The 360,614-nt window shown below is 39.5% G+C and carries 273 protein-coding genes, 1 rRNA gene, 1 pseudogene and 1 riboswitch (1 of these 276 cut by a window edge); of the genes and pseudogenes, 85 read left to right on the top strand and 190 right to left on the bottom strand.

The genetic code is table 11. From position 1 onward, the window contains the following. The 6 genes from H7U17_RS07920 to rpmH form a co-directional block, all read right to left on the bottom strand. Positions 1 to 100, bottom strand: a 16S ribosomal RNA gene (locus H7U17_RS07920); the annotation flags it as partial. Positions 101 to 637: 537 nt separating this feature from the next. Beyond that, complete coding sequence (locus tag H7U17_RS07915; RefSeq protein WP_186756153.1) at positions 638 to 1,147, bottom strand: DUF2480 family protein; 510 nt, start codon at positions 1,145 to 1,147, stop codon at positions 638 to 640. Then, positions 1,144 to 1,833 carry a tRNA (adenosine(37)-N6)-threonylcarbamoyltransferase complex dimerization subunit type 1 TsaB gene (gene tsaB / locus H7U17_RS07910; RefSeq protein WP_186756152.1) on the bottom strand — a complete coding sequence of 230 codons (690 nt, stop codon included), beginning with the start codon at positions 1,831 to 1,833 and terminating at the stop codon, positions 1,144 to 1,146. The genes H7U17_RS07915 and tsaB overlap by 4 nt, the downstream gene beginning before the upstream one ends. 178 nt (positions 1,834 to 2,011) lie before the next feature. Further along, a complete protein-coding gene (locus H7U17_RS07905; protein ID WP_186756151.1) occupies positions 2,012 to 3,676 on the bottom strand; it encodes a S41 family peptidase in 1,665 nt (554 codons plus the stop codon). Then, positions 3,660 to 4,058, bottom strand: coding sequence for a ribonuclease P protein component (rnpA, locus tag H7U17_RS07900; protein WP_186756149.1), 399 nt, complete (start codon positions 4,056 to 4,058; stop codon positions 3,660 to 3,662). The genes H7U17_RS07905 and rnpA overlap by 17 nt, the downstream gene beginning before the upstream one ends. Before the next feature lie 41 nt (positions 4,059 to 4,099). Then, on the bottom strand, positions 4,100 to 4,258 hold the full coding sequence (rpmH, locus tag H7U17_RS07895) for a 50S ribosomal protein L34 (RefSeq protein WP_186756147.1): 159 nt from the start codon (positions 4,256 to 4,258) through the stop codon (positions 4,100 to 4,102). Between the two features lie 209 nt (positions 4,259 to 4,467). On the opposite strand from rpmH, the gene H7U17_RS07890 reads away from it, so the two are divergent. Further along, entirely contained in the window at positions 4,468 to 6,138 is a 1,671-nt protein-coding gene (locus H7U17_RS07890; protein WP_186756145.1) for a M61 family metallopeptidase, read from the top strand. Positions 6,139 to 6,237: 99 nt separating this feature from the next. Continuing rightward, complete coding sequence (locus H7U17_RS07885) at positions 6,238 to 6,681, top strand: DoxX family protein (RefSeq protein ID WP_186756143.1); 444 nt, start codon at positions 6,238 to 6,240, stop codon at positions 6,679 to 6,681. A gap of 44 nt (positions 6,682 to 6,725) precedes the next feature. Here H7U17_RS07885 and H7U17_RS07880 read toward each other — a convergent pair whose 3' ends face one another. The 8 genes from H7U17_RS07880 to rplU form a co-directional block, all read right to left on the bottom strand. Next, positions 6,726 to 7,451, bottom strand: a complete 726-nt coding sequence (locus tag H7U17_RS07880) for a peptidase, M16 family protein (RefSeq protein WP_186756141.1) — start codon at positions 7,449 to 7,451, stop codon at positions 6,726 to 6,728. A gap of 6 nt (positions 7,452 to 7,457) precedes the next feature. Further along, the gene (locus H7U17_RS07875; RefSeq protein ID WP_394353717.1) at positions 7,458 to 9,473 is read right to left on the bottom strand and encodes a M16 family metallopeptidase; all 2,016 of its coding nucleotides are present in this window, start codon (positions 9,471 to 9,473) and stop codon (positions 7,458 to 7,460) included. Between the two features lie 56 nt (positions 9,474 to 9,529). Continuing rightward, positions 9,530 to 10,858 (bottom strand): M16 family metallopeptidase, encoded by a 1,329-nt coding sequence (locus H7U17_RS07870; protein WP_186756137.1) that lies wholly within the window; start codon positions 10,856 to 10,858, stop codon positions 9,530 to 9,532. Between the two features lie 774 nt (positions 10,859 to 11,632). After that, positions 11,633 to 11,962 carry a helix-turn-helix domain-containing protein gene (locus tag H7U17_RS07865; RefSeq protein ID WP_186756135.1) on the bottom strand — a complete coding sequence of 110 codons (330 nt, stop codon included), beginning with the start codon at positions 11,960 to 11,962 and terminating at the stop codon, positions 11,633 to 11,635. A 33-nt stretch (positions 11,963 to 11,995) separates the two neighbouring features. After that, positions 11,996 to 14,134, bottom strand: coding sequence for a peptidase domain-containing ABC transporter (locus tag H7U17_RS07860; RefSeq protein WP_186756133.1), 2,139 nt, complete (start codon positions 14,132 to 14,134; stop codon positions 11,996 to 11,998). Between the two features lie 19 nt (positions 14,135 to 14,153). Beyond that, a complete protein-coding gene (locus H7U17_RS07855; protein WP_186756131.1) occupies positions 14,154 to 15,320 on the bottom strand; it encodes an HlyD family secretion protein in 1,167 nt (388 codons plus the stop codon). Positions 15,321 to 15,586: 266 nt separating this feature from the next. Next, positions 15,587 to 15,847 (bottom strand): 50S ribosomal protein L27, encoded by a 261-nt coding sequence (gene rpmA / locus H7U17_RS07850; protein WP_186756129.1) that lies wholly within the window; start codon positions 15,845 to 15,847, stop codon positions 15,587 to 15,589. 34 nt (positions 15,848 to 15,881) lie between these two features. Beyond that, on the bottom strand, positions 15,882 to 16,193 hold the full coding sequence (gene rplU, locus H7U17_RS07845; protein ID WP_186756127.1) for a 50S ribosomal protein L21: 312 nt from the start codon (positions 16,191 to 16,193) through the stop codon (positions 15,882 to 15,884). Between the two features lie 742 nt (positions 16,194 to 16,935). Between rplU and H7U17_RS07840 the strand changes: the two genes are divergently transcribed. The 3 genes from H7U17_RS07840 (at position 16,936) to H7U17_RS07830 (ending at position 21,175) form a co-directional block, all read left to right on the top strand. Further along, positions 16,936 to 17,919 (top strand): ribonucleotide-diphosphate reductase subunit beta, encoded by a 984-nt coding sequence (locus H7U17_RS07840; protein ID WP_186756125.1) that lies wholly within the window; start codon positions 16,936 to 16,938, stop codon positions 17,917 to 17,919. A 35-nt stretch (positions 17,920 to 17,954) separates the two neighbouring features. Further along, complete coding sequence (locus H7U17_RS07835; RefSeq protein WP_186756123.1) at positions 17,955 to 20,354, top strand: ribonucleoside-diphosphate reductase subunit alpha; 2,400 nt, start codon at positions 17,955 to 17,957, stop codon at positions 20,352 to 20,354. Between the two features lie 206 nt (positions 20,355 to 20,560). Continuing rightward, complete coding sequence (locus H7U17_RS07830; protein WP_186756121.1) at positions 20,561 to 21,175, top strand: hypothetical protein; 615 nt, start codon at positions 20,561 to 20,563, stop codon at positions 21,173 to 21,175. Between the two features lie 6 nt (positions 21,176 to 21,181). Here the strand turns inward: H7U17_RS07830 and H7U17_RS07825 are convergent, their stop codons facing one another. Further along, positions 21,182 to 22,975 (bottom strand): ABC transporter ATP-binding protein, encoded by a 1,794-nt coding sequence (locus tag H7U17_RS07825; protein WP_186756119.1) that lies wholly within the window; start codon positions 22,973 to 22,975, stop codon positions 21,182 to 21,184. Between the two features lie 148 nt (positions 22,976 to 23,123). Between H7U17_RS07825 and H7U17_RS07820 the strand changes: the two genes are divergently transcribed. From H7U17_RS07820 to coaE, 7 genes are all read left to right on the top strand, one after another. Continuing rightward, complete coding sequence (locus H7U17_RS07820; RefSeq protein ID WP_186756117.1) at positions 23,124 to 24,224, top strand: Glu/Leu/Phe/Val family dehydrogenase; 1,101 nt, start codon at positions 23,124 to 23,126, stop codon at positions 24,222 to 24,224. A gap of 154 nt (positions 24,225 to 24,378) precedes the next feature. Then, on the top strand, positions 24,379 to 25,563 hold the full coding sequence (gene nusB, locus H7U17_RS07815; RefSeq protein WP_186756115.1) for a transcription antitermination factor NusB: 1,185 nt from the start codon (positions 24,379 to 24,381) through the stop codon (positions 25,561 to 25,563). 13 nt (positions 25,564 to 25,576) lie between these two features. Then, positions 25,577 to 25,879, top strand: coding sequence for a YtxH domain-containing protein (locus H7U17_RS07810; protein ID WP_186756114.1), 303 nt, complete (start codon positions 25,577 to 25,579; stop codon positions 25,877 to 25,879). Positions 25,880 to 25,893: 14 nt separating this feature from the next. After that, positions 25,894 to 26,430 carry a DUF1573 domain-containing protein gene (locus H7U17_RS07805; RefSeq protein ID WP_186756112.1) on the top strand — a complete coding sequence of 179 codons (537 nt, stop codon included), beginning with the start codon at positions 25,894 to 25,896 and terminating at the stop codon, positions 26,428 to 26,430. A 2-nt stretch (positions 26,431 to 26,432) separates the two neighbouring features. Continuing rightward, on the top strand, positions 26,433 to 26,753 hold the full coding sequence (gene yajC, locus H7U17_RS07800; RefSeq protein WP_186756110.1) for a preprotein translocase subunit YajC: 321 nt from the start codon (positions 26,433 to 26,435) through the stop codon (positions 26,751 to 26,753). Between the two features lie 9 nt (positions 26,754 to 26,762). Further along, positions 26,763 to 27,728, top strand: a complete 966-nt coding sequence (locus tag H7U17_RS07795; protein WP_186756109.1) for a YbbR-like domain-containing protein — start codon at positions 26,763 to 26,765, stop codon at positions 27,726 to 27,728. Further along, positions 27,721 to 28,323 carry a dephospho-CoA kinase gene (coaE, locus tag H7U17_RS07790; protein ID WP_186756107.1) on the top strand — a complete coding sequence of 201 codons (603 nt, stop codon included), beginning with the start codon at positions 27,721 to 27,723 and terminating at the stop codon, positions 28,321 to 28,323. Before H7U17_RS07795 ends, coaE begins: the two co-directional genes overlap by 8 nt. A 1-nt stretch (position 28,324) precedes the next feature. Here coaE and H7U17_RS07785 read toward each other — a convergent pair whose 3' ends face one another. Continuing rightward, on the bottom strand, positions 28,325 to 28,570 hold the full coding sequence (locus tag H7U17_RS07785; RefSeq protein WP_186756106.1) for a hypothetical protein: 246 nt from the start codon (positions 28,568 to 28,570) through the stop codon (positions 28,325 to 28,327). 207 nt (positions 28,571 to 28,777) lie between these two features. Here H7U17_RS07785 and H7U17_RS07780 point away from each other — a divergent pair, with 207 nt between their 5' ends. The 3 genes from H7U17_RS07780 (at position 28,778) to atpC (ending at position 31,328) form a co-directional block, all read left to right on the top strand. Beyond that, on the top strand, positions 28,778 to 29,257 hold the full coding sequence (locus H7U17_RS07780; RefSeq protein ID WP_186756104.1) for a C40 family peptidase: 480 nt from the start codon (positions 28,778 to 28,780) through the stop codon (positions 29,255 to 29,257). Between the two features lie 225 nt (positions 29,258 to 29,482). After that, positions 29,483 to 30,985 (top strand): F0F1 ATP synthase subunit beta, encoded by a 1,503-nt coding sequence (gene atpD, locus H7U17_RS07775; RefSeq protein ID WP_186756103.1) that lies wholly within the window; start codon positions 29,483 to 29,485, stop codon positions 30,983 to 30,985. Between the two features lie 97 nt (positions 30,986 to 31,082). Further along, a complete protein-coding gene (gene atpC, locus H7U17_RS07770; protein WP_186756101.1) occupies positions 31,083 to 31,328 on the top strand; it encodes an ATP synthase F1 subunit epsilon in 246 nt (81 codons plus the stop codon). 55 nt (positions 31,329 to 31,383) lie between these two features. Here atpC and H7U17_RS07765 read toward each other — a convergent pair whose 3' ends face one another. From H7U17_RS07765 to H7U17_RS07750, 4 genes are all read right to left on the bottom strand, one after another. Then, positions 31,384 to 32,535 (bottom strand): 6-bladed beta-propeller, encoded by a 1,152-nt coding sequence (locus H7U17_RS07765; RefSeq protein WP_186756099.1) that lies wholly within the window; start codon positions 32,533 to 32,535, stop codon positions 31,384 to 31,386. A 68-nt stretch (positions 32,536 to 32,603) separates the two neighbouring features. Next, a complete protein-coding gene (locus H7U17_RS07760; RefSeq protein WP_186756098.1) occupies positions 32,604 to 33,341 on the bottom strand; it encodes an MIP/aquaporin family protein in 738 nt (245 codons plus the stop codon). 39 nt (positions 33,342 to 33,380) lie between these two features. Then, positions 33,381 to 34,883 carry a glycerol kinase GlpK gene (gene glpK, locus H7U17_RS07755; protein ID WP_186756097.1) on the bottom strand — a complete coding sequence of 501 codons (1,503 nt, stop codon included), beginning with the start codon at positions 34,881 to 34,883 and terminating at the stop codon, positions 33,381 to 33,383. Positions 34,884 to 34,893: 10 nt separating this feature from the next. Next, positions 34,894 to 36,453 carry a glycerol-3-phosphate dehydrogenase/oxidase gene (locus H7U17_RS07750; protein WP_186756095.1) on the bottom strand — a complete coding sequence of 520 codons (1,560 nt, stop codon included), beginning with the start codon at positions 36,451 to 36,453 and terminating at the stop codon, positions 34,894 to 34,896. Between the two features lie 121 nt (positions 36,454 to 36,574). On the opposite strand from H7U17_RS07750, the gene H7U17_RS07745 reads away from it, so the two are divergent. Then, positions 36,575 to 37,336 (top strand): DeoR/GlpR family DNA-binding transcription regulator, encoded by a 762-nt coding sequence (locus H7U17_RS07745; RefSeq protein ID WP_186756094.1) that lies wholly within the window; start codon positions 36,575 to 36,577, stop codon positions 37,334 to 37,336. An 11-nt stretch (positions 37,337 to 37,347) separates the two neighbouring features. Here H7U17_RS07745 and H7U17_RS07740 read toward each other — a convergent pair whose 3' ends face one another. Together H7U17_RS07740 and dnaK are read right to left on the bottom strand one after the other, a co-directional pair. Beyond that, complete coding sequence (locus H7U17_RS07740; protein ID WP_186756092.1) at positions 37,348 to 37,722, bottom strand: co-chaperone GroES; 375 nt, start codon at positions 37,720 to 37,722, stop codon at positions 37,348 to 37,350. A gap of 92 nt (positions 37,723 to 37,814) precedes the next feature. Beyond that, the gene (gene dnaK / locus H7U17_RS07735) at positions 37,815 to 39,746 is read right to left on the bottom strand and encodes a molecular chaperone DnaK (RefSeq protein ID WP_186756091.1); all 1,932 of its coding nucleotides are present in this window, start codon (positions 39,744 to 39,746) and stop codon (positions 37,815 to 37,817) included. Between the two features lie 689 nt (positions 39,747 to 40,435). Between dnaK and H7U17_RS07730 the strand changes: the two genes are divergently transcribed. After that, complete coding sequence (locus tag H7U17_RS07730; RefSeq protein WP_186756090.1) at positions 40,436 to 41,230, top strand: MOSC domain-containing protein; 795 nt, start codon at positions 40,436 to 40,438, stop codon at positions 41,228 to 41,230. 54 nt (positions 41,231 to 41,284) lie between these two features. Here the strand turns inward: H7U17_RS07730 and hemE are convergent, their stop codons facing one another. The 6 genes from hemE to truA all read right to left on the bottom strand — a co-directional run bounded on the left by hemE (position 41,285) and on the right by truA (position 46,893). Further along, positions 41,285 to 42,334, bottom strand: coding sequence for a uroporphyrinogen decarboxylase (gene hemE / locus H7U17_RS07725; protein WP_186756088.1), 1,050 nt, complete (start codon positions 42,332 to 42,334; stop codon positions 41,285 to 41,287). A 120-nt stretch (positions 42,335 to 42,454) separates the two neighbouring features. After that, positions 42,455 to 42,967, bottom strand: coding sequence for a hypothetical protein (locus tag H7U17_RS07720; protein WP_186756086.1), 513 nt, complete (start codon positions 42,965 to 42,967; stop codon positions 42,455 to 42,457). Positions 42,968 to 43,092: 125 nt separating this feature from the next. Beyond that, positions 43,093 to 43,611, bottom strand: coding sequence for a GyrI-like domain-containing protein (locus tag H7U17_RS07715; RefSeq protein ID WP_186756085.1), 519 nt, complete (start codon positions 43,609 to 43,611; stop codon positions 43,093 to 43,095). Between the two features lie 75 nt (positions 43,612 to 43,686). After that, positions 43,687 to 44,268, bottom strand: a complete 582-nt coding sequence (locus H7U17_RS07710) for a hypothetical protein (RefSeq protein ID WP_186756083.1) — start codon at positions 44,266 to 44,268, stop codon at positions 43,687 to 43,689. Positions 44,269 to 44,348: 80 nt separating this feature from the next. Next, on the bottom strand, positions 44,349 to 46,121 hold the full coding sequence (locus H7U17_RS07705; RefSeq protein WP_186756082.1) for an ABC transporter ATP-binding protein: 1,773 nt from the start codon (positions 46,119 to 46,121) through the stop codon (positions 44,349 to 44,351). 16 nt (positions 46,122 to 46,137) lie between these two features. Beyond that, positions 46,138 to 46,893, bottom strand: coding sequence for a tRNA pseudouridine(38-40) synthase TruA (truA, locus tag H7U17_RS07700; protein ID WP_186756081.1), 756 nt, complete (start codon positions 46,891 to 46,893; stop codon positions 46,138 to 46,140). A 107-nt stretch (positions 46,894 to 47,000) separates the two neighbouring features. Here truA and H7U17_RS07695 point away from each other — a divergent pair, with 107 nt between their 5' ends. Then, positions 47,001 to 47,480, top strand: coding sequence for a DUF4293 domain-containing protein (locus H7U17_RS07695; protein ID WP_186756079.1), 480 nt, complete (start codon positions 47,001 to 47,003; stop codon positions 47,478 to 47,480). Between the two features lie 72 nt (positions 47,481 to 47,552). On the opposite strand, the gene H7U17_RS07690 is transcribed toward H7U17_RS07695, so the two are convergent. Genes H7U17_RS07690 through H7U17_RS07680 form a run of 3 tightly spaced genes read right to left on the bottom strand, consistent with a single transcriptional unit; the run spans position 47,553 to position 49,599 of the window. After that, positions 47,553 to 48,311, bottom strand: coding sequence for a hypothetical protein (locus H7U17_RS07690; protein ID WP_186756078.1), 759 nt, complete (start codon positions 48,309 to 48,311; stop codon positions 47,553 to 47,555). A 59-nt stretch (positions 48,312 to 48,370) separates the two neighbouring features. After that, positions 48,371 to 49,072 carry a hypothetical protein gene (locus H7U17_RS07685; protein ID WP_186756076.1) on the bottom strand — a complete coding sequence of 234 codons (702 nt, stop codon included), beginning with the start codon at positions 49,070 to 49,072 and terminating at the stop codon, positions 48,371 to 48,373. After that, a complete protein-coding gene (locus H7U17_RS07680) occupies positions 49,069 to 49,599 on the bottom strand; it encodes an RNA polymerase sigma factor (protein ID WP_186756074.1) in 531 nt (176 codons plus the stop codon). Before H7U17_RS07680 ends, H7U17_RS07685 begins: the two co-directional genes overlap by 4 nt. A gap of 295 nt (positions 49,600 to 49,894) precedes the next feature. Between H7U17_RS07680 and H7U17_RS07675 the strand changes: the two genes are divergently transcribed. Then, positions 49,895 to 51,004 carry a trans-sulfuration enzyme family protein gene (locus H7U17_RS07675; protein ID WP_186756073.1) on the top strand — a complete coding sequence of 370 codons (1,110 nt, stop codon included), beginning with the start codon at positions 49,895 to 49,897 and terminating at the stop codon, positions 51,002 to 51,004. A 299-nt stretch (positions 51,005 to 51,303) separates the two neighbouring features. Here the strand turns inward: H7U17_RS07675 and H7U17_RS07670 are convergent, their stop codons facing one another. From H7U17_RS07670 to H7U17_RS07655, 4 genes are all read right to left on the bottom strand, one after another. Then, on the bottom strand, positions 51,304 to 52,842 hold the full coding sequence (locus H7U17_RS07670) for a YifB family Mg chelatase-like AAA ATPase (protein WP_186756072.1): 1,539 nt from the start codon (positions 52,840 to 52,842) through the stop codon (positions 51,304 to 51,306). 88 nt (positions 52,843 to 52,930) lie between these two features. After that, positions 52,931 to 53,296 carry a hypothetical protein gene (locus H7U17_RS07665; protein ID WP_186756071.1) on the bottom strand — a complete coding sequence of 122 codons (366 nt, stop codon included), beginning with the start codon at positions 53,294 to 53,296 and terminating at the stop codon, positions 52,931 to 52,933. A 32-nt stretch (positions 53,297 to 53,328) separates the two neighbouring features. Continuing rightward, positions 53,329 to 55,161 carry an ABC transporter ATP-binding protein gene (locus H7U17_RS07660; protein ID WP_186756070.1) on the bottom strand — a complete coding sequence of 611 codons (1,833 nt, stop codon included), beginning with the start codon at positions 55,159 to 55,161 and terminating at the stop codon, positions 53,329 to 53,331. A 28-nt stretch (positions 55,162 to 55,189) separates the two neighbouring features. After that, entirely contained in the window at positions 55,190 to 56,866 is a 1,677-nt protein-coding gene (locus H7U17_RS07655; protein WP_186756069.1) for a hypothetical protein, read from the bottom strand. A 309-nt stretch (positions 56,867 to 57,175) separates the two neighbouring features. Here H7U17_RS07655 and H7U17_RS07650 point away from each other — a divergent pair, with 309 nt between their 5' ends. From H7U17_RS07650 to H7U17_RS07605, 10 genes are all read left to right on the top strand, one after another. Beyond that, positions 57,176 to 57,421, top strand: coding sequence for a type B 50S ribosomal protein L31 (locus tag H7U17_RS07650; RefSeq protein WP_186756068.1), 246 nt, complete (start codon positions 57,176 to 57,178; stop codon positions 57,419 to 57,421). Positions 57,422 to 57,499: 78 nt separating this feature from the next. Beyond that, on the top strand, positions 57,500 to 58,702 hold the full coding sequence (locus H7U17_RS07645) for a GlmU family protein (RefSeq protein WP_186756067.1): 1,203 nt from the start codon (positions 57,500 to 57,502) through the stop codon (positions 58,700 to 58,702). 15 nt (positions 58,703 to 58,717) lie between these two features. After that, positions 58,718 to 59,863 carry a DNA polymerase III subunit gene (locus H7U17_RS07640; RefSeq protein ID WP_186756066.1) on the top strand — a complete coding sequence of 382 codons (1,146 nt, stop codon included), beginning with the start codon at positions 58,718 to 58,720 and terminating at the stop codon, positions 59,861 to 59,863. Beyond that, the gene (locus H7U17_RS07635; protein WP_186756065.1) at positions 59,860 to 60,303 is read left to right on the top strand and encodes an ATP-dependent zinc protease family protein; all 444 of its coding nucleotides are present in this window, start codon (positions 59,860 to 59,862) and stop codon (positions 60,301 to 60,303) included. The genes H7U17_RS07640 and H7U17_RS07635 overlap by 4 nt, the downstream gene beginning before the upstream one ends. Beyond that, positions 60,300 to 61,208: a 30S ribosomal protein S6--L-glutamate ligase gene (gene rimK, locus H7U17_RS07630; protein ID WP_186756064.1), complete on the top strand. Its 909-nt coding sequence runs from the start codon at positions 60,300 to 60,302 to the stop codon at positions 61,206 to 61,208. Before H7U17_RS07635 ends, rimK begins: the two co-directional genes overlap by 4 nt. Continuing rightward, complete coding sequence (gene hemC / locus H7U17_RS07625) at positions 61,208 to 62,143, top strand: hydroxymethylbilane synthase (RefSeq protein ID WP_186756063.1); 936 nt, start codon at positions 61,208 to 61,210, stop codon at positions 62,141 to 62,143. The genes rimK and hemC overlap by 1 nt, the downstream gene beginning before the upstream one ends. A gap of 3 nt (positions 62,144 to 62,146) precedes the next feature. Further along, positions 62,147 to 62,980 (top strand): peptidylprolyl isomerase, encoded by an 834-nt coding sequence (locus tag H7U17_RS07620; protein ID WP_186756062.1) that lies wholly within the window; start codon positions 62,147 to 62,149, stop codon positions 62,978 to 62,980. Continuing rightward, on the top strand, positions 62,970 to 63,902 hold the full coding sequence (locus H7U17_RS07615) for an SDR family oxidoreductase (RefSeq protein WP_186756061.1): 933 nt from the start codon (positions 62,970 to 62,972) through the stop codon (positions 63,900 to 63,902). Before H7U17_RS07620 ends, H7U17_RS07615 begins: the two co-directional genes overlap by 11 nt. A 255-nt stretch (positions 63,903 to 64,157) precedes the next feature. Then, positions 64,158 to 65,777 (top strand): alanine/glycine:cation symporter family protein, encoded by a 1,620-nt coding sequence (locus H7U17_RS07610; protein ID WP_186756060.1) that lies wholly within the window; start codon positions 64,158 to 64,160, stop codon positions 65,775 to 65,777. A gap of 96 nt (positions 65,778 to 65,873) precedes the next feature. After that, positions 65,874 to 66,467 carry a porin family protein gene (locus H7U17_RS07605; protein WP_186756059.1) on the top strand — a complete coding sequence of 198 codons (594 nt, stop codon included), beginning with the start codon at positions 65,874 to 65,876 and terminating at the stop codon, positions 66,465 to 66,467. Positions 66,468 to 66,504: 37 nt separating this feature from the next. Here H7U17_RS07605 and H7U17_RS07600 read toward each other — a convergent pair whose 3' ends face one another. After that, positions 66,505 to 67,071: a helix-turn-helix domain-containing protein gene (locus tag H7U17_RS07600; RefSeq protein ID WP_186756058.1), complete on the bottom strand. Its 567-nt coding sequence runs from the start codon at positions 67,069 to 67,071 to the stop codon at positions 66,505 to 66,507. A gap of 139 nt (positions 67,072 to 67,210) precedes the next feature. On the opposite strand from H7U17_RS07600, the gene H7U17_RS07595 reads away from it, so the two are divergent. Beyond that, a complete protein-coding gene (locus H7U17_RS07595) occupies positions 67,211 to 69,208 on the top strand; it encodes an alpha-ketoacid dehydrogenase subunit alpha/beta (protein WP_230981312.1) in 1,998 nt (665 codons plus the stop codon). A gap of 55 nt (positions 69,209 to 69,263) precedes the next feature. Here H7U17_RS07595 and H7U17_RS07590 read toward each other — a convergent pair whose 3' ends face one another. Beyond that, entirely contained in the window at positions 69,264 to 69,857 is a 594-nt protein-coding gene (locus H7U17_RS07590; protein ID WP_186756057.1) for a DUF3244 domain-containing protein, read from the bottom strand. 591 nt (positions 69,858 to 70,448) lie between these two features. Here H7U17_RS07590 and H7U17_RS07585 point away from each other — a divergent pair. Continuing rightward, positions 70,449 to 71,156 carry a hypothetical protein gene (locus tag H7U17_RS07585; protein ID WP_186756056.1) on the top strand — a complete coding sequence of 236 codons (708 nt, stop codon included), beginning with the start codon at positions 70,449 to 70,451 and terminating at the stop codon, positions 71,154 to 71,156. Between the two features lie 87 nt (positions 71,157 to 71,243). On the opposite strand, the gene H7U17_RS07580 is transcribed toward H7U17_RS07585, so the two are convergent. The 3 genes from H7U17_RS07580 to H7U17_RS07570 form a co-directional block, all read right to left on the bottom strand. After that, positions 71,244 to 71,822, bottom strand: coding sequence for a hypothetical protein (locus H7U17_RS07580; protein ID WP_186756055.1), 579 nt, complete (start codon positions 71,820 to 71,822; stop codon positions 71,244 to 71,246). 1,542 nt (positions 71,823 to 73,364) lie between these two features. After that, positions 73,365 to 73,973 carry a hypothetical protein gene (locus tag H7U17_RS07575; protein WP_186756054.1) on the bottom strand — a complete coding sequence of 203 codons (609 nt, stop codon included), beginning with the start codon at positions 73,971 to 73,973 and terminating at the stop codon, positions 73,365 to 73,367. Between the two features lie 659 nt (positions 73,974 to 74,632). Next, positions 74,633 to 75,817 carry a hypothetical protein gene (locus H7U17_RS07570; protein ID WP_186756053.1) on the bottom strand — a complete coding sequence of 395 codons (1,185 nt, stop codon included), beginning with the start codon at positions 75,815 to 75,817 and terminating at the stop codon, positions 74,633 to 74,635. 152 nt (positions 75,818 to 75,969) lie between these two features. On the opposite strand from H7U17_RS07570, the gene H7U17_RS07565 reads away from it, so the two are divergent. The 6 genes from H7U17_RS07565 to H7U17_RS07540 all read left to right on the top strand — a co-directional run bounded on the left by H7U17_RS07565 (position 75,970) and on the right by H7U17_RS07540 (position 82,362). Next, complete coding sequence (locus H7U17_RS07565) at positions 75,970 to 77,043, top strand: BF3164 family lipoprotein (protein ID WP_186756052.1); 1,074 nt, start codon at positions 75,970 to 75,972, stop codon at positions 77,041 to 77,043. Positions 77,044 to 77,177: 134 nt separating this feature from the next. After that, the gene (locus H7U17_RS07560) at positions 77,178 to 78,356 is read left to right on the top strand and encodes a hypothetical protein (protein ID WP_222439159.1); all 1,179 of its coding nucleotides are present in this window, start codon (positions 77,178 to 77,180) and stop codon (positions 78,354 to 78,356) included. A gap of 161 nt (positions 78,357 to 78,517) precedes the next feature. Beyond that, positions 78,518 to 79,579: a hypothetical protein gene (locus H7U17_RS07555; RefSeq protein WP_186756051.1), complete on the top strand. Its 1,062-nt coding sequence runs from the start codon at positions 78,518 to 78,520 to the stop codon at positions 79,577 to 79,579. Position 79,580: 1 nt separating this feature from the next. After that, complete coding sequence (locus H7U17_RS07550) at positions 79,581 to 80,699, top strand: 6-bladed beta-propeller (RefSeq protein WP_186756050.1); 1,119 nt, start codon at positions 79,581 to 79,583, stop codon at positions 80,697 to 80,699. Positions 80,700 to 80,702: 3 nt separating this feature from the next. Next, entirely contained in the window at positions 80,703 to 81,206 is a 504-nt protein-coding gene (locus tag H7U17_RS07545; RefSeq protein ID WP_186756049.1) for a hypothetical protein, read from the top strand. A 4-nt stretch (positions 81,207 to 81,210) separates the two neighbouring features. Next, positions 81,211 to 82,362: a 6-bladed beta-propeller gene (locus H7U17_RS07540; RefSeq protein WP_186756048.1), complete on the top strand. Its 1,152-nt coding sequence runs from the start codon at positions 81,211 to 81,213 to the stop codon at positions 82,360 to 82,362. Positions 82,363 to 82,521: 159 nt separating this feature from the next. Here H7U17_RS07540 and H7U17_RS07535 read toward each other — a convergent pair whose 3' ends face one another. From H7U17_RS07535 to H7U17_RS07405, 27 genes are all read right to left on the bottom strand, one after another. Then, on the bottom strand, positions 82,522 to 83,874 hold the full coding sequence (locus H7U17_RS07535; protein ID WP_186756047.1) for a sulfatase family protein: 1,353 nt from the start codon (positions 83,872 to 83,874) through the stop codon (positions 82,522 to 82,524). Positions 83,875 to 84,250: 376 nt separating this feature from the next. Then, positions 84,251 to 87,352, bottom strand: a complete 3,102-nt coding sequence (locus tag H7U17_RS07530) for an efflux RND transporter permease subunit (protein ID WP_186756046.1) — start codon at positions 87,350 to 87,352, stop codon at positions 84,251 to 84,253. A gap of 155 nt (positions 87,353 to 87,507) precedes the next feature. Then, entirely contained in the window at positions 87,508 to 88,572 is a 1,065-nt protein-coding gene (locus H7U17_RS07525; protein WP_186756045.1) for a 6-bladed beta-propeller, read from the bottom strand. A 308-nt stretch (positions 88,573 to 88,880) separates the two neighbouring features. Further along, positions 88,881 to 91,937: an efflux RND transporter permease subunit gene (locus H7U17_RS07520; RefSeq protein ID WP_186756044.1), complete on the bottom strand. Its 3,057-nt coding sequence runs from the start codon at positions 91,935 to 91,937 to the stop codon at positions 88,881 to 88,883. A gap of 3 nt (positions 91,938 to 91,940) precedes the next feature. Continuing rightward, positions 91,941 to 93,020 (bottom strand): efflux RND transporter periplasmic adaptor subunit, encoded by a 1,080-nt coding sequence (locus H7U17_RS07515; protein WP_394353716.1) that lies wholly within the window; start codon positions 93,018 to 93,020, stop codon positions 91,941 to 91,943. A 361-nt stretch (positions 93,021 to 93,381) separates the two neighbouring features. After that, positions 93,382 to 94,458 carry a 6-bladed beta-propeller gene (locus H7U17_RS07510; RefSeq protein ID WP_222439158.1) on the bottom strand — a complete coding sequence of 359 codons (1,077 nt, stop codon included), beginning with the start codon at positions 94,456 to 94,458 and terminating at the stop codon, positions 93,382 to 93,384. A 384-nt stretch (positions 94,459 to 94,842) separates the two neighbouring features. Continuing rightward, positions 94,843 to 95,169: a hypothetical protein gene (locus tag H7U17_RS07505; protein WP_186756041.1), complete on the bottom strand. Its 327-nt coding sequence runs from the start codon at positions 95,167 to 95,169 to the stop codon at positions 94,843 to 94,845. Between the two features lie 277 nt (positions 95,170 to 95,446). Beyond that, the gene (locus H7U17_RS07500; protein ID WP_186756040.1) at positions 95,447 to 97,546 is read right to left on the bottom strand and encodes a hypothetical protein; all 2,100 of its coding nucleotides are present in this window, start codon (positions 97,544 to 97,546) and stop codon (positions 95,447 to 95,449) included. A 40-nt stretch (positions 97,547 to 97,586) separates the two neighbouring features. Further along, on the bottom strand, positions 97,587 to 99,485 hold the full coding sequence (locus H7U17_RS07495; RefSeq protein WP_186756039.1) for an O-antigen ligase family protein: 1,899 nt from the start codon (positions 99,483 to 99,485) through the stop codon (positions 97,587 to 97,589). Positions 99,486 to 100,015: 530 nt separating this feature from the next. Further along, positions 100,016 to 100,945, bottom strand: coding sequence for a BF3164 family lipoprotein (locus H7U17_RS07490; RefSeq protein WP_186756038.1), 930 nt, complete (start codon positions 100,943 to 100,945; stop codon positions 100,016 to 100,018). A 177-nt stretch (positions 100,946 to 101,122) separates the two neighbouring features. After that, positions 101,123 to 101,395 (bottom strand): hypothetical protein, encoded by a 273-nt coding sequence (locus H7U17_RS07485; protein ID WP_186756037.1) that lies wholly within the window; start codon positions 101,393 to 101,395, stop codon positions 101,123 to 101,125. A gap of 145 nt (positions 101,396 to 101,540) precedes the next feature. Then, a complete protein-coding gene (locus H7U17_RS07480) occupies positions 101,541 to 101,714 on the bottom strand; it encodes a hypothetical protein (protein WP_186756036.1) in 174 nt (57 codons plus the stop codon). A gap of 808 nt (positions 101,715 to 102,522) precedes the next feature. Then, positions 102,523 to 103,074, bottom strand: a complete 552-nt coding sequence (locus tag H7U17_RS07475; protein ID WP_186756035.1) for a hypothetical protein — start codon at positions 103,072 to 103,074, stop codon at positions 102,523 to 102,525. 179 nt (positions 103,075 to 103,253) lie between these two features. Continuing rightward, on the bottom strand, positions 103,254 to 104,327 hold the full coding sequence (locus H7U17_RS07470) for an aryl-sulfate sulfotransferase (protein ID WP_186756034.1): 1,074 nt from the start codon (positions 104,325 to 104,327) through the stop codon (positions 103,254 to 103,256). Continuing rightward, positions 104,320 to 104,736, bottom strand: coding sequence for a hypothetical protein (locus H7U17_RS07465; RefSeq protein ID WP_186756033.1), 417 nt, complete (start codon positions 104,734 to 104,736; stop codon positions 104,320 to 104,322). Before H7U17_RS07465 ends, H7U17_RS07470 begins: the two co-directional genes overlap by 8 nt. Positions 104,737 to 104,743: 7 nt before the next feature. Next, positions 104,744 to 105,859: a DUF4221 family protein gene (locus H7U17_RS07460; protein WP_186756032.1), complete on the bottom strand. Its 1,116-nt coding sequence runs from the start codon at positions 105,857 to 105,859 to the stop codon at positions 104,744 to 104,746. Positions 105,860 to 105,960: 101 nt separating this feature from the next. Next, a complete protein-coding gene (locus H7U17_RS07455) occupies positions 105,961 to 106,209 on the bottom strand; it encodes a hypothetical protein (protein ID WP_186756031.1) in 249 nt (82 codons plus the stop codon). Between the two features lie 127 nt (positions 106,210 to 106,336). Further along, on the bottom strand, positions 106,337 to 107,257 hold the full coding sequence (locus H7U17_RS07450; protein WP_186756030.1) for a sulfotransferase family protein: 921 nt from the start codon (positions 107,255 to 107,257) through the stop codon (positions 106,337 to 106,339). Beyond that, positions 107,226 to 107,573 (bottom strand): LytTR family DNA-binding domain-containing protein, encoded by a 348-nt coding sequence (locus tag H7U17_RS07445; RefSeq protein ID WP_186756029.1) that lies wholly within the window; start codon positions 107,571 to 107,573, stop codon positions 107,226 to 107,228. Before H7U17_RS07445 ends, H7U17_RS07450 begins: the two co-directional genes overlap by 32 nt. 954 nt (positions 107,574 to 108,527) lie before the next feature. After that, on the bottom strand, positions 108,528 to 109,709 hold the full coding sequence (locus H7U17_RS07440) for a 6-bladed beta-propeller (protein ID WP_186756028.1): 1,182 nt from the start codon (positions 109,707 to 109,709) through the stop codon (positions 108,528 to 108,530). A gap of 347 nt (positions 109,710 to 110,056) precedes the next feature. Further along, the gene (locus H7U17_RS07435; RefSeq protein WP_186756027.1) at positions 110,057 to 110,602 is read right to left on the bottom strand and encodes an REP-associated tyrosine transposase; all 546 of its coding nucleotides are present in this window, start codon (positions 110,600 to 110,602) and stop codon (positions 110,057 to 110,059) included. Between the two features lie 172 nt (positions 110,603 to 110,774). After that, the gene (locus H7U17_RS07430) at positions 110,775 to 111,869 is read right to left on the bottom strand and encodes a BF3164 family lipoprotein (RefSeq protein ID WP_186756026.1); all 1,095 of its coding nucleotides are present in this window, start codon (positions 111,867 to 111,869) and stop codon (positions 110,775 to 110,777) included. 14 nt (positions 111,870 to 111,883) lie between these two features. Beyond that, positions 111,884 to 112,966, bottom strand: coding sequence for a BF3164 family lipoprotein (locus H7U17_RS07425; RefSeq protein ID WP_186756025.1), 1,083 nt, complete (start codon positions 112,964 to 112,966; stop codon positions 111,884 to 111,886). A gap of 492 nt (positions 112,967 to 113,458) precedes the next feature. Further along, the gene (locus H7U17_RS07420) at positions 113,459 to 114,625 is read right to left on the bottom strand and encodes a 6-bladed beta-propeller (protein WP_186756024.1); all 1,167 of its coding nucleotides are present in this window, start codon (positions 114,623 to 114,625) and stop codon (positions 113,459 to 113,461) included. Positions 114,626 to 114,838: 213 nt separating this feature from the next. Further along, positions 114,839 to 115,177 carry a hypothetical protein gene (locus H7U17_RS07415; protein ID WP_186756023.1) on the bottom strand — a complete coding sequence of 113 codons (339 nt, stop codon included), beginning with the start codon at positions 115,175 to 115,177 and terminating at the stop codon, positions 114,839 to 114,841. Positions 115,178 to 115,337: 160 nt separating this feature from the next. Then, on the bottom strand, positions 115,338 to 116,516 hold the full coding sequence (locus H7U17_RS07410; protein WP_186756022.1) for a DUF4221 family protein: 1,179 nt from the start codon (positions 116,514 to 116,516) through the stop codon (positions 115,338 to 115,340). A gap of 685 nt (positions 116,517 to 117,201) precedes the next feature. Further along, positions 117,202 to 118,776: an arylsulfatase gene (locus tag H7U17_RS07405; RefSeq protein ID WP_186756021.1), complete on the bottom strand. Its 1,575-nt coding sequence runs from the start codon at positions 118,774 to 118,776 to the stop codon at positions 117,202 to 117,204. A gap of 430 nt (positions 118,777 to 119,206) precedes the next feature. Here H7U17_RS07405 and H7U17_RS07400 point away from each other — a divergent pair, with 430 nt between their 5' ends. Next, entirely contained in the window at positions 119,207 to 120,121 is a 915-nt protein-coding gene (locus H7U17_RS07400; protein ID WP_186756020.1) for a bestrophin family protein, read from the top strand. A 770-nt stretch (positions 120,122 to 120,891) separates the two neighbouring features. Here the strand turns inward: H7U17_RS07400 and H7U17_RS07395 are convergent. After that, on the bottom strand, positions 120,892 to 121,419 hold the full coding sequence (locus H7U17_RS07395) for a septal ring lytic transglycosylase RlpA family protein (protein ID WP_186756019.1): 528 nt from the start codon (positions 121,417 to 121,419) through the stop codon (positions 120,892 to 120,894). Positions 121,420 to 121,547: 128 nt separating this feature from the next. On the opposite strand from H7U17_RS07395, the gene H7U17_RS07390 reads away from it, so the two are divergent. Both H7U17_RS07390 and H7U17_RS07385 read left to right on the top strand, forming a co-directional pair. Further along, the gene (locus H7U17_RS07390; RefSeq protein ID WP_186756018.1) at positions 121,548 to 122,777 is read left to right on the top strand and encodes a metallophosphoesterase family protein; all 1,230 of its coding nucleotides are present in this window, start codon (positions 121,548 to 121,550) and stop codon (positions 122,775 to 122,777) included. Further along, positions 122,774 to 125,806, top strand: coding sequence for an AAA family ATPase (locus H7U17_RS07385; RefSeq protein WP_186756017.1), 3,033 nt, complete (start codon positions 122,774 to 122,776; stop codon positions 125,804 to 125,806). The genes H7U17_RS07390 and H7U17_RS07385 overlap by 4 nt, the downstream gene beginning before the upstream one ends. A 140-nt stretch (positions 125,807 to 125,946) precedes the next feature. Here H7U17_RS07385 and galB read toward each other — a convergent pair whose 3' ends face one another. The 6 genes from galB to H7U17_RS07355 form a co-directional block, all read right to left on the bottom strand. After that, positions 125,947 to 128,373: a beta-galactosidase GalB gene (galB, locus tag H7U17_RS07380; RefSeq protein ID WP_186756016.1), complete on the bottom strand. Its 2,427-nt coding sequence runs from the start codon at positions 128,371 to 128,373 to the stop codon at positions 125,947 to 125,949. Positions 128,374 to 128,530: 157 nt separating this feature from the next. Then, complete coding sequence (locus tag H7U17_RS07375) at positions 128,531 to 130,507, bottom strand: alpha-L-arabinofuranosidase C-terminal domain-containing protein (protein ID WP_186756015.1); 1,977 nt, start codon at positions 130,505 to 130,507, stop codon at positions 128,531 to 128,533. A 370-nt stretch (positions 130,508 to 130,877) separates the two neighbouring features. Then, positions 130,878 to 132,218, bottom strand: a complete 1,341-nt coding sequence (locus tag H7U17_RS07370) for a rhamnogalacturonan acetylesterase (protein ID WP_186756014.1) — start codon at positions 132,216 to 132,218, stop codon at positions 130,878 to 130,880. Between the two features lie 65 nt (positions 132,219 to 132,283). Further along, entirely contained in the window at positions 132,284 to 135,010 is a 2,727-nt protein-coding gene (locus H7U17_RS07365; RefSeq protein WP_186756013.1) for an exo-rhamnogalacturonan lyase family protein, read from the bottom strand. A gap of 37 nt (positions 135,011 to 135,047) precedes the next feature. Further along, positions 135,048 to 135,788 (bottom strand): DUF6250 domain-containing protein, encoded by a 741-nt coding sequence (locus H7U17_RS07360; protein WP_186756012.1) that lies wholly within the window; start codon positions 135,786 to 135,788, stop codon positions 135,048 to 135,050. A 323-nt stretch (positions 135,789 to 136,111) separates the two neighbouring features. Further along, positions 136,112 to 136,282, bottom strand: coding sequence for a hypothetical protein (locus tag H7U17_RS07355; RefSeq protein WP_186756011.1), 171 nt, complete (start codon positions 136,280 to 136,282; stop codon positions 136,112 to 136,114). Positions 136,283 to 136,624: 342 nt separating this feature from the next. On the opposite strand from H7U17_RS07355, the gene H7U17_RS07350 reads away from it, so the two are divergent. Beyond that, a complete protein-coding gene (locus H7U17_RS07350) occupies positions 136,625 to 137,749 on the top strand; it encodes a glycoside hydrolase family 88/105 protein (protein ID WP_186756010.1) in 1,125 nt (374 codons plus the stop codon). A gap of 162 nt (positions 137,750 to 137,911) precedes the next feature. Here H7U17_RS07350 and H7U17_RS07345 read toward each other — a convergent pair whose 3' ends face one another. The 15 genes from H7U17_RS07345 to H7U17_RS07275 form a co-directional block, all read right to left on the bottom strand. Continuing rightward, a complete protein-coding gene (locus tag H7U17_RS07345) occupies positions 137,912 to 140,206 on the bottom strand; it encodes a glycosyl hydrolase family 95 catalytic domain-containing protein (protein WP_186756009.1) in 2,295 nt (764 codons plus the stop codon). 31 nt (positions 140,207 to 140,237) lie between these two features. After that, positions 140,238 to 141,692: a sulfatase gene (locus tag H7U17_RS07340; RefSeq protein ID WP_186756008.1), complete on the bottom strand. Its 1,455-nt coding sequence runs from the start codon at positions 141,690 to 141,692 to the stop codon at positions 140,238 to 140,240. 20 nt (positions 141,693 to 141,712) lie between these two features. Continuing rightward, entirely contained in the window at positions 141,713 to 142,426 is a 714-nt protein-coding gene (locus H7U17_RS07335) for a DUF459 domain-containing protein (RefSeq protein WP_186756007.1), read from the bottom strand. Positions 142,427 to 142,442: 16 nt separating this feature from the next. Further along, positions 142,443 to 143,837: an alpha-L-fucosidase gene (locus H7U17_RS07330; RefSeq protein ID WP_186756006.1), complete on the bottom strand. Its 1,395-nt coding sequence runs from the start codon at positions 143,835 to 143,837 to the stop codon at positions 142,443 to 142,445. 154 nt (positions 143,838 to 143,991) lie between these two features. After that, on the bottom strand, positions 143,992 to 145,062 hold the full coding sequence (locus H7U17_RS07325; protein ID WP_186756005.1) for a family 43 glycosylhydrolase: 1,071 nt from the start codon (positions 145,060 to 145,062) through the stop codon (positions 143,992 to 143,994). 9 nt (positions 145,063 to 145,071) lie between these two features. Beyond that, a complete protein-coding gene (locus H7U17_RS07320; RefSeq protein ID WP_186756004.1) occupies positions 145,072 to 146,469 on the bottom strand; it encodes an alpha-L-fucosidase in 1,398 nt (465 codons plus the stop codon). Positions 146,470 to 146,536: 67 nt separating this feature from the next. Then, the gene (locus tag H7U17_RS07315) at positions 146,537 to 147,358 is read right to left on the bottom strand and encodes a sialate O-acetylesterase (protein WP_186756003.1); all 822 of its coding nucleotides are present in this window, start codon (positions 147,356 to 147,358) and stop codon (positions 146,537 to 146,539) included. A 150-nt stretch (positions 147,359 to 147,508) separates the two neighbouring features. Continuing rightward, the gene (locus H7U17_RS07310) at positions 147,509 to 147,958 is read right to left on the bottom strand and encodes a DUF5018-related domain-containing protein (RefSeq protein WP_186756002.1); all 450 of its coding nucleotides are present in this window, start codon (positions 147,956 to 147,958) and stop codon (positions 147,509 to 147,511) included. A gap of 31 nt (positions 147,959 to 147,989) precedes the next feature. Then, positions 147,990 to 149,867 carry a RagB/SusD family nutrient uptake outer membrane protein gene (locus H7U17_RS07305; RefSeq protein WP_186756001.1) on the bottom strand — a complete coding sequence of 626 codons (1,878 nt, stop codon included), beginning with the start codon at positions 149,865 to 149,867 and terminating at the stop codon, positions 147,990 to 147,992. An 18-nt stretch (positions 149,868 to 149,885) separates the two neighbouring features. Further along, entirely contained in the window at positions 149,886 to 153,281 is a 3,396-nt protein-coding gene (locus H7U17_RS07300; protein ID WP_186756000.1) for a TonB-dependent receptor, read from the bottom strand. A gap of 134 nt (positions 153,282 to 153,415) precedes the next feature. Further along, positions 153,416 to 154,588, bottom strand: coding sequence for a FecR family protein (locus H7U17_RS07295; protein ID WP_186755999.1), 1,173 nt, complete (start codon positions 154,586 to 154,588; stop codon positions 153,416 to 153,418). 294 nt (positions 154,589 to 154,882) lie between these two features. Beyond that, positions 154,883 to 155,434, bottom strand: coding sequence for an RNA polymerase sigma-70 factor (locus H7U17_RS07290; RefSeq protein WP_186755998.1), 552 nt, complete (start codon positions 155,432 to 155,434; stop codon positions 154,883 to 154,885). A 454-nt stretch (positions 155,435 to 155,888) separates the two neighbouring features. Further along, positions 155,889 to 156,029, bottom strand: coding sequence for a hypothetical protein (locus H7U17_RS07285; protein ID WP_186755997.1), 141 nt, complete (start codon positions 156,027 to 156,029; stop codon positions 155,889 to 155,891). Between the two features lie 372 nt (positions 156,030 to 156,401). After that, the gene (locus H7U17_RS07280; protein ID WP_186755996.1) at positions 156,402 to 157,772 is read right to left on the bottom strand and encodes a glycoside hydrolase family 28 protein; all 1,371 of its coding nucleotides are present in this window, start codon (positions 157,770 to 157,772) and stop codon (positions 156,402 to 156,404) included. Positions 157,773 to 157,921: 149 nt separating this feature from the next. Next, a complete protein-coding gene (locus H7U17_RS07275; RefSeq protein ID WP_186755995.1) occupies positions 157,922 to 158,803 on the bottom strand; it encodes a DUF6528 family protein in 882 nt (293 codons plus the stop codon). Between the two features lie 378 nt (positions 158,804 to 159,181). On the opposite strand from H7U17_RS07275, the gene H7U17_RS07270 reads away from it, so the two are divergent. Beyond that, positions 159,182 to 159,952 (top strand): GDSL-type esterase/lipase family protein, encoded by a 771-nt coding sequence (locus tag H7U17_RS07270; RefSeq protein ID WP_222439157.1) that lies wholly within the window; start codon positions 159,182 to 159,184, stop codon positions 159,950 to 159,952. Positions 159,953 to 160,172: 220 nt separating this feature from the next. Next, positions 160,173 to 161,060: a dienelactone hydrolase family protein gene (locus H7U17_RS07265; RefSeq protein WP_186755994.1), complete on the top strand. Its 888-nt coding sequence runs from the start codon at positions 160,173 to 160,175 to the stop codon at positions 161,058 to 161,060. Between the two features lie 188 nt (positions 161,061 to 161,248). On the opposite strand, the gene H7U17_RS07260 is transcribed toward H7U17_RS07265, so the two are convergent. The 8 genes from H7U17_RS07260 to H7U17_RS07225 all read right to left on the bottom strand — a co-directional run bounded on the left by H7U17_RS07260 (position 161,249) and on the right by H7U17_RS07225 (position 176,570). Beyond that, complete coding sequence (locus H7U17_RS07260; RefSeq protein ID WP_186755993.1) at positions 161,249 to 163,366, bottom strand: beta-L-arabinofuranosidase domain-containing protein; 2,118 nt, start codon at positions 163,364 to 163,366, stop codon at positions 161,249 to 161,251. A gap of 380 nt (positions 163,367 to 163,746) precedes the next feature. Next, positions 163,747 to 165,237, bottom strand: coding sequence for an alpha-L-fucosidase (locus H7U17_RS07255; protein WP_186755992.1), 1,491 nt, complete (start codon positions 165,235 to 165,237; stop codon positions 163,747 to 163,749). 127 nt (positions 165,238 to 165,364) lie between these two features. Then, positions 165,365 to 167,752 carry a right-handed parallel beta-helix repeat-containing protein gene (locus tag H7U17_RS07250; protein WP_186755991.1) on the bottom strand — a complete coding sequence of 796 codons (2,388 nt, stop codon included), beginning with the start codon at positions 167,750 to 167,752 and terminating at the stop codon, positions 165,365 to 165,367. A gap of 122 nt (positions 167,753 to 167,874) precedes the next feature. Continuing rightward, complete coding sequence (locus tag H7U17_RS07245; protein ID WP_186755990.1) at positions 167,875 to 169,314, bottom strand: RagB/SusD family nutrient uptake outer membrane protein; 1,440 nt, start codon at positions 169,312 to 169,314, stop codon at positions 167,875 to 167,877. Between the two features lie 41 nt (positions 169,315 to 169,355). Further along, entirely contained in the window at positions 169,356 to 172,724 is a 3,369-nt protein-coding gene (locus H7U17_RS07240; protein ID WP_222439156.1) for a TonB-dependent receptor, read from the bottom strand. A gap of 118 nt (positions 172,725 to 172,842) precedes the next feature. Next, positions 172,843 to 173,847 carry a FecR family protein gene (locus H7U17_RS07235; protein WP_186755989.1) on the bottom strand — a complete coding sequence of 335 codons (1,005 nt, stop codon included), beginning with the start codon at positions 173,845 to 173,847 and terminating at the stop codon, positions 172,843 to 172,845. A gap of 241 nt (positions 173,848 to 174,088) precedes the next feature. Further along, positions 174,089 to 174,748 (bottom strand): RNA polymerase sigma-70 factor, encoded by a 660-nt coding sequence (locus tag H7U17_RS07230; RefSeq protein ID WP_186755988.1) that lies wholly within the window; start codon positions 174,746 to 174,748, stop codon positions 174,089 to 174,091. 481 nt (positions 174,749 to 175,229) lie between these two features. Beyond that, a complete protein-coding gene (locus H7U17_RS07225) occupies positions 175,230 to 176,570 on the bottom strand; it encodes a glycoside hydrolase family 88/105 protein (RefSeq protein ID WP_394353718.1) in 1,341 nt (446 codons plus the stop codon). A gap of 249 nt (positions 176,571 to 176,819) precedes the next feature. On the opposite strand from H7U17_RS07225, the gene H7U17_RS07220 reads away from it, so the two are divergent. Beyond that, positions 176,820 to 178,328 carry a rhamnogalacturonan acetylesterase gene (locus tag H7U17_RS07220; RefSeq protein WP_186755986.1) on the top strand — a complete coding sequence of 503 codons (1,509 nt, stop codon included), beginning with the start codon at positions 176,820 to 176,822 and terminating at the stop codon, positions 178,326 to 178,328. A 391-nt stretch (positions 178,329 to 178,719) separates the two neighbouring features. On the opposite strand, the gene H7U17_RS07215 is transcribed toward H7U17_RS07220, so the two are convergent. After that, positions 178,720 to 179,496: an SGNH/GDSL hydrolase family protein gene (locus tag H7U17_RS07215; RefSeq protein WP_186755985.1), complete on the bottom strand. Its 777-nt coding sequence runs from the start codon at positions 179,494 to 179,496 to the stop codon at positions 178,720 to 178,722. Between the two features lie 161 nt (positions 179,497 to 179,657). Between H7U17_RS07215 and H7U17_RS07210 the strand changes: the two genes are divergently transcribed. Next, positions 179,658 to 180,131 carry a DinB family protein gene (locus H7U17_RS07210; protein ID WP_186755984.1) on the top strand — a complete coding sequence of 158 codons (474 nt, stop codon included), beginning with the start codon at positions 179,658 to 179,660 and terminating at the stop codon, positions 180,129 to 180,131. A 66-nt stretch (positions 180,132 to 180,197) separates the two neighbouring features. Here H7U17_RS07210 and H7U17_RS07205 read toward each other — a convergent pair whose 3' ends face one another. Beyond that, positions 180,198 to 181,493 (bottom strand): MgtC/SapB family protein, encoded by a 1,296-nt coding sequence (locus H7U17_RS07205; RefSeq protein ID WP_186755983.1) that lies wholly within the window; start codon positions 181,491 to 181,493, stop codon positions 180,198 to 180,200. A gap of 204 nt (positions 181,494 to 181,697) precedes the next feature. Continuing rightward, positions 181,698 to 182,450: a hypothetical protein gene (locus tag H7U17_RS07200; protein WP_186755982.1), complete on the bottom strand. Its 753-nt coding sequence runs from the start codon at positions 182,448 to 182,450 to the stop codon at positions 181,698 to 181,700. Positions 182,451 to 182,841: 391 nt separating this feature from the next. Between H7U17_RS07200 and H7U17_RS07195 the strand changes: the two genes are divergently transcribed. Continuing rightward, positions 182,842 to 183,837: an aldo/keto reductase gene (locus tag H7U17_RS07195; protein ID WP_186755981.1), complete on the top strand. Its 996-nt coding sequence runs from the start codon at positions 182,842 to 182,844 to the stop codon at positions 183,835 to 183,837. A gap of 142 nt (positions 183,838 to 183,979) precedes the next feature. Here H7U17_RS07195 and H7U17_RS20805 read toward each other — a convergent pair whose 3' ends face one another. The 16 genes from H7U17_RS20805 to H7U17_RS07120 form a co-directional block, all read right to left on the bottom strand. Then, positions 183,980 to 184,177, bottom strand: coding sequence for a DUF6970 domain-containing protein (locus H7U17_RS20805; protein ID WP_394353715.1), 198 nt, complete (start codon positions 184,175 to 184,177; stop codon positions 183,980 to 183,982). 51 nt (positions 184,178 to 184,228) lie between these two features. Next, the gene (locus H7U17_RS07190) at positions 184,229 to 188,950 is read right to left on the bottom strand and encodes a LamG-like jellyroll fold domain-containing protein (protein ID WP_186755980.1); all 4,722 of its coding nucleotides are present in this window, start codon (positions 188,948 to 188,950) and stop codon (positions 184,229 to 184,231) included. Positions 188,951 to 189,543: 593 nt separating this feature from the next. Beyond that, positions 189,544 to 190,962, bottom strand: a complete 1,419-nt coding sequence (locus tag H7U17_RS07185) for a glycoside hydrolase family 28 protein (RefSeq protein WP_230981309.1) — start codon at positions 190,960 to 190,962, stop codon at positions 189,544 to 189,546. Between the two features lie 57 nt (positions 190,963 to 191,019). Next, on the bottom strand, positions 191,020 to 192,204 hold the full coding sequence (locus H7U17_RS07180; RefSeq protein ID WP_186755979.1) for a glycoside hydrolase family 88/105 protein: 1,185 nt from the start codon (positions 192,202 to 192,204) through the stop codon (positions 191,020 to 191,022). A 316-nt stretch (positions 192,205 to 192,520) separates the two neighbouring features. Next, complete coding sequence (locus tag H7U17_RS07175; protein WP_230981307.1) at positions 192,521 to 194,827, bottom strand: glycoside hydrolase family 65 protein; 2,307 nt, start codon at positions 194,825 to 194,827, stop codon at positions 192,521 to 192,523. Continuing rightward, positions 194,827 to 196,116 carry a pectate lyase gene (locus H7U17_RS07170; protein WP_186755978.1) on the bottom strand — a complete coding sequence of 430 codons (1,290 nt, stop codon included), beginning with the start codon at positions 196,114 to 196,116 and terminating at the stop codon, positions 194,827 to 194,829. The genes H7U17_RS07175 and H7U17_RS07170 overlap by 1 nt, the downstream gene beginning before the upstream one ends. A 195-nt stretch (positions 196,117 to 196,311) precedes the next feature. Further along, the gene (locus H7U17_RS07165; protein WP_230981305.1) at positions 196,312 to 197,958 is read right to left on the bottom strand and encodes a RagB/SusD family nutrient uptake outer membrane protein; all 1,647 of its coding nucleotides are present in this window, start codon (positions 197,956 to 197,958) and stop codon (positions 196,312 to 196,314) included. Then, a complete protein-coding gene (locus H7U17_RS07160) occupies positions 197,958 to 201,047 on the bottom strand; it encodes a SusC/RagA family TonB-linked outer membrane protein (protein ID WP_230981303.1) in 3,090 nt (1,029 codons plus the stop codon). Before H7U17_RS07160 ends, H7U17_RS07165 begins: the two co-directional genes overlap by 1 nt. 17 nt (positions 201,048 to 201,064) lie before the next feature. After that, positions 201,065 to 202,654: a fasciclin domain-containing protein gene (locus H7U17_RS07155; protein ID WP_186755977.1), complete on the bottom strand. Its 1,590-nt coding sequence runs from the start codon at positions 202,652 to 202,654 to the stop codon at positions 201,065 to 201,067. A gap of 11 nt (positions 202,655 to 202,665) precedes the next feature. After that, entirely contained in the window at positions 202,666 to 204,267 is a 1,602-nt protein-coding gene (locus tag H7U17_RS07150; protein WP_186755976.1) for a fasciclin domain-containing protein, read from the bottom strand. A gap of 7 nt (positions 204,268 to 204,274) precedes the next feature. Beyond that, positions 204,275 to 205,744, bottom strand: a complete 1,470-nt coding sequence (locus H7U17_RS07145) for a RagB/SusD family nutrient uptake outer membrane protein (protein WP_186755975.1) — start codon at positions 205,742 to 205,744, stop codon at positions 204,275 to 204,277. 12 nt (positions 205,745 to 205,756) lie between these two features. Then, positions 205,757 to 209,002: a SusC/RagA family TonB-linked outer membrane protein gene (locus H7U17_RS07140; protein WP_186755974.1), complete on the bottom strand. Its 3,246-nt coding sequence runs from the start codon at positions 209,000 to 209,002 to the stop codon at positions 205,757 to 205,759. 18 nt (positions 209,003 to 209,020) lie between these two features. Then, a complete protein-coding gene (locus H7U17_RS07135) occupies positions 209,021 to 211,216 on the bottom strand; it encodes a fasciclin domain-containing protein (RefSeq protein ID WP_186755973.1) in 2,196 nt (731 codons plus the stop codon). A gap of 519 nt (positions 211,217 to 211,735) precedes the next feature. Further along, the gene (locus H7U17_RS07130) at positions 211,736 to 215,386 is read right to left on the bottom strand and encodes a DUF4450 domain-containing protein (RefSeq protein ID WP_186755972.1); all 3,651 of its coding nucleotides are present in this window, start codon (positions 215,384 to 215,386) and stop codon (positions 211,736 to 211,738) included. A 175-nt stretch (positions 215,387 to 215,561) separates the two neighbouring features. Beyond that, positions 215,562 to 217,076, bottom strand: coding sequence for a RagB/SusD family nutrient uptake outer membrane protein (locus H7U17_RS07125; RefSeq protein ID WP_186755971.1), 1,515 nt, complete (start codon positions 217,074 to 217,076; stop codon positions 215,562 to 215,564). Positions 217,077 to 217,094: 18 nt separating this feature from the next. Then, positions 217,095 to 220,268: a SusC/RagA family TonB-linked outer membrane protein gene (locus H7U17_RS07120; protein ID WP_186755970.1), complete on the bottom strand. Its 3,174-nt coding sequence runs from the start codon at positions 220,266 to 220,268 to the stop codon at positions 217,095 to 217,097. Between the two features lie 806 nt (positions 220,269 to 221,074). Between H7U17_RS07120 and H7U17_RS07115 the strand changes: the two genes are divergently transcribed. The 3 genes from H7U17_RS07115 (at position 221,075) to H7U17_RS07105 (ending at position 227,491) form a co-directional block, all read left to right on the top strand. Next, positions 221,075 to 223,918: a glycoside hydrolase family 2 TIM barrel-domain containing protein gene (locus H7U17_RS07115; RefSeq protein WP_186755969.1), complete on the top strand. Its 2,844-nt coding sequence runs from the start codon at positions 221,075 to 221,077 to the stop codon at positions 223,916 to 223,918. 260 nt (positions 223,919 to 224,178) lie between these two features. Next, the gene (rhaM, locus tag H7U17_RS07110; protein ID WP_186755968.1) at positions 224,179 to 224,493 is read left to right on the top strand and encodes an L-rhamnose mutarotase; all 315 of its coding nucleotides are present in this window, start codon (positions 224,179 to 224,181) and stop codon (positions 224,491 to 224,493) included. A gap of 199 nt (positions 224,494 to 224,692) precedes the next feature. Then, positions 224,693 to 227,491: a glycosyl hydrolase gene (locus tag H7U17_RS07105; RefSeq protein ID WP_186755967.1), complete on the top strand. Its 2,799-nt coding sequence runs from the start codon at positions 224,693 to 224,695 to the stop codon at positions 227,489 to 227,491. Positions 227,492 to 227,717: 226 nt separating this feature from the next. Here the strand turns inward: H7U17_RS07105 and H7U17_RS07100 are convergent, their stop codons facing one another. From H7U17_RS07100 to H7U17_RS07080, 5 genes are all read right to left on the bottom strand, one after another. After that, positions 227,718 to 229,520 (bottom strand): NACHT domain-containing protein, encoded by a 1,803-nt coding sequence (locus tag H7U17_RS07100; protein WP_186755966.1) that lies wholly within the window; start codon positions 229,518 to 229,520, stop codon positions 227,718 to 227,720. Positions 229,521 to 229,623: 103 nt separating this feature from the next. Beyond that, entirely contained in the window at positions 229,624 to 232,860 is a 3,237-nt protein-coding gene (locus tag H7U17_RS07095; protein WP_186755965.1) for a DEAD/DEAH box helicase, read from the bottom strand. A 116-nt stretch (positions 232,861 to 232,976) separates the two neighbouring features. Further along, the gene (locus H7U17_RS07090; protein WP_186755964.1) at positions 232,977 to 233,570 is read right to left on the bottom strand and encodes a DUF2441 domain-containing protein; all 594 of its coding nucleotides are present in this window, start codon (positions 233,568 to 233,570) and stop codon (positions 232,977 to 232,979) included. A 798-nt stretch (positions 233,571 to 234,368) separates the two neighbouring features. After that, entirely contained in the window at positions 234,369 to 235,466 is a 1,098-nt protein-coding gene (locus H7U17_RS07085; protein WP_186755963.1) for a hypothetical protein, read from the bottom strand. A gap of 1 nt (position 235,467) precedes the next feature. Continuing rightward, positions 235,468 to 236,265, bottom strand: coding sequence for an RNA polymerase sigma factor (locus H7U17_RS07080; protein ID WP_222439155.1), 798 nt, complete (start codon positions 236,263 to 236,265; stop codon positions 235,468 to 235,470). 416 nt (positions 236,266 to 236,681) lie between these two features. Here H7U17_RS07080 and H7U17_RS07075 point away from each other — a divergent pair, with 416 nt between their 5' ends. Next, a complete protein-coding gene (locus H7U17_RS07075; protein WP_186755962.1) occupies positions 236,682 to 236,990 on the top strand; it encodes a helix-turn-helix domain-containing protein in 309 nt (102 codons plus the stop codon). A 165-nt stretch (positions 236,991 to 237,155) separates the two neighbouring features. After that, positions 237,156 to 237,431 carry a helix-turn-helix domain-containing protein gene (locus tag H7U17_RS07070; RefSeq protein WP_186755961.1) on the top strand — a complete coding sequence of 92 codons (276 nt, stop codon included), beginning with the start codon at positions 237,156 to 237,158 and terminating at the stop codon, positions 237,429 to 237,431. 171 nt (positions 237,432 to 237,602) lie between these two features. Here the strand turns inward: H7U17_RS07070 and H7U17_RS07065 are convergent, their stop codons facing one another. The 6 genes from H7U17_RS07065 to H7U17_RS07040 all read right to left on the bottom strand — a co-directional run bounded on the left by H7U17_RS07065 (position 237,603) and on the right by H7U17_RS07040 (position 242,744). Continuing rightward, a complete protein-coding gene (locus tag H7U17_RS07065) occupies positions 237,603 to 238,280 on the bottom strand; it encodes a hypothetical protein (protein ID WP_186755960.1) in 678 nt (225 codons plus the stop codon). 460 nt (positions 238,281 to 238,740) lie between these two features. Beyond that, positions 238,741 to 239,376 (bottom strand): hypothetical protein, encoded by a 636-nt coding sequence (locus H7U17_RS07060; protein ID WP_186755959.1) that lies wholly within the window; start codon positions 239,374 to 239,376, stop codon positions 238,741 to 238,743. 418 nt (positions 239,377 to 239,794) lie between these two features. After that, positions 239,795 to 240,490 (bottom strand): hypothetical protein, encoded by a 696-nt coding sequence (locus tag H7U17_RS07055; RefSeq protein ID WP_186755958.1) that lies wholly within the window; start codon positions 240,488 to 240,490, stop codon positions 239,795 to 239,797. A gap of 159 nt (positions 240,491 to 240,649) precedes the next feature. Continuing rightward, complete coding sequence (locus tag H7U17_RS07050; RefSeq protein ID WP_186755957.1) at positions 240,650 to 241,162, bottom strand: hypothetical protein; 513 nt, start codon at positions 241,160 to 241,162, stop codon at positions 240,650 to 240,652. A 264-nt stretch (positions 241,163 to 241,426) separates the two neighbouring features. Then, complete coding sequence (locus tag H7U17_RS07045; protein ID WP_186755956.1) at positions 241,427 to 242,182, bottom strand: nuclease-related domain-containing protein; 756 nt, start codon at positions 242,180 to 242,182, stop codon at positions 241,427 to 241,429. A 115-nt stretch (positions 242,183 to 242,297) separates the two neighbouring features. After that, entirely contained in the window at positions 242,298 to 242,744 is a 447-nt protein-coding gene (locus tag H7U17_RS07040) for a hypothetical protein (RefSeq protein ID WP_186755955.1), read from the bottom strand. A 224-nt stretch (positions 242,745 to 242,968) separates the two neighbouring features. Between H7U17_RS07040 and H7U17_RS07035 the strand changes: the two genes are divergently transcribed. The 3 genes from H7U17_RS07035 (at position 242,969) to H7U17_RS07025 (ending at position 245,916) form a co-directional block, all read left to right on the top strand. Next, complete coding sequence (locus H7U17_RS07035) at positions 242,969 to 243,568, top strand: hypothetical protein (RefSeq protein ID WP_186755954.1); 600 nt, start codon at positions 242,969 to 242,971, stop codon at positions 243,566 to 243,568. 34 nt (positions 243,569 to 243,602) lie between these two features. Next, positions 243,603 to 244,223 carry a hypothetical protein gene (locus H7U17_RS07030; RefSeq protein ID WP_186755953.1) on the top strand — a complete coding sequence of 207 codons (621 nt, stop codon included), beginning with the start codon at positions 243,603 to 243,605 and terminating at the stop codon, positions 244,221 to 244,223. Positions 244,224 to 244,893: 670 nt separating this feature from the next. Beyond that, positions 244,894 to 245,916: a HEPN domain-containing protein gene (locus tag H7U17_RS07025; protein ID WP_186755952.1), complete on the top strand. Its 1,023-nt coding sequence runs from the start codon at positions 244,894 to 244,896 to the stop codon at positions 245,914 to 245,916. Positions 245,917 to 246,539: 623 nt separating this feature from the next. On the opposite strand, the gene H7U17_RS07020 is transcribed toward H7U17_RS07025, so the two are convergent. The 9 genes from H7U17_RS07020 to H7U17_RS06980 all read right to left on the bottom strand — a co-directional run bounded on the left by H7U17_RS07020 (position 246,540) and on the right by H7U17_RS06980 (position 257,884). Then, positions 246,540 to 247,271 carry an SH3 domain-containing protein gene (locus H7U17_RS07020; RefSeq protein ID WP_186755951.1) on the bottom strand — a complete coding sequence of 244 codons (732 nt, stop codon included), beginning with the start codon at positions 247,269 to 247,271 and terminating at the stop codon, positions 246,540 to 246,542. A 332-nt stretch (positions 247,272 to 247,603) separates the two neighbouring features. Then, positions 247,604 to 248,311, bottom strand: a complete 708-nt coding sequence (locus tag H7U17_RS07015) for a DUF4386 domain-containing protein (RefSeq protein ID WP_186755950.1) — start codon at positions 248,309 to 248,311, stop codon at positions 247,604 to 247,606. A gap of 701 nt (positions 248,312 to 249,012) precedes the next feature. Then, positions 249,013 to 249,942, bottom strand: coding sequence for a hypothetical protein (locus tag H7U17_RS07010; RefSeq protein ID WP_186755949.1), 930 nt, complete (start codon positions 249,940 to 249,942; stop codon positions 249,013 to 249,015). Between the two features lie 369 nt (positions 249,943 to 250,311). Beyond that, entirely contained in the window at positions 250,312 to 252,678 is a 2,367-nt protein-coding gene (locus tag H7U17_RS07005; RefSeq protein ID WP_186755948.1) for an arylsulfatase, read from the bottom strand. 309 nt (positions 252,679 to 252,987) lie between these two features. Beyond that, positions 252,988 to 253,557, bottom strand: a complete 570-nt coding sequence (locus H7U17_RS07000; RefSeq protein ID WP_186755947.1) for a hypothetical protein — start codon at positions 253,555 to 253,557, stop codon at positions 252,988 to 252,990. A gap of 59 nt (positions 253,558 to 253,616) precedes the next feature. Next, positions 253,617 to 253,751: a hypothetical protein gene (locus H7U17_RS20625; protein WP_230981301.1), complete on the bottom strand. Its 135-nt coding sequence runs from the start codon at positions 253,749 to 253,751 to the stop codon at positions 253,617 to 253,619. Between the two features lie 520 nt (positions 253,752 to 254,271). Beyond that, the gene (locus tag H7U17_RS06990; protein WP_222439154.1) at positions 254,272 to 255,507 is read right to left on the bottom strand and encodes a linear amide C-N hydrolase; all 1,236 of its coding nucleotides are present in this window, start codon (positions 255,505 to 255,507) and stop codon (positions 254,272 to 254,274) included. 751 nt (positions 255,508 to 256,258) lie between these two features. Beyond that, positions 256,259 to 257,206 carry a WD40/YVTN/BNR-like repeat-containing protein gene (locus tag H7U17_RS06985; protein ID WP_186755946.1) on the bottom strand — a complete coding sequence of 316 codons (948 nt, stop codon included), beginning with the start codon at positions 257,204 to 257,206 and terminating at the stop codon, positions 256,259 to 256,261. A gap of 150 nt (positions 257,207 to 257,356) precedes the next feature. Further along, complete coding sequence (locus H7U17_RS06980) at positions 257,357 to 257,884, bottom strand: hypothetical protein (protein ID WP_186755945.1); 528 nt, start codon at positions 257,882 to 257,884, stop codon at positions 257,357 to 257,359. A gap of 248 nt (positions 257,885 to 258,132) precedes the next feature. On the opposite strand from H7U17_RS06980, the pseudogene H7U17_RS20830 reads away from it, so the two are divergent. After that, positions 258,133 to 258,405 (top strand): annotated as a pseudogene (locus H7U17_RS20830) (transposase); the annotation flags it as partial. Between the two features lie 267 nt (positions 258,406 to 258,672). Here H7U17_RS20830 and H7U17_RS06970 read toward each other — a convergent pair. From H7U17_RS06970 to H7U17_RS06930, 9 genes are all read right to left on the bottom strand, one after another. Further along, the gene (locus H7U17_RS06970) at positions 258,673 to 259,707 is read right to left on the bottom strand and encodes a hypothetical protein (RefSeq protein WP_186755943.1); all 1,035 of its coding nucleotides are present in this window, start codon (positions 259,705 to 259,707) and stop codon (positions 258,673 to 258,675) included. A gap of 115 nt (positions 259,708 to 259,822) precedes the next feature. After that, complete coding sequence (locus H7U17_RS06965; RefSeq protein WP_186755942.1) at positions 259,823 to 260,332, bottom strand: hypothetical protein; 510 nt, start codon at positions 260,330 to 260,332, stop codon at positions 259,823 to 259,825. Positions 260,333 to 260,884: 552 nt separating this feature from the next. Then, positions 260,885 to 261,463 (bottom strand): NAD(P)H-dependent oxidoreductase, encoded by a 579-nt coding sequence (locus tag H7U17_RS06960; RefSeq protein ID WP_186755941.1) that lies wholly within the window; start codon positions 261,461 to 261,463, stop codon positions 260,885 to 260,887. 16 nt (positions 261,464 to 261,479) lie between these two features. After that, positions 261,480 to 261,818, bottom strand: coding sequence for a hypothetical protein (locus H7U17_RS06955; protein WP_186755940.1), 339 nt, complete (start codon positions 261,816 to 261,818; stop codon positions 261,480 to 261,482). 55 nt (positions 261,819 to 261,873) lie between these two features. Continuing rightward, positions 261,874 to 262,455 carry a Crp/Fnr family transcriptional regulator gene (locus H7U17_RS06950; RefSeq protein ID WP_186755939.1) on the bottom strand — a complete coding sequence of 194 codons (582 nt, stop codon included), beginning with the start codon at positions 262,453 to 262,455 and terminating at the stop codon, positions 261,874 to 261,876. Continuing rightward, positions 262,445 to 262,663, bottom strand: a complete 219-nt coding sequence (locus tag H7U17_RS20620; protein ID WP_230981299.1) for a GxxExxY protein — start codon at positions 262,661 to 262,663, stop codon at positions 262,445 to 262,447. The genes H7U17_RS06950 and H7U17_RS20620 overlap by 11 nt, the downstream gene beginning before the upstream one ends. Positions 262,664 to 263,914: 1,251 nt before the next feature. Continuing rightward, complete coding sequence (locus H7U17_RS06940) at positions 263,915 to 264,409, bottom strand: GxxExxY protein (RefSeq protein WP_230981298.1); 495 nt, start codon at positions 264,407 to 264,409, stop codon at positions 263,915 to 263,917. A 36-nt stretch (positions 264,410 to 264,445) separates the two neighbouring features. After that, positions 264,446 to 265,102, bottom strand: a complete 657-nt coding sequence (locus H7U17_RS06935; RefSeq protein WP_186755938.1) for a DUF6266 family protein — start codon at positions 265,100 to 265,102, stop codon at positions 264,446 to 264,448. A gap of 974 nt (positions 265,103 to 266,076) precedes the next feature. Continuing rightward, the gene (locus H7U17_RS06930; protein ID WP_186755937.1) at positions 266,077 to 266,478 is read right to left on the bottom strand and encodes an acyl-CoA thioesterase; all 402 of its coding nucleotides are present in this window, start codon (positions 266,476 to 266,478) and stop codon (positions 266,077 to 266,079) included. 280 nt (positions 266,479 to 266,758) lie between these two features. Here H7U17_RS06930 and H7U17_RS06925 point away from each other — a divergent pair, with 280 nt between their 5' ends. After that, positions 266,759 to 266,998 carry a hypothetical protein gene (locus tag H7U17_RS06925; RefSeq protein ID WP_186755936.1) on the top strand — a complete coding sequence of 80 codons (240 nt, stop codon included), beginning with the start codon at positions 266,759 to 266,761 and terminating at the stop codon, positions 266,996 to 266,998. A gap of 158 nt (positions 266,999 to 267,156) precedes the next feature. On the opposite strand, the gene H7U17_RS06920 is transcribed toward H7U17_RS06925, so the two are convergent. Then, complete coding sequence (locus H7U17_RS06920; RefSeq protein WP_186755935.1) at positions 267,157 to 267,807, bottom strand: outer membrane beta-barrel protein; 651 nt, start codon at positions 267,805 to 267,807, stop codon at positions 267,157 to 267,159. Positions 267,808 to 268,223: 416 nt separating this feature from the next. Beyond that, positions 268,224 to 269,597 (bottom strand): Gfo/Idh/MocA family protein, encoded by a 1,374-nt coding sequence (locus tag H7U17_RS06915; protein ID WP_186755934.1) that lies wholly within the window; start codon positions 269,595 to 269,597, stop codon positions 268,224 to 268,226. Positions 269,598 to 269,775: 178 nt separating this feature from the next. Here H7U17_RS06915 and H7U17_RS06910 point away from each other — a divergent pair, with 178 nt between their 5' ends. Beyond that, a complete protein-coding gene (locus H7U17_RS06910; protein WP_186755933.1) occupies positions 269,776 to 270,225 on the top strand; it encodes a lipocalin-like domain-containing protein in 450 nt (149 codons plus the stop codon). 461 nt (positions 270,226 to 270,686) lie between these two features. On the opposite strand, the gene H7U17_RS06905 is transcribed toward H7U17_RS06910, so the two are convergent. The 3 genes from H7U17_RS06905 to H7U17_RS06895 all read right to left on the bottom strand — a co-directional run bounded on the left by H7U17_RS06905 (position 270,687) and on the right by H7U17_RS06895 (position 274,233). Beyond that, positions 270,687 to 271,397, bottom strand: a complete 711-nt coding sequence (locus H7U17_RS06905) for a gluconate 2-dehydrogenase subunit 3 family protein (protein WP_186755932.1) — start codon at positions 271,395 to 271,397, stop codon at positions 270,687 to 270,689. Positions 271,398 to 271,408: 11 nt separating this feature from the next. Then, positions 271,409 to 273,151, bottom strand: coding sequence for a GMC oxidoreductase (locus H7U17_RS06900; protein ID WP_186755931.1), 1,743 nt, complete (start codon positions 273,149 to 273,151; stop codon positions 271,409 to 271,411). Between the two features lie 389 nt (positions 273,152 to 273,540). Next, the gene (locus tag H7U17_RS06895; protein ID WP_186755930.1) at positions 273,541 to 274,233 is read right to left on the bottom strand and encodes an arylesterase; all 693 of its coding nucleotides are present in this window, start codon (positions 274,231 to 274,233) and stop codon (positions 273,541 to 273,543) included. Positions 274,234 to 274,555: 322 nt separating this feature from the next. On the opposite strand from H7U17_RS06895, the gene H7U17_RS06890 reads away from it, so the two are divergent. The 5 genes from H7U17_RS06890 to H7U17_RS06870 all read left to right on the top strand — a co-directional run bounded on the left by H7U17_RS06890 (position 274,556) and on the right by H7U17_RS06870 (position 279,828). Further along, positions 274,556 to 275,233: an ABC transporter ATP-binding protein gene (locus tag H7U17_RS06890; RefSeq protein ID WP_186755929.1), complete on the top strand. Its 678-nt coding sequence runs from the start codon at positions 274,556 to 274,558 to the stop codon at positions 275,231 to 275,233. Then, positions 275,226 to 277,745 carry an ABC transporter permease gene (locus H7U17_RS06885; protein ID WP_186755928.1) on the top strand — a complete coding sequence of 840 codons (2,520 nt, stop codon included), beginning with the start codon at positions 275,226 to 275,228 and terminating at the stop codon, positions 277,743 to 277,745. Before H7U17_RS06890 ends, H7U17_RS06885 begins: the two co-directional genes overlap by 8 nt. Before the next feature lie 4 nt (positions 277,746 to 277,749). Then, positions 277,750 to 278,514, top strand: coding sequence for a 3'(2'),5'-bisphosphate nucleotidase CysQ (gene cysQ / locus H7U17_RS06880; RefSeq protein WP_186755927.1), 765 nt, complete (start codon positions 277,750 to 277,752; stop codon positions 278,512 to 278,514). 251 nt (positions 278,515 to 278,765) lie between these two features. Further along, positions 278,766 to 279,215 (top strand): MarR family winged helix-turn-helix transcriptional regulator, encoded by a 450-nt coding sequence (locus H7U17_RS06875; RefSeq protein WP_186755926.1) that lies wholly within the window; start codon positions 278,766 to 278,768, stop codon positions 279,213 to 279,215. An 85-nt stretch (positions 279,216 to 279,300) separates the two neighbouring features. Beyond that, the gene (locus tag H7U17_RS06870) at positions 279,301 to 279,828 is read left to right on the top strand and encodes a YceI family protein (RefSeq protein ID WP_186755925.1); all 528 of its coding nucleotides are present in this window, start codon (positions 279,301 to 279,303) and stop codon (positions 279,826 to 279,828) included. A 59-nt stretch (positions 279,829 to 279,887) separates the two neighbouring features. On the opposite strand, the gene H7U17_RS06865 is transcribed toward H7U17_RS06870, so the two are convergent. After that, entirely contained in the window at positions 279,888 to 280,082 is a 195-nt protein-coding gene (locus H7U17_RS06865; RefSeq protein ID WP_186755924.1) for a hypothetical protein, read from the bottom strand. A 140-nt stretch (positions 280,083 to 280,222) separates the two neighbouring features. Between H7U17_RS06865 and H7U17_RS06860 the strand changes: the two genes are divergently transcribed. Both H7U17_RS06860 and deoC read left to right on the top strand, forming a co-directional pair. Next, complete coding sequence (locus tag H7U17_RS06860; RefSeq protein WP_186755923.1) at positions 280,223 to 281,443, top strand: NAD(P)-dependent oxidoreductase; 1,221 nt, start codon at positions 280,223 to 280,225, stop codon at positions 281,441 to 281,443. Beyond that, entirely contained in the window at positions 281,436 to 282,107 is a 672-nt protein-coding gene (gene deoC / locus H7U17_RS06855; RefSeq protein ID WP_186755922.1) for a deoxyribose-phosphate aldolase, read from the top strand. Before H7U17_RS06860 ends, deoC begins: the two co-directional genes overlap by 8 nt. Here the strand turns inward: deoC and H7U17_RS06850 are convergent. Continuing rightward, the gene (locus H7U17_RS06850; protein ID WP_186755921.1) at positions 282,096 to 283,286 is read right to left on the bottom strand and encodes a Na/Pi symporter; all 1,191 of its coding nucleotides are present in this window, start codon (positions 283,284 to 283,286) and stop codon (positions 282,096 to 282,098) included. The genes deoC and H7U17_RS06850 overlap by 12 nt on opposite strands. A gap of 327 nt (positions 283,287 to 283,613) precedes the next feature. Between H7U17_RS06850 and H7U17_RS06845 the strand changes: the two genes are divergently transcribed. The 4 genes from H7U17_RS06845 to H7U17_RS06830 all read left to right on the top strand — a co-directional run bounded on the left by H7U17_RS06845 (position 283,614) and on the right by H7U17_RS06830 (position 288,863). Then, on the top strand, positions 283,614 to 284,744 hold the full coding sequence (locus H7U17_RS06845; RefSeq protein ID WP_186755920.1) for a hypothetical protein: 1,131 nt from the start codon (positions 283,614 to 283,616) through the stop codon (positions 284,742 to 284,744). A gap of 124 nt (positions 284,745 to 284,868) precedes the next feature. Further along, positions 284,869 to 285,312 carry a nucleoside deaminase gene (locus tag H7U17_RS06840; RefSeq protein WP_186756165.1) on the top strand — a complete coding sequence of 148 codons (444 nt, stop codon included), beginning with the start codon at positions 284,869 to 284,871 and terminating at the stop codon, positions 285,310 to 285,312. 108 nt (positions 285,313 to 285,420) lie between these two features. After that, positions 285,421 to 286,026, top strand: a complete 606-nt coding sequence (locus H7U17_RS06835; RefSeq protein WP_186755919.1) for a superoxide dismutase — start codon at positions 285,421 to 285,423, stop codon at positions 286,024 to 286,026. A gap of 401 nt (positions 286,027 to 286,427) precedes the next feature. Beyond that, positions 286,428 to 288,863, top strand: coding sequence for an outer membrane beta-barrel family protein (locus H7U17_RS06830; RefSeq protein WP_186755918.1), 2,436 nt, complete (start codon positions 286,428 to 286,430; stop codon positions 288,861 to 288,863). 303 nt (positions 288,864 to 289,166) lie between these two features. Here H7U17_RS06830 and H7U17_RS06825 read toward each other — a convergent pair whose 3' ends face one another. Continuing rightward, positions 289,167 to 289,631 carry a MaoC family dehydratase gene (locus tag H7U17_RS06825; protein WP_186755917.1) on the bottom strand — a complete coding sequence of 155 codons (465 nt, stop codon included), beginning with the start codon at positions 289,629 to 289,631 and terminating at the stop codon, positions 289,167 to 289,169. A 201-nt stretch (positions 289,632 to 289,832) separates the two neighbouring features. Here H7U17_RS06825 and H7U17_RS06820 point away from each other — a divergent pair, with 201 nt between their 5' ends. Together H7U17_RS06820 and H7U17_RS06815 are read left to right on the top strand one after the other, a co-directional pair. Continuing rightward, on the top strand, positions 289,833 to 291,683 hold the full coding sequence (locus H7U17_RS06820) for a DUF3857 domain-containing transglutaminase family protein (RefSeq protein ID WP_186755916.1): 1,851 nt from the start codon (positions 289,833 to 289,835) through the stop codon (positions 291,681 to 291,683). After that, entirely contained in the window at positions 291,680 to 293,629 is a 1,950-nt protein-coding gene (locus H7U17_RS06815; protein WP_186755915.1) for a DUF3857 and transglutaminase domain-containing protein, read from the top strand. Before H7U17_RS06820 ends, H7U17_RS06815 begins: the two co-directional genes overlap by 4 nt. A 129-nt stretch (positions 293,630 to 293,758) precedes the next feature. Here the strand turns inward: H7U17_RS06815 and H7U17_RS06810 are convergent, their stop codons facing one another. Continuing rightward, the gene (locus tag H7U17_RS06810; RefSeq protein WP_186755914.1) at positions 293,759 to 295,075 is read right to left on the bottom strand and encodes a DEAD/DEAH box helicase; all 1,317 of its coding nucleotides are present in this window, start codon (positions 295,073 to 295,075) and stop codon (positions 293,759 to 293,761) included. A 52-nt stretch (positions 295,076 to 295,127) separates the two neighbouring features. Between H7U17_RS06810 and H7U17_RS06805 the strand changes: the two genes are divergently transcribed. Together H7U17_RS06805 and H7U17_RS06800 are read left to right on the top strand one after the other, a co-directional pair. Continuing rightward, complete coding sequence (locus tag H7U17_RS06805) at positions 295,128 to 295,349, top strand: VF530 family protein (protein ID WP_186755913.1); 222 nt, start codon at positions 295,128 to 295,130, stop codon at positions 295,347 to 295,349. A gap of 356 nt (positions 295,350 to 295,705) precedes the next feature. After that, positions 295,706 to 297,019: an adenylate/guanylate cyclase domain-containing protein gene (locus H7U17_RS06800; protein ID WP_186755912.1), complete on the top strand. Its 1,314-nt coding sequence runs from the start codon at positions 295,706 to 295,708 to the stop codon at positions 297,017 to 297,019. Between the two features lie 34 nt (positions 297,020 to 297,053). On the opposite strand, the gene H7U17_RS06795 is transcribed toward H7U17_RS06800, so the two are convergent. From H7U17_RS06795 to H7U17_RS06765, 7 genes are all read right to left on the bottom strand, one after another. Continuing rightward, entirely contained in the window at positions 297,054 to 300,614 is a 3,561-nt protein-coding gene (locus H7U17_RS06795) for a cell envelope integrity protein TolA (RefSeq protein ID WP_186755911.1), read from the bottom strand. 266 nt (positions 300,615 to 300,880) lie between these two features. After that, positions 300,881 to 301,396, bottom strand: coding sequence for a heme-binding domain-containing protein (locus tag H7U17_RS06790; RefSeq protein WP_186755910.1), 516 nt, complete (start codon positions 301,394 to 301,396; stop codon positions 300,881 to 300,883). A gap of 136 nt (positions 301,397 to 301,532) precedes the next feature. Beyond that, entirely contained in the window at positions 301,533 to 302,636 is a 1,104-nt protein-coding gene (locus tag H7U17_RS06785; RefSeq protein WP_186755909.1) for an acyltransferase family protein, read from the bottom strand. Positions 302,637 to 302,851: 215 nt separating this feature from the next. Next, positions 302,852 to 304,570: a tetratricopeptide repeat protein gene (locus tag H7U17_RS06780; protein WP_186755908.1), complete on the bottom strand. Its 1,719-nt coding sequence runs from the start codon at positions 304,568 to 304,570 to the stop codon at positions 302,852 to 302,854. A 278-nt stretch (positions 304,571 to 304,848) separates the two neighbouring features. Then, on the bottom strand, positions 304,849 to 305,301 hold the full coding sequence (locus H7U17_RS06775; RefSeq protein ID WP_186755907.1) for a PH domain-containing protein: 453 nt from the start codon (positions 305,299 to 305,301) through the stop codon (positions 304,849 to 304,851). A 457-nt stretch (positions 305,302 to 305,758) separates the two neighbouring features. Beyond that, complete coding sequence (locus H7U17_RS06770; protein WP_186755906.1) at positions 305,759 to 307,285, bottom strand: P-loop NTPase family protein; 1,527 nt, start codon at positions 307,283 to 307,285, stop codon at positions 305,759 to 305,761. Between the two features lie 2 nt (positions 307,286 to 307,287). Next, complete coding sequence (locus tag H7U17_RS06765) at positions 307,288 to 308,388, bottom strand: vWA domain-containing protein (protein WP_186755905.1); 1,101 nt, start codon at positions 308,386 to 308,388, stop codon at positions 307,288 to 307,290. A gap of 181 nt (positions 308,389 to 308,569) precedes the next feature. Here H7U17_RS06765 and H7U17_RS06760 point away from each other — a divergent pair, with 181 nt between their 5' ends. Then, positions 308,570 to 308,848, top strand: coding sequence for an acylphosphatase (locus H7U17_RS06760; protein ID WP_186755904.1), 279 nt, complete (start codon positions 308,570 to 308,572; stop codon positions 308,846 to 308,848). A 73-nt stretch (positions 308,849 to 308,921) separates the two neighbouring features. On the opposite strand, the gene H7U17_RS06755 is transcribed toward H7U17_RS06760, so the two are convergent. Continuing rightward, on the bottom strand, positions 308,922 to 309,425 hold the full coding sequence (locus tag H7U17_RS06755; protein WP_186755903.1) for a hypothetical protein: 504 nt from the start codon (positions 309,423 to 309,425) through the stop codon (positions 308,922 to 308,924). A 274-nt stretch (positions 309,426 to 309,699) separates the two neighbouring features. Next, positions 309,700 to 312,264, bottom strand: coding sequence for a M14 family metallopeptidase (locus H7U17_RS06750; RefSeq protein ID WP_186755902.1), 2,565 nt, complete (start codon positions 312,262 to 312,264; stop codon positions 309,700 to 309,702). Between the two features lie 134 nt (positions 312,265 to 312,398). Between H7U17_RS06750 and H7U17_RS06745 the strand changes: the two genes are divergently transcribed. After that, entirely contained in the window at positions 312,399 to 312,575 is a 177-nt protein-coding gene (locus H7U17_RS06745; RefSeq protein ID WP_186755901.1) for a PLDc N-terminal domain-containing protein, read from the top strand. Between the two features lie 181 nt (positions 312,576 to 312,756). Here the strand turns inward: H7U17_RS06745 and H7U17_RS06740 are convergent, their stop codons facing one another. After that, positions 312,757 to 313,650 (bottom strand): TIGR01777 family oxidoreductase, encoded by an 894-nt coding sequence (locus tag H7U17_RS06740; RefSeq protein ID WP_186755900.1) that lies wholly within the window; start codon positions 313,648 to 313,650, stop codon positions 312,757 to 312,759. A 57-nt stretch (positions 313,651 to 313,707) separates the two neighbouring features. Further along, positions 313,708 to 313,777, top strand: a riboswitch (Fluoride riboswitch). A 33-nt stretch (positions 313,778 to 313,810) separates the two neighbouring features. Between H7U17_RS06740 and H7U17_RS06735 the strand changes: the two genes are divergently transcribed. Next, positions 313,811 to 315,112, top strand: a complete 1,302-nt coding sequence (locus H7U17_RS06735) for a voltage-gated chloride channel family protein (protein ID WP_186755899.1) — start codon at positions 313,811 to 313,813, stop codon at positions 315,110 to 315,112. A 31-nt stretch (positions 315,113 to 315,143) separates the two neighbouring features. On the opposite strand, the gene H7U17_RS06730 is transcribed toward H7U17_RS06735, so the two are convergent. The 5 genes from H7U17_RS06730 to H7U17_RS06710 all read right to left on the bottom strand — a co-directional run bounded on the left by H7U17_RS06730 (position 315,144) and on the right by H7U17_RS06710 (position 320,143). Beyond that, positions 315,144 to 316,205, bottom strand: coding sequence for a GntR family transcriptional regulator (locus H7U17_RS06730; RefSeq protein WP_186755898.1), 1,062 nt, complete (start codon positions 316,203 to 316,205; stop codon positions 315,144 to 315,146). Between the two features lie 144 nt (positions 316,206 to 316,349). Next, positions 316,350 to 317,258 (bottom strand): alpha/beta hydrolase, encoded by a 909-nt coding sequence (locus tag H7U17_RS06725; RefSeq protein ID WP_186755897.1) that lies wholly within the window; start codon positions 317,256 to 317,258, stop codon positions 316,350 to 316,352. A 95-nt stretch (positions 317,259 to 317,353) separates the two neighbouring features. Further along, positions 317,354 to 317,536 carry a hypothetical protein gene (locus tag H7U17_RS06720; protein ID WP_186755896.1) on the bottom strand — a complete coding sequence of 61 codons (183 nt, stop codon included), beginning with the start codon at positions 317,534 to 317,536 and terminating at the stop codon, positions 317,354 to 317,356. Positions 317,537 to 317,548: 12 nt separating this feature from the next. Then, positions 317,549 to 318,997, bottom strand: coding sequence for a purine-cytosine permease family protein (locus H7U17_RS06715; RefSeq protein WP_230981296.1), 1,449 nt, complete (start codon positions 318,995 to 318,997; stop codon positions 317,549 to 317,551). Between the two features lie 96 nt (positions 318,998 to 319,093). Continuing rightward, positions 319,094 to 320,143, bottom strand: coding sequence for a GntR family transcriptional regulator (locus tag H7U17_RS06710; protein ID WP_186755895.1), 1,050 nt, complete (start codon positions 320,141 to 320,143; stop codon positions 319,094 to 319,096). Positions 320,144 to 320,695: 552 nt separating this feature from the next. On the opposite strand from H7U17_RS06710, the gene H7U17_RS06705 reads away from it, so the two are divergent. Then, positions 320,696 to 321,457 carry a hypothetical protein gene (locus tag H7U17_RS06705; RefSeq protein WP_186755894.1) on the top strand — a complete coding sequence of 254 codons (762 nt, stop codon included), beginning with the start codon at positions 320,696 to 320,698 and terminating at the stop codon, positions 321,455 to 321,457. Between the two features lie 243 nt (positions 321,458 to 321,700). Then, positions 321,701 to 322,609, top strand: coding sequence for an NAD(P)/FAD-dependent oxidoreductase (locus H7U17_RS06700; RefSeq protein WP_186755893.1), 909 nt, complete (start codon positions 321,701 to 321,703; stop codon positions 322,607 to 322,609). 80 nt (positions 322,610 to 322,689) lie between these two features. On the opposite strand, the gene H7U17_RS06695 is transcribed toward H7U17_RS06700, so the two are convergent. The 3 genes from H7U17_RS06695 to H7U17_RS06685 all read right to left on the bottom strand — a co-directional run bounded on the left by H7U17_RS06695 (position 322,690) and on the right by H7U17_RS06685 (position 325,823). Beyond that, the gene (locus H7U17_RS06695; protein WP_186755892.1) at positions 322,690 to 323,076 is read right to left on the bottom strand and encodes a heme-binding domain-containing protein; all 387 of its coding nucleotides are present in this window, start codon (positions 323,074 to 323,076) and stop codon (positions 322,690 to 322,692) included. Between the two features lie 389 nt (positions 323,077 to 323,465). Further along, positions 323,466 to 325,070 carry a discoidin domain-containing protein gene (locus H7U17_RS06690; RefSeq protein ID WP_186755891.1) on the bottom strand — a complete coding sequence of 535 codons (1,605 nt, stop codon included), beginning with the start codon at positions 325,068 to 325,070 and terminating at the stop codon, positions 323,466 to 323,468. Positions 325,071 to 325,415: 345 nt separating this feature from the next. Further along, positions 325,416 to 325,823 (bottom strand): hypothetical protein, encoded by a 408-nt coding sequence (locus H7U17_RS06685; RefSeq protein WP_186755890.1) that lies wholly within the window; start codon positions 325,821 to 325,823, stop codon positions 325,416 to 325,418. Between the two features lie 45 nt (positions 325,824 to 325,868). On the opposite strand from H7U17_RS06685, the gene H7U17_RS06680 reads away from it, so the two are divergent. Further along, the gene (locus H7U17_RS06680; protein ID WP_186755889.1) at positions 325,869 to 326,096 is read left to right on the top strand and encodes a hypothetical protein; all 228 of its coding nucleotides are present in this window, start codon (positions 325,869 to 325,871) and stop codon (positions 326,094 to 326,096) included. A gap of 115 nt (positions 326,097 to 326,211) precedes the next feature. Here the strand turns inward: H7U17_RS06680 and H7U17_RS06675 are convergent, their stop codons facing one another. The 3 genes from H7U17_RS06675 to H7U17_RS06665 all read right to left on the bottom strand — a co-directional run bounded on the left by H7U17_RS06675 (position 326,212) and on the right by H7U17_RS06665 (position 331,161). Continuing rightward, complete coding sequence (locus H7U17_RS06675) at positions 326,212 to 327,561, bottom strand: FGGY-family carbohydrate kinase (protein ID WP_186755888.1); 1,350 nt, start codon at positions 327,559 to 327,561, stop codon at positions 326,212 to 326,214. Positions 327,562 to 327,766: 205 nt separating this feature from the next. Then, the gene (locus H7U17_RS06670) at positions 327,767 to 329,050 is read right to left on the bottom strand and encodes a TIM barrel protein (protein ID WP_186755887.1); all 1,284 of its coding nucleotides are present in this window, start codon (positions 329,048 to 329,050) and stop codon (positions 327,767 to 327,769) included. Between the two features lie 2 nt (positions 329,051 to 329,052). Further along, a complete protein-coding gene (locus H7U17_RS06665; RefSeq protein ID WP_186755886.1) occupies positions 329,053 to 331,161 on the bottom strand; it encodes a bifunctional aldolase/short-chain dehydrogenase in 2,109 nt (702 codons plus the stop codon). Between the two features lie 581 nt (positions 331,162 to 331,742). On the opposite strand from H7U17_RS06665, the gene H7U17_RS06660 reads away from it, so the two are divergent. From H7U17_RS06660 to H7U17_RS06650, 3 genes are read left to right on the top strand one after another with little or no spacing between them, the layout of a single operon-like run. Further along, the gene (locus H7U17_RS06660) at positions 331,743 to 332,468 is read left to right on the top strand and encodes a (Fe-S)-binding protein (RefSeq protein WP_186755885.1); all 726 of its coding nucleotides are present in this window, start codon (positions 331,743 to 331,745) and stop codon (positions 332,466 to 332,468) included. A 6-nt stretch (positions 332,469 to 332,474) separates the two neighbouring features. After that, on the top strand, positions 332,475 to 333,848 hold the full coding sequence (locus tag H7U17_RS06655) for a lactate utilization protein B (protein WP_186755884.1): 1,374 nt from the start codon (positions 332,475 to 332,477) through the stop codon (positions 333,846 to 333,848). After that, positions 333,845 to 334,423 (top strand): LutC/YkgG family protein, encoded by a 579-nt coding sequence (locus H7U17_RS06650; protein ID WP_186755883.1) that lies wholly within the window; start codon positions 333,845 to 333,847, stop codon positions 334,421 to 334,423. The genes H7U17_RS06655 and H7U17_RS06650 overlap by 4 nt, the downstream gene beginning before the upstream one ends. A gap of 143 nt (positions 334,424 to 334,566) precedes the next feature. Here H7U17_RS06650 and H7U17_RS06645 read toward each other — a convergent pair whose 3' ends face one another. The 11 genes from H7U17_RS06645 to H7U17_RS06595 form a co-directional block, all read right to left on the bottom strand. Beyond that, positions 334,567 to 335,259, bottom strand: coding sequence for a potassium channel family protein (locus H7U17_RS06645; RefSeq protein WP_186755882.1), 693 nt, complete (start codon positions 335,257 to 335,259; stop codon positions 334,567 to 334,569). Between the two features lie 27 nt (positions 335,260 to 335,286). Then, positions 335,287 to 337,065, bottom strand: a complete 1,779-nt coding sequence (locus tag H7U17_RS06640; RefSeq protein ID WP_186755881.1) for a TrkH family potassium uptake protein — start codon at positions 337,063 to 337,065, stop codon at positions 335,287 to 335,289. 55 nt (positions 337,066 to 337,120) lie between these two features. After that, complete coding sequence (locus tag H7U17_RS06635; protein WP_186755880.1) at positions 337,121 to 337,930, bottom strand: ion transporter; 810 nt, start codon at positions 337,928 to 337,930, stop codon at positions 337,121 to 337,123. 31 nt (positions 337,931 to 337,961) lie between these two features. Next, a complete protein-coding gene (locus tag H7U17_RS06630; RefSeq protein WP_186755879.1) occupies positions 337,962 to 338,132 on the bottom strand; it encodes a YqaE/Pmp3 family membrane protein in 171 nt (56 codons plus the stop codon). Positions 338,133 to 338,162: 30 nt separating this feature from the next. Beyond that, positions 338,163 to 339,278: an AI-2E family transporter gene (locus H7U17_RS06625; protein ID WP_186755878.1), complete on the bottom strand. Its 1,116-nt coding sequence runs from the start codon at positions 339,276 to 339,278 to the stop codon at positions 338,163 to 338,165. 115 nt (positions 339,279 to 339,393) lie between these two features. Then, positions 339,394 to 340,458 carry a hemolysin family protein gene (locus H7U17_RS06620; RefSeq protein ID WP_186755877.1) on the bottom strand — a complete coding sequence of 355 codons (1,065 nt, stop codon included), beginning with the start codon at positions 340,456 to 340,458 and terminating at the stop codon, positions 339,394 to 339,396. A 133-nt stretch (positions 340,459 to 340,591) separates the two neighbouring features. Further along, on the bottom strand, positions 340,592 to 343,846 hold the full coding sequence (locus H7U17_RS06615) for a S41 family peptidase (RefSeq protein WP_186755876.1): 3,255 nt from the start codon (positions 343,844 to 343,846) through the stop codon (positions 340,592 to 340,594). Positions 343,847 to 344,032: 186 nt separating this feature from the next. After that, complete coding sequence (locus tag H7U17_RS06610; RefSeq protein ID WP_186755875.1) at positions 344,033 to 346,912, bottom strand: TonB-dependent receptor; 2,880 nt, start codon at positions 346,910 to 346,912, stop codon at positions 344,033 to 344,035. A 98-nt stretch (positions 346,913 to 347,010) separates the two neighbouring features. After that, positions 347,011 to 348,198, bottom strand: a complete 1,188-nt coding sequence (locus H7U17_RS06605; RefSeq protein ID WP_186755874.1) for a hypothetical protein — start codon at positions 348,196 to 348,198, stop codon at positions 347,011 to 347,013. A 187-nt stretch (positions 348,199 to 348,385) separates the two neighbouring features. Further along, positions 348,386 to 349,357, bottom strand: coding sequence for an AAA family ATPase (locus tag H7U17_RS06600; RefSeq protein ID WP_186755873.1), 972 nt, complete (start codon positions 349,355 to 349,357; stop codon positions 348,386 to 348,388). Between the two features lie 137 nt (positions 349,358 to 349,494). After that, positions 349,495 to 350,148 carry a pseudouridine synthase gene (locus H7U17_RS06595; protein ID WP_186755872.1) on the bottom strand — a complete coding sequence of 218 codons (654 nt, stop codon included), beginning with the start codon at positions 350,146 to 350,148 and terminating at the stop codon, positions 349,495 to 349,497. A gap of 443 nt (positions 350,149 to 350,591) precedes the next feature. Here H7U17_RS06595 and bla point away from each other — a divergent pair, with 443 nt between their 5' ends. The 3 genes from bla to H7U17_RS06580 all read left to right on the top strand — a co-directional run bounded on the left by bla (position 350,592) and on the right by H7U17_RS06580 (position 354,108). Beyond that, positions 350,592 to 351,326: a subclass B1 metallo-beta-lactamase gene (gene bla / locus H7U17_RS06590; RefSeq protein WP_186755871.1), complete on the top strand. Its 735-nt coding sequence runs from the start codon at positions 350,592 to 350,594 to the stop codon at positions 351,324 to 351,326. Positions 351,327 to 351,575: 249 nt separating this feature from the next. Then, positions 351,576 to 352,307, top strand: coding sequence for a leucine-rich repeat domain-containing protein (locus H7U17_RS06585; protein WP_186755870.1), 732 nt, complete (start codon positions 351,576 to 351,578; stop codon positions 352,305 to 352,307). Between the two features lie 331 nt (positions 352,308 to 352,638). Further along, positions 352,639 to 354,108 carry a M20 family peptidase gene (locus H7U17_RS06580; RefSeq protein WP_186755869.1) on the top strand — a complete coding sequence of 490 codons (1,470 nt, stop codon included), beginning with the start codon at positions 352,639 to 352,641 and terminating at the stop codon, positions 354,106 to 354,108. Positions 354,109 to 354,143: 35 nt separating this feature from the next. Here the strand turns inward: H7U17_RS06580 and H7U17_RS06575 are convergent, their stop codons facing one another. Next, positions 354,144 to 355,196, bottom strand: coding sequence for a hypothetical protein (locus H7U17_RS06575; RefSeq protein ID WP_186755868.1), 1,053 nt, complete (start codon positions 355,194 to 355,196; stop codon positions 354,144 to 354,146). A gap of 340 nt (positions 355,197 to 355,536) precedes the next feature. On the opposite strand from H7U17_RS06575, the gene H7U17_RS06570 reads away from it, so the two are divergent. Next, the gene (locus H7U17_RS06570; RefSeq protein ID WP_186755867.1) at positions 355,537 to 356,631 is read left to right on the top strand and encodes a DUF6920 family protein; all 1,095 of its coding nucleotides are present in this window, start codon (positions 355,537 to 355,539) and stop codon (positions 356,629 to 356,631) included. Positions 356,632 to 356,680: 49 nt separating this feature from the next. Here H7U17_RS06570 and H7U17_RS06565 read toward each other — a convergent pair whose 3' ends face one another. From H7U17_RS06565 to betA, 3 genes are all read right to left on the bottom strand, one after another. Then, on the bottom strand, positions 356,681 to 358,291 hold the full coding sequence (locus H7U17_RS06565) for an alpha-L-fucosidase (protein WP_186755866.1): 1,611 nt from the start codon (positions 358,289 to 358,291) through the stop codon (positions 356,681 to 356,683). A gap of 290 nt (positions 358,292 to 358,581) precedes the next feature. After that, on the bottom strand, positions 358,582 to 360,210 hold the full coding sequence (locus H7U17_RS06560) for a sodium:solute symporter family protein (protein ID WP_230981295.1): 1,629 nt from the start codon (positions 360,208 to 360,210) through the stop codon (positions 358,582 to 358,584). A 188-nt stretch (positions 360,211 to 360,398) separates the two neighbouring features. Further along, positions 360,399 to 360,614, bottom strand: the 3' end of a protein-coding gene (gene betA, locus H7U17_RS06555) for a choline dehydrogenase (RefSeq protein ID WP_186755865.1). Its footprint extends 1,398 nt past the window's final position; 216 of the gene's 1,614 nt are visible here — the last part of the coding sequence; its start codon lies off the right edge, out of view — the gene reads right to left on this strand; its stop codon occupies positions 360,399 to 360,401.

Genomic DNA, 360,614 nt, shown 5'->3' with positions numbered 1-360,614 from the left:
GCCACTCTCAGTTTCACCGAAGTAAAACCTACCGTTCGACTTGCATGTATTAGGCCTGCCGCTAGCGTTCATCCTGAGCCAGGATCAAACTCTCCATTGTAAAGTTTCTATTGACGTGCCTACCATAAGTAGGCAACTCTTCTTTTCCTTACCGACTTGTCGTATATTATTATCGTCTTACAGTACTTCAATGAACTTGTCCGACGGCTCTTTAGCCGTCTTTGTGAAATCCCCCGTCCTACCGGGAACATCCCTTTCTTTTTTCTCGCCGTTTACTTCCTAAACAGTCCTCTTGTTTTTCGCTTGGCAAAGGTCCGAAAAAGAACTTTATTTTGCAAAACAATTTTCAAATTATTTTCTCTCAAAAGCTTCCTAAAAACTTTTGAAATGCAACTCCCCTCGTTTGGGTGTGCAAAGTTAAACGGTTTTTATTTCTTAAAAAACAATTTTGAAAATTTATTTTTTAAAGGTTTTTCTAACCGTTCTTTCAAGATTAAAATCACTTCCTTTTGTAGTGATTTCCCCGATTGGGAATGCAAACATAGAACTCTTTTTTAAAATTACCAAACCATAATTTTAAAAATCAACCATTTTTATCTCAACGATCTCAATAGCAATATTTTATATTTTCATCACCTTATTTCTTTGGCTGCTTGTACAACGGAACAGTACTACATGGCTCTCCATACATGATAGACTTTGCTTTACCTTTTAATAATTTCACCACCTCCCCATAAGCAAATAATGGAACAGGGAACTTACTACATCCCTTTACAACAACTGGCCTTCCCTCAAAATCATCAAGAGAAAGTTCAGACAATGCCTTTTGAAATAGATATTGTTCTAAATCATTCAAATTCCCAACACTCGATTCTTTCGCCACACCGACCAGGTAAGTCATCACCAACATGTATGCCCATGTCGGAACAATAGCATCTACAGTACACCCCACAGCAACATACTTATCCCGATATTGCTCCCAGTCCAATTCCTTCAGCGCCTTTCTAAAATCCGCTTCCTTTAAAACTAGCTCCTGAAAGAGGTATTCCTTTAGATCAAAAAACACCCTTTCTTCCTTTTTATAAAAAGTTTCCAGATCGATGGTTATTATCGGACTATTGGCTACCCTATTAACTATTTCACTCATGACAATAATGGATTTTTCTTCGATTTTACAACCCTAAATTCCTTCAAGTAGTTCGGCTCAAAATACGCAACATCCACAAATTCCTCTTTTTCGAACTTTAACAAAGCTAATTCACCAACAGAGGATGCTGAATTGGTCAAAGAGAAATACCGTGCATTGGGATGCTGAATAACCCGGGAAACTTTATTGGCCCCATCACCCAAAAAATAAACCAGGCCTTTTTCCAAATACTCCTCATACGATGTTTCTTCAATAATAACCGGTTTCAATTCTTCCAATACAGCAATGGAAGAATCAAAGACCTTGCTATAAACCTCCATTCTCCTAGCATCAATCATGGGTATAATCACCGCTCCAGCTTCAGCGAAATCTTTAACCTGCACAGCCAAAGCATCCAAAGTACCCACTCCTATAAGTGGAATATTATGCGCAAACGCTATTCCTTTAGCTGTGGATACTCCAATCCGTAACCCTGTATAGGACCCTGGCCCCTCCGAAACCGCCACAGAATCCAAATCAGACGACTGCACTCCTACTTGCTCCATCAAGCCTTTAATGGCGGGCATTAATTTTTGCGCATGGACATTTTCTTGATGCATCTCCAATAGCCCCAACAATTTCCCCTTTTGATGCAAAGCAACTGAACAAACCGAAACAGCCGTATCTATAGACAATATTAACCCCATGAACTTATCATTTTCCCTTTACTCAAGTTTAAACCAACAAAGATAACAAAATACTTCTTCTTGAACTCCCCAAGACAATAACCCCTTAAGTGCCCAAGCAAATTAGTCAACAAAAAAACTCCTTCCCTTTTCGAATTAAATCGAAACAGAGAAGGAGCTTAAATCTTCTTTCAAGATATTACTTTTCAGCCATAACGGGTTGCAATATCCGCTCGTATTTATCCATATCAGCTAAAATTTCAAGAGCTTTCTCAATCACTTGATCTTTATCAATAGAAGCCTCTACTACCCCTCCCTGATAATAATACCTAGAGACTATCTCATCTTTCAGGGCCTCCTTTATTTCATCCTTATATGTTATCAAGTCCTGCTCTTTGTTATGGCTCAAGCTTTTTTTCAATGAATCGATTTCACTTTTGATATCATCAAAGTACTTCTCCTCTTTCGCATAAGTTTCCAAATCCTCAATAGATTTTTCCACCCTAGTTATATAATCATAATCCTTTCCCTGTAGCCAAGACACGAATTCATCATATACCTCATCACTCACCTCAAACTCCCTAGGCGCCTCAATACCATCATGCTCATAGTAATATTGATTGACAAATTCAAAAACCAAACTTCTCGCCACCAAGCTATAGGTTATAGGCGCATATTTTTTTGGTTCCACATTTTCGTCAGGTTCAATTCCAGCACCATCCCAAACTGTCCTACCATTTTTGGTTTTAAATTCCTTTCTCAAGGAATCGGCCACAATCCCTACATTGCCATTCTCATCCCTGTGACTATAATCCAATTCCTGAATACACCTTCCACTAGGTATATAATATTTTGCCGTTGTTACTTTTACTTGGGCATTATACGATAATGGAATAGTACTCTGAACAAGCCCTTTTCCAAAGGTCTTTCTTCCTACCAGTACAGCACGATCATAATCCTGCAAAGCCCCAGCCACAATTTCAGAAGCTGAAGCAGACCTTTCATTTACCAAAATTGCCAAGGGCATTTTCTTATCTACAGGAGATCTAGATGTTTTATATTCTGCGTTCACATTTTCCAACTTCCCTATGGTACTCACCACTTCCTTCCCCTTAGGAACAAACAAACTCACGATATCCACAGCTTCTTTTAAAATCCCACCTGGGTTGTCCCTTAGATCCAATATTAGCTCTTCAGCACCCTGCCCCTTCAAGTCAACAAGAGCTCTTCTAACATCATCTCCAGCATTGGTCGTGAAATCAGTCAATTTAATATACCCTACACGATCATTGACCATTCCATAATATGGCACATTATTGATAACAATTTTCTTCCTTGTCAAATCAAAAGCAAGGGTATCCGTATTTCTTTTGACCACCACTTTTACAGGTGTGTTGGCCGGCCCTTTAAGCATCTTCGAAATATCACTTGTAGGTAATTCAACTACATTTGCTGAATCAACTTTTAGCAACTCATCGCCAATCCTTAAGCCTCCACTCTGGGCAGGAAAACCTTTATAAGGCATTAATATCATATTAACACCAATCCTATTGCCAATTAAGGCACCAATCCCCCCATACTCTCCAGTGGTCATGGTCCTAAAATCATCCGATTCTTCTTCAGGAATATACGTTGTATACGGATCAAGCTCTTCTAACATGGCATTAATCCCCACAGTCACTAATTCTTCAGGATTGATCTCATCCACATAATAGGAATCTAACTCCCTTATCAGAGAGGCAAAAATATCCAAATTCTTTGCTATCAAAAAAAGCTTATCATTCTTGCCTTTAAATGAAAACAAAAGTCCTCCCCCAACGATGAGGACCATAGCGAAGGCAATAATTCTATTTCTTTTCTTCATCTTGAATAGGTTTGTTCCCTTGCTGGGCTGCAAGGCGGTTTAATATTTTAATCACCTTAGGTTGGATGGCCTGAAAGGTTTCCAATTTTGATGAAACATACACGAAAGCTATTAATTTTTTCTCGGTTTCACCATCCAAAAGTATGGATTTATTCAGTCGGTAAGCTTCTTTCACTCGCCTTTTGATATAATTCCGATCAACAGCTTTCTTAACTTTTCTTTTGGAAACAGAAAAAAGTACCTGATTGGTTTCCTCAGCTTGATCTAAGGGCAAATAAATAACCTTGAAGGGATATAAAAAAAAAGAGGAACCTTTATCAAAAAGTTCCTTTATTAACTTTTTAGAATGTAATCGTTCATTCTTGGGAAGCCTATAATTCATAGCAATAAGGCATCAAAACAAAGAAATGAATCTTTCAATAATTACTTCTTAAGCGTTTTTTCTGAAGACACTGTTAATTTATGTCTACCTTTTGCTCTTCTTGACTTAACAACCCTTCTTCCGTTAGGTGTCGCCATTCTTTCCCTAAAACCGTGCTTATTTCTTCTTTTTCTGCGAGAAGGTTGAAATGTTCTTTTCATGATCGTTTAATTTTCTATCGATAAAGCGGAAGTTCAAAGTGATAGTCTTACCAGCTCATTACTTCATCATCGATTTATGTTTTAATTTTTATTGCTTTTCTTTGACTTCCCTTTCCAGTTGACCCCGAAAAGGATTGCAAAGATAGATAGTATTTTTTTATTTACAAACCAGTGGATTACTTTTGTTTATTGTCAAAGCACAAATGTAAATGGAATACCTGATAAAACGAAATAATCCACTTAGTCAATTTATTGAAGTTCAACTAAACCTTCATTGTAAGGAAGGAGAAGAGGTAAAGTTACAGCTTCCCTCTTGGAGACCCGGAAGGTATGAAATCACCAATTATGCACAGAAAGTCCGGGGATTTTCCGTACAGGTGGATCAAACAGCAATTGAATGGAAAAAGCAGAATAAAGACTTATGGTCCTTTATAACACCAACCGAAGGGTTTTACGCTGTTTCATATGAATTTCATGCCAACCAAATGGATGCTGGAGGTAGTTGGTCCGATGATGAACAACTTTACCTCAATTTTATCAATTTTATTTTCGATATAGAAGGAAGGAAAAATGAAGCTATCCAAGTAGCTATCTCCATTCCTGAAAACTTCACAGCTGCAACTGCCCTACCTAAAATAGGCAAAAACCAATTTCAAGCAGACAACTTCCAACACTTAGTGGACAGTCCATTTCTTAGCAGTGCCTCTTTAAATAATTATACATATCAAGTAGGGCAGTCAAATTTCCATCTTTGGTTCCATGGTGAAATCCATTTTGATATTGACCAATTATTGGAAAAATTTAAAGTTTTCACCAAAAAGCAAATCGCTGCATTTGGTGAATTTCCTGCAACAGATTATCATTTCCTATACCAACTCTTACCTTATAAACATTATCATGGTGTAGAACATCAATTCTCCACGGTCATCACATTTGGACCTGCTGAAAGTCTTTCGGAAAAGAAAAATCTGGATGAGCTTTTTGGCGTAAGTGCTCATGAGCTCTACCACTTTTGGAATGTATGTCGGATCAGACCCAAGGAATTATTGCCTTATGATTTTTCTAAAGAAGCCTATATCAAAACGGGGGTAGTTGCTGAAGGAGTAACCACCTATATGGGAGATATCTTTTTGCTAAAATCAGGCTATTTTAATCTAGAAGAATATATCAGCGAAATTTTAGAAAAGTTATTCCAAAGAGAATTTGAATCATTCGGCTGGAAAAACCAATCCATTGTTGAATCCAGTTTCGATCTTTGGCTGGATGGGTACAAACAGGGACTCCCTGATAAAAAAGTCAGTATTTATAACAGAGGAGCCTTGATCTCCCTTTGCCTTGACCTGATGTTATTAGATGAAGACAGTTCTCTTCATGAAGTAATGAAAGACATGTGGATGAATTTTGGTAAAAAGAACAAGGGCTATGACCTAAATGATTATAAAAACACCATTGTCCAAAAACATTCCAAGCCTCAAATAATAGAAAAATTCTTTAATGACTTAATAATAGGCAAAAAAGACCTCTTCCCTATTCTAGAAGAACAACTGAAAAGTATTAATATAAAAATCACCACTAAAGCCAATATTGATACTTATATGTCACAATTTGGCATCAAAATTCAAGGTGATGGAACCATCATCAAGATTCATCCCAAATCAAATGCATATAACCTCCTGATGCTCGGTGATAAGGTTGAACTGGTTAACGGACAAATATTTGACCTCAAAAAGCCATGTAAAGGCAAAAAAATCACATTCTCAATAAATAGGTTTGGAAGAGCGATGAGTATTGAACTTGAAGACAACAAAGGTTCTTATTACCCTGCTTTTCAATTCCAAGTAATGACAGAAAACGAAAAAAGAATTAATTGGATGAAATAATTCTAAAACCCCAAGAGGCAACCCACATTTAAACCTATGATTTTCACCATTATAGCATGATATTTCGTATATTATACTGCAACAAAACCCAAAAATATCATGACAACTATTTCAGAAATCGAATCTTGGGCAGACACCCACCATCCTAAATGGATAGATTTTATCCGAGTAGTCCTTGGGCTATTCATATTTTATAAAGGCGTCATGTTTATTGCAAATACCAATGCCTTAATGGAAATGATGAGCAATAGTGATCTCAGGTTTTTCAATTTGGCTTTGGCGCATTATGTGGCCTTTGCGCATTTGGTAGGGGGAGGATTGATTGCCTTCGGTCTCTTGACCCGATTCGCAATTATTTTCCAAATCCCGATATTGATCGGCGCGGTATTCTTCGTGAATATCAACCAAGGATTCTTATCTGTATCCAATAATCTGGAATTTGAAATTTCTTTAGCAGTACTTATATTACTGATTGTCTTTTTAATATACGGCTCGGGAAAATTCTCTCTTGATTATTGGATGAAAAATCATCCTAACTGGTAAAAAGAAGGGATCCAATCGGATCCCTTTTCGCTTATAAATTTTCATCAATCAAATAATTGATCATCCAGTTCTTGATTCATCCTCAGTGAAACCACATTTACCTCCATGGGCATGGGCATCATACTATTGGACATGGTTATCTTGGATGGTAAAATTATTCCTTCCCAATCTTTATAATCCTCATAAACAACTTTTCCTGCAAGTTCCGATTCAGTCATCAGTTTTAGCCCTGATTCAACACTATAAAACTCACGGGTCTCCACATCATTGGCATCCTTCAGCAATAAAATATGAGCCTTTTCTCCTTCTACTTCGCCCGTACCATCATAACTCATTTCATATCCCAGATCTTCATAATGCATTTCGGGAATTATATAGGTTTGGCTTTTCATCGAATTTAATCTTTCTCCACTGATTTCTTGCTCCTGTCCCATACTGACCACTACTCCCTTACCGTCCTTAATCAGGGTTTTGGCAACTTGATTTCCATTCATTTCCGTAAGGTTCAAAGCCCTATGGTTTTCTTGATCTGTCACTACTCTAATACTCAAGGTCATGCCTTGAATCTCAGCCTTCATGACCATTTCCAAATTGCGAAGATTATTTACTACATTTTGTCCGCCTACCGCAGCAATATATTTTTGCACTACTTCTTCAGCGGTCACTTCCTGTTTTGCCAGCTGAATTTTGGAATCTCCTTCCACTACAGCCCTACTTTCAAAATTTGCCCCGGAAAACATTATAGCCAAGGCTAAAACCGTCCTTTTCATCTATTTTTATTTAAAGTCCTCGTCTGTTAACGAAGGGTTAAACTCCAAACTCTCTACGGTTGTATTTAGAGGCACCGGAATCATGGGAGATTTGACTATGTTTTTCATAGGATACAACACCCCATTCTTCTCTTCGTAATCCAAAAACATCATCTCTCCTGACTTTTCGTTCTCACTCTTTATTTTCAAACCTGAATCTACACTGTAATAATTGACAGTTTTTGCTCCTGTAGGATTGGACACCACTACCTTATAGGCATTCTCACCTTCTACATCTTTAATTCCATCCAAACTTAGACTATACATCAATTCTCCATAATGCAATTCTGGCACCAAAAACATATTCATCTTGGCTTCTTCATATTGCTCGTCATTCAACTCCTGCGTATTGCCCATTGCTACCACTGAGCCCTTTCCGTCTGCCAAAGTGGTACTGGAAACTGTATTACCCATCATGGCCACTTTTTGATTAAAACGCATACCAGGATCATCATAAAGAACCGTCATTTCAATAACCTGACCTTGTACTTCAGCCTTCATCACTATTTTGGCGGTTTCCAAAGAACTCACTGCATCCTCACCTCCAATAGCATCTATATACTTGCCAATCACCTTTTCAGCGGTAATATTAGCATCCGTCATCTCGATTTCCTTAGCAGGGTTTCCTTGATTATCAAACAAGCTCACTTCCCCAAATTGTTCCAGCTTTCCCTTAAGGTCAGAACCATTGCCCACAATAGTGATGTACATATTTTCAGGTTTGATATACTTCTTTGCTGCTCTATTGATATCATCAACGGTTAGCGCACTTAATCTTTGTAAATAAGTGGTATAAAAATCCTTTGGAAGATCATAACGGTCAATATTTATGGCAAAATTGGCCAAAGTGGACGGACTTTCTAAAGCCCTACCAAAACTCCCGCTCAAACTTGCCTTAGCAGCATCCAGTTCTTCCTCATTTACTCCTTCTTCCACTATTCTGTGAATTTCATAAATAAATTCATGAATAGCAGAATCAGTTACTGCAGTTCTTACAGAAGCTCCTGCTGAAAAGCTAGTCACCAATTTATCAGAACCAATAGACGAATATGCCCCATAGGTATATCCCTTATCTTCCCTTAAATTCATAAACAAACGTGAAGTAGAACCTCCACCCAAAATATAATTCAAGACCCTGGTATCGAGATATTCATCATTGTTCAAACTCATTTCCAATGGATAGGTAATATCAATAACAGATTGCACTGAAGCCGACCTATCCACAAGTGCTACTCTATTATTTTCGGGCAATGATGGCATTTCATAATTCAACTCTGGTACTTCTCCTCTTTCCCATTTTGAAAAGTGGTCTTTTACTACTTTTTCAGCTTCTTTCTTATCTATATCCCCCACAATTGCCAAATAGGCTATATTCGGCTTAAAGTAAGTTTGATAATAAGTTTCAATATCCTCAACAGTGATATTTTCTAAGGTTTCCTCTGTTTGAATTTCCCCATAAGGATGATCCTTGCCAAACACCAAAGCAGCTGTTAGCTTTCCACTAATCGAATTAGGATCATCCTTTGATGTAGCTAAAGCAGTAATTGCTTGCTTTTTCAGCTTATCCAACTCCTCCTGAGGAAATATAGGATTATACAGCACATCAGCCATCAAGTCCAATATCTTACCTTGATGTTTTTTCAAAGAAGATGCGTAAATCGATGTGGAACCGGCACTCAAGGAAGCACCGATAAAATCAACCTCTTCATCCAGTTCATCTTTGCTTCTATTACTTGTACCAGCGGTTAGCATGTCACCAACAAATCCAGTCATACCAGCCTTCTCTTTCTCTAAAATCGGGTCTCTATTGATCACCAAGGAAAAAGCTACTCTTGGCAATTTGTGGTTTTCAACCACAAAAACCTTCAATCCATTGTCCAAGGTAAATGTCGCTGGATCTTCCAGCTCAATCTTAGGAGCCGGACCTGGTTCGGGATATTTACTTCTATCTACTTGTGCATATCCCACTGTTGATAGGACCATGCAGATTAGGATATATATATATGTCTTTTTCATAACTGTCACAAAGTTGTCATTCACTATTGTTGATTTTGTTCAGACTTGGGGAGGTAATAAAGTACAACCCTACCATCCAAGGTCAAGTATTTCTTAGCCACTCTCTGCAAATCTTCCCTACTAACATCTCTATACAATTCCAGCTCATTGTTAATATGATCGGTGTCCCCATAAAAAACATGAGACTGCGAAAGGTTTTGGGCTATCCCAGACATGGTAGCATTCTTGCTGACCAAATCATTCTCGATGATATTTTGTAGCTTTTTAAAATCTTGTTCCGAAACACCTTCATCCTGAACTTGCTTTACCAAAAGATCGATTTCAGATTCCAAATCCTCTGCCTTAATACCCATATTGGTAATTCCATACATAATAAAGATACCTCCATCCTCCAAATCAAGGGGAATAGCGGCTACTGCCAAGGCTTTTTGCTGTTTGTCCACCAATTCCTTGGTCATTAAAGAAGAATTACCACCTGTTAAATAGGTCGATAACATATCCATAGCGTAAGAGTCAGGATCATTTTTAGGAGGCAAATTGTATGCTTGGATCACCGCAGGTATTTGGATATTATCATAAACGACATCCCTGATCTCTGTTACTTTTTTGGGCTCCTCTATAGATGGCCGATAGATCTCTTTGGCACCTGCTGGAATTTCAGAAAAATACATCTTTACCCATTCCTCTGTTTGAGCATAATCTATATCACCAGCAATGGTTAATGTAGCATTATTCGGAACATAAAATGATTTATAAAAATCCATAAACTCATCCAAAGAAGCTTCATTCAAGTGCTCCAACGAGCCAATAGGTGCCCATTGGTAAGGATGTTCAGCATAAGCCCTTTTTAGTGTTTCCGGCAAAATAGTCCCATAGGGCTGATTATCATAACGTTGTCTTTTTTCCTCCTTTACTACCTCTCTTTGGGTTTCAACACCCTCTTCGTCAATTTTAGCATGAAGCATTCGCTCACTCTCCATATACAAAGCCATTTCCAACTTATTGGATGGTAAGGACTCGTAATAATAAGTAATATCATTACTGGTATATGCGTTTAGTGTTCCTCCCTCAGATTGAATTTTTTTCGAATATTCACCTCGGCCTATATGCTCACTACCTTCAAATAACAAATGCTCAAAAAAATGGGCAAAGCCAGTTCTTTCTGGATTCTCATTTTTGGACCCAACATGATATAGAACAGAGGTCACCACAATCGGGGTACTGTTATCTTTGTGCATGATCACATGAAGACCATTATCAAGCGTAAACTCTCTGAATTCAATATCATTCTGTGCGATGATTGGTGAGCATACAGAACAGGCCCACAACATCAAAAGTGCAAACTTTTTCATACTGAATGTTTAAATTAAAATTATATAGAAGCCCAAGAAATTGAACTTTTTAAACAAATGCAATAATTACTTTAATCCCTAATGAATAAAAATATTACTAATAGCATTCCCAAACAAATTTCTCTAAGGTAATACGGTTGGGTTATATCAAATGCGATTCGGGTTTAATTACCAATGAAACAAAATTTTTATTCTAAAAAGCCCCATTCTGTAATTAACAAAACGAACAATAAACAGGAAAAAGTATAAACAATAATCATACAAAGGACTTCACCCATTCTTATTTTTAAAACAAACACCTATATCTTAGCATATTACCCAATAACACACTATATTGATAAGATATTTTTAACCTAAAAAAAGGGATACACCACACATGTATCCCTCTGACGTTAATCAACACGAGCACTAAATAAGTCACCAACATCATTAGTGCTAAAAAATTATCTTTAAAATTTTATTAATTATGCTTACTGTGCTTGGTTAAATTGTAGGACAATCATTTTTCTTATTTTTGATCATCCTTAAATCTTAATACTAAGATAAAGGGGCTCCGTGCACTTAACTTGCACGGATAAAATTTCTTCCAAAAATCAAGCGTTTTTTTTCGAAAGGCATCCAAAAAGGATCATGCTAAGACAAAAAAGCCTCGGTTTTTGTCTCAAAAAATAAAGCCTACTAATAAATAGGAAAAATTAAAACACTCTTTCAATTAGTGGACTCTCCCTTTGTTTTCTAATATTCTCTTTGGGTTACGAGCCTTATCAATCAAACTCACCAACTCCCGAGCCAGTCCAACTCAAATTCTCCTTCTTCAACAAACGGCAAATAAACTCCTCCATAGATACTTTCAACTTCTTCAGGACCTATTACCTTCAGACTAAAATTCATCTCCAAATGCTTCTCGTCCACATAATAAAAACTATTGAGCTTTCTTGAATAGGAAACTTCCAAGCCCATATCCTTGAGACTTTCCAAATGATTATAAAGCTGCCTTCTACTAATTCCCAACCTTGAGGAAAGTTCCTCAGGACTACCTGTTTTCCCTTCCTTGATCAATTTATTTATTAATTGAATTCGCTCAATATGCTTTATGAAATTCATAATAAATCAATTTAAAATTCTACAAAGCTTATGTTAACTAAAAATCATCTCATGGTACCGGCCTTCTAAACCAACAAGAGAATCATGTGAACCTTGCTCCACCACTCTTCCATTATCCATAACAATAATTTGGTCAAAGTTCTTTACAGAAGTAAGATGATGGGTAATGAAAATAATGGTTTTTCCTCGATTTGACAACAACTTTATTACTGACTGCAAGTTTTTCTCGGCTTTTGGATCTAATGATGCACTGGCCTCATCCAGAATCAAAATCTCTGGATCCCGGTAAAGCGCTCTCGCTATTGAGACCAATTGCCTTTGCCCCCCAGATAAACTAACACCATATTCTCCCAAATGGCTAGAAATCCCATCAGGAAGGGCTTCAATAAAACTTGACATACCAAGCAAATGACAAATTTCAATGATTTTCTTTACATCTGGCCGAAGATCACCAAAAGCAATATTCTCTATTAAACTCCCCGAAACTAACTCAACTTGCTGAGGAACTACAGCGATTTGCCTCCTTAAACTATGGTGACTCACATAAGCGATATCGTATTGCCCTATTTTTATTTGACCAGAAGTTACGGGATAGATATGTTGCATAAGAGCCAGTAATGTGGACTTCCCAGAACCACTCTCTCCTATTATTCCGGTAACTTTTCCTTTGGGGATACGCAAATCCAGACCATCAAAAACTTTAGCGTGACTTCCATATCTAAAAGAAACATTCTGGAAAACAATATCCCCCATTGATGACGGCTCAAGATCAAATTTCTCGGCAGCATCCTCTTCCATTTCCAAATCCAGAATCTCAAATAAACGATCCGCCGCGATCATCGCATTATTAACAGATTTATTCATCCCTACCAAACTCGCAATCGGAGTAGTCAAGTACCCCATTATAGCATAAAAAGCCACTAACTCTCCAGGGCTGATTTCATTTCCAATTACATATCTTGCACCAACCCAAAGCAACACTATAGTGAACAGTCTTAATATTAAATCAGTGGCATTTGTCGAAAACACATTATTACGCCCCGATTTATACACCCCTTCCAAGACAGACACAAACTTTGCCTCTGTCCTCAACTTGGCATAGTCTTCAACCCCAAACTTTTTTATCAAACCTACAGACCGAACCGATTCAACCATCTGAGATTCCAAATTGGCAGATCTTTCCATCAAAGTACGCTCCACCTTTCTATTAACCTTATTGGTCAGGAAATAAATCAAAATATAAAAAGGTATCAAAAAAGTCATAACCAATGCCAGCTTCCAGTACAAAGCAAACATCAAAGCAAAGGAAAACAGTACGATAAAAGTATTCACCATTAGATTTACAGAAACCTCATTGATAAATGAGCGAATCTTAACGGCATCATTAATCCTTGAAATCACCTCCACCACCCTCATGGTATCAAAAAACCGTTGGGGCAAAGTCATTAAATGTTTATAATAGCCCAAAATCAAACGGGCATCAATTTTTTGCCCAACTTTAAGGGCAAAAATCTTATTATAACCTCCTATGAAAACTTGAAACAATAGCAAGACCACCATGGCCACACTCATCAAATTAAGCAAATTAGCATTTCTGTCTATAAATACATTATCAACAATTTTCTGCAAATAAACAGATATGGATAAGCCCAAAATTGAGTAAATCAAAGCTCCAACCAGGGTTTGCAAAAGCACACTTTTATGTGGGCTGATCAAAAACCAAAATCTCCTGCTTACCGAAACAGTATGGTCTGCAGCTTTAAAGGTCTCATTCGGCATTAATATCACCATCACCCCTGTCCAAACCTTTTTAAACTCCTCATGGCTTATTTTTTTTATACTCCCATCCAAGGGATCCATGAGTTTGACCGATTTCCTCCCTATCTTATACACCACCATATAATGGTGCAAGGCCTTATTGATCTTCAAGTGAACAATAGTAGGCTTCGGCGATAAGCCCAGACTTTCAAAATTACCCTTCAGTGCTTTCGCAGAAAAACCCAACTTTTCTGAAGCTTCTACCAAGCCTAAAACATTGGTGCCTTTTTGCCCAGTAGAGGCCAATAATCTGATCTTTGAAAGAGGTATCCTTAACTTATAGTAGCCGGCAACGGAAGCCAGACAAGCTGCCCCACAATCTGTTATATCCCTTTGTTTTATTCTAATCCCCATTAATTATGCTTTTCAGATTTTATTCCACAGCAGGATTTAACCAATTATCCACCTGATCATACAATAATTGATATAAACTCCTACGAGTCACCAAAAAACGGCTCTTAAAAGTCATTCCACGCCTCACTTCTCCCTCAATTCCATTTTGAAGACTTAAAGCATTTTGCTTTAAATTACAGACAACCCTAAATGCCACTTCATTTTCCGAAATCATCTGCAAATCTTTGCTGATCTCACTTACCACCCCTTCTAGTAAACCCCATTGATTATAATCATAGGCATCCACTTGAAAAAGGACTTTTTGTCCAGCCCTTACAAAAGCAATGTCCGCAGGAGAAAGAAAGGTCACTGCTTTTAAGGTACTATCAGGAGAAATTTCTGCTATTTTTTGATTGGCAAAGACAAAATCACCAGGTCTAATATTTTCAAAATTCACTATAGTTCCTGAAACACCGGCGATAATCTTAAATTGATGAAGCCTGTCCCTAAGTAATTTTTTACTATTACCCAGTTTTGCCAATTCTCGTTGGTAGCTGGCCAACTCTTGTTCCCAAATAGAAAGCTTTTTACTCTGAAAAAGATCTAAATTTGTCAATGCACGCTCAAACTTAGCCCTGATTTCATCATATTCGGCTAACGACAATGCCCTACTATCAAATAACAACTTTGCCCTTTTTACATCCCGCTTCTCCTTTTCAAGAACATTCCGAAGCTGCTGCACTTCTGAATTATACTCATAATAGGCAGCCTTATAATATTTGGACTTCAAATCCCGTGGAGAAAAATCACTGGTATTATTAGGACTTACCTCCATCAACTTTTTAAGATCAGCGATAAATTCCTGCACTTGCCCTCCCCGGCTTTCAAGTCCATCTATTTCTAAATCCACTTGATCAGATTTGATTTCGGCCAAAATACTGCCTTTTTGGACAGAACCGTTTTCGACAATATTGATAGATGAAACCCTTCCAGAAATAGGCGCATAAATCTCATTTCTACTCAAAGAGGTTTGAAACTTCCCTTCTCCCTTCACTGACACATCTACCTCTATAAACGGCAAACAACAAAAGCCTCCTATTATAAGAATTAATATACTGATATAGATAATCCTGGACCTAACAGTGATTTTATTCTGATAATATTCAGATGTCTGTTCGACAATTGACGAAGGAAAAACAGTCTTCATGAAAATTAATTTATTGATGAAATATACTCTATTTATTCCATCAAATAAAAAAATACGATAAACAAGTTATTTACACTAATACTACGTTTATTTATAAATTAACAATATACGCAGCAAAATCCCCCTATAAAAACAGCATAATTCCAAGCTTCTTAGGCCATCCCAACAAAAACTATCTCTGACTTGCTGTGAGGATAAATCATTCCAAAAAAAAAGCTGCTCTTAAAAACAAGAGCAGCTTCTTAAATATTTCTGTTATCTAAACCTTATGCTTCAGCTGGAATTACGCTTACATAAGATTTACCATCGTGCTTCTTCTTAAATTCAACCTTGCCATCAGCAACAGCGAACAAAGTGTGATCTTTACCCACTTTTACGTTCAACCCAGCGTGATGTTTGGTTCCCCTTTGTCTAACGATGATGTTTCCAGAAATAACAGCTTCTCCGCCAAATTTCTTCACACCAAGACGTTTACTATGGGATTCTCTACCGTTTTTGGAACTACCGACACCTTTCTTGTGAGCCATAATTTTAAATGTTTTGGATTACCCTAAGATAATCTTAAAGAGTAATGTTTTCAATAAGTATTTTAGTGAATTCTTGTCTGTGACCATTTTTCTTTTTGTAACCTTTTCTTCTTTTCTTTTTGAAGACGATTACTTTGTCACCTTTTACATGATCAAGAATTTTTCCTGTCACTTTGGCGCCAGCCAATGTAGGGGCACCTACCGATACTGTACCGTTGTCATCTGCCAACAATACCTCATCGAATTCAACGGAAGCGTCAACATCGCCTTGCAACTTCGGTGCATAGACAAATTGATCTTTAGTTACTTTGAACTGCTTTCCTGCTATGTTAACTATTGCGTACATACTAAGAACTTTTTATCAAAATTGAGGTGCAAATATACAGAGTATTTTCATAAGTAAAAAACTAACTCATAAGATTTCATCAAATTCCTTGATAAACTTCATAATAGACACCAAAATCCAGCTATATACCAGGCAACCAATAAGATTCAAAAATAGAAAAATAATTTTTTCCTTCAATATATCTTATCCAAAATCGCCCCGCTATATTTGCGCCCCAATTCGGGGACTATAGAAAATACCAAGATATCCCCATTTGGAAAGAAAATTAAAAATTCTTCTAAAAATCCTTGATTTTCTTTAGGATTTGAGAATCAACAAGTTCAATAATTAAAAATCATATAACAACATAAATTACTGCTTTACAGAAACTTACATCACAATACAAAACTTGACCAAAAGTCAAATTAGGCTTGAATTTTGGTTCGAAAATTTTTTTTAAATTTTTTTCGAGCCTAGTCGAATCGCCCTTAAAGACCGTTTTAGTAGAATTAACACTTGAAACAAAGACACACTATTTATTGAATTACAAATATTTATACCTATTTTGACCAAGAGTCAAAAACTAAAGTTACCCACTAATGCACGGGTTTTATTTTTGGAATTTGTTGAGCATATTTGTTCAACGACTCAAAAATAAAACTGCTACAAACTCACTATTTTACGAAGTGAAAAGCATTAAATAGTAGCTGATTTACTTTATTTCAGAACATTTACATCTTATAATTAATAGAACTAATAAGTAATGCAAAAACCGGAACCCCTATTAGCGCAAGGAGATAACAGCAGGTTCGTATTATTCCCAATACAACATGATGATATTTGGGAATATTATAAAAAAGCTGAAGCCAGCTTTTGGACTGCAGAAGAAATAGACCTTAGCCAAGATATTAAGGACTGGAAAAACATGACTGATGATGAAAGACATTTCATCTCCCATGTTTTAGCATTTTTTGCGGCCAGTGACGGTATTGTAAACGAAAATTTAGCTGAGCACTTTGTGGCAGAGGTACAATATACAGAAGCTAAATTTTTCTACGGGTTTCAAATTGCCATGGAAAACATCCATTCAGAAACCTATAGTTTATTGATCGACACCTATATCAAAGACGCTGCTGAAAGAGACAAATTGTTCAATGCGATTGAACATTTGGATTGCGTCAAGAAAAAGGCTGACTGGGCACTAAGATGGATTGACGAAGGTAGTTTCCACGAAAGATTGATTGCCTTTGCTGCTGTTGAGGGTATTTTCTTCTCAGGATCATTCTGCTCTATCTTCTGGTTGAAGAAAAGAGGTTTGATGCCAGGACTAACCTTCTCCAATGAATTAATCTCTAGAGATGAGGGATTACACTGTGACTTCGCCTGTCACTTGTACACCCAACATATCACTAATCACTTACCAAAAGAAACTGTATCTGAAATTATTCAGGACGCTGTGGCCATTGAAAAAGAATTTGTAACCGACGCACTTCCGGTAAGGTTGATCGGTATGAATGCTGAGTTAATGTGTCAATATATTGAGTTTGTAGCCGATAGGCTGTTGGTAGAATTGGGCTGTGAAAAAGTCTGGAACAGCACCAATCCTTTTGACTTTATGGACATGATCTCATTACAAGGTAAGACCAATTTCTTTGAGAAAAGAGTTGGGGACTACCAAAAGGCTGGGGTTATGAAAGGTAAAGACGCATCTGATTCCTCTAAATTTTCCATTGAAGAGGACTTTTAATTAACTTTTCTTCCCACCCTTAACTCCCTTATAGCATGTTAGTAATAAAAAGAGACGGTAGAAGAGAATCAGTAAGATTCGACAAAATCACCACAAGAATTGAAAACTTGTGTTATGGCCTGGATTCACGTTATATCCACCCCATCGAAGTAGCAAAAAAAGTGATCGATGGTTTATATGACGGTGTTACTACTTCAGCCTTGGACAACCTCGCTGCTGAGGTTTGTGCATCCATGACGGTTAAACACCCCGAATACGCCATATTAGCAGCCAGAATTGCTATTTCAAATCTTCACAAAACTACTAGCCAGTCCTTTTCAAACACCATGAAAAGGCTATACACCTATGTAGACCCAAAAACAGGTGATAACGCTGCCCTGATTGCTCCAGATGTATATGGAATAATCAAAAAACATGCTGCCAAACTGGATGAAGTCATCGATTACAGCAGGGATTTCAATTATGATTTCTTTGGCTTCAAAACTTTGGAAAAAAGTTACCTGATCAAACTGGATGATAAAGTAGTCGAAAGACCACAACATATGCTAATGAGAGTGGCCATCGGAATCCATAAAGAGGATATCGATGCTGCAATCGAAACTTATACTTTACTTTCAGAGAAATGGTTTACCCATGCCACGCCTACGCTTTTCAATGCGGGCACACCGAAGCCTCAGCTTTCTTCTTGCTTCTTATTGAGTATGAAGGAGGACAGCATTGACGGTATCTATGATACTTTGAAGCAATGTGCCAAAATCTCCCAATCTGCTGGTGGTATCGGGCTTTCAATTCATAATGTGAGAGCAAAAGGTTCATATATCAAAGGAACCAATGGAGTTTCCAACGGTATAGTCCCCATGCTGAGAAACTTTGACATGACCGCTAGGTATGTCGACCAAGGTGGCGGAAAAAGAAAAGGAAGTTTTGCTATTTACTTAGAGCCATGGCATGCAGACATCAAGGATTTCCTTGAACTGAAAAAGAATCACGGTAAAGAGGAAATGAGAGCCAGAGACTTGTTCTATGCACTTTGGATTTCAGATTTATTTATGAAGAGAGTAGAAGCCAATGAAGAATGGTCGCTATTCTGTCCGAATGAAGCTCCTGGACTTTCCGAATGTCACGGAGAAGAATTTGAAAAACTTTATGAAAAATACGAAAAAGAAGGTAGAGCAAGAGAAACTGTAAAAGCACAGGAACTTTGGTTTGAAGTATTGGAGTCTCAAATTGAGACCGGTACACCTTATATGCTCTATAAGGATGCAGCAAATGGCAAATCAAACCAGAAAAACTTGGGTACCATCAAGTCTTCCAACTTATGTACCGAAATCATGGAGTACACTTCTCCTGATGAGGTGGCTGTTTGTAACCTTGCTTCAATTGCCTTACCTAAATTCGTCACTACTGATGCTAAAGGCAACAAAACCTTTGATCATCAAAAGCTATATGAAATTACTAAGGTCGCCACGCGTAACCTTAACAAAGTAATTGACATCAATTATTACCCTGTGGAAGAGGCTAGAAAGTCCAACTTCAGACATAGACCTATCGGAATCGGAGTACAGGGCCTTGCTGATGCCTTTATCCTTTTGAGAATGCCTTTTGATTCTGAAGAGGCAGCTGGACTTAACGAAGATATCTTCGAGACCATCTACTATGCCGCTATGGAGACTTCCATGGAACTAGCAAAAGACCATGGCACCTATGAAACCTATGAGGGATCTCCTGTTTCAAAAGGCCAATTCCAATTTGACCTATGGGGTGTAACACCAAAATCGGGAAGATGGAACTGGGCTGAGCTTAAAGAAAGAGTAAGCAAATATGGCGTAAGAAACTCTTTATTAGTTGCTCCAATGCCTACGGCTTCTACTTCACAAATCTTGGGCAATAACGAATGCTTTGAGCCATACACCTCAAATATCTATACCAGAAGAACCCTTTCTGGAGAATTTGTGGTGGTGAACAAACATTTGATGAGAGACCTGATTCGTTTGGGACTTTGGAATGATAATATGAAAAACAGACTGATTGCAGCTAATGGATCAGTTCAAGATATGCCTGAAGTCCCACAAAACATCAAGGATCTTTATAAGACCGTTTGGGAGATTTCACAAAAGGTAGTTATCAATATGGCAGCAGACAGAGGAGCATATATCTGTCAGTCCCAAAGTATGAATGTTTTCATGCAAGAGCCAAACTTTGGAAAATTGACCTCCATGCATTTCTATGCTTGGAAAAAAGGCCTCAAGACAGGTATGTATTATTTGAGATCTAAAGCGGCTACAAGTGCGATTCAGTTTACAGTGGACAAATCCAATCTGCAAAATGCTGACCAAAAACCGGCAGAAGTAGATCCAAACACTGGCCAACAAAACAAAGATGCCATAGCTTGTTCACTGGACAACCCAGATGATTGCGAGATGTGTGGAAGTTAATTGCTTCCCCACAAAATTAATATTTCAAAGTGCCCGATTTTTTTTCGGGCACTTTTTTTGTGCTCAAAACTAAACAAGCCCAGTCCTCTATGAGTTTTAAATAAAAGTTTACATACCTTAAGGTGAGATAAAAAAATGATTATATTTCGGTCTTGATGAGGACTAAAATCTGATTTACCATGATCATTTAATTATCCGGAAGTAAAATGAAAAGGTCATTACTATTTATTATATGCTTTGTCACTACTGTCCTCATAACACAAGGACAAGATCAAATAAGCGTCCGAAAATACAAACCATTCAAGGTTGACCTTGGAATAAACTTAACATTCCCCACTGAATCCGTCTTAACTACTGGAGGAGGTTTATTCATAGAGCCTAGATATGGCATCAATGACCATCTACAAGTCGGCCTACAGCTAGCCAGCAATATCCTGGGCGAAGGAGAATCCCTTTTCAATCATAAAGAAGCCATTTTTAGGGCCCAAGCCATAAGCAATCTATCCGCAAGCTCTGAATACCAATTTGGACTCAATGAAACCAGGCCATTTGTAGGCATATTGGCGGGTATGTACAGAAGAAGCAATTACGAAATTGTTGACAGTGCTGATGGAACTATTATTACGCGTTATAATGATAGGGTGAATTTCGGCTTGGCACCAAGGGTCGGAGTAATTTCAGGAAAATTTAGGCTCAATGCCACCTACCATTTTACAGGAAAAACAATAAGTGACTTTGTAAGCATAGGTGTAGGCATGCAGTTTGGAGGAGGAAAAATCAAAGCCAAACCAAAGACCTACAATTATAACGAAGATTGGTAAATCATTTTATTCATTTTCCATCGTTTCACTTGAATTGGTCTGTTTTTCGTAAAGCGCCGCATAAACTCCCTTTCTCGCCATCAAGAGATCATGCGAGCCCTCTTCTACTACCCTACCATCATCCAAAACAATTATCTTATCAGCCAGCTTAGCTGAAGAAACCCTATGGGAAATGACTATGGATGTCCTGTTTTCCATAATTCCCTTTAAGGCATTGAGGATAACATTTTCTGTTTTGGTATCTACAGCTGACAAACAATCATCCAATAGCAAGATAGAAGGATCCTTAGCGATAGCCCGGGCAATGGAAACCCGCTGTTTTTGCCCTCCACTCAAGGTAATTCCTCTTTCACCTAACCTAGTTTCAAAACCGGCAGGAAAGTCAACTATATTTTGATAAACATCGGCGTCTTTTGCCGCCTGCTCCACTACTCCTTCAGGAATATTATCAAGACCAAAACCAATATTATTATATATAGAATCGCTGAAAAGGAAAACATCCTGAGGAACATAACCAATTTGCTTCCTTAAATAGGAAATATCAAAAGCCCTAATATCCTCTCCATCCAATTGAATATTACCTTCAGAAGCATCAAACATCCTCATCAATAGATTGGCAATAGTCGATTTCCCTGACCCTGTGGTACCAATAATGGCTAAAGATTGCCCTGGCTGAATATCAAAACTGACCTTATCCAATGCCTTAATACCAGAGTCTGGATACACAAAAGAAAGCCCATTGAATACAATCTGTCCTTTCACAGGTGTAGTCAGATGCGCTTTACTGATAATGTCATTCTTTTCATCCAAAAACTCATTGATTCTAGTTTGAGAGGCAGCTGCCCTTTGTACTATACTGGTCACCCAGCCTAAAGAAGTCACTGGCCAAGTCAGCATATTAACATATAGGATAAATTCCGCAATCACACCATAACCTATTGCACCTTCTATGACCTGGTTCCCTCCCACATATACGGTAATAATAGTACTTACTCCTACAAGGCCCATAATCAATGGGTAGAACAAAGCCTGTACTTTGGTAAGGCTTATGGATTTTTCTTTATAGTCTTCACTGGCTTGGGTAAAGTCCTTGCTGCTATCATCTTCTCTAACAAAAGCTTTAATTACCCTAATCCCTGAAAATGACTCTTGAACAAATGTGCTCAATCCTGATAAACTACGTTGGATCTTTTCAGACCTTACATTGATCATATTATTGACCAAATAAATACTGATGGAAAGTACCGGCAGAGGCAGTAATGAATAAATTGTCAAGGGCACATTGACACTGAGCATATATCCGATCACCAAAGGAAATAATACCAAGAGGTTAATACCATACATCAACGCTGGTCCAAAATACATTCGCACCCTACTAACATCCTCTGTAACCCTGGCCATTAAATCCCCAGTACTATTTTTCCGATAAAAACTCAGTGGCAGTTTCTGGTAATGATCAAAAATTTCGTTTTTAAGATCATACTCAATAAGCCTGGACATAACAATAATGGTTTGCCTGATCAAAAAGAGAAAAAAGCCCCTTAAAAAAGCCATTACCAATATCAATACACCAAAAACAAAAATATAATTTAGAAAAGCCCCCCTGATCGCTGAAGTCCCTTCCCCTTCAGGGAACATCTGATAAAAACTAAAGCTTTCCACTACATAATCTATGGCTACCCGCACCAATTGAGCAGGTATCATCACAAACACATTGGAAATAATAGTAAAGAGTATACCCAACAAGAGGTAACCTTTGTACTTGAATAAATATTTGTTAAGACGCCAGAGGGAGTTCACGAAATAAAAACTTTAAAATATCTTATTTTGTTTTATAATAATCTTTTATGTAGCTTTACCTAGCCTCTATTTAGTATTTAATTCTTTATAGCAAGGCAAAGCAAAAGACTTACCCAAATATAACATAATCTAAACTTCTAAGTTCATTATGATAGAGATTAAAACCGAGGAAATGGTCAAAGGAGACTCAATTTATGGACAAATCACATCTTTAGGACATGAGCAATTGGTCATGTGTTACGATGAGCCTACTGGACTAAAAGCTATCATAGGTATTCATAATACCGTTTTAGGACCAGCATTAGGTGGTACAAGAATGTGGAATTACGCTTCTGAGGAAGAAGCCATTACAGATGTATTACGACTTTCTAGGGGCATGACCTTCAAAGCTGCCATTTCGGGGCTCAATATTGGAGGAGGGAAAGCCGTCATTATAGGAGACCCTAAACTTAAAAATGAAGCTTTTCTAAGAAGGTTTGGAAAATTTGTCCAAAGCTTAGGAGGTAAATACATCACTGCTGAAGATGTGAACATGAAGACATCAGACATGGAGTATATCGCCATGGAGACTTCCCATGTCACAGGGCTTCCCGAAGTAAAAGGCGGAGGAGGAGATCCATCCCCTGTAACTGCTTATGGTGCTTACTTAGGGATGAAAGCCGCAGCCAAGAAAGCTTATGGACAAGACAGTCTAACAGGCAAGAAAATTGCCGTACAAGGTATCGGGCAAGTAGGTCGACATTTGATTGACCATTTGGTCAAAGAAGGAGCAGAAATTTTCATCACAGATATCTTTGAGGACAGACTGAAGGAAGTAGCGAAAAACACTGGAGCTACTGTCATAGCTCCAGAGGACATCTACGATGTGAAAATGGATATTTATGCCCCTTGTGCCTTAGGGGCCACGGTAAACGATGAGACCCTAAATAGACTGAACTGCCAGGTTATCGCTGGTGCAGCCAATAACCAATTGAAAGATGAGGAAATTCACGGCCAGGCATTAATAGAAAGAGACATCATTTATGCTCCTGATTTCTTGATCAACGCTGGAGGTTTGATCAATGTATATGCCGAATACTTAGGTAACTATAATAGAGAACTAGCTTATCAGCAGGCAGAAAAAATCTATGACACCTGCTTAGCTATTCTAAACAAATCTGAAAAAGAGGGGATTCCTGCCCAGCAGGCAGCTATAGAAATGGCCTGGAACAGAATCAACAGCATCAGTAAGCTAAAATCCACTTACTGATAAACTTAGCGTTTTTTATCTAACCAAATGCAATGGACAATAAAATCCGTGCATTTGGTTTTTTTATTTTTTAACTTTGCAGCAACAATAAGTGAAAGGAGCTAATTCATTTCGCTATTAATCATTCAAATTTTACGTTCTTTATATTCAGGTAATGTTAAACAGAAGAATACTTAGAGTTAAGGCTTTTCAGAACCTTTACGCCTATGAGCAGTGTAAAGCTTCCAATCTAAATTTAGCCAAAGACTATATTAGGGATGCTTTCCTTCCAGATCTAAACAGCATGGAAGTGCAAGACAAAGCCCAACTAAAAAAAGATGCGGAAACAACCGTTGAGCTTTTTTCTAAAAACCTGAACAACAAAGCCCTTATAGCATCCGGAGACTACGACACCAAAATCAAATCCATTGCTATTAAAGCGGTAAATCTTTACCATCAATACAATCAAAAAGACCTGGGATTTCTTGCAAAGAACATGGTCAATGCTGCCGAAAGCATTCCTCAGCTATACCTAAAGGTCATCCATATCCTAATCGGATTCAGCAATCACGTCCAAGGAGAATACGACAGAAAGCGCAAACTGAACCAAGAAGCCTTAGTATCTCTTTCAGGTGACCTGAACTTAGCCAACAACAAAACTATTAAATACCTCAAAGAAGCACCTGCTTTTAATTCTGAATCAATCCGCCAACAGGCCGATTTAGAAGAGCTTGAATTGGAAATCCAAGAGTGGTTCCGTGAATACATCAAGCCATGGGAAAAATACTCAGCATATATCAAATTAAACGAGCCAAGTGAAGAGGAAGATTTGGACATCTTATTGGAGATGATCAAAAAAATCATTTTCAAAAACGAGGCCATCATGAGCTACTTTGCTGAGCAGGACCTAAACTGGACAGAAAATAAAGCCGTAGTAAGAAGCTTAGCAGTAAAAGTCCTCAAAAACATCAGCGAATCACCCGATAGCCAAGATTACGAACTTCCAGAAATCGCTATAAACTGGGAAGAGGACAAGGAATTTTTCCAAAATATCTTTAACTTGACTATCGAAAATGACTATAAAAACAGGGTCTTGATAGCAGAAAAAACAAAAAACTGGGACATAGAGCGTGTCGCCTCTACGGACAAAATCATCCTCTCTATGGCTATCACGGAAATGTCATTTTTTCCTAGTATCCCTGTAAAAGTTAGCATCAATGAGTATATTGACATTTCCAAAACATACAGTACGCCTAAAAGCAAGCAATTTGTAAATGGTTTATTGGATGTTTTGGCAAAAGAGCTAACCGATCAAGGAATAATCCGTAAGAGTGGAAGAGGCCTTTTAGATAACAAGTAAACATTATTTAATTATGAGCAAACAAAGTAATTCTATTTTAGCTTTTGTACTAGGTGCTGGAGTAGGTGCCGCACTAGGGGTACTATTCGCACCTGATTCTGGTAATAATACTAGAGACAAACTTTCTTACAAGCTTTCTAAATACAAGGCTGAACTTGAGGACTTGATCAATGACCTTATCGAAGGCAAGGATCTCCCCATGAACGAGGCCAAAACAGAAGGTAAAAAGGTAATTTCTGAAGCCAAAAGCAAGGCAGAAAACTTGTTAGACGATGTAAACAAGCTCATTGACCAAATCAATAAGGATAAAAATTAATAATCATAATTATTATGAAATATTTAGGACTACCTGCAATGCTTCTTGCAGGTTCTCTTTTTGTATCAAGCTGTGATACCAATAATAAGGAGAAAATAGAAGAACTAGAACAAAAGATAGCCAAGTTAGAAGCTGACCAAAGCACTAAGACTCCACCGGCCAATGTACAAAATGTAGCCGAGATCGATCCTGCTAGCTTGGGCAAGTTCAAATTCCCTGAAATGGAATATGATTTTGGGACCATCAAACAGGGAGAAAAAATAGAACACGTATTCAAATTCACCAATGATGGAAAATCTCCTTTAGTGATTTCCAATATTCAGGCATCATGTGGCTGCACTACTCCCGATTGGTCCAAGACACCTATAAAGCCAGGAGAAGATGGCTATGTCAAAGTAAGCTTCAACTCAGCTGGTAAGTCAGGCGCGCAAAACCCTACAGTAACCATCACTGCTAACACGTCTCCTAGTGTAACCAGACTAAAATTAAAAGGAACAGTAAATACAAGTAATACCTCGACCACCAAAACTGTTGGTCCAGTTAAAAAGTAAAGATGATTAGTACTATATTATTACAAGCACCAGCTGCCGGTGGTAGCGGCATCATGGGACAGGTTTTTCTATTCGGAGCGATCATTTTGATCATGTATTTCTTCATGATCAGGCCGCAGCAGAAAAAACAAAAAGAAGCCAAAAATTTTGTAGACTCCATTAAAAAGGGAGATTTGGTGGTGACCATCGGCGGAATTCACGGAAAAGTGCACAGCATTGAAGGAGACACTGTCATTATTGACCTTGACAAAGGATTAAAAATCAAAGTAGAAAAATCAGCCGTTTCAGCAGAATTCTCAAAGAAAGCTAATGGCACTAAATAACAAGAGGTATTGAACAAATTTGAAAAATACTTCGGGAAGCTTAAAAAAAAGAAAGCCTCTGACATCAAAGTGGTGGTCCTATGTGTAATAGCGGCCACCACTTTTTGGGTTTTGAATGCCCTCAACAAAGATAATTACCTCACTGTAGTCAATTACCCCATCTCCTTTGAGTACAATAAGGAGGAGTATATGGCAGTGGAAAAACTCCCCAGTAATATTAAGATTGAAATCACAGGAAATGGTTGGGATCTTTTCAGGAAATATTTTAATGTAAACGTTCCTCCTTTTTCTATTGAGCTTCCCAATCCTGACAAGCAGAAATACTTGCTTTCATCAGCTTACAGGAGAAGCCTGAGTGAAATACTGGAGCCTACCAATCTTTCAGCGATTCTTACGGACACATTGAAATTCAATATTGATAAAATCGTCACTGAAGAATTTAAAATAAGACTGGACACTAGCCAACTTACCCTTGCTCCGCACTTCCAATTTGCTGATTCCATTTATATTGAACCTATTCTGGTCCAAGTCAAAGGACCTGAATCAAAAATAAATGTATTAAAAGACAGCCTATATATCAGTATTGAAGAAGATGGCCTAAAACAGAGTTACGACCAGCTCATGCCCTTGGAATTGTCAGAAGAATTGACCCCTTTTATAAGTCTAGACCCAAAAAGTGTTCACGTTAAATTTGACTTAGTAGAATTTATAGAGGGCAACAAAAGAATTCCTGTTGAACAGAAAAACTTCCCCAATAATGTGAGCATTGATGGAGAAATCAAATCAATACTATTGAACTATAGAGTAGACGAAAGAAGAGTAAGTGATCTGCAAGAAATTGAACTGGTAGGAATCATCGACTATTACCAAAGAAATAAGGATGACAGCACTGTCCAAATAGAGATACCTGACCTACCAGATTATATAGAATCCATAGCGTTCGAACCAAACACATTTAAGCTAAACTATGAATAAGCCCAAACCACTTTTAGTGGGCATTACCGGAGGAATTGGAGCAGGAAAATCCACAGCAGCCAAAATATTCAATATCCTTGGCATTCCAGTTTATTCAGCAGACGATAGAGCAAAATGGCTAATGGCAAACGACCAAAACTTAATTGTTGCTATCACCAAAGCTTTTGGGACAGGCGCATATAATACCGACAGGAGCCTAAACAAAACTTTTTTAGCTAAAGAAGTTTTTTCCGACCAAGAAAAAACCAAAACCATCAATAAATTGGTACATCCTGCCGTAAAAATTGATTTTGAAGACTGGGCAAGCAAGCAGTCCTCTCCTTATGTTTTAAAGGAAGCTGCATTACTTTTCGAAACAGGGTCTTACAAAGATTTAGACAAAGTCATCAATGTCAGCTCCCCGATCAAGGTCAGAATCTTAAGGGTCTTAACAAGAGATCCTCAGCGTTCGGAAGAACAAATCAACGCAATCATTGACCGCCAAATGCCAGACGAGCAAAAAAATAAGCTTGCTGATTTCACCATAAAAAACACGGACAGTAAAATGTTAATTCCCCAAGTTCTAAAAATCCATCAAAGTCTTATCGAAAAATAGCTCAATCCATTTTGATATTGATCTGATCCAGATAAAACTTCATTCTGCTGTGCTGATGGTTTAAAAAATCAATTTTATCAATCTTATCTAATTTGTGATTATAAAAGACTTCCACATATTCATTGTCCAAAAGATAAAGGTTTACCTTATGCCCATAATATCTAATCCCCACTACAAAAGTACCCTCTGTATAGAGCTTTTGTATTTTCTTTTGCATAGGCAATTTTTTGAAATCTCCCTTTATCATCTTAAGCACAATAAATAATCAACACTGTCTTCTCGCCACTAAACTATAAAACTATTAACCTTCTACTTTAACATCAAGTTTCAACCCATTAATATTTTTTTATCATTCATTTTATTTAAATAGGGCTATATACCAGATTTAGCATATTGTTTAGCTGACAATACTTGCGTATAATTGAGTAACGTTTAAATATCAACAAATCATTCAATGCGTATCAAATCAGTTTCACCACTCCTTTTAGTCGCACTTTTTTCTTCCCTGATATTCTTCAGCTCTTGCTCAGCCTCAAAAAAAGCATATAAAAGAAAAGTCAATGCCGTAGTACAGACAGCAAAGACCTACAGAGGCACTCCCTATCGATACGGAGGCACCACCCGTGCGGGCATGGATTGCTCCGCGCTATTATACCTCTCATTTAAGAGCATTGGCATTAGCCTTCCGAGAACTTCCGAAGCCCAAAGTAAAACAGGGAAAAAAGTTTCTGTAAACAAACTGGAAAAAGGGGATGTACTGTTTTTCGCTACAGGCAAGAAGAAAAGGAAGGTCACCCATGCGGGAATTGTCACAGATACCGATAGAAAAAGCATTCAATTCATTCATTCATCATCATCTCTTGGGGTAACCGAAGACAATCTATATTCCAAATATTGGCAGCCAAGGTTTATTAGGGCTAGGCGTTATTTCTGATTTTTATAAGGTCTAAAATTCCTTAAAACAATTTTTTAATTGGAAACATCACTTACTACAATCAGGTTTTTAAGCTATTAAAGTCTGTTTCAAGACCTTAAGAATATAAAAAATTGACATAAAGCAGATTAATTTTGAAAACATCCTTTGGTATTAATCATTATTAGTTAATTTTGCAGTCGAATAACAGAAATGCATTAATTCCTTTTACATTAATACACAAAAATGGCGAATACTGGTAAGATAACTCAGGTGATTGGCCCCGTAGTAGATATTTCATTCGAAGGGGGAAAATTGCCGAATATCCTGGACGCACTCGAAATCACCAAAGAGAATGGTCAAAAAGTAGTATTGGAAGTTCAACAACACCTCGGTGAAGACCGCGTAAGAACCATTGCGATGGACTCTTCAGAAGGTTTGACCAGAGGAATGGAAGCTGTAGACTTGGGCACTCCTATCTCTGTTCCAACTGGAGAGGGAATCAAAGGACGTCTATTCAATGTAGTAGGTGAGCCAATCGATGGCCTTCCGCAAGTGGATTCTCCCAAAAGACTTCCTATCCACAGACAAGCTCCTAAATTTGAGGACCTGTCTACTTCAACTGAAGTGCTTTACACAGGTATCAAAGTTATCGACTTGATCGAGCCATATGCCAAAGGTGGTAAAATTGGTCTTTTCGGTGGTGCCGGTGTAGGTAAAACCGTATTGATCCAGGAATTGATCAACAACATTGCAAAAGCTTATTCAGGTCTTTCTGTATTTGCTGGTGTTGGTGAGAGAACCCGTGAAGGGAATGACCTTTTGAGAGAAATGATCGAGTCTGGTATCGTAACTTACGGTGATGACTTCGTAGAATCTCTTGAGAATGAAGGTGGATGGGATCTTTCTAAAGTAGATCTTGAAAAACTTAAAGACTCTAAGGCAACATTTGTGTTCGGTCAGATGAACGAACCTCCTGGTGCCCGTGCTCGTGTGGCCTTGACAGGTCTTACACTTGCAGAATATTACCGTGATGGTGAAGGCGATGGCGCTGGTAAAGATATCCTATTCTTTATTGACAATATCTTCCGATTCACACAAGCAGGTTCTGAAGTATCCGCCCTTTTGGGTCGTATGCCTTCAGCGGTAGGTTACCAGCCAACCCTAGCAACTGAGATGGGTGCCATGCAGGAGAGAATTACCTCTACCAAAAATGGTTCAATTACTTCCGTACAGGCCGTTTACGTACCTGCGGATGACTTGACTGACCCTGCTCCAGCGACTACTTTCGCTCACTTGGATGCTACTACTGTACTTTCTCGTAAAATTGCCGAGTTGGGTATCTACCCTGCCGTGGATCCATTGGATTCTACTTCTAGAATTCTCGAGCCCGGCATCTTGGGCGATGAGCACTATGACTGTGCTACTCGAGTTAAAGAATTACTACAACGTTACAAAGAACTTCAGGATATCATTGCCATCCTTGGTATGGAAGAACTTTCTGAAGAAGATAAATTGGTTGTTCACAGAGCTAGAAGGGTTCAGAGATTCTTGTCTCAGCCTTTCCACGTAGCCGAGCAGTTTACAGGACTTAAAGGTGTGCTAGTAGACATTAAGGACACCATCAAAGGTTTCACCATGATCATGGACGGTGAATTGGATCACCTTCCTGAGGCAGCATTCAACTTGGTAGGTAACATCGATGATGCTATCGCCAAAGGCGAGAAAATGCTTGCTGAGGTTAAATAATCAAAGCCCTCCAGTCACTATGGAGGACTGAATCACAGGGTAAAAGCTTATTCGTCTGCTTTTCCCTGTGATTTTTTAAAACAAAACTAACGGCATCATGCATTTAGAAATCATAACACCGGACAAAAAGGTATATCATGGAGAAATCTCAGAAGCTACTTTCCCAGGTGCTTCAGGAACTTTCCAAGTATTGAAAAACCACGCTGCTATTGTATCTGCACTGGCAAAAGGAACCGTTTCTTACACTACCAATGACGGCAAGCAGTCTTTAGAAGTGGACGGCGGTGTAGTGGAAGTAAGAGAAAATGAAATTATTCTTTTGGCTGAAAAAATCCTTGATTGATCAGCTAAACAGCAAGATAAAAAAAAGCGAACCAAAATTGGTTCGCTTTTTTTTATCATTTAAAACTGACCTCTACTAGATAATAACCTTCCAAATCTTTTATTTTCTCCTGAAATGGACTGTTTTCCATAAGGATATATTCCTTCAATAAAGCTCCTTGCCAAACACCGACAAACATTTCACTTTCCTCATCCACCACCTGAATAGGAGGCAGTGCCATATGATAACGATCCTTTTCAACGAGTGCCCTTCCATTAGAAATCACTTTATTTCCTGATTTTGAATAGAGAGAATAGAAACCCTTATAATTTTCATCAATTGAATTGATAACAACATATTTACTTGACTCTTTCCAACTCCCCGCAAATCCTGCCTTTCCCTGAAAAACAGCCCTTGTTTTCTTAAAGTCTATGCCTTTTGATTTAAAAACTGATTCATTAGGTAAAATGATTTCTTCTTCCCAATTATCCGGAATAGGGTTAGGCTGGTATTGAATAACAAAACGTTTTTCCAAAACACCTGGTGATTGCACATGATAAATAGTTGGATCAAAATTTTGATAAAATCTTATTGAATCCCTATATCTCTCAAATGGACTTATTGGAGTAGTCACTAAAGCTCCGTCTAATTCAGGAGAATAATCCAATGCCGTATTTTTTAGCCCGAAATCCTTATCTAAAAACCCCAATTTATAATGTACTTTATTAAATGGGCCATTGTGATGGCTAAATGATTTAAATCCAACATAACCTTGCCCTCCAACCATAGGAATTACATTATTAAAAATGAGCAGATCTTTGGTCCTAAATGAACTGTCAGCAATAAATTCCTTATCAAAAACCACAATTTTTTTCAGGTTGAAATCATAGATTTCCAAACAGCCTTCTTCATTTAACCAATAATCATTTATTTGCCGTACTTCTAATGGCCCCGGCCCTTTCTCACCCACTTGCTTGACCAACTTCCCCAGCCTATCATAGACTTTGACTTCACCTGAATTAAATCGATCAAATAAGATATAATGATCCTTTGTAATCAAAACCCTATCCGCTCCCTTTAAATAATTACCATCTTTGTCTTCAAGTGGCACAAAACGGATTTCTTTAATTATAGAAGAGATGTCCACACTATCCTCAATTTCCTCAGTATTGATAACTATGGTCTCTACATCATTTTTGATTGTTTCTTTAGCCTGAGTGCAGGCCACTAATTAAGCCAGCGCTAAAAAATAAAATCTTCTCATTGGATAAAAATTCCATTTTAGTTTGACAAAAATTAACTCGTGCCCAAAAATAAATACAAAATAGCCGCCAAACAGGCCCCTGTCAATGGCCCCAAAATAGGCACCCAGCTATAGGTCCAATCACTACTCCCTTTCCCCTTGATAGGCAGAAACTGGTGGGCAATCCTCGGTCCTAAATCCCTGGCGGGATTAATAGCATAACCAGTAGTTCCGCCCATAGCCAAACCAATCACCCACACCAAAAATGCCACTGGCAAGGCACCTAATGCCCCAAGGCCAATCGGCGTATTATTCCCATCCTCCAATTGCGCACCTGTAGAATACAGTATCACAAAAATCAATATAAAGGTCCCTACTACCTCAGAAATAAAATTGGAGGTATAATTCCTAATCGCTGGAGCTGTCGCAAATGGAGCAAATTTAAGCCCTTTATCCTCCGTAATATCAAAATGATCCTTGTATACCAACCAAGCTATAAAAGCGCCAAAACAAGCCCCCAAAACTTGTGACAGCACATACCCCGGAACAAGCCCCCAATCAAATAAACCCGCTACAGCTAAACCTACGCTAACTGCAGGATTGATATGGGCACCACTGTATGGACCAGCCACCACCACAGCCACAAACACCGCCAATGCCCAAGCAGTGGTTATCACGATCCAACCACTTTGGTACCCTTTGGTTTCTTTTAAAACCACATTGGCGACCACCCCGGAACCTAGCGAGATCAAAAGGGCAGTACCAATAAATTCAGCTACGTATATATTCATCGTTTATCTTATTATTGAGATGTGTTGAAAAATATAAAATCAGGATTCCTCCCAATTCTTAGACCTGTCTACTGCCTTATGCCAGAAATGTAACTTTTCAGCCACGGCCTCATTGGTTTTCTGTGCACTAAAACATGCATCTTCTTCCCATAATTGCTGCAAAGTAGCTTCACTATCCCAATAACCAACAGCCAAACCTGCCAAAAACGCAGCTCCCAAAGCGGTAGTTTCAGTAACCTTGGGTCGCCTAATATCACTCCTTACCAAATCTGCTTGAAATTGCATCAAAAAGTTATTGGCAGACGCTCCCCCATCAACACGCATTTCAATAGTTTTCCCTCCTGCATCCTTTTCCATAGCATTCAGTACATCATATACTTGAAAAGCCACCGCTTCTAATGCTGCCCTTGTAAAATGCGCCCGATTAGTCCCTCTTGTAATCCCAAAAAACGCCCCTCTGGCATCTTGATCCCAATATGGCGCACCCAGGCCTGTCAAAGCAGGAACAAAATAAACTCCCCCACTATCCTCGACTTCCTGGGCAAGAGATTCGCTTTCCTTTGCATCATGGATGATTTTTATCCCATCCCTTAACCATTGAATGGCCGCACCGCCAACAAACACACTACCCTCTAAAGCATATTTAACTTTGCCCTTGATTTCCCAAGCTATTGTTGTCAACAATCGATTATTGGAATCCACTGGCTTCTCCCCAGTATTCATCACTAAAAAGCAACCTGTACCATAAGTGGTCTTGGCCATTCCTGATTCAGTACATAGCTGCCCAAAGAGCGCTGCCTGCTGATCTCCCGCGATCCCAGCGATAGGGATTTTCGTAGACAAAACATCCCCTGCAGTCTCACAATAAACCTCACTACAGGATTTCACCTCTGGTAAAATGGACTCAGGAATATCAAACAAGGCCAATAATTCTTTATCCCATTGTCTCTCATGGATATTGAACAACATGGTCCTACTAGCATTAGTAATATCAGTTATATGAGTTTTTCCCTTGGTCAACTTCCATACCAGCCAACTATCCACTGTACCAAAACAAACCCTTCCCTGCTCCGCTTTTTCTCTTAGTCCTTCTACATGATCTAAAATCCACTTGATCTTGGTTGCTGAAAAATAAGCGTCAATGACCAAGCCAGTTTTAGACCTTATCATATCAGCAAGTCCTTTGTTATTTAATTCATTACAATATGCAGACGTTCTACGATCTTGCCATACGATAGCATTATAGAGGGGCTTACCAGTTTCTCTATCCCATAAAATTGTCGTTTCACGCTGATTGGTAATCCCCATTCCTGCAATCTGTTTTGGAGAAATTTCGGTCTCTGCTATCAGCTCCAAAATTACGGAAGACTGAGAAGTCCAAATTTCTGTCGGGTCATGCTCTACCCAACCTGACTGGGGAAAATACTGTTTAAAATCCTTTTGAGTCATCCCTACTGGCTGACCAGATTGATCAAAAAGTATTGCCCTGGAACTGGTAGTCCCCTGATCCAAGGCTAAAATGTACTGCTTACTTTGGGTCATGGTTATATTGTTAAATCATATATTTATTTGCTGTTTTCTTAAATGCTTCCAACTCACTCATTATCCACTCCTCACCTTGCTTCAACTCTCCTGCCATCACTTCCGCTACTAAAGGAGCCATATCACATGCCGCTTTGGCATCCAAAAACAATATCCTCATCCTTCGGGCCAGCATATCCTCCAACTTCATAGCCATCTCCTTCCTTACGGCCCAAACCACTTCTCCGACAGTATATGGATAGTCCTTGTGAAGAACCTTAGCATACCCAGGTTCATCTTTGATCATTTGCAGGAGTTCCGTCGCATCTGCACCATATTGCTTCCAATGCCCTTCCAAAAGAACAGGCCCAAAACCATGTATCCGTTCTTTCCAAGACGCACTTTTCCTTACACTTTTACCGGTTAAACCTGAAAAACAGTCCACCGTATCCTCTCCCATTTTCCTGAAGGTAGTCCATTTGCCACCCGTCAAAGTCACCAAGCCAGATGAAGAAACAATCACCTTATGATTTCTCGAAATCTCCTTGGTCTTTGCATTTCCTTCCTTCGGAGCTGCTAAAGGTCTCAAACCTGCAAAAACGGCAAGTACATCCTTTCTAGTAGGCTTCTTAAGCAAATATAAACCTGCAGTCTGAAGTATAAAATCAATTTCTCTGGACAAAGCCTCCGGTTCAAGCTTGGCCTTTTTTCGCAAGGTATCTGTTGTACCCACTACCAACTTCCCTAACCAAGGCACCGCAAACAAAACCCTACCATCACTAGTTTGAGGAATCATTAATGCATCTTCACTCCCCAAAAACTCCAAAGGCAAAACTAAATGAACACCTTGACTTGGCCGGATCATTTTTGGAGCATCCGGCTCATCCAACTTCAATATTTTATCTGCAAAAACCCCAGTAGCATTGACCACCATTCGCGCATGCACCTCATAACTCTCCTTTCCCAAAACATCTTTCACCCTTACACCATTTATCCTCCCATCACCTGATTTTAACAAAGAGGTCACTTTGGCATAATTAAGCACATTTCCTCCCAAATCATCACAAGTCTGAGCCACACTCAAGGCTAACCTTGCATCATCAAATGCACCGTCGTGATAAACCACACCACCCAACAAGCCTTCTTGCATTACCGTCGGCAAGCGTCTTTTCACCTCCTGCTTTGAAATATAATAGGAATCCCCCAAACTTAACCTACCACTCATCCAATCATAAACCTTTAAGCCTATGGTATATTTCAATTTATCCCAATACGAATATATAGGTATAAGAAAAGGCTGTACACTTGCCAAGTGTGGTGCATTTCGGAGAATTCTCCCCCTTTCACGTAAGGCTTCCCATACCAAGAATACATCACCCTGCGCCAAGTACCTCACGCCTCCATGAACTAACTTAGTACTTCTGCTAGAGGTCCCTTTGGCAAAATCACTCCCTTCAAGCAGCAATACGCTAAGCCCTCTGGACAAGGCATCCAAAGCCACTCCTAAACCTGAGGCTCCACCTCCAATCACCACAATATCCCAAGCCTCGTTCGCTTCCTTTAATTTCCTTATATTTCCTAATCTATCCATAAAAACTGATTAACACCTGAAAAGTAATACAAAAAGAAATAAATAGAAACAAAAAGATACAAAACAATTAAATTTAGGTTAAAACAAATCTTTAGGAATAATTGATTATTTTCGTTTCATCATGACGATAGCAGAAAGACATAAGTTAATATTGGAAAAATTGGACCAAGAAGGGTATGTAAGTGTATCCGAGCTGAGTAAAAGCATGAAGGTCACCATGGTAACTGTACGAAAAGACCTCAAAATCCTTGAAGACAAAGGACTGCTCTATCGGACCCATGGAAGCGCTACTCCGGTACCTCCATATGTAAACGATCGGTCTGTAAATGAAAAACAGCTTGAAAAAGTTGACGAAAAGAAACGAATAGCCCAAAAAGCAGCAGAAATGATACTTCAAGATGATGCCATCATCATCGGGTCTGGAACCACTGTTGTTGCCTTTGCCCAGGTCATCCCTAAAAACCTACGCTTGACCGTGCTTACAGCTGCCATGAACGTCACCATGTCATTAATTGACCTTCCAGAAGTAGAAGTGGTCCAATTGGGTGGAGTTGTAAGAAAAAGTAGTTCCTCTGTCGTTGGATATTATGCGGAGAACATGATGAAACAGTTTTCCTGCAGCAAGCTTTTCCTAGGAGCAGACGGCATCAGCATGGACCATGGGCTCAGCACTTCCAATATGATGGAAGCCCATCTAAACGCACAAATGATCAAGTCCGTCCAAAAAACCATCGTATTGGCAGATTCCAGTAAATTTGAAAGAAAGGGGTTTGGGAAAATATGTGATATAGAAGACATCGATGAAGTGATTACCGATAAAGGCACGCCAAGTCACTTCATTAAAAAGTTAGAAGAAAAAGGCATCACTGTCACCATAGTATAAAAAAGGAGCTTTTAAAGCTCCTCTTCTCTTTCCAACATCAGTATAGCATTTTGGGATACGATATAAAACTTCTCTTCCTCATAAATCACCTCATGCGCGCCATTCAATAAAAAAATAGCCAAATCACCTTCTTTCGCCTGCAAAGGAATATATCGAATATTCTCCTCTTTTTCCTTCCAAGGCTCATCCTCCTCTACATGCATTGGAATAGGATAACCAGGACCGGTCTTGATAATATAACCTTGCTGTACCTGTTCCTTTTCTTTTACACCTGGTGGCAAATAAAGCCCACTAGAAGTTTTTTCCCCGGCCTTTTTGAGCTTGATCAGCACTCGATCTCCCACAACTACCAGTTTTTTCAACTTATTATCTTCAGTTATGCGCATAACTCCTAAGCTTTTGTCAATTACTTTTAAAAACAAAAAGCACCTCGAAAAAAAATCGAGATGCTTTTCTTTATACTTGATCCCGAAGAAAATTATTTCTTGTCTTCTTCGTTTACTTCTTCATAATCTACATCAGAAACACTGTCTCCTGCTTCCGCACCACCGTCTGCACTAGCTCCGGCACCTGCTCCAGCAGCACCTTCAGCACCTGCTCCTTGAGTAGCATTGTACATTTCTGTAGAAGCTGCTTCCCAAGCTTTATTTAACTCTTCAATAGCTGGAGTGATCGCTTCCAAATCCTGAGCTTGGTGAGCTGTTTTCAATTTCTCCAAAGCACCATTAATATTGGTTTTGTTTCCATCGGAAAGCTTATCTCCAAACTCCTTCAATTGCTTTTCAGTCTGGAAGATCAAACTGTCAGCTTGGTTAAGCTTTTCAATTTTTTCTTTTTCCTCTTTATCAGAAGCTGCATTGGCCTCAGCTTCTTTTTTCATTCTTTCGATTTCCTCATCAGAAAGACCGGAAGAAGCTTCAATCTTAATTTTCTGCTCTTTACCAGTTCCTTTGTCTTTGGCAGACACATGAAGGATACCATTCGCATCAATATCGAAAGTTACTTCGATTTGAGGCACTCCTCTTGGCGCTGGCGGAATATCGCTCAACTGGAACCTACCGATACTTCTGTTATCCTTTGCCAAAGGTCTTTCACCTTGAAGCACATGGATATCTACTGCAGGTTGATTGTCAGCAGCAGTTGAGAAGGTCTCAGACTTCTTAGATGGAATGGTAGTGTTGGCTTCGATCAATTTGGTGAATACACCACCCATTGTCTCGATACCCAAAGAAAGCGGAGTCACATCAAGTAACAATACATCTTTCACTTCACCGGTCAATACACCACCTTGGATGGCAGCACCAATCGCCACTACCTCATCAGGGTTAACGCCTTTAGATGGCTTTTTACCGAAGAACTTCTCTACTTCTTCCTGAATTTTAGGGATTCTTGTAGAACCACCTACCAAGATCACTTCGTCAATTTCAGAAGCAGACATTCCTGCATCTGACAAGGCCTTCTTACAAGGCTCCATAGATCTTTTCACCAAGTCTTCAGATAATTGCTCAAACTTAGATCTAGAAAGATTCCTTACCAAGTGCTTAGGACCAGTTTGCGTAGCTGTGATATATGGCAGGTTGATTTCTGTAGATGAAGAACTTGAAAGTTCAATCTTAGCTTTCTCAGCAGCTTCCTTCAATCTTTGAAGGGCCATTGGGTCTTGCTTCAAGTCAATGTCTTCCTCAGCTTTGAATTCATCCGCTAACCAGTTGATGATTACTTGGTCAAAGTCATCCCCACCCAAGTGAACATCACCGTTGGTAGATTTTACTTCAAACACACCATCTCCAAGCTCAAGAATAGAGATATCAAAGGTACCACCACCAAGGTCATACACAGCGATTTTCATATCTCTGTCTTTCTTGTCCATACCATAGGCTAGGGCAGCTGCAGTAGGCTCATTGATGATTCTTTTCACATCCAAACCTGCAATCTGGCCAGCTTCTTTTGTGGCATGACGCTCAGCATCGTTAAAGTAAGCCGGAACAGTAATTACTGCTTCAGTTACTTCCTGTCCCAAGAAATCCTCAGCGGTAGACTTCATTTTTTGAAGAATCATAGCTGAAAGCTCTTGAGGAGTATAAGATCTGTCTCCAATTTTTATAGCTACAGTATCATTAGAACCTTTTTCTACTTTATATGAAGCATGCTTTTTCTCATCAGAAACCTCAGAGAATTTTTTACCCATAAACCTTTTCACTGAAGAAATGGTGTTTGCTGGGTTGGTGATAGCCTGCCTCTTGGCGGGATCTCCCACTTTTCTTTCTCCGTTTCCATTGTCCAAAAATGCAACAATAGAAGGGGTTGTTCTTCTTCCCTCACTGTTCTGGATTACCACTGGTTCGTTACCTTCCATTACGGCAACGCAAGAGTTAGTGGTTCCCAAGTCTATACCGATAATTTTTCCCATAACTTTTTATATTTCTTTATTGCTGTTTTCTATATGATTACTCGAAAACATATTTAACAAGTCATGTGCCAAGCGCTAATTCTTAATTTTCTGTGTCAGATTGTCAGCAAACATGACAAACAACTTAGATTTCGGTATAAAAATCTGTCAAGCCACCCATGAACAGGAGACATTGGAATGTTATTTTGTCAACCCTACTTTTTCTAGACAGAATTATAAACCAATATCCATCACTTAAATTCCCCTGTTAGTCACATTTATTATTATTTTTCTGTTTTATTAAGGTACTTGGTGCAACCATTTGATACTTATTGGCATCTATAAAGTGAAAGCTTTAGAAAAGAGCACGAATCAATATCATTGACACTTTTAAAACTTGACAAATGATATACTATCTCCTTAATAAAAACTTGACCGATGGAAACTTCGAAAAATAGAGAACGGATAAGATGGGCAATTGTCTTTTTAATAGGCTTGATAGTATCCTTGATCCTATCTGATAGTGAAAAGGAATCCGAAACACCCAGCAATTTGAGCCAAACCGACTCTATTCCTTCAATAGATAAATTAAAACAACCCTTGGAACAAATATTTCACCCTTCCATTTCCCCAAGAAAGGAAAAACAAATAGGACATTTATTTTACTGTTTTTTCTGATTATCATCTAACTTAGTTGGCAAAAGCCACTTATGAAGATCCAAGACATTTATATTTACCCCATTAAGTCATTGGGAGGAATTAGATTACAGGAATCCGAAGTCCTAACCAAAGGCTTTAAATGGGATCGTAGATGGATGTTGGTAGATGAACAGGGCACTTTTCTCAGCCAACGTAGCCTGCACCACATGGCTTTATTACAAGTCGATTTACAAGAAAATGGATTAAAGGTTTTTCATAAGACCAAACAAGACCAATACATTAACATCCCTTTTACTCCAGAAACAGACGATTTTATCCAAGTTCAGGTCTGGGGCGATAGCCTTTTGGGCCAAATTGTCAGCACAAAGGCCAACCAATGGTTTTCTGAGGTCTTAAATATTAACTGCCAACTTATCTTTATGCCTGAGGACAGCTTTCGGCCAATAGAAGAAAAATATTCGGTCGACAATGAAACTGTCAGCTTTGCAGATGCAATGCCTTATCTTTTAATCGGACAAGGTTCCTTAGATGACCTAAACTCAAGATTGGAAAATCCTGTTCCTATGGAACGGTTCAGGCCTAACCTGGTATTCAGCGGCGGTAAAGCTTTCCAAGAAGATGATTGGTCGAATATTCAAATTGGAGATTGTAGTTTTAAGATCACGAAACCATGCGCCAGATGCGTATTGACCACTGTAGATCAAAACACTGGCCTTAAAGGGAAAGAACCGCTAAAGACCTTATCTGCCTATAGGCGCAAAAACAATAAGGTACTGTTTGGACAAAACCTTATTTCCTTAAAAAACGGAACAGTCAAGGTGGGCGATGAGCTAATTGTCAAATAAAAAAGCCTCCACCAAACAGGCGAAGGCTTTAAATATTATGTTTTTCTAAATTTCTTAGACCTTTTCTGCTCTCATTTGGGTACTGTATTCCTTCACGGTGTTGATGAACACCTTAACTTTCTCAGGGTCTATATCTGGATAAACACCATGGCCCAAATTGGCAATATGCCTTCCTGTCCCAAACTGGTCCAACATCCTCTTGGTGGCCGCCTCTACTTCATCAGCCGAACCATATAGTGCAGCAGGATCTAAATTACCCTGTAGTGTTTTACCTGGACCAATTAATCTCCTTGACTCTTCAATCCCCATATTCCAATCGAGTCCGATAGTCTCACAGTTCAACTTGGCCATTTCTTCACGAGCAAAGAAAGCACCCTTTGCAAATACTGTCACAGGAACCTCGGTAATGGCATCACATATGGCCGAAATATATTTCAAGGAATATTTCTGATAATGATCTGGAGGAAGGATCCCTGCCCAGCTATCAAATACTTGAACTATATCAGCACCGGCAGCAATCTGCGCCTTAAGATAATTGATGGTCGACTTGGTGATCATATCCAAAAGCGTTTCAGCCAAATCTGGATCTTGATAGAGCATGGCCCTAGACTTAGAAAAAGTCTTACTGCCCGAACCTTCTACCATATAAGCGAAAATCGTCCACGGCGCACCTGCAAATCCAATCAATGGCACTCGACCATTCAAGGCCTTCTTGGTGATCTTAATCGCTTCTATAACATAACTAAGGTCATCCACACCATCTGCAATCCGAAGCTTTTTCAAATCAGCAGCAGAAGAAACCGTATCAGGGAATTTAGGACCGCGTTTTTCAATCATCTCATAAGGCAAGCCCATTGCTTCTGGGATCACCAAAATGTCCGAAAAAATAATGGCCGCATCCACCCCTAGCAAATCCACAGGCTGAATGGTCACTTCAGCAGCCAAATCTGGTGTCTGAGCTAATTCAATAAAGCCACTTACACTACTTCTCACTTCACGGTATTCCGGCAAAATCCTCCCAGCCTGCCTCATCAACCAAACTGGCGTTCTTTCTACTTGCTCCCCGCGGGCAGCCCTTAATAACAAGTCATTTTTAAATTGCATGGCACAAAGATAGTTGATGAAAAGAAATAATACGAACCCTTTTTGGCAATTGGATGGACAGAAATAAAAAAAGCCGTTAAGATCTTTATCTCAACGGCTTTAAGGTTCCTTTATTTGATATTATTTCTTTTGAAAGTCTTCTTCGGTAATCCCAAAGTGCTTCATTGTCGCCTCAAAATCCGAGAAATCCATTCTAGCATCTACCAAATCAGCAGGAATGATCACTCCTCTAAAGGTCAAACCATCTGTCCAGTAAGGATCCAACTGTGTGAAATCAATTGCTCCATCCATAAAGACGCTGAAATCAACCGGGGTATAATCAAAGTTATACACTAAAATCCCCTCATTGAAATAGAAAGTCTGAGGAAGCAATCTCCAGGCAAAACTATCTTCATAAACTGGAGAAGCCTCTTCCATATAAATCAGCAATGCATCACCATCCACTAAAGGCTCTGTAAATTCAAATAATTCAGCAAAAGCATTCTCGTCATTGAAATCAATCGTCATCTCAAATGCCTCTCCAACAATCAATCCTCCATCCACACCCGGAGGTCCTTGAGGTCCTTCTGGCCCTTCACAGCCTTGAAAAATCATGGCTGAAGCTACAAACAATACTAACAATAATCTTTTCATAGTTGAGATAGTTTACACTTCTAATCAATTCCTATCAGGACCCAAAGGAAGGATAATTTTCCAAATATCCAAAATGCCCCAACATTTTAACAATAACTAAAACCGTACCAGTTTTATTGTATTCTTTAGTCAGCTTTTCTTAATGGGGCTATTACCTGGACATGATCTTCTGTTAATAGCCTATCAATAAACAGGCCTTGAAGCTCCCATCCATTATCAGCGGCAAATCCCCTCAACTCATCCTTGACCGTCTCGGGTCTTGGCATCACCAGTTTATTCACCTTAAGGTCTGCAACTAATGCTTGTGCTGCTTGAATAGTTTTTTCCTCCCAATCCTTTCCAAGCTGATCATCCAAGCGATCTAAGCCCACAAACACTTTCATGGTATCCAATTTCCCTGCTGGCTCTACATAATAAATGGTATGCATTACCGCCTCGGGATTAGCTTCCTTGAGGCTTTCTACTTGCTCAAAAGTTTTCTTGAGGCCTTCATCTTGCGGGGTTCCCCTATAGGTCAAACCATATAATTTGAATTCACCCAATGATTTGCTCTCTATCGGTATTGCCTCAAAACCACCCAGATAGGCAAAGGCTCCAAGCCCAAGCAAACCTACTATCGCCACGATAATCGCCGCCTTTTTCATAATTGAATCATTAATTTATAAGGTCACCAATCGCAGGGACTTAAACTTTATTCTTTTCTCTTCTAATCTTTACTCCTAAAAAAGGTACCTGACACCCAAACCGCCCTGCAACTTGATATGACCAGGCCTGTCTACAATTTCCATCATCAAACCTATTTCAGCAAATACGGTAATCGGCAATTCTTCTAAATAATATTCTCCTCCACCAAACACTTCAGGACCAAAATCCACATTATTTCTATTTTCATACCTAAGGATACTGGCGTCTGGTGTTTCATAATAAGCATATTCAACAGACATGCTTCTCAGTTGGAGTCCAGCACCACCATAAGCCAATAGTTTGCCTTCAGTTATATCAAACTCTGAAGTAACATCCTCATGATAGGCCACACGGCCATTTAAGGAAAGGCCTCCTCCTGAGCTGTGGTTAACATAAAATGATCCTGGAGCAGGCTTGTTATTATCAAATACCCTTCTGTAATAGGATGAACTATTGGAACTTCCCCTACCAATCATCGCTTCCAGGGAAATTTTTTCTTCAATAAAAGTTTTGTAAGTAATACTTAAAGGCTCTCCCAACCTCAAACCGATAGATTGTTCTTGAGCAAAGGCCATGACAGGCAAGCTAAAGATGAACAATAGCAATAATCTTTTCATAATAGTGTAAGTGTATTTTAATTCAAACGGTGCAAAATTAATCCCTATTAAGCAATAACTGATCAATAGGCCTCCATATTTTAGCTCACCATGGATTTTAATTGCATCTGATGTAACTGGGCATAGTACCCCTCTTTTTCAAGCAGTGACTCGTGGGTACCCATTTCTTTGATTTCCCCCTTATGCAACACAATGATATTATTTGCCTTTTGGATGGTCGAAAGTCTATGGGCTATAACGATGGAGGTCCTACCTTTCATCATCTTATCTATCGCATTTTGGATTAGTTCTTCGGTTTCTGTATCCACAGATGAGGTGGCTTCATCCAAAATAATGATCTCAGGATTGTATACCATGGCACGAACAAATGAGATCAATTGCCTTTGCCCTACAGAAAGGGTAGCACCACGTTCCATGACATTATAATCCAAGCCCCCAGGTAAACGCTCAATAAATTTTCGGGCCCCAACCAACTCAGCAGCCTCCATGACTTGTTCCCGGGTAATATCCTCATTGCCCAAAGTGATATTATAGTAAATGGTATCAGAAAACAGGAATACATCCTGCAATACCACGCCTATATGCTTTCTTAGCACTCCCAATTCAAATGCTTTAATATCTGTCCCGTCGACTTTAATATTTCCTTTATTGATATCATAAAAACGACTGATCAGATTAATTATGGAGGATTTACCCGCACCCGTGGCTCCAACAAGGGCAACGGTCTCACCATGTTTTACCTTAAAGTTGATATCCTTAAGCACCCACTCCTCATCATTATAGGCAAACCAGACCTTGTCCAATTCAATATTGCCCTTGATCTTTTCTGGAACCAACTTCCCTTCATTTGGAATATGCTCATCACTTTCCAATAACTTAAAGATCCTCGAGGCGCTCACTACCCCCATCTGTAAGGTATTAAATCGATCGGCCAGCATTCTAATAGGTCTAAAAAACAATTGCAGGAACATGATAAATGAAATCAACACCCCCACCTTAAGATCCAAGCCGAAAACACCGGTAGCCCCATACCAAACGACCAAACCTATTCCCACTGCCTGGATAATCTCAGCTACTGGATAATAAATGGCATAATACAATACCGATTTAACATGGGCCTTTTTGTGCTCTGTATTGATTTCCTTAAACTTCCTGTATTCTTCATTCTCACGGTTGAAAATCTGCACTATATTCATTCCCGTAATATGTTCCTGAAGAAATGAATTCAGATTGGAAACAGCATTTCTCACTTCATTAAAAGCCACCTTCACCTTTTCCTTAAACACATAGGTAGATATGATCAGCAAGGGCAAAGTACTTAAACTTACCAGGGTCAACTTCCAGTCTAACCAGAACATTACACCAAGAATAGTAAATAACTGCAAGAGGTCACCGATTATGGCCGCAAGGCCTTCACTAAACACATTGGAAAGTGTTTCTATATCAGAAATATTTCTGGTCACCAGTCGACCAATAGGAGTATTGTCAAAAAACTTCAAACGCATTTTTAACAAATGCTTATAAAGCCCAATCCTAATATCCTTGATAATCACCTGGCCCAGCCATCCTGAAAGATAGGTATGGGCAAATTGCACCACCGCCTGCAAGACCAACAAGCCTACCAAAATCACAATGATAAATATTAAGCCTTCTTTATCACCATATGCCACATAGTCATCTATGGCTTTTTGAATAAAAAGAGGCCTGGTCGGTGCCAAAGCAGCCAATGCAACGGTCAAGAAGATCAAAAAGAAAAATCTCCCCCTATATGGCGATACAAACGTATATAACTTACGGAGCACCTGGGTATCAATGATATCTCCGCTTCTTACATTTTCCTTGTCTAGACTCAAAATCTATTACTATTTTTTATATAAATATTTCTTCGGAATAAGTCACACGACTCAGAAACAAACCTCTGGCAGGAGCAGCTGCACCGGCCTTTGCCCGACTTTTACTTTCTAAAATCGCCCTAAACCCTTCTTTGTCCATCTTTCCGGTACCTACTTCCACTAAAGTACCTACTATTGCCCGTACCATCCCCCTCAAAAAACGATTTGCCGTTATATGGAAAATCAAATGCTGATCTTTTTGTTCCCAATAAGCCGTTTTTATTTCACATTCAAAATGATTGACCTCTGTTTTGACCTTGCTAAAGCACTCAAAGTCCCTATACTTGAGTAATAATTTAGCGGCCTCATTCATGGCCTCCACGTCCAGTGAATAATAACATTGCCAGGACAACTCTTCTTCAAACGGATTTTTTCGCAAAGAGATATAGTATTCATAACTTCTCCAGACAGCATCAAACCGCGCATGGGCTTCAGGCTTCACTTCCAATAAGTCATAAATGCTGATATCCTTGGGCAAAACAGCATTGACTTTTTTCAGGAATGTCCGCTTATCCAAAATCTCTTCACTATCAAAATGTAAATATTGCTGCTTACCGTGCACCCCTGTATCTGTCCTACCACTGCCCATGGTATCAATCTTTCTTCGCAAAATGGTAGCAAGCGCCCTATCTATTTCCTCTTGAACGGTAACAGCATTGGGCTGCACCTGCCATCCGTGATAACGGGTTCCCTTATAGGCCACCTCCAGAAAATACCTTTTTTGTGCTTTCATGAATCCACAAAGATACTATTCCCAATGAATATAATTTGGGAAATGCGTGATTCCTTGCTAATATTCAAATTACCACCTTTCTTTGTCAAAAGTTTTAAAATTTAATAATGATACAGCGAGTTCAAACTATCTTCTTATTCCTTGTGGCCATTGCCATGCTTTTGGTTACTTATTTCCCTATTTGGACACAAGTAAATGTAGATCAAACTGAAAGCCTAAAATTGACGGCTTGGTCAATGACCCATATGGATGTGACCAACGATTCGGTAATTGAAGAAACTGGCACTTATTATATCGGCGCATTGGCTATTCTTGCAGCCTTAATTGCCCTTTATAGCCTTAGCCAGTTCAAAACAAGGACCAAACAGATGTTCCTTAATATGATCAACTCTTTGGTCATGGTCGTTAACCTGGGTATTATTGTCTATATTACCTATAGCTATAATCTAGACTTCAACCCTATGGCCAGTGGCGCCTTTATGTTTGGTTTCTATACCATCATAGTTGCGATGATCTTCAATATTGTTGCCAATAGGTTTATCCGAAAAGATGAATTACTAGTAAAATCTGTAGACAGGATTCGTTAAACTACAGGAATATAAAAAAACACAAAAGGCTAACCGATCGGTTAGCCTTTTGTGTTAGCTGAACTCCCTAATTCACCAAAACCGCACACCTATAGTTGGATAAACCGTTTTCAAATTATCTGTAGCTACCAGCCCAGCCTGAATAAAAAGATGTTTGCTCAACCTATGTCTATAAACTGCCCGCAAACTTGTTCCTTGAAACAATTTATAACTGCCCTGATTCAATAATACCCCCAATTGAATCGTCTGTTCATTATTGACAACCGCCTGCCCTTTATTCCAAGAAAACTCCGCATTCAAAAACCAGTTACTGTTCACTTCCAATTCCCCTGCCTCTCTGTCAGGAAAATAAACAGTATTGGTGATAGAAGCCCCCAAACTATACCCCGGCATACTCAAAAGCGCCCTAAAACCAACTTCAGGTGTAAAATATCCAGCTGTATAATCAATACCTACTGGAATCCCCAATTCAATACTTTCAATATGCCTAACATAATTTCGGTCTATTTTATTTTTAACATTACCCAAACTCGTTGGCCCAAAATTATTGGCTAGCCTGAAGGCCTTTGTTTCGAACTCGGGAAACCTAGTGGCCCTTTTCATCAAGGGTTCCAGTTCTGCTCTCAACTCATCTGTGGAGAATTCAGTATCATTATAGTAAAACAAGACCTTACCTTCGTTGGGCAGACTGAACTGCAATGTATCAGTAACTGGCCAGTCTTTATCAAGCCATTTCTGATGGCTATTGGAAAGCATATTCTCTACTTCTTGAGCCAAAACTGTAGACATAAATATCCCCATAAGCATGACTATTAAACCTGCCTTTTTCATTTTTTCTTATCTTTTTTTATGATTAATTCATTTAGTTGGAAACCAAAAAAATGTCAATTTCATTGCCCTTTGGAAAACCTCAAAACAAGCTTCCCTGGATTGCTTCTAACCTTACTCAGCTCCCTTTCTGTATCGGTGAGCTTATTTTTTGCTGAATAAGCTGTATTGATGTTGATCTTCTCATTAATCCCCCATGAAACCCTTACCTCATGAAAGCTTTCCTCCGCGATTTCATCCTCTTGAACAGGCCTTGGGCGCTCATTCACAGCCAATGGCGCTTCCGTAATAAACACAGGCATGGACAATTCGGGAACTTCTATTTCACCTAATGCTATTTCCTCTTTGATCATGAAATTTTCCTTTGAGGCTTTTTGTACTGCCTTTTCTTTTACTGCCGGAACCGAAGTAACTTTCTGCTTATTCATCTTTGGCACCTCAAATGGTATTTCCATCTCGGAATAAGTATTGGTCAGAAGATATTCCTGCTCATTGGAAAAAGGGTCCACTTTAACCATCATGAAGAGTATATAAGCCGCCACCATAGCAAGGAAAACCGCCGCTACCCCTATCCAAAAAGGACGTATTGAATGCTGATTATTCAATTCCTCCTCGATTCCTTGCCAAGCCTCCTCCTTGGGAGCTGCTAAAGGCAAATGCGACAACTCTCTGGATAATTGCTTTTCCAAGCTCTTTTCTCCCTGGAGCTTATCCCAAAAGTGTTCATTGGGCTGAAATTCCGGTAAATCAAAATTCTCTTTCATGCCTTCAGTACTTGATTCAAACTTTCTCGTAGTAACTTTTTAGCATAAAACAGCTGGGACTTGGAGGTACTTTCTGAAATAGACAACATTTGGGCACATTCCGCATGCTTAAACCCCTCCACTTCTATCATCAAAAAGACACTTCTACACCCCACCGGCAATTTCCTTATGGCCTGATCCAGCATTTGCCCATCTATCCAACCATCAAGAACACCCGCTTCAGAAAAGGCATCCACCTGATCCAATGATGAAAAATATATCCGCTTTTTCGTCATATGAATCGCTTTTCTCACTGCTATTTTTTTCATCCATGCACCCAAAGTACTCTCCCCCCTAAATTTTTTTATCCCCTTGAATATCTCAATAAAAGATTCTTGTAGGGCATCATGTGCCTCAGCCTCATCATCCAAAATTCTATACACTGTGGAATACAAGGCCACCTTATATCGCTCGAAGAGCTCAAACTGGGCTTTTCGATCCTGCCTTATACATGCAGCAATAAGATCTTTTTCAAAAATTGACTTCATTCTAATCGGTTTCCACTATAAAGAGGCTGTTTTATTGGAAATGGTTGGAAAGCCTTGCTATTTTTCTTATGACAATTTAAAAATTCTCATGGATGGGACACTTATTCTGACATTCAATAAGACAACTTTTAAACAAATGTCTCCCTAACTCTAAAATACAAATCAGCAGCCCATGGCCCTCAAATCTACTTATTAAAGCTGATCACCTACAATTTTCTTAATTAGCCAGATGCAGACAACTAAATCTTAACCCAGTTTGGTCCAAATTCATTAATTTTAAATAAAATTGACAATTATGAAATTCGAGACCATAGCTATTCATGGAGGGAATTTGGTGACAGACAGCCAAAAACCAGTAGTCCAGCCCATCACGCTATCCACTACTTTTGAACACCAAAAAGATTCCCTGATTTACTCCAGAGCCAATAATCCCAATAGAATGGCCCTGGAAAATCTATTGGCAAAACTTGAAATGGGAAAATCTGCTGCAGCCTTCTCTTCAGGAAACGCCGCAGGAATGGCTGTTTTTCAAGCGCTTCCGCACGGAAGCCATGTAATCGCTCCATCAGACATGTACCATGGTCTCAAAAAACAGCTGGTTGAAATATTCCATGATAAGCTGGAAGTTACATTCATTGACCTCAGTAATAGCCAAAAACTCAAAAAATGCCTTCAACCCAACACTAAACTCATTTGGATAGAAAGTCCTTCCAATCCACTACTTAAAATTAGCGATATCAAAGCCCTATGTAAATTGGCCAGGGAAAATGACATCCTCTCAATTTGCGACAACACCTTCGCCACACCTGTATTCCAAAACCCTTTGAAACTAGGGGCCGATATGGTGATGCATAGTACGACCAAATACCTCGGGGGGCACAGTGATATTCTTGGAGGGGCATTGATTACAAAAGAAGAAAGTAAGTTTTGGAATCAAATACTAAATGTCCAAAAAACTGGAGGAGCCGTACCTTCTCCTTTTGACTGCTACTACCTAACCAGAAGTATAAAAACCTTGGCCTATAGAATGAAAGGTCATGCTGAGCATGCTGGGATTATCGCTACCTTCTTGAATCAGCATCCAATGGTCGAAAATGTCTTTTATCCAGGTTTAACACAGCATCCCGGTCATCAGATAGCTGCAAATCAAATGACTGGTTTTGGAGGAATCCTTTCCTTTCTAATAAAAGGAGGACCGGAAAATGCGGACAAATTCATCTCCAACCTCAAGTTCTTCAGTAATGCTACTAGTTTGGGCGGTGTGGAAAGTCTTATTGAAAGAAGAGCTGCTGTAGAAGGCCCTGACACAAAAACCCCACAAAACCTGATCCGCGTTTCTGTTGGCTTGGAACATTTGGAAGACCTTCTGGAAGATATGACACAAGCCTTTGACAAAATCAGTTAATCGGCTAAAAACAGCAAAAGCCATCCGCCTGGGCAGATGGCTTTTTTCTTTAACTGACTTTTTAAAGTAAAAAAGTGTGTTGAATTAGTTGGATTGTATATATAAGGGTGACAACAACTTTGTCTGCAAATAAAAGCATTTCATATATATATCCAAAACTTGGCAATAATTAAAGTGCAAGTATTTTACAAGAATATTTCAATTTGACTCTCTCAAAATACAAAGACAAAAAAAATCGCCTCATTGTTTCAATCACATAATTATTATAATTTAACACTAAACTTATTCAAAAATTTAATCTAACCTGCCCACCCTTCACGATCCAAGCTCCTATATTGAATGGCCTCTGCCAAATGCTCTACATTTATCTGATCACTTCCAGATAAATCCGCTATCGTTCTGGCAACTTTTAAAATTCTATCATAGGCACGCGCTGACAACCCCAATCTTTCCATCGCCGTTTTCAGCAACTTTTTTCCTCCTTCATTGATCTGACATACTTCTTTTACCAGATGTGATGGCATCATGGCATTACAGTAAATATCCTTATGCTCCTCAAAACGTCTCACTTGCATTTCCCTTCCAGCAATCACCCTTTCTCGGATAGATGAACTATTTTCTGCCTTTCGCATAGAAGTCATCTCCTCAAACTTAACCGGAGTCACCTCCACATGCAGATCGATCCTATCTAATAATGGGCCACTGACTTTGTTCAGATATCGTTGCACTACTCCTGGCGCACATACACACTCTTTATCGGGATGATTATAATATCCACAGGGACATGGATTCATGCTGGCAATCAACATAAAATTTGCTGGATAGTCTACGGATATTTTTGCCCTGCTGATGGTTACCCTACGTTCTTCTAGCGGCTGTCGCATGACCTCAAGCACAGTCCTTTTAAACTCCGGCAATTCATCTAAAAAAAGGACCCCATTATGCGAAAGGGAGATTTCTCCCGGCTGGGGATTCCCCCCTCCCCCTACCAATGCCACATCACTGATGGTATGATGAGGAGCGCGAAAAGGCCTTTGTGCTATTAGAGTAGCCTCATTCCCCAGTTTTCCAGCAACGGAATGAATCTTGGTAGTCTCCAAAGCTTCCTGTAGGGTCAAAGGAGGCAAAATGGAAGGCAGTCTTTTTGCCAACATGGTTTTACCTGCACCCGGAGGCCCTATCATTACCACATTATGACCTCCAGCAGCAGCAATTTCCATGGCTCTTTTAATATTCTCCTGCCCCTGAACATCAGCAAAATCAAATTCATAGTCTTCCAAGCTATGGTAAAAGATATCCCTTGTATCCGTAACCAGTGGCTCAATCTCCAATTCCCCATCCAAAAATCCTATCGCCTCTTCTAAAGTCTCTACTCCGATCACGTCCAGGTTATTGACTATAGAGGCTTCCGAAGCATTCATTTTGGGCAAAATCACTCCCTTGAAACCTGACCTTCTTGCTTCTATAGCTATAGGCAATACGCCCTTGATAGGCCTTAGCTGACCATCTAGGGACAATTCCCCCATGATCACATATTGATCCAATTCAGGAAAGCTGACCTGCTCAGATGCTTTTAATATCCCCATGGCTATGGGAAGGTCATAAGCTGAGCCCTCTTTGCGGATATCTGCCGGGGCCAAATTGACAACTACCTTTTGCCGCGGCATCCTATAACCAAAATATTTCAGGGCTGATTCCACCCTTTGCTGGCTTTCCTTTACCGCACTGTCCGGTAGGCCTACCATATAAAAACTTGTTCCCTGACCTACATTTACTTCTATTGTAATCAGCTTGGCATCGACTCCGGACACCGTGCTTCCAAAAGTTTTAGCTACCATTTGATAATCTATTCTTGATAATAAAAAAGGAAATCTCGATAAGAGATTTCCTAATATACTAATTATTATACTAGTCTTTTACTTTCTACTATTTGATGTTTTGCCGTGGTTTGATCACCGAGGAATCCTTTTCATCCTCTGAAACATTCGTTCTCTCCTCACTCACCTTTGACTTTCTTCCCTGTTCAATATCATAAAGCTTGGCTTTCAAACTATTATTCTCACTCTCCATCTTCATGATCTTCTTATTGAGCCCCTTGGCATACATGCTCTGAAATAACCAAGCTAATAAATATATCACAAATCCGACCAGCATCCAGACTACCACCTTCCCAGCAGTAAGTTCCTCGATATTGAAACCATTCTTCACACTATCAAACGCCAAAAAGAAGACCAATGCAACTCCAAAAAATAGCGCAACTAAAAGCTGAAATATGCTTGTTATTTTTTTCATATGTTTAAAATTGGGTTTTGCTAACTAATATACTAAACTGACTGCATTGAGGAAAGCTTCTTGTATAATCCTTCCTTTTTCAACAAACCTTCATGCGTTCCCCGTTCCACTATCTCACCTTCCTGTATCACCAAAATCTCATCGGCATGCTGAATGGTACTCAACCTATGTGCAATCACCAAAGTGGTCCTGTGGCTCATCAGCTTGGTCAAGGCTTCCTGCACCAAGCGCTCTGACTCAGAATCCAAAGCTGAAGTAGCTTCATCCAATATCAGTATAGGCGGATTTTTCAAAACTGCCCTCGCGATACTCAAACGCTGCCTTTGCCCTCCTGACAATTTACTGCCGCGTTCTCCAATATTAGCATGATATCCACCTTCCAGTTTTTCTATAAATTCATGGGCATTGGCAATTTTGGCGGCTGCTATCACAGCCTCCTGTGAAACTTCCTCCATACCAAAGGCTATATTATTAAATATCGTATCATTAAACAATATGGATTCTTGGGTTACAATCCCTATTAAGCTTCTCAAGTCAGCAATTTTGTAATCCTTGACATCCACACCATCTAATTTCACGCTACCATTAAGAGGATCATAAAACCTAGGCAATAAATCGGCAATAGTAGATTTACCTCCTCCTGATGGCCCTACCAAGGCAATGGTTTTTCCCTTCTCCAAAGTAAAATGAACATCCTTTAACACCAACTCCTGCTCATACCCAAAACTGACATGCTCAAATTTCACCGCCTGCTTAAATTCGCTAAGAGGCTTGGGAGATCCTGGATCTTGAATTTCTGAAGGAGTGTCTATCACCTTGAAAATTCTTTCTGCTGATGCTAAACCTCTTTGAATGGTACTCATGGCTCTGGAAATTTCCTTTGCAGGATTAAGTACCTGAGTAAATAAAATAATATAAGCCAAAAATTCGCTCGCACTTAAATCAGAACTGTTATTTAAAACCAAACTCCCCCCGTACAATAGAATACCAGCCACAACAAAAACGCCCAAAAACTGGGACATGGGGGATGCCATCTCATTTCTACGGGCCATGGAAACATTGATAGCAGAATACCTACCGGTTTCTTCATCAAACTTATCATAGACATAGGCCCTAGCGCCAAAAGCCTTCACTACACGCATACCGCCAATTGTCTCATCCAAAATATTTACAATCCTCCCCAATGACTCTTGACTTTCAATTGCCTTCTTTTTAAGTCGCTTGGTGATACCTCCAATCAATGCCCCTGAGATTGGAATAATCAAAATCGTAAAAACTGTCAGCTTTACCGACATAAAAAACAAGGCCCCAAAGTATAATATAATGGTAACAGGTTCCCTAAAAACAACCCTCAGAGATTGAACCACACTATTTTCGACCTCTTGAATATCATTGGTCATTTTGGACATCAGATCTCCTTTCCGCTCATTGGAAAAATAACCGATATGCATGCCGCTGACTTGATCAAAGACATTCATCCGCATCTTTTTGATCACATCAGCACGTACTTTGGCCAGAACCACTCCTGACAAATAAGTAAATAGATTGGAGAGAAATACTGAAACCACAATAATGATACAGACATAAACCAAGGTCCCAAATTTTCCATGCATCTCTGCTACTTGAATAAAATAGTGGTTAAACAAGTGCATAAAATATTCTATGGTAAAGGAAAAATTGGGCAGTTTCGCATATTTTTCTAACTCCTCCGGGTTCACCTGCTCAAAAATCACGTCAAATAAAGGCTTCAACAATGTAAAGTTTAGCAAACCAAAAATGATTGCTAGGAATGCATATACTATATAAAAAGGAAAATATTGTCTGTATGGCTTGGCATAAGCCAGAATTCTTAAATAGGTCTTCATGTACTTCGGAAAAAACCTCCTCTGTTATTTAATAATTAAAATCTTCTCTGGCAATATTCAGTCTTAATGATAGCTGCGAATACTGACTTACTTCAGGACTATCCAAATTTTGGGCAGTACGCTTGCGATAGCTATGCCCAGCATCCAAAAACAAATTATGACGCAGCATATATGAGGCGCGTAGATTGCCAATGATCATCCTGTTTTCTACCCCCTGCCCAATGGTGTGCCCATATAACCCCAAACCATCAGTTCCTTCCAACCTGTTCTTCAACAAATCACCACCCATATTGGTTTCTTCATCTGGATCCCCACCATAATAATGATAAACTCCTGTAAAATTAAAGGATAATTTTGGAAGCGGCTGGTACCTAATAATACCAATCATCTCCCTAAAATTGGCTCCCCGGGGATGGGTAAGAGGTGTACGGTAATTAGTATAGGCCTGGTATTCTTCCTTTTCCTGATAGGTATATGGCCTTGCCTGATTATACTCCAACTGCAGATCCAAATTCGAGACATTGAACACATTGATATACTTATATCCTACCTGTAGACCATGTTTATTTCTACTCGAGTTTTTTCCATCCTGTCCAAAAAATTCTCCAAAGACAAATTCATCCAAAGCAAATTGTCCATAAAACTGCATGGAATTGGCCACATTCCATTTAAAATCCGTCCCTAGCATCACCTTATCAGGCGTTCCCAACTGATGCTCTACCCATCTGTAAAAGATAATTGGGTTAAAATAAGTCCAATCAGCTTTATTGGCCATTACAGATTCAAAAACGCCGATATTGAATTTTTTGCCCAAGTTCAAGCCCAATCGATGCAGACTAAAAAACTTCTTAGGATATCGGCCGTCTGTTGGCCTTCCTATTCCATCTAAAAAAACATCTGCATTTAACTGGGCCCAAGTATTGGTAAACTGCAGTTTCCAAACCCTTGTGTTTAGCTTAAAAAACATATAAGGATTGGAAAAATCTGAAAGCACCATTGACCGGTATCCCTCTCCGATAAAATTCCTATCGTGCCCCATCTGGGCAGAAATATGCTTGCTTACCTGAACAGTCACATAGCCTCTTGCCGAAAAGTAACTGTACCCATTATCCCCATAGGTTTTCCAAAACCCTTCACCCGGCACTGCTCCATTATGCTTGGCATAGGCATCTATCCAAGAAGGAAAAATTACTTCATTGGTACTTAGATAAGTATAAAAACCTACCTTCCTGTCCACACTTCCCCTAATCGCAATGCCTCTAGAGTTCTTGAAATTCATGAAATCCTGTTCTGCATCCATGCCACCCCGGAAATACAAAACTGGATTGACATGCACATCTACCACCTTATCTCTGTGGAAATAGAAATCCGAGGGCTTTTTATATATGGTTTTCCATAATGGCTTCTTAGAAAAATCCGTTTCCTCTTCCACAAATTCCCAATTATCGTTTTTTAGGAAATTGATATTAAATGCATCCACCTTAGACATATACTGCTCATCGATGGTTTCCAAAAAGTCTGCCACATCATCCCTTCTATAAGGCTTATACCCCGTATGGAAGGATGAATTAAAATTTCCGCCCAAAATTTCGTAACGATCTATTAAATGATAATAATCCCTATCGAAATCAATATATGCACTTTGGGCAAAACAAAAGGTAGACAGGAAAAGGCTTGCTGTCAGGGAAAGTAAAAATCTTTTCATGGGCAACTATTTACGCAATTCGTCAATTCAACTACAAAAATTAAAACATTATTAGATGAAAACGAGGTTTTTCTAATAAAAAAGCCTTTCACACGGCCCAATTAAAATCACCATCAATCCTAAAACTTTCAAATTATATTCGTCCAATAGGGCTAATCCGGTATTTTTTTCACAATTTTGCACTGGATTAGATGGCTGAACCCCTTCTAGTTAAATAATTCATTGATAAACATTTGGAGGCTTTTACAAAAAAGGATAACTTTGTGCCTCCATTTGAAAAAGCGACATTTAATATAAATAGGGATTACCATGAAAAAAGACATTCATCCAAACTACAGAGAGGTTGTTTTTTATGACACTTCCAGTGAATATAAATTCATTACCAAGTCTACTATCGAAACTAACGAGACGATCACTTGGGAAGATGGAAATGAGTATCCAGTTTACAAAATAGAAGTAAGCTCAAACTCTCACCCATTCTACACTGGTAAGAAGATGCTATTGGACACTGCGGGTCGAGTAGAGAAATTCAACAGAAGATACAAGAAGAAGTAATTCATTACTTTTCTGTAAAAAAGCGTTTTAAAAGTCTCTTGGAAATTGTATTCCAAGAGACTTTTCTATTTTTGTACCATGGAGGCAATCACATTATTTGATGACCCTACTTATAGGGGTTCACTATTACCTTTTACTTTTACGCGCCCTGTCGCTGAGATCAGAGTGGGCATATTAAAAATCAGTGAAAAGTGGGAGAAACACTTTAATACCAAAGCTGGTTTTTTCACGCAGGATTATTTAAAAAGCAAATTCCCCCAGTTGGAAGATGCCAAACTATTTATCAATGGCGGGCTTTGTCCAGACCATGATTTGACTAGTACCATCAAATCCCTAAAGGAAGGCCAAGCCTTATATAAGGACAATATCCTTTTGGCAGCCATAGTCGAAAAACCTGCTGATTTCTCAATAGATGAAATAAAGGAGAATCATGAAGCAGTAGAACATCTGGGCGAGATCACCCTTATTCATCGGACTTGGCATATCTTTCAGCACAATGGTCAGGAACTTCGAAAAGACTATGCGATGATCACCGCCAACCGTAATTCTATCGGCATACAAGATCCCCATACACGTGTTTACAATCCGGAAATGATCTTTGTAGAAGAAGGAGCCCAAATCCGTGCAGCCATCCTTAATGCCGAAGATGGACCAATATATATTGGCAAAAATACCCAGGTACAGGAAGGCGCCATGATCAGAGGCCCCTTTGCGCTTTGTGAAGGTGCAGTGGTCAATATGGGAGGCAAAATGAGGGGAGACAATACCATCGGACCATATTCCAAAGTAGGCGGAGAAGTTTCCAATACGGTCATCTTTGGCTACAGTAATAAAGGTCATGATGGGTTTATTGGTAATTCCGTCATAGGAGAGTGGTGTAATTTTGGTGCCGACACCAATATTTCTAACCTTAAAAACAATTATGCTCCAGTCAAAATTTGGGATTATACCAAAGGTGGATTTGCCAATTCAGGCCTTCAGTTTTGTGGATTAATGATGGGGGATCATTCCAAATGTGGCATCAACACCATGTTCAATACCGGAACTGTAGTAGGCGTAGGAGCAAATGTTTTCGGTTCAGGATTCCCTAGAAATTTCGTCCCCTCATTTGCTTGGGGCGGCGCAGCAGGGTTTTCCACTTTCCAATTCAGAAAGTTTGAGGAAACTGCGAGTAAAGTAATCGAAAGGAGAGGTTTCAGCTTTGATGACACCGAAAAATCTTTGCTTCAGAATATATTTGACATGACCAAGGCTTATCGAATTTGGGATAAGAAGGTATAAGCGAAAAGAATAAACATGCTATTTTCATCCATTCCAGGCTTACAGGAAACCAAAGACAAGCTCATCAAGGCCATCAAAAATAACCATTTGGCCCATGCGCTATTATTTCATGGTCCTGAAGGTTCCGCCAACCTAAAAATGGCTTTGGCTTTGGCTACTTATGTCAACTGTGAAAATCCCGGTGAACAAGATGCCTGCGGAGAATGCAGCGCTTGCCAAAAAATGGCAAAACTAGTGCATCCAGACCTGAGTTTCACTTTCCCAGTCCCTGGAAGCCTTATCAAGGAAGACGATGATGGAAACGGCAAAAAAGTAGATATTTTAGCTCCTTGGAGGGAATTTGTAATTCAAAGACCCTATGGCAATCTTCAGGACTGGATATACCATAATGGATTTGAGAAAAAGCAGCTGAACATTTCAAAGGCTGCAGCAAAGCAAATCATCAAAACTATCTCCCTCAAATCATTTGAGGGAGGATATAAGGTCATTTTGGTTTGGATTCCAGAATTGATGCACACAGCATCTGCCAATGCACTCTTGAAGGTCTTAGAAGAGCCGCCAGAAAAGACCCTGTTCTTAATGGTGGCCCACCAACCAGAGCAATTGCTTACTACAATTCTTTCCAGAACCCAAAAAGTATTAGTAAGAGCATTTACAGATGAAGAGATCAAAGAACACTTGATCACTGAAGGTTTATGTTCTAAGGAAGCGGGCATGCAGATCGCACCTTTGGCAAATGGCAATATGCGGGAAGCCTATAGATTGGCAGATCAGGTAGTCGATGAAAACACGGCCAAATTCCGAGATTGGATGCGGCTTTGCTTTACCCTTGACATCAACAATATCCTTTCATGGTCTGATAATTTCCAGACCTTGGACAAAGAGGGACAAAAAGCCCTTTTCCTTACGGGGCTAAACATATTAAGAGAAAGCTTGTTGAAGAGAAGCCAGCTAGAGGATCTCATGAGAACAGCTCCAAACGACAGGGAATTTATTGAAAATTTCAGCCTTAAAGCTCTTACGGAAAACAAAATTCTTAGCATATATCAATTGCTGAATACCGCACATTACCACTTGGAAAGAAACGCAAATGCTAAAATCCTTTTTGCTGATCTCTCCTTTAGCATGGCCAAAGTCCTAAGAAAAAAGGAAACAGAATGAAAAAGTTCATCATCGGCAGAAGAGAAAAAATCAGTCTCCCGGAATGGGGGCTTGACATGATTTCCTCCAAAGTGGACACTGGAGCATATACCAATGCCATCCATTGTGAATGGATGGAAGAAAAGGAAATCAATGGAAAAATGGTACTGGAGTTCAAACTCCTGTCACCAAATCACCGCCTCTATAATGATAAGCTTATACGAACAGAAAAATACAGTCAGAAAAAAGTAAAAAACTCCTTTGGCGGTGCAGAGTTAAGATACAAGGTCGCCACCAAAGTGGTCATGTTCAATCAGGAATTTGAAACAGAATTCACCTTATCAGACCGGTCTAAAATGCGTAACGCCATTCTGTTGGGCCGAAAAATGCTAAAAGGAAGGTTCATTGTAGACGTAGATGAAACCAACCTATCCAAGAAACACAAAGCTTCACAGTCATGAGAATAGCCGTACTTTCACGTAACCCAAACCTTTATTCAACAAGAAGGCTAAAAGAAGCCATAGAAGATGCCGGACATGAGGCATTGATCATAGATCACTCACTCTGCGATCTGGTCATCGAACAGGAAGGTCCTTCTATTTTTTATAAAGGAGAAAAACTAAAAGACATTCAGGCCATCATCCCAAGGATAGGTGCATCTGTAACCTTTTATGGCACAGCAGTAGTCCGACAGTTTGAACTGATGGGAGCCTTCTCAGCAGTAGAGTCCCAGGCAATTGTACGAAGCCGGGACAAGTTGAGAAGCTTACAGATACTCTCCAGAGAAGGTTTGGGCATGCCCAAAACGGCCTTTACCAATTTTTCCAAAGGGGGTGAAAAGCAATTGATCGATCAAGTGGGCGGAGCGCCATTGATTATCAAGCTTTTAGAAGGCACCCAGGGACTAGGTGTCGTGTTAGCAGAAACCAAAAAGGCCGGTCAATCCGTAATTGAAGCATTCCATGGTCTTAAGGCCCGAATCATCGTCCAAGAGTTTATCAAAGAAGCTAAAGGTGCAGACATCAGGGCTTTTGTGGTCAATGGCAAAGTAGTAGGTGCCATGAAAAGACAGGGGGAAGAAGGTGAATTCCGATCCAATCTTCACCGAGGTGGGCAAGCGACCGTGATCAAGCTTTCTTCAGCAGAAAGAAAGGCGGCCCTAGCAGCTGCCAAAGCTTTGGGATTAGCTGTTGCCGGAGTAGACATGCTTCAGTCTACCAGAGGACCACTGATCCTAGAAGTAAACAGTTCCCCTGGACTGGAAGGCATAGAAAAAGCCACCGGAATAAACATTGCAGGAAAAATCGTGGAATATATCGAAGCTTCCGCAAATAAAAAAACTAGTAAACGCCAAATCAAACAATAATGCAGCCTATCAAAATAGGAACCAGAGGCAGTAAACTCGCACTGTTTCAAGCTTATCATATTGCAGACCTTCTGAAAGCCCAAGGCCTTCAAGCAGAGATCGTCACTATCGAAACCAAGGGGGACAAAATATTGGATGTCTCTATTTCAAAAATTGGTAGCAAAGGAGTCTTTACAGAAGAACTGGAAGACCAATTGGCTTCCGGAGAGGTGGACATTGCTGTTCACAGTGCCAAGGACATGCCCTCTAGCTTACCAGAAGGATTTGAGCTTATTTCCTTTACTGAACGGGAAAAGGTCAATGATATCATATTGAGCCATAAAGGAGATATTGATTATACCAATCCCAACAAGCCTTTACTTTTAGGCACCTCTTCTACCCGAAGAGTCGCCACCTTAAAACACTTCTACCCCCATATCAAGACAGTAGAGGTCAGAGGAAACCTGCAGACCAGAATCAAAAAAATGGAATCGGGGGTTTGTGACGCACTGCTCTTGGCTTATGCTGGAGCCCATAGAATGGGCTACGATGAATTGATCAGGCATGAACTTTCCTTAGAAGAATTTACTCCGGCCGTTGGGCAGGGAAGTATCGCCGTGGAAGCCTATGAAAAACTGGACAGTGAACTTAAGCAATTAATAATCAAAGCTACCCACGATGAAGAAACAGGCTACCGCCTAAGGGCCGAGCGCAGTTACCTTAAGATACTTGAAGGAGGATGCAGTATTCCTGTATTCTGCTTAGCCGAATTTGAGAATGGAGTATTGAAGCTCAATGGAGGCATCATAAGCCTAGATGGACAGGAAAGAATCCAGCATGATATCACCGGCCCTGCAGAACAAGCAGAGGACCTGGGCAAGGAACTAGCCGAAAAAGTCCTCCAATCCGGAGGCGATAGAATATTGGCTGAAATAAAAAATACGCTTAATAAATAAATCATGAAATTAAGATGGCTTTGGATAGCTTGTTGGCTACCCCTATTAATCTCTTGTTCATCCAATAAGGATTCATTGATCAAGATACACACCAAACATGGTGATATCTTCGCGATTCTATACGACCAAACACCTGAGCACAAAGAGAACTTCATCAAATTGGCAGAAGCCGGCAGATTTGACTCTACCCAATTCCACCGCATCATAGACAATTTCATGATTCAAGCTGGAGACGTATTCTCTAAAGAAGGACTACCTGAAGAGGAGTGGTACACCATCCCTGCTGAATTCAATGAAGCCCTTATTCACGAAAAAGGAGCCATTGCAGCCGCCAGGCAGGGAGACAATATCAACCCTGAAAAAAGGTCCAGTGGCTGCCAATTTTATATAGTGGAAGGCAAAGTCTATACGGAAAAGGAATTGACCACTGATATGAGACGTTTGCAAAAACAATTCATGAAGTATATCAGCCTTGAAAGCAATAAAGAGCTGGCCAAACACTATGCTGAGCTATATTCTTTTGGTGATTTTTCTGCCATGAATGACCTAATGCTTGCCAAAAAAGAAATCATGGAAGACTTCTATGATATTAATTTGGATAAAAAGTTAAGCCCAAAACAAATTGAGACCTATACGAGTATCGGCGGAACCCCACACTTGGATGAAGGTGGGTATACCGTATTTGGAAAGGTCATCAAGGGCTTGGATGTCGTGGATAAAATTTCTGCAGAAAAAACCAATCAGATGGACCAAGCAGTGAATCCTGTTTACATCACCGTAGAGGTGGAAGAAATGAGCAAAAAGAAAATCACGAAAGAATACGGTTTTGAATACTAAACATAATCATCAAGAGACCATTTTAGTCACTGGTGCTAATGGTCTTTTAGGCCAAAAACTGATCCAAAGACTCCTCGAAAAAGGCACTTTCAAAATAGTAGCCACAGGAAGAGGGGCTTGTCGACTACCCAAGGATTGGCAGGGCTTTGATTATGAGCCCATGGACATTACAGATCCGGCAGCTATAGAAAAAGTCTTTGCTGCCCATAAGCCGGAAATTATTATCCACGGTGCAGCCATGACCAATGTAGACCAGTGTGAAACAGAAAAAGATGCCTGCTATGCGCAAAATGTTAGTGCGGTAAAAAACATCATCGCAGCATCTGAGAAAATCGGAGCTTATCTGCTCCATGTTTCGACTGACTTTATTTTTGATGGAGAAGCAGGCCCATACACAGAAGAGGCCAAGGCCAATCCTATCAATTATTATGGCGAAACTAAATTAGAAGCAGAAAAACTCATCCTTGCCTCCAAATTGAAATGGGGAATTGCACGCACAGTCTTGGTTTACGGCATTTCCCATGATATGAGCAGGTCCAATATTGTGCTTTGGGTAAAAAACTCCATTGAACAAGGAAAAGATCTACAAATTGTTGACGACCAACTTCGCACACCTACTTTGGCCGAAGACCTCGCTGAAGGCTGTCTACTCATGGCAGAACAAAAAGCCACTGGCATTTTCAATATTTCAGGAGAGGAGTTACTGACTCCTTATGAAATGGCCATGCAGACTGCCGACTTCTTTAAACTGGACAAATCCAAGATCAACAAAGCAGACTCAAATACATTCCAGCAGAAGGCAAAAAGACCCCTTAAAACTGGATTTATTATCAAAAAAGCAAAAGAACAGCTTAATTATGAACCAAAAAGTTTTATGAATGGAATTGCTATTCTAGCAAAACAACTTAATTTAGCCGATTGATAAATTCAATTAATATTAAAAACAATCCAATTTTATCCCAAATAATCATGAATTGCATCCTTTTTATATACAGCACACATGGCTATAGGGATGGTATTCTTAAAACGAGTACCTCCTATTCATAATCCGGACCTCAAATTCCGGTGAGGGGGAAAATCAGTATTTAAGGGAGATTGGATTGGGAAGTGTAAACTAAAATAGAATTTATTCAAATGTTTATAAGACTCAAATATACAAATCAAACTTAAACACATTATGTATAGAAAACTTCTATCCTTCTTAATTTTTCTACTACCTATTACCCTATACGCACAGGAAACCTCACCTACGGAAGACTTAAGTTTTGGACAAAAAATAGACCGATCTTTCCAACCAATAGCTGATGCTTGGGAAAGCCTCGTCCTTTACCCTATCGCAATAGGAGACTATAATATTCCAATTGTTTTGATTTTATTGGTATGCGGCGCCACATTTTTCACCATTTATTTTGCCGTTCCTGGAATAACCAAAATGCCTTTGGCTATCAATACCGTGAAAGGTAAATATGATGATATGGAGAAAAACTATAAGGACCCTGAAACCGGGGAAATTATGGTGGATGATTCCCAAGGAGGAGAAGTAAGTCACTTCCAAGCGCTCGCCACAGCAGTATCAGGAACGGTTGGACTTGGTAATATTGCTGGGGTTGCTGTCGCCATTGCCATTGGTGGCCCAGGCGCCACTTTCTGGATGATCGTCTGTGGTATCCTAGGAATGAGTACCAAATTCGTTGAATGTACCCTTGGTGTAAAATACAGGGATGTAGACAAGGATGGAGTTGTTTATGGAGGACCAATGTACTATTTGTCCCGTGGATTGGGCCATGACCTTAAAAAAGGACGCTTAGGACAATTTCTGGGAGGACTATTTGCAGTGCTTTGTGTGGGAGCTTCTTTTGGGGGAGGAAACGCATTCCAGTCCAATCAGGCCGCCTCTCAACTTTCCAACCTCCTAGGCATCAACTTCCAAACCAACGGTTTTTGGATTGGTATTGTCCTTGCCATATTGGTAGCAGTAGTCATCATTGGCGGAATCAAAAGAATCGCTACAATTACTGAGAAAATCGTTCCTTTCATGGCCGGTGTTTATGTATTGGCATCGCTAATCATTTTAGGAGCACACTACGACTATATTGACGACGCTTTTGGATTGATCATCGAAGGAGCTTTCAGCCCAATGGCCGGTCTAGGTGGTATGGTAGGTGTACTTATAGTAGGTTTCCAAAGAGCCGCCTTCTCCAATGAAGCTGGTGCTGGGTCTGCGGCCATTGCCCACTCTGCAGTAAAAACCAAATTCCCTGCCAGTGAGGGTGTGGTAGCCCTTTTGGAACCATTGATCGACACCGTGATTGTTTGTACCATGACTGCTCTGGTAATCATCTTTTTCAATATCGACGGTGGTCTGGGCAATGTAGAAAGCATCTTTAATTATGGTGGTGACGGAAGCGGAAACGTAATTCTTAAAGACGGAGGTGCATCTGTCGGTGGTGTTGAATTGACTACCATGGCTTATGACACGGTGATTCCTCACTTCTCCTATGTGTTGACCGTAGCCATCATTATGTTTGCTTTCTCCACGATGATCTCTTGGTCTTATTACGGACTTCAATCCTGGAAATTCCTTTTTGGAAGAAGCAAAGCTGCTGACCTTAGCTATAAAATCATATTCTTGGCCTTTATCGTAATCGGAGCATCTACCACCTTGAACGCTGTGGTAAAATTCTCTGATGCCATGATCCTAGCCCTTGTATTTCCAAATATGATCGGCTTATTCTTCTTATTCCCTAAAGTAAAAGTGGAACTAAAAAAATATACCGACGCAATCAAAAAAATGTAACAATATCTTCGCTAAACTTCCAGTACCTAGCTCTGGCAAGATATTTGAAGTTTAGCAGATCACACATTTTAGATTTCAACGGATAAAGATTAAGTGATGAAAAAATTATTGGCTCTTTTTGCATTTTCTTTCTTTGGATTATGTACCCAGCTCACAGCCCAGGACTTTTCCATAGGACCGAAACTCGGGGTATCCCAAGGGAATATTAGCGTTAGTAATGGCGAGTACGAAAGCGGTAGCAGCAAGTTGGGTTACCATATTGGTGCCTTTGTAAGAATGGGAGGCAATGCCCTTTACCTACAACCTGAAGTGTTATATGTAAACACTGGCGGTGAAATCACCAAGACGAACGGAGCAGACGAACAAAAGTTTGAAGCTAGTTTCAACAGGTTGGATATTCCAGTCATGCTAGGTTTTAAACTAGGGAATATATTTAGGATACAAGGTGGACCAGTTGGCAGCTTTTTGCTTAACTCTAAGTTTTCTGAAGAACTCCAATCTGACCCTATGCCAGACTATAAAAAATCCACATTAGGCTATCAAGCCGGCATCGGATTGGATATAGCCAATATGATCATCGATTTGAAGTATGAAGGCTCCCTCAGCAAGCAGGCGGAAAGCATTGCAGGTTTGGAAACAGACCAAAGGCAAAACCAGCTAATCTTATCACTTGGTCTAAGATTATTCTAATAAAAAAAGAGCGATGAGTAAATTTCATCGCTCTTTTTTATTTCAATTGATCCCAGCTTTCCCGGGGTTTGTCTTTTAACTTTTTATAAGCAGAGGGAGTCATTCCCACCACTTTTTTAAACTGGCTAGACAAGTGCTGCACACTACTATAGCCAAGTCGCCATGCTATTTCGCTCAATTGCAACTCCTGATAACATAATAGCTCCTTGGTCTTTTCTATCTTCAAATGAATAAAATACTTTTCAATGGTTATACCCATTGTGGTACTGAACAAGTGACTCAAACCACTGTAATCTTCTGGTATAATGGTATGGATATAATCTGAAAGATTCAAATCCGTACTCAGTTCTTCTTGCTGCATTATGGCATGCAAAGCGTTCTTAATGCGCTCAACAGTCTGTATTTGCTTTTCCCGCAATAACTCAAAACCCATTTCCTGTAATGCTTTTTCAAGATTTTTTTCAGTTTCTTTAGCTAAGGAAACGGGGACACTTACCTTACCCAGCTCGACCTTATCCACTGCTATACCCTGGTCTTCAAAAATCTTTTCCACTGCCATGATACAGCGGGGACAAACCATATTTTTTATTAAAATTTCCGACATACTCTTTAAACTGATTTGCTCAATTAGAAGTTCTGAAAATTTGTTTTCACTGCACAAAACTCTTTTTCTTTAGCTTAATCTAATGCTTTGTTTTCAGTATAACTTACTGTAATTTGCTTTGAATTAGTTGCAAAACACCATGAATAATCCCGATTCCCTGATGTTTTTTGATCGTAAACACCTGAGTGAGGAAGCTTTAATAACTTTTTATCAGGCCCTATTAGTACCAAGAAAGATCGAGGAAAAAATGTTGGTACTTTTACGTCAGGGAAAGATCAGCAAATGGTTTAGCGGCTGGGGGCAAGAGGCTATTTCAACTGCCGCTGTAATGGCCATGGAATCAGATGAATTCCTGCTTCCTATGCACAGAAATTTGGGGGTTTTCACAGGCAGGGGTATTCCATTAGATCGACTCTTTGCCCAGTTCCAAGGAAAATCCAATGGCTACACCAAAGGCAGAGACCGCTCTTTCCACTTTGGCTCATTAGAGCATCATATTGTAGGGATGATCTCACATTTGGGGCCCCAAATGGCTTTGGCCGATGGCATAGCACTGTCCCATAAACTTAAAAAAGAAAATAAAGCCACCTTAGTGTTCACCGGTGATGGCGCCAGCTCTGAAGGAGACTTCCACGAAGCCCTGAATATTGCTGCGGTATGGCAATTACCAGTAATTTTTTTGATCGAAAATAACGGATACGGCCTTTCTACTCCAAGCCATGAACAGTTCCGGTGCGAACAATTTATCGATAAAGGCCCCGGTTACGGTATGGAGGCAGTTAAAGTGGATGGAAACAATATCCTAGCACTTTACCATTGCCTTAATGAAATCGCAAATGACATAAGAGAAAACCCGAGGCCCTTTATAGTTGAAGCCTGTACTTACAGAATGCGTGGACATGAAGAAGCTTCCGGAACAAAATATGTCCCAAAGGATTATTTCGAAGAAGGTGCTAAAAAAGATCCAATCAAGAACTTTGAGAAATTTCTAATTACTGAAGGTATTCTGGACGAAAAATTAAAAAAATCCATCAACCAAGAAATCCAGGATAAGATCGATAAAGGACTTGACAAAGCTTTTTCCAGCTCAGCTCCAAAGGCAAATTCTATCGATGAATTGGCCGATGTATATGCTCCTCACGCAGCTCAAGTGGCGCAGGCTACATCTAGTAAAAAGAGTGAAAAAAGGCTGGTTGATGCCATACATGACAGCTTGGAATTAAGTATGCAACGCCAACCTGAATTAATCTTAATGGGACAGGACATTGCTACTTATGGAGGCGTCTTCAAGGTAACAGATGGTTTTTTAGAAAAATTTGGTCCAGAAAGGGTGCGTAACACGCCTCTCTGTGAAAGCGCCATCATCGGGACTGCCCTAGGATTATCCATAGCAGGCTATAAATCAGTAGTAGAAATGCAATTTGCGGACTTTGTCAGCTGTGGCTTTAACCAAATCGTCAATAACCTGGCAAAACTTCACTACCGCTGGGGACAACATGCTGATGTAGTCATTCGCCTACCAACAGGCGCTGGAGTGGGGGCAGGACCTTTTCACTCCCAATCCAATGAAGCCTGGTTTTTCCATACCCCTGGACTCAAAATCATTTATCCTTCCTCTCCTTATCAAGCAAAAGGCTTACTGGCCGCAGCTATTGAAGACCCTAACCCCTGCTTATTCTTTGAGCACAAAGGGCTTTACAGATCTATAAGTGAAGAAATTCCTGATGATTACTATCATCTAGCAATAGGCAAGGCCCATTTGGTCAGGGAAGGAGAACAACTTAGCATCATCACCTATGGAGCGGGGGTTCACTGGGCCAAAGAAGCCCTTCAAGAAACCGGGATAGATGCAGATATCCTAGATCTATGCACCCTGCTGCCATGGGACAAAAAAGCGGTTGCAGAAACGGTCAGAAAAACCAATAAGGTCATCATTCTTCATGAGGATTGTTTAACAGGAGGAATAGGTGCTGAAATCGCTGCTTGGATAAGCGAACATTGCTTTGAACTCTTAGATGCGCCGGTAATGCGTGAAGCCAGCCTGGATACTCCCGTTCCCTTTGCTGCTAGCTTAGAAGAGAACTTTCTACCTCAGGACAGATTTAGAAAAAAACTGAAACAACTACTTGAATACTAAAAAAGGCTGTCCTTAACAGACAGCCTCAAGCCCAAACCTATGCTAATTGGTGGGATTAGAAATAAATATATTTCTTTCTCCCTTGGGCATCCTTGATTCTCATATATAAGCCTTCAACTTCTCTATTGGTAACCCTGTAATCCCTCTCAAATCCATCTTTCACCTTCACTTTATCGCTGGCTATTACATGGTCACTTTCATCAAGAATATCTACCTGGGTTCCCGCCTTTTCAATCCCCAATACCGTTAAGTTAATGGTATGATTATCCACTACTTTTCCAAATGCTACTATGGGCATTTCAAAAACCTTTTTCTTTTCTTCTGTTTCTACATTATAGATGGCAACTTCATCTTTGGTTTTGATTTTCACTGAATAATTTCCTTCAGGCAAATCAGTCAAATCATAGGGAATGTTCATTGCAGTCTTGGCATTGTACTTATTATGCGCTAAGATCTTATTCTGATCATCCAAAATGGAAATGGTTACTTTACCGACTGGTTCCTTAAAACTAATTTTGACTTTTTCGTCATTCGCTTCAACACTTGTCACTGCCATTAGGCCTTCTTTAGCTACAGGATCTGGATCAACAGAAGCTTGTGCGATAAAAATCAATCCTAATACAAATACGGAGGTTAATAATGCTTTCATGATGGTGTATATTAATTAATTGAATGTTTTTATTGTGTTTGTACCTCCACTATTGCCAATTATGTACCATACCAAAATCACCATCTATTATTTGGTTGTTTTTAGTTTTTCAAAATGAAACAATCATTAAAAAACACCAATATTTACTCCTTTGGCATAGCTCCCTTCTGGAAAAAACTGTATCAGACCGATATAGCTGTCCGCTAATATGATCGTTTACGATACAGTTTTTGACTTTTTTATGCGAATGATCTGCCTTTGAAATATTGCTTTACCATGACAGAAAAAAATTATTTTTTTATTTCTCGTTGGTAAAAAAATAAAGACATAAAAATTTAAATACTCAAAATTGTTCTATTTCGGACAATTAACTGTACTATTCCGTCACAATTTCCAAAAACATTTACCGCATTTACTCTCCAAAACACTGGCCATTGAGACCTAACAATCTGCTCCACCAAGCAAGATTTTTCCAAAAGTATTTTCAACTATCGCTAGTCATTAAAACCTAAATCCCCGAACCAATAACTAAAACAGTATTTATGGCATAGACATTGGCTAAACCGAATAGAACTAAACCAACTATATATTATGAAAAAGAATACTTTAATCATGAGCCTTTTAGCTCTGGGATGCTTGGGATTTCTAACCTCTTGTAATAATGAAGATGCCGAAGAACCCCCCAAAGCCAATATCACAGTAAAAGCAAGGGCAGTGACAGAAAGCGACACAGAAGAAAATAATGGGCTTATCTCTGGGGCAAGCATTACCAGTGCAGATTTTGTCTTTGGCAATATTTCTATTACCGGCAACTCTAGCAGTTCAGGCAATATGCAGTTACCTCTAGAACAAGGAATGAATTTCAGTCTCAATCTCATACAAAGCGCACTGCCACAAAGCGAAACACTTGGCAGTATAACTTTAGATGCGGGGAGCTATACTGGCATCTCTTTCCAATTCCAGCAAGACGACACATTGATTGAGAGTGATGCCATGTTTGAAAAAAGCTTGAATATCCAGGGAAATGTAAATGGCCAGCTATTGAACATCTACACGGACACAGAAGAAATACTTATGGCTGCCGCAGATGGTGGAAGCTTGGAACTGGAGGGCAATCAAGACATTTACCTTAACTTCGACCTCAATAGATTATTTGACAATATAGATCTCAGCCTAGCCACAGACGGAAACAGCAATGGCACGATAGAAATTGAGCCTAATAACCTAGACGGAAACAGGAATATTTACCTAACCATGATGGGCAACCTAGAAAAAGCCCTTTATATCTCTAAAAATTAAACCAAGGTGATAAAAACTTGGCAACAAAATGCATAAAAAAAGGCGCTTTGAGTTTTCAAAGCGCCTTTCTTAATTGAATCTTCTTGTTTATAGGGCAGAGAAATATTTCCCCTGTCCATTTTCATTGCTTACTTCAAATACCAAGTTGTCAACAGAAGTTACTTTTTCAAACTTAAAGACCTTTCCGAATTTGTTACCATCATAGGTAGATTCAAAGATCATGTTTCCGTTATCAAAAATCCTTACAGTCTTTTTTGCTTCATCATTTGATTTCACCAAAACAGCAACATTATCGTCTCCCAATACTTTTACTTTGGTAAAATAATCAACTTTTGCCTCTTCAACGCCCACAAACACATCCTTGTTTTGTAGCGTTCCTTGCTCAGGAGTAAATACTTCAATTTTATAATCACCATCAGCCAGAGCAGTCAAATCATACTTTTTAGCAAAGAATTTGTTGCTTGAGATGATGTCCTTATAAACTATGGAACTGTTTTCATCTTTGATTCTAACCAAAACTTTACTGTTTGGTACAGCAAGGAATTTTACCTCTACTTTTTTGTCAGCAATTTTTTCGATTTTGACAACTTTGTCGTCTAAGTCGGATTTAGCAAATGTACTTACTGAAACACATAACGCTAAAAGGGATGCAATAATTAATCTCATGATTTTAGAAATTTTATTTGATGCTTTATTTTTTCTTAAATTTTCTAACTCAGCCACCTTGGGACTGAGCTAATACTAGAGGCTAACTATTCTGGGTAGGATTGTTATGATCGCTGATCACATTACAAAGGTACAAATCAATAATATTATTGCAAAATATTCAATCAAAACAATACAGTTTTAACGATTTAATAATAATTAAGCCGAAAAATTAATTATACAACATTCATTAAAAAAACAAGATGGAGAATAGAAAAATCGAATCAATCAAAATTTTCATCTATTTTTAACAAAAAATACAGAATTATATTTATTTATAAAATATCATAATTAATATTATCACAATATTAATTGGATAAACACCGAAAACGGTTGCGGTAATTTCCTCTTACTACAAAACCAATTGGCCTACTATAAATCCAAGTCTAATCTCAATTCCCCTAAACGCCTTAACACCTGTCCAGATCACTATCAATGGGACATGAACTAAACCATGAAGACATAAAGAAATAATAGCATGCGACTTTCTTCACACCCCAAATCCAAACCCAACTCTTAATCCCTTAATGATTAAAAACAAAAAACATAAAGACATGATGTAATGAAGAAAATGAAGTACTCTTCTTCCCAAAACAACCAACGCAAACCCTTAATGAACCTTAACTCCTTAATGGTTATAAAAATCATGAAGACATGATGTAATGAAGAAAATGAAGTACTCTCCTACCCAAAACAACCAACGCAAACCCTTAATGAACCTTAACTCCTTAATGGTTATAAAAAATCATGAAGACATGAAGGAATGAAGAATGTGAAGTACTCTTCTTCCCAAAACAACCAACGCAAACCCTTAATGAACCCTAACTCCTTAATGGTTATAAAAAATCATGAAGACATGAAGGAATGAAGAAAATGAAGTACTCTCCTACCCAAAACAACCAACGCAAACCCTTAATGAACCTTAACTCCTTAATGGTTATAAAAATCATGAAGACATGATGTAATGAAGAAAGTGAAGTACTCTCCTACCCAAAACAACCAACTAAAACCCTTAATGAACCTTAACTCCTTAATGGTTATAAAAATCATGAAGACATGAAGGAATGAAGAAAATGAAGTACTCTCCTACCCAAAACAACCAACGCAAACCCTTAATGAACCCTAACTCCTTAATGGTTATAAAAATCATGAAGACATGAAGGAATGAAGAAAATGAAGTACTCTCCTACCCAAAACAACCAAAGCAAACCCTTAATGAACCCTAACTCCTTAATGGTTTAAAAAAATCATGAAGACATGAAGGAATGAAGAAAATGAAGTACTCTTCTACCCAAAACAACCAACTAAAACCCTTAATGAACCTTAACTCCTTAATGGTTATAAAAATCATGAAGACATGATGTAATGAAGAAAATGAAGTACTCTTCTACCCAAAACAACCAACGCAAACCCTTATTGAACCTTAACTCCTTAATGGTTATAAAAGCAAACCACAAAAAAAGGCCACCCAATGGGCAGCCTTATTTTATTGGTTTAATTCTACTAAAGAGCAGAAAGGTATTTACCATTACCATCGTCACCTCTCACTTCAAATACAAGGTCATTCAACGATTCCACTTTCTTAAGCTTAAATAATTTCCCATAGTTTTCGCCTTCAAAAGAATCTTCGAATACCACATGCCCTTTATCAAGGATGCGTATGGTCTTTTTATTTTCTCCCTTTGTCTTCACCAATAAAGCCACATTTTCATCGTCTATGACTTTAACTTTGGTGAAGTAGTTAGAACCAGCTACTTTTTCTTTACCTAGTGACACTTCGAAGTTATCTATGGTACCATCTTCTCTGGTAAACACTTCAAACTCATAATCTCCCTCCGCTAAAGCCGAAAGATCATAACTCTTTTTAAATTCTTTATCGGTTTTAATGATTTCTTTATAAACCAAAGCATTTCTCTCATCTTTGATTCTCACCATTATTTTCCCATTCGGTTCCGACAAAAACTTTAACTGAACCTTTTTGTCCCCGGTTTTTTCAAGGACCACCGTTGATTTTTTGTCTTTTTCTTTCTCTAGGTCTTTTTGACCTGCTGAATAAGCAAATGCACTTCCTGAAATGCACAATGCTACTAATGATGCAATAATTAATCTCATGGTTTCAAAATTTTAAGGGTTATAACTAACACTTGTCAAACCTCCCGACAATCATTTTGGTGTCGGATTTTTCTGAGGCTAATTATTTTGGGCAGGTACTATTAATTACTTAATCACGTGATTGTAATTCAAACGTAAAAAACAGGATTCAAAATTGCAAATACAGCAACAAAAAATAATTTCTATTAACAATTTGGCAATATTCGTGATTTCTGGATAATTATTCAATATTGACAAGTCGAAACCGTTTGCAGACAATTCAAACAGTAGCCTAGTTCAAAAATCACCAAATAAATTACATTTTTTATAAATATCAGAAAATGAAAAAACTTTCAAAAACAATTAATTTTTTAACCTAAGAATCACAAAAACACATAAATAATAAAAAAACATGACTTGAAACAAACCAATAAAACAACATAAAACACAACATACAAAACAAATAGCCTTAACACTAACCTAGCCACATCACACAAGTATAGAGTCTACTCATCTCTATCTCAATACATCCAAACCTCAATAATAACCCTATCAGCTATCCCCTTTTGAATACCCTGGTTATTAGAAAAATCTTCTGATAATATAAAGATCTGATTCAGTGAAAGCCATATTTTTTTGTAAGTCTAATGTCTTAGGTCTTGACATCAAATACAAGCTACTTATTTTACCTTTAGTCTATAGAAAACATTATAATCCCGCTCCACTTCCGGATCAAGATTGTCATTAACATAGATAAATCCTTCTTCGTCCGAAAAGTTGATGCCACCATGAACTGGCAGCTCATTGATTACCCCTACTTGTTTCCCATCTTTAACCACTATATAATATGGCTTGGCATATTGTTTGGAAGCCTCCTGAAATTCAGGCAGCTGATAATATTGCTCGCTTTTGGCACGTAATTCCTTCAAAATCTCCTTTGGAACCCTGGTATAAAATCCTACCAAATAACCATCTCCCAACACCCTCAGATCTGTAAACATAGGATAATCATCCAACCACCGCTCCGCATCCAAATCAGCATCAGGTGCCATTTCAGGTCTAAATCGATGGCTCAACTTAACACTATCCTTTAAAACCGGCTCTTCCCCAGTAAAATCATAGACAAAAAGCTGATTTCCCACCGAAGGCAAGATGGCCATTTCCTTGTTTTTCCTGTTGATAGTCACTAACGGAAATGCCTCGCCCACATAACGATTTGATTTCCTTGGCTCCCAACCTTCAGGATAGGTCGTCAAAAGTTTGTTTTCTCCCGTTGTTATATTACGATGAAAAATAATCTTTGCTTGGCTATAGAATTCTGCCCCCAATTTTTCGGCATTGATCTCCTTATGGTTATAGGCATTTCTTTCCTCCCCAAGAACATAGAGTTCACCGTTATTAATATAAGGATGGAATGTGGTCCTTATTGAATTAATCGTAATGGTATACATTCCTTCCGTCACAGCGGGCAAGTCCTTCATCTTGTTTCCCTGATAGTCAAATAGAAAATATCCAGTCATCAGATTTTGGGCTAGCCAAGAAGTATCGTTTAAAAGCCTATATCCCACTCCATGGCTACCAATACCATTTGGACTATCATTAAGAATATCATATTCTTGAATCACGGTACCATTTTCATCTACTAAAAGAGGCTGGCGGCTTTTATAGTTTCTCAGCATATAATACCCCAGATCAGCCATATGGTCATCCATAAGCAAAGGCTCCAGCTCATCCACCACCAAAGAATCCACTACTTCCAGTTCTAGCTCCGCTGTCGGCCCTTGCTGTATTTGCCTTTCCTTTTTCCCACAGCCAACTAATAATACAGCCGCACCAATAGCTATTAGTAATGAATTCTTTACCATGATTTGATTTCCTTTTTAATGTCCTTTTATCCTCAATGACTATCCAGTCCACATCCCCAACATAAGTAGTACCAAAAATACATTAAATAAATTTTAGTTTTAAAACTATTTTTGTAGTTTTTACTATTATTATATCAACATCACTTTTAAATATGCGATACTTTATAATCATTTCCTTTTTCCTATTAACAATAAACTGTAGCCAAAAACAGGAAACCTCCACTTACAACCAAAGAAAAAAAATAAATTTTACAGCAAAAGATATCCCTGCACCGAAAAAACTAACAGGCTTAAAGCTATCCTTCCAAGAATTCTTAAATCCAAGACATATCTTATACTTGGACAATCATCTTATTATCGCTGAAAATAGCCAACAAGAATCTGACGTTTTCTATTTGTATGACCTTGAAAAAAGGACCTTTCTTAAAACAATGGGAAAAAAGGGACTTGGTCCAGGAGAAACAATGACATCATCTAGCTTGGAAGCTGGTTTCAAAACTGGAGAATTCTGGAACTATGATTCCAACCGCAGAACAATCAATAAATTCAAAATAAATGATGATGATAGCAGCAAACTGGCTACCACTCAAATAAAAACCCCTACCAACCTAAATTTAGTCACTGAAGTCACTCTTACTTCACCAAGCTCATTTATCGTTAAAACAGCAAACATTTGGGATAAACTGGCAGAAATAAATTTTGAAGGAGACACCTTAAGTAAACTGGGCTCTTGGAAAAACATGGTCGATAAAAAGGGACTCAATCCCTTCACCGTTTCCCATATCTGTCAAGGAAAACTCAGCAGCTCTTTGGACAAGAAATATGTGGGGATTTCTGGTATACTCAAAGACTTTGTGGAAATCTTTGACCTCGAAACAGGAAAGAGTATATATATAGAAGGGCCTGTAGGCGAAGACCCCTCATTTGAACTTCGAAAATGGACAGCAGAAACCTATCCAGTCTTCCATCAACCTTCCACCATGCATTATAGTCAGTTATACTTAGCCGAAGACAGTTTTTTCGTCTTGTATAAAGGTGAAACAAATTCCAAAGAATCTGCTCCCGAACCTCATTCAAAAATATTTCAATTTGATTATGAGGGAAATTTCCTAAATAATTATCTCTTAGATTATCCCATACTAAGCTTTTCAATGGATGAAAAAGAGATGAAAATTTATGCTATCACTAAAGATGAAGATCCCAATGTGGCTGTTTTTGAACTTTAATAAATTTGGCATAAAACTTCTAATTCCCCAATACTGAGGTTTTCAGAACATAAAAACAATTCAGGCACTCCTTTTAATGATAGCCTCCTTTATGAAAATTTAAAACTAATTTTTAACCAATAAACCCAAGGACCATGCAAAAGCATTTTTACATCTTTCTTTTAGTCTTTCCTGCTTTCATCTCCTGCGAAACCCAAGAGAAAGAATCTAGCCAACTTGGCGGGACAAAAAAAGCGAGCACCATAAAGCTCGAAAAACTCGACAGTGTCCAAATTGACCTTCTTGGTGTTCCTGTCATCCACGATATTGACCCCAAGACTGAAACTATCTTATTCACAAATGACAGCCCCAATTCGGAAGATATTCAGGTAGCTGATTTTGTAGGACACATCCATGCATCCTTTTCAAAACTGGGAGATATTCCTGACGGCTATGGAGGATTAATGTCTCCCTTGAGGATTGACTCCGACAGTTCTTTTATAGCTTATGGATATAATGGATTTTTGAGATATGATTTTGATGAAAATTTGCTATCCAAGGTAAAGCATAAAGATTTTGAGTATTATAGTTTCTCCAATAAAACCATGGGCTTTGGAATGGAACAATTGGGAAACCGATATATCTATTACAATCAAGGTTCCAGAAAAGTGGACTATTCTAGTTTGGAAAGCTACCAAGAAATGACCCTGATGAATTGGCTGAACCCAGAGACGGGGGAAAAAGAGCCCTTTATCACATTTCCAGAGGAAAGCCTCTTTAAAAACGGAGAGCACTTTTTCAGGTATTCCTGGGCTCCTGCCTATACTTCCACAGACGATAGAATTTATATCGTTTTTGGTATAGAACCTGTGATTTATGAATACGCCTCCCAGCCTCCTTATGCCTTGATTTCCTCCATTCCAATTGAATTGCCCAATTACCGTTACTTCAAAGGAGGAGACCTAAAATCCGCCTCGAATTTTATGGGACTTTTTTTAACAACAGGAAAAATCTCCAACATAAAAAAAATTAATGATCTATTTTTAGTGGCCTATTTTCCCGGTTATGATGCCCAGGACCGGGAAATAAGTGAAAGCAATAAAACTCCGGAAGAAGCAAAACTATTCAGGGAAAGGATGGCTAAAAAATATTCCCAGCATATTGCCATCTTTGATTCATTAGGCAATAGGCTAAATGATTTTATTCCAAATGGCCTGAGGGCAAACAGCATGCTTATGCGAGATGGTCAAATTTGGATGCAAGAAAAACCTGATCCAGATGTGGAAAAAGATTATTTCACGATTTATAAAGTGGGGTTGAAGTATGGCGATTGACCATTATTCTTTTAACGCATTTCCTAATCAAAGCTATTTACTAAAACACCAATTCTATGTATAATCTCAAGTTTTTATCGAAATCTCAGCTTATTTCTTTTCTTATATTATTAGGTATATTTTTCACAAAGAATACTCTCGCGCAATATTCTCTAGAAAAAGTGGATGAGTTCCAAATCAATTCACTTTGGCCGGTGGAGGTCATAGACCACTCCCCAAAAGAAGGCCTTTATCTTGGTTATATCTATAAACGCAGCGAAGGAACTGAAATCGCTATCCTGAATGATAAAGGAGAAATTCTCATTAGCAAAAACATGCAAGGCGATGCCCCTGACAAATACACCACGTCCTTAAATTGCCTTGGTTTTTCAGAAAACGGGGATATATGGGCATTAACGGCTACAGAGCTATTGCTTTATGATCAAAAGTTAGTTTTGCAAAAACGACAACCCTATAAATCCAGTGTAAAAATACACCTCTATGGCAGCTTGAGACCTTTTGCCCATTTCTACAAAAACAATGACCCTTCCTCCCTTTATTTTATTTCCAATCCTTCAGGAGTAAGCAAAAATATGGGGAAAAGAGATTTTAGAAGCACCAACCTTATCGAGATCTCCAATGAACAGGAAAGTAACTCCTATGAAATTGCACCTGTAGCAGAAAGGGCTCTATATAAGTCCCTTGACCCATCCATTAATGATGTTTACTCTCCCATATACACTTTGCAAGGAAAAAACAATCCTAAGCTGTATTTGACCACTTCTTTGGACAATGAAATCACTGTTTTAGATATCAATACGGGCGAAGTAATATCAAGGGTAAAAATCAACCACGATGAGTTTAAAGTCCTAGAGAGCCAATCTATCTCCCTTGACAATATGCCCTCCAAGGGAAGAATCACCCTGTCAGCCTTCAATCGTAATCTGTTCAAATTAGATGGTGAATTGATGGCACTGGAATATGTAAAGGATATTTCCCTTGGGGTTTACGAAAAAAACAAAGCGGAGGATCCGAACTACCACCACTTCAAGGATCCGAACTATCACAAAATCATCCTACTGGACGAACATAAGCAGCTGAGCAAAGACCTATCCATTCCTTATGGAAAAATAGCCATGGCCTTACCGGGAAACCGTCTCTTGATCCGATTGATCAACCTAGATGAGGAAGAGGATTTTATCCAATATGGCATTTACAAAATTACCGAATCAGATAACAACTAATATGAAAAGCGTCTACTTATTTTTAACAGTTATTTGTCTTTCTCTTTCCTGCAGTTCGCCATCCTCTGAGCAGAACGCTGGAAACATAATCTCACTGGAAAACACCAAAAAACTTCAGACGACTAGTCTTGAAATCATCAATGCCATTCCTTTGGAAACCAATTCGGAGAACTTGATGGGAAATAGATTAAGAATCAGAAAATCCGAATCCCATTTATATATCATGGATGAGGAAAGTAAGCGTAAAAGCCTCCATGTTTTCGACCAGGCTGGCAATTATATCAAAATGGACATTGAAGAAGGCGGAGGTCCTGAAAATATTCCGTCCTTAGATGATTTCCTCATAGGCACTGATGGAAAATTGGAGCTACTATCAACAGTGGGAGACATGGCCACCATTTATCAAATCAGCAAATCAGGAAGCCCTGAAATCAAATTCAAATCAGAATATGTTGCTACATCTTTCACCAAACTTCCAAATGATGAGTACTTACTCTGTGGCGGATATAATCTACCTATAATTAAAAATAGGGTGGTCAAAGTATCAGCAACGGGTGAAATAGTAGATACTTATCTTCCAAATGAATATTCAGGACAACTACTTCCCATGACAGAGCGGAACTTCTTTCTCTCTGGTAATAAAGTCAATTTTATTGAATCATTTGACCATCAAGCCTATCAATACGCAGGGGATTCCCTAAAGCCGATATATACAATAGACTTCGGCCCTTATGCTATTCCATCATCCTATTGGGATATGGATTTTATGGAAGGCTTTTCCATGCTGAATGAAAAGGGTTTTGGCAACATCACAGCCATTTTCCAAGGCGACCAAAACACCTTGATCGAATGCATGCTCCAGGGGCCTTTTGGAGTCTATAAGCAACTTTTATTCTTGGATGATGATAAAAACACCAAATACAGTATTAAAATAAATGAAGAGGAATCACCTGTTTTCTATTACCCAATAGGAATAGATCAGGAGGGGCACTTTCTCTTTCTCACTTATCATGATTCGCTAAAAGACTATTTAGCCCAAATAGGACAGCCTATTAACTTTTCTCTGCCTGAGAGTGACTTCAACTTTCCTGTTATCATCTCTACCACTTTAACTCCTTGATGCATGAAACAGTATCTTATATTTTCACTTTGTATAATAATCCTTACCATAAGCTCTTGTAATCATAAACAAAATCCCCTTGACCTACCTCAGAATCTTGAAATCATTCCTTCAATAGATAATTCAACAGACATTTACTTTGATTATGAAAATCAGGTCGTGGTTTATTTAAACACAGACAAGCTAAACTTACATGCACTTTCAGAAGTTTTTGAATGGGCTGAAACAAAGGAAAAATACTCAGAAATAGCCTTTATTTTCTATCTAAGCGGTCAAGACAAAGAAAAAATCGAGAGAGAGCTCAATAATTACCACTTTCCTTTTCCGGTCCTTTATGATCCTTCCGGTTCCTTTTTCCAGCAAAATAAGCTGGACACGGTATCGCTCGACAACAAAAACCTTTTACCTTTTTTGGTTAAAAAACATCAAGTACAAGGACTTGCTCAAATAGGTGTCACCAAGCACTTCCAACAACAACTGGAGTATTTATTAAACGAAAACAAATAAAACCATGAAATCAACTTTTTTCATTTCGTCCCTATTTATTTGCCTCTCCTGTGAAAAGCCTACTGCTTCTAAGAAAAACATAGCCACCATCTCCTTATCTGATTCCAGGGAAATTCAAATGAGCAAAATCATTAGTGAGATTGAATACATTCCACTGCCTGACAATTTCAATTTCCACTTTGTAGACAAAGTCCTTTTTAATGGGGAAAGTTATTTCTTTGGGGATTTTGGGCATACCTATAAAATCGCCATCCTGGACAAGGATTTCAGATTATCCGGAACCATAGAAAATTATGGAGGAGGGCCAGGAGAATACCAATACATCAGGGATGCCTGCATCAACCATTCGACAAAGACCTTGGATCTTCTCTCAGGAACAAAGCTAATCCGCTATGATTTTGAGGGGGATTTCATAGAAGAATTCAAAATCCCTTTTCTCATTTCCAAACTGGAACACCTTCAAAACGATGATTATATCATTCATATCCGCCCAGGGATCAAAAGTAGCCTTGCAAATAACGAAAAGGCATTGGACAATCATTTGCTCTACCAATGGAACTGCAAAACAAACGACCTTACCCCCATTTTACCCAATCCCTATGAGGGGCAAATACCTTTTATAAGCGAGCCTAATGTCTTAAAAAGAGTAAACAATGATTACTTCTTCACTAAATCATTTACCGATTCTATCTATTGGATCAAGGACAATCAAGTAATTCAAAAATATCATTTGGAATTCAGGAACAAATTGATCCCTATGAAACTTTTGCAAGAAAATGACATGGTTGAGCTGTTGAATAATCCCAATACCAGGGAAAGATATATTTATCATTATGCCAGGCTATATGCCAGTGAGGATTATCTAATGACCACTTATGTGGAAAATGCGAATGGCACCTTGATTTTTAACAGAAAAACAGGTAAATCCATCTCTGCAAGCAGATTCATCAATGATATTGATAATGGGCTACCTTACCTCAACCCTAGGTTCCTTCAAGATAATATTATCTTCAATATCTTTTCCCCTGAATCGTTGATGGAACATTATGAAAAGCATCAGGACAACCTATCTCAGGTGGACAATGCCTTTACCAAAATAGCCAAACAAGTCAATAGGGACTCTGGAAGTGTTTTGGTAAGATATCATTTGAAATAAGTAAAAGCAAAAATAATTTAATCTGGTAATTTGCTATGATACCTGTAAGCATTAATCCTTTGCTCAAGAGCTCGGAAGACTAAAGCAGTTGCTACTTTAATCAAAGGGATCCTTTTGATTCGCTTTTAATCTTTACTGGTAGAATTAAGGATATATATATCATCTAATTCGTTTTCCTGTCCAGCGGTTAAATCCATCAGGCGTATAATCCTTAGGGAGTTCATCTTCAAATTCCTTTTTCCATGTATTCAACTTGGAACGCATCTCAGCTAGCACCTTAGCATAAGTATCATCCATGGCCAAGTTATTAAGCTGAAAGGGATCGGAAAGCACATCGTATAATTCCTCTTCTGGTCGGGGAAGAACAAAGCAATCCATCTGGACTTCCTCCAATTTTGCCTCATTATGCAAGCGAATCATTTCCTGATAACTTATGCTAGACACCGCATCTGCAGGAGGGGAAGCATTCAGAAAAGGAAATTCATTTCTGATATATAAGAACTTATCCGTCCTCAATGCACGCTCATAAGCTTGGTAATCATGCCAATTATGTTCGCCAACGATATAATCGCGCCCTTTAAGATCAGCTTCTTCCAAAACTGAAGCGAAGGAAATCCCCTGAAAAGCTTTAGGCAAAGCAGCTCCTGCCAATTCACATAAGGTAGGAGCTATATCTATCGAACTAATCATCGCTGCTGTTCTTCCTGACTTAACTTGATTGGGCCACCTAACTATAAAGGGGGTCTTGATGCCACTATCATAAAGTCTGGTTTTGTCCCTTGGAAATGGCCTGCCATTATCCGTCATATAGATCACCATGGTATTTTCATCTACACCCTGTTCCTTCAATGCTTCCATCACCTTTCCCAAATAACTGTCCAAACGGGCAATCTCATCATAGTATAAGGCCAGGTCCTTCCTAACAGAATCATTATCGGGTAGATAGGGTGGTACTTTCACCTCCTTTGGATCATGTGGATTGGGGATGATATTTTCCTCATAGGATCTATGTGGATCTTTAGAGGCCAACCACATAAAAAAAGGCTGGTCTTTTGGTCTCTCTTCCAATGCCTGTACCCAGTATTCACAACCACTGACTTGATGGCCGTAAATCTTATCAAAATCCTTTCGTGGCGGGCCAATATGATACTTTCCGGCTGCAACCGTATAATAACCTACTTTTTGAAGCTCTCCAGCAAACAAGAGTTGATCCTCGGGCAAAGGCACATGTAACTCGGGCGCACCTGTACTATGCGGATACCTGCCAGTCAAAATACTGCATCTACTGGGACTGCAAGAACTGGTAGTCAAAAAAGCATTATCAAAAACCAGTCCCTCTTCGCCCAATTTATTGATATTAGGCGTTTGGATCATATCATTGCCATATACCCCGCTATCATCCCAAGCGGCATCATCTGCGATAATAATGATAAAATTGGGCTGATCCATTCTTTGGCCCAGCACCTCAAAAGTTATTAAACTCAGAAAGATAAAAACATTGATTACTCTCATGAATCAAAATGGTTAAGAAAATTAAAAAGAATATTGGCCTGAAAATAACCCAACTATCTACTGGATACAAGTTTAAGGTTCAATTAAATATTATCTTGTATACGCTAAGTTATATTATAAGTCTTTATTCTTTGCTCTTTAATCTTGACATAAAAAACCACAGAGTAACACTAAGTCTTCACAGAGGCCCCTGAGTTTCTCGTAAACCCAACCTTCGCGACCTTTGAGCTTCCTTAGCGACCTTTGTTGTAAAATCTTTACTTAATACCTCGTACTACCTACTTCGTACATCGTACTTGATACTTTGTACTTCAGTCTTTGTTCTTTTGTCTGGTGTCTAGCGTATTTTATCTAGATACTTGATACTTTGTACTTGCTACTTCCCACTCCCTTTTCTCCATAAAAACACGGGCAAAGCCAAAAACACCCCGACCATGCTGAAAACCAAGCCACCGATGGTGCCGATGGCCAGTGAAAACCAGAATATCTCATTTTGCCCTTCCATAATAAATGGAATCAATCCAAAACAGGTGGAGAGAACTGTCAATAATATTGGTATAGATTTGCCTGCCACTGACTTCAATACATTTCGGTTATACTTTCCATTTTCTCTATTATTCAGGTCATTGACGATGAAAATGGCCGCATTCACTGCCAAGCCCCCCAGCATTACAAAGGCGGCATAGCCCCCTTGGTCGAAATAAAAATCAAATAGCGAAAAGATCAAGAACAAGCCAATAAAGGCTATTGGAATCACCGCAATGATATAAAAAGGCTGCTTGAGATTTTCAAATAAAACCCCACAGATAAAGAAAATGGCCACAATCAAGACCAATAACAGCGTATACTGTCGCTTATTTTTCCCATAACCCCAGCCATAAGCAGAAGTCTCAGCAGAATAACCAATGGGCATACTTGCCTTCATCTCTTCCAGCACTTCATCCAGGTATTCACTGCCAAACTTTCTTGAGCCCATATACTCAAAGGCTACCCTCCGGATATATTGTCGGTCTTCCTTGTGCAGGGAGTTGGTCGTAGTTTCCTTGACCAGTGTTCCTAAACTGGACACTTTAAGCATTTTGTCTTCTGAGCTGATCAGGGAGGTCTCTTCCAGGTCAAAACGGGAGAAATCTTCTGCATGCTTTTCCCTGACGACCACACCATAATTCTTATCCTCTAGGTTCAAATAAAGACTTGTCCCAGTGGGTTTGGACCTATCACTCAGGGCCGTCATCACCTCATATTGATTGGTACCCTGCAGGGCGAGCTTCTTCTGATCAAATCGAAGTACAAACTCCTCAGAACTCCTTTCCCCGTAAGACAGGCGCTCATTGGTATTGACTTCTTGGATCCTTTTGTGCTGCATGAGCTTTTCGGCCAGTACTTCCGACTGCCTTGCCAGTTCATCATAGTTATAGCCCTTCATCATCACGGTGAATGATGGAATCCCTTCTCCCCCCGGGCCGGCACTGAAACCTTGCCCCACCCCATAGATACTCCATCTTGCACCGCTCCAGTCTGTAGCCTTTACTGACAGTCTTCCCTTTAGCTGATAAGGCAAGGCTGAATTTTCATAGGCTTCCTTAAAGGTGATGGTAATGGAAGCATTTTGTCCCGAGGACACATTGCTCACAAACTTGTCCACTCCTTCCACGCCTTGTAGGAACTCCTCAAACTCCCGAATGATAAAATCCATTTGATCGAGGGTATTCCCAAAGGGCAGGCGCACATTGACATATAGCCTTGTCTGGGCAGCTTCCCTGTAGCCAGACTTCTCAAATACCCCGCGGACAAACATCCTCAAGGAACCACCCAAGGCCTTGTCCACATAGGGCCTGATATCCTCTTGATATACCGTGCTGCCAATGACCTTATTGTACCAATCCTGCCCTTCCCATTTGGCCGGCAGGTAAAATATGGGCAAGCCAAAAAGCAAGACCAAGAATATGACAAAGGTCTTTCTGTAGTGAGCGGCAAATCCAATGAGCTTACTGTACCTTCCAAACCACCTTACCCGTCTCCTCAACTTGGGGACAGTGATGCTTCTTTTCTGGCCTACTTTTTCCCCAAACAGCAGTTGGTACATGGCTGGGGTAAACAAGAGTGCCACCAGTAGCGACACTGCCAACATCACGGCTACCACCACCGCAAAGTCCGTCAGGTTTTTCTGGTCTTCTTCCGGCAATAAAAACACCATAAGCAGGGCGGCAATGGTGGTCAGGGAAGCCGCCAAAAGGGCCAAAAAGACCTTTCTGTTTTTGTGTTTGTGCAGGTGGTCAATCATGATGATGGCATTGTCCACAATCAAACCAAAGGAAATGGTCAATCCTGCAATGGAATAAAGGTGCAGATGGGTCCCTAAAGTATATAGGATAATACCCGTAGCACTCAGGTTGACCAGGATGCCCAAAAATAATACGGTCAGATAACGCCAGTTCCGGTTGATCAAAAAGATAAAGACCACCAAAATCAGGATGGACAGCCCTGATCTTTTATAGATTTTGTTCAGTTCCTTGGACAGGTATTCGGTATCATCCTGCTCCAAGCGCACATCATATCCTGAAGGCAACAGCTCAGAAGCTTCCTCGATGGCCTCCTTTAGCCTTTGTGCCAAAACCACCTTGTTCACCCCTTCCCTACTGGTAATACTCATGGTCACGGAGTTATTGCCATTGATCCTATAATAGCGGTTGGGTTCCGCTTCCTCCAAGGTCAGTTGGGCAATATCCCTGAGGTAAATATCCTTTCCATCCCGATTGGTAATCCTAAGCATTTCCAACTGCTCCATTTCGACCAAGGAGCGGTCCACCTGAATAAAAAGGGCTTCCCCTTGATGGTTCAGGGCCATTCCGGGAAAGCTAGTTCCAAAAGCACTGCGCAGCACTGAATTGAGCATTCCCCTGCTTATACCAAAAGCCTGCAGTTTTTGTATATCATAGGTCACAAAAAGCTGCAGATCCCTGGCCCCATAAACCTGGATTTCCTCCACCTCATCAAAGCGGTTAAGGACGGACTTCAAGATATCCTCAGTGACCTTTTTGATTTCAAAGGCCGCAAAGGGTGCATTGATGCTGTATTGCAGAATAGGTGGTTCATTATTACGCTGGGCAGACTGAAAAACCAGCGGAAAGCTGACTTTCTTATCCAGAGATGGATATATCTGCCTGATCAGGGAGGTCACCTCAAACTTCTTGAATTCCATGTCCGTATGCTTATCGAAGCGCAAGGTCACCGAACCGCCATTATAGCGAGAAACCGATTCGATTTTCTTAAGGTCGGACAGCTGGCTAAAAAGCCCCTCCAAAGGCGCTGTCCCCAACTTTTCCACCAGATCTGGTGAAGCATCCCTTACACCATAGGAAATACTGAGCACTGGCTCCTTTTCCCGCGGATTTAGCTCAACGGTAAGTTTGGGCACCAAGGCAAAGCCTATGATGGCCAGCACAAAAAACGATATGACAATTCTAAATGGACTCAAATTTTGTTTTAGACACTAGATGTTAGACATAAGATTTTAGACTTTAGATTAGTCTTTAGACATGAGTATTGAGTCTTGAGCCTCAAGTCATGTTGTCCATTCTGCTGTGCTGATGGACCAAGCAAACTTGAGCCTTTGGCTCCTTTCAACAATTATTATTTCATTTCGACAATACCAACTATCGGGTTGGATTCTTCGGTTTCTTTATCCATGAATTCTGAAGTTTTCACATAGTAAAATATGTCCTTTTCTAAGTCCAGAGGCCTAAGCACGACAGGCTCTCCTTGACCATCCAGAGGCCCTACTTTAAGGTTATAACTGGTAGAATCCCTCTTATTAAAAACAAAAAACCTCCTTTTCCAATGCTGACTATATTCGCAGAAAAGATAAGAAGAGGAATCAATGATATTTAATATCTGGGTAACTTTAAATCCCTCTTCATCCAATGACTGTGGCCTTTCAAAATCCAATTTCAGATATGGAGCCAGCTTATTATCTTTGTACTGATATAGGGTATCTCTATAAATTTCTTCCGGAGAAAGTACCGGATAATAAAGGTAAGTGCCCAATCCATTATTATACAAATAATGCATATATGGGCTTCTGGACACCATAAGTTTCTTTAAAAAAACAGATTTTACAGGTATGCTATCCAAAAGCTCCAACTCAGGAGTGAATTCAAGTAGTGAGGTATAATTGCCAAAACCATTATTGACCTTATTCCCCAGTGACCTTATGAACTTGTATAATTTTCCATTTACAAAACCTAGATTAAAAACTCCGTTGGTGAACTTCTTTTCCATTAATAGCTCACCCTCTGAGGTATAAACCAAAATTCGGATATCAGAGGCGATATAAACATTACCGGTATTCGGGTCTAGGGCAAATGATGAAACCCCTCGATACTCTCCGGGTCCCTCTCCCTGTATTCCTATCTGGTACAAGAATTTTCCTTCCAGATCAAAAACCAAGACCTTGTTTCTATCTGGAATAAAAAGTTTATCATCATATTGTTTTACACGAAATATATGACCTAACAATGCCTCCTTTTTGGTCTCCAATTGAATGGTCTTGACCGATTTGGCAATCTTATTCAATACAAGGTCTGAATCAGTCTTTTCAGGCACTTGAATAGTAGGCAAGGTACTTTTAGGTTCCTCCGAACAACCCATTGCCATTAAAACAGCTAAAACAAAACTAACTCTACATAAAAAAAACATAGGCTTATCGATTATTTAATACCATCTTCGACATAACGAAAACAGTATTTTTAGTCAGAGACTCAATTTATCAAGTACCAAGGCAGAGATTTGGTACAACACTTCTAAGCTTCGTTCTTCATACTCCATATTTCCACCTCGTACTTCTCTACCCGAATTTAATTCGACCCCTTCAGGGTCGCGAGGTTTGATGATGCTTCACCATTATGTATGTTTAACCCCTTTGGGGTTTGAGTCAAGATAATTACTGCAATACAGTCAACAGGATTCCTACTTTATACTCCATACTTCGTACTTGATACCCGATACTAGCTACTCAATACTTCATACTTACTTCTTTTTCTACTCAATGCCCAATACATCAAAGGCACAAAATACAATGCGGTTAGCGTCCCAATCGTCAAGCCACCCATCACACTGAAGACCAAGGGTCTCTGCAGGTCCGCTCCCAAGCCTGAACTGAACACCACGGGCAGCAAGGCCAAAATCGTAGTGATCGAAGTCATCAAAATCGGTTTCAGCCTGATTTCCCCAGCCTTAAAAAGGGCCTTTTCCAAAATCTCCCTGCTAGTCAAATCCTCTTCCTGCTCCGCATAACTCACCCTCAACCTGTTAATGGTATCGATTTTTAGAATGGCATCGTTGACCATAATCCCCAGCATCACCACCAGTCCAATAGCCGACATAATATTGAGTGAGGTGCCACTCAGCCAAAGTACCAGCAGTGCCCCTCCAATTCCCAGAGGCAGGGTAAAGATCACAATCAGCGGCTGTACAAAACTCTCAAACTGGGCAGCAAGGATAAAATAAAGCAGCAATACCGCCACGCCCAAAATCCCTATCAATTGCTGAATGTTTTCCTGATCTTTGAAATATTGCCCGGAAAAAGACACACTGAGGTTTCTATCCAATCCCCAGTTTTTAAGCTCCCTCTCCCTGTTTTGTGGATTGGGGGCAGTAATTTCCACGGATTGGTAAATCCCGGTCTTATCCGCTGTCACATACTTATAATGGTCCTCATATCCCACTTGGATAAAATTGGCCAAGGCATAGCGCTGACCATCTCTGGACCCTAAATAATTACTCTCTAAAATTCCCCTATAATCGGCATCACTTTCCTTCAACCTGATTGGCGTCACCTCACTGAACTGTTTGATTTCATCAATGGTGAAGCGCCCAAAGAGCTGTTCAATTTGCCTGACCATTTCGTTGGTTTCGATTTTGTAGAGGGACAATTTCTCAAGGTCCAGTCTGAACACCACTGCCGACTCTTCCTGCAGCCCTGGCCCTTTCTTCCATTGTGCAGTTGGCAAATCCTCCAACCAAGGTTCCATGGTCGCTGCATCAACTGGCTTTTTGTCCTTCAGCTCTTTCCAGCGCATTTCATAGTAGGGAACATTGGAGGAAAACAGCTGATCAAAGGCATTGGGGGCATCCATGAGATGGATACTGGCCCTCGGATATTTTTCCCTAAGCCCCTTTTCCAGTTGCTCCGTATAATCATCCTTGCTAGCTTGATCACGGAAATCAATATAGATACTGGCCTCTTGTACGGAGTTCTCCCCATCAAAGAGCAAAAACTGCCTGATGCCCACATCTGCCTCAGCCTGTTCAATGCCTTCCCCTAGTCCAGCAATAATATTTTTTACCCGCTCACGGTTTTGCTCCACACCTATCGCTTCATTCCAATTCACTTCCAGGAGCACATCCTTTTTCCCGATCGGGGGCAAACCCTCTTTGGGCAGTACCAGGCCGATCATCAAAAACAGCGGAATAAGTGCCACCAATAAAATCAAACTCAAGCGCCTTTGGGCCATCACCTTTTGGTAGCCAATTTTATATAAAGCCAACACTCCTTTAAAAAAGCGGCTATCCTCTTGATTGCTGTCCCATTGCTTATTGGCAAAGAAAAGACGGTAAAGTAAAGGCAAGAGCACAAAAGCCACCAATAGGGACACAAAAAGGATGGCTGCTACCGACACTGCCTGATCAAAGAATAAGGCCCCGGAAATACCACTCAGAAAAACCAAGGGCACAAAGACCGCCAAAGTGGTCAGCACAGAAGAGATCAAAGCCGACATGACTTCATTTACCCCCTTGACGCAGGCATCAAAAAGTGGCAAGCCCTCCTGTCTTTTGCGGGTGATATTGTCCAAAACAATAATGGCATTATCGATCAACATGCCCAAGCCCAAGGCCAGGCCACTTAGGGAAATCACATTGATGGAAATCCCGAATGCATAAAAGACCAGAAAACTGATCAGTAGGGACGTGGGCAAGCTGACACCAATAATCAAGGGCATCTTATAATTGCCCATAAAGATAAATAATACCCCAAAGGCGAAAATCCCTCCAAAGAGTAAACTGGTCTGAAGGTTATTGATACCAGCATTGAGCAGGGCGGATTGATCCTGGCTCAGGGCAAAGTCCACCTGCGGATAATCCTTTTTGAACAGTTCTACCGACTCACTGACCTTCTCCATCAGCTCATTCATCTTGGCTGCCGCCTGCTTATGTACTGTGATGACCAAGCCTTCACGCTCTCCATATAAATGGTATCCCATGGGCTCTCCCATTTGGTACTGAATATTCGCCAGCTTCGCCAGCTCTACCACATTTCCATCTGGCCCCAAGACCGGCAACTGTGCAATATCCTCCGGTGTATCCACCCTAGTGGCCAGCCTCAAAAAGTAACGGTACTGCCCATCCTTAACGCTTATTCCCGAAGGTTCGCTGTTTCCCGAACGGATCGCATTGATGACATTTTGCTCGCTCATACCCAAGCCGGCCAAGACCGCCTTATTGGGCTCTACGGTAATCACCCTTTCCTGCTTGCCATTGATATCTACCAGTGATATTCCCTGTAGCTGCTCTATCCGCTTCTTTATAACATTTTCGGCTAACTTGGTTACTTCAGCATAATCCGTACCTTCCTTTGGAATCACCTGTAAGCGTACCATGGGAATGTCATTGGTATTGATGCGGATGACCTGGGGACGGGCAAGTTCTTGGGGAAGGCTATTGGTGAGGCGGTCTATTTTTTCATTGACTTCAATATAGGCCAGCTCCATGGAAGTGCCATAGGCAAATTGGAGCCTCAGCGTACCAGTTTCACTTCCTGCCTTACTGTCCATATCTTCAAGCCCGTTGAGGGTGATCAGTCCTTCCCGCACCCTGCTCAGCACATTCTGCTCAATGGCCTCAGGAGAAGCATTGGGATAATTCACCTTTACCACAATCTGCGGCACATCAATAGGTGGCAATAAGGATATGGGAAGCTTGGTGAAGCCTATCAGGCTAAAGACCATCAGGGCCAGAAAAACCATGGTGACCGCTATGGGCCTCGATAATAAAAACCTGACCATGGGCTATTCTTTTTCTTTGACGATCTGTACTGGTGCTTGGTGAGCCAACTGCAGGTTATTGCTGGTGATGACCGTTTCCCCATCCTTAATCCCATCGAGGACCTCTATCTCCCGGCCATTGTCCTTGCCCACCTCCACATAGTTCCACTTGGATTCCTCGCCATTGAGGGTAAAGACCACCGGACGACCTGAGCGGTAGACCAGGGCCTGCTTGGGTACGACCACATTATCATTTTGCGGGGCACGGATCACTGCCCGGGCATTCATCCCGGGAAGTAATTTTTCTCCTTTTTTAAGTTTGATATTGACTTCCACCAGGCCATTTTCATCCACCTTTGGATTGATGCTGCTCACCCTGCCTGATAGGCTGCCCGTTCCTGCAGCAACAGGATATACCTCGGCCTCTTGGTCTAGGGAAATAAAGGGGATGTCCGATTCCAGCACCTTGACCCTCAGGTTCAGTTCCTCTGTACTAAGGATCTCACAAAGCTCATCTCCCGCATTGACCAAGCTACCGGGCTTAAGCTTCAGGTCAGCCACCTTACCCGATATGGGTGCTTTGATGGTGGACTTTTCCAATTCCAGTTCTGCTTCCTTCAGTTCGATTTCAGCCGATAGCAAGCCACTGCTGGCCTTTAGCTGCTCTTGCAGTTCCGCAATCTTTTCTTGGTCATCTCCTTGCATGATGGTGGAAAAACCCAGCATTTCACTATTATAGTTGGCCTGGGCATTTTTCAGTTGCACCAAGGCTTTTTCCTTGCGGAAGAGGTTATCCGCATTATCCAATTGGGCCATCAGGGTCCCTGCTTTTATCGTCTGTCCTTCTTTGAGATCAAGTGCTTTGAGATAGCCTCTCCTTTCGATAAAGACTTTGACCTGCTGGGCGGCCTCCACCTTGCCCGAGGCATTGATCAGGTAATCAAAGGAACGCTTTTCTGCCTTGGCCACGGTGACCTTGGTGGCAGTCACTTCATTCCTCATGGATTCCAGGGGAATCTCTTCCTGTTTTTCACCCTTGCTGTCACAGGAAAAGCAGAGCGGAAGGGCTAAAAATGGCAGTAAAAAATATGGTTTTAACTTCATAGATTTCATATAAAACTTTCGAAACCTTAATTAACTAAATCATTAAGTAAAAGAAAAGAAATTTGGGGGAGATATAACCTTATAAGTCAACATCTCTAGTCCAAATATACAATGCTAATCTCATGACAACTGGAATTTCAAAACACCTAAAAAGCTGGGATATGCGACGCACTTTTTCATGAAAGCAGCCCCCATCGATAGATTTCAGTTTATGACAGGGCAAAATCCGTGGAACATGCTCATAGTAATAGTTGCCTCAATTATTTTATACATTTTCAATTTCAAATAATCAGATTTGGTTTTAATAAACAGAAAGTTATGGATTCAACCTTAAACTTAAGAAATCACCCTTTCCCTGATTCTATTTCAAATTATAGACTCCCATCACTATAGCTGTTTGCTCGCTGATATCATCAACTATCCTTAAAAAATTATCATCTACTTTTTGATTCCTGTCTGACAACCCATTAAAATGATTTAAGAATTCCTCAGGTTGATGAAGAGTAAAAATTTTATTATTATACAAGCCTTTTATGGCCAAATAAGGCAAGCCAAGGTCAATATCATTTTCAAAAAACACACCAGCATAAATAGTATCTTTTAATTGATCATAAATCATTGTTTTTTTTACTCCTTCATACCTATAACTTGTAACCAATCGTCTTCCATCATAATGGATATTCGGACGATGATAAGCATAATTCTCGCGATAGGCGGGATCATTCAAAATATTATCTACGCCGTATTTTTCAAAATCTTCCAAAGGATACTTTTTATTACCAAAATCGAGTGCAAAAGCCTTTTTATATTCCAAATCCTTCAGCGAATAAATGGTATCGCAGAACGTCATTGAAAACAATATTTCCCCATCCACTACCTTAAGAACATCTCTTTCCGCAAAAAAAGGAATATTATCATTATTGACCCTATCTTCAAAAATAGGGGTGATTTCCTCCAAATTCCATTTCAAAAGAGAATAGTCAGAAAACTGATCATCTACCAATTCCTTAGCCATATTACTTGGCACGTAAAAAAGAAACTCATTTTCCCCCAAAGACAGAAATTTATAAACTCTTAAAGGAAGGAAAAATTCTTCTATAAATCTTCCTTCCATATCAAATCGTATAATCTTGTTAGGAGATAGAATATCAATGGTATTGTTTTCAGGATTAAGTGAGACATCGTTAATCTCAATATACTCACCTGGCCCTCCCCCCAAATGTTTAATAGATACCTTATAATTTCCCTCAGCATCAAGCACCATAACTTGAGCACTTTGATAGAAATCTCCTAAAATCATATTCTGGTCATTTACCAAAAACTTATCAACTTTTCCAATATAGACCGAATCAGGGAGATCAATTAATTTATATTGGATTCCTTCAAACATCTCACTGAGTTTAGCTCTTGGGTTTTCTTCGGGCTTAAGAACCTTCATTTCTATTTCTTGTTCTGAAAAACTTGAAGGCGACTTAGAACAGCCAAACAAACATATTGCAATAAGACAAAAATAAATCGGTCGCATTATTAGATATTAAAGTGGTTTTATGCTTTTTCTGTAGGTGCTTAATTTTGCAGATGCAGAAATAATTTGTTTACAATATTCTTTATTTATCTTTCTTTACTTTAATCGTAAATACTAGATAAGGATGCTATCCCATGAGAAAACTATCGGATATGTACAACTCATGAGTTAATTCAATTGGACTAAAATCAATAAAATTCTTTGATTTTAGTCCAATTGATTAAGGAAAAGCCCTACACATATCATTTCAATGAAACAAAAAAATAAACTTCATTAATCAAATATGGTAAAAGAATTTTATGGACGTGGAACATCACACAATTCCTCACAAGGGACTTGTTGCCAAACATAGCATGGAAAACTCCCTGTATATCTACACTTTTTAACAGTTTCAAAACAAAGCACATAATATTGGTCACAATCATCCCATTCCAGGAATAATTCTCCCCCACCCCCTTCGCTTTGCGCATAGGCTTGGTTCCCCAATTCCACCAAAGTCAGTGAAGGCAATAACTCATCCTTGTCGAAATCCAAACTGACCATTACATTAAAGGCCAACATTAGACCAAAAACTCCAGCAACTGTCCATTTTAGCCAATTGCTTCTTTTAAAAGATTTTTTCATGATAATTGTTTTATAAATGAAACAATAAATTAACTACTATAAACCTAAGACCTATTCCAGTCTGTTTTCGGGGAATCTTGGGGAACTTTGAGGAATATTGGGGAGATATTAGATTTGAGACGTTAGATTTCAGACTGAAGACTATAGACAAAAACTTAACCACAGAGGGCACTGAGGTGAGGCAGAGATTCTCTGGTTTTTTATAATTATCTTTACCCCCTTAAAATTGTCTTTGTTTGTTTTGCTCTTTCCTATTAAGTGGAGAAAAGAGTATAACTTACCACCAAATCTGCTCCCCATCCTCAATGGTAAATATCCTTTCTTCCTTTCCTTCTGTATGGTTTCTCAACCAGAGCAATGCTCCTTCAGGTATATTATCGTATATCAACTTTCCATCTTCTACCTGTTTCATACCCAAGGATTCCCATCTATCATTCCAGAATAATAATTCATAATCCATATTTGGATATACTCCATTCATATCAGTTCTTGGCACATAATGAATTTTTGAAATTGCCTTAGGTTTTCTAAAATCCAAACCATACCATACTTGATCCTCATCACTAATGAATTTTTTATAATCCGAATAGTAGGTATAATATTTTGTCGTATCGCTTTTCCTTCTCACCAATGTAAAGCTCAAAAAATCCTCATCAAAAAGGGCATCCATAAACTCATCATTGACTCCTGCTGAATAAATATATTCACCCTTCACCTTCTTTTCCCCCTCACCTGTACTTTCATAAAATGCCAGTTCAGCCAAATCATATTTAATGTCTTCCTGAAGCTTAGGATACTTCAAACGGTAATATCTATATTGGTCCTTATCTAGTTCAATTACTTCCCCGTCCAAATTCTCTAGATTTGAAATGGTGTATAAAGTCTGTGGATTTCTAAAATCAGGGGTATTTGATGCTTGAAACTGGCTTCCTTTTAAAAATTCTGCAGCTTCTATTAAATGTTGCTTAGGTGGGAATTTCCTTTTCAGGGATACCGACACCCGTTTATCCTTGGCTTTTATAAACTGAAGGCTTCCGTCTTTTTCCAATACAAAAGGCTGTGAAACAGCTGTCATAATGCCATTTCCTTTATCTTCCATTGCCAAGTAAACGACCTCTTTACCATTGATATTTTCAAAAACTACCTTACCGTCTTTAATCCTACTCCAGTCCACCGGCAACCAATTATTCCTGCCGGTGGCACGAAAAACGCATAGAAATACGATATTATCCGCATTATCCATTTCATCTTTGATATCCAAGGAAATATCAAAAGTTGATTTGGTTACTTCTTCAGTAATATCCTGCCAGCCCAATACATTCATTTGGCTTTTTGCTATGAAAACCTTTTCGTTTAAATCTTCGGGCTTTACATGGCTTGTCCGATAAAGTTTCGTGACTTTGTCCCCAATATCAATTTCTTTTTTGGGAGCATACTCAGACACCCCATTGAAGTATTTCCATGTCCCATCTGGACAAAGGATCGTATTACTTATATGATCAAGTCCCGTATTTCCATATTTATTCCAATACACTTCCGCAACAGGAAGCCCTATGGACCGCATGGCATCCAAGACCAAATTAGAAACACTGACACAATTACTGGTAATCTTACATTCATACATAAATTTTCCCGTCAAGAAATGAGGGTAATAATAGAATGCCTTGTTCCCTATAAAACCTTGTTTTCGCAGATAAAGATTAAGAGACCTGCAAACTTCAACAGGATCTTCATTATTACTTAGGGTATCTGCAAAATGCTTAAACTTATCGTAAAAAAATTTACGGGAACCTTTTGACTCAAATCTACCGGCAATGTTAGGTAAAATATAATGACAAAAATCCTCAAAGCTATATTTTCTGGCCCATGGAAATTCCCAAGCCTTAAAAGCATAATCAATATTTTCTATAATAATGGATGAATTCACAGATTCAAGTTCCCGTTTTGGAATGGATCGAAAAGATGACAACACCCCATACTTCCTCTGGAGCCCTTCCATGGCACTATCAAGGAGCTGCTTCCTCTCTTCCTTGTTCCCATCCGATTCCTTTCCTCGGTAGTTACTCAGCATCACCTCTATTTCATTTTCTAGCTCTTTTAACTCGGTAGTATGAGGAACCTCATATATAAACTGGAAAGGCAGCACACTGGATATCATAAATTCCGCCGCTTTATACTTCAAGCTATCTTTTTCATTTTCAGAATAGTGGTTTAGCACTTTTTCTAATTCAGCTCTATTTTCCCCAGCGACATTCAAGGCCCATTCCAATTCTGGCTTGTCCTGATGGCTACAGGAAAATGCCAATGTCAGCATACAGAAAAGAAAAATCCCTTTACCTGCAAATACAGACCAGACCGTGGTTTCGCGTCTTTTCATATATGTACGTTTTCACTCTATATTCATCATTCTAAATTCATTACTCCCCTAATAATCTCCTCATCTCCTCTTTTATTTCCCTTACCGCCTGAGATGGCACCTTAGGATCCTTTTCCACTAGATAATGCGCCAGGGATTTCATTTTCTTCTCTTCTCCCATGGTATGATAAAGGTTTGCCAATAAGTACTTGGGATAAAAGCGATCGGGCAGCATATCTGCACCCAATTGATAAGCTTGTTCGGCCTTATCAAAGTCTTCCAAGGCCTTATAACTATCGCCCAAAGCCGTTTGGATAATGGTATTACTTAAATAATTCGAGGCTTCCTCTAGTATCACCACTGCTTTGACATGCTTTCCAGACACCGAAAGGGCTTTGCCATAATTACATAAAAACTCTCCTTCCCGTGCAAAAATGGGGAATGCCTTTTCATAGTGTTCCAGGGAAATGCTATAAGCCCCTCTCTCATAAAAATTCAAAGCATCCTTCCAATTTTGTGTTGCTTGATATACACGGCTTGCATGCCATATAATGGCAACAGCTAAAATCATACTCGCTCCAGAAACTGTCCACCAGCGCAACCGTTGTCCCGCTGAACACCTTGCGGGACGTTTTAAACAGGAAGCTCCTGACTCCTCAATTACTTGAGTTGAAGATCGCATTTCCTGAGGTCCCGGGGCAGAGACCCGGGACAACGAAAAAGGTATTTTGAATACTTTTTTACTATTCCCTGCCAGAATGGCTAGATAAATCACTCCACAGATCTTAATCGGTAAAATATGAGAAGGATAAGAAAACATGCCAAAAACCAATAAGGAAACCAGACCAGCTTGGGCTATTCGTGCTTCTAAAGAAGTAAAAAGGTTAAAAGATCCATTCCCCTTTTCTTCAGCTTTACAACGAATCAAACCCGAGGGCTGCATCTCCCCCTTAAGGGGGATGGGGGGTGAGCGAAAGGCTACAACCAACAACCCCACCACCAATACAAATCCCACCAATCCCTGCTCTACTAGAAGTTGTACGCCCTCATTAAAAGCATAGACCACATCATCTGCCAGGGGAATAGCTAAATCATCAGGATGTTCTCTAAAATAATCTGCCTGGGCTTCCATATAGCCTGCCTTAAAGCGGTCAAAGCCAATCCCCAACCAAGGGTTCTCCATTATCATTTTCCAAGAAGCCTTCCAAATCAATAGGCGACCATCTGCCGAGTCTTTTTTGACTAAATAAACTCCAAAAAGGACCAACCCCATCACCACCAATAGTAATACAGCTGCCAATCCCCTTTTAATTTTGCCGTCCACAATTCGGAATAAACTGTTGTCCCGCCGTCTCTGACGCGGGACTCCAATTCCCAAGAAGGTACTAGAATTTCTTTTCCAACTATATCTGTGGTAAGCCAAAAAACCACCAGAAAGCATCACCGCCAACCAAGCAGCCCTAGAATTTGCAACAGGCAATACCAATAAAATGCCCAAAACAGTGGCCAAGGAAAGATACTTGACCACCCCCTTTACCCATGACCTGACCTTCGTATTATACGTCATGGCGAGTCCGACGGAGGAGAGCGAAGCCATCCCGTCATCCAAAGGAATTCCTTCCTTCTTCAAGCCAACGGCACCATGCCCTTCCTTATCCGTATAGAAATACAGTCCTAAAGCCACAGGAAATATCACCGCCAAATACCCTGCATAAGGACCTGGGTTAAAAAAACTTCCCGTAACTGAAAAACCTGAATGTAAAGAGTGATAAACACCGTATAACTGTAGCTCTCCGTAAATTACCTGCGCCAGTCCACTTAAAACAACTGCTATTAGAAGGCTTATTTTATTTTTCGAATAAATCCATCTAACTAACAGATAAAACAGCCCTAATCCAACCAGATCGCTTCCTTGAAAAGTGATGCTATAGGTTTCTTGAATTAAAGTACTGTTAATCAAAAAGTAAACCCCTAATAAAAATAAAACAACATCTAAAAGGCTTAACCTTAATTCATTTGGAATCTCAATTTTTCTAAAGGCAATTATTACACATAACCATACTAAAAAAATTAGAAGAAATAAAGTTTGTCCTGATTGATTAAAAACCGCAGAATTACCTATTTTACTAAATGGTATTAGAAATACAAAAAGCATAGCAGGCAAAACAAAAAAGTAATTCAAAATATTATATCCCATTCTCTCTATCAAACCGCAAAAATAAATTAACCCCTAAAAATGATTTTTAGTTTATGTATCATTAAATAATGACACATAAACTTTATCCCAACAAAAACGACCCCATAGTAACCTAACAAACTCCTACAGTTTTCTAAGTAAATTTTCATCGTTAGTTTCACCAACTGTTTTTAAACTTTCCCAAGTTCAAAAAATAATTAACCAATTCTATTTTGGTACTAATACCCTTTTTAGCTGATACTTTTGACCTCAATTAATATTGTTTTAGAGTTTCCATTAAAAACATAAAAGACCTATAAATCAAACCGATATAAATTGGCTTTACCATCATCAACTGTTCCAATCAAATAACTATCATTCTCAGAAACTGTAATGGATGATACCTCTCTATCCAATTCTATTCTCTTTATAAAGTTTCCGTTCCAATCATAAACATATACCCATTTACACAAGCGGTATTCCTCATTCTTGTTTTTTCCAGAATACAAAGCATAAATAAATTGATCACTTGCAACCGATTTTTGATAACCATACATATTATCCGAAGAAAAGTCAACAGAAAGAATATTCCCTTCTCCTCTTTTTTTAAACTTAGGAGTTGTCAACTCAGCTCTCTTTTCTAAAATTAGACTATCTTCTTTCAATTTAAAAATGTCAAATCCCATGAAATTATGTGCTCCAAAAAAGACTTTTGATCCATCAGGTTTTAACACCAAATCGCCCTGAGAAGCCATTGCTAGACTTTCATTTGCATACTCACTTTGAAATTCATTCTGAAAATGATAATCCATATAATAAAATTTCGGCATAGTAGTACCAGGAGATGTTAACGCATACTTCTTATCAAAAAAACCTACACCTAAAAATCTATTGTTTCCTATATTGATCACTCTCATAAAATTTGGATCAAAGTTCTTCAATTGAAGTTCACATTCAGCTTCCTTATCATTGGATTTCTTTAAAACCTGATCCAAACCAAATTCAAAATAGGAAAACTTTTGCATACAATAAACCCCTATTTTATTTGGAGCCCCTGGCACCCTTAAAACTGAAGAGATCCTATTCAGTTCACAGGGTCCCTCCCCTATTTTTCCAAACCGTGAGACCATCTTATCCTTTGCAATGTCTATGATTGAAAAAACATAATTCTTGTCAGGATCAACAACATACAATAGCCCTCCATATTGATACATAATATTAACTCTCAAAATTTCATCGCTCACACTTAACCTCTTGCCAAAAACTTTAGTTTGGAGATTAGAATTAGATATGCGCTTGTTCTCTTTATTTGAACAAGAAAATAAAACTAGAATAAATAATAGGTGAAAATACTTCTTCATAACTCTCGTCTCAATTCAAATGATATGCATCTACGGAAAATATCCGTAGATGCATAAAAATTAATCACATGATTCCTTAGGCCCCGTGTAATAATGGGTTTCATTCCCTACAATTACTCTTTGGCAAGTAGTTTCATCAGTATTGTCACAACTTACACAATCTTCATCTTCCCCCACTGCATAAGCCTGATTACCCAACTCCATCAATGTCAAGGAAGGCAAAAACTTACCCTTTTCAAAATCTAAACTGATCATTACATTAAAAACCAACATAGCACCAAAAACTCCTGCCACAGTCCAATGCAGCCAATTACTTTTAAAAGATTTTTTCATGATAATTATTTTTGTGAATTAAACAATAATTTAACTTTTACAAACCTAACCAATAGCCAAACTAATTTTCGGGTAAACTCGAGGAATATTGGGGAATATTGGGGAACTATTAAATTTATCAAAATCAAAAAACTGATTCTCCCCCTTATCCCTTTATTATAGGAGCACCTAGCTTTTCATTTATTTTCTGCTGGTCTGCCGGAGAAACCAATCCCTTGGGCAAATGAATATCTGCTTTAAGCAACATAGATCTGAATGTTTTCCTATCCACACCATACTCCGAAGCCATCTCACTCCTTGTCTTAAATTTTAAATGCATTGGCGACCGATTTTATAAAATTGAAATATTTAATTTTCTATTATTAATCTGAAACTAGTTTTAATGAACTTGACCTTCAGGAAAAATATATTCGAAACAAAAGAAAAGCTCCCAGAAAAAAAATACCCCATCTGGGGTATTTTTTTTCTTAACGAAATGAAATACAATATCTAGAACTTAAAAAGCAATAATTAATAAATTTAAATCATATTAAATGGAATTATTTTCTTTCTATTCGAAAGAAAACGTCATATTTCAAAGGTTTATTCAAAAAAGGATTTGATTCCAAGAGTTATTATAGGTTTCACTTCTGCTTTAAGACCATTTCACAAAATTCATTCAAGCTGTGAAAACACTTGTTCAACCCACCAAAAGCTTTGTTTAAAGAAAAGCGTACTTATGGGGTTTTATGGACTGTTTTTAATCAATAGACTTAGGAAGCCTCTGAGCTAGCTTTATTTCTATTTTGTCCTTGCTCCTTGTTCTTCAATCTTGATAAATCCGCATAAGGTTATTCGTGTAAAACGGAAAACCATATTATAATGTAACATTTTTAACGGTCCTATTTAACCCGTATTTAACCCCTGCTTAAGCCGTGTTTATCCCGTGTTTCTCTTATCAGAGACTTAAGGTTGTCTCCTTCTTGAGTCTCAACTGGGTGTAATTTGCAATTACACCCTCCTATCTGATACCAATCTTAATTGAATTGTTAAACGTACCTCACCAATAATCGACCTCTATAAGACCTGCTAACCAAGCTCCATAAAGTCAGTCAAGCCTATATTATTATTACCGCCTTATTTGATCCTTACTTGATTACAAATCCCCACCAGGCTTCCAGCTGTAACCAGCTCACCTTTTCTTCGGCCAATTTATCTGTAATGATCTTTCTTACTTTATGCGTCAATTCAGCTATTTTCTCTTTTATATATCCCAACTGTTCCACTTGCAACAGATACAGATAGACACCACTCCATCCATTCCAAATGCTGAGGTCATACTGATTTAATTCCCGGATTTGCATCCCCTTGATGAGGTGATCCAGCTGGTCGATAGAAGCAATAATCGCTTCTTTATACCGCATTACTTGAAAGGAATCTTCTGAAAAACTTTTATCCTTAAGGCGAAACAGAAAGTACATCTCTATTCCAGGCAATCCTTTGGAAAGAGTAATTTCATGGCATCTGGCACCAAAAAGTACCTTTATCAGGGTGTCTTCTGGCTCTGAGAACAACTCAAAAGGGTTTTCCTCAATTTTTCCTTTTTGACTAAGGTAATTAATCAGGGATCCAATACCTGCCAATCCATTTCCATACATTAGGCTTGTTGAATTAGTAACCTGTCCCAGCAATTCTTCCAAAAAAGAATAAGAAACTTCCTCGCTATAAAATGGATCACTTAATTGTGAAACAAATAGAATTACTGAAGATTTACCTTCAATTAATCCAAGCTGATCTGAAAGGAAAAGTTTAAGTGAACATTATTAATCAAATTATTCATTAATACTTTATCAAATTTTAAAGAGGAATGCATTTGTTTTTAAAGAATAGGAGCGATTTTGATATATTTTCTACCATTATGACTAACAATAGAAAAATAATTACCGTGGGAATCCAAATTCATTACATATTTGTCGAGTAGAACTTCCTTGGTTCCTTCTCCAATCTTCTTTGTGGAAATCAGTCCTTTAAAGGGAAGAGAAGCAGTGTCTCTTTGATATATGTGATGATGCATAAATATCGTGTTATTACATGTCATCGAAACATTTTTCACATAATCATTAAAAAATGAGTTTTTCTCAATTTTAGACAAAGCTCTATAATTTGATATTTCGCCATCATATCCTTTGTGAATTTCATAATTTTTATAATCTGAAGGAACTAATTTTACTCTTCTTATTTCCTCTCCTTTAGGATTGAAAACCCTAACTGAATTATTTATGTCCTCAAAGACATAGATTTTGTTATCCATAGAAGCAATTTTCACCTTCGAAGCTGAGTAAGCTAGTTTCATCTGAGAAATTAATTTTATTAATCCATCATTTATATTCAATAGGCTTAAACCATATTGTTGTTTATTTCTGCGATTAACCCATAATAAAACAAATTCCGAATCATTCAACCTAACTATAGACTTAACCATTCTTTCCTTTTCAATATTAAAGGTATGACTAGAAACAACCCTACCTTTATAATCAACAATTTTTAAACTATTATTATTTTGTAAAAAGTAAATTCCATCATCATATAAATGAAACTCTTCAGTACTTGTTGTGAGAATCGCTGGTCCTGACTGCTTATTTCCACGAAACTTATTTAATGAACTTTCCCAAATTATATTTCCATTGTTTTCAATTGCATAAAAGTCTCCAAGCATATCCACAAAGACATAAAAAACACCATCTTTATACCCCCCTTTGAAATTAAACCGAAAGTATTCTGGCTTTTTTATAATCTCAGTTATATCAACAGAATCGACAATTGGCAATAACTCATTATTAATGCATTCTATATCCTGTTTACAGGAGATCAATGATAAACCAAATAATGTTAAAAAGAATAATATCCTTAATCTAATAATACCTTTAATTAAAAACCCGAATTTATTACTCATTATTATTATCTGTTATTTGACTTGAATGGTTGACATTTCTACTCTTTAGTTCTCCTTCATTAAAATAATAAATAATTGGTGTTCCTTTAAACAAGCCTAATTCAAAAGCTCTTCTGCCTGAATCGATAACTACTCGTGAAAAGAGACGATCCCCCACCTCATTTCTAAATAGCTTCGTTTTTTTGGTTATCACCACAACTTTTACATTACCAGTCCTTGAAAACTTATCTATCATCCTTATAAGATCATCATGACATGAGTCGCATTGATCCCAAGAAATAATAAATAGACTTTCAGATTCAATTTTATAGTGTTCTTTTAATGAATCAAGACTTTTACTTAACGTTTTCTCCTCAAAACTACACTGAGAAAAAATCAATGTTAAAAATATACCTAAAAAGATTTTCATGGAAAAATCAGTTAAAAACATCTATAGTTACCATATCTTCCGCAAGGTCCTCATTCCAATAATTTGTCCTTGGAATATTTAATCCTTTTTTGGTAATAAAAACACAATTCAAATCATAAATTTCTTTTTCAAAAACTGTTTCTGAAAGTCTATTAAATTCTCCATCAAACTTAATTATACTAAAAGCACTCTTAGCTAAAGCATTGATATCGTAATCCCCCTTGGGATCATACCCCCTAGGCAACCTAACAATTCGGTAGTATAAGTTTTTGAACTTATCGTAAAGGACCCTTCCATAAGAACCATATTCTATGCACATTTGCATAGAATTGAGTTTTCCAGGATATACTTCAAAGCTAGGTATTTCTTCTATCTCTTTACTTTTAGCTAGAACTTTGCTATTTAATTTATAATTATTATCATAAATAAATAAGCTATCAGAACCTGCAAAAGAATAAATCCAATTGCCTTTTTCATCAATTATCCTTGAGTAATTTGTATGATATGTAACCCACCCCTTTTTTAAATAGCTTGAAGGATAATGCATTTTATCAGGAAAATCAAGCTGATTATCCTCCAAAATAAATTCTGATGCAAGCAAAACACTTTCATTTATATTTTCTGGAACCTTAGTATCAAGCAAAGGCAAAACTGAAAAATACAATTTTTTATCTTTAAAATAACTGGGAGCCGATGGCACAGATTTATGGTTGACAATACCATGAATATCATTCTTTGGGACGGGCGGAGAAAAATGGGAAAGTACCTCCCCTTTACTGCTCACTAAAATAGTGTTTTTTACATGACCTTGAGGGAACACAAAAATTGAATCGCTTGAATGGACAAAAAATCCCTGCAAGTTTGTAATAGCATGTGGGCCTTCATCAGGAATCCCTATACGTTTAACAAACTTTGCGGATGTCAAATTATAAATTTCTAATGCACTGATCGATTTGTTAAGTACATAAATAAAAGTGGAATCTTCAATTTCAAAAACTTGATGTCTTAAAAAGTCAATGGTACCTAAATCATCCGTTTTAAGTTGGATTTCATCTGTTTTTTCTAAATTTTGTCCATTTCTAAATATATTTTCACTTTTCTTCCTAGAATTATTACAAGCCAAGAGCGTAACGATTAAAGCAATTATAACGGTGCAATTCCTCATATATAATATTTATTTAAAAGAGGGTATATTGGATAACTATACCCTCTATTTGATTTCTGTTAAAACAAGATTCTACATGAATCAGGGTCACCACCGCATGATCCATCTCCAAAATCTGTAGATTCGTGATACCCGAAGGATGATCCGTCTTCATTTTCACATATCCAAGTACCTGGGCTAATTTCCTCACATGTCCACCCACCTCCTGTGGTCTGTGCCTCAGCATCAAATACATGAAATACACCTACTCCCATAGCTGCAACACTAGCAGCCATTACTACTTTTGATAAATTTCTTTTCTTTTTCATTTTAAAAATGGTTTTGATTAAATAATTTATTTATCGGTTCTAACCTATTAAATAATACTATGGAAATGAGAAAGTGTAACTAAATAGCCCGTGAACGTCATACCTAAACTTGTGAGTGTAAGTATTATTATAATTTAATTTTACTAGAGACTCTATATGGACTAAAGGCATTATACATCTCTAGTTCAAAGTGATCAAAAATAATTTGGATCCGCTCTTTTTGCCTATAATCAATGGCATCTATATTTTTGTAAAGCTGCATTAAAGGACTGCTGTCTAGTCCATTCAAACTGGTTTCGCTTGCAGCCCTAAAGGGAATGAATGACATTACTTCTGCAATATTTTCGTAATGAATAACTCTCTCTAAAATGAAACGGATTTGCTTCCGGGGATCTAGGAGCAAATCTTCATAATAGATAACTTCTACTAAATCCTGTAAACCAAAATTATCCAATAGTGGCATATTGTTGATACACCAAAGAATGATTTTGTACTCCAAATCATTATTGGCATTTTTCAGTATATCTCTATGCTGCAAAAAACGGGTATTATTGATACCTGAGGGGATGTTTCCATAGTCTTTGTAGCCATTTCCAAATGCCTTTAGCTGTGAGAGGCAGGTGTCAATGGGATGACGCAGTAGCAATATGGGCTTATGTCTGAATTTAATATTATGACAGATCCAAGGAATCAATAAATTGGCTCTAACAAACTTCGTCAAGACGATCTTTCCATTTACTATACCTTCCAATGAGTTCTTGCCAATGGTCCATTCGGAATATTTTCGAAGGGACAAAATATCTTTAATTAAATCTCCATGTGCCTCATGCTTATCATCTAAAGGAATATAAGGACGATCTCCCCAATTAAATTCTCTTGGCACCACTCCTTTTTCCATATGTAATGGTTCCCAATTGATAATCGCATTGGGTATATGACTTAACAATTCCATCAGCCAAGTGGTACCACTACGTGCTTCCCCAAAAATTACCAGACCATCCTCTGGAAGCAAATTCTTATTCGCTAAAATTGAGCCTATTCGATTCATATTCATTGATTGCTTTTCTTATTATTTTCACTTTTCTGTGGGATATTTGATAGATCAATTGATCATCCATACGGATAGTCCTTTCTTTGAAATTGACCACTTGAACTTTATTGAGGTTAACTATGGTATTTCTATTGATCCTCAAAAAGTAACTTGGAAGCTGCTTCTCTATTTCACTCAATGCTTTACTATAGGAAAAGTCCCTTTTCCAAACCGTACGGCAAGTCAATAAATAATCATTTACTTCCAATGAAAGAATAGCATCTATGGGGATTTTGGCTATTTCTAGTTCATTTTTTAAAATAAGGCATTCCATGTTTTTATGTTTCATTAAAAACCTGACTACAGCACAAGAAAAAAAAAATAAGCATGCTATAAAATACCCCATCTGGGGTATTTTTTTTTCTGAATGAAGGGAAGTACAATATAGAAGACTTAAAAAGCAATAATTAATAAATTTAAATCATATTAAATGAAATTATTTTCTTTCTTCTCGAAAGAAAACGTCATATTTCAAAGGTTTATTCAAAAAAGGATTTGATTCCAAGAGTTATAATAGGTTTCACTTCTGCTTTAGGACCATTTAACAAAATTCATTCAAGCTGTAAAAACACTTGTTCAACCCTCCAAAAGCTTTGTTTAAAGAAATGCGTACTTATGGGCTTTTATGGACTGTTTTTTATCAATAGACTTAGGAAGCCTCTGAGCTAGCTTTATTTCTTTTTTGTCTTTACTTCTCGCTCCTTGTTCTTCAACCTTGATAAATCCGCATAAGGTTATTCGTGTAAAACGGAAAACCATATTAAAATGTAACATTTTTAACGGTCCTATTTAACCCGTATTTAACCCCTGCTTAAGCCGTGTTTATCCCGTGTTTATCCCGTGTTTCTCTTATCAGAGACTTAAGGTCCTCTGCTTCATAAGTCCTAGAAAATTAAAGGGAGATCCTTTCCATATTTTTGTAATAAGCAGCTTAAGAATCCTTCTTTCCGTCATAGCTATAAGTCAACATTTCCCCAACTATAAAGTAGCTGAGAATGGATTTTAGATATAAAACGCTAGACTCTAGTAAGCCGACACATCATAACTCCAATGTCCTACCTAATACTTAATAACTAATAAACTTGAGTCAGGAACTCAAATTTGACTATTGCTGAACCCCGACTGGGTGTAATTTGCAATTACACCCCATCTATCCTTACCATTTTATAATAAACCTAAGTCACCAATAACCATCATTCCCGCATTTCAAAAACAGCAATTCCCTCTATTAAGATTTCAGCCTAAGCTTTACTAAAATCCAGCCTTCATCTTTTAACCCCTCTTTATTTTTGGAAAAGAAATCATGCACATTTCCTTCTCTAATTTGCACTTCTTTGCCTGAGTAAGCTTCAAGGTATTCATTATAGAAACTGATGGAATTTTTAAGGTAAAAAATGGCATTCTCACTCAATGTCCATGGAAACTTCAATTTGATTTCATTAAAGTCATTGGTTGGATTGACCGTTTGATCTGTAAGCTCCAGTTGTTCGTTGAGAAAGATAAGATGGTGATCCTTTCCTCCCTGCTTTATATAAAGCAAATTTGTATTCCCGAAAACCCCAAACAAATCAATCCGCTCAACATAATCCCTTTCATATATTACCTCATTTTTCTGCCTCCTGTCTAGTTTTCTAAATTCATCATCCATATTATGCTTTCCAAAATCAAAATAAACCAGAGAATCCAGACGACCAGTTTCTTTATCAAACACGGCTATATTGGTGGAATGGGGGATAGTGTATAAAAGCTTTTGGTTCATTTCATCGATTACAAAATCATTTCTTTTGCTGTATTTCGTCAAATTCTCCAAATTACCGGGGATGTCCACAAAGGTTTCTTCTTCACCAGAGCTTAAATCTTTCCTTAGAAAATTATGGTTTCCAAATTCAGGATTATAGTCCAAAAAATATAGCATATAATCCTCCCCATAATAAAAGGAAGTATTATTGAAGTTGTTATTCCTTTCCAGAATAACCTTTCCGCTATTGTCAAGTGTCAAATCCTTGGAGAGATAAGTATCTTGGACAATCATATTTTCACCTACAAGCTGAAAACCATCTGGCTGAAAAAATTCATTGGGACCTTTTCCTTGTGGAAGGAGTGCATCCAGAAAACTTCCCTCCTTATCAAAAATAAAAATACTATTTAGGGTGTAATCAAGAACGTATATTTTTTCATTTTTAAACTCAAAATTATAAGGTGATACTAAGGGCAAGGTATCTTGGGATTGTAAAAAAATAAATTCAGGTGGTTCAAAATAGTCTGATAAATTCCCCTTTCTGGAATCATCCAAATCTATTTTCACCTGAAAATAATCTTCATTATGGTCCTTGTAGTTACATGATAAGGTAAAAAAGGATAGTAAAACACAAGTAATTTTGAATAGGGCTTTCTGTAATCTAGTCATCATTTTTCTTTTAAAAAGTTTCTTTACCTAGGTGTAATTTGCAATTACTCCCTTCTATCTTCTACCATTCTTAATTGAATAGTTAATCCTAATTCACCAATAATCGACCTCTATAAGACCTGCTAACCAAGCTCCATAAAGTCAGTCAAGCCTATATTATTATTACCGCCTTATTTGATCAATACTTGAATTACAAATTCCATGGATAGAAAGGTGTAGATACAATCTACACCTAGTCATTATATCTTAAAAACTCAGCTGGTTGTTATTTAGGTCTGACCATGCTGGGTGTAATTTGCAATTACACCCTCCTATCCGATACCAATCTTAATTGAATAGTTAAACCTAACTTACCAATAATCAACCTCTATAAGACCTGCTAAGCCTGCATAACTTCTTGCACTGGAATACAAATAATCCTCAGGCTTTTCTACGATGCCCGCACTAACCGGATTATTATGGATGTAATTCATTCTACTTTCAATCATTTTCGGGTTATAAAGTTCTATAGCATGATTTTCATGAGTCCAAAATTGAAGCTTATCTGACCTTTTGTTGGAGTTTGCATGATAATTAAAAATCATTTTTAACCATTCTCTTCTACTTCCTTGATGATTATTCAAAATCATCTTGAGTAGTTTTTTGCTGGTAAACTTTTTAAAATCACGAACCCAGTCCGATAAGCTTCCATCTTTTTGTTGGACCACTAAATGAAGATGATTGGTCATAATCACATAACCATATAAATACAGCCCCTTTTCTTCCCTGCAATAAGTCAAGTTTTCCAAGATAAGATCCCGATATATTTTTCTTGAAAAAACAGCTGCCCAGCCTACCACTTGAAAAGTTAAAAAGTAAGACATTTTTTGGTCACTGATTTGATAAGCTTCACCCATTATTACAAAAATTTTGATCAACACTAGAATTACAAATTCAACACATAAATAAAAGTGTAGATGCAATCTACACCTAGAGATTGAATCTCAAAACTCAACTGGGTGTAATTTGCAATTACACCCCATCTATCCTTACCATTTTATAATAAAGCAAAGCCACCAATAACCATCATCATTCCGGCAGTTCAAAAACAGCAATCCCAGGGTCTTCATCCACCGTTATACCATATATTTTACCACCTCTTTCATCAACTACAAAGGCACTTAAAGACCTATCGATCTTATAATGATCCTTTATATCGCCTTCAAAACTGAAAACAAAAATGTCTTCAGCAATTTTTCCTTCTTTTAAAATCTCTTTTCTAGTATGTCCAGAATATAAGCCATAAATAAATTGATCTCCAATATAGACATCTCGGTAAGCTTTGGGATTGTCTGCTTCAAATATCAAAACATTTGAGTTTCCCTTTCCTCCTGATACAAAATGGTATTTAGGAATCTCATTCCTAGGCCCATCGATGGTATAAATTTTACCATTTCTTTTATGAAGAATCTCTACATGGTCCCGATTGTATCCAACATTTACAAAGATGTCCTTTTCTCTATTTCCCTTGAACCAACCATGATTCAATTGTCCCATATTAAAGTCATTTAGTTCCTCGCCCACATCTAAATCCTGCCACAGGCCATAGCCGGATAATCGTGTTCCATCTATTTTAAATTCCACAAATTTGTTTGGATCATTGGCCATCCGACATACTACTGAACTATCCGAACTCCAAGCCATTGCTGTGGCCATAAAAAAACTCTCATCTTGCTTTATCTGATATTCAGAAAGATTTTTCTGATCATAAATATTAAATCTAGAAAACCGTTTTTCGAGTGCTGAGTATATCCATAATACACTGTCTTCTCCACTTGTATCGATTCCATAAGCATCAGAGATTTCCCCTGGCCCAAAGCCTATTTTTCCCTTTCCAGAGAAATACTTCATCTTTTCCCTATTGATAATATGAACTGGAAAATCATCATCATCTATCCTTCTACTTTCCCCAATAATTAGAAATTCATTTTTCAATGCTATTTTCTTGGGATTTTTCAATTCCCCAAATTCATATTTTTCTCCTTTCAAGGATTTAATATTGGATACAGATTCAAAGGAAAATGTCTTATTAAACTTAGATGAGCCCCTATTCTCTGAGCAGGAAAATGCTGTCAGAAAAAGTAAAACAATGGCTAAAACAGATCTGAAATTATTGACAATCATATAGCGTATATTTCTTAAGGCATTTCAAAAACAGCAATCCCGGGATCTTCGTCGGTAGTAATGCCATAAAGCTTGTGTTTTTTCTCATCCACCACTAGGTTCTGGAGAGACCGATCTAAACTCAACGAACGCAGGATATTACCTTCAAGATCAAAAACAAAGACCTCAGTAGCATTTAAACCTGTCGAATTGATCTCTTTATTTGTCCTTCCGCAGTACAACCCATAAATGTATTTATCTCCTACAAAAACGTCCCTGTATTTATATGGCTCATCCCTATCCATAATCACAGAGGTCGAAGCTCCATTTGTACCTTTGGTGAGGTGGAATTTCGGGACTTGATTGACTGGCCCATTTATCACGATGATCTCTTTGTTTTTTCTATTCAATATCTCAACTCTATCACGTTTGACTCCCGCTGCTACAAAGATGTCTTTCTCTAGGTTTCCACTCAGTCGACTAAGATGAAGATCACACATCATATAATTATTCAAATTTTTAGATAGTGGAAAACTTTTCCAGTCCCCAAATCCATTCAATCTATTTCCATCCATATCAAATTCCACAAATCGGTTGGGATCATTTGCCATTCTACATATCAAAGTATTATCAGAAGACAAAACCATAGATATGGCCATATAAAACTTTCCGTTTTGCTTAATTTGATTTTTAGAAAGTCGCAGCGTATCGTCAATATTAAATTCAGAGAACTTCTTTTCTGAAGCACTATACACCCAAAACACATCTTTTTCATCTCCAGCATCCAACATATAAGCATCTGAAATTTCCCCAGGACCAAAGCCTATTACTCCTTTACTTCCAACATATTTCCAATTGTTTCTATCAATTATATGTACTGGGGGAAGTTTCGAATCAATGCGATTGTGCTCACCAATGATCAAAAATTCACCCTTAACCATTATCCGCATTGGGCGCTTTAACTCCTCAAAATAATACTTCTCGCTTTTCAAGGTAACCTTTTCCGTAATATCCTCCTCGGTGAAGTACTTATGGTTTTTATCTTCGCTCTTTTCACTATCACAAGCCCCCATCATGATGATTACCACACTAAAAAATATCCTCAACTGTTTTATCATAAAGTAATTTTATTGGGTCAATTATTTATTCAAGTTCATTTCTTTCCTACTTTTCTCTTGACACAAAGAGTTAGAGTAAATTGTAACCACAGAGGGCACTGAGTTTCCACAGTAGTCGCTGAGTTTTTGGTAAAAATTCAACCTTGGTGGACTTTGAGCTTCCCTAGGGAACTTCGTGATAAAAATCCTCCTATTTGACACTTCGTACATCGTACTTGATACTTTCATCTTGCTACTAGATACTAAATCCCCCCTTACATACTGAAAAAAAGCCAAGCAAAACAATCAATGCCAAAAGTCGGTTACAAAAAGCAATCATAAGTTTCTAAAAGTTAAACAACAATAACGTAACACTAAGTTATAAAACTAATTGTTTAATCAAAAAAATCAAATCCATCGAATATATAAGAAACTGGAATTATTTAGCCGGCTTAGGCATTCCTAGCTTAAGTGAAGCACATTGTCTTTCAAGCCTCTTACCCCTACCATAAATCACTCTTTTTTAAACGAATAGGAGACCATATAAAGGTCCTCATCAGTGATATCAAATCCTTCAAGGGCTTTACTACCGGATTCGAAAAAAGTTTTCAAGCTATGTCCTATTAAAATTGCAATAAACTTCTGGCCTTTATCATGATAATGAAAGGCTGGTGGCAAAATGCATTTGTAAGCTATTGATACCGCTCTGCTGGTACAGTGCAAAACTTTATATCCATCCAATTTATCAACTATAATAAAATATATTTTCTTATTCTGTTCAATGTTAAATGCGATATACCTTTCCGTTTCATAAAAACCTGAATAGAGCTGAAAGAATTTATCCATTTCTGAAGTGCTGTACGGATTATAGTCTCTTTCCATCACCTCTTTTGCCTCTCTTAATACCTTTTCATAGGTTTGATTATTAGGAAACTGAACACGGTATTTCGGCACAAAGTCTTTTTTGCTGCTAAGTTGATAAATAGTATCCGAGTAAGCTTCATAGAAAAGAACATCTCCCTTTGGAGTCACTGAAAAATTATTCATTAAGACTTTTAAACAAGGTAACTTTTTATATTTAGGCCCATCCTTAAAAAATTTATTGACCTCTTTTAAGTCCTGATCGAATAAACTCACCCTAAAATTATCCGGATAGTTTAATCCAAAATTTGAGTAAAAACAATATACCCCAAACTTTGATGAATATACGCCATTAGAAATACTATAATCCATTTTTACTCGATCCATAACCTGGCTAGAGCTATCAACCAATACAAATCTTCCTGCCCCCCCTTCGTACAACATCAGATAATTATCTTTCCCAATTAACACTGTATGGACATTATTATATTTATCCGGTCCATCTCCCACATCAAGTACTTGGTTTTTGAAACTGCCATTTTCTCCAAGCTTTATAATCCTATTGCTTCCATACAGATCAGCAGCAATAAAATCTTCATTATTAGAAAGAAAAAAATGAGGATTACCTATATAATGGGATAAAGGTATATCCAGCTTTTTGACCTCAACAAATTCCAATATACTATCCAGATTGGCGGCACTTTTAACCTGATCAGGAATTCGAATCTCAATTAAATTTGACTTTCCGTTGTAGGCTTCCTTTTCCTTGCATGAATAAATACAGCCCAGTACAAAAAAAGAAATGATTATATTCTTCAAGACATACATCACTTTATATTAAAAATCCAAAGCTATCTTTTGTTAGAATAGCTTTGTTCGTCCTCTGTTGTGCCCAGAGCTCAACTAGTGAATAAGACTTCCTAATTAACAAATACTGAAAAAGGAGATATTACTCCTTGAATTCAGAAAAAATTATGAAATCATTTTTCTGAACAGTCGATTTTATTGATAAGTGTTGAGCAGATACTAATCTTAATTTTCTTTGACCATATTCATTCTACCCGCTTTCCTTAGATTTCCAAAATCCCCACTCAGCTCACAAGGTCCCTCTCCAACCCTTCCAAATCGAGAGATAACCCTGTCTTTAGCAATGTCTATTATGGAAAAAACATGTTTTTTGTCAGGATCAACAATGTATAATAACTCCCCATATTGATACATAATATTTACCCTTAATATTTCATCACTCGATTTTAATCTCTTCCCAAAAACTTTTGTTTCAAGGGTGGAATTATAGACACTCTTACCCTCATCTTCTTTACAAGAAAATAACACCAGAACAAACAATAATAGATAGAAATAATTAGTCATAACTTTCACTTCAAATGATCAGTATTACTTAGCTAGGGCAAAAGCTCAAAATTAAAATTACCATCTGCCTCCATGGATCATCACAACAGGTATCTTATTAAACTTAGATGATTCCTTTAACTGGGAGTAATTTGCAATTACACCCCTTCTATTCTTGCTGCTAATTTCCAGCCTCCACAGACTCAAACAAATCAAAGCTTAAATAATCCTCTTTGTTCCTTGGGTTGTCCGCATGGTTAATGGATAAATAAAGTCCTTCTTTGCTGATAAAGGCATTGTTTGGATAGTATTGCTCATCCTCCAACAAGGTCTCTCCCAATACATTCAAATCCTCATCCAATACCATTATCGAAAATCGCTCCGGATATTGCCTTAACTTAAGAACTTGTTCATCGTTTTCGACCTCCACCTTTGGATAACAAAAGCGATAAAAAACCTTTCTGTATGGATCATATAAAAGACTCCCATAGTGTGGAGAAGCAGAAAAATATTGATAGCTTTCAAACCTATTGCCTCCTAAGGGATAATTTTCAAAATCGGACTTGATATACTTGCTGGGGGCCTCTTTTGCTTTCAGCTCTTGGCCTTCCGCATCAGCATAATACAGCTTATGATCGGCAAATAAGGAATAAACCATTTTTGTAGGGGAAGCCGAAAAACTCGCTTCAAAATGCCTTTTTCCCTCCTCTAGATAATTCTCTGGATACCGATGTGGTAATAACTCCACCTCTCCGTCTTCTAAATCAATAAGGTAAACAAGATGCCTTTTGCTAAGTTCCTCACCGGTTATAACTTTATGGTTTCCATCTACGTGCGTCTTCACAATCATCTTCCCATCCCTGATCACTGGAGGGGAAGCAAAATGAGAGGTAAGCACAAATGCTGCTGTATGATAAAGGGGCACTTCATAACTGATTTCCTTTTTGATCACCCCCGAAGTATCTGTCAAATAGATTTCTCCCTTGTTTTGGGGAAACAGAAAAATGCTATCCAGGTTATGCACATGGAAGCCAAATACCCGACCAACGCCCTTTGGCCCTTCTTTTTCAAAAGTCAGTGTTTTGTACAGCACTTCCTCCTCTAAGTCAAATATTTGCAAGCTATTCGTCTTGGGATTGATATTAAAAAGCACAGGTGGATCAGATGGATAATAAGCCAGTCCCATACTCAGGTTTGGGGTTTCAGCATCCAAAGGCAAGCTTATGGTACTTTCTTGCTTAATCAGGGATATTTCCCTTTGTTCAGGATTACCATTTCCTTTTTGGGCATCACCCTTACATCCTGAAAAAAAGCCAAGCAAAACAATCAATGCCAAAAGTCGGTTACAAAAAACAATCATATAACTTCAAAAATTAAACTAAAATAACGTAACACTAAGTTATAAAACTAATTATTTAATTTAAAAAATATAGGATGTTTTCTGATTTCCTCCCTAAACTAAACTAAAACGAAAAAGGTGTAGTTGTAACTTTGCACATATCCTCTCATAAACGAAATATTCACCGAAATCTATTATTTGGCCTTTGGAACATTCGGTTTTGGAACGATTGAGGAGGGCGTTAAGAAAATGAGCTAGCTCGCGTTGTGGAGGGACAAGCGTAAAAAAACAGTCAGTGACTGATTTTAGCGAGTAGCCAGCTTGCAGGGCAGGTCCTCTCGTTTACGAGGTTATTTCCGCACGCTAAAGAGCCGGTCCCGATCAGTACATTAGGCCTAGATCCGCTCATATTTAGCCCGTAGCAAGTCTTCCAAAATCAAATTGAGATAATAGTACCTAATCGAAACCGTATTCGACTCAATTTGAAGAATGCTCCACGGTCTAGATTTTTTGCACCCTTTTTCATCAAGGGAAAAAGTGGAAAAGCTTAATAATAAGTTAAACTTTTGTTTTTTCAGCTATGTGCAGCATAGTGGACACATATAAAATTATAATATGCTTTTCTGATTTCAAGCCAAAGATTAATAAAAACGAAAAAAGGTGTAGCTATTTAAACTACACCTTTCTTTATCAAGCCCACTTCAATTTATTGGTGGCCTTTCTTTATGAAATCATCTACCACATTGGACATATCAAATGACTTTCCTCCCTGCACAGGTGGATATTCTGCCAGGGACTGTAGATGTTCCCCCATAAGGGTTCCCATGGGCTGTATCAACCAGGACACCTTTTGCATCAAGTGCCCATAGGAATCCTTATTATCGAAACTTTCAAATGGGTCCATCCGGATATTAAAGACCAACGGCACTGTCCGTGGAATTACATTGGCATAATAATCCTCCTTAGTAGAGAAATGAAATTTCCATGGCCCCATCCTTACTGCTGTCAACTTGCTTTCATAATAATAAAAAATATGATTCCTAGCCGATTTATCCATTTCTCCTTTCCAATAGGGTAGATTATTGACCCCATCTATATATTGTTGTTTCTCTTCCATCACCAGCTCAGCAGCATCATCTACTCCCGCTGCCGCAGCCAAGCTGGTAAACATGTCCTGATGGGATTGGATACCATTAAGCACCTTTCCTCCTTCGATTACCTCCGGCCATCTCAGCATGGATATCACCCGGACACCGCCTTCATAAGTGGTCATCTTCTCTCCCCTGAAAGGTGTGGTGGCTCCATGTGGCCAAGAAGAGTGCTCAGGGCCATTATCTGTAGAATACCAAATAATTGTATTCTCTGCCAAGCCTTGTTCTTCCAACCATTTTAAGACCAATCCAATATCATGATCGTGCTGTAACATACCCGATCCATGATAATCAGCTTCGCTGGTATATTCCTCTGCAGCATATCTCCATTCCTCATTTAACCGAGTATACAGGTGCATCCTACTGGTGTTCAACCATACAAAAAATGGCTTATCATCATCAACAGCCCTTTCCATAAAATCCTGGGCCATTGGGATCACCTCACCAGCATCAAAATTTTTCATTCTTTCCTGTGTAAGCGCTCCCGTATCTTCAATTTTTTGTTTACCCACTAAACCGAACCTAGGGTCTTCGGTATTATCCATTTCATCTGTTGCCCATGAATGAATCACCCCTCTGGTGCCATATTTACTTTCATATTCTTCCAAGCTACCTGAAAACGCCTCGCCAAACCGCTGGTAATCCCTTTGTTCTGCTTCTTCCTGGGTATTAAGGTGGTAGAGGTTGCCATAAAACTCATCAAAACCATGTGCAGTTGGCAAATGCTCATTCCTATCTCCAAGGTGGTTTTTACCAAAGTGCCCCGTGGCATAACCTTGTGATTTGAGTACTTCCGCAAGACATGGTGATGCAGCTTGCAGTCCCAATACATCTCCCGGCTGCCCTACTGTCGTCATGCCTGACCTAATGGGGTATTGCCCGGTGATAAATGCCGCTCTTCCTGCTGTACAACTGGGCTGGGCATAATGATCCGTAAAACGAATACCTTCCTTACCTATTCTATCAATATTGGGTGTGGTATAGCCCATGGTTCCCATACCGTAGGCACTCACATTTTGCCAACCAATATCATCTCCCCAAATCACAAGGATATTGGGTTTTTTCGAATCTTGTGCCATCACCATATGACTTAGAAATAGGAAGGCAATGATAAAATTTAGTTGTTTCATAGCTTTAGCGTTAAAGTTGTGACTTGATATTGTATATGAATTTTTAAATTCTTGAAAAAATGAATCTTCTGTAAAGGTCTACCTACTATTACATTAATAATTGTAAGCTTATAAATTAAGAATAAGTGGGCCTTTTTCTAATTTTATAATATTTTTTCTGTAATTACTACCATTTAACCAGTTTGTTCACTTATTTGTTTTTGACTAAGCTTAAAAAGTGTCAGCAAGGATTAATTAATTGGACTTCAAAGCTATAACCACTTTTAGCATTGTGTGTTTTTATGCTTCCAGAAGATTGCTAAATATTCAGTTTCCTATATCTGATAGCCATTTAGCCACATAAAATCTTCAAAAAGTCACACCCATCACGCCTAAAATCCCATACATTATTGTTAAATTGATAGGCTACCCTAAACAAAATAACCATTAGATGATCATCACTCAAAATATAAGATTGGGCAGGATAGTCCGAGGGACATGGAAAAACACCATTATGATCGCCTTTACCTGCTCCATGACTTACTTTCTTTATTGGTATTTTATCCAGTACCATTTTGAGATGCCTGCCATCGTCCCCACCATCTTGGGTACTGCCCTGGCATTTTTTATAGGTTTCAATAATAACCAAGCTTATGATCGCTGGTGGGAGGCCCGAAAAGTCTGGGGTGTATTGGTCAATAGCTCCAGAACCTGGGCCAGAAATATCATCTTGCTTCCTACAGCTACTGAGCAAATCAAAGGACAGCATTTACAGTTGATGAAGGAATACACGGTCAAAAGACATATTGCCTTCCTCTATGCGTTAAAGGAGAAACTGCGTGGCTCATCAACAGGGGAATATAAAAAATACCTTATCCAGAGCGATTTGGATATTATTAAGGGAGAAAGCAATAAACATAATGCTATCCTGAGCCTACAGACCATGGAGCTAAAAAGCTGGAGAAGGGATGGTCTTATTGACGGCTTTGAGTTTTTGGAGTTAAATGCAGAAATTACCCGGTTCTGTGATGAGATGGGCAAATCCGAAAGAATAAAAAACACCGTCTTCCCCACTACCTATAATTATTATACCAAAATGTTTATCTGGCTTTTTAATATCGCCTTCACCCTGGCAGTGGCCCCTACAGTGGGCTGGAGAGCCATCATTTTTGGCACCATTGTAGGTTATGTCTTCCATACCATCCACTTTATTGGACAGGCCATTATCAATCCCTTTGAACCTATCCCTACCGGCATTCCTTTAGATCAAATCACCCGAACCATTGAAATCAACCTCTTGGAAATGATCCGTGAAGAACATATTCCAGCTCCGGTAAGTCCTATCAATGATGAGTATGTGATGTAAAAGTAGTATTGAGTAGGGATGTCTTGAGTCTTGAGTCTTGAGATATTAGAAATGAGATTGGGGATATTAGACTTGAAATTGGAAACACAGAGAACACGGAGCCTTCACAGAGGTCCCTGAGTTTTTAATTAATAGTCAGGATTAGGAGACTTAGTATTAAAATTCTTTCCTCTTTGTTCTTTATTCTTTCCTCTCAATACATGATACTAGTGTCTTGCTACTAGATACTAATTTGATACCTGAGATTTGAAGTCTTTATTCTTTGCTCTTTCCTCTTTATTCTTGACATGAAAAATTAGACTAAAAATAGAACCACAGAGAACACAGAGACTTCACAGAGGTCGCTGAGTTTTTTGTAAAAAATTCAACCTTTGCGACCTTTGAGCTTCCTCCGAGAACTTTGTGGTAAAAAAATCTTCCTACTTATTACTTCGTACCTCGTACTTGATACTATATTGAGACTTGAGACTTGAGATTGGAGATATTAGACTTGAAATTGGAAACACAGAGGACACTAAGTCTCTACAGAATTCTCTGAGTTTTTGGTAAAAAATCTCCCTACTTATTACTTCGTACCTCGTACTTGATACTATATTGAGACATGAGACTTGAGACATGAGACTTGAGACTTGAAATTGGAAACACAGAGGACACTAAGTCTCTACAGAATTCTCTGAGTTTTTGGTAAAAAATCTCCCTACTTATTACTTCGTACCTCGTACTTCCTACTTTGTACTTGATACATGATACTTTGTACTTGACACTTAGTACTAAATACTTGGTTCCAAAGCTGTCCAGCTAAAAAGTGATTCAAGATCTTTTTCTATTTCAATGGGCTGAGAATACACCCTTAATCTCAATGTTTCAGGGGCTTCACCGGAATAATAATCGATCAAATCTGTCACTACCTCTGGCTTGAGCACACTGATATTTACCGGTGCCAGGCCCATTTGGATCATGCCCAGTTTTCTGGCAGCCCCCTTGGCCAAGTCTATGGTCCTTTTGGAATTTTGGGGCAACCTGTCATTGATCTTTACAATGACCTCCTTTTCATTTTTCAGGTTGGTTACCCTCACCATAGTACCGAATGGGAGGTTTTTATGGGCAGCGGTCATCCCTTCCATATCAAAAATCTCCCCATTTGAGGTACGGCGATTATGGAAAAACCTACCATAATAACTGGCAATTCCCTTCTCTATCAATAAGGTGGAATCCACTGGTACCTCTTTGGTCTGGGCAGACAGCTTGAAAGAGGCAAAAACCACCCAAAATAGAATTAAACAAATTGCTTTTTTCATAAGAATTGGCCTACTCAATTTAAATGCCAAATACTGTCATTGGCTTCAAATAGGTTTGCTTCGCAAATTTTAAGCGCATAAATTTAATCTGAATTTTATTCAAAACATAAAATACGCATTTTTATCATATGCTAAAAATCTTACATTCAGCTGATTGGCACCTAGGAAAACGCCTTCAGGAATATTCCAGGTTACCTGAACAAGAGCTGGTTTTAGAGGAGATCATACAAATCGCAGATCGTGAAGATATAGACTTGGTACTCCTTGCTGGGGATATTTTTGACACTTTTAACCCCAGTCATGAAGCAGTTGAATTACTTTACAAAAGCCTAAAAAGACTCTCCAAGGATGGCCAAAGGCCCATTATTGCCATTTCTGGCAACCATGACAGCACCCAATTTATCAGTGCCCCCAACCCATTGGCCAAAGAACTGGGCATACTTTTCTACAGCCAATACGACCAAGTGCTCAGCACTGGTCCATTGGACAGCGGAATCGAAATCACCCAATCCGCCCCGGGATTTGTAGAGCTAAAACTTCCAACATATAATTTTCCCATCAGGCTCATCCTTGCTCCCTACGCCAATGAAGTTTTGCTAAAAACCTATCTCGGAGAGGAGGACAAAGAAGCTGAGTTACGAAATGTACTGGGAGAAAAATGGCAGAAGATTGCTGACAAATACTGCGATGAAAAAGGTGTAAACCTATTTATGGGCCATTTCTTCTTTATCAAGGAAGGCGAAAAGCCAGAAGCCGAACCGGAAAGCGAGCGACCTATCCTTCATGTGGGGGGAGCCCAGGCCATCTATACCCATCTTATTCCAAAAAACATCCAATATGCAGCTTTAGGGCACCTACATCGCTACCATGCTGCGGACAAATCTCCCTGCCCCATCGTATACAGCAGTTCCCCTTTGGCCTATAGTTTCAGCGAGGCCAATCAAGAGAAAAAAGTCGTACTGGTAGAGGCAGAACCAGGAAAGCCAGTCAGCTATGAAGCCCAGACATTGGAACAAGGACGCCCCCTATACCAACAATCCTTTAGCAGTTTGGCGGACACCCTCGAATGGCTGGAAGCCAATCCTTATTGTTTTGTGGAAATCACCTTTGAAACGGACACTTCCATAGACGCGGCCACCAGAAAGGCCATCATGAAAGCCCACGATGGCATCGTCAGCCTGATCCCTAAACTCTCGGACCTGGGACAAAGCCAGGACAATAGCCTGCAGGCCGAGGACCTTGGTCAGGATATGGGCACGCTTTTCTCCCGTTTTTACCAAAGTGCCAAGGGCATCGCCCCCAATGAGGAAATCCAATCACTTTTTAACGAAATCATCAGCCAAAAAGAAGATCAATGATCCCTATCAAACTGGAAATCGAAGGATTATATTCCTATAAAGAAAAGCAAAGCATCGACTTCACCCAGCTTACTGGAGCAGGCCTATTTGGCATTTTTGGGGCAGTTGGCAGCGGTAAATCCTCTGTTTTGGAAGCCATCCTACTGGCACTTTATGGCAATACCGAAAGATTGGCCAGCAAAGGAGAGAAAAACAGCATGGTTAACCTCCAGAGCCAAGCCATCTCCATCAACCTGGAATTCAAAGCGGGAAAAAACAACCAGCAATTATACAAGGCCAGCTACCTGGCCAAAAGGAACCCCAAAAAGTTTGAGGATATCAAACCGGCCACCCATACTTTTTATGAACAACAAGCCGGTTCATGGATGCCTTTGGAAATGGGTGCCGAGCAAATCTTGGGCATGAAAATGTCCCACTTCCGCCAGACGGTCATTATTCCCCAAGGGAAATTCAGGGAGTTCATAGAGCAAAAACCTAAGGACCGGGCGGATATGATGAAGGAGCTTTTCGGTCTGGAACGCTTCGACTTGGCCGACAGAACCAGAAGATTACTCAGTGCCGAAAGGGAAAAGAAAACGATTCTTAACACCAAGTTGGAAGGCTTGGAGACTTATACCAAGGAGGCTTTAAAGCAATCCCTTGAACACCAGCAATCCCTTTCTGAACAAAAGGAAAACCAATCAAAGCTCGTGGACCAGAAGGAGCAAGAGCTAAGAAAAGCCCAATCCATCAAAGAAAAAGCGGAACAGCTCAAACTACTTCTTGTCCAATGGCAAAGCCTGGAAGAGAAAATACCGGTATTCCAGCAAAAGCGCGAACACCTGGAACAATATCAAAAAGCATTAACCTACCTAAAACCTATTCTCGAGCAAATCAAAGAGCAAGAAACCGAAGAGGAAAAGTATAAGGTAAGCGTCGTGGACTGCGAACGTTTCCAATCGACATTTGAAAAGGAAATTGAGCAGAAAGAAGCAAGGTACAATAAATTGTACCATGAGTATAGAAAAAAAGGAGAGCGAGAAGCCCGTATCAGGGATTTATTACAGATCAAAGACCTTAACCAACTTGACCTTGAAAAGCAATCCCTTCAGGAAGAATTGCATCGATTAACCAAAAACAGTCAGGAATTTCAATCCAAGAAAACCGAGATGGAAAAGGCGATCCAGGAGCAAGAGCAAAAGCTGGAGAAACTGAAGGTACCTTCCATGGAAGAAATCAGCAAAATGGAGGCTGCCTTGGTAGAAATGAGACAAAATGCCAGCCACCTCCAAAGTCTTGAGAGGCAGGTCAACAGCCTGGAAGAAAATTTAGCCTTATCAGAAAAAGAGGTACAATCCCTACTAACCGAACTCCAAATCAACCATACTGATTTTGGTATATTGCTTCAAGAAAGCAGCTCTCAGCTTTCCTTATTGGAAAAAGAAAGGGAAAAGCTTTTACAGCAGCAAGGACTGTTTACCTATGCCAATCAACTTCAAGAAGGTGAGGCATGTCCACTTTGCGGTGCCCTGGACCACCCTACCCCACTTTCCCATAACTTTGACCAAGAAAAGCTCACTGAAAACGAGCTTCAAATCCAGGAAAACAAAACCAAACTTGAGCAGTATAGACAGGCCCAATCCAAACATGAAAAGCTCCTGATCGGACAACAAAACGCCCAGGCCAATAAAACAGAGAAGCTCACTGAAATCCAAAAACTAAAGGAAAGAAACCAAACATTAATCCAACAGTTTGGAGCGCTGGGCTTAAAGGATCAGGAAGCCATAGAAAACAGGCTTGTATCGGCCAAACATGAAATCCAAACAGAAAAAGGGCTAAGCTTGAGCCTTAAAAAGCTACAAACGAACCATAGACAATTCTTAACAGATGCCGAAAAAGACCTTGAAAAGCTACAGGCCGTAGATCATAAAGCAAAGACCCTAGACACAAAGATCGAGACCAAATTGGCCGAAATCAATTATCAGGATTTGCTGGAAAAATACCAAGGTGCCTCAGCCCAAAAAATCGACGAGGATATTTCCAAGGTTAAAACATTTCTGGAGGAGTTGGAAGTAAACCTCCCACGGGCGCAGGATGCCCTTAATGAAGCCAAACAAAAACAGACCACCAACCTCACCAACCTAAAGAATTACCAAAATCGACTGGAAGAGGTAAAAGGAAAGTTGATAAAGCTAAAGGATGAACTGGCCTTGAGTTTGGAAAGCCATGCATTCAAAGATGCCACAACAGTAAAACAGCTGTTGGCCAGTCAGATTGACCCGAAGCAATTGGAGGAGGAAATTAAAGAATTTGACAGGCAAAGGGATCTCTGCCATGGAAAAATCCAAGAGCTAAAGGCAGACAAAGCTGTGGCTGAATTTTCCCTTGAATATTATGAAAAAGTCCAATCAGCTTACCAGACAGCCAAATCCAAGCTGCTTGAAGTTCAAGAATCCCTTTCACTTCTGGCCAATAAAATCGCTGAAATCAAGGTTAAACTGGAAGAGAAAGACCTATTAAGCAAAAACTTACATGAGGTAGAAAAAAGGGAAAGCAACCTGAATGAGCTTAACAGAATGTTCCAGGGGAGCGGCTTTGTAAAATATGTCAGCAATATCTATCTCAAGGAACTGGTACATACGGCCAACCTTCGTTTTATGAAATTGTCCAAAAACAGCTTAAGCCTTGATGTGGATGAATCCAATACTTTCTGGATCATCGATCACCTAAATGGAGGAAACAGGAGATTGTTAAAATCCCTTTCGGGAGGACAAACTTTTCAAGCATCCCTTTGCCTGGCTTTGGCATTGGCGGAAAAGGTAAAATCACTGAACAGGGCAGAGCAAAGCTTTTTCTTTTTGGACGAAGGCTTTGGAGCATTGGACAAAAATGCCCTAAGGACCGTATTTGAAACCCTCAAATCCCTAAGACATGAAAATAGGATCGTCGGTATCATTTCCCATGTAGAAGAGCTCCAGCAAGAAATCGGTGTATTTGCGAAGGTAACCTTGGATGCAGAAAAAGGCAGTCAGGTAAGCTATTCTTATTAGTTGCTTAATATTTCACGCAAAGCGCACTGAGGCTAGGCTAAGAATGCTAAGACTTGGCTTATAAGTCATTCAAAATCAATCTTTTAGTAATTTACGCCTTCTTTGCAGCCTTAGCGTGAAACAAAAATTATTAGTGTTAGTTACTCTGACGTTAAAGAAGTCTGAGCAGCCCTTAGACCGTCAGAGCTCGCCCTTATAACAATTTCTCCCTTGGTTTCATTATTTTGAACGATCAAGAGACATTTACCATTAAAGGCTTTTCGATAATCTGCCTTAAAAGATTCCAAAGAAGCCTGATAACCATTATCAACCCCGGCAATCTTAGCAGCTCCCTTCACTTCAAAATTGATCAGGTTTTCCGCATGGGGTACCAAGACCCCTTTACTATCCACTACACTTACCGTAACAAAAGACAAATCCTTTCCGTCAGCCGACAACTCCCTCTTGTCTGGAGTTAAAAGTATCTTATCAGGGTCCCCAGCAGTATGCACCTGTCTTTCCAAAATCTGCTCACCATTTTTCCTAGAAACCAACCTCAATGATCCTGGCTCAAAATCCACACGCCACATGACATGCATGGCATCTCCTTCCTTCTTCTTTACTCCAAGGGATTTTCCATTCAAAAACAATTCTACCTCATCCGCTTGACTATAATATGCCCAAACATCCACGGCCATACCTTCTTTCCAATTCCAATGTGGGAACAAATGCAAAACCGGCTTATCCGTCCACTCACTTTGGTAGAGATAATAAGCATCTTTAGGAAAACCAGCTAGGTCCACAATACCAAAATAGGAACTCCTTGCGGGAAAAGGATAAGGAGTAGGTTCTCCCAAATAATCAAATCCAGCCCAAACAAAAATACCTGAAATATAGTCTTTGCCCTTCAGCGCTTTTAAAGTTTCTTCATGGGTACTGCCCCAATCAGCTGACACATGATCGTAAGATGAAATGGAATAATCTTCATCTTCCATACTTTCTTTCTCAAGGCTATTCATGCGAATAATCTTATCAGATGGCATTTCATAATGTCCCCTGGTAGCCAATGCAGACATTCCTTCAGCAGCAATCAAATTCATCATTGGATACCAATTATCCAGCATCGAATAGTCCTTATGTCTATAGTTAAATCCTAAAACATCCAAACTAGCCGACTGAACCACAAAGTTTTTTCCTGGTCTGTTTTCATTCAAGCCCGCTGTTATAGGCCGAGTCATGTCCAGCTCTTTGATGATCCCTGCCAATTCACTGGCTATACTGATTCCTGCACTGTCATATTGCTCTGGGATTTCATTTCCTATACTCCACATGATCACTGATGGATGATTTCTGTCTCTTAGGACCATATCTTCTAAATCCTTTCTGTGCCATTGTTCCCAATATATGTGTCCATCAGATTCCTGTTTTCCCTCCTTCCAAACATCAAAAGCTTCATCTTGCACAAGAAAGCCCATTTGATCACATAAATCCAATAATTCAGGAGCTGGAGGATTATGGGCTGTCCTGATAGCATTGACGCCCATTTCCTTCAATATCTTCAATTGCCTCTCAATGGCCCTTTTGTTTACTGCCGCTCCTAGGGCTCCTAGATCATGATGCATGGCAACCCCCTTAATTTTCATGGCTTGGCCATTCAGAGAAAATCCATTTTCAGGGTCAAACTTAAAATAACGTATCCCCAAAGGTGTTGTCAAATCATCCATTAGCTGTATACCAGCATATACTTTCGTCTCCACTTGGTATAAATAAGGATGTTCAATCGACCATAATTGCGGATTATCCACCTTGATTTCCTGAATAATCTCAGCATGCTGATTTCCTAAAACCGTCTCTTTTGTAGTTTGGCGTGCCACTTCAAGCCCCTCACTATTCAATATCCTGGTTTCTAAAGTCAAATGCCTTTGAACGAGACCTTCATTCTTAATGACTACCTCCAAATCCACCTGTGCCTGTTCCTGGCTCACTTGGGAAGTACTCACAAAAAGCCCCCAATGATCAATATGGATTTTCTCTGTCCTTACCAATCGAACATTCCTGTATATACCAGATCCAGTATACCACCTAGAATTGGGCTGGTCAGCATTGTCCACCTTTACGGCAAGGATATTGGCCTCATCGCCATAATTTAAGTAAGGGGACAAATCATATTTAAAGGAGCTATAACCATTTGGTCTTTCCCCCAATCTATGCCCATTGATCCAAACTTCACTATTACGGTATACCCCATCAAATTCTATCCAAATAATTTGTTCCACGGCTTCTTTTGGAAGTAAAAAAGTCTTTCTATACCAAGCTTTTCCTGCTGGCAAAGCACCTCCAGCCACAGTAGTGGGGTGATTTTCACTGAAATCCCCCGCTATGCTCCAGTCATGGGGTAAAGTAACTTCCTGCCAGCTAGAAACATTAAAATCTGCATTGAGGGCATTGGGATGGTCCCCCAATTTAAAATACCAGCCTTTATTGAAGTCAAGGATCATCCTTTGCTTTTTTGTTGAGCTGGAGCATGCCAGCATTAACATCACCAAAAAAACACCTAAAAAGAGCCTATATACCGTTCTTATCCTCATATTTCGTTCAAAACCTCAGACTTTATCCTGATTATTCTTTAGTAAAATAGCACAGATTCCCTAATAATTAAAACTTCCTTCAATACTTCGTCAATTCTTAGGCATGAAAAAAGGCCAACCTCTCGGCTGGCCCTCTCCCAATCAAACAATATTATTTCTATTTACTCAATTTAACTTTCCCGACATTTACAGACTGTCCTTTGAGCTCCAACTCAATTGTCTTTTTACTGATTATAAAGCTTTTTTCTTGCGGTTCTACTGCGACAGGATTCTCCAATGAGTTAAATGCTTCCAGGTCCTCATGGGCCATTTCAATTAAAACACCTTCTCCATTGCCCCTATATTTTCCATCCAATTTGATGCTGACTTTTTTAGCCGCTGTAGATGTGTTCACAATCTTGAAGATCATTTCACCACTATCTTCATCTAATACGGCAGAAGCATACAAATTATCCTCTCCTGCCAAGCTTTTTCCATCTGCAGTAATTGGCAATACATCTGTGCCTCTATTGGTCGAAAATAATTTCTGCACATGATAATTAGTCGTGCCATAAGACCTGAGATTATCAAACCAGATCAAATCAGGATTCCACTGCCAGCCATTTACATGCGCAAAAAGCGGAGCATAAGAAGCCAACCTCACTACATCGGCATTTCTTTCCAAACCAGTCATAAATGCAGCCTCTGACAAGGCTGCTTCCCAGTTATTACGTTTCCAAGATTCGCTGACCGTAGTACTATGGGCAGCATACTCTCCGGCAAAAACTTTGGGACCATTTCGGTCATAATCATCGTACCTTCTGGCATTCTCCCTAAACCAGGATGGTGGCCTGTAATAATGCTCATCCACCAATTCTGCATCCATTTCCCTCAACTCTCCCCATAGGTAATCAAACTCATGGCCATCAGGAAAAGGACCAGAAGTGGATACAATGGTGATCTCAGGATAGGCCGCCTTGATCGCTTTTTCAAAAATTTTGGCCCGCTCAATATACTGTGGTCCCCAGTTTTCATTGCCTACACCAATAAACTTCAGGTCAAAAGGTTCTGGATGCCCCATTTCTGCCCGCTTGGCTCCCCATTTACTGTCCACAGGTCCATTGGCGAATTCAATCAGGTCCAAGGCATCATTGACATATTCATCCAAGGCTCCTATGGCCACCTGCTCTCCTGTGTTGAACTGACAGGCCAAACCACAGCTCAAGATAGGCAGGGGTTCGGCTCCTAAATCTTCTGAAAGCTGGAAATACTCAAAGAAACCTATGCCAAATGACTGATAATAATCTGGAGTGGTACGGTGGGCAAACTCAATATTCCACCTGTTCTTGATGACCTCACGGTCTTCCATTTCTCCAATGGTCTTTTTCCATTCGTAACGGTTTTCCAAGTCAAAACCTTCGACGATACAACCACCTGGAAAACGCAAAAACCCCGGCTCCATATCTGCGAGTAATTGCACCAAATCTTTCCTCAATCCTCTTTTTCTTCCCATCCAAGTATCCTCCGGGAACATAGAGATCATATCAATATCAAGTTCTCCTTCTCCTTCCAGCAAAACATGAAATCCTACTCCGTCCAAGGTCTTATCAGCCGTCATCACTATCTCATATTCTGCCCATTCACTGGTAAAGCCACTTACTGATCCTTCTCCAATTTCCTCTCCACCATCCAGTAATTTTGTATTTAAGGCTAAATTATCCCCTTTGGCCAGTTTAGCAATAAAGGTCACCGTATATTTCAAGCCCTCTTTGACGGCCATTCCGCGGAAACCTTCATTACTTACCCCAAAATTCCCTGTATTATTTAAGCGCTGTAAGCGCAGGTATTTATGGTTGACACCGCTCGGATGATTCCTATTAAAAACATATCCTTTTGCGCCATTGTCCTCCACTCTTCTCCAGCCCATCATGGGATTTTCAAATTCAAAAGAATAGTTTTTGATCATTTCTGCATAGAGGCCGCCATCGGCTGCGAAATTGATATCTTCAAAAAAAAGTCCCCACATATTGGGCGAGACATCACTGACCTTGTCGTCAAGGTCAACTTCCAGAAGAAGTGGTTCATTCTGAGCTTGGATGAGCAAAGGCAGCAAAAGTGCCATCATTCCAAGCATTAGGGGTTTCAGCTTGTTCATCGTTGAGGTTATTATTAGATTTTATTGTTAATGGATCCAATAAGGAATCAGTATTTACTCCCTATCCTAGCATCCATTTTTATAAATGATAAGGTAAATATAGAAAAAATATTTAAATGTTATTTATACACTTAAAAAATATTGATTGATCAAAACGAAAAGTTGAATTTGATTGGTTCGCTTCCTTTTTTGAGCCAAAGGCTCAAATTTAATACGTACCAAGTCGGAGACTTAGTACTACTTAGTCCCTACATAACACAAGGTTAGAATACTGTTCGGGATTTGAAATCCCGAACAGCATTCTCTAGTTTCTTTATTTCTCCCTACCCAATACTTGATACCTGATACTAAATACTTGATCCCCATATTTTCAATCTCCATCTGGCTTAATAATGGAAGTTCTGGTACTCAATGGCCAATAAAAATCCTCAAAAGCAGGTGGGGTTTCTGGATCATAGCTCGGCAATCCTTTTTTAAGGTGTTTTTTGAGTTTTAAGTTGGTGGCTTTTAACCCTTCTACTACGCAGCTGGCCAATTGATAAGCGCCATAAGTGCTGAAGTGCGTGTTATCAGCAAAATCATCTGCCTGTCTCTCGAAAGTACCTGCAGGGAAATGGACAAATGCCTTTTTTGAATAATCTACCCCCCAAGCTTCATATAGTACCTTGCTCATAGCATTGAGATCAATAAGGGCTATTCCATCCTCCTCAGCAAGTTCCCGCATAGCATCTGGATATTCCTCAAGTGTATTGATGATTTTTCCTTCACCATCAAATCGCCTACGGTGCATGGAAGTCACCAAAACAGGAATCCCTCCCTTTTCCCTTACAGCGTTAATATATTCCCTTATGATCTCTTGATAAGTGGTGAAAGGCTCCACATGGTTCCCCCCTGGTTTCTGATCATTATGGGCAAATTCCATAAAGAGGTAATCCCCTGGTTTCATCAAACTAAGTATATTGTCCAATCTTCCTGCCCTACGAAAAGATTTAAAAGTCTCTCCTGATTCAGCATGGTTGGCTATAACAACTTTTCCTGGCTTGAAAAAAGCAGGAAACATCTGCCCCCAAGCAGCCCAAGGCTCATAGGCCTGATCTACCACTGTACTATTACCCGCCAAAAATACTGTAGGAGACTCGGTATTGGGACTTATTTCTATGGACACCACCTTGGGTGCATCTCCATTAAACTCCAAGGTCAACTGATGATCCCAATGCAGATAATCCAATTCTCTGCTCTTTAGCTTTACTTTCTTTTCGGTCCCTGAAATCTCAGGATAGCGAACATGCACCGAAAACTTCTTCTCTACCAGTTTACCGTACTTGGTATCGGTTTTATCAAGCATCAGTCGTCTATTTTCAGCTCTTATGGTTGTGGACGATGTGCCTTTTTGATCTCCTAAAATTACCTTTACATCATAATTTCCCTCTGGAATATCCACGGTAAAATAAAATGGCATATCGCTGCTTATAAAATCACCCTTCAGGGCATTTTCTCCATTATTCACAGCTTGGATTTGCTTTGCTCCTAAAAAACCAAAGCCCCTGGACTTGCTGTACTCATGCGCTGGTAAAACCTGTTGATAGTTTTTCGCAATAGCTCCATCTCCAAAATCAAACTTCCAAGTTCTCTTTTCCGATTGCTGCGCCTGACAGAAAAAACCCTTCATTCCCAAAGCCAGTATGGAAAACAATATGTATTTGCTTTTCATGATTCCTTTTTTTGAATTTTGCGTATTGGCCCCATGTATCCGGGCCCAATACCCATGACTCAGTACTATTTTTTCAATCTATCTCCTACCAAACCCAAACATTCTATCGCAGCCAGTCCCCACTGGGCAGTGGCATTGGTAGAGATATGTCCTTCTTCTACTGGTCTTAAGACTTCGTCACCTTCTACCATGTATATTTCTGGTTTTTCAAAATCATAGCCAGCAGCTCCACCAAAAAACTCTTTCCAAGCACGCGCTGCTAAAACTGGATCATCATTAAGTTTCGCTGCATAAGCCGTTAATCGGCTATGTCCCTGCCCCAAGTTCAACCTCCCCAAGGCATTTCCCAAAACCTCTTCTTGTTCTTCTGCACTGGCATTGTACAAGGTACAATACTGCAGCCAGGCGGCTTTGAATTCTGGTAGATCAAAGTTCTCGATTAGCTCTGCACAAATTTCCATAAGACCAAAAACCGCACTCAAATGAGAAGCCCCGGCCCGCTGGCGCTTTTGTATTTCAAACTCACCAGTCCTTAAATCCATCCGGCTACCACCAGTGAAAAAACCCTTAGGTTGCGCGGCAATGGTCTTCATACTATTTACTAGCTTTTCTTTGATCTTTGGATCTCCTGTTCTCTCCCACTCAGTCAGCCAAGCCGCTGAAATAGCACCGTAATCTGTACCAAAGCCCAAATAAACATGATGCGGATCATCTTCTGTCTCCCATACCGATTTATTGCTCACCTTTCTGGTTGGTGGGATAGCCTTCAGGGTAGCTGCTGCATTGACTTGCTCTTCCATCAAATCCCCCACTCTTTCATCAGCTGTCAAATAGTAATAAAAACGCCTGTTAGCTGCCGTAGAAATCCGCAACTGCTTGGCACTGCAGCCCCAATGCTGCACATTATGCCTGCTTCCTAAGGGGGCAAAGCGGCCAAGATGATGCACATCCACTTCTCCGGTATGCCTGGTCATAGCCTCAGCCATTCTAAAGACTTCAGACCTTCCCGTCCTTAAAAAATAATACCATAGCCATAGATCTGTGGACAATTCAGAATTGTCCCAGGCAAAGCCTCCTACATCATAGCGCCACGTATGCCGGTCAAAATCATAGCTATGCATGACATCCCCATAATCCCAAAAGCCATACCAGCGACGATCCTCCACCTGTTGATGATAAAACTCAAAATAGTCTTCCAGATAATCTTCTATCTTGGCCTTGGTATCGGTACTCCTATCCGGTAAATCCCAAATCTTTCCAAACACACCTACTTGGTGCATATAGGCTGGTGATGCAGTCAGTTGAGGCGGCTGGTTCATCCCATTGGCAAGCTTATTAAACTGCTGATGATCTGGGGTCTCAGCCAAAATGGCAATATTCATCTCACTGGTCCTGGCAACACCTTTTGCAGTACCAAAACCTGGCTCATAATCCTCATAGGTAATATTTAAGGCATCCAATTGCTTTTCATAGGTATCCTGCCCCATACCATCATGGTAAAATCGCAAATCCATTGCTGGGGCATCGGGAGCCCAAAGCCACATGGTCACTTCTGCTGCTTCTTTATGGGCATTCCTAATGTCCAACTGAGCAGGGTAACTCTGCCAAAAATTACGTATACCAAAAGCAACTCCGCCTGATGGGCCTCCCACATAAGCCGTTCCTCGAGAACGTTCCCCAAAACCGGATTTCAACCAGGCATGTCCTGATGCTGTTCTTTTGCGAATAGCAAAGGCATCGGAACTGGTTTGGGATAAGGTATAGTCACCAAAAGCAGGAATATAGTGCAATCGGGAAGAAACATTTTCGGGAAAGTCACTGACAGGAGGGGTTTGCTCGCCTTTCATCTGGGCCTCTTTGACTTCCTTTCCAGGATCTCTACGTAAGCCTGTCAAACCCCTCACTGCCTCAGCAAAAATCCCTTCATCCTTACCCGCAAATCTAATATGCCTATCATGTAATTGATCCTCCATGGGCACCTCAAAGCGAAGGCCCAATCCTTTTATAAAATCCTTCTCTTCATCACCATCAAAAATTATGGTATGCATGGTTCTGATGGATTCGCCTCCTGCATAAAAATAAAGCCTGATGGTAAAAGGCAACCAATTCTGCTGACCGGAAGCAGCATGCTTTCCCTCCACTTTTACAACAGTCCTCAGAGGTCCTTCCTGCTCCAGTAAGACCTTATCAATGGCGCCTTCAAAAACAGTCGTTTTTATACTTTCCTGCTCACCTAACACACCATCTTGGTGCAATAAAACCAAACGGCCATTTTTTAAACTTTTGCGGTAATTCCTTGAAACCTCGCTTAACAGGTAAGGTCCCTTTTTATTGATTTGACATTGGATAAGTCCAGTATCAACAATTATTTTTTCATCATCTTCCTCCGTCTGAATAGCTTCTGTGGGCTGAACATGCTTTCCAGGAGCTATTTTCAGCCCTTTGCCCAGAGCCTTAGGATCAGCGATCGCATGTCCTGTCCACTTCAAACTCCCATCAGGCCAATATGCCAATGGCCAAGTTTGAACAGGAAATTGTCTTCCTCCTTCATCCTCCAAAAAAAAAGCTTCGTTTTTTACTTGCCCCTTTGGCCAAGGAAGCCCTAAAGTGCTACCACTTACCTGAATATTTTCGACATTTTCTAACCAATCGATTTCTACCGCTTGGGCTTTATTCATGCTGTTACGATTTTGGGCCATAGCATTTGATAAACCAGGAGCCAAATAAATAGAGGAGGAAAGCAAAGCTGAGTGTTTTACAAAATTTCTACGAGAAGAAGAATGCTTGTTCATAAATCAAATAGGTATTTTCGGTTTATTATTTTCACAATCAGTTTTCCTGAATGCTTTCTGAAATTTCTACAATTTTAAAATCATCAATTTCTTGGTGGGACCACACTTGTCTAAAGCCAAAATACCCCTCTTGTAATGGCGTCTTATCTTTGTATTCAAAGAACAGCTCTCCATCTACCCAAAATCCAACCCATCCATCTTCTACTTTTATCTTGATATCATACCAGTGATTAGGCGTCAAAAGATGTTCACCATCATTCAGTTCAAAAATCAACTCCCTCTCACCATCACCTTGATATTCCCTGAATCGGGTAGTGGAATTTTCGTTCCCTCCAAAACCGACATAGTACATACTCAAAGCGTCATATTCTTTGAACTTTCCATTACGGGTAAAAAGGTTTTCATTTTCGGGATCTGTGGCCATCCAAAATTGATTAAGATCCGACAGTCTATCATTTTCCCCATCAGCCATCACCACCTTCCTTTTATAGGTAATTTCAACATTTCCATTCAGCTTCTTATTCAGCCAAACCGTGACGCCACCCTTGGTATCCATCACCATTTTTCCTCCTTCTATATCCACGGATGAATTCCCCTGCTTATCCATTTCCACTTTCCAGATAGCCTCATCCAAAGGCTTAGAAAAATCGTCCTCGAATAATACGGTCTCTGTTCTCACTTTAGTTGTAATGGAACTTTTAGAGTTCACAGAACAGGTACAGGAAGCCAGAAAAATACCTATAATGAAGAATGAAAGGTTTACACGGATTCTTTTCATATTTAAAATAAAATTTTGGTCGCTTTGCAATATTGCCCTACCAAATTACCAATGGATTTATATATACCCTTCGAAATCAGTAACTATATGAAATAAAGTGCTTCAATATAAGGTATTAGCCAAGGCCATCCCTCTCAATACGGCAAAGCAGCACCACCACTGCTGTACAATTACTTTGTGTGTCAAAGTAGAAATAAAAATCCGCTAAACTCTACTGAGGTGTTATGCTTGAAAAATAATCAACTCCCTTGGAAATACTAAAAAAAGAAAACGGCAAGACCTGAGATCTCGCCGTTTTTATAAATACAGTTAATTTTTATGTGTTATTCAATAGCTGAAATCTCTACATTTTCACTGTAGGAGCTTCCAGTGATCTGCTGAATCTCTGTTCTGAAATTAGCAGCAAGTACACAAATTAAAAGAGTAGCCAAATAGACTAACAGCTTTGTTTTCCAGCTTAAACTGGTCCCTTGTTTCATTTTCAAATACTTCATGGCTCTGGGTGATTGTTAATATTTCCTTAATATATGTGATTCTTTATTTTTTGACAAACACATTGACGAATTATTTAAAATGCTTATTTAACAACACAAAACGCATTATTATGTTTTTATAATATTTTATTGGAATAATTATTTTTTGTACTTCATTATATACCACCTCATAAAAAAACACAAAATCAATTCATTATCAATATTTTAACAAACAACAGTTCTGAACAGGATATTACAGTACAAACAATTTATCTTAAGAGATTAATTTTATGTGAAAAGTCGATTTAGAAAAATGTACCGACTTAATACAGATTAAAATCAAACATGATAAATTAAAAAATAATGCACATTAAAAAATCCATTGCATTTAGCCTATTACTGATCTCTTTGATCGGAATTTCAAAAGCCCAAGAACTACCTAGCCAAAAAGAGATCATGGACCAAATGGTCTTGACCAATCAATATTTGATGAATAAATGGCCCGACCCAGGGGTCAATGTCATCACCAATAAAGAAAGATCCAGTAACCTATGGACCCGAGCAGTATACTATGAAGGACTGATGGCACTTTATGCGCTGAAAGATGACAAGGCCTACTATGACTATGCCGTAAAATGGGGAGAAGCGCATAATTGGGGATTAAGAAACGGCACCCAAACCCGTCATGCTGACAACCACTGCGCAGGCCAAACCTATATCATGTTGTATGAAATAGACCCACAACCAGAAAGAATACAGAAGATACAATCTTCAGTTGATGATATGATAGCAACATATAAAATCAATGACTGGGATTGGATCGACGCCTTACAGATGGCCATGCCGGTTTTTGCACAATTGACCAGCTTAACTGGCGACAGGAAATATGCTGAGCGAATGTATGAAATGTACATGGACACCAAGGTAACTCAAGGGCTTTTTAATCCCCAGGATAATTTGTGGTGGAGGGACAAAGACTTTCTTCCTCCTTATCAAGAACCTAATGGAAATGATTGCTATTGGTCAAGGGGCAACGGTTGGGTAGTCGCTGCCATGGTCCGTACCCTTGAATTCTTGCCTCAGGATGATCCTCATCGCTTTGAATATGTACAAATGCTTCAACGCATGCTTAAAGCCGTTTTGACCGTTCAAAGGACTGATGGTTTCTGGAATGTGAGTTTACATGACCCTACCCACTTTGAAGGCAAGGAGACTTCCGGAACCGCCCTTTTCCTTTATGGTATGGCCTGGGGTGTCAATAATGGACTTTTGGAAAAAGAGGTCTATATGCCGGCCATCACCAAAGCCTGGAATGCCATTTCAAAAGAAGCCATCCATGACAATGGCTACTTAGGCTACCTGCAGGGCACCGGAAAAGAACCCAAAGATGGCCAACCGGTAACTTACACCAGCAAACCTGATTTTGAAGATTATGGCCTGGGATGCTTTCTCTTGGCTGCATCTGAGATGTATAAATTGGTGGAGTAAGAAATCATCTTGTGTCCCATTTGTGAGCAAAATATAAATCGGGCACAAATAAAGAAAGAGATGGGATAACTCCCATCTCTTTCAATTTTATGTGATTTCTAAAACGAATAAAACACTAATAAATCAACATTTTCTGTTAGCGTTACTTTTTTGAAAACTCCTTCAAGAATTACTGCTTAGTTCAATGACTATCATTTCCTCAGGCTGCGTTTCTATTACCAAAACATTGCCCTCCCACTTATAGGACTTCGAATCTTTTATCAAGATATCTTTAGTCTTAAAAGGGTTATCAAGTTTTAACAATCCTCCTTTTTCTGATTTGACCTTTACAGAATTTAGCTGACCGTTTTCTTTTTCTGCAGATACAAGAAAAGCACCATAAGTTCTTAAATCAGTAAAACTTATATTATCCCAATTTTTCGGAATAGCTGGAAATATTTTAATAATTCCTGTATGGCTCTGGATTAACATCTCCTGAATTCCTGAAGCAAAGGCAAAATTGCCTTCCAAGGTGAAAGGACGGTATAAAAATTTAGACTTTCCGGATTTCGACTGATCCCCATTTACATGAAAGGTGTTTTTCAGACAAAATGAATTTGCAAAATCACGTAAGTAACGGGCCGCCCCTTCTCCATCAAAGGCCCGTGCCCTAATATTGCCAAACCAACTATAAGAATATCCAGTCCAATAATCTGGCCCCACTTTTTCCAGTTTTTCTATGGTCGCCTTAATAATCTTTTGAGCATCTTCACCATCGCTCCAATCGATATTTGCGAAAGGGTGGATAGCCATGACATTAGAAAAATGACGATGAGACACATTATATGGATGCCCCTTAGCAAAGGTAAGTGCTCCTGTATCGTCCAGATCGTAAGCAGGGAGTTCTTCCCTTAACTCTTGCCAATGTTCTGCCTCTTCCTCCAAACCTAATTCTGATGCCATTTCCGCTGCAGCCCTGAATGCAAAAGACATACAAGCCAAGTCATAATTGGTGATATCCTTAAACCAAGCATTTACACTATTATCATAAATTTCAGGGCTTGAGCTTAGAGGTAGTGTTCTAACTCCTTTTTTAACAATAGAAATTTCCTCTAAATGGGTGGCTACATCCTTTAAATAAGGATAGGCCCTTTCCCTAAGGAAGTTTTCGTCCATGGAATATTTCCAATGCAAATAAAAATGATGGCCCAACCAAGCTGAAACGGTAGGTGAAAACGCATACTGTATCCACCCTCCCATTGGCTCTCCCGTGAGCGTGGTTACTCCAGGTACATTTAATCCGGATGTTCCGTAAAAGTCTTGGGTATATTGTTTATGAACACTGCGCTGATCCCATAATGTATTTAAATAACCCATTCCGGCGCTTAATTGATTTCCCGTATAAGTAAGCCAATAACTTAACTGGGTGTTAAGGTCATGATGGTAATCACCTTTCCAAGGTGGTAGTTTTCCATTGTCCGCCGTCCATACTGCCTGCAATGAAATGGGATAAGAATTATATCTTGTAGCAGACCCAAACTTATACATTTCATTATAATACTGCTTTTCCAATAAAGGGTCTGGGATATTGATGCTGGAACGAGACCAATAGTCTTTCCACCAACGCACATGTGTCGCTTTAGATTTGTCCAATTGAGATGCCAATGCTTCATCCACTATGTCCGATGCATTTCCTTCATCCATTGATGAAGTTAAGGCCCAAACCCCAATCATTCTATTCCCTTCCTGTTTCCATTTAACCGCTGCTTGGTAATAAAAATCGCCCCAACCTTTTTGGTTATATACCAATTTATTCCCTGTTTTGGTTACAGCACCTTGTTGATAACCTAATCTGGACAGAGAAAGCCCGGTAACCGGACCATCATCTTTATCCGCAGGTTTTTCATAAACTGGAGGTACCAATTCCGGGACAAAAGAAGCATCAGCCCCACTTACCACAAACCATCCAACATTCTTATTGGCATGGACAAATGTTTGCATGTTTGCCCCATTTTCCCACTGTACCTGACAAACTGCATTGTCTAAATGCAGGCCAATGTCTTTTACTTTCCCCATTTTGGCCAAATCAAACTCTAGAGCTGCACCGGGAATTTTAGATGGAGCTGGATTATTATCATAAGGAACGTCAAAAGCATCCTGAACAGCTTTATAATCATCCTCCAGGACCTTATCATAAACCCATTTAAAACTAAATTTTTCACTTTGGATATTTTCCATGGGACGCATATCCCATAAATCCACCTGATCCAGTGACATCCTCAACTTATCTTCTTTCTGCCATATCAGCGCCCCAATAAAAGCATTCCCCAAGGGAATACCTTCGTCCCAAACTTTTGGAATACTATCAAATACCAAGTCATGATCAGAAAATTTTATCATCTCTGCTTTCTCCTGGCATGACATGATACCTATCACGCTCATAAAAAAAACCATTGCTTTCACTTTCAAGCTATTCATTGGGCGATTTTTAACAATTTTATTACTTCTACTAGTCATTCTTATAGTTGGGATTGGGATAAGGCATTTGGGCATTTACATTTTCTCGCCATTGATGTAACATTTCTCTTAACTCTTTCACCTTTTCAGGATAGGTATTGACCAAATCTTGGTTTTCGCCTATATCATTTTTGACATCGTACAATTCACAATGCATATCCTCATAAAACTCAATCAACTTATAATCTCCCATTCTAACGGCTCCAGAAGGCCTTCCTCCCAATCCTCCGCTATAATGTGGGTAATGCCAGAAAATAGGCCGTTCTTCCAGTTCTTTCTTCTCCAGCAAGGGTCTGATACTTACTCCTTCTAACCCCATTCCTCGAGAAGGTTTTACATGAGCGAAATCCAATAAGGTTGGATAAAAATCCATCCCAGAAACCGGAAAATCATAGGTTTTGCCTTTGTATTTATCTGCATATTTAATCACCATAGGCACGCGGATTCCTCCCTCATACAGATACCCTTTTCCAGCTCTAAGCGGTAGATTACTCGTCGGAATATTATCGGTACGATTACTTGTCGCCATTCCCCCGTTATCAGATGTAAAAACAATTATTGTATTCTCTTCTAACTGAAGCCTTTTCAATGTTTCCAGAATTCGCCCCACATTTTCATCCATGCTTTCCACCATGGCCGCATAATGAGGCATATTCTGCTGTTTTTTCACCCAAGTCTTTCCAGTTCTATCAAACTCCTCATTGAAGAAATCTGTTTTCTTAAGCTTTTCCTGGTATTTTGCCACCTTATCCGGTTTCCCTTGCATGGGCAAATGAACCGTATAAAATGAGAGGTAGGCAAAAAAGGGCTGTTCCTTATTTTGTTCTATAAAACTGATTACCTCATCCGTTAAACGGTCAGTCAAATACTCCCCTTCATAACCATCTGTCAGTTCTGGATTCTTATAGGGTGAAAAATAACCTCCAGCTGGATGCCCTGTTCTATTTGCCCCTATGTTTAAGTCAAAGCCCTGGAATTGTGGATAATATTTTTCCTCCTCTGCAAGATGCCACTTCCCTGCTATCATGGTTTTATAACCTGCATCCTTTAACTGTTCAGCAATAGTATACTCTCCCAAATCTAATTGGAGCTTAAAGGGATGGGAAGTTAATTTTTGGTCTTTATGTGGCCCATAACTCCGGTTTCCTGGAATATAATCTGTAAGGTTTAATTGAGCAGGTGTTTTCCCACTCATGATCGCTGCACGCGAAGGAGAACATACTGGGCAGGCGGCATAAGCATTGGTAAAAACAGCCCCTTCTGCAGCCAGTTGATCAATATTGGGGGTTTCATAAAAGGTACTACCTGTATATCCCAAATCCTTCCAGCCTAAATCATCAACTAAAACAAATAAAATATTGGGCTTTTTTTCCTCCACCTTGCTATCGCATCCCACAAGTAAAATTAAATTTATAATAAAGATGCTCTTGATAAGTTTTATACTCATTATTTATGCTTTCTACCTGTTTACTGTTTAATACCCTTGTACACCAATTCAGCAATAGCCCGATACCCAGCTTTATTGGGATGAACCCCATCCTTCTCCGTAAATAGCCCAGGTTTGTGGTCCAGAGGGGTATTCAAATCAATAAACCCTAAATTTTCATCATCAGCTACCTCTTTGATATATCCAATCAATTGCTGTAGCCTTGGCTTACGTATGGTCAGTCCCTTCACACGATCATCATCCAGACCAGGGGTTTCCAAAACCATAGGAGAAGGCGCACAAATCCAAATTTTGGGCTTGGACCTTAATGTTTTTAGCTCAGCAACCAAGGCTCGGTAATCGGCCTCAAATTCATCTTGATATTCCCAACACTTCCTGTTACCACAGGTCCCCATACCACAAGTATCATTTGTCCCCAGACTAATGATAATCATATCGGGCTCTAACGCTTTAATTTTAGAGAGTTGGTCCCAAACGGTTGGTATGCCTTTTCTAATCAGTGTACAGCTACCTACACCAAAATTCGATACGGCATACTGATTACCAAGCAATTCTTGTAATTGAGCGGGATAAGAATCTGCATCCCTATCTTCAAGTCGAGCACCATAGGTTATACTGTCCCCAATACAAGCCACTTTCTTTATTTTATGATCCGAGCTATTTGCTTCAAAACCGCAAAGGACAAACAATCCTCCTAAAAGCACTATTACTAAAAACAAACTTTTTTTCATCATGATAATACTGTTTTTGTTATTCTACATGAAAGGCTTCCATGGATTGGATCTGGGCTTCTCCTTTGGATTCTAAAACCTTAAGTCTCAATTTAGAATAAACTTGGGAATCAAAACTATGGATAAACTTATGCCCGATACAGGAGCCTTCAAAAATCGTTTGCCATCCCTCTTTTGTTTTCCCCTCTAAACCAAACTTCCTGACACGCTCTCCTTTAGCGATGTCCTCCATCAACACAATTTGATTGACTTTTTGCCCTTTGGCTAATTTTATATTAAAGACTTTACCTGCTCCAGAAGTTGAGGCCAAAGGAGTGGAGAACCTCCTATTTATTTCATCGCCCCACTCTTTTAATCGTTTCACGTCGGGCTCGGGAAGTAAACCATCAGCATTTGGGGTCAGCCCCATAATCAAAGAGGTATTATGGCCTACACTATTACAATACATTTTCATTAAATTTTCCAAGGGGTAAATGCCTGCTTCATCATCAGGCTCCCAAAACCATTCATGCCTCCCATTATATCCTCGTAATGGTGCATCACTCATGGCAGGCATATAATATTCCCCATCGGGGTCGCCTTCTTTTAATAGCTGAAAATTATTTTTAAAAATCACTTCTTGGTTGGTGGAGTGGGAATAGGGAAACGGAAAGGTTCCCCAACTTGGGTAAGGCACAGTACCAGATTCACTGCCCCCCCAACGAATATCTGCACGCTGGGTATTATGATAAAAGATGATATTTTTTTGGTATTTGTTTACAATGGGCAATATATCGGCCCCTCCTTTTTCCGGTCCGTGGGCACCGCCATCAAACCATACCATTGCCAAATCTCCATATCGAGACATCAGCTCCTCAACCATACCCTCACAAACACGATTGTAATGCTTTTGGCGATTCTCCGCAAAAGCATCATCACCATTTACCTTAAAGTCATATACCCCATAAAATGAATTCCAACGAATCCCGATATAAATCCCTGGCTTTATACCGTACTTTCGGCAAGAGTTTACAAAATCACGAACAATATCCCCTTTCCCATCACGCCATTTAACCGCCTTTAAACTGTAAGGATTCACGTCACTTTGATAAAGGGCAAAACCCGTTTCGTGAGTAGCTGTTAGAATTGCCATCTTAAAACCTGCATCCTTAATGGATTTTATCCATTGATCGGTATCCAGCTTTTCGGGATTAAAAATATTGTAATCAGGAACTGGAGTAATTCTGTTTTGTGCCTGGTTGTATTTAAGCCCATCAAAAACGTGAAGGTCATAATGAAAAACGGCAACCATTTCCGCATTTTGCCAATCTAGCTGAGCCTGTGTGGGTATAGGTACTACCGCATTGCTTTGCGCATTTAAAATGGTGGATACTGATAAAAGCAAACTCAGTGTTCCAATTAATAGTTTTATCATAATAGTTATTTTTTAAATCAATCCATAAGGTATTCAGCCATCACTTCCATAAGTTCTATATAACTGGAGGAAATACATAATACTTTCAGCTTTCCATATTCAACATTATTTGAGTAATTGAACTAGGGAAAGCATTGTTTTAACACACAGTAACTTATTTACCTAATCGAGTGTATTGATGAATAGATGAGTCTTTTTGTTTAGATATTAATTCGTACCGTATCAAGTAACATTCATGTTTGTTTGGAACCATTGATATCCCCCATTTTAATCCTTCTCCTACAACAACCGGGGCCGTCAAATCTGGACGAAAAGCTCCCGGGGCAACGGCTCGTTCTTCCACTTCTGCGTTAAATTTATCTGACATAAAATCCACTCCATCCGGTGCATACTCAAAGGTTTTTGATAGCGAAGCGAAGGCTCCAACTCCTGTACCTTGTGGCCATATCAGGACTTCATGACTTCTTTCAAGAATTGCCTTTTCGAGCTTGGTATAAGGCCCCTCAGGATTTTTTGAAAAGGCCACGCCCATACTTGTGTGCGCAGGCCCCCCATGTCCACTTGTCAATGAACGACCTTTATAATACATCCAATACAAGCCATTACGATACAGTAATGCAGCATCATCTACTCTATAACTATCAAACTTTTCAGGCTCTACGCTTACTTTCAGGATTGGCACTTCACTAACTCTTTTAAAAGGCCCTGTTGGAGATTCAGCTACAGCCACACCAATTGCTGTAATATCCGTTAAATTATTGTTCTCAAACTCACCTTCAGCATTTCCTGGTGTCGGTTTTACTCCAGTGTAGTACAAATAGTATTTACCATTGGCGTAAATGATGTTTGGGGTAAAAACAGCTTGGGAATCCCATTGGCCTGTCTCTCCTACCTCCAGCATTTCTCCTACTTCCGTCCATGAATGGCCCTCATCTTCCGATTTGGCGCACCATACACTTGAACCCCAATATCCCGCACCCCAATACTTCGGCTGGGCATCAGGTATTTTGGTATAATACACATAATAAGTCTTTCCCACTTTTATGACATCACTAGGATCACGACGTGTACAGCCTGCTTCATAACCGATCCCGCTTACTTTCTCGAAAGCAAATTCCATATTGGAAAACTTTTCCTTTAAAGAATCATTTCCTTGACCATTAACCTTAAATGAGGACAAAAAGCCAATCCCAATAATTAATATCCCCAGTACTTTTTTCATCATATCTAATAATTAATCTTCAACATTATACACCGCTAGTTTTTTAATCTGAGGTGCACCTTTTGATTCCGAGATTTTAAGTCGTATTTCCGATACATCCAGCCCATCAAACCTATGAATAAATTTATGGCCAATGCTAGATCCCTCAGTAATGGTCTGCCAACCATTCTTGGTCTTTCCCTCCAATACAAATCGACGTACACGTTCTCCTTTAGCTATGTCCTCCATTAAAACCACCTGATTCACCATTTGACGGTCGGTAAGTTTTAGCCTTAACTTTTCACCAGTTCCAGAAGTAATCCCTACTGGATTAGAAAACCTTCTTTTAATTTCATCTCCGAATTCTTTGAGACGTTTCACATCAGGCTCAGGCATTAAACCATCTGGATTGGGAGTAACCCCTAAAATCAAACTGGTATTGTGGCCAACTGATTTATAATATTTATCCACCAATTTGTCTAGCGAAAAAATGGTATGTTCACGATTTGGCTCCCAAAACCAATCATGGCCACCCTCTCCTCTTAAAGGAGCATCGCTCATGGCTGGCATATAATATTGGCCATTAGGATTTCCTGTTTTTAATAGTTGGAAATTATTGGCATGTATCTCTTTTTTTGCCGACTCTCCAGCACCAGTAGAAGGATAAGGGAAAGTTCCCCAACTAGGATAGGGTACCGTTCCAGATTCACTTCCTCCCCAACGCATATCGGCTCGTTGCAGGTTGTGGTAAAACAAACTGTTGGGTTGATATTTTTCAAAAATTGACAACACATCCGGACCACCTTGCTCAGGACCATGTGCACCACCATCAAACCAAACCATCGCCCATTCACCATAATTGGAGAAAATCTCGGTCACAATATTTTCAACCATGGTATTATAATACTTTTGCCTGTTTTGCGCGAACTGATTATCGCCACTTACTTTAAAGTCATGGATGCCATAATAGGCATTCCATCGTGTACCAATATAGACACCTGGAAGTATCCCATACTTTTCACAAGAGGCTTTAAAATCTCTCAAAATATCGCCCTTACCATCTTGCCACTTTAATGCCTTCATACTATATGGAGTAGCGTCGCTTTGATGAAAAAAGAAGCCTGTTTCATGGCTCACCGTAAAAATGGCTATTTTGAAACCTGCATCCTTTAGGGATTTAATCCACTGATCCATATCGTATTTTTGTGGATTAAAGGTATTATAATCCTCTACGGGTGTAATACGCACCTCTTTCTGCACATAAAATTCCCCATCAAAAACATGCATATCCCAGCATACCAAAGCGGCTAATTCAGCATTTTGCCATTGAAGCTGCGCTGGAGTAGGAATGGGTACTTTGCTTTGGTTTTGGGCCAAGCAGGTAATCGCCCATAAGGAAATTATGAGGGTATTAATTATATATTTTTTCATTACTTTTTATTTCGAATATAAGAGTTGCTATTAATTAGCCACAAAGGACAATTCGAGGTATCCAAGCCTAATTTATATTCCCATGAACTATACTTCTTTCGCTTTCCATTACCTTAAAGGCCTTATAAATACGGTTGCCATGTTCCACTAGGCCAGTGGGGGTTAGGTGCGTTTTGTCTGCCTTGGGCAGACCGTACATCGTGGTGTAGATGATATTGATATCATCTTGAGCAATTTTCTGCTGTGCTTCCACTATCACTGGGCGTTCTTCAACTAGGTAATGCTGTTCATCTACTCCCAAAATTATTTTAAGATCATTATCCTTGAGTACTTCATTTCTCAAATGATATATCATTCGATTTAAGTTGGATTGATACATTTCAGCTTCTTGTTGATTACCAGCATCTGTTTCGCCCTGAATCCAAATAAACCCATGGATCTTCACCAAATAGCCTTCTTTCTCTAGTTCCTCGACCGCCTTTTTCAAATCCTTTACCATATGGTCATATATACCTTGCTCTCCAGGGCCTTTCCAATCCCTTGCTAAACCTGTACCTCCTCTAGTATATTTAAATATTGCTGGATGATAACCTGCCTTTTTCAATTGACGGGAAAAACTTACTTCAGGACCAAAGTGACCAGCAGGATACCTTCCTTTTTGGGCCTGCATCATCACCCATTCACCATTTGAACTATCATGTCCTGCAACAGTCCAATTCAATAATATGGATTGATCAAGTTCTTGTCCATCCTCCGGATATTCCTTCGCATCTCCTGTATAACCTTGAGCGTTTGATTGCCCAGCCCAAATAAAAAGATCGATATTTTTCTGGGCATGAACTTGTAATGGAATAATTAAAAAAATTAGTGCTCGTATAAAGTTTCTCATGGGTAATTAAATTATCATTTTGTTCTTATAAGCCTCCTAAAAGCTTATCAATACTGCTTTTACTCAAATACATTAAGTCAATAAAAAAACCAAACAGCCAAACTATACTGTTGACTGCTTGATTTACATCCAACTATTATGCTCTTTTGATTATTCTACAATAATCTTAATAGTCCAATTATGCGTGGTTCCATCTGCCGAAACCAACATATACTCAAATTCCTGAGCAGAAAGGTCGGTTAGAATACCGGCCGTTGGCGTATCTCCAACAGGTTCTACCCGAACACTTTGATGGTATATCACAATCCCTGCCTGTCTAATATTTGCCGATTCAGGGACTCTTACTGTAGCCGTGAAATTTTCATTGTCGATCTCAGCATTTCCAATAGAGATAAAAAGCCTTTTACGTGCAGGTGTCAATTCTCCATTCTCATAATACTCCTGAAGTTCGTGTTCATCAGTTTGAAGGGTAAATATGTTCACATTCGTAATAAAGGCAGTGTCTCCCCATTGTCCTTCATCAAAGTCAATTCTTGGTTCACAGGAAAATAAGATCCCCACTAACGCTAAAACAAATAGGGTTAAAATATTATTTTTCATGGGTGTATGCTTTTTAATGATAAATTAAAATTTAAAACCAACCGGGATTTTGAGTTAACTCAACGCCTGCTTCCATATATAAATCAATTTCATTTCTAGGAATGGCAGATAAATAAGCACGTCCAGGCTCTACAAAGTACCCTTCACCTGATTCTTTAAAATCTGGATTCACAAAAAATGGATTTAAAAACCCGTCTTCATGAACATCATAATTTACACCCAAGGTCAAACCGTATTTTTGGGCATCTACTGAACCTAGGCCATCCGCAGTCAATTTTGATGGATCATTAAAATAATCAACAAACTCCTGACTATACGCTCCTTTTGGCTTCCATCCATTGATTACATCATGGAAAACCGCCCACCTTTTTAAGTCTCTTTCTCGATGTCCCTCAAAAACAAGCTCAACTTCTCTTTCTCTTCGGATTTCGTTTACAATATTCGACGCAGAAGGATCAAAACCCTTTTTAGTTGAATAGGATATAGGCCAAGAGTTTACTTCACTTAGCACCATTGCAGGCATTCCAACCCTATTCCGGAGTACATTTACTGTTTTATCCAAATCAGACTGGGTAATTGTTCCCAATATTGCTTTTGCTTCCGCCAAGGCCAAAAGTCCTTCAGCATAGCGAATCAAAACATCATCCACGGAACCGTTTCTCCATTCATTCGCATCAAAAATTGCCCCTTTCCACACACGAAACCCGGTAGATGAATAATTGGCTGTGAAAATATTATTGATGGTAGGGTACCTTAAAGGCAATGCTTGTGTCTCAAAACCTACTATTTGATTATGAGGACCTCTATCTGGAGTCCAAATGGACTGCCTAAACCTCGGATCCAAATTTTCTCCCAAACTGTTTAAGTGCTTAGGATCCACAGGTAAGGAAGATAGCTCCTGCGGAACACCATTCTTATCCAGGTAATTGTCTACCAACTTCTTTGTTGGTGACTGAGGGTTATCCACTACTTTATCGTAGAAATTATGTCCTACAATTTCATTTACATCATAAATACGGTATAAAAACACTCCTTCTGAAGAAGAGGCATCTTTTTGGGAAAGTATCTGATTATAGGCCTCATTAAGCGGGCCTCCCTTACTAAACAAGGCATCCCCTTGATGGTCAATCAATTCCTGAATGGCAGGTTCTACCATTTCTAAAAATTCATTGCCATCTTTTCCACTTACGGCAAAAGGGGTGCTTTTAGCACCGTGATAATGCTCCCAGCTACCTTCATACAAAGCAACCCTGGCTTTCATCACAAGAGCAGATTCTCTATTTACCCTTCCTTGTTTTGAGAAAACCGAATTTTTCCAATCCATCTTTTCAATGGCTATGTCCAAATCTTGAAGGATAAACTTGGCCACATCATACCTAGAATCCCTGGTTCTATATAAGGCTTCACTATCAGTCTCTAGCACCTCGGTATAAATAGGTACATCTCCATAGCGCTGTAACATATTAAAATACACCCATGCACGAAAAAAATGCGCTTCACCAATATATTGATCAGCTTCAACGTCACTTGGTACTCGTTCCGAATTGGTTATTAAATAATTTATCTGCCTTATCCAGCTAAAACTACTGTTCCAAAAACCATCCGTAGCGGGAGCTTGCCCACTACTTCCTCTTTGCAATAATGCACCTGAAGGCCCCGTGCCTACTTGGATATCTGTATTGGCATCCAAATAACCATTATGGGCATTTCCGCCTTGCTGAAAATGATATCTTGGAAAAAGTCTGTAAAAACCATTTACCATAACTTTTAAATCATTCGCAGAGGTGAAAAATGTGGCATCAGTCATTTGATCCAAAGGATATCTTTCAAGAAAATCCTCTCTACAGCTACCCAATGAGATAACAAATGCTACCAGCAATATCCATATATATATTAGTCTTGATTTCATGTTTAGTTATTTTTTAAATTAAATACCTATGTTCACACCTAAGGAGATTTGACGTTGAGGAGGATAACCTCTTCCTCCGTATCGCGCAATGATCTCAGGGGCGTATTTAATATCTGACTTATAATAGATGAAGCCCAAATTTTCAACACTGGTATAGAAATGCACTCGGTCAAGCTTGACCTTACTTATTAAGCTTTTAGGCAAATTATATCCCAAACGTAAATTTTGAATTTTAAGGTGGGCCAGGTTTAATTGATACTGGTCGTTTGCAGCATACGTTTTAAATGAATGTCTTGGATAATAATTATCAGGTGTTTCAGGTGTCCATGTTCCTAATTCTTTATGTATTTCGAACCATTTGGAGTTCCAGATATTACCTCCAGCAGGTCTCACGTAAAAATTATTTGAAAAGACTTTCCATTCCGGCACCCCTATCAATTGTGCCGATAAATCGAAGCCATTCCAACTGGCTGAAAGGTTAAAACCATACTGGTAACGAGGATAATTAAAGCCAGCAAATACTTGGTCACCTCTAGCGTACCATTTTCCACCTTCCCCTGCATTGATCTGCCCATCACCATTCAAATCTTTCATCATCAAATCTCCTGGATAATACCATCCCCCTCCTTGAGGTACATTTGCCTCAACATCTTCTATGTTCTGGGCAATGCCATTGGACTCATACAGGTAAATCTCGCCGAATCTTTGACCCGGTGTCCAGGAGTTCCTAAAGCCATTGATATTATCTTCATATTCAACCACATACCCTATATAATCGGAAATATTAAACTTTAAAGCGTAATTCACGGGCTTATCCTTCATGGTAAATCCGATGTCTCTCCACTTCACTGAAAATTCCCAACCTCGTGTCTCACTGACAGCATTATTCACATTAGGAAGACCTGTACCAATGGTTTGTGGTAAAAATTTAGGAGGACCTGCTTGGTCATAAATCGTACGCTGATACCAATCATAGGTAAATTCAAGTCTGTTATTCAGGGCTGTTGCATCCATCCCAAAACCTAATGTTTTTGGTTTCGACCATGTTAAATCAGAGCTTACAAGCCCAGGCATAAACACCATGTTTGGTTTTGCACCTCCAAGCAATACATCTCCATTTCCAATACCTGTTCCCATGGTAGGAAGGTAAAGGTAATTACCGCTACCTGGGTTTCCAGAGGAGGTGTAAGCTGCCCTAAACTTTAAGTCATGGTCTTGTTTAATAGGCCAGAAATTTTCTCTTGCTATATTCCAAGCGGCAGAAACCGATGGGAAAAATGACCACCTAATATCTGCGGGGAATTTTGAGTGAGCATCATAACGTCCATTAAATTCGACAAAATATTTTTCATCATAATTATATGCTAACCTTCCAAAAACACCTTGTGTAGCCCAATGACTTAATGCATCAGACACAGATGGATTTTCATTATAGCTTGTACTTATGGTTGGAACTGAATTTGTATATAAATCCCTCCCGGTTCCACTTAACCGGGTATACTTATTATACTCTTCTTGGTAACCGACTAAAGCCGTTATAGAGTGCTTATTAATTATTTTTGAATAATCCGCTGCTAAATCAAGCGTGTGGTAATTCGTTAAATCCATTCTCCTAATCACACTACTTTGGGTAGCAGACCTCGCTGAGTTACGCGTACTTCCATCTGCGTTTATAACGGTAATTACAAAGGTGTTACGATTAAAATGACTGGTGAAATTCCTCCAGGTATAATTTCCCTTTATATTAAAATCTTTAAAGGGCTTTATGGTAAACCCTCCTGTCATCGTGATCTCGTTTCTATCGTTAGTCTGATCACCTCCTTCGCCTCTCATGGATGGGCCACTACTCAAAAATGAAGGGCTTCCGTTTGGATTTATATCCACCCAAGAAGGAAGCGTTGCGGCGGCATTGGCCCACATATCGGCATAATCCGCTCCGCGCCCTCGGTAATTAGGGGCCACTTCATCTGTCTTTACATAATTCATGCTCATCCTTAGCTCAAGCCAATCCGTAGCATCTGTTTTCACTTTCAGCAAGGTGGTGTATCGGTCCTTTTTATCGTTGGCGCCTTTAATAATTCCATTGGCTTCATTATAGCCTAAACCCATATAATAACTGGTCTTATTTCCTCCTCCTGAAAAACTAATATTATGCTGTTGACTAGGAACTGCCTTTTTAAACATGATATCAAACCAATCACTGTTTCCAAACATATCCCAGTGTGCTCCCCATTGACCATTAGGAAGTGCTACATTACTGTAATCAATTTCCCCAGAAGCATAATCCCTCATTAACTGAATCGTCTCTTCTTTAAAGATTGGAGTACTTAATGAATTTCTATATTGCTCATTGACCTTTTCCGCAAATTCATAGGAATTGGCCCAATGTGGCATGCCAATTGGCGTTCCTACACTATAATTATTACTGTAGTTAACTTTTATCTTATCACCTTTTTTCCCCATTTTGGTGGTGATAAGAATAACACCTGAAGGAGCTCTTGAACCATAAATTGCAGATGCCGCAGCATCCTTCAAAACAGTCACCGACTCCACATCATTCGGATTGACATCACTCATGGTTCGCTCGATTCCATCTACTAAAACAAGTGGCCCTCCTCGCTGGTTGATTCCTGTAAACCCACGAATATTAAAATTGGCCTCGCTTGCAGGACCTCCATTTGTAGGGCTGATATAAAGTCCGGCCATAGCTCCTTGAAGTGCTTCTGACAATTTATTAATTGGCCTATTGACCAACATTTCACTGCCGATTTGTTCCACTGCAGCTGTAAGGTGTGATTTCTTTTGAGTACCAAATCCCACCACTACGACTTCTTCCAAAGATTGGGTATCGGGCACCATGCTGACATTTAGTACAGACTGATTTCCTACTGACAATTCTTGACGCTCATAACCCAAAAAACTATATACCAATACGGTTCCTTCCTCTGCTTGAATGGTATAATTTCCGTCGATATCGGTTACGGTACCTTTCGTGGTTCCTTTAACCTGAATGGTAACCCCGGGAATGGGCTGACCATTCTCATCGGTAACTTTCCCCTTTAATTCAATGGTGTTTATTTTTTTGTGTAAACTTGTTTCATCCGTTTTTATGATTTGTTTTTGACTGATAATGATAGTTTTATCATGTATTTCATAAGAAAATTGGTAAGGAACCAAAATCTGATCAAGGACTTCCTCAATCCCTACCTTTTTCAAACTGACATTGACTTTTGGGATCTGCTTGATAAGATCAGATCGATAAAGAAAATTAAATTCGCTTTGACTTTTAATTTCCTCAAAAACTTGCTCAATGGTAGCTTGATGTAAATCCAGCGCCAATTTTACATTTTGGGAATAAGCACTTGCTGAAACTTTCATCACGCCCACCAACATAAGTATCAGGGTGAGTTTCATGGTTAATAACATTTTACCCCTTAAACCAAAGGGTAGGTTACTGGGCATTTTTTTCATAATTTTAAATTGCTTAAGTAAAACATTGAGATTTATTCGATTTGTTTTTAGGAGGATGTTGGTAGCATCCTCCTTTTTTATTGTACAGTGACTATCCTCCTTTCTATTTTAAAGTTTACATCTCCGGTTTTTTCTATTAATTTCAGAACATCTTCTAAATTCTCATATCTGCGAACTTTCCCTGTAAAGGGTATTTTTTTTGCTTTTTGATTTTCAAATTGAAAAGAAACATCATACCATCTTTCAAGATCTAACACTATAGTCTCCAAGGATTTATCCTTGAAATAAAACCAGCCTTCTTTCCAAGAAATGTACTCGTTCACATCTACAACTCTCCGCGCTATGGCATTTTGACCTTTTCTGAGGACACTCTGATGGTTCGGGACCAAGACCTGTTTTTGCTGAGGTTCATCTTCCAGGTAAACATTTACCTTTCCTTCAACCAAGGTTGTGTAAATATTAGCATCCTCCTCATAGGATGAAATATTAAATGAAGTCCCTAATACTTGGACTATTTGTCCTCCACTAATGACTTTAAATGGCTTTTTTCTATTTTTTGTAACTTCAAAAAAGGCCTCCCCTGTAAGTTCTACAGTTCTATCATTTCCCATAAATGCAGTGGGGTATTTCAATGAAGAGCCTGCATTAAGCCATACTTGGGTCCCATCCGCCAAAGTCAAATTGAACTGACCTCCTCTGGGAATTACCAGGGTATTGAATTTCACCTCCTTCTCAGTTACTTTTTCACTATTATATTTCAGGGAATTACCCTTACTTGAGATTTCAGCTCCACCCTCCTCCAAGCTCAGGTTTTTACCTGAGGAAAGATCATATGAACTGCCATTATCCATCAAAAGGATAGCTTTTTCTGTCCCTGGAACAATAGAAGATTCAGCTTGTAATAGGACTTCTTTTCGGAATAACTCGGGTTTCAAAATCGCTAAAAAACCTATCATTAAAACAATTGATGCAGCCAATGATGCAGCATATAAAAAATACCTATTGTTTCTTTTTGTCTGGGAAAGGTTTACTTTATTAAAAACATGAGGCCAAGCTTCTTTGCTTATAACATTTGTGTTCTCAAACTGGGATCCATTTTTATAAAATGCCCTTACTTTATCAAAGTAATCCTGATGTTCCTCACTGGCCGCCAACCAATCTTTTAGCTGCCTTTCTTCCTCTACTGTCAGAGAAGTATGGACCTTTTTCCATATAATTGAAAAATCTATATTTCCAGAATTTTTATTCACCTATTAATAGTTTTTACCATATGACACATGGAATCAATCAATAGGTGACAAAATTTATTCTTTTTTAATTATTTTTTTTTTTTTTTAAGCGAGGATCTCTATACTTTCTAGATAATGGAAAAGGACGTAAAACTATTCAAATCCAAATACCTATGAAGATTTCGCTATGTGCAAAGGAATACGTACCCAGAAATAAAAATTGATAAAGTCCAGCGATTAAACTTGTAAAAGCATTCCGCTTATTAACTGAACCAAGTATTATGAATATTATACAAGCAATAAATAGCTTTATAATTATAGTAAAAAATTAATATCAAGGGATTCCCGTAGTCCTACCCTTAACTTATCTTTTGCCCTGAGCAACTGGGTTTTAATGGTGTTTTCGGTAATCTCAAGTTGAGATGAAATTTCCCTAATCGTCTTTTCTTCCAAATATTTCAGCCTAAAAATTTCTGACATTTTCGGAGGAAGGGACTCAATAGCCATTTCAATTTTTTGAATTAGCTCGGGATTCTCCAAATTTACATTCGAATCATTTATACTGGCTTCAATATATAATAAGTGGTGCTTATCTACAATTTTCAGATTTCTCAAATAGTTTAAACACCTATTTTTTACCGCCTGATACAAATACGATTTGAATGAACTAGTAATATTCAAATACTCAGCCTGTTCCCAAATATAGACAAATATGTTCTGTACTATATCCTCACATACTTCTGAATCAAAAACAAAACCTTCTGCAAATTTCACCAATCCAGAATAATAATCATGAAAAAGCGCTTCAAAAACAGCTTCATTGCGTTTTTGAATTTCTCTTAATAATAATTTATCCTCAATTTTCACTTTCAGCCAGGTTAGCGATTAATCAATTAGAAACTTCTCTAGAAAATCATCATTATCAACTTATTTACACATGTTTTATTTTGAAATCCCATTCATTGAATGACTTTCTCAAAATAAAACATGCAACCATTCTATTCCTTCCCCTTTTTAGGAAATTCATAAATCCTTACAATCATTAAATTCTCAACCACCATCTTCCACAACAACCTTAATTGATTCAATCAAACCACTTCACCATTATACTCTTGGAATTTACCGCTTCGCTTACACATCAAAATATAATGGCTCTTTGATCTGATTATCATTCGCTATTTTCCCGTAAAATGAAGAGAAAATTATATATCATAGTATTATGACTTAGGTGATTTCAACTTATAAACGCTAACATATAAATATTAAAACTGCTCAAATTCAGCACACAACCGATCATACAATACAGTCCTACGGTCCTTAATTATTCCCTAATTGTAATTGCTTTGACACTTTGGTTTCTCCAAACCTCCAGTTCCACACGACCTTTCCAAGCATTCCCTTTTTCAGCTTTTTGCAGGGCTACTACATCATTGACCTTATCACCCCAACTACCCAATATCACATCACCTTTCTGTAGCTTTGCTCATCAACTAAATATAGAAAACACTCAGGGACGCAACAGTAACTTTCTTAAAACTCATATACTGTAACATCTAAATCAACTAGGAATCAACACCTTGTTAAAGGACAGTTTTTTATTTTAGGGCAAAAGATCTAAAGCAAATATAATATAAAAAGTATTATTTAAAAGAAATTAAAAACAAACGAAAATAACATTATTAAAAATTTTTCCTATGAACAAGACTACAAACAATAAAAGAAGTGACATATTTAAGCCCTTAAAATAGAAATACCACCCGATACGTGCCATTGATCAAAAAAATTTAGGCTTATTAAGGTAATAAGCAATCTAATCCAAGACCTATTAAAAACCTCAATCGTCCAACTCAAATCCCAAGACATTTTTATGAATCAGGTCTTTTTCCCGTACTGAATCCACTTGGATATTTTTGAGCATAATATTTTTTACAGGCTTCTCTTCATTAGCCAATATTCGGGAAACAAACTGCACGTCGTTAGCTTTTATATTGGTCATTTGAATATCACTAATGGAGGTCAATCTGCGCTCATAAGTAGGAACCAAGTCGCGCCATTGGTATAGCACATCAGTTTCTATCCCCAAAACACCCTGGTCGATTTTTCCAGATTTAATATCTTTCATGATGATATTGGAAACATAACCACCCCTTCTTTCATTCGTTTTTATAAATAGCAGGTGGTTCAATTTTGCCCCTTCTTCCACTTCACAATTTTCCATATATATATTTTCTATCCCTCCGGAAAGTTCACTTCCTATGGCCAACAGTTGATGGCCATTCTTAATTAGGCAATTTCTGATGACCACATTTTTGGTGGGCATATTCAGCCTCCAGGCATCTTGATTTCTTCCAGCCTTCACAGCTATGGCATCATCTCCTTGGTCAAACACACAGTCTTCAATCAGTATATTCTGGCTCATTTCAGGATCCACACCATCATTATTATGACCATGGGCATAGACATCCACTTTTCGGATCACCACATTCTTGCTCATAAAAGGATGGATCACCCAAAAAGGGCTGTTTCGGATTTTTACTCCTTCCAACAAGACATTTTTGCACCTATTGAACTGAATAAACTGGGGTCGGAAATTAGCGGTATCATTTACAAACTGCCTATCTTTTACAGCAACATCCTTAGCCGCTTGTTCATAAAGTAGTTTAAGACTTTCCATATGAGGCTTTGGCCGGGCAAACCACTTCTCCCATGTTTCCATTTCAGCTTTGAGTGTCCCTTCACCTGTAATGGCTATATTTTCACAGCCAAAAGCATAAATCAATGGGGAATAGTTAAAACATTCCATCCCCTCCCATGTCGTCTGCACTGCAGGTAAATAATCTTTGGGATCACCAGAAAAAAGTAGTATCGCCCCTTTTTCCAGATGTAAATTAACATTGTTTTTTAAATGCACCTTTCCGGTCAACCATTCTCCCTTTGGTATCACCACTGTTCCTCCACCATTATTATTTGCCTCTGATATAGCTGAGGCAATCGCTTGGCTGATTGCCATTTTATCTCCTTTTTCAGCACCAAAATCAGTAATCACATACCGATTTGTCAGACTAAAGTCAGGCACCTTAATGGAAGCCATTTCAAAAGGCACCTCCAAGTCCAACTCTTCAAACAACACTTCTGAATTTGGGCTTGAGCATCCAAGCAAAAAAATGAAACAGATCCCCCTTAAAAACCAACTTAGCCTATTCATTATCCTTGTTTTAAACTTTTTATACTGGACGCATCCGGTCCTCCATTATCAAATATAATCTACGGTACCTTCAAAAGTATACTGATCAATGCTGTCCATTACAAAAAAACCAGCCCTAAAATTTAGAACTGGTTATACGATGAGATAAATTATTCAAACCATCTGGCTTTGTAGACTTTCATATCCGGAAAAGGCACTTTTTTCTCCGGTTGATGGAAAAACACATGGTGGGTCCACCAGCTCTTTTCGGGCACAGTATAAATCAGCTGCCCAGAATGATGCTCTCCCAAACTTTTGATATTTTCTGCTTCTGGGAATCCTTCTATTTTCCCAAACTCCTGGCTGGCCAAATCAAAAAACCATGCTCCGGTATGCTCCGTCATATAAAATCCTTTTCTATCCTCAGAAAGCTGAAGATCATGTCCTCCTTCTCCCGGTATCTTCCACTCCCTCTCCAATTCCAACTGATTTGGAGAGGGCATGCTATATTCCCTCAGCACATCATAACCTAAGGCAAATAAGGTTTTCCTTTCAGGATGCCAAACTACACCGTGAGCAGAATACAGGCTATCTTCAAATATGACTTTTTCATTTTCATTTATATCAAAAAGCATAATCTTATTACCTGTTTTACTGGTAGAAGCCGCCGCTACTAGTCGATCACCCGGTAATAACTCCACAGAGTGGGCGTTGGGAACGGTCGCGTAAAATAATACATTTCGTTCCTTGACATCCAATAAGGCCACCCCTCCTGAAGAAGCTGAAACGACTAACTGTTTCCCTTCCGAAATGATCTTGCAGTCATCCATTGTATTGAATCGCTTTTCTCGGTATACCTCAGGAAGATCCACAGCTTGATGGGCATCCCAAGTCCAAATGATTTCTGCATGGTCATTAGTGGATTGCTCATAATCCACATATAAGACCTTGCTATCTCCACAAACCAAAAAACTGGCGTTGTCTTTGGTACTGGTACAGGCCATGGCCAAACTGCAGCAGGCTCCTAAAAAACCTGCAAAAACCCTTTTCATCTTCTTATTTATATTATATAACCGATCCAAAACAAAAACCCTGGATCAATGAGTCTTTTATTACAAACTAAATATCAGCAATAAAAATACACATTTAGACCAAAAGCCCCATTCCCAACTTTTTAAGCTATCCTTATTTTTTGATGAACGGCCGATAATCTAGCCTTGCCCCCTTAAAGGGTAATCAAAAACAGGTGTTTTTTTGAATTCCCCCTTTTATATAACTGCTTAAACCAAAAATCTCAATCAATCTTTTTTGTATTGCAAAAGCCACAAAACACTTTTTCTAATAACTTGCAATTTGTATGCTCGGGTAAGCCGTCTAAAATTAAATCCCTAGCCTTTTTATTTTAATAATAGTCATTAACAATATATGGCATGAAAAACAGTATTATCCTTTTTATAAAATCAAAACTGCTCATTTGCCTAATTTGTCTGTTGGGAAGTTGTGGCACTTCCAAGAAGACCGTAGATATTCAAAAGCTATACCCCACAGAAGAAATAGTCACCCCGTATCATAATGAATGGACCGTAGGTCATTACCAAGCTCGAATCCGAAATTTCAAAGAAAACCCCCTTGATTTTGGGGACATTGTCTTTATCGGCAATAGTATTACCGAACAAGGAAAAAACTGGAGCGAAAAGTTTGGTCTGAAGCATATCAAAAACCGTGGAATTTCTGGAGATGTGACAGATGGTGTGCTGGCAAGGCTGAAGGAAATCATCCATTATAGGCCCAAAGCAGTATTTTTGCTGATTGGCATCAATGATTTGTCCAATTATCACCAAAAAGATGAATCCAGGTCCAATATCGTCTACCATACCAAAATCCCTTCTCCTGAATATATTGGCAATAATATTATCAAAATTGCCCAGCAAATTCACAAAGGCTCACCAAAAACCAAGATCTATATCCAAACCGTGCTGCCCAATGCCAGACCCGATTTAAAAGCCAGCATCAATTTGGTAAACAGCATTATAAAAGAAAATGAGGCCAAAGAATATTATCGGGTGATTGATCTTCATTCCTTTTTCGTCGATCAGAATGGATTGATGAAAAGTGAACTTACAAATGACGGCACCCACCTCAATGAAATGGGCTATAAAGTATGGGTAGCAGCTGAAAAGGACATACTTAATACACTATAAAACGATATTTCTCTGTGGAATATTGATCATACAGAATAAGATCCCAATCTGAATAGCATTGTACACTAGACATGCATTAAAACAAGATTTGTACTTGAAAACCACACCGCTCAAACCAGCGCATTAACCTCTGGCTGTCAACAAATAAAACAATTGGACAAGGACATTTTCCGCTACATATTTTTTAACTTATGCTTACCAACCATAAAAGCAATAAACCATGAAAAAATTGAGCAGGAAAGATATCAAACAGGAAGTTTTTGACCTATACGACGCCTATGCCCACAATAAACTCGAACGTCGGGAATTTATGGAAAAGCTCTCTGCCTATGCTGTTGGCGGACTCAGTCTGAGCGCTTTGACCAGCTTTTTAATGCCCAACTATGCAGACAATATTCAAGTGCCCTTACAGGATGAAAGTCTCAATACTGAAACGATCAGCTATTCCTCGCCAAAGGGTGGGGGAGAAATAAAAGCCCAACTTTCCAGACCAGCAGATACCAAAGTCAAACTACCGGGAATTGTGGTAGTTCACGAGAACCGTGGGCTCAATCCCTATATCGCAGATGTGGGCAGAAGAGCTGCCAAAGCTGGTTTCGTTTCCATTGCACCGGATGCCCTAAGTCCATTGGGAGGCTATCCTGGCAATGACGATGAAGGCAGGGAAATGCAACGGAAAAGAGACAGGAATGAGATGCTTGAAGATTTTATTGCGGCCTTTGAGTACCTGAAAAACCATGAGGAATGTTCGGGTTCCGTGGGCGTAGTGGGCTTTTGTTTTGGGGGATGGATTTCAAATATGATGGCCGTAAAAGTACCAGCGTTAAAGGCTGCAGTACCCTTTTACGGCAGTCAACCACCTCTTGAAATGGTCGATCAGATCAAAGCCCCCTTACTCCTCCACTATGGAGAACTGGACCAAAGGGTAAATGCAGGATGGCCAGATTATGAGAAAGCACTAAAAGAGAACAATAAAGAATATATGGCCTATATTTATCCTGATGCCAACCATGGCTTTCATAACGACACCACGCCCCGCTATGACGAAGCTGCTGCCAAACTGGCTTGGGAAAGGACGATTAGTTTTTTCAAAGAGAATCTAGGGTAATATAGTCTAGCCTATGCTCAGCCTAAAGAATCATACATAGCTGACCACCTAATGCAGCAAATGGTTCCTGAAAAAACCAAAGTGATCATCTAAAAATAAATCTCCCCTTTCCTGATTTGAAAAGAAAGGGGAGATAAAATCCTGCAACACAGATCAAATATTCAGACAGTAGATTTGAATGGGAAAAATCACTTTGCATAAACAGGGAATTCGGTAATTCTCAAAGTTGTACAACCATAGGGTACCAAAGTGATTTCATCAACAATATCCTCTTCCCCTACTCTCTTGCTCCAAAAACCTGGCAAGCCTGGAGCATCATTTTCAAGCGTCCAATCTGCAGCTCTTACACCACGCATCTTAAGACTTATAGGGCTGTTTTCAAGATTCCATGGATATTCGCCATTCCATTCATTTTCGCTTACTTCCACAAATTTATCAAGATCAGCCAAATCACTACCCAGTAAACCATACTTCCATTCCTCGGCAGGTATATATTCATAAAACTCCCCATACCCATCATTGCGGTTTTTGGCCACTTGCTTTTCCTTTATTTTGAGAGCATATACCAAAGGGCCTCTTTCTATGGCTGCACTGAAGGAATACCACTGCGAGTGTTTCAGCAGCATAGGCAAAGTCAAAGTAACTTTATCCCCATTTTCCCAGGTACGATCAATAATCGCAACTTGCTGATGAGCTTCTCCATCCCATACTTCCCCATTTATTGTTATCACAGCTTCCTCGGTCCAATTAGGTATTCTCAAGTGAAAAGGAAAAGAAGCTGTTTGTCCCAAGTCCATGGTAAAATGAACCTGATTCCTGAATGGGTAACCTGTCTCCTCAATAATCCTTAGATCCACATCATCAGCCACTTTAAGTTCTACCTCACTAGGGGCATATAAAAGTGCTGCTACCCCACCATCATGGGTGGCATACCAGAGATTTTGGACAAATTTTGGCCAGGCCTGATGCATATTGGAAGTGCAGCAAGGATAGCCTGATAGAATACCAAAAACAAAATCTGTCCCTTTATGATGATTGGTTTCAAAGGAAGTTTGTAACTGATCGGTTAACTTAATTTGGTTGGCCGCTTGAAAATACTGACGACTCATAAAATCATCCGAAGCCTGGGTAGGCAATGCATTATAAGTGATCTTCTCCAATTGGTCGGCATAATGCATGTCCCCGGTAATTTGCAAGATGGACTCCAGGGAAAACATCCCCTCAGAAATCGAACAAAACTCGATTCCCTGAGTAGGTTTATTCCCATGCAAAGGCTCATCCCCACCATACATTCCCTGAGGTTGCCCATGGTACTTTTTCAGGTCGGCCATGGCTTCCTTAAGGGCTTTAAGGTGATTGGCATCCTTATCATATTGGTACTGAATAATGGGTTGCTTCAAGCCCTGGGCCAAATTCACGGTATGAATTCCTCCAATTTTAGACACTGTCAATGATGCTATTTCTTCCTGATCAAATGGATACCGCTTCATCTGATAGAAATACCAAGGAGATTTGGGATCTTTATGGTTCTCTTCATTGAGGAAAACCTGTGACCAAGGAAAAGTCTGTTCAGTAAGCAGCTCTCCTAAATCCAATAAAAACTTGTCTCCAGTAATATTATACAACCAATAGACCACTTGCAAATTATCACCACCTCGCCTATTGGCCCAGAAAGTCCATTTATCCAAAGGGCTGTTTGGAAGTTCTTCCAATTGATATTTGAAATACTTGGTCAAGGCAGCAATGATCCGAGGATCATTCGTAGCATTATAGTATTGCTGCATAATCTTCAACATCACCATTTTTGGCCACCAATCTTTCCGCATCCCACGCTGGAGACCTGGTTCATAGGCGGGGTCAGCATCAAATGGAATTGGTCCTAAATAGCCATTTGCTTGCTGGTTTGCCAAAGTCCATTCTATCCATGGCTGCACCTTTTCTTTTAACTCCTTATCATCCAAGATATACGCCAAGGGTAAAAGACCATCAATCCAATAAGGTCCCCTTTCCCAACCATCTCCATCGCCTCCCAGCCATCCATTTCTAGCTCCCATCACCTCTGGATAGATTTCATCCAAATTGCCCGTAAGCCCTGTTTTCATCCTCAAAAGTTGGTCTTTGATCCAGCCTTTTGGCTGAATATTACCTAAAGGCAATTCCAGATATGGTTTTTCTGTCAGGGGTATTCTATTTTGTAAATAAAGGGAGCTGTTCTTTTTATTGTTAGATTGACCTTGGGCTACTGCCATAACAGTGTTCATGAGCAACCCTACACACAGCACACTGGTAATCAATACTTTGTTCATTATATTAGGTATAATTTAGGTTTGAAATAGGGTATAAAAATATAAGAGCAAACACTAAGCTCATTTCAAGTTAGTGTTTACTTTTATTCCAAACTAAAATCAAATTCAATAATCAGGTTTTGTGCTAATTTTTGCTTGAAATTTACGGTACAGGGTGAGGATGCTAAAAAATCTATCTTATTTACAAACTGATTCCTTAATCATGTTTATTTATAACTAGGCTTCGACTCTGCTCGTCTATTTCCAAATGGGCATTTGCTTCCCCCAATTTTTTTCAGTCCCTAAGCTTTAGTTATGAAAAATATATTATGATTATCCGTTATCACTCCAGTAAACTTACCTATTACGGATTTATTCTGATCTACCTGACCGAAGACAGATTATTCCTTTTTCAGTACTTTATTTTTCAATTCCTTTAAAATCTCAACAGAAGACGCTGCCACACCACCATCTTCCCACATCAATAAATTAAACGAAAGCGGCACATTCCTTTCTTTCGCACTATTCAGCCATTTTAAGGCATCCTCTTTTGATATTTTTGTTTCAATTTCTTGATTAGGTTTATGAATTCCCCAATCACCTTCCATTATAAACATGGAATGCTGCAATAACCCTTTGTGAGGACCAGATTTAAAAACACCATTTCCGCCAATTGGCGCGCTACCCGCCCTAACTTCTCCATGACTACCCTCCCCAAAATAAACATCCTGAAATTCTGTATAATCAGCACAGATCCATGGGTTATATGAAATCAAACGATTTGAGTTACCAGCTCTTGCTGCAAGTCCCATTTTTTCGAATGGGGCAGGATAATACACTAATCCATCGTCAAAAAACCAACCATCCAGATCCTCCCCAAGGTTCTCGCCAATTTCTTTGATCACAGCCATCCAATTAGCAAAAAACACATCACGTTGCCCACTTCCAGTTGCTGCAAATTCTTCTGGCCATTGTTGAGCTTGCCACCAATCAGTCTTCCCTCCCATATGACTGGCATGGCCTAGGTGATAATAAAGCATAAAACGAATATCGTTTGCTTTAAGTTCATGGGCCAATTTGCCTATAAAATTCTCCGAGGACGTTCTTTCACTATTACCGATTATCCTGTCGACACTTTTCGAAGGCATCATTAATTTATAATCCCACCAAGTGAGCGACCAAATAACATAAGATGCTCCTGTTTCTTTTACCATGGCAACGAATTTATTAATATCAAAATCACGCGCCATTTCATCCATGGTCTTTCTTTCCTCTCCTTTTTGGGGATAGGCCCAAGGACCATATTGAAACATCAAGCCATATCCTGTACCAGCAAACCTATCAGTACTCACCTTAAACTGTTCAACTCTTTTTCTATAATCTCTCAATTCGTCCTCTTCAATAAGTTCCAAGGACTTTACGGACACATTTGATTTATTTGTCTTTTTGATCAAACGAATGATATTTTCTCCCTTTGAGAGGGAAATCATTCCCCCATCAATTTTATCCCATCCATCTATTGAAGAGGTAAATAGTAAGTTTGAACCATTATTGAGCACCTGAATTTCGAATTGTTCTTGCGGCTTGGCACTTAATAATACGTCTACATGAAAGCGACCAGATTTTTTGACATTCACTTTCCATTCCAAGGATTGATTTATATCATTAAACCCTTCCACCCAAAAATGCTTAGGGGATTTGTCTGGCCACTTTACAGTAAGTCCTTGGCTCATTGTTGAACTTGCTGCCATCAGCACAGTAATATTGTCTGTCTGCTTGTTCAGATTAATGTCAACAACACCCTTCTCTAATTCATCTGTTTGGGCATATAGGACCGTTGTGAACATAAAGATTAGTATAAAAGGAAAAGTCTTCATCTTTTTATATCGCATGTTTAGATTGGAATTCGGTCGGTTTAAATCTATTGGCATATATTAAACCGACCAACATAATTATTAGGAAGTATACCAATATAAATGTGTCGGGATTTTCTGCTCGAAATTACTTTCAGCTTCCACATTATTTAGGAATAGTAATAGAAATAACCGACTGATTTCTCCAAATCTCCAACTCCACTCGACCTTTCCAAGCATTCCCTTTTTCAGCTTTTTGCAGGCTCATTACATCATTTACCTCATCACCCCAGCTGCTCAATATCACATCCCCTTTTTGTAACTTTGACATATCAGAAGAATCATACCCATTAGGCACCTCCAATACCAATATTCCAGCAATTTCATTCAATCCAGCTGCAGACTGTTCTCCTAATGTCTCCACCTTTTTTAATTTAAAGCCATGCCAACCATAAACCTTGGATGCTTCCTCTTTTCTCTCCAATAAAAGATCTGGAATCTTTGGTTGTCCTGCCTTAGACTTTAGCACAGGAGAAACCACTCCGAACTCATCCATATCAAAATTCTCAAATCCCACAGAAGTTTTTGCTGGAGAATTTGTCTGAACCCTAAAGTCACCTTCCTCAGGAGCAACAAATAATGGATCCCCTGACTCCGAGCTGGCCTCTACCCCAAACTCTTGTGTTTTGCTCAAATCTGAAGCTGCGGTAAAGAAATTTTCATCCACCTTATCACCCCAAAAATCCACCCTGATCTGCTTATGTGCAGTCATCACGATATTTCGGGTAAAGACATCATGGCTTTCCTTGAACCATACATGGGGATGGAAACCATTATTCACCGTGATATTATTGTACACCGTTCTGTAAAAACCTTCCCTGAGCTTCAAACCACCACTCAAGCAAAGGTTATTGTAAATCTCATAATTACTGGAACCATCATCCAAATCGATGTCCCAGCCATGGTCACAATGGAAGCGATTGTTTCTGATGATGGTGGTTTTGATAGCATCCAACCTTATCCACTCAGGGTGTCTTGCGGCCAAATCATTCATCTTACTTCGATTGGGATGCCAGTAGCGATCTCTTCCCCAAGAGTTGAAAGCGCCATGATCACCTGTTTCCATTACCGTATTGAAAACATCATTATACTCGATGATATGACCTCCCCAAGCACCGTCTCCTATATTAATACCAGCTCTGGGAACATCATAAATGGTATTGTGGCTAATATGTAAATCCATCGCCAGCTGTATCTGAACACCTGCCACCTGCTTTTCTATCAGGCCTATATTCCTGATCAGGTTATCCGAAGCGGTGGAATTCGAAGGATAATTCGCTGTCTTTGGACCAGGAATCGTGTCCAGGTTTTCCTCTTCGACAAACTCATGGTAATTAAAGCTCGGTGAACGAAGGGCATCGGCTCCGCCCACAAAACTGATGGCACTCCCGCCGATCTCCTCGATCAAGTTACTGCTGATATTCGCCTGACGGTTATAATTACTTACAAATATGGCATTGCCTCCAAGGTTTCTGAAAACCGAATTAGTGACAGAACAGTTTTCTGTTCCGTCCATCAAAATAGTCCCTCCTCGGTAGATTGTCCAGTCACTACGCATGAGCTGTTCTTCGGTCTTCATAAATGTAGGGGCAGTATGGGTAAATTCAATTCCCTCAAAGCTGATATACTGTACTGGCTGGTCTTTTTCTCCTTTAAGCGTTACCAAGTTTTCCAAAACAGCAATTTCTACCTGTCCAATATCCTCTTTGCCCATCCCTTCATTGGGATAATAGTAGAGCAAACTTTTCTTTGTATCAAGGTACCATTCTCCCGGAGCATCCAATTCCTCAAATATATTCTCTACAAAACGCATGCTTTTGTGCATCTCACTTTCACGGTTATTTTGCCAGCCTCCTTCATAGGCTAAGGTTCCATCTGCATTCTTGCCAGTAATCACATAATGCATTCCTCCCCAGCGCCCGGAGTGCAGGGCATGGATAAAGCCACCTGTTGGATTATTCCAGCTATCGATTCTTTCTTTGGAAAGGGCATCCTCTGCAAAACCACCATACGGATATACTCCTTCCTGATAATTAGGATAGCGGGCCCTGATTTGCTTTTGGCCTTTGATAAACAAAGATGAGAACTGAAGTCCTTTTGGTACTTTGGCCACCAATATATTTCCACTTTGATTCCTCCATTTTAGCTCCAGCGGTCTTCCTCCACTAATCACCACTTTTTCACCCTTTGCTGCCTGTATCGAATAGGGCGCATTTTCAGTTCCGGATTCACTGGCTCCAAATATCAGTGGCTCACCAAGATAATAGGTCCCTTCCCTAAGAATCAGGTTAATTTGATCCTCTAAGTTTTTCTCCTTAAAGCCTTTAATGACTTCCTTTGCTTTTGCTATGCTTGCAAATGGCAATTCCTCAGTCCCTACATTTTTGTCACTCCCACTTGGTGACACATAAAATGTCTTTCCATCTTGGGCTTTGCTCATTAACGAAATACAAAAGACGCTCAGGAACGCAACTGTAATCTTCTTAAACTTCATAGTATATCTTATCCAATAATTTATGTTCATCACTTTGTTACGGACAAAAGGACATGTTAGGGCGTTTGGTCTAAACAAATGTAAAAAGAAAAGCCTGAGAAACCCTCAGACTTTTCTTTTGATTATTGGTAAAGAGGATTTTGTTCGATATTATTATTGGTAATTTCCTCAATAGGAATCGGCCAAGTCTGATTATAGGCTCCAATAGGAACAGTCAGAGAATTACCTCTTACTTCTTGGATCCTGTCAAAAGTATTGAATCGTTTCATATTATGCCATCCATGTCCTTCTTGATGAAGCTCCCAATTATACTCTGCTATCACAGCTTGTTGAAATTGCTCTTTTGATAATCCTTCCAAATCAGGAACATGGGTAGCATTGCCTTTATCTACTCGTGCTCTTTGTCTTATTTGGTTGATGTATTGATAGGCATTTGTTGGACCATTCAAGGCATTTTCAGCTTCAGCAGCTATAAGGTACATTTCTGCCAACCTGATCAACGGTATAGCATAAGAAACAATCGCACCGGAAGGTCCTGTTCCGCGGTCCACCAAATCATTATCCACAAATTTCTGGAAGTAAGGCGGTAATACTGTACCGGAAATTGGACTAATCTTATCATTTACTATACCCCACTGCTTTCTTCTATCTCCTTCGGGAAAACTATTAATAAAGTCTTCACCAGGCACCAAAATAGGTCTGTATCCTTCCAGCGTGCAGCTACTATTGTGCAGGCTGTTTCCTCCCCTTCCTGGAACATATTGTTTTTCCCAAATAGACTCCGAAGTATACTCAGCATGATGAAAAACATCGGAGTAATCATCCTCCAAACTAAACTTTTGAGAATTAATCACTTCCAAAGCTTTCTCCAGGGCATTATTGTACTGTGCGGTTTCATTCAAAGGATTTCCTGCCATGGTCGCATAAACACGGGCCAAAAGAGCCTTTGCCACTAACTTATACACTCTTCCTTCTTGGGGAGCCTCATCGGGCAGGTTATTCTCAGCAAAGAGCAAGTCTTCTAAGATAAAATCATAAACTTCCTCTTGGGAGCTTCTTGGCAATTTCAAACTTTCATAAGTGTCTCCCACCACTTTAGGTAGGGGAACATCGCCAAATAGCTGAACCAAATCAAAATATGCATAAGCCCTCAAGAACCTTGACTCTGCCAGCAATTGATTTTTCTTGACATCATCCAAGGGTGACTCCTCAAGATTGGAGATGATAAAATTGGCATCTTTTATCACAGAATAAGGCCTGTTCCAGGCATTTCCAGCATTATAGAAAAAAGGAGTTGGTTGGTTATTGTAAACTGGTAAAGCCTGCTCGGACTCTGGGGAAGGCATGCCATAAATATCGATCAGCATCTCGTGAGTCTGTGTCACATACAGGGGCAAACCAGAATAGATGCCAACTACCACACTTTCATAGCCATCTGGATTTTGGAAAAACTCATTAGGACTCAAAATGGTTTTTGGACTTTCTTCCAAAATCCCCTCACATGAAGAAAATCCACCTAATGCGATCAATGACGATAATAGAATATTTATAGTACGTTTCATTATTTTTATATTTTAATTGGATGATTGATTCAAAACCTGGATTAAAAATTGACTTTTAATCCTCCTGTGATTGATTTTGAAGCGGGATAGTTCCCTCTATCCCATCCATTAATGGATGCAGCGGCCCATGAAACTTCTGGATCATAACCACTGTACTTGGTAAATGTCAGGTAATTTTGTGCACTTATATACACCCTGATCGATCCTGATCCTTGACTTAAAAAGGTTGGTTTGAAGGTATATCCCAATGTAATATCCCTTACCCTCAGGTAAGAGCCGTCTTCAACCCATAAGCTATTGGCATAATCCCTTACAGAACTTCCTGCTCTGGAAGAAGGTCGCTCTGACGTATTACTACTTCCTTCTCCTTGCCATCTGCTATTATAAAATTCCTTGGTTGGTGTCCATTTTCCATTCAATGACAAATTGTACTTTCTAAATTCATTGACAATATCATTTCCATAGCTTCCCACCAACAAGATGGACATATCAAATGCTTTATAGGTCAGTCTATTGTTAAAGCCAAAGGTAAATTTTGGTTCTAAACTTGTAAGAACAGTTCTGTCATCTGTATCATTGACCACGCCTTCTCCATCCCAGTTTTTAAAACGGTAGTCTCCTGCTCCTTTGCTAGGCTCTCCATTATCTATAGCTTCCTGATCGGTCTGGTATACGCCTTCAACTGTATATCCATAAAGCTGCATCATGGACTGACCGACGATTGTTGGAAACCAGTTGCCCCCGGTTCCAATAGTCTTAAAGGTAATCGGGTTACCATAGGCATCACTTCCCAAATCCAACACCTTAGTCCTATTTCTGGTCAGGTTCAAAGAGGATGAAAGATGGACATTTCCAAAATCATTCTCGGTAGAAACCATAAACTCAAAACCGCGGTTTTGTACCACTCCCACATTCTGAAGAACAGAGCTAAATCCTCCAGAACCTGGCAAGGTCACATTAAGCAATAAGTCTGAAGTTTTCTTATTATAATAATCGGCCTCAAAAAGTAATTTATCATTGAAAAATCCTAAGTCAACACCAATATCAAATTGCTTGGTGGTTTCCCATTTTAGATTGGGGTTTTCTAAGGTAGAAAGGACAAAACCAGTATATAGTTGGTTGTCCAATACAACATCCCTACTACTTAGATTGGCCAAGGTTTGATAATTACCTATCGCTTGGTTACCTGAGGCGCCATAACTAGCTCTTAATTTCAAATAGGAAATAGCATCACTACTTTTAAGAAACTCCTCTTCAGAAAGTGTCCATGCTACTGCTCCTGATGGGAAAAAAGCATATTTATTGTTGGCACTGAACCTTGATGATCCATCATATCGTCCAGTCAAGGTCACATAATACTTATTGGCATATACGTAATTGAACCTTCCATAATAGGACATCAGTTTATTATCGGTAAATGAAGAAGATGGTAATGCCTTCGTGACCGCTGAAGATATGCTGTTATTCTCATAAATATCACTTAGAAAACCAATAGCATTACCACTATTCAGCCCTTGACTCCTCGAGCTTTGGTAGGAAATCCCTCCCAAAGCAATGATATTATGAAGTCCAAACGTCTTGTTATATTCCAAAACATTCTCGTTGATAAACGTCGCGCTATTAGAATAGGCCTTTGAAGCAACCCCAAAAATCGGATTTCCATCCGCATCACTTCGCTGTCCAAGACTGATATTGGAGGGATAATATATATCGGAACGGTTATAACCATTATCTAAGCCTGCACTCAATTTAAGCTTCAAACCCTCTACAAATTCATATCCAAATGACCCATTCCCTATTATGCGAAGATTATTATCATTGTTATGCCAGTTGTCAGATAAACCTACAGGGTTGGTTTGCCCCCATGGCACGCCGGTAAACCGGGTATAGGTTCCGTCAGCTGCATAAACACCCTGAGTTGGCGGCATCACCATCGTGGTAAAAGGAATACCTCCACCACCGTCGGCACTTTTGAACTGCGCTTGGTTATATTTGGAATTCTGAATGGAAAAACTGGTATTGAAGCTGAGTTTTTCTGTAAAACTGTGATCAATATTGGTTCTAAAAGACATTCTTTCAAAACCTGAATTTCGTATAATCCCTTCTTGATTAAAGTAACCAAATGAGCTATAATATTTGGTTTTTTCATTTCCTCCAGAGATAGAAAGGTCATGGCTTTGCACAGGTGCCTTACGATAGGTAAGGTCTTGCCAGTCTGTCCCACTCCCCAATGCATTGATTTCATCCTGTGTCCAAGGCAGCTCAACTCCATCATTTTGGGCCACCTCATTTTGAAGCTGGGCAAATTCAGCAGCATTGATCACATCAATCTTTTTCCTTAAACTCTGCATCCCATAATAAGCACTGTATGAAACTTTTGCCTTTCCTGATTTTCCTTTTTTTGTGGTGATCATGATCACACCATTTGCACCCCTAGAGCCATAAATGGCCGTAGCGGAAGCATCTTTCAAAACACTGATACTGGCAATGTCCTCTGGGTTGAACTGAGCGGTCAAACCATCCAATGGAAGCCCGTCTACCACATAAAGTGGATCATTGCCTGCTCCCAATGAATTCGTACCCCTTACCTTTATGCGCATAAAATCACCTGGCTGGCCAGATGATTGCGATACCTGAACACCTGGAGACTGTCCTTGCAAGGTTTGCGCAAGATTGGACACTGCATTTACCTGAGTAATGTCCTCCGATGAAATAGAAGCTACCGCTCCCGTTAAATCACTTTTTCTAACCGATCCATACCCTACAACTACTACTTCTTTCAATGAATTTGTATCTGGTACCAAAGACACATCAATGATACTTTGACTGCCAACTGCAACGTTTTGCTTTTCATAACCAAGAAAGCTAAAAACCAAAACATCCCCCTCATCTACATCAATACTGTATTTCCCTTCTATATCAGTAACAGTACCTCTGGTCGTCCCCTGAACCTGCACTGTTGCTCCAGGAATGGGCTCCCCATTTTCATCGGTAACCTTCCCTTTAACCTCTTTAAAAAGGACATCTTCTTTCGGAAAGTGGGGAACCTTTGCATCTCTTAATCGAATAGAAATATTATTATTCACCTGTTGAAAGGATAATCCAGTTTGCCTGCTGATATCCTTCAGCGCGTCTTCAATGGATATTCTTGGAGAGGAAATGGAAACCTTCTTCTTTAAATAGGAATCTCCCTCATGAATGGTAAAATGAAATTCAGACTGGATTTCAATCTCCTGGAGCACCTTGACGAGTTTTTCCTCCTCGAATGAAATACTCACATAAACTTCGTCGATTTTTTGGGCTTCAATCTTATGGGCCAGAACCACATTTAATATTAGCATCTGAAACAAAAAACCGTATAGGGTATATTTGGTCATTTTCAGAATTAGCAGTAAAGGTTTATTTTTCATAATTTTGGGTTATTAAAGTACTGACTAGTATTTTGATAGGTTTATCCAATAAGCGACCAAACCCTTGGGTAAACCGGCTTTAGAATCAGTGGGGATCCATCCTACTGATTCTTCTTTTTTAAAATCTTATGGTTATGTTGTCTCCTTTTATCTCATAAGCAAATTTTTTAGTGTATTGTAAATCGGTTAATATATTTTTCAAGCTTTGGCCTTCATATATAGTGCTTAAATTCCAATCCTTGGGAATTTCTCCATGAACTTCAATCTTCACCCCAAACCATCTTTCCAAATCTATTTTAACCTGGTCAAAGGGCGCACTTCTAAAAATAAGTTTCCCTTCTTTCCAAGCTAAAACCTCCGTATGATCAAAAGACCTTTCAAGTATTTCATTGGTGGAATGTACTAAACTAGCCTCCCGTCCAGGCTGCAGGATCAATCGTTCACTGTCATTCGCTATCTGACGAACCTCTACTTTTCCTTCAACCAAGGACACGCTCAATTCATCCTCCTCAGGATAGGCATTAACGTTAAAAGCAGTCCCCAAGGCCACCGTTTCCAATCCTTGGCTTTCTACTACAAAGCACTTTTCTTTATTTTTGGCCACTTCAAAATAGGCCTCCCCTGATAAGAGTACCCGCCTCTCATTACCTGAAAAGCCTTGTATAAATTTAATCTTAGAGGAGCTATTTAAATAAACCACAGATCCATCAGGAAGAAAAAGTTTGGTTTTTTGCCCTGATGGATTTTCTCTGATCACATAATTGGAATGATCAACTGCTGTAGGTTCAGGATCAGAAGACCCCATATAAAAATAAAGACTACCAGACACACTGATCAACAACAAAATTGCAGCAGCATATCGCCATACAGCCTTCCATGGAGATCCATTCCTTTCTGTCTCCTGCATTCCAGCCTCCCAAATCTCATGGATCTTTTCATCAGCATTCACTAAAATGGGCTCTGGGCTTTTGGCTGACCAAACATCTTTCAAGTTTTCCAGCAAGGCCAAGTTTTCCTCACTTTCAGCTGCCCATTGCCTGATGGTTTCCTTATCCGCTTCACTGGCATTGCCAGCAAGCCAGTCTGCTAACAGCTTGTCGATATCATGTTCTTCTGCTCTCACATTATAAAGACAATCCTAAAAATCAAAAGGCGTAATGGAAACAGAATTTTTTTTAAAAAAATATGTATATCCGCAATTGCACCAGTAAATTTTACCATTCAAAACATTCCCTATTAAGAGAATACATATCTCTAAGAAATACTAATTTAAATCTGTGTAGATCCGTGGAATCTCCCGATAAACCGGGACAGGCTGTGAGAAACAAGTTTACTGGTGTTAAAACGGATAATCATAAAAAAAATCAAATCCCATCTACTATCCCTGCTTCAGCCATAAAAATTGCAAGCCAAATCATTTGGGCATTTCTTTGAAGAGGGACAATTCTGGTCGACTGGTCTTTCGAGGAAAGGTAACCGGCAATACCTTTTCTCAATTCTTTCACCGCCAATTCCAGATGTTTTTTCACCGTTTTATCAGAGATATCCAATAACTTAGCCACTTCACTGATTTTCAAGTCCTCATCTTTGACCATTTTAAAAACCAACCTTCTTTTATGGGGCAAGCTCTCCACTATTCCTGTGATGATGGTTCTTAACTCCTTGGTCAACAGTTCATCCAATGGCTGTACATATTCCCCCGTCTTGATATCATCAAAATCAATTATAGAAAAAAGCTGATTCTTTCTTTGGTTCCTTTTGACCTGATTTAGGCACTGGTTTTTTACGGAAAAATAAATATATCCCTCAAAATTCTCTATATCACTTAATGAATCACGCTTCTTTAAAAGTTTTACAAAAACATCTGAGACTACATCCTCTGCCTCCTCAAAATTAGGCAGATAGCAAAGTGCAAAAGAAATCAGTTTAGAATGGTACCTCTTAAAAAGTTCCCCAAAAGATTGCTTGTCAGCATATTCAGATATCTGGTATAAAAGCTCTTTATTGGTAAGGGAACTTAACATAGGTCTTTTGGGTGATCATCAATTTTCCATTTTTTTAATCTTCGTCTTAGAAACTAAAGTCACCAATGGCCAAGTCAAAATAACAATGGAGGAAAGTAAAAGAACAAAATAATTTACAAAGACAAAAATTATAAGTAAAAAGAAATGAATAAATCAAAAAACACCAAACAATAAATCACAACCATAGCATAAACAAAATCACTCATCAATTAGTTGAAATTGTGTTTATGCCTCTAAAAACACCTCTTCAATCTATAGCTACGAAAAATTCACCAGAAATAAGCTAATGAGATTCTCATTATTTTTCCTCAGTCAAACTTTAGATTGGAAAAAATATCTCAAGTTTAAAAATAGTCATTGAATTTAGTTGAATAAATAAGCATAATATAAACTAAAACCACAAAGGCCATTCAAAGAACCTGAAATCCCAAGATCCCAAGGCTTATTGATGAATCAGCCTTTGCGGTTTCTAAATCTAATCTTAGTCTTTTGAAGATGAATCCAATAGTTGTACCGAACTATCATTGATTTCAAAATCATGCATTTGAAGCATTCTGATCACCTCTGCACCTGCAGCGATAACTGGCCCGTAACCATGGGCTGCATAAGGATTGATCGGACGGTGATAATAGAAAGCAGGATCGAATCCCATTCCAGTGCCGACACAAGTTCCCTCCACTTGCCCTTGATCATTGACTTTAGTACTGACTGCATTCCAAGCTAGTAAGGTCATTGGCGCATGGGCTTGATCATCAATCCATCCCTCATTGATTGCTTTGGCAATACAATAGGTATAAATGGCGGTTGCAGAAGTTTCTAAATAAGAATCATTTTGATCCAAAAGCTGATGCCAAAATCCTGAACCAGACTGTAATCTGGCCAATCCACGGATATGCTTTTTCAATAACTCCATGACCATAGGCCTACCCGGATGATCTTCTGGTAAGGCATCCAAAATTTCCACCTTGGTCAAAATAGCCCAGCCATTGGCCCTACCCCAATGGAACTGAGGGTGTACATCCATCCCTTGTACCCAACCATGCATATAGAGGCCTTTTTCTTCATTGAACATCCGCTCAGAAAAAAGCTTTACCTGTCTAATGGCTTCATCAAAATACTTTTGTTCTCCCGTATATTTACCCATCTGAATAATAGCGGGTAAGCTCATATACATATCATCCAGCCATAGCGTGTTTTTTAATGGTCGATTTCTAGCCAAGGTCCCATCTTCCAGCCTGAATTGCTTATTCATGATATAATCCATGAAATTTTCAATCACAGGTCGCACATTGGCATCTACGCCACTTCGATCTGTTTTGATAAAGGCCGCACAAAGCGCACCTGCATCATCCAATGCCCCTGGATAAAGCACGGAATGCAAAGCATGGTCCTTGCCAGGTACTTCTTGGAAATGCGGGTACAGATCAGCAATAAACTTAACCCGTTCCTTGGTGTAATTGGTATAGTCTTCATCACCAGTAACCTCCCCAGCCAAAAGCATGGCAGAATAGGTCACTCCCCATTCATAACTTAACAACCTAAAATCGCCCTGCTTTAAAACCGAATTTTCATCAACTTTTGAAAAATCCGTAATAGGCTGCCCATCCTCAGCGGTTAAGATTTCTACAGGTGTAGTTCCCGCGAGATAATCCCGCACCCTATCAATGACCGTCTTCACCTCTGCTTCCTCAGGAAAACCATAGGGTACTGGATAGTCCGGTTGCAATAAGTGCAAAGGGGTATTGGTGTCTGTGATTTTTTCTTCAGTTGGTGTTACTTCTTTGGGACCTTGGGGAGAGCAGGCCAATACCAAGCTCATCATTCCCAATAACCCAGATTTCAAAAAGGTATTTTGGATTTTCATATAGTCAGCAATAAATTTTTCTTCCTTTAAATTATTGAATTAAAACATAAAATTAGCTTTTCGAAAGAATTTACTGTGCTGTAGTGTAGGGCCCCAGACCAAAAGCCATATACAGCAGTACAGCTATTCTGAATGAGATGCTTAGTTTTATAGGTCCATTATTTATTGTATTTCTGAGAAATAGAGAATTTCCAAAACACCCCGATTATGACGCTGAAAAATACAAAATACAGCCTATTTATTTTCTTTTCCCTCTTTGTATTATTGCCCCTTACGGCCTTTGTTTCAAAGGAAGAAAAATCAACCCTATATATCATTGGGGACAGTACTGTGCGCAACAGCCGTGGAGATGGTGGCCCAGGACAATGGGGCTGGGGAACCTTTATCGATGATTTTTTTGACAGCACCAAACTTGAGGTCAGCAACCAAGCCATGGCCGGAAGGAGTACCCGTACTTTTGTAAAGGAGGGCCGTTGGCAAAGGGTTCTTGATGAACTGAAGCCAGGTGACTTTGTCATGATGCAATTTGGCCATAATGAGGGCAGCAGACCGGACACCACACGTGCAGGCTATCGTGGAGTATTGCGGGGTACTGATGATGAGACCGTAGAGCTTACTTGGCCAGATGGTAGTCCCGAAACCGTTCATACTTATGGATGGTACCTGAAAAAATTCGTGACTGAAGCCAAAGAAAAAGGTGCAACCCCTATTATTTGCTCCATGATCCCTAGAAACAAATTCCATGATGGAGAAGTGGAAAGGGCCAACCAGAGCTATGGTAAATGGGCAAAAGAGGTTGCACGAAAAACAGGGGCCTACTTTGTGGATCTCAATAATATGGTAGCTGATCAATATGACCAATGGGGACCTGAGGTGGTCAAGGCCCTTTTTGAGAGAGACCATACCCATACCAATGAGGCTGGGGCAAGGATCAATGCTTGGTCAGTGGTACAGGGTGTGAAAGAATTGGAGGATTGCAACCTAAAATCCTACCTTAAAAAAGATAAACCAACCCTTTTCCTAATTGGGGACAGCACGGTCAAAAATGGCCAGGGCGATGGTGCCGGAGGCCTTTGGGGTTGGGGAGACTATATGGCAAAATACTTTGACCAGGACCAAATTAAAGTCCAAAACCATGCGCTAGGAGGCACCAGTAGCCGGACTTTCCAAACCTATGGTCTTTGGAAAAAAGTACATGAAAAACTTGAACCTGGGGATTATGTCATCATGCAGTTTGGCCATAATGACAGCAGCCCATTAGATGACAGCCACCGAGCCAGGGGGACCATCAGAAGCGCAGGAACCGAAGCTGAGGAAATTTACAATCCGATTACCAAACAGTATGAAACCGTATTTTCCTATGGGCAATACCTTAAAAAGATCATTACGGAAACCAAAGCTGCAGGAGCTATACCTATTGTATGTTCGCAGATACCAAGAAACAGCTGGAAAGAGGGAAAGATAAACCGCGCCGATAATAGCTATGGACTATGGGCCAAGCAAGCTGCATCAGCCCGGGAAGCCTATTTTATCGATTTAAATAAAATCATCGCCGATGGATATGATGACCTAGGCGAGAAATATGTAAGGGAACATTTCTTTAATGATTCTGATCATACACATACCATCTTGAAAGGAGCAGAATACAATGCCAAAGCCGTCATCAAAGGCATTAAAGGCTTAGAAGAATGTGAATTGAAGGATTATATAAAATAAGTTGGGTTTAATTAGGTTTGAAAGGCCAGGGGTTTCGCCTCTGGCTTTTTTTGTTTCCTTGATCAATAAAGGTTTGATTGTATTTTGTACTTAACTTCCTTAATTCCTTCATGTCTTCATGGTTTTACTATTTTAACCATTAAGGAGTTAAGGTTCATTAAGGGATGGAGTCGATTTTGGAGGAGAAGAAAGCTTCATGGTCTTCACACCTTCATGTCTTCATGGTTTTTAGTTTTTTAAACCATGAAGACATGAAGGGACATTAAGGGATGGAGATGTTTACTGGAGAAAAGAGACCTTCATGTTCTTCATGGTTCTATTATTTTAACTATAAAAGATTAAGAAATTCTTCCTTCAACTCATAAACAAAACCACTTAACTGATTATCATATCAATACACCTCCAAAAAAGGAAACTTTTCAGCGACGGTTGCTAGCCAAGCCTTGGTCATGACCTCATGGCCTGCCACAGTAGGGTGCACTCCATCCCATATCCAATACTCCGGGGGAGCTTTCTCAAAAGCCTTATCGAATGCAGAAGAATAATCGACCAATAAGGCATCAAATTCCTGCGCCAATTTTTGGACTATTTCCTTTCTCCTCAGCACATCCTTTTCATAGGCATCATAAACCGGAATACGGCTGCCAATAGGATACACAAAAGGCAAGCCCATGACTATGATCAAATCTGGATTTTGTATCCTACTTTGTGTCAATATATCACGGTAAGCAGTTTCAAAAACTTCAAACTGGGGGCCTTTTTCAGGATTCCTCACATGCTGTCCAGCATCATTGATCCCCACCAAGACACTCAATAGATCAGGTTTCAAATCCAAAGCATCCTTGGACCAACGTCCCTGCAAATCAGTAACCGTATTTCCTGAAATCCCCCGGTTAAAAAACTCCCAGTTCTTTTCTGGAAAATCAGCCCCTATACGGCTGGCAATTGAAAAAGCATAGCCATGCCCCATAATATGGTTAAGGTCCATATTACGTCCCCTGTTCCCATCGGTAATGCTATCTCCTTGAAACAAAACTCTCATTCCTTTATCTTCAATTAGTTGTTGGACTTTATTTAAAGGTTCCTCAGCTAGAACCGGAATAGCTCCCATCCCCGCTATGGTGGCAGCTGATTTGACAAAATCCCTCCTAGAAAGCAAATTATACATTAACAATTTTTTTGATCAATATAGGAATCAATAAGAAGTAATACGAAAATCGTCATAAAATTTCAATATCATTGAATTGAAATTCACCTAGCTCCCTTGGATTTGTCAGATAACAGCCGTAATTGCAACTATACCATCGCTCTAAGATAACCCCTAAGATCATGACCAATGATAAGCTTCGAAAGCACCTTACCGCTTTACTTCAATGGGAAGATGCCCATATAAACTTTGATACGGCTATTCAATATATTCCTGAAACATCCCGAGGAGTGCTTCCTCCCGGCCATCCCCACTCCCTTTGGCAAATCTTAGAACACTTGAGAATTGCCCAACATGATATCCTTGATTTTTGCATTAATCCCGACTATAAGGAACTGGCTTGGCCTAAAGATTACTGGCCATCTTCCGCAGCTCCAGCATCTTCTGAATCATGGGAGAAAAGTATCCACCAATACCGCTCAGATAGAGAAAAATTGATACAATTAGCGCTTAATCCCAAACTGGACCTAACGGACCATATCCCACATGGCACAGGCCAAACCTATTTGCGCGAGCTTCTTTTAGTGGCAGATCACAATGCCTACCATATTGGCCAAATCGTACTTGTAAGGCGCCTACTCGATATCTGGCCCTAATGGATTCTATCCTTTGGCAAAAAACCTAACCATTATGTAATGGGGCTGATTTTGGCCCAAGAGGCCCTAAGCATTAATGATTAAAAACCCTACAAGACCAGCTAAGAATATCGATCCAAAGCCCCAAAGTATATACTTTCTTAAATCCTTACTCCCTACACTTAGGGAAATTCCTACTTTGACCACCGTATTGCAAAGGGTAGCCAACAAAATAACATTTTGGGCGGTAAGAACAGGAAAAGAATCACCTGCCAACTTTGACACTGAGATAGTAATGGCATCAATATCTGTTAAGGCGGCAATGGCACTGGACACATAGATACCTCTGGTCCCCAATTTACTGTTGGCATAACTTACAAGAAATAAAATGCCCGTATAAAGCAGCCCAAAAAAGAAGGCTTTCTTGAGATTCAATGGTTCTCCCAATGGCAGATCAGTTTTTACCTGTGACCTAGATGAAGGTTGCTTAAAAAAATAATAAGCAAGTCCAAAGCCAACAAAAAACACCAAAGACAAAGGCAAAATCAACTTCCCAAGAATCGCTTGATTAAAGATAATCACCCATACAAAAACCCGTATGACCATAATGGTGGATGCTGCAAGAATCGCCACGGCGCAGTTCTTCGACAGCCCGGCTACTTCTTTGCTCTTCTCAGCAAATACCCAGGCAACTACCGTGCTTGAGACCAACCCTCCGAAAATCCCAGTTAATAAAATCCCCCTCTTGTTCCCCATAAATTTCATCAGCATATAGCCCACAAAACCTATCCCGGATGTAAGGATGATGATCCAGCCCAATTCCCGGGGATTAAAGACATCATAAGGTCCCATGGTCTGATTGGGCAAAAAGGGTAAAACCAGTAAAGATATCACTACAAACTTCACCAGAGCAAATAATTCATTCTGGGTGATCTGTCTGACAAAACTGTGTAATGGCCCCTTTAGGGACAAAATCAATAATGCGATAACCGTAACCGCAAGACTGGCCTCAACAAATCCCAAAAATGTTAGCGCACCCAATGAAAAGGCCATCAACATGGCAAAAGTAGTGGTGCCACCTATATCTCCACCACGTAATTTCACCCAATACGAAAGCACCCCAAAAACCATCACCGAAATCAAGCCCGCTACAATCAACCAACTGGAAAAAAAGAAACTTAGAAATGCAGTAAGAAAGCCAAACTGAACCACAAATACAAAGGTCCGTACTCCAGCAAAAACCTCATCTTTTATGGGGGTAGAAGCATGTTCCCGCTCCAAGCCTATCAACAATCCAATACCCGTAGCCACCAAAAGCCTAATAAAAAAGTCTAACTGCGTAAGCTGAAAACTTTCATTATCGATCATAAATATTTCTTCCATAAGCTAAAGGGCTTTGCAAAAATCAAGGTAGTGATTCCTCCAATTAGCTCACCGCTAAAATAGTATTTTACTAGCGTTTTGCTTTAGGATTTCCTTCTACAATTAATTTAGCAATTTTAGCTCATTTTACCTGTATGACTTTGGCAGTTGGTTCTGATCTTAGATATTTCTACCAGATAAAAACCTGGTTATGAAACACTACTGTTAATTCAACAGCAGCATAAAGCCTAAATGGAATACAGGCCTGTCGGTAAAGAAAATAAAATCGCTACCAGATTGCTCTACATTTCTCTCCACCGGAATAGGTCCTACGCTATTCTTCCCTCCTACGATTTTATTATCGTAATTTTCATATTGTAAAAGGGTTAGATTTCCCTGAACAGCTACACGCTCCACTAAAAAATAATTCAAGCCAAGTTCCAAGCCAGCGTATAGGTTCCTTTCCCTGTATTCCAAACGCTCTATTTCTCCATACTGTGGAGTAACCATATTTTCAATACCACTTTCATTACAGCTTGGGCAAACCAACCTTACATAATCAGTAGTAAAATCCCCTTTTCCCTGTTCAAAAAGTCCAAAAACAGTAGTCTGTAGTTCAATTCTTTCTCCTAATCGAAAGAACTTGCTAATAAATGGCCCTGTGCCCCATAGTAAATTATCTGTTTCAAATTTATAGTCCGCTGTTGCTCCATAATCATAATGGTAAGTGGCCATTTCCTGTACATCTTGGGATCGAATCATCCCCATAATGCCTACAGCCACACGGTCATTCACCATGATCCCACCCCGGTTCATCCATTCCCAATTGGTGTTATGGTAAGGATTTTCCATGACCCTATTCTTCCAAGATCGGGAGATTGGAGAAAATCCGGTGGAAAAGGTCCATTGGGGAGCCTGAGCCAACATATCAAAAGCAAAAAGGCAAACCAGCATAAAAGTGAGTAGTAATTTTTTCATCTTTTAAACAATATATGATTTTACAAAAAACTTACTTCCTAGACGCAGGTCAGCCCCTATGTGTTACATATCCACTAAAATTTGAGGAATTAATTTATAGCATTTACTCCCAACAATGTATTCCAATAGTAGACATCCTTGTCTGCACTAGATTGAAATGCTCCCTCAAAGAGAATGGACTTTAATGAAAAAAACGACCGATTATTTGATCAAATATTTAAACTAACTACCAATCAATTGATATTAAGTTAAATTCCGTATTTTATTAATATGATTATCCATTATTACACCAGTAAACTTGTTTCTCACAGCCTGTCCAGATTTATCGGGAGATTCCACAGATCTACCTGGCGGAAGACAGGTTTATTAAAAATCCCTGAAGAGGACCCATATGAACTATAGAAGATTTGGAAATACGGAGCTCATGGTCAGCGAAATTGGATTCGGCGCTTGGGCGATAGGAGGGACTGCCCAAGTTGGAGGAATTGAGATCGGTTGGGGACCATCAGATGATGAACTGTCCATAAAGGCATTAAATACTGCGAAATCATCCGGCATCAACTTTTTCGATACGGCGGATTTTTACGGTTTAGGCCATTCTGAAACATTAATTGGAAAAACTTTCCCCAATGATCAGCAAATTTTAGTAGCCACTAAAGTTGGTCAGAGAGTTGGGAAAAATGGAAATATCGAAACCAATTATTCCAAAGCCTATATACTGGAAGCCTGCGAAAGAAGCTTGCGAAGGTTGAAAAGAGATTATATCGATTATTATCAGTTTCATGTGGCCAGAGTCCAGGACCTAAAAGCTGGGGAATGCATTGAGGCCATGGAAATCCTAAAAGAACAGGGCAAAATTCGATATTGGGGCAGTTCTCTAATAACTTTTGCACCAGAACCAGAAGCCCAACTACTAATGGGGGAAAACAGAGGACAGGGATTTCAATTGGTATTCAATCTAATCAACCAACTGGCTTTGCCCCTCATCCGTCAAGCAGCCTCAAAGGAATATGGGATCATCGCCCGGATGCCCTTGCAATTTGGATTGTTAAGTGGCAAGATCAAACCTGATAAGGTATTTCCCAAAACCGATCATCGCTCTAACAGGCTATCGCCAGCATTGATCTCAAAAGTATTGGAAATATTAAAACAAAAAGTGGAGCCCCTAGCTGAAAAACACAACACTAGCCTATCCTCCTTTGCATTGAGTTATATTTTATCCTATCCTGAAATAAGCACTGTAATCCCTGGAATCAGAACTCCTGAACAGGTCCTCCTCAATACGCAAGGCTTGGTCAAGCTCAGTTTAGAGGACAGAGACTATTTGGAGCACCTTGCCAATTCAGATTGGAAAGCAGTCCTGGATATAATGCACCAATTAGGCTAGACTTGCAAGGCAAAAGCTTCAAAAAACTCATAGCAACAGTTTAGCCCCCTTTAAAAAAATCATAATCCGAAGTTTTTATATAAATTTTAAACAATCCTATCTTGATGTTTTCAAAGAATATAAAGCGGTAATATCTTCAGTATCATTCACTCTCATACAATACCTTAACCTCCCTCATTCCAGTTTCGGGACAGTCGTAGTAACCTGCTATTCCGCCAATTTTACAGAATTCATTACCCTCACAGTCATAAAAAACATACAGCTCATTCGCGCAATCATTACAACTAGACACCATAAAAATATCCGTTCCATTATATTCAAACACAAACAGCAGCCTCATATCACCTGAAGCTGCTGTTTAAAAAGAGAATGTTTTATAGTAATACCTTTCCTACTCCTTGATGATTTTCTGGACTGTCCTTATTCCTGAAATATTCACATACATGAAATATATCCCAGATGCGTAACTACTGATATCCCAAGTGCTCACAGGGCTGTCAATCAATCTATCAACCTTCTTGACACCATTGACATCATAAATACTTACACTTACCAATTCTGAAACTTGCTTTGGCAAATAGAGTTTGATCAAACCGCTACTAGGATTTGGAAAGACCTTAACCTGTACTTCTCCTTCACCATTGACCCTATTTATAGCTTTTGGCAAACTCCTTAGATCAGCCGATCCAATTGGATTAACTTCAGGCTCATTTCCATAGATCAATTTCCCGTAGTAATAAACCGTTATGTTTTCTTGCAAAGTCCAATCACTATTATCCATAAATGAATAATCGTTTTCCTGCTCAAAGCCAGACCTGTCAGACTTGGTTATCCTAAGTGCTATTTCACCCGTTTTGCTCAAAGGAGAGAGAGCCCCCAAAACTGGAGCTAATTTCACTTCCAAATAGTGGTCCGTACTTAGTGAATCTTCCAATACATCCATAAAGACTCCTTGTACATTTTCTTTGCCCAGCACAGCATAATCTGTGGTCATGTTCAAATCACCTCCTCCATCTTTAGTAAACCAATACCTAAAACTCAACCCTTCATAATCTAAAGGCGTATTTCCTTCATTTACTAAATTGAAGACCTTTTTAATGGTATTGTCCTTTGAAGCCTGGTGTTTCAAATAGACTTTGGCCACCCTTTCTTCTGGTACCAATTGAGGTTCATTACCCCAAATCAAAATTCCTTGATAGTACAAGGTAATGGATGGGTTAAGGGTAAAGTCAGAAGATTCCAGCATGGAATAATCATTCGTTTCATCAAAGTCAGACCAATCCTCATTATGGATTCCCGATTTGATTTCTCCGGAATCATTGCCCTGAGCGAGATGGCTATTTTCTCCAAATGAATATTCTACATACCCTAAAGCCTTTTCCCTTGGCTCAGCTAGCCCTGTATAACTCATGGTCACCTGGTCTGCCCCCAATGCAGCATAATCTAACCTTGTTTGAATATGCCGGATATTTTCCGGGGTAAACCAGTACCTTGTAGTAATATTCTTTAAATCTACCCCCATGGTATCCTTATTGACCAATTTGAAATTTGGCTGAAGCTGATCATCACTCAGCTGATTAAGATCTTCATTTTTGTAAACTACCTCCAGTTTTGGAAAAGCATAATACAAAGCCGCTATTTCCGATGCATCCAGTGCATAATTATACAGGCGCACATCATCCATTTTGTCCCTGAAAGGTTTGTTTTCGTCAGAATTACCCAAACTTACAGGACTGGATTTCCCGATCCTACCTGTACCAGAATTGGTTTCAGCAGTCATTTGTCCATTGATATAAAATCGGATTTTTCTTGACTCGCTATCCCTAATGGCAACCAAGTGCACCCATTCACCCGTAAATATCTGATGCGAAGAACCATTACTAACGGTAGTACTTACAGACGTTTTGGTCCTATCATCATCGATGGCGAAGGTCAGTCGATCATCTCTCAATTGGATACCAAACCAATTATCTGCAAAACTTCCTTTATGAATCAAATAACAATCTTTTCCTTCCCCATATTGATAGGTATCTTCAGGAATTTTCACCCACATGGAAATGGAAAACGAAGTCTGATCAAAGGTTAAATGATTGGCATGTGGAATATCAATGGATGCGGTGCTATTGGGGCCTTCAAAAGCAAATGCCTGCCCAAATTTCCCCATAACTCTATCTGTGCTAGCAAAACCTTGGGCCATTCCATCCTGTTCATAACTACTATGATCTTCTACCATTGCCCCTGTTTGCTCATCCATCTTCCAGTAGCCTACCAAACCTGCAGGAGCAGCGGCCTCAAACGTCCAAATATCCCCGATAGTGGTACCATTTGGTCCTAAGGCATCCACTCGCCAATAATAGGTCTTTTTTCCTTCCAGATCTTTCAAACTATAACTTGGGTTTTCTACATCAGTACTTCCTACCAAATCTAAATTGTTTTTTTCCTCACCAAGGTAAATTTGGTAAGAAGTCGTGTTCACTCCTCCTTTCCAGCTAACTGGGACTTCTTTGCCAAATCCTTCCAAAACAGCTCCCTCAGCCAATGATGGAGCAAAAGCTTTCATCGGTGTCGAAAGGGTATGGTATAATTCCAACACTTCCTGATCAGTCAGCCGCTTATTGAAAAGCTTTACTTCATCAATATAGCCTTTAAAAGGTGTCCCAAAACCATTGGAATTTCCCAAAACAATCGGTTCCAACTGGCCAATGCTCTTCTCAGTGCGGTCATTGGTTTCCTTTATTTTGACCCCATTAAAATAAATCCTCAGGACATCATCCTCCCGGTCCCTGATGGCCACTAAGTGCACCCATTCCCCAGAAAAAATAGGGGAGGCACTAGTGGAAAGTTCTGTTTTGGTATCATTATCATCCACAGCAAAACGAAGGTTTCCGTCTTTGATTTCCAATCCATACCATTGTCCAGTTCCTCCAGTGTTCTCATCCGCTTTGAAGGTCCCTTTGTGTATCAAATAGGATTGTGAAGTCGGAGCAGAGGATTTTAGCCACATGGAAATGGCAAATGAATGTTCATCAAAATACAGTTGATCTGCATGGGGGATAAAAACATGAGAAGGATTTTCTGCATTGGTGAAGTCCAGGGCATTATTTACCTTTCCTTCTGCCCAAGAAAAATCATTAAGTTCATTGACTTCTCCATCATTAACAAACCGGCTACTATCTGCCACCAAAGTTCCCTCCTCATGATCCATCAACCAAGCTCCTACCAAACCTCTTGAGATAAAGGGGCGGGTGATAAAGGACCATACGGATCCTTCTGTAACCCCAAGTTCATTGCCCGCATCCACTTTCCAATAATAGGTATGACTTGACATCAAGTCTGTCAGTTGATATTCACTGGTAGTTAATGAATCTGTCAACTGCAAATCCTCGGGATCATTGCCAATATAAAGCAAATAAAAATCGGTGTTTTCACTTCCCGCCCAACTTAAATCCAAAAAGGTAGTATCCGCAAAACTGAAACCATCATCAGGATAGAGCAAGCTCGCTTCAGAAGGAGCTGTTGGAATCGGCGTAGTTTTGACGTTCAAAGTATTTGAAGGCACAGCCTCTAGTGCACTACTGTATGGGGTTAATCTAAATCGATAATTCGTATTAGGCTCAAGGTCCTCAACCAATATTTCAGTAATGCTTCCTGATAGGCTATCCAACACGCTAAATTCTCCATTGCCAGTTGCGCTTTCCAATACAATACCTTCATATCGGTTATCATTATTTACCCAATCCAACTTAATATTATAAGGACTGACTTCACCATAAGACAATGTAGAGATAGGTCTTAAAAAATCTTCGGGTGTTTGTTCAAGAATTCCATTGATATAATGTTCAATATAGGCATAGCCATCAGGAGCTATCTGCATGGCATCGGCAGCATCATTAGGATTCAGCCCATTGGCCGTTTCCCACTCATCAGGAATCCCATCCCGGTCCGCATCTGCTTTTGATGGAGCTCCAAAAACTTGCCCTGGACCTCCTGTTGGCAGCTCCCTTTCATTGGAAATCAGCTTTCCCTTTAAGCCAAGGCTGCTTAGCTCAGTCATCAGGAATTTATCGACTTGATCCCTTCGCGGATAGTTGGCCCCAGCTTCCTCTAAAACAAAAGCATAACTCTCCTGAGCAGTCATAACCTGTTCTGGGAAAGCATAATCATAAGGAGTTTCAGCAAAGGTTGTGATCCCTTCATAAGCAGATAGCTCTACCAATTCTCCGTCCAAAACACCGTTTAAATTTCCATCATGATAATTTCCCTCCACATAGGGGATAAAGGATTCTGTCCCTCTGGAAAAGGGTCGGATGCTTGTACTTGGGCCATCGATATAATAATTATGGATGATATTTGCTCGGGAATCAGCCGTAGATCCCCCCATAATATATCCACCTCCACGGCCCCAATTATAGACCACATTATTCACGAACTGGTTCCGGTTTTTAACTTTGGGATTACGTGTATTATTGTCAATATACAAGTTCCTAAAGAGGCTGATCACCCCTGACGGTTCCAATAATCCACCACAGGAATGGGTTTCCAGTCCTTGGGAGATTATGCTGTTTTGGATGGTGATGCTGTCAGCATGTCCAGTAATGGAAAAAGTCTCATCCCTTCCCCAGCTAGCAGAAACATGGTCAAAGATAAGGTGCTTGGCATCATCTGTCATGGTCATGGCATCTGCTCCACTGGTACCATAGCGTCCCATCCTTACCCGCAGATAACGTACAATGGAGTTACTGGCCTGGGTGAAGGTGATACCATCACCATAGATGACCACTCCATCTCCTGGTGCTGTCTGTCCCGCAATAGTGACATTATGAGCTACGACTATTCTCGAATTCGTCTGGATGATCCCTCCCACTTCAAACACTATGATTCTGTTGGGCTCACTTACAGCGTCACGAAAGGATCCTGGACCGAAGTCATTAAGATTTGTTACAATGTACACTTCACCATTTCTCCCTCCTTCTGCAAATCTCCCTGAGCCTTCCGCACCGGGAAAGGCCAAGGTTTGGGCTAAATTTTGGTGAATGATTAATCCTGTCAATAGGATAGCCAGAAAGCAGGTAATGCCTACTTTCCTAAATGGATAAGTAAAAGTAAAATTCATGTTAGTACTTGGTTATTTTGGTTAAAACTTTACTAACACTTGAGGTTTGCAAAAATAAATTATTGTATCAGACAATTTTAAAAATATTATTACAGGAACTGTTCTGACCTATACTGTTTTACCTCACAAATAAGTAATGAACGCTGCAACAAAAACTGGAAAAAACTGGGACATATTCTTCACTCCTTCATGCCTTTTTATTTTTAAACCATTAAGATTGGGGTTTATTAGGTAAAACCGCTTAATGATCTTAATCCCTTAATGTTTTTTAGTTATTATCCACTAAGAAGTTAAGGTTCATAAAGGAATGGAGTTATTTTTTGAGGAAGAAGGCTTCATGTCCTTAATCCCTTCATGTTTTAATGTTGTTTTAGTTCTTTAACCATTAAGAAATTAAGGGGCATTAAGGGTGGGTATTGTTTTTTGTGGAGAAGAAAGCTTCATGCTCTTCACAAGTTCCATTCTTTAGGTTTCAATCATGAAATAGAGAAGGGAAATTAAGAGTGCTTTTCACCTAATTAAGCAAGCCTCTTCATTTCCCTTACCCTCTTTATTTTATTCCCCATATTTAGCCATTAAGAACGACCAAAAATTTATTGTTCTTCTCCCTCAAATTTCACTTCCTCTCCATTGATCACTACATTTTCAAATTTAACATCCTTTAGGTGATTGACATTGAATACCTGCTCCACGCTATCAATACGGCAATTGATCATTTGAAAGTTAGTTACGGGAGAACTCTCATAAGCATTGGCCAAAACGGCATATTTACCTCCATTTTTGACTTGAAGGTTTTCTACAATGACATTTCGAATGGTCGGAATATGATCACCTGCCTCTTCATAAAACATATTAAAACGGACGGCAGCCTCTTTATAAGTACCTACCACCACATCTCTCATATATACGTTCTCCACTATTCCTCCGCGCTTGGAGCTAGTTTTAATTCGAAGTACACGGTCAAGATTTGGGCTGTCCATACTTAAATTCTGAGCAAAAATATTCCGTGCACCACCGGAAATCTCACTGCCGATCACTACTCCTCCATGACCTTCTTTCATCTCACAACCCTCAATGATGATATTTTCTGAAGGAATACCAGGAATTCTCCCATCTTCATTTCTTCCGGATTTAATTGCAATACAGTCATCTCCCGTGTCAAAATAACAATCCTTGATCAAGACATTCTTACTTGCCTCTGGGTCACAACCATCATTATTGGGACCCAGGGTTTCTATGCGGACCCGCTCTACGGTAACATTCTCGCAAAGCACAGGATGCAAGTTCCACATGGGAGAATTGATCAATTTCACATCTTGGATCAGGACATTTTTACACTCAAATGGTTGCACAAACTGCGGACGCAAAAAGTGTCCTTCTCCAAATACCCTTTCCTCCAGTGGCACTTGGTCATGCACCATTTCATGTAAAAGTTTCCTAGCTGGATTTTGCCGTCCCATACCTTCTTTCCAGCCATAATGTTTGGCACCGCACCATGGCCACCAATTTTCCATATCAGAATTTCCATCCAAAGTGCCTTTACCGGTAATCGCTATATTTTCCTGTTGGTAGGCATAGATAAATGGCGAATAATTCATCAGGTCCATGCCCTCCCAACGACTGCGCACCACCGGTAGATAGTCTTTGGGATTACGGCTAAACCTCAGCACAGCACCTTCCGAAATATGAAGATTGACATTGCTCTTCAAATGTACCGCCCCCGTAAGAAATACCCCTTCCGGTACAATCACACGTCCACCACCTGCTTCATTACAGGCTGCAATCGCCTGGGCAATAGCTGCAGTGTTGAGCTGTTCTCCCCCTGCTTGAGCTCCAAAGTCTGTAATCAGAAAATCCTGCTCCTGAAATTCAGGTGCCTTGATCAAAGCACGAATGGAATCCAGTTGGGACCAAGGACCTTGGTCAACCTGTTCAACTTCCTTTTGCCCACAGCCTACCAATAAGCTGATCGCCAATCCTAAAATATAGTATTTACTGTTTATCTTCATCATTATTAATTTTGCAACCTTCCAATTTTACAATTCCACAACCCTTCAATTCTCCACCAACTACCTTCCCAACTCCATAGCTGCCAAGATAAATGGCCCAACACCTTTGGGATCATTGGTTCTGATCTTTTCATTAACATAATATTCATAAGAGCCATCTCGATATGGTTTGCCTCCCAAGCCTGCTACTGCACATACTTGCGTCAGGTTGAGTTCACCATCTTCTTTCACCTCTATTAACTCACTGATTATACCCTCAAAACCTTTTTCAGCAGTCGCCCAATAAGCCTTGTCCAAATGCCCCTTATTCACGCCCTTGGCCAGTGCATAAACAAACATGCTAGATACGGATGCTTCCAGATAATTCCCTTCACGAGCACCTTGGTCGACCACCTGGTACCACAACCCACTATCATTATCTTGATAGCGACTTACGGCTGATGCAAGTCTTTGTAAGATTCCTTTCAGCACCACGTTTCCATAATGTTCTTCAGGCAAAAAATCTAAGGCATCTACCACTGCCATGGCATACCAACCCATGGCCCTGCCCCATACATTTGGTGATCTACCAGTTTCAGGATCCGCCCAAGCTTGGAACCTGCTTTCATCCCAGCCATGATAAAGCAAACCTGTTTTGGCATCCCTTAGGTGCTTTTCCATCAATTCCAACTGCAACACGGCTTCATCGAAATCTTTTGGCTGATTAAACTCCTTGGCATATTGCATCAAAAATGGCGTACCCATATAAGCACCGTCCAACCACATTTGGTTGGTATAGCGCAATTTGTGCCAAAATCCACCTTCACTGGTTTTAGGCTGATATTTCAGCTGACCTCTGAGGATTGCTATGGCCTTCTTATAGCGCTCATCTCCAGTTTTGGTATACAGGTTGAACAGCAACTTACCTGAATTGATCATGTCAATATTATAGGTTTCATACTTGTAAGTCTTGATCTGTCCATCCTCCTCGATCAGCTTATCTGCATAAGCTTGGATATAATTATAATAGGTATTGTTATCCGTTTTCTTCCACAATTCTTCAAAAGCATGTAACATCAAGCCCTGAGGATAACTCCATACCGCCCGATCCATAAAATCTACCTGCCAAGCTTCAGGATTCCGCTTCATCACAGAAAGGGCCATCCGCTCTGACCAATCCAGGCCTTTATCAATCTGCCCGGATTGTCCAAAAGTTGATTGGCTAAAAAAAATGGCCATTATCAGTAATAAACTTAATTTCTTCATATTTTAAAGGTTTCAATATTGAATTATTTCAAGGTCAATAAGAGGCTGTCTCAAAATATGTCATTTCGACGTTAGGAGAAATCTCTAGACTTGTTTGTTACTGGAAATCAACTCTATGAGATTCTTCCTTTCGTCAGAATGACACAAAAACCTCGACTTATGAGACAGCCTCAATTTTAATCGTCATGTGGCGTAGTTCTTCCGACGGAAAGTCTGATGAGTCAACTCTTCGATCCTTCGCCCCCTTTGCCAAACTCAGGGTATGAAGCTCAATTCAAAGTCTCACACATCCAATGTCTTGCGTCTAAGGTCTATTTCAAGGCATTTTCCTCAGTCCTTCCCATTTTACATTCCATTTTCCATTGTCAGGGAATCCCGGATTGGCCCGATCTGGTGCTCCTTCCCACCCCGCCGCCATCATGGCCACCGTTGTAAGCAATCCACCATTTCCTGGCAAATAGATCCTTAAGCGCTTATCTTGATAGTTATGGCCGTTTGGTAAATAGGTATTCTTTTCTTTTCCCATAAAAAGGGCCTCCAAAGCTGTTTCAGGCATATTGAGTCTTGCGGCACTCATGGCCATCATCGGGTAATCCCAGCCCCAGGTAGAATCCCAGTTCCATATCTTCAAAATTTTCTCCAATGTATTCTTCATAATGACCGTATCGATCATATCGGTCTTTGGTAAAATCCCATAAGCCCCCAAGACCACCGGGTGGTCATGCAGGTAAAAATCATCTTCATAAGCCCTAGGATGAGTGCTGCTGGGCAGATAAAGGCTGTCCTTGATGGCCAAAGGAGCCAAATTATCCAAAACTTCCCTCCACTGAGGGTTTTCTTCCATGCCCAAACGCTTTTGCCAATCCAATGCTATATTCAAACCATAGTGCCAGTAAGCCAACTCAAAAGGAGGATCATCAGTAGCATTGGCAGGAAATAGCTCCTGAGCAGGTATCAATGGCGCTATCAAATGGTATTTGCCATCCTTTTCGCTCTCCTTTGCAAAGGATGCCATAAATTCAGCTGTTTCGAACACAAGCTCCTTGTATTTCTCCAAAGTGGCCTGATCCTGCCTATCCTGATAAAGTTGCTCTACAAAATACAAGATATGGGGCTGCTGCCAGATCAGATAAGACGCCACACTGGAAGGGCTTTCATCCCCATATGGATCGGTCATTTTTTGCCACCTGGCTCCTTTAAATCCCTGACGGGCTGCAGTGGCCTTGGCCTTCGCCAATGAACTGAAATACCAAGGCAGGCTTTTTTCCATTAATTCCACACGGTTCCAAAGCCCAAAATGTGCACCGTGCCACCAATGCATTTCCATATGGAATTTTCCATACCAGCTGTTCATGGTCAAGCCCGTCTCCTGTGGAGGTAAGGAACCCGCACAATTGACCTTGGTCAGGTATTGGGAAAGGACCACTCTTCTTTCCAGCTCCTCTGCCCTCTCATCGGTACATTCCGAAAAATCAATCACCCCACCGGATTGCCAAAATTCTTCCCAACCTTGACTGCTGCTATTTGCAGTAGCCTCAAAATCGGGCAATATTTCCTCACCCTCTTTGGAAAAAAGGGCCGTAAATTCCAATGTTTCCTGTCCTTTTTGTGCATTCAACAGAAAAGAATGCTTTGCTGCTGTTTCAAAAGCGCCATTCCCTTCCCAGCTAATATCCGTTACATAATTAGTGCTATCCAATGTTCTGGAAACCCTTACTTGACTTGGCCTTTTTACCTCTACATATGAAGTATGTTTATCCTGCTGGCTCCAATCGTACCCAGGACAAACATGACAGCCCGATCCATAGGGGAACCTGAATTTCACTTTCAATTGACCACTTGCCACCAAAGGAGAACTGATTTTCGCCGCAATTCCATCTTTTTCCTGATGGGCAAAAAGTTCCACTTTGACAGGTTGGCCCTCCACTGTATACTCGCTGGTGATCTTTCCATTCCATAAATCCAATTCCTGCTGTATATCTTCCAGATCATCCACTTCCACCTTACTTCCATCAGATTTTAATATCTCCAAACCAATAATGCCCAAATGCAGGCGATGTGGACTGGTCCTGAAATAATCGGTGACTTTCTTTTTTCGTCCCTCTTTCCACTGTACCGGAAAAGATATCACCTGACCAATGGCTGAGGTATCATATCTTAAGATCTCTTCCCATTCATAATTGTCCGGATTGGGAAAAGCATGCCAGCCCCATTGGCTTTGTGTACCAAGGGACACTCCCTTTTCATAATATTCCGGAAATGTCTGCAGGCCGCTGACATCCACCGTATAGGCAAATTCCCCATTGCCCACAGAAAGAGAGGCTAAAGTATCTGGTTGAGTCAATACGACATTATGCCTATTGACCAAGGAAAAACGGTCTATCGGCGTGGATCTCTGCTCCCCACTTTCTTGGGGCATAGAGCATGAATAAAAAGTTAATCCAGCCGAAAATACCAGACTAAATGTTTTGAAAGAACGCTTCTTAAATAATTTGATCATATGGGTATTATTGAAATTAATTTGCTTCAAAAAAAGATAACTACTGCGAATAAAACCGACTCTCACTTCTCCTGTCCACCGAAATCCTTTCCAGTCATATTTTTTTAAGGCAGTAAAATCCATCAAAATTGGTTTCCATTCCAACTTAAAGAACGATCCTCTACCAGTCCATTAAGATAATTTTCCAATGCTGTATAACCGTTCTTGTCTGTCCGGTTTCTATCATTTGCATCCTTCGGGTCCAAACCATTTCGCTTCTCATACTTGTCTGGTATTCCATCGCCATCGGTATCTTTATGAGCTTTGCCTCCTTTAACTTTTCCTGGGCCTTTCATTGGAAGCTCCATTTCATCACTGATCGTTTTACCTGTTTGTCCCAAAGAAACCAAGTCCTTGATCAGGAAATTGTCTACTTCATCCCTATATAATGATGCACCAACTTGATCCACGACTTGTTGATAGGCTTCTTCTGAATTGAGGACAGTCACCGCTGGATAGTCAAATGGTTCTTCCTTCCAAGTAACAGGCTCGTATACTTTTCTCTCCACTAGCTCACCATCCAACTTTCCGTTGAAGTTCCCATCATACCAATTGTCTTTGGCATAAATATGAAAGTTCTCATTGGAGCGGTTAAACGGTGGTGTATCTCCTGTTTCAGGACCAGCTATGAAATAATTGCCTTCAACATTTGCATAAGACTTACCTGCAGAGCCCCCTCCTTGAATATAACCGGCCACAGCCCAATTGTAGACGACATTATTGACATATTGATTCATGCCTTTTACTTTGGGATTTCTAGTGTGGTTATTGATCCATAGGCAAGCCAAAATAGACACCCCGCCATTGGGCTGAATCAAGCCTCCTGTAGAGTGTGTTTGCAAGCCCTGTCCGATGATAGAATGCTGTAAAGTAACATTTTGCACATCACCATTGAGATCAAAAGTCCCATCTCTGCCCCAAGTGATGGAAACATGATCAAAAATCATATCATGACCATGAGCTATCCCTATGGCATCTTTTCCCTTATCTCCCACCTTTCCCATTCTTACACGGATATATCGAGTAATGGTATTGTTAGCATCAGAATAGCTCAATCCATTTCCATAAATCGTAATGCCTTCTCCAGGAGCAGTCTGCCCTGCTATGGTAATATTTTCCTTCACCACGATCCTAGACTTAATATGAATCACTCCTCCTACTTCAAAAACAACTGTCCTATTGGACTCGCTTACTGCTTCTCTAAAGGAACCAGGACCGGAATCGTTTAAATTGGTAACTTTATAAACTTCCCCTCCTCTTCCTCCTGAGGCATATTTACCAAAGCCCTCTGCACCTGGAAAGGCCAATTGCTGACCAAAGCTAACTGTGGATGAAAGTAATGCGACAAGTAATAATAGTGGTATATTTTTCATTTTTTCAATGGTTTTGATATGTATTGAGTAAGGAATCGAATTCAGGATTCAAGACTCGATAAAAAGACAAAACCGGGCAACAATTTGCCCGATCCTGTACTGAATTAACAAACCCCAAGTATGAAATCAATATTTAAATAACGATAAAGGGCTTAATGGATCATGTGTTTGATTGGACATGAGTTGTGCCTCTTTTTATTTATTCAAATCGTAGTCAATAAACCAGTTCTCAGGTTGCATAAGTAGATTTCTGATGCTTTCACTTTTTCCAGAAGGATACTTGGCACTTACTCGGTCAGCCAGCATACTTGGATCATTCCATCTCTTGGCCATCCTGATCATGGCAAAATAAGACCTGGCCTCCCCTGCACTCTCCATACAGGTTTCTTCCAATAACAGGCTATCCAAACCTTTTTTATATTGCTCAATCTTTTCAGGTGTATCCAAGTCTTCCTTGCTCAGTCCCTCCGGATAAACCGGTCCAAGATCAATCCTTCTTCTCACGCCCCAGTTAATATTTATGGCCGCGTTATAGGTTTCATTATTCAATGGATAGGCTAGATTATCTTCATTTCGGGAAATATAATTTTGAACTCCATCATTAAGAAATGCTTCAGCTTCTTTGAAATGCTCCATTTGATTGAGCGCTTCAGCAATAAATAAATGGATATCAGCGGCCCTGTAAAGAATAACATGTACATCATTCTTGTGGATATTATCAGCGGTTTCGTGGGCGCGCGAAAACTTACGGACTACCCATTCACCATTTTGTCTCCAATAGGTATAATTTTCTCCACGATAATTATCACCAATCGTGATCCCATCTTGTCTTACCTGCTGCTGAAAACGCCCCATAGCCGCTTCTGTAGGACGTAAATAGTACTTATTGGGCTTTGTATTGGAGAAATAATCTATCAGTCTGTTAGTCTGTTGGCGTTGGTAATCAAAAGGAACAATATTGATCAGCTCACGGGTTTTAGTGATTGGATCTCGGTAAAAGAACTGAATCCACTCCCCGTTATAATCGTCATTGCCCAACTTATACCTTCCACTGCCCTGATCATAAATAAAAGACATGCCCAAACTCACCACTTGCTCATAATTACCATTCCAAAGATAGAGCTCAATGAGCAGCGGCTCAGGTGATGGACAGATCATATTCCAAGTAAGATCCTGTGCGGATGTACTCACACCAGGAAACAAAAGATCCGACCAAATCAATACCTGCTTACCATCAATGCCATTTACACCGCCTTCCATCAAGCTGATGAGTTGGCCGATAAGCTCTTCAAATTCCATCTTGGGATATTGGGACAAGTCCGCTTCTTCTGTCAGGGGTTCCTCCAAGTACACTGCTTCACCATAAAGCTTGCCCAACATCAGATAAGCCCATACCTTAAAGCGGATCGCTCCACTTACCAAGGGCTCAAAAACAGCATCTTCCACTGCATTCGGATTAGCCTGCTTGTATTCAAAGGCTTTTTTGATATAGTTGTTGGCATTGGAAATCACATCATAATATTCCCTTGGATCAGCCAAGCTGTTGTCTGGGCTGATGTTATAGTTATAAATTTCCCACAGTTCTTGTGGGGCGTTGTCCGTAGGTTCAAGGAAATCCCCTCTCAGCTCTGAAAGGAAAATAGCCTTATCTGCAACCGTCTGCACCTTGGCAGCGATGCCCATATATCCTGAATACAGTTCATTGGTATTTCCAATATAATTTTCCTCCAAGAGCATATCATCAGTATCAGTCTCAAAGTAGCTTTCACAGCTACCCAAGACCAATAAGCTCAAGATTAAGGTATATTTATAAAAAGCATTATACTTCATAGCTTCTGTCATTAAAATTGTAGGTTAAAACCGAATTTGACGGTAGAAGGTAGTGGCATGGCACCATAATCTACTCCTTGCCAGGCTGGCTGATAGGCATAAGACAGCACTGGATCCAACCCTAAATAGTCAGTAAATGTCAGCAGGTTTTCACCCGCCAAATACACTTCTCCACCTTCGAAAAAGCTCCACTTGCCCAACTGATAGCTCAAAGTGACATTGTTGAGGCGTAAATAAGATCCATCCTCTATCCATCGATCAGAGAACCGGCTATTGCCCATTGGATCACCGTAGTTGGCTTTGGGAATATCGGTCTGTTGACCATCCGTCTGCCAACGCTTGTCCACGGCCATTGACTGGTTTCTGAAATCACTTAGCGATTCCATTTCCCTTCGTACACCGTTATAAATCTGGTTTCCTGCGCTGAAGGTAAACTGAGCTGACAAGGACAATTTCTTATACCTTACTTGGGTGAAGAAACTACCAAAGAAGTCTGGAGAGGCATCTCCAATGATCGTTCTGTCCTGATCATCGATAACCCCATCCTGGTTCAAATCCTCAAAGTGGATATCTCCAGCATTAAATTGGTCTCCTTTATAATCTATCAATCCAAGCGCATCAGCCTCTTCTTGGGTGCTGATCACACCATTTGAGACAAAGCCATAGAAATTATAAGGATTTTGACCTATTGAAGATGAAACGGCCCAATTTCCACCATTCATCTCACGGATAAGAGTCCCTTCTGCTCCTTCCATGGCAGTAATCTTATTCTGGTTTTTATTGATGGTACCTCCTACGCTCCAGCTAATATTCCTGTTATCCACCAATCGCAACTGTATGGCTGCTTCAACACCTTTATTCTCCAACCTAGCGCCATTGATATACATCTCTTCAATACCATACACTGAGGAAATACTTTGAGGAAAAATCACGTCTGAAGAAATGGTATGATAAACGTTGACGCTGGCAACAAGCCGTCGGTCAAAGAACCCAGCATCTATGCCTGCATCCAAATTTTGGTTACGTTCCCTACCAAGGCTGGTATTGGCCACATTGCCGTTTACAATCCCTGCCAACTGACGGTAGGCCTGACTGGTATAAAACTGGCGGCTCAGGCCAGTAGGAAACTGGCTGTTACCCGTAAGGCCATACCCCACATGCACATCCAATTGGTTCACAACTTGGCTATTCTTCAGCCACGGACTGTGCTTTGCTTGCCATGTCATTTCCAGTCCTGGATAAACTCCAAACCTAGCCGCCTCAGCTCCTGTAGAAGAAGCGCCGTCTGCCGACATATTTAAGGAAGCAATCCATTGATTACCCATGGTGTACTTGGCATAACCGTAAAGACTCATCCAATTCCAAGCGTTATGATACCCAGAAAAGTACCTTCCCTCTGCATCTACATATGAAAGGGTTTTATAAAAATCTGAACTGGTATTCCTACCAAAACCTCCATCAAACTCATGTCGGGTCATTACACCTTGATAGCCAACGCCCGCCTCCAATGGATTTCCTGCCAATTCCTCTACAATGTCCGCACTGACCTTATAAAATAAATTGGAAACTTTACCGGTTCCTGCCCTAGCAGTATTAAGTGCCACTCCTTCTTCCTGTGGGGCAATGGTCTGATCTGAACGGCCAGGAATAAATGCAGACTGCCGCTTATAGCCGGAATAGTATCCAAATACGGCTTGCATTTTCGCATGATCGTTTACTTCGAAATTTAATCCTGTGTTCAAGAAGGCATCAAAATTATCCGATTCCATCTTAGTATCGTTCACCACTGCCAGCGGATTGGATACCCCAAACTGTCTAACAGCATCATAAGCAGGTAGCTGATTATTATATTCATCTTTCTTAAATGGGCTCAAGATTGGAGCCTTGTACAAGGACGCCATCAATGGATTAGTAGCATCGTTTAGGATCTGCTCATGCAATTTGTTATTGCCATAAGTCAAGCCCATGGAAGTCACCAGTTGGAACCGCTGACTCAGTTCAATTTGTGCATTTAGGCGAGTGGTATAACGGGTAAAATTGGTATTATCATAGGTTCCTCCTTGATTGCTGGCCCCTACAGACAGGTCATACTTCGCAATCGCATCCCCACCTTTTACGCGCAGATGGTTGGAAGTAACAAAAGCCGATTTATCGACCAGCTCCTGCCAATCGGTTTGATTGTTATAAAGGAAATTATAGTAATAATCTGGATCGTCGCGCAAAAACGGAAACAAGTCCAGCATATCACCCATATCTTCATAACGGGTAAGTCCCACATCTCCGATATAGCTTTTAAAATCATCCACACCCAATACCGGTAGGCGTTTATTATTATAGGCCATGCCATATTGACCGGAAAATTCGATTACCGTTTCCATATCCTTTGGAGAGCTCGTCTCGATCAATAAAACGCCATTAGATCCCATCGAGCCATAGCGGGAAGCAGCACTTCCTGTTACCAATTTGATATTGTCAATATCATCCACGCTGAGGACATTGAACATGCTGGGAGAATAACCTTGGATGATCGCAGAATTGTTCATATCTGGCAAGTAGGGCATACCATTGATGATGATCAGCGGTGCATTTTTACCAGTCAAGGATCGAATCCCCCGTAAATTTACCGTAGCACCTTCTCCTGGCATACCTCCTTTGTTGATGACATTCAGTCCAGGGAATGCCCCTTGAAGGACATCCTCCACGTACATGGCACTTGGCTTAAAGCGTTCCGCTGGCAATACTTCGCCCTTCATATTTCCTCGGGCATCACTTTTTGCAGGCACGTCATAATAGTCTGTCCGCTGAGGAATCAGGACAATTTCAATATAATCCCTACCTAACAAAGGAATCACCTGCTCTTGAAATCCAGGAGCCCAGACTGTCAAATTTCCCTCCAAATAGTCTATTTCTATACTGAATTCGCCTTGCTCATCCGTCTGCGCAGTACTTTCCTCATTCGCTATCGAAATGTAAGCATCACTGATAGGAGCATCCCCGTACGGGCTACTTACCTTTCCTTTCAGTACTTGCTGGGCATTGGCCCCAAAAGCCAAAACCATCATCACTGCAATCAGTAAGGCTACTTTATGTTGTTTTATCATTGTTCCTTCCATTTTCATCAATAGTTATTTTGGGTGGGTACAAGCGCCCAGTGATAAAGCTTCATCTCTTCTCTAGAGGATTTCCCTAATAAAGCCACCTCTATACGGATCTTAAATGTGCGTACTTCATCCCCTTCGATATTCACTACACCCACCAGGCCGCCTAGACCATCCCATTTGGTTCCTGAAACGGTATTGGTACTTCTGTCATAATTCCATGGTGATGAAGGCTCCACGTTTAACTCTGAAGCTACCAGTTGATCATCGATGTAGACATTCAAGAAAGGATGGTTCTTGGACTGAACCCCCATATAAAGGTTATATTCTCCTGGGGGCACTTCCACAACTGAGGCGGTGGTGGTACCATCATCATTTTTATCGAGTTTTACCGGTGTATAATCCACCGCCAAGGGTTGTCCTGGGATATCATCACCAAACAAGCGGAGAATGGTATACGTACCCGATACATTCAAGCTTGGAAAGGAATAATTGTCCGTACCCTGCGCCCTGATCTCTGTGGCATTGTGAAAGGTAAAAAGTGCATCACGTTGGGCATCTGGCACAAATTCGTAATAGTAAAACAATTGCTTAATGGCCGATATGTGGACATTGTTCGGAATCTTCAAGAAATTAACATCGTAGATTCGACCATTGCTCATCCTTTTGTATTGCGTATTGACCCCCTGGACGGACGTTTTCCACCGCGCGCCAAATGCTGAAATCAAATCTTCTTCGGAACCATAATCCTCTACTATATCATCATAGAAAACCGCATCCATAATCCAATTCCAAGCCGTCAAGGAATCCTCTCTGGTAAAAGGCTTGCCAAATTGGTCATAAAGCCCCTGAAGGTTCTGAAAGCAATTGTCCACCACTTGATTGCTGGGCAAAAACATAGTTACCTGGGAAAACTCTGACCTAAAATCAACCTCCTCAAAAATCGGGTTCTCAATTACAAATGCTGAATCATAGATTGTATTTCCAGACTTATCTACCCCAATCGGAACACTATTTTTAGCATCAAATACAGTATCATTAGCCGCAAATACAGAATCCCTGATCATGGAGTAATCATCTGAAAGCTTGAACACATAATCATAAATGCTCTCGTCTGGCACCATCAACTCGCTGATTTCATGCACCACTCCATTTTGGCAAAACTGATTTCCATTCGTTATGGTCGCATCTGCCACCATAATACTATTTTCCACCTTACGGGTCACAGGAATGTATTTCCCATTAAGGGACCTCAACCTCAGCCCATCCCGTAACTTGCTCATATCATAGGTCAAGTTGTTGATATGATAGCGTAAGACAAATTCGGAATCCAAGTTCATTTGGGCAAGGGCATCCATCCCTTCATTATTGACCACCCAAACCGATAAATATTGATCTCTGGTTAATTCCTCAGCAATCCCATTCACTTCCAAAGCTTCCACAAATTTGGCATAATCTGGATTTGATTTCAGGTAATCCAATAGGTTGAGTTCTGAAACCACTTGGGTACTTTCATCTGTACCAACCATACCATAGTGCTCATCCCAGGTTTCTTTACAGCCCATACAGAGTATGAGTACCAATCCTAATAGATATTTTAAATTCTTCATGCGCTTCATTTTTAGTCAACAGGTTTAAATCTAATGTGATCCAGTGTTAGTAATTCACCGTCAATGGCCACAATTCTTAGAGTATGGCTGCCGGTTTCATCAAAGGTGAATGAACTTGTCATTCGCCTCTCCAATGCCCTGTCATAGCGTCGATTGGATACTGGCCATTGACTTCCCAGTCGTTTTCCGTCCATCGAACATTGCAGGTAACCCGTGTTTTCTCTTTCTGTATAGCTGAGGTAGGTCATAGTGATTTCATAGCTTCCCTTAATCAGCACAGGAGTCTCCATCTCAATCCAACCGGATTGCCCCAAATCCAATCGGAGGTGATCGTGATTTACCGCATCAGCATACCAGATGCCATCAGCCCCACGGTTATTCCGATAAGCCACCGCATTTGGTCGGTATTCTGGTGTGGACTTCCACTTATAACAGCTCAATTCCTCTTGGGTAAATGTCCTCGTATAAGTGGAATTCAAGCTGCTGTTTTGGTATTGGTCACAAAGGGCTTGCAAGTCCGCATAATCCGTCAAATCCCAAATAACCGTCACCCTTTCCGGAGTGAACAGTGGCATCCAATGGTTTACCTCATGCATCACACCATTTTTGCAATTGATGTTTTCTTCAATAAACTCCACTCCTCCCTTAGCTTCTGCATCATAGTTCATCACCAGACTTCCGGAACGATCCGCAATGTTAATCAGCTCATTCGTCGCCAAAGTATTGATGTTCATAGAAGTCTCACCTTCCGGAAACTCGCCTAAATCCGCAAAGGACTTAACTTGCGATAGCAAGTGATAATCCACATACTTTCTCAAGCCATTTTCGCTGTCCGTATAATCATCATCTGCCACCTCCAATTTTGCAATCAGATCCTCCAAACTCATGATGCCCTCTTGGGCATACACCTCGTCAGACACCGCAAAAGCTGTCATGCGAATTCTGTATTCCAAGGGGTTGCCGCTGTTATCTGTTTCTTCGATCACAATAGTATTAAGGATCTCAGCTCTGCCTGTCATCTCCACTGCCTCCCGAAAGATCGAAAAACGTTCAGCTCCCAATCGATCCATTATAGTGGCCCTTACCGGCACAAGCACCTCTTCCAAACTATGGATAATGCCATTGGTCGCCTCGATGTCCAAGTCCTTGATGCGGGATTCCCCGTTGAGGAAAATGGCATTGAGGCCCCCTTCGCGGAATTCAATGGATAGATTATCATCGGTGGCATTGCGGTCATTGATCACACCATTTTCGAATTGACTTTGGCTGATTTTAACCTGGTTGATCGTGTGGTATTTCACCAAATAGGCAGCATCCTCTTTGGGGATGTCTGTTATACTGGACCAGTTATTGGCCTCCAAGTATTGCTGTACGCCTTCATTAATTGGCGCAAACACCGTATAGGTACTCTTAAGATTCAGCGTATTGTACATATCCGCATGTTGCATAAGTTCTACCCACATGGAAAATTTCTCCGGCTGGGATTCCAGTAATAAGGAAATAGGCAACTCTTCGTAAGCGGTAAATGTCGTCTCCTCATAGGGATCTGAACAAGAGACCAGTGCCATGACCAGCCCCATTAGGTATATGAAATAATTCTTTATAATCTTCATGGCGAGGTTAATTTAGGTTATCGTAATAGGGGTTTTGTTCCAAAAGCCTGTTAGCTGCCAACTCTTGAATGTGAATGGGCAGGTAATGGCTGTTTTCGTCCAGCAGTTTTGAACGTATGATGGGGGCGGAACTCGCAGGAGCCGTCAGCAGCACCTGAGTAATCAGGTAGTCCTTGTACTGATAGTCGTTTCTGCTCGCTACGCGAAGGATATCATACCAGTTTTTACCTTCGCCGACGAATTCTCTTCCCCGCTCTTCCATGACCAATTGTAACATTTCCAATTCTGTTGAAGCGGCCGATACAGGCTCTGAAATTTGGGCACGTTCACGTACCTGATTGATCAGCTCTGCAGCTTCTCCATAGCTACTAGCACCTTTCATTGCCATCGCTTCTGCCTTCATCAAATAAATATCCGCAATGCGATAAATGATCCAGTTTTGGTCACTGTAAACCCTAGGAATACCTGTTTCTGCCTCTGCTCCCAAGTATTTCCACACACTAAAGTCTCCTGCCAGGTAGCTTGATCCCTCTCCTCGAATATCTTCATCAGATTCTGATAATAATGCCACGGTACGCTCGGTAACATTATACCGTTGATTGGTCCCAAACCAGGACATCAGGTTATTCGTCTGGCCTTTGTCAAAGTCAAACTGGATTTCAAAAATTCCTTCATTGGTATTCCCCTCACTGAAGATCCTATACCAATTATTATTGTTATTGACCATTCCTTCCAGCAATCCCAGCTGACCACTGTTGATCACAGCATCGCAGGCTTGAATCGCCTTATCGTACTCTTCTGTCCATAGGTAAACATCAGCCAAGGTGGCGTAAATGGCCCACTTGGTAGCTCTTCCTTTAGCTTCCCAAACAGTCGGCGCCACTTCCTTGGCATATTCTACTGCACCTTCTAGGTCCACTTTAATCTGTCGAAAAATCTCGTTGGATGGTGATTTGGCTACCTCAAAGGCTGTCTGATCATCCATATACGGCTCTGTGATCAATGGCACATCTCGGAAATTCCTCACCAAATAGAAATAAGCCAATCCCCTTAGGAAATAAGCTTCCGACAGGTAAGACTGCATGACATTTTGATTGAAAGAAGGATCTCGTTCCACCACCTCGGGGCCATACTTGATGACCATATTGGCATAATTGATCACCTGGTAAAACTTATCCCACTTCACAAAATCATTCCCCGGAAGGATATCCCATTGGTTGATTCTAAAGATGTCTGCTAAGATAGCCCCACTGCCGGTGGTAAGGCCATTTCCTCGCATTTCACCCCAAACCAGCTGCTGCTCCATGGTTTCCCGAAGCCTTACATAACCGGCACCAAGTACCGCTTCCACTTCTTCTTTATTGGTCCAGTATTCATCACTGACCTGATTGTTTTCGGGCTGCAGTTCTAGCCAATCGTTACAAGAACTAATGGCAAATGTCAACACAGCCAGTAAGCATATATATGTCTTTCTCATGGTTACTTCGGATTAAAAGTTCATATTCACACCCAGTGCAAATCGCTTGGGACGTGGGGTGGATGCACCGTCCACGCTAAGCATGTATATATTGCTGGAGAGGTTGACCTCTGGATCTTGACCGGAATAGTTGGTCCAAGTATGCAGGTCTTGAGCGGTAAAAAACACATCAAACCGATCTATCTTATTGGATGATAACCAAGATTTTGGCAATGAATACCGCAGCGAAACTGTCTTTAAGCGTACAAATGAACCATCTTCAACAAAACGATCTGACCCTAAGTAATTATACCCTTCGTTATAAAGTGCCCTGGGAATACCCGTATCATCTCCTTGGTGTCTCCACCGTTGAAGCACGGCAGTACTTTGGTTTGATGTACCATACATGTTTTCGGTATTGATCCGAGTCTGATTGACAATCTTCTGCCCAAACCTTCCATGGAAAAAGGTGGTCAGCATAAAGTTCTTCCATCGGATGTTAAAACCGGTGCCAGCTGTGAATAAGGGCATGGCATTTCCCAGATAAACAATGTCAAATTGATCAATGACGCCATCTCCGTTGACATCCTCATATTTCGCATCGCCAGGATATACACGACGGTTTCCATTTTGCATATAGACCAATTCGCCATCAATGTCGTAAATCAAGTTGCCTTCATTGTCTCTTGCATAGGTTTCTTCACCATTCTGATAGACACCTTCATAGCGATAGCCATAAAAAGATCCAATTGGATTCCCCTCCACGATTTTGTGGGCATATGATCCGTTTTTAAACTCATAGTTTTCGAACAGCATATTTTCGGGAAGCTCCTCCACCTTATTGCGGTTTCTAGCAATATTGAAGTTAAATGATACCCCCAAGTCCGCTCGCTTGATCGCATCATAGTTAAAAATCAGCTCCCAACCCCTATTATATACTTCTCCGGAATTGTAGTACCTCACCTCCGAGAATCCTGTGGAAGAAGGTAAGCTGTAATTTCTCTGCAACAGGTCGGTAGTCCTTCGATCATACACTTCTGCAGTCACATACAGCCTTCCCTCCATTAGGGAAAAGTCAATACCGATATTGGACTGGGCAATCGTTTCCCAACGAAGGTTTTCTAGCTGGATACTGGAAGGGGAAATGGCTACCATGTCCATATAACCAGGCGTGATCGGGCTGAATGTACCGATGTAAGGAAAGGCGCCTCCCGGAGGGTTTCCGCTTTTACCCCAACTGGCCCTTAATTTGCCCAACTCAATGCCTGCAAAATCTTTCATAAATGGCTCGTCACCAAAGTGCCATGCCAAACCGATAGAGGGAAATCCAGCCCAACGGTTACTGGCACCCAAGCTGGAATTGGCCTCCCAGCGATAACCGCCAGAAATAATGTATTTACCATTAAAGGTATAGTGGGCATTGGCGATCGTCGCCACTCTCCTAGTCATAGAATTATCTGACTCCATTTTGGAAACGGCAGCGCCATCTGTAGGATCACTCAGGGATACTGATGCATTTCCGCTCGTCTGGCTTACATAGCCAAAGTTTCGGCCTTCATTGGACTGTACCAAACCACTCAGGATAATATGGTTTTTATCATTGATGGCCTTATTATAAATCAGTTTATTTTCGGTATTGATATACAGTTGGTCTGAAAGCATATCCGAGCTCCTGTTAAAATAAGGATCCGTCCAGAGTACACCCGTAACCGACTGCGGCAAGAAACTGGTGTTTTTATTCGTTCTAGTATCAAAGCCTACTGTCCCTTGGTATTGCAGATCAGGGTTGAACTGATACCGCAAGCGAAAGATTACCCGCGCATTATCAGCCTTGGTCTGATTGCTTGATTCATGCACCAATGCCACGGGATTGTAATATTTATTATTGGCAAAGCTCCCTTGGAAATTCTCCAATGGAGAGAAATATTCCGAAGTCCTGTTACCATTGGCATCCAACACATAAGGACTCATATTAGGCATCTTCCGCATGGCCATGGACCGGGCTGAAGAAATACCATTTCCTGTCCAATTAGCCTCCTTAATACTCTGCGAATACGACATATCCGCACTTACACTGAGCTTATTGGAGAAATTATAGGTAACACTGGCCATGGAATTAAACCGATCCAGTGAGGTGCCAATCGTCGTTCCTACATCTCGGAGATAGCCTACGGAGACCCGGTAGATCGCCTTGTCTCCCCCTCCGCTAAGTGAGAAGTTATTGTCCAGAAAATAGCCCAGTTGAGTGACCTCATTGACCCAATTGGTGTTTTGGTTATATTCGTCAAAGTATACCCATTCAGGATCAAAATTGATTTCAGGTGTTTGAAATAATAAGTCCGTATAGGCTGACCCAGACTGATAGCCCACATCATTGATCGAATTCCAAATCCCGTCCTGCACGAGGCTGACATATTGGGATCCATCCAGCATAGGAATGGTATTGGGCTCTTTCTTCATTTCCGATTTGGTAGAAAAGGAGAACTTCGTCTTGCCTTTTTTCCCTTTCTTGGTTTTGAATATCAGCACACCATTAGCACCTTGGGAACCCCAAATGGCCGTAGCGGCTGCATCTTTCAGTACCTCGATGGACTCTATATCATTGGGAGAGATATTGACCAAGGCCCCAAAATCCTGGTCATTGGCTGTAGCAAAGTTAAAATCATCTCCAAAATTAGTCGGATAAGGAATCCCATCCACGACGATCAAAGGATCGGAATTGGCATTGAGAGAGGATGTTCCGCGGATACGAATGGTGCTCCTTGATCCAGGGTCAGCACCGGAGATGATGTCCACATTGGCCATTCTTCCCTGAAGCCCTGATTCGATGGACGTCATGGGCACCTCCTCCAATTGCTCCACATCAAACCGCTGACTAGAAGACACTTGCTCACGCTGGCTGATACCCAGTGAATTGGTCTGCACGCGCTCCGCAACTACTTCTGCTGAGCCGTATTCAAAGGCGTCTTCATCCAGCATGGTATTGATGGTCGTTTGGTTGCTAATGGTCACCTTTTTTGTTTTAAATCCAATATAGGAGAAGACCACCTTTAGATTATTTCCCTGAGGAATTGCCAATCTGTAATTGCCATTTTCATCAGAGATGGTTCCATTTAAGCTCCGTTGCTGTTCATTTTCGATGAAGATACTCGCGCCAATAAGGGGTTCTCCACCTGTATCGGTTATTTTTCCTGTCAAGACCGTCTGTTGCTCTTGTGCCTGTAAAGGCAATACCGAGAGCAGCATTAGCAGACAGCTAATGATATAAGTTGTTTTCATAAAACTGGTATTGAGGGTTTAATGTCCTGAATTGAGCACTTTATCAATCTGATAAACAGCACCATCCACATAGATTTTTGGAAAAACACTGACCACATTGGCCGTCTCTCCTGTAGCAGACCTTACCTGTAGGTCTGTACCATTGTCCAAAAGTGCAAGTTGACTGAATACATCACCATTTTCCTGGGCAGTAACCAGCTCACCTTGAACACCCATACCTGGAAAAGCATAATCGCTATAACTATTGGTACTGGCTGGCACGAAATAATACCGAAGAAAATCCTCCAAATCCCCTTCATCTTCTGGAATCAGGCCTTGTTCCTTGGCTTCTAAAATGGCCTCGTTGGTCGGTGCAAAGAGCATATAATTGTCTCCAAACAAAAATTCAAATTCGTTATTGGGGTCTACCAAACCCGCTTGGGAGAGGAGTTTGGAAAACTCTGAAAATTCCTGAATGGTGCTGGTTCCTGAACTGGCTGATGCGATAATGTATTTGAAACTTCCTTCTTCACGAATTAATGAGCGTTCCACTTCGTAGGCCATACCATTGTTCCATTCACCACTCACTGCCGATGCAGGAGCAAACTCTCCAAGGTTATAATTATTGGAGGAGGCTACTCCCTCATCAGTGATATACAAATAGCTAAATGGATTTCTAGTACGGTAAACCTTTGTTCCGGAAATCTCCGTGATTTCATCCGTTACAATATGGTTTTGGACAAAAGCCCGCATCGCACCGGTACTCATAGGTACCCTGATACCTTCAGCATTTTCCACCTCTACTGCTTCATCACCAAACTGTAATGGATTACCTTCGTTCCAGAAAATTTCACTGCCGCCATAAATGGTATTGAGGATGGTCTCATTGCTAGGAATAAAGACTGTAAACTTTAGGGCATCGCCGAGAAAAGCTTGCAGGCTGCCTGAACTGTAGAGCATTTGTAAAAACATGCTGTATTCGGGTTGCTGAAGCATAGGACCGATCACTCCACGGAAAAGCTCAGGAACGATCACTTCATTCAAGCCATAATAAACACCATTTACTCCTATCCCTTTCTCTTCCACGTCCTGCTCAGGGTCAAACTGAATGATATTCCCATAGATACTTTGGATATCACCACGTTCGATTTCAGAAGGAAAAACAATACTTCCCTGGTATACGTGGTTACTCAGTAATAACCTGATCGGCAAAAATGGCACCTCGTCAAGTGAAGCATAATGGCCGGCCCAGTATTCACTAAAGAAAGTCTGCAGTGCAGTGTTGTTTGGGGCAAACACATTGTAGGCATTACCTGAAAGTGCTGCTAAATTTGCATAATCCGCTAAGCCAACACCGCCATTATAAGACCATTCGGAAGCAATTTCCGGTAGACCAGTATGTATCTTTACATATAAGGAATCACCAGCCTCTGCATAGGCCTTGGAAGTTTCATCATCATACCAAAAACTGGTAAACCGATCGTAAATTTTTATAAAGTCACTGTAGTTTGCCTCTTGTTCCAGTTCTTTATAAACCGTCTCCAATGGTTTTACCACACGGTCCACAATATAGACATAGCCATTATCAGTGGGTAGGGCATATTCATCTACCGTGGCATTTGAAACATTAAATCCCCCTGAACCTGTCCATCTACTTTCGGGATAAAAGTACTCGTAATTGGATGCAGCATCGATGTTTTTAGAAGTAAATAAATTATAGGAAAAGACTGGCACAAAACGCTCTTTGTGAAAAATCGTGCGTTCCTTTCCTGCTACCTTGTCCATCTCCACCGAAACGGTATCCCGGCTTTTGGTGCGGTGCTTATAATACATTCCTGCCATGGCTGGCTTTTCTACAGCCTGTCCCTCTGGACGATAATTGGCAAACCGATTACGGGAAAAAGAATAATACACCAAATGGTAGCCCATCAACTTTTTGGTCTCAGCTACCGAAAGTTCATCGACACCGCCAATACCCTCCTCAGAAAAGTACTTTTCAAATGCTTCATCTGGCGGAGCAAGCACCGTGATGATTCCTTTTCCTTCCACCAGACTCTTAAATCCCGCTTTTTCAACGGCTTCTAGAAAGATGGTGAAATTCCCCCTGCTTTCTAGCAATTCCCAGGCATTTCCTTTAAGCCATTCGGGACTTTCATAATGTTCTTCCCAGCCTACTTCCCTACATCCAAATAGTAGAAAGCAAGCTGATAAAAAGTAAATAATCCTTTTGATCATCTTAACTTGGTTTAGGTTATTAAATTGGGTTGTTAATTTTCTCCGGCAACTTATGTTCAGGCATCAAACCGAAACTTTATTATTAAAAACTACCGATTAGAGAAATTACTCTTCTACTATTAGCTTAGGGTAAAAATTATATTCGAAATATATTATCATCAGAAATTACAACTGATCTGTACTGTTCTGTACTGACCATACAGCACGGGTACGTTTGCATTATTTAGACAATTTCTTATATTATTTTAATATTTTATTTGCTAAACATGATATTATATTTGCACGATTAATTAGTTTCACACTAATTAATGGTAGTAATACCTAAATGAAATTCTTATAATCAGGCTGGTATAAACAAAAAAAATAGCCCCACCCATTAAGCGTGAGGCTATTTAAATTCAAATCGGCTACAAATTATACCGTCAACCTATATAGTAAAGAAACCCAAGACAATATTCTTCAATCCTGAGACCTTGATCATTAGAAGTTACTCTTTTCATTTCCAATATGGTCAAGCTTCTATCGCTCTAAAGTCAGCCCCATCAATCCTACAACCACCTCAATTGTAGTGGCTTTGATCTCTAAATAATCCAATTCCTTATTTTGGTCTAGCGGTAGATCCCAAACGGTAGCAGCTCCTCCATCAATCGCATAAGTAGTAAAATGATCAATGGCAGTATAATCATCATGGACTCGATTACTGATTTTACCTGTTTTTAAATGTACCCTGACAGGTCGTGGAGCACCTGTTTCAAATGCATATCCATCGATATAATAGTCCTGCTCAATAGGCCACCATGTCTCAGGATTCCTTAGGGACAGTTCAGCAGCAGTGCCATCCTTATAGTGGATAATGACCTTTCCATTTTCTATCCTGCTTTGCATATGATTGGTAGAACCTGCCATCAACAAATAGGCATGACTGGCCCTGCCGGATAATGAAATCTTTGCACTATCAGGGTAATTATCCCAAATTGAAGTAAAGACAATATTATCCTTTGCAGGATCTCCCGGGGAGAAGAAGGGAATGCCCTGTGGTAAGGTGATTTTATTTTCATCACCAGCCAATGTCCTCAAACCAACATCATCAATATCCATATATGCCCCATATGAAGCCCAATCCCCCATTCCCTGTATAGGTATTTGCAAGGTAGGATAGGGCGAACGCGGACTTAAATATTCATTTCTAAAGATACTGGTCACTTTATCATTAAAAGCACCTGAAATATCAATGGGCTCCATCTCCTGGGCTTTTACCGGCAGGTTCCAGTTGGCCATTTTTTTACTGGAAAGCAGCTGTCCACCTGCAAACACCTCAATTATATTGGTTCCTGTTTTGAGGAATTCATTCGAAGCAATGGTCAAATCTTTACGCTCCTTAGCTCCACAAGCAAGCTGCTCTTTCCATATATTTCCATTGACATTGATGCTTAGGTGCAGCTTTTGGTCAGCATGGTTCTTGACCCTGAATTTTAAGGATGAATCATCCTGCTCTTCAGCCAGTATTAATTCTATTTCAGGCTTCACCTCAGAGCTTATTGGCTCCCACCAGCTCATCTGACCTTGCTTTAGTTTTGCAAAAAAAGTACCATGACCAAGGACGTTTCCAATACTCGCTGCTAGTCTTTTATCCTCTACTTCAGCCTTGGCCAAGATATGCTCTGGATCATGCACCTGTAACACTTCCAACTCATCACTACCAAGTGTAATCACATCCCCAGGAACAGGTTTTTTCTCATGAGAAATCACATCTATTTTCTCCCCTTTCCAAACAATTGAAATTATAGCCTTTTCTTCCAACTGAACTTTTATAGCTACCTTGGGTTTTCCCACCTGGTTTTCCAAGGATTCCCAAGAAGTCTTATGGCCGTTTATTATAACTTCCTTGATTGCTTCATAGCGAGCATCAATAATTAAATTCAGCTCCAATACTTTTCCAAACTGGTTAATCACCTCATACTGATCCTCTTTTCCCTCACTTCTAAAATCAACTGCCAAATCAGGTGTTTTCAAGGTGGCATAATCCCAGCTTACCGGAAATCCAGGTTGGATAGTCAAACGGTCATGCATCAGGTCAGGCTGAACACCAAACAACCCCTCTATCAATGAACGCGCCCCCATACCGACTCCATCGGCAAAATCCCTGTAAAGCTCGCTTCTCATGGCATCCAAGAAAGATAACTGCTGAAAGTTCCCTGGGCTGCCTCCCAAGTACATGCTTTCCAAAATGGCACTTTTCCAGAGCTTGAAAGCCCCTGCAGTATTGCCTGCTTGCCAATAGGCCAAACTGGTATGTAAGGCTTCCGCCAATGCCACATTGTTTACAGACCAAGTATAGGGCATCCAATTGGTCGTGGAAATGGTATGGAATTTTTCTTCTGGAAGACCTGCTGCCACCAAGGGAATATGAGGGATTTCTGTATCTACATAGCGGGTCATTTGAAAAGCCTGAAAAGCATCCGGAACTTCACTATCTATGGTATGGTACACGGACCAAACACCTGCTTGGGGGTGCAATTTCTTCGACCCCAAGAAATCCTTGTATTCAGCATACCAGCCACCATCCTTTAACCATAACTCTTCATTCATGGCCCTCAAGATCTTTTGGGCCTCCGCTTGATACCGGCTTCCATCCTCTCCCAAAATATCCGCCAATTCTGCTGCTTTTTTATGAGCATAATAATTATATGCTGAAGAATGGGCAACGCCACCACTATTATATTGCAAGGCATCACTGGCCCAAATACTGGCATAGGCATTATAAAGGCCGTCATCATCTGGATCAAAATTGCGTTGTTCCCAAGCAAGGTGTCGCTGGATAGCTGGCCAAACTTCCCTCAGATATTGAATATCTCCTGTCCAATCAAAATGGCGGATCAGCTGATCAAAGAACACCTGATTCATATCATAATGATGCGGGCGAGATGGCTCTCCTGGTCTCCTGCTGATATATCCTTTATTGAAAATAGATTTGCCTGTTTTTTCAAGTTGCCGGGCCATATGCTTAGCGGAATCAGGATCATTTCTGCTCCCCTCTGGTTCCAAATATTGCGAGGCCAGGTAACCATCAAAATGGGTTCTTGCTCTATCATGCCAGCCCATCCAATCTGCCACATAAGCTCCTCGCCAACCAGGCAGGGGCATCCTCCAAGCAACTGCACCATGCACATAGGCCGGAGCATCATAAATGGCATCTGCAGCGATCCCCAAGGCTCCACCAATGGTATTGATAAAGGGATCGGGAGTATTCACCATTACCCTATTGGCTAAAGCAGCTCTTTCTTTATTTGCCCTTTCAAATGCTATGGGAAGGTCTGTATAAACCATTTCACCAAAACCTGGCCGATAAATGGCAAAATAATGCTGCTCGGAAGACAAGCTCGTTTTTCCCATAATGGCCGCTGCTTGATCTGGCTGGGACGACCAAAGCCTATTAATATCGTTCATCGCTTCAGGATTAACCCTTTTCAGACTAGCCTTTTCTGGGAAAACACCCATCATCTTCGCTCTTTCCTCACCGCTTTTGTCATCACCGTAAAAAAGCTCGATCTGATTACCTTCATTGAACTGTATACGATTTCCAATACAGTTTTCCACCTTCAAATCAAATACAGAAGGTGGATCAGCTCCCAAATCTCCCATTCTTCTAAATTTCTTACCTGTCACTCCACCATACAGCCATACCAAGTTCACTTCTTCCACTTCACCTTTGGGGACTACCTTAAAAACAGCCCCTTCCCTCTCTCTGAGCGGCATGACCACAATTTCTATTTTTCCACTTGAAAGCATGGGGTCTGCAATGGTATAGATCATGGATCCTGCCCGGTAGCGCGATTCGATATAAGTCGCCTCACTTAACCATTTTGATTTTTCTCCCTGCTGTATCCCAAAGCGAAAGTGTCCACCCATGCCCGGTAAGTAAAAAGAGAATAAAGGCAAATCTCCAGCTTCTGTTCTGAAGTCAGAGTGATAACCATAAAGTGCCCGGTTGAACCTGCGGTCTCCGTTCTTAATGACAAAGTCCTCTCCATCGGGTTGATATCTAAGCTCCCTATATTCCCCGTGCCAATATTCCTGTGCAATGACCAGGGGACTTTGCAATATTATAAACAAGGTCAAAAGAAGACCATAAAATTGAAAAATAATATTTCTGGAAAATCGCTGAATCATAATTCTTGAATTAGTTTCTTATTTTAAAAAAGGTAGGTATCCGAGTATTTCTCGGCTCAACATAAAATAATATTACTGACACCATTTCATTTTAAAACCAACAATAAAAAGCCAAAAAACCACCCGCCTATAGCAGATGGTTTAATTAAGCCTAAAGTCATTTCATGCCAATAGTTTAATACCCTGGATTTTGGTCATACAAGCCTTCCTTGACATCCAATTGGTTGATTGGCACGGCATAAATCATATCATCGGATGTGATATCAGTAGAGATTTTATTGGCTGCATCTTCCTCAGCAATCCAGGCGTCCATCACATCGATGGCCATTCCAGATCTTACCAGATCATGCCATCTCAGTCCTTCTCCAATAAACTCTCTTCTTCGCTCCTCCATGATCTGCTCATAAGAGACATTGACCAAAGGCAATAAAAGGCCAGCTCTTTGACGAATACTATTCACCAAGGCATCTATCTCCAACTGCGAACCTCCACTTTTGCTCAGGGCTTCTGCCTTCATCAACAAAATATCAGCATAGCGTATTACTGGAAAATTCAGCTCAAAATCAAAACGATCTACACCCAGGTTATCCAGATCCAGGTACTTTTTGATAAATCTGTCCTGGGTTATATTTCCATTCCCATCATCATAGTTGATCCAAACTGAAAAATCATCACGAACATCATTGCCCTCATAGGAGTCCATTAAGTTGGCTGATACCGTTTTCGGTGCATCAGGAAAAGTCCCTCCTGCAAATGGAATTCCATTGGTTCTGGCAAATGCCTCGGGATAGTGATATTGCACGTATTCACCTCCTACTCCTTGGCCTCCACTCAAAAACTGGATATCAAATACGATCTCCTCATTATTCTCATTGTCATAGGCAAAGATATCAGCATAGTTGTCCACCAAATCAAACTGACCGCTATCGATAATCTGATCCAGTAAGGCAATGGCCTCACTCCATTCGTTTGTACCCATTACCGGTCCTTCAGGATGAAGTTGTGTTCCAGACCGGGTCATATATACCCTGGCCAAAAGCCCTCTGGCAGCATGGGATGTAGCCCTGCCCAAATCTGTGGCACTAGTGAATTCATCTGGCAAGTTTGAAATGGCAAATTCCAAATCAGTAATAATCAGATTATAAACTTCAGCAACTGGACTCCTTGGTATTTCCAATGCTTCCAAAGGAGTAACTGGTCGATCAAACAGTGGAACTTTTCCATAAAACCGTACTAAATCAAAATAAAATAAGGCCCTCAAGAACTTTGTTTCACCCTCAATCCTGGCCCGCATATTATCATCTGCCACCACATCAGCAGTCAGCTTTTCCAAAATGGTATTAGCACGCATGATATTATTATACAGACCATTCCAGGTGTTGTTCATAATACCGGCTGTTGCCAAATTGGTATTAAAATTATTGATCAGGTTATAATCCCTCACACCTGCAGTTCCCGGGCTGTAAATATTATCCGAGCGTACCTCACTCAGTTCAAAATGGTTGATTGGATAGGAATTCAACCCATTGTACACGCCTGAAAGTGCTTTGATAAAGTCTGACTCATTCTGATAGAATGCGTTTGATCCCAAAGAAGACTTAGGGGATTGATCCAGCTTACTTTCACAGGACATCATTGTTCCAGAGGCCAAGCTGATCAAAGCGATATATAGAATTTTTATCTTTTTCATGATACTTGTCTTTAGGAGTTAAAACTTAAGGTTTACACCAAATACAACTGATCGGGAAAGCGGAAAGGCACCGTAATCATCTCCGTTATTATTAACTGCCTCAGGATTGAAGCCTCCCGTATACTTATCTCCTCCAAAGAAATTTTCAGCAGTGGTGTAGATACGGGCACCAGTTAGGAAATTCTTGTTTTTGACCAATCTGCCAAGGTCATAACCCAAAGTAATATTTCTGATTCTCCAATAATCAGACGGATAAAGCCAGTCCGTATTTTTTATTCTACCAAAACTGGATACGGCCTTGCCTGTCTGTCCATCACCTGGGTTCTCTGGAGATCTCCACCGGTTCCTGTGTCTACCAAGGGTATTTTCAACAAATCCCATTCCCGGACGGTCCATTGCCCTCCCAAAGGTGGAGTAGATCAATCCGCCCCATTGGCCTTGCACCAATATATTTAAGTCAAATCCTTTATATGAAAAAGTATTGGTAATACCCCAAACATAATCCGGATTGGGATGCCCTGAAAGAATCCTATCATCTGGATCGATCACCCCATCACCATTGGCATCAAAATACTGGGGATCTCCTTCCTGTTGGTTGCCATATAGTGCTGCTCCATTATCAATTTCCTCTTGGGTAAGGATGCCGATATTCTGTACCAGGTATAAGCTGTACATTGGTTCTCCCACCATGGTAATATTGTGGTTGATATCAAAGCTACCACCTAAAATCGGGGTATTTTCTGGTCCTAGCTGCCTGACCTCATTGGAATTATGGCTAATATTAAAATTGGTAGACCAAGTGAATTCACCAGTTAGATTCCTAGTGCTCAGCTCAAATTCCCATCCCTTGTTCATCACCTCACCGATATTGGTCAAGGCAGAGCTAAAGCCTGTTGCGGATGGCACAGGAATATTCAATAGAAGGTTGGTGTTTTTCTTGGTATAATAATCAAAGGAAGCATAGATCCTATTTTCCAATACCCCTAGGTCCAATCCAATATTGAGCATTTCAGACTCTTCCCATCCTAATTCGTTATTAGCGAAATTACCGGGAACCAAACCATTTACCAATGCTCCGCCATAGGAATAATTGGCGAAATTCAAGGTAGCAATATGAGAATAATCACCTATCCCGTTATTCCCGGACAGTCCCCAGCTTCCACGTAGCTTTAAATCACTCAAGAAAGAAATATCCTTCATAAAGTCTTCATCAGAAAGCCTCCAACCCAAGGACACGGAAGGGAAGAAACCCCATTTGGTATCTTGTCCAAAGCGTGAAGAACCATCCCTCCTAGCCGATGCTGAAATCAAATATTTACCTTTATAATCATATTGCACACGACCAAAATAGGAAAGCAAGGTACTTTGTGTTTCGGTTGTATTGGTACTTCCTGCATTGATTACAGCAGCATTCAGGGTCGTAATGCCTTCCACATCAAAATTACCTCCCATAGTAAAGGTATTGCGCTTATTGAAATTATAAGACATCCCTGCCACTGCACTCACATTATGTACTTCTTCAAAAGTCCTATTAAAGGAAAGGGTGTTTTCATTGACAAAGGTGAGTTTTCTATACCCATTAAAGCCTCCAGTAGTCTGTTTATTTCTGGTTACGGGCGCTGGGGTATAGTTTTTATTCTGTTGGTCCACATTATCCACATTCAGTGTTGTTTTGAATGCCAATCCCTCTATAAAGTCATATTGTCCATAAATAGTCGCCAGATTTCTAAATATGGTCGTTTGATTAAGCCTTTCCTCCGCATAAGCGATAGGGCTGATCCTAGAACTGGCCCAAGTATAAAGCGGAATATCGCCCACACCTGTATACAAACCTGCATCAGCTTCTACCACCGGGGCCATTCCTACCGTAGTATGGGTAATCGCATCTTTACCTTCTACCCCTGGATCATCCAAAGAGGAATAAGACGGATTGAGATTCAAGCCAAATTTCAGTTTTTCACTTGCCTGAACCTCCACATTGGCACGGGCAGAATAGCGCTTATAATCCACACCAACTGCTATTCCCTCCTGATCCATATAATCCCCAGAAATAAAATACTTGACAAATTCATTCCCTCCGGAAGCATTCAGTTGATAATTCTGTACCAGACCCTTTCTGAATAAATGGTCTTGCCAGTCCACCAACATTAAGCCCGGGTATCCCTCTTGCATCCACCTTTCATCATACATATAATTTCGATCAAAGCCACCCAAGATGGCTTCTCTTTCTGCCAATGACTGGGAAGCTGACCTGCCTTCACCAGAGTTTTCCCATTGGGTGTTGATCATTTCTGTGGCACGATCAATCCACTCCGTAGGGCTTAGCACATCCAGCTTCTTCACCGTCTCATTCCATCCTGTATAGGCATTTAAGCTGATTTGGGCCTTGCCCGATTTTCCACTTTTAGTATTGATGATAACCACACCATTGGATGCTCTGGAACCATAGATGGCCGCAGCAGATGCATCTTTCAATACCTGAATAGTCTCAATATCATTCGGATTCAGGTTATCCATGGGATTGCCGCCAGCACTCTCCAAGGGAAATCCATCAATCACATATAGCGGTTGGTTATTGGCAGTGATGGAACCTACCCCTCTCACTTGTATATCAAAGCCTCTGCCCGGCACCCCGGAGGTTTGCTTTACCCTTACCCCTGCCATTTGGCCGATCAATGCCTGATCCACTCGCTGTATAGGTCTTTCATCCAAATTATCAGGTTCGATTTGGGCGATGGCTCCAGTAATATTAGCCTTCTTCTGGGTACCATATCCTACCACAACCACTTCTCCCAACTGCTGCAAATCCACCTGCATGGTAATATTGATCGTGCTTTGTGCCCCAACAGTCACCTCCTGACTTGCAAAACCTATCGAGCTAAAAACCAATACGGATTCCTCACTGGGCACCTCTATGGTAAATTTCCCATCAATATCCGTTACCGTTCCCGTACTGCTGCCCTTGATCAAAATACTTACACCCGGGAGGGGCATATTATCTTCACTTGACAGCACCGTTCCACTTACTTCTTTAGCGTATTGCTCCTGAGAAAGTGCAGGAGCATCACTTGTTTTTAAATTGGCTGCATCATAAAGCAAACTACTTGCATTAGTTGCTGTACCGCCAGCCATGGCCAGCAGGAAGAGACTTCCCTTTAGCCAATGATTTTTTAGGGTAAATTGCTTTTTCATGGTTTAATTTTAGGTTTAGTTTGTCCAATGAATTAAATCATTTCTACTTAGGAATAATATTCCCAACCATCCTCTACTACTGGGTTTCAAAGCATGGAAATCTTGTTTTTCTGGATCAAAAGATTTGTGCTAGCTCCAGTTAGTTTTTCAGAACAACAGCAAACTAACAGTACTGTATTAAAAATTTGTACTGTACTATCATGGAAAACGGGCTTTTCAAACGTTTGAATTTTTCACCTAAAAACATCAAAACCTCAATAAAACAATATTTAAAAACACAAAAACACCATCAAAACCTCTATAAAAACTGAAAAAACAACCTATTTCAAGAATATATATACATAAAACAACCCCTTAAAATTATCATATCTCAGTACCGACTGTTATGAGGTATCCTGCCAGCAATAATGGGCTTGCGAGTTAAATTGTAGAATTGTTGAACTGTGTGATTGTAAAAGTTAGTAACCTGAGTATATCATCAATAGATAGATTGAGTTCCAGTCAGAGAAGTCGGCCTCACTTCTGCCTTTTATGATCAGTGGGACTACTTAGTTCCTTGCTTAAATGCATCACATATTCCTTGAAATATAAGCATAGCCACTTTTTTGGGCTGAGCTTAGAAAAAAGCTATTTTAAGAATTATGAGCAACAGATACACACATTTTGATGCTCCCGAAAACAATCAGTCAGACAGTTAACCAATTCAACAGTTAACCAAACAGCTCCCTTCCCCCCTAGACCATAACAGTTTTTAGCCCATATATTCCTTTCTTAGTCGATTAAATTCTTTTAAATGACCTAACCCCATGGAGCTACGATTATCAAAGGAGGCAAAAAAAACAAATCACCTAAAAACAATCTTATACCTGCTAACAGGGCTTTTATTATTACCCCAATTGCTTATTGCCCAAAAAAAGGAAGTGCAATACCTCAGTGGCAAAGACAGTAAACATACTGTCACCTGGGATTTTTACTGCACCGGAGGCAGAAACAGTGGCGAGTGGACCACCATCGAAGTCCCTTCCCATTGGGAACAACAGGGATTCGGCACTTATAATTACGGCAGGGATTATCATACCTATGGCAAATCCTTCCGCTTTGCGGATGAAAAAGGCCTATACAAACATACCTTCCAGGTCCCTGCTGACTGGAAAGGCAAAACCATCGAACTGGTATTTGAAGGTTCCATGACTGACACAGAAGTAAAGGTTAACGGCCAACTTGCCGGGGAAATTCATCAAGGTGCCTTTTATCGCTTTAAATACGACATTACCGACAAAATAAAACCTGGTGAGGACAATTTACTGGAAGTAACTGTCAGCAAAATGTCCGCGAACCATTCCGTCAACAGGGCAGAACGCTATGCAGACTATTGGATCTTTGGCGGTATCTTCAGACCCGTGTATTTGCAGGCCTTCCCCAAACAGCATATTGCCCATACGGCCATTGTTGCCGAAGCGGATGGTACCTTCAAGGCTGAAGTCCACACCCAATCCGCTGCTAAAAACAGCAAGATCAAGGCCATCATTACTGACCTGAATGGACAGGAAATCAAAACCATGGATGCCAAGGTTGACCAAAGTGGCATCACCTTGATCGAAGACCAACTAAATGATATTGCCACCTGGACCTCAGAAAGCCCCAATCTTTATGAGCTGCACCTTAGCCTAATGGATGGTAAGGCAACCATTTTCAGCACCAAAGAGCGCTTTGGCTTCCGCACCATAGAAATCAGGCAAGGGGACGGCATCTATGTCAATGGCACCAAAGTAAAATTGAAAGGGGTCAACAGACATGCTTTTTGGCCGGAAACTGGCAGGTCCCTTACTCCGGAAATCGACCTACAGGACGTATTGCTGATCAAGGAAATGAACATGAATGCCGTTCGTACGGCCCATTATCCCCCAGATCCTTCTTTCTTGGACCTTTGTGATTCCTTGGGACTTTATGTCATGGATGAACTGGGTGGATGGCAAAATGCCTATGATACCGAATCCGGTGAAAAGCTGGTCAAGGAACTCGTCATGAGAGATGTCAACCATCCTTCCATACTCTTTTGGAGCAATGGCAATGAGGGAGGGACCAATAAGGAACTGGACGATGATTTCTTACTTTATGATCCTTCCAAAAGACCTGTACTCCATGCCCACCACCGCCCGGGCAATGCCTTCAATGGAATAGATACGGACCATTATGAGAACTATAAAAGCCTAAGCAACAAGTTTAAAAGCGACAGCCTGATCTATATGCCTACCGAATTCCTGCACGGCCAGGATGATGGCGGTGCTGCTGCCGGGCTTCATGATTATTGGGAGCTGATGTGGGCTTCCAAAATGTCTGGTGGTGGTTTCCTTTGGGTATTGGCCGACGAAGGAATTATCCGAACAGATATTCACAATAAAATCGATGTTAACCGCCTCAATGCCCCTGATGGACTGGTAGGGCCTTTCAGGCAAAAAGAAGGCAGTGTCTATGCCATCAAAGAAATTTATTCCCCGGTAAAAATCCAATTGGACCAATTGCCGGAAGCCTTTGACGGCACCATTGCTTTGGAAAACCGCTACCACTTCACCAACCTCAATGAGATTACTTTCGAGTGGAAGCTGGTGGATTATAAATCCATGTCCAGTCCCCAAACAGGGTATGAGACTGTTATCTCAGGCCAATTTCAAGGCCCTGATTTGGCTCCTCTGAAGACTGGTTCCATCCAAATCCCATTGCCCGCCAACTGGCAGGAACAAGAAGGATTAAGGCTTACGGCTACCGATCAGCACGGGCAAGAAATTTACACCTGGTCCTGGCCTATTGCTCCTCTTCAAGGATTGATGGCACAGATCAAAAATGAAGATGGAGGAGAAAATGGCCACTATGAAGAAAAGGATGAACTGGTAACCATCAGTGGCGGAGGCTTTACCCTTAGCTTTGACAAGGAAACCGGCAAACTTGCCCGTATCCAGAAACCTTCAGGGCCTGAGCTTTCCTTTACTAATGGCCCTAGCTTTACCCAAGGCGATGGAGAGGTAAGTGCCATAAGCCATGAAGAAAAGGACGGCAAGCAAATCTTCAAAGTCAATTATGATGGTGCCCTGAAATACGCCCAGTGGACCATCCAGCCCAATGGTTGGGTAGCACTCACCTATGAATACGAACTGCCAGAAGGGGAATATCCCTATATGGGCATAAGCTTTGACTATCCAGAGGCCAATGTTATCAGCGCCAAATGGCTGGGCAAAGGACCTTACCGGGTTTGGAAAAACAGGCCTCAAGGACAGTTCGGTTTGCACCAAAACCTGTATAATAATACCCATACGGGTGCTACGCCATGGGAATATCCGGAGTTCAAGGGTTATTTCAGCGATATTGCCTGGATGGAGATCAATACCGCCCAAGGCAAGTTTTATGTAGTCTCTCCAGACGACAAACTCTTCGTCAGGTTGTTTGACTTCTACGGCATTTCCGGGCCTACTTCCTATCCCAAATTGCCTACAGGAGATATTTCCTTTTTGGACGGCATTCCAGCTTTGGGCAGTAAACTGGCACTGGGAATCACCTCCCGGGCAGGGGTTTATGGTCCACAGGGAGATGACAATAAAGTACTTGGCCCTGTAAAAAGAACCTTGTATTTTTATTTTGGCATCTTACAAGATTGATTTGAAATGAAGTCCATAAAGAAAGTCCACGAATCCGCCACGGCGGACAAGTTTACACGGATTTACACGAAGTTTACTTTGGTGCTGGTTGTCCCGCCAGCTGCGCGGCGGGACCAAATAAACCAGAGCTTTCAGCTCTGTTAGTTACTATTGAGCCTAAGGCTCAACTTTATCTGTCCCGCGGCACAGCCGACGGGACAACTTAAAGAGTAATTCGTGACAATTCGTGCAATCCGTGGACTATTACTAACCTGAAAACCATGAACAAACAAATTGCTTTCCGCATGAAACTACTTCCAGGCCATGAGGAAGAATATGAAAAAAGGCACCGGGAAATCTGGCCGGAATTGGTGGAACTGCTCAAGGACAGCGGAGTCGTAGATTATTCCATTTACTTGGACAAAGCAAGCTCTACCCTATTTGCCGTGCAGACCATTGCGGGCGACAGCTCTTCCCAGGATTTGGGCAGTACCGAGATCGTGCAAAAATGGTGGGCCTATATGGCCGATATCATGGAGACCCAACCGGACAATTCCCCGGTAAGTGTGCCCTTGAAGGAGGTGTTTACGCTATAGATACACACGTCATTGCGATCCCGGTCAGCCGGGAGAAGCAATCCCACATTCTGGATATGAGATTGCTTCGTCGTCGTCCCTCCTCCTCGCAATGACGTTCTACTAATCGTCACTGCGAGGCCGAAGAATGAGGCCGTGGCAGTCTCGACGAACGGCGAACCAAACATATAAAACCAAATTCGACCATAAACAACCCAAAATGAAACTCAAAACAGGCCTTTATTCCTTAAGCTTAGCCACAGCAATATCTACTTTTTCCTGCCAGCAAAACAGCAATACCCAAACAGACGCCCAAATCCAGGCAGGCAGCTGGCCAGAAATCAGCCAGACCTCCAAACCTTGGACCCGATGGTGGTGGATGGGCAATGCGGTGGACAAAGAGAACCTGAGCTATCTCTTGCACGAGTATGCTGATGCTGGACTTGGCGGAGTGGAGATTGCTCCGATCTATGGGGCCAAAGGTTATGAGGATCGTTATTTGGACTTCCTGTCCAAACCATGGCTGGACATGCTCCACTATACCGTGGATGTGGCCGATAGCCTGGGCATGGGGGTGGACCTGACCCAAGGTACCGGATGGCCATTTGGAGGACCTTTTGTGGAACCCCATTTTGCCGCTTCCAAATTGGAAATCAAGAATTTTGATTTTGATGGCAATGGGACTTTTAAGGCCGATTTGAACATCATCAATGAAAGGCACCCTGCCCTTTCGCCCAAACTACTTGCTGTGATGGCCTATGGTGAAAATGGACAGGTCGAAGATATCACCACTCAGGTAGCAGAAAATGGGGAAATAAATTGGGAGGCGGCAGGAAACTGGAAAATCATGGCCATCTATAATGGCAAAACCGGGCAAAAAGTAAAACGCGCCGCTCCCGGAGGTCAAGGTTATGTACTAGACCATTACGCTGAAGAGGCCATTGAAGATTACTTGGGGGAATTTGATAGTGCCTTTAGCCAACAAACACCGGGCATCCGAAGCTTTTATAATGACAGTTTTGAGGTTTATGGGGCCAATTTCACCCAAGACTTCTTGGAGGAATTCCAACAACGTAGAGGCTATGACCTCAAGCCTCACTTACCCGAACTGCTTGGCAAAACAGACAGCGAAAACTCCCGCCGAATCAAATCGGATTATCGGGAAACCTTACACGAACTGCTCTTGGAACACTTTACCCAGCGATGGACCGATTGGGCGCATAATAAAGGCAAGCTGACCAAAAACCAGGCCCATGGCTCCCCGGGCAACCTGATCGACCTCTATGCCACCGTAGACATTCCCGAATGCGAAACCTTTGGCTCCAGCTATTTCCCCATCCCGGGATTGCGCAGGGACAGTGCCGATATCCGCAATGTGGATCCCGATCCCATTATGCTTAAGTTTGCCTCTTCCGCTGGCCACCTGGCCGGAAAAGAACTCATCTCCTGCGAAACCTTCACCTGGCTGGGCGAGCATTTCAAAAGCTCCTTTTCACAGATGAAGCCTGAGGTGGACCAAGCCTTCTTGGCGGGCATCAACCATGTGTTCTACCATGGGGTGACCTATTCCCCTAAGGATGTGGAATTCCCAGGCTGGTTATTTTATGCCTCCCTGAACTTGACCCAACAAAACAGCCTTTGGCCCCATTTCAAAAGCTTTAATGAATATATCGCCCGCTGTCAGTCCGTACTCCAGGCTGGCAAACCGGACAATGAACTGATCATGTACTGGCCGGTGTATGATGTATGGGCGGATGAGGGCAATATGTTCCAGATGATCTCCGTGCACCATATCGACCACTGGCTGCATCCCACGCAGTTTTATGCACAGTCCACCGCCTTGATGAAACAAGGTTATGCGGTGGATTTTGCTTCCGACAAACTATTGGCGGGAGCGCAAGTCATCGACGGTAAGGTCCAAACCCATGCAGAAGCAAGGCCTGCCAAAGCCCTGCTGATCCCTGCCATGGAATACCTACCAGTCAAGACCTTGGAAAGCATTTTAGCATTGGCCGAGGAAGGGGCTACGGTCATCTTCCAGGAACAGCCTAGGCAGGTGCCGGGCTTTGATAACGTGGAAGAAAGAAAAGCTGCCCTGAACAAGGCTTGGGAACAACTCAACTTCAATGAACAGGGCATCGCCACCCATGGCAAAGGCAAGGTGATCCTGAATCAGGATATTAAGGCGGCCTTAGAAACCGAAAGCATACAACGGGAAGAACTGGCCGATACAGGCCTGCAGTTTATCCGTAGGGCAGTGGGTAAGGACAAATACTATTTCTTGGTCAACCACACTGACAAGACCATCCAAAAAGAAATCCCGCTGAACCTAAGCGCCCAAACGGTAAGCATCATGGATCCGCTGAGCGGCGCAACAGGCTTGGCCCAAAGCAGCATCGAGGGAGAAAAGACCATGGTCAAGGTTCATTTAGCATCTGGACAAAGCCTGATCCTACAGACCAGCCAAGCAGCGCATAATGATATCCCTGCTTGGAGATACCTGGATACCACCAACCAACAAATCACCCTAGAAGGCCCTTGGCAAGTCCATTTCGATAATGGTGGACCGGAGCTACCAGAAGATCAAAGCATGGCAACCATTCAGCCTTGGACCAATCAGGGGGATGACATAGCCGACCACTTCTCCGGACAGGCTACTTATAGCAGTACCTTTACTATTCAAAAAGAAGCCGGAAAAAGCTATCTGCTTAAACTGGGCAAGGTCTACGAAAGCGCCAAAATCTCGATCAATGGCCAGGAAGCCGGCTATGCCTGGAGCCTTCCTTACCAGCTAAGGATCGGGGAATTCCTCAAAGACGGAGAAAACGAAATCAAGATCCAGGTCGCCAACCTCATGGCCAACCGCATCCGCTATATGGACCAGCAAGGCCTGGAATGGAGAAATTACCACGAAATCAACTTTGTCAATATCAACTATAAACCTTTCGATGCCTCCAACTGGAAGGTCATGCCTTCAGGTATTGAGGGGCCAGTGGTGATTGAGGTTTTTGAAGATTAGATGGGAGATTTGAGATGTGAGACGCTAGACATAAAAAACGAAATTAGTTGTCCCGCTGTCTCTGACGCGGGACCTACTCTCAATCTTAGCTTAATCCTTATTTGCAAAAATACAAAAGGGGAAAAAGCTTTCCCCATAATTATCCCTTTCCCAGCACCACTCGTTCAACACTGCATTCATGCCTGCCCGCCATAGGAGGGTTCGGCCGATCCGGCCACATGAATGCTTAGTTATTTTCTAATAATGATTCAAATAATTCACTGTTTTTGTCATTTTTTTCTTGTAAGCTTTTTTCTAGTTTCATTAATTCTTCTAAAACCCTCTTTTCTAGTGAATGTTCTAAGAACCAATCTACTAATTTGATTTCTTTAAAAGCTGTAGAAATTGGAACTAAACGTTCTTTATTATTTACTGGAAGAATGTCAGGATTAATAACATTTGAATTATTAGGTTCTAGCTCTGTATTAATATTATAAATACGGATAATCAATCTTGTTATTCCTAGGTTTAAAGATTTTTCAGATACAATTCCTTTTTTTCTTTCTTCTCCTCTTTTGACCGAAAGACCAGCTAATTTTTTTTGGTGATAATCAACATCATCAAAATAAAGTCTTGCAAATTTTCTGAATACAGTTTTGTTTATTTTCCCTTTAAAGCCGATGTTTTCTTTAAACTCTGTTAAAAATGGGATTATTAGTTTTTCTTCAATCATTTTTGGGTTCATTCCGAAAGCGAGTTGAAGAGTTATATCGGTATCTGCTTTTTTGGAAAATTCCTTAATAAGTTGAATTTGATTTTTTTCACTAGCTGCAACTAAATAGCACGCTGAAAAATATTCTTGGAATGACCTGTGTGTATATTCATAAACGGTTCCATCTTGGAGAAGCATACAAAATGCTCTCAATAGGTCAGTAATTAAATCTTTTATATCGCAGTTGCAATCTGCTAATTTCATTGCTTTATTTAAATAATCTTTTAATTCGTGATTATTAAATGAAGTCTGTGTTTTTAAATAAGTTATAAGTGAAAACGCTGACATTATATCTTTACCTTTATTGACTGGTAAATTTGTTAGAGTTGGTCTTTTAAAGGATTTTGAAGCATCGTGACGATAATATAATGCTTCGAATGCAAGTGAATAAAAATTGTGTAATTCAGACGGAATTGAAGCACTATCTCTATATGTAATTAGCATTATTGATAACAATAATGGATTTTCAAAAAATGACCGATGTGAATCATAAAGATTACTCTCTAATTCCTGAATAAAATTATTTTTGATTTCTAAATCAAAATTTAAACGTTTAACTAAGCTAATTGCTTTTTCTAGAGTTAATGGTTCTGTCCTTAATTCAATAAAATTTGTCCAAGAAATAAAGTCTTGCCCTGGTCTTGATGTTACTATAAAATCACATTTTGAATAAGATTGAGAAATCAAATCAATTTCATTTCCTAATTCTTGAGCAAATAGAGGAGATAATTCGTCAAAGCCATCTAACAAAAAAATAAAATTCCCCTTATCAAAAGCTTGATCCAAGTAATTTGACTCTAGATTAACTTTTCTTAATTGTAAGGTTTTATGAATAAAATCAATTAGAGTAGATTCGTTTTTTTCAACATCTCTCAATTCTATAAAAATTGGAATTTTTTTTGTTGATTCGATTGAATTAAGTAAAAGATACTTTAAAAATGTAGATTTTCCAGAACCTCCCGTACCAGTAATAATTATAGGTTTTTTTAAATCTAATAAGTCTTGAATTTTTGGTGATTCAAGTCTTAATCTGTCATTAAATAAGTCAATGGGTTCGTAAAAATGTTTTATTGATTGCGGAGTGTCACGATAAATAATAGTTTTCGTACTTGAATATTTTCTTTCAATACCCTCTAAATATTCAGAAAAAGTTCTTTTTAATCTTGCTTTTATTTGATTGCTTTTGTCTGAAATGAAGTTTTTAGATGAATCGAAGAGACTTTCAGCATTTGCTGTTATTATTTCTGCTATTAACTTATTTGAATCTATATTTTCCATTTAATTTTCATAATTAAACACAACGTTGAGTGTATGCGCAGTGTGCCTGTGTTGCGCCTGCGGCAGGCATATTACGCATGACACATTGTTTTCATTTCGTTGTTTATTCACTTGTTATCACTTCTAAATCAATCTTATATGTTTCCAATAAATGATTTTCTGTCACAGCTATTAATTCTAATTGTTGTTCAGATGCAGACTCGGCAGACAATCCTGGTTGAACTATAAAGATTTTAAAATCCGTTTTATAAAAACGTTTACTCTTTTCTTTTATTAATGAAAGTTCTTTTAAGTCGCCTTTTTCAAATCGAGAATTTTTGGATTGATTAACCCTACGCGACTCTCTTTGAATCATATGTTTGAATAATTCAAAACCTCCTTTACCTTTCCAAAAAACACTTTTCTGTGCCTGTCCACAAACTTCGTATAAATCACTAATTCTAGCGCCAGCATTTTCTCCATGCGAATACTTCAAGTGATAAAGTTCTACCTTTATTTTCTTTGCTATCTCATCAACTTTGATGGTAATCAAATCTGCAGCCTCTCCTGAGCTATCATCATCGAAAATAATATCGAAATCTTTTTGTAAAAGTTCTGATATAACTTTATGCTGAATATTATCTGTAGCTTTTTGTTCTCCTTGTGATTCTTTTCTTATATCAACGCCCGTCCAATCCCATGTTAATAATTTATTTCGGTCATATGAGCTCCCATCAAAAACAAAATCAACAAATTGATTTCCTTCTAACCAAGCTCCATTAAAGAATCGAATTATTGGAGAATAACTATAAAAGTATTCTGAGATGCTGTGAGTAGTTGCCCCGAACTGAATAGAACATGCGGCTTCAACGTTTATGAAATTAAAATCATCTTCAGTTATTGCTAATTTATAAACAGATCTAAACCTTTCATTTGATAATACAATATGTATCTCACCTGTTTCAGAAGGATTCAGAAGCTCTAACGAAATAGAATCTAGAGGATATGAAATGTCATTCTGAACTATAAAAACGGCTTGTTCATTTTTCTTGTACACCTCTTCATTCCATTCTACAGATATAGGCATTAATGTTGGTCTACTCTTTATTGTGTGTGGATATATAGCTCCACTTAAAATAGTATTTGGGTCTATTGATTCGTCTAGAAGCTTATCACCAGTATAATTGCACCAGTTAATTAACTCCTCAATATTTCCATTTTTACGAGTCCATATTCTACCTTTATATGAGCAACCAATAGAAATTTTGTCTCCATTTTCAAAGCCTACACCGAATATATTCGATTTAATTTTATTTAGAAGTTGTACAGGACTAAGTGCAGGTTCAATATCTTCTCCTGTGTACATGGTGAAGTTCCGCTGTTTCCCAAGTTGTTCTTTTAGACCTACATTATTTATTTTCAATCTAGTAATATTACCTAAACTGCGATAGACATCTTCTGCATTAATTGGTGAAGCTGTGCCCATTGATACTGCTGCAGCAAGTTTTTCAAACATACTACCATTTGCTGAGCAGTTTATATATAGTAATTGTTGCTCTTGATTCCAATAAACTACATATAAAGTCCATTCTAAGCGATATATATCTTTTAAGTCTCCCCATTTTACAGCAACTTTATTACCTGTCACCAATACCAAGGTTCTTTGTTCACTATTAATATCGTGATAAACTTGGTCAAAGTTATCTATTCCAATAATCCCTTTTTCAAAGTTATTTGGTTGCCATGTATCTGTATTGGTTTTGTATACAACTGTACTTAATGCTGGCCTTATATTCTGTAATTGAATTTCATCAGGAAATTTATCAAAACCTTGCATAAATTCATACAAACTTTCTTGCTCTCTAGCGGTATCATCTGAAATAACAGGTAAAATTTGATTCCAATCTGAATCTTGTGAATATAAAGCTTGAAGTTCATTTGCAACTTCAACATTAGCAAGGTTTGCAACAATTGATGCGTTTCCAAGATTGCTATCTCTGCTTGTTCTTGTAAACCTACCGGCTAATTGCAAGGTAATCGGCAAACTCTTCTTTATGTCGTGAAATGCTGCAATTTTAAGTTCTGGCATATCAAATCCTTCACCAAACATATCTACGCAAATTATAATCTGTGTTTGATAACTCAATATCTTATCCCTAGCATCTTTTTGCTGTTGTTGATTTAAACCTGTATGAACTTGGATAGGGTTGAATTCTTCGAATTGCCTATAGATTTCATAAACTTCATTTGCACGTTTAGTTGAATTCACCCTTGCCATCAATATGTGGTTTTTCCCATCAGCTAAATCAGTTCTTAATATTTCAACAGCCTTTTCAGCAATTGATTTATCATATTCAGCAGAATTAAATTCATATATAGGATGATATTCAATCCTTTTAAAATAGCCTTCCTCTTGTGCCTTTTTTAAGGGATAATTGAAGATAATCTTACCTCCAATTGACTTATCATCATTTCTAAATGGAGTCGCAGTAAATTGCAAAATATATTTCCCCTTAAATGCAGAAATGAAAGTTCTCCATGTCTTGGCTGCAATATGGTGCGCTTCATCAATAAATAAGTGAGAACAAGATTCAGAAATGTAAGATTGGATTTGAGAGCTTACTTGTCCAACAACGCTCATTGTACTTACAACAACATTGCAATTGTCAAAAAAAGTTTTTACTTCCTCTTCTGTCGATGGCCGATGCTTTAGTATTCCAACCCTAGGATATAATGCTGATGAATTTAAAATATTCAACTTTTTTAATAACCCTAGAGTTATAAACTTCTTTGCTAACTGAGAGCGTAAAGCATCTGATGGAACGATTATTAGAATTTTATCGCAATTTGCAGCTACAAGTAAAGATAGCATAGTTTCAGTTTTACCTGTCCCTGTTGGCATTACAATTGTTGCTGGTTCATAACCAATTTGCCAATGTGCTAAAGTTGCATAAATACCCCCAATTTGTGGAGAACGAAGCCCTTCCGTTCCTTGCTTTAGATTTTCTTGCTTAAAGGAGAAGGCGCCATAAAATGATTGTTTTATTTCCTGACAAGTATTTGGTTCTGAAAAACCAGGGTGCTTTACCCAAGTACAACCGTCAAGATTTCCCTCTCTGATTCTTTCAATATCTTTTGTATAAAGTACTAATTCAAAATTGTCATTGGCAGACCAATCTTTCTTGGGAGAAATTAAAATCTGACGTCCCTCATTTTCTGTAAAAACATAACCATTTACTCTATTATATGAATGTTCTTCAATAATTCCTTCAGTTTCTTGTATATCAAAATCCAATTGAAAAACAGGGTCTTTCCCAATTTTCTCATTCAATTTTAAGTAACAAGGTAAGGTGACTTTCATAATTTCTTGGTTATTGTTAATACTTGTAGGGTGTCTTTTTCAACATGAAGCACAACCGTTTGGCTATGTACAGTGTCCCGAAGGCCATTGCCTATAGGTGTTATTGTAGCCAGTTTTCATATTTTTTCTAATATTTCTATCTCTCCATCAAAGATTCCTTCTGCATCAATTGTCCATTTTTGATTTGGAGTCCAATATAATTCAGCCTGTTCAAGATATTGATTTACATTCTGTACATCACTGTATAAACTCTTTTCACTCGCAACGTGCATTTCTCCATTTAATCTGATTTTATATGTCACCGTATTATCAGTTTGCAAAGCGTTCTTCCAATATTCAACTCCTTCCTTTTGACAAATCCAAATGGCGTTATGTCGTGAAGGGAGATGTGGACAATTTTCCTTTCGATAATTTTCTAATACAATTTCTCTTAGCATCATTGAAGTCTTGTTCAAGGCGAAATTTGTGAAATGGAAATAGGAATAGAGTCTTTTATTCTTCTCAGAGTCAGGAAGCTTTAAAAGATTCTCATATGCTGTACGATATGGAACTTTATCTTTAACTTGAGGGAATCGTAAATCCATTGAGAAGATGTTCTTAGAAAAGTTGTTCGGACGAGAATTCCAGTGAAATTTATTGCCCAACTCCCATTCCTTTGTTATAGTTGCTGATCTTTTTAGGTGAAAGAATTCTTTGTTTTCTATTTTCATATTTTAATGCAGCACAACGAGTGAATAAACGCATTGCGTTTATACCTGATATATTTTTCCCATTTTCAAGCATTTACATTCACTTATAAATGTTTGAAAATTGATTAATCCCAAACATAACCAATCCCCAAAAAACAAAAAATACCCCATCTGGGGTATTTTTAGATATAATTGGTAAAATTTTAGTCCTTTTAGTGTGGTTGGGCTTTTAATTAGGGAGTAGAAAGGAGAGGAACAGGGGGATCTGTTCTTGAGCAATTCACTTTGAGATGCCTAAATATTAAAACGTCTAGGATGCTATATTTGAGATTGCCTGCCTTCCGGCAGGCAGGCTTCACTAAGTTTCTCTTCGTTCGCAATGACGGATTCCTAACCCATTTTGGGGTTTTGCTACTTTTTTCATCAATAGCCTGCCTCGAAGGATTACGGGGGAAAAAAGTAGATAAGTAAAAGCCCCTGCTGATTTAATTAGATCGGATTCTTGTTGTATATGCTGTTTGCATTTAGTGAGTGTCCTAGACCTCACCTTACGGGTGAACAAGCACCCTCGATACATTTCTTAATCTACAATAAGTTCAATCCTATCTTGTCCTCGTTGTAACGAGGACTCCTAAATCTAAGCGTTTTAAACGCTATAATCCATATTAAAACCGCCTTGCAAACGCGGGTTAGCAAGGGATAAACTTAAGTCGAAGCCCTGCTGATATTAGATCGGATTTTTGTTGTATATGCTGTTTGCATTTAGTGAGTGTCCTAGACCTCACTTTACGGGTGAACAAGCACCCTCGATACATTTTGTTAATCTACAATGAGTTCAATCCCTGCCTTCTCGGCTTTGTACTTTATTTTTGTCATTAGTTCATAATAACTCCAGTTCCGTAACACAAATTCTTCTTCCTTAGCTATTCCGATCTTATCCTCCTGATTTAATAAAATGAGTGTTCCGACCTGATGTTTAATACAGAAATCAATGAGTTTTCTGCTGTATTGATGTATGCGATCACGTATATAATCAGCTTCCATATGGTGAAACTTGTTCACCGCTTTAAGTTTTCGTTTACGCCCTTTTCCTGATTTGCAGTAGGTAGCGCCTACCTGTGCCCTTCTACAGGCTGCTTGTATGGCCAACCTCCTGTAAAGAAACTCTTCTCTGGTTCCAATACTGAGTTTTGTCTTACCGGTTTTTACCACTATAGGGTATTCCAGAGAGAGTGATGCTTCTGCTATTACCTCGGGTTTTAGTCCGTGCTCTTCCTTTTCAATTTCAAATACTGCCAGCCAAAAGATTTTTCCATCTTCGAGTTTAATATGTGAAGTGCATAGCTTAATATCATCATTTAGCAAACGCGCTAATAGTTGTCTTTTGTCGGTAAAATCTCCACCTAAATAGGTCTTAAATGGAATTTTAAATAAATGAAAGCAAAAAGCTTTTTTATCTTCTTCATAGGATAGCCCTTTTATGTTCCTTGGCCTAAATGGAAAAGCGATGTCTCGTCTTAAGTTTTCCAGAGAACGTAGCCCTTTCCAATATTCCAATTTATTTTTATTAAAAGTAGATAGTAAGGTGTTATTCATACAGGACAAAATATCGGTAGGGACTTCGCCTTTAAAGCGATTTGACACCACCCGATAGGTGCTACCGATACGGGAACGTTCCAAGATGCCAGCTGCATCTTTCTTTTCATCGGCCAGTTTATACCTGACCCCTTCTGTGAGATAAAAAAAATCCTTAATCATTTCTTGTACATACAAATGGGAAACGATAAGGTTGGCTGCTCTAAAACATCGATTCCGCCATCGGTAAAGCGTACTCAATGCCTCCTTCTTTTCTTCTTTGGTGGGCAGGTCAACCAATAACTGGATCTTTCGGGTTAATTTTAGTGTAGGCTTTTCCATGCTAAACGGATTCGAACTGTTTTTCCTTCCATAGTTTATATGCGGTAACAAATTCTTTGTGAGCTTCCTTTTGAGACAGGTTCAGCGCTTCGGCAATTAGCGCAAAGGAATACTTCATATGGCATCTGAGTTCCAATATCCTTTCCTGTTCCTCGGTCATCTCCTCTGGACCTTTTATATCACTACCAGGAGATTTTTGCTTATATGCGCTTGTATTTCCATGATGTACGATGGTTTTAATGTCCTGAATAGCCCGTTTTATCTCATTACTGGTTTCAGTGATACCCTTTCCCATAGCCTGGGCAATGGCTTTATACTGAAAGCCATATTTTAAACAGAGCGCAATCAAATTCCTTCTTTCTGCATTGAGCAATGGCAATATAGTTTGGATTCGGTCGAAAGCTTTTTGTTCCGATTCCTGGTCTTTCAGATTTTCAGACACACTTTCCGGGTCGTAGCCCACCATATAGTCTTGGTAATTATCATAATCCTCTAATGAATTGACTTCCCTTAAAAACTTATTTCTGGGTTTATAATAGTAGGAGATGCATTCCTTTTTCATCACAAACTTTAAGAAATAGAGAATATGCTCCGGTCTTTCTATTCTGTCCCTATAAAACCATAATTTTAAAAAAGTATCCTGAACTAAAGTTTCTATTGCAAACTGATCATTCAGTATTCTTCTACCGATCCAAAAGATGATGCCACGATATTGGGTATGAATATGTTCTAAAGCAGAAGGGTCACCTTTTTTTAATAATTCGTAATACTTTTCCAAGGGCTTGTGCATACTTTTCATAAGCATAAAGTTTTGCAGATAGCGTTTGTTTTTGGAATACTTAAGGTTAAAGAATTCCCTTGCAAGACTTCATAATGATCCTATGCAGAAACCTTTGCTTTGGAGGATAAGCACATTCCGAACACCCATGGAATATAAAATAGGAGGGCGTGGAACTCTACTTATCTAATCGGAGGTACTGGCATACCATTGGAACGATAAGAGAGCCCACGCCCGGGTCGTGAGCAAATCTGCTTATCATCTCGTTCCTAAAAGAAAAGTGCCAGTTTTCCGATTGGAGACTCAAAGCAATTGCTTCTAGTATTTTCTATTTGAAGAATTGCAGATATATGTATTCATATCAAAGATAAAAAAAATATTTAAAGGATACATATATGTATCCTTTTTTTCGATTTTAAAGCAGGAATTTTATTCTCATGAAAGAGAATAGTTTCAAAGAAGAGAAAGAAGCTTTAGGGTATAGAATTAGAGAACTTAGAGAGAAAGTTATTGATGCTGAAACAAATAAACCACTTTCACAAGAAGAATTGGGTTATCGCACCGGTTTTGCCAAAAAAACAATTGGAGAGATTGAGAGAGGTAATACAAATCCTACCTACGAAACCCTCTTAAAAATATCGTTACAAGTAAAAGTATCTATAAAGGAGCTCTATAACTTTGACATGAAAAAGTATATATCCTTAGCTAAAAAAAGCAAGAATAAAAAAGAGAATATTATTAGATAGAAATACTTTATGTGATTTATTAAATACGCGTTCATTTGAGATTAAGACAAATATGCCCTATTGACAATTCGCTTATTTCGCTATTTTTTACGGCTTTTCGACCGATTTTTATATGGCCCTAGGGGGAGATAAGTGAGAAATTTAAGATTGCTAAATGGAAGAAAAGTGACTGAAAAGGAAAAACTTGGAAAATATTTATTAAAACTTAGGGAAAAAATACCGAGTAAAGAGTATGATAAAGAACATATTTCTCAAAAAGAACTTGCTGACAATAATACTAGTTTGACCAAATTCTTAATTGGGACAATAGAAAGAGGAGAAGCCAATCCCACCTTAGATAAATTGATTTTTTTAGCCAAAGCGTTAAATTTAAAGACAATAAGCCTATTCGAATTAGAAATTAATGTAGATAAGTATATTAAAGAACTAAAGAAAAAATAATCTCCCTCTGGTTCTTGTTAGAGATTGATGTTAAAATAAGCAAAATAATTTTTTGGACAGTAAACTATATATGTGTATCTGCAACAATGCACGTAGTTAGTGCAATTCAAAATAATAAACGGAAACCAGGAATCCGGCACTTTGAGCATTCGATTTTGGAACGGTTGGCACTTATCCACCAACTTCGATTGGTTTCTCAAGTTTTCTCAAATTCCAATTTCTATTAATCCATTGTCCCTTATCCCATTTCTTTGTCCAAATGCTTTTGAACTGTGGATTTATGTTGGAGGAGTCCGGTACATAAGTCAGTACATCAGCGGTGGTGAAATAAAACTCAACAAATTGTCCTAGATGACTGTGATGAGTAATCTTAACTAACTCATATTTATTTTTCAAATCGTTTAAGTTCGAAATAAACTCAAACGGATCTTTCTTGCTTAGTGAATCTGAGTGTACAACTTTAATTAATTTATCCCAATTCTTATATATCTGAACTTCATTGTCAGATTTCACCAACTTTAGATTGAAAAGTGAAGTGTCATACTCCAAGTTGATAGAAAAATCATTGATAAATCTCTCTGGTCCGTGAATGATTAATTCTAACGTGATGTCCCCACGCGAAAATTGAAGATTGTATCTCGATTCCTCAATTGAGTCATTTTGCCAAAATCCACTTGGCCCCCTATAAACAAAATGTAAGTGCTGCAAAGTCCCTAAATCCACGGAGTCAATTTCGTCAATAAGTTCTTTTGCTTTCTCGTTTATGTTTACTGTTTCAGTTTTTCGTTCTTCACAGGAAAAAATGAAGAGTCCAACTGTCAGTATTACTAATTGTAGAAATCTTATCATAAATGCTTACCGCTAACGCACAGGTTTCGGGCGTATATCCCTCAGCTAGTGATTAGCACTAAACTAGTAAAATCTGCCGAAGCTTACAACGGTTCCGAATGGCACTACGTTCTGAAAGTCAAAAACCCCCTCCTAGGTGTAGAATAAACCGTCTATGGTGGCTGGGTGTAATTTGCAATTACACCCTAATATCCTAGCCAATTTACAATTGCAAAAAACCAAAAAAACAGCCCGTAAAGCTGTCCAAAGGCCTATAATCCATACAAAGAAAAACCTAAACACTGCCAAAAAGAAAGCAAACAAGTTCCAAAAGCACCGTGCTTTTTGATCCCAAACGGCAAAAACACAAAAGGGGAAAAAGCTTTCCCCATAATTACCCCTTTCCCAGCACCACTCGTTCAACACTGCATTCAGGCCTGCCCGCCATAGGAGGGTTCGGCCGTTCCGGCCCCACGAATGCTTAGTTATTATCTTCTATATTTTCCTTCATGCATCTGACTTTCAATATACGAGAGATTTGTTTAAGTGCACCAGTGCTTGAAACTAATTGGTCTTTTTCATAAGCATATCTCCATTTGATAAAGTCTCCTTTTATTTCATCTAAATGTTCTGAAATTTCACTCTTGTATTTATGAGAGTATAATTTTGCAATCTCTGATTGGTCTGCATCAGGTAGCTTTTTAAATAGTTCCAGCAAGTCATGTTTATTATCTCTTATCGTACTGATTGAACGTTTGTATTCAGGGTATCCCGGCTTATCAATTAGGTTAAATTCAGTTGTTACGAATAAGCACTTGATATAGAGTTCTATTGAGAATGCATAGTTGACAATTAGTGCCCTGGTTTTATTTTCCTCTTGAATGAGTTCAGCAGTTTCATAAAACTCTGTCGCATCGAGATAAATCATTGGATCAATACCCCTAGTTTTTATTTTTTTTGGTGGTTCATTCATAATTGAAGATAACGGTCTCGTATAACCATCAGTTACGGGGAAGTCCCTATAGACTTTTCTTGAAAAAACATCTGCCCAACCTACCACTTGGAAAGTCAAAAAATAAGGCATTTCCTGATCTCTTATATGATAGGCTTCACCCATAGCTCAAGATAATCCGTGAAAATTGAATTACAAATTCTTAGTGATAGAAAGGTGTAATTACAAATTACACCTAGGCCAACGCTCTTTCTACACCCAGATGGGGGAAATAGGGATGTCAATCTGAAAATAGCCATTCATATCTGTCTTGCCAACTTCCACTGTATCCTTAATCATAATTGACACTCCTGGCATAGTTTCTAAATCCTCTGCAATTACCCTTCCTTTTATTGTTTTTGTCTGAGAATAAACACTAAAAGAGTAATACTGATTACAAAGAATGTAACTAATAACCTTTTCATTTCAATATCATTTTATCTCGGTTTGTATGTCAATTAAGTTGCCATTTTCAAGCTGACCGCTAACGGGCAGTATATGAAGCGTAGCCAGCCGATAGGCGGCTATGATTTCATATACAGTGTTAGTGGCTTTTTATTTGATGTTTAGTGAACTCTAAGGATTCAATCGACTTAATGTCTAATCCATTTGTGGTAAGAAATTCAACTGTTTCCGTCAGTGAAACTTGAAGGTCATTTGTCACTGTCAAATTGCCTGTTGGTTCGTATGCATTTGGGAGATATATGAAAAATGATTTACCATTTTCAAACGCTCCTATTTCAGTATCTCCAGCGTCAATATTGGGGTCTAAATAGAAGATATAATCGTCTTTCGAGTCAAGTTTGCTCTTAGAATAACCGATTGAGTATTCTGGAATATCAGGATTTTCTTCATATCCAGTGAACCAACCTACTAAATTGTGATAGGTATAAAAGTCAACTGATTCGTCAACTTTAATGACGTGCCAATCTCCAATTTTTCCTAGCCAAAAATTATGCAGTTTAAACTCTTCATTTCCTGAAAGTTCACCATATTCTTTAATCATGTTAAGTAAATAATTCTCAGATGTATGTTTTGCGAAAATGTATCGAATATAATCTAAGTTTTGAATTTTAAGAAGATTGCCTGTGTATGGAGTGAACTGCTCAGTTTGTTTATCCGAGTTCTCAATGATTGGTTCTCGTTGATTGTGTCCTTTAGTAGAATTATTCACATTCTTTCGCTGGTAAGTCACAACAACAATTACTACTACAACTACCGCGATCAATATGTACTTCATGTTTCTCATTTAATTGGCACTAACGGTCTCGGCTATAGCAAGTTGTGGGAGTTGGGACGCGGAGTTGTCGGTTTAATTGTTTTCTTTCCTGGTTTCTAAAATTACACTTTTTCGGCAATACCCGTTATTTGCGATGAGCCGTTGTTGTGCCTAGTGCATTTATTCTATCCATCCTTTATCTAGGACTTTTTTAATGGTTGAATTATCAAATATGAATAGATATAGTTTTCCACTGGCGCCTTCTTTTCCAAGTCTCTTATCGGTAACTTCAATGAGCATGGTTTCGGTATCAATTTTCGAAATAACTGCATTAGGCTTTTTTCTCTTTCTTAAACAAGAAAGTTCAAGAATCTTTCCCGATTTTATGTTAGAGTTTGTTATTTCATTGTAAATCTTATTAATTTTTTCTGAGTTCTTTGTGAAAACTTCTTCTTTAGGAATCTGTAATTTAAAAGAAATGTAGTCAGGTGCGAAACTATCGTAATTCCAACCATCCCTTAAAAAGGGATCTAACTTTATCTTCCTTACTTTTAAAGTTTTATCGTTTTTTAAATATTCTATTGCAGTGTTTATCTGCTGACATATTAATTTCTTGTCACTAAATTGATCTATGTTTTGACCAATAGATATTGTCGAAATTAAAATCAGAATTATTGTAATTAGGTTTCTCATTCTATGCATTGGGCACAACGAGTAAATAAACGCATTGCGTTTATATCTGATATATTTTTCCCATTTTCAAGCATTTACATTCACTTATAAACGTTTGAAAATTGACTAATCCCAAATATAACCAATCCCCAAAAAACAAAATATACCCCATATGGGGTATATTTAGATAAAATTGGTAAAATTTCAGTCTTTTTAGTGTGGTGGGGCTTTTAATTTAGGAGTAGAAAGGAGGGGGGAAGTCAAATGAGCCTCTAATAGATTAGTTTATGTTTTATAATCTTTTGTAAAGTCACAACTCGGATAATTAGAGCAACCATAGAACATCCCATATTTTCCCTGTTTTATGGATAAGCCTCCTCCACATCTTGGGCATGTTATGGGATTTACACTACCTCGTTGATTTGTTTTAGCTTTTCGAATATGTGATATTCTCGATCCTTTATCTGTTCTATTGAGACTGTTTAATTTTTGATAGATTAGATCTACCTCTTCATTGGATAAACATTCGTTTTTGCTGGATTTTGAAATATAGGGCAGTAATTTACTAGGTTTCAAAACGGGAACATTCGAAGTGATTCTTTTTAGTTTTGAATTTCCAGTAAACACAATTACAGGATAATATGGAATTGATGGATATTCGGATAAAGCAGCTTTAAGGGTATTAATATGCCCCCAATTTTGTAATACTGGATTTCTAAACTTGTACTTCTTTCCATATATGGTTTGGGTCCAATAACTTGAACTTTCATGCCCAAATATCCACCCTTTATAATTCTTGGTCTCTATTACAAACAGCCCATAATTAGATACTACTATATGATCAATTTGACTGCTCCTTGAAAAATCCTTAACTAGAACATCATTTATTACCTTATAGCAATTTCGGTTTAGCAGCTTTAATATTAAAGAAACATTTGCTTCTCCTAAGATACCTTTAAGCTTTGGCTTTAATAGCTTATACAATATAGCCAACAAAGCTATTAGGGCAATTAATAAACTTTTAAAAGCATCTTCATTCATCTTTTAAGGATAAAAATTCTACTATTACTTTATTTAAAAGAATGTTTAAAATACTCTAATTCTCTTCATTCAAAACAACATAGCATAGACCTTCTAAGTCAAAAAACATCTACTCCTACTCTTTAGAATAGGCCTTAACCTGCTCCTCCAAATTTGCAATGATCTTGTCTTTGAGCTGGACAATGATTTCCTTTTCTTTCAGTTGCCCTTCCAGTGCGGCGATGACCTGCTTTAATGAGGCTATCACCTCCTTATGCTGTTCGATGATTTTGGACTGGTACTCCACTATGGGTTCATCAAATTGATTGGAAGGCTGATGCTCACTATCCCCTGGTTTTTGAGTTGGCAGCATCATACTTCCATCCCCCGTCAGCAGCCAAGCAGGATTGACTTCCGGAAAATGCTCCATAAACAAGGCGATCCACTTGGTATGTACATCCTTGTCCCTTCCTATGGCCTTGGATAAAGTACCATTGGCCGCCCCGATCTCTAGTTCGATCTTCCGGATACTCCTATTGGTATATTTAGCGAATTCCCCTATTCTATCTATTATTACCGACATAATATAGATTTATTGTTTAAAAAAGTTGATTATTTAGATAAAACACTATATATTTAGATTATTGTTCTTGAAATATAATCAATCGGACAATAACTATCTACATTTTTGAGCGCTTATGGTCCTGTACTCACTTCATCGTACAGGGATAGAAACAGTTTTGAATTTTCGAAGTAGGGGCAATCCTCTTCGAAATATGACTTTATCCATTTATTGTTTTTAACATCATGTTGACATTCGGAGAAAAGGGGCGCTACCCCTATAGCGTCATTGCGGATTTTTGTGATTATATGGGCTTACAGGGGTATCGCATCCATTTGGATGATTGGTTTCATGCTGCTTTTGGCTATAAACCTGAAGCGGTCCGGTCCTATCCCTACGCCATCACACATGCCTATGGCTATTGGAACCAATTACTGGGACATCTATTTAGCCTGAAGGCAGAAAAGTGTTATCCACACCGCATCAAAACCTATCAAGAAAAAGCCATCATCCGCATGGTAGAGGGTATTAGGAAGTTTTGGCAGCCTGATGATTATCCTTCCCACTATTGCCATACGCCTGGACATCTGACCTTTCGGGAATTGCATCAGCCTTATGTGGTACTATGGGAAATTCTAAATTGGAAATGCCAGACCGACTGGGAGCGCATGCTTTATAGATGGCAAATCAATGCACTTTGTGGCGGGGAAAGGATCTACGAAATGGAGGAGGATGACTTGGAGGGATACCGTTGTCTTCATAAGCTGTTGGACATCTGTTTTTTGATCTATACGGTAGAACTGGACACCAAGGAAGTGACCGGTCCTGTATTGCTGGATGACTAATCTTGACTTGGCAAATATTTTAAGATGATACATTATGAATGAATATCAATCAACCGCTACCGCAAAAGGACATCTCCATAAAGTGATCCAAGCGCTATTTGACAGGGCCTCTGTCCAATATTATCTGCTAGGAATCGACCGACTTTATTATTCGGGAATGTATGAAGTTCATCCAGAAATAGAAAAGCACCCCCTGTATGCTTTTTCTATGAGGGAATACCTTCTTGAATTAATCAATGAACTGGATGCTGTTTTTCAAAACTGTCCCTTACCTTTTTCAGATTATCCTTACCGGCCCAGGATACTGAAAAAGATCATCAAGTATGAAAAGCGGCGCTTTTCCAGGATCCTTTCAGGAAGAAGGTCTTCCGGGCATTGTGCTCCCTGGGAATATCTTCCAAAACACTTGTCGAACAAAGAGCTCAGAAAGCCCCATGTATGCATAAGGCTTAGCCTGATCAAGATCAAGGGATTAGATTATGAACTGCTCTTAAAGGAAATGCAGGACAATGCTTTTTCGGGACACTATGAAAGGGAATCCGAATACTATCCCGACCAGATCATATTGTACTTGTCCTTAAAGAAAATGCTGGAAGCTTGCTACCTGATCTACGCCGGGGAAATGGAATTTGGTAATGCTTTATCAGAAAAGTAACAGACTATTTAGCACCTGTTGTACTAGGTCTATATTTTGATAAAACCTAAAAAAACTAACAATTGAAAGTGTTTTTGATCAATTAAAACTGTTTTCTAAGCTTAACTCTTCATTTCTTTTCCTTAGATGAAAAGAAACGAAGCAAAGAAAAATCAAGACACAGCTAAAGCTTCTTCCCACAAGGCCTACGCCGGCCCGCAGCTGTGTCAACCTCCCCGCAATAAAACATCTTTCGAGATAAGACTATTCGACTAACTAGCATAAGGGGGGGGTATTTAGTAGAGAAAACTATATCTGAAAAAACATAAAACAATTAGAAAATATGATAGCATTTAAAATATTAGAAATGATACTGCGAAGTAAGGACGTCCATTGGTGTGACCGATTTAAGAAAAAAGTGTAGGCCGTAAAAAAATGAATTAGCTCGCGTTGTGGAACAGCGAGATCCATTCATTTTTAGGCTGAAACTGTTTTCTTAAATTAAATTGGGTACGCCTCCGTCCGCTAATAATAGAATAGTTTACCCAATTTAAAGGTCACACCAGAGGACTAGATTTTTGGTTCTTTTCATCAATGGAAAAGAACAGATTACACATCAAATAAAATCAACTTACAATAGCCACCAGCCCAAGGGCAACCTATCAAATCAACATCTAAACCTTTAAGCCAAATGAAAAAACATAAAACAACAAGCACAGAATTCTTCTCCCAATTTGACCAAAGAGAAATCCATGAGCGCCTATGGGAAATGCATAAAGGATGGCTCATGTATGCTGAAGAAGTGAAAGGCGGAGCAGAATTATTGGATGGCGTATTCTTTTATGAACAGCTTAGCGGACTGCTTGAGTCACTTCCCATAACCAACAGCCTAAAGCCTACCGAGACATTAGCAGAAAAAGATCATATCAATGGGGAGACTTATTTTAAAGAATTGGTCCGTGCTTTGGAAATCTTGGCACGACCCGAAATGATCTTTTTGATCCAACAGCCCTCCTTACTTGAAGATAAGCCCACTAAATTGAAAGAAGTCTATGTGGTACTGTCAAGCAATGATTACCGCTCTTTTGAAGAGATCAAGCCATTAATGCACTTTTTGGCTTTAGGAAAGCAAGAAGTAAACATTCACCTGACGACCAAGCGGGCCTTATGGAAGGAGCAGGAGGCCGGAGACCTTTTCTTCCTACTTCACTTTCAAGACTTTCACCTCATCTACCAAAAAGAAGGGGCCACTCCTTTTCCTGAAGTGGATGTACTGCAATTAGCTGAGGCTAAAAAACGGGCCAAAAAAGTATTCCATAGTCATTGGAAAAAGGCCAAAGAGTTTATGGGTTTTGCTATACAGGCCGAAGCGAAGAAAGCCGAAGCATTGAGTTTGTATTTTTTACACCAAGCAGGGGAGCTACTCTTAAGGGGAGTAATACTGGCCTGGCAGAATAGGGAAAGGAAATGTCATGAGATCAGGCTTTTATTGAAGGATTGTCAAAAATTCATTCCAGAGCTATCCAGCATTTTTCCTCAAGACAATGATCAAGAAAAGGCCTTGATCAAACTATTGGATGACGCTTACTGCAAATCCCGCTACAATCCGAATTTCTGTCCTTCCGAGGAACAAATATTGGCAATTAACAAGAGGATTTCCAGCATCTTTGACCTTTGCGAGCAAGGAATGCAAAGAGCTTTGGAATTGGACTGAGATATTTGATACAAGTAGGATATCAGTCCTAATTTGTAAGGAGGACTTTTTTAAATCATAGCGTTTTGAACGCCATAATTTATTCTTATGCCGCAATGCAAATGCTATGATTTAACAACCCGCGTTGCAAACGCGGGTTAGAGATAGCGGGTTAGGGGTGCGCAAGCCTTATTAACAGCCCAACTTTCTAAGAGGATGTGCCCTATTGACAATTCGCTTATTTCACTATTTTTTACGGTTTTTCGACCGATTTTTATATGGCCCTAGGGGGTATTGATTTTAAATCTTCTGCTATGGTAAAGTACAGGCATCTTGGTGGGACAGCAAACCTTTGGTGCGAGGCCTTCTTCCAATTTCATCTCAACAGCTTTCACCATGATAGCACAGGAAGGTAAAAACAGGGTGCTTCGTAATTTTATTGGTTAGAACAGGAAGCCTGCTTCTAGCATTTCCTGATCTCTTATCTGATAGGTTTCTACCATAGCTGGGGATAATCCGTGAAAATTGAATTACAAATTCTTAGTGATAGAAAGGTGTAATTGCAAATTACACCTAGTCCTCCAATATTCACCCAGTGGGGGCTTATGGCTCACGGCCACCTACTCGACTGTGTGCCGTATTTTTTAACACCCACGTGAATAGTACCATAAATTTGGAAGTCCATTATCATCTACAATCTTTATCCATCCTTCTAATTCTTCAATAATATTTTCATCTTCTGTCAGTTCGGTACCACAAGGATGTTCCTTACTAATTATTACTTTAACCTTTGTCCAAAGTCCTTGATGTTCATTTGTCGGTGAAATTTGGTTAGTGTCTCCTCTCAATGTTCTTATTATTCTTGAATCTGTGTTCGGTTTTTCTCTTAGATTTAGTCCTGGGTCATTGGCATAATAGCCTAATAGGTAATCAACATTGTCCGCAAGAAAAGACTGCCATTCAACTAATGTAAACCCAACTTTTGCAATATTGCTTTCCTTCAACCATAAGTCCTGATTCGCATAGTTAATTTTGACAAATCCGTCTCTTCTATCGGTATAGGTCAAGGCCCATATTTCATAACCGATTTCTCGAAAATGTTCTAATCCAATTTGTGTTTCTGTTTTGGTTGTATAATTGACAAAATAAATTCGATAATAAGATTGGTCTCCAACATTTTGCTCTACGTTTCTTGTTAATCGTCCAATTTCTTCTCCGTTTGGTTGATCATAAACTGTAAAGCCAATCTTGGGCGAATAAATGCAGCAGATTTCTTCGTCTTCATTATGTTCTGGTAAAATAAGTCCATTCTGAAGCTCCTGTCCATAGGTCAGATTAAATGACAAAAGATACAATATGATAAGTGGTCTAAACATTCTTTATCAGTTCGAAGTCGTTTCATATGGCACACAACGTCCCCACATAAACGCTGTGCGAACCATCCGACGCGCACTATACTTCACGATGTTTCTTTTTAAAAGAAATTTTCTTCTCTTCTACCATAGCCTTGAGCGATAGCTGTTTATGCGCTGTGTGTGCCTTGAATGGTGAATATAGGTCAAAAAGTTGACCGTTCCCCACCTAGGTATAGAATAAACCGTCTATGGTGGCTGGGTACAATTTTAAATTCCACCCGACTATGAGTAGTTGCGTTCCAATGGGCGCTATTGCTTATAGGTTTTGTTGTGTGGTGGCTTTTAGTTTCATTTTATGCAATTATCTTATTCTCAGTTTTAATTCTAATCCCTTTGAATAGTAGCCATATACCAAATACAATTTCAAATAAGGCTCCTGTACTGAACAGAATAGACTCAATCATATCAGGACGTTCAGGAGTAATTATATTCAAGAAACCAAGAATAAACATTGATGCATAGGTCACTATTCCCCAGAATGCCAATATTCTAGGAACAAACCGAGAAATATAAAATAGGTAGCAAAAAATTGTTCCACCAACTCCAATAAATATTAACACGATATTTAATGCAGTGATGCGAGAGTTAATAAATACTTCAATTAATGTTTGCAATAGCGAATCGTCAAGTGCTGGTCCTTTATTTAATAAAATCAATGGAATTAGTCCACTTAAAATAATTGAGACAGTTCCAATGATTGCTTCCCCAAACCTGAAACACAAAGCTGATAATGCAAGTTTCTTGCTTACGGGTTTAAGTAGAATATATAGTGCGATTGATAGTACCAGTACTACCAAATACATCACTGTTTCACAGGCTATTCCGATTCTAAATAGAAATTCATTCGCTAAAATACTGGCCTCCAATTCAGTAGTGCCATGTGATACAACTACTGGTTCAATAAAATTTACTTTAAAAATACCAATCAATATTACAAGGACATAGGCCAAACCAGCAATCCTTGCTACTTTTTGGTTAGAGGCTGTCGAAACTCTTGTCATCTGTTTTGTCGACTCAATTTTTATTTGCTTGCGCACAACGGCCAGCTATGATGAGTGGGGATTAGAAAGCACTAACCACTCGTATCGCACATAGCCACGCCATGTTTTAAATTTAAGACTTGTGGTGGACTTTCCAAGTGCCGCGAAAATATCCTTACCGATGAAACCCCATCCGAGGCCGTTATCGACTACAAGACAACAATCGAACAGCTCAGTATTACCCAGCAGCTCGAAGACGAGGGCAGACAGACTATCTACAAGCTCATCGACAAGATGCTCACTAACAAAAAGTTTAAAGACTTCTTCCAGAAAATGTAGCGGCATTATAAATGCAAAAACCCCAGTTCATCCGGGATTTTTGCATTTACAACTAGCGATACCTTTCAGGATATCAACCATATAACCAACTCTCTTGTAACTATTATAAATCCCAGGGCTATTAATGAATAGATAGTCACGTTTCTTTTAATCTTATATCCAGAATTAAATTTATGAATACCTACTTTATCTCTACGGATGATCCGAAAATAGAGATATACACCCAAAATGAAAATCAATAACCCTATAAAAATCATCATCATTATTTAACTTCTGGAACAACCACTGCATTTAATTTTTACTTCCAAAAAATTGAGCTGTCTACCTTGGAAGGCCATGGTGGACTTGGTAGTTCCTGCCCTTAGAAAACTTAGTTATTAGAATTAGTTTTCAATCCATTTAATTGCACCCTTGGACATTTTTATATAGTTGTGACCTACATTTCTTATCGTGTCTATTGTCCAATTAAATTCCCAATTGTTTTTGTCAATTAATTCCTTATTCGCATTAAAGAAATTTGTACCACGTTCCAACCTATTTGCTCCTTCTTTCATTGCCAAATCCGTTGTTCTAAAAGTCCCTAAATTTGGGTCATTGTCTAATTCCCCCAAAAGTATAATCAATCTTTTCTTGTAAGATTTTTGCAAATCTGTTTCTGTATTTTTGATACCATACGGAAATTCAAGGTGCTCGTTTGGCAAACTATATAATCCAGCATTTGCAGCGATAGCTGTTCCAATTCTCGATTCTGGCATCAACATTATCATTCTATGTACAAATTGCCCACCAGCGGAATGACCAAAAATATCGTACTGCTCATTCGTAATATTATTAACAGATTTAATGTGGTCAAATATGTTTTCAACGACCGTATATGCCCATTCGCTTTTCGGGTTTTTAGTGCCAAAAAAGGTAAATAGATTCCCCTCTTGATAGTCGTTCGTGGTATATTTTGAAAACTTATTCTCGAATTCAGGTGCTATTATCAGTAGGTTATTCTTATTGGCTAATTCAACCCAAGCGTTTAGATAGTCTTCTGCATTACGTCCTCCACCGTGCATGACGAAAACTATTTTGTCTTTGTCATTCCAAGTTTTGGGTTTATAAGTCCATACCTTAATCGATTTTCTCTCGCTATCTTTATAAGCGAAGATAACAAATGAGTCTATTCCTTCATTAATTTTACTGGTTGCGGTGATTTCAGGCCCTTTGGGAAGTACATATAGGTAGATATAAGCCGAAACTGAAAGAAGTAAAAATAAAGAGAAAGTATATAAAATTACCCTCTTAAACATTCTAAAAGTCTTGTTCATTTTTTGCATTTTATTTTTCACATTACCCCTAATATAGGGGGCAAACGCATTCAACTTATAACTATTCCCCACCTAGGGATAGAATAAACCGTCTATGGTGACTGGGTACAATTTGCAATTACACCCTAATATCCTAACCAATTTACAATTGCAAAAAAAGCAAAATTCACCAATAATCTACCTCAATTACCTCTCTCTATTTTTTTAATGCTTGCCAACGGTAAATTGTATGAGTAGTGGCAGATTGCGTGGTATTTCCCTGTCAAACAGCTACGCAATTTGTACGTGCTACAAACCTTGATATTTACCACAGCGCCTGCCATTACTTATACAAAATGTTGGCAACAGGTGTATATTCGTAAATACTTTTTATTCTAAATACTTCGCCACAACCTTGTTTATTTTCCCGTTAAAAGTAAATGGAGCACTGTCAAAATAGGCATCAGACACCGGCGATCCTAAGTCCTGGCCGATATCAAAGCCATCGTTATAGGAAATAGTTGATGCAATAGAACGAGGTACTTTTCCTTTTGCTACCTCTTTCCCGTTTACTTTTATAGTGATATTCAAAGCTGAGGCCGGCCCGTTTTCCAGCTCCGACAAAAGTTGAATATTTACTTTACCCTCAGGAAGTTTTTCACTGGCAACAATCCTGGTGCGATCCATCAGAAAAAAACAATATTCATAGTTCAGATATCCATCTTTTATAAAAAAGCTTACTCCACCTGGATAACCACCCACAGCACACAATACACCATTCGCGTTTTTGGGAACCGTAACATCAAAATCCATTTGGTTTGATGTGCTTCCAAATCGAGGCGAAGCAGCTTCGGGAATTCGTTTTATTGGCCCGGCGAAGTTCCATTCTGTCATTGGGCTAGCCGGAGCATCTTCGGGGTGCAAGGCTGCTGTTGACCAAAAAGTCCCGCCGATAGGCAATACATTGTTTCTGGCCGCCTCCACCAGGAAGGTACTCTTCATCTCATCAAGTTTATCCGGATTGCTTTTTGCCAGGTCATTGGCTTGCGACCAGTCTTCTTCTAAATTGTACAATTCCCAGGGTTCTTTCATTGGATCCCAATTATCGAAGTCTGGAAGACCTTGTACCCAGGGAGTTCGAACTCCAAATGCACAGGCAAACCAACCATCTTTATAGATACCCCGACTTGTGTGGATTTCAAAATACTGGGCACCCTTTCTACCTTCGGCAGTTGGGTTGTCAAATGTATATTTCATACTGGTCCCGTCAAGCTCCATTTGTTCTGCACCATTTACAACTCTCGGAGGGGTAATATTGAGTATATCATATATTGTTGGAACGATATCATTGACATGGTGAAACTGAGACCGTGGTACGTTATCAGGTTTAATTACCTTAGGCCATCGAACAGCCATAGGTTGACGGGTACCACCAAAGTAAGCTGCTACAAGCTTGGTTCCTTTGTAAGGAGAACTACCTCCCCATGCCCATCCGGCATGCATCATATTTTCCACTTTACTTCCTCCCAATTCATCCAAACCACCAATCTTATTGAGTGCTTCAATTTGCTGTTTTGTAGTTGTTTTTACACCATTTTGTGCCAGCAACTCTGCAAGGGTACCTTGTTGCCCTTCCGACGAGGCGCCATTGTCTCCCCATATATAGAAAACCAGGGTATTGTCCTCATAGCCTAAATTGTCAAGCTCATCGATTACTTTACCAACTTGTGCATCCACATGCTCTGCATACCCTGCATATACTTCCATCAAACGCAGCTGGAATGCTCTTTCATCCTCAGGAATGTCATCCCATGCTTGCATTGTCGACGGACGTGGTGTAAGTTTTGCGTTTTCTGGTATCCATCCTAGTTTTTTTGCCTTTTCATAAACGCGCTTTCTATACGCGTCCCAGCCATCATCAAATTTCCCTTTGTACTTATCAGCCCATTCTTTTGTTACGTGGTGGGGACCGTGTACCGCACCACTCGACCAGTACATTAAAAAAGGCTTGTCGGGCTCTATTGCTTTGTGTTGACGCATCCAGTTGATAGCCTGGTCTGCCAAATCTTCACTTAGGTGATATCCTTTTTTGTGAAAGTGTTCCTCGGGAACCAATGTTGTGTTCTCAAATAAGGTTGGTTCGTATTGCGAGGCATCGCCAGCCATAAAACCGTAGAAATATTCAAAGCCATAACCTGTAGGCCAGTGGTCGAAAGGGCCGGCAGCACTTGACTCTTCAGGTGCAGTGTTGTGCCACTTCCCAAAAGCGGAGGTGGAATAGCCATAATTTTTTAGTACTTCTGCAACGGTTGCTGCACTTTTGGGAATCACTCCGGTATAACCATCCCAGTCGTTTGCGTATTCCGGAATCTGACCATTTCCTACTTTGTGGTGATTTCTCCCGGTTAGTAACGAAGCCCGGGTAGGCGAGCACATAGCTGTTGAGTGAAATCGGTTGTAAGAAATACCTTCTTTGGAAATTTTACTTAAAGTAGGCGTGTTAAATTCACCACCATAAGTACCGGCTTGTCCGGGACCAACATCGTCGATCAATATGATGACAATGTTGGGAGCGTCCTCGGGTAGGTGATTAACCGTTTGTCTTTTTTGATGAGTAGACTCGGATAACGTTATTCCGGCCTTTGAAGCTGAAGGCGTTGGTGGAAATGGTAATATTTCCTGCCCATACATTTTGTTGGCAAAAGCAATAGACATAACTACTACCAGAATAAAATAAGGAAGGTTCTTGGTTTTCATATTTTATGGATTATAAGGCTAATTCCCATGTAAAATGGTGATTTTCCGACACTTTATAATCAATACATTACATATTATGTTCGGATTTCACTTGTTGCCAACGGTTTGGCTATGCGCAGTGCGGGATTGAAAAGCCGAAACTTTAAATCTAGCACAAACAGTAGCCAAAGCTGCGTTTTGTGTTTTTAAATTTATTCAACAAAAACGTCAAAGCGGAGCTTTGGCGGATTAGAAGCACCGACCTTTGGGTTATTCCTTCAGCCCGCATTGCGTATAGGTTTTGTTGTGCACAGGCTTTTTTATTTTTAATCACCAAAATTTCCACCAAGGTTTTTTATTATCGTATCTGTGGTAACTTCCACCTATCAAAGTTTTTGAATTAAGGTCATATGAAAATTCAACCCATTCATCTGCATCATACATTGGGTCATAAGAAAGCCCCTTAACAATGCTTTCTTCAATTTGAATTTCTTTAAGACCATCCCAAGAAATTCTTTCAGAATCCCAATGAGTTCCATTTTGGTTAATAATTGTCAAGTCTGTTTGATCTTGCAGTACAAGATCTCCATTACTGACCTTAAAAACATTTGAATAACCAACTCCAAAAACATCTACTGGCTTTTCGTTATTTGGATTCATCAAATAGCAAGTCCCGTTGGCAATAATCAGCAAGTCATTTGACTCTTCAAGTTCAATAACTTCTTTAAGTTCTGTCCAACCTGATTGAAAGTTCGCTACCCAATCGGTACCGTCATTTCTAAAAAAACGAACTACTACACCTTCAGAGTAAAAAGGCTCGCCACTTTCACTCACTGGTACATACATAGGTCCGTAGGTCGGTAGTGAATCAAGAATTCCGTATCGTTTTTCTGTAGTCATTTAATTCCTTGGTCCCGTTCTTTTTAGCTGATGCCTAACTTCTATACCATTGGTGCATTTTATTTAAAGTCAACAAAGGGTGATATAATCTTCCTTATGCCATTATCAGTCACATGGATATAAATCTCAGTAATCCTACTGCTATTATGACCTAATATCTCCTGAATATAACGCCAGTCGGGAACATTTTCCAAAAGGTGAGTGGCAAAAGAATACCTGAGCCAATGTAAGGTAACCGGCTTTTTTTATGCCCGATTTACCTAAGACTGATTTCAGGACTTTCTGTAAACTCCCTGCACTATACCTTGTGTTCGCTTTCTCTCCACCAATTAGGTGTAGAAAAAACCGTTATATCCAACTGGGTGTAATTAGCAATTACACCCTAATATCCTAACTAATTTATAATTGCAAAAAACCAAAAAAACAGCCCGTAAACCTGTCCAAAGGCCTATAATCCTTACAAAGGAAAACCTAAACACTGCCAAAAAGAAAGCAAACAAGTTCAAAAAGCACCGTGTTTTTTGATCCCGAACCTCCAAAAACACAAAAGGGAAAAAGCTTTCCCCATAATTACCCCTTTCCCAGCACCACTCGTTCAACACTGCATTCAGATTCACCTGCCAAGCATAGGTCTGACTCTCCTTAAAGGTTTACCCTCTTTGGAAGGCTTGGCTGTTCCGGCCGTCAGAATGCTTAGTTATTGGTAACAGTTTTTTATTTAGTAACCATTTCACGTTGTTTATTTACTTTAGCTATCATTTTAATTGCGTTTTTATTTTGTGGGTCAAGGACTAATGACTTGGCATAACTAACAATAGCATCATCCCATTCTTTACTTACAAAGTAGGCTTCTCCTAGACTGTCATATAAATTTGCATTGTTCGGCATAAGAGTTAAGCCATATTTAAAAACCTTAATCGCTCCTTCGGGGTTTTTGATCTGGTTAAGCCATTCATATCCTAAATCATTGATTATATTATTAAAACCTTGGTTCAAAAACTCTTGTTCGGTTATTTCATTGTTACCTATCAATTCTTCTAAGAGTAATGTCGGATGTTCAGGATTATTATATTTTTTGTAGTGTATGTAACCTTTGGAATTTTCAGGGAATAGTTCGGCAATCATTTTACGGTGATTCCCTTTTTGTAATTCAGAAATTAAATCCAATTCGATATAATCGGAATAATCATGAAACAGATGAACTCTGATTTTCAAAGTATTTAAATCATAAATTGTGGTGTATTGTGTTGGTGCGATTCTACCATTCTGCGCAAAGTTTTCCATGGCCTTACCGCAATAGTCCAATGAACCGGCTTTTTCGGTTGTTTCAATGAAATTTCGCCCTTTCTGGAAATATGGTAACATTACATCTTCCAAAGAATTTATTTGCGAATAATAGAAATTAGAAAAGGTTTTCTCATCTTCATCTCCCAAAAACATTTTATCGCCTTCTATTATTAAATAAGTTCCAGATTTGTCAACAAAAACAAGCTGTCCATTTTCCAATATAGTTAAGTTAATCGTATTTAAATACGATTGTACTTCTTCTACAGTACTCATGGTTTGCATTACTTTTTTAATAGCATCACCAATTGGTATTTCCAGTTTTCCCTCTACATTTTTAACTTCTAAATAAGGTTCATAAAATCCGTCAAACATCAGACCTGCTTCATTAATTGCTCCTTGGGCAAAATTGTCCAAGAAGCCCATATACATTATACCATAAGACTTTCCTTTACCTACTTCGAACCAAAATTGACCATTTGGACTAGTCCAATCTTCATTGTTTCCCACTATGGTTCTTCCGTTTTGGGTTAATTTGTACATACTACAAGCAGTTCCTGTTTTAGGAAATAATAGAATTGTGGAAAAACAAATAGTCAGTAAATATTTCATCATTTTAACTTTTCTAATTTGATGATTGAAAGTAGCATTTGTTACGTTCGTCATATTGTTGCCAATGGTTGGGCTATGAACAGTGTCCCGAAGGGCATTGCGCATAGGTGTTTTTGAACAAGTCAAGCTAAAGCAGGAAGCCGGCAAGATTGTCCGGATCTTCCTAAATTAGCCATATCGTAAATTTTAAACATTTTAAGCTATGAAAAAAAAGCCAGACCATTATTGAAAGGGCCATTGAAAATGTGCCCGGATTTGCCCTGCAGTTCAAAAGGTTAAGAAGATCAGTGGCTATCTCGGGCAAGAGCTAAAGTACGCTCACCAATTATTCCCGTTGTCTCGCCCATATGGGGCTTCTCCTCAACTTTGACCTGCTGGCCCTGGATGACGAGGCGATACAGGATTACCTCCATTACCTGAAGAGCAGGCGCCCCCCACCTAGATGTAGAATAAACCGTCTATGGTGTGACTGGGTGTAATTTGCAATTACACCCTAATATCCTAGCCAACTTACAATTACAAAAAAACCAAAAAACAACCCGTAAAGCTGTCCAAAGGACTATAAGCCATACAAAGAAAAACCTAAACACTGCCAAAAAGAAAGCAAACAAGTTCCAAAAGCACCGTGCTTTTTGACCCCAAACGGCCAAAACACAAAAGGAAAAACTTTCCCCATAATTATCCCTTTCCCAGCACCACTCGTTCAACACTGCATTCAGATTCACCTGCCAAGCATAGGTCTGACTCTCCTTAAAGGCTTACCCTCTTTGGAAGGCTTGGCTGTTCCAGCCACCCGAATGCTTAGTTATTGTGGGTTGTTATTTTTTAATATTATACCATCCCTTCCACTAACATAAATCGAATTTTCAGTCTTCTCTATGTAATATAATTCAATGTTACCTTGATAGTCCATATTCCAAGTGCTTCCTCCATTCGTTGTCTTAAAAATTTTATCACCACTTGTTAAATATCCAATCTGTTCATCTATAAAAGCCAAATTATAGATTGAACCATTAAAATCTTTTACTAAACTCCAACTTGAAGCACCATCTAAAGTTTTATAGATTTTATTTTCAAAAGTCGAAATGAATCCAATATCACTATTTATAAAGTCAATTGTATTAATTTGCCAATTTTGAATTTCCATTGGTAAGTTTATTTCTGCCCAAGTTTCTCCTTGGTTTTCAGATTTATGCAATTCTCCAAAACTATTACCGTCATAAGTTATTCCTCCTGCCACATACAATGTATTATCGGAATACTCAATAAAATCCGAGTAAGTAGATTGAGAGTATTTTTCTACCCAACTTTGTCCCCCATCGTAAGTTTTGTATATACGCCCTGCTTTTAGAACTATGCCTGTTGAAGAATCGAAAAAATGAATACTTTTTATAGATGATGCATAGTCAATTTCCCCTTGACCATATTCATTAAAATTTAGACCTCCATCTGAGGTCTTAAAAAATCTATTACGTCCTACAAAAATTTCGTTTTTGTTTAGTTCAAAACAAGAAACTAAGTTTTCATTAGATACAATTTGTTTTTCAATCCAACTTTCTCCACCATCATTTGTTATTATACAACTTCCAATTGAAATAAGAGCTAAACCATTATTATTGTCTGAGAAATCGATATCAAAAATAGTTTGAGAAGTGTTGGTATTTAAGACCTCCCAATTTGACAACTGCAAATCATTATTCTTGCTACAAGAAACAAATACTATTGACAGTAAAAACAGAAAGGAATTTCTCATTATTCATTCTTTTAATAACCCACAACGGTTTGCATATGGCTTGTGGCGGTTTCGAAGCACTTTCCAGTCCACCCGAAACTAACTTAGCTACAGAGCGAAAACCTTGCTGGAAGCCGTTCACCCGCCATAAGCTATATGCGTTGTTAGCGCTTAGGCTTTTTTATTTTTTCTGTTCAATACTTGTCTAAAATAACGATTCAGAAGTCCTGGACCTTGAAATCTGTCTAAAACCACTGGACTCGCTTCCAATTCAGCTTGTCTATATTCTTCTTTGTCAGAGTCGAAGCTGCCGAGGTAAACCATTTTATAAATTTTATCGTCAGGCTGTTCTTGATTAGCTTGTCGTAAAAATTCTTTCCCTTCTCTCTCTAGGTCTTCATAGTCACCATACTCGTAAGGGAAAATAGATACTGTCCAACCTGCGATAAATTTGAATTCGGTATAGTTCTGAAATCTTTTTTTTCCATCCTCATACATCTCTTGTAGTCTTTGTCTGAGGTTTATTCGGTCATGAAATTCTGAAGGAGCGTCTTCGATTGCCGTCCACAGGAAAAAGTAGAAGTGTTTCCAAATTTCAAAGTCTGACGGGTTGGTTTGATAGAGTCGATTGTAAGATTCGAAAGCTTTGTCTAAATCTCCGCTGTCTTCTATTTCCAATATGTCCTTTAGAGTTTCCAATGTCGTTTTTTCAGCTTAGCGCTAACGAGTAAATAAACGCATTGCGTTTATATCTGATATATTTACCCCATTTTCAAGCATTTACATTCACTTATAAACGTTTGAAAATTGATTAATCCCAAACATAACCAATCCCCCAAAACCAAAAAATACCCCAGATGGGGTATTTTTAGTTATAATTGGCGAAATTTTAGACTTTTAGTGTGGATGGACTTTCAATTAGGGAGTAGAAAGGAGGGGACAGGGGGTTTGTCCGCCGGTTTTCCGTGCATATTCTGCCTAAAGGGCTGGTTCGGATCCGGCACTTCGGGATATTGGGAAGCTCGGCCAAACAGACTGCCATTCCGCTTATTCATTAGATACTTGGAATACCGATTCGGGAAAAGGAGTCCCGGATTCTGGAAACCTATAACCCAAGGTATTACACCTGCTGCCAGAAGGAAAGCATGGTAAGCATCCAGCGCATACCTAAAAGAGGGCCGCCGAAAGCCGTCTTTTCTGCTGTCAAAAAACAATTTTAATTCCTGATATTGCCCGGGCTGGGAAACATATGTCCATGCAATAAAAAAGCACTTCCAAAAGGCATTGGAAAGGCTAAAAACAACAAAACTCTTTTTGAATCGATACCGGATCTACTGGTAGGTATTACTTTTTAATCTAATTGGACACCTTGTTTCCCTCAAAAAATCCTGACTCAATCCCCATAGGAACCTCTCCGGTTCCGTGCAACACCGGTTTCATCGTTCGTGCTACGCACGCTACGAAAATCTAGTTGTTGTAAGCCGTTTTTATTTTATCATTTTTAATTCTTTTCCATCATAAATCCCGATTCCATTATTTGAAGTCAGGAAAACAAGTCTATGGTCATCTGTGAAGTCTAATCTTTTTACGGACATTGAAACTCCAATCGCCAAAGGTTCTCTATCCCAAAGTAACTCTGGTTTAAAAATCAATTCAGGGTTTTCTATTCTTCCTTCGTTCGGAATTGTGGCACGATAAAATCCGTCTGTTGTGGCAAAATAGATTTTGTTGTCAAAAGGATTATATGTGCCTGGTCCAACAAAAACTCCACCACCGAATGGATTAGTTTCTGCAGTGTCTCTGAAATCTTCGCTGTCATAAATTTTGGTAGCGGTATTGTTTTTAATTTTAAAAATGTCGCCACTATTCATAAAATGTTGAAGACCAGAAGTGATATAAACGTTTTGGTCTTTATCTTCAAATACCGACTTTGGAAAGAGTAAGCCAAAGTTTAGACTGTCAATGTCCGCACTTAGTTCTGTCCTATTTTGAGTATCGAAAATTTGTATTGAACCACCAAACTCTCCAAAGCTCTTAGTCATCCAAATTCTGTCTTGACTGTCTATGAATGTATATTGTGGCATGTCAAAGTATTGGTTTGTCCGTTTCCTAAAGAAGAATAAGAATCGCTTTGACACAATCATACCATTTGGCTGGTGTTTGAAATCTATCCAATTTTTATCTATTATCGGGTCATAGACAGCATAAGGAACTATTAGAAAGATTTCATCTGCAGAGTTGAAAAAGATATCAGTTACACTGTAGTCCTTTTTTAGTTCAAGGTGTAGGTCAATTGAATAGTCGTTTTTGTTAATCGTGAAAATTTTGCCTTTTGCTGTTCCTAGGTAGATTTTATTCGAGTTGTCTTTGGCAATGGAGGTGTACTTTACAGTCGTGTCACTCGTAAAGGTTCTAGTTAAGTTCTTTAAATCCCAAGCAACAAGTTGTCCGCTTGAATTCAATGCATAAATATTTTCTGTACCCACAAGCATTTTGGTAAAGCTCAGATTTACCTTTTTCAAGCTGTCAGTTTGAGCAGAACTGTCAAGTGAAATGGATAAGAATAAGAATATTGGAATTATGTGTCTCACGTTTTTTTAAATGGCTTACAACGGTTTGGCGCATCGTGTTTTTTTATTATCTAATCATCGCACTTGTTTTAAACAGTTTTTGTCCCCTATCTTTCAAGATGCTTTTATATTTCTCATTAAAAAAGTCCTTTAGGAAATCCCAATCACTTGCATTTACACTTCCATTTCCATTCTTGTCAAGATTGTCAATGATGTCAAGATGACCAATATATTCTATGTTATCCCTAAATTTCATAAAGTCCTTTCGCCAAATATTCAGTCCATAAGAGCCTAGAAAATAAGGTTTAATTTCAGGATGAATTGTCCACATTTTTTTCAATTCAGGTTCAGAATATTTGAAGTAATCGTCTTTTCGGTTTCCGATTCCATAGAAAAAGCTTTCCTGAATGTTGGTCAGTTTTGGCAATTCTTCTTGGTCAATTGATAAGGCGGCAAAGGTGAAATTCTGAGGACTTTTTTCTTTATATGCACTTGTACAAATTAGAGCCTTGTATCTCTGGTCATCGGCCCTAAAAGCAATTACATCTCCCTTATTTATGTCTTTTATTTTGTTCATTTCATTCACATGTGCGCCAACGTTCCGGCTAAGATGTCGTGCAACGGTTAGGTTGGTTGGGCATGCATTTTAGCCATTGTTGAACGAATCCAGCTAAAGCAGGAAGCCGGCAAGATTGTCCGGATCTTCCTAAATTAGCCATATCGTAAATTTTAAACATTTTAAGCTATGAAAAAAAAGCCAGACCATAATTGAAAGGGCCATTGAAAATATGCCCGGATTTGCCCTGCAGTTCAAAAGGTTAAGAAGATCAGTGGCTATCTCGGGCAAGAGCTAAAGTACCCTGACCAATTATTCCCGTTGTCTCGCCCATTTGGGGCTTCTCCTCAACTTTGACCTGCTGGCCCTCGATGATGAGGCCATACAGGATTACTTCCATTACCTCAAGAGCAGGCGCCCCCCACCTAGGTGTAGAATAAACCGTCTATGGGACTGGGTGTAATTTGCAATTACACCCTAATATCCTAGCCAATTTACAATTGCAAAAAAACCAAAATTCACCAATAATCTACCTCTATTAATCCTAAAACCTTATCCCACCTTTGCCTGCCACTATTTATTCTTTTCCCCTAATTTTTCAACTTTTTGCAGCCACTTTTCCCTATACGCTTCCTTCGATAGCCTTATCGGGCCAATAGTCGTTATTCGTACTTTTCTTATACCAATAAAATGTAATGTCCCCTTTTTTATCGCATGATGACTTGGACTTTTATAAATCCACCTATAGTACCATGCAGGTTGGTCCAAGGTACAAATAATCCGCGCTGTTTTTCCTTTTAAGCACTTATCGCTAAATAAGGAGTTTTCTCTTTTCTTAAAGGCAAAGCCAGGAAGTAAAACCCGGTCCAAGAAACCTTTCATGATTGCGGGAACTGAACTCCACCAAACTGGATAAACCCAAACTAGGTGTTCTGCCCATTTCAATTTTTCTTGGGCATCCAATAAATCCGGTTCGAGTTCTGTCCGTTTCCGGTAGCCGTACTGAAGGTTTGGGTTGAAATTTAACTCCCTGATATTAATTTCCTTTATTTCAGCATTCGACTTTACCAGTCCCTTCTTATAAGCTGCTGCAAGTGCAAAGCTGAAACTTTCTTTATCCGGGTGTCCGTTTATAATCAGTGTCTTTTTCATTATCGATTTTCAAAAATTATAGTAGTCTTTTTATTTTCTCTTCAAACCTGGTCTCCGTTAAATTGTCCTCTTTAAAAAATGTATACAGTATAAAAGAGCTAGGCACTGTTAAAAAAAACGTGCAGATGGCAAAGGTGATGATGCCACAAAAAGCGGCTAATATAGGAGTGCCGGATTCTCCAAGAATCGAAAAAATGCTTTCTTGATACCCCTCAATATATTGATAAACGGATATTGAGTAATCATAAAAACGATATGATGTTTCGTAAATAAGCCAGGCAGGGTAAAACCATTTTCTCACAGCTTGCCACTCCCTTCCCCAAATTGGCGCTAGTTGTCGGTAATTTTCTTCCATTTTTTATCCTTTTCACAAAGGTTCTTCAAATGGAAGAGTTATCATTTGATATAGATCAAATTTGATATTTAGGATTTCTTATTCTGCTTAAGGTCTCCAATGTAATCCCTAAATATGAGGCAATATGGGTAAGAGGAATTTGATTGGTTATGTCAGGATATAAGCTTAACAGGTGCCTATATCTTTCTTCTGCTTTATTGAATTGAATGGTGTAAAGCCTTTCACAGAGTCCCAGCATAGTTTCAGTGACCACTTTACTAATAAAACGCTCAAAATCGTGGTGCTTATTCGCAAGTTCATCCACTATAGCCTTAGAAAACTCAAAAACCGTCGAATCTTTCACAAACTCAACGTAATGTGGGCTTGGTTTTTCACTAAAAAAGCTGACGACTGGGGCCATAAACTGGTTTTCAAAGGTAAACCAGTCTGAAATATCCTTTCCGTCTTTCAAGTAATATGCCCTAGCGCAGCCCTCCGCAATTAAATATGCTTTTTTGGAAAGTTGCCCTTCACGAATGACAAGTTCTCCTTGTTTATATTTCCCAATTTTTAAATGAGCAATAAGATCCTGCCGGCACTCGGTGGATAATGGAGAATAAATTTCTTCAATATTCTTGATGACTTTTTCAGCGTCCATTCTTCAAATTTGCTTTGAAAAGTGAATATACACTTTCTAGAAGACCCGGCCCAATCTGCTTATGCACTTCAATAGCACAACCAATGATTTTGTAGGTCAACTCATCTATTGTTCTCTGTGTGGTTCGCATATCTGTATTATTCTTTTTGAACCACATAGGCACATAGATCACAGCGTCTTTGATTAATATTGTGTCTATATGGTTCATTTAATTCTTGTAAACCCGAATGGCAAATTCCAATAATAGGAAAGGGCAAATGCAATCTCACCTAATCCTCTGTCAATCTTCACCCAGTGAGGGCTTGAACCACATAGGCACATAGGGCACACCGTCTATGATTGCTATTGTGTCTATATGGTTCATTTAATTCTTGTAAACCCGAATGGCAAATTCCAATAATAAGAAAGGGCAAATGCATTCTCACTTAATCCTCTGCCAATCTTCACCCAGGGAGGGAATGAACCACATAGGCACATAGGTCATAGCGCCTATGATTGCTATTGTGTCTATGTGGTTCAATTAATTCTTGTAAACCCGAATGACAAATTCCAATAATAAGAAAGGGCAAATGCATTCTCACCTAATCCTCTGCCAATCTTCACCCAGTGAGGGCTTGAACCACATAGGCACATAGATCATAGCGTCTTTGATTAATATTGTGTCTATATGGTTCATTTAATTTTTGTAAACCCGAATGGCAAATTCCAATAATAAGAAAGGGCAAATGCATTCTCACCTAATCCTCTGCCAATCTTCACCCAGTGAGGACTTGAACCACATAGGCACATAGGGCATAGCGCCTATGATTGCTATTGTGTCTATGTGGTTCAATTAATTCTTGTAAACCCGAATGGCAAATTCCAATAATAAGAAAGGGCAAATGCATTCTCACCTAATCCTCTGTCAATCTTCACCCAGGGAGGGAATGAAACACATAGGCACATAGATCACAGCGTCTATGATTGCTATTGTGCCTATATGGTTCAATTAATCTTGTAAACCCGAATGGCAAATTCCAATAATAAGAAAGGGCAAATGCATTCTCACCTAATCCTCTGCCAATCTTCACCCAGGGAGGGCTTGAACCACATAGGCACATAGATCACAGCGTCTATGATTGCTATTGTGTCTATATGGTTCAATTAATTCTTGTAAACCCGAATGGCAAATTCCAATAATAGGAAAGGGCAAATGCATTCTCACCTAATCCTCTGCCAATCTTCACCCAGGGAGGGCTTGAACCACATAGGTACATAGATCACAGCGTCTATGATTGCTATTGTGTCTATGTGGTTCAATTAATTCTTGTAAACCCGAATGGCAAATTCCAATAATAAGAACGGGAAAATGCATTCTCAACTAATCCTCTGCCAATCTTCACCCAGTGAGGGAATGAACCACATAGGCACATAGGTCATAGCGTCTTTGATTAATATTTTGTTTATGCAATTCATTATTTTATTCTTTCGGAAGGCTTGCATAGATATCATTGACCATTGTCTTTTGACCGTATTTAAAAATATTGGTACAGTTGAAGTTGATAATAATTCCTTTTGGCTTTTCCACCATTTTCATATAAGTGAGCAACACGGCCTCGTGGATGGGCAAAATTCCATCCATGGCCTTCAATTCAACAATTATCAAATTATCTACAAGTACATCATACCGTAAATCTGCCTCAAGAGACACTCCTTTATATTCTAAAGGAATGCGTTGCTGGGTACTGGTCTTCAAACCTTGAATTTGAAGTTCTCTAACAAAACATTTTTCATATACGCTTTCTAGAAGGCCCGGGCCGATCTGCTTATGCACTTCAATAGCACAACCAATGATTTTGTAGGTCAACTCATCTATCGCTTTCTGTGTGGTTCGCATATCTGTATTATTCTTTTTGAACCACATAGGCACATAGGTCACACCGTCTATGATTGCTATTGTGTCTATGTGGTTCAATTAATTCTAAAAATCCCCATTTTTGAAGGAATACCCTTAAACCATTCCCAAATATTGGCTATCAGAAAATTCCCTGGTCTTGTACCTGCGACTATAGTGATGAAAACTGATATAGGCATGCAACTTTCCCTCATGTTCCTTGCCCCTCAAGACCTTAACTTCCTGCTGCCCTGCAGACCGGAAATCCCCTTCCAGGACATATTCCACCCTTTGGTCTTCAGCATTGTAGAGGACAAGCATTGCCTGATCAAAATGTCCGGCGCTGCCCTCCCCGATATTGTTTTCCCAGGAAAAGCTTACCTGCTCATCATCCACCCAACTCACTTGGGCATTTCTTGCTCCCGTCAGCGAGCCCATACTTAACTTTACTTGAGCAGGGATCAGCTGAAGTGGATCTACCCCTCCACCATAGAAGGCGTTTTTCACCGTATAGCCCATGGCCACGTTCATCCCAGTGCGCATCCCTTTACGGAAAGCCTGAAAACCAAATTCAATGGGGATTTTCAAGGGCCTGAGGAAATGGGAGGCCATGCCGAATTTATTTCGATAAACTTGCTGCAAAGGAGTGGGTTCACTGATCTTGGGTTCATCAATATGCTGCCGGACATAAGTTTTTCCGTCTACCACATAAAAAACAACTCCCCCTACTTTCCCCCTGAGTTTGCTGAATATTCCATCTGCTTTTGCCATCATTAAAAAGGTTTAAAAGTAACACTTGGCTAACAATAATCCCTTATAAGTTAAGTAATTACCCTATAACAGTCAAGTATTTACTTTTACCGCTACCAGGATTAATCAAGGAACAATTCCAAATTATATATGGATTTCACAGGGATATAACCGAGCTTGATCCGAAGGTGATCCGAAGGAGATCCGGGAGTGATCCGAAGATTATTTTGTTTTTCCTTGAATGGAAGTGAAGGTAGGCTAAGGACGAAATGGGAGTTGAAAGCAAGAAAACAGAAGAAAGAGAAGAAATTATTGTAGATATTAGGGTTTAGAATAAAGAGTAAAGATCAAAGAATAAAGAATTTTTGCACCTATCATCTAATGTCTATCATTCTGGTTATGCCGACCTACCACGACGAACGACACGATTAAAATTGAGTCCGCCTATATAAGGTAAACCTAAGGCTCAATATACGCCGTCAGGCCTGCCGATAGTGAAAAGGTGACCATTAAATCCGCATTATGCATTAGCCTATCTATTACGAACTGAAACTACTTTAAAATCAGTCGCTTCGCTGCTGTTTTCGATCTCACCATAGTGATGCTATGATTCAATCTCCAAACAGCCTGATTTTCTTGTTGTGTCAGTTCTCATAACGATTCCTAATGTATAAAGCGGATTGAAGTGTTTTCGTTTCATCACTGGGTATCGGTCTTTTCCGACATTTGTGGGGAAAAGATTTCTTCCAGCGGCAAATTATTTAAGAGATTCCTCCTATCCTAGGAATGACAAAGAGCCATATTCTAAGTCATTCAGTTCCTTACTATTTAAGAAAATTTTGAACTCCCACCATGACGTTTCCTACCTAGGGTAAATACGCATGCAGCATAGTCATCTCTTATTCTGAATAGGAGATCACCTACATAAACAACCTACGTTTCGCTCAGGCAATCCAGTCTTTTGTCTGATATCTAACATCTAGCCTCTACTGTCTAAATCAGGAAATCGCTCTTAGCCACTCCTCGGTAGGCCTTACCAACTTCCTGGCATGGGTATCAAATAATCCAATGCTCATCTCTACATCAGAGCATTTATTGCCTTTGCTGTCAATAATCCATTGCTGAATGGTCCCCACTTTGGAATTATATGCTGTGGTTTTTGAAAAAATGGTGATGTGCTCCCTTAACTTTAATTCCTTGATAAAGCGGATTTTTATATCCAAGATCACTGGCCCTAAACCTGTTGTCTTGATTTCTTTCAGACCATAGCCATTCTCCGTGATAAACTGCCAGCGGGCCTCCTCATATATTTCCAGATAGGTGGCATTGTTTACATGCCCAAAAGTATCCAAGTGAAATTCCTTGATGATCATTGGATATTCAAATGTCCTGCTTTCCATTTCCTGTTTATTTTAATCTTGTATGGTCATTTTCTGCTCTTGCCTGTCCTTAGTTTTTCACAAAGTGACAAGGCTAAATAAAATTCGGCTTCATTGAAGCGCTTATAAAACTACCATTATTTTCTTGTTTAATGGCTATTGGATGCAACACAAGCTTGAACAGATACTTTCAACTTACCAATCGTGAATCCTTTTGAATTAGTCTAATTTCAATCTACTATAATTCAGGTATTTACATATAAAATTATGTAACTTAAATAGGAACCAAACTAATAAAACCATGTCTATTCGATTAGCCTCCAATTGTAGTCACTGTAATTCTTTTACCGCTGCTCATCTGTGTAAAAAGCATAAATTGAAAGTGAGTGAAGAATATGTCTGTGACCAGTTTTCTCTGATTGCCAAACTGGATGATTCTGCACAATGTACCAATTGTCTTCGCCATGGAAAAGAAGACTGCGCACATCCAAATGTTGCTGCAGAAGGAATGTTATGTTCCAGCTGGGCACCTAAGGTCTGAAAGGTGAATCTTCAGAAAACCAAGTCAAGAAAGACCAAGGCCTATATTGAAGTAATTATAAGCCTTGGTCTTATTATCAAAGCAAACCGCAACATAACATTATCCCAAAATCAAGCATATAATATCCCCTATAAGCAATAGGATGAGATGAAAGCTTACTATCTTAAGAGATAATTCACTTGTAAAAAGACACTATGACTTCTTAGTTTAAAGTCATCTGTTTTGTATAAATCTGACAGTGCGGTCTGGTAGCGATAGCCAATTCCAGCATTAAACTTTTCTGCCAGGTCATAATTCAGGGAAGCCCCCAGAAATCCTTCTAAAAAGTAACCTTCACTATATTCTTCCAGGTCATTTTTGGTTTCAATATTATTCCTAAAACCTCCTGTCAAGACTGGCCTTAATCTTCCCTCTGACAAACTGTAATCCAATGACAAGGGGATGCTCAAAAATTGTTGCTCAATGATTCTTGGACCAGTAATCTTACTTTCCGGCTTCACTGAACATACAGAACAATCAAAAGCCCCGGTAAAATCCTTATTCGAATACAATAGTCCAGTAGATAGTCCTAGCCTATCATTAAACTTATACTGTCCCGTAAATCCAAGGCTATAGTTAAACTGGTCGAAATCGACCCTATAACCTGTTGCTGTTCCTAAAGTCACTAAATAATCAGATTGGTAGGTGCCCTCAGCCAAATTCAGCTGATCCACCGAAAATGTTATCCCCATACGCCATTTGGAAATATTTTGTGCGTAAAGGCCATTTTGGATAAGGAAAAACGATAGTAAAAGAAGTTTTTTCATCATAACTAAAAATTGTTTTTCCCAAGACGTTAATTCCCTCTCACCTGCGACAGTAAATAAATGCGGATGGATTTAGCAAGTCTTATCCTGACCTCCCTTTCAATAAGGCTCATTCGCTAAATTAGGTTTATATAGAAAACTATATCATAATTGCCAAAATGCAAATGCTCTAATTAAAAGAGGCTGTCTCAAAATATGTCATTGGTACGTTAGGAGAAATCTCTAGACTTGTTTGTTACTGGAAATCAACTCTATGAGATTCTTCCTTTCGTCAGAATGACACAAAAAACTCGACTTATGAGACAGCCTCTAGAAATGAATATATAATATAAGTATGCAAAGCTACTTTCCCTGCTCAAAAAAACCTTTAGCGAACTTGGCAGCTTCTTAGCGCACTTTGCGTGGAAAAAACTTCCACCCTAAACCTTAGGCCGCTGGGCTTGTAACTTGATATCCACCAAGTCTGCCACCTTAATCGGCTTCTGGGCTTCTATGCTTTTTCTCGCAGCAATCCCAATCAAGATGGACATGGCGCCATCTCTGGTTCCTGCAGATTGCCTGTAAGGATCAGCCATATTCGGGTCCTTAAAGAGTTTGTCCTTCAGCCTTGTGTCTCCTCCACCATGGCCTCCGCCTGCATGTGGAATGGTAATGATCTCCGTATCTGCAAAGTTCTTGGTCAACCTGATTTCATCAGCGGGCTTCACCTCCCAAGGCTGACGCTCCTTGATCCAGGCCTCCAGCCTTCCTTTGGTCCCATTAAAAGCAATGCGATATCCTTCATAAGGTGAATAGGAAGTCAAAGAATAACTGACCTGGACATCATTCATGTACTTGATCTGCACAGCCATCTTATCATAGATATCAATATCCTCCCGGTAAACACAGCCATCCCTTAAATACCCATCATATTGTTCATTATCGGTATAAAGCCCCGTCAATCTTTCACTTTTGGTAATATCCCAATAAAAATCACATTGGTCCTTGTGTGGGCAGGGGCGACAATTGGTATGCCTGAATTTTCCATTTTTACCATAAAACTCCAACTTACCGTAAGCAAATACCTCCTCTGGATCGGAGTCCAACCACCAGTTAAGTAGGTCAAAGTGATGCGTAGCTTTATGGACCAATAAGGTTCCTCCCTTTTCACGATATCCATGCCATCTTCTGAAATAAGAAGCACCATGATTGGTATCCAGGTACCAGTGAAAGTCCACTGATGTTACTTTACCGATCTCTCCACTGTGCAGCAATTCATAAATTTTCTGGCGGTGTGGACTATAACGGTAATTGAAGGTTACAATCACCTTTTTGCCCGTTTTCCTTTCTGCATTTAAGATATTTTGACATTTGATTTCATCTGTGGTCATGGGTTTTTCCGTGATAACATTCGCCCCTGCCTCCAGTCCTTTGATGATAAACTCATCATGGGTACTGTCCATGGTGGTCACGATAAGTACATCGGGCTTAACCGTGGCCATCATTTCATCAAAATCCACAAAGGTCGGACATTCTGCACCTATATATTGCTTTCCATAAGCCAGCCTGCCTTCATTGATATCTGATAGACCTACAAATTCTACTTCATTGGGATACTCCTCCATCACACTTCTCCCGAACATACTGGTCCCACGTATGCCCGTCCCCACTAAAGCAATTCTTAGCTTTTTGTTTGGATCTTCCCTTAGTGCCAATGCTTCTGCAATAGGGTGGATAAAAAATGAACCGGCCGCCAGCATACTGGCTTTACTGATAAAATCCCTTCTTTTTTGGTTGGTGGTTTTTGTTGCCATTTGTTTTTGGGTTATTGTTTATTACACACTTAATATAATAAATCATGACTGATCACTACATGGAAATTGTACAAAATAAACGAATGGCCAAATTAAGTTAAGACTGGTAACAGACTGGCTTGGCTTTTGATTTAGTATATTCACAGCTCATAAAAACAACTATTGACAATAACCGCTTATGCATAGGGTTTTCTTGATTATTTTCCTGCTTATCTGCTCACTTGGACTTTCACATGCCCAAGAACTTCAATCAGATCTTATTATTGGGGAATGGAAATTGGTAAAAAATGAGGCGGTGGATCAGATCAGGGCCTCAAAGGCTTATCGATCTGCCAGTCCTGAAAAAAGAATGGCCATGGAAGACAGGATTAAAATCCTATTGTCCAATACCTATTATAAGTTCCATGATTCAACACAACTTAATTTTACGGATTTGGAAGCGGGCGATATTGTCCAAAGACAAGCAGTATATACCATAAAAGAAAATATCCTTACGATTAAAGAAGTTGACCGTGACCGTAGCAAGGAAGCACAGGTCATTCAGCTAGATGAGAAAAACTTGATACTGGCTCCTATTATCAATGGAAAGGAACAAGAAGCAAAAATGGTTTTTGAGCGATGGAAATAACTGTCCTGAGGATTTATAAAATTAGATCAGCCTCATTTTTTAGACTGACTTCCTTGAAGATTTCCGAAAAACACCCCTTATGTACAGCACTAGGGCAAGGACTAAAATATTCCCAGCCAGCCAGACAATGTGCAATGGAATCCAAGTGTAACAAAACCTATTCACCAACAGTACCAGACAAGTCATGCTGAAATAGCTTAAAAGCAATTTGAACAGAAATTCTAATTTCAGTTTTGATAAGGCTATCACGGATAAGGACAGCAATAAAGGAGTGGAAAGGATAAATATTGTCGTATCTATTTCTTGGATATGGTAGGCCAAGATAGTGATTAGCAATAAGCTTAGTAAAAAAATCCCCAGGACAATCCTAAAACTATTTCCTTCCATTGAATTAAGATTTTTTGTAAAAAAAAAGCCATCCGCCAGAAGCGGAGGGCCTTTTTAACATCCAAAACAAACAATTAACCAATTAAATTTCCTTCATCGTCCCATTGTGCCAGTGTAGACCTGGTGTCTGGGTTCATATATAAAGGAATATATTTTTCTTCTAATTTGAATCCATGCTTGGCCATCACCTCGTCAGGCACTCCATCCCAAACATTAGGGCGGTTACCTTTATAATCCAGGTCTTTAAAGCCTTCTGGAGAGGTAAAGAAACCAGTAGAAGTAAGGTCTCTTAGGGTATTAAAAAAACTGACCCCTCTGCTCATTTCTGGCTTAGCCTTGTCAGGATAAGCGATATCATCAATAATCTCAATTCGCTGATCTTCACTTGCCTCCATGAATGGCTTGCCAAATCTGTCCTCAGCCTGCGTATCCAACCACATCAAACCACCCCTCATAGGAGTCTGGTAATATGGCATATCTTTCACTATAAATTCTATAAAATCAGGAACTCCAGCTTCTGTTGCACTTCCAGAGACATCGTCTTTGGGGATGATCACATCTACCAGATAGTTCAATTTTTTCATTTCATCTTCTCTGAAGAATACTTCTGCCTTCAATTCGGCATTACGCATCATTTCTTCCGGAGTTCTGCCCCATTTGGTTCCTTCACCGATAGTAGGTGCATGGGCAATTTCCTTAGGGGCCTCAGGACCACAACCGGTCATAAACAGACCAGAAGCCAAAGATCCAGTAAATAGCAGTTTTAAATTCTCTCTTCTATTCATCGTCCTGTCCTTTAGATATTTTTCTTTTTCAATTCACTCACAATATAGTCTGATGTTCTCCAAGCCAAGGCCAAAATGGTCCAAGTAGGATTCTTATCTGCTTGGGAAACAAAAGGACCACCATCTACCACAAATAAGTTCTTACACTCATGTGCCTGGCAGTTGCTGTTTACCACAGAAGTTTTAGGATCATCCCCCATTCTGGTGGTACCTACTTCGTGGATAATCCTACCCGGTGCATGAAGACCATATTTACTATCTGGCCCAGCCTTTTCACCAAACAATACAGCTCCCGCATTGGTCAGTACCTCCTCAAAAGTATCCTGCATATGCTTGGCCTGCTTGATTTCCTGATCAGACCAGGTATAATTAAATTTCAATACTGGAATACCGTATTTATCTACTGTATTATTGTCAATCTCACAGTAGTTTTCATAGCGAGGGATACTTTCCCCTCTACCTGACATACCTACCATGGATCCAAAGTATCTACGAATATCTTTTTTCAATCCAGCACCATAGCCACCTGCTGGGCCTGGATTACCAAACTCATCCTTGATATGCTTTCTGATGGTATCCATTCCAAAACCAAAACCATAGCTCGGCATGGACATACCGCCCCAGTATTCAATATGGTAACCTCTGGCAAAATCCAACTTACTGTTGTCTAGCCACCAAGGAGTATAAACGTGCATTCCGCCTACACCATCTTCATTGTATTTTTGTCTGTCGACCAAATCAGGAATGAAGCCCATTCTATCGGAACCGGTGGAATCATGTAGGTACCTACCGATCATACCACTGCCGTTACTTAAGCCATCAGGGTGAACCTTGGACTTAGAGTTCAACATGATTCTGGCAGATTCACAAGCTGAAGCACCTAGCACAACTACTCTAGACTTAAGCTTGTATTCCTTCATATCCACTTTGCTGATATAAGACACTCCAGTGGCCATACCTTTGTCATTGGTGGTTACCTTTCGCACCATAGCATGGGTATACAAGTCTACCTTACCTTTTTTCATGGCAGGTTTCACCAAACAGGTACCAGCAGAGAAATCCGCATAGGCCTGACAAGCTCGATTACATTGGTTACAGAAGAAACAAGCTCCTCTTTCATTATTAATCGGCTTAGTAAGAATGGAAAGTCGAGAAGGCATTACCGGGATATTGACCTTATCTGCTCCCTTTTTGATGAACAATTCATGCAAACGTGGCTTAGGAGGTGGAAGGAAAAATCCATCTGGCTCATTATAGATGCCCTCCTTGGAGCCAAAAACACCAATCAGTTTATCTACTCTATCATAATATGGCTTAAGATCTTCATAGCCTATAGGCCAGTTATCCCCTAAACCATCGATATTTTTTCTTTTAAAATCATTTGGCCCAAAACGCAGGGAGATTCTTCCCCAGTGGTTGGTACGACCACCCACCATTCTAGACCTGAACCAATCAAATTCAGTTCCATCATTTTTGGTATACGGTTCTCCATCAATGTCCCATCCCCCGATAGCCGCGTCAAAATCACCAAAAGGCCTGTTTTGTGTGCTGGCACCTCTACGTGGAGACTCCCAAGGAAATCTAAGCTGGGTTCTGTCTTCTTCTTTGGCAGGATCAAAATCTCCTCCCGCTTCAACAACGGCTACTGAAAATCCTGCCTCAGACAAGATTTTTGAGGCCATACCCCCTCCAGCACCTGATCCGACGATAATCACATCGTATGCTTCTCCGGGAGATTTTATTTGAAAACTCATACTGAATTATTTTAAAATTGTCTTTTAAGTTAGATTATTAATTAGCTATACCCAAAGAACATTATGGAATTGGGATACATTTTTTGTTTAAAATTAACAGAATATGCTTCTTAATTCCATTGAAATTGAAATATTTGATTAGGTTATTCTTTAGAATGGAAAGATATAAAAAAATTATCAGCTAAATGGTTTTAGTATATTGTTTAAAAAAGATTAGCACAGCCCTTATTTTAACTTATCTACAATAAACAAACAGATTCATTACAAATATTAATTATGAAAAAACTTTTTATTGACAATAATGTAAAATTTTAGTTTTGCGCACAGTTTTTCAAAAATTATAAACGGTCAAAATTTAGTTTGTATGAATGGGGAAAAAGCCGATTTTATTATAATATCGGCCCTAAAAATTCCCATACATTTTTGGCTACCAATTGGTGCCCCTCCACAGTAGGATGTATCCCATCAGGCTGGTTGAGTGCTGCATTTCCGCCTACTCCTTCCAATAAAAATGGAATAAGTACCAAATCATTTTTTTCAGCGATTTCAGGATACATCTTCTGGAATTCAGCCGTATACTCCTGCCCCATATTTGGGGGAATTTGCATACCTGCCAAAACAATCTTGGTGTCAGGGTATTTCTCTTCAATCTTATCTATAATCCCCTGTAAGTTCTTTCTCGTTTCATCCAATTGAATACCTCTCAAACCATCATTGCCTCCCAATTCTAAAATGAAGATATCTGGTCGATCTTCTAAAAACCAATCAATTCTGGAATAGCCACTGGCTGAGGTTTCTCCACTCAAGCCACCGTTGATCACTTTATAGTCCAAACCTAAGCTATCAATTTTTTCCTGAACCAAGGCAGGAAAAGCCTGGGACTGGTCTACACCATATCCAGCCGTCATACTATCACCAAAAAAAAGAATGGTCTTTGCCTTTTCCTCACTGGATGTAGGCTCGGCAACCTTTACTTCTTTCTTTTCATCAGTGCCTTGCTTTTGCTCGGAACTGCATGCGCTAAAAAAAACACCTATAATAGATAGGCTTAATAATGATCTTAATATGCTTGTTTTGGTCATGTCTTGAAACTTATTGTTCCTAAATTACGATTTAATAACTTATTGACGTTAGAATACATTGCCTGGTTTCCATTACGTACACTTACAATATGCCCAAGAATTCAAGGCTGTTTTTACCAAATCAAATACGAAATAGCCATATGAAGCCAAAAGGGCATAAATGATGAAAGTATATATCTTTATTGGCAAGTATAATTAGCGATTTCAAAATTGATTAATTTTCCATTTAGGCCATATACTTTTATGATTATTGTGGTCAAAGAATATATTAAACCAAAATGGAGACCAAAATTGTTTCCTGTTTCACCTATAATTTAGCTGTATGAGCATACTCTCTGTTAAAAATGTAAGTAAGATTTACCAAAGCGGTTCCCGAAAATTAACGGTGCTGGACGATATCAATATGAATGTTGCCGCAGGAGACAGTGTGGCCATTGTTGGACCATCAGGAAGTGGAAAAACCACCCTTTTGGGCCTGTGTGCAGGATTAGACAGTGCCAGTAAAGGTAGCATCAGCTTAAATGGCCATCAATTGGACGGGATGACCGAAGACGAGAGAGCTGCAGTGAGAAGCCAAGAAATAGGATTTATATTTCAAAACTTCCAATTACTCCCCACTTTGACAGCCTTGGAAAACGTGATGGTTCCATTGGAATTAAAAAAGAGAAAAGATGCCAAAGACAAGGCTTTGGAATTATTGGAAAAAGTAGGCCTTAAGGACAGGGCAAGCCATTACCCCAGCCAATTATCAGGCGGAGAACAGCAAAGGGTGTCCATAGCCCGGGCCTTTGCCAATGAGCCAAAAATTTTATTTGCCGATGAGCCCACTGGAAACCTGGACACTGAAACGGGTGATATGATTGAAAATTTGATTTTTGACTTAAACAAGGCCTCAGGCACTACCTTGATCATGGTTACCCATGACACAGAGCTAGCGGCCAAGACCCATAAGATCATTCATATCAAAGGAGGAAAAATTCAAGAAAGTCAACATGCATAGATTGGAATGGATTCTTAAAATGGCCTTTAGGGATTTTCGAAAGAACAAAGGCAAACTACTTCTTTTTATCTCCTCCATTGTCATTGGTATCGCTGCCTTGGTGGCCATCAGTTCATTTGGAGACAACCTGTCAAAGGATATTGACAATCAGGCAAGAGAGTTATTAGGAGCAGACCTTGTTCTGGAAAACAATAAACCCTTAGGTGAGCAGGAATTGGACACCATGGCCAATGAGCTGGCCGAAGAAATCAATTTTGCCAGCATGGTATCCTTCACCAAATCCAATGAAAGCCGGCTGGTTCAAATCAGGGCATTGGAAGGGAACTTCCCTTTTTACGGGGCTTTGGAAACAGCACCACTAGCTGCATCCCAGGATTTCAGAGATGGACAACCCAAAGCTTTGGTAGAGAAAATCCTCATGGAGCAATTCAATGCTTCCGTAGGAGACAGTATCAAAGTGGGCAAGGTTAAATTTATCATAGCAGGAGCCTTATTAAGCGCACCAGGCCAAACAGGAATAACAGCCACTGTTGCACCTATTGTATATATTCCGATGAAATATGCAGATGAAACTGGCTTGATCCAATATGGTAGCAGGGTGAATTACCAGAGGTATTATAGTTTTGATCAAGGTGTTAATATTGATGAATTGATCAAGCCCTATGATGAGGCATGGGAGGAAGACCATGTGGATGCGGACACTGTAGAAGACAAAAAAAGATCCACTGGAAGGTCATTTGCCAATCTATCTGACTTCTTGAGCCTGGTGGCCTTTGTTGCGCTACTATTGGGATGTGTGGGGGTAGCCAGCGCGGTCAATGTCTTTGTAAAGGAAAAACTAGCTTCAGTGGCGGTACTTCGCTGCTTGGGTGTTTCCTCTACGGACACATTTTTGATTTACTTGACCCAAATTAAATTGATGGGCTTGGTAGGCTCCCTACTCGGGGCAGTATTGGGAAGCTTGATTCAATTTATCTTACCTCAGGTCTTTAGTGACTTTCTTCCAGTTGATGTCACTGTAGCCGTTTCATGGAGAGCGGTAGCTTTTGGCATCATTACAGGATTATTCATTTCTATTCTGTTTGCCTTTCTCCCCTTGTTAAAAATAAGAAAGGTCCCTCCTATGATGACCTTGCGTACGGATGAGGATGCCGTAAAATTCAGCAAGGATCCGTGGAGATGGCTGGTAATGGTAGCCATTGGTGTATTTATTTTTTCCTTTAGTCTATACCTTTTGGACGGCTGGGAAGAAGCCTTGGGCTTCACTGGATTTGTGGTCTTGGCATTTGCCACCTTATGGTTTGTGGGCACCGGGATCATGTGGCTGATCAGAAAGTTTTTGCCACTTTCATTGAATTATCCTGTCCGGCAATCATTGTCCAACCTCTACAGGCCAAATAACCAAACCATTTCACTGATCGCTACCATAGGTTTGGGCACAGCCATGATCTCTACCCTGTTCTTTGTTCAAAACCAATTACTGGACCAAGTGAAGTTTGCCGACAAGGAAGACCAGCCCAATATGCTCTTTTTTGATATTCAGTCTTCACAGGTGGAAGAAGTGAAGCAGTCTGTTTTGAACGAAGGCTTGCCAATAATGCAGGAAGTGCCCATTGTCACCATGAGGTTGGAGACCATCAACGGGGTAGATAAAAGTGAAAATGCAGCATTACCTGATGAGGAAAAAAAATCAAGAGGACTTTATAACAGAGAATTCAGGGTTACCTACCGAGACAGCCTAATCGCATCAGAAACCTTAGCCGAAGGCAAGCTTCATAGCGTGGAGTCTTCCAAGGACAGTATTTTCATTTCCTTTGATAAGGGCTATGCGGGAAGAACTGGTATAGAAATGGGGGATGAAATTATTTTCAATGTACAGGGCAGGCCCATCAAAACCTATGTAGGCAGTTTCAGAGAGGTCAATTTCAGACAGGTTTCTACTAATTTCCTCGTCTTATTTCCTGAGAACGTATTGGAAAAGGCTCCAAAATTCCATGTGGTCATCACCAAATCCGAAACTGATAAGCAAGCCGCATTGGTTCAGAACAAGATTGTAAAGTCCTTTCCGAATATTTCCGTCATTAACCTGGGCCTAATCGTAGACACATTTGAAGAAATTTTAAGCAAAATCAGCTTTGTCATACAATTTATGGCCTTGTTCAGCATTGTCACGGGAATCTTGGTTTTAGTGAGCTCCTTGATCATCAGCAAATACCAAAGGATGCGCGAAAGTATTCTCCTGAGAACACTGGGAGCCAGCTCGCCTGTGGTCAGGACCATCAATACCTTGGAATATTTCTTTTTGGGAAGTTTGGCTTCACTGAGCGGTATTTTACTTTCCTTTTTGGCCACCGCCATGTTGAATATCTGGGTCTTTGAATTCCCTGTTCAATGGGCCTGGAAAGAAGCGGGAATCATCTATGTACTTATTACCGCCATTACGGTTTTATTGGGTTGGCTAAATGGAAAGAATATCATCAATAAACCACCAATGGAGATCTTGAGAAGTTAAACAAATGGGAATCAATATCGAACAACTTACCCAAACGGCCGTGATGGCTGCAAGGGCAGCAGGGAATAGGATTATGCAGGTGTACCAATCAGCCGATTTCGGATTGGAGTACAAGTCTGATAAGTCACCACTAACCAAAGCGGACAAGGCCGCACATGATGAAATAATAAACCACTTAAAAAACACCGAAATCCCTATTCTGTCAGAAGAAGGAAGGAATATCCCCTATGAAGAACGTGAAAAATGGGAATATTTTTGGATGGTGGACCCCTTAGATGGAACCAAGGAATTTGTAAAGAAAAATGGTGAGTTTACAGTAAATATAGCCTTGATACATAAAAACAAGCCCATAATGGGTGTATTATATGCTCCAGTGCTGGATTGGATGTATTGGGGAAACGGAACTGAAGGCGCATGGAAGCAGGAAGGGCAGCAAGCTCCCTTTGAATTAAAGCTTGATAATAAACATGAGGTAAAAACCATTGTGGTCAGTTTATCCCATCAGAGCGAGGAAACCAAAAAGTTTATGCAAGCTTACCCTAATGCCAATATAATAAACATGGGAAGCTCCCTAAAATTCATGTTGCTGGCAGAAAACAAAGCTCAAATATATCCTCGTTTTGCCCCAACCATGGAATGGGATACCGCAGCCGCACATGGAATCCTTTTATCACTTGGAGCGGATATTTTTAAAATCCCTGAAAATGAAAGCCTGGTGTATAATAAGGAAAATCTCCTGAACCCCTTCTTTATTGCAAGAAATAAATAAGGCCTCATTTGATTAATGAAGGTAAACAAGCAATGACTTTGCCTGACATTGTAAATAGGAAAAAGTATCCATGCGTTAATTCAGGACTATAAATTATTGAAAAGGGTCTAAGGACAAAAGAGACCTAACCAAATTTCTCATAGTAGGATTAAAACCCATTTTTCAAATATTTATAAAAAAATATTCCACTATTTGAAACCTTTTGCCTTAATTAGATGTATATACATTAAATACAATAACAAAAAAATAAAATGAAGCTCGAGGAAGCAATACAGCAGAAGACATTCAAGAGTCCAGTCAATAAAGCGGTGGTAAATCTGCTTTATACACAAAGCTATATTGTAACCAAGCAGGTAAAATTGTTCAAGCCTTTTGGAATATCCCCTGAGCAGTACAATGTATTGCGGATACTTAGAGGACATCATCCAGATCCAATGACAGTATCTTCCATCCAAGACAGGATGCTTAACAAGATGTCCAATGCTTCACGCTTGGTGGAAAAGTTAAAGCAAAAGGGCTTTGTCACCAGAAAAGAATGCCCCAATGACAGAAGGCAGGTAGATATTACAATCACCGATGAAGGATTAGTTTTACTTGATAGACTGGATGAGGAAATCCAAAAACTGAACAATGAAGTAATTCACCTTAGCAATGAAGAGGTCAATATCCTCAATGATCTACTGGACAAATTGAGGGGTTAAAAAAATTTAAAACAATACATGTATATACACACAATGTATCTACTTAAAAAAATAAAATCATAAAACAATAAAAACAAATCAAGTTATGAGTACTACAAAATGGACTATCGACCCAACACATTCAGAAATCAATTTCAAAGCAAAACATTTGGTGATTTCAACAGTAACGGGAAAATTCAAAAAATTTGAAGGGGAAGCAGAAGCGACCACTGAGGACTTTGACGGTGCAAATGTCGGCTTTGCAGCAGATATAGAAAGCATTGACACCAACCAATCCGACAGAGATGCCCATTTGAAATCAGGCGATTTCTTTGATGCTGAGAAATTTCCTCAGCTAAAATTTGCTAACGGCGTCTTGGTTAAAAACGGAGGCGATTACCTTTTAAAGGGAGACCTTACGATTAAGGACACGACCAAGCCGGTTGAATTGTCTGTTGAATTTGGCGGAGTAGCTGAGGACCCATATGGAAATACCAAAGCGGGTTTTGAGCTTGAAGGTAAAATCAGCAGAAAAGAATATGGGCTTACCTGGAACGCTGTTACTGAAGCGGGGAGTGTGGTCGTAGGTGATCAAATCAAGATTCTAGCCAGTATTCAATTGGTAAAAAACTAATCTAAACTAAACACCGCATATATTTTATCTTAGCGATCATGGCACTAGTCATGGTCGCTTTATTTTTGGGCCTTTGTCTTCTTATATTTTCCCCAGAAGTAAATAGGAAAAATAAGGGCTTTTAGCTTCCATTGATTTTTTTCATTGAAGCTTAATTCCTCATCCTTATGTACCGTGATATACATCATAGAAGCCATGATGGCATGCCCAAATAATAGGAGGAATAGCACTGCATATAGGATAAGTTCTTTCATTTTTGAGGGAGGATTAATACCAAACTATTTCCATGATAATTGGTAATTTCTTTATATATTATGATAAGTAGGCCAAGCCTAACTGTTAATTATTTTGAACTGGAAAATAGCACTGCGAATATCCAAAAATAAACCCGATTATGAAAATAGCTTTGATCAAAGAAGGTAAAATTCCTAGTGACAGGCGAGTAGCTTTTAGCCCCCAGCAAGTAAAAACATTGAACGAACAATATGAGGACAAAGCTTTGTTTGTGGTCCAATCCAGCAATATCAGGGCATTTACAGATGAAGAATATAAAGCAGAGGGCATTGAGGTAATCGAAGATGTTTCCGACTGCGATGTGCTCATGGGAGTAAAGGAGGTTCCTATAGAAGAATTGATTGCAGGAAAAACCTATTTTTTCTTTTCACACACCATCAAAGCCCAACCTTATAATCGGACTTTATTGCAAGCGATTCTGAGGAAAAACATCCAATTGGTTGATTATGAAGTCTTGCGCCATGCAGACGATAGGGTAGTAGCTTTTGGCCGTTGGGCAGGCATAGTCGGTGGCTATAATGGATTATGGACTTATGGAAAAAAAACCGGACTATTTGATTTAAAAAGGGCCAAGGACTGTTTTGATCTGGAAGAATTACATAGTGAGCTAAAAAACATTCAATTGCCCCCCATAAAAATGGTCATTACCGGCAATGGACGTGTGGGCAATGGAGTAAAAGAAATATTACTTGTAGCAGGGATCAGGGAAGTCAGCCCAAAAGAACTGATCAACAACTATTATGAAGAGCCTGTCTTTGCACAGTTGGCCATGGAGGACTATAACCGAAGGAAAACTGATGGAGGCTATGATAAGAGTGAATTTTACACCCAGGCTGAGAAATACGAAAGTCACTTTTTCAAATATGCCGAAGCGAGCGAAATATTATTTGCCGCTGCCTATTGGGACCCCAAGGCGCCAAAACTATTTGAAAAGGTTGATTTGCAAAAGGAGGAGTTCAACCTTTCTGTTATAGCTGATATCACCTGTGACATCGACGGTTCTGTACCTACCACTGTAAGGCCTAGCACCATAGCCGATCCTGTATATGACATAGACAGGCTAAATTTAGAGGAACTACCTGCTTTTGGATCTCAGCACAGTATATCGGTGATGGCCATTGACAATCTCCCCTGCGAACTGCCCAGGGATGCTTCGGAGGATTTTGGTGCGCAATTGATGCGTCATGTAGTCCCCGCATTATTGGCCGAAGAAGAACAGGACATCATAGAGGACGCATCCATTACAAAGCATGGGGCATTGACAGAAAAATACAAATATTTAAAAGATTATGTGAAAGAGATCCCATCAGACCATGCTTGATATCAAAAGATATATAGAACACACACTCTTGAGTCCTACTACCACCGACCGACAGATCAATCAGTTAATCCTGCAGGCAAGGGAATATGAATTCCTTGGCGTATGTGTGCCTCCGTTTTGGGTGAAAAAAGTTAAGCGGGAATTGGAGGACAAAAACATTCAAGTCGTAACCGTAGTGGGTTTTCCATTAGGCTACCAAATGACCGAAACCAAAGTTTTCGAAACCGAGAAGGCCATCAAAGATGGTGCGGATGAAATTGATGTAGTCTGGTCCATTTCAGCATTTAAGTCAGGCATGAATTGGCCCAAAATTGAACTGGCAAAGCTTTCAACCATTTGTCATGATCATGGTAAGCTATTAAAGGTCATAATAGAAACGGATTATTTAAACCAACAGGAAATTATTGAAGCCTGTAAAATCGGCAGTGATGCAGGAGTGGATTTTATGAAGACATCTTCTGGATATGCTGGCTCAGGGGCCAAGGAGGAAGACATCCAATTAATGAGAAGCGTGCTCCCAAGTAATGTTGGCATCAAAGCCAGTGGCGGAATAAAAACCTATGAACAGGCCAAATCCATGATTGAAGTTGGTGCTGACCGCATTGGGACAAGCTCAGGAATAGCCATACTCAAGGAGTGGGAAGCAGCAAAATCAATCAAATGAGTTTTCGGAATTCTTTTCCACTTGAATAACCTTTTCATGATCATTAAATTCCAAATTTCTCACATCATCTTCTTTATTGAAGTAGATCAACAAAAATGGAATGACAAAGAAAGCCATCAAGATATAGGCTATACCTATTATTTTCCTCTGTGCAGCCTGTCTACCAAAATAGATGGCCATTTTAACCGGAATATTTCTCAGTGCAGGGAAAGGCAGAAATATTAATGTCCCGAAAAAATTGATCAGGAAATGCACCAAAGCGATAGCTATGGCGGCCTCATTCTTAAACATGGCTGCAATAGCTGCGGTGATAGTTGTGCCTATATTCGCTCCGAGTATAAAGGGAAAGGACTTACCTAAACCAACTTTCTTAGTCGCTACAGCAGGGACCAATAATGAAGTAGTCACGGTACTGGACTGAACCGCTGCAGTAAAAAACATCCCATAGAGAAACCCTCTATAGGGATTTTTAAAGACATGCTTACTTACCTGCTTAAAATCCTTTGAGAGAAAGGTCTTATAAACCGATGAGGACAATAGTTTAATGGATAAAAAAATAAGCAGTACACTTATAATCAATGAAATCACCGGGATATTGATCATATCCACTAGAAAATTGGTCAGTGGCCGGGTGAAAATTACATTATAAGAAAAACGGTTATGTAATATATGCCCATCGCTAAACACATTTATGGACACTGTACTCGCAATTTTACTTAAGAAGCCAAAATAATATTCCAGCGGCAAAAGAATAATCACTGTAATAATATTAAAGATATCATGCAGTACTCCTGCTGATATGGCCTTCCTGAACTCTCCTTTCTTCATGATAAAGGTAAAAGAGACCAAGGTAGAAGTGATGGTCGTACCGATATTTGCCCCCATTACCAAAGGCACCGCCTGCATAATACTGAGATTTCCAGCAGCGACAACCGCTACCACCATAGCAGTTACAGTGCTACTGGACTGAATGAGAGCAGTCATTAAAAGCCCAATAAACAGCCCCACAAAAGGATTATTGGTGGCCATAAATATTTTATTGGCCACTTCATTATTTAGATGGAGCAAAGAAACAGTAAGAAGATCAATAGAGACCATGAAAAGGACCAATGCAATAAATATTTGCATTCCCATAAACAATCGTTTTGAAGATGTTTTTTTCGCTAAGGTCTCTGCCATTTAATTTAATGTCTCCTTCAATAAGGCCTAATTAATCCAATTCACAAAATTAAGTCTAAGCTAAACAGATAATATGAGATAGTATATGAAGCTTATGTTATCAATATCCTGAAACTAGGTGAATTACTGACAATTAGTTCAATATTTTATTCTTGGTTAATAGCTTTTTTATCACAATCGTTTTGTAAAAATAATATTAAAAAGCATATTGTAAAATGTAATGGTAGTTTTATAGGGGTAATGGACGAAGTTAACAATTTGTTAATATTATCTCAATTAAACTTAATTAACTTTGTGGCCAATTCAAAAACCGCCAAAAACAAATCTATGGCTAAGCTTAAAGATCAAAACATCAATCAGGACGCACTTTCTAAAGCGGCCTATTCACTTTTTGATTTTACAAAAAAAGAAAAATCCTTCCTTCTAGTACTCTGTATCCTGGTATCCATTGCGGGTTTCATCACCCAGTATACCTATGCAGCAATGTGGTTTGGTTTCACCTTGGCAGCCTATTCAGCCATTGGTAATGACAGTATTCAGACCATCGGGACTTTTATTGCATCCAATCAAAGAAAGAAATGGTATTGGCTCTGGCTCTTCATGGGCGGGATATTCGTTGCTACTGCCGTTTACAGTTGGGTCAACTATGGAGGAGATGTGAGTTACCAACGACTTTACGTAAAAGGTTTGGACAAAGCTCCTGAGAAATTTGTATTTCTCCAGTTGGCTGCTCCAATAGTCCTTATGGTAATGACCAGAATGAGGATGCCGGTATCTACCACCTTCTTATTGCTGAACGTATTCACATATAAGGCTGGTACGATAGCTGGTGTAGTCCAAAAAAGTTTAATAGGCTATTTACTGGCTTTTGGGATTGCTATTTTCTTCTGGTTTGCCTTGGAGAAATTTGTTAAAAACTACCTAAAAGGCAAGGCCAAAAACTACTGGTACATCCTACAATGGATCACTTCAGGTACACTTTGGTCACTCTGGTTAATGCAGGATGCTGCCAATATTGCCGTATTCTTACCACGAGCACTCAATATATATGAATTTATCGCTTATGCTGGCTTTATTTTCTTTGGCTTAGGGTTTTTATTCTACTTTAAAGGAGATAGAATCCAAGGAATAGTAAATGAAAAGTCAAAAGTTACTGATGTAAGAGCAGCCACAATAGTTGATTTTATCTATTGTATCCTCCTGTTTTATTTCAAAATGTACAGTAAGATGCCAATGAGTACCACTTGGGTATTTATCGGTCTTCTAGGAGGAAGGGAAATAGCTATTGCACTTGCCAAATCAAAGAAGCTGAAAAAGAGAAAAGCAAGATTATACAGGGCCTATAAAATGGCCAGTAATGATATCTTAAAAGCAGGAATTGGCTTAGTGGTCTCCTTGATATTGGCCTTGATCATTAATGAAGGGGTCAGAAAAGAAATATTCGATTTGATTTTCTAAATGAATAAAGCGGCGGAAGCCGCTTTTTTTTTGCCTCATAATTAACCTTTTGTTTCTACAGTAGCTTTTTGGGTTTTGTCACTAAACAAAATTCCCTTAAATTCATTGATCTAAATTATCAATGATGGAATTATATTCCCCAGAGTACTTTATGAATGAGGCCCTCAAACAGGCCAAATTAGCATTTGAAGATAATGAAATACCAGTAGGCGCAGTTATTGTTTGTAGGAACAGGATCATTGCCCGGGCCTATAACCAAACTGAAAAGCTCACAGATGTAACCGCACATGCGGAAGTGCTGGCGATTACTGCTGCTTCAGATGCTTTAGGAGCAAAGTACCTGACAGAATGCGAACTCTATGTCACCTTAGAGCCATGCCTAATGTGTGCCGGAGCAAGCTTTTGGGCACAATTGGGAGGCATCCATTTTGCAGCTTCGGATCCTAAAAGAGGGTTTGGAAGATTATCGGAACAAGTCCTGCATCCTAAAACCAAGGTTTCCAATGGCTTATTAGGGAAAGAAGCCAAATCACTATTGGATGCTTTTTTCAAAAAGTTGAGAAAATAACAGTTAAAGCGTGATAGTAAGAACCATTTTTGATGAATCTTGGTTTGTTGAGTAAGAATTTAAAAGTAGAATTATTATTTAATGTTAAACTATAAAATTTTATAAACAATGGCTTTTGAGTTACCAAAATTACCTTATGATTTTAATGCATTGGAACCAAGTATCGATGCTAAAACAATGGAAATTCACCACGGAAAGCACCACAATGCTTATGTAACTAAATTGAATGATGCCATTGCCGGTACAGACCTTGAAGGTAAAAGCCTTGAAGAGTTGATGAAAGTAGCTGGCTCAAATGCAGCAGTAAGAAATAACGGCGGTGGTCACTATAACCACTCTCTTTTCTGGACTATTCTATCTCCAAATGGTGGAGGAGCTCCTACAGGCGAATTGGCAGCAGCTATCGATGCCAAATTCGGTTCGTTTGATGCGTTCAAAGAAGAATTCAACAAGGCTGCAGCTACTAGATTTGGTTCTGGTTGGGCTTGGTTATGTGTAGATACAAAGAAAGAACTTTGCGTTTGCTCTTCTCCAAATCAGGACAACCCTGTAATGGATGTAGCTGAGTGCCCTGGTACTCCTATCTTGGGATTGGACGTATGGGAACATGCTTATTATTTGAACTACCAGAACAGAAGACCTGATTATATCTCTGCTTTCTGGGATGTAATTAACTGGGAAGAAGTAAGCAAAAGATACGCAGCAGCTAAGTAATTAGCCGCCAAAGGTTAAAATTAGCTGATATAGTCCTCGGTCCTAATTTTGGATCGGGGACTTTTTTTTGTTCGTATACCTCCATATTAACTTTTTCAGCCATTTTGCTAATCGGGATTTGTAATCCCGATTAACAGTAAAAGTGGATTTAAAATCCTCCACTATTTCAGGTTCAGGATTGCAAATCCTAAACAGCCCAAACAACCCACTTCCTCATCCAGATATTGCTCGCCCCGCTTCTTTATCCTTTCCATAAACGTACGGTAAAAGCGTACGATATTGATACAGACCCCCTAAATAAAAACCCATTAAAATGGGTTTTATAGGGATTTTAAAGGGGTTTGCTCCTTTTGGCATTAGATTTTCATAAAGGTGCTTAGAATTTAATGAACCAGCATATTATGAAAATCTTTTACCAAATATCTCTTATTTTATTTGCCTACCTCTTTAGCCCAGGATTGGCATTATCGCAAAAGTTAGGCGCGCTAAGCGGACAGGTGGTAGACATCCAGGGAGAGGAGCTGCCTTTTGCAAATATTTCCTTATTGGATGATGGAACGGGAGAGCTTATTTCCGGAGTAGTATCTGACGATAACGGAAACTTTTCATTAGAGGTAAATTCAGACACAGGCATGGCCGTGCTAAATGTTTCCACTATTGGGTTTAAAACTTATCATTCCGAGCCCTTCAAACTACAGAAGGGAATGAACAAAGATTTCGGAGTAATCCAATTGGAAGAGGAAGCCACTTCTTTGGATGAAGTAGAAGTAAGAAGCAGCCGACCTGAAGTGATCATAGAAGCGGACAGAACAGTAGTTAATATAGAAGGTACAGTCATGGCTGAAGGCAGCAATGCACTGGAGGTATTGGGAAGATCTCCAGGAGTGTATGTAGACGGGGACGGAAATATCAATTTAAATGGCCGCTCGGGAGTAATCGTACTTCTAGACGACCGACAAACCTATATGAGTGCCACCGAATTGGCTGATTTCTTAAGGGCCATGCCTGCGGACAATATCAAAAGCATAGAGGTGATCAATAACCCACCAGCCAAATATGATGCGGAAGGATCTGCAGGAGTGCTTAACATCAAGCTGAAAAAGAACGACTATAATGGCACTAATGGTAGCATCCAAGCAGGCAATTATTATAATGGCCGAAACGCTCCTTTTGCAGGAGCAAGCCTCAATATCAAACGAGGAAAGTGGACCACAAACAGTAGCCTAAATTACAGTTCTTGGGTTCGTGATATCGACTTGAATATAGTCCGTAGGTTCCAATTGGAAGAAGGCGAATCAGTTTTCGATCAAGATGCCCTTTTGGGTCTTGGAGGAAAAAGCATCTATTTCACTGGTGGGGCAGACTACCAGATCAACGATAAACATACTGTTGGAGTAAACCTTCAGGCCTCAGATTATAATGGATATAATAACGGGAATTCATTAACAGATATTACAAGTCCTGAAAATAACGATATCAATCACCTTAGGGCCCTCAATGATGCAGACAATGATAACAGAAGGTTTTTTGGCAATTTCCACTATATAGGAAACTTGGACACCTTGGGAACCAAGCTCAGTGCGGACATTGATTACACAACCGTAGACGGAGGATCTATAAGTTTATTAACGAATGATTATTGGCTAAACGATGATTTTGATGCAGGAACCATGGACAGGATCCTCACCGACAATAAGATGAATTATAATATCTTCACGGCCAAAACAGATTTCACCAAACCTTTGAGCGAAAAGACGAAACTAGAAGCTGGATTAAAGGGAAGCTGGGTGGAATCGGACAATGTCTTGGTAATTTCCAGAAGTGAAGAAGAGGGACCTTTTGAGCCTGACCCCAATAGCAACCATTTTATTTATAATGAAAATGTTTTGGCTGCCTACACATCCGTAAAAGCTCCTCTAAGTGAAAAATTAGATTTTCAAGCAGGCTTAAGATTGGAATATTCTGACATCACAGGCAATTCTATTACCCTAAACGAAATCAATAAACAGGAATACTTAAACTTATTTCCAACGGCCTACCTACAACATAAAATCTCAGACAAATATCAAATAACCTATAATATTAACCGCCGAATCACTAGACCAAATTACAGGTTATTGAACCCATTTGTATTCTATGTGGATCCTTTGACCACAGAGCAGGGAAACCCAAATCTAAAACCTCAATATGCAAATAATTTTGAGATGAGTCATGTCATTAAGGGAGCCTATCAGTTTACCTTGGCTTATTCCAAAACTACCAATGCCTTTGGTCAGGTAATGTCTCAGGATGATGAGACCCGCAAAACAATGCTACAGGTACAGAATTTTGATAAATCAGAAGATTTTGGTTTGAGGATGATGATTCCTGTGGAATTAGCTGAATGGTACAGTACCAGCAATATGGTACAGCTTTCCTATAAGACTTATCAATCCCAATTAGGTGATGATTTCCTGGATGTATCACAGTTTTCCTATAATGCCAGAACCCAGCATAACATCACCCTACCCAAGGGCTTTAAAGTAGAGTTGGTCGGGATGTACATTAGTCCATTCCTGGAAGGACAGCTGGAGGCCAAAGGCTTTGGCTGGGTAGATGCAGGAATTACCAAAACCTTTAAGGATGACAAATTCGCCGTAACGGTAAATGGCAATGACCTTTTCAGAACGGCAGGATTTAGAGGTAAAGTAAACTTCGGAGATATCAATACAGATGTAAAGCAATACAATAGTCAACAATCCATTCGATTGACCTTAAGATGGAAGTTCTCCAGAGGTGAAAACTTCAAGGTTTCCAACAGAAGCGGAAGTACTGAAGAAAGAAACCGCCTTGATTAACCATTTCCCTTTTTAATAAAAAATGAGCGAAACATAATTTATATAAAGACTTTATTTTGGTTTAACAACAAAAAAGTAGCCTCTTCTGGAGGCTATTTTTTTTGTTGCATAAATAAAAACCAGGTTATCTCATAAGCACGGAATACATCATCACGAATGAAGCGAAGTGATCTCGAAGTACTCACATTGTACATATAGGGAGATGGCCTGCCTTCAGACAGGCTTCTCTTCGCTATTGCCACAATCGCAGGGACGTGGATTTTTGAGACAGCCTGACCTGTTAATTTACTTATCGATTTTCTCTTATTTAAAATGATAAAGGAATACCAATTTCCCTGTAAATGCTGGTTTCTTTTGATCTTTGATCTCCAATTTTATTTCCATCTCTGTTTTTACTGTCCCTCGTAAATTGGTGATATTGGCCAATTTGGCATGTAACCTTACCTCACTATCCACCACTACTGGTTGGGCAAAGCGCAAAGATTCAATACCATAATTTACCAACATTTTCAAATTATTCACCTTTACGATCTGTTCCCATAAAAACGGCACTAAAGAAAGTGTCAAGTATCCATGGGCAATGGTATTTCCAAATGCTCCTTCAGCCTTAGCTTTTTCTGGATCAGTATGAATCCACTGATGATCAAGAGTAGCGTCAGCGAATTTATTGATTTGATCTTGGGTAATTTTATGATAGTCAGAAATGCCTAATGGTTGACCGATATATTTTTCGAATTCTTCGAAACTGTTGATTTCAAGTTGACTCATTTGGTATGAATATATAAAGTTTTAAAAAGCGAATATACATAAAAGCCTTTGAATTGGAAATCAGCTGCTTTTGAGCCTTTTCTTTAAAGAATTCGGTGCATAATCTCCTTTTTCGGGTAAAATATATTGATTTACTGAAAAAAAATACTTGTTTTAAGTCTTTATTCGGTTTTTAATTTTAATATTTCACCACATTTAAAAATGATCAACCTTTTTAAATGGGCATTTTTAGCTTGCACATTTTCTTTTTTAACTATTGAAAATGCAGTCTTTGCCCAGAACCAGAAAGATATAACGCTGTTTAATTCTAGCATTGAAAAAAGGCTTGATATTTCCTTGAATAAGGATTATGAAGTACTCCAAACAGTTAAGAAAAAAGTCACCGTCCTAAATAAGGAGGGGTTAAAAGATGGATTAATTACCATTTTCTACAATGATCTAATCTCAATAGAGGATTTCAGTGGGGTAATTAGGGATATATCTTCCGATAAAACCATAGATAAATTAAAATTAAAGGATCTGAATGATATTTCTCTGATAGCAGATTATTCGGTCTTTGAAGATAGCAGGTTAAAATATTATGAATTGAACGCGGGTAAATTCCCTATTGAAATTGAATTTGAATATACGACCAAGAAAAAAGGAAACGTTACATTTCCAACATGGATACCTGAAGGATCTCCCAAGCAACTTGTCAAAAAGGCTGAGCTGAATCTTAATTACCCCGAAAGTTTAGGCATTCGATATTTATCCAAAAACATAGACCAAGAAGTTGAAGTTCAGAAATCCGAGGGAATGGTTTCCCTTCATTGGGAACTTGAAAACCTTTTCACGCTTTCAGAGGACAAGGCAGTTGAAGACAGCATAGCCATGGTAAAAATTGCCCCAAAAGCTTTTTCCATGGAAGGGTATTCATCGAATCTAGAAACCTGGAATGGCTTCGGTAAATGGATTTATCAATTGAATCAGGATAAAGACCAACTACCTCCTGAAGCCAAAACTAAAATAAAAGAACTGACCTCAGGTCTCGAAACTGATATAGAAAAAGTACAAGTACTATATCGCTACCTTCAGGAAAATTATCGCTATGTCAGTATTCAATTGGGGCTTGGTGGACTTATGCCTATGTCTGCTACATCCGTTTATGAGGCTAAATATGGGGACTGTAAAGGTTTGAGCATGTTTATGAATGCTATGCTCAAAGAATCGGGGATCAAATCTTATTATACTTTGGTAAAAGCAGGAAGTGACGAAGAAGATATTGATGTAGAGTTTCCATCCAATCAGTTTAACCATGTGATTTTACAAGTTCCGATAGCCAAGGACACCATTTGGCTTGAGTGCACATCAGGTAGCTTACCAGCTGGTTTTTTGGGGGACTTCACTATAGACAGGCATGTTTTAGTAATCAATGAAGATGGAGGCGAAATAGCAAAAACACCAGATTACCAATCTCCAGTTTATAATCAAATAAAAAATTTTTCAAAAATCGAATTGCTCAATCAGGGAAGTGCCAAGATCCAACAAAACAAAGAAATGACTGGTCTAGCCGCGCAAAAGTACCTGAATGCAAAGCATATGCTTAATGAAAATGAATTACAAAAGCATCTTTACAAAGATCTGGACTTCAGTGGGGCACATATTGAAAATTATAAATTGGATGTAAATACTGAGGAGCTAGTGCCAAAAGCCACCTTTTTCCACGAGTCATATTTGCAGCAATTTTACAAAAGCACCAGTAAACGAATAATCATTCAACCAAAATTTCAGTCCATAGACACCGAGGATCTACAAAACAGAAATATGATTTGGGAGGAAAATATTGAAATTTTTAGTCCCAAGAAAGTCACACTAGAAAGTGGAGAAATTGATATAGATCTTTCAGAGGATTATTTTGATTATAAAAAGCAACAAATTTTTAAAGACAATTTATTAAAAATTGCCAGAGTGGTGAACTTTCACTTCCCCAAGGAAGTGTCGGAAGAAACTATCAGCAACACCCTTAAGCAAATAGAAAAACTAGATGATCAACCTATATTTTTGAAAAAATGAGAAACACAAAACACCACCTGATGGCCTCTTTTATATTAATGGCCATTTTGTTTTTATCATCCGAAAAGGGAATCGCACAGGACTATTCTATTAAATTAGGAAAATATAGTCAAGAAGAGCTGGAAATGACGGAATGTGCTTTCGAACCGGAAGCAACAGCCATTGTTCTGGGAGAACAGGGAATTAGTTTTTTTACCCATGGCAAACTAATCACAGAAGTAAAGAAAAGAATTAAGGTTTTTGACAGTAAAGCCACAGATTATGCAGATATCTCCCTTACCTACTATGCCGGTGACAATAACAAGACTCAAAATATCACAGGGCTTAAAGCTCAAGTAATGAACCTTGTGAACGGGAAGGAAGAAATCACAAAACTGTCTAAAAAAGACTATTTTGAAACAGATTTAGGAAATGGCGTAAAAGAAATCAGATTTACTTTTCCTAATGTAAAAGAGGGATCCATTATAGAATATGAGTATGACCATTATTATGATAATATCACTTTTCTAGATGGTTGGCAATTTCAAAATGAAATACCAACCCTTTTTTCTAAATATGCTATCGATATTCCAGAATATCTAGATTACCGATTTCTAGGTCAAGGTGAGAATTTTGTGGTAGCCAATCAAAATAGAGTACAGAATAACGGCAAAGCTGAATGGACGTTGACAAAGCTTAAATCAACCCGGCCTGAGCCCTATATGAACAATTATGTAGATTATCTGGACAAGATTGAATTTCAATTGGCAGGGTATAAAGATGGTAATAATAATGGCATTTATAAATCTGTCTTAAGTGATTGGCAAAAACTTGCTGATGAGATATATAGCATTGATATTTTTAGATCTTATTTCAGAAATAATGGCACTTTTAAGGATCTTGCTGAAAAGGAAATAGAAGGTGATACGGACAGAGAAAAAGCCGAATTCATTTATCAGATGATCAAAAAGGATTACACACTGAATGATGAACTTAGCTTTATTCCTGATCAAAGCATCAAAAAATTGGTTGAAGAAAAAGTTGGTAGCAAAACAGAATTAAATCTATTATTAATCGCTATGCTTCGAGCAAATGGAATTGAGGCAACTCCTTTATTAATCAGCAGCAAAGGAAATGGGCGATCCTATTTGGTACAATTCCCATTTGTTCGACAGTTTAATAAACTTATAGTCAAGGCTAATATTGAAAGCCAGGAATTTTTCCTCGATGCATCAAATGAATATGTACCGTTCGGTTATTTGCCCTTGGGCTATCATGTAGATGGAGGTTTTCTTATACAGGAAGAAGGAAGTCACCTGACTACAATTAACTTAGAACATAAATCAGGTATTAGCCAAATGGTTGACATCAGCCTTGAAAACGACTCCATAAAATTTGGCCATACCGTGAGGTATATTGATTATGATGCCATTCGTTTTATGGAGCAATATAATGATATAGATGAAGAAAAGCTGGCGGGTATGTTAGAAGAAGAAGATATCCGTGTATTGGATCTTGAGGTTAATGACCTTGAAAGAAAAAATAACCAGATAGAAAGCACCTTTTCGGTAAATATGCCTTTTGAAAAAACTGCAGAATTACTATTGATCAATCCCATCATGATTTCCAGACATGATGAAAATCCCTTCAAGATTGACGAAAGAGTATTTCCTGTAGATTTCAATTATGTATACAGAGATAGTTATATAGCAAATATCCACATTCCAGAAGGCTATGAACTTGATGACTATCCAGAACCAATATCTATGTCCATGCCTGGGGGCTTGGCCAAATTCATGTATATGCCCCAAGAGGACACCAATAATAACATGTTAAGGATCAATATCCGCTATGACTTAAAAAGTAAACTAGTACAAGCTTCAAATTATGCGGAATTAAAGGCTTTTATGGAATATATGGTCAATAAGATCCAGGAACCTGTCGTGCTCAAAAAAATATCTTCATAAACAAACCTACTGAAAAAAGCTGCTTCATCTATATAAAGCAGCTTTTTCCAGTACAAACTTCAAGAAGTCATTCTCTTGAAGTAAATTCTAAAATTTGGCAAACTAGATCAAAACCACCCAGCCCTCAAATTATTTAGCCAAAGTCACCTTGATGGCTTTGCGCTTTATCTTTTGGTTTTTGGAAGCCTCAATGGCTTGTTTGTACTTCTCCCTACTAACTGCTACATAAGAAAAGAAATCCTTTACTTCGATCAGTCCAAGATCCTCCTTACTCAAAAAATCAAATTGTAAAAAGAAACCTACCAAGTCTATTTTGTTTACTTTGTGTTTCTTTCCTTTATTGATATGCAAAGTGGCGAATGCTGGCTCGGCACTTTTTCCACCTTCTTCCAATAGCAATTGTTCAGGCTTATACCCTAGATATTTAGGCAAATAATCCGTCTCTGACATCAGTAGCACACTGGTTCCTGTTGACTTCATCCTGGCTGTCCTACCATTTCGGTGAACAAAAGTGGTTTCTTGCGGAGGAATTTGAAAATGGACCACATAGTCCAAGTCAGGAATATCAATGCCCCTAGATGCAATATCCGTCGCAATCAAGACTTGGGCACTACCATTTCTGAATTTGGTGAGCTGAGACTCTCTCTCATCCTGCTCCAGTCCACCTCGGAACAGTGCATAGATCACTTGATATTGGTCTAGGAACTCCCCTATTCTATCACAGGCATCTCTGTGATTAGCAAAAATAATTACATTTTGACCTGCTTTAAGACTTCGTATCAACTTTAAAAGCCCCTCCAATTTCTCCCCTTTGGGTGTAATCAGCTGCTTTACTGTGATATCCGGCTTTTTTTCAATCTCTGCCTCCACAGTAAAATGCTCATCAAAATCCAAGTAATAAGGCAAGTCAATTGCATTGGTGGCTGAAACCAGGATCTTGTTCCTCACCTGATACAATTGGCCTGTGATATAACGCATTTGCCCTGTAAAACCTAATTCCAATGATTTGTCGAATTCATCAAAAACAAGCTCTGTAATATTCTCCGGATCAAATGTCCCACGTTCTAGATGATCTTTGATACGCCCTGGTGTCCCTACCAGTATAGTAGGCGGAACGGAGAAATTTTTCCTTTCAATGCTAAACAGGTGTCCGCCATAACAAGCATTTACTTTTACAGGTAGTTTCATTTGCTTCAAAACACTTTCTATCTGCAACACCAATTCTCTTGTAGGTGCCAAAATAAGGGCCTGAACACCCTCTTTTTGCTGAAGCTTAGGCAAGATACTTAAGAGATAAGCCAAAGTCTTACCACTCCCAGTAGGTGCTAGAAGCATGACGTTTTGATGCTTCTTGCTTGCCTCGAGTGTGGCTACCTGCATTTCATTTAAAGCTGAAATACCTAGGTTTTCCAGAATTGCTTTTTGATTTGTGCTTGAAACTTTCATGCAGCAAAGGTAATTCAAGTATCTTTATAAATTGGTAAAATATCTCTATTCAATGGAAGAACAACCTAATAATCCCTTGCACGGGATTAAACTTGAAGAAATAGTCTCTGTCTTGGTGAATTATTATGGCTGGGAAAGGCTAGGCAGCATAATTAGAATTAACTGTTTCATCAATGACCCCAGCATAAAAAGTAGTCTGAAGTTTTTAAGAAGGACCCCCTGGGCCAGGGAAAAAGTAGAAGCATTATATATTGAACTGTTAAAAAAGAGATAGCGCACTCCATACTTTTACTAAGTTCAAAATCAGCGCTTTTAAAAAGCTAGTTTTATACTATTGATGGCACTTCTCCCATTAAAACAAAGTATAAATTCTATTCACTAACAACTGAACAAAATTTAGCCGTAATTTTTAAATAGTTCTTCCTGACTAAGATAGTCCCTCCTCCGCATACCCCAGAGCAAATAGGAATTGGTTTTCTGCGATATAGGAGAAATAACGAATCATATAAAAGCAGATAATCGTACCCTTCCATTTTTTTATAACCACAAACAATTATTAATCAAGCAATTGAAACCAGTATTTAGTATATTAATTAAGAATTAATTCTATTTCTTAATCAAGCCCAAAAAATGCCCAAACTAAAATATGTTGGAATCAACAGGGAGATCACGCTTCACGAAGACTTTGGGAATATACTTGAAGTTTCCATAGCAAATAAAATCCCTCATTTACATGAATGCGGAGGAAACGGAAGATGTACCACCTGCAGAATCAGGGTGATCGATGGGATGCAACATTTATCACCTCCTGATCAATGGGAACAAAAAGTTTCACGAATTCGGAATTGGGATCCCTCCATAAGACTAGCCTGCCAAACAAAAATCCATGGTGATGCCACCATTCAGCGCTTATTATGGACCAGTGCAGAAATCAGCAAACTGCAATTAGAGACTCTTCCAGAAGATGTTGGCGAAGAGCGATCCTTGGCTATTCTCTTTTGCGACATGCGTGACTTTACCTCCATTGCCTCACAGCATACCAATTTCGACCTGGCACATATGCTGAACAGATTTTTCACCATTTTAGGTGATCCCATTTTAATGAATGATGGGATTATTTATCAATATGCTGGCGATGAAATCATTGGGCTTTTTGGTACCGGTGGAGGTGATACGCACAAAATCTGCTTGGATGCACTTAGGGCAGGCTTAGGCATGCTTTATGCTGTGGAGCGACTTAACAAAATGGAGCTCAAGGACTTCTCTACCATTTTCCAAGTAGGGATTGGGATTCATTTTGGGCATGCTTTTGTGGGGAACCTCGGGCATCCCAAGCATAAGCAATTCACTGTTTTGGGTGACCCTGTTAATGTAGCCAGTCGAATCCAAAATCAAAATAAGGTTTTGGGCACGCAACTGTTGGTGTCAAAGGTATTTATGGATAATCTCCCGGAAAAAACAGCCAAGGTTGGCAAGAAAACAAAGGTAAGCTTAAAAGGTAAGCAAGAGGAATTTGAGCTTTTTGAAATTAAGGGATTTGCCCATTTTGACACCAATCTGGAGGTACAGGCATCATTGGATTTATTGCTTAAAAATGAAGATCGCTTTGCCCAACGATTTTATGATAAATTATTTATCAAAGCACCTAGTGTGCAACAATTGTTCAAAAAGAACATGCTTGAACAGGGACGAATGTTGACTCATATGTTGAGCGGAATAATTTATTCATTGAGCCGACCAGAGCATTTGAAGATGGGGCTTCACAAATTAGGAAAGCAACATATTCGTTATGGAGTAAAAAAGGAATATTACCCAATTCTAAAAGAAGTCATGCTGGAATCTATCAAGGAAGAGCTGGGGGATGCGCATAATGAGAATGTCCAAAAGGCCTGGGAGAATGCCATAGATATGGTGACAGGACTAATGAAAGAAAGCTATGATTAAGCAGCAGTATGCAAAACCATAGCTTTCATCATCATTAGCTAACTATTGTCTTCAATTCATCAAATGCCTTCGTAAATAATTGATCAATAAAACCACTCACATTTTTAACATTGAAGTCTAAATCAAAATTATACGGCTTGCCTAATAAATTCAATTTTAGGTCCGCTTTAAAAAAGTCTCCTTTTTCAATCTCCTTAAGGCTTCCGCTAAAGGTAAAAGATTTGATATCGATTAGGTCTCCTGAATGCTGTGCAATATAAGCGCTCAACTTTAGAACTCCTTCACTACCCAGTTTAGCAGCCTCAAGAGCTGCTTTGGCTTCATTAAAAGCAACAGCTTCTGAACCTGCTTCTACCACTTTTAAGGCAGTCTTTGCTGCTTCCAAAGCAATATATGCTTCCGTGGAACCAATACTATTCAAGGCTTTGCTGGCTGTACTAATCGCCAGGTTTGAGGCAGTTTTGGCAGCACTAAGAGATTTTAAGGCTCCTTGCCATGCGGTATAATCAGCCCCATTCTTTACAGCAGATAACGTTGCTTTTGCACTTTCAAAAGCGGTATAGTTCACTCCGGTTTTCGCTGCATTCAAAGCCTGCTTTGCTGCTTGGAAGGCTGTATAATTGGCCCCAGTTTTCGCCACATTCAAAGCCTGCTTTGCCGCTTCAAAAGCGGTATAGTCGGCTCCATACTGAATACCATCCAGCACTTTTTCAGCTGCCTCAAGCGCCAGCTTGGCTGCATAGTAAGCCGGCTTGGAGTACCAGTGGTCCAGCGACTTGACTTTTTTCTTGGCACTTTCCACAGCCCTTTTCGCGGAACCAATGCTATCATTATATTTTTTTTCAGCAGCATTTACTGATTTTTGCGCCTGGGCAATTCCATTATTATAGGTCCTTTGAGCTGCATCCAATGACTTTTTGGCACTGTCTATACCATCATCATATTTCTTTTCAGCAGCATTCACAGCGTTTTGAGCATCAGTCATGGCCTTATCATAGCTCGCTTTTGCAGCATTTACCTTTTGTTGGGCAGCCTTAATAGAACTGGCTCCATCTGATTTGGCCTTATTGAGTGCCGCGGTTAATTTCTTTAGCTCCGCATTAGCTGCTTCCTGGGCTTTGGTCAGTTTGTCTTCGGCCTTATTATAGACTGCCTCATAGGCCTTTCTGGCTGTATCTACCTTTTTTTCAGCAGCATCAATACTGGATTCCGTTTGATTCAGGGCCTGATTGATTTTTGATTCAACTGTAGTTTTCAAATAATCCGTAATCTGGTTGTCCATAGCTCCTGATAGTGCAAAATCCAAAGTTTTTGGCTCAGTCAGCTTGCCTGAACTATTTCCCATGACTTCAAACTTTAGGGCTGAAGTGAAATCCTGTTCGAATTTAAATGAAATGCCCTGATCCGAAATACTGGCAAAAAGGCCTTCTTCAAGCCCTAAAAAAGAAAAACAGCCATCAATAGTAGCAGCCTGTTTTTCAGGACTTATTTCTAGGGAGAAACTAGCATCCTTTCCCTTTTCTCCACTGATCTTCAGCGGGCCAAAATCCAGCTTATCAATATGCCCGGCTCCCTCAATTCCTGTATCCGATATCCTGGTATAAATGGAAATTTCCTCCCCTGCAATAACGATATCTCCGGAAAAACTAAAACCAGGCTGATAAGTAATCGTACCTATCGTTCCTCCTGCAGGTGCACAATAAAGCTTTAAGGTCTTAATATCAAAGAAATCAGGAATATGCTGTACCTTAATATTGGCCAATTGGGCTGCAAAATTCAGGAGTTGTGTCGGCGTCAGATTATCCAATTCTCCCGACAAAATTTCCTCCGAGGGGTTTTCAGAAATACTCACCGCCATATCTACCGTGGTATCGGCAATGACCAAACCACCTGCAATTCCAAATTCAGAGGGTATGCCTGTACTAACAAACTGCTCGTAAATAATCCCTAACTGAAGAGCCAGGGCTGGACCAATTTTAATACCGTGAATACCAAAAGGATCTTTCCAATAATTTTTCATGGTGACAGCTCCCTTAGCTTCCAGTTCATCCAAAGAGATGGACATATCAAAATGCAATGGTGTATCTTGGTTGGGAATACTGATGTCCATACCGAAAATCGCCATCAATGCCGGCTGGGGAAGCAAATTGATTTGAAGCTTCATAGGGTCGCAGGTAACCGAATGCCCTAGATCCAAACGTGTGTCCGGCATATCTATACTGATATCCGTAACACTTCCAAAATGCGCTGAGAGCTCCAGTCCAATATGCTTTTCACCAGTCAAATCTGAAAGTCCCGGTATCTCTTCTAAAATACCCATAAGCTGCAATCCTTCCTGAACATCAAAATCAAAGCCCTCATTCTTAGTCTTACAGGATGCTGAGGCAAAAATAAATCCTAGCTTGGAAAAGCTGAGTTTATTGATAAATGTTCCCTGAGCACTTGGGAAGATCTGGGAAAAGGTAAAGCTTTTAGCATCTATGATCGCGTAGAGAACGGTGGTGAAAGTAATGTCTTTCTCAAAGTATACCCCACAGTCTAGGTTAAGCCCTTCTATGCTTGCTTCCCCTTTGATCTCAAATTTGGCAGGCTTCTGCAAGGACTTTTTGTAAAGTTGGAAATCCAAATCGGTTTTCTTCAGGTCAACCGGACCAAAGTTCAAATCTCCAAGTTCACCATCAAAGACAACTCCATTGGTAGAAATATTGGCCGTAGTCTGGAAATCATAATCATGCACTTTAACCTGACTTGTCAAGGCAAGTCCGAGAGGTATAGATTTTCCATCAATGGTGCAAACGGCATTGGCCAAGGAAAGCTGACTGTTATCAAAACTAATATCAAAATCAGGAGCACCTAGGCCCGCAGGAGAAATCTCATTAAAGAGATCAGTCAAAACATCCAAGGAGAACTTACTGGCATTTGCCACAAGTCCTACAGCCGACGCTGAAATTATACCCGCAAAATCAAAAGTTGTGTTTCCTACGATCAGAGCGGCTTTCAGATCAAAACCTATCTTGTCTCCTAAAACTCCATGGACATTTACTTTTTCCAAGCTAAGGTTTTCAATGCCAAAAACGCCTTTCAACTGCTGGGCATTAGCATTTAAAATCAATGTTTTATTCGATAGCTGTACATCTAGCGCCAAAGACCCTGTGGATTTATCCGTAAGGCTGTCCACATCAAAATCCCCACTCAGCTGGGGACGGATCTGCCAAGTATCACCAGACTTACTAAGGTCAAGTTCAAAGAAAGCTTTGGTTAAGCTTACCCCTTGGCATACTTCCTTGAAGAAAGGCACTGTACAGGTGAAGATGGCCTTTTGAGCTTTGATAGGCTCCTTCAGGTTGAGGCTCGTGGTGACTATTTGAGCACTTAATAAAATACTGTCTTCAGTTCCGAGATATTCTTTAAAAACGGACAATATCCCATCCATTCTAAGCTTTCCTGAGAAAGCAACTTTATTGTCACTTATTGAGAGCTTGACGTCGTCAAAAATAAAATCATCAAGATCAGGACAATTAAAATCTGCAAAAAGATCAGAAAGTTTGAAATTGTTGCTGATCGATGTTGGTGAGGTTACAACGAGTGTTTCCATGGGTGTGGTTGTTTGGTGAATAAAAGAATCAACTTGGTAAAATGCGGTGAAAACAAATAGATATAAAAAAATCTATTATAAAAAAGCGGTTTTCAATTACAAAGTAGCTAAAAATGAAGGACTTTGCTAAAAAAACATATTTTATCCCTTACCAAAAACAAAAAAGAGGCTGCCCCATATCTATTTCATAATGAGAGAATTAATCATCTAAAAAGGACTCTCCGAAGGATGAAATGACAAGAGATGAAACAGCCACTGAGATTAAATCAATGATTTTCTGCTTGGGGTCTAGCTCTTCTTTTCATCACTAAACTGTCAGCAGGATAATTGTCCTTGAGCATGGCCATTTGCGCTTTTGCCCAATTCATTAAGCTATTTTTTTCCTCTGAACTAAGGTCTGCTTCACTATGTAACCCTAAAGCTGTGTACGATTTTAATGGCATTTCGCCCTCTTCGATTACTTCAATGATTTCTTCCAATTTATGATTTTGACGGGCTAAGGGCAGGGCGGTGAAATCATCAAAATTCAGGTGTCTTTTTCCATCTTTTATATGACCATCCAACCACCAAGCAACTGGCTGAATATTGGAGTACCAAGGGTATGCTGTGGAATTGGAGTGACAATCATTACAGGCCTTATTGAGAATGCCTTGCACGTTTTCAGGGATGGCATAATCTTCACTCATGGGTGCTGGCTGGGCATTAGAAATGTTTCTTTCCGGTTTGATAAATTGAATAATAATAAGCCCTACTAGTAGTGCTAAAAGAATTTTCTTGATCATTTTATTAAAGGTTTGTGATGACTCATATTATTCTATAAATATAATTAAAGCAATAGCCAATTGGGAAACTTCAAAGTTTTTATTTGAACCATAAGAATATTGAACTAGCGTTTCTCATGATGGATCAAGTTGAATACTATACTTTTACAAAGGTTTTATTGCTATACATATACCACAAGAGGCCATACAAAATCCCGAATCCTCCGATCGTAGTCACTACGCCGTAATATACTCCCGTATATTGTTCCAATCCGAATAATACAAAGTCTGCCACTTTAGGGAAAGTAATAATATGGGACAATACATAGGCTGTAATGGCATTCATCCCGATTACTTTTAGAGGAAAGGCCCATTTCACCTTTCCTTTTATATCCATGATCCAATAAAACAAGGCCAGTAATAAGTAACAAACTCCCGAGGATGCCAGGACAAAAGAACTTGTCCAAAGCTTTTTGACAATAGGGTGCCATCTCCCCCAGATAATTCCTGCAGCTAGAAACCCGATTCCAACCAGCATTAGTGTAGTGGCTATCTTATTCCTTGATAGATTTGATTTAATTAATTCACCCGCAAAAAGGCCTGAAAGCGTAGTGGCTGTAAATCCAAACCCACTCAACAACCAGGTATATTGGGTCCCATCATCAAATCGTCCTAATATTAAATGGTCAAAATACAATGCATAGCTGCTATCTGGTAATAAGGCACTTCTGCCGACTCCGGGAACCATGGGAAGCGTTAATAAAAGAGCATATATGACCAAGCATCCTAAAAAAAGTAAATAGCGTGCTTTTTTCTGAAGGTACACATAAGCTAAACTAGATAAAATATAGCCCACCGCGATGGCCTGCAAGGTATTGCTGAATATATGAAATCTATCTAGGTCCAACTCCAGTAGATTGCCCTGAACGACCCAACCCAGAACAAAAAGAATGATAAATCTTTTTATCAGCTTTTTATAAATAGCAGTCCTACTATTATTTTCTTGAAACCTCTTCGAAAGTGAAAAGGGAATGACCGCCCCAACCACAAATAGGAACAAGGGCATTACGATATCATAAAAGCTAGACCCAAACCATTCAGGGTGTTCAAATTGCTGAGCTAGGGATTCGGAAAAAGGACTGCCTACTCCTCTATTAAGCGTACTGAAAAACCGATCCGCAAATATGATAATCAACATATCAAAGCCCCTTAGGGCATCGATGGATTGTATACGGTCAGTAGGCTGTAGTCTATCGTTCAAAACAACTTGTTTTTAAGTGATTTTTTTGACAAAAAGTTTTTAAATAACAACAAAACAAAGAATGAAATCCTGCCAATATAGTAAATAGAGAATAATTTTTCCAAATTAGATTTCATCTATTGGAGCATTCAATTCTCATCATGAAATAAAGATTAGCTTTGAAAGCTATTGATAAATAGTTGGGACCAAAAGTAAATTATAGCCTAAGACACAGCCTATTTAATAACAGAACTTTTTAATTCAATGTCAGCGGTTGACCATGCCTGATCAAAAGCCTTTTCAGTTCTACTTAAGTTAATCTTATCACCAAGATTAGCATAAGCCAGACTAAGCCCTTTTAATGCCCAGCCATTTTTAGGTAAAAGGAAGAGGTCTTCATTATAAGTATTGACCGCATCTTGATACCGTCCAGCTTCCAACTGCATAGCACCCAAATGGTGTCTAACAGAAAAAAACCAATCCGGCGGTTCGTTATAACTCAAGCTGTCCTCTATTTTTACAGCTTCCTCCAGCAAGGCAATACTCCCTTCAAAATTATTTTCTTTTGCCAGGATTTCTGCTTTAAGCACTCGTTGGGCAATTTGCAATAACTCATATACAGTGTTGATATCCCAGATGGTGATCTGTTTCAACGATTCATCCTCAGCTATTTTTGAGAGTGAAGCCAATTCTTCTTTTGCCTGATCAATATGACCTTTACCCAGAAATGCCATTCCCCTCGCATAATGATGGACCGCCCTCGGATAATCCAGTTCAGGTACTTTGTTTTCCATTTCTAGGATTTCATCCCATTTGCCAAACTTCACATAGACATAAAAAGGAATAGAATAATAGTGCTGAATCGTCCCCCAACCTGGTTCCTTCATCAACTGAAGATTTGCATTATGGGCTACTTCATCTGCTGCATATATAGCCCATTTACTGTTTCCTTCCAAGGTGGCTGTACCAGCAAGGAAATGTTGGTTATGGGGAAAATAAGCCAATGGATACGCTCCCTGGGCATTACAGGCGGAGACATAGGCACTGTCCACTTCTATGGATTTGATATTGGCGACAGAGCCCTTATGATAGTCACCAGTTCTAATATAAATATGAGCAGGCATATGCACTAAATGTCCAGCATTAGGAACCAATCCTTCATCAAATAACTGGGCACTTTTATAGCCTCTTTCAGGATGGCTTGATGATTCCACTACATGGATATAAAAATGATGCGCGCCAGGATGAACAGGATCTATTTTAATCACCTCTTCCAGGGTTTTTAGAATTGGTGGAGTCCACGGTTTGGCTTCTCCTGATTTATCAAACAAATCCCATTTATGGAGATTCATTAAGGACTCTGCATAAAGTGCCCCAATATTGGCGTCTCGTGGATATTTCTCATATAATTCACCCATAGCTTCAGAATAGGCCACATCAAGTGGATATCGGTCTTGAGGTGGTTCTGCTACATACCTCTTTGCCATAGCTTCTATTAGTGCTCTCTCCTTTTGATTCCCCGATTTCTCTACCAAAAAAATAGCTTTTTGAATCGCTTCATAGGCCCTTTCATAATTATCACTTTCCATTCCTGCATTATAATTAGGGCCCAAAACATAAGCAAAACCCCATTGGGCCATGGCACAATTTGGATCTAGCTTGGAAGCATAATAAAATGACCGTGCTGCTTCAGCATGGTTAAAACCATAGGCCAAAATAAATCCCTGATCAAAATACCTTTGAACCAATTCATCATCCGTGTCAATAGGGTAATGAAAATCTCCAAGTCCCTCAAATAGGGGAGCTATATTATCACCATTATACCAGTCTTTATCATTGGTAATAGGAGCGCAAATTACCGGGGCAGAACTGCTCACTTCAGCCTGCTTAACTTCCTTACTTTGGCAGGCAATAGCAAGGAGAGCTAATAATATTATTCCTGATATACCTTTCATCTTTATAAGCTTTTTGTTCAAAACTCAGGTAAATGAGGTGGTGATTCTTTTAGAGACTGAGAATTACTAATTTAACCATTTATACTCAAACATGCTGGTTATAAATAAATTGTATCATTTATAGATGTAAAAATTATTTAATAGCTATAATCGTAGTTACACTGGAAGTTACGCCAAAAACTGTACAGTTTTTCAAGTACTTAAGCGAAGGACTGACAGTTACTCTCATTATGAGGAATAATTAGATTACACAAAAAAATTAAGGGAATGGTTCTCGGTTATAAGATCATTCTATTAGATTCATGCATGATCAGCTTATTTTTGATATGAGGATTAATTTTTACCAATTCTCTGGAGAAACCAATTTTATCCCTTGGTGATATCACTATGCAATGATTTTTCCCATAAATAATTTCTATCCTATCTAATGAAGGAGCTGGAGAAGAAATAATACTGGTTGTTTTTGAAATACCCCGGATCTTATCAATATCATACCATTTGTTGATGATAAATCCACACCTGACTTTCAATATTCCACTATCAGTGATGGTGTAAGATGTCGAAAAATTGAGATAAACAATAAATGACAGAATTAAGAAAAAAAATGCACTTAATATTATGATTGGGGTCAGTGCTGCATTTTTATATAACAGATAACCAACGATCAAACCAAAAGGTATCGCCAATAATAAAATTACCTCATATCCAAACTTTGATTTGAATGACTTCATTAAAGAATATTTCAGTTTATCCCTAGATATTTACCATACTTCAGGGATTTTGAATCTACTATCAATATCAGTTTTAATAATATTATCTAAAAAAAATGATGGAATCAAATAAAACGCTATTCAATTTCAAATAAAGCACCTTTATTTACAGTTTAACGTAGTTTATACTAAATAGCTTTAATCCAGTTTATAGAAAAGCAGATGATTTTAAAGCTTTTTAAATATGAATGCTTTACATTTTTAGTGTACTTATCTACTGGCACAAAACATTTTATCTTATTATTTTTCTATAAAAATCACCTAATAAGTATAGACTTTAGATCTTTTAAAAAAGATTAATAGAGACTGATAGAAAATATATTTATGGCACTTCTATTAGTCCCATCTATTTGAAAAAGCACAGAAGATTTTCTGTGCTTTTTTACTACCATAAGATAAATGATATTTACTAATATTTTCAATTTAAATCATCTTCATCAAAGTCATCCTCGTTAGGCGCTTCCATATCAAACATACTGCTAAACAGGTCTTTGAACTGCATACCAGTATCCAGTAGTTTTTTACTGAGTTGGCTGTATTCGGCTAGACCATGTAAGGCAAATTCCATATAAAATTCCTTTTCTTTTTCGGGCAATGACTCAACAAAATCAGTAGTGATCTTTTCTAAGCCAGGCACCTGATGTAAGGCTTTTTTATATTCTTTATCGTTTTGGGAGGCTAAAATATCCAGATGGTTACCTTCTCCAAACCAAGATAAAGGCAATATATAAGGGTTTCCTTCTTTATCTTTTTTCTTTTGCTCTGGTGTAGGAAATTTGGAAGCAAACAAAGTCCTTATGGCTTTCCCTATAAGATTATAAGCTACCAGCCCTGCACCTTCCTGCTCTCCTTCATATACCAACTCAACTTTTCCAGTAATAGAAGGAATAATCCCAATCAGGTCTGCAATTCTGGTAACAGTATTATTTTCTCCACTGAGGTATAACCTTCTCTCAGCTGCTGAAAGTAAATTTTCATAGGCCGTGATGGTCAACCTTGCTGAAACCCCACTTTTCTCATCTACATATTCACTATGCCTTGCCTCTACAGCAACTTGTTCAATCAGGTCTTTCATTAGTTCTGGCACATGGATCTGCTCAATAGGCTTACCGTGAAGCTTTGCCTCTTGGCCGGTAATCTGTTTTCCTATTTGAATATTTTTTGGATAGTGCGTGATGATCTGGGATTCTATTCGGTCCTTTAAAGGGGTGACTATACTACCTCGATTAGTATAATCCTCCGGATTGGCAGTAAAGACAAACTGAATATCGAGTGGCAGTCGAAGTTTAAAGCCCCTGATCTGTATATCCCCTTCCTGAAGAATATTAAATAGGGCTACCTGTATTCTCGCCTGCAAATCCGGTAATTCATTAATCACAAAAATTGACCGATGAGATCTAGGTACCAGACCATAATGGATGACCCTTTCATCACTATAGGATAACTTCATCGTAGCCGCTTTAATAGGGTCTACATCCCCAATTAGATCGGCAACTGACACGTCTGGAGTAGCCAGCTTTTCTGTATACCTCTCCTCCCTATGCCACCAGGAAACAGGTGTTTCATCTCCTTTTTCATTAATCAAGTCCTTGGAATAGCTTGTCAGTGGCTGTAAGGGATCATCATTTAATTCCGAGCCTTTGACCACCGGTACATACTCATCCAATAAAAGGGTCATTTGGCGGGCTATCCTCGTTTTTGCTTGTCCCCTCAATCCCAGAAAATTGATATTGTGCCTGGACAAGATGGCCCTTTCAATATCCGGAATTACCGTATCCTCATAGCCCCAAATTCCCTCAAAGACATTTTCTTTGGCTTTGATTTTTCTGATCAAATTTTGTCGGAGCTCCTCTTTGATAGACTGGGCTTGATAGCCAGCAGCCTTGAGTTCTCCCAATGTTTTTATTTTCAATAAATCCTTACTGGTCAATTGCTGATATGTCATGCTCAAAAGCGTTTTGTACGGTTGCGTCTATAATCTTCAAAAATCAAGTGTCCCAGCCCCTTAAGGCTGCTATAATAGGCATTGCCATTATTTACTTTGGTGAATTCCTGAACAAACTCCTTAAGATATGGATCGGAAGCAATCATAAAGGTGGTCACAGGAACTTTAAGCTTTCGGCATTGCGCAGCGAGCTTGAGGGTTTCGTTCAAAATCTTACTGTCTATCCCAAAGCTGTTTTTGTAATATTTGATCCCCACTTTCAAACAAGTAGGTTTACCATCCGTGATCATAAAGATCTGTTTATTGGGATTCTTCCTCCTTCTCAACAGGTCCATAGCCAACTGCAAGCCTGCCACTGTATTGGTATGATAAGGCCCCACTTGTAAATAAGGCAAGTCCTTGATGTCAATTTGCCAAGCGTCATTCCCAAAAACTATTATATCAAGTGTATCCTTGGGGTAGCGTGTCTTGATCAGTTCTGCCAATGCCATAGCTACTTTCTTGGCCGGGGTAATCCGGTCTTCCCCATATAGTATCATGGAGTGGGAAATATCGATCATCAAAACCGTACTGGTCTGAGTGCGATATTCATTTTCTGTCACTTCCAAATCATCTTCAGTCAATAAAAAGTCCCCACCAAAACCATGATTGGCCTGGGCATTTCTCAAAGAGTCTGTGAGTGCTATTTGCTCCAAGTTGTCACCAAACTGGAAAGGCCTCCGGTCTGTGCCCCTTTCTTCTCCCAATCCTGAATGGGTGGTCCGGTGCTGTCCCCTATTGCCTCTTTTGAGCTTTCCGAAAATTTCTTCCAATGCACTTTTTCTGATCTCCTGCTCTGACTTCCCTGTAATCTTAAACTCCCCCTTTTGGTTTTCCTCGGTCAAATAACCCTTGTCTTTGAGGTCATCTATAAAATCTCCGATACCATAGGAAGGATTGGTAAGCCCATATCGGTTATCCAAGTTTGTAAGCCAGCTTAAAGCCTCAGCTACATCACCACCAGTCATGGTTACCAACTGAAGGAAGATTTCTAGCAAATTTTCAAAGGTACTTTTATTGGGATCCTTATTAGGGGTGTATTTGGTAAATCTAAATCCTTTCATACAGAAGAGATAACAAGATAGCTGGGTAGCAAGTTTAGAAAATAATAGATTTTTGCAAGACTTATTAATTATTATTGCTTTAGCCTTGGTTTAAGTTACAAATAATCACACGAGAATGAAATTGTTGTTTTAAAGAAATTGATCTTTCTTAACTTTGTCTACATGGACGTTTTTAAAATCTATGTATAAAAAAATCAAAGTTATCGGAAAGGTTCAGGGCGTGTTTTTTAGAAAATCAACTCAAGATAAAGCCAAAGAACTGGGCCTTAAAGGCTGGGTGAGAAATGAAGCTGATGGATCTGTTATGACCATTATCCAAGGAGAAGAAGAGCAGCTCAAGCTGATGGAGGCCTGGCTGAGAGTAGGCCCTTCAAGGTCCAATGTTTCAGAATTAATGATCTTGGAAGAAGGTTATAACTTGAAGTTTGAGTCTTTTGAGATCACCTATAATAATGAATGAAGCACTCATTTATAAAAAAACTGGAAATAACGAAGGCAATTCATTTCGACCATATGAGGCCTTAGAGGACTGTTTAAGCTATTTTGAGTTTTAACTCACCTTTTCTTTTGATAATCTTAAGATCAAAAAACTCATTAATGAAGCTTTTGCAGCGGTTTTCTGCAAATTCAGCCCTATTTTCAGTATCAAAAAGCAAGGTCATTCTCAGCATGCACTTGACATAAGATTCATGTGTCCCCAGTTTTCTCAACCAAAGCACAAAATGCTCCTCCCAGTCTTCTTGGTATTTTTCCAAATGGCTACGGCCATCAAAAAGAAACTCCAATTGGTTGGAACCATACTTGAACCTATAAATTCCCGAAAGTTGCTGATAGATTACCCTAATTCTGTCTGTAGGAAAAGTCTCTGTCTCTAAAATTTGCTGATAAGTACTTTCCACCAATCCAAGGGGATTGTAAAGGGACTTGTAAGAGGCTTTTAGTTCGCTCACCATGACTTCCAATAGTTTATCCTCCATGCTCGATTGAGCCTGTCTAAGGATATAGTTTTTATCTAAAGGAAATAGTTTTTGAATCATTATATGGCACACGAAAATTATGGCGCAAATTAAGCTTTTCTTTGGACAATCGAAAGGGAAAAATTGTGCTTTTTTAAGCCTGGCAATTATTTAAAAAAATGGATCATATAATAGAATAAAGTAAGACAATGAATCACAACAACTTAAATTCAGACACAAAAAAACATCCCTCGACTACAGACAAAACACAAAACAAATAATTTGTAGCGGTTCGTGTAATCGAGGGGCTTTTAAAATTTAGATTTTACCTTTTTAATGGGCAATCCTATCTCTATTATCTGGCAGAGCTACTACTGATGGTGCTGCCAAAGAATATGCTATTCAAAAACAGCTTATTGGTACCAAACCAGAAAGCACGGAAATTAGGATTATCCACAAAACCAATGACCTTTCCTCTTCCATTTGCAGAAATGCGTATCATGGCGGTGTTTTTCATTTGTTCCAAATTAAATGGATACACATAACCACTGGCCAAAGGGCTGTCAGTATAAATCAATGGATTGGCAAAGGGGTTGGTAGAAGGCAGCATAAACTGATTACTGTTCCTGAAAGTATAGAGGTTTTCATCCTGATAGCCATATCCCAGGGGATGGCTAAGGTCCAGTTTCACCTTGAATATGGCCCCTCCTGTTACTTTAGCACCACGATCATTTGCCAGATCTGCATATTTTTTCTGTAGCGTACTGTCCTTTTCGGTTTCAGTTTTAAAGCTGAATTCCCCTATTTTGTTTTTATTGATCCAATTCAACGCTCCTCCTCTTCCAATCAACGTACCTCCATTTTTCACCCAGTTCCTCAGAGATTCGGCACCAGATTGGTTGATCCCAGCGTAATTGCCATTCGGCATAATGATCACATTATACCTGTGCAGGTCAGCGGAAGAAAAGAGGTTTGTGGGCAATAGGGTGATGGGCATTTCCATCCTTTGGTCTAACAAATGCCAGATTTCACCTGCTTCGCTGCTTGAGACACCATTATCCACCAACAATGCTACTTTGGGTTTTTGCAGTACCGATATGCTCGGAGAACCCAAATTGATCCCGCCAGTATAACCTGTGTTAACAGCAGAAATATTAACTCCCGTTTGTTGGGCCACTTGCTGAAGATCCTCAAAAAAATCTTGATCAGTAATTTGACTGGTCCCCTTATCAATTAAAATAGTCCCTCTGCTAAACTTATTGTCAGGACCTTCCTCAAATTCTTGATGACTGACCCTTACATTATAGCCCTTTTCCATCAATTGATATAAGGCTTTTGGTGCATAATATTCTCCCCATTCAAACGCATATGCATATGCACCGGCAGCTCCTTTTAATTCCCCTACGGGATGCTGGGGAATGCTACTTACTTCCTCTACATTGGCAAGGTTTAGAATCCTACTGTTTACAGCCATAAACTGCATATCAAAAGCCATTGGCAGTGTCCAGGCCGAAACATCGTAAAATAAACTGTCCTGAAATTCAGTCCTAGTTTCAAACATTCCTTTGATCAACCTATATTGAGGCTGGTTAAGTGGTACGATATAGGATTGATTGGCCTTAAAATCCACGCCATTGATATTAATATCTTCCTTGAGCCCATAAACATTGATATCATGTTGAAGAATCATATCAGCCAAATGATTGGTTCTTCCTTTATCCTTTGGAGTACCAAAGATATAGGCCTTATTGGTATCATTATCTGCTTCCTTTTTAGCATCCAAATAGAAATCCCTCATATAACTATTCAGTTCCTTTCTCATTGCTACCGCCGCCTCAAAAGAAGAAAGTGTTGCAGTAAATTGATTTCTAATGGTGAAGGGAAAGCTTAAAGGACCATTTACACTTTCCTGTAAATGCCCCCTGGAGGAAGCCTGCTCAAACAAAATCCCTACCTGCCCCTGAACGTCAGGATAGGTAGAACCCTTCCCGTAATAAAAATCATCATAATTTTCTTGGGTAAAATAAAGTGAGCCAATTTCGTCCAAGTATTTCGCATGGTATTGGGCTATTTTTTCAGTCAGTTCAAAGTTTTTTCTTGGAGTAAGTGGGTGATTTCTACTAGGTATTCCAGGTTGGAAAAAAAAGGTGCTGTTTGTCCCCATTTCATGGAAGTCCAAAACCAAATTGGGTTTCCATTCTTGAATTTTAGCAATCCGTGCCCTGGATTCAGGATGCTGAACCGGTAGCCAGTCACGGTTTAGGTCAAACCAATAATGGTTAGTCCTCCCCCTAGGCCAAGCTTCATTCAGCTCCCTATTCATCGGATCACCATTCATATGTATGCTTCGATTTGAATTGACCCAAGAGGCAAAACGGTTGATCCCATCAGGATTGATCCCAGGTTCTAACAAAATCACGACATTTTGCAGTTCCTCGTCTATCTCGTTTGCCGCTGCAAAATGATATGCTGCCAACAAGGATGCATTGACTCCACTGGCTTCGTTTCCATGAACGGAATAGCCCATATATGCTACCACAGGGATATTTTCTATATCCACCTCTCCGGATTGTGAAGGGTCCCTTAACTGGGAACGCTGAAACTTGATTGCATTTAGCCTTTGAAGGTTATCCGGGTGGCTGATAGTCAACATCATCAATGGCCTATTTTCATAGGTTCTGCCCGTTACTTCCAGATTAACTCTTTCGGAAGCGGCAGCCAACTTCTCCATATACATATAAATCTGATCATGACTTACATGCCATTCCCCAATTTCAAAGCCAAGTACGGAGGCTGGGGTAGGGATATCGGGATTATAACTGTATCCTGGTTTCAGATAGTAGGATAATTCCACATTTTCTTGGGCAGTAACAGAAAATGCCAGCAGGCCCAAACACAGGGTTAATATTCTTTTGATCATAGGTTTAAATTTTTGGAACTGAGCGTTACGTCCCCAAAGCTCCTTAAAATTCTCATAAAAATTAGGTAAATTCATTTTCAAGGTAAAATAAACTATTTGAAAGTTAATTTTCTTATATAAATAAAACATCACCTATGCTAGGATTAGGTTCCATTGGAATAATTATTTATGTTTTTACAGTTTATGACGTCATCAATAGCCGGTTCCACAAAGATAAGGATAAAGTGACCTGGCTGATAATCGTCATCATCTTACCAGGTCTGGGAACACTCTTGTGGTTTCTGATCGGAAGGGGACGTGCTTATTTATAATTGAATATGTATATCCGCAATTGCACCAGTACGTTTTACCATTGAAAACAATCCCTAAAAAGAGAATACATATCTTTCAGAAATACTAATTTAATCCGTGGAATCTCCCGATAAATCGGGACAGGCTGTGAGAAATAGGTTTACTAGTGTTAAAACGGATAATCATCTAATTGAATATGCTTTATGAATAAAGGTCTTTTAAAGCATGATCTATTTCTGTGAATTTAAATTTATAACCAGAACTGATAATTTTATCTGCAGAGATTTTATTTCCACCCAAAATCATCCCTGCCATCTCTCCCAGAATAATTTTCAACATAAATCCAGGAACTGGAAGGGGCAAAAATGGCTTGCCGCTATACTTGGCTGCTCTTTGGGTAAGTACTTTATTGGTTACAGGAATAGGAGAAACTCCATTATAATGACCCTTGAGGTTTTTGTGCTCCAAAGCATAAATGAACATATCCACCAAATCCTGGATATGAATCCAACTCATATACTGATTTCCACTGCCGAGAGGTGCTGCTACTGGTGGCTGCAACATTTGGGGCAAAGCGCCTCCTTCTTTTGCCAAGACAACTCCTGTCCTCAAAGCGACCGTTCGAATGCCAAGGCTATTGAACTGATCTACTGACTTTTCCCATTTGACGACTACTTCAGATAAAAAATCATTCCCTGCAGGATCTTCTTCTGTAAGCCATTGCTCACCATTGTCCAAACCATAATAATTGGCTCCGCTGGCTGAGACCAACACCTCGGGTTTATTCTCCATCGTCCTCAGCTGCTCGAAGATCAATTGGGCAGACATCGTTCTACTTTCCAAAATCAGCTTTTTTCGCGCAGCTGTCCAACGTTTTTCAGCCACTCCTGCTCCTGCAAGGTGTATAATGCCGTCCGCCCATTCCAATGAGGCCAGATCAATTTTCTTCTGACGAATATTCCAACTAAATGATTTTTGGGACTGTTTTTCAGGAGAGCGGCTAAGCCAAGCAACTTGGTATCCTAACTGTTCCAAAGACTTGGTGAGCTTTTGCCCAACCAATCCAGACCCTCCGGTGATTAAAATATTTTTCATAAGCGCTTTTTGTTCAATAACTATGCAGATCGATTTAAGTTAAGAAAAAAGTCTATATTTGCCTCAGGTGATGGGGTACCACCTTTAACTGCTCTGATTTTTCAGTGCTGATGACTCCTACTTCAACTCATCTGAAAACTTAATTTAGTCTGATATACTTATGTTGGAGAGGGCACGAGAATTGATACATTTTAAGCGTTTTATCCAAACCGAATTTTATCCAAGCTTCCTCTATACCATAAAATGGTTGGTTTTGGCCATTTTTATAGGATTGCTGGTGGGCTCAGCCTCTGCATTTTTCTTGTTTGCCCTGCAATGGGCAACGAACTACAGGGAAGAGAATCTATATATTATAGCTTTATTGCCACTTGGGGGACTGATTATAGGTTGGGTCTACCACCGATTTGGTGAATCTGTGGTTAAGGGAAACAACCAATTATTGGAGGAGTTTTACAATCCTTTAAAACCCATACCGCTACGCATGGCTCCCCTAGTGCTCTTTGGTACCATAGCCACCCATCTTTTCGGAGGCTCTGCAGGACGAGAGGGAACAGCTGTACAAATGGGCGGTGCGATTGCAGACCAATTTACCAAATGGTTTAAATTAAAACCCATTGACAGAAAAACAGTCATTACACTTGGGGTAGCAGCAGGCTTTGCGTCTGTTTTTGGAACCCCTTTGGCTGGGGCGATTTTTGCTTTGGAATGGCTGATGATTGGTAGGGTAAGGTATGAGTCTATTTTACCAGCCTTTTTGGGCGCCTATGTCGCCGATTATGCCTGTACGGATTTTTGGGCAGCTCATCATACCCATTATGAAATCCCGTTTATCCCTGATTTGAACTTAGTCAATGTACTTTGGATTATTCCAGCAGGCATCTGCTTTGGTCTCGCAGGAAGGTTATTTGCCAAAGCTACCACCTTCTGGGCAGAAATATTTAAAAAAGTAATCCACTATCCTCCTTTAAGGCCTGTAGTGGGAGGGGTCATGGTGGCAGCATTGGTATTTTTAATCGGTACTACCAAATACATTGGACTGGGAGTTCCCTCCATAGTAGAAGCATTTAATTCTGAGCTGCCCTGGTATGATTTTCTGGCCAAAATAGGATTTACCTCCCTGACTTTGGGAGCAGGATTTAAAGGAGGCGAAGTGACCCCCTTATTCTATACCGGTGCTACCTTGGGTAATATGTTATCAGGAATGATTCCTTTACCTATGGCCCTATTGGCCGGGATGGGTTTTGTAGCTGTATTTTCTGGCGCTACCAATACGCCACTTTCCTGCACCCTGATGGGTATAGAGCTTTTTGGAGCAGAATCTGGCGTTTATGTAGGCCTGGCCTGTGTAGTCGCTTATTTATTTAGCGGGCATTCAGGCATCTATGGCTCTCAGGTCATCGGATCTCCCAAACACAGTTCATTAGAGCATAATAAAGGAAAAAGCTTAGGAAAACTGGAATAAGCCTAAGCTTTTAGACAGCTAATTTTCAAAACTACAAAGAACCCCGATCTATAAATCTAAATATATTTGGCACCAGCTCCTGCTTATATTTTTTGATCATATAGGCGGCTGACTCTGCCATCAGTTCAAAGTCGGTGGATATTACCGTAATTTCAAATAATTCCTTAAGCGGGGTGTCATTGTAAGAAACGACACCGATATCTTTGCCAATTTCAAATTGCCTATCACGTGTTTGCTTCACCAAGCTGACCAGGTCATTTTCATCAATAATGATATAAGCATCTTTTTCCTGTAATTCCATGTCTGGATAAATCTTGTCAAGGACCTCCGCATCAAAATCATGCGTATTACAAAAATTCAAAAAACCTTGCTTGATTTCTTTGGGATAGGGATAGATTGGATTATCAGGAAAAGCCAAAATAAGCTTATTATATTTCTTCAGTTTTTGTAAAGCTTCTTCCATGGCTTGATATATATCCTGTTTGAAATCCTGATAGATACAGGCAATATCCTCACCCAATTCCGGCAGGTAGTTGTCCATGATCACCAATTTGTCCTTTGGAATTTTCTTTAAACATTCTAGAACCTGTTCATTGCAATGGACATGAGCATGGTTTTCAGCGTCCTTTTTAAAATGAGGCATCAATACAAAATGGTCATAGGCACCCATATTCTCTTCCAAAATATTTACCAATAATTGGGAATCACAATGATAAATACGTAGGTCGATCTGGTTGTCTGACCCCATGCTATTAACAAAAGTATTAAAGATCTCCAGTTTATAGTTACTGAGTTTATTGAGTATAAAAAGTGTCTTGTGGTTAGAACTATTTACTGCTTTGTTTACATAGAAACCTTTGCTGACCACTGAAGTAATAATCTTCTTTTCACGGAGAAGGTTATAGGCCCTCACTACTGTATCTCGGCTAAGATAATATTCCTCACTGATATCATTGATGGAAGGAAGCTTATCGCCCACCATCAATGCCCCATTTTCTATATTCTTGATAATGGAATCTACAATTTGCTGGTATTTTGGGATTCTGGATTTACCGTCAATCTTAAGTAATAGGCTTTTTTCAACTAATATCATAATTTCAAGAGTTTGTTAACAATAAAACATAATTCTACCTGCACGATATCGAAGTATCGCAAAATCTAGAATTAAAATAAGCTTAGGGTTAACTACTCTTTGGCAAGCATTGATGCTTACCACAAATGATTATATGCTGTTCAATTATTCTGAAAACAGATCTGAAATCCACTGGTCGCTCAATTCCAACCAACGGGAAGCATTTCCGTGACTTTCAATATTTCCTTTTCCGTATCCATGACCTCCCTTTTCAAAGAGGTGAAGTTCACTTTTAATGCCCTCCTGATTAAGTGCTTTGGCATACCTGATGGAATTTTCTGCAGGCACAGCAGTATCGTCCCAACTATGAACCAAAAAAGCTGGAGGCGTAGTATTCTTTATTTGCGTTTCATTGGAGAAGTAATTTTCAAGATCTGAATTAAGCTTTTCGCCCAACAAATTATGTCTCGATCCCTGATGGGTAATACTTGTATCCATACTGATGACTGGATAGACCAAAACACTAAAATCAGGTCTTGAACTAGGTTGTTTGTCCTTGTTAGGATGATTATGAACAGAAACAGATGATGCAAGGTGGCCTCCTGCTGAGAACCCTAAAACTCCAATCTTATCGCTGTCATAATGCCATTTTTTTGCCTTTCTTCTCAAAAATCGAATACCTTCTTCTGCATCCATCAAAGGGACATTCCAAGACTCATTAAGGAGGGCTTCTTCTGGTAGCCTATATTTAAGTACCGCTGCAGTATATCCTCTCTCACTGTACCATCTGGCTATCTGATGTCCTTCATGCTGAATAGCGATAATTCCATATCCCCCTCCCGGGCATATCAAAATGGCCTTACCATTACTCGCTGTTTTTTGGGGCTTGTAAACTGTTATCTGGGGGATGGCTACCCTTTCTATTCTTCCACCATTACCAATTACATCCTTGTCCAAAAGTACCTTTGTATTTGGGGCATCACCTGAATAAAGAGGAAATGTCTCTTGCTGAGCAGTGCAAATAATGGGTATAGCCAACAGGATACTGGCTATTATATATTGAATTTTAGGCATTGGGTTGTACTGTTTTACTTTGAAAGTCCAAAATATAGGAATTTTAGCTTTGTCAAGGAAGACTTAACTGCTTCAAATTATTCAAAAAAGCTACATTAAGTCTGGGCTTCCTGTTTTTTATTCATCCATTTTGGTGCGGAAAGAAACCATACCACTGTACCGACAAACATGAGTGTTTTACAAAGATCTGCTGTGATCGAACCTGAAAACACTAAAAATGAGGGTACAATGGTCAATCCCAATGCGATAAATGAAATGATTTTAAATATATTATTCATAATCAGGTTATTTTAGGAGATGGGAACTGTTTTTCTTGATTTTTTGACTACTGATGGACTTGGCTCGTCTTTATGGTTTCTTTGTACTAGTTTGCTACTGATCAAATAAACGATTACTGCCACAAACCAGCCAGGGAGTCCTAAGAAGAAGATCTCAATTTCCCCAAAGAAGTTAAGACCTACGCAGAATATCAAAGTGATTAGCCATGTAATACCTACTGCCGGATTAAAAGAACTATTATTAAACTCTGCAAAATTTGATCTCAGTCCCATTTTTGGTAAAAGGAAAATATCAATGAATACAACAGCACCCAAAGGCATCAATACCAAGCCATAAAGGGCCACAAAGTCCAACAACTGCATCATCAATGCGGGGAAACAAGCTGCAATCGTCGTGATCAAACCTACAAACAAAGTCACTTTCCATGTTTTCCACTTGGGATTGATGGACTGTATGGCCAAACCAGCCCGGTACAAGGTAGGATTGGCAGTCGTCCAACCAGCAATGATCACACAAATAGCCCCGGCAATACCTACTGCTTCATAAGCAATTGGTCCTGGAGCAAACACCAAGCTATTGTCTGATTCCAAAAGGAACAGGGAATATAGGATACCTGAAGCGATCCAAGCAACATAATGTCCTAAAAACAAACCTGTAGAGGCCGCAAAACCAGCCGTCCATTTCTTTGCATACCTTAATATGGACATATCTGCCATCCCAATGTGCATGGCCATATTACAGAACCATGCGAAAAACATGATATGCCAAAAAGTAAATTTGGTATTTCCCTCCAAAGGTTGGCCTGACCAGATAGTCTCTTTGGCTACAGGCCAAAAATCACTGATGGAGTTGATCCCCAACCGCGGCAAAACGGCCACAGCAGCTGCAACAAAAATCATGATCATCCAAGGAGCTGCAATATTGGCAAATTTCACCACTTGGTTAAAGCCAAACATAGCGATGACCGTAGTAATGGCCCCAACGGCAAAAACAGTAATGACAAAGCCCACACTGGTAGGAAGTGTATCATTGAGTGCTGGCATGGCCATATCAAAAGGAATGCCCACTGCCGTTGCTGCCACTGTAATCATGGCCCCGGCCAAAAAACAAAAGGCCACTGCATTGACCAAATTATAGATCATGGTAAATCGACTACCAGCGATCTTTTCAAGTTGAAAGTACAAAGTGAGCCGAGTTTTAGTGGCTGCTTTTCCTGTTAAAAAAGCCCAGCTCAAAACAGCTAAAATATTCCCAATTATAAGCCCTGTCACCAAATCAATGGCACTTGCACCATGGGCGACAAATAGCGGCCCTAAAACAAACTCGGTTCCTGCTGTATGTTCACCAGCATAAGTTCCTACAAAGCTTTTCCAACTTTTTAGTTCATGCTTTGGAATAGGCTCTCTTTCGTGTTCATTGACAGCTTCTAGCTTCTTTACTAGGTTATTTTTTTGGGACATATTTCTATTTTTTCGTATTCTGGGTAATTGTGAAAATAAAAAAGTTCACAGAAACAGCTGTCCTGTACTGTTATGGACGATAGTCAAATCCTAGCATTAAATGGAACCCCGGTCAATAAAGTTAAAGACATTTTTCACCACTTCCTTTTTATGCTTCTTAATCATATAGGCCGCAGTTTCCCCCATTACCTTAAAATCCGTAGACATAACGGTTATCCCTAGTAGTTCCTTCAATGGCGTATCATTATAAGATATCACCCCTATATCTTCACCAAGCTCAAATTCTCTTTCCCTGATTTGCTTGATCAAATTAATCAGGTCATTTTCCTCTATTATTATATAAGCATCATGTTGGTCCAAGTCCATATCGGCATATATGGTATCTATGATCTCGAAGTTGATACCAAATTCCACACAAAACTTTTTAAAGCCTTGTTTGATTTCGCTTGGGTAAGGATATATTACTTTGTCTGGATATACTAAAATCAGCTTTTCATATTTTTTAATCCTAGCCAGGCCCTCTTTTAGCGCCTGGTAAATATCCATTTTAAAATCCTGATAAATAGCTGCAGTCTCCAAACCGGCATCTGGGAGGTAATTATCCATGATGATCACCTTTTCAGAGGGAATATCCGTTATACTTTTGATTACTTCCTGATCATAATTCAGATGGTTCAATTCCTGGTCTTTAAAGTGGGGCATAATGACATAATAATCATAGGCACCGGTATTCTCCTTTAAGAGGTTAATAAGGTTCTTTGGATCACAATGATAAATGTTTAAGTCCACCTGCGAATCCGGCCCAAGATTGTTAACAAATGAATTATATATTCTCAGCTTATAATTCGAGAGCTTATTGAGCAAAAAAAGCACCTTAGTTTGAGAATGGGACACATTTCTTGCTACATAATATCCTTTCCCTTTTACAGAAATGATGATCTTCTTCTTCTTAAGCAAGCTATAGGCTTTTTCCACAGTATCCCTAGAAAGGTAATGCCCCTCACTGATCTCGTTGATCGAAGGTATTTTTTCTCCTACGGAAAGGGCGCCTTTTTCAATATCCTCTATAATGGAATTGATAATTTGCTGGTACTTTGGAATTCTGGATTCAGAATCAATTCGTATGGATGATGAGGTTGCGATCATTCTGGGGTTTAGGTAATAAATGGCAATAAATTCTAAGATATAGATTACTGTCCAAACTTAGTAGAGACTGGAGAATAATTTTAATAGTAGGAACCCAAAGGCCAAATTTCAGGAAAGCTCCATCTCTCTACAAATCTACCTAACTAAAATATAATCAACTCTTAAACTTAACATACTCAACAGCACCATATTCAAATCAGAAACAATTACAGGTACTAAACATGAAGTGATTAGTGAAAAATACTCATTTTTGAGTATTTACTAGAAAAGTGGAAAATAATACTTTTGGAGCAGCATAACTTTTGTTCCCTATGAATTTGAGTAATATAAAATACCGGAATTTAGACTAAGGGGACTTTTTATCCAAAACCCCAAATAGACTACCATAAAATGAATTTCTCCCAATTAATAAATCCTTGAATCGAAAGGAGTAAAAGAAGCTTACCAATATTTTAAGCATTAATGGCCTATACCATTTTTCCAACCCCTTTCCACGAAGAACACAATAATCATATAGACGAACCAAGTAAACATTTTTAATGAAGTAATGACATGAAAAATCGAAAAATCAATTTGTTCTATTTAGCATTCCTCCTATTGCTAAGCACTGCTTACAGTTATGGGCAAGACACTACACAAGTTCAGATAGAATACAAACAAGATTTCCCAACAGACTTTAGGGGCAGTTATATTAGGATAGGACTCAATAATATTACAGACAGTGAATTAATACCTTCCATGACACCATATGATAATGTCAGGGATGGCAAAATCGGAGCTTCGAAAGGCTATACATTTGAATGGGGAAGGAATTATTATTTCAACAATAGAAGCAGTAGTTCGATTAAATTCGGCTTGGACTGGACCATTATCAACTTAAGTTATACTGAGCTAGACTGGGCTGATTATGCTAAATCAAATACAGGACAAACAGAAGACACTAATATTTTCCATGGAGCTAGCCTCTCCTCAAAATTGGGCCCCGTGATAAGCTACAATCCCGTTGAAGAATTTATAGTGGATCTCAGGGCCCAAGTAGGAATCTCTTATCATGCCATGTTAATTGACTATTATGATGAATCAACAGAGGATTATTTCACTTCATTTTCTGGAGATGGCCTTAGCGGTGTAATGTCAGACATGTGCTTGTACCCAAGTTTTGGACTTAGCATCAGACGCAAGGCGATTGGATTGGCAGTGGACTATTTTAACCAAAAAGTAAACATGCCTTATGAATCAGAAAACGATGGCGAGGGCATGGTGGAAACACCTCTCTCCACCCTGCAATTTAAACTGATGTTCTCTTTCAGATAAAAACTAGGCTGAATTGGATAGTATCATATAACTTATCCCATTTTTCTATAATTACATACATATTATTATTCTTCACCTCTGCCTATCTGCTTAATACCCGCTCAATAAAACGCAACAATGTTGCATTTTATTGAGCGGGTTGTATATTTGCATATTGACATCTTTGCTATAGCCATCGCAAAGGCCATCATATAAAATGGCTGATCAGCAGTTTTATGCATTTATAACTTTCAAAAATAGCTCATGGATACTCATAAAGATTTCGAGGTAATTATAATAGGAGGCAGTTATGCGGGACTTTCTGCCGCAATGGCCCTAGGTCGATCCTTACGAAAAGTATTAATTATAGATAGTGGCTTCCCCTGCAATCGACAAACACCACATTCCCATAACTTTATTACACAAGATGGCGCAAAGCCCAATGAAATCACCTTAAAGGCCAAAGAACAGGTCTTAAAATATAAGTCTGTACAATTTCTCGATGATCTTGCCATAAAAGGGGTAAAGCACAATGACACTTTCATGATTAGCACTGCGAGTGGGCAAGAATTTACAAGCAAAAAATTAATTTTCGCAACTGGTGTTAAAGATATCATGCCAGATATTGAAGGCTTTTCAGCGTGCTGGGGAATTTCAGTAGTCCATTGTCCTTATTGCCACGGGTATGAAATCCGCGAAAAGAAAACTGGGATTTTAGCCAATGGTGAAAAGGCATTGCATATAAGCCCTTTAGTCGCTAACCTTACCAATGAACTAAGCATCTTAACCCAGGGAAAACCTGACCTAAGTGAAGAACAGCTTTTAAAATTCACAAAGCACAATATAAGGGTCATAGAAAAGAAAGTGATAGAAATGACGCATGAAAATGGACAAATTAAAAATATAATATTTGAGGATGGAAGCAAAGAAGACTTTGAGGCTGTATATGGACCGCTTCCCTTTCACCAGCATTCAGACATCCCCACATCCCTTGGCTGCGAACTCAATGAGGAAGGCTATTTGACTGTTGATGGAATGCAAAAGACAAATATTGCAGGCATCTTTGCTTGTGGAGACAATAGTTCAGGTATGCGCTCCGTAGCCAATTCAGTGGCAAAGGGAAATATAGCAGGAGCAGTGGTCAATATGGAACTGGTCAAGGAACAATTCTAAGACTAATCAGCTCTCCGGTTGCTATAAAACAAAACTGGTTCAAGCCTAAAGGCCTGAACCAGTTAAAATTCAAATTTCAGTTATTTCTTTTTGATTTTGCTCCATTTCATTAGTAATGCCAATTCATCCTCAGAAAGTTGGCCTTCAGGCTTGTGTTCCAAGTATCTTTTTGGTGGCATATCTCCTTTTGCCAGTACTTCATAAATTTTACCTTTAGCTTCCACTTGTTCCGATTTCTTTTTGCTTTCCAAAATATCCCAGTCCAATTTGGCCTTTGCTTTCTTGCTTTTCGCATTAGCATTATGACACCCATAGCATTTTTGATCTACTATGGCTTTTATCTTTTTGGGCATTTTTTTCACCACTACATGAAGATCTGGACTGACTGGAACCTCCGATTTTTGTGTTCCCTGGAAGAATAGTAGACCAATGATTGTGGCCAACGGAAGTACGAAGAGTTTTTTCATATTATGATTAATGGTTTTAAAAGAGAATAATAAATAATATTAGGCTTTTTAGCAAAATAACAATAGCATATTTCAAAAAATACCATATCAATATTAATCAAACAAAGAGTAGGTACGGAATTTCATCCAGTTATACCAAACTTCAAATGACAAAAAATATAAAAGCCGCCATGAAATTCTCAAAGCGGCTTTTATATAATATTATTTAGTCTTAAAGCTTAAACCCACATTATACATTAGCCTATCAATTACGACCTGAAACTACTTTAAAATCAGGCGCTTCGCTGCTGTTTTCGATTTCACCATAGCGATGCTATGATTCAATCTCCAAACAGCCTGATTTTCTTGCAGTTTCAATTCTCTTAACGATTCCTAATGCATAAAGCTGGTTAAAATGCTCCCAGTTCAGCTATCCTTACACCCACTGGGCTACCATAAGAATCATGTGCTACAATTTTTATATATCGGGCAATTACAGACTCATCAAAGATAAACTGCTGTCTTCCCTTATTGGCACTTGCCAAAAAGTCTCCAGCATTGGTCCAAGTACTATTATCTTCAGAAACATATACCGTAAAGTTCATGAGCATAGCATTCGTTGCCTTCTGGTTTTGAACAATTGAAACCCCATTAATTTTAAAGCTATCAGCCATATCTACTGTGATATGGTGCGGAGGGGTTGGTTGGCTTCCATACCATCCTGAATGCCAAACCGTATAAATATCATTATCTATCATATGGTAAGCCCAACCGGAATCTTCAAAATCATCTTCTTGCGAAGAAAAGTCAATCACCGACCAATTGGTTTTGTCTAGATCATCATATGTAATATCATCCACGACTATATCAGGCTTCCCATTTACAAAACTGTAATCATGACTTAAATTGGAAAAACGACCATTTTCATGAACAAACCTCATATTCAGCTTAAAGGGATATTGTTTGAACTGTTCATCAATATCCGCTAAAGCCATCTTAAAGGATACACTATCCTGACCTGAAGCCGTCTCTATGATATCTCTGCTGGTCCAAGAGATCGCATTATAATTCCCATCTGAGGGGCTTGTTTTAGGATCATTATAAACAATAACTCCTTTAGTATCTACTTCACTAGTAAATTTTGCCTGTACATATAAATATTCCTCATCGGCATAGATCTTTTTATGCTTGATAACCAAGTTTGGATTTTGATCATAAAATTCAAATTCGGCATTATTCGTAAACAACTGATTATAGCGTAAAATCAAAGCACTTGCTTTGGTAAACTTGATCCCCGAAGGATTGGACCAGTACCTGCTGTTTCCATTTCCCATCATGGCGATGAAGTTATCAGAAACCTTTTGGCGGTTATGTGGCAGATTCAAACCATGTCCAAGCTCATGAATGGTTCCTCCAAGCCAGCGATCATCCCGGGTAGGAAAACCTTCGCCCTCTACCCATTTGTCCATATCATATCCACCGGCATAGTCCCTGGTGAAAGCAAACTTTCCAATACCATAAAAAGGAACCCCCACTTCTTCACTTGCAGGTAAGAAAACCAAGAAATGGTCACTGGTCTGTTCTTCTGGATGCTGTGCAAAATATTCTTTTATTTCCTCAATCGCCCTACGGCCTCCTCCATTATAAGGATAGTAATACCGGTCTTCCTTTGCTTCGATCAAATGAATCTTCACAAAGCCAGGTATACTGTCATGTTCTTCCAGACCAAAGCTCCGATTTCCAAAACCATGAGATAAAAGCTCTTGTCCATAATAGCCCTGGATATGCTTCAAAGCCCCTGAAAGCCTCCTCTCATATTCTGCATGAGGTTCCATATCATTTGGCAAAAAGTAAACAACATTAAGTTGTTTTTGATAAGGAAGGGAAAGCTGTGATTTTACCACTTCATTTCCTTCTGCTCCAATCATACCCTCTTCACTACAGGAACTGAACATCATCCCTGCGGCTAAACATGGCAATGCAAGCCATGAAAAATAGGATTTTTTCATTTTCATAAAATATTGTTTTAAGGTTAGTCAGAAGTAATAATAGGACAAAAAATAAACAAATGAAAATTACAAATTTCAAAACCAGACAGAATAATTACTATATTTATATAAAAATACTATAAACAAGATATCGAAAACAATAATTTATGAAACACAAACGCAATAAAACGTCTCTTATAAAAAAACAGCAAAAAAGCGTTTTTTGTAGGAAACTCAAAAAATCCCTTCCCTCATACTAGCAAATAATAAGGTAATCTAAGTCTGAAGGTTCTATTCGCTTAGATCTAAATAACTACTTTCCCTACTATTAGAAGGCCTTCCCTATATACCAAGACAGGTCCTAGACCCCATCTAATGGCTTGAACTATTAGGGATCGTATCATAGGAGCAATTATACCCCAGTTTAAAACTATAACTATTATTAACCTCAAAAATAAAAGAATTTCTATCCTTAGAAATTTTATCAGAAACCATTATCCTATCAAAATCTCTTTCATTTTCAACAAGGTGAAAATATAGAGAAAACTTTTCTTCGCCAGCTACCATCTTAACAATTTTATATCCATGATTTTTATAATCAATATACTTATCAACCACTCTTGCATCGTTAATTTCGCTTTGGAACACATCCTTATGCAGCTCACAGTTAATACTATCTCTACCAACTTGATTTAAATCTATGATCCCCAAAAGCCACATCAGTATAACTGCAAAAATAAAAGTTAGCATAAATACAATATGATAAGAATACTTCCCCATTAAAAACAACTTTTAATACAAATAATCTGCTAATATTATAAATCAATGAAATCTAATTTAAGTCTAAAAATTTCAAAAAGTGCGGCATGGGCTGATGCAGTTTCAGGGGACAGCTTTTTTAAAATTTTATCTGAACCAAATATTAGGTATATAAAGAACAAAATACACAGGGAAATCATCAAAACCAATAACAGTATAATCAAGAAAATCATGGATCATAATGAAGAAAGTCACAATCCAATATTAGCTGTTTACAAATTCAAGCCATTTTAGTATGACTGTGTTCGAAAAACAAGACAAATAAACCCCAAAACAGCATAGGCGCTATTGCATAAACCACCCCATAACTTCTGTATTAACTTGGAAAACTTTGCGGATGAATAAGGCTCTACTTCACCTCAACCTTGCTTTTCTGCTCCAACACCAAGGCAGCCCCATAGGCAGAACCTAGTGGAAAATCAGAAAACTCAAGTTCATAGCCCGACAAATAATGCTGCAACAGGTCCATAAACACCTCATTGTGCACAAAGCCGCCATCAATGAATACTTTGCTGATCTCAGAACTTCCCTGGGCCAGCTTCAATGAAGCCACCTGTAGTAATGTTACCCCCCAAATCAAATGGTGATAGGCTTCTTCGTAAGAGCCAAATTCTTCTGGCTTCCATTCATTGCCTTCAAAAAGTGATTGCACCAAAGGAGTCGCTGCAATATGTTTCGGATAAAAAGTACACTTTGCTTTTCCTTCCTTGATCTGTCCTAAAATGGACTGGTCAGCAGCAAGGCTTTTATAATATTTATCCGGCTTATTGAAATGCTTGTTAATGCGGTCAATCTGATAATTGAATTCATAGCCCATGAAAAAACGAGAGGCCTTCACAGGATTACCCTCAATACTAAGAAAGTTCAAGCAATCATCTTGCAATTCCTCCTGTGTCAGCGGATCCTGGGTAAAAGGATTCAAAGAAATACTCCAGGTCCCGGTTGATATCAATAAAAAAGGCTCCTTGATCCTTACCAGGTAAGATGCAAGTGCAGATGAACTATCATGGATGCCCACACCTACTTGAACATCATGGCCGCAAAGTTGTGAGACAAAGCTTTTACCAGTAGGGACGATCTCCGGGAGTATACCATCGATTCCTTCCTGCTTCACCCATTGGTGATATTCCCCTTTTTCAAAATCCCAAAGCCTGGTATGACAACCAATCGAAGTAGGTTCACTCACTGCTTTCCCCGTAAAGAGGTAACTTAGATATTGAGGAAAATGCAGTGAATATCTGATTTTTTCAAAAATCTCTGGCTTGTTTTTTTTCAACCAATAAAGCTGCAAGCCTGAGTTCAACATACCCAATGATGGCGATGCGGTTTCAAGATTATTCTTTTCCGCTGGATAGGACCGGTAAAATTCGTCTATAATTTCATTTGGAATCTCCTTAAGGTAATTATAAAGCGGCGTCAAAGGTCTACCGTCTTCTCCAATATGTACAAATGAGGCACCATAAGTAGAAAAGTTGATCCCCTTTAGCTTATAATCTGGAGATTTACAGATACCATCGATAGTGGATTTTATCCAATTGGTCAATGCGTCCAAATCATCACATTCAAAACCATCTTCATCTTCAGTAAGCGGAATTTTATTGTACTCCTGCTTGATTTCGTTCATGTGTTCATCAAACAAGAAAAATTTCTTATTGGTCTTTCCTATATCAAATATGGCTATTACCTGTAATGGCATCATGGGCAATGTTAATGGTACTTTCCTTACGGAAAATAAGATACAAAACCGGCAACCCTATTCATCCCCTTTGAGAAAATCTTCAAACCTATTAAACCCATAAATAGAGAGATGAATGGATTACCGGAAATAAAATAAATAGTCAGTGGTTTCTGGGAAATACTCTCCTTTTGCTTGAAAAGAGACTGCTTTTCACAATAATGATCAATTATAATCCTGTAGACAAAGTTTTGACGCCTCGCTGGGCTATCAACTCTCTTCTTATATTAAGTCGTCTATAAGCCCCTATGGGGTCCAGCGCTCCATCAGCCTGCAGCCTGGCCTCGGCCAATAATGGCCTTACATCAGTTCTGTATGCATTTTGTAAAATCTCTTGCGCCAAGGATGGGTCATTATTTTCTCTCGCCTCTTCCAAGGCCGCTCTATCCACCAACATCGCCTGGGCATAAGCCAGGTTTATCGCTTCTAAAGATTGTAATAAATCTTCCAATGGATCCTTAAGGTTATGACTGGCATCGATCATCCAGGCAGGATAAGGATTTTTAGAGGTTGGATCTTCCATTCCGTCCACAAGCTCATTGAAAATCAAAAACAACTGATAGGGCTTCAAGGCCCCTACAGTCAGGTCATCATCCCCATATTTGGAATCATTGAAATGGAAACCTCCCAGCTTGCCCACCATCATCAAGGTGGCTACAATCTGCTCGATATTGGTATTGGGAAGGTGATGGCCCAGATCCACCAAACTATAGGCCCTATCTCCCAGCTTATCTGCCAACATATGCGAAGAACCCCAGTCCTGAATTACAGTTGAGTAGAAATTCGGCTCGTATGGCTTATATTCTACAAACATCTTCCAATCGGATGGCATTCCTGCATAAATCTCTTGAAGGGACTCCAAAGTCCGCTGAAATGCCTTCTTGAAGTTCAACTGACCAGGAAAAGAGGATCCATCTGCCAACCAAACCGTCAATGACTTTGATCCTAGGGCATCACCATATTTGATCACTTCCAAATTATGGTCAATGGCCTGTTGGCGTACCGCCTTGTCCACATGGCAAAGGGAACCAAATTTATAGGAAAGTTCTTGGCCGGCTTGATCCTGAAAAGTATTGGAATTCACTGCATCAAAAGCCAAGCCGTGAGAAGCCGCCAGCTGTTTCACAGCATCAATATCTTGGGGAATATCCCAAGGGATATGCAATGAAATGGCTCCGGCTGATTGACTCAAATGATGCAATAAACCTACATCGGCAATCTTGTCCTCCAAGGTTCCCGGCTCTCCTCCACCAGAAAAACGACCAAAGCGCGTACCGCCAGTGCCCAAGGCCCAGCTCGGTACGGCAACTTGAAAACCTTTCAGTTTCTCTATTATTCCATTAACATCAACCCCTCTTCTTCCTAGTACTTTAGTCAAATGATCAAGGCTCTCCCGATGGTCCGAGAGTGCCTGATCGTTCAATGCTTTTATTTTTTGTTGATCTATTCGCATAATTATCTTACAAAGGCAGCAGCCACGCCACCGTCTACATTTAGAATATTACCGGTACACTTGCTTAGGTCTCCTCCCACAAAAGCAAACACACCATTGGCGATATCATCCACACCGATGATCTCATTCAATATAGTCCTTTTGGCGTAAAATGCCGGTAATTCTTCCACTTTAATACCATAGGCTTTTGCTCTTCCAGCAGCCCATTCGCCTTCCCAAATTTTACTTCCCTCGATCACGGCATCAGGATTCACCACATTCACACGGATCTTGTCCTTACCTAACTCAGCAGCTAATAAACGGCTCATATGCACCTGTGCAGCTTTTGCTGTACCATATCCTACATTATTCGGTCCAGATACCAAGGCATTTTTACTGGCGATATTAATGATATCCCCACCAAGCTTTTGGGCCCTAAGTACCTCTACACCGGCTTTGGAAACGGCAAACTGCCCTTTCACCAAAATGTCCTGCAACAAATCCCAATCTTTCGCTGAAGTTTGCTCAATCGGCTTGGAGATAGCCAGTCCAGCACAATTGACCACAATATCCACTCCTCCGAACTTCAAGGCAGCTGCTTTATACGCTTTTAGAATATCATCTCCTTTGGTAACATCCATTACCGCTCCTCCACCTACATCCTTGGAATAGGTACCCACAGCCTCATCCAATCTGTCTTGGTTAATGTCAGTAATGAATACACAAGCACCTTCTTTAGCCAGCTTGTCAGCAATTGCCTTACCAATGCCTCCGGCACCACCAGTCACCAGCGCCACTTTTCTAGACAAAGGCTGCTCCTTAGGCATTCTTTGAAGCTTGGCTTCCTCCAATAACCAGTACTCAATATCAAATGCTTCCTGCAATGGCAAAGCAACATACTCAGAGACAGCTTCAGCACCACGCATCACATTGATGGCATTGATGTAAAATTCACTGGCTACACGGGCAGTCTGCTTATTCTTGGCATAAGAGAACATCCCCACACCTGGCCAAAGGATGATCACAGGATTGGGGTCACGCATGGCAGGGCTGTTATCACGCTTATGGTCTTCGTAGTATTTTTTATAGTAAGCCCTGTAATCTTCAAAGTCTTTTTCCAACTTGGCTTTGATCTCTTCAGTATTGCTCAGGTCAATATCAGCAGGAAAATCCAATACCAAAGGCCTGATCTTGGTTCTAAGGAAATGGTCAGGACAGCTGGTACCAAGTGGCGCCAGTTTTTCAAGGTCATTGCTATTGGCAAACTGCAATACACGCTCATCATCAGTAAAGTGGCCAACCATTCTGTTGTATCCGGATGCTAAGCCCCTCAAAACAGGAGCAATAATAGCAGCTTGGTCCAAACGTGCTTCAGGAGCCAAAGATGCGATCTTCTGCCCACCAAATACAGGACGGTTTTTACCGTAATTATCTTCTAGGTACTGGGATGCCATATCGATTACTTCCAAGCTGTTGACATAGCATTCATAGGCCGTGTCTCCCCAAGTAAACAAACCATGGCCACCAAGCATGATCCCACGGATACCAGGATTGTCGTTCAATGCTTTTTCCAACTGCAAAGCCAGGTCAAATCCTGGTCGCTGCCAAGGCACCCAAGCAATCTGTCCATCAAAAAGCTCCTTGGTAATCTGCTCTCCATCCTTAGCTGCAGCAATGGCTATTGCGGCATCCGGGTGAAGATGGTCAATATGCTTAAAAGGAAGGAATGCATGCAGCGGCGTATCAATGGATGGAGCCTTAGAATCCAAATCATAAATACAATGGTTGAAAAGACCAACCATCTCATCTTCAAACTCCAATCCTCTGTACACATTTTTAAGCGAGTGCAATTTCTCTACATACAGGCCTGCCAATCCACTCTTGGTCAGGGTACCGATGTCTCCACCTGATCCCTTTACCCACATCACTTCGGTTTCGTTCTTGGTCAATGGATCTACTTCCGTTGTTTTACAACTGGTATTACCTCCTCCATAATTAGTAATTCTAAGGTCGGCTCCCAAGATATTGGATCTATAGATCAGTAGGGCTACCTCATCTCCCTCCAATTCCTGGGCTTTTTGCTCATCCCATAGGTAGTTTACATGCTTAAATGTACGCTCTGCTGTGCTCATTATGATTAATATTTTTTGATTACAATCTTCTAGTATGTGATAGCGAATTTATTTTTTTCAATTGGTATTACTGTCCTGTTGTGTGCTGATAAAACCGTTCATGAAAGTATTTACGCTTCTATCATTTTATTGTAGTCAAATTTGATTTAGTACAATTCCTGAAGAACCACATCCCCATAAATCCTCATACCCAAGTTCAGCAGGTGCAAAAACTACCCTACAAATTTGCTCAGCTGCAAGCTTTATCCTTAAGCCCAATGAAGTTTATAATTTAATTTCCTATTAACTTGACCTCAGCTTCTCGATTAAGCAAAAGCCCCACATGGGTCAAGAAAAGGAAAAAAGCTGCAAAGAAATGTTCAATATTCATAAAGCTATAAATTGATTATTTTGGTTTAATTAAGGTAACTTTATCCTTTAGTTGCTCAAGCTCAACCTGCAACTCACACAATGGAAAAATAATCCTTTATTCCTTATTTGGGCTACTCCCCGTCCTGAAACAGTTGCCTAAATTAAACAGCATGGTGCAGGATAAGGATGTAGATGAAAGACCATAAATTGGGAATTTGAAATAAAAAACTATGCGAGTAGGACTCTTTATACCTTGTTACGTCGACCAGTTTTACCCTGGCGTAGCAAAGGCTACCCTAGAATTATTGGAAAAACATGGTGTGGAAGTGGATTACCCGCTATCCCAAACCTGTTGTGGACAGCCCATGGCTAACTCCGGATATGAAAGATATGGCAAAGCATCATCTGAACTTTTCATGAAGAATTTTGGTGGATTTGACTATATCGTTGCCCCTTCTGGCAGCTGCACCCTTCATGTCAAAGACCATGTGCTTCCCAAAGAGGAAAATGCGCCCAAAATCTATGAACTCTGCGAATTCTTGACCGATGTACTTAAAGTAAAAGATATCGCATCTACTTTCCCTTATAAAGTAGGCTTTCATTCCTCCTGCCATGGCCTAAGGGGGCTAAGACTAGCAAAGTGTTCCGAGCGAATGGATCCTGAGTTCAACAAACCCCTTTCTTTACTCAAACAGGTCAAGGAAATAGAAATGATAGAACTGGACCGCAAAGATGAATGCTGTGGATTTGGCGGCACCTTTGCCGTGGCAGAAGAAGCCGTCTCTGTCACCATGGGGAATGACCGATTAGCGGACCATACTAGAAATGGAGTAGAAGTACTAACTGGCGCTGACATGTCCTGCCTCATGCACCTCCAAGGATTGATCAAGCGCCAAAACAGCCCAATTAAGGTTATGCATATCGCTGAAATCCTCAATGGAAACCCTGTCGAATAAGCAATTATGAAAACTCAAAGCCACGCCCAAGCGGCAGCAGAATTTATAAAAGATGATGCCAGGACTCACTGGCATGATGAAACACTATGGCATGTGCGCCAAAAACGGGACCTTTCTGCACAAGGCATTCCTGAATGGGAAACCCTCAGGGATACAGCCTCTGCTACCAAAGATTATGTCCTTTCTCATTTGGACGAACTATTGGAACAGTTTGAAGCCAATGCGTTGGCCAATGGAGTAGAAGTGCTCTGGGCCAAGGATGCCCAAGAACATAATGAACATGTCTATAGGATCCTACAGGAAAACAAGGTTTCCAATATTGTTAAAAGCAAATCCATCCTTACCGAAGAATGTGGACTCAACCATTATTTGGAGGACAAGGGTTATGATGTGGTGGATACTGATCTGGGCGAACGTATCATACAATTTGCCAAGCAAGCTCCCAGTCATATTGTACTTCCTGCCATTCACTTGAAAAAACAGGATATTGGAGAGATTTTCCATGAACATATTGGGACAGATGAAGGTGCCAGTGATCCTAAATACCTCACTGAAGCAGCCAGACAACATCTTCGAAAAAAATTCGTCGAAGCCAATGCTGCTATTACCGGGGTAAACTTCGGCATAGCAGAAACAGGTGGCTTTGTGGTCTGCACCAATGAAGGGAATGCAGACATGGGTACTCATTTGGCGGATATCCACATCGCCTGTATGGGCATAGAAAAGCTGATTCCAAGAGCTACTGATTTGGGTGTATTCCTTAGGCTATTGGCTAGAAGCGCCACCGGCCAAAGCATCACCAATTATTCCTCCCATTTCCATAAACCTGCACCAGGCAAAAAACTGTACATTATCTTAGTTGATAATGGCCGTACAGAACAACTTGGCCGTGAGGATTTCAAAAACTCCCTTAAATGTATTCGTTGCGGTGCTTGCATGAATACTTGCCCAATTTACAGAAGAAGTGGCGGCTATAGTTATAATTCTACCGTTCCTGGACCGATAGGATCAATACTCTCTCCTGGCAAAGACCTGAAAAAATACAGCACTTTACCTTTTGCCTCCACCCTCTGCGGCTCTTGCTCAGACGTTTGCCCTGTGAAAATCAATATTCACGAGCAACTCTATAAATGGCGTCAGGTGATCACCGAAAATACAGATGTGGACGCCAGTAAAAACTTGGCCATGAAAGTAGCCGGATACACCTTTGGCAGACCTGTACTTTATGACTTGGCAGGAAAAATGGCAAGAGCAGCCTTGAAAATCACTCCGGACAGCCTAGTTTACAGCAGCATCAATGTCTGGGGTAAACACCGTAATTTACCGGATGTACCCAAAGAGAGTTTTAAAGAGTGGTACCAGAAAAACAGAAAATCATGAGCAGTAAAGCATCCATATTAGCGGCCATCAAGAAAAATAAACCAGAAGCAAGTTCTTTGCCTGCATTACTCGTCTTTCCCGATGAGCAGAATTTAGTGGAGAAATATGAAAAAGGATTAACTGGCAATGGAGGGAAGCTAATCCAAGCAGCCAACCTTGAAGAAGTCCAAGCTTATATTGAAGCCAACTTCTCCGGCGAGCAACTCAAAGCCTCACTGGTTGAAGGTATTGATGGCAATGTCAACGTCAATAATATCTCTGATCCCCATGATCTAGAACATGTTGAATTGGCTGTGCTAAATGGTGAGTTGGGTGTGGCAGAAAATGGTGCCATCTGGATGCCAGAAAAAAATGTAGTGCATAGGGTCCTGCCGTTTATCGCCCAGCATCTGATCATTCTACTTAAAAAGGATAGTTTATTGACCAATATGCACCAGGCATATGAAAAGGTAAAAGTAAATGAACATGGTTATGGAGTATTCATTGCGGGTCCATCCAAAACAGCTGATATTGAACAATCCCTGGTCATTGGCGCCCATGGTCCAAGGAGTTTGACCGTTTTTTTGGTTGATTAAAGACTTTTAACCAAAGTAAACCAAAAACGGCCAATCCAAATATTGATGGATTGGCCGTTTTACTATTATCTGGTATAACAAGTATAGAATATTTGTTCTTTCTTCTTGATACCAACTACTAGCATCTTGATACTTAGCACTTCCTATTCTTCATTCAAATCCAATATCTTCTGGATATCATTGATTTCTCCAAATAACACTAAAATATCATTATCCTCAATTACCGTTTGAGCACTGACCACCCCCATTACCTTCTGTCTTTCTTGCATATTGCCAAAAATATTGGGTCGGTTTCTCATCTTGATAATGGTCAAGATATTTACATTGAACCGATTTCTTACAGCTGTTTCCCCAATAGTCTGCCCCACAAACTCCTTTGGAGCTGTCACTTCCACAATATTATATCCATCAGAAATATCAAAGCTGTCAATCACACCCTTCATCTCCAGTTTCTTGGATAGACGCTCGGCGGTTTCCTCCTCCGGATGAATGATCTCATCTACTCCAATGGCCCTGATTACCGTTTCATGAGTATTGGTAATGGAGCGGCTAATGATCCGTCTGGCCTTCAATTCCTTGAAGACTGCTGTGGCCATAATAGAGGCTCCCATGTCTTCACCTATAGCAATGAGCACAACGTCAGTATCTGAAATAGGTAAATTCTTGACCACATTCTTATCCGTGGCATTGAGACAAATGGTATGGGTAATATTGTCCTTGGCATTTTCCACCTTCGCCATATCACTATCTATACCGATCACTTCATGCCCTTTATCTGTGAGCCTTGCGGCCAAATAAGCCCCAAAATTGCCCAAGCCTACAATGATAAATTTCATATGATTATTGTTTAAAATTCTTCTTAATCAGGTAATAAACACCGATTCTTCAGGATATCGATAACTCAGGTTCTTCACCCCTCTGCTCAGCCCAATCAAAAAGGTAAGTATGCCGATTCTTCCAACAAACATCGTCACGATCAGCACCATCTTACTACCAAAGCTAAGTCCTGAGGTAATACCCAAACTTAATCCAACTGTGGAAAAAGCTGAGAATGCTTCAAATACAACACTGGTCAGGGGCAAATCGCGATCGAATAATTTAAGTAGAAATACCGTTGTTCCCATCATCATTACAGAAAGGAAGGTTACTGCAAAAGCCTTTTTTAAGGTTGCATTGGAGATTTCCCTTCTAAAAACTTCCACCCGGTCTTTGCCTTTGGCGATACTTAAAGTACTTAAAATAGCCACTGCAAAAGTACTGGTTTTTAACCCGCCACCTGTAGAACCCGGCGAGGCACCTATCCACATAAGTAAAAGATAAAGCAATATGGTAGGTGCGGCCATGGATGTCATATCTACCGTATTAAATCCGGCAGTTCTAGGGGTAACTGCTCCGAAGAATGCAGTGACGAATTTCCCATATCCTTCTATTCCTTTTAGACTATATTCTTCTTCAAAAACCCAGAACACAACAAAGCCTATCAACAATAAGATGCCTGTAGTGATCATCACTAATCGAGTACCAATATTCACTATGCGGGGAACATACCTGTAACTCTCTCCAAAAACCAGTTTTCTATAAAGCCCTTTGATCAGATGCTTTAAATATTGGTAATAGCTTAAAACTACTGGAAACCCTATTCCCCCAAGCACGATGGATAGCGCAATAATCAACTGCATATTATAGTTCTGCCTAAAACCTTCTTGATAAAGTCCATCACTTAAAATGCTGAAGCCCGCATTGCAAAAACCAGAAACACTATGAAAGACAGAAAAGAAAATCATGTCCATTGTCCCCTCAAAAAGTCCATTGTCTAAACTAAGATAGATAAGAACTGCTCCTAGTCCTTCCACCAAAAAAGTGAAGGTAATTACTTTCAAAAGGGTATTGAAAACTTGTCCAAAGCGGTCTTCATTTATAAAATCTTTGAGAAACAATTGATTTTGGAAACTAAAGTTTCCCTTAAAAAAGAAGCCAAAGAAACTGGTAAAAGTCATCATACCTAAACCTCCTATCTGAAACAATATCATGATAATTAATTGCCCGAAAAGGGTAAAATCCTTTGCGGTATCCAAAACAATCAAGCCTGTAACACATACAGCACTGGTCGCCGTAAAAAGGGCATCTACCAAATGAATGGGCTCATAAGTGGCCTTGGGCAGCATCAATAATACCGTCCCTACCCCAATTAAAGTCAAAAAGCTCAGAATAAATATCATTTGAGGATTTAGCTTCAATTCTCCAACACCCAGACTTAATTTGGACAATTCTATCAGAAAGACCACTGAAACCAAGAAGTCCACCAAAAACCGATCTGAGGTAACGGAAGTATGTGCATCCAGGCCTGGAAGCTTAAAATCTGAAAAAATAAAAAACAATACTACACTGATCAGAAATATCAACAATACCTCCGCAACAAGCTTCTTGAAATTGAATTTCACCCATTTAGCCAGAAAAAACTGACAAATATACCCTGTCCATATTATGGTCAATATTACTTTCAGAACAAAATGGGAATCTGAAATTGACAGGAAAGGCTGATTGAAGCCTTCCTCATAAATCACCAAAAAAAAACCTATTAGACTCAATACCAACAGGATCTTTTCAAGGATCCTTTTTATCACTGTTTTATTTAGGATCATAGCCTACTTTTCAAGCCATAAAGATATAAAAATCACAATACTATTGATTCCAAAACTACAGTCTTCCCCCACAATATTTACAATGATAGGCATCCTTATCATGGCCTGTAGCATGACAAACATGACAAGTCCTTTGCTCTTCGGCCAACTTATTTTTGGTGTTTACTGCTGTTATTTCTGAAGAAACTATACCTGTGGGAACCGCAATAATGGCATAACCCAAAAGCATAATCAAGGAGGCCATAAACTGCCCAAGCGGAGTCATCGGAGAAATATCCCCATAACCCACCGTAGTAAGCGTGACTATGGCCCAATACATGGCCATAGGAATGCTTGTAAAACCGCTTTCAGGTCCCTCAATAAAAAACATCACTGTTCCCATGACCAAAACAATCGTCACCACTGATCCCAGAAAGATCTGTATTTTCATCCTGCTATTATACAGCGCATCGGATAGCACCTGGGCTTCCCGCATATACCGACCCAACTTCAAGACCCTTAACACCCTTAAAAAGCGTAATGCCCTGACTACTGTCAAAAAATGACTATTGATCACCACCAAACTGATATAGGTCGGCAAGATGGCCAACAAGTCTACAATCCCATAGAAACTAAAAACATAACCGGCAGTTCTACGACTTAACCAAACCCTTAAAAGATACTCTACCGTAAAAAGCAGTGTAAAGGCCCATTCCAACAAATAAAAAAATGTACCAAACGCATCATGGAGTGAACTTACTGAATCTAAAACAGCCACCGTCACACTACCAAGAATGGCTATCAACAATACTACATCAAATCGCTTTGAAGCCGTATCATCTGATTCGAATACTATATGCGCCAGTCTTTTTCTGGTCAATCCCATAAAACCACCTTGATATTACACTATATAAACTTTATTTATCGCTGTTTTTAGCTATTACCCATACAGCATGCACTATACCTGGTATAAATCCCAAAAGGGTCAATAGAATATTGATCCAAAACGATTTGCCCAAGCCCACAGTCAAGAATACCCCTACAGGAGGAAGGAAAATCGCAAATAAAATTCTGATGAAACTTGCCATAGCTCTTTAATAATATTGTATAGAATAAATTTATTTTTCTTTTTTGCTAAGACCATATTTTTCACGAATGAAATCATCACTATCCCGTTTTAGATGGTCTTCATCAGGTTCTCCTATCAAAAAGCTGAAAGCCTGAGTGGCTTCAGCCATGTCAAATACAATTTTGATGACTGCAACCATGGGAATGGCGAGAATTAAACCAGCCAAGCCAAAAAGCATTCCTCCTAAAAGCAGGGAAATGATGGCCACTAAAGGGTTCAAACTCACGCTTCCCCCGACAATATTCGGTGTTATAAAATTTCCTTCCAAGAACTGTACTACCTGAAACCAGCCGATCACTCCTAGGGCATACCAATAACTTTCCATGGTAGCCAATGCAAAAACTGCAGGAATAATGGAGCCAATGGCAACGCCAATATAGGGCAATAAGATTAAAAATGCTGCCAAGGTCCCAAAAAACCAAGCATGCTCAATTCCCATAATCAACAGTCCCGCTGTATTCAAAACAGCAACTATACCCATCACTATAAGTAATCCTAACAGATAGTTTTGAATAACATGGTATACCCGCTCCAATGTTTCTACCACCTTTTTTGCTGGTGCACCATTGGCGGCTTGAATAAGAAAATCCCTAAAGAAATCCCGATAATACAATAAGAAAAATGAATACAAGGGAATTAGAATACCGTTCGCAAGGGTTCCCCCTGCAGAACTAAATACAGAAGTGATGTATTTCCCTATATTGGCAATAGAATTTTCCGCTTCATCCTTAAGCTTATTGGCCAATTCTCCTAGTTGAAGACCAAAAGTTGCCTCAAACCACATTTTAATTTTGTTATAGATATTACCGAAATTTGAGGCTATCTCACTGCCATCCTTGCCAATAATGATTACCTGGTGAACTATAAAATAAATAATTCCAGAAAGTACCAAAGATGCTAAAATCACGGAAATCAATGATGCTGCGGCCCTAGGAATCTTCCACTTTTCCAACAAATTGCACAAAGGGTATAACATGATGGAAATGATCAAGGCAAACATCAAAGGAACCAGCACCCCCTTTAGGAAATAAGCCAAGGCTATTGTCAAAAATAAAACAATCAACTTGGCTGCAAGTATAATACTACTCGGATATTTTTTCTCCATAAAAATAATCGCTTTATAAAACGCTTTTGTTAATGTGAATCTAATTATCAAAACCTATACCGAACACCTTCAAAAGCACCAATTCACTTAATAGACATACAAATATTACTTAATATTAGTCAATATTCTCACCGGGATGATTAATTATTATACCCATTTTCTTCGCCCGCTCTTCCCATTTGTTTCTCGCCAATACCTGCATATCTTGTTCCTCATCACTTTCATCCTGAATTTCAAGTCCCAAAAGCGTCTCCAATATATCCTCCAAGGTAACAATTCCAGACATGCCCCCATATTTATCTACTACTAGGGCAATATGCTCCCTTTTATTTAGCATCATTTCAAGGACCCTAGGAATGGGATAATGCTCATAAACCAAAGCTATTTCTCTACTCAACTCCTTCAATTTCATCGAAAAACGGTCCTCTGCCATAGCTGCAAGCACATCATGCTTGATAATATAACCTGTTATATCATCTATGGTTTTATTGTAAATTGGAAATCGGGAAAACCGCTTCGAATCAGGCATGGCATAAAAATCCTTTACTGTTTCATTTTCTTCCATCGCAACAGTTACGGTCCGTGGTGTCATTACACTGCTCACCAAAATAGAACGAAACCGTATGAGGTTTTGAATAATCTTTGATTCCCCTTCATGAAATACTCCTTCCTTGGTGGCTATGCTTGCCATTGCAGACAATTCTTCTCTGCTCATGGTATGCTGTTCTTCAGATTTAAAAACCCTGGTAAGTAATTCAGATGCCCTGACCAATGGATAAAGCCCAATGATCATCAAGCGCAAAATCCCCCCAATAAATGGGGCCAACTCCTTCCAAAAATTAGCTCCAATAGATTTGGGGATGATTTCGGAAAAAATCAAAATAGCTAGGGTCAGTCCTGCTGAAATCCAACCAAAATACTGCTGACCAAAAACTTCAACGGCCTGGGCACCCACACCCGCTGCGCCTACCGTATGTGCAATGGTATTAAAAGAGAGTATCGCTGCCAAGGGCTGGTTGATATTTTCCTTGAGATGTTTAAGCTGTTTGGCGTATTTCTTTCCCTTTTGCTCTTGAGTAGCGATATAAGAAGGGGTGATACTTAGCAATGCCGCTTCTAAGGCTGAACATAAAAATGAAATACCAATTGCTAAAAAGAGATAGAGAATCAATAAGGTCATAGAAGCTACTTATGTGGAATCTTCATTTAAATTAATGAAAATAAATAGTACCATCAATTTGAAGATAAAAATTCATGCCATGACTTGATATCATGGCATGAATACTATTTGTCTTTAAAACTAATACCCTGATTTATTTCTCTTCATATGCAGGTACAGTTGGTGTGGCTGGAGGATTTTCACTTAGCATTTTTAAAACTTCCTCTATGGCTTTTTCCAATTGTGGGTCAAGCCCATTTGACAGCGCGGTGGGGTCTTCTTTGACTTCTATGTCCGGATCCACCCCATGGCCTTCTTCAAACCATTTGCCATCAGCATCAAACATTCGGAAAGTTGGCACTGTTACTCCGCCACCATCAATTAGACTAGGTGCGCCCGATATGCCTATCAGTCCTCCCCAGGTTCTGGTACCGATCAATGGCCCTAAGCCTGTCTTTCTAAAATAATCCGGAAAGGCATCACCTCCAGACCCGCTCCAGCCATTGATTAACATGACCTTCGGCCCAAAATTGGCCACTTGAGGCCACTGCCAGGTCTCTCCATCTCTTACTGCCCAAAAAGCCAATGGCTTCCTGTTCAATAACTCAATAAAGCGATCAGGAATCTGTCCACCATTATTGAAACGCTCATCCACAATCAACCCTTTTTTATTGTGCTGGGCATAAAACATCCTCGCCAGTTCCTGCTGTCCATCCAGCCCTGTACTAGGCACATAAATATAGCCGATCTGCCCATCCGTAGCTTCCTCCACCCGCTTTCTATTGGATTCTATCCAAGCCAGATTCCTCAAACGAGTTTCATCCTTTAAGGTCTTTACGATCACTTTTCGAGCGCCATCCAAGCTTGCGTTACCATTTACTGTCAACTCCACTGTCTCACCTGCATGGTTCTCAAATGCCGCCCAAGGGTCTTTTTCCATGTCCATTGGAATCCCGTTGACAGCAAGGATAAAGTCACCTTCACTGATATCCGCACCAGCCTCATCCAAAGGCGAACGAGCCTCATTGTCCCAAGGGGCTCCACGAACGATTTTCTTCACATAGTAGGCCCCATCTTTGACTCCCCAGTCGATGCCCAAATACCCAACAGACTTTGTCGAGACGCTCTCCGTATCACCTCCTCCCCGATAGGTATGTGAAGCGCTGATCTCCCCGATCAATTCCCCAATAATATAATTTACATCCTCTCGGGTAATGGCATGGTCTATCAATTGTCCATAATGATCTTTCATAGCTTCCCAATCCACACCATGCATATTGGGGTCATAAAAGAAATCCCTTTCCAATCGCCATGCCTCATTGAACAACTGTCTCCACTCTTCTTTCGGCACTAAGGTCATCTCCATCCTTTCCACTGGCATCTTATCTTCCAGCTTTTTCCCCTCTCCAATTTCAATCATACCAAAAGAACCATTGGAAACCACCAAGGCTTTTTCACCATTTGCAGCTACACGATAATCACGAACATTTTCGATTACTGTTTTTTCTTCCCGATTTGAGATATCATAATAGGCCAAGGCCACCTTACTGGATTCATCCCCATTTGTAGGGCGTTTGAGGTAAAGTACTTTTCCTTTTACCGCGGCAAGCTGGCTGTAATTCCCTGCTGAAGGAGGAAGGATAACCATTCGCTGTTCAAGTCCATCCCAATCTATGTCCACAGAAGCCTTTTCCTCCTCACCATCTCCATTCTTTTTCTTATCGTCTTTTTTATCTTTCTTTTCCTTTGACTCTTCCTTCTTCACGCTTGTTGTATCATTCTTAGGCGCCAGTGGAGAACTGGTCGCTTTGCTCAATGGTAATGCAGCTATTTCAGTTGCATTTGCATAAACCCAGGTTCCTTCAAAATCACTGTAAATAGGATCAAAATCCCTGTTAGTGAAAAAATACAGGTACTTCCCTTCCGGATCAAACACTGGATTGCTGTCATTATAAAAGCCTGAGGTAACTTGATGCAGCTTCTCCTCCTTGGTATCAAAAAGGGCAATGGCATTATGCAAATTGTTTAAATTTTTCTCAAAGGCAAGATAACGGCTATCTGGTGACCAAGATACTGTATAGTTGGCTAGAGAATATTGGTACAAATATTTCTGCTTATCTACATGGGTAGTTTCATCACTTTCACGGTCGTAGATATAAATATCCATGGCCTTGTCCACAAAGGCTAGCTTTTTACTGTCCGGAGACCAAAAAAGCTGATACCTATATCCTTCACCGTAGGAGCTAAGGGTCTTTTCCTCCGTCCCTTTTTCCAGATCTCTGACCATAAGTTCATATTCCCCTGACCGATCACTCCAATAGGCCATATACTTCCCATCCGGAGACCAGGCTGGATAGCGCTCTGCCACTCCTGAAGATTGCGTAAGATTGATAACTGGACCATCTTTGGCTGGGACAGAAAAGAGTTCTCCCCTAGCTTCAAAAACCGCTCGATTCCCATCATATGAAGGCCAAACATTTTGTATATAGCCTTTTACTGCTTCTTTTCTTGGCATCAAAGTAGCCACATCTGTACTGACTTGCACGGGTACTTCTTGATAAGCCTCTGATGTCAGGTCCAATAAATAAATTTTTCCTCCAGCAGTAAACACGATTTCTTCAGGACCAATACTAGGAAACATCACATCGAAATCTGTAAAGTCAGTCACCTTCTCTATTGTTTTACTTGTCAGGTCATAGCTATAAATATTATTACGCTGTGATGCTCCACGGTCAGAAAGGAAATAGATTTTATCTTTGGTCCACATGGGAAATTCATCATTGTAGATACTGTTGCTGATGTTTTCCGAATCATGGCTTTCTAGATTAAATAGGAATATATCGGTAGCCATCCCACCTTTGTATCGCTTCCAGGTCCTGAATGCCCTACTCTTAGGTGTATAGGCTATTTGCTGCCCATCAGGTGAAACCATCCCAAACTCTCCGTAGGGAACCGGCAATTTTTCGGGCAAGCCTCCTTGAATAGCAACCTTATAAAATTGACTGAAGCGCTGTTTTTCACTTTCCCGCGATGAAGTAAACAATAAGTGCTGCCCATCAGCATACCAATCTGTCACGCGGTCACTCATTCCGTGGTGGGTAAGTCGGTCTGGCACCCCACCTTTTGAAGGCATCACATAGACATCCACATTTCCATTATAGATCCCACTAAAGGCCACTTTACTCCCATCTGGAGAAAACTTAGGAAAAGCTTCCGTTCCTTTGGAAGTCGTGAGCCGATAGGCCAATCCGCCTGTTTTAGGCACAACCCATATATCACCTCCATAGCTGAAAGTAATCTGGCTTTGCGAAACATCTGGATATTGAGCGATTTTTGCATCTATCTGGGCATAGTTAAGCCCTGGAATTAATAATGCGAGCCCAAGCAGCTTGCTTAATCTCTTCAACATAATCATTGGGTTTTAGGAAAAATAAACTGACGCCCTAGAAAATATTGTTAGACATTCTTTAACAAAAACCTTCAGGGCTTATCAAATATATAAAAAACTAAAGACCAGTAATAAAAAAACGCGGACATTGCTGCCCGCGTTTTAAATACTATAAAGGTTAATTACTTTTTATTAAAATCTCAGCTATTAGAAAGAGTAAGCAACTTTAACACTGATCTTAGTGCCAGGCTGCAACCTACTGAATATCTGGTCTTGTGCCTGATAAGATTTAAACACTTCCTTTCTCTCTTGGTTTAGCAAATTGCTCACTTTAAGACCAGTTTGGAATCTTTCATCAGCACCAAAGCTCTTATTAATATTCAAGTTCAAGCTATGGAAAGGTACAGTATAAGTATCCGTTCTATTTCCAAAACCAATATACGTCAGTGTAGGCCCTTGTACATTATAGAAGATCCCTGCTTCAAGTCCATTTTCCCAACTTTCATAAGCCACACCAGTATTGATAATATAAGGAGCTTGCCCAGCCATATCCCTGGTAGAAGAAACTTCCTCTCCTTCTTTGGCTGAAAGTTGTCTAGATCTCAATTCAGATTCTGACATCTGAATAGTAGACTTGGCCAAAGTGACATTGGCATTGAAGAAGAAATTCTCCGCAGCAGGACTGATGATATCCAATGATTTTCTCAACTCCAATTCCAAACCGGCTACTGATCCATCACCAACGTTTCTTGGCTGGAATGCACCTGGATCAGAAAGGAACTGAACCATCTCAATAGGGTCAGCGAACATTTTGTAGAATGCACTGGCAGAGAAAATCTCCCCTCTCTTAGGGAATACTTCCCACCTTGCATCAAAGTTATTCACTCTGGTAGCCTGCAAATCACCATCCCAAAGGATCTCTTTGCCTCCGTTTGTTTTTTCCTCAAACAATCCACCAATAAAGGTTCTACCAGTAATCGGGTCAAGAATTTCAGCAAAAGAAAGCTCTTTGAAAGATGGTCTCGCAATAGTTCTTGAATAGGAGAATCTTAAATTCTGATTATCCAACAGACTATAGATCAAGTTTAATGTTGGGAACAAGTCCAAATCATTCAATACCTTTTCATTGTCAAATACAATAGTATTATTCTGATTCGATCCAGTGTAATACTGGTCATATTTCTCCATTCTCAAACCTACAATAGCTTTCAATTTCTCTGCAGGATTAACCTCTGCATTGACATAAGCACCAATATTATTGACGCTAGCATTGTACTCATTTGGGTTATTAGGAATAAACAATGGGCTGTATCTTACACCATTGATATTATCTGCTGAGAATAAATTTTCTTCACTGAAAATATCATTTGGATCTCCGCTGAAGGTCGTGTTACCTACAGGGAATTGGAAACTTTGGATCAAGAAATCCCTTTGCTTATAAGCATAGCTGGTACCAAATCCCAATTTGGCCATTTTATCATTGAAGGTGAAGTTTTTGGTAATATCCAACTTACCTACTGCATTGTCCTCTTCCAAAGATCTCCAAATTCTTTCTGGCAATCCAACTTCTGTAGAAATCGAATTATTGGTTGATCTAAACCTAGCAAAACGTACATCAGGATCATTGATGATAGACCTAGTTGGAGATAATTTCCAATTAACAGACCAATCGTTTGTAGGTCCCAACTTGTGCTCACCGCTTAAAAGGATATTGGTCAAAGACCTTTCGCTATATTCGATATTGTACTGATTCGCATTGAAAGTAGTTCCAACGTTATTGCTCTCAAAATCAAACTCACCCACTTTAGATTCACCATTTTGAAGTCTAAGCAAGTTCAACTTAAACTTGGAAAGTCCAGTTTTATAAGCCACACCAGCTAAACCACCCACAAGCACATTATTGACACCATAGTCTCCTTTTTGTTTTTCAAGGCCTACCAATTCATATTCATTTCCATCACTTGCCTTACCATAAAGGTTATATTCTGTACCTTGGAAGAAAGAGGTTTCATTGCTATAAGTCAAAGCAAGGTTATACCCAAGCTTATTCGCTCCTACAGCCACTTGGTTTCCAAAAGAAACACCTACACTCATGTCCATCAGGCTGGATTTGCGATCTCCGCCCATAGTTGGATTAAAACCTCTTAGTATGGACTGGTATTCCTGACCTTTAGCCCCGTTAGGGTTACCTACTACTTCTGCATATTGAGGGATATCAGTTCTTCCGCCAGTTGGGATATCTCTGAATCCATTATCAAAGCCTAAGAAATCTGTAGAGGATCCCTTAACGCCCAAATAGTTACTATTGAAGTGCATAGATGGATTATAACCACCACTCACACTTACTTTAAATGTTTTTTCTTCAGGAAAATCCTTGGTTTCAATATCCACTACACCGCCAGTAAAATCGGCAGGCAGGTTACTGGTAAAGGATTTAGAAACGATGATATTGTCCACTACATTAGTTGGGAAAATATCCATCTGAATAGAGTTTCTATCAGGGTCAAGACCTGGGATATCCACCCCGTTCAATACGGTTTTAGTATAACGGTCACCTAGACCACGGATATAAACGTACTTTCCGCCCTCAATAGAGACACCTGTCACTCTTTTAATGGCTGAAGCAGCATCACTATCTCCAATTTTCTTAAAGGTTGAGGCAGAAATACCGTCAATCATATTGGCTGCATTTCTCTTTACTGTCATCAAAGCTGCCTCTGTAGTCCTGATAGCTTGTGCAGAGACCACTACTGACTCCAGTTCTGCAGCACTTTCAGCCATTTTAAGGTCAGACAAAACCGTCACCTCTCCTGGCTTAATTTCTATAGCATTGATTTCTAATTTGTTGAATGAAATAAAGGAAGCAACAATAGAATATGTTCCTGGAGCCAATTTAATTTCAAAACTTCCATCCAGATCCGTAACAGCACCGGTTTGTGTTTCTTTTACCAAAACAGAAACCCCAATTAAAGGCTCTCCTAAACCTTCGTCGATAATATTTCCTCTTAGGGTACCTTCTTGAGCAAAGGTAAGGGTAGGAATAGCAGCAAATACCACTAGGGCAATAGCCACAATAAGCTTTTTCATTTTAATATTTTTAAGTTACAGCTAACGATTATAAAGATGAAAAAGTAAAGGGTAGAAGGAGCCTGCTTTGGCTCCTTCTGAATATTTAGAAAGTATTATTATAAGTCATCAAGCGAACCTGACACAGCAGTCCAAGACCATCCAGCAAAGGCAGACTTGTCAGCCCCTACTGTATTGGCGCCTTCAGCTACTGCAGTTACATAAGCATCAGAACCATCTAGGAAAAGATCCGCTACAGTAACTCCTTCAGGAAGGGTTACTTCAAGATTAGATACATTTGAAGCTACAGTTGGCATTTGATCAAATACCTGGTTAGTAATTCCAGTGAAGTAAATATTGGAAAGATCCACATTGGTATTATCATCATTGTCCACCAACTTGGCAGAACCACCTGCGATCACAGTTCCATTGGTAAGGGTATAGTTACCATCTTTGTAATTACCTTCAGGACCATCCAATTCAAAACAATTGTCTCCAGAATCTTCAGTTTGAGCGATGATAAAGTTATCCAAAGTACCGTTCCAAGCTTGGTCAGCATCTACAGCATCATCCATTACGCCCCAGAAAATCGCATTTTTAACAGATACAGTTCCACCGAACCACTCAATACCATCATCTTGATTAGAGACGATCTCAATATTTTCGATTACAGTTCCAGAACCTACAGCTCCTAAAGTAAGTCCGTTGATTTCATTACCTTCACCGATATTGGCACCACCGTGACGGATAGAGATATATTTCAATACACCTGAATTGTCCTCATCTTCAGAACCACCATAAAGGCCATTAGAATCGGATGGTGGAATACCTTCAATCTGTGCTTCAGTCACATCACCTGGAAGAGAAGCATGTGCTTTTCCAAGAACGATCAAACCACCCCAAAGACCATCCAAATTAGGATCCAAGTTAGGGCTGGCAACTTCGCCAGGCATAATTTCATCCGCAATAGAAGTAAATATAATTGGTTGCTCAGCAGTACCTTCAGCCATCAATTTAGCACCTCTGGCGATGATCAAAGCCGTAGCGTTAGAACCTGATCCAGCTTGTCCCTTGATGATTACACCTGGCTCGATAGTCAAGGTAACATCAGCTTCAACAGCAATTCTACCAGCAAGCGTATATACCTCACCAGTTTCCCAAGTCACATCTTGGGTGATGTTTGAACTGATGACATTCTCATCCTCAGTATCAGGATCTACTATTGGATCATTGTTGTCATCACTACAAGAGGTAAATATTACCAGTGACCCCAATAGTACAGCAAATAATAAGTTTAACTTTTTCATAAGTATGAAATTGATTTGTGTTTTTTGCTTGTTTTGTTCCACAAATCTGGATCAATTTTCTGGGGCTTTAGAATTTTTCCAATTATGTATTTTTTAAAAAAGTCAGGCGGGGTTAATATTTAATTAACAAAAAACATAAAAAAAAGCCTTCGATCTCTCAAAGGCTTTGTATAGGTCTTAAATAGGCTTATTTCAATGTTACCGTTTTATTAATAGGTATCTTGTCCAAGATAATCTGAATGAGGTCTCGGGTATTGACATTATCTGCTTCAGCCTCATAATTAAGGATTATACGGTGATTTAGGACATCTTCTGCCACTTCCTTGATATCTTCAGGCAGCACATAATCTCGACCATCCATAAAGGCCACCGCCCTTGCTGCAAGGTTCAAATTGATACTGGCTCTTGGTGAAACGCCAAACTGAATATATTTGGCTTCTTCATGCAGTCCATACTGTTCGGGGAACCTTGTGGCAAATACCAATTCAATAATATAATGTTCTAATGGCTCTGAGACCTGAACTTCATTGATTTTATTTCTTATATCAAATATATCCTCCTTGGAAAGTATGGCCTGCACATCAGATTTATAAGACATATTGGCCATTCTTCGCATTACTTCCAGTTCATCTGACTTCTGTGGATAATCAATATGAACCTTCATCATAAACCTATCCACCTGCGCTTCAGGAAGAGGATAGGTTCCCTCTTGGTCTACCGGGTTTTGGGTGGCGAGTACCAAGAAAGGTCTGTCTAGCTGGAAAGTATTCTCCCCGATAGTTACTTGCTTTTCCTGCATGGCCTCAAGTAAGGCAGACTGCACCTTTGCAGGAGAACGGTTTACCTCATCTGCCAAAATCAAATTGGAAAAGATCGGTCCTTTCTTTACTTCAAAATCACCATTTTGCTGGTTATAGATCATCGTACCGATCAAATCCGATGGCAACAAATCCGGAGTAAACTGAATCCTATTAAAATCCAAATGCAATACTTTGGCCAGGGTATTCACGGTAAGGGTCTTGGCCAAACCGGGCACCCCTTCCAACAAGATATGGCCATTGGTAAAAAGCCCTATCAACAGTCTATTGACCATCCGCTCCTGACCTACCACCACTTTCTTCACTTCATTGATGACTTGCTCAATCTTTTCCTGATGCATTATCGTGATTTTTTTATGTTTTCTTTCCTGTTTCTTTCTCAGGGCAATTGCTGCCTGCTAAAATAAGAAGCCTAAATTAGAATAAATTGCCATTTAACACAATTTAACATGGCCTGAAAATAAAGAAGGATTTCCCGCTATCTCTTTTTCCTATATGTACCTTTACTACGCTTATGAAAGGTTTTTTGAGACTTCATGGCCAGTCCCCCCTGCTTTACCCTCAAAAGCCGATAAATTTCTGTCTGCTCAAACTCTCTCACTTCCCCCACATCAAAGCCCTGAATATTCAAGTTTTCCATAGACCACCGCACCAACCTAAGCGTAGGATACCCTACTGCCGCAGTCATTTTACGAACCTGCCTATTCTTACCTTCAGTCAAGGTCAATGCCAACCAAGAATCTGGCACCGTCTTTCGATAACGAATGGGAGGGTCTCTTTCGGGTAATTCAGGTGCATTAATTTTCAGTTCTGCTTCAGCAGGCTTTGTATGATATACTTTGCCTTCTACTTTAATGTCCACACCTTTTTCCAATAACTTGATATCATCCTCTCCCGGCACACCTTCTACTTGTGCCAAATAGCATCGCTTGTGACCAAACTGGGGATTGAGCAGATAATGGTTTAGGGCTTTATCATCTGTAATCAACAATAGCCCCTCACTGTCCTTGTCCAGTCTTCCTACAGGATAAACATCCTTCGGAAAATCTGCGACAGACTTCAAGGTGTCCTGCTCACCACTAAATTGACTCAAAACGCCAAATGGCTTGTAAATCACAAAATATCGAGGCATAAACACAGTTCTTTAGAGAAGCACAAAGTTGATCAATAATAGAGGTAAAAACAAAAATGGGAACATCTCAAAATAAATTGTCATGATGCTTACAAAAAACAGATGAGTTTTCTAATATTATGATTATCCGTTTTAACACCAGTAAACTTATTTCTCACAGCCTGTCCCGATTTATCGGGAGATTCCACGGATCTACACACTTCCTTGATAGTAAAATGCTAGCTATATTTAAAGAAGAATAGTGTCAACCATTTTCAGGACGGGTCAGATTTAATTTAGTGTTTCTGAGAGATATGTGGTCTCTTTTTAGCAAATGTTCTGAATGGTAAAACTTACTGGTACAATTGCGGATATACATATCTAATATTTATGCCAAATGAATCATCAAGACCAAAAAAATACTTTTCAATTTATCCTCCACCTTAGCTAAACCTACATAATTAATGAAAGTAAAATTCCTATTCATCATATCCTTATTGCTAACTTCAGCTGCCTGCAATCCCCATCAACCTGAAGTTCTCTATGAAAGTGAAGCATTGACCATCAAACAACTGAGCCCCAACAGCTTTTTACACATTTCCTATCTGGAGACTACTGACTTTGGCAAAGTTCCCTGCAATGGACTGATTGTTATGGATGAAGGAGAAGCATTGGTGGTAGATACTCCCGTAAATGAAGCTGATTCCAAAGAATTAATCGAATGGATAAAAACCAAGCTCAAATCTAAACCAGTAGGAGTTGTCTCCACACATTATCATATAGACTGCATTGGTGGTTTGGGAGAATTCCACAGGCAAAATATTCCTTCCTATGCCAGTAGAAGAACCATTGAATTGGCTAAATCCAATAACAAAATTCTGCCACAAAATGGGTTTGAACAAATCCTGACACTAAAAGTAGGTAAAAATGAATTGATCAATGAATTTATTGGAGAAGGACATAGCAAGGACAATATTATCAGTTATTTCCCGTATGAAAACATCTTATTTGGAGGCTGTCTGATCAAAGAGCTAGGGGCTGGAAAGGGGAATCTAGAAGATGCCAATGTCATAGCCTGGCCCCAAACGGTAGTGGACTTAAAACAAAAATATAATAAGGCTGAAATGATTATTCCAGGACACGGCGAGCCCGGAGGTCAGGAATTATTAGAATATACAATCGATATGTTTAAAGAATAAGCTGTCTATTTCTACCAGAAGTTATTTATGTGTAGTATACCAAAACTATGGCCAACTAACCGAAATTAAATCAATAATCAAACAATTGCTTTAATCCAAAGGAAAGACCAAATCCTATCCGGATACTTTTTACACATCACAAAATTTACCTAGATTTATATGAAAATTTTATTTGTTTTTTTGGTCATTTGACCTCCCTATTTTGAAACTAAATTAAACCCAATAATTAACTTTAAGATTAAATCAACCATGAAAAAGCTTATTTTAATTGTTATCACAATCTGTTTTTTTTCTTGTGGTAAAGAGGACACTATTGAGCTTCCTAACCACTTAGAAGGCAATCTGACAATTTATTCAAAAGCTGATCTGGACAAAGCAGAAATTCAGGCCTACAGATCCATCAATGGTAACCTAGTAATAAACGACACCTACGATATAGAAGATCTCCAGCAACTCAAAAACCTAGAAAGTGTAAAAGGAATATTTATCAAATCAAATAGTAAACTGAAATCACTGGATGGTCTGGAAAAACTTCAAGGACTTGAATTTTTAGAAATTGAAAACAATCCAGCACTGGAAAGCCTACATGGCTTGGATAATTTAGAATCGATAGAGAAATCATTTAGATTATCTAATAATGATGCATTAGAAGATTTAGAAGGATTAAACAGCCTATCAAAAATTAACATCCAATTATTCATTTTTGATAACAGATCACTCCTAAACCTCAATGGTCTTACAGTACTTCAGGAGGTGCCACAATTATTAATTGGTAACAATATCAACTTAACGGACATTACTCAACTCAGCTCAATCAATTCCTCATCAGATCTGAGAATCGATTCCAATGATTCTCTTAGTGATTTCTGTAGCTTGACCGACTTTTTAAAAGACAATAATGAAACAACATCATTTGTAGCCCGTCAAAATAAATACAATCCCACGCTAACCGATATGCTTAATGACAGGTGCTCGGAGTAAGCAGCTAAGCAAAAAAAGATAGGAACGCTTAACTTATGTGCGTCCTATCTTTTTTATTATTTTCCCATGCAGTCTTGACTACTCCTTGCTACCAAAGAGAAAACACTCAAGTATCCATTCCAAGGCACTTTTAAAAGACACTCTCCCATAAAACATTATCATTCAGGGCATTTTCTCCAAGCCTTCTTAAGATCATGCTTTGCCACCTAGTTTTAACTCAACCTGATTTTTTCATTTACCATCAATTAGTAAGAATTTGCCCCATAATTTTTAAATTGTTTAGAATTGATGGTTTTATTGAAAAAGTGACTTCCATCTAAAACTAACACACATGAAATTTTCAAGAACAATCTTGCTTTTATTGCTCTCAGCCTTTTGTGTATTCTTGGCCATTGTCCTTTTTAATACCTTTACGTTTCAATCCAAGCAGATTGCAAGTAGCCCTGTGGAAAAAATCGTAATCGAGCCCTTATCAATAGAAAATTTTTCCAAGGCAATCCAAATAAAGACCGTTTCGCCTGAGAATGAACTGGATTTTGATTCTCTTCAATTCCAGGAATTTGCAGAATATTTAACCTCTACCTATCCATTGACCGATTCTCTTTTGAAGAAGAAAACCTTTAATAGCTACAGCTTTCTTTATAAATGGCAAGGGACTGATTCAACACTAAAACCAATCATACTCATGGGACATTTGGATGTAGTCCCAGTCATTCCAGAAAACTTGGCTGATTGGAGAGAAGATCCTTTTGGAGGAGAGATCATCAATGATACCATTTGGGGAAGAGGAACCATAGATGATAAAGTAGGCGTAATAGGAATCATGGAAGCTACAGAATACTTAATAAAATCAGACTTCCAACCTCAGCGAAGTATTTATCTGGCCTTTGGGCATGATGAGGAAGTAGGAGGTCAAAAAGGAGCCAAATCAATCGCAGATTACCTAGAAAATCAAAACATTAAAGCAGAATTTGTACTGGATGAGGGAGGAAGCATTGTTCAAGATATGGTGCCAGGAATTGAAGGTGATGTAGCGCTGATAGGTATTGCCGAAAAAGGTTTTGTCTCACTGGAATTATCAGTAAAAGTAGAAGGCGGACATTCTTCCATGCCTGAAAAAGAAACAGCCATCGATATTATCTCTCGTGCTATCGTAAAGTTAAAAGAAAACCCATTTCCCAAATCTATTTCAACACCCATTGAGGGTTTTATTCAAAATCTAGGGCCAGAAATGCCTTTTTTGAATAAGATGGTCTTTGCCAACCAATCAATATTCAAGTCTATCATTACACAAATCTATGAAGAGTCTGCCTCTGGGAACGCGCTGGTAAGAACGACCATGTCTCCAACGATCATTAATAGTGGCGTAAAAGAAAACATTATTCCCCAATCAGCAAGGGCAACCATTAATTTCAGGATTCTTCCAGAGGAATCTGTTAAGACAGTAATTGATAGGGTCAGTGAGGTAATCGAAGATGATCGAATTTCAATAAAAAGCAGTGAGTTTATTTCTGAACCCTCAAAGGTTTCCAGCACTGATTCATTTGGTTATAAAGAAATCCAAAAAACAATTTCCCAAATTTTTCCATCCACACTGGTAAGTCCTTATTTGGTGGTAGGAGGTACAGATTCCCGACATTTCAGTGAAATTTCAGAAAACATCTATAGATTTTCCGTCATTAAATTAAATAAGGGAAACATTAAGTCATTCCATGGATTGAATGAAAGAATTCCAGTAAGTGATTTTGAAAACTCCATCCGTTTTTACCAGCAGCTAATAAGCAATACCTGTAGCCAATAAACAGGTCCTTTTCGGAAAATTACGATTAAAATCTCCTATAAGCCAAATCGATAAGTCGCCATTACCATTAACTGCTGCTTAGTTTTCAAAAACCCGTATTCAGATCTAAATTGCCATCTAGCATCATGTTGGTAATTAAGCCCCAATAACATACTGTATTCATATTCCAGTCTTTTATCGAATTTATAAAAGACATTATCATCAGCCACTCCTTTTACCAAGTCATAAGCGGCCTGCTGAGCAAGGCGTTGGGGAAGGCTCAAGTCACTCCAATATTCTCCCTTACCATTAGGGATTTCATTATTGGTATATTGTTCCCAATGATCATCCAAACGGGATTTATCTTCTTCACTAATACCTAAAGCCTCATCCAAACGGATATTTCCCGAGCTTCTGCTATCCAAGTTTTGAAATTGAACTCCTGCCCAAACCGCAAAATACCGGTTTTGCTTTTTGGTTAATATTCTTCTTATCAACCTTAAACCGCTAACTTTAACCAATACTGGTTTATCTAAATTTTTATTAGTGGTCCAAGACCATGAATAATCGGCACTTAAAACCACAGGCCCAAGAGGAACAAGTCCCAATAAATTTAAGCCGTAGTACTGTCCTTTTATATCTGTCGTACTCCTAAAATAATCACTACCGACAACACTAAAACTAATGGTCTGTTCTCCCCATACCCTACCATAATATCCCCCAACAGCCAAAAATGGGAGAATAAAAGCATCTCCCCGCATATTCAAAGTATTTATTCTTCCCTCAGAAGGTCCAAAGTCAAGAATTCCTGATAAATCTCTATAGACTAAATCAGATTCGGGAGTATTGGGATCCGAAATGGTCATTTCAAAGTCCTCCAGTAGCAGGCCTTGTCTATTAAATACAGTACCTACATTTAGTCCAAAAGGCAAAGGAAGTTCATAGCCCCTCTCATAAGCCTTATCTCCTAAAAAAGGTAATATATAGGGATATTTTCCCTTTGATTTAAGACTATCAGTTTCTTGAGCAAACGACAATCTGGGTAAAAATCCCAAACAGACCAATACCATGGAAACAGAAAAAAACCTAGCCAAATAATGTCTCACCATAAACTTCTCGATCTAATTTAAAATAAGCATTAAATAATACAATACTTAACACAAACTACCAAAAAAGGATAATTAAACCAACAATTGCTGTAATACACAATTTTTGGATATCACGCCATTCCGGACTTGCCCTGTTATTTTGAGCTCTTTTTAAACTATCAAACAGATATTTATTGATGACGTTTATCATAGTTTTAATTCTCCAAACAAACTAAATTCATTACAAACATAAAACACTGATAAACTGGTAATTAAAACAAAAACCATCTATTATTTAATACCCAACATTTCGTAAAAACGATACAACACATCTTGTAATTCTCCTAATAGCCTCTGTAATATGCGTTGGATTTTTGTAATTATATTGGCACTCCATGGAACCATCCATTTGCTTGGATTCATTAAAGCATTTAGTTTGGCCAATCCATCAGGACTGAGCCAAAAGGTCTCTAAACCTTTTGGTATAATATGGCTCACGGCCTTTTTGCTGTTTTCAACCACCCTGTTCCTATTTATGAACTATAAAGAACACTGGTGGCTAATTGGTTTAGTATCAGTCATCCTATCACAGTTTCTGATTTTTATTTTCTGGAGAGATGCGGGATATGGCACTATCCCCAACCTATTAATTCTCGTCATCTGCCTATTATCCTATTCAGATTTCAGTTTCCGACAAAAGCTAAAAAATGAAGTCAGCCAAATGCGCGCTCTATCTAGTACTCCTAATGGTGAAAAAATAACAGAACAAATGATCCAAGACCTACCTGGGGTTATTCAAAGGTGGTTGAAGAATTCTGGAATCATTGGCCAGCCTTTACCAAACAAGGTTTACTTAGAACAAGAAGCGCAGTTATTAATGAAGCCTGAGCACCAAAACTGGATACCGGCCAAAGCCCAGCAATTTTATACCATTGATCCCCCAGCCTTCAATTGGTCCGTTCAATTAAAGATGTTCTCTACTTTGCCCATATGCGGTAGGGACAAATTTGAACAGGGCATAGGAGAAATGAGCATTAAGCTGCTTTCCCTTATTCCAATAGCACAGGTAAGCAACAGTAAAAAGGTAAACCAGGCCAGCCTTCAACGGTTCTTATCAGAGATGGTATGGTTTCCATCGGCCGCATTACAGCCCTATATTGTATGGGAAACCATCGATCAAAATTCTGCCAAAGCCAGCATGAGTTTTAATGGGACGGAGGGAAGCGGTATTTTCCATTTTGACAAAGAGGGAAACTTCAAAAAATTCACCTGCCTCCGCTTTAAGGAAAAAGATGACGAGACCCCAACTGAATGGACGGTAGTTGCTACCCAAACTGGAATAATCAATGGAATAAAAATCCCCACATCCTGTAATGTAAGCTGGAAGCTCTCAAATGGCAACTGGACCTGGATAAAAATAAAAATCAATAATTTGGCATATGATGAGTTTCCATAAAAAGCCATAAAGCTACTTACGTAAAGCGCTTTATGACCTCTCAGAAAATTTATAAAACACCATTCAATTTAAATACCGTAGCAAAAATATTGGGTCTTTCTGATGGAACTGAAAGGACCAGTTTCTCATCCATTTGATTAAACTTCACCTGCTCACCACTTCCAATCATTTCAATATCAGTCACTTTACCAACTTGATACCCTGAACTTAAGCCCAATGAGGGTAGTTCTATATCACCAGCTGCTGGGTTTAATACAATCACGTATAAAACATCACCTTTGGTCACGAATCTCACTTCATCATGACCATAAGCAGGACTTTCGAGAGTCCTTTCATTAAAATGACCTGATTTGTGCTGTTCCTCCAAAGCCTTAATATCGGTTTCTGTCACCCCTGAGTCCTCTGATTTAAGGTAAGAATTCAAATTGTCGCCATAAATCACCCAAGGTTTAGTAGCATAGATCGCTTCACTGTTTAAGTTGACCCAAGCACCTATATCATCCAATATGATCCTTTGCTCTTCTGGAATCGTCCCATCTGCCAATAGCTCCACATTCAGTAAAAGGTTTCCATTTTTACTCATATAATCAGCTAGTAGCTCAATGATGGTTCTGGCATTTTGATTATACTCCATTCTTTCAGGATCCTCCTTATAGAACCATGTTCGCAAGGTAGTAATCCCTTGCCAAGGATAGGGCAGAATTTCATCAGCACCGCCTCGCTCAATATCCTTAACGAGCATGGATTCACCACTTACTTTCCCTGCTATCACTGCATCTATCTCCCCTTTTTCCTCAAGTTTATGATTGAAAAATGCCTCACAGACCTCCTTACCGTATTCATCATAAGGGAAGCCGTAACCATCAAACCAAAGAAAATCAATATCATATTTGGTCACCAGCTCTTTATGCCTCTGGACCCAATTTTGTTTGACTTCCTCGATATACTCAGGTGTTCTTTTTTCCGGTGGCAGGCCATATAAATCCGCTGGATTTAATCCTTCCCACCATTTTCCTTTTCCATCTTCCTTCGTCATATGCCCATCATAGGGAACACCTTTGTATCTGCCTGAGGTATCAGATCCAAAAGCAGGAAGCCACCAGGAAAGAAATCTGTCATCATGAGAACTGACTCCATAGGGCATATTGAATTTTTCACAGGATACTTCAAACTCCTTTATAATATCCCTTTTGGGGCCCATATTAACGGAATTCCAAGGATGATAAGTGGAATTAAAATTATCAAAATGGTCATGGTGGTTGGCCAGTGCCACAAAATATTTGGCGCCAAGCTTTTTAAAATAACTTACCAGAGCATCCGTATCCAAGCGCTCGGCCTTCCATTCGTTCAACACATCTTTATACCCAATTTCTGAAGGGTGCCCATAGGTCTTATTATGATAGGCATAGGCATTTTTTCCCCATAATTGATTACCTACATCCTGTTGGTACATATGCCGAGCATACCAGCCTCCACCTTGCAAGGGTTCTGTTTGAGCACCCCAATGGACCCATATGCCAAACCTAGCTTCCGTGTACCATGCAGGGAACTTATATTCCTTTCTCAAATCTTCCCAGGAAGCAGCTGTTTCTTGGGCGATAGAAGGTATGCTAATGATGCTACTTAACAGTAAAATCAATAAGAGTTTAGTACTTTTCATTTTGGGTATATTTTAAATAATCTCCGATAATATCCTTGCTGAGTTTTTTTTAAAACTTTACGGTTAGTAATCTGCATCATCCTAGCCTCCAGACCATATATCAAAGGACATATTCGTTCCGACAGGACTTATTCAACCGTAAAAATTTGCAACACAGCTGGGTAAAAATAGCACAATTAGGCCTAAAGCCCAATACAATGCTAGATTAATAGACAGAAAACAACTTTAACTGACCATACAAATGATCAGCCGGAGCTTGCATGTAATTTTTATAAAAATTAATTATGGTTTCAGGAATGTTCCTCAATATAAAGCGCTTTGGGAGGGGCATACTTTCCGGTAAGACGTGACATCACCACAATGGTCAGTAAACCTGCTAGCATAGCCACTGTCCTGAAAGGGAATAACACCATTCCATCCTTAATCATCGGATAGTCAATCATAATGGGAATCCCCAAAGTTGGGTCTCCTCCACCCATTCTCAGGATAAATGCCACCACAAATCCTGCGAGAGAACCAATTTTATTGGCCTTTTTATCATATAATGCAGTCAACAATTGTGGAAATAAAAGGGTGTACACCAAGTCACTACACAAGAACCAAAGAGCATAAACACTTTGTATTTTCAAGGCTAGCAAGGTCGCCGTTATCCCAATAATCCAAATGCTACGTTTGATTACTTTCATTAGATCCCTATTACTTATTTTCGGTTTTATCAGGGGCCTAAAGATGTTCCAGCTGGCCATGGATGAAGCAGAAAGTATGGACGAATCAACCGATGACATTACAGCTGCTGCAATGGCCCCCAAGCCCACAGTTGCCAAGGCTCCCGGTGTAAGGTAACGTATTACATAAGGCAAAATCAAAGAAGCATCCTCAGGAGCTCCAGGGGCACCCAAGGCCTCCCAAGATGGCACTGCCACTCCTATGATACCAATAACAATGGCTGGAATAGCCGCCAACATACAAACAAAGCCAGCAATTATAGATAACCTCACAGCTGTTTTGGTATTTTTAGATGACAGGACTCGTTGAAAATATACCTGCCAAGGAATGCCCCCAAAAATCAATAGCAGCATATTGTCCCACCAGTTGAGATAATACTCTCCTAGATTATCCTTTGAAGGAATAAAAGTAGCCAAATCCCCCATTTTTTCTTGATATACTCCCCAAGCACGGTCCCATCCTCCAACTTCTTTCAAGCCAAAGGGAATAATAATCACTAATCCCACAAGCAAAAAGAACAACTGTACCACATCCGTCAATGCAACGGCCCACAAACCTCCAATAGCTGTATAAGCTATGGCAATAAGGGCGGAAAGGATAATCGCCGTCTGGATATCAAGTCCCAAAATAGTGGCAAAGGTCGCTCCAAGTGCAGTTAAAATAGCTGCTGTCCAAAAGACTTCACCCAGTAATGCGGGCAAAAAGAGCACTGCTGACATCTTGGTACCAAAACGCTGGGCCAATGGATCAATCATGGTTTGGAATTCAAAATGCCGCATTCTACGTGCAAAAAACAATCCACCAATAATTAAACTGAGGCTATACCCCCAGGGGGCCTGTACCCAAATCAACCCATAGGAAGCATCATAGGTGCTTTCTGCAGCTCCATTGATGTATCCACCTCCAACCCAAGTAGCACTCATGGTAAAAATGGCCACCCATAGTGGAATTTTTCGACCTGCCAACATCACATCGGTTACTGAATTTTCCTTTTTTAGATTTGCGGCATAGGTCCCCATGAAAAATATGAGTCCATAGAATAAAACCATGGAAATATATCCTGGCCAAAATATGTTGGAATCCTGGTAAAAATGAAAAAACAGACCTGCTAAGCTGAGCAAAGCTATCAAAATTAAGGTTGGAAGAAAGTTCTTTATCAATTGAGCAAACATGACTTGCTGATTTCTATACATGAGAAAATAATTTACGAAACCACCAATAATCCGGCTTCGAAATTTGAGAATGGGGTGAGTTGTCTAATTTTAGTTTGTTTCTGGAGAATCAGCTATAGATTGGATTAGCTGGTTAAAATCAGCCCTCCTAATTTTTAAAAGAGACAAGCATACTGGATTCCTGATGAGAATCCAGTATGGTGAGATCATCAAACTTCTTCCGGTTCAAGGGGCGAATTTCCCAAAATCATATCAGCAGCTTTTTCTGCAATCATTAAAGTAGGGGCATATATATTCCCATTGGTCACATATGGCATCACCGAGGCATCCACCACTCGCAAATTCTCTACACCATGTACCCTAAGCTGGCTATCTACAACAGCCATTTTATCATAGCCCATCTTACATGTACAACTTGGATGGTA

This window comes from Echinicola salinicaeni, assembly GCF_014280965.1.
GTDB lineage: Bacteria > Bacteroidota > Bacteroidia > Cytophagales > Cyclobacteriaceae > Echinicola > Echinicola salinicaeni.
The sequence above is the reverse complement of the archived record's forward strand: the minus strand, read 5'-3'. Positions and strand labels throughout refer to the sequence as shown.

Coding starts and splice junctions, on each gene's coding strand:
- H7U17_RS06615 (WP_186755876.1), bottom strand. CDS start 343,846: ATGTTGAAGAGATTAAGCAAGCTGCTTGGGCTCGCATTATTAATTCCA.
- H7U17_RS07445 (WP_186756029.1), bottom strand. CDS start 107,573: ATGGAATGCCTTATTTTAAAAAATGAACTAGAAATAGCCAAAATCCCC.
- H7U17_RS06665 (WP_186755886.1), bottom strand. CDS start 331,161: ATGAGCACAGCAGAGCGTACATTTAAGCATGTAAACTACCTATGGGAT.
- H7U17_RS06930 (WP_186755937.1), bottom strand. CDS start 266,478: ATGGAAAGCAGGACATTTGAATATCCAATGATCATCAAGGAATTTCAC.
- H7U17_RS07095 (WP_186755965.1), bottom strand. CDS start 232,860: ATGAAAGTCACCTTACCTTGTTACTTAAAATTGAATGAGAAAATTGGG.
- H7U17_RS06875 (WP_186755926.1), top strand. CDS start 278,766: ATGAAGCTCGAGGAAGCAATACAGCAGAAGACATTCAAGAGTCCAGTC.
- H7U17_RS06935 (WP_186755938.1), bottom strand. CDS start 265,102: ATGATGGCAAAAGCAGATGGAATATTCAGCAAACTCAGGGGGAAAGTA.
- H7U17_RS06860 (WP_186755923.1), top strand. CDS start 280,223: ATGAAAATAGCTTTGATCAAAGAAGGTAAAATTCCTAGTGACAGGCGA.
- H7U17_RS07185 (WP_230981309.1), bottom strand. CDS start 190,962: ATGATGAAGATAAACAGTAAATACTATATTTTAGGATTGGCGATCAGC.
- H7U17_RS07090 (WP_186755964.1), bottom strand. CDS start 233,570: ATGAAAATAGAAAACAAAGAATTCTTTCACCTAAAAAGATCAGCAACT.
- H7U17_RS07175 (WP_230981307.1), bottom strand. CDS start 194,827: ATGGATTTTACTGCCTTAAAAAAATATGACTGGAAAGGATTTCGGTGG.
- H7U17_RS07665 (WP_186756071.1), bottom strand. CDS start 53,296: ATGAAAAAAATAACAAGCATATTTCAGCTTTTAGTTGCGCTATTTTTT.
- H7U17_RS07550 (WP_186756050.1), top strand. CDS start 79,581: ATGAAAAGCGTCTACTTATTTTTAACAGTTATTTGTCTTTCTCTTTCC.
- H7U17_RS07330 (WP_186756006.1), bottom strand. CDS start 143,837: ATGATAAAACTATTAATTGGAACACTGAGTTTGCTTTTATCAGTATCC.
- H7U17_RS07450 (WP_186756030.1), bottom strand. CDS start 107,257: ATGAATCGAATAGGCTCAATTTTAGCGAATAAGAATTTGCTTCCAGAG.
- H7U17_RS06655 (WP_186755884.1), top strand. CDS start 332,475: ATGAAAACTCAAAGCCACGCCCAAGCGGCAGCAGAATTTATAAAAGAT.
- H7U17_RS06870 (WP_186755925.1), top strand. CDS start 279,301: ATGAGTACTACAAAATGGACTATCGACCCAACACATTCAGAAATCAAT.
- H7U17_RS06625 (WP_186755878.1), bottom strand. CDS start 339,278: ATGGAGAAAAAATATCCGAGTAGTATTATACTTGCAGCCAAGTTGATT.
- hemE (WP_186756088.1), bottom strand. CDS start 42,334: ATGCAATTTAAAAATGACTTGTTATTAAGGGCTGCCCGCGGGGAGCAA.
- H7U17_RS07040 (WP_186755955.1), bottom strand. CDS start 242,744: ATGTCGGTAATAATAGATAGAATAGGGGAATTCGCTAAATATACCAAT.
- H7U17_RS06560 (WP_230981295.1), bottom strand. CDS start 360,210: ATGTATAGAAATCAGCAAGTCATGTTTGCTCAATTGATAAAGAACTTT.
- H7U17_RS06790 (WP_186755910.1), bottom strand. CDS start 301,396: ATGATCAAGAAAATTCTTTTAGCACTACTAGTAGGGCTTATTATTATT.
- H7U17_RS06595 (WP_186755872.1), bottom strand. CDS start 350,148: ATGCCTCGATATTTTGTGATTTACAAGCCATTTGGCGTTTTGAGTCAA.
- H7U17_RS07780 (WP_186756104.1), top strand. CDS start 28,778: ATGCGTATCAAATCAGTTTCACCACTCCTTTTAGTCGCACTTTTTTCT.
- H7U17_RS06780 (WP_186755908.1), bottom strand. CDS start 304,570: ATGAAAGGTATATCAGGAATAATATTATTAGCTCTCCTTGCTATTGCC.
- H7U17_RS07385 (WP_186756017.1), top strand. CDS start 122,774: ATGATCCCTATCAAACTGGAAATCGAAGGATTATATTCCTATAAAGAA.
- rnpA (WP_186756149.1), bottom strand. CDS start 4,058: ATGAATTATAGGCTTCCCAAGAATGAACGATTACATTCTAAAAAGTTA.
- H7U17_RS06670 (WP_186755887.1), bottom strand. CDS start 329,050: ATGCGAATAGATCAACAAAAAATAAAAGCATTGAACGATCAGGCACTC.
- H7U17_RS06905 (WP_186755932.1), bottom strand. CDS start 271,397: ATGAATAGAAGAGAGAATTTAAAACTGCTATTTACTGGATCTTTGGCT.
- H7U17_RS07205 (WP_186755983.1), bottom strand. CDS start 181,493: ATGGAAGAAATATTTATGATCGATAATGAAAGTTTTCAGCTTACGCAG.
- H7U17_RS07640 (WP_186756066.1), top strand. CDS start 58,718: ATGCTATTTTCATCCATTCCAGGCTTACAGGAAACCAAAGACAAGCTC.
- H7U17_RS07620 (WP_186756062.1), top strand. CDS start 62,147: ATGAAATTAAGATGGCTTTGGATAGCTTGTTGGCTACCCCTATTAATC.
- H7U17_RS07880 (WP_186756141.1), bottom strand. CDS start 7,451: ATGAAAAGGACGGTTTTAGCCTTGGCTATAATGTTTTCCGGGGCAAAT.
- H7U17_RS07605 (WP_186756059.1), top strand. CDS start 65,874: ATGAAAAAATTATTGGCTCTTTTTGCATTTTCTTTCTTTGGATTATGT.
- H7U17_RS07595 (WP_230981312.1), top strand. CDS start 67,211: ATGAATAATCCCGATTCCCTGATGTTTTTTGATCGTAAACACCTGAGT.
- H7U17_RS06610 (WP_186755875.1), bottom strand. CDS start 346,912: ATGAAAAAGCTTATTGTGGCTATTGCCCTAGTGGTATTTGCTGCTATT.
- H7U17_RS07225 (WP_394353718.1), bottom strand. CDS start 176,570: ATGATGAGCTTGGTATTGGCCTGCTCTCCCCAAGGTCCCAAAGAAGTA.
- yajC (WP_186756110.1), top strand. CDS start 26,433: ATGATTAGTACTATATTATTACAAGCACCAGCTGCCGGTGGTAGCGGC.
- H7U17_RS06630 (WP_186755879.1), bottom strand. CDS start 338,132: ATGGCAAGTTTCATCAGAATTTTATTTGCGATTTTCCTTCCTCCTGTA.
- H7U17_RS07165 (WP_230981305.1), bottom strand. CDS start 197,958: ATGACAGAAGCTATGAAGTATAATGCTTTTTATAAATATACCTTAATC.
- H7U17_RS07580 (WP_186756055.1), bottom strand. CDS start 71,822: ATGAGATTAATTATTGCATCCCTTTTAGCGTTATGTGTTTCAGTAAGT.
- H7U17_RS06730 (WP_186755898.1), bottom strand. CDS start 316,205: ATGATATTAGTTGAAAAAAGCCTATTACTTAAGATTGACGGTAAATCC.
- H7U17_RS07435 (WP_186756027.1), bottom strand. CDS start 110,602: ATGGGTGAAGCTTATCAAATCAGTGACCAAAAAATGTCTTACTTTTTA.
- H7U17_RS07540 (WP_186756048.1), top strand. CDS start 81,211: ATGAAATCAACTTTTTTCATTTCGTCCCTATTTATTTGCCTCTCCTGT.
- H7U17_RS07075 (WP_186755962.1), top strand. CDS start 236,682: ATGAAAGAGAATAGTTTCAAAGAAGAGAAAGAAGCTTTAGGGTATAGA.
- H7U17_RS07875 (WP_394353717.1), bottom strand. CDS start 9,473: ATGGTCCTATCAACAGTGGGATATGCACAAGTAGATAGAAGTAAATAT.
- H7U17_RS07215 (WP_186755985.1), bottom strand. CDS start 179,496: ATGTATAATTTGCTTTCTAGGAGGGATTTTGTCAAATCAGCTGCCACC.
- H7U17_RS07870 (WP_186756137.1), bottom strand. CDS start 10,858: ATGAAAAAGTTTGCACTTTTGATGTTGTGGGCCTGTTCTGTATGCTCA.
- rpmH (WP_186756147.1), bottom strand. CDS start 4,258: ATGAAAAGAACATTTCAACCTTCTCGCAGAAAAAGAAGAAATAAGCAC.
- H7U17_RS06715 (WP_230981296.1), bottom strand. CDS start 318,997: ATGTCCCAAAAAAATAACCTAGTAAAGAAGCTAGAAGCTGTCAATGAA.
- H7U17_RS07145 (WP_186755975.1), bottom strand. CDS start 205,744: ATGAGAAAGACATATATATGCTTACTGGCTGTGTTGACATTTGCCATT.
- H7U17_RS07275 (WP_186755995.1), bottom strand. CDS start 158,803: ATGAAAAGGGTTTTTGCAGGTTTTTTAGGAGCCTGCTGCAGTTTGGCC.
- H7U17_RS07080 (WP_222439155.1), bottom strand. CDS start 236,265: ATGAAAAGTATGCACAAGCCCTTGGAAAAGTATTACGAATTATTAAAA.
- H7U17_RS06760 (WP_186755904.1), top strand. CDS start 308,570: ATGTATAAAAAAATCAAAGTTATCGGAAAGGTTCAGGGCGTGTTTTTT.
- H7U17_RS07060 (WP_186755959.1), bottom strand. CDS start 239,376: ATGGGTGAAGCCTATCATATAAGAGATCAGGAAATGCCTTATTTTTTG.
- H7U17_RS07195 (WP_186755981.1), top strand. CDS start 182,842: ATGAACTATAGAAGATTTGGAAATACGGAGCTCATGGTCAGCGAAATT.
- H7U17_RS06605 (WP_186755874.1), bottom strand. CDS start 348,198: ATGAAAAAGTTAAACTTATTATTTGCTGTACTATTGGGGTCACTGGTA.
- H7U17_RS06950 (WP_186755939.1), bottom strand. CDS start 262,455: ATGGACGCTGAAAAAGTCATCAAGAATATTGAAGAAATTTATTCTCCA.
- H7U17_RS06835 (WP_186755919.1), top strand. CDS start 285,421: ATGGCTTTTGAGTTACCAAAATTACCTTATGATTTTAATGCATTGGAA.
- H7U17_RS07160 (WP_230981303.1), bottom strand. CDS start 201,047: ATGATAAAACAACATAAAGTAGCCTTACTGATTGCAGTGATGATGGTT.
- H7U17_RS07365 (WP_186756013.1), bottom strand. CDS start 135,010: ATGAACAAGCATTCTTCTTCTCGTAGAAATTTTGTAAAACACTCAGCT.
- rhaM (WP_186755968.1), top strand. CDS start 224,179: ATGAACAAACAAATTGCTTTCCGCATGAAACTACTTCCAGGCCATGAG.
- H7U17_RS06850 (WP_186755921.1), bottom strand. CDS start 283,286: ATGGCAGAGACCTTAGCGAAAAAAACATCTTCAAAACGATTGTTTATG.
- H7U17_RS06640 (WP_186755881.1), bottom strand. CDS start 337,065: ATGATCCTAAATAAAACAGTGATAAAAAGGATCCTTGAAAAGATCCTG.
- H7U17_RS07485 (WP_186756037.1), bottom strand. CDS start 101,395: ATGAAAAAATCTTTTAAAAGTAATTGGCTGCATTGGACTGTGGCAGGA.
- H7U17_RS06770 (WP_186755906.1), bottom strand. CDS start 307,285: ATGACATATCAGCAATTGACCAGTAAGGATTTATTGAAAATAAAAACA.
- H7U17_RS06570 (WP_186755867.1), top strand. CDS start 355,537: ATGCGTTGGATTTTTGTAATTATATTGGCACTCCATGGAACCATCCAT.
- H7U17_RS07190 (WP_186755980.1), bottom strand. CDS start 188,950: ATGAATTTTACTTTTACTTATCCATTTAGGAAAGTAGGCATTACCTGC.
- H7U17_RS07830 (WP_186756121.1), top strand. CDS start 20,561: ATGAAAAGGTCATTACTATTTATTATATGCTTTGTCACTACTGTCCTC.
- H7U17_RS06745 (WP_186755901.1), top strand. CDS start 312,399: ATGCTAGGATTAGGTTCCATTGGAATAATTATTTATGTTTTTACAGTT.
- H7U17_RS07425 (WP_186756025.1), bottom strand. CDS start 112,966: ATGATAAAACAGTTGAGGATATTTTTTAGTGTGGTAATCATCATGATG.
- H7U17_RS07260 (WP_186755993.1), bottom strand. CDS start 163,366: ATGAACAAAGTATTGATTACCAGTGTGCTGTGTGTAGGGTTGCTCATG.
- H7U17_RS07005 (WP_186755948.1), bottom strand. CDS start 252,678: ATGAAAACCAAGAACCTTCCTTATTTTATTCTGGTAGTAGTTATGTCT.
- H7U17_RS07035 (WP_186755954.1), top strand. CDS start 242,969: ATGTTGACATTCGGAGAAAAGGGGCGCTACCCCTATAGCGTCATTGCG.
- H7U17_RS07375 (WP_186756015.1), bottom strand. CDS start 130,507: ATGAACAAGCTGAAACCCCTAATGCTTGGAATGATGGCACTTTTGCTG.
- H7U17_RS07170 (WP_186755978.1), bottom strand. CDS start 196,116: ATGAAAAATATACCACTATTATTACTTGTCGCATTACTTTCATCCACA.
- H7U17_RS07265 (WP_186755994.1), top strand. CDS start 160,173: ATGAAAAAATTGAGCAGGAAAGATATCAAACAGGAAGTTTTTGACCTA.
- H7U17_RS06565 (WP_186755866.1), bottom strand. CDS start 358,291: ATGAAAAGTACTAAACTCTTATTGATTTTACTGTTAAGTAGCATCATT.
- H7U17_RS07015 (WP_186755950.1), bottom strand. CDS start 248,311: ATGACAAGAGTTTCGACAGCCTCTAACCAAAAAGTAGCAAGGATTGCT.
- H7U17_RS07590 (WP_186756057.1), bottom strand. CDS start 69,857: ATGAAAGCATTATTAACCTCCGTATTTGTATTAGGATTGATTTTTATC.
- H7U17_RS07270 (WP_222439157.1), top strand. CDS start 159,182: ATGAAAAACAGTATTATCCTTTTTATAAAATCAAAACTGCTCATTTGC.
- H7U17_RS07395 (WP_186756019.1), bottom strand. CDS start 121,419: ATGAAAAAAGCAATTTGTTTAATTCTATTTTGGGTGGTTTTTGCCTCT.
- H7U17_RS07360 (WP_186756012.1), bottom strand. CDS start 135,788: ATGAAAAGAATCCGTGTAAACCTTTCATTCTTCATTATAGGTATTTTT.
- H7U17_RS06840 (WP_186756165.1), top strand. CDS start 284,869: ATGGAATTATATTCCCCAGAGTACTTTATGAATGAGGCCCTCAAACAG.
- H7U17_RS07220 (WP_186755986.1), top strand. CDS start 176,820: ATGACGCTGAAAAATACAAAATACAGCCTATTTATTTTCTTTTCCCTC.
- H7U17_RS07610 (WP_186756060.1), top strand. CDS start 64,158: ATGTATAGAAAACTTCTATCCTTCTTAATTTTTCTACTACCTATTACC.
- H7U17_RS07670 (WP_186756072.1), bottom strand. CDS start 52,842: ATGGTAGCTAAAACTTTTGGAAGCACGGTGTCCGGAGTCGATGCCAAG.
- H7U17_RS07250 (WP_186755991.1), bottom strand. CDS start 167,752: ATGAAGTTTAAGAAGATTACAGTTGCGTTCCTGAGCGTCTTTTGTATT.
- H7U17_RS07455 (WP_186756031.1), bottom strand. CDS start 106,209: ATGAAAAAGAAAAGAAATTTATCAAAAGTAGTAATGGCTGCTAGTGTT.
- H7U17_RS07680 (WP_186756074.1), bottom strand. CDS start 49,599: ATGAAGTCAATTTTTGAAAAAGATCTTATTGCTGCATGTATAAGGCAG.
- H7U17_RS07355 (WP_186756011.1), bottom strand. CDS start 136,282: ATGAAGTATTTGAAAATGAAACAAGGGACCAGTTTAAGCTGGAAAACA.
- H7U17_RS07370 (WP_186756014.1), bottom strand. CDS start 132,218: ATGAAAAGCAAATACATATTGTTTTCCATACTGGCTTTGGGAATGAAG.
- H7U17_RS07120 (WP_186755970.1), bottom strand. CDS start 220,268: ATGAAAAAGCAATTTACCCTAAAAAATCATTGGCTAAAGGGAAGTCTC.
- H7U17_RS06705 (WP_186755894.1), top strand. CDS start 320,696: ATGAAAAATCGAAAAATCAATTTGTTCTATTTAGCATTCCTCCTATTG.
- H7U17_RS07510 (WP_222439158.1), bottom strand. CDS start 94,458: ATGAAGGTTCTTAAGCCCGAAGAAAACCCAAGAGCTAAACTCAGTGAG.
- H7U17_RS06585 (WP_186755870.1), top strand. CDS start 351,576: ATGAAAAAGCTTATTTTAATTGTTATCACAATCTGTTTTTTTTCTTGT.
- H7U17_RS07650 (WP_186756068.1), top strand. CDS start 57,176: ATGAAAAAAGACATTCATCCAAACTACAGAGAGGTTGTTTTTTATGAC.
- H7U17_RS07565 (WP_186756052.1), top strand. CDS start 75,970: ATGCGATACTTTATAATCATTTCCTTTTTCCTATTAACAATAAACTGT.
- H7U17_RS07000 (WP_186755947.1), bottom strand. CDS start 253,557: ATGACTACAGAAAAACGATACGGAATTCTTGATTCACTACCGACCTAC.
- H7U17_RS07840 (WP_186756125.1), top strand. CDS start 16,936: ATGCAAAAACCGGAACCCCTATTAGCGCAAGGAGATAACAGCAGGTTC.
- H7U17_RS07585 (WP_186756056.1), top strand. CDS start 70,449: ATGAAAAAGAATACTTTAATCATGAGCCTTTTAGCTCTGGGATGCTTG.
- H7U17_RS06650 (WP_186755883.1), top strand. CDS start 333,845: ATGAGCAGTAAAGCATCCATATTAGCGGCCATCAAGAAAAATAAACCA.
- H7U17_RS07885 (WP_186756143.1), top strand. CDS start 6,238: ATGACAACTATTTCAGAAATCGAATCTTGGGCAGACACCCACCATCCT.
- H7U17_RS07020 (WP_186755951.1), bottom strand. CDS start 247,271: ATGTTTAGACCACTTATCATATTGTATCTTTTGTCATTTAATCTGACC.
- H7U17_RS06815 (WP_186755915.1), top strand. CDS start 291,680: ATGAGAAACACAAAACACCACCTGATGGCCTCTTTTATATTAATGGCC.
- H7U17_RS06660 (WP_186755885.1), top strand. CDS start 331,743: ATGCGAGTAGGACTCTTTATACCTTGTTACGTCGACCAGTTTTACCCT.
- H7U17_RS07345 (WP_186756009.1), bottom strand. CDS start 140,206: ATGAATAGCTTGAAAGTGAAAGCAATGGTTTTTTTTATGAGCGTGATA.
- H7U17_RS06620 (WP_186755877.1), bottom strand. CDS start 340,458: ATGACCTTATTGATTCTCTATCTCTTTTTAGCAATTGGTATTTCATTT.
- H7U17_RS07860 (WP_186756133.1), bottom strand. CDS start 14,134: ATGGGGATTAGAATAAAACAAAGGGATATAACAGATTGTGGGGCAGCT.
- hemC (WP_186756063.1), top strand. CDS start 61,208: ATGCAGCCTATCAAAATAGGAACCAGAGGCAGTAAACTCGCACTGTTT.
- H7U17_RS06690 (WP_186755891.1), bottom strand. CDS start 325,070: ATGAAAATGAAAAAATCCTATTTTTCATGGCTTGCATTGCCATGTTTA.
- H7U17_RS06895 (WP_186755930.1), bottom strand. CDS start 274,233: ATGACCAAAACAAGCATATTAAGATCATTATTAAGCCTATCTATTATA.
- H7U17_RS06635 (WP_186755880.1), bottom strand. CDS start 337,930: ATGGGATTGACCAGAAAAAGACTGGCGCATATAGTATTCGAATCAGAT.
- H7U17_RS06710 (WP_186755895.1), bottom strand. CDS start 320,143: ATGATCGCAACCTCATCATCCATACGAATTGATTCTGAATCCAGAATT.
- H7U17_RS06800 (WP_186755912.1), top strand. CDS start 295,706: ATGCCCAAACTAAAATATGTTGGAATCAACAGGGAGATCACGCTTCAC.
- H7U17_RS07210 (WP_186755984.1), top strand. CDS start 179,658: ATGACCAATGATAAGCTTCGAAAGCACCTTACCGCTTTACTTCAATGG.
- rimK (WP_186756064.1), top strand. CDS start 60,300: ATGAGAATAGCCGTACTTTCACGTAACCCAAACCTTTATTCAACAAGA.
- H7U17_RS07690 (WP_186756078.1), bottom strand. CDS start 48,311: ATGAAAAAGGCAGGTTTAATAGTCATGCTTATGGGGATATTTATGTCT.
- H7U17_RS07525 (WP_186756045.1), bottom strand. CDS start 88,572: ATGTTTTTTTTATGTAGAGTTAGTTTTGTTTTAGCTGTTTTAATGGCA.
- H7U17_RS07255 (WP_186755992.1), bottom strand. CDS start 165,237: ATGCGATATAAAAAGATGAAGACTTTTCCTTTTATACTAATCTTTATG.
- H7U17_RS07115 (WP_186755969.1), top strand. CDS start 221,075: ATGGAGCTACGATTATCAAAGGAGGCAAAAAAAACAAATCACCTAAAA.
- bla (WP_186755871.1), top strand. CDS start 350,592: ATGAAAGTAAAATTCCTATTCATCATATCCTTATTGCTAACTTCAGCT.
- rpmA (WP_186756129.1), bottom strand. CDS start 15,847: ATGGCTCACAAGAAAGGTGTCGGTAGTTCCAAAAACGGTAGAGAATCC.
- H7U17_RS06750 (WP_186755902.1), bottom strand. CDS start 312,264: ATGATCAAAAGAATATTAACCCTGTGTTTGGGCCTGCTGGCATTTTCT.
- H7U17_RS07785 (WP_186756106.1), bottom strand. CDS start 28,570: ATGATAAAGGGAGATTTCAAAAAATTGCCTATGCAAAAGAAAATACAA.
- H7U17_RS07685 (WP_186756076.1), bottom strand. CDS start 49,072: ATGAAAGAGAATTTTGATTTACCGGAATTTCAGCCCAATGAACACTTT.
- H7U17_RS07100 (WP_186755966.1), bottom strand. CDS start 229,520: ATGGAAAATATAGATTCAAATAAGTTAATAGCAGAAATAATAACAGCA.
- H7U17_RS06740 (WP_186755900.1), bottom strand. CDS start 313,650: ATGAAAAATATTTTAATCACCGGAGGGTCTGGATTGGTTGGGCAAAAG.
- H7U17_RS06575 (WP_186755868.1), bottom strand. CDS start 355,196: ATGGTGAGACATTATTTGGCTAGGTTTTTTTCTGTTTCCATGGTATTG.
- H7U17_RS06720 (WP_186755896.1), bottom strand. CDS start 317,536: ATGAATAATATATTTAAAATCATTTCATTTATCGCATTGGGATTGACC.
- H7U17_RS07655 (WP_186756069.1), bottom strand. CDS start 56,866: ATGAAAAGATTTTTACTTTCCCTGACAGCAAGCCTTTTCCTGTCTACC.
- H7U17_RS07500 (WP_186756040.1), bottom strand. CDS start 97,546: ATGAAAAGACGCGAAACCACGGTCTGGTCTGTATTTGCAGGTAAAGGG.
- H7U17_RS07305 (WP_186756001.1), bottom strand. CDS start 149,867: ATGAAATCAAGACTAATATATATATGGATATTGCTGGTAGCATTTGTT.
- H7U17_RS07865 (WP_186756135.1), bottom strand. CDS start 11,962: ATGAATTTCATAAAGCATATTGAGCGAATTCAATTAATAAATAAATTG.
- cysQ (WP_186755927.1), top strand. CDS start 277,750: ATGGGAATCAATATCGAACAACTTACCCAAACGGCCGTGATGGCTGCA.
- H7U17_RS07085 (WP_186755963.1), bottom strand. CDS start 235,466: ATGGAAAAGCCTACACTAAAATTAACCCGAAAGATCCAGTTATTGGTT.
- tsaB (WP_186756152.1), bottom strand. CDS start 1,833: ATGGGGTTAATATTGTCTATAGATACGGCTGTTTCGGTTTGTTCAGTT.
- H7U17_RS07050 (WP_186755957.1), bottom strand. CDS start 241,162: ATGAGAAACCTAATTACAATAATTCTGATTTTAATTTCGACAATATCT.
- H7U17_RS07430 (WP_186756026.1), bottom strand. CDS start 111,869: ATGATTGTCAATAATTTCAGATCTGTTTTAGCCATTGTTTTACTTTTT.
- H7U17_RS07855 (WP_186756131.1), bottom strand. CDS start 15,320: ATGAAGACTGTTTTTCCTTCGTCAATTGTCGAACAGACATCTGAATAT.
- H7U17_RS07390 (WP_186756018.1), top strand. CDS start 121,548: ATGCTAAAAATCTTACATTCAGCTGATTGGCACCTAGGAAAACGCCTT.
- H7U17_RS07415 (WP_186756023.1), bottom strand. CDS start 115,177: ATGACTAATTATTTCTATCTATTATTGTTTGTTCTGGTGTTATTTTCT.
- H7U17_RS07440 (WP_186756028.1), bottom strand. CDS start 109,709: ATGATGACTAGATTACAGAAAGCCCTATTCAAAATTACTTGTGTTTTA.
- H7U17_RS07340 (WP_186756008.1), bottom strand. CDS start 141,692: ATGAGTATAAAACTTATCAAGAGCATCTTTATTATAAATTTAATTTTA.
- H7U17_RS06820 (WP_186755916.1), top strand. CDS start 289,833: ATGATCAACCTTTTTAAATGGGCATTTTTAGCTTGCACATTTTCTTTT.
- atpC (WP_186756101.1), top strand. CDS start 31,083: ATGCATTTAGAAATCATAACACCGGACAAAAAGGTATATCATGGAGAA.
- H7U17_RS06735 (WP_186755899.1), top strand. CDS start 313,811: ATGTTGGAGAGGGCACGAGAATTGATACATTTTAAGCGTTTTATCCAA.
- H7U17_RS07715 (WP_186756085.1), bottom strand. CDS start 43,611: ATGAAAAAGGCGGCGATTATCGTGGCGATAGTAGGTTTGCTTGGGCTT.
- H7U17_RS07915 (WP_186756153.1), bottom strand. CDS start 1,147: ATGAGTGAAATAGTTAATAGGGTAGCCAATAGTCCGATAATAACCATC.
- H7U17_RS07150 (WP_186755976.1), bottom strand. CDS start 204,267: ATGAAGATTATAAAGAATTATTTCATATACCTAATGGGGCTGGTCATG.
- H7U17_RS07675 (WP_186756073.1), top strand. CDS start 49,895: ATGAAATTCGAGACCATAGCTATTCATGGAGGGAATTTGGTGACAGAC.
- H7U17_RS07140 (WP_186755974.1), bottom strand. CDS start 209,002: ATGAAAACAACTTATATCATTAGCTGTCTGCTAATGCTGCTCTCGGTA.
- H7U17_RS07325 (WP_186756005.1), bottom strand. CDS start 145,062: ATGATGAAAAAAGTACTGGGGATATTAATTATTGGGATTGGCTTTTTG.
- H7U17_RS07515 (WP_394353716.1), bottom strand. CDS start 93,020: ATGAAGTTAAAACCATATTTTTTACTGCCATTTTTAGCCCTTCCGCTC.
- H7U17_RS07645 (WP_186756067.1), top strand. CDS start 57,500: ATGGAGGCAATCACATTATTTGATGACCCTACTTATAGGGGTTCACTA.
- H7U17_RS07890 (WP_186756145.1), top strand. CDS start 4,468: ATGGAATACCTGATAAAACGAAATAATCCACTTAGTCAATTTATTGAA.
- H7U17_RS07695 (WP_186756079.1), top strand. CDS start 47,001: ATGATACAGCGAGTTCAAACTATCTTCTTATTCCTTGTGGCCATTGCC.
- H7U17_RS07740 (WP_186756092.1), bottom strand. CDS start 37,722: ATGCGCATAACTGAAGATAATAAGTTGAAAAAACTGGTAGTTGTGGGA.
- H7U17_RS07835 (WP_186756123.1), top strand. CDS start 17,955: ATGTTAGTAATAAAAAGAGACGGTAGAAGAGAATCAGTAAGATTCGAC.
- rplU (WP_186756127.1), bottom strand. CDS start 16,193: ATGTACGCAATAGTTAACATAGCAGGAAAGCAGTTCAAAGTAACTAAA.
- H7U17_RS07025 (WP_186755952.1), top strand. CDS start 244,894: ATGAAAAAACATAAAACAACAAGCACAGAATTCTTCTCCCAATTTGAC.
- H7U17_RS07660 (WP_186756070.1), bottom strand. CDS start 55,161: ATGAAGACCTATTTAAGAATTCTGGCTTATGCCAAGCCATACAGACAA.
- nusB (WP_186756115.1), top strand. CDS start 24,379: ATGTTAAACAGAAGAATACTTAGAGTTAAGGCTTTTCAGAACCTTTAC.
- H7U17_RS07350 (WP_186756010.1), top strand. CDS start 136,625: ATGCACATTAAAAAATCCATTGCATTTAGCCTATTACTGATCTCTTTG.
- H7U17_RS07720 (WP_186756086.1), bottom strand. CDS start 42,967: ATGAAAAGATTATTGTTAGTATTGTTTGTAGCTTCAGCCATGATTTTT.
- H7U17_RS07560 (WP_222439159.1), top strand. CDS start 77,178: ATGCAAAAGCATTTTTACATCTTTCTTTTAGTCTTTCCTGCTTTCATC.
- H7U17_RS07635 (WP_186756065.1), top strand. CDS start 59,860: ATGAAAAAGTTCATCATCGGCAGAAGAGAAAAAATCAGTCTCCCGGAA.
- H7U17_RS07730 (WP_186756090.1), top strand. CDS start 40,436: ATGAAGATCCAAGACATTTATATTTACCCCATTAAGTCATTGGGAGGA.
- H7U17_RS07230 (WP_186755988.1), bottom strand. CDS start 174,748: ATGTTAAGTTCCCTTACCAATAAAGAGCTTTTATACCAGATATCTGAA.
- H7U17_RS06645 (WP_186755882.1), bottom strand. CDS start 335,259: ATGAAATTTATCATTGTAGGCTTGGGCAATTTTGGGGCTTATTTGGCC.
- H7U17_RS06885 (WP_186755928.1), top strand. CDS start 275,226: ATGCATAGATTGGAATGGATTCTTAAAATGGCCTTTAGGGATTTTCGA.
- H7U17_RS06765 (WP_186755905.1), bottom strand. CDS start 308,388: ATGAAAGGATTTAGATTTACCAAATACACCCCTAATAAGGATCCCAAT.
- H7U17_RS07570 (WP_186756053.1), bottom strand. CDS start 75,817: ATGGTAAAGAATTCATTACTAATAGCTATTGGTGCGGCTGTATTATTA.
- H7U17_RS07065 (WP_186755960.1), bottom strand. CDS start 238,280: ATGATAAGATTTCTACAATTAGTAATACTGACAGTTGGACTCTTCATT.
- H7U17_RS06925 (WP_186755936.1), top strand. CDS start 266,759: ATGTCTATTCGATTAGCCTCCAATTGTAGTCACTGTAATTCTTTTACC.
- H7U17_RS07280 (WP_186755996.1), bottom strand. CDS start 157,772: ATGAATAGGCTAAGTTGGTTTTTAAGGGGGATCTGTTTCATTTTTTTG.
- H7U17_RS06960 (WP_186755941.1), bottom strand. CDS start 261,463: ATGAAAAAGACACTGATTATAAACGGACACCCGGATAAAGAAAGTTTC.
- H7U17_RS07400 (WP_186756020.1), top strand. CDS start 119,207: ATGATCATCACTCAAAATATAAGATTGGGCAGGATAGTCCGAGGGACA.
- H7U17_RS07600 (WP_186756058.1), bottom strand. CDS start 67,071: ATGTCGGAAATTTTAATAAAAAATATGGTTTGTCCCCGCTGTATCATG.
- H7U17_RS06795 (WP_186755911.1), bottom strand. CDS start 300,614: ATGGAAACACTCGTTGTAACCTCACCAACATCGATCAGCAACAATTTC.
- H7U17_RS07575 (WP_186756054.1), bottom strand. CDS start 73,973: ATGAGATTAATTATTGCATCATTAGTAGCATTGTGCATTTCAGGAAGT.
- H7U17_RS06865 (WP_186755924.1), bottom strand. CDS start 280,082: ATGAAAGAACTTATCCTATATGCAGTGCTATTCCTCCTATTATTTGGG.
- H7U17_RS06775 (WP_186755907.1), bottom strand. CDS start 305,301: ATGAAGTCATTCAAATCAAAGTTTGGATATGAGGTAATTTTATTATTG.
- H7U17_RS07240 (WP_222439156.1), bottom strand. CDS start 172,724: ATGAAAAATAAACCTTTACTGCTAATTCTGAAAATGACCAAATATACC.
- H7U17_RS07905 (WP_186756151.1), bottom strand. CDS start 3,676: ATGAAGAAAAGAAATAGAATTATTGCCTTCGCTATGGTCCTCATCGTT.
- H7U17_RS07200 (WP_186755982.1), bottom strand. CDS start 182,450: ATGAAAAAATTACTACTCACTTTTATGCTGGTTTGCCTTTTTGCTTTT.
- H7U17_RS07010 (WP_186755949.1), bottom strand. CDS start 249,942: ATGAACAAGACTTTTAGAATGTTTAAGAGGGTAATTTTATATACTTTC.
- H7U17_RS07315 (WP_186756003.1), bottom strand. CDS start 147,358: ATGAGAAACTTTATACGAGCACTAATTTTTTTAATTATTCCATTACAA.
- H7U17_RS07535 (WP_186756047.1), bottom strand. CDS start 83,874: ATGAGAGTAATCAATGTTTTTATCTTTCTGAGTTTAATAACTTTTGAG.
- H7U17_RS06755 (WP_186755903.1), bottom strand. CDS start 309,425: ATGATTCAAAAACTATTTCCTTTAGATAAAAACTATATCCTTAGACAG.
- H7U17_RS07545 (WP_186756049.1), top strand. CDS start 80,703: ATGAAACAGTATCTTATATTTTCACTTTGTATAATAATCCTTACCATA.
- H7U17_RS06985 (WP_186755946.1), bottom strand. CDS start 257,206: ATGAGAAATTCCTTTCTGTTTTTACTGTCAATAGTATTTGTTTCTTGT.
- H7U17_RS06685 (WP_186755890.1), bottom strand. CDS start 325,823: ATGGGGAAGTATTCTTATCATATTGTATTTATGCTAACTTTTATTTTT.
- H7U17_RS07135 (WP_186755973.1), bottom strand. CDS start 211,216: ATGATCAAAAGGATTATTTACTTTTTATCAGCTTGCTTTCTACTATTT.
- atpD (WP_186756103.1), top strand. CDS start 29,483: ATGGCGAATACTGGTAAGATAACTCAGGTGATTGGCCCCGTAGTAGAT.
- H7U17_RS06825 (WP_186755917.1), bottom strand. CDS start 289,631: ATGAGTCAACTTGAAATCAACAGTTTCGAAGAATTCGAAAAATATATC.
- H7U17_RS07410 (WP_186756022.1), bottom strand. CDS start 116,516: ATGATTGTTTTTTGTAACCGACTTTTGGCATTGATTGTTTTGCTTGGC.
- H7U17_RS07055 (WP_186755958.1), bottom strand. CDS start 240,490: ATGAAGTACATATTGATCGCGGTAGTTGTAGTAGTAATTGTTGTTGTG.
- dnaK (WP_186756091.1), bottom strand. CDS start 39,746: ATGGGAAAAATTATCGGTATAGACTTGGGAACCACTAACTCTTGCGTT.
- H7U17_RS06965 (WP_186755942.1), bottom strand. CDS start 260,332: ATGAACAAAATAAAAGACATAAATAAGGGAGATGTAATTGCTTTTAGG.
- H7U17_RS07105 (WP_186755967.1), top strand. CDS start 224,693: ATGAAACTCAAAACAGGCCTTTATTCCTTAAGCTTAGCCACAGCAATA.
- H7U17_RS07810 (WP_186756114.1), top strand. CDS start 25,577: ATGAGCAAACAAAGTAATTCTATTTTAGCTTTTGTACTAGGTGCTGGA.
- H7U17_RS07470 (WP_186756034.1), bottom strand. CDS start 104,327: ATGAGTAATAAATTCGGGTTTTTAATTAAAGGTATTATTAGATTAAGG.
- H7U17_RS07335 (WP_186756007.1), bottom strand. CDS start 142,426: ATGATGAAAAAAAGTTTGTTTTTAGTAATAGTGCTTTTAGGAGGATTG.
- H7U17_RS07310 (WP_186756002.1), bottom strand. CDS start 147,958: ATGAAAAATAATATTTTAACCCTATTTGTTTTAGCGTTAGTGGGGATC.
- H7U17_RS06810 (WP_186755914.1), bottom strand. CDS start 295,075: ATGAAAGTTTCAAGCACAAATCAAAAAGCAATTCTGGAAAACCTAGGT.
- H7U17_RS06725 (WP_186755897.1), bottom strand. CDS start 317,258: ATGCCTAAAATTCAATATATAATAGCCAGTATCCTGTTGGCTATACCC.
- H7U17_RS07465 (WP_186756033.1), bottom strand. CDS start 104,736: ATGAAAATCTTTTTAGGTATATTTTTAACATTGATTTTTTCTCAGTGT.
- H7U17_RS07300 (WP_186756000.1), bottom strand. CDS start 153,281: ATGAAACTCACCCTGATACTTATGTTGGTGGGCGTGATGAAAGTTTCA.
- H7U17_RS07520 (WP_186756044.1), bottom strand. CDS start 91,937: ATGGTCAGGTTTTTATTATCGAGGCCCATAGCGGTCACCATGGTTTTT.
- deoC (WP_186755922.1), top strand. CDS start 281,436: ATGCTTGATATCAAAAGATATATAGAACACACACTCTTGAGTCCTACT.
- galB (WP_186756016.1), bottom strand. CDS start 128,373: ATGAGGATAAGAACGGTATATAGGCTCTTTTTAGGTGTTTTTTTGGTG.
- H7U17_RS07710 (WP_186756083.1), bottom strand. CDS start 44,268: ATGAAAAGATTATTGCTATTGTTCATCTTTAGCTTGCCTGTCATGGCC.
- glpK (WP_186756097.1), bottom strand. CDS start 34,883: ATGACCCAAAGTAAGCAGTACATTTTAGCCTTGGATCAGGGGACTACC.
- H7U17_RS20805 (WP_394353715.1), bottom strand. CDS start 184,177: ATGAGGCTGCTGTTTGTGTTTGAATATAATGGAACGGATATTTTTATG.
- H7U17_RS06845 (WP_186755920.1), top strand. CDS start 283,614: ATGGCTAAGCTTAAAGATCAAAACATCAATCAGGACGCACTTTCTAAA.
- H7U17_RS07760 (WP_186756098.1), bottom strand. CDS start 33,341: ATGAATATATACGTAGCTGAATTTATTGGTACTGCCCTTTTGATCTCG.
- H7U17_RS06990 (WP_222439154.1), bottom strand. CDS start 255,507: ATGACGAACGTAACAAATGCTACTTTCAATCATCAAATTAGAAAAGTT.
- H7U17_RS06900 (WP_186755931.1), bottom strand. CDS start 273,151: ATGAGTTTTCAAATAAAATCTCCCGGAGAAGCATACGATGTGATTATC.
- truA (WP_186756081.1), bottom strand. CDS start 46,893: ATGAAAGCACAAAAAAGGTATTTTCTGGAGGTGGCCTATAAGGGAACC.
- H7U17_RS07405 (WP_186756021.1), bottom strand. CDS start 118,776: ATGAAACAACTAAATTTTATCATTGCCTTCCTATTTCTAAGTCATATG.
- H7U17_RS06700 (WP_186755893.1), top strand. CDS start 321,701: ATGGATACTCATAAAGATTTCGAGGTAATTATAATAGGAGGCAGTTAT.
- H7U17_RS07125 (WP_186755971.1), bottom strand. CDS start 217,076: ATGAAAAAGATAAAAATTCTATATATCGCTTTGATCAGCTTGGCCTCT.
- coaE (WP_186756107.1), top strand. CDS start 27,721: ATGAATAAGCCCAAACCACTTTTAGTGGGCATTACCGGAGGAATTGGA.
- H7U17_RS07805 (WP_186756112.1), top strand. CDS start 25,894: ATGAAATATTTAGGACTACCTGCAATGCTTCTTGCAGGTTCTCTTTTT.
- H7U17_RS06695 (WP_186755892.1), bottom strand. CDS start 323,076: ATGAAAAAACTCTTCGTACTTCCGTTGGCCACAATCATTGGTCTACTA.
- H7U17_RS06890 (WP_186755929.1), top strand. CDS start 274,556: ATGAGCATACTCTCTGTTAAAAATGTAAGTAAGATTTACCAAAGCGGT.
- H7U17_RS06675 (WP_186755888.1), bottom strand. CDS start 327,561: ATGATGCCATTACAGGTAATAGCCATATTTGATATAGGAAAGACCAAT.
- H7U17_RS06680 (WP_186755889.1), top strand. CDS start 325,869: ATGAAATCTAATTTAAGTCTAAAAATTTCAAAAAGTGCGGCATGGGCT.
- H7U17_RS07045 (WP_186755956.1), bottom strand. CDS start 242,182: ATGAATGAAGATGCTTTTAAAAGTTTATTAATTGCCCTAATAGCTTTG.
- H7U17_RS07180 (WP_186755979.1), bottom strand. CDS start 192,204: ATGAAGAAATTAAGTTTATTACTGATAATGGCCATTTTTTTTAGCCAA.
- H7U17_RS06600 (WP_186755873.1), bottom strand. CDS start 349,357: ATGCATCAGGAAAAGATTGAGCAAGTCATCAATGAAGTGAAGAAAGTG.
- H7U17_RS06830 (WP_186755918.1), top strand. CDS start 286,428: ATGAAAATCTTTTACCAAATATCTCTTATTTTATTTGCCTACCTCTTT.
- H7U17_RS07030 (WP_186755953.1), top strand. CDS start 243,603: ATGAATGAATATCAATCAACCGCTACCGCAAAAGGACATCTCCATAAA.
- H7U17_RS06955 (WP_186755940.1), bottom strand. CDS start 261,818: ATGGAAGAAAATTACCGACAACTAGCGCCAATTTGGGGAAGGGAGTGG.
- H7U17_RS07750 (WP_186756095.1), bottom strand. CDS start 36,453: ATGGATAGATTAGGAAATATAAGGAAATTAAAGGAAGCGAACGAGGCT.
- H7U17_RS06580 (WP_186755869.1), top strand. CDS start 352,639: ATGAAATTTTCAAGAACAATCTTGCTTTTATTGCTCTCAGCCTTTTGT.
- H7U17_RS07480 (WP_186756036.1), bottom strand. CDS start 101,714: ATGCATTTAAAATTTAAGACAAGGAGTGAGATGGCTTCGGAGTATGGT.
- H7U17_RS07505 (WP_186756041.1), bottom strand. CDS start 95,169: ATGAAAAAATCTTTTAAAAGAAGCAATTGGCTAAAATGGACAGTTGCT.
- H7U17_RS07155 (WP_186755977.1), bottom strand. CDS start 202,654: ATGAAGAATTTAAAATATCTATTAGGATTGGTACTCATACTCTGTATG.
- H7U17_RS06915 (WP_186755934.1), bottom strand. CDS start 269,597: ATGGCAACAAAAACCACCAACCAAAAAAGAAGGGATTTTATCAGTAAA.
- H7U17_RS07130 (WP_186755972.1), bottom strand. CDS start 215,386: ATGATTCAGCGATTTTCCAGAAATATTATTTTTCAATTTTATGGTCTT.
- H7U17_RS07245 (WP_186755990.1), bottom strand. CDS start 169,314: ATGAAACGTACTATAAATATTCTATTATCGTCATTGATCGCATTAGGT.
- H7U17_RS20620 (WP_230981299.1), bottom strand. CDS start 262,663: ATGAACCATATAGACACAATATTAATCAAAGACGCTGTGATCTATGTG.
- H7U17_RS06920 (WP_186755935.1), bottom strand. CDS start 267,807: ATGATGAAAAAACTTCTTTTACTATCGTTTTTCCTTATCCAAAATGGC.
- H7U17_RS07320 (WP_186756004.1), bottom strand. CDS start 146,469: ATGAAAAAATATATAATTAATACCCTCATAATTTCCTTATGGGCGATT.
- H7U17_RS07745 (WP_186756094.1), top strand. CDS start 36,575: ATGACGATAGCAGAAAGACATAAGTTAATATTGGAAAAATTGGACCAA.
- H7U17_RS06805 (WP_186755913.1), top strand. CDS start 295,128: ATGGAAGAACAACCTAATAATCCCTTGCACGGGATTAAACTTGAAGAA.
- H7U17_RS06910 (WP_186755933.1), top strand. CDS start 269,776: ATGCATAGGGTTTTCTTGATTATTTTCCTGCTTATCTGCTCACTTGGA.
- H7U17_RS07820 (WP_186756117.1), top strand. CDS start 23,124: ATGATAGAGATTAAAACCGAGGAAATGGTCAAAGGAGACTCAATTTAT.